Origin of the sequence: Hyphococcus sp., assembly GCF_041986965.1 — a bacterium.
In the GTDB taxonomy this organism is placed as follows: Bacteria; Pseudomonadota; Alphaproteobacteria; order Caulobacterales; family Parvularculaceae; genus Hyphococcus.
The window spans coordinates 780,245-1,225,825 of the sequence record NZ_JBHIXB010000001.1 but is presented as its reverse complement, the minus strand read 5'-3'; the positions used below and the strand labels follow the sequence as shown (position 1 = coordinate 1,225,825).

Annotated in this window: 455 protein-coding genes, 4 tRNA genes, 1 pseudogene and 2 riboswitches (2 of these 462 only partly in view); of the genes and pseudogenes, 182 read left to right on the top strand and 278 right to left on the bottom strand. The window is 59.7% G+C overall.

Translation table 11 applies throughout. The features are described 5' to 3' along the window. The 4 genes from ACFC5L_RS06180 to ACFC5L_RS06165 form a co-directional block, all read left to right on the top strand. On the top strand, positions 1-80 hold the 3' end of the coding sequence (locus ACFC5L_RS06180) for an Hsp20/alpha crystallin family protein (RefSeq protein ID WP_375201148.1). It extends 412 nt beyond the left edge of the window; only the last 80 of its 492 coding nucleotides appear in the window; its start codon lies beyond the left edge, outside the window; the stop codon is at positions 78-80. Between the two features lie 129 nt (positions 81-209). Next, positions 210-1,379, top strand: coding sequence for a cystathionine gamma-synthase (locus ACFC5L_RS06175; protein WP_375201149.1), 1,170 nt, complete (start codon positions 210-212; stop codon positions 1,377-1,379). A gap of 109 nt (positions 1,380-1,488) precedes the next feature. Further along, positions 1,489-2,910, top strand: a complete 1,422-nt coding sequence (locus tag ACFC5L_RS06170; RefSeq protein ID WP_375201150.1) for an alanine/glycine:cation symporter family protein — start codon at positions 1,489-1,491, stop codon at positions 2,908-2,910. 22 nt (positions 2,911-2,932) lie between these two features. Beyond that, on the top strand, positions 2,933-3,703 hold the full coding sequence (locus ACFC5L_RS06165) for a hypothetical protein (RefSeq protein WP_375201151.1): 771 nt from the start codon (positions 2,933-2,935) through the stop codon (positions 3,701-3,703). A gap of 6 nt (positions 3,704-3,709) precedes the next feature. Here ACFC5L_RS06165 and ACFC5L_RS06160 read toward each other — a convergent pair whose 3' ends face one another. The 5 genes from ACFC5L_RS06160 to rpmH all read right to left on the bottom strand — a co-directional run bounded on the left by ACFC5L_RS06160 (position 3,710) and on the right by rpmH (position 7,745). Next, entirely contained in the window at positions 3,710-4,657 is a 948-nt protein-coding gene (locus ACFC5L_RS06160) for a tyrosine recombinase XerC (RefSeq protein ID WP_375201152.1), read from the bottom strand. A gap of 36 nt (positions 4,658-4,693) precedes the next feature. Then, positions 4,694-5,287 (bottom strand): ribosome biogenesis GTP-binding protein YihA/YsxC, encoded by a 594-nt coding sequence (yihA, locus tag ACFC5L_RS06155; protein WP_375202342.1) that lies wholly within the window; start codon positions 5,285-5,287, stop codon positions 4,694-4,696. A gap of 47 nt (positions 5,288-5,334) precedes the next feature. Continuing rightward, complete coding sequence (gene yidC / locus ACFC5L_RS06150; protein WP_375201153.1) at positions 5,335-7,146, bottom strand: membrane protein insertase YidC; 1,812 nt, start codon at positions 7,144-7,146, stop codon at positions 5,335-5,337. 55 nt (positions 7,147-7,201) lie between these two features. Next, positions 7,202-7,537, bottom strand: a complete 336-nt coding sequence (rnpA, locus tag ACFC5L_RS06145; RefSeq protein WP_375201154.1) for a ribonuclease P protein component — start codon at positions 7,535-7,537, stop codon at positions 7,202-7,204. Positions 7,538-7,610: 73 nt separating this feature from the next. Then, positions 7,611-7,745 (bottom strand): 50S ribosomal protein L34, encoded by a 135-nt coding sequence (gene rpmH / locus ACFC5L_RS06140; protein ID WP_375201155.1) that lies wholly within the window; start codon positions 7,743-7,745, stop codon positions 7,611-7,613. A gap of 304 nt (positions 7,746-8,049) precedes the next feature. On the opposite strand from rpmH, the gene ACFC5L_RS06135 reads away from it, so the two are divergent. Genes ACFC5L_RS06135 through ACFC5L_RS06125 form a run of 3 tightly spaced genes read left to right on the top strand, consistent with a single transcriptional unit; the run spans position 8,050 to position 11,603 of the window. Further along, positions 8,050-8,778, top strand: coding sequence for a TVP38/TMEM64 family protein (locus ACFC5L_RS06135; RefSeq protein ID WP_375201156.1), 729 nt, complete (start codon positions 8,050-8,052; stop codon positions 8,776-8,778). A gap of 2 nt (positions 8,779-8,780) precedes the next feature. After that, positions 8,781-10,193 (top strand): dihydrolipoyl dehydrogenase family protein, encoded by a 1,413-nt coding sequence (locus ACFC5L_RS06130; RefSeq protein ID WP_375201157.1) that lies wholly within the window; start codon positions 8,781-8,783, stop codon positions 10,191-10,193. A gap of 6 nt (positions 10,194-10,199) precedes the next feature. Further along, the gene (locus tag ACFC5L_RS06125) at positions 10,200-11,603 is read left to right on the top strand and encodes a sensor histidine kinase (RefSeq protein ID WP_375201158.1); all 1,404 of its coding nucleotides are present in this window, start codon (positions 10,200-10,202) and stop codon (positions 11,601-11,603) included. A gap of 2 nt (positions 11,604-11,605) precedes the next feature. Here ACFC5L_RS06125 and ggt read toward each other — a convergent pair whose 3' ends face one another. Further along, the gene (gene ggt, locus ACFC5L_RS06120; RefSeq protein WP_375201159.1) at positions 11,606-13,420 is read right to left on the bottom strand and encodes a gamma-glutamyltransferase; all 1,815 of its coding nucleotides are present in this window, start codon (positions 13,418-13,420) and stop codon (positions 11,606-11,608) included. A gap of 243 nt (positions 13,421-13,663) precedes the next feature. On the opposite strand from ggt, the gene ACFC5L_RS06115 reads away from it, so the two are divergent. Beyond that, positions 13,664-13,740 (top strand) — tRNA-Arg (locus ACFC5L_RS06115). A 261-nt stretch (positions 13,741-14,001) separates the two neighbouring features. On the opposite strand, the gene ACFC5L_RS06110 is transcribed toward ACFC5L_RS06115, so the two are convergent. The 3 genes from ACFC5L_RS06110 to ligA all read right to left on the bottom strand — a co-directional run bounded on the left by ACFC5L_RS06110 (position 14,002) and on the right by ligA (position 16,888). Beyond that, positions 14,002-15,342, bottom strand: coding sequence for an aldehyde dehydrogenase family protein (locus tag ACFC5L_RS06110; RefSeq protein WP_375201160.1), 1,341 nt, complete (start codon positions 15,340-15,342; stop codon positions 14,002-14,004). A gap of 296 nt (positions 15,343-15,638) precedes the next feature. Next, positions 15,639-16,481, bottom strand: coding sequence for a class III extradiol dioxygenase subunit beta (locus ACFC5L_RS06105; RefSeq protein ID WP_375201161.1), 843 nt, complete (start codon positions 16,479-16,481; stop codon positions 15,639-15,641). Positions 16,482-16,483: 2 nt separating this feature from the next. Continuing rightward, entirely contained in the window at positions 16,484-16,888 is a 405-nt protein-coding gene (ligA, locus tag ACFC5L_RS06100; RefSeq protein ID WP_375201162.1) for a protocatechuate 4,5-dioxygenase subunit alpha, read from the bottom strand. A gap of 107 nt (positions 16,889-16,995) precedes the next feature. On the opposite strand from ligA, the gene ACFC5L_RS06095 reads away from it, so the two are divergent. From ACFC5L_RS06095 to ACFC5L_RS06085, 3 genes are all read left to right on the top strand, one after another. Beyond that, positions 16,996-18,189: an amino acid aminotransferase gene (locus tag ACFC5L_RS06095; RefSeq protein ID WP_375201163.1), complete on the top strand. Its 1,194-nt coding sequence runs from the start codon at positions 16,996-16,998 to the stop codon at positions 18,187-18,189. A 74-nt stretch (positions 18,190-18,263) separates the two neighbouring features. Beyond that, the gene (locus ACFC5L_RS06090) at positions 18,264-18,881 is read left to right on the top strand and encodes a ribonuclease HII (protein ID WP_375201164.1); all 618 of its coding nucleotides are present in this window, start codon (positions 18,264-18,266) and stop codon (positions 18,879-18,881) included. A gap of 228 nt (positions 18,882-19,109) precedes the next feature. Beyond that, positions 19,110-20,153 carry a site-specific DNA-methyltransferase gene (locus tag ACFC5L_RS06085; RefSeq protein ID WP_445727736.1) on the top strand — a complete coding sequence of 348 codons (1,044 nt, stop codon included), beginning with the start codon at positions 19,110-19,112 and terminating at the stop codon, positions 20,151-20,153. A gap of 158 nt (positions 20,154-20,311) precedes the next feature. Here ACFC5L_RS06085 and ACFC5L_RS06080 read toward each other — a convergent pair whose 3' ends face one another. The 7 genes from ACFC5L_RS06080 to ACFC5L_RS06050 all read right to left on the bottom strand — a co-directional run bounded on the left by ACFC5L_RS06080 (position 20,312) and on the right by ACFC5L_RS06050 (position 23,918). Next, positions 20,312-20,572, bottom strand: a complete 261-nt coding sequence (locus tag ACFC5L_RS06080) for a hypothetical protein (RefSeq protein ID WP_375201166.1) — start codon at positions 20,570-20,572, stop codon at positions 20,312-20,314. Between the two features lie 10 nt (positions 20,573-20,582). Continuing rightward, positions 20,583-21,113 carry a lipocalin family protein gene (locus ACFC5L_RS06075; RefSeq protein ID WP_375201167.1) on the bottom strand — a complete coding sequence of 177 codons (531 nt, stop codon included), beginning with the start codon at positions 21,111-21,113 and terminating at the stop codon, positions 20,583-20,585. Positions 21,114-21,270: 157 nt separating this feature from the next. Then, positions 21,271-21,840 carry a F0F1 ATP synthase subunit B gene (gene atpF, locus ACFC5L_RS06070; RefSeq protein ID WP_375201168.1) on the bottom strand — a complete coding sequence of 190 codons (570 nt, stop codon included), beginning with the start codon at positions 21,838-21,840 and terminating at the stop codon, positions 21,271-21,273. Positions 21,841-21,854: 14 nt separating this feature from the next. After that, positions 21,855-22,415, bottom strand: a complete 561-nt coding sequence (locus ACFC5L_RS06065; RefSeq protein ID WP_375201169.1) for a F0F1 ATP synthase subunit B family protein — start codon at positions 22,413-22,415, stop codon at positions 21,855-21,857. A 30-nt stretch (positions 22,416-22,445) separates the two neighbouring features. Beyond that, on the bottom strand, positions 22,446-22,673 hold the full coding sequence (locus ACFC5L_RS06060; protein ID WP_104828989.1) for a F0F1 ATP synthase subunit C: 228 nt from the start codon (positions 22,671-22,673) through the stop codon (positions 22,446-22,448). Between the two features lie 86 nt (positions 22,674-22,759). After that, on the bottom strand, positions 22,760-23,548 hold the full coding sequence (locus tag ACFC5L_RS06055; RefSeq protein ID WP_375202343.1) for a F0F1 ATP synthase subunit A: 789 nt from the start codon (positions 23,546-23,548) through the stop codon (positions 22,760-22,762). 40 nt (positions 23,549-23,588) lie between these two features. Next, positions 23,589-23,918: an AtpZ/AtpI family protein gene (locus ACFC5L_RS06050; RefSeq protein ID WP_375201170.1), complete on the bottom strand. Its 330-nt coding sequence runs from the start codon at positions 23,916-23,918 to the stop codon at positions 23,589-23,591. A 307-nt stretch (positions 23,919-24,225) separates the two neighbouring features. On the opposite strand from ACFC5L_RS06050, the gene ACFC5L_RS06045 reads away from it, so the two are divergent. Then, complete coding sequence (locus ACFC5L_RS06045) at positions 24,226-24,429, top strand: YgaP family membrane protein (protein ID WP_375201171.1); 204 nt, start codon at positions 24,226-24,228, stop codon at positions 24,427-24,429. A gap of 94 nt (positions 24,430-24,523) precedes the next feature. Next, a complete protein-coding gene (locus ACFC5L_RS06040; RefSeq protein WP_375201172.1) occupies positions 24,524-25,021 on the top strand; it encodes a hypothetical protein in 498 nt (165 codons plus the stop codon). Here the strand turns inward: ACFC5L_RS06040 and ACFC5L_RS06035 are convergent. The 7 genes from ACFC5L_RS06035 to ACFC5L_RS06005 are packed head-to-tail and all read right to left on the bottom strand — an operon-like array spanning position 25,018 to position 28,062. Then, a complete protein-coding gene (locus ACFC5L_RS06035) occupies positions 25,018-25,371 on the bottom strand; it encodes a DUF1428 domain-containing protein (protein ID WP_375201173.1) in 354 nt (117 codons plus the stop codon). The two genes, ACFC5L_RS06040 and ACFC5L_RS06035, sit on opposite strands and share 4 nt — an antisense overlap. An 11-nt stretch (positions 25,372-25,382) precedes the next feature. Further along, positions 25,383-25,856 (bottom strand): VOC family protein, encoded by a 474-nt coding sequence (locus tag ACFC5L_RS06030; RefSeq protein WP_375201174.1) that lies wholly within the window; start codon positions 25,854-25,856, stop codon positions 25,383-25,385. Positions 25,857-25,865: 9 nt separating this feature from the next. Then, on the bottom strand, positions 25,866-26,315 hold the full coding sequence (locus ACFC5L_RS06025; protein ID WP_375201175.1) for an SRPBCC family protein: 450 nt from the start codon (positions 26,313-26,315) through the stop codon (positions 25,866-25,868). 26 nt (positions 26,316-26,341) lie between these two features. Continuing rightward, positions 26,342-26,815 (bottom strand): SRPBCC domain-containing protein, encoded by a 474-nt coding sequence (locus ACFC5L_RS06020; protein ID WP_375201176.1) that lies wholly within the window; start codon positions 26,813-26,815, stop codon positions 26,342-26,344. Beyond that, positions 26,815-27,276, bottom strand: a complete 462-nt coding sequence (locus ACFC5L_RS06015) for an SRPBCC family protein (protein ID WP_375201177.1) — start codon at positions 27,274-27,276, stop codon at positions 26,815-26,817. The genes ACFC5L_RS06020 and ACFC5L_RS06015 overlap by 1 nt, the downstream gene beginning before the upstream one ends. A 28-nt stretch (positions 27,277-27,304) precedes the next feature. Beyond that, positions 27,305-27,709: a VOC family protein gene (locus ACFC5L_RS06010; RefSeq protein WP_375201178.1), complete on the bottom strand. Its 405-nt coding sequence runs from the start codon at positions 27,707-27,709 to the stop codon at positions 27,305-27,307. After that, a complete protein-coding gene (locus ACFC5L_RS06005; RefSeq protein WP_375201179.1) occupies positions 27,706-28,062 on the bottom strand; it encodes an ArsR/SmtB family transcription factor in 357 nt (118 codons plus the stop codon). Before ACFC5L_RS06005 ends, ACFC5L_RS06010 begins: the two co-directional genes overlap by 4 nt. A 111-nt stretch (positions 28,063-28,173) precedes the next feature. Between ACFC5L_RS06005 and ACFC5L_RS06000 the strand changes: the two genes are divergently transcribed. Further along, positions 28,174-28,560: a YybH family protein gene (locus ACFC5L_RS06000; protein ID WP_375201180.1), complete on the top strand. Its 387-nt coding sequence runs from the start codon at positions 28,174-28,176 to the stop codon at positions 28,558-28,560. On the opposite strand, the gene smc is transcribed toward ACFC5L_RS06000, so the two are convergent. Together smc and ACFC5L_RS05990 are read right to left on the bottom strand one after the other, a co-directional pair. Next, positions 28,561-32,028 carry a chromosome segregation protein SMC gene (gene smc / locus ACFC5L_RS05995; RefSeq protein WP_375201181.1) on the bottom strand — a complete coding sequence of 1,156 codons (3,468 nt, stop codon included), beginning with the start codon at positions 32,026-32,028 and terminating at the stop codon, positions 28,561-28,563. 147 nt (positions 32,029-32,175) lie between these two features. After that, positions 32,176-32,718 (bottom strand): DsbA family protein, encoded by a 543-nt coding sequence (locus tag ACFC5L_RS05990; RefSeq protein ID WP_375201182.1) that lies wholly within the window; start codon positions 32,716-32,718, stop codon positions 32,176-32,178. Here ACFC5L_RS05990 and ACFC5L_RS05985 point away from each other — a divergent pair. Then, positions 32,717-32,944 (top strand): hypothetical protein, encoded by a 228-nt coding sequence (locus ACFC5L_RS05985; RefSeq protein WP_375201183.1) that lies wholly within the window; start codon positions 32,717-32,719, stop codon positions 32,942-32,944. The genes ACFC5L_RS05990 and ACFC5L_RS05985 overlap by 2 nt on opposite strands. Before the next feature lie 78 nt (positions 32,945-33,022). Here ACFC5L_RS05985 and ACFC5L_RS05980 read toward each other — a convergent pair whose 3' ends face one another. Continuing rightward, entirely contained in the window at positions 33,023-33,481 is a 459-nt protein-coding gene (locus ACFC5L_RS05980) for a DciA family protein (RefSeq protein WP_375201184.1), read from the bottom strand. 73 nt (positions 33,482-33,554) lie between these two features. Here ACFC5L_RS05980 and mutY point away from each other — a divergent pair, with 73 nt between their 5' ends. The 3 genes from mutY to ACFC5L_RS05965 are packed head-to-tail and all read left to right on the top strand — an operon-like array spanning position 33,555 to position 35,721. Next, positions 33,555-34,631, top strand: coding sequence for an A/G-specific adenine glycosylase (gene mutY / locus ACFC5L_RS05975; RefSeq protein ID WP_375201185.1), 1,077 nt, complete (start codon positions 33,555-33,557; stop codon positions 34,629-34,631). Positions 34,632-34,646: 15 nt separating this feature from the next. Next, the gene (locus ACFC5L_RS05970) at positions 34,647-35,132 is read left to right on the top strand and encodes a hypothetical protein (RefSeq protein WP_375201186.1); all 486 of its coding nucleotides are present in this window, start codon (positions 34,647-34,649) and stop codon (positions 35,130-35,132) included. 25 nt (positions 35,133-35,157) lie between these two features. Further along, on the top strand, positions 35,158-35,721 hold the full coding sequence (locus ACFC5L_RS05965; protein WP_375201187.1) for a DUF924 family protein: 564 nt from the start codon (positions 35,158-35,160) through the stop codon (positions 35,719-35,721). 113 nt (positions 35,722-35,834) lie between these two features. Here the strand turns inward: ACFC5L_RS05965 and ACFC5L_RS05960 are convergent, their stop codons facing one another. The 5 genes from ACFC5L_RS05960 to ACFC5L_RS05940 form a co-directional block, all read right to left on the bottom strand. Beyond that, a complete protein-coding gene (locus ACFC5L_RS05960; protein WP_375201188.1) occupies positions 35,835-36,623 on the bottom strand; it encodes an SDR family oxidoreductase in 789 nt (262 codons plus the stop codon). 11 nt (positions 36,624-36,634) lie between these two features. Then, positions 36,635-37,078, bottom strand: a complete 444-nt coding sequence (locus ACFC5L_RS05955) for a nuclear transport factor 2 family protein (RefSeq protein ID WP_375201189.1) — start codon at positions 37,076-37,078, stop codon at positions 36,635-36,637. 10 nt (positions 37,079-37,088) lie between these two features. Beyond that, positions 37,089-38,795, bottom strand: a complete 1,707-nt coding sequence (gene metG / locus ACFC5L_RS05950; RefSeq protein WP_375201190.1) for a methionine--tRNA ligase — start codon at positions 38,793-38,795, stop codon at positions 37,089-37,091. 70 nt (positions 38,796-38,865) lie between these two features. Beyond that, on the bottom strand, positions 38,866-39,285 hold the full coding sequence (locus ACFC5L_RS05945) for a DUF2267 domain-containing protein (RefSeq protein ID WP_375201191.1): 420 nt from the start codon (positions 39,283-39,285) through the stop codon (positions 38,866-38,868). Between the two features lie 9 nt (positions 39,286-39,294). Continuing rightward, positions 39,295-39,789, bottom strand: coding sequence for a GNAT family N-acetyltransferase (locus ACFC5L_RS05940; protein WP_375201192.1), 495 nt, complete (start codon positions 39,787-39,789; stop codon positions 39,295-39,297). A gap of 293 nt (positions 39,790-40,082) precedes the next feature. Between ACFC5L_RS05940 and ACFC5L_RS05935 the strand changes: the two genes are divergently transcribed. From ACFC5L_RS05935 to ACFC5L_RS05925, 3 genes are all read left to right on the top strand, one after another. Next, the gene (locus tag ACFC5L_RS05935) at positions 40,083-40,925 is read left to right on the top strand and encodes a glycine/sarcosine N-methyltransferase (protein WP_375201193.1); all 843 of its coding nucleotides are present in this window, start codon (positions 40,083-40,085) and stop codon (positions 40,923-40,925) included. Then, positions 40,925-41,761, top strand: a complete 837-nt coding sequence (locus ACFC5L_RS05930; RefSeq protein WP_375201194.1) for an SAM-dependent methyltransferase — start codon at positions 40,925-40,927, stop codon at positions 41,759-41,761. The genes ACFC5L_RS05935 and ACFC5L_RS05930 overlap by 1 nt, the downstream gene beginning before the upstream one ends. A 218-nt stretch (positions 41,762-41,979) precedes the next feature. Then, on the top strand, positions 41,980-42,750 hold the full coding sequence (locus tag ACFC5L_RS05925; protein WP_375201195.1) for a class I SAM-dependent methyltransferase: 771 nt from the start codon (positions 41,980-41,982) through the stop codon (positions 42,748-42,750). Between the two features lie 41 nt (positions 42,751-42,791). On the opposite strand, the gene ACFC5L_RS05920 is transcribed toward ACFC5L_RS05925, so the two are convergent. The 4 genes from ACFC5L_RS05920 to ACFC5L_RS05905 are packed head-to-tail and all read right to left on the bottom strand — an operon-like array spanning position 42,792 to position 45,350. Continuing rightward, positions 42,792-43,181, bottom strand: a complete 390-nt coding sequence (locus ACFC5L_RS05920; RefSeq protein ID WP_375201196.1) for a hypothetical protein — start codon at positions 43,179-43,181, stop codon at positions 42,792-42,794. Positions 43,182-43,212: 31 nt separating this feature from the next. Further along, entirely contained in the window at positions 43,213-43,707 is a 495-nt protein-coding gene (locus ACFC5L_RS05915; protein WP_375201197.1) for a DUF1801 domain-containing protein, read from the bottom strand. Further along, positions 43,707-45,026, bottom strand: coding sequence for a spinster family MFS transporter (locus ACFC5L_RS05910; protein WP_375201198.1), 1,320 nt, complete (start codon positions 45,024-45,026; stop codon positions 43,707-43,709). Before ACFC5L_RS05910 ends, ACFC5L_RS05915 begins: the two co-directional genes overlap by 1 nt. Before the next feature lie 9 nt (positions 45,027-45,035). Continuing rightward, on the bottom strand, positions 45,036-45,350 hold the full coding sequence (locus ACFC5L_RS05905; RefSeq protein WP_375201199.1) for a hypothetical protein: 315 nt from the start codon (positions 45,348-45,350) through the stop codon (positions 45,036-45,038). Positions 45,351-45,439: 89 nt separating this feature from the next. On the opposite strand from ACFC5L_RS05905, the gene ACFC5L_RS05900 reads away from it, so the two are divergent. The 3 genes from ACFC5L_RS05900 to ACFC5L_RS05890 all read left to right on the top strand — a co-directional run bounded on the left by ACFC5L_RS05900 (position 45,440) and on the right by ACFC5L_RS05890 (position 47,870). Beyond that, positions 45,440-46,024 carry an LOG family protein gene (locus ACFC5L_RS05900; protein WP_375201200.1) on the top strand — a complete coding sequence of 195 codons (585 nt, stop codon included), beginning with the start codon at positions 45,440-45,442 and terminating at the stop codon, positions 46,022-46,024. 25 nt (positions 46,025-46,049) lie between these two features. Further along, positions 46,050-47,045, top strand: coding sequence for an NADPH:quinone oxidoreductase family protein (locus tag ACFC5L_RS05895; protein ID WP_375201201.1), 996 nt, complete (start codon positions 46,050-46,052; stop codon positions 47,043-47,045). A 150-nt stretch (positions 47,046-47,195) separates the two neighbouring features. Then, a complete protein-coding gene (locus tag ACFC5L_RS05890) occupies positions 47,196-47,870 on the top strand; it encodes a DUF2799 domain-containing protein (protein ID WP_375201202.1) in 675 nt (224 codons plus the stop codon). On the opposite strand, the gene ACFC5L_RS05885 is transcribed toward ACFC5L_RS05890, so the two are convergent. The 10 genes from ACFC5L_RS05885 to ACFC5L_RS05840 form a co-directional block, all read right to left on the bottom strand. Then, complete coding sequence (locus tag ACFC5L_RS05885) at positions 47,864-49,381, bottom strand: acyl-CoA carboxylase subunit beta (RefSeq protein ID WP_375201203.1); 1,518 nt, start codon at positions 49,379-49,381, stop codon at positions 47,864-47,866. The two genes, ACFC5L_RS05890 and ACFC5L_RS05885, sit on opposite strands and share 7 nt — an antisense overlap. 60 nt (positions 49,382-49,441) lie before the next feature. Further along, on the bottom strand, positions 49,442-50,962 hold the full coding sequence (locus tag ACFC5L_RS05880; protein WP_375201204.1) for an FMN-binding glutamate synthase family protein: 1,521 nt from the start codon (positions 50,960-50,962) through the stop codon (positions 49,442-49,444). 103 nt (positions 50,963-51,065) lie between these two features. Next, entirely contained in the window at positions 51,066-52,646 is a 1,581-nt protein-coding gene (gcvPB, locus tag ACFC5L_RS05875) for an aminomethyl-transferring glycine dehydrogenase subunit GcvPB (protein ID WP_375201205.1), read from the bottom strand. Further along, on the bottom strand, positions 52,643-53,986 hold the full coding sequence (gene gcvPA / locus ACFC5L_RS05870) for an aminomethyl-transferring glycine dehydrogenase subunit GcvPA (protein WP_375201206.1): 1,344 nt from the start codon (positions 53,984-53,986) through the stop codon (positions 52,643-52,645). The genes gcvPB and gcvPA overlap by 4 nt, the downstream gene beginning before the upstream one ends. 30 nt (positions 53,987-54,016) lie before the next feature. Then, a complete protein-coding gene (gcvH, locus tag ACFC5L_RS05865; protein ID WP_375201207.1) occupies positions 54,017-54,388 on the bottom strand; it encodes a glycine cleavage system protein GcvH in 372 nt (123 codons plus the stop codon). Positions 54,389-54,397: 9 nt separating this feature from the next. Further along, positions 54,398-55,573, bottom strand: coding sequence for a glycine cleavage system aminomethyltransferase GcvT (gene gcvT / locus ACFC5L_RS05860; RefSeq protein WP_375201208.1), 1,176 nt, complete (start codon positions 55,571-55,573; stop codon positions 54,398-54,400). Between the two features lie 166 nt (positions 55,574-55,739). Further along, positions 55,740-55,844: riboswitch (glycine riboswitch) on the bottom strand. An 82-nt stretch (positions 55,845-55,926) separates the two neighbouring features. Next, on the bottom strand, positions 55,927-56,376 hold the full coding sequence (locus ACFC5L_RS05855; protein WP_375201209.1) for a Fur family transcriptional regulator: 450 nt from the start codon (positions 56,374-56,376) through the stop codon (positions 55,927-55,929). Positions 56,377-56,435: 59 nt separating this feature from the next. Beyond that, positions 56,436-57,701: a 2OG-Fe(II) oxygenase gene (locus ACFC5L_RS05850; protein WP_375201210.1), complete on the bottom strand. Its 1,266-nt coding sequence runs from the start codon at positions 57,699-57,701 to the stop codon at positions 56,436-56,438. A 27-nt stretch (positions 57,702-57,728) separates the two neighbouring features. Beyond that, positions 57,729-58,769 carry a Fe(3+) ABC transporter substrate-binding protein gene (locus tag ACFC5L_RS05845; RefSeq protein WP_375201211.1) on the bottom strand — a complete coding sequence of 347 codons (1,041 nt, stop codon included), beginning with the start codon at positions 58,767-58,769 and terminating at the stop codon, positions 57,729-57,731. Between the two features lie 101 nt (positions 58,770-58,870). Next, entirely contained in the window at positions 58,871-59,881 is a 1,011-nt protein-coding gene (locus ACFC5L_RS05840) for an ABC transporter ATP-binding protein (protein WP_375201212.1), read from the bottom strand. A 106-nt stretch (positions 59,882-59,987) separates the two neighbouring features. On the opposite strand from ACFC5L_RS05840, the gene ACFC5L_RS05835 reads away from it, so the two are divergent. Then, complete coding sequence (locus ACFC5L_RS05835; protein ID WP_375201213.1) at positions 59,988-61,625, top strand: ABC transporter permease; 1,638 nt, start codon at positions 59,988-59,990, stop codon at positions 61,623-61,625. 68 nt (positions 61,626-61,693) lie between these two features. On the opposite strand, the gene ACFC5L_RS05830 is transcribed toward ACFC5L_RS05835, so the two are convergent. Further along, positions 61,694-62,980, bottom strand: coding sequence for an amidohydrolase family protein (locus tag ACFC5L_RS05830; RefSeq protein WP_375201214.1), 1,287 nt, complete (start codon positions 62,978-62,980; stop codon positions 61,694-61,696). A gap of 29 nt (positions 62,981-63,009) precedes the next feature. Then, positions 63,010-64,581 (bottom strand): amidohydrolase, encoded by a 1,572-nt coding sequence (locus ACFC5L_RS05825; protein WP_375201215.1) that lies wholly within the window; start codon positions 64,579-64,581, stop codon positions 63,010-63,012. A 105-nt stretch (positions 64,582-64,686) separates the two neighbouring features. Here ACFC5L_RS05825 and ACFC5L_RS05820 point away from each other — a divergent pair, with 105 nt between their 5' ends. The 3 genes from ACFC5L_RS05820 to ACFC5L_RS05810 all read left to right on the top strand — a co-directional run bounded on the left by ACFC5L_RS05820 (position 64,687) and on the right by ACFC5L_RS05810 (position 68,070). Beyond that, on the top strand, positions 64,687-66,417 hold the full coding sequence (locus ACFC5L_RS05820) for an alkaline phosphatase D family protein (protein ID WP_375201216.1): 1,731 nt from the start codon (positions 64,687-64,689) through the stop codon (positions 66,415-66,417). A 91-nt stretch (positions 66,418-66,508) separates the two neighbouring features. Continuing rightward, the gene (locus tag ACFC5L_RS05815; protein WP_375201217.1) at positions 66,509-67,066 is read left to right on the top strand and encodes a hypothetical protein; all 558 of its coding nucleotides are present in this window, start codon (positions 66,509-66,511) and stop codon (positions 67,064-67,066) included. Continuing rightward, positions 67,063-68,070, top strand: a complete 1,008-nt coding sequence (locus ACFC5L_RS05810; protein WP_375201218.1) for an adenosine deaminase — start codon at positions 67,063-67,065, stop codon at positions 68,068-68,070. The genes ACFC5L_RS05815 and ACFC5L_RS05810 overlap by 4 nt, the downstream gene beginning before the upstream one ends. Here the strand turns inward: ACFC5L_RS05810 and ACFC5L_RS05805 are convergent. The 12 genes from ACFC5L_RS05805 to ACFC5L_RS05750 all read right to left on the bottom strand — a co-directional run bounded on the left by ACFC5L_RS05805 (position 68,067) and on the right by ACFC5L_RS05750 (position 78,873). Beyond that, the gene (locus ACFC5L_RS05805; RefSeq protein WP_375201219.1) at positions 68,067-68,621 is read right to left on the bottom strand and encodes a BPSL1445 family SYLF domain-containing lipoprotein; all 555 of its coding nucleotides are present in this window, start codon (positions 68,619-68,621) and stop codon (positions 68,067-68,069) included. The two genes, ACFC5L_RS05810 and ACFC5L_RS05805, sit on opposite strands and share 4 nt — an antisense overlap. Before the next feature lie 82 nt (positions 68,622-68,703). Continuing rightward, positions 68,704-69,375 carry a DJ-1/PfpI family protein gene (locus tag ACFC5L_RS05800; RefSeq protein ID WP_375201220.1) on the bottom strand — a complete coding sequence of 224 codons (672 nt, stop codon included), beginning with the start codon at positions 69,373-69,375 and terminating at the stop codon, positions 68,704-68,706. Next, complete coding sequence (locus tag ACFC5L_RS05795) at positions 69,372-69,737, bottom strand: MGMT family protein (RefSeq protein ID WP_375201221.1); 366 nt, start codon at positions 69,735-69,737, stop codon at positions 69,372-69,374. The genes ACFC5L_RS05800 and ACFC5L_RS05795 overlap by 4 nt, the downstream gene beginning before the upstream one ends. Beyond that, positions 69,738-70,934 carry an acetyl-CoA C-acyltransferase gene (locus tag ACFC5L_RS05790; RefSeq protein WP_375201222.1) on the bottom strand — a complete coding sequence of 399 codons (1,197 nt, stop codon included), beginning with the start codon at positions 70,932-70,934 and terminating at the stop codon, positions 69,738-69,740. A 34-nt stretch (positions 70,935-70,968) separates the two neighbouring features. After that, positions 70,969-71,172: a hypothetical protein gene (locus ACFC5L_RS05785; protein ID WP_375201223.1), complete on the bottom strand. Its 204-nt coding sequence runs from the start codon at positions 71,170-71,172 to the stop codon at positions 70,969-70,971. An 18-nt stretch (positions 71,173-71,190) separates the two neighbouring features. Then, positions 71,191-72,108, bottom strand: coding sequence for an SDR family NAD(P)-dependent oxidoreductase (locus tag ACFC5L_RS05780; protein ID WP_375201224.1), 918 nt, complete (start codon positions 72,106-72,108; stop codon positions 71,191-71,193). A 43-nt stretch (positions 72,109-72,151) separates the two neighbouring features. Continuing rightward, positions 72,152-72,538 carry a hypothetical protein gene (locus ACFC5L_RS05775; protein WP_375201225.1) on the bottom strand — a complete coding sequence of 129 codons (387 nt, stop codon included), beginning with the start codon at positions 72,536-72,538 and terminating at the stop codon, positions 72,152-72,154. Positions 72,539-72,671: 133 nt separating this feature from the next. Next, the gene (locus ACFC5L_RS05770) at positions 72,672-73,127 is read right to left on the bottom strand and encodes a MaoC family dehydratase (protein ID WP_375201226.1); all 456 of its coding nucleotides are present in this window, start codon (positions 73,125-73,127) and stop codon (positions 72,672-72,674) included. A gap of 34 nt (positions 73,128-73,161) precedes the next feature. After that, the gene (locus ACFC5L_RS05765; protein WP_375201227.1) at positions 73,162-74,301 is read right to left on the bottom strand and encodes an acyl-CoA dehydrogenase family protein; all 1,140 of its coding nucleotides are present in this window, start codon (positions 74,299-74,301) and stop codon (positions 73,162-73,164) included. A 25-nt stretch (positions 74,302-74,326) separates the two neighbouring features. Beyond that, the gene (locus tag ACFC5L_RS05760) at positions 74,327-75,529 is read right to left on the bottom strand and encodes an acyl-CoA dehydrogenase family protein (protein ID WP_375201228.1); all 1,203 of its coding nucleotides are present in this window, start codon (positions 75,527-75,529) and stop codon (positions 74,327-74,329) included. A 16-nt stretch (positions 75,530-75,545) separates the two neighbouring features. Beyond that, entirely contained in the window at positions 75,546-77,255 is a 1,710-nt protein-coding gene (locus ACFC5L_RS05755) for a class I adenylate-forming enzyme family protein (RefSeq protein ID WP_375201229.1), read from the bottom strand. A 106-nt stretch (positions 77,256-77,361) separates the two neighbouring features. Further along, a complete protein-coding gene (locus tag ACFC5L_RS05750) occupies positions 77,362-78,873 on the bottom strand; it encodes a lipopolysaccharide biosynthesis protein (RefSeq protein ID WP_375201230.1) in 1,512 nt (503 codons plus the stop codon). 148 nt (positions 78,874-79,021) lie between these two features. On the opposite strand from ACFC5L_RS05750, the gene ACFC5L_RS05745 reads away from it, so the two are divergent. Continuing rightward, positions 79,022-79,813 (top strand): inositol monophosphatase family protein, encoded by a 792-nt coding sequence (locus ACFC5L_RS05745; RefSeq protein WP_375202344.1) that lies wholly within the window; start codon positions 79,022-79,024, stop codon positions 79,811-79,813. 33 nt (positions 79,814-79,846) lie between these two features. Continuing rightward, on the top strand, positions 79,847-80,488 hold the full coding sequence (locus tag ACFC5L_RS05740; protein WP_375201231.1) for a histidine phosphatase family protein: 642 nt from the start codon (positions 79,847-79,849) through the stop codon (positions 80,486-80,488). On the opposite strand, the gene ACFC5L_RS05735 is transcribed toward ACFC5L_RS05740, so the two are convergent. The 5 genes from ACFC5L_RS05735 to ACFC5L_RS05715 all read right to left on the bottom strand — a co-directional run bounded on the left by ACFC5L_RS05735 (position 80,489) and on the right by ACFC5L_RS05715 (position 84,081). Next, the gene (locus tag ACFC5L_RS05735) at positions 80,489-81,373 is read right to left on the bottom strand and encodes an SDR family NAD(P)-dependent oxidoreductase (RefSeq protein WP_375201232.1); all 885 of its coding nucleotides are present in this window, start codon (positions 81,371-81,373) and stop codon (positions 80,489-80,491) included. Positions 81,374-81,384: 11 nt separating this feature from the next. Then, the gene (locus ACFC5L_RS05730; RefSeq protein WP_375201233.1) at positions 81,385-82,224 is read right to left on the bottom strand and encodes a beta-etherase; all 840 of its coding nucleotides are present in this window, start codon (positions 82,222-82,224) and stop codon (positions 81,385-81,387) included. A gap of 42 nt (positions 82,225-82,266) precedes the next feature. After that, positions 82,267-83,109: an SDR family NAD(P)-dependent oxidoreductase gene (locus tag ACFC5L_RS05725; RefSeq protein ID WP_375201234.1), complete on the bottom strand. Its 843-nt coding sequence runs from the start codon at positions 83,107-83,109 to the stop codon at positions 82,267-82,269. 130 nt (positions 83,110-83,239) lie between these two features. Continuing rightward, entirely contained in the window at positions 83,240-83,494 is a 255-nt protein-coding gene (locus tag ACFC5L_RS05720) for a hypothetical protein (protein WP_375201235.1), read from the bottom strand. A 125-nt stretch (positions 83,495-83,619) separates the two neighbouring features. Next, positions 83,620-84,081, bottom strand: a complete 462-nt coding sequence (locus ACFC5L_RS05715; RefSeq protein ID WP_375201236.1) for an Hsp20 family protein — start codon at positions 84,079-84,081, stop codon at positions 83,620-83,622. A gap of 199 nt (positions 84,082-84,280) precedes the next feature. On the opposite strand from ACFC5L_RS05715, the gene ACFC5L_RS05710 reads away from it, so the two are divergent. Genes ACFC5L_RS05710 through ACFC5L_RS05700 form a run of 3 tightly spaced genes read left to right on the top strand, consistent with a single transcriptional unit; the run spans position 84,281 to position 86,438 of the window. Continuing rightward, positions 84,281-85,180: a class I SAM-dependent methyltransferase gene (locus ACFC5L_RS05710; RefSeq protein ID WP_375201237.1), complete on the top strand. Its 900-nt coding sequence runs from the start codon at positions 84,281-84,283 to the stop codon at positions 85,178-85,180. Next, a complete protein-coding gene (locus ACFC5L_RS05705; protein WP_375201238.1) occupies positions 85,180-85,497 on the top strand; it encodes a hypothetical protein in 318 nt (105 codons plus the stop codon). The genes ACFC5L_RS05710 and ACFC5L_RS05705 overlap by 1 nt, the downstream gene beginning before the upstream one ends. Further along, positions 85,494-86,438, top strand: coding sequence for an alpha/beta hydrolase (locus ACFC5L_RS05700; RefSeq protein ID WP_375201239.1), 945 nt, complete (start codon positions 85,494-85,496; stop codon positions 86,436-86,438). The genes ACFC5L_RS05705 and ACFC5L_RS05700 overlap by 4 nt, the downstream gene beginning before the upstream one ends. On the opposite strand, the gene ACFC5L_RS05695 is transcribed toward ACFC5L_RS05700, so the two are convergent. Further along, positions 86,435-86,857: a c-type cytochrome gene (locus tag ACFC5L_RS05695; RefSeq protein ID WP_375201240.1), complete on the bottom strand. Its 423-nt coding sequence runs from the start codon at positions 86,855-86,857 to the stop codon at positions 86,435-86,437. The two genes, ACFC5L_RS05700 and ACFC5L_RS05695, sit on opposite strands and share 4 nt — an antisense overlap. Positions 86,858-87,027: 170 nt before the next feature. Between ACFC5L_RS05695 and ACFC5L_RS05690 the strand changes: the two genes are divergently transcribed. Both ACFC5L_RS05690 and ACFC5L_RS05685 read left to right on the top strand, forming a co-directional pair. Further along, positions 87,028-87,552, top strand: a complete 525-nt coding sequence (locus ACFC5L_RS05690) for a winged helix-turn-helix transcriptional regulator (RefSeq protein ID WP_375201241.1) — start codon at positions 87,028-87,030, stop codon at positions 87,550-87,552. Then, the gene (locus ACFC5L_RS05685) at positions 87,542-88,663 is read left to right on the top strand and encodes a serine hydrolase domain-containing protein (protein ID WP_375201242.1); all 1,122 of its coding nucleotides are present in this window, start codon (positions 87,542-87,544) and stop codon (positions 88,661-88,663) included. The genes ACFC5L_RS05690 and ACFC5L_RS05685 overlap by 11 nt, the downstream gene beginning before the upstream one ends. Positions 88,664-88,666: 3 nt before the next feature. Here the strand turns inward: ACFC5L_RS05685 and ACFC5L_RS05680 are convergent, their stop codons facing one another. From ACFC5L_RS05680 to ACFC5L_RS05665, 4 genes are all read right to left on the bottom strand, one after another. Next, a complete protein-coding gene (locus tag ACFC5L_RS05680; protein ID WP_375201243.1) occupies positions 88,667-89,476 on the bottom strand; it encodes an inositol monophosphatase family protein in 810 nt (269 codons plus the stop codon). Between the two features lie 66 nt (positions 89,477-89,542). After that, a complete protein-coding gene (locus ACFC5L_RS05675) occupies positions 89,543-89,935 on the bottom strand; it encodes a helix-turn-helix domain-containing protein (RefSeq protein ID WP_375201244.1) in 393 nt (130 codons plus the stop codon). A gap of 197 nt (positions 89,936-90,132) precedes the next feature. Further along, positions 90,133-91,314: a glycosyltransferase family 4 protein gene (locus tag ACFC5L_RS05670; RefSeq protein WP_375201245.1), complete on the bottom strand. Its 1,182-nt coding sequence runs from the start codon at positions 91,312-91,314 to the stop codon at positions 90,133-90,135. Between the two features lie 418 nt (positions 91,315-91,732). Continuing rightward, positions 91,733-92,638: an N-formylglutamate amidohydrolase gene (locus tag ACFC5L_RS05665; RefSeq protein ID WP_375201246.1), complete on the bottom strand. Its 906-nt coding sequence runs from the start codon at positions 92,636-92,638 to the stop codon at positions 91,733-91,735. A 209-nt stretch (positions 92,639-92,847) separates the two neighbouring features. Here ACFC5L_RS05665 and cpdR point away from each other — a divergent pair, with 209 nt between their 5' ends. From cpdR to rfbA, 5 genes are all read left to right on the top strand, one after another. Beyond that, positions 92,848-93,207, top strand: a complete 360-nt coding sequence (gene cpdR, locus ACFC5L_RS05660) for a cell cycle two-component system response regulator CpdR (protein ID WP_375201247.1) — start codon at positions 92,848-92,850, stop codon at positions 93,205-93,207. 86 nt (positions 93,208-93,293) lie between these two features. Next, positions 93,294-93,368 (top strand) — tRNA-Val (locus ACFC5L_RS05655). 163 nt (positions 93,369-93,531) lie between these two features. Beyond that, positions 93,532-94,587, top strand: a complete 1,056-nt coding sequence (gene rfbB / locus ACFC5L_RS05650; protein ID WP_375201248.1) for a dTDP-glucose 4,6-dehydratase — start codon at positions 93,532-93,534, stop codon at positions 94,585-94,587. A 30-nt stretch (positions 94,588-94,617) separates the two neighbouring features. Further along, positions 94,618-95,484 (top strand): dTDP-4-dehydrorhamnose reductase, encoded by an 867-nt coding sequence (rfbD, locus tag ACFC5L_RS05645; RefSeq protein ID WP_375201249.1) that lies wholly within the window; start codon positions 94,618-94,620, stop codon positions 95,482-95,484. Continuing rightward, positions 95,481-96,347: a glucose-1-phosphate thymidylyltransferase RfbA gene (gene rfbA / locus ACFC5L_RS05640; protein WP_375201250.1), complete on the top strand. Its 867-nt coding sequence runs from the start codon at positions 95,481-95,483 to the stop codon at positions 96,345-96,347. The genes rfbD and rfbA overlap by 4 nt, the downstream gene beginning before the upstream one ends. Here rfbA and ACFC5L_RS05635 read toward each other — a convergent pair whose 3' ends face one another. Continuing rightward, positions 96,348-97,049: a phosphoadenylyl-sulfate reductase gene (locus ACFC5L_RS05635; protein ID WP_375201251.1), complete on the bottom strand. Its 702-nt coding sequence runs from the start codon at positions 97,047-97,049 to the stop codon at positions 96,348-96,350. It abuts the gene before it with no gap. Between the two features lie 199 nt (positions 97,050-97,248). Between ACFC5L_RS05635 and ACFC5L_RS05630 the strand changes: the two genes are divergently transcribed. After that, positions 97,249-98,436: an NAD-dependent epimerase/dehydratase family protein gene (locus tag ACFC5L_RS05630; RefSeq protein ID WP_375201252.1), complete on the top strand. Its 1,188-nt coding sequence runs from the start codon at positions 97,249-97,251 to the stop codon at positions 98,434-98,436. A 13-nt stretch (positions 98,437-98,449) separates the two neighbouring features. Here ACFC5L_RS05630 and ACFC5L_RS05625 read toward each other — a convergent pair whose 3' ends face one another. The 4 genes from ACFC5L_RS05625 to ACFC5L_RS05610 are packed head-to-tail and all read right to left on the bottom strand — an operon-like array spanning position 98,450 to position 102,042. After that, positions 98,450-99,391: a carbon-nitrogen hydrolase family protein gene (locus ACFC5L_RS05625; protein ID WP_375201253.1), complete on the bottom strand. Its 942-nt coding sequence runs from the start codon at positions 99,389-99,391 to the stop codon at positions 98,450-98,452. A 6-nt stretch (positions 99,392-99,397) separates the two neighbouring features. After that, positions 99,398-99,973, bottom strand: a complete 576-nt coding sequence (locus tag ACFC5L_RS05620; protein ID WP_375201254.1) for a thioredoxin family protein — start codon at positions 99,971-99,973, stop codon at positions 99,398-99,400. Positions 99,974-99,990: 17 nt separating this feature from the next. Beyond that, positions 99,991-101,157 carry an aminotransferase gene (locus tag ACFC5L_RS05615; protein WP_375201255.1) on the bottom strand — a complete coding sequence of 389 codons (1,167 nt, stop codon included), beginning with the start codon at positions 101,155-101,157 and terminating at the stop codon, positions 99,991-99,993. A gap of 42 nt (positions 101,158-101,199) precedes the next feature. Then, positions 101,200-102,042 (bottom strand): hypothetical protein, encoded by an 843-nt coding sequence (locus ACFC5L_RS05610; RefSeq protein ID WP_375210736.1) that lies wholly within the window; start codon positions 102,040-102,042, stop codon positions 101,200-101,202. 120 nt (positions 102,043-102,162) lie between these two features. On the opposite strand from ACFC5L_RS05610, the gene ACFC5L_RS05605 reads away from it, so the two are divergent. Next, positions 102,163-102,882, top strand: coding sequence for a class I SAM-dependent methyltransferase (locus ACFC5L_RS05605; protein WP_375201257.1), 720 nt, complete (start codon positions 102,163-102,165; stop codon positions 102,880-102,882). A gap of 6 nt (positions 102,883-102,888) precedes the next feature. On the opposite strand, the gene ACFC5L_RS05600 is transcribed toward ACFC5L_RS05605, so the two are convergent. Further along, positions 102,889-103,557 carry a Fe2+-dependent dioxygenase gene (locus ACFC5L_RS05600; protein WP_375201258.1) on the bottom strand — a complete coding sequence of 223 codons (669 nt, stop codon included), beginning with the start codon at positions 103,555-103,557 and terminating at the stop codon, positions 102,889-102,891. A 107-nt stretch (positions 103,558-103,664) separates the two neighbouring features. On the opposite strand from ACFC5L_RS05600, the gene ACFC5L_RS05595 reads away from it, so the two are divergent. Beyond that, positions 103,665-104,600, top strand: coding sequence for an AEC family transporter (locus tag ACFC5L_RS05595; RefSeq protein WP_375201259.1), 936 nt, complete (start codon positions 103,665-103,667; stop codon positions 104,598-104,600). Positions 104,601-104,653: 53 nt separating this feature from the next. Here ACFC5L_RS05595 and ACFC5L_RS05590 read toward each other — a convergent pair whose 3' ends face one another. The 3 genes from ACFC5L_RS05590 to ACFC5L_RS05580 all read right to left on the bottom strand — a co-directional run bounded on the left by ACFC5L_RS05590 (position 104,654) and on the right by ACFC5L_RS05580 (position 107,405). Continuing rightward, positions 104,654-104,989: a hypothetical protein gene (locus ACFC5L_RS05590; RefSeq protein ID WP_375201260.1), complete on the bottom strand. Its 336-nt coding sequence runs from the start codon at positions 104,987-104,989 to the stop codon at positions 104,654-104,656. 124 nt (positions 104,990-105,113) lie between these two features. Further along, entirely contained in the window at positions 105,114-106,403 is a 1,290-nt protein-coding gene (locus ACFC5L_RS05585) for an O-acetylhomoserine aminocarboxypropyltransferase (RefSeq protein ID WP_375201261.1), read from the bottom strand. 126 nt (positions 106,404-106,529) lie between these two features. After that, a complete protein-coding gene (locus ACFC5L_RS05580; RefSeq protein WP_375201262.1) occupies positions 106,530-107,405 on the bottom strand; it encodes a cytochrome c in 876 nt (291 codons plus the stop codon). Between the two features lie 114 nt (positions 107,406-107,519). Between ACFC5L_RS05580 and ACFC5L_RS05575 the strand changes: the two genes are divergently transcribed. Next, on the top strand, positions 107,520-108,236 hold the full coding sequence (locus tag ACFC5L_RS05575) for a sulfite exporter TauE/SafE family protein (RefSeq protein ID WP_375201263.1): 717 nt from the start codon (positions 107,520-107,522) through the stop codon (positions 108,234-108,236). Between the two features lie 234 nt (positions 108,237-108,470). Here the strand turns inward: ACFC5L_RS05575 and ACFC5L_RS05570 are convergent, their stop codons facing one another. Together ACFC5L_RS05570 and ACFC5L_RS05565 are read right to left on the bottom strand one after the other, a co-directional pair. Beyond that, the gene (locus ACFC5L_RS05570) at positions 108,471-108,662 is read right to left on the bottom strand and encodes a hypothetical protein (RefSeq protein WP_375201264.1); all 192 of its coding nucleotides are present in this window, start codon (positions 108,660-108,662) and stop codon (positions 108,471-108,473) included. A gap of 97 nt (positions 108,663-108,759) precedes the next feature. Beyond that, the gene (locus ACFC5L_RS05565; RefSeq protein ID WP_375201265.1) at positions 108,760-109,419 is read right to left on the bottom strand and encodes a hypothetical protein; all 660 of its coding nucleotides are present in this window, start codon (positions 109,417-109,419) and stop codon (positions 108,760-108,762) included. A gap of 1,356 nt (positions 109,420-110,775) precedes the next feature. Between ACFC5L_RS05565 and ACFC5L_RS05560 the strand changes: the two genes are divergently transcribed. Then, entirely contained in the window at positions 110,776-111,891 is a 1,116-nt protein-coding gene (locus ACFC5L_RS05560) for a TIR domain-containing protein (RefSeq protein ID WP_375201266.1), read from the top strand. A 2-nt stretch (positions 111,892-111,893) separates the two neighbouring features. On the opposite strand, the gene thiC is transcribed toward ACFC5L_RS05560, so the two are convergent. Next, positions 111,894-113,789: a phosphomethylpyrimidine synthase ThiC gene (gene thiC, locus ACFC5L_RS05555; RefSeq protein WP_375201267.1), complete on the bottom strand. Its 1,896-nt coding sequence runs from the start codon at positions 113,787-113,789 to the stop codon at positions 111,894-111,896. A gap of 49 nt (positions 113,790-113,838) precedes the next feature. After that, positions 113,839-113,973: riboswitch (TPP riboswitch) on the bottom strand. 117 nt (positions 113,974-114,090) lie between these two features. On the opposite strand from thiC, the gene ACFC5L_RS05550 reads away from it, so the two are divergent. Beyond that, the gene (locus ACFC5L_RS05550) at positions 114,091-114,837 is read left to right on the top strand and encodes a class I SAM-dependent methyltransferase (RefSeq protein WP_375201268.1); all 747 of its coding nucleotides are present in this window, start codon (positions 114,091-114,093) and stop codon (positions 114,835-114,837) included. A 6-nt stretch (positions 114,838-114,843) separates the two neighbouring features. Here ACFC5L_RS05550 and ACFC5L_RS05545 read toward each other — a convergent pair whose 3' ends face one another. The 6 genes from ACFC5L_RS05545 to ACFC5L_RS05520 all read right to left on the bottom strand — a co-directional run bounded on the left by ACFC5L_RS05545 (position 114,844) and on the right by ACFC5L_RS05520 (position 119,708). Then, the gene (locus ACFC5L_RS05545; RefSeq protein WP_375201269.1) at positions 114,844-115,596 is read right to left on the bottom strand and encodes a hypothetical protein; all 753 of its coding nucleotides are present in this window, start codon (positions 115,594-115,596) and stop codon (positions 114,844-114,846) included. A 12-nt stretch (positions 115,597-115,608) separates the two neighbouring features. Then, on the bottom strand, positions 115,609-116,937 hold the full coding sequence (locus ACFC5L_RS05540) for a M20/M25/M40 family metallo-hydrolase (RefSeq protein ID WP_375201270.1): 1,329 nt from the start codon (positions 116,935-116,937) through the stop codon (positions 115,609-115,611). A 72-nt stretch (positions 116,938-117,009) separates the two neighbouring features. Then, positions 117,010-117,501, bottom strand: a complete 492-nt coding sequence (locus tag ACFC5L_RS05535) for a GFA family protein (RefSeq protein ID WP_375201271.1) — start codon at positions 117,499-117,501, stop codon at positions 117,010-117,012. Positions 117,502-117,521: 20 nt separating this feature from the next. Then, positions 117,522-118,310: a phosphodiester glycosidase family protein gene (locus ACFC5L_RS05530; protein WP_375201272.1), complete on the bottom strand. Its 789-nt coding sequence runs from the start codon at positions 118,308-118,310 to the stop codon at positions 117,522-117,524. Positions 118,311-118,320: 10 nt separating this feature from the next. Beyond that, positions 118,321-118,644, bottom strand: a complete 324-nt coding sequence (locus tag ACFC5L_RS05525) for a hypothetical protein (RefSeq protein ID WP_375201273.1) — start codon at positions 118,642-118,644, stop codon at positions 118,321-118,323. Positions 118,645-119,243: 599 nt separating this feature from the next. Continuing rightward, positions 119,244-119,708, bottom strand: coding sequence for a thioredoxin domain-containing protein (locus ACFC5L_RS05520; RefSeq protein WP_375201274.1), 465 nt, complete (start codon positions 119,706-119,708; stop codon positions 119,244-119,246). 135 nt (positions 119,709-119,843) lie between these two features. On the opposite strand from ACFC5L_RS05520, the gene ACFC5L_RS05515 reads away from it, so the two are divergent. Next, complete coding sequence (locus tag ACFC5L_RS05515) at positions 119,844-120,989, top strand: FAD-dependent oxidoreductase (protein ID WP_375201275.1); 1,146 nt, start codon at positions 119,844-119,846, stop codon at positions 120,987-120,989. Here the strand turns inward: ACFC5L_RS05515 and ACFC5L_RS05510 are convergent, their stop codons facing one another. Then, positions 120,990-122,282, bottom strand: a complete 1,293-nt coding sequence (locus ACFC5L_RS05510) for an adenylosuccinate synthase (protein ID WP_375201276.1) — start codon at positions 122,280-122,282, stop codon at positions 120,990-120,992. Positions 122,283-122,432: 150 nt separating this feature from the next. Between ACFC5L_RS05510 and ACFC5L_RS05505 the strand changes: the two genes are divergently transcribed. Both ACFC5L_RS05505 and ACFC5L_RS05500 read left to right on the top strand, forming a co-directional pair. Further along, positions 122,433-123,461: a helix-turn-helix domain-containing protein gene (locus ACFC5L_RS05505; RefSeq protein WP_375201277.1), complete on the top strand. Its 1,029-nt coding sequence runs from the start codon at positions 122,433-122,435 to the stop codon at positions 123,459-123,461. Positions 123,462-123,547: 86 nt separating this feature from the next. Next, entirely contained in the window at positions 123,548-124,912 is a 1,365-nt protein-coding gene (locus ACFC5L_RS05500; protein WP_375201278.1) for an amidohydrolase family protein, read from the top strand. Between the two features lie 21 nt (positions 124,913-124,933). Here the strand turns inward: ACFC5L_RS05500 and serA are convergent, their stop codons facing one another. After that, entirely contained in the window at positions 124,934-126,514 is a 1,581-nt protein-coding gene (gene serA, locus ACFC5L_RS05495; protein ID WP_375201279.1) for a phosphoglycerate dehydrogenase, read from the bottom strand. Positions 126,515-126,624: 110 nt separating this feature from the next. After that, on the bottom strand, positions 126,625-127,785 hold the full coding sequence (locus tag ACFC5L_RS05490) for a phosphoserine transaminase (protein WP_375201280.1): 1,161 nt from the start codon (positions 127,783-127,785) through the stop codon (positions 126,625-126,627). A gap of 162 nt (positions 127,786-127,947) precedes the next feature. Here ACFC5L_RS05490 and ACFC5L_RS05485 point away from each other — a divergent pair, with 162 nt between their 5' ends. Next, positions 127,948-128,973, top strand: coding sequence for a DMT family transporter (locus ACFC5L_RS05485; RefSeq protein WP_375201281.1), 1,026 nt, complete (start codon positions 127,948-127,950; stop codon positions 128,971-128,973). On the opposite strand, the gene ACFC5L_RS05480 is transcribed toward ACFC5L_RS05485, so the two are convergent. Both ACFC5L_RS05480 and thiD read right to left on the bottom strand, forming a co-directional pair. Continuing rightward, a complete protein-coding gene (locus tag ACFC5L_RS05480; RefSeq protein ID WP_375201282.1) occupies positions 128,958-129,845 on the bottom strand; it encodes a PhzF family phenazine biosynthesis protein in 888 nt (295 codons plus the stop codon). The two genes, ACFC5L_RS05485 and ACFC5L_RS05480, sit on opposite strands and share 16 nt — an antisense overlap. Positions 129,846-129,941: 96 nt before the next feature. After that, on the bottom strand, positions 129,942-130,733 hold the full coding sequence (thiD, locus tag ACFC5L_RS05475) for a bifunctional hydroxymethylpyrimidine kinase/phosphomethylpyrimidine kinase (RefSeq protein ID WP_375201283.1): 792 nt from the start codon (positions 130,731-130,733) through the stop codon (positions 129,942-129,944). 127 nt (positions 130,734-130,860) lie between these two features. On the opposite strand from thiD, the gene ACFC5L_RS05470 reads away from it, so the two are divergent. From ACFC5L_RS05470 to ACFC5L_RS05460, 3 genes are all read left to right on the top strand, one after another. Next, positions 130,861-131,058 carry a hypothetical protein gene (locus ACFC5L_RS05470; protein WP_375201284.1) on the top strand — a complete coding sequence of 66 codons (198 nt, stop codon included), beginning with the start codon at positions 130,861-130,863 and terminating at the stop codon, positions 131,056-131,058. A gap of 179 nt (positions 131,059-131,237) precedes the next feature. Beyond that, a complete protein-coding gene (locus tag ACFC5L_RS05465) occupies positions 131,238-131,690 on the top strand; it encodes a glyoxalase superfamily protein (protein ID WP_375201285.1) in 453 nt (150 codons plus the stop codon). Continuing rightward, on the top strand, positions 131,690-132,109 hold the full coding sequence (locus tag ACFC5L_RS05460) for an ester cyclase (protein WP_375201286.1): 420 nt from the start codon (positions 131,690-131,692) through the stop codon (positions 132,107-132,109). Before ACFC5L_RS05465 ends, ACFC5L_RS05460 begins: the two co-directional genes overlap by 1 nt. A gap of 9 nt (positions 132,110-132,118) precedes the next feature. Here the strand turns inward: ACFC5L_RS05460 and ACFC5L_RS05455 are convergent, their stop codons facing one another. Then, positions 132,119-132,589, bottom strand: a complete 471-nt coding sequence (locus ACFC5L_RS05455) for a winged helix-turn-helix transcriptional regulator (RefSeq protein ID WP_375201287.1) — start codon at positions 132,587-132,589, stop codon at positions 132,119-132,121. Between the two features lie 193 nt (positions 132,590-132,782). Here ACFC5L_RS05455 and ACFC5L_RS05450 point away from each other — a divergent pair, with 193 nt between their 5' ends. Beyond that, positions 132,783-133,310 carry a hypothetical protein gene (locus ACFC5L_RS05450; protein WP_375201288.1) on the top strand — a complete coding sequence of 176 codons (528 nt, stop codon included), beginning with the start codon at positions 132,783-132,785 and terminating at the stop codon, positions 133,308-133,310. A 76-nt stretch (positions 133,311-133,386) separates the two neighbouring features. On the opposite strand, the gene ACFC5L_RS05445 is transcribed toward ACFC5L_RS05450, so the two are convergent. Beyond that, on the bottom strand, positions 133,387-133,956 hold the full coding sequence (locus tag ACFC5L_RS05445; protein ID WP_375201289.1) for a TetR/AcrR family transcriptional regulator: 570 nt from the start codon (positions 133,954-133,956) through the stop codon (positions 133,387-133,389). Between the two features lie 167 nt (positions 133,957-134,123). Here ACFC5L_RS05445 and ACFC5L_RS05440 point away from each other — a divergent pair, with 167 nt between their 5' ends. Further along, positions 134,124-134,666 carry a carboxymuconolactone decarboxylase family protein gene (locus ACFC5L_RS05440; protein ID WP_375201290.1) on the top strand — a complete coding sequence of 181 codons (543 nt, stop codon included), beginning with the start codon at positions 134,124-134,126 and terminating at the stop codon, positions 134,664-134,666. 78 nt (positions 134,667-134,744) lie between these two features. Here the strand turns inward: ACFC5L_RS05440 and glmM are convergent, their stop codons facing one another. After that, positions 134,745-136,112, bottom strand: a complete 1,368-nt coding sequence (glmM, locus tag ACFC5L_RS05435) for a phosphoglucosamine mutase (RefSeq protein WP_375201291.1) — start codon at positions 136,110-136,112, stop codon at positions 134,745-134,747. 80 nt (positions 136,113-136,192) lie between these two features. Continuing rightward, positions 136,193-137,002 (bottom strand): dihydropteroate synthase, encoded by an 810-nt coding sequence (folP, locus tag ACFC5L_RS05430; RefSeq protein WP_445727734.1) that lies wholly within the window; start codon positions 137,000-137,002, stop codon positions 136,193-136,195. Positions 137,003-137,089: 87 nt separating this feature from the next. Between folP and ACFC5L_RS05425 the strand changes: the two genes are divergently transcribed. Together ACFC5L_RS05425 and ACFC5L_RS05420 are read left to right on the top strand one after the other, a co-directional pair. Next, positions 137,090-137,911: a helix-turn-helix transcriptional regulator gene (locus tag ACFC5L_RS05425; protein WP_375201292.1), complete on the top strand. Its 822-nt coding sequence runs from the start codon at positions 137,090-137,092 to the stop codon at positions 137,909-137,911. Between the two features lie 80 nt (positions 137,912-137,991). After that, positions 137,992-139,116 (top strand): hypothetical protein, encoded by a 1,125-nt coding sequence (locus ACFC5L_RS05420; protein ID WP_375201293.1) that lies wholly within the window; start codon positions 137,992-137,994, stop codon positions 139,114-139,116. 78 nt (positions 139,117-139,194) lie between these two features. On the opposite strand, the gene ftsH is transcribed toward ACFC5L_RS05420, so the two are convergent. The 9 genes from ftsH to ybgC form a co-directional block, all read right to left on the bottom strand. Continuing rightward, complete coding sequence (gene ftsH / locus ACFC5L_RS05415; protein ID WP_375201294.1) at positions 139,195-141,129, bottom strand: ATP-dependent zinc metalloprotease FtsH; 1,935 nt, start codon at positions 141,127-141,129, stop codon at positions 139,195-139,197. A gap of 140 nt (positions 141,130-141,269) precedes the next feature. Further along, positions 141,270-142,601 carry a tRNA lysidine(34) synthetase TilS gene (gene tilS / locus ACFC5L_RS05410; RefSeq protein ID WP_375201295.1) on the bottom strand — a complete coding sequence of 444 codons (1,332 nt, stop codon included), beginning with the start codon at positions 142,599-142,601 and terminating at the stop codon, positions 141,270-141,272. Between the two features lie 3 nt (positions 142,602-142,604). Then, a complete protein-coding gene (locus ACFC5L_RS05405; protein WP_375201296.1) occupies positions 142,605-143,438 on the bottom strand; it encodes a tetratricopeptide repeat protein in 834 nt (277 codons plus the stop codon). A gap of 167 nt (positions 143,439-143,605) precedes the next feature. Beyond that, positions 143,606-144,109 (bottom strand): peptidoglycan-associated lipoprotein Pal, encoded by a 504-nt coding sequence (pal, locus tag ACFC5L_RS05400; protein WP_375201297.1) that lies wholly within the window; start codon positions 144,107-144,109, stop codon positions 143,606-143,608. A gap of 295 nt (positions 144,110-144,404) precedes the next feature. After that, complete coding sequence (gene tolB / locus ACFC5L_RS05395) at positions 144,405-145,730, bottom strand: Tol-Pal system beta propeller repeat protein TolB (RefSeq protein WP_375201298.1); 1,326 nt, start codon at positions 145,728-145,730, stop codon at positions 144,405-144,407. Positions 145,731-145,870: 140 nt separating this feature from the next. Then, positions 145,871-146,746 carry a hypothetical protein gene (locus ACFC5L_RS05390; RefSeq protein WP_375201299.1) on the bottom strand — a complete coding sequence of 292 codons (876 nt, stop codon included), beginning with the start codon at positions 146,744-146,746 and terminating at the stop codon, positions 145,871-145,873. Positions 146,747-146,786: 40 nt separating this feature from the next. Beyond that, a complete protein-coding gene (tolR, locus tag ACFC5L_RS05385) occupies positions 146,787-147,218 on the bottom strand; it encodes a protein TolR (protein WP_375201300.1) in 432 nt (143 codons plus the stop codon). Further along, positions 147,218-147,940, bottom strand: a complete 723-nt coding sequence (gene tolQ / locus ACFC5L_RS05380; RefSeq protein ID WP_375201301.1) for a protein TolQ — start codon at positions 147,938-147,940, stop codon at positions 147,218-147,220. The genes tolR and tolQ overlap by 1 nt, the downstream gene beginning before the upstream one ends. A gap of 512 nt (positions 147,941-148,452) precedes the next feature. After that, positions 148,453-148,854, bottom strand: a complete 402-nt coding sequence (gene ybgC / locus ACFC5L_RS05375; RefSeq protein WP_375201302.1) for a tol-pal system-associated acyl-CoA thioesterase — start codon at positions 148,852-148,854, stop codon at positions 148,453-148,455. Positions 148,855-148,916: 62 nt separating this feature from the next. Between ybgC and ACFC5L_RS05370 the strand changes: the two genes are divergently transcribed. Next, positions 148,917-149,960, top strand: a complete 1,044-nt coding sequence (locus ACFC5L_RS05370) for a hypothetical protein (RefSeq protein WP_375201303.1) — start codon at positions 148,917-148,919, stop codon at positions 149,958-149,960. Positions 149,961-150,095: 135 nt separating this feature from the next. Here ACFC5L_RS05370 and ACFC5L_RS05365 read toward each other — a convergent pair whose 3' ends face one another. The 8 genes from ACFC5L_RS05365 to ACFC5L_RS05330 form a co-directional block, all read right to left on the bottom strand. Continuing rightward, positions 150,096-150,611, bottom strand: coding sequence for a DUF3592 domain-containing protein (locus ACFC5L_RS05365; RefSeq protein ID WP_375201304.1), 516 nt, complete (start codon positions 150,609-150,611; stop codon positions 150,096-150,098). A 169-nt stretch (positions 150,612-150,780) separates the two neighbouring features. Further along, entirely contained in the window at positions 150,781-151,815 is a 1,035-nt protein-coding gene (gene ruvB, locus ACFC5L_RS05360; RefSeq protein WP_375201305.1) for a Holliday junction branch migration DNA helicase RuvB, read from the bottom strand. 18 nt (positions 151,816-151,833) lie between these two features. Next, the gene (gene ruvA / locus ACFC5L_RS05355) at positions 151,834-152,466 is read right to left on the bottom strand and encodes a Holliday junction branch migration protein RuvA (RefSeq protein WP_375201306.1); all 633 of its coding nucleotides are present in this window, start codon (positions 152,464-152,466) and stop codon (positions 151,834-151,836) included. Beyond that, positions 152,467-152,967, bottom strand: coding sequence for a crossover junction endodeoxyribonuclease RuvC (gene ruvC / locus ACFC5L_RS05350; protein ID WP_375201307.1), 501 nt, complete (start codon positions 152,965-152,967; stop codon positions 152,467-152,469). 46 nt (positions 152,968-153,013) lie between these two features. Continuing rightward, positions 153,014-153,991, bottom strand: coding sequence for a tetratricopeptide repeat protein (locus ACFC5L_RS05345; RefSeq protein WP_375201308.1), 978 nt, complete (start codon positions 153,989-153,991; stop codon positions 153,014-153,016). 210 nt (positions 153,992-154,201) lie between these two features. Continuing rightward, a complete protein-coding gene (gene thiE, locus ACFC5L_RS05340; protein ID WP_375201309.1) occupies positions 154,202-154,849 on the bottom strand; it encodes a thiamine phosphate synthase in 648 nt (215 codons plus the stop codon). Positions 154,850-154,888: 39 nt separating this feature from the next. Then, complete coding sequence (locus ACFC5L_RS05335) at positions 154,889-155,761, bottom strand: Coq4 family protein (protein WP_375201310.1); 873 nt, start codon at positions 155,759-155,761, stop codon at positions 154,889-154,891. A 123-nt stretch (positions 155,762-155,884) separates the two neighbouring features. After that, positions 155,885-156,226: a DUF2794 domain-containing protein gene (locus ACFC5L_RS05330; RefSeq protein WP_375201311.1), complete on the bottom strand. Its 342-nt coding sequence runs from the start codon at positions 156,224-156,226 to the stop codon at positions 155,885-155,887. Positions 156,227-156,524: 298 nt separating this feature from the next. On the opposite strand from ACFC5L_RS05330, the gene ACFC5L_RS05325 reads away from it, so the two are divergent. Beyond that, complete coding sequence (locus ACFC5L_RS05325) at positions 156,525-157,457, top strand: AEC family transporter (protein WP_375201312.1); 933 nt, start codon at positions 156,525-156,527, stop codon at positions 157,455-157,457. 51 nt (positions 157,458-157,508) lie between these two features. Beyond that, positions 157,509-157,949 (top strand): hypothetical protein, encoded by a 441-nt coding sequence (locus ACFC5L_RS05320; RefSeq protein ID WP_375201313.1) that lies wholly within the window; start codon positions 157,509-157,511, stop codon positions 157,947-157,949. Positions 157,950-157,953: 4 nt separating this feature from the next. Here ACFC5L_RS05320 and hisS read toward each other — a convergent pair whose 3' ends face one another. After that, positions 157,954-159,453, bottom strand: coding sequence for a histidine--tRNA ligase (gene hisS, locus ACFC5L_RS05315; protein WP_375201314.1), 1,500 nt, complete (start codon positions 159,451-159,453; stop codon positions 157,954-157,956). Positions 159,454-159,555: 102 nt separating this feature from the next. On the opposite strand from hisS, the gene ACFC5L_RS05310 reads away from it, so the two are divergent. Next, entirely contained in the window at positions 159,556-160,017 is a 462-nt protein-coding gene (locus ACFC5L_RS05310; protein ID WP_375201315.1) for a hypothetical protein, read from the top strand. A gap of 39 nt (positions 160,018-160,056) precedes the next feature. On the opposite strand, the gene ACFC5L_RS05305 is transcribed toward ACFC5L_RS05310, so the two are convergent. From ACFC5L_RS05305 to pgi, 3 genes are read right to left on the bottom strand one after another with little or no spacing between them, the layout of a single operon-like run. After that, positions 160,057-160,653, bottom strand: coding sequence for a LysE family translocator (locus ACFC5L_RS05305; RefSeq protein WP_375201316.1), 597 nt, complete (start codon positions 160,651-160,653; stop codon positions 160,057-160,059). 9 nt (positions 160,654-160,662) lie between these two features. Next, complete coding sequence (locus tag ACFC5L_RS05300) at positions 160,663-161,265, bottom strand: peptidylprolyl isomerase (protein WP_375201317.1); 603 nt, start codon at positions 161,263-161,265, stop codon at positions 160,663-160,665. A gap of 51 nt (positions 161,266-161,316) precedes the next feature. Beyond that, positions 161,317-162,990 carry a glucose-6-phosphate isomerase gene (pgi, locus tag ACFC5L_RS05295; protein WP_375201318.1) on the bottom strand — a complete coding sequence of 558 codons (1,674 nt, stop codon included), beginning with the start codon at positions 162,988-162,990 and terminating at the stop codon, positions 161,317-161,319. Between the two features lie 97 nt (positions 162,991-163,087). Between pgi and ACFC5L_RS05290 the strand changes: the two genes are divergently transcribed. Continuing rightward, positions 163,088-163,267, top strand: coding sequence for a hypothetical protein (locus ACFC5L_RS05290; RefSeq protein ID WP_375201319.1), 180 nt, complete (start codon positions 163,088-163,090; stop codon positions 163,265-163,267). On the opposite strand, the gene ACFC5L_RS05285 is transcribed toward ACFC5L_RS05290, so the two are convergent. The 4 genes from ACFC5L_RS05285 to ACFC5L_RS05270 form a co-directional block, all read right to left on the bottom strand. Then, entirely contained in the window at positions 163,250-165,361 is a 2,112-nt protein-coding gene (locus ACFC5L_RS05285) for a protein-disulfide reductase DsbD family protein (RefSeq protein WP_375201320.1), read from the bottom strand. The genes ACFC5L_RS05290 and ACFC5L_RS05285 overlap by 18 nt on opposite strands. A 137-nt stretch (positions 165,362-165,498) precedes the next feature. Then, positions 165,499-166,293: a SapC family protein gene (locus ACFC5L_RS05280; protein ID WP_375201321.1), complete on the bottom strand. Its 795-nt coding sequence runs from the start codon at positions 166,291-166,293 to the stop codon at positions 165,499-165,501. Positions 166,294-166,450: 157 nt separating this feature from the next. Continuing rightward, entirely contained in the window at positions 166,451-167,323 is an 873-nt protein-coding gene (locus ACFC5L_RS05275; protein WP_375201322.1) for an alpha/beta fold hydrolase, read from the bottom strand. Between the two features lie 42 nt (positions 167,324-167,365). Next, entirely contained in the window at positions 167,366-167,851 is a 486-nt protein-coding gene (locus tag ACFC5L_RS05270) for a hypothetical protein (RefSeq protein WP_375201323.1), read from the bottom strand. 127 nt (positions 167,852-167,978) lie between these two features. On the opposite strand from ACFC5L_RS05270, the gene ACFC5L_RS05265 reads away from it, so the two are divergent. Next, positions 167,979-168,389 carry a secondary thiamine-phosphate synthase enzyme YjbQ gene (locus tag ACFC5L_RS05265; protein ID WP_375201324.1) on the top strand — a complete coding sequence of 137 codons (411 nt, stop codon included), beginning with the start codon at positions 167,979-167,981 and terminating at the stop codon, positions 168,387-168,389. On the opposite strand, the gene ACFC5L_RS05260 is transcribed toward ACFC5L_RS05265, so the two are convergent. Both ACFC5L_RS05260 and ACFC5L_RS05255 read right to left on the bottom strand, forming a co-directional pair. Next, positions 168,386-168,595 carry a hypothetical protein gene (locus ACFC5L_RS05260; RefSeq protein WP_375201325.1) on the bottom strand — a complete coding sequence of 70 codons (210 nt, stop codon included), beginning with the start codon at positions 168,593-168,595 and terminating at the stop codon, positions 168,386-168,388. The genes ACFC5L_RS05265 and ACFC5L_RS05260 overlap by 4 nt on opposite strands. Positions 168,596-168,625: 30 nt before the next feature. Further along, positions 168,626-169,468 carry a S49 family peptidase gene (locus ACFC5L_RS05255; protein ID WP_375201326.1) on the bottom strand — a complete coding sequence of 281 codons (843 nt, stop codon included), beginning with the start codon at positions 169,466-169,468 and terminating at the stop codon, positions 168,626-168,628. A gap of 141 nt (positions 169,469-169,609) precedes the next feature. Here ACFC5L_RS05255 and ACFC5L_RS05250 point away from each other — a divergent pair, with 141 nt between their 5' ends. Next, positions 169,610-170,707 carry a polyprenyl synthetase family protein gene (locus tag ACFC5L_RS05250; protein WP_375201327.1) on the top strand — a complete coding sequence of 366 codons (1,098 nt, stop codon included), beginning with the start codon at positions 169,610-169,612 and terminating at the stop codon, positions 170,705-170,707. A gap of 7 nt (positions 170,708-170,714) precedes the next feature. On the opposite strand, the gene ACFC5L_RS05245 is transcribed toward ACFC5L_RS05250, so the two are convergent. The 4 genes from ACFC5L_RS05245 to ACFC5L_RS05230 all read right to left on the bottom strand — a co-directional run bounded on the left by ACFC5L_RS05245 (position 170,715) and on the right by ACFC5L_RS05230 (position 176,223). Continuing rightward, positions 170,715-171,800, bottom strand: coding sequence for a glycosyltransferase family 4 protein (locus ACFC5L_RS05245; RefSeq protein ID WP_375201328.1), 1,086 nt, complete (start codon positions 171,798-171,800; stop codon positions 170,715-170,717). A gap of 119 nt (positions 171,801-171,919) precedes the next feature. Continuing rightward, positions 171,920-172,798: a 4-(cytidine 5'-diphospho)-2-C-methyl-D-erythritol kinase gene (locus ACFC5L_RS05240; RefSeq protein WP_375201329.1), complete on the bottom strand. Its 879-nt coding sequence runs from the start codon at positions 172,796-172,798 to the stop codon at positions 171,920-171,922. Beyond that, the gene (locus ACFC5L_RS05235) at positions 172,795-174,531 is read right to left on the bottom strand and encodes a tetratricopeptide repeat protein (protein ID WP_375201330.1); all 1,737 of its coding nucleotides are present in this window, start codon (positions 174,529-174,531) and stop codon (positions 172,795-172,797) included. The genes ACFC5L_RS05240 and ACFC5L_RS05235 overlap by 4 nt, the downstream gene beginning before the upstream one ends. Positions 174,532-174,543: 12 nt before the next feature. After that, on the bottom strand, positions 174,544-176,223 hold the full coding sequence (locus ACFC5L_RS05230) for an electron transfer flavoprotein-ubiquinone oxidoreductase (RefSeq protein ID WP_375201331.1): 1,680 nt from the start codon (positions 176,221-176,223) through the stop codon (positions 174,544-174,546). Between the two features lie 116 nt (positions 176,224-176,339). Between ACFC5L_RS05230 and ACFC5L_RS05225 the strand changes: the two genes are divergently transcribed. The 3 genes from ACFC5L_RS05225 (at position 176,340) to ACFC5L_RS05215 (ending at position 179,720) form a co-directional block, all read left to right on the top strand. Then, positions 176,340-176,978: a lysoplasmalogenase gene (locus tag ACFC5L_RS05225; RefSeq protein WP_375201332.1), complete on the top strand. Its 639-nt coding sequence runs from the start codon at positions 176,340-176,342 to the stop codon at positions 176,976-176,978. 26 nt (positions 176,979-177,004) lie between these two features. Next, the gene (locus tag ACFC5L_RS05220; RefSeq protein ID WP_375201333.1) at positions 177,005-177,820 is read left to right on the top strand and encodes a uracil-DNA glycosylase; all 816 of its coding nucleotides are present in this window, start codon (positions 177,005-177,007) and stop codon (positions 177,818-177,820) included. Between the two features lie 124 nt (positions 177,821-177,944). Continuing rightward, entirely contained in the window at positions 177,945-179,720 is a 1,776-nt protein-coding gene (locus ACFC5L_RS05215) for a lytic transglycosylase domain-containing protein (RefSeq protein ID WP_375201334.1), read from the top strand. An 8-nt stretch (positions 179,721-179,728) separates the two neighbouring features. On the opposite strand, the gene ACFC5L_RS05210 is transcribed toward ACFC5L_RS05215, so the two are convergent. Beyond that, the gene (locus tag ACFC5L_RS05210; RefSeq protein WP_375201335.1) at positions 179,729-180,445 is read right to left on the bottom strand and encodes a ZIP family metal transporter; all 717 of its coding nucleotides are present in this window, start codon (positions 180,443-180,445) and stop codon (positions 179,729-179,731) included. Positions 180,446-180,572: 127 nt separating this feature from the next. Between ACFC5L_RS05210 and ACFC5L_RS05205 the strand changes: the two genes are divergently transcribed. After that, positions 180,573-180,983, top strand: a complete 411-nt coding sequence (locus ACFC5L_RS05205; RefSeq protein WP_375201336.1) for a GFA family protein — start codon at positions 180,573-180,575, stop codon at positions 180,981-180,983. 73 nt (positions 180,984-181,056) lie between these two features. On the opposite strand, the gene ACFC5L_RS05200 is transcribed toward ACFC5L_RS05205, so the two are convergent. The 10 genes from ACFC5L_RS05200 to ACFC5L_RS05155 all read right to left on the bottom strand — a co-directional run bounded on the left by ACFC5L_RS05200 (position 181,057) and on the right by ACFC5L_RS05155 (position 191,107). After that, positions 181,057-182,028: a type II secretion system F family protein gene (locus tag ACFC5L_RS05200; protein ID WP_375201337.1), complete on the bottom strand. Its 972-nt coding sequence runs from the start codon at positions 182,026-182,028 to the stop codon at positions 181,057-181,059. A gap of 8 nt (positions 182,029-182,036) precedes the next feature. Further along, positions 182,037-183,026 (bottom strand): type II secretion system F family protein, encoded by a 990-nt coding sequence (locus ACFC5L_RS05195; protein ID WP_375201338.1) that lies wholly within the window; start codon positions 183,024-183,026, stop codon positions 182,037-182,039. A 6-nt stretch (positions 183,027-183,032) separates the two neighbouring features. Beyond that, positions 183,033-184,523, bottom strand: a complete 1,491-nt coding sequence (locus ACFC5L_RS05190) for a CpaF family protein (protein ID WP_375201339.1) — start codon at positions 184,521-184,523, stop codon at positions 183,033-183,035. A gap of 15 nt (positions 184,524-184,538) precedes the next feature. After that, positions 184,539-186,347 carry an AAA family ATPase gene (locus tag ACFC5L_RS05185; RefSeq protein ID WP_375201340.1) on the bottom strand — a complete coding sequence of 603 codons (1,809 nt, stop codon included), beginning with the start codon at positions 186,345-186,347 and terminating at the stop codon, positions 184,539-184,541. A gap of 43 nt (positions 186,348-186,390) precedes the next feature. Next, positions 186,391-187,071, bottom strand: a complete 681-nt coding sequence (locus ACFC5L_RS05180) for a CpaD family pilus assembly protein (protein WP_375201341.1) — start codon at positions 187,069-187,071, stop codon at positions 186,391-186,393. Between the two features lie 14 nt (positions 187,072-187,085). Further along, positions 187,086-188,558 carry a type II and III secretion system protein family protein gene (locus tag ACFC5L_RS05175; protein ID WP_375201342.1) on the bottom strand — a complete coding sequence of 491 codons (1,473 nt, stop codon included), beginning with the start codon at positions 188,556-188,558 and terminating at the stop codon, positions 187,086-187,088. A gap of 25 nt (positions 188,559-188,583) precedes the next feature. Then, on the bottom strand, positions 188,584-189,327 hold the full coding sequence (gene cpaB / locus ACFC5L_RS05170) for a Flp pilus assembly protein CpaB (protein ID WP_375201343.1): 744 nt from the start codon (positions 189,325-189,327) through the stop codon (positions 188,584-188,586). 88 nt (positions 189,328-189,415) lie between these two features. Beyond that, entirely contained in the window at positions 189,416-189,922 is a 507-nt protein-coding gene (locus ACFC5L_RS05165; RefSeq protein WP_375201344.1) for an A24 family peptidase, read from the bottom strand. A 125-nt stretch (positions 189,923-190,047) separates the two neighbouring features. Continuing rightward, on the bottom strand, positions 190,048-190,218 hold the full coding sequence (locus ACFC5L_RS05160) for a Flp family type IVb pilin (RefSeq protein ID WP_375201345.1): 171 nt from the start codon (positions 190,216-190,218) through the stop codon (positions 190,048-190,050). A 166-nt stretch (positions 190,219-190,384) separates the two neighbouring features. After that, positions 190,385-191,107 carry a Crp/Fnr family transcriptional regulator gene (locus tag ACFC5L_RS05155; RefSeq protein WP_375201346.1) on the bottom strand — a complete coding sequence of 241 codons (723 nt, stop codon included), beginning with the start codon at positions 191,105-191,107 and terminating at the stop codon, positions 190,385-190,387. 183 nt (positions 191,108-191,290) lie between these two features. Between ACFC5L_RS05155 and ACFC5L_RS05150 the strand changes: the two genes are divergently transcribed. Continuing rightward, positions 191,291-191,749 (top strand): pilus assembly protein N-terminal domain-containing protein, encoded by a 459-nt coding sequence (locus ACFC5L_RS05150; protein WP_375201347.1) that lies wholly within the window; start codon positions 191,291-191,293, stop codon positions 191,747-191,749. A gap of 37 nt (positions 191,750-191,786) precedes the next feature. Here ACFC5L_RS05150 and ACFC5L_RS05145 read toward each other — a convergent pair whose 3' ends face one another. The 4 genes from ACFC5L_RS05145 to ACFC5L_RS05130 are packed head-to-tail and all read right to left on the bottom strand — an operon-like array spanning position 191,787 to position 195,745. Then, entirely contained in the window at positions 191,787-192,956 is a 1,170-nt protein-coding gene (locus tag ACFC5L_RS05145; protein WP_375201348.1) for a hypothetical protein, read from the bottom strand. Further along, complete coding sequence (locus tag ACFC5L_RS05140; protein WP_375201349.1) at positions 192,953-193,819, bottom strand: aminotransferase class IV; 867 nt, start codon at positions 193,817-193,819, stop codon at positions 192,953-192,955. The genes ACFC5L_RS05145 and ACFC5L_RS05140 overlap by 4 nt, the downstream gene beginning before the upstream one ends. 16 nt (positions 193,820-193,835) lie before the next feature. Beyond that, positions 193,836-194,399, bottom strand: a complete 564-nt coding sequence (locus ACFC5L_RS05135; protein WP_375201350.1) for an anthranilate synthase component II — start codon at positions 194,397-194,399, stop codon at positions 193,836-193,838. Further along, a complete protein-coding gene (locus tag ACFC5L_RS05130) occupies positions 194,396-195,745 on the bottom strand; it encodes an anthranilate synthase component I family protein (RefSeq protein ID WP_375201351.1) in 1,350 nt (449 codons plus the stop codon). The genes ACFC5L_RS05135 and ACFC5L_RS05130 overlap by 4 nt, the downstream gene beginning before the upstream one ends. A 165-nt stretch (positions 195,746-195,910) precedes the next feature. Between ACFC5L_RS05130 and ACFC5L_RS05125 the strand changes: the two genes are divergently transcribed. After that, positions 195,911-197,041, top strand: coding sequence for an AI-2E family transporter (locus ACFC5L_RS05125; RefSeq protein ID WP_375201352.1), 1,131 nt, complete (start codon positions 195,911-195,913; stop codon positions 197,039-197,041). Here the strand turns inward: ACFC5L_RS05125 and ACFC5L_RS05120 are convergent. Next, positions 197,038-197,934, bottom strand: a complete 897-nt coding sequence (locus ACFC5L_RS05120) for a hydrogen peroxide-inducible genes activator (RefSeq protein ID WP_375201353.1) — start codon at positions 197,932-197,934, stop codon at positions 197,038-197,040. The genes ACFC5L_RS05125 and ACFC5L_RS05120 overlap by 4 nt on opposite strands. Positions 197,935-198,084: 150 nt before the next feature. Here ACFC5L_RS05120 and ACFC5L_RS05115 point away from each other — a divergent pair, with 150 nt between their 5' ends. Genes ACFC5L_RS05115 through ACFC5L_RS05105 form a run of 3 tightly spaced genes read left to right on the top strand, consistent with a single transcriptional unit; the run spans position 198,085 to position 201,228 of the window. Further along, positions 198,085-198,630, top strand: coding sequence for a peroxiredoxin (locus ACFC5L_RS05115; RefSeq protein ID WP_375201354.1), 546 nt, complete (start codon positions 198,085-198,087; stop codon positions 198,628-198,630). A gap of 58 nt (positions 198,631-198,688) precedes the next feature. Beyond that, positions 198,689-200,707, top strand: a complete 2,019-nt coding sequence (locus ACFC5L_RS05110) for a tetratricopeptide repeat-containing sulfotransferase family protein (protein WP_375201355.1) — start codon at positions 198,689-198,691, stop codon at positions 200,705-200,707. Then, complete coding sequence (locus ACFC5L_RS05105; RefSeq protein WP_375201356.1) at positions 200,704-201,228, top strand: carboxymuconolactone decarboxylase family protein; 525 nt, start codon at positions 200,704-200,706, stop codon at positions 201,226-201,228. The genes ACFC5L_RS05110 and ACFC5L_RS05105 overlap by 4 nt, the downstream gene beginning before the upstream one ends. A 51-nt stretch (positions 201,229-201,279) precedes the next feature. Here the strand turns inward: ACFC5L_RS05105 and ACFC5L_RS05100 are convergent, their stop codons facing one another. The 3 genes from ACFC5L_RS05100 to ACFC5L_RS05090 form a co-directional block, all read right to left on the bottom strand. Beyond that, entirely contained in the window at positions 201,280-202,242 is a 963-nt protein-coding gene (locus ACFC5L_RS05100; protein WP_375201357.1) for a class I SAM-dependent methyltransferase, read from the bottom strand. A 140-nt stretch (positions 202,243-202,382) separates the two neighbouring features. Beyond that, positions 202,383-205,394, bottom strand: coding sequence for a TonB-dependent receptor domain-containing protein (locus ACFC5L_RS05095; RefSeq protein ID WP_375201358.1), 3,012 nt, complete (start codon positions 205,392-205,394; stop codon positions 202,383-202,385). A gap of 234 nt (positions 205,395-205,628) precedes the next feature. Then, positions 205,629-207,428, bottom strand: coding sequence for a tetratricopeptide repeat protein (locus ACFC5L_RS05090; protein ID WP_375201359.1), 1,800 nt, complete (start codon positions 207,426-207,428; stop codon positions 205,629-205,631). Positions 207,429-207,557: 129 nt separating this feature from the next. Between ACFC5L_RS05090 and ACFC5L_RS05085 the strand changes: the two genes are divergently transcribed. Continuing rightward, entirely contained in the window at positions 207,558-208,121 is a 564-nt protein-coding gene (locus tag ACFC5L_RS05085; protein ID WP_375201360.1) for a hypothetical protein, read from the top strand. Positions 208,122-208,132: 11 nt separating this feature from the next. Further along, the gene (locus tag ACFC5L_RS05080; RefSeq protein ID WP_375201361.1) at positions 208,133-208,984 is read left to right on the top strand and encodes an alpha/beta fold hydrolase; all 852 of its coding nucleotides are present in this window, start codon (positions 208,133-208,135) and stop codon (positions 208,982-208,984) included. A gap of 3 nt (positions 208,985-208,987) precedes the next feature. Here the strand turns inward: ACFC5L_RS05080 and ACFC5L_RS05075 are convergent, their stop codons facing one another. From ACFC5L_RS05075 to cysG, 6 genes are read right to left on the bottom strand one after another with little or no spacing between them, the layout of a single operon-like run. Then, positions 208,988-209,734, bottom strand: a complete 747-nt coding sequence (locus ACFC5L_RS05075) for a phosphoadenylyl-sulfate reductase (RefSeq protein ID WP_375201362.1) — start codon at positions 209,732-209,734, stop codon at positions 208,988-208,990. A gap of 11 nt (positions 209,735-209,745) precedes the next feature. Then, positions 209,746-210,207: a DUF934 domain-containing protein gene (locus tag ACFC5L_RS05070; RefSeq protein ID WP_375201363.1), complete on the bottom strand. Its 462-nt coding sequence runs from the start codon at positions 210,205-210,207 to the stop codon at positions 209,746-209,748. Beyond that, positions 210,194-211,849, bottom strand: coding sequence for a nitrite/sulfite reductase (locus tag ACFC5L_RS05065; protein WP_375201364.1), 1,656 nt, complete (start codon positions 211,847-211,849; stop codon positions 210,194-210,196). The genes ACFC5L_RS05070 and ACFC5L_RS05065 overlap by 14 nt, the downstream gene beginning before the upstream one ends. Next, positions 211,849-212,469 (bottom strand): glutathione S-transferase family protein, encoded by a 621-nt coding sequence (locus tag ACFC5L_RS05060; protein WP_375201365.1) that lies wholly within the window; start codon positions 212,467-212,469, stop codon positions 211,849-211,851. Before ACFC5L_RS05060 ends, ACFC5L_RS05065 begins: the two co-directional genes overlap by 1 nt. Before the next feature lie 3 nt (positions 212,470-212,472). After that, positions 212,473-212,754, bottom strand: coding sequence for a DUF2849 domain-containing protein (locus tag ACFC5L_RS05055; RefSeq protein ID WP_375201366.1), 282 nt, complete (start codon positions 212,752-212,754; stop codon positions 212,473-212,475). After that, a complete protein-coding gene (gene cysG, locus ACFC5L_RS05050; protein ID WP_375201367.1) occupies positions 212,751-214,166 on the bottom strand; it encodes a siroheme synthase CysG in 1,416 nt (471 codons plus the stop codon). Before cysG ends, ACFC5L_RS05055 begins: the two co-directional genes overlap by 4 nt. A 263-nt stretch (positions 214,167-214,429) precedes the next feature. Here cysG and gcvA point away from each other — a divergent pair, with 263 nt between their 5' ends. Further along, a complete protein-coding gene (gene gcvA / locus ACFC5L_RS05045) occupies positions 214,430-215,365 on the top strand; it encodes a transcriptional regulator GcvA (protein ID WP_375201368.1) in 936 nt (311 codons plus the stop codon). 211 nt (positions 215,366-215,576) lie between these two features. Here gcvA and ACFC5L_RS05040 read toward each other — a convergent pair whose 3' ends face one another. Together ACFC5L_RS05040 and ACFC5L_RS05035 are read right to left on the bottom strand one after the other, a co-directional pair. Beyond that, positions 215,577-216,047, bottom strand: a complete 471-nt coding sequence (locus ACFC5L_RS05040; protein WP_375201369.1) for an iron-sulfur cluster assembly scaffold protein — start codon at positions 216,045-216,047, stop codon at positions 215,577-215,579. Between the two features lie 21 nt (positions 216,048-216,068). Continuing rightward, on the bottom strand, positions 216,069-216,866 hold the full coding sequence (locus ACFC5L_RS05035) for a pirin family protein (RefSeq protein ID WP_375201370.1): 798 nt from the start codon (positions 216,864-216,866) through the stop codon (positions 216,069-216,071). A gap of 225 nt (positions 216,867-217,091) precedes the next feature. Here ACFC5L_RS05035 and ACFC5L_RS05030 point away from each other — a divergent pair, with 225 nt between their 5' ends. After that, the gene (locus ACFC5L_RS05030) at positions 217,092-217,604 is read left to right on the top strand and encodes a hypothetical protein (RefSeq protein ID WP_375201371.1); all 513 of its coding nucleotides are present in this window, start codon (positions 217,092-217,094) and stop codon (positions 217,602-217,604) included. Positions 217,605-217,680: 76 nt separating this feature from the next. On the opposite strand, the gene ACFC5L_RS05025 is transcribed toward ACFC5L_RS05030, so the two are convergent. The 4 genes from ACFC5L_RS05025 to cysS form a co-directional block, all read right to left on the bottom strand. Continuing rightward, positions 217,681-218,523: a class III extradiol dioxygenase family protein gene (locus tag ACFC5L_RS05025; protein WP_375201372.1), complete on the bottom strand. Its 843-nt coding sequence runs from the start codon at positions 218,521-218,523 to the stop codon at positions 217,681-217,683. Beyond that, on the bottom strand, positions 218,520-218,894 hold the full coding sequence (locus ACFC5L_RS05020; RefSeq protein WP_375201373.1) for a protocatechuate 4,5-dioxygenase subunit alpha: 375 nt from the start codon (positions 218,892-218,894) through the stop codon (positions 218,520-218,522). The genes ACFC5L_RS05025 and ACFC5L_RS05020 overlap by 4 nt, the downstream gene beginning before the upstream one ends. 185 nt (positions 218,895-219,079) lie before the next feature. After that, on the bottom strand, positions 219,080-220,108 hold the full coding sequence (locus ACFC5L_RS05015; protein WP_375201374.1) for a TIGR00341 family protein: 1,029 nt from the start codon (positions 220,106-220,108) through the stop codon (positions 219,080-219,082). Positions 220,109-220,111: 3 nt separating this feature from the next. Further along, positions 220,112-221,485: a cysteine--tRNA ligase gene (gene cysS, locus ACFC5L_RS05010; RefSeq protein ID WP_375201375.1), complete on the bottom strand. Its 1,374-nt coding sequence runs from the start codon at positions 221,483-221,485 to the stop codon at positions 220,112-220,114. Between the two features lie 115 nt (positions 221,486-221,600). On the opposite strand from cysS, the gene hisI reads away from it, so the two are divergent. Next, positions 221,601-222,002, top strand: a complete 402-nt coding sequence (gene hisI, locus ACFC5L_RS05005) for a phosphoribosyl-AMP cyclohydrolase (protein ID WP_375201376.1) — start codon at positions 221,601-221,603, stop codon at positions 222,000-222,002. Here hisI and ACFC5L_RS05000 read toward each other — a convergent pair. Then, positions 221,999-222,562, bottom strand: coding sequence for a TetR/AcrR family transcriptional regulator (locus ACFC5L_RS05000; protein ID WP_375201377.1), 564 nt, complete (start codon positions 222,560-222,562; stop codon positions 221,999-222,001). The two genes, hisI and ACFC5L_RS05000, sit on opposite strands and share 4 nt — an antisense overlap. 255 nt (positions 222,563-222,817) lie before the next feature. On the opposite strand from ACFC5L_RS05000, the gene ACFC5L_RS04995 reads away from it, so the two are divergent. The 4 genes from ACFC5L_RS04995 (at position 222,818) to ACFC5L_RS04980 (ending at position 224,522) form a co-directional block, all read left to right on the top strand. Then, positions 222,818-222,952: a hypothetical protein gene (locus ACFC5L_RS04995; RefSeq protein ID WP_375201378.1), complete on the top strand. Its 135-nt coding sequence runs from the start codon at positions 222,818-222,820 to the stop codon at positions 222,950-222,952. 97 nt (positions 222,953-223,049) lie between these two features. Further along, positions 223,050-223,454 carry a DUF1348 family protein gene (locus tag ACFC5L_RS04990; protein WP_375201379.1) on the top strand — a complete coding sequence of 135 codons (405 nt, stop codon included), beginning with the start codon at positions 223,050-223,052 and terminating at the stop codon, positions 223,452-223,454. 19 nt (positions 223,455-223,473) lie between these two features. Beyond that, on the top strand, positions 223,474-224,097 hold the full coding sequence (locus tag ACFC5L_RS04985; RefSeq protein ID WP_375201380.1) for a pyridoxamine 5'-phosphate oxidase family protein: 624 nt from the start codon (positions 223,474-223,476) through the stop codon (positions 224,095-224,097). Positions 224,098-224,219: 122 nt separating this feature from the next. Next, positions 224,220-224,522, top strand: a complete 303-nt coding sequence (locus ACFC5L_RS04980; protein WP_375201381.1) for a hypothetical protein — start codon at positions 224,220-224,222, stop codon at positions 224,520-224,522. A gap of 27 nt (positions 224,523-224,549) precedes the next feature. Here the strand turns inward: ACFC5L_RS04980 and ACFC5L_RS04975 are convergent, their stop codons facing one another. Both ACFC5L_RS04975 and ACFC5L_RS04970 read right to left on the bottom strand, forming a co-directional pair. Continuing rightward, complete coding sequence (locus tag ACFC5L_RS04975; protein ID WP_375201382.1) at positions 224,550-225,248, bottom strand: DUF2270 domain-containing protein; 699 nt, start codon at positions 225,246-225,248, stop codon at positions 224,550-224,552. A 36-nt stretch (positions 225,249-225,284) separates the two neighbouring features. Continuing rightward, entirely contained in the window at positions 225,285-227,048 is a 1,764-nt protein-coding gene (locus ACFC5L_RS04970) for a tetratricopeptide repeat protein (RefSeq protein WP_375201383.1), read from the bottom strand. Between the two features lie 350 nt (positions 227,049-227,398). On the opposite strand from ACFC5L_RS04970, the gene ACFC5L_RS04965 reads away from it, so the two are divergent. Further along, positions 227,399-228,757: an MATE family efflux transporter gene (locus tag ACFC5L_RS04965; protein WP_375201384.1), complete on the top strand. Its 1,359-nt coding sequence runs from the start codon at positions 227,399-227,401 to the stop codon at positions 228,755-228,757. Here ACFC5L_RS04965 and ACFC5L_RS04960 read toward each other — a convergent pair. Together ACFC5L_RS04960 and ACFC5L_RS04955 are read right to left on the bottom strand one after the other, a co-directional pair. Next, on the bottom strand, positions 228,754-229,812 hold the full coding sequence (locus ACFC5L_RS04960) for a quinone-dependent dihydroorotate dehydrogenase (RefSeq protein WP_375201385.1): 1,059 nt from the start codon (positions 229,810-229,812) through the stop codon (positions 228,754-228,756). The genes ACFC5L_RS04965 and ACFC5L_RS04960 overlap by 4 nt on opposite strands. Then, positions 229,809-230,165 (bottom strand): DUF952 domain-containing protein, encoded by a 357-nt coding sequence (locus ACFC5L_RS04955; RefSeq protein WP_375201386.1) that lies wholly within the window; start codon positions 230,163-230,165, stop codon positions 229,809-229,811. The genes ACFC5L_RS04960 and ACFC5L_RS04955 overlap by 4 nt, the downstream gene beginning before the upstream one ends. A gap of 85 nt (positions 230,166-230,250) precedes the next feature. On the opposite strand from ACFC5L_RS04955, the gene ACFC5L_RS04950 reads away from it, so the two are divergent. Then, entirely contained in the window at positions 230,251-231,615 is a 1,365-nt protein-coding gene (locus tag ACFC5L_RS04950; protein ID WP_375201387.1) for an SLC13 family permease, read from the top strand. Beyond that, positions 231,612-232,013 (top strand): hypothetical protein, encoded by a 402-nt coding sequence (locus ACFC5L_RS04945; RefSeq protein ID WP_375201388.1) that lies wholly within the window; start codon positions 231,612-231,614, stop codon positions 232,011-232,013. Before ACFC5L_RS04950 ends, ACFC5L_RS04945 begins: the two co-directional genes overlap by 4 nt. Here ACFC5L_RS04945 and ACFC5L_RS04940 read toward each other — a convergent pair. From ACFC5L_RS04940 to ACFC5L_RS04930, 3 genes are all read right to left on the bottom strand, one after another. Further along, positions 232,010-233,221, bottom strand: coding sequence for a hypothetical protein (locus ACFC5L_RS04940; protein ID WP_375201389.1), 1,212 nt, complete (start codon positions 233,219-233,221; stop codon positions 232,010-232,012). The genes ACFC5L_RS04945 and ACFC5L_RS04940 overlap by 4 nt on opposite strands. A 45-nt stretch (positions 233,222-233,266) precedes the next feature. Further along, positions 233,267-233,701 carry a tellurite resistance TerB family protein gene (locus ACFC5L_RS04935; protein WP_375201390.1) on the bottom strand — a complete coding sequence of 145 codons (435 nt, stop codon included), beginning with the start codon at positions 233,699-233,701 and terminating at the stop codon, positions 233,267-233,269. A gap of 99 nt (positions 233,702-233,800) precedes the next feature. Continuing rightward, the gene (locus ACFC5L_RS04930) at positions 233,801-234,754 is read right to left on the bottom strand and encodes an FkbM family methyltransferase (RefSeq protein WP_375201391.1); all 954 of its coding nucleotides are present in this window, start codon (positions 234,752-234,754) and stop codon (positions 233,801-233,803) included. Positions 234,755-234,870: 116 nt separating this feature from the next. Here ACFC5L_RS04930 and ACFC5L_RS04925 point away from each other — a divergent pair, with 116 nt between their 5' ends. The 7 genes from ACFC5L_RS04925 to ACFC5L_RS04895 all read left to right on the top strand — a co-directional run bounded on the left by ACFC5L_RS04925 (position 234,871) and on the right by ACFC5L_RS04895 (position 244,415). After that, positions 234,871-236,454 carry a lysine--tRNA ligase gene (locus ACFC5L_RS04925; protein WP_375201392.1) on the top strand — a complete coding sequence of 528 codons (1,584 nt, stop codon included), beginning with the start codon at positions 234,871-234,873 and terminating at the stop codon, positions 236,452-236,454. Positions 236,455-236,496: 42 nt separating this feature from the next. After that, complete coding sequence (locus ACFC5L_RS04920) at positions 236,497-237,876, top strand: mechanosensitive ion channel domain-containing protein (protein WP_375201393.1); 1,380 nt, start codon at positions 236,497-236,499, stop codon at positions 237,874-237,876. Between the two features lie 48 nt (positions 237,877-237,924). Then, complete coding sequence (locus ACFC5L_RS04915; RefSeq protein ID WP_375201394.1) at positions 237,925-238,593, top strand: DUF6629 family protein; 669 nt, start codon at positions 237,925-237,927, stop codon at positions 238,591-238,593. Between the two features lie 254 nt (positions 238,594-238,847). Then, complete coding sequence (locus ACFC5L_RS04910) at positions 238,848-239,126, top strand: hypothetical protein (protein WP_375201395.1); 279 nt, start codon at positions 238,848-238,850, stop codon at positions 239,124-239,126. Between the two features lie 97 nt (positions 239,127-239,223). Beyond that, complete coding sequence (locus ACFC5L_RS04905; RefSeq protein ID WP_375201396.1) at positions 239,224-241,173, top strand: PrkA family serine protein kinase; 1,950 nt, start codon at positions 239,224-239,226, stop codon at positions 241,171-241,173. 79 nt (positions 241,174-241,252) lie between these two features. After that, positions 241,253-242,575, top strand: coding sequence for a YeaH/YhbH family protein (locus ACFC5L_RS04900; RefSeq protein WP_375201397.1), 1,323 nt, complete (start codon positions 241,253-241,255; stop codon positions 242,573-242,575). A gap of 334 nt (positions 242,576-242,909) precedes the next feature. Then, positions 242,910-244,415, top strand: coding sequence for a SpoVR family protein (locus tag ACFC5L_RS04895; protein ID WP_375201398.1), 1,506 nt, complete (start codon positions 242,910-242,912; stop codon positions 244,413-244,415). Between the two features lie 46 nt (positions 244,416-244,461). Here the strand turns inward: ACFC5L_RS04895 and ACFC5L_RS04890 are convergent, their stop codons facing one another. The 4 genes from ACFC5L_RS04890 to ACFC5L_RS04875 form a co-directional block, all read right to left on the bottom strand. Then, a complete protein-coding gene (locus ACFC5L_RS04890) occupies positions 244,462-244,836 on the bottom strand; it encodes a hypothetical protein (protein ID WP_375201399.1) in 375 nt (124 codons plus the stop codon). Between the two features lie 112 nt (positions 244,837-244,948). Continuing rightward, a complete protein-coding gene (locus tag ACFC5L_RS04885) occupies positions 244,949-245,881 on the bottom strand; it encodes a prephenate/arogenate dehydrogenase family protein (RefSeq protein WP_375201400.1) in 933 nt (310 codons plus the stop codon). Continuing rightward, positions 245,874-246,968 carry a histidinol-phosphate transaminase gene (hisC, locus tag ACFC5L_RS04880; RefSeq protein ID WP_375201401.1) on the bottom strand — a complete coding sequence of 365 codons (1,095 nt, stop codon included), beginning with the start codon at positions 246,966-246,968 and terminating at the stop codon, positions 245,874-245,876. Before hisC ends, ACFC5L_RS04885 begins: the two co-directional genes overlap by 8 nt. Positions 246,969-247,036: 68 nt before the next feature. Continuing rightward, entirely contained in the window at positions 247,037-247,780 is a 744-nt protein-coding gene (locus ACFC5L_RS04875; RefSeq protein ID WP_375201402.1) for a class I SAM-dependent methyltransferase, read from the bottom strand. Positions 247,781-247,888: 108 nt separating this feature from the next. Between ACFC5L_RS04875 and gloB the strand changes: the two genes are divergently transcribed. Next, positions 247,889-248,656, top strand: coding sequence for a hydroxyacylglutathione hydrolase (gene gloB, locus ACFC5L_RS04870; protein WP_375201403.1), 768 nt, complete (start codon positions 247,889-247,891; stop codon positions 248,654-248,656). Positions 248,657-248,658: 2 nt separating this feature from the next. Here gloB and ACFC5L_RS04865 read toward each other — a convergent pair whose 3' ends face one another. Together ACFC5L_RS04865 and ACFC5L_RS04860 are read right to left on the bottom strand one after the other, a co-directional pair. Beyond that, on the bottom strand, positions 248,659-249,450 hold the full coding sequence (locus ACFC5L_RS04865) for an IclR family transcriptional regulator (RefSeq protein WP_375201404.1): 792 nt from the start codon (positions 249,448-249,450) through the stop codon (positions 248,659-248,661). Between the two features lie 317 nt (positions 249,451-249,767). Further along, a tRNA-Gly gene (locus ACFC5L_RS04860) sits at positions 249,768-249,841 on the bottom strand. A 257-nt stretch (positions 249,842-250,098) separates the two neighbouring features. On the opposite strand from ACFC5L_RS04860, the gene ACFC5L_RS04855 reads away from it, so the two are divergent. The 4 genes from ACFC5L_RS04855 (at position 250,099) to ACFC5L_RS04840 (ending at position 254,625) form a co-directional block, all read left to right on the top strand. Further along, complete coding sequence (locus ACFC5L_RS04855; protein ID WP_375201405.1) at positions 250,099-250,917, top strand: lipid-binding SYLF domain-containing protein; 819 nt, start codon at positions 250,099-250,101, stop codon at positions 250,915-250,917. 119 nt (positions 250,918-251,036) lie between these two features. Further along, the gene (locus ACFC5L_RS04850) at positions 251,037-251,975 is read left to right on the top strand and encodes a radical SAM protein (protein ID WP_375201406.1); all 939 of its coding nucleotides are present in this window, start codon (positions 251,037-251,039) and stop codon (positions 251,973-251,975) included. Between the two features lie 10 nt (positions 251,976-251,985). Next, complete coding sequence (locus ACFC5L_RS04845; RefSeq protein ID WP_375201407.1) at positions 251,986-252,642, top strand: DUF938 domain-containing protein; 657 nt, start codon at positions 251,986-251,988, stop codon at positions 252,640-252,642. 708 nt (positions 252,643-253,350) lie between these two features. Continuing rightward, on the top strand, positions 253,351-254,625 hold the full coding sequence (locus tag ACFC5L_RS04840; protein WP_375201408.1) for an MFS transporter: 1,275 nt from the start codon (positions 253,351-253,353) through the stop codon (positions 254,623-254,625). On the opposite strand, the gene ACFC5L_RS04835 is transcribed toward ACFC5L_RS04840, so the two are convergent. Further along, positions 254,600-255,697, bottom strand: a complete 1,098-nt coding sequence (locus tag ACFC5L_RS04835; RefSeq protein ID WP_375201409.1) for a 2'-deoxycytidine 5'-triphosphate deaminase — start codon at positions 255,695-255,697, stop codon at positions 254,600-254,602. The genes ACFC5L_RS04840 and ACFC5L_RS04835 overlap by 26 nt on opposite strands. 145 nt (positions 255,698-255,842) lie before the next feature. Here ACFC5L_RS04835 and apaG point away from each other — a divergent pair, with 145 nt between their 5' ends. After that, positions 255,843-256,283, top strand: coding sequence for a Co2+/Mg2+ efflux protein ApaG (apaG, locus tag ACFC5L_RS04830; protein WP_375201410.1), 441 nt, complete (start codon positions 255,843-255,845; stop codon positions 256,281-256,283). Between the two features lie 224 nt (positions 256,284-256,507). Further along, a complete protein-coding gene (locus ACFC5L_RS04825; protein WP_375201411.1) occupies positions 256,508-257,983 on the top strand; it encodes a TrkH family potassium uptake protein in 1,476 nt (491 codons plus the stop codon). 12 nt (positions 257,984-257,995) lie between these two features. On the opposite strand, the gene ypfJ is transcribed toward ACFC5L_RS04825, so the two are convergent. Beyond that, the gene (gene ypfJ / locus ACFC5L_RS04820) at positions 257,996-258,874 is read right to left on the bottom strand and encodes a KPN_02809 family neutral zinc metallopeptidase (protein ID WP_445727735.1); all 879 of its coding nucleotides are present in this window, start codon (positions 258,872-258,874) and stop codon (positions 257,996-257,998) included. Between the two features lie 208 nt (positions 258,875-259,082). On the opposite strand from ypfJ, the gene ACFC5L_RS04815 reads away from it, so the two are divergent. Both ACFC5L_RS04815 and ACFC5L_RS04810 read left to right on the top strand, forming a co-directional pair. Further along, the gene (locus tag ACFC5L_RS04815) at positions 259,083-260,414 is read left to right on the top strand and encodes a hypothetical protein (RefSeq protein WP_375201413.1); all 1,332 of its coding nucleotides are present in this window, start codon (positions 259,083-259,085) and stop codon (positions 260,412-260,414) included. Between the two features lie 200 nt (positions 260,415-260,614). After that, positions 260,615-261,313 carry a Crp/Fnr family transcriptional regulator gene (locus tag ACFC5L_RS04810; RefSeq protein WP_375201414.1) on the top strand — a complete coding sequence of 233 codons (699 nt, stop codon included), beginning with the start codon at positions 260,615-260,617 and terminating at the stop codon, positions 261,311-261,313. Here ACFC5L_RS04810 and ACFC5L_RS04805 read toward each other — a convergent pair. The 7 genes from ACFC5L_RS04805 to ACFC5L_RS04775 all read right to left on the bottom strand — a co-directional run bounded on the left by ACFC5L_RS04805 (position 261,310) and on the right by ACFC5L_RS04775 (position 266,419). Then, positions 261,310-262,335, bottom strand: a complete 1,026-nt coding sequence (locus ACFC5L_RS04805; protein ID WP_375201415.1) for a methyltransferase — start codon at positions 262,333-262,335, stop codon at positions 261,310-261,312. The genes ACFC5L_RS04810 and ACFC5L_RS04805 overlap by 4 nt on opposite strands. Before the next feature lie 103 nt (positions 262,336-262,438). After that, a complete protein-coding gene (locus tag ACFC5L_RS04800; RefSeq protein WP_375201416.1) occupies positions 262,439-262,705 on the bottom strand; it encodes a thermonuclease family protein in 267 nt (88 codons plus the stop codon). A 9-nt stretch (positions 262,706-262,714) separates the two neighbouring features. After that, the gene (locus ACFC5L_RS04795; RefSeq protein WP_375201417.1) at positions 262,715-262,879 is read right to left on the bottom strand and encodes a hypothetical protein; all 165 of its coding nucleotides are present in this window, start codon (positions 262,877-262,879) and stop codon (positions 262,715-262,717) included. A gap of 69 nt (positions 262,880-262,948) precedes the next feature. Further along, complete coding sequence (locus tag ACFC5L_RS04790; RefSeq protein ID WP_375201418.1) at positions 262,949-263,758, bottom strand: ABC transporter permease; 810 nt, start codon at positions 263,756-263,758, stop codon at positions 262,949-262,951. A 9-nt stretch (positions 263,759-263,767) separates the two neighbouring features. After that, complete coding sequence (locus ACFC5L_RS04785; RefSeq protein WP_375201419.1) at positions 263,768-264,700, bottom strand: ABC transporter ATP-binding protein; 933 nt, start codon at positions 264,698-264,700, stop codon at positions 263,768-263,770. A gap of 181 nt (positions 264,701-264,881) precedes the next feature. After that, positions 264,882-266,084, bottom strand: a complete 1,203-nt coding sequence (locus ACFC5L_RS04780) for a hypothetical protein (RefSeq protein ID WP_375201420.1) — start codon at positions 266,082-266,084, stop codon at positions 264,882-264,884. Between the two features lie 119 nt (positions 266,085-266,203). Continuing rightward, on the bottom strand, positions 266,204-266,419 hold the full coding sequence (locus tag ACFC5L_RS04775; protein WP_375201421.1) for a DUF1674 domain-containing protein: 216 nt from the start codon (positions 266,417-266,419) through the stop codon (positions 266,204-266,206). Positions 266,420-266,488: 69 nt separating this feature from the next. On the opposite strand from ACFC5L_RS04775, the gene htpX reads away from it, so the two are divergent. Beyond that, on the top strand, positions 266,489-267,406 hold the full coding sequence (htpX, locus tag ACFC5L_RS04770; protein WP_375201422.1) for a zinc metalloprotease HtpX: 918 nt from the start codon (positions 266,489-266,491) through the stop codon (positions 267,404-267,406). 1 nt (position 267,407) lies between these two features. Here the strand turns inward: htpX and ACFC5L_RS04765 are convergent, their stop codons facing one another. Then, on the bottom strand, positions 267,408-267,950 hold the full coding sequence (locus ACFC5L_RS04765) for a methylated-DNA--[protein]-cysteine S-methyltransferase (protein WP_375201423.1): 543 nt from the start codon (positions 267,948-267,950) through the stop codon (positions 267,408-267,410). A 63-nt stretch (positions 267,951-268,013) separates the two neighbouring features. Continuing rightward, positions 268,014-269,045 (bottom strand): glycosyltransferase family 2 protein, encoded by a 1,032-nt coding sequence (locus tag ACFC5L_RS04760; protein ID WP_375201424.1) that lies wholly within the window; start codon positions 269,043-269,045, stop codon positions 268,014-268,016. A gap of 104 nt (positions 269,046-269,149) precedes the next feature. On the opposite strand from ACFC5L_RS04760, the gene ACFC5L_RS04755 reads away from it, so the two are divergent. The 3 genes from ACFC5L_RS04755 to ACFC5L_RS04745 are packed head-to-tail and all read left to right on the top strand — an operon-like array spanning position 269,150 to position 271,987. After that, positions 269,150-270,313: a glycosyltransferase gene (locus ACFC5L_RS04755; protein ID WP_375201425.1), complete on the top strand. Its 1,164-nt coding sequence runs from the start codon at positions 269,150-269,152 to the stop codon at positions 270,311-270,313. Continuing rightward, positions 270,297-271,370: a lysylphosphatidylglycerol synthase transmembrane domain-containing protein gene (locus ACFC5L_RS04750; RefSeq protein WP_375201426.1), complete on the top strand. Its 1,074-nt coding sequence runs from the start codon at positions 270,297-270,299 to the stop codon at positions 271,368-271,370. Before ACFC5L_RS04755 ends, ACFC5L_RS04750 begins: the two co-directional genes overlap by 17 nt. Further along, entirely contained in the window at positions 271,367-271,987 is a 621-nt protein-coding gene (locus ACFC5L_RS04745; protein WP_375201427.1) for a class I SAM-dependent methyltransferase, read from the top strand. The genes ACFC5L_RS04750 and ACFC5L_RS04745 overlap by 4 nt, the downstream gene beginning before the upstream one ends. A gap of 10 nt (positions 271,988-271,997) precedes the next feature. On the opposite strand, the gene ACFC5L_RS04740 is transcribed toward ACFC5L_RS04745, so the two are convergent. Then, positions 271,998-273,935: an asparagine synthase-related protein gene (locus ACFC5L_RS04740; RefSeq protein ID WP_375201428.1), complete on the bottom strand. Its 1,938-nt coding sequence runs from the start codon at positions 273,933-273,935 to the stop codon at positions 271,998-272,000. Then, complete coding sequence (locus ACFC5L_RS04735) at positions 273,932-275,233, bottom strand: polysaccharide pyruvyl transferase family protein (RefSeq protein WP_375201429.1); 1,302 nt, start codon at positions 275,231-275,233, stop codon at positions 273,932-273,934. The genes ACFC5L_RS04740 and ACFC5L_RS04735 overlap by 4 nt, the downstream gene beginning before the upstream one ends. Before the next feature lie 131 nt (positions 275,234-275,364). Here ACFC5L_RS04735 and ACFC5L_RS04730 point away from each other — a divergent pair, with 131 nt between their 5' ends. Then, a complete protein-coding gene (locus ACFC5L_RS04730) occupies positions 275,365-277,356 on the top strand; it encodes an ArnT family glycosyltransferase (RefSeq protein ID WP_375201430.1) in 1,992 nt (663 codons plus the stop codon). 17 nt (positions 277,357-277,373) lie between these two features. On the opposite strand, the gene polA is transcribed toward ACFC5L_RS04730, so the two are convergent. Further along, positions 277,374-280,163 (bottom strand): DNA polymerase I, encoded by a 2,790-nt coding sequence (gene polA / locus ACFC5L_RS04725; RefSeq protein ID WP_375201431.1) that lies wholly within the window; start codon positions 280,161-280,163, stop codon positions 277,374-277,376. Positions 280,164-280,215: 52 nt separating this feature from the next. On the opposite strand from polA, the gene ACFC5L_RS04720 reads away from it, so the two are divergent. After that, positions 280,216-280,596 carry a hypothetical protein gene (locus ACFC5L_RS04720; RefSeq protein WP_375201432.1) on the top strand — a complete coding sequence of 127 codons (381 nt, stop codon included), beginning with the start codon at positions 280,216-280,218 and terminating at the stop codon, positions 280,594-280,596. Positions 280,597-280,599: 3 nt separating this feature from the next. Here the strand turns inward: ACFC5L_RS04720 and ACFC5L_RS04715 are convergent, their stop codons facing one another. Beyond that, entirely contained in the window at positions 280,600-281,886 is a 1,287-nt protein-coding gene (locus tag ACFC5L_RS04715) for a polyhydroxyalkanoate depolymerase (protein ID WP_375201433.1), read from the bottom strand. Between the two features lie 216 nt (positions 281,887-282,102). Then, on the bottom strand, positions 282,103-282,705 hold the full coding sequence (locus tag ACFC5L_RS04710) for an SCO family protein (RefSeq protein ID WP_375201434.1): 603 nt from the start codon (positions 282,703-282,705) through the stop codon (positions 282,103-282,105). Between the two features lie 83 nt (positions 282,706-282,788). Between ACFC5L_RS04710 and ACFC5L_RS04705 the strand changes: the two genes are divergently transcribed. The 3 genes from ACFC5L_RS04705 (at position 282,789) to ACFC5L_RS04695 (ending at position 287,671) form a co-directional block, all read left to right on the top strand. Further along, positions 282,789-284,135, top strand: coding sequence for an ActS/PrrB/RegB family redox-sensitive histidine kinase (locus ACFC5L_RS04705; RefSeq protein WP_375201435.1), 1,347 nt, complete (start codon positions 282,789-282,791; stop codon positions 284,133-284,135). A gap of 79 nt (positions 284,136-284,214) precedes the next feature. After that, a complete protein-coding gene (locus ACFC5L_RS04700) occupies positions 284,215-284,784 on the top strand; it encodes an ActR/PrrA/RegA family redox response regulator transcription factor (RefSeq protein WP_375201436.1) in 570 nt (189 codons plus the stop codon). Positions 284,785-284,932: 148 nt separating this feature from the next. Beyond that, positions 284,933-287,671, top strand: coding sequence for a M16 family metallopeptidase (locus tag ACFC5L_RS04695; RefSeq protein ID WP_375201437.1), 2,739 nt, complete (start codon positions 284,933-284,935; stop codon positions 287,669-287,671). 97 nt (positions 287,672-287,768) lie between these two features. Here the strand turns inward: ACFC5L_RS04695 and ACFC5L_RS04690 are convergent, their stop codons facing one another. After that, on the bottom strand, positions 287,769-288,122 hold the full coding sequence (locus ACFC5L_RS04690) for a hypothetical protein (protein WP_375201438.1): 354 nt from the start codon (positions 288,120-288,122) through the stop codon (positions 287,769-287,771). A 301-nt stretch (positions 288,123-288,423) separates the two neighbouring features. On the opposite strand from ACFC5L_RS04690, the gene ACFC5L_RS04685 reads away from it, so the two are divergent. From ACFC5L_RS04685 to ACFC5L_RS04670, 4 genes are read left to right on the top strand one after another with little or no spacing between them, the layout of a single operon-like run. After that, a complete protein-coding gene (locus ACFC5L_RS04685) occupies positions 288,424-289,374 on the top strand; it encodes a flagellar motor protein MotA (RefSeq protein ID WP_375201439.1) in 951 nt (316 codons plus the stop codon). A gap of 18 nt (positions 289,375-289,392) precedes the next feature. Continuing rightward, positions 289,393-290,421 carry a peptidoglycan -binding protein gene (locus ACFC5L_RS04680; protein WP_375201440.1) on the top strand — a complete coding sequence of 343 codons (1,029 nt, stop codon included), beginning with the start codon at positions 289,393-289,395 and terminating at the stop codon, positions 290,419-290,421. 22 nt (positions 290,422-290,443) lie between these two features. Continuing rightward, positions 290,444-291,298: a hypothetical protein gene (locus ACFC5L_RS04675; protein ID WP_375201441.1), complete on the top strand. Its 855-nt coding sequence runs from the start codon at positions 290,444-290,446 to the stop codon at positions 291,296-291,298. Beyond that, positions 291,298-292,167 carry a M23 family metallopeptidase gene (locus ACFC5L_RS04670; protein ID WP_375201442.1) on the top strand — a complete coding sequence of 290 codons (870 nt, stop codon included), beginning with the start codon at positions 291,298-291,300 and terminating at the stop codon, positions 292,165-292,167. Before ACFC5L_RS04675 ends, ACFC5L_RS04670 begins: the two co-directional genes overlap by 1 nt. Here ACFC5L_RS04670 and ACFC5L_RS04665 read toward each other — a convergent pair whose 3' ends face one another. The 10 genes from ACFC5L_RS04665 to ACFC5L_RS04620 all read right to left on the bottom strand — a co-directional run bounded on the left by ACFC5L_RS04665 (position 292,168) and on the right by ACFC5L_RS04620 (position 300,614). Continuing rightward, complete coding sequence (locus tag ACFC5L_RS04665; RefSeq protein WP_375201443.1) at positions 292,168-292,587, bottom strand: DUF2306 domain-containing protein; 420 nt, start codon at positions 292,585-292,587, stop codon at positions 292,168-292,170. 71 nt (positions 292,588-292,658) lie between these two features. Then, entirely contained in the window at positions 292,659-293,372 is a 714-nt protein-coding gene (locus ACFC5L_RS04660; protein WP_375201444.1) for an SURF1 family protein, read from the bottom strand. Continuing rightward, complete coding sequence (locus ACFC5L_RS04655) at positions 293,373-293,741, bottom strand: DUF983 domain-containing protein (RefSeq protein ID WP_375201445.1); 369 nt, start codon at positions 293,739-293,741, stop codon at positions 293,373-293,375. A 9-nt stretch (positions 293,742-293,750) separates the two neighbouring features. Beyond that, positions 293,751-294,335: a hypothetical protein gene (locus tag ACFC5L_RS04650; RefSeq protein ID WP_375201446.1), complete on the bottom strand. Its 585-nt coding sequence runs from the start codon at positions 294,333-294,335 to the stop codon at positions 293,751-293,753. Positions 294,336-294,368: 33 nt separating this feature from the next. Then, positions 294,369-295,340: a cytochrome c oxidase subunit 3 gene (locus ACFC5L_RS04645; RefSeq protein WP_375201447.1), complete on the bottom strand. Its 972-nt coding sequence runs from the start codon at positions 295,338-295,340 to the stop codon at positions 294,369-294,371. A gap of 106 nt (positions 295,341-295,446) precedes the next feature. Beyond that, positions 295,447-296,019 (bottom strand): cytochrome c oxidase assembly protein, encoded by a 573-nt coding sequence (locus tag ACFC5L_RS04640; RefSeq protein ID WP_375201448.1) that lies wholly within the window; start codon positions 296,017-296,019, stop codon positions 295,447-295,449. A 149-nt stretch (positions 296,020-296,168) separates the two neighbouring features. Next, positions 296,169-297,089 (bottom strand): heme o synthase, encoded by a 921-nt coding sequence (locus tag ACFC5L_RS04635; protein ID WP_375201449.1) that lies wholly within the window; start codon positions 297,087-297,089, stop codon positions 296,169-296,171. A gap of 115 nt (positions 297,090-297,204) precedes the next feature. Further along, positions 297,205-297,576, bottom strand: coding sequence for a hypothetical protein (locus ACFC5L_RS04630; RefSeq protein WP_375201450.1), 372 nt, complete (start codon positions 297,574-297,576; stop codon positions 297,205-297,207). Positions 297,577-297,772: 196 nt separating this feature from the next. After that, entirely contained in the window at positions 297,773-299,437 is a 1,665-nt protein-coding gene (ctaD, locus tag ACFC5L_RS04625; RefSeq protein ID WP_375201451.1) for a cytochrome c oxidase subunit I, read from the bottom strand. A gap of 16 nt (positions 299,438-299,453) precedes the next feature. Continuing rightward, positions 299,454-300,614 carry a cytochrome c oxidase subunit II gene (locus tag ACFC5L_RS04620; RefSeq protein WP_375201452.1) on the bottom strand — a complete coding sequence of 387 codons (1,161 nt, stop codon included), beginning with the start codon at positions 300,612-300,614 and terminating at the stop codon, positions 299,454-299,456. Between the two features lie 385 nt (positions 300,615-300,999). On the opposite strand from ACFC5L_RS04620, the gene tldD reads away from it, so the two are divergent. After that, entirely contained in the window at positions 301,000-302,418 is a 1,419-nt protein-coding gene (tldD, locus tag ACFC5L_RS04615) for a metalloprotease TldD (RefSeq protein WP_375201453.1), read from the top strand. An 88-nt stretch (positions 302,419-302,506) separates the two neighbouring features. Here tldD and ACFC5L_RS04610 read toward each other — a convergent pair whose 3' ends face one another. Beyond that, entirely contained in the window at positions 302,507-303,625 is a 1,119-nt protein-coding gene (locus tag ACFC5L_RS04610; protein WP_375201454.1) for a DUF3667 domain-containing protein, read from the bottom strand. 98 nt (positions 303,626-303,723) lie between these two features. Between ACFC5L_RS04610 and gluQRS the strand changes: the two genes are divergently transcribed. Beyond that, positions 303,724-304,593: a tRNA glutamyl-Q(34) synthetase GluQRS gene (gluQRS, locus tag ACFC5L_RS04605; RefSeq protein ID WP_375201455.1), complete on the top strand. Its 870-nt coding sequence runs from the start codon at positions 303,724-303,726 to the stop codon at positions 304,591-304,593. Here the strand turns inward: gluQRS and ACFC5L_RS04600 are convergent. Continuing rightward, complete coding sequence (locus ACFC5L_RS04600) at positions 304,590-305,582, bottom strand: aldo/keto reductase (RefSeq protein WP_375201456.1); 993 nt, start codon at positions 305,580-305,582, stop codon at positions 304,590-304,592. The genes gluQRS and ACFC5L_RS04600 overlap by 4 nt on opposite strands. Positions 305,583-305,690: 108 nt before the next feature. Continuing rightward, positions 305,691-306,350 carry a DUF1287 domain-containing protein gene (locus ACFC5L_RS04595; RefSeq protein ID WP_375201457.1) on the bottom strand — a complete coding sequence of 220 codons (660 nt, stop codon included), beginning with the start codon at positions 306,348-306,350 and terminating at the stop codon, positions 305,691-305,693. Positions 306,351-306,432: 82 nt separating this feature from the next. Between ACFC5L_RS04595 and ACFC5L_RS04590 the strand changes: the two genes are divergently transcribed. From ACFC5L_RS04590 to ACFC5L_RS04580, 3 genes are all read left to right on the top strand, one after another. Then, on the top strand, positions 306,433-306,858 hold the full coding sequence (locus ACFC5L_RS04590; RefSeq protein WP_375201458.1) for a hypothetical protein: 426 nt from the start codon (positions 306,433-306,435) through the stop codon (positions 306,856-306,858). A gap of 125 nt (positions 306,859-306,983) precedes the next feature. Next, positions 306,984-307,406: a YccF domain-containing protein gene (locus tag ACFC5L_RS04585; RefSeq protein WP_375202346.1), complete on the top strand. Its 423-nt coding sequence runs from the start codon at positions 306,984-306,986 to the stop codon at positions 307,404-307,406. A gap of 49 nt (positions 307,407-307,455) precedes the next feature. Beyond that, the gene (locus ACFC5L_RS04580) at positions 307,456-307,980 is read left to right on the top strand and encodes a GNAT family N-acetyltransferase (RefSeq protein WP_375201459.1); all 525 of its coding nucleotides are present in this window, start codon (positions 307,456-307,458) and stop codon (positions 307,978-307,980) included. A gap of 21 nt (positions 307,981-308,001) precedes the next feature. Here the strand turns inward: ACFC5L_RS04580 and ACFC5L_RS04575 are convergent, their stop codons facing one another. The 3 genes from ACFC5L_RS04575 to ACFC5L_RS04565 all read right to left on the bottom strand — a co-directional run bounded on the left by ACFC5L_RS04575 (position 308,002) and on the right by ACFC5L_RS04565 (position 310,490). Then, a complete protein-coding gene (locus ACFC5L_RS04575) occupies positions 308,002-308,451 on the bottom strand; it encodes a hypothetical protein (protein ID WP_375201460.1) in 450 nt (149 codons plus the stop codon). A gap of 551 nt (positions 308,452-309,002) precedes the next feature. After that, on the bottom strand, positions 309,003-309,476 hold the full coding sequence (locus tag ACFC5L_RS04570) for an NfeD family protein (protein ID WP_375201461.1): 474 nt from the start codon (positions 309,474-309,476) through the stop codon (positions 309,003-309,005). A 60-nt stretch (positions 309,477-309,536) separates the two neighbouring features. After that, positions 309,537-310,490: an SPFH domain-containing protein gene (locus ACFC5L_RS04565; protein ID WP_375201462.1), complete on the bottom strand. Its 954-nt coding sequence runs from the start codon at positions 310,488-310,490 to the stop codon at positions 309,537-309,539. 225 nt (positions 310,491-310,715) lie between these two features. On the opposite strand from ACFC5L_RS04565, the gene ACFC5L_RS04560 reads away from it, so the two are divergent. From ACFC5L_RS04560 to ACFC5L_RS04545, 4 genes are all read left to right on the top strand, one after another. Then, positions 310,716-312,512, top strand: a complete 1,797-nt coding sequence (locus tag ACFC5L_RS04560; RefSeq protein ID WP_375201463.1) for a hypothetical protein — start codon at positions 310,716-310,718, stop codon at positions 312,510-312,512. Between the two features lie 81 nt (positions 312,513-312,593). Next, positions 312,594-312,797, top strand: a complete 204-nt coding sequence (locus tag ACFC5L_RS04555) for a twin transmembrane helix small protein (protein ID WP_375201464.1) — start codon at positions 312,594-312,596, stop codon at positions 312,795-312,797. A gap of 170 nt (positions 312,798-312,967) precedes the next feature. Then, positions 312,968-313,717: an electron transfer flavoprotein subunit beta/FixA family protein gene (locus tag ACFC5L_RS04550; RefSeq protein ID WP_375201465.1), complete on the top strand. Its 750-nt coding sequence runs from the start codon at positions 312,968-312,970 to the stop codon at positions 313,715-313,717. Further along, positions 313,717-314,646, top strand: a complete 930-nt coding sequence (locus ACFC5L_RS04545; protein WP_375201466.1) for an electron transfer flavoprotein subunit alpha/FixB family protein — start codon at positions 313,717-313,719, stop codon at positions 314,644-314,646. Before ACFC5L_RS04550 ends, ACFC5L_RS04545 begins: the two co-directional genes overlap by 1 nt. A gap of 82 nt (positions 314,647-314,728) precedes the next feature. On the opposite strand, the gene ACFC5L_RS04540 is transcribed toward ACFC5L_RS04545, so the two are convergent. After that, the gene (locus ACFC5L_RS04540; RefSeq protein ID WP_375201467.1) at positions 314,729-316,309 is read right to left on the bottom strand and encodes a phytoene desaturase family protein; all 1,581 of its coding nucleotides are present in this window, start codon (positions 316,307-316,309) and stop codon (positions 314,729-314,731) included. 212 nt (positions 316,310-316,521) lie between these two features. Here ACFC5L_RS04540 and ACFC5L_RS04535 point away from each other — a divergent pair, with 212 nt between their 5' ends. From ACFC5L_RS04535 to ACFC5L_RS04525, 3 genes are all read left to right on the top strand, one after another. Then, the gene (locus ACFC5L_RS04535; protein ID WP_375201468.1) at positions 316,522-316,992 is read left to right on the top strand and encodes a DUF1203 domain-containing protein; all 471 of its coding nucleotides are present in this window, start codon (positions 316,522-316,524) and stop codon (positions 316,990-316,992) included. Positions 316,993-317,070: 78 nt separating this feature from the next. Further along, on the top strand, positions 317,071-317,949 hold the full coding sequence (locus ACFC5L_RS04530; RefSeq protein ID WP_375201469.1) for a 3-hydroxybutyryl-CoA dehydrogenase: 879 nt from the start codon (positions 317,071-317,073) through the stop codon (positions 317,947-317,949). Between the two features lie 125 nt (positions 317,950-318,074). Continuing rightward, the gene (locus ACFC5L_RS04525; RefSeq protein ID WP_375201470.1) at positions 318,075-318,278 is read left to right on the top strand and encodes a dodecin family protein; all 204 of its coding nucleotides are present in this window, start codon (positions 318,075-318,077) and stop codon (positions 318,276-318,278) included. Between the two features lie 53 nt (positions 318,279-318,331). Here the strand turns inward: ACFC5L_RS04525 and ACFC5L_RS04520 are convergent, their stop codons facing one another. The 3 genes from ACFC5L_RS04520 to ACFC5L_RS04510 form a co-directional block, all read right to left on the bottom strand. After that, entirely contained in the window at positions 318,332-320,230 is a 1,899-nt protein-coding gene (locus tag ACFC5L_RS04520) for a hypothetical protein (RefSeq protein WP_375201471.1), read from the bottom strand. 28 nt (positions 320,231-320,258) lie between these two features. Further along, entirely contained in the window at positions 320,259-321,935 is a 1,677-nt protein-coding gene (locus ACFC5L_RS04515) for a hypothetical protein (protein ID WP_375201472.1), read from the bottom strand. 108 nt (positions 321,936-322,043) lie between these two features. Then, positions 322,044-322,652 carry a TlpA family protein disulfide reductase gene (locus ACFC5L_RS04510; RefSeq protein WP_375201473.1) on the bottom strand — a complete coding sequence of 203 codons (609 nt, stop codon included), beginning with the start codon at positions 322,650-322,652 and terminating at the stop codon, positions 322,044-322,046. 77 nt (positions 322,653-322,729) lie between these two features. On the opposite strand from ACFC5L_RS04510, the gene argH reads away from it, so the two are divergent. Genes argH through lysA form a run of 3 tightly spaced genes read left to right on the top strand, consistent with a single transcriptional unit; the run spans position 322,730 to position 325,485 of the window. Then, positions 322,730-324,103, top strand: coding sequence for an argininosuccinate lyase (gene argH, locus ACFC5L_RS04505; RefSeq protein WP_375201474.1), 1,374 nt, complete (start codon positions 322,730-322,732; stop codon positions 324,101-324,103). A gap of 4 nt (positions 324,104-324,107) precedes the next feature. Then, the gene (gene lptM / locus ACFC5L_RS18225) at positions 324,108-324,218 is read left to right on the top strand and encodes an LPS translocon maturation chaperone LptM (RefSeq protein ID WP_445727733.1); all 111 of its coding nucleotides are present in this window, start codon (positions 324,108-324,110) and stop codon (positions 324,216-324,218) included. Between the two features lie 7 nt (positions 324,219-324,225). Next, positions 324,226-325,485 carry a diaminopimelate decarboxylase gene (gene lysA / locus ACFC5L_RS04500; protein WP_375201475.1) on the top strand — a complete coding sequence of 420 codons (1,260 nt, stop codon included), beginning with the start codon at positions 324,226-324,228 and terminating at the stop codon, positions 325,483-325,485. A gap of 130 nt (positions 325,486-325,615) precedes the next feature. On the opposite strand, the gene ACFC5L_RS04495 is transcribed toward lysA, so the two are convergent. After that, a complete protein-coding gene (locus ACFC5L_RS04495; RefSeq protein WP_375201476.1) occupies positions 325,616-325,990 on the bottom strand; it encodes a DUF5658 family protein in 375 nt (124 codons plus the stop codon). Positions 325,991-326,101: 111 nt separating this feature from the next. On the opposite strand from ACFC5L_RS04495, the gene ACFC5L_RS04490 reads away from it, so the two are divergent. Then, a complete protein-coding gene (locus tag ACFC5L_RS04490; protein WP_375201477.1) occupies positions 326,102-328,597 on the top strand; it encodes a DUF4175 domain-containing protein in 2,496 nt (831 codons plus the stop codon). A 79-nt stretch (positions 328,598-328,676) separates the two neighbouring features. On the opposite strand, the gene ACFC5L_RS04485 is transcribed toward ACFC5L_RS04490, so the two are convergent. Beyond that, on the bottom strand, positions 328,677-329,477 hold the full coding sequence (locus ACFC5L_RS04485; protein ID WP_375201478.1) for a hypothetical protein: 801 nt from the start codon (positions 329,475-329,477) through the stop codon (positions 328,677-328,679). On the opposite strand from ACFC5L_RS04485, the gene ACFC5L_RS04480 reads away from it, so the two are divergent. Next, positions 329,476-329,607 carry a hypothetical protein gene (locus tag ACFC5L_RS04480; RefSeq protein WP_375201479.1) on the top strand — a complete coding sequence of 44 codons (132 nt, stop codon included), beginning with the start codon at positions 329,476-329,478 and terminating at the stop codon, positions 329,605-329,607. The genes ACFC5L_RS04485 and ACFC5L_RS04480 overlap by 2 nt on opposite strands. Before the next feature lie 67 nt (positions 329,608-329,674). Here ACFC5L_RS04480 and ACFC5L_RS04475 read toward each other — a convergent pair whose 3' ends face one another. Continuing rightward, positions 329,675-330,190 (bottom strand): phosphoribosyltransferase, encoded by a 516-nt coding sequence (locus ACFC5L_RS04475; RefSeq protein WP_375201480.1) that lies wholly within the window; start codon positions 330,188-330,190, stop codon positions 329,675-329,677. A 139-nt stretch (positions 330,191-330,329) separates the two neighbouring features. Between ACFC5L_RS04475 and ACFC5L_RS04470 the strand changes: the two genes are divergently transcribed. After that, positions 330,330-331,049, top strand: coding sequence for a class I SAM-dependent methyltransferase (locus ACFC5L_RS04470; protein ID WP_375201481.1), 720 nt, complete (start codon positions 330,330-330,332; stop codon positions 331,047-331,049). 4 nt (positions 331,050-331,053) lie between these two features. On the opposite strand, the gene ACFC5L_RS04465 is transcribed toward ACFC5L_RS04470, so the two are convergent. Next, entirely contained in the window at positions 331,054-332,487 is a 1,434-nt protein-coding gene (locus ACFC5L_RS04465) for a zinc-ribbon domain-containing protein (protein WP_375201482.1), read from the bottom strand. 80 nt (positions 332,488-332,567) lie between these two features. Between ACFC5L_RS04465 and ftsE the strand changes: the two genes are divergently transcribed. The 5 genes from ftsE (at position 332,568) to ACFC5L_RS04440 (ending at position 336,612) form a co-directional block, all read left to right on the top strand. After that, positions 332,568-333,263 (top strand): cell division ATP-binding protein FtsE, encoded by a 696-nt coding sequence (ftsE, locus tag ACFC5L_RS04460; RefSeq protein WP_375201483.1) that lies wholly within the window; start codon positions 332,568-332,570, stop codon positions 333,261-333,263. Between the two features lies 1 nt (position 333,264). Then, the gene (locus ACFC5L_RS04455; RefSeq protein WP_375201484.1) at positions 333,265-334,218 is read left to right on the top strand and encodes a cell division protein FtsX; all 954 of its coding nucleotides are present in this window, start codon (positions 333,265-333,267) and stop codon (positions 334,216-334,218) included. A gap of 100 nt (positions 334,219-334,318) precedes the next feature. Further along, positions 334,319-334,903: a YdcF family protein gene (locus ACFC5L_RS04450; protein WP_375201485.1), complete on the top strand. Its 585-nt coding sequence runs from the start codon at positions 334,319-334,321 to the stop codon at positions 334,901-334,903. 4 nt (positions 334,904-334,907) lie between these two features. Then, on the top strand, positions 334,908-335,636 hold the full coding sequence (locus ACFC5L_RS04445; RefSeq protein ID WP_375201486.1) for a lysophospholipid acyltransferase family protein: 729 nt from the start codon (positions 334,908-334,910) through the stop codon (positions 335,634-335,636). Further along, positions 335,629-336,612 (top strand): DUF2125 domain-containing protein, encoded by a 984-nt coding sequence (locus tag ACFC5L_RS04440; protein ID WP_375201487.1) that lies wholly within the window; start codon positions 335,629-335,631, stop codon positions 336,610-336,612. Before ACFC5L_RS04445 ends, ACFC5L_RS04440 begins: the two co-directional genes overlap by 8 nt. Positions 336,613-336,679: 67 nt before the next feature. On the opposite strand, the gene ACFC5L_RS04435 is transcribed toward ACFC5L_RS04440, so the two are convergent. After that, the gene (locus tag ACFC5L_RS04435) at positions 336,680-337,033 is read right to left on the bottom strand and encodes a MarR family transcriptional regulator (RefSeq protein WP_375201488.1); all 354 of its coding nucleotides are present in this window, start codon (positions 337,031-337,033) and stop codon (positions 336,680-336,682) included. A gap of 77 nt (positions 337,034-337,110) precedes the next feature. Next, positions 337,111-338,481 carry a leucyl aminopeptidase family protein gene (locus tag ACFC5L_RS04430; RefSeq protein WP_375201489.1) on the bottom strand — a complete coding sequence of 457 codons (1,371 nt, stop codon included), beginning with the start codon at positions 338,479-338,481 and terminating at the stop codon, positions 337,111-337,113. A 129-nt stretch (positions 338,482-338,610) separates the two neighbouring features. Between ACFC5L_RS04430 and ACFC5L_RS04425 the strand changes: the two genes are divergently transcribed. The 5 genes from ACFC5L_RS04425 to ACFC5L_RS04405 all read left to right on the top strand — a co-directional run bounded on the left by ACFC5L_RS04425 (position 338,611) and on the right by ACFC5L_RS04405 (position 343,434). Next, positions 338,611-339,660, top strand: coding sequence for a tetratricopeptide repeat protein (locus ACFC5L_RS04425; protein WP_375201490.1), 1,050 nt, complete (start codon positions 338,611-338,613; stop codon positions 339,658-339,660). Between the two features lie 183 nt (positions 339,661-339,843). Continuing rightward, positions 339,844-341,064, top strand: coding sequence for an Nramp family divalent metal transporter (locus ACFC5L_RS04420; protein ID WP_375201491.1), 1,221 nt, complete (start codon positions 339,844-339,846; stop codon positions 341,062-341,064). Beyond that, a complete protein-coding gene (gene pxpA, locus ACFC5L_RS04415) occupies positions 341,061-341,804 on the top strand; it encodes a 5-oxoprolinase subunit PxpA (protein ID WP_375201492.1) in 744 nt (247 codons plus the stop codon). Before ACFC5L_RS04420 ends, pxpA begins: the two co-directional genes overlap by 4 nt. Further along, positions 341,801-342,490 carry a 5-oxoprolinase subunit PxpB gene (pxpB, locus tag ACFC5L_RS04410; RefSeq protein WP_375201493.1) on the top strand — a complete coding sequence of 230 codons (690 nt, stop codon included), beginning with the start codon at positions 341,801-341,803 and terminating at the stop codon, positions 342,488-342,490. The genes pxpA and pxpB overlap by 4 nt, the downstream gene beginning before the upstream one ends. Then, complete coding sequence (locus tag ACFC5L_RS04405) at positions 342,487-343,434, top strand: 5-oxoprolinase subunit C family protein (protein WP_375201494.1); 948 nt, start codon at positions 342,487-342,489, stop codon at positions 343,432-343,434. Before pxpB ends, ACFC5L_RS04405 begins: the two co-directional genes overlap by 4 nt. A 139-nt stretch (positions 343,435-343,573) precedes the next feature. Here ACFC5L_RS04405 and ACFC5L_RS04400 read toward each other — a convergent pair whose 3' ends face one another. The 3 genes from ACFC5L_RS04400 to ACFC5L_RS04390 form a co-directional block, all read right to left on the bottom strand. Then, positions 343,574-345,181 carry a BCCT family transporter gene (locus ACFC5L_RS04400; protein ID WP_375201495.1) on the bottom strand — a complete coding sequence of 536 codons (1,608 nt, stop codon included), beginning with the start codon at positions 345,179-345,181 and terminating at the stop codon, positions 343,574-343,576. A gap of 62 nt (positions 345,182-345,243) precedes the next feature. Beyond that, entirely contained in the window at positions 345,244-346,395 is a 1,152-nt protein-coding gene (locus ACFC5L_RS04395) for a sialidase family protein (RefSeq protein WP_375201496.1), read from the bottom strand. A 39-nt stretch (positions 346,396-346,434) separates the two neighbouring features. Beyond that, the gene (locus ACFC5L_RS04390; RefSeq protein ID WP_375201497.1) at positions 346,435-347,682 is read right to left on the bottom strand and encodes a sialidase family protein; all 1,248 of its coding nucleotides are present in this window, start codon (positions 347,680-347,682) and stop codon (positions 346,435-346,437) included. A 247-nt stretch (positions 347,683-347,929) separates the two neighbouring features. Here ACFC5L_RS04390 and ACFC5L_RS04385 point away from each other — a divergent pair, with 247 nt between their 5' ends. Then, the gene (locus tag ACFC5L_RS04385; protein WP_375201498.1) at positions 347,930-349,177 is read left to right on the top strand and encodes a sialidase family protein; all 1,248 of its coding nucleotides are present in this window, start codon (positions 347,930-347,932) and stop codon (positions 349,175-349,177) included. A gap of 166 nt (positions 349,178-349,343) precedes the next feature. On the opposite strand, the gene ACFC5L_RS04380 is transcribed toward ACFC5L_RS04385, so the two are convergent. From ACFC5L_RS04380 to ACFC5L_RS04365, 4 genes are all read right to left on the bottom strand, one after another. Then, complete coding sequence (locus ACFC5L_RS04380; protein ID WP_375201499.1) at positions 349,344-350,336, bottom strand: amidohydrolase family protein; 993 nt, start codon at positions 350,334-350,336, stop codon at positions 349,344-349,346. A 178-nt stretch (positions 350,337-350,514) separates the two neighbouring features. Next, positions 350,515-353,058, bottom strand: coding sequence for a TonB-dependent receptor (locus ACFC5L_RS04375; protein WP_375201500.1), 2,544 nt, complete (start codon positions 353,056-353,058; stop codon positions 350,515-350,517). A 255-nt stretch (positions 353,059-353,313) separates the two neighbouring features. Beyond that, complete coding sequence (locus tag ACFC5L_RS04370; protein ID WP_375201501.1) at positions 353,314-354,237, bottom strand: amidohydrolase family protein; 924 nt, start codon at positions 354,235-354,237, stop codon at positions 353,314-353,316. Between the two features lie 392 nt (positions 354,238-354,629). Further along, entirely contained in the window at positions 354,630-355,409 is a 780-nt protein-coding gene (locus ACFC5L_RS04365) for an SDR family oxidoreductase (RefSeq protein WP_375201502.1), read from the bottom strand. 182 nt (positions 355,410-355,591) lie between these two features. Here ACFC5L_RS04365 and ACFC5L_RS04360 point away from each other — a divergent pair. From ACFC5L_RS04360 to ACFC5L_RS04340, 5 genes and pseudogenes are all read left to right on the top strand, one after another. Continuing rightward, positions 355,592-356,807 (top strand): annotated as a pseudogene (locus tag ACFC5L_RS04360) (iron-containing alcohol dehydrogenase). A gap of 236 nt (positions 356,808-357,043) precedes the next feature. Then, positions 357,044-358,000 (top strand): helix-turn-helix domain-containing protein, encoded by a 957-nt coding sequence (locus tag ACFC5L_RS04355; protein ID WP_375201503.1) that lies wholly within the window; start codon positions 357,044-357,046, stop codon positions 357,998-358,000. Between the two features lie 100 nt (positions 358,001-358,100). Further along, positions 358,101-358,562: a hypothetical protein gene (locus tag ACFC5L_RS04350; RefSeq protein WP_375201504.1), complete on the top strand. Its 462-nt coding sequence runs from the start codon at positions 358,101-358,103 to the stop codon at positions 358,560-358,562. Between the two features lie 17 nt (positions 358,563-358,579). After that, positions 358,580-360,061 carry an NAD-dependent succinate-semialdehyde dehydrogenase gene (locus ACFC5L_RS04345; RefSeq protein WP_375201505.1) on the top strand — a complete coding sequence of 494 codons (1,482 nt, stop codon included), beginning with the start codon at positions 358,580-358,582 and terminating at the stop codon, positions 360,059-360,061. A 10-nt stretch (positions 360,062-360,071) separates the two neighbouring features. Then, positions 360,072-361,007, top strand: a complete 936-nt coding sequence (locus ACFC5L_RS04340) for a BKACE family enzyme (RefSeq protein WP_375201506.1) — start codon at positions 360,072-360,074, stop codon at positions 361,005-361,007. Positions 361,008-361,014: 7 nt separating this feature from the next. Here ACFC5L_RS04340 and ACFC5L_RS04335 read toward each other — a convergent pair whose 3' ends face one another. From ACFC5L_RS04335 to rpmI, 13 genes are all read right to left on the bottom strand, one after another. Beyond that, entirely contained in the window at positions 361,015-361,929 is a 915-nt protein-coding gene (locus ACFC5L_RS04335) for a hypothetical protein (protein ID WP_375201507.1), read from the bottom strand. A 32-nt stretch (positions 361,930-361,961) separates the two neighbouring features. Further along, positions 361,962-362,720, bottom strand: a complete 759-nt coding sequence (locus ACFC5L_RS04330) for an HpcH/HpaI aldolase family protein (protein ID WP_375201508.1) — start codon at positions 362,718-362,720, stop codon at positions 361,962-361,964. A 115-nt stretch (positions 362,721-362,835) separates the two neighbouring features. Next, positions 362,836-364,152: an MFS transporter gene (locus ACFC5L_RS04325; protein WP_375201509.1), complete on the bottom strand. Its 1,317-nt coding sequence runs from the start codon at positions 364,150-364,152 to the stop codon at positions 362,836-362,838. Between the two features lie 36 nt (positions 364,153-364,188). Continuing rightward, the gene (gene bla / locus ACFC5L_RS04320) at positions 364,189-365,145 is read right to left on the bottom strand and encodes a subclass B3 metallo-beta-lactamase (protein WP_375201510.1); all 957 of its coding nucleotides are present in this window, start codon (positions 365,143-365,145) and stop codon (positions 364,189-364,191) included. A 206-nt stretch (positions 365,146-365,351) separates the two neighbouring features. Further along, positions 365,352-367,481, bottom strand: coding sequence for a nuclear transport factor 2 family protein (locus tag ACFC5L_RS04315; protein WP_375201511.1), 2,130 nt, complete (start codon positions 367,479-367,481; stop codon positions 365,352-365,354). Between the two features lie 201 nt (positions 367,482-367,682). Next, positions 367,683-367,758, bottom strand: a tRNA-Thr gene (locus tag ACFC5L_RS04310). A 92-nt stretch (positions 367,759-367,850) separates the two neighbouring features. Beyond that, entirely contained in the window at positions 367,851-370,259 is a 2,409-nt protein-coding gene (gene pheT / locus ACFC5L_RS04305) for a phenylalanine--tRNA ligase subunit beta (protein ID WP_375201512.1), read from the bottom strand. A 4-nt stretch (positions 370,260-370,263) separates the two neighbouring features. Next, positions 370,264-370,890 carry a hypothetical protein gene (locus ACFC5L_RS04300; protein WP_375201513.1) on the bottom strand — a complete coding sequence of 209 codons (627 nt, stop codon included), beginning with the start codon at positions 370,888-370,890 and terminating at the stop codon, positions 370,264-370,266. Next, positions 370,890-371,273 (bottom strand): DUF302 domain-containing protein, encoded by a 384-nt coding sequence (locus ACFC5L_RS04295; protein ID WP_375201514.1) that lies wholly within the window; start codon positions 371,271-371,273, stop codon positions 370,890-370,892. The genes ACFC5L_RS04300 and ACFC5L_RS04295 overlap by 1 nt, the downstream gene beginning before the upstream one ends. A 10-nt stretch (positions 371,274-371,283) precedes the next feature. Next, a complete protein-coding gene (gene pheS, locus ACFC5L_RS04290) occupies positions 371,284-372,375 on the bottom strand; it encodes a phenylalanine--tRNA ligase subunit alpha (protein ID WP_375201515.1) in 1,092 nt (363 codons plus the stop codon). 226 nt (positions 372,376-372,601) lie between these two features. Beyond that, positions 372,602-372,904, bottom strand: coding sequence for a UrcA family protein (locus ACFC5L_RS04285; protein ID WP_375201516.1), 303 nt, complete (start codon positions 372,902-372,904; stop codon positions 372,602-372,604). 218 nt (positions 372,905-373,122) lie between these two features. Next, positions 373,123-373,479, bottom strand: coding sequence for a 50S ribosomal protein L20 (rplT, locus tag ACFC5L_RS04280; protein ID WP_375201517.1), 357 nt, complete (start codon positions 373,477-373,479; stop codon positions 373,123-373,125). A 12-nt stretch (positions 373,480-373,491) separates the two neighbouring features. Continuing rightward, positions 373,492-373,692 carry a 50S ribosomal protein L35 gene (gene rpmI, locus ACFC5L_RS04275; protein ID WP_375201518.1) on the bottom strand — a complete coding sequence of 67 codons (201 nt, stop codon included), beginning with the start codon at positions 373,690-373,692 and terminating at the stop codon, positions 373,492-373,494. Positions 373,693-374,045: 353 nt separating this feature from the next. On the opposite strand from rpmI, the gene ACFC5L_RS04270 reads away from it, so the two are divergent. Both ACFC5L_RS04270 and ACFC5L_RS04265 read left to right on the top strand, forming a co-directional pair. Next, positions 374,046-375,014, top strand: a complete 969-nt coding sequence (locus tag ACFC5L_RS04270) for a retroviral-like aspartic protease family protein (protein WP_375201519.1) — start codon at positions 374,046-374,048, stop codon at positions 375,012-375,014. Positions 375,015-375,094: 80 nt separating this feature from the next. Next, positions 375,095-376,402, top strand: coding sequence for a metal-dependent hydrolase family protein (locus ACFC5L_RS04265; protein WP_375201520.1), 1,308 nt, complete (start codon positions 375,095-375,097; stop codon positions 376,400-376,402). 6 nt (positions 376,403-376,408) lie between these two features. Here the strand turns inward: ACFC5L_RS04265 and ACFC5L_RS04260 are convergent, their stop codons facing one another. Then, complete coding sequence (locus ACFC5L_RS04260) at positions 376,409-376,867, bottom strand: Lrp/AsnC family transcriptional regulator (protein WP_375201521.1); 459 nt, start codon at positions 376,865-376,867, stop codon at positions 376,409-376,411. A gap of 123 nt (positions 376,868-376,990) precedes the next feature. Between ACFC5L_RS04260 and ACFC5L_RS04255 the strand changes: the two genes are divergently transcribed. From ACFC5L_RS04255 to ACFC5L_RS04240, 4 genes are all read left to right on the top strand, one after another. Further along, positions 376,991-377,266 (top strand): DUF6356 family protein, encoded by a 276-nt coding sequence (locus ACFC5L_RS04255; protein WP_375201522.1) that lies wholly within the window; start codon positions 376,991-376,993, stop codon positions 377,264-377,266. Positions 377,267-377,304: 38 nt separating this feature from the next. Continuing rightward, on the top strand, positions 377,305-378,318 hold the full coding sequence (locus ACFC5L_RS04250; protein ID WP_375201523.1) for a YeiH family protein: 1,014 nt from the start codon (positions 377,305-377,307) through the stop codon (positions 378,316-378,318). Between the two features lie 110 nt (positions 378,319-378,428). Next, entirely contained in the window at positions 378,429-379,379 is a 951-nt protein-coding gene (locus ACFC5L_RS04245; protein WP_375201524.1) for a hypothetical protein, read from the top strand. Between the two features lie 6 nt (positions 379,380-379,385). Further along, complete coding sequence (locus tag ACFC5L_RS04240; protein ID WP_375201525.1) at positions 379,386-379,844, top strand: hypothetical protein; 459 nt, start codon at positions 379,386-379,388, stop codon at positions 379,842-379,844. Positions 379,845-379,904: 60 nt separating this feature from the next. On the opposite strand, the gene ACFC5L_RS04235 is transcribed toward ACFC5L_RS04240, so the two are convergent. Both ACFC5L_RS04235 and ACFC5L_RS04230 read right to left on the bottom strand, forming a co-directional pair. Next, complete coding sequence (locus ACFC5L_RS04235; protein ID WP_375201526.1) at positions 379,905-382,247, bottom strand: DUF3422 family protein; 2,343 nt, start codon at positions 382,245-382,247, stop codon at positions 379,905-379,907. Between the two features lie 25 nt (positions 382,248-382,272). Further along, positions 382,273-382,794 carry a type III secretion system chaperone family protein gene (locus tag ACFC5L_RS04230; protein WP_375201527.1) on the bottom strand — a complete coding sequence of 174 codons (522 nt, stop codon included), beginning with the start codon at positions 382,792-382,794 and terminating at the stop codon, positions 382,273-382,275. Between the two features lie 178 nt (positions 382,795-382,972). Here ACFC5L_RS04230 and sdhC point away from each other — a divergent pair, with 178 nt between their 5' ends. The 5 genes from sdhC to ACFC5L_RS04205 all read left to right on the top strand — a co-directional run bounded on the left by sdhC (position 382,973) and on the right by ACFC5L_RS04205 (position 387,426). Next, complete coding sequence (gene sdhC / locus ACFC5L_RS04225; RefSeq protein WP_375201528.1) at positions 382,973-383,386, top strand: succinate dehydrogenase, cytochrome b556 subunit; 414 nt, start codon at positions 382,973-382,975, stop codon at positions 383,384-383,386. 3 nt (positions 383,387-383,389) lie between these two features. Next, complete coding sequence (gene sdhD, locus ACFC5L_RS04220) at positions 383,390-383,725, top strand: succinate dehydrogenase, hydrophobic membrane anchor protein (RefSeq protein WP_375201529.1); 336 nt, start codon at positions 383,390-383,392, stop codon at positions 383,723-383,725. A 24-nt stretch (positions 383,726-383,749) separates the two neighbouring features. Continuing rightward, a complete protein-coding gene (gene sdhA, locus ACFC5L_RS04215) occupies positions 383,750-385,537 on the top strand; it encodes a succinate dehydrogenase flavoprotein subunit (protein ID WP_375201530.1) in 1,788 nt (595 codons plus the stop codon). 89 nt (positions 385,538-385,626) lie between these two features. Beyond that, complete coding sequence (locus tag ACFC5L_RS04210; protein WP_375201531.1) at positions 385,627-386,292, top strand: hypothetical protein; 666 nt, start codon at positions 385,627-385,629, stop codon at positions 386,290-386,292. 51 nt (positions 386,293-386,343) lie between these two features. Next, a complete protein-coding gene (locus tag ACFC5L_RS04205; RefSeq protein WP_375201532.1) occupies positions 386,344-387,426 on the top strand; it encodes a dipeptidase in 1,083 nt (360 codons plus the stop codon). Positions 387,427-387,438: 12 nt separating this feature from the next. On the opposite strand, the gene ACFC5L_RS04200 is transcribed toward ACFC5L_RS04205, so the two are convergent. Further along, positions 387,439-388,239, bottom strand: a complete 801-nt coding sequence (locus ACFC5L_RS04200; RefSeq protein WP_375201533.1) for a hypothetical protein — start codon at positions 388,237-388,239, stop codon at positions 387,439-387,441. Further along, the gene (locus ACFC5L_RS04195; protein ID WP_375201534.1) at positions 388,236-388,700 is read right to left on the bottom strand and encodes an ABA4-like family protein; all 465 of its coding nucleotides are present in this window, start codon (positions 388,698-388,700) and stop codon (positions 388,236-388,238) included. The genes ACFC5L_RS04200 and ACFC5L_RS04195 overlap by 4 nt, the downstream gene beginning before the upstream one ends. A 185-nt stretch (positions 388,701-388,885) precedes the next feature. On the opposite strand from ACFC5L_RS04195, the gene ACFC5L_RS04190 reads away from it, so the two are divergent. Continuing rightward, positions 388,886-389,641, top strand: a complete 756-nt coding sequence (locus ACFC5L_RS04190) for a LytTR family DNA-binding domain-containing protein (RefSeq protein ID WP_375201535.1) — start codon at positions 388,886-388,888, stop codon at positions 389,639-389,641. A 9-nt stretch (positions 389,642-389,650) separates the two neighbouring features. Here ACFC5L_RS04190 and ACFC5L_RS04185 read toward each other — a convergent pair whose 3' ends face one another. Beyond that, positions 389,651-390,328 carry a ferritin-like domain-containing protein gene (locus tag ACFC5L_RS04185; protein WP_375201536.1) on the bottom strand — a complete coding sequence of 226 codons (678 nt, stop codon included), beginning with the start codon at positions 390,326-390,328 and terminating at the stop codon, positions 389,651-389,653. A 104-nt stretch (positions 390,329-390,432) separates the two neighbouring features. After that, positions 390,433-391,581: a TonB family protein gene (locus ACFC5L_RS04180; protein WP_375201537.1), complete on the bottom strand. Its 1,149-nt coding sequence runs from the start codon at positions 391,579-391,581 to the stop codon at positions 390,433-390,435. A 220-nt stretch (positions 391,582-391,801) separates the two neighbouring features. On the opposite strand from ACFC5L_RS04180, the gene ACFC5L_RS04175 reads away from it, so the two are divergent. After that, positions 391,802-392,638: a crotonase/enoyl-CoA hydratase family protein gene (locus tag ACFC5L_RS04175; protein ID WP_375201538.1), complete on the top strand. Its 837-nt coding sequence runs from the start codon at positions 391,802-391,804 to the stop codon at positions 392,636-392,638. Positions 392,639-392,773: 135 nt separating this feature from the next. Here the strand turns inward: ACFC5L_RS04175 and ACFC5L_RS04170 are convergent, their stop codons facing one another. Beyond that, entirely contained in the window at positions 392,774-394,648 is a 1,875-nt protein-coding gene (locus tag ACFC5L_RS04170) for an NAD(P)-binding protein (RefSeq protein WP_375201539.1), read from the bottom strand. Between the two features lie 97 nt (positions 394,649-394,745). Between ACFC5L_RS04170 and creD the strand changes: the two genes are divergently transcribed. Beyond that, positions 394,746-396,185, top strand: a complete 1,440-nt coding sequence (gene creD / locus ACFC5L_RS04165) for a cell envelope integrity protein CreD (RefSeq protein ID WP_375201540.1) — start codon at positions 394,746-394,748, stop codon at positions 396,183-396,185. Between the two features lie 37 nt (positions 396,186-396,222). Then, entirely contained in the window at positions 396,223-397,050 is an 828-nt protein-coding gene (locus tag ACFC5L_RS04160) for a succinate dehydrogenase iron-sulfur subunit (protein ID WP_375202347.1), read from the top strand. A gap of 124 nt (positions 397,051-397,174) precedes the next feature. On the opposite strand, the gene ACFC5L_RS04155 is transcribed toward ACFC5L_RS04160, so the two are convergent. Beyond that, a complete protein-coding gene (locus tag ACFC5L_RS04155; RefSeq protein WP_375201541.1) occupies positions 397,175-397,507 on the bottom strand; it encodes a hypothetical protein in 333 nt (110 codons plus the stop codon). Between the two features lie 361 nt (positions 397,508-397,868). Here ACFC5L_RS04155 and ACFC5L_RS04150 point away from each other — a divergent pair, with 361 nt between their 5' ends. Then, positions 397,869-399,236 (top strand): ammonium transporter, encoded by a 1,368-nt coding sequence (locus ACFC5L_RS04150; RefSeq protein WP_375201542.1) that lies wholly within the window; start codon positions 397,869-397,871, stop codon positions 399,234-399,236. A 63-nt stretch (positions 399,237-399,299) separates the two neighbouring features. On the opposite strand, the gene ACFC5L_RS04145 is transcribed toward ACFC5L_RS04150, so the two are convergent. Then, the gene (locus ACFC5L_RS04145) at positions 399,300-400,013 is read right to left on the bottom strand and encodes a hypothetical protein (RefSeq protein ID WP_375201543.1); all 714 of its coding nucleotides are present in this window, start codon (positions 400,011-400,013) and stop codon (positions 399,300-399,302) included. A 170-nt stretch (positions 400,014-400,183) separates the two neighbouring features. On the opposite strand from ACFC5L_RS04145, the gene ACFC5L_RS04140 reads away from it, so the two are divergent. Genes ACFC5L_RS04140 through ACFC5L_RS04115 form a run of 6 tightly spaced genes read left to right on the top strand, consistent with a single transcriptional unit; the run spans position 400,184 to position 404,946 of the window. Continuing rightward, complete coding sequence (locus ACFC5L_RS04140) at positions 400,184-400,516, top strand: ArsR/SmtB family transcription factor (RefSeq protein WP_375201544.1); 333 nt, start codon at positions 400,184-400,186, stop codon at positions 400,514-400,516. Then, positions 400,513-400,950 carry an ArsI/CadI family heavy metal resistance metalloenzyme gene (locus ACFC5L_RS04135; protein WP_375201545.1) on the top strand — a complete coding sequence of 146 codons (438 nt, stop codon included), beginning with the start codon at positions 400,513-400,515 and terminating at the stop codon, positions 400,948-400,950. Before ACFC5L_RS04140 ends, ACFC5L_RS04135 begins: the two co-directional genes overlap by 4 nt. A gap of 15 nt (positions 400,951-400,965) precedes the next feature. After that, positions 400,966-401,412 (top strand): arsenate reductase ArsC, encoded by a 447-nt coding sequence (locus ACFC5L_RS04130; RefSeq protein ID WP_375201546.1) that lies wholly within the window; start codon positions 400,966-400,968, stop codon positions 401,410-401,412. Positions 401,413-401,430: 18 nt separating this feature from the next. After that, complete coding sequence (gene arsB / locus ACFC5L_RS04125; RefSeq protein WP_375201547.1) at positions 401,431-402,468, top strand: ACR3 family arsenite efflux transporter; 1,038 nt, start codon at positions 401,431-401,433, stop codon at positions 402,466-402,468. 24 nt (positions 402,469-402,492) lie between these two features. Further along, the gene (gene zapE, locus ACFC5L_RS04120) at positions 402,493-403,647 is read left to right on the top strand and encodes a cell division protein ZapE (RefSeq protein WP_375201548.1); all 1,155 of its coding nucleotides are present in this window, start codon (positions 402,493-402,495) and stop codon (positions 403,645-403,647) included. A gap of 30 nt (positions 403,648-403,677) precedes the next feature. After that, on the top strand, positions 403,678-404,946 hold the full coding sequence (locus ACFC5L_RS04115; RefSeq protein ID WP_375201549.1) for a hypothetical protein: 1,269 nt from the start codon (positions 403,678-403,680) through the stop codon (positions 404,944-404,946). Here ACFC5L_RS04115 and ACFC5L_RS04110 read toward each other — a convergent pair. Together ACFC5L_RS04110 and ACFC5L_RS04105 are read right to left on the bottom strand one after the other, a co-directional pair. Continuing rightward, positions 404,943-406,697 (bottom strand): sodium:solute symporter family protein, encoded by a 1,755-nt coding sequence (locus ACFC5L_RS04110; protein WP_375201550.1) that lies wholly within the window; start codon positions 406,695-406,697, stop codon positions 404,943-404,945. The two genes, ACFC5L_RS04115 and ACFC5L_RS04110, sit on opposite strands and share 4 nt — an antisense overlap. Before the next feature lie 8 nt (positions 406,698-406,705). Beyond that, positions 406,706-406,993, bottom strand: coding sequence for a DUF4212 domain-containing protein (locus ACFC5L_RS04105; RefSeq protein ID WP_375201551.1), 288 nt, complete (start codon positions 406,991-406,993; stop codon positions 406,706-406,708). Positions 406,994-407,097: 104 nt separating this feature from the next. Between ACFC5L_RS04105 and ACFC5L_RS04100 the strand changes: the two genes are divergently transcribed. Beyond that, positions 407,098-408,339 (top strand): multidrug effflux MFS transporter, encoded by a 1,242-nt coding sequence (locus ACFC5L_RS04100; protein WP_375201552.1) that lies wholly within the window; start codon positions 407,098-407,100, stop codon positions 408,337-408,339. After that, positions 408,336-408,893: a ribosome maturation factor RimM gene (gene rimM / locus ACFC5L_RS04095; RefSeq protein ID WP_375201553.1), complete on the top strand. Its 558-nt coding sequence runs from the start codon at positions 408,336-408,338 to the stop codon at positions 408,891-408,893. Before ACFC5L_RS04100 ends, rimM begins: the two co-directional genes overlap by 4 nt. Positions 408,894-408,900: 7 nt before the next feature. Here rimM and ACFC5L_RS04090 read toward each other — a convergent pair whose 3' ends face one another. Further along, positions 408,901-409,785 (bottom strand): LysR substrate-binding domain-containing protein, encoded by an 885-nt coding sequence (locus ACFC5L_RS04090; protein ID WP_375201554.1) that lies wholly within the window; start codon positions 409,783-409,785, stop codon positions 408,901-408,903. Positions 409,786-409,941: 156 nt separating this feature from the next. On the opposite strand from ACFC5L_RS04090, the gene ACFC5L_RS04085 reads away from it, so the two are divergent. The 3 genes from ACFC5L_RS04085 to rplS are packed head-to-tail and all read left to right on the top strand — an operon-like array spanning position 409,942 to position 411,759. After that, on the top strand, positions 409,942-410,622 hold the full coding sequence (locus ACFC5L_RS04085) for an FMN-dependent NADH-azoreductase (protein WP_375201555.1): 681 nt from the start codon (positions 409,942-409,944) through the stop codon (positions 410,620-410,622). Between the two features lie 37 nt (positions 410,623-410,659). Next, the gene (gene trmD, locus ACFC5L_RS04080) at positions 410,660-411,385 is read left to right on the top strand and encodes a tRNA (guanosine(37)-N1)-methyltransferase TrmD (RefSeq protein WP_375201556.1); all 726 of its coding nucleotides are present in this window, start codon (positions 410,660-410,662) and stop codon (positions 411,383-411,385) included. Next, complete coding sequence (rplS, locus tag ACFC5L_RS04075) at positions 411,385-411,759, top strand: 50S ribosomal protein L19 (protein ID WP_375201557.1); 375 nt, start codon at positions 411,385-411,387, stop codon at positions 411,757-411,759. Before trmD ends, rplS begins: the two co-directional genes overlap by 1 nt. A gap of 73 nt (positions 411,760-411,832) precedes the next feature. On the opposite strand, the gene ACFC5L_RS04070 is transcribed toward rplS, so the two are convergent. The 5 genes from ACFC5L_RS04070 to ACFC5L_RS04050 form a co-directional block, all read right to left on the bottom strand. Further along, positions 411,833-413,005: an alkaline phosphatase D family protein gene (locus tag ACFC5L_RS04070; RefSeq protein ID WP_375201558.1), complete on the bottom strand. Its 1,173-nt coding sequence runs from the start codon at positions 413,003-413,005 to the stop codon at positions 411,833-411,835. Between the two features lie 65 nt (positions 413,006-413,070). Then, positions 413,071-414,495, bottom strand: a complete 1,425-nt coding sequence (locus ACFC5L_RS04065; protein ID WP_375202348.1) for a M20/M25/M40 family metallo-hydrolase — start codon at positions 414,493-414,495, stop codon at positions 413,071-413,073. A gap of 131 nt (positions 414,496-414,626) precedes the next feature. Next, a complete protein-coding gene (locus tag ACFC5L_RS04060) occupies positions 414,627-415,058 on the bottom strand; it encodes an SET domain-containing protein (RefSeq protein WP_375201559.1) in 432 nt (143 codons plus the stop codon). Positions 415,059-415,180: 122 nt separating this feature from the next. Continuing rightward, positions 415,181-415,717, bottom strand: a complete 537-nt coding sequence (locus ACFC5L_RS04055) for a GNAT family N-acetyltransferase (RefSeq protein WP_375201560.1) — start codon at positions 415,715-415,717, stop codon at positions 415,181-415,183. After that, on the bottom strand, positions 415,714-416,850 hold the full coding sequence (locus tag ACFC5L_RS04050) for a glycosyltransferase family 4 protein (protein WP_375201561.1): 1,137 nt from the start codon (positions 416,848-416,850) through the stop codon (positions 415,714-415,716). Before ACFC5L_RS04050 ends, ACFC5L_RS04055 begins: the two co-directional genes overlap by 4 nt. Positions 416,851-417,032: 182 nt before the next feature. On the opposite strand from ACFC5L_RS04050, the gene ACFC5L_RS04045 reads away from it, so the two are divergent. Continuing rightward, a complete protein-coding gene (locus ACFC5L_RS04045) occupies positions 417,033-417,389 on the top strand; it encodes a hypothetical protein (protein WP_375201562.1) in 357 nt (118 codons plus the stop codon). Between the two features lie 2 nt (positions 417,390-417,391). On the opposite strand, the gene ACFC5L_RS04040 is transcribed toward ACFC5L_RS04045, so the two are convergent. The 8 genes from ACFC5L_RS04040 to ACFC5L_RS04005 all read right to left on the bottom strand — a co-directional run bounded on the left by ACFC5L_RS04040 (position 417,392) and on the right by ACFC5L_RS04005 (position 424,009). Further along, the gene (locus tag ACFC5L_RS04040; RefSeq protein WP_375201563.1) at positions 417,392-418,069 is read right to left on the bottom strand and encodes a hypothetical protein; all 678 of its coding nucleotides are present in this window, start codon (positions 418,067-418,069) and stop codon (positions 417,392-417,394) included. Further along, a complete protein-coding gene (locus tag ACFC5L_RS04035) occupies positions 418,030-418,416 on the bottom strand; it encodes a hypothetical protein (RefSeq protein ID WP_375201564.1) in 387 nt (128 codons plus the stop codon). The genes ACFC5L_RS04040 and ACFC5L_RS04035 overlap by 40 nt, the downstream gene beginning before the upstream one ends. Beyond that, positions 418,401-418,892, bottom strand: a complete 492-nt coding sequence (locus ACFC5L_RS04030; protein ID WP_375201565.1) for a hypothetical protein — start codon at positions 418,890-418,892, stop codon at positions 418,401-418,403. The genes ACFC5L_RS04035 and ACFC5L_RS04030 overlap by 16 nt, the downstream gene beginning before the upstream one ends. Before the next feature lie 278 nt (positions 418,893-419,170). Next, the gene (locus ACFC5L_RS04025) at positions 419,171-420,037 is read right to left on the bottom strand and encodes an aspartyl protease family protein (RefSeq protein ID WP_375201566.1); all 867 of its coding nucleotides are present in this window, start codon (positions 420,035-420,037) and stop codon (positions 419,171-419,173) included. Between the two features lie 4 nt (positions 420,038-420,041). Next, positions 420,042-421,004: a malate dehydrogenase gene (mdh, locus tag ACFC5L_RS04020; protein ID WP_375201567.1), complete on the bottom strand. Its 963-nt coding sequence runs from the start codon at positions 421,002-421,004 to the stop codon at positions 420,042-420,044. Positions 421,005-421,157: 153 nt separating this feature from the next. Further along, the gene (locus tag ACFC5L_RS04015) at positions 421,158-421,775 is read right to left on the bottom strand and encodes a LysE family translocator (RefSeq protein WP_375201568.1); all 618 of its coding nucleotides are present in this window, start codon (positions 421,773-421,775) and stop codon (positions 421,158-421,160) included. A 4-nt stretch (positions 421,776-421,779) separates the two neighbouring features. After that, positions 421,780-422,472: a P44/Msp2 family outer membrane protein gene (locus tag ACFC5L_RS04010; RefSeq protein ID WP_375201569.1), complete on the bottom strand. Its 693-nt coding sequence runs from the start codon at positions 422,470-422,472 to the stop codon at positions 421,780-421,782. A gap of 103 nt (positions 422,473-422,575) precedes the next feature. Next, the gene (locus ACFC5L_RS04005) at positions 422,576-424,009 is read right to left on the bottom strand and encodes an alanine/glycine:cation symporter family protein (RefSeq protein ID WP_375202349.1); all 1,434 of its coding nucleotides are present in this window, start codon (positions 424,007-424,009) and stop codon (positions 422,576-422,578) included. Positions 424,010-424,235: 226 nt separating this feature from the next. Between ACFC5L_RS04005 and ACFC5L_RS04000 the strand changes: the two genes are divergently transcribed. Next, entirely contained in the window at positions 424,236-424,661 is a 426-nt protein-coding gene (locus ACFC5L_RS04000; protein ID WP_375201570.1) for a hypothetical protein, read from the top strand. A 265-nt stretch (positions 424,662-424,926) separates the two neighbouring features. Here ACFC5L_RS04000 and ACFC5L_RS03995 read toward each other — a convergent pair whose 3' ends face one another. The 9 genes from ACFC5L_RS03995 to ACFC5L_RS03955 form a co-directional block, all read right to left on the bottom strand. Continuing rightward, a complete protein-coding gene (locus ACFC5L_RS03995) occupies positions 424,927-425,838 on the bottom strand; it encodes a DUF4349 domain-containing protein (protein WP_375201571.1) in 912 nt (303 codons plus the stop codon). A 129-nt stretch (positions 425,839-425,967) separates the two neighbouring features. Then, the gene (locus tag ACFC5L_RS03990; RefSeq protein WP_375201572.1) at positions 425,968-426,162 is read right to left on the bottom strand and encodes a hypothetical protein; all 195 of its coding nucleotides are present in this window, start codon (positions 426,160-426,162) and stop codon (positions 425,968-425,970) included. A 189-nt stretch (positions 426,163-426,351) separates the two neighbouring features. After that, positions 426,352-426,750, bottom strand: coding sequence for a 30S ribosomal protein S16 (rpsP, locus tag ACFC5L_RS03985; RefSeq protein ID WP_375201573.1), 399 nt, complete (start codon positions 426,748-426,750; stop codon positions 426,352-426,354). Positions 426,751-426,778: 28 nt separating this feature from the next. Next, positions 426,779-428,329 (bottom strand): signal recognition particle protein, encoded by a 1,551-nt coding sequence (ffh, locus tag ACFC5L_RS03980; RefSeq protein ID WP_375201574.1) that lies wholly within the window; start codon positions 428,327-428,329, stop codon positions 426,779-426,781. Next, a complete protein-coding gene (locus tag ACFC5L_RS03975) occupies positions 428,329-428,649 on the bottom strand; it encodes a cupin domain-containing protein (RefSeq protein WP_375201575.1) in 321 nt (106 codons plus the stop codon). The genes ffh and ACFC5L_RS03975 overlap by 1 nt, the downstream gene beginning before the upstream one ends. Positions 428,650-428,899: 250 nt before the next feature. Further along, positions 428,900-429,253: a hypothetical protein gene (locus tag ACFC5L_RS03970; RefSeq protein ID WP_375201576.1), complete on the bottom strand. Its 354-nt coding sequence runs from the start codon at positions 429,251-429,253 to the stop codon at positions 428,900-428,902. Between the two features lie 125 nt (positions 429,254-429,378). After that, entirely contained in the window at positions 429,379-429,774 is a 396-nt protein-coding gene (locus ACFC5L_RS03965; protein ID WP_375201577.1) for a hypothetical protein, read from the bottom strand. Positions 429,775-430,075: 301 nt separating this feature from the next. Next, positions 430,076-430,717 (bottom strand): helix-turn-helix domain-containing protein, encoded by a 642-nt coding sequence (locus ACFC5L_RS03960; protein ID WP_375201578.1) that lies wholly within the window; start codon positions 430,715-430,717, stop codon positions 430,076-430,078. A gap of 22 nt (positions 430,718-430,739) precedes the next feature. After that, entirely contained in the window at positions 430,740-432,158 is a 1,419-nt protein-coding gene (locus ACFC5L_RS03955; protein ID WP_375201579.1) for a dicarboxylate/amino acid:cation symporter, read from the bottom strand. A 110-nt stretch (positions 432,159-432,268) separates the two neighbouring features. Here ACFC5L_RS03955 and ACFC5L_RS03950 point away from each other — a divergent pair, with 110 nt between their 5' ends. Further along, positions 432,269-432,466, top strand: coding sequence for a CsbD family protein (locus ACFC5L_RS03950; protein WP_375201580.1), 198 nt, complete (start codon positions 432,269-432,271; stop codon positions 432,464-432,466). Between the two features lie 102 nt (positions 432,467-432,568). Here ACFC5L_RS03950 and ACFC5L_RS03945 read toward each other — a convergent pair whose 3' ends face one another. Next, positions 432,569-434,674 carry a prolyl oligopeptidase family serine peptidase gene (locus ACFC5L_RS03945; protein WP_375201581.1) on the bottom strand — a complete coding sequence of 702 codons (2,106 nt, stop codon included), beginning with the start codon at positions 434,672-434,674 and terminating at the stop codon, positions 432,569-432,571. A gap of 199 nt (positions 434,675-434,873) precedes the next feature. Between ACFC5L_RS03945 and ACFC5L_RS03940 the strand changes: the two genes are divergently transcribed. After that, positions 434,874-435,467, top strand: a complete 594-nt coding sequence (locus ACFC5L_RS03940) for a PilZ domain-containing protein (RefSeq protein ID WP_375201582.1) — start codon at positions 434,874-434,876, stop codon at positions 435,465-435,467. Positions 435,468-435,491: 24 nt separating this feature from the next. On the opposite strand, the gene ACFC5L_RS03935 is transcribed toward ACFC5L_RS03940, so the two are convergent. The 3 genes from ACFC5L_RS03935 to rph all read right to left on the bottom strand — a co-directional run bounded on the left by ACFC5L_RS03935 (position 435,492) and on the right by rph (position 438,405). Next, complete coding sequence (locus ACFC5L_RS03935) at positions 435,492-436,031, bottom strand: CC0125/CC1285 family lipoprotein (RefSeq protein ID WP_375201583.1); 540 nt, start codon at positions 436,029-436,031, stop codon at positions 435,492-435,494. A 105-nt stretch (positions 436,032-436,136) separates the two neighbouring features. Then, complete coding sequence (locus ACFC5L_RS03930; RefSeq protein ID WP_375201584.1) at positions 436,137-437,621, bottom strand: mechanosensitive ion channel family protein; 1,485 nt, start codon at positions 437,619-437,621, stop codon at positions 436,137-436,139. A 73-nt stretch (positions 437,622-437,694) separates the two neighbouring features. Beyond that, a complete protein-coding gene (gene rph, locus ACFC5L_RS03925; protein WP_375202350.1) occupies positions 437,695-438,405 on the bottom strand; it encodes a ribonuclease PH in 711 nt (236 codons plus the stop codon). A gap of 180 nt (positions 438,406-438,585) precedes the next feature. On the opposite strand from rph, the gene hrcA reads away from it, so the two are divergent. Both hrcA and grpE read left to right on the top strand, forming a co-directional pair. After that, positions 438,586-439,611, top strand: coding sequence for a heat-inducible transcriptional repressor HrcA (hrcA, locus tag ACFC5L_RS03920; protein WP_375201585.1), 1,026 nt, complete (start codon positions 438,586-438,588; stop codon positions 439,609-439,611). 56 nt (positions 439,612-439,667) lie between these two features. After that, positions 439,668-440,309 carry a nucleotide exchange factor GrpE gene (grpE, locus tag ACFC5L_RS03915; RefSeq protein WP_375201586.1) on the top strand — a complete coding sequence of 214 codons (642 nt, stop codon included), beginning with the start codon at positions 439,668-439,670 and terminating at the stop codon, positions 440,307-440,309. Here grpE and ACFC5L_RS03910 read toward each other — a convergent pair. The 3 genes from ACFC5L_RS03910 to ACFC5L_RS03900 all read right to left on the bottom strand — a co-directional run bounded on the left by ACFC5L_RS03910 (position 440,306) and on the right by ACFC5L_RS03900 (position 443,826). Beyond that, entirely contained in the window at positions 440,306-441,409 is a 1,104-nt protein-coding gene (locus ACFC5L_RS03910; protein ID WP_375201587.1) for a serine hydrolase domain-containing protein, read from the bottom strand. The two genes, grpE and ACFC5L_RS03910, sit on opposite strands and share 4 nt — an antisense overlap. Before the next feature lie 81 nt (positions 441,410-441,490). After that, the gene (locus ACFC5L_RS03905; RefSeq protein WP_375201588.1) at positions 441,491-442,162 is read right to left on the bottom strand and encodes a helix-turn-helix domain-containing protein; all 672 of its coding nucleotides are present in this window, start codon (positions 442,160-442,162) and stop codon (positions 441,491-441,493) included. A 56-nt stretch (positions 442,163-442,218) separates the two neighbouring features. Then, positions 442,219-443,826: a phosphoenolpyruvate carboxykinase gene (locus tag ACFC5L_RS03900; RefSeq protein WP_375201589.1), complete on the bottom strand. Its 1,608-nt coding sequence runs from the start codon at positions 443,824-443,826 to the stop codon at positions 442,219-442,221. Between the two features lie 249 nt (positions 443,827-444,075). Here ACFC5L_RS03900 and ACFC5L_RS03895 point away from each other — a divergent pair, with 249 nt between their 5' ends. Beyond that, entirely contained in the window at positions 444,076-444,327 is a 252-nt protein-coding gene (locus ACFC5L_RS03895) for an XrtV sorting system accessory protein (RefSeq protein ID WP_375201590.1), read from the top strand. 81 nt (positions 444,328-444,408) lie between these two features. Here the strand turns inward: ACFC5L_RS03895 and ACFC5L_RS03890 are convergent, their stop codons facing one another. Next, positions 444,409-445,581, bottom strand: partial view of a 2OG-Fe(II) oxygenase gene (locus tag ACFC5L_RS03890; protein ID WP_375201591.1) — the 3' portion only. 87 nt of this gene lie beyond the right edge of the window; only the last 1,173 of its 1,260 coding nucleotides appear in the window; its start codon lies off the right edge, out of view — the gene reads right to left on this strand; its stop codon occupies positions 444,409-444,411.

The following is a 445,581-nucleotide window of genomic DNA, read 5'->3' as shown; positions in this document are numbered from 1 at the left end:
ACGGCGTCCTGAGGCTGACGCTCCCCAAACCGCCGGAGCTAGAGGCCAGAACGAAGAAAATTGCGGTGCAGCGCGGATAACGTCCCTTTTCGCGCCATGGGGGAAGCATCGCGGTGGATTTCCAGCGGCCTGTCCCCAAGCCGCTTATATGGTCGCTGGAAATTCCATTTCATGCACGCTAAGTCCCTTTCCAAAGAGAAGGGACGCCCATGACCAGCGACAAAAAGAACCGCCCCGCCTTCGCCACCCGCGTCATTCACGCCGGGCAGGAACACGACCCGACGACCGGCGCGGTGATGCAGCCGATCTACCAGACCTCCACCTACGCCCAGGAAAGCCCGGGCGTGCATAAGGGCTTCGTCTACGCCCGCGGCGCGAACCCGACGCGTTTCGCCTATGAACGCTGTATCGCCGATCTTGAGAACGGCGCACGCGGCTTCGCCTTCGCCTCCGGCATGGCGGCGATCTCCACCATGCTGGAGCTTTTTCCGGCAGGTTCGCACATCATCGCAATGGATGATGTTTACGGCGGCACATTTCGCTTGTTCGAACGCGTGCGGCGCACATCGGCGAATTTATCTTTCACCTATGTGGATCTGACCGATCCCGAAAAATTCGAAGCGGCGATCACACCTGAAACAAAGCTCGTCTGGCTCGAGACGCCGACAAATCCGCTTTTGAAGATTGTTGATATCGAAGCCATTGCAAAGATCGCCAAGAAACATGGCGTGACTGTGGGTTGCGACAACACTTTCGCGTCCCCCTATTGCCAGCGCCCCCTCGATCACGGCGCCGACATTGTCATGCATTCGGCGACCAAATATCTCGGCGGCCATTCCGACGTGATTGGCGGCGTTCTTGTGGTCAATGACAAAGATCTCGGCGACCGCATCGCTTTCCTGCAAAACTCCGTTGGCGGCATTCAGGGACCGTTCGATTCCTTTCTCGCTCTGCGCGGTCTCAAGACGCTGGCGCTGAGACTTGAACGGTCCTCGTCCAACGCCATGGCCCTTGCTGAATGGCTGGCGCCGCATCCCGCGATCGACCGCGTCACTTATCCGGGCCTTAAATCCCATCCCGGACACGACGTCGCAAAGCGTCAGATGGACGCCTTCGGCGGCATGGTCACGATTTTCGTGAAGGGGGGCCTCGACGCGGCCAAGACCATGCTGGAGCGGGTGGAGCTGTTCACCCTCGCGGAGAGCCTTGGCGGTGTTGAAAGCCTCGTCGAGCATCCCGGCATTATGACCCACGCCTCCATCCCGCCTGAACGCCGCGCGGAAATGGGGCTTGATGATTCGCTGGTCCGGCTTTCTATCGGCGTTGAGGATATCGGCGACCTGCGCGCCGACCTCGATCAGGCGCTGAAAGGCTTGTGATCTAGCGGATATCCTTAATTCTCTTTTCGTCCAGTGACATGGCCGCAATGCTTGCTAGAGTATCGAGCCTTTTGCCTGCAGCGCGGCCTGACGGCCCGAAAGGATGTCCATGGCCGACGCCGCTCCTTCCTTTGCCGAACGCATCGATAACACCCTGACGCCCTTCAGCGACTTCATATCGTCGATCATTTTTTACTCGGTCGACTTTTTAGGCGTGTCGCTGCCCCTCGTCGTTATCTGGCTGATGGCCGCTGCGGTGATCCTCACTTTCTCCCTCGGCTTCATCAATCTGCGCGGCTTTCGCCATGCGTGGTCGCTGGTGCTCAATCCTCATGACCAGCAAGGGGCCCATGGCGAGATTTCCCACTTTCAAGCGCTGTCCTCTGCGCTTTCCGGCACGGTCGGCCTTGGCAATATCGCCTCGGTGCCTGTCGCCATCGCCATTGGCGGGCCCGGCGCCGTTTTCTGGATGGTGGTCGCCGGCTTTTTCGGCATGTCGTCCAAATTCGCTGAATGCGCCCTCGCCGTGAAATACCGCCGGGTGCGGCCTGACGGTTCGACGCTGGGCGGGCCCATGTATTACATTGAGGAAGTGTTCGGGCGCATGGGGCTGAAAACGGTCGGCAAGGCCGCCGCGATTTTTTTCGCAGTCATGGCGATCGGCGGATCGATCAGCGTTCTTCAGGTCAACCAGTCACACGCGCAATTCGCGAATGTCACGGGTTTGTCCATTCCAGTCACCTTCGGCGTCATTATGGCGGCCGGCGTCGCCTATGTGGTGCTGGGCGGCATTAAACGCATCGGCAAGGTGACCGGCATTCTCGTGCCGCTTATGGGCGCAGTTTATCTCGGCGCAGGGCTTGTGATTATTCTCATGAATATCGATCAGGTGCCCGCCGCTTTTACAACGATATTCAAAAGCGCCTTCGGGCTTGAGGCCGCAGGCGGCGGTTTCGTCGGGGCGCTCATCAACGGCATTCGCCGCGCGACCTATTCCAACGAGGCCGGCGTCGGCTCCGCTGCGATCGCGCACTCGGCCGTCAAAACCAACGAACCGTTGACCGAAGGTTATGTGGCGCTGCTCGAACCCTTTATCGACACCATTGTCGTCTGCATGATCACTGCTCTCGTGGTCATCGTCACCGGCGCCTATGAGCCTTATCTTTACGGCGAGAATGTCGTCGGGATCGAGATCACCTCAGCGGCATACGCCAGCGCCTTTGCCTGGTTCCCCTACATTCTGCTTGTCGCCTCAGTGCTATTTGCTTTCACGACGCTGGTGAGCTGGGCGTTTTACGGCGCACAGGCCGCCGCCTATCTCTTCGGCGACACCAAGAAAGTCGACGTCCTGTTCAAGCTGTCGCTTTGCGTCGCCCTATCAACTGGCGCCGCGGTGTCGCTGTCGTCGATCATCGACTTTATCGACTCCATGCTCTTCGGGATGTGCATCCCGAATATCATCGCGCTCTATCTCCTGCTGCCGGAGTTGAAACGCGATGTGAAAACCTACAAGGCGAAATACGGGGTTTAGGCTTGAACAGCGGAGTTCAACTATGCGCATTTCGGTTAGATTCTTAACTTTGATTGCCGGACTAATTGCGGGGTTTCTGAATCCCAGTTTTGCAGCGACACCAATTGAAAATGGTTGTGAATATTATGACGCTGAAACTGCGTCTACACCCAACCCCGGACTGCGAGCATTATTCGATGAGCTTCCGGAAGGTTCGTCTGTTATCGTATGCAACAATACAAGAAATGTCGAATTTTCCATTCTTGAACCGGTTGAAAACAGAAATGGCGTATCATTTTATCGAAGATGCTATCACGAGATGCCGGCTGACCGCTTTTCAAAAGCGAAAAGCTCAAAGGAGCTGTTGTCGACACGACATCGTCTTGAACTTACGATGATGGCGCTGGATCCCGGTTCCGAATTAACCCATCAAAACGAAGCCGTCGTTACGACAAACTCACTATCGCCCGGCGCATTTAAAAAACTGTACACCGTATGGATGGAGTCTATCGAAGATCCGGAAACGCTCACGCAACGCTTCGACACTGCAGAGCTTGATTCTGAAGGCAAGGCTCAGTTCACGAAATTCGTTCAGTCACTCAAAAATAGCGCTGAAACAAATATTACCTACTTGCAGTTTCAGCACCTTCGAATGGCGGAAGGGGATGGATTTGACCTAGAATTCTTCCCGCGATTGGTCGTTAACATTAGAACCAAGAAGCAATGGTGGGAAATCGATTTTGATGTGCTTGATGATGACCGATACCTGTTGCTGGATGTGGAATTGCAGTTGGATGCGACGGGCGCAAACTAAGAAAATTTAGCGCGCTCTCGGGTGCGCCTGATCGAAGACCTTCAAGAGGTTTTCCTTATCGATCTTGGTGTAGCGCTGGGTCGCCGCAAGCGAGGAGTGACCCAACAGCTCCTGAATCGCGCGCAGGTCGCCGCCTGCGGACAATAGATGCGTAGCAAACCCATGGCGCAGGGCGTGCGGCGTCGCCGAGTCCGGCAAATTAAGGGCGGCGCGCAGTTTCGCCATGGTGCGCTGGGCGAGCGTCGCCGAGAGCTGCTTGCCGCGCGTCGAAAAGAACAGGGGATCGTCCGCCTCACCGCCATAAGGGCAAAGCTTTTGATAGGCCTCCACCGCTTCACGCGCCGCTGGCACGACGGGAACAAGACGCGTCTTGGCGCCCTTCCCCTTGATGCGCAGCGTGTCGCTCAATGGCGCATCGGACCACCGCAATGACAACGCCTCGGAAATCCTCAAGCCCACACCGTAAAGCAGGGTGATCAGCGCGGCGTCACGCGCCTGCTCCCAGTTTTCCTTGCGCGTTGATGTTTTCATCGTCGCCGCCGCTTCGATCAGCGCCTCGGCGTCAACCTCGCTCACCGGGCGCGGCAAGCGCTCTTTTGCTTTTGGGCCGCGCATCACGGCGATGGCGTCATTATCGACATCGGCGCGGCGGCCCAGAAACTTGTAAAACGTCTTCAGCGCCGACAGCTCCAGCTTCAGCGATGGCGGCCCCAATCCCTCATTGCGGCGCTGGGCGAGATAGGCGCGGAAATCCTTGGTCTCCAGCCGCGACAGATCGTTGAGCGACGCCGGACCGCCGAGATGGCCGGCCAGGAACAGCTCAAAGCGCGACAAGGTCGCTGCATAATTGCGGAGCGTATAGGCGCTGGCGCGCTTTTCAGATTTCAGATAGCGCTCGAATGCGCCGCGCCAATGGGCGAGCGAGGTTTCGCTATGGATTTTCGTTTGCGCCATAGCCCTAAAACGCCGCGGCGAAGGTTAAAAAAGTCTTTACGCAGTCGCGAGCGCGGCAAGATCGGCTCGGAGTTCGGCAATCCCGTCACCTTTTTCAGACGACGTCGCCCGTACAAACGGGTGCGCCGCCGGCCGCCGGCCGATCTGCTTCGCCGTCGCCTCGATGAGTTTTACGAGCGCTGTCGGTTTTATTTTGTCAGTCTTGGTGAGGACAATCTGATAATTCACCGCCGCCTCATCGAGAAGATCCATGACCTCCACATCGACCGGCTTCAGCCCATGGCGAGAATCCACGAGCACACAAACGCGGCGCAATACTGACCGGCCGCGCAGGAAATCCCGCGTCAGCGCCGTCCATTGTTCCACATCCTTGCGCGACGCCTTGGCGTAACCATAGCCCGGCAGGTCGACGAGCCGCAGCGCGCCTTCAAGATCGAAATAGTTGATTTCCCGCGTGCGCCCCGGCGTGTTCGATGCGCGGGCAAGCCCGTTCTGCCCCACAAGCGCATTCAGCAAGGTCGACTTTCCCACATTGGAGCGTCCCGCAAAGGCGACTTCCGCCGGACCTTCGTCCGGCAGCGTTTCCAGCGACGTGACGCCCAGCATAAAGTCTGCGCGCTTGGCGAACATGAGCCGCCCCGCCTCAATCTCCGCCGGTGAAAAAGCATCAGGCGTCGTCACTTGGCGTCGCTTGGCGCATCACTGGCGGCGCTCTTTTTTGCCCAGGGCAGATTGAGCCTTTGTCCGAGTTCTACTTTCACGCCGTTCTTTTTCATGATATACCATTGCTGCAGGATGCCGAGCGTCGTGTTCCAGAACCAGTACAGAACAAGCCCAGCCGCAAAGGGCGCGAAGATAAAGACAAACACAAACGGCATGAAGGCGAAGACCTGCGCCTGGACCGGATCGGCCGGCGGCGGGTTCAGCTTGGTCTGGAACCACATGGCGACGCCCATCAGGACGGGCAAAAAGCCGATGCCGAGAATGGCGCCAATGAGCGGCAACGCGGTAGGATCAAAAGGCAACAAACCAAACAGATTGAAAATCGTGGTTGGGTCAGGCGCCGAAAGATCCTTGATATAAAGAAACGGCTGGTGACGCAGTTCGATCGTCACAAACAGCGTTTTATAAAGCGCGTAGAAAATCGGCATCTGCAAAAGGATCGGAAAACACCCCGCAAGCGGGTTCATCTTTTCCTTTTTATAGAGCGCCATCATCTCCTGTTGCAGCTTCATCTTGTCGTCGGTGTAGCGCTCCTGAAGCTTTTTGATTTCCGGCTGCAGCTTTTTCATCTTCGACATGGACTCATAGCCTTTGTTCGCAATCGGGAACAAAATGAGCTTGATGATCAATGTCAGAAGAAGAATGGCGATACCGAAATTGCCTGTCTGGTCGCCGAAAAAGTTGAGCGTGTAAAAGATCGGCCGCGTCAGAAAGAACAAATGGCCCCAGTCGACGGCCTTGTCGAAATCATAAACCCCGAGGCCGCCATCTTCGGGCTGCGCCTCATAGGACTGAAGAATATCCACATCCTTCGGGCCGCCGAACATATAGGACTGCATCGTCTTCGATTCGCCCGGCGCCAGCGCCATATTCGGCATGGCGTAAAAGGCCTCGAAGATCGGTTTTTCTGTAGTGCCACGATTGGCGAGGGTCGCTTCGATCTCGGCGTCCGCCGGCGGAATGGAGGCGGCGAGCCAGAACTTGTTGGTGACCCCAACCCAGCCGCCAACGCCGGACTCTTTAATTTTGGCGTCCTTGTTTTTTTTGAGCTTGTTGTATTTGCGCTCGTAAAGCTTCGTTCCAATGACGCCGAGCGGACCTTCATGCAGGATCATGAAGTTGCGATACTCTTCCGGAATGTTTCGCTGGGTCACCGTCGCATAGGGGCGCAGATTTTTGGTTTCGCCCGAATTGTTCGTAACGGTCTGCTTCACCGTGAACATATATTTGTCGTCGACGGAGATCGTTTTCTCGTAAGTCAGGCCACCGCTTGTCCGTGTCAGAGTCACCGGCGTCCGCGGCGTCAGGACGGCGCCGTCATTTACACTCCATTGCGCGCCGGCCGCCGTATCGGCGCCGACCGCCCAGCCTTGCTGCATGAAATGGCCGTGCTCTGTTTCGGCGGGGCTTAAGAGCCGGATCGGCGCGCTTTCATCATCAAGGCCTTGACGATATTGCAGGAGAAGAAGGTCGTCGAAGCGGCCGCCTTTCAAATTGATGGACCCTTGCAAGGTCGGCGTCTTGATCGGAACGCGCTTCACCGAGTTGGCGATGGCGTCTTCAACGGTGAGCGCCGCCTCGGCGCCGGCAAGACCGCCAATATCCGGGTCCATATCCTGTGCGGCTTCCGCCTGCTGCGTTGCGGCGGCCTGGGCGGCGCGGGCCGCTTCCTGCTGCGCCTCACGCTGGGGGCCGAGCACCATGAAATCCCAGACGAGAAACACGCCGAAGGAAAGGACGATCGCCAAGATCAAATTGCGGTCCATGAAAAATCCCGATGAATGCTGGAAACGGCGCGAGCCGGGCCCGCTTCAATCCGTTCTATGTAGGGTTGCGGTTGAGCCTTAAAAGGGCGCGCTTCATATCGTCAAGCAGCGCTTCGAAATTGCGGTCATAGGCCGCTTTTCGAGCGACGAGAACATAGTCGGTCCCGGGCGAGGCCTGAACGGGGAAAACCTCGCGCGCCGCCGCCCGGAGGCGCCGCCGGATGCGGTTGCGGATAACCGAATTTCCAAGCTTTTTGGTGACGGTAAGGCCCAGCCGGGCCACGGGCCCGTTTTCCGGGTTGTCCCGAGCCAGCATCAAAAAAGAGGCGCTGTGCGCCTTGTCAGCTCCGCGCATCGCCAAAAAGTCCCGACGTTTTTTGATGACGCCCATGGGGGTCCTCGCGTGGGCGACGCTAGAGCCTTGATCTGATTTGGTTTTCTGCGCCAGAGCTTACGCGGCCAAACTAGGCCGAGAGGCGCTTGCGGCCCTTGGCGCGGCGTGAAGCCAGCACTTTCTGGCCGCCCTTGGTCGCTTTGCGCGCGCGGAAGCCGTGACGGCGCTTGCGCTTAAGCCGGCTCGGTTGATAGGTCCGTTTCATCGTTCGATCCTCAAAGACGGGTGGAATCGCGGCGCGCGCCGCCAATTCAGCAGTCAAACAAGAGGCGGGGGAATAGACCGGCGGCGGCGCGTCGTCAACACCGGGAACCGCTGAATCCGACGGGTTTCCACCGATTTCATCAAATCCGTCTCCCGAAGGCCATTTTCGCGCGCTTGTGACCAGTCGGGGGCGAAGCGTGACATGAATTCCCGCCCTTTCCCGCTAGAAAGCGGGACGGCGGGGGCCAATCCCCAATAACGGCAAGTCCCGCTATAGTCACCCCGATTCCCGAAAGGCCCATTCCTTGTCCGAAGCTTCTCCCCCCGCCAAAAGCCCGCTCCACCGTCTCCTCCCCCTTGTGATCATCGGGGCGGCGCTGGCCGGCTTCTTCGCCCTCGGGCTTCACCGCTATTTCACGCTCGACGCGCTGCGGGATAATCGAGAGGCCCTGCAAGCCTGGGTGGCGGCGGATCCGTTGCGCGCCATGGCGCTGTTTACAGCCGTTTACGCGGCGGCGGTGGCGATCTCTTTTCCGGGCGCGAGCATCCTCACCATCTTCGGCGGCTATTTGTTTGGCCTTTGGACCGGAACGCCGCTGATCGTCTTTGCAGCGACGATTGGCGCAACCGTCATCTTCCTTGCGGCGAAAACAGCGCTCGGCGACATCCTGTCGAAACGCGCCGGCGCCTTCGCCAAGCGGATGGAAGAAGGATTTCGCAAAGGCGAGCTTTCCTACATGTTTGTCTTGAGGCTGGCGCCGGTGTTCCCCTTCTGGGCGGTGAATATCGCCGCCGGGCTTATGGGCGTTTCCCTGCGCAATTTTTTGATTGGCACATTTTTCGGCATTATTCCGGGCTCCTTCGTTTACGCCAGCATCGGCGCAGCGGCGGGCGCCGCCTTTGACGCCGGTGAAGACATCTCGCTTGCCGGCGTCCTTTTAAAACCGGAAACGCTGACCCCGATTGTCGGGCTGATTGTGTTGGCGCTGATCCCTGTTCTTCTGAAGCGCAAGACCGCGCCGGAGACGCAATAATCATGGCGCAGACAATCAAGGCTGATCTTTGCATTATCGGCGCCGGCTCGGGCGGGCTTTCGGTCGCCGCCGGCGCCGCCATGCTCGGCCGCAAGGTCGTGCTCATTGAAAAAGGCGAGATGGGAGGCGATTGCCTCAACACAGGTTGCGTGCCCTCAAAAGCGCTTATCGCCGCCGCCGCGCGCGCGCAGGAAATGCGCGAAGCGGAGAAATACGGGATCGCCAGTGTCGAACCGCAAGTCGATTTCGCCGCCGTGATGGATCATGTTCATGGCGTCATCGAAACCATTGCGCCGGTCGACAGCCAAGAGCGGTTTGAGGGCCTTGGCGTGACCGTCGTCCGGGAGCATGGGGAATTCACCGGGCCGCGCGAGGTCAAGGCCGGCGACAATATTGTCAAAGCAAAACATTTCGTCATTGCGACCGGCTCGACGCCGTTCGTTCCGCCCATTCCCGGCCTTGATGATGTTTCCTATTTCACGAACGAAACGCTATTCGACAATCGCGTCACTCCCGACCATCTCATTGTCATCGGCGGCGGGCCTATTGGAATCGAAATGGCGCAGGCGCATCGCCGTCTCGGCGCCAAAGTGACCGTCATCGAAGGCGGCAAGATCCTGGGCCGCGATGACCCGGAGCTTGCAGACATTGTTCGCGAACGCCTCGTCAAGGAAGGTGTCGATATCGTGGAAGGCGGCAATGCGGAACGCGTGGAGAAAACCTTAAACGGCGTTCGCGTTACGGTTGGCGCACGCGCGATCGAAGGATCGCACCTTCTCATCGCCGTCGGGCGCAAACCGACAGTAGATGGCCTCAATCTCGAAGCAGCAGGGGTTGAGCATGACAAGCAAGGGCTGAAAACCGACAGCAGCCTGCGCACCACCAATAAGCGCATTTATGCGGCGGGCGACGTCGCCGGCGGGCGGCAATTCACCCATGTGGCGGGCTATCACGCTTCTGTGCTTGTCCGGAATATTCTTTTCAAGGCGCCCTCGAAAAACAACGAATACTTAGCGCCGCACGTCACCTACTGCGACCCTGAGCTGGCGCAAGTAGGTCTAACCGAACGCGAAGCGCGCGACCGCCACGGTGAGATAAAAATCGTGCGGTGGCCGTTTTCACAAAATGACCGCGCAGAAGCCGAGCGCGAAACGGAAGGCCTTGTGAAAGTCGTCACCGACAAGAAAGGCCATGTCCTCGGTGCGGGGATTGTGGGACGCGGGGCTGGCGATTTGCTGCAGCCATGGGTGCTGGCGCTCTCATCAAAGCTCAAAATTCGCGCCTTTACGGATATGATCGCGCCCTATCCCACCCGAAGCGAGGCGAGCAAGCGCGCCGCCAGCGCATGGTATTCCGATACGCTCTTTTCCGACCGGACGCGGTTCTTGATCCGTCTCCTGTCCGTTTTCGACTAGGCTTCCATGAAAACCGCTTTCGCCAAACGGTCGCTCTCGACCAAGCTCCTCTTCCTGACGATCATCTTTGTGTTCGTTGCGGAATTCGTCGTGCTTGTGCCCTCCATTGCGAAACAACGCGGGGACTGGTTCATGATCCGGTTTGAAGAAGCCTATCTGGCCAGTCTCGCGCTTGAAGGCCCGCGCGAGGGCGCGGCTGATGAAATGCTTGTGCGTCAGCTTTTCTCCACGGCGAATATTCTCGGCGTCACGATTAACAGCGATGACATGCGCATGCTGATCCTGGCGCCTGAGATCAATCCCCATGGCGCGCCCAACATGTTGCGCGTGGATCTCACGCAGGAAAATAAAATGGACTTGATCGCAAACGCCTGGGGGACGTTTTTCTCAAGGGGCGATCATCTCATTCAGGCGACCGGAGAGCCGCAATTCGCAACAGATCAGACCGTCGATATCATCGTCTCGCAAAAGGCGCTGCGCGACGATCTATACGCCTATGCGCGCAACATCTTTCTCCTGTCACTGGTCATCTCTACCTTGACGGCGGGGCTGGTCTACTGGTCGCTCAATCGCATGATCGTAAGGCCTGTGAAGCGGCTGACGGAAAACATCACCGCCTTTGACGCCGATCCGGAAAATGCGCTTGGTATCTTAAAACCTTCCGGCCGCAAGGATGAAATCGGCGTTGCAGAAGAAAGCCTCGCCGCCATGGAAAAAAGCGTCCGCGATCTTCTGGGCGAGCGGCGGCGCCTCGCGGCCCTCGGCGCAGGCATTTCAAAAATCAGCCACGATCTTCGCAATATCCTTGCTTCGGCGCAGCTCATGTCCGACCGGCTTGCCAAGTCCGACGACCCGAGCGTCAGAAAGCTTTCACCCCGTCTTATTTCCGCACTCGACCGCGCCATCGCCTTAAGCCGCGACACGCTGACCTTTGGCCGGATGGAATCGCAGCTTCTCAGCAAGTCGCCATTCTCTCTACATGACCTGGTCGATGAAGTGCTTGACGATACCGCCGCAATGGGCGTGACGGCCATCAACAATGCGCCGGAAAACCTGTCGATCGCCGCCGATCGCACACAGCTCTACCGCGCCCTCTTCAACCTTGTGCGCAACGCCGTTGACGCGATGATGGAAATTGAAAACGCCGAAGGTCATACGGTCTCTGTCGACGCTCATGTTGAAAATGGCGCAGTCGCGATTGCGATCGCCGACAGCGGACCGGGGCTTCCCGATCACGCCAAGGCCGACCTCTTTGAACCGTTCAAAGGATCGCAAAAGCCTGGGGGCTCCGGCCTTGGCGTCGCCATTGCGGCGGAAATCGCCCGCGCGCACGGGGGATCGCTGATCCTCGACAAAAGCGACGCGACCGGCGCAACCTTCTGCATCACCCTGCCCGGCGCAGCGCAATAAGGCTATTGCGCTTCAATTTCGCCAGTGAGCCAGACGCCTTCGCGTCGCGGATCGGCGCCGCCTTCGAATGAACCGTCGGGCAGGCGCTTGAACGCATGCACGCCGCTATTGAGATCGCGTGTTTCAACGTCGTGACCGCGCGCCTTCAGCCCTTCAATGATCTGAGTATCGTACCCGTCGGTCTCAAGGATCGGCGCCCCGCGCGGGTAGACAGCGTTCGGATAGTTCACTGCTTCCTGCGTTGACAGCCCCCAATCGATCATGGCGATCAGTGTTTTCGCCACATAGCCGATGATCGCCGGCCCGCCGGGCGAGCCCGCCGCCGCCCATATCTCTCCATTGCCGTCGAAAACAATCGCCGGCGTCATGGAGCTGCGCGGGCGCTTGCCCGGCGCCACGGCGTTCGCCACCGGCTTTCCGTCACGCACCGGCAGGAAAGAGAAGTCCGTAAGCTGATTGTTGAGCACCATGCCGGCCGCCATCTGATGGCTGCCGAAGGCGAACTCAACCGTCGTCGTCATGGAGACCACATTGCCTTCACTGTCGACGATGACGAAGTGGCTGGTCGACGGCGGCTCCGGCGAGGCGTCGGCGCCATAGCGCTTCCACTGCCCGGCGCCGTCAGCGAGGTCATAAGCGGAAGGATCACCCGCCTCGACAGTTTCAGCGGCTGTTGACGGGTCGATCTGCGCCGAACGCGCTTCCAGATATGCGGGGTTCAAAAGGCCGGCGATCACCGCCGCCGATGAAAGACCCTCATCCTCACCCGCCAGCATTTCGTTGTCAGCGAGATATTCGTTGCGGTCCGCATAGGCGAGACGCGAGGCTTCAAAAAGCAAATGCAGCGACTCAATAGAGCCTGCACCGGCGCCCGCTATATCGAACGGCTCCAGCAGCGCGAGAATCTGCAGCAATGTCACACCGCCGGAACTCGGCGGCGGCATAGAGCAGATCTGATAGGCGCGGTAAGGTCCGCAAACTGGGTCGAGCTTCTCCGCCGTATAGGTCTCAAGATCAGCCAGAGTCATGCCGCCCGGGTTGGGCGCTGCGTTCACCGCCTCCACAATCGCTTCGGCGATCGGGCCGGTATAAAAAGCATGCGCCCCGCCAGCCGCGATCGTCTTCAACGTCTCGGCGTAGGCAGGGTTTTTCAATACATGGCCAACGGGCCATGGAGCGCCGTCATCGCTATAAAAATACGATGCGGCGGCCGGCATCTGTTTGAGCCGCGGAATGCGCGACAACAATCCGTTTAGACGCGGCGATACTTTAAATCCGGTTTCCGAAAGCGCGATGGCGGCTTCAAAATTTTCATTCCAGGCGAGCTTGCCATGCTCATCATGTGCAAGCTCAAGCATCCGCACGGCGCCGGGCACGCCGATGGAGAGGCCCCCCGCCACCGCATCGTAAAAATTCATGGCCTCGCCGTCAGCGGTGAGAAAGCGATCCGGCGTCGCCGACGCCGGCGCCGTTTCGCGGCCATTATAAGTTTCAAGAAGGTCCGCCTTGGCGTCGTAATGGAGCATGAAGGCGCCGCCGCCAAGCCCGGACGATTGCGGCTCAACCAGCCCCAGCACCGTTTGGGTGGCGATCGCTGCGTCGACGGCTGAACCGCCTTTTTTGAGAATTTCGGCGCCGGCCTCCGCCGCATAAGGGTTCGCCGCTGCGATGAACCAGCGGCCAGGCGCCGTCTCTTCCGCGGGGGCCGCAGACGTCTCGGCCGCCGCGCCGGCGCTGTCTGGCGCTTCCCCTTGTCCACACGCCGCCAGAAGCGCCGCCGCCCCAATCGCCAAAAGCCAATTCGTCTTGCCCGTCATGCTTCGCTTTCCCATTGCCGCCTCGCATTACACTCATTCATACGCGAGGCCGCAGGACCTTTCGACCCCTGAAGAGAAGCGGCGACCCGCCACGTTTGCAGATCTCAGATCGACGATTTTGGGGCCATTCCCACAAAAATCCGGAAAGGACCGATCAAAGAAAAGATTCGGGCGCCCCGGCGCTTGCAATTGCCCCTGTCTTGGGGTTAAACCCGCGCCTCGCGCCGCTTTGGCGCCAGCGCAGCACCCGTAGCTCAGCTGGATAGAGCACCAGACTACGAATCTGGGGGTCTGAGGTTCGAATCCTCACGGGTGCGCCATTTTACATATCGGCATACCAATATCTTGAGTGAATAGCAGGGCTCGTACGGGATCTGGGGCTCTTGAGACTGGATATTAGCAGGCCGTCAAACATTCATCGCACGGCAAGCTCAAGCGGAGATTACCGGCTACACTCAATCTTCGGCTGTCTATCAACTTTGCATTCCGACAGACGGTCTATGAAAACAATTCGTTACCTCGGCTTCGGCGCAAAACGAATGGATTGCGTTGCGCCGACTGAGACCGGTTTGGTGCGGATGTTATACTGAATGCATGTAGACGGAACGCTCATGGGAAAACGTCCTGAATCCAAAAAACCCATGATAATTGCCGATCCCGCTATGGTTCACGCCGCCAAAGGGCAGTTGGTTTTCCAGATAATGAGAGAACACGCCGTTGACGGTGACGCCGCCAGATGATGTTCGGCTAAGCACCTTGTCCACCATCTCCTGATCCTTGCTGTAAATATAGAGCGCCAGTGGTTTGTCGCGCGCTTCTATATAGCCGATCACTTCATCGATAGAGTCATACGTCATTACGGGGATTACAGGCCCGAAAATCTCCTCCTGCATGATTTTCATTTGAGGCGTCACATCCGTTAGCATTGTCGGATGGACAGTGAGATCATCCGCCTCCAGCTCTCCACCCGCAGCGACGGTCGCGCCCTTCGCCACCGCGTCGTCAAACATGCCTTTAATGCGATCGAAATTCCGTTTGTTGACGATCTGCGCGATATTTTCTTTCCGGAGTTTTCCATCCGTGTAGAGATTTTCTTTTACCCGCGCCGCAAAACCTTGCGTCAATGCGTCTTTCTGTTTTTCCTTCACAAAGACATAGTCGGGACAGATGCAGGCTTGACCGCCATTGAACTGTTTTGCCTGTGCAAGATCCGCCGCCACTTTGTCGATATCAGCGCTCTCATCGACAACGACCGGCGACTTGCCGCCAAGTTCCAATGTCACGCTCGAAAGATTTTTGGCCGCCGCCGCCATGACGATTTTTCCAACGCGCGGAGAGCCAGTGAAGAAAATATGATTGAATGGCAACTCCAACAGGGCTTCTGCGACCGACACCTCGCCCTCAAACAACGCCACTTCATTTTCGTCAAAGACAGAGCGGATGATCTTTCCGGCCACCGCCGCCGTCGCGGGGCAGAGATCGGTGAGCTTCACCATGCAGCAATTGCCGGCGGCGACCGCCGCGGCGAGCGGACCGAGGGTCAGCCCCATCGGGAAGTTCCAGGGCCCCAGGATTAAACACACTCCCCGCGCCTCATACATGATTTTCGCCTTGTCGTCCGGATTGGCCGATGGCTGAACCATTTTCGGCTGCATCCACTCATCGAGATTGTCGATGTTGAGCTGGATGTTGCCCATTACGCCGCCGACTTCAGTCACGCGAATTTCAGCTTCCGGCTTGCGCGTGTCTGTTTGAACGGCCGCGACGATCTCGTCGGCATGCGCCTCGACAGCTTGTTTCAGTTTCGTGAGCTTAGCCTTGCGCGCCTCGGCGGTTGACGCTTTCACGTTCCATTGGTTTTCGTTTTGCAGATCGAAAACACGGGCAAGGTCTTCAGTAGTGTGTTGAGATGTATGTTTCATGGGGCTTCACCAGCTCGGTTTTACAGTTGACATGCACTAAATCCATGTTAGCGGCGCTCGTCAAACCCTGGAACTATTTGCGTCTTAATCCTTCTCCCGGACGCTGTTTTGAGTTCAGTCTGGGGAGCCATGGCGTGACGTTTAAAACTTTCCGCACCGTGATTTGAAGCTCTCCGAATGAAGAGCCTCAATTGGCGCCCCGCGAAGAGACTGGCGCAAGTTTTTGCGCAAATGCGCCGCCGGCGCACAGCAATTTTGAACGAGTATCGGATCGCCCCTGCTGCGCGGAAGCGATGTCAGGACCTTGCCTGGTAGACCACATGCCCCACGGCCGTGTTGCTGGCAGGCACGCGGTAAAAGCGGTGCAGTTCTTCAACGCCATAGCCGAGCGACGCACGCATGATCAGCCACATAATCAGCTCTATGCCTTCCGTGCCCGCCTCGCGCAGATATTTGAGCCGCGTCCAGGTCGCAAGCTCCTCGGGCTCATGCGCAAGGAGATCCAGGAAGCGATTATCGAATTCCTTGTTGATCAGCCCCGCGCGTGTTCCCTGCAACTGGTGGCTCATGCCGCCCGTGCCCCAGACCTGCACATCGAGATCTTCGGGAAAGGTCTTCACCGCGTTGCGGATCGCCTCGCCAAGTTTCCAGCAACGCTCACCCGACGGCGTCGGAAACTGCGTGACATTAACCGCCAGCGGGATGACCTTGCACGGCCATTCCTCAACTTGACCGAACATCAAACTGAGCGGCACGGTCAGGCCGTGATCGACATCCATCTCGTTGATAATGGTGATGTCGAACTCGTCAATCACGAGTTGTTCGGCCACATGCGCGGCAAGGTCGATATGATTGTGCACCAGCGGCACCGGGCGGCGCCCCCAGCCCTCATCAGCCGACTGAAAAGTGTCGGCGAAACCAATTGCAAAGGTCGGCACGATGTCCAGCATCAAAGCGGAGGCATGGTCGTTATAGGCAAGGATCACGACATCAGGCGTATTGTCCTTGATCCATTTTTTGACGAATTCGTAGCCTTGAAAGATCGGCGCCCAATATTCGTCCTGCGTCTTGCCAAGATCGATCGCGGCGCCGATGGCGGGAACATGGCTGGTTGCAATACCGGCGGAAATGCGGGCCACTGTTAATTGCCTTCCCGGATGGAGCGCAGACCTTCGGGACTGCGGCCGCCTTCGCGCATCATTGCAGCATATTCTTCAGGCGACATGCCGGTCATGGAGCCAACCGCCTTCTGCGCGCTCCAGCCGTCAGTGGAGGCAATCTTGACGAGGAAATACATGTTCCCGCCCAGCTCTATGAGCTTGTTGAAGTCACGATCAAGAACGCCCTGCTTCTGGTCTTCCGTCATCGCAAACTTGTCGAGATAGGCGCGTTCGCCTTTCTTGAATTGCTCACGATTTTCCGCCTGCATCAGGCTCATGCAGAACTTGTGCAGATAATAACCCTGCCGGCTGCGGCGGGCGGTGAAAACCTTGGTCCCCGGAATATCCTCCAGGTCCTCAAGCGGATAAAGACGTTGGCGCGGCATGGCTTGCTGCCTATCACACCCTTGCTGGAGCGTCCACGTTTCCGGGGCCGCAGGACCGCAAAACGAGGCGGCTTGACGGCCAAGGCTTTGCTGATACGAAGGCGCTCATGTTTCAAGATACAAAACTCCTCCCGCCCGACCCGATTCTCGGTCTCTCCAAGCTCTATCAGGACGATGCGCGGTCTGAAAAAATTGACCTAGGCGTCGGCGTCTATCGCGACCTCAGCGGTGCGACACCCGTCATGAAAGCCGTGGCCAGGGCCGAAGCAAATGTCATGGCGGCGCAGAAGACCAAAGCTTACACGCCGGTCGACGGCGCGCCGGGTTTCGGCCCCGCCATTCTCAATCTTGTCTTTGGCGAAGACAGCCCGGTCTTGTCGTCCGGCCGTGCAGCGGCGGTGCAAACGCCCGGCGGTTGCGGCGCGCTTCGCCTTGCGGGGGAGTTGTTGAACAGTCAGGGCGCGGAGAGCCTGACGCTGGGCGAACCAACCTGGCCGAACCACATTCCGCTGCTTTCCGCGGCCGGCCTGAAGCTCAATTCGATCCCCTATTACGACCGGGACGCAAACGCCGTCGATTTTGACGCCTTCAAGGCCGGCGCCGCGAAACTCGGTCCGAAAGATGTGCTGCTCGTTCATGGCTGTTGCCACAACCCGACGGGCGCCGACCTTTCCACCGCGCAGATCGACGAAATTGCGGCGATGGCGAACGCGCAGGGCTTCCTGCCGCTGATCGACACCGCCTATCACGGCTTTGCAAAGGACCTCGACGCCGACGTTTACATGATCCGCAAATTCTCGGCGGCGCTGCCGGAAGTGTTGGTCACCTATTCCTGTTCGAAAAATTTCGGGCTTTACCGGGAGCGCACAGGCGCGTTGATCATCATCGGTGAGACGGCGGACAGCGCCCTCGCCGTTAAATCCCAGGCGACCAGCCTTGCGCGCAGGAATTACTCAATGCCGCCAGCCCATGGCGGGGCCATTGTCGCGGAGATCCTGAGCAACCCTGAGCTGACCGCCATGTGGAAAGACGAACTGGCGGAAATGGCCGAGCGCGTACGCGGCAATCGCCGGCTGCTTGCGAAAACAGCGCAGGATTTCGGCCTTCACAACCGGCTCAGCTTTATTGCCGAACAGGCGGGCATGTTCTCCTTGATGCCGCTAAACGAAGATCAGATTCGCATCATGCGCGAAGATCACGGCGTTTATGTCGTCGGCGGCGGGCGCATCAATCTTTGCGGCGTCAATGAAAGCAATGTGGAGCATTTGATCCGCGCTTATAAGGCCGCCACAGAGGCGTAACAGGCGAATCGGTTCATTTTTCTTCAGAGCTTTTGGCTAGCGCCGGGCAGCGAGGATTGAACCATACATGATCGATGATGGCCGACACTGCGAACTTTGACATTGAACGCTTGCATGCTGGCGTCGTTGCCGGAATTGACGAAGCCGGCCGCGGCCCCTGGGCGGGACCGGTAGTGGCGGCCGCCGTTATTCTCGACCCTGACAATTTTCCCGAGGGTCTCGCGGACTCCAAAACACTAACGGAAAAACGGCGCGAAAAACTGGCGCCGCTCATTCGCGAGCGCGCCATAATCGGCGTCGGCATCGCCAGCGTCAAAGAAATCGACGAGATCAATATTCTTCAGGCGACGTTTCTCGCCATGGCGCGCGCCGAAGCCGGACTGGCGACAAAACCGCATGTCTGCATCGTCGACGGCTCACAAAGGCCAAAACTGAAGGCGCGCACCGAAATGATCGTCAAAGGCGACGCCAAGTCGCTTTCCATCGCCGCCGCGTCGATCATCGCCAAAACAACGCGCGATCAGATCATGCGCGATCTTGCTCTCGAGCACCCGTTTTATGAATGGGAAAAGAACAAAGGCTATGGCGCGCCGGCGCACAGCCGTGGCCTCGAAAGTCATGGCGTCACACCACATCATCGCAAGAGCTTTGCGCCGATCCACAACATCTTGTGTGGCGCGGCTCCGCGTTAAAACTTCTTACTAACCTATTAACACTTTGAATCCACTAAAAAATTTCGCCTGACTCTTGACGGGGACTCGGGGCCGACTCAAAGTGCCGCTCCTTGTTTCCGGGCCAAGCTGAGGGGCGTTGCAATGCCAGCGAGCAAAACTGCGAAAAAACCAAAAAAGAAAACCGCAGCCAGGAAAACGGCCGAGCTGCCGCTCGACAAGATTTTGACGGGCGATTGCATCGCGGCGATGAAAAAGCTGCCCGACAATTCAGTCGATCTCGTCTTCGCCGATCCGCCCTACAATCTTCAGCTTGGGCAGGCTGACCTGACCCGGCCCGACAATTCCCGCGTCGACGGCGTCGACGATGAGTGGGACAAATTCGCGTCCTTCAAGGAATATGACAAGTTCACGCGCGGCTGGCTGAAAGAAGCACGGCGCATTCTGAAACCCGACGGCGCAATCTGGGTCATCGGCTCTTATCACAATATTTTCCGTGTCGGCGCAGCGATCCAGGATGAAGGCTTCTGGATTTTGAACGACGTCATCTGGCGCAAGTCGAACCCGATGCCGAATTTCCGCGGCACGCGCCTCACCAACGCCCATGAGACCCTGATCTGGGCGGCGAAGTCGGAGAAATCGAAATACACCTTCAACTACCGCGCGCTCAAAACCGCCAATGACGATCTGCAAATGCGCTCCGATTGGGAGTTCCCGATCTGCACAGGCCATGAGCGCATCAAGGGCGAGGACGGCGCAAAGACACACCCGACGCAAAAGCCTGAATCCCTGCTCTATCGCATCCTGATCGGCTCGACGAAGCCGGGCGATGTCGTGCTCGATCCGTTTTTCGGCTCCGGCACAACCGGCGCGGCCGCGAAATATCTCGGCCGTCATTTCATTGGCGTCGAGCGCGACAAGACCTATATCGCCGCTGCGAAAAAGCGCATTGCGGCGGTGAAACCGCTTCAAGGCGAAGACCTGTCGACACAGCCCTCACCCAAATCGGCGCCGCGCGTGCCGTTTGGAACGGTGGTTGAAACCAAGCTCATCAAGCCCGGCGCGAAGCTTTATTCCCGCAACAAGCACCATCAGGCGAAAGTGCGCGCGGACGGCTCGCTTTATGTGAAAGACGGCGAGATCGAAATTCAGGGTTCAATCCACAAGGTCGGCGCCGCGGTCCAGAACGCGGCCGCCTGCAATGGCTGGACCTATTGGCATTTCGAAGAAAAGACGGGCCTCAAACCCATCGACTTCCTGCGCGACAAGATCAGGAAAGGCATGGCGGGGTAGGCATACCTTCCAGCTGTCACCCCTGGCTTGATCCGGAATCCATTCGCAAGCGTGCGCATTTTTCTGGAACCCCGATCAAGTCCGGGATGACGACGTGTTTAGATGCTGTGCTCCGTACAGCGAAATTTAACGTAAGCCTACCTTGAGCTGGCACGAACTTATTCTGCCTTTTCTAACTCGCCCTCTGCAGATGTCCTGCGCCTCCAATAGGCGACGCCTATAGGTAAGATCGCAACAATAAAAAAAAGAGCTAGCACAGGAAGCGATAGCATGGCTCTCATAAAAATGACGGGATAGTAGGCGATGGGCACTTCAGTTCCCCAGAGCTGGATGATGCTCACACAAAGCCCAATGAACAAAAACACCAAAACCCAAATCTTCAGCAAAGACCATGCAGATTTTCTGAAATCCCTATCCATCAGATTTCTTTCACTCCTGCACCGTCCAATAAAGTTCGTCCGTATAATATCCCATGCGCCGGAGGTCATTCACGGCCAAGTGGCGCGCCTCTTCGGAAATCGTCGGTGTACGGCTTAATATCCACAAATAACGCCCCTCCGGCTCGCCCACCAGGGCGAGGGAATAGTTTTCGGCGAGACCAATCACCCAATAGTCGCCCCAGAAGGGGCCGAAGAAACTGACTTTGAGCTTCGCATTTGATGTTTCATCGACAATGCGGGCGCGGCCCTTGGCGACATCCGCCTCGCCGTCGGGCGAGCCCTTGTGACAGGTGTTGGTGACGGAGATGAGGCCGTCATCGCGCATGGCGTAATCGGCGGTGACGCCTTCGCAGCCTTCCTCAAAACGGTTCGGGAACCGGGCGATCTCATACCAGCGGCCGAGATAGCGCTCCGTATCCACATATTCGACGGTGGTCAGCGGCTCGGTCCCGTCGCGGTTCACCGGCGGCCCGCCACAGGCGGCAAGCGTCAGCAAAGACGTCAAAATCAAAAGGCGCATGGATCGGCTCCCGGCGGCTTGTTTCCTTCTTATATAACATCCCTGCGCGAAAATGGGTCCCGCGATACACAGCCCGGGGGCCAATGCCCGCAAGGCCCGCGCAATAAAAAAGCCCCTCGCGAAGAGGGGCTTTAAGATCCGATATAGCCGAAAAAGCCTAGTTCAGCTTGTCACGCAGGCCGGCGATCGCCTTGTCGATGAAGGGGCCTTGCGCGCCGCCATCCATGCGTTCGCGGATGATGACCCGCGCCGCCTCAATGGCGAGATCGGCCGTCTGGCCGCGCACTTCCGACACAGCCTGCGCCTCAGCGCGCGCGATCTTGTCTTCAGCGGCCTTGATCCGGCGCTCGGTCTGATCCTCGATCTTGGCGCGCGCTTCAGCGGTCATGCGGGCCGCATCCTTTTTCGCCTGCTCGATGATGCCGGCGGCTTCTTCTTCGGCTTCGCGCTGGCGGCGCTGGTAAGAAGCGAGCAGCTCCTGCGCCTCTTCGCGCATCTTGCGGACTTCGTTAATCTCGTCGGCGATTTTCGCCGCGCGCTTGTCGAGACCGGAAACGATCATCTTGTGGACGCCAGCGCGAGCAAAGACGCCAATGACGATCAGGAAGGCGATGAGGACGTAGAACGCCGAATCCTGAAGCAGACCCGGCGAGGCGTGTCCGGCTTCCGCCGCTCCATGAGCGGCTTCTTCTGCGGCGGCGGCGGCAAGTGCGGCAAGGGTCAGCATCTTGTCTTCGTCCTTTAAGCGCGAACGGTCGCGATGGCTTTCGCCACCGCGTCGTCGGTCGGCGCCTCGTCGATCAGGGTTTCGACGACGGCGCGGGTTGTCTCGGCCGCCGCTTCGCGCACTTTTGCGGAGGCGTCGGCTTTCATCGCGGTGATGCGGGCTTCCGCGGCGCCGAGCTGGCTTTCCAGCGCGGCGTCGGTTTCGGCCTGAAGCGCAGCGATTTCCTTGTCCATTTCCGCGCGCGTGTCGGCGGCGATCGCCCCCGCTTTCGCCCGCGCATCGGCCAACGCCTTGCTATAGGCGCTCTCGGCGTCTTCGGCCTGACGTTTGAACTCCGCCGCCTGGTCGAGGTCATCCGCAATGCGGTCGCGGCGCTCTTCGATGGCGCCGCCGAGCGACGGCAGGAATTTGCCCGCCATCAGCCAGTAAAGGGCGCCAAAGGTGAGCGTGAGCCAGAACAGCTGACTCGGCCAGGACGTGGGGTCAAGCTGCGGCAGGCCAGCGGAAGCGGCTTCTTCATGCGCTTCCGCAGCGCCTGCTGCGGCCGTAACGATCAGGTTTGCGAAGACGGACAAGGGTCCTCTCCTTCTTTAAAAGAGCGTGCCTTAGAACGTGTAGAGAATGATCATCGCGATCGCGAAGCCGAGAAGACCGGTGAATTCGGTCAGCGCGAAGGCGAGAAGCATGGTCGGCTGGTTCTGGGCGGCGGCCGAAGGATTGCGGAACGCGCCGGACAGGAAGTTGCCGAAGATGAGGCCGAGGCCGACGCCTGCGCCCGCGAGCGGGATCGCGGCGAGACCGGCGCCGATGAGTTTTGCTGCTTCTGCTTCCATTGTCTTAACTCCTGAAGTTTTTTTCGTTGAGCCGTTGATCCCGGTTTCGCGGCTGGCCCTGATGTCACCGCGCGGGAAAGAGGTTGTTAGTGATCGGCTGCGTGCGCTGCATCTGCGAGGTAAATACAGGTCAAAACTGCGAACACATAAGCCTGCAGCGCTGCGACCAGAAATTCGAGCATCGTCACGGCGACGGCGCCGAGAAACGGCGCAATGCCGAGCACGGAAATAACGCCGCCGACGCTTAGCAAGGACACCACGAAACCCGCAAAGAGTTTCAGGATGATGTGGCCCGCAAACATGTTGGCGAAGAGACGAACGGCCAGTGAGATCGGGCGCGACAGGAACGAGATTACCTCGATCGGCACGATCAGCGGATACATGTAAACCGGCAGGCCTGACGGCGCGAAGAGTTTGAAAAACTTCAGACCGTTTTTCATGAAGCCGTAAACGACGACAATGGTGATGGTGACCATGGCGAGCGCCAGCGTCACGATAAGGTGGCTCGTCGTTGTGAAAGTGTGGAATTCATGCGGCGCGCCCGGGATCGAGGGCAAGAGGCCCAAAAGGTTCGCAGCCAGGATGAAGATGAAAAGCGTGAAGACGTAGGGGAAGAACTTGCGCCCTTCCGAACCGATGGTGTCGCGCACGAGATCGGCGACGAATTCATAAACAACTTCCGCGGCGGACTGGACCCGGCCCGGAATAAGGCTCGCGCGGCGCGTCGCGAGGAAAAAGAAGAACATGATGACGCCGGTGCCGATCAGCATCCACAAGGCGGAGTTGGTGAGCGAAATATCGATTCCACCAAGCGACAGGGGCACGATCGGCGAGATCTCAAACTGCTCCATGGGCCCGGCGGCGCGCAAATCCATCATCTCGTTTTTTCCCGTCGCCTTCCGGCTTCTTCGACCGTCAGTTCCCTGACGATTGATCATTTTCCTGTTGCAGTGTGCGCATCATATTGCGCAGTCCCGCCGCAAATCCGAGCCCGAGACCGATGAGCAGGAACAACGGCTTTGTTCCCAGCCAGGTATCAAGACCCAATCCCAAGAGGCAGCCGACAAAAATCCCGGCCAGAAGGTCCGAGGAAATCCGCATGGCCCGTCCCCAGGCGGAGGCGGATTGCTGGCTGGCCGCCGGTTCTTCACCGCGTCCGCGCATCCGCTCCAGACGCTCGGAGAAGTCTTCCAGCGAGCCCGGCTGGTCGTCGTCAGCCTTGTCTGCGCCGGAGTCATTACTCATGAGCATGCCCGAAAACAGGCGCGAACGGCCGCTCGCGCCCCTTGAAATCGCGGCGGACCATATAGGCGCCGCAACGCAGCGTCAAGCAAAGGCTTTTTCGCGTAAGTCATTGATTTTCATGGGTAGATGAGGCCGCGGCGTCTGGCCGCAAGACGCGTTGTCGAAACCCGGCCAAGGGGCGGTCGAATCCCTCCCGCACACGCGCCTGTGAAGCGCCGATTGATCTGGCTCATGCGCCCCTGCGGCGGCGGCCGAAATAACCGTCCCGTCAGACATTGCATGGACGATGGAACAAGGGAGCGCTCCAATGAAACTCAATATGGGCATGATCGACCGGGCCGTTAGGCTGATTTTCGCCGCCGTGGTCGCCTATCTTTATTTTACCGGCAAAATCGACGGGCTGGCCGCAACGATCCTCGCTGTGCTGGCGGCCATATTCGTCCTGACGAGCCTGATCGGCTTTTGTCCGCTTTACGCCCCTTTTGGGCTGTCGACCCGTAAAAAGCGCTGATTGCACGCCCGATCCATAAAAATTGAAAGGCCCCGTTCGGCATTTCATAAACGGGCCGGCTTCTAATCGCTCCCGAGCAAAATAGGGGGAGCCGATGTTTGGCCTGTTTTCGCGCAAGACGCAGGAGCCGCTGGAGCTTGAAGGCACAGCGACGATCCATGCGCCGGCGGCGCTGATTTTCAATCTGATTGATTTTTCAAGCCCGGCGAACCGGCTCGCCGCACGCGGTTTTCAGTTTACGGAAAAAGCTGCCAGGCTGGGCCAGTTTGCAGCGACCGATCCGAATTTGCCGGATGTGCATTTTGAATTCGAGGTCGATCTTTATGACGAGGCCAGAACCTATGGCTTTTTCTCAAAGATTCTCGCCGATCCGCCTTTCGGGGGCTTTGACCGCAATCGCGAGGAATTTCACATTGAAGCGCTCGACGACCGCCATTGCCGCGTCACGCTCAAAACCAAAAACTGGTATCGTCAGGGGATGAAAGGCCATCAGCGCCGCAATGAAGAGGCGCTGATGACACAGGCGGTCGCGCAGGATCTCATGAAGCTGAAAGTTGAGGCTGAAGCGCTGGTGAAGGAACGCGCCGCCTAGGCTTCGACGATCGCCTCAAAGCCGCCGAAAATCATGCGCTTGCCGTCAAACGGAATTTCGTCCTCTTTCATCATTTCATGAAGTTCGTCTATCGCGGCTTTGTTGCCGGTGTCGCGCGCTTCTTTTGACGGCCATGTGATCCAGGAAAAAACAACGCTTTCCCCCGGCTCCAGCTTTACCGCCATGGGAAAGGACGTGACCTTGCCTTCCGGCACATCATCGCCCCAGCATTCAACAACGCTGAGGGCGCCATGCTTTTTAAAGATCGGCGCGCACTCGGCCGCCAATTTTCGATATTGCTCGCGCTTTGCATCCACCACTGGAATTAGAAAACCATCCACATAAGTCATATCGCTCTCCCTCATGCTCCGTTAAACGCCGCCTCTAGCGCGGCTATGTCGATCTTTCGCATTTTCAGCATCGCTTCACGGGCGCGCCCCGCGGCAGCCTTGTCTTCAGCTTGCAGCAATTGCGGCAGACGTTCCGGCACGACCTGCCAGGAGACGCCAAAACGATCGGACACCCAAGCGCACATGCTTTCCTTGCCGCCATCGACGACAAGCGCATTCCACAGACGGTCGGTTTCCGCTTGATCTTTCGTCAGTACAGAAATCGATGCGGCAGGCGTATGGTTGAACATAGGCCCGCCATTTAGGATCATGTAAGGCGCGCCAGCAAGCGTGAATTCGACGACCAGCGGCGGGTCTTCCAGTTCGGGCGTGAAGCTGCTTTCAATGTAACTGTTTTCCGGCAACAGCGAGATGTAAAAGTCGACCGCTTCCTTTCCGTTCTTGTCGAACCACAGGCACGTTCTGACTTTCGGTTGTTCGCTCATGAGGTTTTCCTAGCGAAAATCGCCCGCTTCGATGCGCACACCGAGATCGTCCAGCGTCTTGTTCCAGCTTGTCGTATAGCCGGCGGCGTTGGCGGCTTTGAGCGCATCCGAATCCGGAAATCGGGTTTCGACCGTCAGCCGCGTTTTTTGTTGCAGCGCTTCGAATAGCACGGTGACACGCGCCCGGGGAGGAAGGCCGGCCCCGCAAGCCGTCGGTGCATCGGCGGCGCCTTCATAAACGATGCGCTCCGGTTCAATGACTTCGAGGATCGCCGCCCGCGCAGGCACGGTTTCTCCGTTAGTTGCTCTCATCATGACGCTGAATTCACCGCCGACGCGAAAATCCATTTCGCACGTCGTGTGCTCGGGGCCGAACGGCCCCCACCATTCACGCAAATGGTTAGGATCGGTCCACACTTTCCAGACCAATGATCGTGGCGCGTTATAAATCCGCGACATTCTGAGTTCGTTTGGCATAGGCGGCATCAGGAAAGCCTTTGCCGGTTAAGCTCTTCATCAATGCGGCCAAGAACCCATGTCCAGCCTTTGGTACGGCCCGCATTTTCATCAACGCCTGTCAGGAACGCGTTATCCTCGATCAGCTTGAGCCGCGTTCCTTTTCCATGCTGCGTCAATTCGATAATGGTCAGCGATACGGAATAAGGTGCGCCATCGATCGTCATATAATAAGTGAGAACGATCTTCTCATTCTCGACGATGTAATGATAAACCCCGTCATTGCTGAACATGCCGCCGCCCGGCTTCCGACCATGGCAACGCTCGGAACCGCCGGGCCGGAAATCGAGTTTATATTCTTCTATCTCGAAACCATCGCTATCAGCGCCGAACCATTGACGCTTCGCCTCAGCGCTCGACCAGGCGGCGAAAACGCGTTCCGGCGGGTGATCGTAATCGCGCGTCACGGTCAGGCTTGCATGAACAATGTCGGGCGCGCTCATCACAACCCTCCCGCGATGTCTTCAAGCTGTTCTAACGTCTTGCCCCAGCCATCCTGGAAGCCCATGTCATTGTGCTTGTTGCTGTCTTCCGAATTCTTGTGGCGGACGACAGCGGAGTAGCGTACGCCCTCATCGACGTCTTCCATGGTGATCACCGCAGTCATGAAGCTTTCGCCGGACGGACGCCAACCAGCGGTCATGCAGTCGGTGAAAACGATGCATTCTCTCTCTTTCGCGTAAACGATGCAGCCTTTTCCGGGGATTTCTTCGCCATTGGGGCCGCACATAGTCGTATTAAAAGCGCCGCCCGGTTTCAGCTCAATCAGGGCGTCTTTCACACTCCACGGTTTTGGACACCACCATTCAGCGAGAATCGCCGGATCGGACCACGCCTTCCAGAGCTGTTCGCGCGTCGCCTTCATCGTCCGGGTGATGAAGAGATCGTTTTCTTCCGGTTTCATGGGTTTTTCCTGTTGTTGTGGCATTGTATTATGAGCAGTGGACCATCCAGGAGACCCCGAAGCGGTCGGTGAACATTCCGTATTTCTTGGCGAAGAAAGTCTGTTCGAATGGCATGAGAACAGCGCCGTCCTTGGAGAGTTCTTTGAAAAGACGCTCCGCCTTGTTTTCATCGTCAAGGTTGATGCAGATCGCGGTGTTCGCCGGTTTCACATACATGGAAGGCGGGCAGTCTGACGCCATGATATCCATATTATCGAGCGTGAGGCAGCCATGGAGCACGTTGTTTTTCATGTCCGCCGGATAATGCGGTTCAGCGGGCGTTCCCGCGACCTTCACCATGGCGGAAATTTCGCCGCCAAGCGCCGCTTGATAAACGCCAAGCGCTTCCTCGCACTGACCGAGAAAATTGAGATAGACATTAAGGCGCATCATTCTTTATCCGTAGACTGAAGAGATTGAAGATAAGCGTCGAGGCGGTCGAGACGCCCTTCCCAGACCGCGCGTTGATGGGCGATCCATTCTTCGGCTTCGGTAAGGCGCGTCAGCTGCGCCTCACAGGTCCGCACCCGCCCCTCTTTTTTCGACGTCACGAGCCCGCTCTCCTCCAGCACTTTCAGATGCTGAAGGAAGGACGGCAGCGCCATTTCGAACGGTTTGGCGAGATCGCTGACGCTCGCAGGGCCTTCGGTGAGGCGGGCGAGCACCGCCCGGCGCGTTGGATCCGCAAGGGCCTGGAAGACATTGTCCAGGTCTTTGGGGTTTTCGGAGGACTGATAGTTAGGCATAGACCTAACTTATTCGCGCCTATCGACCCGTGTCAAGAACAATTAGGCAATTACCTAAGTTTAATATCTGCGCTAGAAAGAGCAGTCAAACACCGGAGGCCTGATCGAAACATGACCAATGACGAAAAAGCGATCCGCCAGCTTGTCGACGACTGGATGACGGCGACCAAGGCCGGCGACAAGGCGGCCATCCTCAACCTCGTGGCGGACGACGTTCTTTTTCTGACGCCGTTCGGCCCGCCTTTCGGCAAGAAAGAATTCGCGGGAGGACCAGACAGCGGCGACATGCCGACGATAGACGGTGAAAGCAACATCCTAGAAATAGAGGTCATCGGCGATCGCGCCTGGATCCGCAATCAGATCGACATTGCGATCACCCCGCCGGGCGGCGGCGAGTCCAGCAAGATGTCAGGCCAAACTCTGACGCTTCTGAAAAAGGACAGCGACGGCAAATGGCGCGTATTTCGCGACGCCAATTTCGTGGCGCCAAAAAGCTGATTATTCCGCAGCGGCGAGTTGCTCGGCTTTAGTGAGGTCTACCGATACAAGCTGCGACACGCCGCGCTCGATCATCGTGACGCCAAAAAGGCGGCTCATGCGCGACATGGTGAGCGCATGGTGCGTGATGACGATGAAGCGGGTTTCGGTCTCACCCGCCATTTCATGCAGCATGCTGCAGAAACGGTCCACATTGGCGTCGTCGAGCGGCGCATCGACCTCGTCCAGCACACAGACCGGCGCCGGGTTCGCCATGAAGACCGCGAAGATGAGCGCCGTCGCCGTCAGGGCTTGCTCGCCGCCTGACATCAGCGACATGGAGGTGAGCTTCTTGCCCGGAGGGGATGCAAAGATTTCGAGACCGGCTTCGAGCGGGTCCTCTGCATCCACAAGGCGCAGCTCCGCTTGGCCGCCATTGAAGAGACGCTTGAAGAGATCGGTGAAATTGTTGTTCACCATCTCGAACGCGTCGAGCAGGCGCTGGCGCGCTTCGCGATTCAAATTGCCAATGGCGGTCCTGAGCTTGCGGATCGCGCCATCGCAATCCTCGCGCTCAACGGCAAGCTCTTCTAGACGCGTCGAGACTTCCTGCATTTCCTCTTCGGCGCGCAAGTTTACGCCGCCGAGATTTTCACGCTCGCGCTTGTAGCGTTCAAGCTTGCGCTCCACATCATCGCGGCCCGGAAGATCGGCGCCCTCTTTATGTTCGGCGATCGCCAGCAGCTGATCGGGTTCAGCCTCGCAGGTTTCGTGGGAAAGCCGCGTTGCTTCCTCAACGCGTTCGGCGGCGGCTTCCGCCTGCGCCTGCAGGCGCGCACGCGCTTCGCGCGCTTCGGCAGCCTCCGTATCCGCCGCCTTGGCGGCTTTGGCCGCTTCCATGGCGACATGCTGACCATTGGCGAGCGCGTCAGCCGCTTCGTTGCGGCGCATTTCTGCGCCGGAAAGCTGGTCAAGCAGGGCCTTGCGCTTTTCTTCGATCACGGCGGGCGCGCCGGCGGCCGCTTCGTGGGCGGCAATCACATCGCCGAGATGTTTTTCAATCTCGCCGAGACGTCCGCGCGCCGCGTCGCCGCGCTGGCTCCATGAGGTTTTATCGCGCGCGATTTCATTGAGGCGCTCGGCGCGGCGGCGGGCTTCATTGGCGAGGTCATTATGGGCCGTGCGCGTTTCCGCGGCGCGTGCGCGCGCCGATGCAACTTCATTGCGGGCGGCTTCAACGCCTTCGCCGATCAGAACCGCATCCGGGAAAGACGCATGCTCTTCCGACAGGCTTTCCCGGGCGCGTTCGCCTTCGGTTTTTTCTTCACCGAGACGCGCAAGATTTTCGTCAATCGACGAAAGGCGGGCGGCGGCGCGTTCATGGTTCCGCTCAAGCTCATTGAGGCTGGTGCGCGCGGAATCGAGCGCGCGGCGAGCGTCGTTGAAAAGCGAGCGAACCTCGCGCTCATTCGCCTGTTTCGATTTCAATGTTTCCGTCGCTTCGCCATGGTCGCGGCGCGCAGCGTCGGCGCTCGCCTCAGCGGAAGTGAAATCGCTGTCGAGCACGGCGAGGCGGTTGCGTTGTTCGAGACGAATGGCGGCGGAAGTTTTGGCGTCCGCATGGGTCGTAAAGCCGTCCCAACGCCACAGGTCACCGTCGCGGGAAACAAGGCGCTGGCCAGGTTTCAGTTGCGCGCGCAAAGACTCTCCCGCTTCACGGTCGATAACGCCAACCGCCGCCAGACGGCGAGCCAGCGCGGCGGGCGCGCGGACAAATCTCGACAAGGGCGACACGCCTTCCGGCAGGGCGATCTCCGCGGGGGTTTCACCAAAATGCGACCAGTGCGCCGGCGCCGCCTCATCCACTGCGGCGCCGAGATCGTCGCCCAAAGCTGCAGCGAGCGCATTTTCATATCCGGCGTCCACCTCGATCATCTCGATCAAAGGCGTCCAGTCTTCGCTTTCATTGGCGGCGAGAACCCGGCGCAGCGCCTCGCGTTCGGCGTCAAGCTCAGTGAGACTTTGCTCCGCCTTGCGCAATGGCCCACGCAGTTCGGTTTCGCGGTCCTCCGCGGCGGAGCGCTCTTCCTCAGCGCGATGGAAGGCGGCCTCCGCGGCGTTGGCGGCCTCCTCAGCGGCGGCAAAGCGCGCATTCGCTTCTTCAAGCGCCGCCGCCTGTTCCGGCGTCGGCTCAACCAGCTGGCGCTCATCCGTAAAGGAACGAATTTGTTCGGCTATTTTCTCAAGCCGGCTTTCAGCGGCGGAGAGATTGCCCGCCACCGCCTTGCGACGCGCCTCAATGTCAGCGGCTTCCTTCGATTTTTGATCGAACTCCGCTTCCGCCGCTTCCAGCGCGGCAGCGGCCTCGTTCATCGCCGTTTCGGCGGCGGTCACGTGCTCGGCTTCCGATGCCTCGCGCTGGCGCAAGCTTTCTTCTTCGCCGTTAAGCGCAGCAACAGCATTGTCGGCGTCGGCGAGAAGATCCTTTTCCCGCGCCATGTCGCCTTTGAGGCGGTCGATTTCACCGGCGAGGCGCGCGAGCTCCGCTTCGGCGCGACGCGCTTCCTCATCGAGGCCTTCGCGCGCAACCGTCAGGCGATGGAGCGCCGCAGCGGCTTCCGCTTCTGCAAGGCGCAAGGGGTCAAGCGCTTCATGGGCGTTGGTCTGCGCCGTCGTTGCGAGCGCAGCGACACGGACCGTCTCTTCAATGAGCGCGCTGATTTCTTTCAGGCCCTCTTCAGCTTTTTCCTGCGCCTCAATCGCGTCGCGCCAGCGGATGAAGGACAGCATCGCTTCGGTGCGGCGAATGTCGCCGGAAACATTGCGGTAACGAGTCGCCTGACGCGCCTGGCGGGCGAGCGCTGTTTTCTGTGTTTCAAGCTCGCCGACAACGTCATCGAGGCGTTCAAGATTTTGCTCGGCGGCGCGCAGACGCAACTCCGCCTCATGACGGCGGCTGTGCAGACCGGTGACGCCCGCGGCTTCTTCCAGAAGGCGGCGGCGGTTCTGCGGCTTGGCGCTGATCAGCTCGGCGACCTGACCCTGGCGCACCAGCGCCGGGGAATTCGCGCCCGTGGATGCATCAGCGAACAGAAGCTGCACGTCCTTGGCGCGCACTTCCTTCGAATTGATGCGATAGATCGACTGCGTGCCCTCTTCCTTGCGGATGATGCGGCGCGAGACCTCAAGCGTTTCATGTTCGTTATATTCCGCCGGCGCGGAGCGGTCGGAATTGTCGAGCGTCAGAATGACTTCCGCCCAGTTGCGCGCCGGGCGCATGGTGGTGCCGGAAAAGATCACTGCGTCCATCCCGTCGCCGCGCAGCGCCTTTGCGGATGTCGCACCCATAACCCAGCGCAACGCCTCTAACAGGTTCGACTTGCCGCAGCCATTCGGCCCCACAATGCCGGTCAGGCCATCGCGGATTTCGAAGTCGGTCGGCTCGACAAAGGATTTAAAGCCGACAAGGCGGACATTGGTGAATTTCACAGGTCTTTTCCCGATAACGACAACGCAGAACTTAGAGTCGGGGCCCACTTCCCCGGCGCTGTTTCCAAAGACGTTAGAGATCGGCGATTCTTGTGCGAGGCCAAGGCCTTGGGCGCCCCCGCGCCCAAAGACTTATTCCCCAGCCCGTCACTCGCTGTCCGCGCCGCCATCGGTTTTTTTCTCCAGCGCCTCATCCAGCGCCTTGGAGAAATCCTCGGCGTTCGAAAAATGGCGCGTCTGCCCCTCAACCACGAAGCTCGGGGTCGAGTTGATGCCGTATTTTTCGCTGCCCTCGTTGATATTTTCATTAATTAAATCAAGCAAATCCTGCCTTTTCACGCAGGCGTCGAAGTCCTCCGAGCTCATCCCGGCCTGGGACGCGATCTTCAAGAGTTCGTCACGGGGGCTTTCCCCGTAAATCCAGGTGCGCTGGCTTTGGAAGAGTGCGCCCAAGATAACGAAATAGGCATCGTCGCCGCGTTTTTCAGCGGCGCAGCGCGCTAACATGGAGCCCGCCACAGAAAGATTGGCCGGCGCAGTCGGGAATTCCCGGAAGATGAACCGGACCTTACCAGTTTCGATATAATTGGCTTTGATCTCGGGGAAGATTTCCTGGTGGAAGGTCGCGCAGTGAGGGCAGGTCACGGAAGCGTATTCGACCACCGTCACCGGCGCATCGGCGTCGCCCATGGCCATATCGCCCAGCGCGCCCTCGCCGGCTTTTTCCATCGACGCGGCTTCCGTCCCGGACGCCGTTTCTGTTTCAGAGGAGTTGGCCCCGTCGCAGGCGGCGATCAATAGCGCCAGCCCACCCGCGACAATGGCGGAAAAAGCCGGGCGGCGTAAAGAAACGAAGGTGAGAGACATTGCGAAACCGCCTTTCAAAACCGGCCGCGCCAGGGGCGCGGCCTTTTAAATCAAATTGAGGTGCAAAATCGCCGATGGCGGCGTCAGGCGCAAGCCCAAAAGGCCGGCCCAGATGGTCAAAATCGCTTTATTTTCCGCCGTTTCGGCGGCGAATGGCGGTCCGGAAGGATGCAAGCGCGGCGCCCAGCTCACCGTCTTCACCGCCGCCCTCCGGCGCCGGACCTTTGGACGCCGTAACCGCCTTGCCGGTCTGGATAACCGCAATGCGCGACACAGAGCCGGGCCCGAGATAGGTGTTGAGACGGGCGATCAGCCCATCCCGCTCCATATCCACAGCCGCCGCCGCGGCCCCGTTCGGCACGAAAAGCTCCAGGGTGCGGCCCCCGCCTCCAGGCCCCCGGCCGGTTAGCCGGCCCGGCCTGCAGAGGGCGGCGAGCTTTTCCCCGGCGAGCTGTGGCCAGCGCTCGGCCAGCGCCGGGTCCATGAATTTCGTCTGCTGCGCAAGCTTGCGGAACACGCCTGCGGAAGCGCGCGCGATGGCCGGCGCTGCAGAGCGGATGGGGCGGGTTCGCTGATAGATGGTCATCTTGGTCTTTGCCGGATGCGTTCCGTCATTCTAACACTGGGGCGCCGCAAGACAAACGCCGCCCGGATCAAATGTGACTGCAAACCGAAAAAAGAACTCCCCAATCGCTGAAGCCCTGCTCGCCTGGTATGACGCCCACGCCCGCGACCTGCCCTGGCGTGTGGGGCCAAAAGCAAAGAAGGCTGGGGCGCGGGCAAAAGGCGCCGCTCCCGATCCTTACGCAGTATGGCTGTCAGAAATCATGCTGCAACAAACAACCGTAGCGACGGTCGCTCCCCGCTATGCTGAGTTTCTGACGCGCTGGCCAGATGTGAAAGCCATGGCTGCCGCGCCGCAGGAAGACATCCTCGGCCAGTGGGCGGGGCTGGGTTACTACGCCCGGGCGCGCAATCTTCACAAATGCGCAGTTGTCGTTGCACGCGACCATGGCGGCATTTTTCCGGATACGGAAGAAGGGTTGCGCGCCCTGCCCGGTATTGGCGATTACACCGCCGCCGCCATCGCCGCGATCGCCTTTGATCGCCGCGCCATCGTTATTGACGGCAATATCGAGCGCGTCGTCTCGCGCCTTTATGAAATCGACACGCCCCTGCCCGCCGCCAAAGCGGAGATCAGAGAGCGTCTTGAAAAAATCTGGCCGGAGAAACGCTCCGGCGATTTTGCGCAAAGCCTGATGGATCTCGGCGCAAGCATCTGCCGTCCGAAAGCGCCGTCCTGTTTGCTGTGCCCCGTTTCAACGCATTGCGCGGCGCAAAAAGCAGGAACCCAGGAAAACTTTCCGGTGAAGGCGGCAAAGAAAGCGAAACCGAGCCGCGTCGGCGCAGTCTTTGCGCTCATGAATATGAAAGGCGAAATGCTGTTCGAGCGGCGCCCCGAAAAAGGCCTGCTCGGCGGCATGCTGGGCCTGCCCGGCACGGAATGGAAAGAAAGCTTGAACGGTGATGTTTTCGATAGCGCGCCCGCAAAAGCCAAATGGAAAAAGACCGGCGAGGCGACGCACACCTTCACCCATTTTCACCTGACGCTGGATGTATATGCGGGGGCTGCGCCGAAAGGTTTCCGCAGATCCAGCGATCAGCAGTGGATTAGAGCAGAAAATGCGCGCGTGCCGACGGTGATGAAGAAGGCGTTGATAGCGGCAGGGCATTAGAAGAGGCGATACCGAATGGATATTCTGTTTAATATTGTCACCCAATATTTTTGGCTCATCATGATAGGCTACATGCTTCTTGTGGGAGTAATGTGGTGGCGTCATAGCAGGGCGCTACGAGAAAAAGATCCAGCTTTCAGCACAAGCTACAAACGTCTCATTACTTGGTTCGTCACAGCCGGTTCGATACCATGGTTGTTTTTAGGCGTCGCGCAAATGGTTGGAGAATACAATTATGTTTACGAAATTTTTGATTATTGGAATGCCGATTTCTGGACGGCGGGGTTTTACACTTCATCAGTCATTTTAGGTCTCGCTGCGAATTACTATATATTTGTCAAAGATGGCGCTAAGGAACTATCCAAACATCCCGGACTTTTTAATCAAGACCATTCGTCCGCCGGATGGAAATTGGAGGGCATCGCTATTCCTTTCACCCATCTATGCTTTTTTGTTCTTGCTTATATGATGCGTGATCAATTGGCTTCACTCGGCAGTTGATTTTGAACTTAGAGGTTTCAGTCAAATGACAACCCGCCCCACAAACGCCAATGGCGACGCCGTTCTCCGCTTCTGGTTTGAAGAAACCAAACCATACCAATGGTTTCGCCGCGATGACGCCTTTGATAATGCGATCAAGACGCGGTTCGGCGCCATACATGATGCCGCAAGAGCGGGGCGCCTCGATGTCTGGTGCGCACATCCGGTTTATTCACTTTCACTGATCCTCATTCTCGATCAGTTTTCGCGCAACCTTTACCGAGATACGCCGCAGGCTTTCGCACAGGACGCCCAAGCCCTCGACATCGCGCGCGAGGCGCTGGCGCGGCGGTTCGATCATCTGGTGAACGATCAGCGCCGGGCGTTTTTCTATATGCCTTTCATGCACGCCGAAGATTTATCGGTGCAGGAGGAATGCGTTGCGCTCTTCAAGGCGCAATTGCCGACAACGATGAATGTGCCTTTCGCCATTGAACATCGCGATATCATCAAGCGCTTTGGCCGCTTCCCGCACCGGAACAAGGTCTTCGGCAGGAAATCGACGCAGCAAGAAATCGCGTTCCTGAAGGCGGGCGGTTTTAATCCGTAAGTTGTTTTTCTGTCATCCCGGACGCCGAAGGCGATCCGGGATCTCCCGACTTGACTTGACTTTCGAGATCCCGGCTCTCCGCTTCGCTCCGGCCGGGATGACAAAGCTGGTCCCTAACCCCAGCTCTGCCCGATCTGCGAATAGGCGACGCCGCCATCGACGGCGAGCGTGTCGCCCACAACGTAATCCCCTGCACGGGAGGCGAGGAACACCGCTGTTCCCGCCATGTCGCTGGGTTTGCCGATGCGTTTCGCCGGAATCATTTTCGCGACCGCATCGCCGTGATCTTTCGCAGCGCGGTTCATCTCCGACGGGAAGGCGCCGGGCGCAATGCCGGACACGCAGATATTATCTTCAATGAGACGCGCCGCCATTCGCCGCGTCAGATGAATGACCGCCGCCTTTGACGCCTGATAGGCGTAGGTTTCCCACGGATTGATCTTGATGCCGTCAATGGAGGCAATGTTGATGACCTTGCCGGCCGGGTCCTTGCTCGCCGCTTGTTTCAGCATCGGATGTAGTTTCTGCGTCAGGAAGAACAGCGACTTCACATTGAGGTCCATGGTCTTATCCCAGCCGCTTTCAGGATATTCGGCAAAGTCGGCGCCCCAGGCGGCGCCCGCATTATTCACAAGAATGTCGAGCCCGGCTTCATGGGTCGCCAGTTCCGCCGCAAGCGCTTCGCAACCGGCCACGGTCGAAAGATCATGGGGCAGCGACACGCATGACCCATATTGTGAAAGCTCCTCGGCCGCCTGATCGCAGGCAGGCGCTTTGCGCGCGGTGATGTAGACCTTGGCGCCTTGTTCGAGGAACCCTTGCGCGATCATCTTGCCGATGCCGCGCGAACCGCCGGTAACAAGCGCAACGCGCCCCTCAAGGGAAAACAGGTCTTTCATCATGGGAACGCCTCCTATTGCGGAGGGTAATACCAGAACCGTTTCACCTTGCCGTCAATGATTTCATACACAACGACAGAAGACTGGCTCTTGCGTTCGCCGCCCTCCTTCCAGACGGGACGTTCCACCGCGGTGATGAAATTACCATTGACGGTGATGTTTTCGAGATTGGAGGAAACAGACGGATAGGCTTCGAAATAGGTGACAAGCTCGTCATGAAGCTGCGTCGCGCTCGTCGTCACCAAACTCGCCTGCTCACCGGAAAGTTCGATCCAGGTGACGTCCGGATGCCAGTAACCACGCATCTTGTCCGCATCATGGTCATTGAACGCTTCCATCAGCCCGTTGACGACATTCACATTATCGCCGGCGGCTGGCGGCGGCGCCGTTCGTTCCGCATCGGGCGAGCAGGCCGCGAGGCAAAAAACTGATAAAATAACGATTGCGATACGCCGCATCACTCTTCCTTTATTCCGCCCCGAACTGTTCGCGCCATTCGGCGACCTGTTCATCCTCGATCTTCGCGAAGAGAACGTCGGGCGGCGTGAACGCCTCACCGCCCTTGAAGCGGGAAAGCGCTTCCGCCGCCGATGACGGCCAGCGCGACGCCTCAACCGGGTCGAGACTGAATATAGCGAACATCTTGTCAGCGGTGAATGGGATCACCGGGCGCGACAGCGCCGCGAACAGCGCAATCAGATTGAGGGCGCAGCGCACTGAGGCCGCCGCCTTGTCCTTATCTTCCTTGATGGCGGTCCAGGGCGCGGCGATCTGCAGATATTCATTGCCCGCCACCCAGATGCCGCGAAGATCGGCGAAGGCTTTTCTGAACTCCATCTGTTCTAGATTGTCCGTATAGGACTTTATTTTGACGTCGAGTTCTTTTTCCAGCGCGGCTTCCGCCTCCCCATAGGCGCCTTCTGAGGGAACTTCTTCCCCGAAACGCGCCTTGCAGAAGCGTGTGATGCGGTTGACAAAATTGCCGAGGACATCCGCGAGGTCCTTGTTCACCACGGACGCGAAATGTTCGAGCGTAAAGGACGCGTCATCCGACTCCGGCGCATTCGCCATCAGATGCCAGCGCCAGTAATCAGCAGGCAACAACTCCAGCGCCTGATCCATGAAAATGCCGCGGTTCCCGCTCGTTGAAAATTTGCCGCCATACCAGGTGAGCCAGTTAAGCGACTTCAGCGTATCCACAAGTTTCCACGGTTCTTCCGAGCCGAGAATAGTCGCCGGGAAACTCACCGTATGGAAGGCGACATTATCCTTGCCCATGAACTCCACATAGCGGACATCGCCTGCGCCTTTGTCGGTGCGCCACCAGCGCTCCCAGTCATTGCCGGTCTTTTCCGCCCATTCCTCCGTCGCGCCGATATATTCGATAGGCGCGTCGAACCAGACATAGAAAACCTTGTTTTCAAAACCCGGGCGCGGCTTTCCTTCATAAGCGACCGGAATGCCCCATTTCAGATCGCGCGTGATCGAGCGATCACGCAGACCTTCTTTCAGCCATTTTTGCGCAATGGATTTGGTGAGCTGCGGCCAGTCGGGTTTTGAATTGATCCAGTCCGCAATCCGATCCTGCATTTGCGCCTGCAACAGATGGAGATGCCTGGTCTCGCGCACTTCCACATTCTTTGATCCGGAAATCGCGGAGTAAGGATCTTTCAAATCCGTCGGATCGAGCAGGCGCCCGCAATTATCGCATTGGTCGCCGCGCGCTTTTTCATAATCGCAATGGGGGCATGTCCCTTCCACATAGCGGTCCGGCAAAAAGCGCTCATCATCAATGGAATAGACTTGCTTATCCGTGCGCTCTTCAATGAGGCCGTTCTGTTCAAGCACATGGGCGAAATGCTGCGTCAGGCGATGGTTCGGCGGATTCGATGACCGCCCGAAATGATCGAAGGAAAGACCGAATTCATCGCCTGCCTTTTTCTGTATGTCATGCTGCTCGCGGCAATATTCGGCGACATCCTGACCGGCGGCGCGGGCGGCAAGCTCAGCCGGGGTGCCGTGCTCATCCGTGGCGCAGATATAAAGCGTCTCATGGCCCTGCTGGCGCTTGAACCGGGCATAGACATCCGCTGGCAGCATGGAGCCGACAAGATTGCCCAAATGCTTGATTCCATTGATATAGGGCAATGCCGAAGTGATAAGAATGCGGGCCATGGGGACTTTCCAAAAACTGAGCGAGGTCTATAGCCGCAAGCGGGCGCGGTCCACAAGGAAAGCTGGCCCGTCAGGCGGGCCATAAGGAGCGCAGCGCCGCCGGAAGCCTTTCCAAGACGGCCCGCGCCTTTTCCGGCGGCAGCGCCTTTCGCCAGACGGCGAAGACTGCAGCGGCGAGCCCGTCAGGCGGCGGCTGATGGGGCTCAAGGCGTGAGACAAGCCGCCGATGAAAATGATCGGGGGAAGCGATAACATGTTTCTCACCGCCCAGCCGCCAGCCCTCGAGCATAATCCCGCGCGCAAGCGCCGGCAGCGTATTGGCGATCGCCAGCGCATCCTCATCGGAAACGCTGTCACGCAATTCCTCCATCACACCACGCATCATCGCCTGCGCTTGATTGAGGGTGGCGAGCATGGCTTCATCTTTTAGCGCAACCAGCCACTTTTGATATTGCTCGGATGCAAACTCGACGTCATGGGGCTGGGTCATGGATTTCTCCTACAACGCCCTGAACATTATATAAGCGTCGACGAAACCTTGGGCAGGGTGACTAAAAGCGCCTGGCACGGTTCCTATGATTTCCATTCCAGCTTTTTTCCACGCTTTGACCGCTGCAATGTTCGTCGATACTACGAGGTTGAACTTCATGCCGCGAAACCCCATCGCACGCGCCTGTTCCTGCGACTGGAGGCATAGCGCCGTCGCCAGCCCGCGCCCGCGCGACGCCTCCGTGATCACATAACCTGCGTTGCAAATATGAGCGCCCGGCCCGCCCTGATCAGGACGCAGATAATAGACCCCGACGATTGCGCCCGTTTCATCTCGCGCTACAGCATTATAACCGTCGGTTTTTATCCAGTACCGCTTGGCTTCTTCCTCACTGACATCGCACGGCAACGGATAGGATTCCCCGGCGCGAAATGCAGGCTCAAGCACACGCCATAGCTGAGGCCAGTCGGTTTCTGTCTGTTTAGAGACTAAAAGCTCCGTCATTTTCTCCTCAATATATAGAAAACGAGCCCCGCCTAGCGGTGAACATCAATAATAATGAGGGTTTCATTTTTATGACAGTCCTGCGCTTTGATCATTATACTGATTATTAAAATGCAATAATATGCGCATTATCCGCGAAAAATATCTAAAAAAATCCGGTTTTACGGTTCAAATCCACTAAACACCGCGTTAGGGTGCGCACGCAATCAGAAATCGTTACTCGAACTGCGCCGTTTTGCGCCAAGCAATTCCGCGGGTCGCGGAGCTTTTAACTAAAGCGGAGAGAGAGATTCATGGCTTCAGATCAACAGATTACGACAGAACGACCTAACAATGATACGCAGACACAGGATTTTGGGGACAACCCCATTGAGGTCCGCGAAACCGACCATTACCAGGAAGAATACATTCGCGGTTTTGTCGAAAAGTGGGATGATCTGATCGATTGGGACGCCCGGGCCAGAAGCGAAGGGCAGTTCTTCATCGACATGCTAAAGGCGCGCGGCAAGAAAACCGTGCTTGATGTCGCCTGCGGCACGGGTTTCCATTCGGTTCAGCTTCTGAAAGCTGGCTTTGACGTCACCAGCGTCGACGGTTCTGCTGAAATGGTCGCCAAAGCTTTTGAAAACGCCCGCGACCGCGATTTGATGCTGAAAACAGTCCATTCCGACTGGCGCTGGCTCAATCGCGATATTCACGGTAAATTCGACGCCATTATTTGTCTCGGGAATTCCTTTACGCATCTTTTCAAGGAAGAAGACCGGCGGCGCGCCCTGGCCGAGTTTTACGCCGCCCTGAAACATGACGGCATCCTCATTCTCGACCAGCGCAATTACGACGCCATTCTCGATGTCGGCTTCGACAGCAAACACAAATATTATTATTGCGGCGACAAAGTCACGGCCGAGCCCGCCCACATGGACAATTCCCTGGCGCGCTTTCGCTACACCTTCCCTGACGGCTCCGAGTATTATCTCAACATGTTTCCTTTGCGCAAAGCCTATATGCGCAATCTCATGAAGGAAGTCGGCTTCCAGCGCGTCAACACTTATGGCGACTTTCAGGAAACGTTCGACGAGCACGACCCCGATTTTCTCGTGCACATCGCCGACAAGACTTTTATCGAGCAAGTCTAATGAGCCAGCAGACCGCATCCGTCACCGAGATCGCCCGCGATTATTACGATAGCGAAGACGCAGACAATTTCTACGCTGCGATCTGGGGCGGAGAAGACATTCATATCGGCCTTTATGACGATCGCCGCTCCATTAAAGAGGCGAGCCGAGAGACAGTTTTGCATATGGCGCGGCGGCTTCGCGGACTGAAACCCGGCGCGCGCGTCCTGGACATTGGCTCCGGTTATGGCGGCGCGGCGCGGGTGCTCGCCGGCGACTTCGGCGCAGACGTCACCTGCCTCAATCTTTCTGAAAAGGAAAACGACCGAAATCGCGCCCTGACAAAAGAACAGGGGCTCGCGGACAAGATCACCGTTGTCGAAGGCTCTTTCGAAGACATCCCGGCCGAAGACGCCGAATTCGACATCGTCTGGTCGCAGGACGCCATCCTGCATGCGGGCGACCGCCGCAAGGTGCTCGACGAGGTTGCGCGCGTTCTGAAAAAAGGCGGAGAGTTTATTTTCACCGATCCGATGCAGGCGGATACGCTCACCGATGCAAGCGTGCTGCAGCCGATTTATGACCGCATTCACCTGAGCAGCCTCGCCTCTTTCGCGTTTTATCGGCGCGAGCTTGAAGGGAGAGGCTTTCGCGAAATTGCGATTGAGGATTTCACCGGTCAACTCCGCAACCATTATTCGCGGGTCAAAGCGGAACTGGCTGACCGCCGGGGACAGCTCGAGGGTGAGATATCTGCCGGCTATATCGACCGGATGCTCACAGGCCTTCAGCACTGGGTCGACGGCGCCGACAATGGACATCTCGCCTGGGGCGTGATGCATTTCGAAAAAGCCTGATTGAAAAGAAGATCAGCCAGAAGACAAAACCGGCGCCCTCTGCGGCGCCGTTTTTTTAAATCCACACTATTCTTTCGCAAAAAGCTGCGCACGCGATTGTGATTGGACTCTCAAGCCGTCGCAAATCCGCTGCGCTTCATCGAAAGCGCCATGCAATGATGAGCCTTTCAGCCGATGCTCCCGCATCGACAAACCGGGGCATAAATCGGAGAATTCTCATGAAACATTTCGCATTCGCCGCCGCAACCATGCTTCTAGGCTCCGTATTGTTCGGCGCAGCAGCGGCAAAAGACATTCCCGACAATATCAAGGCAGGCATTGATAATCCTCAGCGCAAGGAAGAAAATCGCGCGCGCGACGACGATAGAAAGCCAGGCAAGGTGCTGGCGTTTTATGGCGTCAAGCAAGGCATGACAGTCGCCGACCTCGCGGCAGGCAGCGGCTATTTCACGGAAATTCTGTCAGGCGCGGTTGGTCCCGACGGCAAAGTCATCGCGCATTATCCTACCAACCCGCGATTTGAAGAAAACAGAGCCGCTTTTGAGGCGCAGTTCACGCCTTTCGGCAATATCGAGATCACGACAGCAGCGACAGGCGAGCCTTTTCCTATCGAGGACGATTCCGTGGACATCGTTTTGCTGTCACTGATCGCGCATCACCTGCATTATGCGGAAGACTCCGGCGAGGAGATCCCGCCTAACTCCACACGCGCCTATAATGAGATCAAGCGTATCCTTAAGCCTGGCGGCGTCTTCGCCATCATAGAACATACAGCCGCGCCAGGGTCGACGCGCGCGGAAAGCGCCGCCTGGCACCGCGCGCCTGAAGACACCATCAAGGCCGACGTGACAAGCGTCGGATTTGAATTCGCAGGCGCCGCTGATGATATTCACATGAACCCGGAAGATAATTTGAAGAATAATTTCTTTGAATCTGGCCTGCGCGGCAAAACCACACGCATGGTGCATAAATATATCAGCCCGGAGTAAAGTGGCCTATCCTAAAACCGGCGCCATGACGGTGCCGGTTTTTATGTCGAGCGTCGCCTTGTGAGGCGAATGAGCAGGGAGCCGGCTAAAATTACGATCAGCGCGCCGCCGGCCGCAAAAACCGGAAAAGCGACGATCAACCCTTCATCTTCACAATCGAAAATACCCGGCTCGCCTCGCTCCCACGCCGCTTTTTCCAGCGCCTCGCAATTGGCGATAGCGTCAGGCAGATAAAATTCAATGAGGCCGAAGATTATCGCCGCGGTCAGTGCGATAACCGCAAAAATACTGAGAAAAAATGCGCCAAGCGCCGCGCCCGCCGAGCCCCTCAGCCCATTCGATGCAACCGCGAGGATGATCAATGCGACTAACACGCCGGAGCCAAAAACGATCAGCGGCTCGATGATCTCGCTCGACAAGACTTCCTGCATTCCATCCCCCCATCAACCGGCGAAGATCAGCCTACCCCCATTTCGCCTTGGTGGCCTTGTATGATTTCGCCACGATTTTTTCGAGTACTGGAAGATCAATCTTGTCGAGAGAGCCGATATAAAGACAACTTTTGCCGTTTTTATAAGGCCCGAGCTGTTTCAGCAACGGCTCCTTGTCGCCGAGCGATCCGAGAACATAGAGCGCCAAATTCGCCTTGCGCGGAGAAAACCCAACGGCCAGCATGTCGCCTTCGCGCCCGCTCTCGTATTTATAATGATATTCGCCGAAACCGATAATCGACGGCCCCCACATTTTTGCCTTCTCGCCCGTTACCTTCTTCATCATGGCGAGTAATGTCTTGGCGTCCTTTCGCCGGGTTTCATTCTCGACGCTATTGATGAAGGCCGTCACGCTTTGCGCCGTCGGTACTGTCTTCAGGCTTGCCTTCTTCGCCGCCTTCTTCGTTGTCTTTTTCGAAGCCTTTTTCGCGGTGTTTCTTGTTGACGCTTTGCGCTTGACCGCCATCACGCTTCTCCTGTCGCCTTTGCCCAGTCAGCAGGCAATTTGCGCGATGTCCAGTAAAATGAGAGCGCCGACAAAAGACTGAACCCGCCCAGCGTCGTCATGGCGATGCGCAATCCGGTGACTTCGCCAAAATCAGCCGCAAAAATATCCGACAAGGCGCCGACCCAGAGCGGGCCAAAACCAAGCGCGATAAGGTTCAAAATCAAAAAGAAAAACGCCGTCGCGAAAGCGCGCAATTTGATTGGCGCCAGGGTCTGAACGAGCGAAAAGCCGGGCCCCAGATACATGCCAAGGCCGATGAGAAATGGCGCCGACCACAAAAAGGCGCCCAGCGCGTTTGGCGACCATAAAGACAACCAGCCGCATGGGATCGTCAGCAACATCCCCAGCGCCGGCACCCAGCCATAGGCGCCCTTGCCTTTTTTACCCAACCGGTCGGTGAGATACCCGCCGAGATAAGTGCCTATCCCGTAAGCCACGCCGTTCAACAGCGCCAAGGGAACCGTAATCTCCACATAGGAAAGTTCATAAGTGCGCCGATAAAAATCAACGATCCACAAGCCGGTGCCGTAACCCGTAAACGAAGCGAATGTGACCCCGGCGATCACCCCCCAATAGGTTGGTATGGTCATCAGTTGCTTCAGTCCGTCAGCGAACTTCACCGGCTGCACGCTTTTCGCCGCAACATCTTGCGATCCGCGAATGGGTTCGCGGATCATCAGCTTCATGATCACCGCCAGAAGAACACCCGGAATGCCCACGACAAAGAACGCATTGCGCCAACCGAGCTCCTGCAACACCCAACCGCCCGCGAGAAACGCAAACATCTGTCCGAAAGGTATCCCGAGCGAATAAATCGCCAGGGCGCTTGCGCGTTTTTCTTTTGGAAAATAGTCCGAGATGAGGGAATGGGCGGGCGGCGAGCAGCCCGCCTCACCGATGCCGACGCCGATACGGGCCAGCGCCAGTTGCGTCGCTGTCGTCGTCAGCCCCGAAAGCGCCGTGAAGCCGGACCACAACGCCAGCGAAATCGCGATAATATTCACCCGATTCCAACGGTCGGCGAGCCATGCAATGGGGATGCCCAGGGTTGTATAAAGGACCGCGAAGGCCAGCCCCTTCAACAAGCCCAGCATCGAATCGGAAAGACCAAGGTCTTCCTTGATCGCCGGCGACAGGATGGCGATGATCTGACGGTCAATGAAGTTGAACGTATAGACCAACGTCAACACACCCAGCACGAAATAAGAATACCGGCTGGAGGATTTGTCAGGTGATTGCTCCGTAAGCGGAGCGGCGGTTTCCGGGTGATCTGTCACGAGGCCGCCTTAAAGCCGGAAGCCGGTGACGCAGGTAAGACCTGATGCGCCCACAGCTTTGACTGCGCGCGGATTGTCGATGCGCATAAGCGACCGAATCGCCGCGAAGGTGGAATCAGCGCGCGTGAGGTTCAACGTATAGCGGGCAAGATCCTGCAGATCATCGCCGGAGAGGCGGTCTTCAAGCTCACCCACCATACAATCCGCGGTCTCTCCGGGGATGCCGATGGCGCGGAACCTGTCCTGCAAAGTGTAACGCACCGCCGTCGCACAGGCCGCCATCGTCATTGCGGCGAGCCCCGCCCAAATGAGCTGTTGCACCATCCCCGTCCTCCCTGGATATGTTATTGACCATTTCTTTGAACACGAACAATGCTTAAGAAAGTAGGGAAGAGCAAGGATAAAGGGCGCCCATGGAGCGCGTGACGGTTTACTGCGCATCAAGTCCGAAGACGCATGCGGATTATCTCAACGCCGCGACGCGGCTGGGAGAGATTCTCGGAGAGGCGGGGCTGACGACGGTTTACGGCGGCGGCGGCATCGGCCTCATGGGCGCCGTCGCTGACGGCGCGCTGTCGCGCGGCGGGCGCGTCGAAGGGGTGTTGCCGCGTTTCATGTATGATCTCGAATGGGGCCATCCGGGCCTGACGGATCTGCACCTCGTCAATGACCTTCATGAACGCAAGAGACTGATGATTGACCGGGCCGACGCGGTTGTCGCGCTGCCTGGCGGCTGCGGCACTTTTGAGGAGCTGTTTGAAGCCATTACCTGGAAACGCCTCGGGCTCTTCGACAAGCCGATCGTCATCGTCAACATACGGAATTATTACGATCCGTGCCTTAAACTTCTGGAACAGGCCGTTCGTGAACACTTTATGAATGAAAAGCACCTAGAGATGTGGTCGGTGGCCAATGACGCAGATGGGGTGCTTGACGCCATCAAGACCGCGCCGCCCTGGAGCCATGAAGACAGGCGTTTCGCCGCAGTAAAGCCGTAGACTACGAAAAAGGGAAACATCCGACATGAAAGCCATGATGAGTCACGAAGCCGGCGGACCCGACTCGCTCAAACTGACCGAGGCCCAAACGCCCGAGCCCGGCAAGGACCAATTGCGGATTGCGGTGAAGGCCGCAGGCGTCAACTTCCCTGATACGCTCATCATTCAAGACCTTTACCAGTTCAAGCCGCCGCGCCCTTTCACGCCGGGCGGCGAAGTCGCCGGCGTTGTCGACGCGGTTGGCGAAGGCGTTGACGGCTTTGCTGTGGGCGACCGCGTACTCGCCAGCGGGATTAATGGCGGTTACGCCACACATCTTATCGCGAATGCGTCGGGGACTCACAAAATCCCTGACAACATGCCATTCGATGAAGCTGCATCCTTCATGATGACCTATGGCACATCCCATTATGCGCTTCGTGATCGTGCGAAGCTGCAACCCGGCGAAACGCTGTTCATCCTCGGCGCTGCGGGCGGCGTCGGCGCCGCGGCGATTGAACTCGGCAAGGCCATGGGCGCGAAAGTCGTCGCCGGCGTCTCTTCAGAAGACAAGGCCGCTTTTTGCAAAGACATGGGCGCCGATGAGACCCTCATTTATCCTCGCGGCAGTCTCGACCGCGCATCGCAGAAAAAACTGACCACGGAAATAAAAACCCTGTGCGGCGGCGGCGCCAATGTCGTCTACGACGCGGTCGGCGGCGACTATGCCGAAGCCGCGCTGCGCGCCATGGCGTGGGAGGGGCGTTTCCTCGTGGTCGGCTTTCCGGCAGGCATCCCGAAAATTCCGCTCAATCTTACATTGCTTAAGTCATGCCAGATTGTCGGCGTTTTTTGGGGCGCCTTCACCATGCGCAATCCGCAAAAGAACGAAGAATATGTGGCCGAGATTTTCCGCTTCTACGAAGAAGGAAAAATCCGTCCGCGGATTACGGCGCGCTTTCCCCTGGAGGAAGCCGGCAAGGCGCTTTCCATGATTCAGGACCGCAAAGCCACGGGCAAGATCGTCCTCACAATGGAATAACACGGCGTCACAGCGCCGCCGTAATTTCGCCCACTTACTGTCCAACTGGCTAACAACCAGTTGCGCGGGACGGCTGAATGCGGCCCTTCGGCAAAGGCGGCTGTTAAGCTCTGGCTGACTAGGCTTCCCTCTTCGAAAGAGGGTTTTGCCATGCGTATTCCTGTTTCCGCGATCCTTATCGCTCTGTCCATTCTCGCTCTGGAGGGCTGCGCTGGCGGCATGTCGAAAGACGAATGCCTTTATGCTGACTGGCGGGCGATCGGTTATGAGGACGGCGCCCGCGGCGCCCCCGCAAGCGCGGTTTCATCTCATCGCCAGGCCTGCGCCAAGAAAGCCGGTGTGACGCCTGATATGACCGCCTATCTCATGGGTCGCGATGAAGGCCTGAACCAATATTGCCAGGCCTCCAACGCCTTCTCTATTGGGGCGCGTGGCGGACGTTATTATGGCGTCTGCACCGGACCGGAAGAAGGCGCCTTCGTCACGGCTTATCAGCAGGGCAACCAGCTTTTTGCGCTTCAAAGCGATGTCGCCCATGCCGAACACGCGCTCGCGGCGGCCGACAAACGCCTTCAGGATATCAATCATCAGATTGACCATGCGGAAGCCACGCTCATCTCTCCTGCAACGCCCCATATGGAGCGCGTCGACATTCTTGCCGATCTCAAAAACCTCAATGAGGAAAAGACCCGCGTTAAACGCTCCTTCGGGCCATTGCGCGCAGACTATGAACTGGCGCAGGACGAGCTTGCCGATTATCGCGCCTTTCTTGCCTCGAACGGGCCCTATCCGGGGGCGCAAGGCGTGACGTCTGCGAGTTATTGACGATACGCCAGTCCGGCAAATTCACATAAGAGCGGCCGCGTCTCGCGCGGGTCGATAATGTCTTCGACGAGGAATTGCTCCGCCGTCCGGAACGGAGACGTGACGCGCCCAAGCCGGGCCTTGATTTCGGCGAGCGCCGCCGCAGGGTCCTCTGCTTTTTCAAGCTCGGATTTGTAGGCGACCTCAACGCCGCCTTCCATGGGAAGCGAGCCCCAGTCGCCCGACGGCCACGCGAAGCGGTATTGAAACCGCGTATGATCCGACATGGCGGCGCCAGCAACACCATAAGCCTTGCGGATGATCACTGTCGCCCAGGGAACGGTTGCATCATAGATCGCGTTCATGGCGTCAACGCCGCGCCGGATGGTGGCGGCGCGCTCGGCTTCAAGTCCGATCATGAAGCCGGGATTGTCCACAAGGTGAATGACCGGCAGGCGGAACTGCTCCGCCAGTTGAATAAACCGCCGCGCTTTGTCCGCCGTATCCGCCGTCCATGACCCGCCCAGAAATGTCGGGTCGGACGCGAGCACCGCAACGGGCCAACCGTCAAAGCGCGCAAAAGCGGTAATCGCCGCGCGACCCCAACGCTTGCCCATTTCAAAGACGCTGCCTTTGTCGGCGACCATCTCCAAAATCTTGCGCATGGAATAGGCTTCGCGCTTGCTTTCCGGGACGGCGGAAACAAGCGCTTTTTCTTTCCGCCCCGGTTTGTCGCCGGTTTCGCGCCGCTCCGGCGCGGCGCCGGCGTAAGAGGGCAGATAGGACAGGAATGCCCGCGCCATCGCGAAAGCTTGATCTTCGCTTTCGGCCTCGTCATCGATGACGCCGTTGCGGGTATGAATGTCGGCGCCGCCGAGCTGTTCCTTGTCGAGATTCTCACCGGTCCCGAGGCCGGAGACGACCGCGGGCCCAGCGGTAAAAATTTGCGAGAGCCCACGCACCATTAACGAATAATGCGACGCGACCATACGCGCCGCGCCGAGCCCGGCAGTCGGCCCGAGCGCCAGCGCAACCACGGGAACGGTCTTCAAATTCTTCACCACATGTTCCCACCCGGGAACGAAGGGAACATAGGTGAAGCCCATTTCTTCGAGCATTTTAACAGATCCGCCGCCACCCGTGCCGTCGATCATGCGGATCAAAGGCAGGCGGAGCTCATGAGCCATCTGTTCGGCCATCGCGAACTTGCGATGGATCGCCGCGTCCGCTGCGCCGCCGCGCACGGTGAAATCATCGGCGCTTGCAACGACCGGCGTGTGGTTGATGCGCCCGCGCCCGAAAATGAAATTGCTGGCAGAAAAATCCGTCAGCTCACCCTGGTCGTCATAGTGACCACGCCCGGCGATCTTGCCGATTTCGCGAAAGGAATTTTCGTCAAGCAGCCGCTTCAGACGCTCCCGCGCATCAAGCTTGCCGCGCTCATGCTGACGCGCGACCTTCTCAGCACCGCCCATTTTCTCGGCGAGCGCAGAGCGGCGTTTTAAGTCTTCAAGTTCTTTTTCCCAAGCCATGGCGCGAGTCTACGCGCCGCGCTGGGTTCGTAAAGCAGGAAAAGCATGTCAGGAGACAGATCAGCCGCGTTTATATTCATGGGGCGCCAGCGGGCGGCGTTTCGCCATGAGTTCATCAAGGGGGACCGACGTTCCATCCGCCTGCTGAATGCGCACATGCAAAGGCTTCAAGGCGCGCGCATGGGGGGCGCCGCAGGAATGAGCGATCATGGCGACGTCCTTGCGCATTTTCTCCACATAATTTGCGACCTGTTTGGCCTTCACTTTGGGGTCGAGGCCGTTTTGCAGATGTTTCTTGTGCGTCGTAACGCCTGTCGGGCAATTATTGGTATGGCAGCGCATGGCCTGTATACAGCCGACGGAAAACATGAAGCCGCGCGCCGTGTTCACAACATCCGCGCCGGCGCAATAGGCCCAGGCGACTTCCGCCGGCGTCACAAGTTTGCCCGATGCTATGACTTTGATGCGGTGACGAAGACCACGCCGCTCCAGAATGTCGGTCAACATGGGCAGCGCCTGTTTCAACGGCAGGCCCACATTGTCCATCAACGACATCGGCGCGGCGCCCGTGCCGCCATCCCCGCCATCAAGCGTGATGAAGTCCGGCGCCGCCTCGACGCCGCGCCGTTCGATCGCGTCGCATAATTCGTCGACCCAGCCATAAGCGCCCATCACTGTCTTGAAGCCTGTCGGCAGACCTGTGACGCGCCTTACACGGTCGATAAAGTCGAGCAGCTCTTCAACATTGTCGATTTCCGGATGACGGTTGGGTGAGATGGAAGGCTTGCCCACGGGAATGTGCCGGATTTTCGCAATCTCTCTCGTAACCTTGACGCCGGGTAGAATGCCGCCCTTGCCGGGCTTTGCGCCCTGCGCCAATTTCACTTCAATCATTTTCACAGATGAATGGGCGGCGATCGTCGCAAGCTTGGATTCGTCGAGCATGCCGGCATCGTCGCGGCACCCATATTTCGCCGTGCCCATCTGAAAGATAATGTCGCAGCCGCCCTCAAGATGATACGGCGCAAGACCGCCCTCACCTGTATTCATGTAACAGCCCGCCAGCGCCGCCCCGCGCGACATCGCCTGCACGGCCGGCTTTGACAACGAGCCGTAACTCATCGCTGAAACATTGATCACTGACGGCGCGCGATAAGGATTTGGGGTATAGGGACCGAACTCCACCGCCGGCGGGTCGGACGCTTCCTCGTCAAGGCGCGGGAACGCGCAGTTGATGAAAATCGGGCAGCCCACCAGCGTCAGATTGCGCGTCGATCCGAAGGGGTGCGTATTATTCTTGCCTTTAGCGGATTTATAGATCCAGTCGCGCTCGGCGCGGTTGAACGGCATTTCCTCACGATCGAGGGCGAAGAAATATTGACGGAAAAATTCGCCTAGCCGGGTGAAAAGCTCGCGAAAGCGCCCGATGACCGGATAATTATGGCGCACGGCGTCGCGCGATTGCGACTTGTCCGCAAAATACATGAAGATAACCGCAAGCACGGCGATCCCCACGACGAAAATGAAAATCGTCGACAGGAGCTCAAGCCCCGTCATCGTAAATGTGGTGAGTAGATCCATCGCTCTCGCCCTCTTAGCAATCTGGCGCGAGCCTTATCCTCTCTGTTTTCGCCGCGAAAGCCAATTGACGCGCCAATGCAGTAAATGTGAAGCGCCGTGAGGACTACTCCGCGGCTTCCGCGGTCTGCGCCGGCGTCCAGCGCAGCACCGGATGGCGTGCGGCGGCCGTTTCGTCGAGCCGTCTGCGCGGCGCATAGACAGGCGCCGCCTTGAAACTCTCCGCCTCACCGGCCTTGGCGCGTTTCGCAAGGCTCAACATGGCGTCGCAGAAAAGATCGAGCTCACGCTTCGATTCCGACTCTGTCGGCTCGACCAGCATGGCGCCATGAACGACCAGCGGGAAATACATGGTCATGGGATGGTAGCCTTCATCAATCATGGCTTTTGCAAAATCGATGGTCTCAACGCCCGTATCCTTCAAAAAGCGGTCATCGAAGAGCGCTTCATGCATGCAGTAACCTTCGAAGGCCGGCGTCATCTCGGCTTTCAGGCGTGTGAGCACATAATTGGCGTTCAAAACGGCATCTTCCGACGCCTGTCTTACGCCATCTTTTCCGTGACTCATCATATAGGAAAGCGCCCGCACAAACATGCCCATCTGGCCATGGAAAGCGGTCAGGCGCCCGAAGCTTTCAGCGCTTTCACCCTCCGCTTTTGCAGCGCGGCGGGTTTCAACGAGGCTGTAGCGCCCGTCTTCGCAAACGACATAAGGCACCGGTGCGAAAGGAGCGAGGGCCTCCGACAACACGGTCGGGCCCGAGCCCGGCCCGCCGCCGCCATGAGGCGTAGAGAAGGTCTTGTGCAGGTTGATATGCATGGCGTCGACGCCAAGATCGCCGGGCTTCACCTTGCCGGCGATGGCGTTGAAATTGGCGCCGTCGCAATAGAAATAACCGCCCGCCTCATGCACCGCATCGGCGATAGCGCGAATGTCACGCTCAAAGAGCCCACAGGTGTTGGGGTTTGTCACCATGATGCCGGCGACGTCATCGCCCAGTTTCGCTTTCAGGGCTTCGAGATCGACACGGCCGGTCTTGTCGGCGGGGATCGCATCGACCTTGAACCCACATTGCACGGCGGTCGCGGGATTGGTCCCGTGCGCTGATTCCGGCGCCAGCACGCGCACGCGTTTTCCGGCTTCGCCGCGCGCTTCGAGCGCGGCTTTAATGGCCATCATGCCGCAAAGCTCGCCATGGGCGCCCGCCTTTGGCGACATAGCGACGGCGGGCATGCCCGTCAGTTCTTTCAGCCAATAGGCAAGCGTGTCGATGAGTTCGAGCGCGCCCTGAACGGCGCCTTCCGGCGCCAGCGGGTGAAGGTCTCCGAAACCAGGCAGCCGCGCGACTTTCTCGTTAAGACGCGGATTGTGTTTCATGGTGCAGGAGCCGAGGGGAAACGGCCCCATGTCGATGGCGTAGTTCTTTTGCGACAGCCGCACGAAATGGCGCATGGTCTCCGGCTCGGAAAGACCGGGCAGGCCAATAGGCGCATGGCGTTCCAGCCCACCGAGGCGGGTTTGCTTCCCTTCCGGTTCAGGAAGATCGACGCCGCTCTGTTCGAAAGAGCCGACTTCAAACGACAACGCTTCTTCAATTTGCAGCGCCTTGTTGCCGGTAAATGTTTTCACGTTGGTTTGCATTACTTCGCCTGCATTTGTGGGACGGCCCTGATTGTTCATAGTCATGATAGCGCCTCCGCGAGTTTCGAAGAGAACGCCTCTATGTCATCATCGGCTACGCATTCCGTCGCGGCGACGATGAGAAGATTGTGCGCGTCCTTGTCGTGCGGCCATAGTCGCGCGCCGGGAACGCCGGCGAGCACGCCTCCATCGGCAAGTTTATCGACAATTTCGGCTGCATTTTTTGAAAGACGCAGCGTGAATTCGTTGAAGTAGCTCTTGTTGACCACTTCGACCCCTTTGACCTTGGCGAGCATGTCGGCGGTTTTGCAGGCAGCTTCGTGATTGAGCATCGCAAGCTTGCGCAAACCGGCTTCACCCAAAAGCGTCATATGGATCGTGAAAGCGAGCGTGCAGAGCCCGGAATTGGTGCAGATATTCGACGTCGCCTTATCGCGGCGGATATGCTGCTCGCGCGTCGACAGCGTCAACACAAACCCACGCTTTCCTTCCGCGTCCGCCGTTTCGCCGCAAAGGCGGCCCGGCATCTGGCGAATATATTTCTGGCGCGTCGCAAAGAGCCCCACATAAGGCCCGCCGAAATTAAGGCCATTGCCAATGGACTGGCCTTCGCCCACCACAATATCGGCGCCCATCTCGCCCGGGCTCTTCAAAGCGCCTAATGAGACCGCTTCGGTAAACACGGCGACGAGCAGCGCGCCTTTGGCGTGCGCTGCTTCTGCAATCGGCGTCAGGTCACGCACATTGCCGAACACATCCGGCGACTGAACGATGACGCAGGCCGTATCGTCATCAATTTGCGAGATAATGTCTTCAGACGCATCCACATCAATGGGGGCCTGAACAACCGTCGCGTCCACAAGCTCCAGATTGGTGCGTGTCACGGCGCCGTAATGCGGATGCAGGCCGCCGGAGAGCAACACCTTGTTTTTCTTCGTCACGCGCCGGGCCATTAGCGCCGCCTCAGCGCAGCCCGTTGAGCCGTCATACATGGAGGCGTTAGCGACCTCCATGCCGGTCAGGGCCGCAACCTGCGTCTGGAACTCGAAGAGATATTGCAGTGTGCCCTGCGCGATTTCCGGCTGGTATGGCGTGTAGGCGGTCAAAAACTCCGAGCGCTGAATAATGTGATCGACCGTCGCCGGGATGTGGTGCTTGTAGGCGCCGGCGCCGATGAAAAACGGCCCCGCCCCCGCTGCGCGGTTTTTCGCCGCCATGGCGCCAAGCGCGCGCTCCACCTCCATCTCGCCCTTATGGTCGGGCAAATCAAAATCAGCGTTTAACGCCTCATTCGGCACGTCAGCGAACAATGTGTCGATATCCGCGGCGCCGATGGTTTTCAGCATCGCCTGCCGATCTGCATTATTATGGGGCAAATATCTCATCGAACAGTCCTTTTCACGCCCGGTCGCAACTTAAGAATTGCCGGCGAAATCCTTGTAGGCGCCCTCATCCATCAGCGCGTCAATTTCAGCGGGGTTTGACGGTTTGATCTTCACAAACCAGGCGGCGCCCTGCGGATCTTCGTTGACCTTTGCAGGCTCGTCGACGATAGCGCTGTTGACCTCGACGATGTCGCCAGAAATCGGCGCATAAACGTCCGAAGCGGCTTTCACCGATTCAACGACAGCCATTTCATCGCCTTTGGCGAAGGTCTTGCCCACTTCCGGCAGCTCCACAAAGACAACGTCGCCGAGCTGTTCAGCGGCGTGGGCGCTGACGCCGATGACATAGTGGTCGCCTTCAGGTTTCAGCCATTCATGGTCTTCAGTATATTTGACAGTCATTGGTCTCTCCTAACCGCGATAATATCCATGAGGGACAAACGGCATATCAGCGACCACCGCTGACAGAGGCTTGCCCCGCACGATCAAATTCACCGGTGTGCCAGTTTTTGAAAACGCCGCATCCACATAGCCCATGGCGACCGGCGCTCCCGCGCTCGGCCCGAACCCGCCCGAGGTCACGGCGCCAATGGGTTTTCCATCCGTAGACTGAATTTCCGCCCCTTCGCGCGCCGGCGCCCGGCCTTCGGGACGTAACCCCACGCGCAGGCGTTTCGGGCCTTCGACGAGCTCACGCTGAATGCGCGCTGCGCCTGGAAAGCCGCCCTCCTCGCGCCGGCGCTTGCCCACGGCGAAGGCGATATTGCCCTCAATTGGGGAGGTTTCCGGCGTCAGATCGTGCCCATAAAGACAAAGCCCGGCTTCGAGGCGCAGAGAATCGCGCGCGCCAAGACCGATCGGCTCCACTTCCGGCGCGGCCAGCAGCGTTTTCGCGAGGAGTTCCGCATGGCTGTTGGGAACGGAAATCTCGAAACCGTCTTCGCCAGTGTAGCCAAGGCGGCTGACCACAATATAGGCGCGATCATCGGAAGCGGGCCAGTAATGAGGGCGCACCGACATAAAAGGCTGCTCCGCCGCGCCAGGGAAAAGCCGGTTAACAACGGTGGCCGCCTTCGGCCCCTGCACGGCGAGAAGGGATCGATCCGCGGAGACATTCAGCGTCGCCACGCCTCCAAGTTTTTCGCGGATCAGCGCAAAATCCTGTTCCTTTGTCGCGGCGTTCACCACCAGCGACAGCATGCCCTTCATCTCATCGAGAAAAAGCCGCGTGATCATCAGATCGTCGAGGACGCCGCCTTCCTCCGACAGCAAGACTGTGTAGCGCACGCCGCCGGGTTTGAGCTTTTTGATTTCACCCGGAACAAGCGTTTCAATCGCGGCGGCGATTTTCTCATGGGCCTCATCGGTCCCGAGCGGCGCTTCGGTCGTGCTCAAATAGGCGAGCCCCATATGCGAGACGTCAAAAAGACCCGCTTTTTCGCGTGTGTGCAGATGCTCCTTCAACACCCCCGCCGGATATTGCACCGGCATGGCATAGCCGGCGAATTCCACCATCTTCGCGCCGAGCGACAGATGCAGGTCGTAAAGCGGTGTTTTTTTCAGTGTGCTGTGTTCAGTGGCCGACATTCAGCTTTCCCATGACGAAATCGCCGCGCATTACGGCGACCCCGGCTGTCACGGGAACCTGAGAGATTTCGCAAAACGGGACGTCTTAAATAAAGCCGCCTGCTTTGCTTACTCCGTCGGTGGAGCAGCGCGCATCCATCATGCGCCGCCCGCTTTCCAGCCTGCACAGCAACAAGCGGTCCTTTTGCCTGAGAGTTTCCGGGGCGGTTGCTCCTTCGGCGCCCGCCAAAGCCGATCACGGCTCCAGCGTGGTCTCTCCCGCATGCTGCGTGTCCACCAAGGGGCGGACATAGCGAGACATTAGGCGCGCCGTTTTCAGAGTCAATCGGCCTGATAATGACTTGCAGAAAAACTTACGCGACGTTGGCTTTCGACGCAGATGTGCACGCGCTACAATTGCCTTTGATTTCAAGGCGCGCCGTATGCATGTCGAAAGCGGCGGCGCGCACCGCCGGCGCAATATCGGCTTCAACGGCGACAACCTCCAGCTCCTTCACCGTGGAACAGCTTTCACAAACGAGAAAAGTCTGCACCACATGGGGGCCTTCGTGATTGCACACGACAAAGGCGTTCAGGCCGTCGAGCTTGTGGATATGGCCCTTGGCCTCGAGCCCGTCGAGCGCGCGATAGACCGTCATGGGCGCACGCACGCCCCGCTCCTTAAGGCGGTCCAGGATTTCATAAGCCTTGAGCGGGTCTTTGCTGGCCGCGAGCACATCCCAGACCAGCTTTTCGTTTTTCAGCAATCCAGCAGGGCGTTTGCGAACACCCCCCTCGTCGTGATCATGCGTATGTTTGGTCACAACACATCTCCTCCGTCCGGCCAGAAATGTTATATCTTTGTTATATCAATCTGGAAACCCTAATGCCGGTACTTTTTTTCCCGAAACCAGGTGGAGCCCAGCCATTTCACCCCCTCACGAACCGCAAGCCCCGCATGCCGGGAATGAGGAGCCGGATCGCCGCTATCCAAGAGATTCTCGAACACGAGAACGTCTCCCGCCCCGCCCTTGAAGGCAAGGCCGGGAACGAGAAAATGTGTCTCTCCGCCCAGATAATCTTCATTGAGATAGATGAGCGCCGTCGCCGCGCGCTGACCGCCCCGGTCAAGCTCCGGCCCCTGAGGCAGCCAATCGCAATGAGGCCGGTACTCCTTGCCTGGCGCATAATAGAGAACGCCTAAGGATTCGGCGTTCTCTGGCGGCCGCTCCGCCAGCGTTGCGAGGCGGCGATTGATCATGACCAGCGCCAGATCGAGATCAACGAGCGACAGGATCGCCGTCAATGACGTGCGATAGGGATCTTGCACCGACGCTCCCGTGCGCGGGTCGGCGATCAATGATGGCGCAAGAAGACGCGCCGACGAAGCGATCACATATTCGCACTCTTCCGGTGAGAATGAACCGCGAAAGGCTCGCGCGGGGGGCGTCTCGCATAAAATTTCCGGCGTCGCAACAGACGGCGCCGGCTCATCTGCGAGTTTTTTCGCAATACGCGCCCAGTCCGGCGGAGACGGCTGAAAACTTCGCAACGCATCTACACGATCAACCAACGCACGCAACGATGCGGCATGGGGGTATTGCGCACGCTCCAGCAATTCCAGATGTGCGCGGCTGGCTTGCGTGTCCGCATGGGCGCGCCCTTCCCCATAACGGCGCACGGCAACTGCGCCTGCGATGGGATCTTTTGGCGCGGCTGCAGCGACAAGACCGGCGCCGTCCTCATCATCTGGGTCGGCGGCGAAGAGCAACATCGACAACTCGCGCATGGCGGCGGGAACCCCCGCTTGCGCCGCCGCCGTCACAAGCGCGACCGCCTTCGCCCAGTCGCGCGTGACGCCAAGGCCCATGGCGTAAAGCACGCCAAGCAATCGCTGCGCCGGCGCCGAGCCATTTTCAACTGCGCGCGCAAGCATCTCAGCCGCATTGTCGAGACCGGCGTGATCGAGCCTGCGCGTCGCCAGGGTATAAAGCGCATCGCCGAAACCTTGCGCCGCGGCGGCGTTGAGCCAGCGTTCAGCTTCTTGCTTGTCGCCAGCGCCGCTCAACTGCGCGGCGAGCATATATTGCGCTCGCGCATCGCCATTCTCGGCGTGTTGTTTCAGCTCAGTTAAAGACGGCGCCTGCATAGACCGACGCTAGCACCGGTCCTGCGATCAGGGCCAGCCTGCGCGGTCGAAAATGCCCACCGCTTCCGCCTGATGTTCGCCGAGCGCCGACGCAGGAAGTTCATCCGCCTTGAAATCCGCATAGGCGGCGATGGGGCCTTGCGGCGCCACGCCGGGGACAACCGGGTACTCATTGTTGCCGCTTGCGAAGGCGGCTTGCGATTCATCGCGTAGAAGAAAAGCGATCAGCTTTTCGGCGTTCTCTGCATTGGGCGCATATTTCGTAACGCCCGCGCCGGAAATGTTCACATGAGCGCCGCGCCCATTCTGATTTGGAAAGAACAGTTCGAACTTGTCGCCGATCGCGGCGGCTTTCGGATCATCCGCTCCCTTAAACCGTGCGGTGTAATAGGAATTGACAATGCCGAGACGGCATAGGCCCGCCGCCACAGCCTCGATCTGCGACGTGTCATTGCCTTGCGGCTTGCGTGCAAAATTGTCGACAACACCCTTCGTCCAGGCTTCCGCTTCTTCCGCCCCGTCATGGGCGATAATCGACGCCAGCAGCGACTGGTTATAAATGTTCGATGATGACCGGACGCAGATCATGCCGCGATAGGCCGGATCGGCGAGATCTTCGTAAGTCTCCAGCCCTTCCGGCAGGCCCATCTCACCATTGTAGATGATAATGCGGGCGCGCTTTGAAAGGCCGAACCACTTTCCGTCAGGATGCCGGTATTGCGCCGGAACGCGCTCCTCCAAAGCTTCACTGTCTGTCATGCGGAAAACATCGCGCTGATCGGCGCGCCAGAGAATGCCGGCGTCCGCCGTCATGAAAATATCGGCGGGGCTAGCCTCGGCTTCTTGCGTGATCCGCTCAATCAAGGCGTCGCCGCCCGCCTCAATCAGATTGACCCTGATCCCGGTTTCTTCCGTAAACTGATCGAAAAGCACAATATCGGAATCGTAATGGCGCCCGGAATAGACATTGACCTCGCCGGTGATCGGGCGCGCATCATCGCCCGCACCGCCACAGGCGCCCGCCATCAGCATGATAAACCCTGCGATCCACTTCCTTGTGCGCTTCACTGCAACGTCTCCGATCTTAATTGCGAATAATTCTTAATATCAAAATATCAGCGTCACCGGAGAATGCAAGCCGTCGGGCTCCGCGCCGTCGATGACGTCAATTAGTCCGGGAAAACAAAGGCCTTTGACCAGTCGACCACCACCGAGACGCCGTCGCCCACCAATGGCGGCGTGCTCATGGTCACCCATAAGGGCGCGCCATTCGGTTGTTCCAGCCGCACACGCCAGCCGGGCCCGGCGAACCTGACATCTGCGACACGGAAAGGCGCGAGTTCGTCACAAGACGCAATCAGACTGTCGGCGCGCAGAACCGCTTGGGCCGGACCCGCCTTGAGACCCGCCGCCGCGACCTCGCCCAAAGCACAGCGAAAAACGCCGCCGCGCACTTCGCCCGAAAAAACCTGACTGCCCGGAAAGAGCCCTGCGCCGTCAGGCGTTTTCGGATGCTCATATAAATCTTCGGGCGCTGCAATTTCGATGATCTCACCTTCGCGCATCAAAGCGATGCGGTCGCCCAACGCTAACGCTTCATCGGCGTCGTGCGTAACCAGAAGCACCGCAGCTTTCTGCTCCTTCAGTACACGGCGCAATTCCTCGCGCAGGCGGCGGCGCAAGGAGACGTCAATGCTGGCGAAGGGTTCATCCAGCAACAAGGCTTTCGGTTTGCGCGCCACGGCGCGAGCAAGGGCCACACGTTGCTGCTGCCCGCCGGAAAGTTCATGAGGATAGCGCTTCGCGAGCTGTTCGATGCCGAACGCCATCAACTGACCGGCGACGCGCGCCTTTGCGTCCGGGACGCCCTTGAGGCCGAAAGCGATATTCTTTTCAACCGTCAGATGGGGAAAGAGGACATAATCCTGAAAAACAAAACCAATCGGCCGTTGCTCCGGCGGCGATTCCCGCTTCGGCGCGGCAAGCACCGCGCCCTCGAGGCGCACCTCACCCGCCTGCAGGGGTTCGAGCCCGGCGGCGATGCGCAACAGCGTGGTCTTGCCGCAGCCGGAAGGGCCGAAGAGACATACGATTTCACCGGCCTCGGCAGAAAGGCTCGCGCCGCGGACAGCGGCGACAGCGCCAAAGTTGTGCGAAATGCGGTCGAGGTCGAGGCTCATAAGATCTTTCGCGCCCGTTTGCTGCGGGAGGGGATTGGGAATTGCCTTACTTTCGCATAGATGTCACCAGTTGATAACGAGAATTAAGAGCAAGGACTGGACAACGATGGGGCGAGCGCGGGCGAAAAAGGGCGGATGGCGCGGCGCAGCCGCGATCCTCCTGATTGCGATCGCCGCCGCCGCCCCCATCGCCGCGGTGCTCGCCGGCGCGGGGAGCGGAGGCGGCCCCACGCTTTTCGTCTCTGATCTGGGCTTGCGCTATCTGACAACAACGCTCCTTCTTTGCGGGCTCGCCGGGGCTGGCGCCGGGATCATTGGCGCGGGCGCCAGCCTTCTTGTGTCCCTCGCCGACTTTCCGGGCAGAAAGACGCTCGCGATCGCTCTGGCGCTTCCCTTCGCCATTCCGGCCTATGTGGCCGCTTACGCTTATGGCGATCTTTTTGGGCCATTCGGCCCTGTTGCAGAAACTATCGGCATTGCGGCGCTGCCGGAAATCCGATCCCTCCCCGGCGCCGCTTTCGTCCTGATGCTGACGACCTATCCTTATATCTATCTAGCCATGCGCGCCTCCCTCGCCTCGCGGTCGGGGGCGATCATGGAGGCGGCGCGAAGCCTCGGCGCGTCGCCCATGCGCGCCAGTCTTGGCCTTTTGCTTACGGCGAGCCGGCCAGCATTCTTTGGCGGGCTCGCTCTGGCGCTCATGGAAATCGCCGCCGATTACGGCGTCGCCGACTTTTTTGGCGTGCAAACCTTGAGCGTCGGTATTTTCCGCACCTGGCACGGGCTCGGCGATTTACATGGCGCCATGCAACTCGCCGCCGGGCTTTTTCTGGTGGCCCTCATTCTTGTCTTGATGGAAAGCGCAAGCCGCAAAGGACGCGCCAGCGAAGATGCACGCGCCCAGCGCAAGGCGCGGCGCATCAGATTGTCGCCAGCCCATGGCGCCCTGGCTTTTCTTCTTTGCCTACTGCCGGTTCTTTTTGGGTTTGTCGCACCGGCGGCGCTATTGCTGTCGAAATTTGAGCCGGAAATGAATGCTATCGCCATGCGCAACCTCATGCAGGCGGGCGCAAACACGGCCCTGATCGCGGCGGCGGGCGCCGCGATCGCGGTCTTCCTTTCTCTTTTACTTGCTTACAGCGCGCGCGCGGCCCGAGGCCGCATCATCAAGCTCGCTTTGCGCGCCGCGACGCTCGGCTATGCAGTGCCCGGCGCCGTGATGGCGATCGGCGTTCTTGCGCTGTCGGCCAGCATTGCACGCGTTTCAGGATACGCGCTTGCCGGCGGCGTTCTTATTCTGCTTTACGCTTATGTGGCGCGGTTCTTAACGGCCGGATACAACGCCGCCGCGGGCGGCCTGGCCCAAATCAGCCCGCAAATGGACGGCGCGGCAAGAACGCTGGGCGCTGCGCCCGGCCGCATTGTCAGAGACTTGCATTGGCCCATGGCGCGGCTATCGCTCCTTGCCGGGGCGGCGATTGTCGCTATCGACATCACCAAGGAATTGCCGGCGACGCTGATCCTTCGGCCTTTCAATTTCGAAACCCTCAGCACCCAGATTTATCGTCTGGCTTCTGACGAACGTCTAGCTGACGCGGCGCCGGCGGCGCTGATCCTGATTGCGCTCGGGCTGCTGCCATCAATCGCGCTTAGCGTCATCGCCGACAGCGAGCATAAAAAAACCCGCAAGCAGAAACCGCTTGCGGGCCCGGAGCCGAATTTGACAGGTGTGACGAACGTCTGACTTTCAAATTAACAAGAGCCCTGCCGACATTTGCGCAGGGCTCTTGAAGGCGCAAAGCGACGCGTGACTTATTCGCCGCCGCGATAAGCGAAGGGCAAATCGCCCCGTTCAAGGTCGCGATACCGCTCCATCAGCATTTTCTGACGGTTATTGAGATCCTGAGGCCGGCCATTGATGAAGACCGCTTCGGGCCTGGTTGTAACTTCCAGCGGATCGCCGTCCCAGATCACCACATCGGCGATCTTACCGGCTTCAAGCGAACCAAGCTGTCCCCCAAGACCGTACATGGTCGCAGGATTTAGCGTGATCGCTTTCAGCGCCGCCTCATAAGGAAGACCTTCGGCGACGGCATTGCCCGCATGCTGACGGATCAACCGGATATTATGCGCGCCTTCCGTAAAGGTGATGGTCACCCCGGCTTCATTGAGACGCGCCGCGTTTTTCAACGTAGCGTCGATATCCTCGAATTCGCCAGGCAAGTTATAAAGCGCGTCGGTGATCACCGGAATGTTCGCCGCATCGATCTCTTCCGCGACACGCCAGCCTTCCGAGGCGCCATGGATAATGACATTCAGGCGATACGTGTTTTTCAAACGGATCAGCGTGCGTATATCGTTGGCGCTGTTGACCGATACGATCAGCGGTTGTTCGCCATTGATGACCGGGCCAAGTGCTTTCAGATCCGACACAGCGAATCGCCCGTCATGGGGACGACGCACATAATCGTTCGGATTTGCATGATAGGAGCGCGCTTCATCGAGATATTCGCGAAACACAGCCCAGGCGCCCATACGCGTGCCGCCATATCGTTCGGCGCCGCGCTCACCCATGGCGACATACTGCGCCGCCTCGGCCCGGGTGACGGAATTCGAACGGCCCGAAAGATCGATGACCGCCGCCCGGCCGGCAAACATGGTCGGCCCGACTGAAGGCGCCATCAACGCGCGGGTGACGCCCGCCGCCCGGTTCACGGGGATTAGCGCCGATGAGGGGTTGTAAGCGTCAATGGCGTTGAGCGCAGCGCCAAGGGGGAAGCCTTCCATCGGCCCTTGCGCCGGTGATGCGTCATTGGCGTCGTCGACGGCGCCGATCTCAACAAGGCCGATCGATGAAACCGGCGCAAAAAGCCCCGGCGTCACGACTTTACCAGACGCATCGATGACGCTTGCGCCAGCAGGCGCCGACAGATCGGCGCCGACCTGCGCGATGCGGCCGTCACGGATGATGATATCGCCATTCTCGATGACGTCGCCGGAAACCGTGTGGACGGTCCCATCCATAATGGCGACGGTTTGCGCGCTCGCCATGCCCGCAAGAGCAGCAGCAGCGGCGATGAAAGCGGTGAACGTTTTCATGGGAGTTGTTGCTTTCTGTGTTACGCCAATCATTGTCCTGCCCCGCCTGTGAAGCTGTTGTCATGAAGACCGAGTTCGAAATCCACGCGCGGTGAACGCTTGGGATCGGAACGGTCATACATCAAGGCGCCGTCGATATAGACTTTCTCCGCCTTGGCGTAGACCGAGAACGGGTTGCCATTCCACACGACGACATCAGCCATCTTGCCGGCTTCAAGCGTGCCGGTTTCATCGGCAATGCCCATGGCCTCGGCAGGGTTCGCGGTGATCCAGGCGATCGCGTCTTCGGGTTCGATCTCAACGCCGATACGCCGTCCGTCCGCCATCGCTTTCGCTGCTTCCTGATTGAGCCGCTGAATGCCGAGCGCATCATCGGAGTGCACGATGGCGCAGCCGCCGGGCTGGGCATGCACCAGCGCAACATTTTCCCCGACCGTATCGAACGCTTCTAGTTTGAAGCCCCACCAGTCAGCCCACATGGCGGCGCAGACGCCATTCTCCGCGAGGTAGTCCGCGATTTTGTAGGCCTCAATGGCGTGATGGAAGGTCCGGACCTTGTAACCAAATTCCTTGGCCATATCGAGAACCTGCACCATCTCGTCAGCGCGGTAGCAATGCATGTTGACGGTGATGTCGCCATTAAGCGCGCCCGCCAGCGTTTCCAGTTTCAGGTCACGCGTCGGCGCATCTGGCGCATCGCCTTTATCGTCGTCGTCATTTTCGGCCCACTCATCATAGTCGGCCCAATAGTCTTCCCACTTTTTCTTGTAGGCGGCCGCTTCGATCCAGGCGGCGCGATACCCGGCGAAATTGCCCATACGCGTCTGCGGCCCGCCGCGTTCGCCGTAAACACGCTTGGGGTTTTCACCACAAGCCATTTTGAGGCCGTAAGGCGCATCCGGGAATTTCATTCCCTGAACGGAGCGTGAAGGCACATTTTTGAGAATCGCGGACCGGCCGCCAAAGAGGTTCGCCGAACCGGGCAACACTTGCAGCGTAGTGATCCCGCCTGCGAGCGCGCGTGTGAAACCCGCATCCTGCGGCCAGACCGAATGCTCAGCCCATACATAAGCGGTATTCGGGTTGACGATTTCGTTGCCATCGGACGTCGTTGAGTTTGACGGTGACGGGTAATCGCCAAGATGGGAGTGAATGTCGATGATGCCCGGCGTAATCCATTTTCCATTGGCGTTGACGGTGCGCGCGCCCTCCGGCGCTTCAATGTCGCCCGCAGCGCCCACCGCTGAAATCTTCCCGTCGGCAATGAGAACCGCGCCATTGGCGATCCGGTCGCCGGCGCCGGTGAGGACCGTAGCGCCGGTAAGAAGAACCGTTTCCCCTGGATAGGCCTCATAAGTCGAGGGATAGGGATCGAGCGGCGGATGCACGGCGCCGTCCGCCTTGTCCCCGTCATCCCCATCTTTTTCCGCCGTCTTCGCGGCAATCTCCGTGTCCTCAGACGCTGCGGCCTCGGCCGCCTCTTCGCTTTCCGCCCCATTTTGCTGGGCGCAAGCGCTGAGCATCAGAACGGCTAGCGCCGTCCATCCCGTTTTTCGCATAGGTCCCTCGACTTGCTGCAGGCGCAGCTTCGGCTGCGCCATTATTTGTGTCATAAGACTAGCGCAAAATCGGGGCGCGGCCACCCCGCCTGCAAATCGGATTGCAGGAAACCGGGGACTTTAAAGACGCTGGGGATGGGAGTGTTTATGACAACGGGCAAGATCACACGGCGCGCTGCGCTTTTATCCGGCGCTGCTACTGGCGCAGCGTCCTGCGCCTCTTCACCGAATATGACGCCTTATGTCGCAGTCACCGAAAGCGCAGGCGGCGTGTTCTCGCACGGCGTTGCATCCGGCGATCCCGCTGCGACGTCTGTGGTATTATGGACGCGCGTCACGCCTGTCACCCGTGCGGCCATCGCCCGCGTCGCATGGGAAGTCGCAACGGACGAAGCGTTCGCCGAGATCGTCGCCAGCGGCGAAACGCAAACCGGCCTTTCCCGGGACTGGACAGTGAAAGCGCTGGCGGAGGGGCTGAACCCCGGCGCAACTTATTTCTACCGTTTCCGGCTCGGCGGCGATGTCTCGCCCGCAGGCCGCACAAAGACTCTTCCCGAAGGCGCCGTTGAGCAAGCGCGCTTTGCGGTCATGTCCTGTTCGAATTATCCGTTCGGCTATTTCAACGTCTATGATCTTGTTGCGCGCCATGACGACATCGACGCTGTCATTCACCTCGGCGATTACATCTATGAATATAGTCGCGAAGGCTATGGCGGCGATCAAGGGCGCGCGCTGGGACGTGAGCACCTTCCCGCTAATGAATGCGTCAGCCTCGCTGACTACCGCCAGCGTCACGCGCAGTATAAAGCCGACCCATCCAGCCAGGCGATGCATGCGAAACATCCGCTGATCGCTATCTGGGACGACCACGAAACCTCAAATGATTCCTGGTCAGGCGGCGCAGAGAACCATAATCCTGAAACCGAAGGCGACTGGGAGACGCGCCGGCGCGCCGCCTTGCAGGCCTATTATGAATGGCAGCCGGTGCGTGAACCGGATATGGCGCCGGAAGCGTTCTTTCGCTCTTTTTCTTTCGGGGATCTTCTCACTATCGCCGCGCTCGAAACGCGGCTTATGGCGCGAGCGCAACAATTTGAATATTCCGAAGTCATCCCGACGCTGGAGACGCCGGAAGACGTTGCGCATTTCCGCGACGTGGTGCTTTGGGACGAAAGCCGTGAAATGCTCGGCGCGGCCCAGCTCGATTATCTTGACCGCACCTTCAAAACGTCAGTCGCAAACGGCCAGCCATGGCGACTGATCGCCAATCAGGTGATCATGGCCAAGGTGACCGCGCCGGACCTCAATCCCCATGTTGAAGAAGCGCAGATTGTCGAGCTTGAACAGCAATGGAACGAAGCGCGGGCTTTCGTGAAAATGTCCGCGCTCGGACTGCCGCTCAATTTCGACGCCTGGGACGGTTACCCGGCGGCGCGTGAAAGATTTTACGATCTGGCGCGCGACGCCGGCGACACCGGCATGATTGTCGTCACCGGCGACACGCACACCTGGTGGGCGAACGATCTTGTCGACAAGAATGGCGGGCATATGGGCGTCGAACTTGGCACCCATTCAGTCACCTCACCCTCGCCTTACCGCAAGGAATTTCTTGGCGGCATGGGCGCGGAATATGCGCTCCTCACCAATCGCGACAACAAGGATGTGCGGTATCTTTCCGGCGAGTATCACGGCTTCATCGACCTCACGATTACCCGTGATGCGGCACGCGCCGAATACAAGGCCGTCGACACGATTGAGAGCGGCAATTACAACGCCTTCCTGCACGCTGCGTTCGACATCGAAAAGACGGAAAACAGCGCTGAGTTTTCCGACATTGACGGCGCCGGCTTTAAGCAAAACTACCTTTTCGGGAAATAACTCGGCGGCGGCCTCTGCGCCAGGTCGACAGCATTACGCATTTTCGCTCCGGCCGGGCTTGTGTTAAAAGCCCTGACAGGAGCCAATCATAATGTTCATTTCCCGCAGAATTGAAGAGGCGAGCTGGATTCGCTTCCTTGTCAGCTTCACTTTGTTATTCGCCTATTCATATTGGGTTTTCATTCGCCCCGGTTACTGGACTCGCGCCAATGACGCTGCAGCGCCGCTGCCGGAGACCCTGCAGGGCTTTCACGAGGGCGAGCCGGCGCGCGCCTTCGCCATGCTTGGTGAGGCGACAAGCGACTATCTGATCTTTCAGGCCGCCGACATTCCCTTCGCCTTTCTCAATGCGTTGATGATCACGACGGCGGTCGCCCTCGGTCTCAAGATACTGAAGCTTGCCGCAACGCCGCTGCGCTTTCTTCTTCTCTTGCCGTTGATCCTGTTCGCCGCGGAAATTGTCGAAGACGCCCTCCTGTTTCTCATGGCCGCCGATTATATTCCGGACGCCGGCGCCCCTGCAAAAGCGCAGCAAATTATGACCAACATAAAAGGCGCGTCCGGCATGCTCGGAACCGTTTGCGCCCTTGTCGCAATTATCGGCGCCGCCATTGCATCACTCATCCACCTGTTCAGGAAACCCGCATGACGAAACAGGATCTCATCGCCTACGCCGCCGCATTGCCGAAAGCGGAGCTGCATCTTCACATCGAAGGCAGTCTCGAACCGGAGATGTTGTTCAAACTGGCGCAACGCAACAGGATCGAGATCCCTTTCAAGTCCGTCGAAGAAATCCGCGCCGCTTATCAGTTCTCAAACCTGCAGGATTTTCTCGACATCTATTATCAGGGCATGAACGTCCTTCGAACGGAAGAAGATTTCTTCGATCTGACCATGGCCTATCTCAATCGCGCACGCGCCGACAATGTGCGCCATGTGGAAATCTTCTTCGATCCACAAGGTCATACGGAACGCGGCGTCGCATTCGATACGGCCATCAGCGGCATTTTAACGGCGCTGGCCATGGCCAAAGCGCAATTTGGCATGACCGCAAAACTCATCATGTGTTTCCTGCGCCATCTGCCGGAGGAAGACGCCTTTGAAACGCTGAAGCAAGCGGAAAACTGGCTCGACCGGATCGATGGCGTCGGTCTCGACTCTTCCGAAGTCGGCCACCCGCCCTCAAAATTTCAGCGTGTCTTCAAGGCGGCGCGCGAGAGCGGCCTGAAACTCGTCGCGCATGCAGGCGAAGAGGGACCGCCCGATTATGTGCATGAAGCGCTCGACCTGCTCGCTATTGACCGGCTCGACCATGGCAACCGGTCGCTTGAAGATGACGCTCTCATCAAACGTCTCGCGGATGAACAGATGACGCTCACCGTCTGCCCGCTGTCGAACCTCAAGCTTTGCGTTGTGGAGGAGATGGCCGCACATCCGCTGAAACGCATGCTCGATCTCGACCTCCGCGCGACGGTGAACTCCGACGACCCATCCTATTTCGGCGGTTATATGAATGACAATTTCAAAGCGGCGATCGACGCCCTGCCGCTAACAAGGGACGACGTAAAAACCCTTGCAAGGAACAGCTTTCTCGGCTCATTCCTGAGCGAGGGAGAAAAACGCGCGCAGCTGGCGGCGATCGATCTCGTTTAGTCTCGGTGAATTTCCGAAATCTTCGAGCCTTCGAGCGAAAGGTTATACATCAGGCCCTTGTTATCAAAAACGAAGGCGACGATGGGCTGGTTAAGCTGAGTTGTATCGATGGCCCCGCCTGCGCCGACAGTGACGACTGCGACGGATGCGTCGACGCCAATCTCCCAGCCCTGACTTGACCGGAATTTGTCCAGCGCGCCTTGATCGAGAAAAACAATGATCTGCCGGCGCGACTGACCGCCAAACTGCAGGCCAATCGACGCCGCCGCTGTAGAATAATAAGCGACGGTATCGCCGCCGATGCGCAAAGCGCCTTGACCGTATTCGCCGCCGATTCCGATGCCGCCTTTTCTAATCAGCGGAAAAACCAGAACGCCCTTGGCTCTGGTGAGCACAGCCTCGCCGCCGCCGATATCCTCACGAAAATCTGCGAGCGCTTCATCCACGCGGCGGTCGATCTTGGCCGGCTTGGCGGCTTCGGCGGCGCCTGTAACCGCCATCATCATTACGGCAATAGCAAGGACCGGTTTGAAAAATTGAGACATAGTCATTGAAGCCTCCCGAGCGGAAAAATTTGGCCTCCATGATAAGGCCGATTGGGACCAGATTGGGGCGAAATCCGTTAACCGGAAATTACGATTGCTTCATCGCCTTTGCCAAGGCTACCCGAAAAGCCTCAACCCGCGGGGCGTAACGCTCCGTCATGGCCTCAAACACCGGCGTTTCAGCCTTATCAGGTGATCCGGCATAAAACGGCGGCGCAGGGTCATATTCAAGCCCGAGCTGGATCGCTTTGGCGACCTCCTCGCCTGCAATTTCTGTTGCGAGCGTAAAGGCGAAATCGATCCCCGCCGTCACGCCGCCGCCGGTGAAGACGTTACCATCGCGCACGACGCGGGCTTTCACCGGTTCGGCGCCGACGCGTTTCAATTCATCGTGATAGGCCCAGTGCGTTGTCGCCTTCTTTCCTGCAAGAAGCCCCGCAGCGCCAAGAATAAAAGCACCGGTACAAACGGAAGTCACATAATTCGCCCGGGCGCCCTCACGTTTTACAAACGCGACCGTCTCTTCATCCCGCATGGCGTCGTCGATGCCAAAGCCGCCGGGAATGCAAAGCAGATCGGTTGGCGGACAGTCATCGAAAGAATGGGTGGGATTGAGCGTCAGCACCGCATCTGTCGGAACCGGCGCAAGGGATTTCGCCGCCAGCGCAACCCGCGCGCCCGGCAGGCGTGACAGCACCTGTAAAGGCCCCGTGAAATCAAGCTGGGTCAGGTTCGGAAAGAGAAGGAATGTGATGTTCATGATTTCCAGCCGGCGATAATCTCCATCACCTCTTCGATGTCGCGGCCGGAATTGTCCAGCCACTTTTGCGTGGGGCCACGCCAGCGGCATTGAGACCAGTCGACAGCGCCGTTCTTTTTGAAGGCGACCCTTTCTTTTTTTAAACGTCTTCGCTGCTCCGCTGCGCCGGAATGATCGGCCGGCGCGCCGGACGACGTCAGGATCCGATACCAGGCAAGGTCACCGGGCGCGGAGCGCATGGCGCGCGCCACCTGCCGCGGTCCGACGCCGGGCAAAAGGCTGGCGATCATGCCGTAGCTCGCAACCTCGCCCTTCGGCACTTCGCGAATAAGGTCATGAATGGCGTCGAAATCCGTCGCCACTTACGCGACCTCAAACAGCCCCGCAGCGCCCATCCCGCCGCCGACGCACATGGTGCAGACGACATATTTGGCGCCGCGGCGCTTGCCCTCGATCAGCGCGTGGCCAACCATACGTGCGCCGGACATGCCGTAAGGGTGGCCGACAGAAATCGCGCCGCCATTGACGTTGAGCAACTCGTCGGGAATGCCGAGCTTGTCGCGGCAATAGATGACCTGCACCGCAAAAGCCTCGTTCAGTTCCCAGAGGCCAATGTCGTCCATCTTGAGATTGAATTTTTCGAGAAGCTTCGGCACGGCGAAGACCGGGCCGATGCCCATTTCGTCGGGATTGGTTCCGGCGACCGCCATGCCGCGATAGATGCCGAGCGGGGAAAGCCCACGCTTTGATGCTTCCTTTGCCTCCATCACGACGGCGGCGGAGGCGCCATCGGATAATTGCGAAGCGTTGCCGGCGGTGATGTATTTGCCTTCCTTCACAACCTGCCCGCCTTTGAAAACAGGCTTCAGCCCCGAAAGACCTTCCAGCGTTGTTTCCGGACGATTGCCTTCGTCCTTGTCGAGCTTGACGTCGACATCAGAGCTTTCACCGGTTTCCTTGTTGACGAATTTCATCACCGACGCGAGCGGCGCGATTTCGTCGTCGAATTTGCCCGCCTGCTGCGCGGCGTGGGTGCGCTGCTGCGATTGAAGGGCGTATTCGTCCTGGGCCTCGCGAGAAATATTGTAACGGTCGCCGACAATCTCCGCTGTCTCGATCATCTGCATATAGGTGGATGGCAAATTTTGAAGCAGCCATGGGTCGGGGTGCACGAACATGTTCTTCGTCTGATTCATGGAGATCGATTCGACGCCGGCGCCGATGGCGACCTGCATGTTGTCGGAGATCACCTGTTTGGCAGCCGTCGCAATCGCCATCATGCCGGACGCGCATTGACGGTCGAGAGACTGGCCGGGAACCGAATGGGGCATCCCTGCGCGCAGGAGCGACAGACGCGCGACATTGGGGCTCGCCGTCCCCATCTGGATTGCGGTTCCCATCACCACGTCTTCAACCTCACCGGGATCGACCCTGGCGCGCTCCACCGCATTCGAGATCGCGTGCGCAGCGAGCGCAGGCGATGTCGTATTGTTGTAAGCGCCGCGATAGGCCTTGCCGATCGGCGTGCGGGCGGTTGAAACGATAACGGCTTCTCTCATTGTGATCTCCTGACTTTCGGCGTCGCTGCAAAACTCATGCTGCGACAACTTTCCATTGATGTTCCGGCGCTATCTCCGCCGCCATATCCCTGACCGACATCGCGTCGCTTTCGCGCTTAAAGAGCCTCGCATTGTTGCGCGTTCTCGTGACCTGCACCTGCTCCACTTCCGGCGTGAAGGCCACAAACCATTCTCTCTCAGCGCCGGTATTTCTGTCGATGCGCGCCATCAAAAACATGGGCAGGCGCCTTTAGCGTCATTTGTTCTCAGCGTATGCCTTCGCCTTACCGATGAAATTCATATTCGGGCCTGACGAGTTGTCGTAGTAATGTACGTTCGCGGTCGAGGAAATTTCATCCCACTTTTCCGCGATCTCTTCGGGCGTCTGTTTTTCCGGCGGCAGATAAACGCCGTCGGTCTCAACGACATAAGCGCGGGAATAGCCTCCTGCGGCACAGCTCACAATCGCGCGAGAGGGCGCATCTTCGCTGACAAGGTAAAGCATCGCAGCCGTGATGGCTTCCGGCGTCATCTGGTCGAGGATCGCCTCGGGGATGCCGAGGTCTTCGGTCATGCGCGTCTTCGCCGACGGAGAAAGCACATTCGCCTTGATGTTGTATTTGGCGCCTTCGAGGTGGAGCGCGTTCATCATGCCGATCATTCCCGCCTTTGCCGCGCCGTAATTCACCTGACCGAAAATACCGTGCAGGCCCGAGGGCGACGAGGTGAGGATCACGCGGCCGTAAGTCTGTTCGCGCATGATGGGCCAGACCGTGTGGGTGCAAATCGCCGAGCCGATGAGATGAACGTCGATCACGGCGCGGAAATCATCCAGCGTCATTTTATGAAATGACTTGTCGCGCAAGATACCGGCGTTGTTCACCAGAATGTCGATGCGGCCCCACTTGTCCATGGCAGCCTTCACCATGGCGGTGACTTCATCCGCCTTCGTCACATTGGCGCCATCGGCGATCGCCTCGCCGCCTGAGGCGTTGATGTGATTGACCACTTCTTCGGCGGCGGAAATCGACCCGCCTGTGCCGTCGCGCGCGCCGCCAAGGTCGTTGACGACGACTTTGGCGCCGCGCTCGGCGAGCGCCAGCGCGTGTGAGCGCCCGAGACCATTGCCGGCGCCCGTAACAATGGCGACTTTGCCATCAAATCTGATCGTCATTTTTTACTCCGGTTCATAATCTTTGTCGAAAGGCACATCGAATTTATTCAGATTCATACGCCCAGGCGTAAGAGTCGACCTTGCGGCGCGCCGCGGCCCAATCAGGCGACAGCTCCAACGCCATCTTGAAGTCGACGCTTGCAGCGCGCAACTCACTTTGGCGCTCCTTGATCGTGCCTCGAAGATAGTAGGCCCTGGCCAGGCGCGAACTGTTCAGCTCAATGGCGCGGGTTGCATCCGCTTCCGCCGCCCCCAGCTCATCGCGGTAATAGTGCGCATAGCTGCGATAATAATAGAGATCGCCGTCTTCAGGCGCTTCCCCGATGGCTGCGGTGCAGGTTTCCAGCGCTTTATCGAGATCTGTTTGCTCAGCGACCAATTGCGAGCATTCAATCTTCAGGTTTTCCCGAGGCGTCACGTCAAATTTCATCTGGACTGTGGGCTTTTCATCTTTCTTAGCAACAGCCGTGCAGGGAAAAATGACCGCCAAACACGCAGCGATAATGACACTACAGGAAAACCGGCGATGCCCCGGCGGAAGAGTCAATTAAACCTCCAACACCCTAAACAAACTGCATGGTCAACCACTCGGCGACCAGGGCGGGTTTTGTCTCACCCTCAATCTCGACTTTCACGGCGTATTTCAGCGTCCACTGACCCGGCATTTTGGTGTCCGCCGACATCAGGGTGAAACGCCCGCGGATCTTCTGGCCCGACTTCACCGGATTGACGAAGCGCACTTTCTCAAAGCCGTAATTGACGCCCATCTTGACGCCTTCAAGGACAACAACGCTGCCGCTGGCGAGCTTCGACAGCATAGACAGCGTCAAAAAGCCATGGGCGATGGTGGTTCCGAAGGGTGTCTTTTTCGCCGCTTCCGGATCGATGTGAATGAACTGGTGATCTTCGGTCACGTCGGCGAACTGGTTGATCCGCTCCTGATCGAGCGTAACCCAGTCGGAAACGCCGGTTTCCTGGCCGACAAAGTCGGCGATTTTGTCGGGCGTCGTAAATGGCATGGTTTTCTCTCTAAATGGCCGCGCCGGGCTTGTATCAGTATCCGCGCATCTGTGCGAGGCGATCGGCGTGAAAAGCGGCGTCGCCGAACATTTCCTGGGCCACGCGAATGCGTTTCATATAAAAGCCGATATCGAACTCGTCGGTCATGCCGATGCCGCCATGCATCTGCACCGCTTCCTGGCTGGCGAGCTTGGCGACCTCGCCCGCTTTCGCTTTCGCCAGCGAGCAGATAGGCCCGGCCATGCCGTAATGAGCGTCAAGATCCTGCAATGCTTTAAGCACCGCCGATTTCGCCAGCTCGATTTCGGAATAAAGATGGGCGGCGCGATGTTGCAGCGCCTGGAACCTTCCGATCTCGGTTCCGAACTGCTTGCGTTCCTTCAAATAATCCACCGTCATTTCGAAGGCCTGTTGCGCCGAGCCGGACATCTCGGCGGCGAGACCCGCCCGCCCGGCGTTCAACACGCCCTCAAGCGCCATATAGCCGCCATCAACCTCGCCGAGCACTTCGTCGCCCGTCGCCTCCACACCGTCGAATCTGATTCGCGCGGCGTTGCGGCTGTCGACCATTTGCGTCCGCTCGATCTCAATGCCTTTGCTTTTGGCGTCGACGAGAAAAAGGGTCAGGCCATCCTGCTCTCCGGCTGCGCCGGCGGAGCGAGCCGCAACGATAATCTTGTCAGCCACATGCCCATCAGCGACAAAAGTTTTGTCGCCCGACAGTTTGAAACCATTGCCATGTTTTTCCGCTTTCATGGCGGTTTTCGCAGGGCCATGTTTGCGGTGCTCATCAACGGCGAGCGCATAAAGCGTTTCACCCGCCGCAATGTTCGGCAGGTTGGATTGTTTCTGCGCGTCAGAGCCGAGTTTCTTGAGCGCTGTCGCGGCAAGAATGGATGTCGACAAAAACGGCGAGGCGGTCAGCGTTCGGCCCATTTCTTCAGCAAGAACGCCCGCGCCCACAAATCCGAAATCAGCGCCGCCATGTTCTTCATCCACGAGAATGCCGGCCCAGCCCATTTCCGCCATCTCTTTCCAGAGACCGCGGTCGAAACCTGTTTCATCACTCGTATCACGAAGTTTACGGAGCGCAGAGACCGGCGCTTTTTCATCCAGAAATCCGCGCGCCGACTCGCGCAGCATTTCCTGTTCTTCATTAAGGATGAGGGGCATGAGACTTCCTTTTACGCGATATTTCTTAAGCGCCGGGCAGTTCGAGGATGCGCTTGGCGATGACATTGAGCTGCACTTCCGATGTGCCGCCTTCAATAGAATTGGCCTTGGTCCTGAGCCAGCCGCGGGCGAGCTTGCCATCTTTGGTGCGCTCGCCTTCCCATTCAAGCTCATCAGAGCCGCCGACATCCATGAGGATTTCGAACCGGCGCTTGTTGAACTCAGTGCCGTAATATTTGAGCATGGACGAATTAGCGCCAACGCCCTGACCTGCCTTGGCTTCGTCTTTCATCCGTTCCAGCGTCAACAGGAACGCCCAGCCGTCGATTTCAGCTTGCGCGATTTTCGCACGCAGAAGCGGATCGGAAAGCTTTCCGTTCTCAAGACCAATTTCATTCGCCGCAACCTCGCCCATGCCGCGCCCGCCGAGAAGGCCGCCGCCGCCGGCGGAAATCATCTCCCGCTCATGGGTGAGAAGATATTTCGCGACGTCCCAACCCTTGTTGATTTCGCCAACAATGGCGGAGACGCCCGGCGCGTGTTCTTTCGGCGCCGTTGCATCATCGAAAAAGGTTTCGCAGAAAGGCGACTTGCCGGAAATCAGTTTGATCGGCTTCGTTGAGACGCCCTTCTGGTCCATGTCGACCAGAATAAAGCTGATGCCCGTGTGCTTCGTCGCTTTGGGGTCGGTGCGCACCAACACGAAAATCCAGTCGGACTGATCGGCGTAAGACGTCCACACTTTCTGCCCGTTGATGAGCCAGTGATCGCCCTTGTCCTCGCATTTGCATTGCAAGGACGCGAGGTCGGAGCCTGCATTGGGTTCCGAGTAACCCTGACACCAGCGGACTTCTCCGCGCGCGATGGGCGGCAGGAAATGCAGCTTTTGTTCATGAGTGCCGTATTTCAGGAGCGCGGGCCCGAGCATCCAGATGCCGAAGCTTTCCAGAGGCGAGCGGCATTTCAGCTTGCGCATCTCCTCTTTGAGGATCTTGACCTCTTCCTTGGAAAGGCCGCCGCCGCCATATTCCTTGGGCCAGGCTGGCACGGTCCACCCCTTTTCGGCCATGCGGTCGAGCCAGGTCTTTTGCGCGTCGCACTGGAAAGTCCATTGCTTGCCGCCCCAGCAGATATTTTCCTCGCCCCCAGCGCCGTCGCGCATTTCTTCGGGGCAGTTTTCCTCAAGCCAGCTTCGCGCCTCAGCGCGAAAAGTTTCAAGGTCGCTCATGGTCAGCTCCTTAAGCTTAAACAGACAGCGCCGGCGGATGCTGAAGCGCGATCTTTCTGACGGTGATCTTGTCGAATTTCGCCGTGCCCAGCCGCGGCAGCTTGGCCGGTGAAATCCAGATGCGTTCCGGCACTTTAAAGGCGGCAAGCTCCTCCGCAAGAAAGTTGCGCAGTTCCTCGACGTCGATGGTCATGCCTTCCTTCGGATAGACGACGAGCCCCACGCGCTCGCCCAGCACATTGTCCGGCACGGAAAAGACCACCGCCTCGGCGACATCGCCATGTTCGTAAACGCGGTTTTCCACCTCAAGACACGAGATGTTTTCACCGCCCCGAATGATCAGGTCTTTCAGACGGTCGACAATATAGAGGTAGTTTTCCGCGTCCATCTTGCCGAGGTCGCCGGTGCGGAACCAGCCATCGGGCGTAATCGCCTTCGCCGTCTCCTCCGGCAGGTTGTGATAGCCCCGAAAATTCGCGGGGCTTCTGATCCAGACTTCGCCGACACCGCCGACGGGCTGCTCCTCGCCGTCTTTCATGATCTTGATGTCAGTGACCGGTGGCACGGGACGGCCGGTGGAATCTGGCCGCAACTGATAATCGCCCTGGGAGATGACACACCCAAGGGCGTTGGTTTCCGATAGTCCGTAGCCGGAAGAGGGCTTGCTGTTCTTAAATTTCTCTGCAAGCTTTTTCACATGGTCGGCAGGCCGCTTGGCGCCGCCTGAACCGATATCGATCAGGGTTGGCAATCCTTCTGGTCCCACCGCCTGCATCAGTTCGAAAGACTGGCTCGGCACGCCGACGAAATTGGTCAGCTTCTCACGATTGATGATCGCCGCCGCCTCTTTCGGATCCCAGCGATACATCATGACAACGCGGCGCCCGACCATATAGGAAAGCAGGAAGATCGAATGCGATCCGGTGACGTGGAAAAGCGGTATGCCGAGAAGAATGCCCGGATCATCGCCGAAAGGACTGACGCCGCCGCGAAGCTCTTTCAGGATCGATGCAATGAACGTCCAGGAAAAAAGCGCCGAAATTGCGCCCCGATGAGTGAGGACGACCCCTTTCGGATGGCCGGTGGAGCCTGAGGTGTAGACGATGCAAAAGTCATCATCCGGGTGAATATCGACCGCAGGCGCGGCGTCATTTTTCGACCGCGCGAGCAGGTCTTCATAATGGTGATCGGCGCCTTCGGCTTGTTCTCGCGCCAGCACCAGCGTCAGACCAAGCTCGTCTTTAAAGGTCTTGATATAGGCGAGACGCCTGGCGTCGGCGATGACTGTCTTCGCGCCGCAATCCTTGAGGCCGTAATGGAGTTCCTCATCCTTCCACCAGGCGTTGAGCGGCACCACGACGGCCCCCAGGGAAATCACCGCCATATAGCTGACGCACCATTCGGGGAAATTGCGCATGGCGAGGGCGACTTTATCCCCCTGCTTGACGCCAAGCTCATCCTTCAGCGCGTGGGCGAAACGGCAGGCCCGCCGCCACATCTCCGCGAAGGAGATGCGCTCATCTTCAAAAATCAGAAATTCTTTCTCGCCATGAGTGGCCGCGGCATGGGCAAAAAGCCCGGCGAGACTTGGCGGGGCATTCTGAAAAACCCGGTAGACATTACCGCGGATTTCCGCTTCCCCCACTTTAAATAGGGGATTTTCTGCTAGCAGCTTGAATGCGGCGGCGGCGGTTTTCGCCGGATCGAGCGGCGCCGTGTCGGCCATGGTCGATTACGTCCTTACCCTGTTGTCCCTTCTTCATTCCTAGCCGAAGGCGGGAGGGCGCGGAACAGCCGGGTGCAGCTAATCGGCCAGAAATCCGCTGCGGAGCTCAGTTGGGAGAAAATTTTCGGAAAGCCGTTGAGGCCGCAGAAAGGATGCGGCGCTCAATGGCGTCCGGCGCACCCTCAAGCCGCCAAAGAGAGAAAAGCGCGCCGGTGTAAACAAGCCCGCCGGTCACGATATCGGCGCCGAGCCGCAAGGGCGGCGCCATGTCTGCGAGGGCGGTGATATGCGGCCGCATCAAGAGGAACCAGATGGCCATGGCGAGAACAGCGCCGAGCGGTCGGCGCGCGGCGAGAATCGGCTCCCAAACAGGCCCCCCGCTCGCCCGGGCGTAAAGAGCCAGGTTGAGCGCCACATGGAAAAGCCCGGCGGCGGCGGCGGCGAAAATCGCGCCCTGAAGGCCGTAGGCCAGCGCCGCCCATACGAAAACCGGCATGCGAACAATGAAAAAGATCAGCTCACGGAAGAAAACAAGCCGCGTGAGCCCAAGCGCCACTGCGTAAGCCTGTGTGGCGTAAAAGAGCGACTGTAAGCCAATCACCGGCGCCAGCAACGCAATCACTGGGATCGCCGCCCGCCATTTGTCGCCGAGAACGACATGGGTGAGATCGGGCGCAACGAAGGCAAGGCCAAACGCCGCCGGCATGGCGAAAGCGCCCAGCGCTTCAACGCCCTTGAGAAAGCCTGCCCGCATACGCCCCGGTTCATCCTGCAACTCCGACAAACCCGGATAGATCGCGCGCGTCAACGGCGCGGCGATCTGGCCCGCCACCATTTCCGACAGTTGAAAACCCAGAAAATAAACGCCGGCCCCGCCTGTTCCGGCAAGCCGGGCAAGGATCGGCACATCGAGCTTATTGTTCAGCGCCGCCATAAAGCTGACGCCGGCAAGCCACCCGGAAAAACCAAACACCTTGCGCAAGGAGCTAAAGGTGAGACACGGCGCATGGGGGCGCAGGATGTAAGAAAGAGACAACTGCACGACAGCGCTCGCCAGCATGCCGCCGATGATCGCCCAGTACGTGCGGAAGATGATCGCAATGGTGAGGGAAACGGCGACGCCGGCCAGCCGGTTCAGGAGCGTCACGATAAATTCCCGCGAAAATTTCAGATCGCGCTCAAACTCGTAAAAGCGCGGATTGAGAAAGCCCGTGAGCACGGGAAACAAGGCGACGCCGACAAACGCCCAGAACAGGCGCGGATCGCCGAAGAAAGATGCGGCAAGCGGCGCCGCCGCAAAAAGAAGCGCGCCGATGAAAAGCCCGCGGATGACCGACAGCGTAAAGAGCGTGTTGAGATCGTGCCGGTCGGCGTCACGGAACTTCACGACCGCCTGGCTGACGCCAATATCGGATATCCCCTGCAAGAGCTGCATGGCGACGGTCGCCGTCGCGACGATGCCGATATCCTCCGGCGCGAGGAGCCGCGCCACGATGATCGTGTTGATCGCGCCCAGAAGCCGCGCAGCGACCCCCGCCCCGAAAATCCACGCCGCCCCGCGCGCAATGCGCGCGGTCAGCGAGGCGGTTTCCGGCGAAGGCGTTAACGGTTCTGACATGAGATGCTCATTGACATCTTCGGGACTTAGCCCGGTTTGGCGGCGCTGGCGACCTGAGGCCTTATCGCCGCCAGACGGCGCTTGCGCCATGCGCCGCCATCGCTATGGTGCGCCGCCTGTCACCCACCCCAAACCGCCGGGACGGCTCATGCCCCACGCTTCCGCCTTGATGACCGTGATGATCAACGCCGCCCGCAAAGCGGCCAGAGGCCTTATTCGCGATTTCGGCGAGAGCCAGGCCCTGCAGGTCTCGCGCAAGGGCGCCGCCGATTTTGTCTCCCGCGCCGATCACAAGGCGGAGCAGGACATCTTCGAAGAGCTTTCCCGCGCGCGCCCCAAATACGGCTTCATCATGGAAGAACGCGGAGAGATCGAAGGGACGGACAATTCCAACCGCTGGATCGTCGATCCGCTCGACGGCACGACGAACTTTCTCCACGGCCTGCCGCAATTCGCCATTTCCATCGCGCTGGAGCGTGACCGCCAGCCTTACGCCGGGGTCGTTTTCAACCCCGCCACGGATGAACTCTTCTGGGCGGAAAAAGGCGAAGGCGCCTATCTGAACGACCGGCGTTTGCGCGTGTCGGGACGAGACGACTTGAGCGCATGTTTGTTCGCCTGCGGCCTTCCTTTCGCCGGCAAGCCGGGTCGAAAAGAGGCGCTCACTGAGGCGGAACGGGTGCTGGAGAAGACCGCCGGCGTGCGCCGTTTCGGCGCCGCTGCGCTTGACCTTGCCTTTGTCGCCGCAGGACGGTTCGACGCCTTCTGGGAGCGCGATCTCAATAGCTGGGATGTTGCGGCGGGCGCGGTTCTGGTGCGCGAGGCCGGCGGCCATGTGACCGAGCTCGACGGCGGCAGGAACTTCATCACCGGCGGATCGATCCTCGCGGCCAATGCGGAAATCTACGAAAAGGCCAAAGCGCTCATTAACAGCGAATAGCGCCATGGCGCCTTTCAAGGGCGCCGGAAAACCATGACCAGAACAGTCTATTTCATTCGCCACGGCCAGACAGAATGGAACGCCGAACGGCGGATGCAGGGGCAATGGGAATCGGACCTGACGGAACTGGGCCGGGCCCAGGCGAAACAAACGGCGGCGGCCGTCGCCGCGCTCGGCGTCGAGGCCATCTACGCGTCGCCGCTTCGCCGTGCATCAGAGTCTGCGCAAGCTCTTTGCAAAACAAGCGGGCTACCGGCGACATATGATGACCGGCTGAAAGAATGGAGCGCCGGCGACTGGTCCGGCTGCCTCTACGCTGACATTGTCACGCGCTGGCCCGATGAATGGGCCGCGTGGCGGAAAGACATGTGGGGCTATCGCCCGCCAAATGCGGAAAACTTTGCCGATTTAAAAGAACGCGGCGCGGCGTTTTTGGAAGACCTCTCAAAAACGCAGGCGGACCGGATCGCCATTGTCAGCCATGGCTTCATTACCCGCGCCATGATTGCACATCTGCTTGACCTGTCGCCGGACGATGCTTTGCATTTGGAAACGCCCAATGATGCTTTCTTTCGTCTGCGTACAGAGCCGGCCGGTTGGCGCGCCGAACGCTACGAAGCGGGCTCGCGTCCGGTTTCCCTCTTTAACGGAGTGACGCCGCCGGACCTCGCCTGATCAATCTTCCACGGGCCGCTTCAGCAACTCATCAACCATTGCACGCCGCGTTTTTTCGAAATGCACCCGCGCCTCCGGAACATCGCCCATATCCATGAAGGCGGCCTCAAGGTCGCGATTTCGTTGCACGACCTCCTCCAGAAATTCGCTATGCGTCAGGATATGCATGCGATTTTCGCGAATGCCCTCGACCACCGCTGCGCCCATTTGGTCCGGCGTCATCGCCTGACGCATCGCTTCCCAGAGGTTGCGCAAGAAGTCCCCCGCCTCGCCTTCAGGCGCGTCAGCATCGTCTTCCGGCACCGGCACGAGCGCCGTTCTGGTGGCGCCCGGATAAAGGCAGGAAACGCCAACGCCCTCTGGCGCAAGAGCCAGGCGCAATGATTCGGTATAGCCGCGCACCGCATATTTTGCGGTCGAATACGCCGCCAACCCCGGAAGCGGAACAATGCCGGCCATGGACGACGTGTTGACGATATGGCCGCCCTCGCCCTGCGCCTTGATGATCGGCGCGAAAATTTTGACGCCATTCACGACGCCGCCGAGATTGACCGACAGGGCGCGATCCCAGTCATCAAAATCAGGATCATCCGCCGCCCCGCCGCCGCCAACGCCGGCGTTGTTGCAAAGCACATGCACCTTTCCAAAGACGCGCAGCGTTTCCTCCGCCGCGGCGCGCATCTGATCGCGATCCGACACATCAAGCTTGATGAAGTGGACGGCGTTCGACCCTTTGAATTCTTTTTTCACGGCCGCGATATGGTCGTCGCTCCAGTCAGCGATGACGACTTTCATCCCCTCGCGCAGGAAGTTGCGCGCCATGCCCAGCCCGATACCGCTGGCGCCGCCAGTGATGAAGGCGACCTTGCCTGCGAAATTGCGCATGGCCTTTCGCCTCAGCTTGCTTTCGATTTAGTGATGGCTTCGGTTTCAGCGCGCGTCGATTCAGGACCGGTGTTGCGCTTCGCCTGCCCACCCCAAGGACCGCCTTTCATCCATGGATCGGGATCGCCCTCGCGTGTTTCAAGCCCAAAGAGCGGGAAGAGACCCGGATGGCGGCCAAGGCCGTCATAAAGATCGAAACAGCGATCGACCCAGTCGCGTAACGGATCGTCATCTGCAAGCGCCGGGATCTTCGCGACAGAGGCGGTAAAGAGAAAACCGCCAAGAATGCGATAGTCCGCGTAATTCGGCTCATCGCCGCCGAGCCATTTCGATTCGTAGAGCGCCTTGCGCAGAGGTTCGAGCGCCAGCGAGATTCCCGGCAAGCGGTCTTCACGGCCGGCCTGCATGTCTTCCAGCGTTGATCCGAGCATGGTTTCCCGCGTAGACGTCACATAGTCATGATCTTCCGGTACGGACAGGTCGCGATAATCCTTGCAGTAACAGCGCATCCATGGCCCTACGGCGGCGCCCCAGAACCAGGTGTCGAGAGCGCGCGTCAGCGTCGCAATACCCGGATGCGGGATCAGCGCCGGGCGGTCCGGATAAGTCTCGTCGAGATATTCAACGATGCCCCAGCTGTCGAGGACCCATTTGCCGTCATCGACAATCGCCGGAAGGCGCTCGGTCTTGCCGCCCGTGCGCTCCATGATGCCGGTGAAACCGCCGGGCACGATGTCCATCTCGAATCCTTTATGGGCGAGCGCATATTTCGTCGCCCAGACGAACGGACTGATCGTCGTCCCGGTGGAAAGCGCGAGATCGTAAATCGTGATCTTGTTGTCTTTAGCCATTGAAGCCTCCCTTTTCTGCGCGTGCTGATCTTTTACCGCGCATCAAAATTGAAAATCGGAATCCGGCGTTGCGGCAAGCATCTCCTCGGCGCGTTCGCGCATACGGTTTTTGAACTGCCCGTGGGTGATAATATAAAGATCGTTGTTGAGGATGCCGTTGGCGACCATTTCACCCACATCTTCGGGCTCCATCCATTCATCGCCAATCTCGCGTTCCGATAAGGCTTTTTCCGACGCTTTAAAGCCGCTGTCCTCGCGCAAATGCGCCGGGCGGTTTTGCGCGGCTTCATGAATATTGGATTTGGTGAAGGCAGGCAGGAGAACGCTCATGCCGATTCCCTTGGAGGCCAGCACTTCGCGCATGTTCTCCGACATGTTGAGCACCGCCGCCTTGCCCGCGGAATAAATGACGAACTGCTCCGGCATCATGACGGCGGCGGCCAGAGAAGAGGTGTTGACCACATGGCCGCCGCGGCCATGGGCGATCATCTGCGGCAGGAAACACTGCAGCCCGTTGACGACGCCGCCGAGATTAACGCCGAGCCCGAAATCCCAGTCGGCGTAGCGCGCCTCAAGAACGGGCCCCTCGACGCCGACGCCGGCATTATTGATGAGAATATCAACGCCGCCGAAGTCAGCCTGCATTTTCTCCGCCGCCTCTGCGTAGGCCTCACGGTTCGTCACATCAACTTCGATCGCGCTGACACTGTTTGACTGCGCGCCGCCAGGGAATTGTTTCAGCGCTGTTTCAATATGATCCGGCCGCAGATCGGCGATCACAATTCTTGCGCCGCGCGCCTCGAGCGATTTTGCGATGCCAAGGCCGATGCCGCTTGCGCCGCCTGTGATAAACGCCGTGCGCCCTTCAAAATTTGTAACCGCCATGCCGCTCCTCGTCTTGCGACGCCTGATTAGCGCAGACGGGCGCGAGCGACATGCCTAGATAGGAAGTCAGCTTGATCCGCGGCCGCCGAACGGCGCCGCAAAAAATTGTGAACCTGAATGCAGAAAATCGTCAGACGCAGCGGAAATGGCGATAGCGCCAGCGCACTTCATGGGGATTGGCGGTCTCACCGTCGAAGACGGCTCTCAGATTATAGGCGCGGCAATGAGCATCCGCCTCCGCCTGCAGGTCGTCAGGATCGAAATCATAAGGATCGTATGGGATCGAAATCGACTGGTCGCTGACCGGCGGCGGGGTCGCGCAAGCGCCGAGCGCCGTCAGCGCCAGCCCGGCCATCGCCAATTTCACCATACCCATGAACTTCATTCCTTCCCGCTTGACGGCAGGATCGTATCAAGGCGGGCCTCAATAAAAAAGGGCGCGGGGGGGAAATCCCGCGCCCGAGTATCTCGGTTTTCAATTAGAGAGGGAAATTAAAGGGTCGCTCTCCCTTAGGCTGCGTCAGCGTCCTTCAGGATTTTGACATTGCCGGCCTCTTCGCCAGAGATCGAAATCTTGCGCGGTTTGGCGGATTCAGGGATCTCACGCTGGAGTTCAATGTTCAAAAGTCCGTTCACCAGAGAGGCGCCCGCGACCTTCACATGCTCGGCGAGCTGGAAGCGGCGCTGGAACGAGCGGCCGGCGATGCCCTGATACAGGAAGGTGCGGCCTTCATCGGCCTCGCCGCGCGAGCCGGTGACGGTCAGCGTGTTCTCATGGAGCTCAACGTCAAGCTCGTCTTCGGAAAAACCGGCGACGGCGAGCGTGATGCGATAGTCGTCTTCGTCGAGACGCTCGATATTATAGGGTGGGTAACCTCCGGTCTCGGCCTTGCCCATGGTGTCGAGCAGGTCAAAGACACGGTCGAAGCCGACCGACGAGCGATAAAGGGGGGTTAGGTCGAAAGTACGCATTTGCTTGGTTCCTCCTTGGTTCAAGCGAGGGTTGCGCGCGTCCTTTGCTCCGCCATCAGGCCGGAACGGACGCGAACGGAGCCGGTTTGGCCTCCGTCAGAACCGAGATAGGCGCCGAAATCACGAGTTCAAGAGGTCCCGTTTCGGACCGGCCGAAAACCATGGTAAAGAGCCCGCCACACAAGGATGGGAGCGGAACATGATTTTGAAATCAGCCCTTTATGCGGGGCTTGCTGCAGTGATGGGTCTCGGCCTCGCGGCCTGCGGCGGTGAGGAAAAGGCTGCGCCGGCTGAAGAAGCCGCGCCCCTCGACAATGCGGCCCGTCTTGACGCCGTGCTCGCCGGCGACCACCGCAATGACGAAGAGCGCGCCCGCGACCAATATCGCCACCCGAAAGAAACGCTCCTCTTCTTCGGGCTCGCGCCTGACATGACCGTCGTGGAAGTCTATCCAGGCGGGGGCTGGTACACGCAGGTCATCGCGCCTTACATGAAAACCGGCGGCGGCAAACTTTATGCGGCCAGCTTCCCGGCGGAAGGCGCGAGCGAACGCGCCCGCGCCGCGCTTGATACCTTTCACAAGACCTATGTGGAAGCGCCCGACACCTATGGCGATGTGGAGATGACCACATTGGGCGCCGGCCATCATATCGCGCCCGAAGTCGCCGCCGATGTCGTTGTGACCTTCCGCAATATTCACAGCTTCATGGGCCGCGGCACAGCGGAAGAAACTTTTGAAGAATTTTATCGCGCCCTGAAGCCTGGCGGCGTTCTCGGCGTCGTCGAACACCGCGCCGACGGCGCTGACCTGCCCCGCGACGGCTCCAAAGGTTATGTGTACACAGATGATGTGGTCGCCATGGCCGAGGCCGCCGGTTTTGAGTTCGACAGCGCGAGTGAAATCAACGCCAATTTAGCGGACACGAAGGATCATCCTTTTGGCGTCTGGACCTTGCCCCCTGTGCGACGCTCGGCCCAGATCAATGGCGAAGACGATCCGAATTTCGATCGCGCCCATTATGACTCGATTGGCGAGAGCGACCGCATGACGCTGAAATTCCGCAAGCCCATTGCGGCCGATGGCGCGCTGCTGGAATAGTGACCACAGCAGGCGAACAGGACGCGCTCAGCGCAGCGGCAGCGAAAGCCTTCGCTGCGCCTTTTGGCGCGATCATCAAGCTTGCGCCCGAAGAGGGCGCGCCACTCTGGATCGACGGGCGCAAAACGCCGCCCGTAATCTCCGCCAAGGCCCCGAAAGCCGATGAAGAAAACTGCCTGTGGCGCGGGCGCCGGGAAGCGCTGGTTCGCGCCTTGTCCAGCACACGCTCCCTGGAAGGGGCTTATGTTGCGGGACGCATCACTGTCGCCGGGGATATGAGCGTCATGGCTCGCCTCAACCTGGAAGAAGGCCGGTGAGCCGGTTCATCGACATTGCAGGCAATCCTGCGCCGGAAGGCGCCAGCGTGGAGGACATCACTGCTGCGGACAGCGCCAAACTGCGCGCCGCTTTTTTCCCCGCAAAAAACCCGCGCGGAACCGTGGTCCTTGTCACCGGCTGGTCGGAATTCATCGAAAAATATTTCGAGACCGTGCGCGATCTGAATGCGCGCGGTTTGAATGTCGCCATGATGGACTGGCGCGGACAGGGCCTTTCCGACCGGGACAGCGCCCGCGCCGTGAAATGGAACGGGTATTTTCAGACGTTGAAAAACGATCTTCGCGATTTCACCGAACAACATGTGAAACCGCGCTTTGCCGGACCCTATATTCTCATGACCCATTCCATGGGCGGGATGCCGGGACTGATGCTGCTCGCCGACGGGTATGAAGGGTTTTCCCGCGCGGTTTTATGCGCGCCCATGACCCGGCTGTTTCCTGAAGCGCAAAACAAGGTGATGGCTTTCGCTGCAGCAACGGCGTGCACACTCGGCTTTGCCTGCAACGAGACCGCACGCTCCAAAGATCATTCGGAAAATTTTGACGGCAATATTTTTACAAGCGACAAGGCGCGCCACGCGCGGTTCCGCGATCTGAAGCTCGCCGCGCCGGAAGCCGCCTCAACAACCCCCACCTATGGCTGGGTCAACGCAGCCATGAAAGAAAGCGCGACCCTTCATGCGCCGGGGGCCCTTGCCGGCGTCACAATCCCGGTATTGATCGTCTCCGCCGGGGCCGAACAGCAAATAGACGGCGCCGACCACAAGATAATCGCGGACGCGAGCGATATGATCTCTCTGGAGATCATCCCCGGCGCACTTCACGAGATCATGATGGAGCGCGATTCCATTCGCGCGCTCTACTTCAAGGCGTTCGACGATTTTGTTGCGCCGGTCTTCACCAGCGAAAACCCGTCTTAATAGTCCGGAAACTCGGTATATTGCGCCTGCAAAAATGCGACAAGATCGATGAGTTCGCTAACCGTTAGCTCGTCATTGTAGTTGCGCATTTTCGACTCGCCATCGTCAACATAATCTTCCGAGCGGTAGCCTCTTGCAATGCGATGGGATGGGTTAATGACCGAGGTCACCAATTGGCCATAAGTGTCAATTTGCGTCGTCATGCCGCCGATCGTCACAGTCATTTCCGGGTCCATCCCTTCACGCAGGTCCTCCATGCCTTCGATGACGTGACAGCTTGAGCACATCTTTTCGGCAAAGACCTGCTTGCCTTTTTCAGCGTCGCCATCAGGCAGGCGGAAGCCATAGCTTGAGGTCGGGCGCAGGTCGCATCCGGCAAGCGCCACCGCGAGGGAAACACACAAGACAATTTTTTTCATCGACGCCTCCGTCTGTCTGATGCCGCCAAAGCCTACGCGCTGAGAATGTCAGATTTGTAACGCCCTACGCCCATGCACCCCTGGCTGATGCCCGCTTCCCAGCTCAGGCGCTGGGTCTGTATGTTGACACATCAAGCTATTTGCGCAAAAATTTGCGCAAATACTATGCTATGAAACGGTGGGTTATGATGGCGGCGCTCTCTGAAAATCTGTTCGGGCTTCAGCTAAGGCGTGTGTCCGATCTTGTCGGCGAACAGGGGCGCGATGCTTTCTGGCGGACCGGGATCGCGCTTGACGCCAAACTCATTTCCATCGTCATCGCGCTTCATGAAGAGAGCGGACAAAGCTCAAGCGACCTTGCGGCTTTTACGGGACTGTCGCGGCAACTGGTCGAATCGCGCCTGAAGACTCTTGAAGCGGAAAACTATGTGACCTCCGCCATCAGCCGCGAGGACGCCAGAAAACGGGTTTTTTCCCTGTCGTGGCGCAAACGCGCCGAAATCGCAGACGCCGCTGCGATGATGCGCGACTTTGAAAAAGTTTATCAGGCTCTGTGGCGAGAGATTGATGCGGATATGAGCGAGGCGGTGCTGAAGCTTGAACGCGCGCTTCATGCAAAGCCGCTGCTCGCACGCCTGTGCCAGCAATTCCCTGAATATCAGCAGAACCTGAAAGTCAGCAGCAATGAACGGTAAGATCGGACTTGTCCTTGCAGGCCTTGCCGTCCTCGCCGGTTGTGCGACGCCTCCAGCTGCACAGACAATTTCGGACCCACTCCAAGCGCGCGCCGAGACCGCCGCGGCGAAGGTGCGTGAAGCCTATGATCCCGCCGGCCCCGGCGCAGCTTATCTCATTTCCCGGAATGGGCGCGTATTGGCGTCCGGCGCCATCGGCTATGCCAATCTGGAATGGGATGAAGCCATGACGACCGAGACGGCAATCCGTATCGGCTCTCTTTCAAAGCCCATCACGGCCGTGATGGCGTTACAACTCGTTGAAGAAAACCTTCTCGATCTCGACCAGCCCGTTCGCATCTATGCGCCTGACTTGCCGGACCAGTTTGGCGCCGTCACCATGCGCCAGCTCTTGAGCCATCGTTCCGGCCTTGCAGACTTTCTTTCCGATCCGGCTCTTATGGAACACATCTGGCTCCCCATCACGACGGACAAAATCATCGAGCTCGCAAAAGAAACGCCAGCGTCCAAGGCGCCGGGCGCGCAATACGAATATGTCAATTTCAACTACGTGCTCGTCGCGCATGTGATCGAGAAAATTATCGGCCGGCCTTACAAAGATGCCGTGAATTCATTTTTCAGCGAATACGGTATGGCGAATTCGCATTTCGACGCGCATGAGGCGATCATCAAATCCCGTGCAGCGGCTTATGAGCTTCGAGACGGCGACATTCTGAACACGCCGGGCCTCGATATGTCGCATGTAAGCGCCGCCGGCGCCTTGCTTTCCTCCGCAACAGATCTCAATCGCTGGATCGGGCTTTTAAATTCAGGCGGGCTGCTGGATGAAGACAGCCTCTTTGCAGCCTGGACACCGCAGACCTTACCCAATGGCGAACCCACAGCCTATGGCCTCGGATTTAATGAACGCGAATTTTGCGGCGTCCGCGCCGTATGGCACACCGGGCTGGCGCCGGGCGGACAGGCCGCTTTCATGTTAGCGCCTGACGACGGCCTGTTCACGATTGTCCTAAGCAACGCCTATAACACGCCGAACACAGGCAAGCTCTCACGAAAAATGATGGCTGCGATGCTGACGGGACAAACGGACGCGCCCTGCGCTGACGAATAGCCGTCAGCCTTTCAGCACTTCAAGCGCCGCACGATGAAGTTCGGGCGTCGCCGTAGCGATCAGTTCGCCCTTGTCATCAGCGCCCGGCGCATCGCCTTGCCAATTGGTGACGACGCCGCCGGCGCCCTCAACAACAGGAATGAGCGCCGCATAGTCGTAGCGCTGAAGACCGCTTTCAATGACGATATCGAGCTCGCCGATGGCGAGAAGGCCGTAGGCGTAAGCGTCAAGGGAATAGCGCGCGACGCGCGACGCCTTGGCGACCCGGGCGAAGGCGGCCGCTTCAGCGTCAGAGAAATAGCCGGTCGCCAGCGGGTCAGTCGTCGACAGACGGGCTTTTGCAATGTCCGTAAGGCCGCTTGTTCTCGCCGCGCTGGCCTGGCCGCCACGCATATAAAGCGTTTCAGCCGCGCCGCCGAGCCAGCGTTCATCGGTGAAGGGCTGATCAATGAGCCCCATCACCGGCGATGCTTCATGTTCAAGCGCGATCAGGGTCGCCCAGCTTGAAGCGCCGCACATGAAAGCGCGGGTGCCGTCCACAGGATCAAGAACCCAGCGCCAGGGACTGTCAGCTTTTGTCTCTCCAAATTCTTCACCAAGAATGGCGTGGTCGGGATAAATTTTTTCGATCATTCGCCGCAAGGCGCGCTCCGCCTCACGGTCGGCGTCCGTCACCGGATCAAACCATGGACCCGCCTTGTTGAAAATGGTCGTGCCCTTGCGAAAGCGCGGCAAGGTTTCGGCGCGCGCCGCATCGGCGAGACGCGCGGCGAAGCCGGAAAATTCTTTTAAGTCTTCAGGTGAAAAAGCCATGACGCGGCGATCATGATGATCGCCGCGCCAAGGTGCAAGCAAGAAGTTCTCGGAGGGTTTGCTTGATCAGCTCTCGGAAAGGGCGCGCGCCAGATCAAGCAAGCGGCGACGCGGTTCTTCACCAAGCTGGTAGTAATAGCGCACAAGATCCATGGTTTCTTTTTCGTCGAGAAGCCCCTCGGCAGGCGCCTCGGCGAATCCATATTCCGCGCGCAGGTCGAAATCGAGTTTCGGTTCTGAGCCGTTCATACCTTCAAAGAAATAGGTGATCGAAACATCGAGCGCTTTCGCCAGCGACCAAAGACGCGAGGCGGAAATGCGATTCGAGCCGCTTTCATATTTCTGAATCTGCTGGAAACGAATATCGACCGCCTGGGCCAGCTTTTCCTGCGTCAGCCCGAGCAGACGGCGACGCTGCCGTAGCCGCCGTCCCACATGCACGTCAATTGGATGCGCCATTATTCCCTAACTCCACTCACGCCCGCCACGCACCCCATCGCGCGTCCCGGCTCGCCAGCGTTGACGCAAACACCGTGCCGGAAGCGTGAACCCCTTATATTTCGCTCGCCTAATAGGCGCGTTTCACGCGTGGAGGATGTATGCGCCCCTTTGAGGGACGCAGGAAAGAGGCGCCGATTGTTCCGGAACGGTACAGATCAGTCGATCATCTTCGCCGACCGCAACCAGAAGTTTTCGTCAAAGCCCGGCGTTTCGAGATTGGCGATGAACTGGCGCGAGGCCGCTTCCCAGGAGAAATTTTCCGCCCATTCGCGGCAGGCCTTGGGATCGCGGTTTTCGTAAGCGGTGAGGCAGGCCTTGGTTAAATCCTCGTCCATTGCGCCGCAGCCAGCAGGCGCGCCGTCAAGAATTTCAAGCGGCCCTCGAACGGGATAAGACGCCACAGGCACGCCGCAGGCGAGCGCCTCAACGTTAACAAGGCCGAAAGTGTCAGTGCGCGAAGGAAAAACGAAAACATCCGACGCCTGATAATATTGGGTCAGCTCGTCGCCATATTTCGGGCCCGTGAACACAGCGTCCTTATATTTCGCTTCAAGCTCTTCTCGCTGCGGCCCTTCACCGACAATGACTTTGGTGCCAGGCAGGTCCGCCTCCACAAAGTCCTCGATGCTTTTTTCAACCGCCAGCCGGCCCACATAAAGAAACACCGGACGTTCATATTTATCCAGCAACGAACGGTCGCCCGGGGTGAATTGCTCAAGATCGACGCCGCGGGCCCACAGTTTCATATCGGTGAAGCCGCGTTCCTTAAGTTCCGCGACAAGACCCGGCGTCGCCACCATCATGGTTTCGCCGTCCTTGTGAAAATCCTTAAGAATGCCGTAGCCCCAGCTCGTGGGCACTTTCCAGCGCTCATTGGCGTATTCGGCAAAGCGCGTATGAAAGCTTGTGGTGAACGGATAACCGCGGCGCTTGCAGAAACGGCGCGTCGCACGGCCAATAGGTCCTTCCGTTGCTATGTGGATCGCATCCGGCTGGAAGTCGTTAATCATTTTCGCCACCTTGCGATTGGGCATCAACGACAGACGGATCTCGGGATAAGACGGCAACGGCACAGACCGAAACTCGTTCGGCGTGATGTAAAGCACCTCATTACCGAAGTCGGTGAGAATCTTGCCCAGCGTATCGAGCGTTCTGACGACGCCGTTCAACTGCGGCTTCCAGGCGTCAGTCGCGATGACGATCTTCAGCCCCTGTTCGCCCTTGGGCATGTCGAATTTTTTCTTGGCGCGGGTCAGCCGGCCGACGCCGGAGCCAAGGCGGCGCAAGGCGCTTTTCTTTTTTTCTATGGGTTCGGTCCGGGTTGGGCTGTCGCTCATTGCGGGGGCACCTGTCCTGAGGGGCGTCAAATAACATGGTTAAGGAGATCGGGTGGCGTAAGGCGCCGGGGCTGATTTGACAATCTCCGGCGCTCCGCAGCGCCCCGGAAACAGCCCCGGCGGCCACCAATATGGCCTATGGGCAAGCCGCCAATGCGGATGCCCTGACCATGATTAGACCCAAAACTGGGGAAAACTGGCGTAAAACCTAGCTTCCTTGAGAGTTCAGGCGCTTTTCTCGGGTGGAATGTTGCGATGCAAAATTTTTGTTGCGTCGCAATAATAGTTGGTGTTATAAACATTCTTGCAGCGCTTCGGTGCTGCTGCCCAGTTCTTGGGCGTTTCCTCCCTAACGACTTTGGCCGCGGCTTTGCCGCGGCCTTTTTTTCTTTTAGGCCGTCAGAAAGTTGATTTTGCGCTATTCAGCCGCCTGCGGCAAGCGCAAATCGTCAGAATCAAACGCTGTCAGGCGCTCCATCAACGAAATCATGTTACGCCGCAGAGGCTCGAAGCCTCCGGTGCGGGCGATGCGCCGCTCATCAAGGTAAAGAGCGCGGTTAATTTCGATCTGGAGGGCATGCACGCCGCCTCGCGGCCGGCCATAGGACGAAGCCACATAGCCGCCTGCATAAGGGGCGTTGCGGGCCACCTGATAACCCATGCCGGTCAGAATATCCTCTACAAAGCGGATAATCGACGGGGCGCAGGAAGACCCGAAGCGGTCGCCCAGAACAAAATCGATGCGCGGCTCGCCGGCGCGGAAAGGCGCGCCGCCGGCCGACGGCATGGAATGGCAGTCAATCAGAATGGCGCACCCAAAACGCCCGCGCGCTTCATCTATCAGCTGGCGCAAGGTGCGATGATAAGGGTCGTAACAAGCCGCAAGCCGCCCCCGGGCGTCGAGATAATAAAGTTTGCGCCCGTAAATATCCTGGCCGTCCGCGACGATCCGCGGGATGACGCCGAGCCCCGCGATCACCCGGCTCGACCGGCTGTCGGCCGTCTTCGGGACTTCATCGGCGAACATCCGCGGATCCAGCTCGTCACGGGAGCGATTCACATCCACATAAGCGCGCGGGAAGAGCGCGCGCAGCAGCGGCGCCCCGAAATGCGGCGCCTCGTCAAAGAGCAGGTCCACATAACTGTCTTCAGATTGGCGCAATGCGTGCCGGTCCAGCCGGGAGTTCTTCAATAATTCACTGGGATAGTCGCGGCCCGAATGGGGGGAAGCGAAGATCAACGGCGATTGCGGCGCTGGCGGGGCCAGCACTTCGACAGCCCGGCGCGCCGGGAATCGCCCTTCTCTTTCCATATCCTGCTTCATTGCGGCGGCAGGCTCCCTCAGACTTGAATTCAAAACGACTTACGGCATGTTAGCGTGAAGTTGCAGGATTCGTTAAGGCCATATCGTTAATCCGGCCTCAGCGGAGCGGTTTTTGCAGAAATCGTAGCCAGACGGCGGATCGGGCTTTAAGCGATCCCCATATAGGACAGTCAACGCCCTCAAGGGTCCGGATACAAGGGTTAGCGTAAATGGCGGCGATTTTACTGGCGGAAGACGATGATTCCATGCGGCGGTTTCTTAAGAAGGCGCTGGAGCGGGCGGGCCACTCGGTGATCGACGCCGCGCAAGGGGACGAGGCGCTGACAGAGTTGCAATTGCGCGAATTCGACCTCCTCCTTACCGACATCGTCATGCCGGTGATGGACGGGATCGAGCTTGCCCGCCGCGCCACGGAAATCGACCCGGAAATGAAGATCATGTTCATTACGGGCTTTGCGGCCGTCGCGCTCAACGCCGCGAACCAGGCCCCGGAAGACGCGAAAGTCCTGTCCAAGCCCTTCCATCTAAAAGACCTCGTCTATGAGGTTGAGCGGGTAGTCGCAGCCTAGAATAAAAGCGCGGCCCCAAAGGCTTGCGCGGCTCAATATTTCCCGTTAGAGAGCGACCCCTTCGACGCGGGGCCCTGTCCCGCCTCGGGCGCATAGCTCAGGGGTAGAGCGCTACCTTGACATGGTAGAGGTCCGTGGTTCGAAACCACGTGCGCCCACCACTTCTTTCCTCCCCGATTAACGCCGCCTTGTCAGGCGACGGCTACAAACTCAGCCGGAGCGTGTTAGACATCCATAACGGGAATGCTGCGGCGTAATTCTTGCTGCAAAGCGAGAAATGTTCAGTTTGGCCAGTTCCCGGTTGAGGACGGCAGGAGAAGATCCATGAGGCTTATGGTTACCGGCGGCGCCGGATTTATCGGCTCAGCGGTTGTGCGCCGCGCGATTGCGCGAGGTGATGATGTCTTGAATGTGGACAAGCTCACCTACGCCGCCAATCCGGACAATGTGGCCATAGTCGCAGACAATGCGCGTTATCAATTCGCGCAGGAAGACATTTGCGATTTCGAGGCGATGGCGCGGCTGATGAATGAGTTCAAACCGGACGCCGTCATGAATCTCGCCGCCGAGACCCATGTGGACCGTTCCATCGACGGGCCGGGCGCTTTTATCCAGACCAACATCATCGGGACCTATTCCCTGCTCGAAGCCGCCCGCGGCTATATAACGAACGGCGACGCACCCAAGGACTTCCGCTTCCACCACATCTCAACCGATGAGGTGTACGGATCATTGGGACCCACAGGCGAGTTCACCGAAACCTCGCCCTACCAGCCCAATTCACCCTACTCCGCCGCCAAAGCCTCCTCCGACATGCTGGCCCGCGCCTGGCAGGAAACGTTCAATCTTCCGGTCATTGTGACCAACTGCTCGAACAATTACGGGCCTTATCAGTTTCCGGAAAAGCTAATCCCAGTCGTCATCATCAACGCCCTTGAGGGCAACACGATCCCGATTTACGGCAAGGGCGACAATATCCGCGACTGGCTGCATGTGGAGGATCACGCCGAAGCGCTCCTGCTCGCAGCGCGTGAAGGAAAACCCGGCGAGACCTACAATATCGGCGGGCGCGCGGAACGGACCAATCTCGATCTCGTGAAAATGATCTGCACTGTGCTCGATGAAGAGCTGACAGAGGCGAAGCATGCGCCCCATGACGGGCTCATCAAATTCGTCGCCGACCGGCCGGGCCACGACCACCGCTACGCCATCAATTGCGACAAGATCGAGCGCGAACTCGGCTGGACGCCGGCGCATACAATTGAAGAAGGCATGCGCGACACCGTGAAATGGTATCTCGACAATCAGGACTGGTGGGAAAAAATCCGCCAGCGCGGGTTCGACACGGCCAAGCGTCAGGGCCTGAAGCAGAGCGCCTAGAAGCAATCATCGGAAAGGCGGAGCGCAGCCATGCGCATGCTGGTCTTTGGCAAAAACGGACAGGTCGCCCGCGCGTTGAAAGACAGCGCCGGCGATGATGTGACGGCGCTGGGTCGCGATGAAGCGGACCTCATGGCGCCCGGCGCCGCCCGCGAGGCGATTGCGGCCCATGCGCCCGACATCATCGTCAACGCTTCGGCCTATACAGCCGTCGACAAGGCGGAAAGCGATGAAGCGGCTGCAACGCGCCTCAATGCGTCGGCGCCCGAAGAAATGGCGGTCGCCGCCGCGCAAGCCGGCATTCCCTTAATCCATGTCTCCACCGATTATGTGTTCGATGGAACCACTGAGGACCGCCTTGCCGAAAATGCGGCGGTGAATCCGTTGAATGTCTATGGCCGCACAAAATGCGAGGGTGAACGCGCCGTCCTGAACGCCAATCCCGGCGCTGTTATTCTGCGCACGTCCTGGGTCTTCTCCGAATATGGCGGGAATTTCGTGAAAACCATGCTGCGCCTCGGCGCTGAGCGCGATGCGCTCACCATCGTCGCCGATCAAAAAGGCGGCCCCACCGCGGCGGCCGACATCGCCGCCGCAATTGTGACCATCGCCGGCAAGAAGCATCGCGGCGCGCCGGGCGCAGGGCTCTATCATTATCAGGGCGCTCCAACTGCAAGCTGGGCCGAGTTCGCCGAGAAAATTTTCGAGATCGCAGGGCTCTCCGTAAAGGTTTCGCACATAAAAACCGAGGACTATCCGACCCCGGCGAAACGCCCGCTCAACACCATACTCGACTGCGCGAAAATCGAGCGCGATTTCGGGATCGCACAACCTGACTGGCGCATCGAACTGCGCCGCGTCATCGCTGCGCTAAAAGAAGAAGGACAAGCGTCATGAAGGGGATCATTCTCGCCGGCGGTTCGGGCACGCGGCTTTATCCGGTGACCAAGGGCGTCTCCAAACAACTGACGCCGGTCTATGATAAACCGATGATCTATTACCCGCTCAGCGTTTTGATGCTGGCGGGCATTCGCGACATTCTCATCATCACGACGCCGGAAGACAGCGCCGCTTTCGAGCGCCTGCTTGGCGACGGGGCCGATTGGGGTATCAAGATCAGTTACGCCGTGCAGCCCTCTCCCGACGGCCTCGCGCAAGCGTTTATCATTGGAGAGGAGTTCATCGCCGGCGATAAATGCGCGCTGGTTCTCGGCGACAATATTTTCTATGGACAAGGCCTCACCAAACAACTGCGCGACGCCGCCGCTCTTGGAAGTGGCGCCGAAATTTTCGCGTATCAGGTGACGGACCCGGAGCGTTACGGCGTCGTTGAATTTGACGCCAACGGAAAAGCCGTTTCCATCGAGGAAAAGCCCGCCAAGCCGAAATCGAACTACGCCGCCACGGGGCTCTATTTCTATGACGAAACCGTCGTGGAACGCGCCAAGGCCGTGAAACCTTCAGCGCGGGGCGAGCTGGAAATTACAACGCTCAACGAAATGTATATGAATGACGGTCAACTCCGCGTTCAGATGCTCGGCCGCGGCTTCGCCTGGCTCGACACCGGCACCCATGAATCGCTTCTGGAAGCGGCGCATTTCGTTCAGACGATCGAGACCCGTCAGGGTCTGAAAGTTTCCTGTCCGGAGGAGATCGCCTACCGTTCTGGCTTTATCGACCGCGACCAACTGAAGGCGCTCGCCGATCCGCTGAAGAAAAACCAGTACGGACAATATCTCCTGCGTCTCGCAAGCGAATAGCTATTTCTTGACGGTGTGAATGCCGCATTCGGTTTTCGCCTGTCCGGCCCACCGCCCGGCGCGCGCATCACCCTCATCCTCCACTTTTGAGGTGCAGGGCATGCAGCCGATGGAAAAATATCCCTGACGGACCAGCGGATGTTCGGGCAGTTTGTGCCTCGAAAAATAATCGGCGATGTCGGCGCGCGACCAGTTTGCAAGCGGGTTCAGTTTGAAGTTCGCCCCGTCATGCTCGACATAGTCCATTTCGTTGCGAAAAGCGGTTTGATGGCGCTTTCGCCCCGTCGCCCAGCAGTCAAACCCTTTCAGCGCCCGCGCCAGCGGCTCGGTCTTGCGAAGCCGGCAGCATTCGTCGGGATCGCGCATGGAAAGCGTCCCTTGCGGGTCCTCGCGTTCCAGGTCGGCCTTGCGCGGCCCGATGACCCGGACATCCTCCAGCCCGAGCTGGTGCTGCAGCCGCGAGCGGTAACGCACAGTCTCCCCGAAGAGCTTGTTGGTGTCGAGAAACAGAACCGGAACCGAGGGATCGACCGAAACCATAAGGTGCAACAGCACGGCTGATTCGGCTCCAAAGGAGGAAACAAAGGCGATCCGGCCCGGAAAGGCCTGGTGCACCGCGTGATCGATGATCGAAGCGGCGTCCATGCCGTCATACTGGGCGCTGAGCCGTTTTGCCGTTTCCACCGCCGTCAAGGACGCCATCCTTCGTTTCCGAGCGGTTCCATGCTCGCGCCTGCAAAAAAGGCTAGCGGGGGGCTATATACGCCGTCAATCGCCTGTTCGGCAGGCCGTAGCGGCAGCGGGGTTGCCTTGTGCGCCTTCGGGGCTCTAATAGGGCTCAGATCCCCGCAACATGATGGCGTTGCGGTGTCCGAGAAGACTTCAGGAAATAGGAAGCGATATGAAGATCCTGGTGATTGGGGGCGACGGATTTTGCGGTTGGCCGACGGCGCTGCATCTGTCGAATATGGGCCACGATGTGGTGATTGTGGACAATCTGTCCCGCCGCAAAATCGACATCGAACTGGAAGTGGAATCACTGACCCCGATACAACCGGTCTCCACCCGCCTCAAGGCGTGGGAGGAAGTCTCCGGCCGCCGCATCATGTTCGAGAATATCGACGCGGCGAAGAACTATTCGAGGCTCATGAATCTCATCAAGGATTTTGAGCCTGACGCGATCGTCCACTTCGCCGAACAGCGCGCTGCGCCCTATTCCATGAAGTCATCCTATCACAAGCGCTATACGGTGGATAACAATCTCAACGCCACCAACAATGTGCTGGCGGCAATTGTCGAGTCCGGCGTCGACGCCCATCTCGTCCATCTCGGGACCATGGGCGTCTACGGTTACGGCACTGCGGGGATGAAGATTCCCGAAGGCTATCTGCCTGTGAAAATCGAGACCGATGACGGTCAGGAAATCCGCCAGGAGATTTTGTACCCGGCCAATCCCGGCTCGATCTATCACATGACCAAGACACAGGATCAGTTGCTCTTCGCGTTTTACAACAAGAATGACGGCCTGAAGATCACCGACCTGCATCAGGGCATTGTCTGGGGCACACAGACGGAAGAAACGAAAAAGGATGTGCGCCTCATCAACCGTTTTGATTATGACGGCGATTACGGCACGGTGCTGAACCGCTTCCTGATGCAGGCCGCTGTCGGCTTTCCGATGACAGTGCACGGCACAGGCGGACAGACGCGCGCCTTCATTCATATTCAGGACACAGTGAAGTGTATCGAACTCGCGATTGAAACGCCGCCCCAGCACGGCGAACGGGTTCGCATTCTGAACCAGATGACCGAAACCCACCGGGTCCGCGATCTGGCGAAAATGATCGCCGACAAAACCGGCGCCTCGATCGAATATGTGAACAACCCGCGCAAGGAAGACGCCGAAAACGAATTGAACGTTGAAAATCAACGCCTTCTCGGCCTTGGCCTCGATCCGATCACGCTCGAGGAGGGGCTTCTCGAAGAGGTGACGGAAATCGCCAAGAAATACGCCGACCGCTGCGACCGGACCAAGATCCCCTGCATCTCTTATTGGACCACAGAGCAACAGGCGAAGTCCAAATCCTGACAGCGGACGCCTACTACATGTCGTGGACCGGCGATTGCCGGCCGCGATTCACGTGCAGTTGAAAGACATCGGCGCGGGCGTAATGCCCGGAGACGTCGAAATCCATCTTGCCGCGTATGATCTCAGATGGATTGAGCTCGGCGTAAAGAATGGTTTCTTCACCATGACACGGCCCGGCGAGAATCTCGCCAAGAGGCGACACGATCATGCTGCCGCCATTGATGAGCACCGTGTCAGGTGCGTCGCCCTGAACAGGGTGGAAGTCAGGCGGCGCGTCTGCGCGGCGCATGAACTGGCATGCGGAAATCACGAAACACCGTCCTTCAAGCGCGACCACCCGCATCAACGAGGCCCAGCTTTCCCGATCATCGACGGTCGGCGCACAGTAAAGCTCAACACCTTGCGCATACTGGCTCATACGCAACATGGGCATGAAATTTTCCCAACAGATAGCAGCGCCCGCCCGACCCGCCGTCACATCAAAAGCATCTAGCGTCGACCCGTCGCCGCAACCCCAGATCACTCGCTCTGCTGCAGTCGGCATCAGTTTCCGACGGCGTCCGCAGAACTTTCCGTCTGCTGAAAAAACCAGCACAGAACAATATAACGTGCCGCCGCCTTCGTCTTTAGGCGCGCGTTCGATGGCGCCGATCACCAAATCCGCCTCAAGCGCGCCTGCGAGACTGGCAAGACGCTCGGTTTCCGGCCCGGGAACCTCTATCGCGGAGTCAAAATATTGACGGAAGAGCGCGCGTCCTTCGGCGGAGCGGGAGCCAACCGGCGCTCCGAAATGACTGCCTTTTGGGTATCCGCCGATAAAGGCTTCAGGAAAAACAACGAACCGCGCGCCGTTTTCCGCCGCTTTCGTCGCAAGCGCTTCAACCTTGTTTAGAGTGGCTGGCGTATCGAACAACACAGACGCGGACTGAACGGCCGCCGCTTTGACGACAAGCATCTGTTCCTACCTCATTTCCGCATATCGCCGGAAATAGCCAAGCGTTTCGTCATAGGGTTTTGAATCGGCGGTGCGCCACTCGTGAACGCTGTCGCGATTGAGAAGGTCCCCTTCCGGCGACACAATCAGCACCGTCGGCGTGCCGAACAGCTCCATCACGCCGAAGCGCGCCGGCACATCAAGATTGCGGTCGCGATAGCCCACATCCACATAGACAAGTTCGTAACTCTCGGCGATGACTGCCGCGAGCTCATCGCGCTCGAACTTCGCCGCCAGCCCACGACTGTCGTGACACCAGTTGCCGCCGAGCACTAACAGGACATTCTTGCCGCCCGCCTGCGCGGCCATGAGCGCCGCATTCACATCGGCCATGGCGTTGCGCGTGTCATCGAAAGGACGCGGATCCTTGTCATGTCCGCGCGGTTCAAAAGCAGCCTCAACCACATCGCCGGAAACCCCGGCAGTCATTTTCACTGCTGTTTTCGTCACACCTGCCGCCGCCCCAACGGTCGTTGTCGCAGCCTTGACGCAACCGCCGAGAAGCGCCGCGCAACCAAGCATCCAGTATAAAGCCGTTTTCATCACGCCTGGCCTTTTCCTTAAGTGAAATAACGCGCGAGCCGCGCCGAGGCTTCCTGCAATATCTCAGGCCGCTTGCAGAAGCAAAAACGCGCATAATTGCGCGGCGCCTGTTTCTGTTTGGGATGATAGAACGCCGAGATCGGCACCGCCGCAACTTTTGCATCCTCCGTAATCTCCTTGCAGAACGCAGCATCATCGTCACGTCCCACCGAACGAATATCGACCGTCAGAAAATACGTTCCCTCACAAGGGAGCACAGTAAAGCCCGCCTCTTTTAGCCCCGCCGCGAGAAGATCGCGCTTGGTCTGCATGTCATCAACAAAGCGTTCATAATACTCATCGCCAAGCGCCATCCCCGCCGCCACCGCCTTCTGCAACGGGCCCGGAGATGTGTAGGATAAGTGCTGATGCGCCTTCATCAGCCCAGTGATAAGCCGCGCCGGTCCTGTCACGTAACCAATGCGAAATCCGGTGAGTGAAAACGTCTTGCCTGCGGAGCCAATTCGGATCACCCGCTCCTTCATGCCGGGCAAACACATCAATGGAAGATGTCGCTGCCGGTCAAATACAAGATGTTCATAGACCTCATCGCAAACAACAATTAGGTCATGGCGGCGCGCCGCTTCCGCAATGATCTCGAGCTCTTCGCGGCTCATGACTTTGCCGAGAGGGTTGTGCGGCGTGTTGATGACAATCAGTTTTGTTTTCGAGGTAATCGCCGCTTCCAGCGCTGCGGCTTCAAGAGACCATGCAGGCGGAATAAGATCCACAAGCCTGAGGCGCCCGCCCGCCGCTTCGATCTGAGGGGCGTAGCTCTCGTAAAAAGGCGCCAGCAACACCGCTTCGTCCCCGGGCTCCAGATACCCCTGAAAAGCAGCGGCGAGCGCCTCTGTCGCGCCTGATGTCACGAGAACTTCCGTCTCTGGATCAATATCGAGATTATAAAAACGCTTGTTGTCCGCGGCGACCGCCTCCCGCAACTCCGGCGTTCCTTCGACGGGCGCATATTGGTTCGGGCCGTCGATGATCGCTTGCGCCGCAATTTCGCGAATTTCTTTCGGCCCATCCTCGTCGGGAAATCCCTGACCAAGATTGATGGCGTTCTGTTCGCGCGCCAGCCGCGACATGGTGGGGAAGATGGACTGTGGCCTGGCTGAATAGACGGGGTTCAAAGATCGGGTCATGCTGAAAAGATAACAGGACCGGCGCGCCAGCGCCATTCGCAATCAGCGACCTTTCAAGATGCCCAGGAGGCCGTCAGCGATGTTGCGGCCCTCGATGCGCCTGATGCGCCGCGGCACATTGGGGATGCCAGGCGTCCGGTTTGCATCAAGCAACACCGTTCTGCCTTCATGTTCAACATAATCGAACTTACCGAAGTCCATACCCAGCCGCTTGCGCTCTTCGAAAATTTCAGGCGACGGCTCAATACGTTCGGATTTGACAATGCCGCGCGCCTTCACAATCGGCTCAGTTGAAACATGGCGCATGCAGCTCCACTTGTCTCCCATAAAAACCCAGGTGCGCGTGGCGTAACCTTCCGGATCAAGCTCCGGCAGAAATTTTTCGACGACAAGCCCGCGGTCTTCCCAGACAGCGTCAGGCGCCGCGTCAATAGAGTCATAAATATCGTATGACGGTTTGACTTCCGCGCCCGGATAGGGAATCGGCAGGCCGCGCTTTTGCGCTTCCTCGTTACGCCTCACTTCTACAGCGCCGCCGTAGTTCAAATCGGACTTCACAATGACCCGCCCCGACCAGGCGTCGGTTCTCGCAAGCAGTGATTTGCTGACTTTGCGCTTGGAAATATCTTTGATGAAATTGACGGCGTGCTCAAAATGACTTGAAAGCCCGACATACTCATCGTCTGCAATCGTGCAATCCGTATGCAAAATCGCAAGGTCCGCGCCGACCGGCTTTGGCTCTTTGACAATCCGGAAGCGATGACCGCGCAAGACTAGATCCCGCAATCCCAGACACAAGAGATAGGTTCCGATGACTGGCGGCCATCCGACGCGCGGGACATAAATCCTGTCCAGGGGATTCGTATAAACAACTATTCTGGCCATAGGCCCCAATCTTGCACATATTGTTCCGGCAGCCAGCCCAATAATGCCAGGAAATGTTGTTGTTAGATGACCAGTGATTGGACAAACCTAGCAAATATTTACGCGAAAATGGGGGCGCCCATGCTGCCATCTCCGCCGGATGTCGACAGGGTTAACCAACTCATCGCCGGACAGAACCAGAATGTCCTGATGCTGGGCGCCACGCCGCAATATGCGCGACTTGGCGAGCGCCTGACAGCGCTGGACGGCACAGCGAAAATGATCGACGAATACTGGTCGCAAGCGGGCGACAACCGGCGCGCCATATTAGGCGACTGGCTATCCATGCCCTTCAGTGACGGCGAGTTCACCGCGATCATTGGCGACGGTTCGTTCACCTCGGCGGCCGACGGCCTGCCCAGACTGTTTCCCGAAGCGCGGCGGGTTCTCACGCCGGGCGGCGTTTTGGCCGTTCGATGTTTTTGCGCACCGGAGCCTCCGGAAACGGTCAGTGACATCGTTGATGGCCTGGCGGCGCCCGATGCAAACCCGTTGTGCTTTCGCATGCGCATGGCCATGGCCATGGCGGCGCTGCAGCCAAATTACGTATTTCCCATAAGCGAACTCGCGCTCATGTTCGACAGGCTTTTCCCTGACCGCAAAGCGCTCGCTGATAAAACCGGCTGGCGGCGGGATGAGATCGACCGCATCGACAGTATGAAATCTGCGACCTATTCCGTCGGCTTTCCACCGCGGTCGTGGCTTGGCGAGATGGCGGCGCAGACTTTCACCCGGGTGGAATTCCTCGAAAGTGACGGCTATGCGCTGGCCGAGCTTTGCCCGGTGCTCGTGCTTGAATAAAGCCGCCTAAACATCCGCCCACATCTGCAACAGATTCGCCGCCGCCTTGGCGAGCAGGTCTGAGTTTTTTGACTTTCCATATTGGTCAAAAAGATCGAGCCGGGCCACGTTCAGGTCGTAAAGGATTTCCCGCTTCTTTGCGTCCCGAACCATGCTCTGGACCCAGCCTACGGCGGCGAGGCGTTCGCCGCGCGTGACTTCCGCTACACGGTGCAAGCTCGTTGACGGGTAAACGATCATCGACCCCGCGGGTAGTTTGACGTCCAGCTCGCCAACGCCATCCATGATGATGAGCTCACCGCCGTCATAATCATCCGGTTCGTTGAGGAACAAGGTGAAAGACACATCGCGGCGCATTTGCCCGCCGCCGGAAATCGGATGATCCACATGGGCGCCGTAGGACATGCCCGGCTTGTATCGGCTCAGCATGATCGGCGACAACTTTACCGGCCGCGTTGCGAGCCGAAATTCCTGATGCCGGAAGATCTCATCCCCGATCATTTTCCGGACAGGCGCGGCCTCTGGATCGTCGGGAACGGCCTGCTCGTTATCCTTGACGAGTTTCGCCTGCGCCCCGGCGCTGGCGCGGCCGTCGCGAAAGGCGATGCGTTCAAAGGCGGCCCGCACATCGCGGACGGCCTCGGGTGAGAGAATATTGTCAAAAGCCAGAATCATGAATGTCTTATAGCGCGGGCGACGCCCCTATGGCGAGGCGTCCCCTCACCGCAGGTCATCTCGACATTCTCCGGCAATAGTGACATCGCTCCTCATCAAGGACGCCCATGACCGCTATTCTCACCATCGTCGCGCCTGTCTTTTTCCTCATCGCCTGCGGTTACGCCGCGGCGAAAGTCGGGCTTATCGGCCGTGAGGGCGCGAAGGGGCTCAATGACTTTGTCCTCTATTTCTGCGTTCCCCCGCTGCTGTTCCGCACCATGCAGTCGGTGGAGATGAGCGTTTCGGCGACAGGCGTATGGGGCGCCTATTACGCCGCCGCCGGGATGATCTGGCTCATTGTCGCGCTCGGCGCCAAGCGCGTCCGGGGCCTTGGCGATGCAGGCGGGTCGGCCACGGCGTTCGCATCGACCTTCGGGAATCTCGGCATGATGGGACTGTCGATCGCCTATCTCTCCTTTGGAGAGGAGGGCCTCATCATCGCCGCGTTGATCATTGCGGTTCACGCCGCAAGCCACTGGTTTGTGGGAACCCTCTGGGCGGAGCTCGCTAACGCCGAACACGGGATCAATATTGCGGCGACAACAGGCGGCGTTCTCGTCTCGCTGGCGAAGAACCCGGTGGTGCTGGCGCTCGCCGCCGGCGCGTTATGGAACGCAGGCGGCTGGACCATGCCCGCAATTGGGTCCCGAATTATCGATCTCGGCGGCGATGCAGCGATCCCGGCAGGCCTGTTCGCCCTGGGGCTTGCAGTCGCCGCATATCCCTTGCGCGGCGCCGCCGCCGGTGTTGCGACCATTATGATTCTCAAAATGGCGGTGTTCCCGGTCATCGCCTGGGCGTTTGCCCAATTCGTCTTTCATCTGCCGCCCCGGGAGACGGCGCTGGTGACGCTTTTCGCAGCCCTGCCGACGGGCATGAACCCTTATCTTTTCGCCGTGAAGTTCAATGCAAGTCTCGCCGCCGTTTCCGGCGCCATCGCGCTTGGCATTATGCTTTCGATACTCACCATCCCTTTTGTGCTCTGGCTGGTTGGCGCATAAAAAAAACCGGCGCTCCACGGCGCCGGCTTTTCTCATCAACTCTCTGTTGGGGGTTACCCTTGCGGATCTTCCTCAACTTCATCTTCCATTTCTTCAGCGGCTTCATCCACTGAGTCACCGAACTCGTCGGCTGCTTCTTCAGCAGCGTCGCTGGCGTCATCAGCGGCGTCTTCTGCGCCCTCTTCAATATCTTCGGCAGTCTCGTCGATAGCGTCGCCCATCTCATCAGCGACATCCTCGGCGTCTTCGCCTGCCTCTTCCGCCGCATCGGCTGCGTCTTCAGCAGCTTCCTCCATCTTTTCTTCCGCAGTCGGCTCACCACCGCACGCGGCTAAGCCTGTGGCGGCGAAAACAAAGGCAGCGCTCATAAAAAGTCGTTTCGTGTTCATAATGGACCCTCTTGCGTTAATCTCACCCGGGGCTAACACGGATGCGCGCCCTTGGTTCGCATAAGGCGCCCGAATACACGCTAACCCATAGAAAATACTGTTATTTTCGTCCGGACGCCGCGCTTTACGCTTTCGCCAGCGCCTGCTCCAGATCGCCGATAATGTCATCAGCGTTTTCAATGCCCACGGAAAGGCGCACAACATCAGGTCCGGCGCCGGCGGCGACTTTCTGGTCATCCGTCAACTGACGGTGGGTCGTCGACGCTGGATGTATGATCAGGCTCTTGGCGTCGCCCACATTGGCGAGATGGCTGAACAGCTTCACATTCTTGACAACCTCGACACCGGATGGATAGCCGCCTTTCAACCCGAAGGTGAACACCGAGCCCGCGCCCTTGGGCGCTACTCTTTTCATCAGCGCATGGTGGGGGCTTGATTCAAGCCCCGCATAGGCGACCCAGGCGACTTTTTCATGGCCTTCGAGATATTGCGCGACCTTCAGCGCGTTTTCGCAATGACGCTCCATGCGCAAGGACAGTGTCTCGATTCCCTGCAAAATCATGAATGAATTGAACGGTGAAATCGAAGGGCCGAGCGCGCGCAGGCCAAGGACACGGCAGGCGATGGCGAACGCAATCGGCCCGAAGGTTGGATAGAACTCAATGCCGTGATAGTCGGCGTTCGGCTCCACAAGGTGCTTGAACCGCGCATCGGACGACCAGTCGAAATTGCCGCCATCGACGATCACCCCGCCCATGGAGGTGCCGTGCCCGCCGAGAAATTTCGTCAGGGAATGAACGACAATATTCGCGCCAAGCTCTATCGGGCGGCAGAGATAGGGCGAGGCCAGCGTGTTGTCGACGATGAGCGGCACGCCCGCCTCTTTGGCGACGGCGGCGATCGCCGCGATATCCGTCGGCGCGCCCGCAGGGTTGGCGAAACTTTCAATAAAGATCGCTTTGGTTTTCGGGCCCACCGCTTTTCTGAAACTTTCCGGGTCTGCGCCGTCGGCCCAGTCGACCTCCCAGCCGAAGCGTTTGAAGGCGTGATCGAACTGATTGACCGAGCCGCCATAAAGCTGGCGCGCGGCGACGTAACGATCCCCCGGCTCCAGCAGCGTATGCAGAACCGTAAGCTGCGCCGCATGCCCTGAGGCGACGGCGAGCGCCGCCGTGCCGCCTTCAAGCGCGGCGACGCGCTGTTCGAGAACGTCCGTCGTCGGATTCATGATCCGCGTATAGACATTGCCGAATTCTTCGAGATTGAAGAGCCGCGCCGCCTGATCCACATCGTCAAAAACATAGGATGTGGTTTGATAGATCGGCGTCGCCCGCGATTTCGTGGTCGGGTCCGGCGCGGCGCCCGCGTGGATCTGCGCAGTCTCAAAATTATAGCTCGGCGTTTCGTCGGTCATGTCGCTCTCCGCTGGCCCCGCTCGGCGGGAAAATTACAGCGCTTCCTTAGCGGGAAAGACGGGCGCGCGGTAGGGCGGCGGCGATCCGCCAACCCGATTCTTGCGCCATACAAGGCCCGGCGCGTTTCAGGGCCGCCAGAACACACCTTCAGGGATCGGCTCATCGGCGAGCGAAGTGAGATAAAGATAAAGCGCGTCGATCTCTTCGGCCGAGAGTTCCGGGAACCGGTCCGGCGCCACAAGCCGCATCAGGCCCAGTTCACGCCCGCCCATGGCGACGCCCGTAGTGATCAGCTTTTCGAACTCCTCACGCGAATAGGCGGAGACAATGATCAGATCGGGCGTCACCGCATCCCACAATGTCGCGCCGCGCAGATCGAGGCCGTGGCATTCATTGCACATGGTCATGGCGAGATATTCGCCATGGGCGCGCTGGGGCGCCGCTTCACCGTCAACCCGCAAGGGCGGCACGGCGTCGGCCCATTCCTCCATGTGTTTTTCCTCGCCGGTAAAAAAGCTCCAGCGCACGCCCCAGCCGAGTTTCGGTTTCGGCAGGTCAATCTCAATGACGGGCGCGGACCGCAAAAACGCGATGATCGCCGCGAGATCGTCATCGCGCATCCGCGCAAAATTATAGGAGGGCATGGAGATGAGCGCCTTGCCGTCGGCGCCGATCCCTTGCCGGATCGCGGCCTCAAGCGTCGCGTCATCATGCTCGCGCGCATAAAGCGCCAAGTTCGGCGCTACGGCGCGTTCGGGCCAGTCCCATTGCTCGTCAAAGTCCTTGCCCTGAAGCTGTTGCCCGTGACAGCCGAAACAGCCGCGCGTGCGGGTCACATGGCGCCCGTGTTCAATGGACGCCGCATCGGTGGGGATCGGCGCGGCAAACGGTGGATCGCGCGTGACGTCGCGGAATTTCGATTCGCTCAACAGGTAAAAGCCGCCAACGCCCAAAAGCGGCGCCGCGACGATCGCCGCCGCCATCAACATAAAAATACGCAAAGCCGGCTCTCCCCCGATTGCTGCCGCGAATTTAGCAGGCAAATGACGGCCGGGGATCCGGATTGCTGCGCATCATGGCGTTTCCTTCCGGGCCGAACCCGCTAAACCGCTGTCATGGTCTGGGTCCTCCTCATTCTTTTTGTCGCCGCGATCCTGCAGGGCGCCGTCGGTTTTGGCTTCGCGCTGGTCGCCATGCCGGCGCTGGCGCTGGTCATGGACGCGCCCTCGGCGGCCGCGCTGGTGGCGCTGACCGGCATTTCCTTAAGCACCGTGATGCTCTTCCAGAACCGCAAAGGGCTTCACCTGGGCGAGGCCGCGGGGCTGATTATCGCCGCCGCGGCGGGCGTTCCCATCGGCGTTTATCTCCTCGCCAACGCGCCGAAAGAACCGCTGCTCATCGCGCTCGGGATCATCATCATCGCCTTCAGCGTCTTTTCCCTGGCGCGCCCGGCGGCGGTCGAAATCAAGGACCGGCGCTGGCGGTTCGCGGCCGGTTTCGCGGGCGGCATTCTCGGCGGCGCCTATAATATTCCGGGCCCGCCGATCATTTTCTACGGCGCCATGCGCCGCTGGCCGCCCGAACGTTTTCTCGCGGTGACGCAAGCGTTCTTTCTGCCTGTAGCCATCATGATCGCGGCGAGCTATGCGGTCGCCGGCTTCTGGAGCCGGGAGGTGCTGGTCACCTGCGCCGCCAGCATTCCCGGCGTCATCATTGCGAGTTTCATCGGCCGGCGCCTGACCGCCGGGATTTCGGCGGCCGCACTCTCAAAGGCGGTCTACGGATTATGCCTTGTGCTGGGCGTCGTGATTTTGACGATGAATCTCGGCTGAGAATCCGGGCTGACGCCGCAACAATAAAAAAGCGCAATAAAAAACCGCCGGGTGCTTGGGGGAAAGCCCGGCGGTTTATAAGTTTCAGAAAAGAGCCGCGTTTTTTACGCTGCTTTCTTCAATGCTTTTTTCGCTTTTTTCAGTTTGGTTTCCTGACGCGCGATGCGTTTTTTGCGCGACTTGATTTCTTTTTTCAGGGCTTTGACTTTTTTCTTCTTGGCCATGGAAAACTCCTCACTTTTGTTTGTCTTCGTGCTTGCGCACAAAATCTTTCATGAACCCGCGCAACTCACGCGCCGCGCTGGTGTCCAGCTCTTCACAAAGATCAACGAAGCGGTCGCGCAGCTCCCTGTTCAGCCGGATGACAAGCTGGCTGTCTTTTTTATTCTTTTTAGCCCGCTTCTCATCCGCCACGGGACGCACCATATCGTTATCTCTTCGATAGCCAATGTATATACATTTGCTATGCGCAGCGCAAGAGGCGCCCCCGAATTTTTTGTAAGACGCCCGTAGACCGGCGGATTTATTTGGCCAGCGCCTTGAGCCGATCCGGCACGCCCTCGCCCTCCACGTATTCAACGGCGGTCACTCGCTGGATGATCCTGTCCGTGCCGGCGCCGTTGAGGAACTCAAGCTCGATATTGTTCCAGCGGCAGCCTTCGAAATTGAGCGTTTCGTTTTTCCAGTGCTCGCAGGTTTTGCCTGCAATGGTTTTCTCGCCGAGGCGTTCATAGCCGACGCGTGTCAGATCCGCCGCGTCGGTTACGGCGAAGGAGGTCGGCTCGGAGTCCTTGACCCTGATCGTCGGAAACACAGGATCGTCCGGCTTGCGGCGCAGAAACATTTTCTCGCCGTTCCAGTACATCTGGCTTACGTCCGCTTCACCATACGTTCGCGCATCAAATTCAAGACCGACGCGGGCGCCGTAATCCTCGACCCACATGGTGCGCATACCGTCTGTCTGGCCTTCAAGCTCATAAACGATCTTGAACCGCTTGACGCCGAACTGATCCGCTTCCGGAACAAAAGCTTCCGCGGCCTCGCGCGCGGCCACCATCCCGGCGTCTTCGTTGGCGTTCGCCGCTGCGCCCGTTCCGCCGCCATTGCCGGTTTCCGCCTTCTCGCCGCCGCAGGCCGCGAGGGCGACGCCCAACGCCGCCATGATGATCGCTGCTTTCTTCATTGTCTCAACTCCCCTTTCGATGCCTTTTCGCCGAACCCTGCCACGAAAGCCGCGCAACCCATGTGACGCCCGTCACTCGCCCGCACGGCATAGCTTCTTTCCGCCGCCGCCAATGTTGACGCGAACGCATGAGATGAGAGGCGCGGGGCGTGAAACGTCCATCGCACTTGGTAAGTAATCGGGCGCATCACGCCCCGCATTTGCGGCGTTGTTCAGCATCGGCGGGACCGGCCGTAATGACGACCCCTGACGTTTCTTAGGCGCCAGAGTTAAAGCCGCCAGAAAGCCCGGCCTCTGCGACCGGCCAGCGCGCGAGGATTTCCGTTTCGCAACCCCCGCGCCCTGCGCGCCGCAATCCGGACCGATGGGAACGGCAGGCCTCACCGCCTCTCACTATCCGGACTGCCAAGGATTATACGGCAGGAAAAAAACTGGTGAAATTTTATCCACGGGTTCCGGAATGGGGGTATACTTGCCGCCGCCCCCTGCGGCCCCTGATCTCAAACTCGCCCGCCGTCATCCCGTGCGCTGCGCGGCATGAAATGACGCGCTGCAGACACGGGATCGCCCACCATACACTTCGTCATTCCGTGTGCTGTGCAACACGAAGTGGTGCGCTGCCAACACGGGATCGCTTTCAAGGGTGCGCTTGGTCGAAGGAGATCCCGGATCTGCGCAGCAACACTTCGTGTTGCAGCGCGTCCGGGATGACGGGGAGGAGAGGTTTTCAGTAGGGAGGGCCTCGGCCCGCCGTTTCCCGGTAAAATGGCGGGTTACGCTGCGCTAACCCGCCCTACTCGCTTGCCGCCGCGCCTGCGCCCCTGCTTACTCACATGACACCCCCATCCCGCGCTTCGCGGGTACTTCCCCCGCAAGCGGGGGAAGAGGGACTTTGCCACAAGCGCAGCCTTCTCCTCCCCCGTTTACGGGGGAGGTGGTCCGAAGGACCGGAGGGGGTTCTCCTGCCAGCTTGGGCACCAGCCTAAACCTCTGTCCAGCACTGACCCAAAATCAAAATCTAGTATCTAATACTTTTCCATCCACCACACCCGGTAGTAGTCAAATTAAAGAATCGGGGAATCCTTTCTGTATAGGAACGAAAGTAGGTCCATAATGCCCCAGTATTATGTCAATAAAAATGCCCAGTCTGACGGATATCACGAAGTACATATTGACGATAATTCGTGCCCTTACCCCCCAGCTCTGGAGAACCGGGAAGATTTAGGCTGGCATCTGGATTGTACGAGCGCAGTCTTAGAAGCAAAACGCCGTTATACGTTTGCTGACGGTTGCGCTTATTGCGTGCCGACGTGTCATACCCGGTAACGTGAACTAAGAATAACTTTGGAGATCACGATGGCAAAGAAAAGCACGAAGAAGAATTCGACGAAACGCCAACGCGTCTCGCAAACTGATATTCCAGCATACCCATTAGAGCAAGCAGTACGAGTAGCTCAGGCAATTTCGGAAAACTATGCAAGCTCTCCGACGAAGCCTTTGAACGTTGCAGCGGCACTCAACATGGCACCTAATTCAAGCCACTTCCGGCAGCTTACCGGGGCTGCTGTCGCATATGGGCTAACCAATGGCGCGTATAATGCGAGCGAAATTGCGCTAACAGATATCGGAAGACGTGCGACAAAACCTTTAAAAGAAGGTGATGATGCCAGCGCATTACGGGAGGCATTATTAAAACCGCGTATACTGAATGAATTTTTGACGAGATATAACGACTCACCGTTACCGCCGGAAAAAATTGCCCAAAATGTTCTTGAAGATATGGGTGTGCCCTCGGATCGTACTTCTCAAATTTTTGCGCTAATTGTTGAGAGCGCGAAAAAGTATGGGCTAACCAAAGACATAAAGGGAAAGACCTATATTGATTTAACATCAGACCTTTCATCGATCAGCCCTATCGATGTCGATGAAAGCTTGGATGACACAGACTTAGAAATTGACTTACCGAAAGGTGGCGACAAACTAGATGACGGCGCAAGTGTCTTGCCTCCGCATAACCCCGGCGACGCGCGATCACGTCATGTTTTTATCACGCATGGGAAAAATAAAGCATTCATTGAACCAATAAAAAAATTGCTCGCATTTGGCGAGCTTACGGCCGTCGTGTCAGTGGATAAACAATCCGTCTCCAAGCCAGTTCCAGAAAAAGTGATGGATGATATGCGGGCTTGTAGCGCAGCTATCATACATGTGGATGAAGAAACGAAAATGCTCGATAAGGATGCAAACGAAGTCATCGTCATCAACCCAAATGTGCTCATTGAGATTGGCGCAGCCATGGCACTATACGGCCGCAGATTTATTCTTTTAGTTAGGGATGGAGTCGAGCTTCCTTCTAACCTCCAAGGGCTTTATGAAGTGCGGTACAGTGGGGATACGCTAGACGGCAACGCAACAATCAAATTGTTGGAAGCAATAAATGATATAAAAAATAACCCCATTCCTAAAGTCTGAGGTCACAAACCCTCATTCGCCTTCTTGACCGCCTCTTCCTCCAGATAAAGCTCCGAGCCCATTTCGCGGTATTTTTCGGACATCTCTTTCATGCCTTCCTGGCTGAGCTTTTCGAGGTCTTTTTTCTCATTGTCGCTCATGCCCGCGGCGTAGTCGCGGACTTCGGCCGTGATCTTCATGGAGCAGAATTTCGGCCCGCACATGGAGCAGAAATGGGCGACCTTGTGGGCTTCCTTGGGCAGCGTCTGGTCGTGGAAGTCGCGCGCGGTTTCAGGATCGAGCGACAGATTGAACTGATCCTCCCACCTGAACTCAAAGCGCGCGCGACTTAACGCGTCGTCCCGCAGCTGCGCCGCCGGGTGGCCCTTGGCGAGGTCCGCCGCGTGCGCCGCGAGTTTATACGTCACCACGCCGACCTTGACGTCGTCGCGGTCGGGGAGCCCGAGATGCTCCTTCGGCGTCACATAGCAAAGCATCGCCGTGCCGAACCAGCCAATCATCGCCGCGCCGATGCCCGACGTAATGTGATCGTATCCCGGCGCAATGTCGGTGGTCAGGGGCCCCAGCGTATAGAACGGCGCCTCGCCACAGGTTTTCAGCTGTTTGTCCATGTTGACCTTGATCTTGTGCATGGGGACATGGCCCGGCCCCTCGATCATCACCTGACAGCCATGGTCCCAGGCGATTTTCGTCAGTTCGCCGAGGGTTTCGAGCTCGGCGAATTGCGCGCGGTCATTGGCGTCCGCAATCGAACCGGGGCGCAGGCCGTCGCCCAGCGAGAACGACACGTCATAGCGGCGCATGATCTCGCAAATTTCCTCGAAATTCGTATAGAGGAACGACTCGCGGTGATGGGCGAGGCACCATTTCGCCATGATTGATCCGCCGCGCGAGACAATGCCCGTCACGCGGTCGGCGGTGAGATGAATGTAGGGCAGGCGCACGCCGGCATGGATCGTAAAATAATCGACGCCCTGTTCGCATTGCTCGATCAGCGTGTCGCGATAGACCTCCCACGTTAAGTCCTCGGCGACGCCGTTCACTTTCTCCAGCGCCTGATAGATGGGCACCGTGCCGATGGGGACCGGCGCGTTGCGGATGATCCATTCGCGGGTGTTGTGAATGTTGCGGCCCGTGGAGAGATCCATGACATTGTCCGCGCCCCAGCGTGTCGCCCAGACCATCTTGTCGACCTCTTCTTCCACGGAAGAAGCGACGGCGGAATTGCCGATATTGGCGTTGATCTTGACGAGGAAGTTGCGGCCGATGATCTGCGGCTCAATTTCCGGGTGGTTGATATTGGACGGAATGATGGCGCGGCCGCGCGCGATCTCGTCGCGGACGAATTCCGGCGTGATGAAAGGTGGAATGTCGGCGCCGAAGCTCTCGCCCTGTTCGACGCGGGCCTCCGCGCCGTCGATCATTTTTTTGCGGCCCAAATTTTCGCGGATCGCCACGAACTCCATTTCTTTGGTGATGATCCCGGCCTTCGCAAATTCATATTGCGTGACCGGGCCGGTTCCCGTGCCGCGCAAGGGGCGGTTCCGGATCGGGAATTCGCGGGCGAGATGTTTGCCCGAGGCGCCGCCATTGTCTTCGGGCTTCACCTCGCGGCCGTCATATTCCTCAACATGACCCCGCTCCTTGATCCATTCGGTGCGCGTGCGCGCAAGACCCTTTTCAACATCAATCGTCACATTGGGATCGGTGTACGGGCCGGAGGTGTCATAGACCGGCACAGGCGGTTCATTCGCGCTCGGATGCAGATCGATCTCGCGCACCGGCACGCGAATGTCCTTGTGAAGGTCGCCCGCCACATAGGTCTTGCGCGAGGACGGCAGCGGCCCGGTCGTCACTTCCGGGGTTTTGAAGTCGGATTGGGGGATGTGTTTGTTCATGACGGGCGCTCGCTTTCATATGGCGACCGGTTTCCGCACGTTGAATGGAGAAAAACGCTGGCTCCGTCCCTACGCCGGTCTTAACCGATCAGGTTCAAAGGGTGCCCCTGTGCCGTTTCCCCTTCCTGTGGGAAGAGAAAAAACAAGGTCTCAGCCGGTGCCGCCGGCGCCCCTCGGAATGAGGGGCATCCCTAGCAAATCGGCGGGCGGTCATCAAGGAAGACCGGCCCGGCGGCGTTGATTTCACCTTCAATTTCCGAAACATTGCCGCGGCGCGGAAACAAGGCTCAAGCGAGGCGGTATGAGCGACGAAGAAAGCTACTGGGTCAGGGCCGATCTCAGTAAAAATGAGGACGAGGCGGCCATGCAGCGCCGTAGCCTGCTCCGCCTGCCGCTGCCGACGGCGTTTCTCGCCTCGCTCATGAACATCCTCATCAGCGATTTCGGGTTCGCCCGCTCACAGGAAGAGGACCGGCCGATCCTCGGCAATGGCGAAGAGATTCCCATGTGGTCCTACGGGCTCATTGAATATCTGATGTCGCAGGACCTCTCCTGGGCCGATGTGCTGGAGATCGGCACCGGTAGTTCGACGGTCTTTCTCGCCAAGCGCGTCAAGACCGTCACCGCCGTTGAAACCGATGCGGGCTGGGCGAAAAAGTTGAACGACCGTCAGCTGGACAATGTGGAAACCGTGCTCATCGATCGCGGCGCCCTCAGCCAGACCCTCGCCGGGATGGAGGGCGGCTTTGACATTATTTGCATCGACCCGGCGGGCAGCCGGCTGGAATGCGCGAAAGCCGTGTCGCGTTTGCTGAAGCCCGGCGGGTTCATCATTCTCGACAATTCGGAATGGTATCCGAACACCGCCGAGTATCTGCGCAGTCTCGACCTGATCGAAATCGACATGTTCGACTTCCGGGCCTTGCGTCATTACCGGACCGCGACGTCGCTTTTCCTGCACCCTGACTTCAGGCCCCGCCCGAACGACAAACGCATGCCGGCCGTACCGATCGGCGGACGGGGCATACCCTCCAATGGCTGGGACTGACCGTCGTCAGGCGTTTTCCGCCCGTAATTTTTCAATCAGCGCCGGATCATTGAGTTCGATCCACAGCGTGTTCGCCGCGGCGATGATGTTGCGCTTCTCATCAAGCAGGACGGATGACGAATAATGCTTGCGCCCATCCTCCCCCTCGCGCCAGGCGGCCGCGATGAGGCGCTCTCCCGGTTCGGGCCGCCGGAAAATCTCCACGGCGATGCGCCCCAGCAGGGTCATGCGGTTTCCCACACGCAGGGCGTAGGCGGTCGGACAATCGAGCGCCGCCCACAAAAACTCTGGACGCACGAGGCCGTCATCGCCGGCAAGGTCCGCCGCCGGGGTCCAGAAATCGGCGTTGACGGAACTGTCCGGCGCGGGGCCTGAAAAAATCCTGAGACCGTCGCCGGGCGCGCGTTCTTTTCCGCATACGAAGCAATAGGGGATGATCTGAAAACCGTCTTCATCTTTCAGAAAATCGTCATGGGCTTGCGCGACGGCCGCATCGTCAGGGATTGGCGGCGACGCAACCGTGACCGTCGCCGGCTCAATTTTCGCAATCACCGTCTCGCCCGAGACCGCTTCGAAGGCGCCCTCTCCCGCATCGCGCAGGCTGACCGGCCTATCGAGCGGCGGCGGCGCTTTCAGCATCACCGCCGCGGGCCCGTCGATTGCTTGTGCAAACAGCCCAGCGGAATAACCGCCATTGCCGGACGATTTGGGACCGCAAAATCGTTTGTCGATTACGATGCTGCGCGCTGCATCACTCATCTCGCTCTCCCGCTATTGGAAACGCGGCGCATCCTCGCGCGTCAGGCGGTAGATAAGAACCGCCGCGCGCGCCGTCGCGTCCTTGACCGAAGGAATATCGAGCCATTCTTCCGGCGTGTGGCCGCGCCCGCCGCTGGGGCCGAGCCCGTCCATGGATGCGGCGACATAAGGCGCAGCGAAAGAAATATCGGCCGCGCCGCGTTTTGACGGATCATTGCCCGTCAACGGTCCCTGTCCCAAGGTCTCGCTCACATCCGATGCGATCGCCAACAGCGCCTCATTGCCTTCTGTCGGGGTCATCGCCGGATAGCTGTCTTCGAACGTGATTTCGGCGCCGGTCTGCGGCCGGTGGTCAGCGACAATCTCGCGCATTCGTTCGCGTGCAGACTCTTTTTGCTCTTCTGAAATGAACCGCAAGCCGCCATCGACAACCGCCTTCTGGGCGACGACATTGGTCTTGCCAAAGGCGGCGCCGCGGGTGGCGTCCTTGTCATATTGCACATCGGTGCCGCCGACGATCACGCCGGGATTGAAGGTAAGATATTCCTCTTGCGCCAGGGCTTCGTAAATTTCATCGAGAATGCGGGCCATTTCGAAAATCGCGCCGGCGCCGACATCTTCAGAGAAGATGCCGCTGGAATGCGCGCGCACGCCGGTCGTGGTCAGCGTCCAACCGGAAGACCCGCGCCGCGACGTCACCACTTCACCGTCGCCGCCGCCTTCAAAATTAAGCGCCACGTCGGCGCGTTTCGCCGCTTTGATGAGCGCCTTGCGGGAAATGTCGATGGGCTTGCCGCTCATCTCTTCATCGCCGGTCATGATGACCGTGATCGCCGCATCGCCCAGAAGATCGAGATCATCGAGCGCCTTCAACGCGTAGAGGAGGACAATGTCGCCGCCTTTCATGTCGACAACGCCCGGCCCCGTGGCGATATCGCCGTCGCGCCGCCATTCAAGAAAATCGCCGTCTTTGGCGAACACCGTATCGAGATGACCGATCAGCAAAAGCCGGGCGCCTGTATCGCCTTTCTTCACAGCCTGAAAATGACCGGCGCGATTGACGTCATCCTGTTCGAGCCATTCGACCTTAAAACCCAGCGCCTCAAACGGTTCGGTGAAAGCGTGGCCAACCTCGCGCACGCCCTCATGATTCATCGTGCCGGAATTCATGTTCACAATCTCTTCGAGCATGGCCAGCGACGCGTCGAAATTCTCGTCGACGCGCGCGACGATCGCCGCTTCGTCACCGGCGAGCGCAGCAGCTTCTGCCGGAGGCGCCTCCTGAGCGAGAGCAGTGAGAGGAAACAGGGCGAAACAGAAAACAGCGATGATGATTTTCACGAGTAAGAAAGACTCCTCTGACATCCGGCGCCGGCAGCATGCCGGTTTCCGCGCTGATTGCAAAGTCTGGCTTTATTCCACCCAAAGGCCGCGCGCTTTGTGCCAGTCTTCGATGCTTTCCTCCGGATAATGATCGAAAGTCTGGTCATCGGGGCCTATCTTCGGCGTCACCCAGCTCGCCTTGTCTTTTAGCAGGCAATGCACCAGCGAAGGCGGCGTTGGCAGGTCCGTATCAATGGCGGAGGCGTGGGGGTGCACAAGGTCAGGCCAGTGAGGATCGTAAAGCCAGAGCGCGGCGCCGCATTTTTTGCAGAAATTACGCTCGCCGGAGCTTGTCACTGATTTTTTGCCACGGTCGATGACGGCGTTGTAAACGCCAATGTGTTTTCTTCCTTTAACCTTCAGCGTGTCATTTAACGCGCCGAGATTGATGGCGTAACCGCCCCCGCCCGCTGTCTTACGGCAAATGCTGCAATAGCATCGCTGATAGGGAACCGGCGTATGACTGTCGACAGTGAACATCACGGCGCCGCAACGGCATCCGCCTTCAAGCGTCATTGGCATGTCAGGCCTCCATTGCCGCCTCATTCAGTTTCAGCGTTCTTCGCTTTCGTTACATTTTCTTCCGTCACAACGCCAATGACCGGCCCCATGGCGGCGCCGGGATCGTTACGCTCCAGTTCCGGCGCATAAAGCCGCGATATGGTTCCGTCGAGATAAAGGGCGTTCGGTGTTTTCAGGACATCGCGAAAATAAGATGCAAAGTCGTAAAATCTGACGGGGCTGTCCGCCAGCGCAAAGATCACGTCGCCTTGTTCGGTGACGCCGACTCCATTACGGCGTTTCAGCGAATCCGAATCCGGGAGAAAGCGCGGGTGAATGTCGCCGTCGATAACCAGCATGGGCCCGGACTGGGTGGCGAAGGAAACAGTTTCCGGCGATTTATAGGCGCCGTTTTTCACGGCGGATACGCCGGCTTTCTGTTCGGGGTCGTCCTCCGACACCCAAAACACCCCATTCGGCTTCAGATGAAAATTGCCGGGCCCGTCATTGGTATTTAACGCCGCCAGCTCCTCGCCCTGTTCGACAAAAAGGCCGACCGGCGCCCGGTCTTCATGATACATGCCGGCGTTCATGGCGAAGACCAGACGTTCCCCTCGCGCCGCCAGCGCGTCTTTCACCCAGTTGAAATGGCCAAAGGGTTTGCCTTCCGCATCATTGAGGAACAGCCGGATATCGTCCGTCGCAGGATCGAACCGGCAGACGACATAATCGACAGCTTCATGACGCGCCGTTTCGCACGCTGACGCAGGCGCGGAAGCGGCGAAAAGCACAGCGACGGTGAGCATTGTGAGGCGCAGCATATCTGGCAAGCTTGCTCTTTTACGGCGTCAGATCAAGACAGGGCGTTGAAATCGCGCGGGCGCCGTCCGGGCTGTTGCCGCTACGCCAAATCGTCTGCTCACAGGAATAGAGCTTTGCATCCCTGCGAAGAATGAAACGCGCTTTCAACTGCCCCGCTGGCGCGTCCACATGAATGATATTGTAGCCTTTCTTTAAAAGGGTCGACAGCGTTTCTTCTCCATTGGTGATGACGGCGCGATCAACATTTATCATTCCGCTCATCGGCGCCCGCGGTTCCGTCGGCTGCGCCACGGCGCCCCCGGAAACGCTTATGGTCAATAAAAGGAAAATGAATTTTTTCATGACAACCCCCTGTCGCATGGATGTAGATAATAACGCCAGTTATAGCGCCACAGCATTGCGACCAAATTGGGCCAAAGTGGGCCAGAGTGGGGATGACTCAAAAGAACGCAACCTCCATGCGGCCGCCCATAAAACCGACGTCCGCAGAAGATGTCGCCCCGGTCAGTTCTGCACGGACCGGACATTTGAAGCTAAATCGTCAACTCACTTAACCCGCTCTCCTCATCGCCGCTTAAGCTTTCAGATCCAGCGATGAGGAAATCGGCTTTAGACCCTCCCCCTGCTTTAGGTGAGAGGCCTGTTGCGGCTCCGTTCCTGCGCCGGCATGACCCGGTTCAGGTTCAAAGGGTTCATCTCAGTCCCAATTGCCCTGGCTCCCTGGCGCACATTGCTCGCGACCGGAAGGGTCGTAGAGTTGCGCGTCGCACAAGCCGTCGCTCACTGGCGACAGGCGGGACGCCCCTCGGAACAGGAATAAGCGTGACTCAAACAGGGCGAAAACGCAAGCAAAATCGGCGTGCGTTACAAACTCACAATGTCTTTCAGGGCCTCATTTCACAAGGCGAAACCCATTCAAAATATAGTCTTCTGTATAAAGATTAATCGCCGTCACTCGCTTCATTGCGCGCGGCGATAGCGATCGCCTGCGCGATGGCGCTGCGCATGGCGTTCTTATCGTAACTCACCGTAAGGCTGTCGAGAATCTCGCCCGTCTCGCGATCGACAAGCAGCGTAAATCCGGTTGCGCCCTTGAAGCGGGGATAGATCTTTTCAAGCCCTTCTGCGCGCGCCTGGTCTTCAATGTCGCCGCGCTCGCCGAAGGTAAAATCAAGCTCCACGAATTTTACCGGCTTGTCGGCGAAGTCCGGCATCACTTCGGCAAGACGCGGCTTGAGAATCTTGCAGGAGGAGCACCAGGCGGATGAAAAGGTCGCGGCGATCACTTCCGGCTCTCTGTCGAGCGTATAGTCGGCCCCACTCGCGGCATCGCGCCCGGCGAGCGCGAACATAGCGACGCCGATAACCAAAACGGCTGGAAAAATAAAAGTTTTGACCCGCTTCATGAATGATCCTTTCGAGGCCATTCTAGTCAGCGCTTCTTTGTCGCGCCAGTAAGACCTTTCTCACGATGATGGGAGCTTGCCTGACCTCACGGCTGGCGAAAAGATGGGGCGGCGACAGCGAGGAAGGATGATCCGATGATCCAGAGGCGACAATTCCTGACCGCAGCGGCGATCTCGCCCGCCATGGCGGCCTTGCCCGCTCGCGCCGCCGACGATTACGCGAGGCCGTTTGATGCGCCCTATGCGCCCGTCCTCTCCCAGCCCTCGCGGGAAATCCGCACGGTTGTCGGTCTCCGGCCCTATCGCGGCAGCGGCTTCCGGCTGGAGCATGAAAAATTCGGCCGCCGCGACGTCATTCATAATTACGGCCATGGCGGTTGCGGCGTCACGCTCTCCTGGGGCTGCGCGCAACTTGCCGTGGAACTGGCCGAAGGACTTGATGAGCGCCGCGCGGCGGTCATCGGCGCCGGGGTGAACGGGTTGACGACGGCGCTCCTTCTGTTGCGGCGCGGCTATGAGGTCAGCGTCTATGGCGCCGCGCTGCCGCCCCACACCACGTCCAACATCGCCGGCGCCTATTGGCATCCGACAACCCTCTTTGACGGGCTTGATGCTGTCAGCGAGGCGTTTCTGGCGCAGTTTCGGCGCGCGGCCCGCATCGCCAACCGCGCATTCCAGCATCTCGCCAATGACCCCGCCTATGGGGTCTATTACATGCGCTATCTGGGCCTGCGCGAAGAGCCGCCCCTACGGGCGCGCACGCCCTATTACGAAGGCGACGATCTTTACGCCGGGCTCGCCGTGGAAATCAATCCCGAACGCTATTTCGGTTATGGCTATGTGGAGCGTCATCATGCGCTGATGATCGATCCCGACATTTATCTGCGCGCGCTGATGCGCGATGTAGAGAATGCAGGCGGGCGCATTGTTCAGAAAAGTTTTGAAACAACCGACGACGTTTTCGATCTGAAGGAAAAACTGATCTTCAACTGCACGGGGCTCGGCGCACGCGCGCTCTTCGGCGACGAGACTTTAGGTCCTGCGCGCGGGCAGCTGACGATGCTGCTGCCGCAGCCGGAAGTTGATTACGGCTATGTGCACGGCACGCCGGACGGCTATCTCTATATGTTTCCGCGCAAGGGCGCGATCCTGCTCGGCGGCACGGTGGAAATGGGCGACTGGTCGTTAGAGCCCAGCGAAACCGAACGCATCCGCATGATCGACGGTCACGCCATGATCGCGCAGCGGATTGCCGACGCCGCAAAAGCAAAAAAGAGTTAGTCAGTCCTGAAACGGATCGCGCATGAGGATGACGTCGTCGCGTTCGGGACTGGTTGAAACCAGCGCCACCGGCGTTTCGATCAGCTCCTCGATGCGGCGGACATATTTCACCGCTTCTGCCGGCAAATCGGCCCATGACCGCGCGCGTTCCGTAGAGCCCGACCAGCCTTCCATGACTTCATAGACCGGCTCGGCGCCCGCTTGCGCATCCATGCCCGCCGGGAGGTAATCGAATTCCTCACCGCCGATTTTATAACCGACGCAGACTTTCAACTCTTCAAAACCGTCAAGAACATCGAGCTTAGTCAGTGCGATGCCGTCGACGCCGGCGATCTTGAGGGACTGGCGCACGAGGCAAGCGTCGAACCAGCCACAGCGGCGCTGACGGCCCGTCACCGTACCGAATTCATGGCCGCGCTCACCGAGACGCTTGCCGATGTCGTCATGCAGCTCTGTCGGGAACGGTCCTTCGCCGACGCGCGTCGTATAGGCTTTGACAATGCCAAGCACATAATGGACGGCGCGCGGGCCGACGCCGGAGCCGGTCGCCGCCTGTCCCGCCACAGTGCTGGACGAGGTGACGTAAGGATAAGTGCCGTGATCCACGTCGAGGAGCATGCCTTGCGCGCCCTCGAACAGAATACGCTTGCCGTCCTTATGCGCGCGATCAAGCTCACGCCAGACCGGCCGGATGAACGGCGTCACTTTCGGCGCGATCTCTTTCAATTGAGCGACCAGCGCATCAGCCTCAAGCTCCGCCGCGCCAAACCCGCGGCGCAAGGCGTTGTGATGAACCAGCAGGTTTTCAACTTTCGCCGCTAGCGTCTCAGGATTGGCGAGATCAATGACGCGCAAGCCCCGGCGCCCGGCCTTGTCTTCGTAAGCCGGCCCGATGCCGCGCTTGGTGGTGCCGATCTTGACGCCGGAAGCCGAGCTCTCGCGCATGGCGTCGAGTTCGGAATGCACGGGAAGGATCAGCGTCGCGTTCTCTGCGATCATCAGATTGTCGGGCGTCACCTCGACGCCCTGTTCCTTGATGCGGGCAATTTCTGCAAGCAGCGCGAAAGGATCGACGACAACGCCGGCGCCGATCACCCCGACGCAGCCCTTGCGGACAACGCCGGAGGGAAGCAGCGAGAGTTTATAAACGGCGCCGTCAATGACGAGCGTATGACCGGCATTGTGCCCACCTTGAAAGCGGACAACCACATCGGCCCGCGCCGACAACCAGTCCACAATCTTGCCCTTGCCCTCGTCGCCCCATTGCGCGCCGACGACCGCCACATCCGCCATACCGGCCTCCAGAAATCAGTGATAACGCGGCGCACCATAGGGCTTTCGGAGGCCCGGTCAACGCGGGAAGCGAGGGTTTGCCAGCCCATGGACTTCGCTGGCAGGATTACGCGGGAAAGACGCTAGTACGGCGCGCGAAGGGGCCAGGGCATGACCGTCGAAATGATCAATATGCTGCAATGGGCGCTCGCTTCGGCGAGCCTGACTGCCGGACTGATTCTCTCGCCGCGGCGGCGCCTGCGCGCGCTTGCTGCGCTTCTCATTCTGTTTTCAGTCCATATGCTCTTCAATGCGCTAGAAGAAACACGCCTCCTGCCGGGCGCTATTCTCGTCACGCCAGCATTCGGCCTTGTTTATGGGCCGCTGTTTTATATTTTCGTACGGCGGCTGATCTTCGCGGACGGCCATGACTGGCGGCAAATTTATCCCCATTTCATTCCGGCGCTAATCGCCATCCCCCTCGCCCAGTGGTTTGACTTCATTCATCTCGCGGCGCTGGTGAGCCTTATCACCTATGGCGTGCTCACTATCCGGCTCATCGGTCGCTACCACGCCGAGACCGCCTCGACTCGCTCCGACGCGGCCTCGATCCGGCTCAACTGGATCACACAGGTCTTCGCCGGATTTGCAGCGCTAACCGTGATCGACGCCATCCGCATGTTCACGCGCAGCGTGCAGAGTCCGCTGATGGAAACTCTCTCCTATGCCGGTGTGCTGACAGCAGGCGGCGCGCTTATGGGCGCGCTGGTTTGGCGCGCGATCACCCAGCCGGATTATTTCAAGGGACTGGCGGAAAGCGAACGCGCCAGTCCGCCGGAAATAACGCCAGCTCCCGCAGATGAAACTCTGTTCCTGCGTATTGACGAAAAAATCCGCGCCGATGCGCTCCAGCGCCAGCCGCACCTGACCCTGTCCGAAGTGGCTTCCGTCGCCAATCTGACGGAACGCGACGTCTCCCGCGCGATTAACGCGAACGCCCGGCGCAGCTTTTGCGACTATATCAACGCATTCCGGGTCAGCGATGTCTGCGCCATGCTGAACGCCCGGCCCGACGCGACAATCCTCGACATCGCCTTTGAGGCGGGCTTCACCTCAAAATCGAGCTTCAATGCAGTCTTCAAGAAAGAACTGGGCGTAACACCCAGCGAATACCGCCGTCGCAACGCCCAACATAACTGATCCGGACGTCCGAAAACACGTATCCGGACGACGCGCGCACACAGGACAGTCAGAAGTCTCACCCGACGCCAAACCGGGAGAGACCCATGACCATCCATCGCCTTCTCGTCGCCGCCGCGACGCTCTTGGCCAGCGCCTGCGCCACGCAAATCGCGCCGCCAGCCGATATCGCTATCAAGAACGTCAACGTCATTCCCATGACAGAAGAGACAGTCCTGACGGGACGCACCGTCCTCATTCGCGACGGCCATATCGCCGCCATCCTGAATGGGCGCCCGGCAGCGACAGCGCGCGCAGCAAAGGTCATTGACGGTGAGAATGGTTATCTCATTCCCGGCCTTGCGGACATGCATGCCCATCTGGGCCTTATCCTTCCCTGGGATGGCGACCCGAGCCGTGACGGCAAGGCGCACGATCTATGCCTCTATCTGCCCAATGGGGTTACTAAAGTGCGCAATATGCGCGGGACGCCGGGCGACCTAGAGCTGCGCGAAGAACTGCGAAGTGGATTGCTAACCGGCCCTGAACTGCTCCTTGCCGGACCGTCGCTTCATTCAACATTGCCGGACTCCTTCGGCCCCAAGGTCACCACCGCCGCAGAAGCCGAAGCCGTCGTTCGCGCGCAGGTCGCGGCCGGATACGATCTCATCAAGGTCCACAATCAGTTGCCCCAACCAGCCTATGACGCTGTCATTGAAACAGCCGTCGCACTGGGCATCCCTGTGGCCGGACATATTCAGCAAGGAAAAAGCGATGTGGAAAATGCACGGCTTGGCTCCATCGAACACGCTGAAGAACTCGTGAAGATGTTGGGCGAAGACAAGGATTTTTCCGATGCACCGGCATTTTTGAATGCTCTGAAAGCAAGCGGTGCATATGTAACGCCAACACTTATCGTTTTTGAAACAATCGCAGAATATCTGGACGACGATTCGCTGGCGGCGCTCTATAATGCGCCGGAAACGTCTTATGTCTCAGCCTACTGGCGCCGAAACATGGCGGCCGAGAGAAACTTTTTCCGCCAGTCCTTTGGCGAAAATTACGCTACACAGATCAAAGGGTTGAACGAGCAGTCGGCGCAACACCGCACGTTGACGCGTCAACTTAATGACGCCGGCATCCCGCTGCTGCTCGGAACAGACGCTGTGGGGCTTGTGGCGCCGGGCTTTTCCACGCATCAGGAATTGATGCTGATGGTTAAAAGCGGGATGACGCCTTTTGAGGCGCTGCAGACTGCGACTGTTAATCCTGCCCGCTGGGCAGGGAAAACCGGCGCCGAAGGTGTAATTGCAAAAGATGCGAAGGCGGATCTCGTTTTTCTATCCGATAATCCGCTTGAAAATATCAGCGCGACAACTTCGGTCGTTGGCGTAATAAAGAGTGGCGAATGGTTCGACCGCCCCCGTCTCAACGCCATACTCGATCAATGCAGGGAACCCGACGTCGAATAGACATAACGGGCTTTGGCGCTGTCAGAATGACAGCGCCGTCGCCTGGGTCACATGAGGCAGCGCACGGACCTTTTCGAGCACCTCGTCGCTGATCGGATCGTCCACCGCCACGAGCGCGATGGCGCCCTCGCCCGGCCCGGCGCGGCCGAGATTGAAGGTCGCGATATTGACCCCGGCCTCGCCCAGCGTCTTGCCAAGGGCGCCGATAAAGCCCGGCTTGTCCTCATTAGTGGTGTAGAGCATGTGCGGCGCGAAAGACGCCTCCATCTCAACGCCCTTGATTTCGACAATGCGCGGCGCGCCGCCGAAGATCGTGCCGGAGACGGTGCGCGTCTGTTGTTCCGTGGTGATCTCCAAGCGAATGATGCTGTCATATGATTCGGCGTCTTCACAGGTCGTCTCTGAAATCGTGACGCCCCGTTCGCGCGCAATCACGGGAGCATTAACGATATTCACATCCTGAAGCATGGGCTTTAAAACGCCCGCCACCGCAGACGCCGTCAACGGCTTCAGATTAAGAGCCGCGACTTCGCCTTCATACGTCACCTTGATTTGCTTAAGCCCTGTGCGCGTCAACTGGCCGGCGAACAGGCCGAGCTTTTCCGCCAGCGCAATATAGGGTTTGAGACGCGGCGCTTCCTCCGCCGTCACCGACGGCGAGTTGAGGGCGTTGGAAACGGCGCCGCGCGTAAGGTAGTCGGCCATTTGTTCGGCGACCTGGATCGCCACATTTTCCTGGGCCTCTGTCGTCGAAGCGCCGAGATGGGGGGTCGCGATGACTTTGGGATGACCGAAAAGCGGGTGCTCCGTCGCCGGCTCTGTCGCAAACACATCAAGCGCGGCGCCGGAAAGATGACCCGCATCGAGAAGGTCTTTCAGCGCCTCTTCATCAACAAGACCGCCGCGCGCGCAGTTCACCACATAGGCGCCTTTTTTGAGCTTCGCGAGATTGTCGCGGCTCAGGATGTTGCGCGTCTGATCGGTCAACGGCGTGTGCAGCGTGACAATGTCGGCGCGCGACAACAATTCATCCAGCTCCACTTTGCTCACGCCGAGCTCGATGGCGCGTTCTTCGGTGAGAAACGGGTCGAACGCGACGACGCGCATTTTGAGGCCCACGGCGCGATCGGCGACAATGGAGCCGATATTGCCGCAACCAATGACGCCGAGCGTCTTGCCGAACACTTCGGTGCCCATGAAAGCGGACTTTTCCCACTTGCCAAGATGGGTCGATGCGCTCGCCTGCGGGATCGAGCGCACGAGCGAGAACATCATGGCGATAGCGTGCTCTGCGGTCGTGATGGCGTTGCCATAAGGCGTATTCATCACAACGACGCCCGCCGCGGTCGCCGCGGGGATGTCGATATTATCGACGCCGATGCCGGCGCGGCCGATGACTTTCAGGTTTTTGCCGGCTTCGATGACCGCCGCCGTCGCCTTGGTGGCGGAGCGCACGGCGAGACCGTCATACTGGCCGATCACGGACAGGAGCTTTTCCTTGTCCTTGCCGAGCGACGGTTCGAAATCGACTTCAACGCCGCGCTCCCTGAAAATATTGACGGCGGTTTCGCTCAGCTTGTCGGAAACGAGAACTTTAGGCATGAAATTTTTCCTTCGGTGTCATCCCGGCCGCAGCGGAGCGAAGAGCCGGGATCTATGAAATTGTGAGGCGAGATCCCGGATAAGCGCTTCCGCACTTTCCGGGATGACAATTAACTCAGGGAGGATTTGGCTTCGGCGAAGGCCCAGTCGAGCCAGGGACCGAGCGCTTTGACATCCGCCGTTTCAACGGTGGCGCCGCACCAGATGCGAAGGCCCGGCGGCGCGTCGCGATAGCCGCCAATGTCGTAAGCGGCGCCCTTTTCCTCAAGATGTTTTTCCATGGACTTGACGAAAGCGCGCTGTCCGGCGTCATCGAGTTTTGTGATGTCCGGATCGACAATCTTCAAACACACGGAGGTGTTTGAGCGGATGCCGGGATTGGCGCAGAGATAGTCAATCCACGGCGCGCTTTCGGCCCAGTCATGAAGGGCGGCGGCGTTGGCGTCGGCGCGGGCGTGCAGCGCCTCAAGACCGCCAAGATTTTCCGCCCAGGTCAGGGCGTCGATATAGTCCTCAACGCAGAGCATGGAGGGCGTATTGATGGTCGCGCCTTCGAAGATGCTTTCATTGAGCTTGCCGCCCTTCACCATGCGGAAAAGTTTCGGCATGGGCCAGGCGGGGGTGTAACTTTCAAGGCGTTCAACGGCGCGCGGGCTGAGGATGAGGACGCCATGCGCGCCTTCGCCGCCCAGCACTTTCTGCCAGGAATAAGTGACGACATCGAGCTTTGGCCAGTCGAGCGCTTGCGCGAAAATCGCAGAGGTCGCATCGCAAATGACGATCCCTTCGCGATCCGCTGAAATCCAGTCGGCGTTCGGCGCTCTGACGCCCGAGGTGGTGCCGTTCCAGGTGAACACGATGTCATGGGACGGATCGACCGCCGAAAGATCAGCGATCTCGCCATAAGGCGCCTTCAAGATCGTCGCATCGAGTTTGAGCTGTTTCACTGCATCGGTGATCCAGCCTTCGCCGAAACTTTCCCAGGCGAGCATATCCACGGGACGCGCGCCCAGCATGGACCACATGGCCATCTCGACGGCGCCGGTGTCGGACGCCGGCACGATGCCGATGCGATAATCATCAGGCACGCCGAGCAACGCGCGGGTGCGGTCGATCGCCTCTTTAAGGCGCGCCTTGCCGACTTTCGACCGGTGCGAGCGGCCGAGCGTATCGGTGCTGAAATTTTGGGGAGACCATCCGGGGCGCTTGGCGCAAGGTCCGGACGAAAAATGCGGGCGCGCAGGACGCACCGCTGGCGTGGTTTCTGGCATGTTTTTACTCCATCCTTCCAGATGGCGCGCGCCCCGTTGGGGAGGCGTGGCCCACGCCCGCCTTCGCACGGATAGACCGCCGCCGTCAAATGATAAAATTTTGCACGGGGAAGAGATTTTCTCCCTTGCGCGAAAAGCCCCTCGCCGATAGCGCGGAGGTTAATGGCCCGCAAACACATCATTCCGGCGGAGGCGACGCTGTTCGATTGGGCGCTGCTCGCGCTGATCGTCGCTTTTGGCGGTTCGTCTTTTGCGTTCATTCGCAAAGCCGTAGAGACCGCGCCGCCGTCCGTCGTGGCCGCCGGACGGCTCTGGGTGGCCGCGATCCTGGTTTACCTTCTCATGCGCGCGGCCGGGCGACGCCTGCCGCCCTTTTTCATCCGTAGCGGGAATAACTGGCGCATTCGCCGGTCATGGATCTGGATGATCGCCGTCGGCGCGAGCGGCAATGTCTTGCCGTTCTATCTTTTTCCCTGGGCGCAACAGCATGTGGAGAGCGGGCTCGCCGGCGTCTATATGGCGTTCATGCCGATCTGGACGGTGGGGCTGGCTTACTTTTTTGCCGGGGAGAATCTCACAGCACGAAAAGTCGGCGGCTTTGCCCTCGGTTTCATCGGCGTTCTGATCCTGATGGGACCGGAAGCGCTGAAAGGCGTCATGACCTCGAGTTTCCTCGCCCAGGCGGGGCTTCTCCTCGCGACCTTTCTTTACGGCGTTTCCGCCGTCCTTTCACGCCGCGCGCCGCCGATCCGTCCGCGCGTTTTCGCGTCAGGCATGCTGATTGTCGCGGCGGTTATGGCTATTCCCGCACTGGTGTTCACCGATCTCAAACAGGACGAATGGAGCGCCGCCAGCCTCCTCAGCATTGTCTTTCTCGGCGTTTTCCCGACCGGGATTAACGGCGTGCTCATCATCATGCTGATCCGGCGCGCGGGCGCCGGCTTTATGGCGCTTTCCAATTACATCACCCCGCTCTGGGCCGTGGGGCTCGGCGCCGTCATGTATCACGAACGGCTCGACTGGAATGTGCTGATCGCACTCGCCATCATTCTCACGGGCGTCGCCGTCAGCCAGCGCTCGCCATTCAGCAGAAAGCATAAAGGCGCCGTTGAGACAGGCGACGGCCTCGCCGGGGAGCTTGAGCCCATGATCGACCGGATGGATGCGAAAGGTCAGACGAAAATCTGACCTGCCTGCATGAAAACCGCGTCGCCGCCGATGCGGACGGACTGGACGGCGCCCTTCTCCACCGCGACCGTGGCGATGATCCGGCTCGGGCGGCCCATTTCAAAGCCCTGCTCGATCACCCAGCGATGAACGCCATCCGAAATCGTCTCGCTGCGGATGATTTGCGCCGGGAACCCGGCCGCGGCGCTTCCCGTCGCCGGGTCTTCCGGAATGCCGGCGTTCGGCGCGAACATCCGTGCATGATAAGACGCGTCAGCGGCCTCTCCTCCTTCAGCGTAGAGAAGAACGCCGACGACTTGATCAATTTCAAGCGCTTCCCAATGCGCGCTGTTCACTTTGGCCTGCTTCACCGCGTCCAGCGTCGCTTTCACATAGATGTAATCGACGCCGGCGCCGCAGCGGCGCGGTTTCCCGGCGCCCTGATCGAGCGCATCGAGAGGCAAAGAAAGCGCGGCCGCAAGCTTTTCGATAGAAGGCGCCGCCGCCGTTTCTGTGGGCAGATTCGGATTTTGAAACGCTGCAAAGCCGCCTTCCTCCGACGCTTCCACATTCACGGGAAAGACGCCGGTGTTGAGCTCCAGCCGGATGTCGCCTTTAAGCCCGCGCGCCCGGGCGATGGCGATCGCTGTGCCCACTGTGGGGTGGCCGGCGAAGGGCATTTCATAGCCAAGCGTGAAGATGCGCACGCGCGCCGTGTTGTCAGGGTCTTCCGGCGGCAGCACAAAAGTCGTTTCCGAGAGATTAAACTCACGGGTGATGGTCAGCATCTCATCTGTTGAAAGCCCGCGCGCATCCATCAGCACCGCAAGCTGATTGCCGGTGAATTTTTTGTCCGTGAAAACATCGAGCGTCACGAAGTCATAAGCGGGCATGGGCGATCTCCTTAGTCTTTCGTTCGCCTATCCTACCGGCGCGCCCATGAGGCAAGCCAGAATTTCTTCAAGTCGTGATAGGCGCGCTTGCGCCGTCTAGTTCTCACAAGGATGCGCGTGATTAAGCGGGCCATGACCGCCGCCATAGCCCGGCGCTGTCGCAATCGCCTTGTGCACATAATCGACAGCCCGCTTCACCGCCGTTTGCAGCGCCATACCTTGCGCGAGCCCCGTCGCAATCGCCGACGCAAGCGTGCACCCCGTGCCATGGGTCGACGTCGTTTCAAGACGGGGATTGGAATAGATCCGCGCGCCTTCGGCGGAGACGAGGGCGTCCTCCACGGTCTCGCCGCGCATGTGACCGCCTTTGACGAGCGCGGCCTTGGCGCCGAGCGCAACGAGCGCCTCGCCCGCGGCGATGGCGCTGTCGCGATCCGTAATGTCCCTTCCTGTCAGCGCCGCCGCTTCATCCATATTCGGAGTGATGATCGCGGCAAGCGGCGTGAGACGGTCCCGAATGAACGCAGCGACGCCGTCTTTCGCGAGCGCGTCGCCGCTGGTCGCGACAAGAACGGGGTCGAGCACGACGGGAATGTCATTGTATTTTTTCAGGGCGGTCTCAATCACCGCCGCCGTTTCCCGGTCGCCGATCATGCCGATCTTGATCACGTCAGCGCCGATGTCTGACATCACCGCCTCGATCTGCGCAGCGATGACCTCCGGCGCCGCTGGATGAACCGCGGAAACGCCTTTGGTGTTCTGCACGGTCAGCGCGGTGATCGCCGTCGCCGCATAGCCGCCCAGCGCTGTCACCGTCTTGATGTCGGCCTGGATGCCGGCGCCGCCCGACGGGTCGGAGCCTGCAATGATGAGCACGCGGCCTTTCATATGCGTCCTTTCTTCCGCCTTAAGTAACACACGAAAGCCCCAGGGTTTTCAAACATGCGCCTGAATTGCGCAATATCCGCTCTTTCGTCTTCGGGCTGGGGTGCCTTCGGATAGAGACGGGGATTTCATGACCAACAGCCTTATCTGGACCGGGCTAGTCTGCTGCCTTGCCGCGCTCGGGCTTCAGCTATTTCCGGACCTTGCCTTCATGATCGGCGCAGAGCCGGCCGCGGCCTGGCTTGTTTTCGGGTTCGGCGTCTTTTTGATGCTGATCGCCGCCATGATCGCCTCTGGCGGACGTCAAACGCGGCGGAAGACGGATTGACAGCCGCGCCAGCCAGGCCTATCTCCCGCGCCGGGTGAAGGCCCCTGCCGCTCGCGAGCGATAAGCTTTGGTGAAGTCCTTCGACGAGACACTGGTCAGCCACGCTTTCGAGCCACGCGGACTGATGGCAATGCGAGCCCCCATCTGACAGTTCCGCATGGCGAAAGACGAGGTCTGCCATGACGAATACCCCATTGCCGTCACCCAACTTGCCGTCGATTGACGCGCTCAAACAACAGGCGAAACGCCTGCGCGCCGGACTTGATGAAGACGGCGATTTCATCACGCATAGCGAAAGCCTTGAGCTGGTCGCCAAACAACACGGCTATCGCGACTGGAACACGCTTCACGCCGCCATCGGCAATCGTCCGCCGATCAAACGGTTTCAACTCGGCTCGCGCGTTAAAGGCCGTTATCTCGGTCAACCCTTCAAGGGCGAGATTATCGCCATCCGGTCCATGCCGCCCGATCGCCTGCGCGTTGTTTTGAAGTTTGACGAGCCGGTGGATGTCGTGACCTTCGACAGTTTTTCCGCCTATCGCAGCCGCGTTTCGGTCACGATCAACGCGGAAGGTCTTACGGCGGAGAAAACCTCCGACGGCGCGCCGCAACTCGTCATGGAGGCGCTCTGATGAGCGCCTCCAACAGCGACACGCTGCGCCGTTTTATCGAAACAGTCTGGAACCAGGACGACCTTGACGCGATCGGCGGTTTCCTGGCGCCCGCCTATGAAATCCGTCACGATCCGGGCGACCCTTGGAACGGGAAAACCCTTGATGCGGCGGGGCTAACCGACCGCATAAGGGTTTCGCGTGCGCCGTTTCCCGATCAGCGCTTCACGATTCTTCATTGCTTTGAAAATGGTAATGACGTCGCGATCTTCTGGGACTGGAAAGCAACGCATCAAGGCGACATTGCGGGCTTTCCCGCCACGGGGAAAACGATCGCCATGTCCGGCGCCACCATCTATTTTTTCGAAGATGGAAAAATCGCCGGACATTGGCAGGTCGCCGACAGACTCGGCGTCATGCAACAACTCGCAAAGCGGTGAGGCGTAAAGTCAGGACGCTTTTTTGAACTGCGCATCGGAGAGCGACGCGGTCGATCCGGCCGTGTCCACCAGACCGAGATGCAATGGCTGACCGGTGCGGCGGCTGACGATGGCGGCGGCCTGCGCTTCGGCGAGGATGTGTTTCTGCCCCCACTGCATAAGCGCCATGAGCGGCAGCGCCAGATCGACGCCTTTCGACGTGAGCACATATTGATGACGGGTGCGCTGGCCCGCTTCCTTATAAGCGCGCCGGCGCAACACGCCGCCTTCGACCAGTTTTTTCAATCGGTTCGACAGGACGGTGCGCGGCATGCCGAGGCCGGTCTGCAACTCGTCAAAACGCGTCACGCCGTAAAGCGCCGAGCGGATGATAAGCAGCGTCCAGCGGTCGCCAACGAGCTCGATCGCAGCAGCGAGGCCGCAATGCTCCAGCGGCGGCGCGCCGTCTTGGGCCTCGGGTTTGTCATGGGTAAACGCCATGGCCGAATCGTTAAAGTGATTTGCCGGGCCAGCGCAATCGGGCGCCTTGCTCCCCCTCGCGCGGCTCTCACGGACATGTGTGCCGCTCAGGCGAATGTGGCGGGTTTTTGACGGGAAATTGCGCCATTCTCGCCCCATTCCCCTTGCATCTATGGCCCATCGACATCCGGCTGGGGCAAGCACGGAGAGCGAGATGAAGCAGTTTATGAAACCCTTGATCGCAGGCGCGCTGGCCATGGCCGCCCTCGGCGCTGGCGCCGCATGGGCGAAACCCGCCTATTGCAGCCACGATCATGACCACCGCAGCCACGCCGCGGACTATTACAATTACTATTCCGCGGATAAGTATTCCCGGGCCGGCGCCTACCGCAATTCCGGCGTCAGCTTTTCCATCACCTTTGGCGATGATCGCCGCTATGATGACCGTTATGACCGGCGCGACTATCACCGCCGTGACCGCTATCGCGATCGTCATGACTATGGCCGCCGCAATGGGTATCGCGGCCGCGAGGGTCGCATCGTTAACCGCGAAGTGTTCGACACGCGCTATCGCGCGCGCATCGTCCTGACGGAAGAAGTCATTCGCACGCGCCGCGGTCCGCGCCTGTTGTGCACAGTGGACGCCCGCGGCCCACAGGCGCGTTACGTGCCGAACAAGCGCCTGCGCAAAATCGCCCGCCGCGAATGTTCGCGCCGCGCGGAGGTGCGTATCGTCACCTGACCCTTTCCTGAGTGGCGTAAATGAACCCGCCGGCATGCGTATCTTGCCGGCGGGTTTTCTTTCTTTTACCCGCAGATCAAATCTGTTCGACGGCGTCCGACGCCGCCGCCTTGACGGCGCGCAGGGGCGCATTGGCTTTTGTCATCACCCTGATGCCGAAATAGGACGCCATCAGTGAGGCGGCTTTCCTGTCGCGCCGGGTTTTGTCCCGCGCATAAGGCGCAGACGCCTCCAACGCCTCACGGAATGTTTTCTCCATCCGGCGCATCGCCGCCGCAACAAAATCCGCCGCCGGCGCATCCTCCGGCCCGTGCTCGCCCGCCGCATTGCATAAAAAGCAGCCCTTCCGGTCTCCCTTCGCCGCCAGGGCGATGAGCCCCTCAAACAATCTGTGGAACCGCTCCTTCGCCGTTCCCTCCATGGCAAGAATCTCCGCCGCCCTCGCCATTTCCTGATCCTCGTAACGGCGCAGCGCCACGAGATACATGGCCCTCTTATCGGGGAACACGCGGTACAAGCTCTGTTTGTTCAGGCCGGTCGCCGCCTCAATGTCCTGCATGGAGGCGCCGTCGAACCCAAGGCGCCAGAAAACGCTCATCACGCCGTCCAGCGCTTCGTCGATTTCAAATTCCCGCAATCGCGCCATGTCAGCCTCTCACGCCTTTGTTACCAATCGGTCCGGAATTGATTGTTGACCATTTGGTCCGCAATTACATATGAAGCTTCGCGCCGGGACACAAGGCGAAGGCGCAAACGCCAATAACAACCCAATAACAACAACGCCGCCATAGGGCGGAAAAAAGGAGAAACCAAATGAGCCGTCTGACACAACTTTCCGACACGCAAGCCTCTGCTGAGGCGTCCGCCCTTTTCAGCGCCATCAAATCGAAAGTCGGTATGGTGCCAAATCTCTATCGCGTCATGGGCAACGCTCCGGCGGTGCTCGCCGCCGCGCTCGGCTTTAACGATGCGCTCGGTAAAGGATCGTTTGACCAGAAGACCCGCGAAGCCATTGCACTCACCGTCGCTGGCGAAAACGCCTGTGATTACTGCGCCTCGGCGCACTCGGCGATTTCGCGTAATCTCAACGTCGAAGAAGCGGAAATCGCCGCCCGTCTCAAAGGCAAATCCGCCGATCCGAAACTGAACGCGATCCTGGGGTTCGCCGTCGCAGTGGTTGAAAAGCGGGGCCTCGTCTCAAATGACGATCTCGCCGCCGCCCGCAACGCCGGCCTCTCCGAAGGCGAGATCGTTGAAACAGTGGGCGTCACCGTCGCCAACATCCTCACCAACTACATCAACCATGTCGCCGAGACCGACATCGACTTCCCGGTGGTGCGCACGAAAGCCGCGTAATTCGGCCCAGCGCACCAGGAGAAACGGCCGGAGCCGCCCCCGCACCCGGCCGTTTCTTCCTTTTTCTTTTTCGTAAGATCAGACGGCTGCTTCAACCGCGGCGCAAATATCGTCGACAACGACTTTGACGAGGGTGTCGTTTTCACCTTCGCCCATGACGCGGATCAGAGGTTCGGTTCCCGATTTGCGGATGACGAGGCGGCCCGACTTGCCTAACTTTTCCTCGCCCGCCTTGATCGCTTTCTTGACCGCATCCGACTCGAGCGGATCGCCGCCTTTAAAGCGGACATTTTTCAAAAGCTGCGGAAACGGCGCAAAGCAGCGGCAAATGTCGCTCACCTTGCGGCCTTCGCTGGCGACCACCGCCAACACCTGAAGCGCCGTCACAAGCCCGTCGCCGGTGGTGCCGTAATCGGAGAGCACCACATGGCCCGACGGCTCGCCGCCGATATTGATGCCCTTGGCGCGCATTTCCTCGACCACATAGCGGTCGCCGACTTTGGTGCGCTCAAGCGTCAGCCCCTCACCGCCCAAAAACTTATCGAGGCCCATATTCGCCATCACGGTTGAGACAAGGCCGCCGCCTTTCAAGGCGCCGGTTTTTTTCCAGGCGCGGGCGATCAGCGCAAGGATCTGGTCGCCGTCAACGATCTGACCCATTTCATCGCAGATGATGACGCGGTCGGCGTCGCCGTCGAGGGCGATGCCGATATCGGCGCGATATTCGAGCACCGCTTTCTGCAATTTCTCCGGCGAGGTCGAGCCCACTTCGTGGTTGATGTTAAAGCCGTTGGGCTCAACGCCGATGGATTTCACTTCGGCGCCAAGCTCCCACAACACAGTGGGCGCGACCTTATATCCGGCGCCATTGGCGCAATCGATGACAACGCGCACGCCGTCGAGCGACTGGCGGCGGGGAAAAGCCGCTTTTGCAAACTCAATGTAACGGGCGCCGGCGTCGTCGATGCGTTTGACGCGGCCAAGATCGGCGGAGGCGGCGCGCCCGGCGTCCGGCCCTTCGCGCATGAGCCGCTCGATTTCCATTTCGGTTTCATCCGACAGCTTGAAGCCGTCGGGCCCAAAAAATTTCACGCCATTATCGTGATAGGGATTATGCGAGGCGGAAATCATCACGCCGAGATCGGCGCGAAGCGAGCGCGTCAGCATCGCCATGGCCGGCGTCGGCAACGGCCCCAGAAGGAACACATCCATACCCGAAGCGGCGAAACCGGCGGTCAGCGCCGGCTCGATCATATAACCGGAGAGGCGCGTATCCTTGCCGATCACGACGCGATGCCGGTGCGCGCCGTTTTTGAAGACACGGCCAACCGCCATGCCGAGACGCAGAATGTTATCCGGGGTCATGGCCCCGTCATTGGCGAGGCCGCGCACCCCATCCGTTCCGAAAATTTCACGCTTGCCGGTCATCTGATCGTCGCCCCGCATGGGCTGCCGCTCCTTCAATTCTTAACGAACCCTAGCACAGAAGGGCTCGCCAATGCCTTAACGGGGAAAATGCGGAAATTCTATGGCGTTGCGGCCCTTATCGCGGCGGCGACGGCCAGCGCCTGGCGGGTTTCGGGAACGTCATGAACCCGGAAAATGGAGGCCCCCGAAGCGAAACCGGCGAGGACGGCGGCGAGAGAACCGCCGAGCCTTTCCCCCGCAGGCCCCTCCCGGTCGAGGGTGGCAATGAAGCGCTTGCGGGACGCCCCAAGAAGGACCGACCGTCCCAGATCGGCAAAACGGTCGAGGCGGGCGAGCAGCGACAGGTTGTGGTCCAGCGTCTTGCCGAATCCAATGCCCGGATCGACGATCAGGCGGCGTTCGCTGATCCCGGCGGCGACACAGGCTTCCATGCGGCGCGCGAGATAGGCGTAGACATCCTCAACGACATCGTCATAGCGCGGCGCATCCTGCATGGTTTTGGGATCGCCCTGCGCATGCATCAGCACAATATCGCAGTCGAGCGATGCGGCGGTTTCAAGACTGTCAGCCGCAAAGGTCAAAGCGGTGACATCGTTCCAGATGGATGCGCCCGCCGTGATCGCGGCGCGCGCCACATCGGGCTTGCGCGTATCGATAGAGATCGCAGCGGCGCATCCTTTTTTGCGAAGCCCCTCGATGACGGGAAGTGTCCGCGCCAGCTCGATCTCGAGCGGAACGTCGTCAGCGCCGGGCCGCGTCGACTCCCCGCCAATATCGAGAATGTCGGCGCCGTCTTCGCAAAGCTTGAGCGCATGGGCGATCGCTGCGGCGGGTTCGAGAAAATTCCCGCCATCGGAAAAGGAATCCGGCGTCGTGTTCACGACGCCCATGATGCGCCAATCCTTCAACGAAAACTCCTTTCAACATATCGCGCCACAGCTTCACTTCAGCGCGAGCAGACTGATGTTTTATGAGCTTTCAGCTAGACTTGCGCAATGGTGAGAGACCCCCCCATCGCCGCCGCCGCGCCGGACCACGCCCTCGGACAGTATCAGGCGTGGCGCGCGCCCGATGACGCCGGCAGCGCGCTCGATCTCGCCTGGACAAGCATTGCGCGTCCGGGCGAACCTGCGGCGCACAGACTTCTGCCCCATGGCGAGCCCAGCATCGCCTTGATCCGCCAGCGCCATGAAAATGGTGAGGCGCAGGAACTCGATCTGGTCATCTGCGGGCCTTACTACAAAGGACGTCATTACACGCCGTCGCCGCGCGAGGAGTTGATTGCATGGCGGGTGAAACCTGAGCTCGCCGCCGCGCTGTTCGGAATTTCTCCCGGTGAGTTTTCCGACTATCAGCGCATCAGCGCGCCGAAGCGCCTGAAAGACGCCTGCGCCCAAACGCTTTCGCTTGGAGAACATGCCTGCGCCCGGGATATTTTGAGCGCGCTCAAAAACGATCTTCACCGTCTCGCCTGCGCCGCCGCCGCCAATCTGGGGCCGGAAAGGCTCGCGGCGACATGGCTGCGCGACAGTGAGGGTCAGATCCGCCTGCGCGACATTGCTGCGCGGCTTGACGTCAGCGAACGAAATTTACGCCGCCGTTTCACCGATCATGTGGGTTGCTCGCCGAAAACCTATGCCCGGCATTTGCAAATCACGGCGGCGGCGCTCGCGGCGGAAAAAACCGCCGATCCCGACTGGGCGGAAATCGCCGCCGGCGCGGGCTTCCATGACCAGCCCCATATGATCAACGCTTTCCAGTCGGAAATCGGCATAACGCCGAAGGCGTTTCACGCGGAACGGCGCGCGCTCCTTTAAGTCTGGTCCTGTCCGCTTTTTGCAATACTGATGACGCAGATTCCGCCAAGCTCGGCTCCTTTGAAATACGGAGCCTTTCCATGCGTCATGCGTTCACCGCCCTTGCGGTCCTTTTCTCCCCCGCCGTCCTCGCGCAGACGGCCAGTCCGCCCGAAGAGATTGCGTTTGCAGGAAAGACCTGGCGCGTCGCCGCGCAGGAAGCCGGAACCGAAACCTATCAAGGCCGCCAGGTTCTAACCGTCAAAGGCGGCCGGATCTGGATTGACGATACGGTCTTTACTGACGGCGTCATTGAATTCGACGCCGCTTATGAAGAGGTGCAAGGGTTTATAGGGCCGATCTGGCGCGCGGAAAGCGACGGCCATTATGAGGAAATCTATTTCCGGTCGCATCTCAACAACAAGCCGGACGCCGTTCAATATACGCCCGTCGAAAACGGCAATTCCGCCTGGCAGATTTTTTCGGACGGAAACGCCATCGCGCCGGTATCGCAGACCTTTGACGGCTGGAACCATGTGAAAGTTGTGATTAAAGGCGACAAGGCCGATTTCTATTTCAACAGCGACCAGCCGGCGCTGCATGTTCCGGACCTTAAAACCGATCTGACGTCCGGTTATGTGGGCCTGCGCGTCACCGGCGCCGTGACGGCGCGCTTTTCAAACATCACGTTCCGTCCCCTCGAAGATGACGACGCCATTGTCGGCGAAGCGAAAGAAACAAAGCCCCTGCCAGAAGGGCTAATCAAAGAATGGTCCGTGTCGTCGGTGTTTCCCGAAGCGGAAGTGGACGGTCTCCTGACTCTGACAGCAAAGGCGGAGAAGGACATGGAGTGGAGCGAACTCGCCGTTGAAACAAACGGCATCGCCAACATCTCAAAACTGCGCCGCCGCCTGCCCGACGGCGATTCGACGGTTTTCATCCGCCTGCCCATCAAATCCGAGCGGGCGCAAATGAAAGAACTGCGCTTCGGCTATTCCGATCGCGTACGCGTCTATCTCAACGGCAAGCGCGTTTATTATGGCGACGCCGGCTGGCGGGTGCGCGATTACCGTTTCCTCGGCACGGTTGGCTTTTTCGACAGCGTCGGTCTCGACCTCAAGAAAGGCGATAATGAGCTGATGGTCGCCGTGTCGGAGACTTTCGGCGGCTGGGCCTTCGCCGGCGCAATGGAAGATCAAGGCGCGATCAGCTTTTCAAAAAAATAAAGCCGCCGGCGCATCTTACGTCAGCGGCTTTGCAGCGGCGTCCGCACCCCAAGCGCGGGCGCCGCATTTGTTTTCTGTTTAAGCGCCCTGCGGGCTCGGCTCCATGCCGCCGGTTCCGTCATCACGCTTCTTACCGCCAGCAGGTGCGCCGGAGCTCGGCACGGATGACGGCGGGGTGTGATCTTTCGGATCGAGCGGGTCCTCGCGGACAATGGTCTCGCCATTGAGGAGCTTGTTGATTTCGTCGCCCGTCAGGGTTTCGAATTCCAGAAGCGCCTGAGCAAGTTTTTCCCAGCTATCGCGGCGGTCGGTCAGCACCTTTCTCGCAAGATCATGACCCTCGGTGACGAAGCGCTTGATCTCGTCTTCGATGAGTTTCGCCGTGTCGGTCGAAATCGTTTTCGAACGCGCGATGGACTGGCCGAGGAACACCTCGCCCTCATCTTCAGCGTAAGCGATAGGACCGAGCTTATCGGACAGGCCATATTGCGTGACCATGGCGCGCGCAATCTTGGTCGCCATTTCGATGTCGGAAGAAGCGCCGGAGGTGACTTTCTCCTTGCCGAATTTCAGCTCCTCGGCGACGCGCCCTCCCATGGCCATGGCGATGCGGCCCGTCATCTGTTCATAGGACATGGAGTAACGGTCGCGTTCGGGAAGAGACTGGACCATGCCCAGCGCGCGGCCGCGCGGAATGATGGTCGCCTTGTGGACGGGATCGTTGCCCGGCACGAAGATCGAGACCATGGCGTGCCCCGCCTCGTGATAGGCGGTGAGCATTTTTTCGTCTTCGGTCATGACCATAGAGCGGCGTTCCGCGCCCATCATGACCTTGTCCTTGGCGTCGTCGAATTCCTTGGCGGTGACGAAGCGCTTGCCGCGTCTGGCTGCAAGCAGCGCCGCCTCGTTCACGAGGTTCGCAAGGTCCGCGCCCGAGAAACCGGGCGTGCCCCGCGCGATGGTGCGGATGTTCACATCCGGCGCCAGCGGGACTTTTTTCGCATGTACGTTGAGGATTTTCTCGCGGCCCGTGACATCCGGGTTCGGCACGACGACCTGACGGTCGAAACGGCCGGGGCGAAGCAGCGCCGGGTCGAGAACATCGGGACGGTTGGTCGCGGCGACGAGGATGATGCCTTCATTGGCTTCAAAGCCGTCCATTTCCACTAGCAACTGGTTCAAGGTCTGTTCGCGTTCGTCATTGCCGCCGCCAAGACCGGCGCCGCGGTGACGGCCCACCGCATCGATCTCGTCGATGAAGATGATGCAGGGCGCGTTCTTTTTCGCCTGATCAAACATGTCGCGCACGCGGCTGGCGCCGACGCCGACAAACATTTCAACAAAGTCCGAACCGGAAATGGTGAAGAAGGGGACATTGGCTTCGCCCGCGATCGCGCGCGCAAGCAGCGTCTTACCGGTGCCCGGAGGGCCGACAAGCAGCGCGCCTTTCGGGATCTTGCCGCCGAGGCGCTGGAACTTCATCGGGTCTTTCAGATATTCGACGATCTCTTCGAGTTCTTCTTTCGCCTCATCAATGCCCGCAACATCGTCAAAGGTGACGCGGCCCTGACGCTCGGTCAAAAGTTTTGCGCGCGACTTGCCAAAGCCCATGGCCTTGCCGCCGGCGCCTTGCATCTGGCGCATGATGAAGAGGAAGAAAGCGAGGAAGATAAGAAGCGGCAGAATATTGATGAGCAGCGAGAGCAGCAGGGGCAGCTCTTCTTCTTTCTCGATGGTCGTCGTGATGCCGGCGTCGTTCAACCGTTCAGCCGCTGCAGTCTGGCCGTCTTCAGGAATGGTGGTGACGAATTCCGATCCATCGGCGAGCGTGCCGGTGACCTGGCCTTGCGCGACCTTGGCTTCGGAAATGCCGCCATTATCGATGCGGCTCACAAAGTCCGAATAGTTGAGCTGGGTCGGCTGCGGCCCGGGCGTTGAAAATTCAAATAGCTGTAGCGCCACCACAAAGAAGACGATGACGAGGCCCCAGATGAGAATGTTGCGTCCGTTCATTCGAAGTCTTCTTTCCTCTTATGTTTTGGCGCCGCTCAAGATGGGCGCGCAGGGGGCGGTGCGGGGAAATCCCTTAAACCGTAGTAGATAGGCGTTAAGAAATGCCAGCGCCATCACCTTCGGCGCAAAAGAAGGCATTTCTACGAAAATCTAACAATCCGGCCCAGAAATCGCTCCCTTGTGAGGGACCGGCAGGTCAAAATTCCCTTGTCCATAAATGGGAGCGCGGGCGCGCCAATCAATACGCCGTTCTGCATGAGGCCCGGAAGGGCGGCGAGCGCCTCAGGCGGCCCGCGGAAAAGCCCTTCCCGAGGCCCCAGAAAAGCCCTGGCCTCGCCCCCCATGGGTGCGATCTGAGGAGCGATCTGGGGCGCGTCTGCCGGGCCTGAGCCGGGGTGGCAAGGCGCGATCACAAAACGGCGATCCCAGAGCAATCGCCTGTCGAGGCTTTGCGGGGCGAGCGGCTCAACCCCGGCCCGGCCTGTCAGGGCCGCAGGCTCCCTCAAGAACCACAGACGGTCCCGCCAGCGCATCATCAGCGCGCCGCCCAGGGTCGCCTTCTGAGCGCCCTCCGCCGCCTGCGCCACCGTTTCCAGCGCCTCCGCCGGCGGATAGACGCCCCCGCCGACCGCATGGATCAGCCTGCGCGCAAGCCCTTCCGCCCCCGGGGCGTCTTCCCAGCGGTCCAGCGAAACGCCGCCCCAGCCGTAAAAGCAGCCGCCAAGATGATCGAACAGCGCCTCTTCCTGCGCCCGGGCCGCATCTTCGGCGCTATCGAGTTTTTTTGCAGACGCCGCCAGCGACGGCGCGGTCACCAACTCTTGCTCGGCGAGCGCCGCCAGCAAAGCCCGAACCCGGACCCGCTCGAAACGCTCATCGAGATTGGAAGGATCGTCGAGATAGTCCTGCCCGATGTCATCAAGATACGCCGTCACGCTTTCACGGCTGAAAGAAAGCAATGGCCGCAACAATCGCAACGGCGCGCCCGGCCCCGCCGCGACAAAACTTTCCGCGCGCATGGCGGCGAGCCCTTTGAGCCCGGCGCCGCGGGCAAGACGCATGAATAAGGTTTCCGCCTGATCATCTTCGCTATGCGCGGTCAGCAATGCGTCGCAGCCATGGGATTGCGCGGCGCCGATCAAGAGCGTGTAGCGCGCGGCGCGCGCCGCCGCCTGAACGCCCGAGGATGGCTTGTCGCCTTCCCAGCACAAGGTGAGATGCGCAAGCCCCGCCTCCTCGCACCATCGCTTCGCCTTCGCCGCTTCCTCAGCGGCTTCCGCCCGCAAGCCGTGATCGACCGTCAGCGCCAGCACCGTCGCGCCGGTTTTTTTTGCATAAGCGGCGGCGAGCCGCGCAAGCGCCATGGAATCGCGGCCGCCGGAAACGGCGACCGCAAATTTATCGGGAATGTTCAGCGATTGGAGACGGGCAAAGAACGCCGTTTCCGTTAGCCCAGGCGACGCCGCAGCCACAACCTACTGGCAGTCAATGCGCGCCATTTCGAGATCGGCGCGCTGCACGACCGGCGACGGCGCGTTGGGGTGCTTCGACTTCATGGTCTTGAATACGGTGCATGCCTCCTTCGACTTGTCGAGACGCGCGAAAGCGGTGCCGAGTTTCAGATAGGCTTCGGCGGAACGCTGATCATTGGGGTAGTTGCGAATATGCGCGATGAACGCGTCCGCGGCGGCGGCGTTTTCACCAAGGGCGAGATGGATTTCGCCGAGACGAAACTGCGCATCCGCCGTACGCGGATGACTGGGGAACGCTTCCACATAAAGCGTGAACGCCGCCTTGGCGCGCTGATAGTCGCCGGCGAGCAAAAAGCCGGACGCGTAATCGAAGGCCGCATTGGGATCGAGCGGCAAGGCGATGTCGCTCGGATCGCCGGCCGCAGCGCCCACTGGCGCCGCTGAAGATTGTGAAATCTGATCGCCGATCGGATCGCCGCTCGCCGCATTCGCGCCGGGCATCAGCGACACGGGACCGCTAGCGGCGCCGCCATTGGAGAAATCGCCGGGCGCCTGATAATTCGTGTCACCCGCCAAAACAGCGCTGACAGCATCGAGACGGGTGTTGGCCTGATCGAGCTCATATTGAAGGCGCTCAATCTCCCCGGTCATGTCCTGAAGCTGGCGCTCAAGCTGGGAGATTTTCAGCACCGCCTGGGATTGCCCCGACAGCGCCTGCTCGGCGGCGGCGAGGCGCGCCTGGAGGTCGCGAATGTCGTCTTTCGTTCCGGCGGCGGCCGGCGCCGACAACAGGAAAGCGGCGGCGAATGTCACAGCGGCGGTTCTGATAAGCGTCATGGTCTAACCCTCGAACTTCAGCGAAGCAGTATCGCCCATTTTCTTATGGCGCAAAATAGGGCGAAAAAACGCCCGCTTCTCCTCCTGCGCCCAAAAAAAGAGAAGGCGCGCCGGTCATCAAGTGACGGCGCGCCCCCCTTTTAATCAATCGCCACTCGGCGCGCCAATTAGGCGCCGGCGCCGGTGATCGTCGTCGTAGCGTTGCGGTTCACCGACCATGCGGCTTCCGTCGAACGCGGATCGATCGGGCGTTCCTTGCCGTAAGACACGGTGGTGATGCGCGAAGCGTCAACGCCGAGGCTCACGAGATAGGATTTCGCGGCTTCCGCACGGCGAGCGCCGAGCGCGAGGTTGTATTCGCGGGTGCCGCGCTCATCGCAGTTGCCGGCGAGAAGGATGCGGGTTTCCGGATATTCTTTCAGCCAAGCCGCCTGACGCGCGAGCGTCGACTGAGCTTCGCCGGTCAGGGTGTATTCATTGTAGCCGTAGAAAACGCGGTGGCCGGCGGAATTTTCGAGATCCGCCTGGCTGCCTGGCACCGGACCAGCCGGCTCAGCGCCAGCCGAGGTGTCAGCGCCCGCCGACGCGTCAAGATCAGGCCCCGTGCTTGCACAGGCTGAGATCAGCGCAAGCGATGCGAAGATCCCGGCAATTTTGTAAAACTTCATCATTTTTAGCTCCACTTCCCCAGTCACCGGTATCAAACCGCTGGGCTCCTTGATTCCGGCCCGGCGAGCGCGCCCCCGCCCCTAAGCCTTTTTACGTACACTCCACCCGCGTTTGCGGCGCACAATCGCAGCGGAAGCTTAATTCCCCCTTCTTACAATTCAGTGTCAGCCAGTTCATAAAATTTAGCCAACTTCTGAATCGTAGCGAGACACGCGCCAGCAATCAAGAACGGCTGTTCCGGCGCGAAAATGAATTTTCGGTTACGAATCTCCCGAAAAACCTCCCTTTTCTAACCGGTTAGGGCAAAAGCGGCGACCAGGCGGGGTCGGACGCATCGCCCGGTGTCCGCACACGTCGCAAATTGCGGCCGGTCAGATCAACGGACCAGAGCTGCGAATCGCCGCCGGAGCCGTCCCGGCGGGTCGGCGTCTGGCGATAGAAAAGAAGCACCCGGCCGTTGGGCGACCATGTCGGCCCTTCGTCGAGAAAGCTCTCCGTGAGGAGGCGTTCGCCGCTGCCGTCGGGCCGAACGACGCCGATATAAAAGCGGCCGTTATAAATGCGCGTGAAAGCGATGAGGTCGCCGCGCGGCGACCACACCGGCGTCTGGTAATTGCCCTGACCGAAGGTGATGCGCTTCTGGTTCGAGCCGTCGGCGTTCATCGTGTAAATCTGTTGCGACCCGCCGCGATCCGAAGTGAAGGCGACACGGCGTCCGTCGGGCGACATCGTCGGCGACACGTCGATCGCCGGATTGTCCGTGAGACGCGTCAGGCGGCGCGTCGACAAATCCATATTGAAAATGTCGGAGTTGCCGTTGCGCTCCATGGACATGATGACTTCGCGGCCGTCAGGCGAAAAGCGCGGCGCGAAGGTCATGCCGCGGAACGTGCCGAGCTGTTCCTGTTCGCCGGTTTCAATATTGAACAAGTAAACCTGTCCCGGACGATTATCGAACAGCGCCATATAGGTGATCTGTTGCTGCGTCGGCGAAAAGCGCGGCGTCAGCACCTGATAATTGAGGCCGTCCGTTAAGGGGATCGGATTGGCGCCATCCTGATCCATGATCATCAGGCGTTTGACTTTTTTCTCTTTCGGCCCGGTTTCATGGACAAAGACGAGACGCGTGTCGAAATAGCCTTCCTCGCCGGTGAGCGTCTTGTAAACGAAATCCGCAACCTTGTGCGCGGCGCGGCGCCAGTTGTCAGCGGGCGTCTTGAACGCGACAGCGCCGAGCTGTTCGTCGGAATAAACATCCCAGACGCGCGTCGACACCTGAATGCGGCCGTCGGAAAGCTCTTCGACTTCGCCGACAATCAGCACCTGGGCGTTGATGATGCGCCAGTCAGCAAAGCGCGGGCGCGTATTCACGCTTTCCGGCTTTTCGATATAGGCGCGCTGGTCGATCACCTGAAACAGGCCCGAACGATCCAGATCGTTCATGATGACGCCGGTGATGTCACGGCCGAGCCCTTGCGTTCCCTCGTCGGCGCCGAGAAAATTCGGCGCGGCGACCGGCATCGGATCCACATTGCCTTGCGTGATGTCGATGGTGACGCGCGCAGCGGCGGGCGTTGCAACAGCGGCGATCGCCGTCAGGAGGATGATCAATAATTTCTTCATATCGCTACTCTCTTTCAGGCCCCCTGAAATTTTGTTCGTTCTAGGACCTTTGTTTGCGACTATCGCCGCGCACCATGTCCAGATTTTGTCGGCCGCGCAGTTTAAATAACGGAAACCCGGCTTTTGTTCCCGCATATGCGCTAACGGCCCACCATTTGGCTCGGATCGAAGTTAAACCGGAACTCTTTCCAGCTTTCATACCGCTCCACCGGCAGAAAATCATAGGGCGCGCATTTCATCACCGCGCTCAAGGCTTCGCGCTGCGCCACGCGCCAGAATTGGTTCCCCGATAGATTGATTTGCAGCTCGTTCGCCACCCTTGGTTGCGACGACAGGGTACCGTCGCGATTGAGTTCAAAATCGATGACAACGACCAGCTTTTCCGGCTCCGGCGCGCCGATGATCGTCCCTGCATTCCAGCAGCGCTGGACGGCGGCGCGCATTTTCGCCTCATCGCTCGCGGTCAGGCGGTCGCCGGCGCCGACGGCAGCGCGCGCCTTATCGGCCGTTTCAGTTGTCTGCGACGGCGTCTGGCTCGGCGTTTTCGGCTTTTCGTTCTCGCGCTCCCTGTCGATCAGTTGCGACAGGGCGTCAAGATCGAGCTCGTCTTTCGGTTGCGGCTTCACCGCCGGCGTTTCTTTCGGCGGCGCCGGCGTCGGTTCGGGCTCCGGTTTTACGGGTTCAGGTTCAGGCTGCGGCTCCGGCTCTTCAACAACCGGCGCGGGCTCAGGCTCAGGTTCCGGCAGGAATTCCGGCTCCGGCGCTTCTTCGGCGGGCGCAGGCTCTTCTTCGACAACCGGTTCGGGCAGATCGGGTTCGGGCTCTTCCTCGGCGACCGGCTCCGGCGCCGCGGCGGGGACGCTGGTCCGCAAATCAAGTTCGGCTTCGGCAATGAGATCGAGCGGGATGTAAGGCTCCGCCGTTACGTCGGGCAGCTTGATAAAATTGGGCGCAAGAAAGCCCGCCCCGACAATGGCGAGGTGCAAGAGGACTGATGCGAAGAGGCCGAAACGCATGAACCTTATGGGCCTTCGTTACTAACGTCCGTACACGCCGCTATTGTTCCTGATCGGTCACAAGACCGATGCGGCGGAACCCGGCGGCGTTGATCCGGCCCATGACGCGCACGACGTCGCCATAGGCGCGGTTTTCGTCGCCGCGAATGAAGATGCGCTGGTCATAGCCGGCGGTCGCCACCGCCTCGAGATGGGGGACGAGATTTTCGTACTCCACCGGCGTTTCCTGCACATAGATGGTGCCGTCGGCGGAGACCGTCACGGTCAGGGGCTCGCCTTGATCCTGGATCGGGTTGGCCGCCGTTTCCGGCAGATCGACAGCAACGCCAACAGTCAGCAAGGGCGCGGCGACCATGAACACAATCAAGAGCACCAGCATGACGTCGACCAGCGGCGTCACGTTGATCTCCGCCATTGGCTGCGTGCGGCCGGGCCTGTGGCGCCCGCCGCCTGAGTTGAGATTGACGCCCATCAGCGCGCCCTTTCGTCAAGCTGGCGCGACAGGATCGCCGAGAATTCATCGGCGAAACCGGAGAGACGCACCGCGAAAGAGTTGAGCGCCGACGAGTAACGGTTGTAGCCGACCACCGCCGGAATCGCGGCGAGCAGGCCAAGCGCCGTCGCGAAGAGCGCTTCGGCGATGCCCGGCGCCACAACGGCAAGGTTTGTGTCTTTGGTGAGCGCGATCGCCTGGAACGCATTCATGATGCCCCAGACCGTGCCGAGAAGACCGACAAAGGGCGCCGCCGACCCGACGGTCGCAAGCACGCCGAGACTGCTTTCGGCTTTTTCAAGCTCGCGCGAGACGGAGACGGAGAGGATCTTGTCGATACGTTCGCGCGCACCAATGACGAGGGCGTCGCTGCGGCCGGAGGTCGTCTTCGCCTGGCTCCATTCCTCCATGGCGGCGGCGAACACGCGCGCCATCGGATGATCCTGCTTGTCGCGCATCTTGCGGTAGAGCTCATCAAGGGGCTTGCCGGACCAGAACTGGTCTTCAAACTTTTTCGACTTCGACTTGATGCGGCTGAAAGTGAGCGACTTGTCGATGATCACCGCCCATGACCACACGGACGCAATCACGAGAATGCCCATCACCGTCTTCACGATCGGATCGGCGCGCAGGAACAAACTCCAGAGGCTGAAATCGCCCCCTATTCCGGCTGCTGCGGCGCCCGCGACTTCTGTTTCCATTGTTCTGACTATCCCTCTTGCGCCCCACCCTCTCATCCGAGGCGGCGAGGCCGATACCGAAACTGTTCTTTGTCTCACGCCCGCCCTGCCCCACCGCCTGATGGGAGAAATTGGCGCAAGTCTCCTTCTCGCGCGTTTCACCCCGCGCGGGGCCCCGAGCATCCTGACATTCAGGATGCTCTACATTCAATAATAGGGCGTTTTGAGACGGAAAACCGGCAACGCGGCTTTCCTTCAAAACGCCCGGGCCATGGTTAACACCGAACGGCCTTCCGTTTAATCCCCTTATGGCGGGAATTTGGGCGAATACGAGGCCCCGGCGCGGTCCCGATCAGGCGATTTCCAAAGTTTAATGACGGTTAATGAAAGGTTTACGACTTTTTCGTGCTGGCGCCTGGGCTTTTGCACTGGCGCCAGAGCCGTATGAGGTTTTTGCGAGCAGACGTCTGACCAGCCCCCCTCAGCAAAGGGGCTAACGGCCTGCCAGGGCGCCAGGGCAATCCGGCGAGGTTTCAAAATTTGGCTAGAATGTCCTCGGGCAGGCGCCGGGGGCGGCCAGAAAGCGACATGCAGGCGGCTTCCACCTCGGCCCGGGCGAGCAGCGCCTCCTCCCGCCAGATTTCCTGCGCCAGGGTCATCCGGGCCCCTTTCGCGGCGACAAAGCGCGTCCGGACCTCCAGCATATCGTCGATCTTCGCCGGGATGAGCCATTCCGTCGTCATCTTGCGGACGGCGAAGGCCAGCGGCTCGGCGCGCGCCAACAGCTCCGAATGATGAACGCCGCAGGCGCGCAGCGCCTCGGTCCGGCCGCGCTCGAAAAACTTCAGATAGGCCGCATGATAGACGACGCCGGAAAAATCCGTGTCCTCGTAATAAATCCGGATCGGCAGCCGATAGATCGTTTCATCGCTCATTATGGATCTTGTGGCATTAGTGCGGCTTGTCCCGCAAGAAGAACGCGCATTAGTCAACAGACATGAAGATCATCGGCAATCCCGACTGGACCAATCCGGCCGTCCGAGTGAAAAACGCGATCGTCGCGCCAGCAAAGCGCGCCCTTGCCCTTGCTGGGCGCTGGACGCCGAACAGCCCCGCCGATCTGGAAACGACGCAATCGCAAACGCTCACCATTTCCGGCGACAAGCCTGAACAAAGACGGCTCATCTATACGCAGCCGCGCCCGGAAAGCGAGTGCATCGAAAACCTTCTGTATACGGCGGAAGGCATGGGCGTCGCCGGCGGGCGCATTGTCGAACGCTATTCAGTGCGCGCGCCATCCCTGCCCGAGATATTAAAGACGCCGAAAGCTCCCGCGCGGAGGATTGCACAAGGAACCGTCATCGAAACGGAAACGCCCTACACCTATGGCGACTGGGTCGGCGACGTCATCTGTTCGCTTGTCTGTGCGGAAAGGATCGACGGCCCGGTGGTGATGCCCGCTTTTCTCGCCGAAAAGCCTTATGTGAAGCGCGATCTCGCCGCGCTCGGTCTCGCCATGGAGGTCGCGGAGGCGCCAGTGCTGATTGAACAGGCGACGATCCTGAGGAAGCGCATTCCCAGCTATTACTGGAGCGAAAAAGAAGTCGCCGCTTACCGAAAGGCGTTTCACCTCACGCCGCCGCCGGCGCGCGAAGGCTCGATCACCTATCTTGGCCGCTTCGGCACGGTGTCGGAGTCTGTGCAGCGCGAATACCCCACAGAAGAGACGGCGGCGATTGTGCAATCCCTCGGCGGCGCGGTGTTCGACACGCGCAAGGCTTCGCCGGAGATGTTCGACAACATGGCCGCCGACATGGAAACGGTCATCGCCGATCAAGGCTCGGCGATTTTCGGCGTCATGCACTGGCGCACGAAAAACCTGATCGAGCTGACCCGCCGCGACTGGTGGCACTCCGCCAATCTCTTTATCGCCAAAGGCGCGGGCGTTGAAAATTACGCCGTCATCGCCGTCGACGATCTTGATGAGGGGGCGTTGCGCGCGCGCATCGAAGGGCACCTCAAAGAGTTTGGCGCAATCTAAGTAGCAGTAGGCAATACACATCTTGCAACTTGTCATCCCGGCCGCCGCAAAGCGGAGAGCCGGGATCTCCGCTTCAATAAGATCCCGGATTGGCCTACGGCCGTCCGGGAGGACAGAAACAACAAATGTCAGCCGTCACCGGCCGCTCGAATAAATCATGATGTTGTCGAGCAGCGTGCCGGCGCCGCTTTCGCTGAGGAAAAACAGCGAGGCGAGGCCGACCGTAAAGATCGTCCAGATCGCGCCGAAGATCACGATAAAAAGGATTGAGCGGTTGACGCCATAGGAAAGAACGGCGCGGTCCGGTTTTGACGGATCGTAGCGCACCGCGACCTGCGCGCCCACGGGCAAAGCCTCGTAGATCTCGTGATGAAACTGGCGGCCGGAACTCGCGGTGTAACCGAACGCAATCGCCTTGCCCGTGCGCTCATAGCCGTCGGGATTATATTTATATTCCACCCTGGCTTCGTAAGTGTCGCCGTCGCTGTCGGAGTTGACCTTGAAGTCCGACGCGATGATGTCGCCCGGCGTTGTCGGCCAGTGCGCCGCCTCTTGCGCGTAATAATAAGACCGCCCGCCCCAGAACAGCATCGCCGCCCCGATTGCGAGAAACAGGCCGAAAAACAGCGTCAGAAAAATCGATCCGCCCATGGCGCGCCTCCCCGATTTTGCGGGAGAAAGCCTAGGCCGGAATGGTCACTATTCGATGACCAAATTGAATCAATTCATCCTCCGATCATCCCCGCGAAAGCGGGGATCCAGACCAAATTCTCGGTTTCCATTCCTGGATTCCCGCTTTCGCGGGGATGATCGGGGAGAGTTAGTCGAACATATCCGACGCCGTTCCCTTCGGAGCCGCCAACCCGAGATGCGTCCACGCGGTTGCAGAAAGAACGCGCCCGCGCGGCGTGCGCTGAATGAGGCCCTGCTGCAACAGGAACGGCTCGATCACATCTTCGACGGCGTCGCGCGCCTCGGCGAGCGCGGCGGCGATGGTTTCAACGCCCACGGGGCCGCCGCCGAAATGCTCCGCAATCAGACGAAGATAGCGCCGGTCAAGCGGGTCGAGGCCGAGCTTATCGATCTCGAGGCGCTTCAGCGCCTTGTCGGCGACAGTTGCGTCGATCAAACCGGAACCTTCAACCGTCGCCACATCACGCACACGGCGCAGCAAACGACCGGCGACGCGGGGCGTGCCGCGCGCACGCCGCGCGATCTCTCCGGCGCCGTCGGCGGACATGTCAGCGTTCAACAAGGACGCGCCGCGCGACACGATGCGCGCCAGATCTTTTTCCGAATAGAAGTCGAGGCGCACCGGAATGCCGAAGCGGTCGAGCAACGGCTTCGCCAATAGCCCCGATCGCGTCGTCGCGCCGATCAGCGTAAAACGCGGCAAGTCGATGCGCACGGACCGCGCCGCGGGCCCTTCCCCGATGATGAGATCGAGGGCGAAATCCTCCATCGCCGGATAGAGCACTTCCTCCACATGGGGCGACAGGCGATGAATTTCGTCGATGAACAAGACATCGCCGGCTTCGAGATTGGTGAGGAGCGCCGCGAGATCGCCGGGCTTGGTGATCGCCGGTCCCGACGTCGCCCGAAAACTCACTTCCAACTCATTGGCGACGATCTGCGCCAGCGTCGTCTTGCCGAGGCCCGGCGGCCCGTGAAAGAGCACGTGATCGAGCGCCTCGCCGCGCGCCTTCGCGGCTTGCACGAAAACGCGGAGATTGTCCTTGGCGCTCGGCTGGCCCACGAAATCGTCGAGCTTTTTCGGGCGCAGCGCCGCGTCGGCGTCCTCACCCTTGCGCTCGCCGTCAATCAGCCGGTCGTCTTTGTAAGCAGGTTCAGCCATTGTTCATCCGTATACCGTTTACGCCGCCGCCAGTTCTTTCAGCGCCGCCTTGATCAGCGCTTCGACGCCGGGACTGTCGAGACTTTCCGCCGCTCTTGCAACGGCGCGGCGCGCCTCGACCCCGTCATAGCCGAGATTGGCGAGGGCCGAGACCGCGTCGGCTTTCGCCGCCAGGGCCGGGTCGGAAGGCGCAGCGGCAGCAGCCTTTTTGCGCGCGGCCATGGCGATGACTTCGCCTGTCGCCCCAGCCAATGCTCCCGCTTTTGACTGTAACTCCGTGACGATGCGCTGGGCGAGTTTCTTGCCGACGCCATGGGCGCGGCTGACCGCCGTCACATCTTCGGCGGTCACGGCGTCATAAAGCTCCGACGGCGTCAACACCTGCAACAGGCCGAGCGCGTGTTTGGCGCCGACGCCCTGCACGCTTTGCAACAGACGAAACGCCTGACGTTCATTCTCCGACGGAAAGCCGTAAAGCCGGATCAGATCTTCGCGCACCAATGTTTCAATGGAGAGCGTCGCCTCATCGCCCGGATGCAAAGTCTGCAAGACACGCGGCGCGGCGTAAATTTCATAACCGACGCCGTTCACGTCGATGATGGCGGTCTCTTCCGCCAGAGAAATCACAACGCCTTTCAACCTGCCGATCATTTACGACGCCTCCAACTTACGAAAACTTGAGTGATGCGCGTGACAAATGGCGACGGCGAGCGCGTCCGCCTCGTCACTCGCGAGGGCCCCGCATTTGGGGAGCAGCACTTTCACCATGGCCGCAACCTGGGTCTTGTCCGCATGACCGCGCCCCACCACGGATTTCTTCACCGAGTTCGCGGCGTATTCCGCGACCGGCAATCCGGCGAGCCCGGGCGCCAGCAACGCAACGCCGCGCGCCTGGCCTAGGACCAGCGCATCGCGCGGATTGGCGTTGACGAAGGTTTCCTCCACCGCCGCCTCGTCGGGCACGAATTCCGCGATCAGCTCTTTCAACCCGTCGAAAATCACAGCGAGCTTTTGCGCCGGGGCGCTCCCCCGTTTCGGGCGGATGACCCCCGAGGCGACATAGGAAAGGCGCGCGCCAGCACTCTCGACAACGCCCCAGCCGGTCGCCGCCGAGCCCGGATCGACGCCCAAAATGCGAATCACTGCGCTCATGGCGGGACCATAGGGCGGTTCCGGCGCAAAGGAAACAAAACGTGAATCAGTTGTTACGCGCCAGCTCTTTCCGGAGTTTTTCCGCATCCCGTTTGATCGCCGGATCGACGGCGGGATCGGCGATGAGATCGTCCACCAGAAGCTTCGCGCTTTCCGGGTCTTCTTCGCGCCCGTCCCCTTGTGTCAGGGCGACGGCGTAGAGAAAGCGCCCCTGCGGATCGCCGGCCTCGGCCGCGCGCTCAAACCAGTCGGCCGGGTGACCGGCGCCCGCTTCGTCGTCGAGTTTGGCGCCGCCATGAAGCAACAGACCGAGCCCGGTCATGGCCGGGGCGAAGCCTTTCTCCGCCGCCTGATACATGCGCGCCGCCGCCGCATTGAGATCGGGGGGCCCGAGCCGGCCCGATTGCAGCATGAGACTGAGATTATAGGCCGCGAGCGCATCGCCGCCGTCAGCGCTTTTGGCGAACCATTCCGCCGCCTTGCGGTCATTGCCGGCGACGCCGTCGCCGGACAGATAGGCGATGGCGAGATTGCGCTGCGCTTCCGGCTCGCCGTCCTCCGCCGCCTCCATGAAATATTTGACGCCGAGCGCTTTATCTTCTTCGACGCCGTTTCCTTCCAGATGCATGACGCCAAGGCGGAGCTTGGCGCGCGCATGGCCCTGCCGCGCCGCAAGGCGGTACCAGCCCGCCGCCGTTTCCGCACTCTGGCGCACGCCCGCGCCGGTGCGCGCCAGCTCGCCAAGCGCGAATTGCGCATCGGGCTGACCGGCGCTTCCCGACGCAACGTAAAGATCGACCGCATGCTGAAGATCTTCTTCAACACCGAGGCCGTTTTCATAGAGATAGCCGAGAAGATGCTGCGCCTCCGCGTCGCCCGCTTCCGCCAGGGGGCGGACGAGCTCAAGCGCGGCGTCATACTCGCCGGCGAGCAGAAGGTCGAAGGCTTTGGGAACGTCCGGATCCTGCGCCGCAACGGGCGTCAGCATCGCGCAGGCAAGGAGAGTGAAAAAAACGCGCCTCATGACGCGCTTGTTAAGGCGCTTCGGCCCGGGAGACTAGTTTGCGGCCGCCATGGCGAGATTGGCGCCTTCCATAAAGGCGGCGGTAAAGCACAGGGCGACGGTGGCGACGGAGGCGGCCACGAGAATCCAGCGCAGGCTCATTTTGATGCTCCTCAAGGTTGTGCCGGGAGCCCTGCAAGAACGATACCGGTTGCGCCGGGATTTTATGGGTCAGGCGTCGGCAATAGCCGCGTGGAACGCCTTCACCGCGGCGGCGGGGCCGCCCTCATGGGACCAGACCGCCCCCGAAACGGCGAGGAAATCAGCCCCCGCCTGCACCAGCGGCGCACAATTTTCCGGGTTAATCCCGCCAATGGCGACGCAAGGCAGGGTCGTCGCGAAGCTCCACCATTCGATCAGCGCCGGGTCCGCCTGTGTCGGCGCCTCTTTCGTCCGGGTCGGGAAAAAGGCTCCGAAGGCGACATAGTCCGCCCCGGTCTCGCCTGCGATGAGCGCCAGGTGTTTCGAATTGTGACAGGTGACGCCGACCGTCGCGTCCTCGCCAAGCAGCGCCCGCGCCTTTTTACAACTGGCGTCCGACTGGCCCACATGAACGCCGTCAGCGCCGCATTTCAGCGCAAGGTCGGGCCGGTCGTTGATGAGAAAGGCGACGTCATGCGCGCGCGCCAGGGGCAAGAGCTTTTCAGCGGCGCGCAGGATTTCATCATCTTCCGCCGCAACGCCGTCCGGCGATTTCAGGCGCAATTGCACGCAGGCGACATCGCCGGCGCCAAGCGCGCGCGCGAACTCATCTGCGAACGCATCAAGGTCCGCAATCGACGGCGGGGTGATCAGATAAAGGCGGCAATCATGGGTCATGGCCGCGCTATATAGGAAGGCGGGACCGTCTGGGAAGCCTTACCCGGCCTGCAGCGCAGCGCGCTCTCGCGCCGCTCTTTCCCGTTCGGCCTGAGTCTCAGCCACTTTCGGCTTCAACAGCGTCCGTTTAATGTCATCGGGAATCGCGTTGTAGATTTTCGGCTCGCCGATTTTCAGGCGCGCACGCGCATCAGCGAGCGGCATCGCCAGCAATTCTTCCACGTCATGTTCCAGCACCCATTCGGCGGCGCTGGCGTTGCGCCGCGCCTCAGCGAGCGCTTTTTGAATAGGCGCGGAAGGCTGTTCAAGTTTTTGCGCAAGAAAGCCGATGGCGACGATCAGGCGAAAACCCGGATTGTACGTCTGGTGGCGCGTATAGACGAGATTGCAAAGCTCGCCGAGCGCGTCGCGGCCGTAGCCGGTCAGCACGTGCCAGAGGTCGTGGCTGACCTGAAGATGCATGAACAGGCGCATATATTCGGAAAACTCCGGATACGCCTCATAATCGATGTCGGCTTCTTCCGCCGCTGACCGGAGCCCTTCAGGCGTCAAATTCTCGCCTTCCATAAAAGCGAGATAGGCGCGCGCAAGAGTGCCTTCAGGATAGGCGCGCAACCTTTCGCGATCGCCAAGCAGCTCTTCAAGCTTCACCGGCTCAGTGACAACGCGCAGGCCATAAGGCGTCGCCGTAAATTTACGGAACATGCGTTTGGGGGTGTCGCCCGACATCGCCTTCATGATTTCGAAGACCTGACGCGTGTCCTCTTTGTTAAAGATGAGTTTCAGCACCGACGCGACAGCGTGCAGCGGCCGGCGCCGTTCCGTCGGCGGCGTCGGAAAGCCGTTGATCCAGACATATTGCTCGGGCGGAATTTCAATTCGGGTGGGCGCGGCGTCAGCAGGTGCAGTCATTGGGCGGCCTGTTCTTTTATAGCGTTACACTGACCAGTTTACCTGCCTGCATTTTGCGCTTCCCGGGCCGGAATTCAAGAGCCGGTCGAAACTTTTCACCTGAAATAGCTGTAGGGGGGACGCTCAGGTCGCGAGCTTCAGCTTCTGGCGATCGAAGATTTTGAGCACCTGCGCCAGATCCTGCCCGCGCTTGAGGACCGCGCCGGTCATGGAGACCACGACCCAGGCGCCCTGTTTTCTCGCGAGAGCCGGACGTTTTTCGATTCGATAGAGCGGCAGTTCCGAGGCGCGGCGGAAGATCGAAAACACCGCGGCGTCTTTGAGGGAATCGATGGCGTAGTCACGCCATTCCCCGGCGGCGACGAAATAGCCATAGACGGAAAGAATGCGGGTCAGCTCGCTACGGGTGAAGGCGACCGTTTCAGGAAGCTTCTGAGGCGGGATGGTTGCGGGACTGGTTCGCATCAGGGCAGAGCATCGCCCGACCGGCGCGCCGTCGCAACCCCCGGACCGTCCTTTCGCAACCGCAACTAAACGGGGAAAATCATCCTTAAAATCGCCTTAATTGGTCCCTTTCCGCGCCCCAATCGGCCGTCAGTGTCAATCGGCCGGGCGGATGGTCCGGGCCGGAGTTTCCGGTTTTAACCATCGCCCCCAGCCCCCGGGAGATTTGGCCCCCTCTCCGTCCGGCAATTTCTTATTCTCCCAGATCCCTGACCGGTCTCTTGACCGTAGGGGCGGCGCGCGGGAAACCCCGCCGGTCATGAGCGCCGTTCTCACCATCGCCCTTCCCGTCTTCGCGGTCATCGCCGCCGGCGTTTTCGCCGGCCGGGCCAGGCTGTTCAGCCTCTCAGAATCCGACGCGCTCAATAAATTCGTGTTTCGCTTTGCAATGCCCTGCGCGCTTTTCGGCCTCACCGCCGGCGCGTCGCCGCCGGACGCGAAGGATCTCGCCGTCGGGGTTTCCTATGGCGCGGGCGCGCTTACATCGCTCATCTTCGGTTATTTTCTGGCGCAGCGTTTATTCAACCTGACGAAACAGGAAGCCGGCGCACACGCGCTTTCTTCAACGCTCGGCAACGCCGTCTTTCTCGGTCTTCCGATTGCGCTCACCATTGACGGCTGGGCGCGGCCGTTCGTTTCCGCCATGCTGATCGAAGGCACGATCATCATCGCCATTTTGACCGCGCTTATTTCCCCGCGCAAAGAAGGCGGCCACGCGCTCGAGCGCGCCGTGAATTTTCTGATCGGGCCGATCAAGAACCCGCTCATCATGGGCATGATCCTGGGCTTTCTATATTCCGCTATCGGAATCCCTTTTGCGGGGCCGGTGAAAATCTTTTTTGATCTTCTGGGCCGCGCAGCAGGGCCAACGGCGCTTTTTTCGCTCGGCGTTTTTCTGGCGACCCATCAATTCCCGGCGTTTAAATCCGTCGCCGGACGAGTGAGCCTCATTGCCTTCGGCAAGATGGCGCTGCTCCCCGCCGTGGCGCTCACCACCGCGTATTTCCTGGGCGTCAGCGATCCCGACTATTGGGGGGCGCTCGCGCTTTTCGTCGCCGTGCCGTCAGGCGTCGGCACTTTCATCCTCGCAAGCCAATATCGCGTTTACACAAGCGAAAGCGCCGCCGCCATCAGTTTTACGACGATCCTGTCCATGGTGACGATTTCGGTCGTGCTGGCGGTGTTTGGGTAAAGCAAAATTCCACCGCTTTCAGAGTGTCATGAGACGCGCTAGTCTCAACAAATGGGCAATCTAATAGAAATCGCGCGCTTCTATGATCCGGAAGAAGCCTATTGCGCGAAAAGCTTTCTCCTGTCCAACGGCATTGATTCATTCGTACAGAACGATCACTACCTGACCATGGCGCCGTGGATGCGCATTGCCTTACATGGATATGGGTTGCAGGTGATGGCGTCTTCTGAAGACGACGCTCGAACGCTTCTGAAAACTATAGGTGCAACACCGCTGGAAATTGTGGAAGACGATTTTATTGAAGACATTCCACGCAAGCGAAAGACGAACTGGCTTTGGCTGCCTGTCGCATTCTCGACCGGCGTTCCTTTTCTTCCCAAACCGAAAGCAGGATGGCTTGGAGCGCTTCAGGGCGCAGCATTGCTCACGCTCTACATGCTGGTCTTGTACTTATTCTTCAACTGGCTCTGGTGGTTTCGTTACTGGCTGTAAATGCCTAACGCCGCGCCAGTACCTTTTTCACGGCTTCCACAAGCTCATCACGCTTGACGGAAAACTGCGCGGGCTGGCCCTCGCGCCATTCGGCATTGTCCTCGATCTCTTTTGAAAGCTCGGCCCCGAGGACGAGGTCCTTGATCTGGAGCTCGCCCTTTTCGCGCTCCTCGGAGCCTTGAATGACGGCGACGGGCGCTGAACGCTTGTCGGCGTATTTCAGCTGTTTACCGAAATTCGAGCCGCCGAGATAAACTTCCGCGCGGACGCCCGCCTTGCGAAGCTCGGCCGCCATTTTTTGATAGTCCGCCATCTGATCTTTTTCGAGGGCAAGGACGATAACAGGGCCGCGTGCGGTTTCTTCCGCGCCTTTTTTCAATTCCAGCGCCGCCAGAAGCCGCGACACGCCCACGGACACGCCGACCGCCGGCACTTCCATTCCCTTGAAGCGCTTGACGAGGCCGTCATAGCGCCCGCCGCCGCCGATGGAGCCCATCTGCACCGGGCGGCCTTTTGCGTCTTTCAGGCCGCTTGCAAACTCCGCCTCGAAAACCGGGCCAGTGTAATAATCAAGCCCGCGAATGACAGAGCAGTCGAAGATAATCGGGCGTTTTGCAAAGTCCGGGATCGACGTTTTGATGCCCTGCAGCTCCGCCACGCCTTCAGCGCCGCTCTTCGTGTCGCCGAGCAATTGTTCGATGACGCCCAGGGGATCGGCGTTCGAATTTTCAGGGCCCGATGTCAAAAACGCCAGCACGGTTTCGATCTTTGCGTCGTCGAGCTTGGCGCCGTCGGTGAAGTCTCCGCTTTCATCCTTGCGGCCCGGCCCGAGCAACAGCGCCACGCCTTCGGCGCCGAACTTGTCGAACTTGTCCATGGACCGCATGACGATGAGACGCGTTTCAACATCCGCCTCTTGCGACAAGCCGATCTTTTCAAACAGTCCGTCGACGATCTTGCGGTTGGAGACGCGAATGAAGAAATCGCCGGGCGCAATCCCCGCCGCTTCGATCACGTCGGCAAAGAGCGCGCAGATTTCCGCGTCGGCATAAGGCGCGGGCGCGCCCACCGTATCGACATCGCATTGCGTGAACTGGCGGAAGCGGCCCGGCCCCGGCTTTTCATTGCGCCAGACAGGACCCATCTGATAGCGCCGAAAGGGTTTGGGGAGCGCGTCGTAATTCTCCGCCACGAACCGCGCGAGCGGCGCCGTCAAATCATAGCGCAAGCTCATCCATTGTTCGTCATCGTCCTGAAGCGAAAAGACGCCCTGGTTCGGCCGGTCGACATCCGGCAGGAACTTGCCCAGCGCATCGGTATATTCGAAGGCCGGGGTTTCGAGCGGATCGAAGCCCCATTTCTCATAAACGTCGCTGATCCGGCCCAGCATCTCGCGCTCGGCGGCGATCTCCGCGCCCAGACGATCGCGGAAGCCGCGCGGAATACGCGCCTTGGGGCGGAAGGTCTTCTGCTTTTTCGGTTTCTTGGTTTGATCCTGAGCCATGGGGCGCGGGATAGCCGATCCCGGGGCCCCTCGCAATGAGGCGCGCTTGATTGAGCGGACCGCCGGTTCGGCCCATAGTCGCCTCTTTACGGGGAGAGCAAGATGAAATCATTCAAGCTAGGCTGGGCGCTTGCGCCTCTGGCGCTGTTCGGCTGCGGCGGACCGGTGCCCGCAGATATGTTCCTCACCATGAGCGTTTCAACGCAGGATGTCGCAGTCGTCACCTCCATCAACGGCAAGGAGGATGAATTTCTGTCAGGCGACAGCGGTTCCATGTCCGGCTCGCGCCCGATCAACCGACTTGTCCGTGAAGGCGAGAACGAAGCGGTTTTCGTGGTGACGCCTGTTGCGGCGGATGACGCGGCGCCGGCGCTTCTTGCAACGCTTGAAATCAGCATTAAGGGGGAGATCGTCGACACGCTTCAACCCGGCGCGCGGACGATCTTTTCTCGCGAACTGAGCGAAGAGGAAGCCGCCGCCATCACGGCCGGCGAGACTGTCACCATCACCGAACGCTTTACGGTGGACGGCGCCGCGCTGAAGGAAATGAAACAGGGCGGTTAGGCAAGACACCGGCAGGCGCGCCACACGCGTGGGGCGTCGTTAAAGCCGTGTCAGACTGTAAAGCCCGGCCGCGGCCATCATGAAGGCAAAAACGCCACGGATTATGCGCCCGCGTTCCGGATTGCTTGTCGCCCGCTTGAAAACGCCGCCAGCCAACAGCCAGCCCGTATCAATTAGACAAACGAGAAAGAATGTGACGGCGGCGGTCGCAACAGCGGACAGAGCGGGATCGGCAAAACGCAACCCAAAGGAAGCGAAGATTGCTGCAAAAGCCGCATAAGCCTTTGGATTAATAATGTTGAGAATAAACCCGTCCGAAAAGCCAGGCGCTTTCGCGCGCTTTTCCGTTTCGGTTCCAACAGCGCCGCGATATACGCGCATCGCGAGATACAGAATATAAGCCGCAGCAATACACTGAAGCATGAGGCGCAAAGGCGCCGCCGCAGACAGCATGGCGGCGACGCCAAAAGATGAAAACAGCATTACAAGAGCAGCTGCGGCGAGAAGCCCAAAAAGAAAAAAAACGCCGCGCCGCGGCCCATAGGCGGCGCCGACACCGGCAAGCGCCATAGGAGCCGGACCCGGCGAGCCCAGAAGCACGATAACCGCAAGACAAAGCGTCAGAAGATCGGCCAACAACCGCTCCTAGTCCTGAGACCAGTCAATCGGGTCGACGCGTTCGATGATGATGGGGTCCACCGGCACTTCTGCATCGAAATCGCCGGCGGGGCCTGTCGACACCATGCCGATGGCGTCGGCGACCTCCATACCATCCACCACACGTCCGAAAACCGTGTAGCCGTAGACAGGAAGCCCTTCGAACATCTTGTGATCGAGATCCGGGTTATCGCGCAGATTGATGAACCATTGGGCGGCGGCGCTGTCGCGATGATCGCTGCGCGCCATAGCGAGCGCCCCGCGCTCGTTCTTCAACCCGTTGTCGGCTTCATAAGGGATCGGATCGCGCGTTGGACGTTCAGTCAAAAACCGCGAATAGCCGCCGCCCTGAATGACGAAACCGCGCACCACGCGATGAAAGATCGTCCGGTCGTAATGGCCGCTTGACGCATAGTCGAGAAAATTCTCGACCGTCGCCGGCGCCTTGTCGGGATAAAGCTCAACGACGATGTCGCCCATGGAGGTTTTGATCCGCGCATGGGTTTCGCCCTCGGCCTGCGCGGCATTTGCAGCTAAGCACCCAAGTATAAGGGCGATAAACATCATTGAAAATTTTCTGATTGTCGTCATGCCTAACCCTAACTGTCGATCATTCCCGCGAAAGCGGGGATGATCGGACTTCTAACTTGTTGACTCCATCTTCGCTCTTACGGCGTTTATGCGGCCAATGAGGCCGTTTGTTGACGCGTCATGGCCTGTCGCTTCCGGCTTTTCTTCGCCCGCGGCGCCAAGCTCCGGCAGGATTGTCTTCGCCAGCGTCTTGCCAAGCTCTACGCCCCATTGATCGAAGGAATTGACGCCCCAGATCACGCCCTGACAGAAAATCTTGTGCTCATAAAGCGCGATCAGCGCGCCCAGGTGTTCCGGCGTCAGCTTATCCATGAGGATGGAATTTGTGGGCCTGTCGCCCGGAAACACTTTATGCGGCGCAAGCTTGTCGACTTCCGGCGGCGCGCAGCCTTGAGCCTTCAATTCCTCCCGCGCTTCTTTTTCCGTCTTGCCGCGCATCAAGGCTTCGGTCTGGGCAAGGAAGTTCGACAACAGCTTTTCATGATGGTCGCCGGTTTCCGACTGGCTGATCGCCGGCGCAATGAAATCAGCGGAAATAATATCCGTTCCCTGATGGAGAAGCTGATAGAAAGCATGCTGGCCGTTGGTGCCGGGCTCACCGAAAATCACCGGCCCGGTGGCGCAGGAAACCGGCGTTCCATCGGCCTCGACGCGCTTGCCGTTCGATTCCATGTCGGCTTGCTGCAGATAGGCGGGCAGGCGATGGAGATGCTGGTCATAAGGCAAGACCGCATGTGAGGCTGCGCCCTGAAAGTTGCGGTTCCATATGCCCACAAGCGCCAGCATGACCGGCATGTTCTCGCGCAGCTCCGCCGACCGGAAATGCTCGTCCATGGCGTGCGCGCCACGCAACAGTTTTTCAAAAACGTCAAACCCGACCTGCAGGGCGATCGACATGCCGATCGCCGACCAAAGCGAATAACGCCCGCCGACCCAGTCCCAGAATTCGAACATGTTTTCCGGCGCAATGCCGAAGGCCTTTACCGCATAGGCGTTGGTGGAAAGCGCAATGAAATGCTTCGCGATGTCGTCTTCGTCGCCGCCATTCTTCAGGAACCACTGCTTCGCCGTTTCGGCGTTGGTCATGGTCTCCTGCGTGGTGAAGGTTTTCGAGGCGACGATGAACAGCGTCGTTTCCGGATCGAGCCGTTCCAGCGTATCGGCGATATGCTGACCGTCCACATTGGAGACGAAAAAGGCGCGCCGTCCCTCGATCCAGTAGGGCCGCAAAGCCTCCGTCACCATCAGGGGGCCGAGATCCGAGCCGCCAATGCCGATATTGACGACAGTCGTTAACGGTTTGCCAGTGTAGCCGAGACGCCCGCCGCGATGCACAGCGTCGGCGAAAGATTTCATCTTGTCGCGTTCGACGCGAACCTTCTGGGAGACATTCTCGCCGCCAACATGATAATCGCGCATGGAAAAGTCGCGCAGCGCCGGGTGCAGCACCGCCCGGCCCTCGGTGACGTTGATCTCCTCCCCGGCGAACATCGCCTCGCGCGCGCCCTCAAGCCCCGCCGCCATGGCGAGTGAAATCAAGTGGTCGTCAACGTCTTCGGTGATCTTGTTTTTGGAATAATCGAGGAACAGTCCCGCCGCCTCGACGCTATAGCGCTCAAACCGGCCCGGATCGTCTTCGAACAGGGCGCGGACCGAAACATCCTTAAGCGCATCGGCGTCTTTCTGGAGCGCCGCCCATTCGGGGGTAGTTGCAATCCCGGTCATGCCATGTCCCTAAAACCGTTGCGCGATCTTAAAACTGATAGGGATTTTAAGCGTCTTCCTCAACGCGTTTTAAGGAAAAGGCGGTAAACAAAAGGACATGCACATCACCGCTCCCGCCCGCACCGAGATCATCAAACGCCTGCTGACAAGCCTCGCGGCCATTCTCGCCGTGTCGGCGATTTTCGGGCTGAAGGCGCGCGAATGGGAGCAGCACGCCGCCGCAGAGCAAGTGAAAGCCGAAAAAATCGCCGCCGCGCAGCTAGAGGCCGGTTCCTGAGATCGTTCCTGAGATCGCGGCCATAACCGCCCGCTTCGTCAGCGGCAGCGGCAAGACCGCCCCTTCCCCCGACGCATCATAGTAGACATAAAGCGGCACGCCGCTCGCGCCGAAACCGGCAAGCGCCTCGGTGATTTCCGGATCGCGCACGGTCCAATCGGCCACCATGAACACCGTTTTCGTCTCAGAGAATGTTCGCCCCAGCGCCGCATCGGAAAAAACGGTCATTTTGTTGAACTGACAGGTGACGCACCAGGCGGCGGTGAAATCGATAAAGACGGGCCGGCCCTCAGCCCTGTAGGCGTCGAGCGCCGCGGCGCTGTAAGGCTCCGCTATGATGGCGCCATAGCCGCGTTCCGATGCCGATGAGACTGGCGCCGCCGCTTCAAGCCGCATCAGGGGCGCAAGGGCGATCACCGCCGCCGCCGCCGAAACAATCCGTAAAATGAACGCCGGGCCACCATCGGCCTTGCTTTTCTCATAGGCCCAGGCCGCGAAGGCCAAGAGCACCGCGCCCGTCAGCACGACGCCAAGTCCCGCCCCGGTGGTCTGTTGCGCCAGCACCCAGAGGAAATAGGCGGCGGCGGCGAAGACCGGAAAAGACAGCGCCTGTTTGAAGACCGCCATCCACGGCCCCGGTTTCGGCAGGCGCCGGGCAAGTCCCGGGACAAAGGAAAGCAGGAGATAAGGCGCCGCAAGGCCGAGGCCGAGCGTCGCGAAGATCGCGAGCCCCGCCAGCGGCGGCAACAGGAGCGCCGCCCCCATGGGCGCGCTCAAGAGCGGCCCGATGCAGGGCGCGGCGACAACGACCGCAAGCGCGCCGGTGAAAAAGGCGCCCGCGCCGCCTTTTTTCGAAGCGAGCCCCTCCCCCGCGCCGGCGAGCCCCTCGCCCGCAGAAAAAAGCCCGGCGAGATTAAGCCCCACCAGCAAGAGCACATAGGCTGAGAGCGCCACAACCCAGGGCGATTGAAGATGAAAGCCCCAGCCGAATTGCGCGCCGCCCGCCCTTAAAGCGAGAAGGACGCCGCCCATCAGGAGAAACGTCGCGAGAACGCCGGCCATATAGAGAAGACCATGGATGCGCACCCTCTGCGGATGTTCGCGCGCGCTCTGCATGAAAGACGCCGCCTTGATGAACACCACCGGGAAGACACAAGGCATCACGTTCAACAGTGCACCGCCCAGAAATGCGAATAGCAGCAACAGGGGCAATCCTGGCGCATCGCCCGGTGTGACTTTCGATGCAGGGACAGGCTTCACCAGCGGCGCGGGGACATCGGCCGTCAGCGCAAGCGCGCGACTGCCCGCGCCTTCGCCAAATTTCAAAAGGCCGGGAAAGGTCTTCTCTTCATAGCGCTCAATCCAGCCCGGCTGCATCGCGATGCGCAGGACGCCGTCGCTCACTTCCATTTCCTGGGGCGCCGGCGGGGAAACCACGCCTTCCGGTCCGGCGAAGAAAAAAGCGTTTTTCGCGTCAAAATTCTCCGGCGCATCCAATGTCAAAACATAATCGGCGCCTTCGGCAGTCATCGTTGCGTCCGCTTCAAACGCTTCAGGCAGTTTGGCGCGGGCGAGACTGAACACAACCCGGTGCGACGGGGCGGGCGAACTTGTCGCTAGCACCGGCAATGAAAAAGAAAAGCGCCCCTCTTCGGGAACGCAGATTTCCTCGCAAGTCTGCCACGACGCGTCGATGACAATATCGACATTCGATCCCGGTGCGGCGTCCGCCGGCGCCGTCACCGGAACAAGAAACACCGGCGCGCCTTCATGGGCGTAGCTTGCGAGCGGGCCTACAGGAATGAATTGCGGGACAGGATGAACGATCTCACCCGCCGCAAATCCTTCCGGCAGCGTCCAGTCGAGCCGCAGGGGAAGTCCTGCGTCGCCGGGATTTGTCCAGAAGACATGCCAGCCGGGCTGGATCTCCTGGCGGATCGCAAACCAGAGCGTTTCGCCCGGCGCGAACCCCATGGCTTCAGGCGTGACTTCGGTTCTGGTGTACTCGTTCTCGATTGCGGTCTGCGCCCGCGCCCCGGCTGCGGAGGCGACGAGAGCAATCAGCATGAAGAGGAAAGCGAGACGAAACTTCATGGCGCCTTGGTAACGGGGCCCGGCGCGAAGGCCAATCCTATTTCGCTGCGACAACCCCGCACTCGCTGAAACTTGAACATAAAAAAGCCGGGCTGCGCACTGGCGCAGCCCGGCCTGACGCCGGATTGGCAAGCCGTTTAGTTGGAGACCAGCGGCTTGAACACATCCTGTTCGGAAAGATTGTGACGCTTGGCGCGGCGCTGAAGCAGGATGCGCCAGTTGCCCATGGAGATGAGCATCGCATAAATCAGCGCCAGAACGCCTTGCTGCTCAAGCTCCATTTTCGTTTCGACCGGAAGCGCTTTCAGACGCTCTTCGTCGACGCCGAAATACTGGGCGAAGGTGACAGGTTCGCTGGCGCCGGTCGGCGTATAATGCGCCGTCTGCTGCTGGATCAGCTCATGGTGCGCAAGCACCTTCGCCAACTGCTCCGTTTGCTGACGGTCGCGCTCGTAATTTTTCACGAAGTCCACAGCGGCCTGCGTCTGCTGCGTCATCTGTCCGTCTTCGAACAGACGATTCTCGCCGGTCGGGGACAACCCTTCAAAGCCGCGATCGATCACCACCGCCATGCGCTCACCGCTCGCTTCGGCGGCGACGCCGAAAGGATAGCGGCGCACATAGCCGGGAATATAAGTAAAGTCTTCCCAATTGCCGTTGTCATCAACAAACAGATTGATGTCGTCATAGAGGCCGGTGACGGCCAGAAGCTGCGGCTGCTCCTGCGACATGAAGATCAGCGGATAGTCCTTGATCGCCGACGGAATCTCACCGAGCGTCATCGGCAGCGCCCGGGCCTTGGCGGCGAAACTGAAGGGCTGCGCCGCCGGCGCAAGGCCGAGATCGCCATGTTTTTCTTTCATCAGCAGTTCCGGCTGTTCGTAAAGGAACATTCGGCCGGTCACTTCGGGGAGAGCTTGCGCCTCGCTCATTCTCAAAACCTTCCTTGACTAAAATCCGCCCGGCTCGGGACGCCGCCTGTTGCGGGACCCGGGGTGGATTGGGCGTTCGGCTGCGACGCTTAGCAAAAAGGCCCTGAAGGTCCAACCCTTCCGGCGTCATGGCCGGATTTTTTCCGCAACACTGTGGTCAAGACGCCAGAAAAGACGCCAATTCCTGCGGCTTTTGCATCGGCGCGAGATGGCCAGCGGCGTTATCGACCGTCAGCGTCGCGCCGAGCCGCTGAAATCGCCTGCGCGCAAAAGCGGGCGCCGTCGAGGACGCCTGCCGCGCCGCGAAAATACGAACCGGCGCGGGCGCCTTCGCCGCCGCATTCCAGAAATCATTGCCCTGGGCGGCGAAGGTCGCCGCCTCCCATGACGGCGCACAGGCAAGGCCAACCCCTGACGCAGTTTCCGCAAGGCCGTCGGTCAGATAATCCTCAAGAACGCCGGGCGCCCAATCCCGGAACAGGGCTTTGCGGCCGTAAGACGCGGCCACCTCCTCCCGGGATGCCCATTCGCTGCGCCGGCGCGCGGCCTGGCGCACCAGCGGCATGCGGGCGGCGAAGACCGGCCAGACCGGTGTCTTTGCGAGCCTTGAAAGCCAGACCGGCATGGCCACCGGTTCGATCAGCTTCAGCGCGGCGACATCGCGCCGCCCTTCAGCCGAAAGCAAGGCGACGGCCGCGCCGAGCGAATGGCCGGCGAGCGTCCAGTCTTTGCGATCTTCACGGTCGAGAAAGGCGCGTACATCGTCGCGAAAGACGGCCCAGGAATGAAGACTTCCCGGATCGGCGGGCAGGCTGTTCCGCCCGTGCCCGCGAAGATCAAGCGCGTAAATATCATAGGCGCCGCCGAGCGAAGACAGCATCTGCCGATAGGCCGACGCGCAAAACCCCGTCGCGTGAAGAAACAAAAGCGGCGGCGCCCCCGCCTTCTCAAAGCGCCAGCCCGTCACCTCGCCCGCATCAAGGCGAACGGCATAGCGGCGCAATTCAGGCGTCGTGTTCGAATTCGTCATGGCCCGGACATCGCCTGTCATGCAGTGAGGATCAATGCCGGATCACACAATGGCGAGTTGATAGAGGGTGCGCATGTGAAGCACGTCGGGGATCGCCCGGTGCAAACGCGGCGCGGTGCGGTCGGCTTCAGCGATGCAACGGTCAACCATTTCCGGCGCAGCGCCATGAAAGATCGAGGAGAAATCGCTCACTACAAATCGCTGCCGGGCCTTCGCGGCCTGAAACAGACGATAGAGCCAGAAACCATCCCAGTCGGGCGCGTCGGAAAACACGACCTTCCCGGCAAGCGCCGCGTTCAGCTTCTCGCAAACCTCGCCGGGAGAAAGGCCTTCATGTTGAAGCGCGTCATAAGCAACGCCGTGCAACGCTTCCGCCTGCTCATCCCAGTCGTCGAGAGACCAGGACGCATCGGGCTGGATCAGCATCGCCTGAGGCGCGCCGCTGGCGAAACACCAGCCGACTTCAATCGGCCAGGAACGCGCGGACAGCCCGGAGGCTTCCAGATCGATGAAGGCAACGTCTTTCAATTGGCGTACGGACACATCAAATTAGACAAAACGAACGGACCCCGGCGGCCGGGAAACATGACCTGTTGCACGGCCCGCCACAAACAACAATCGCCTTGATTTCTTGTTACACTACAAAGGGTTATGAATGCCGACGATCCTCTCCGTGGAGACTCCGGGACGAAACGCCGTCGATGTCACGAGGCAAGTGGAGGCAGTGATCGCCGCGTCGCCAGCCGCTGGCGGGATCGCCCATCTCTTTATTCAGCATACCTCCGCATCGCTCACCATTCAGGAAAACGCCGACCCGGATGTGATGCGCGACCTGATCGACTGGCTCGACAGCGTCGCGCCTGAAAACGGCCCCTACCGCCATGACGCCGAAGGCCCGGACGACATGCCGGCGCATCTGAAGTCGGCCATGACCGCAACCTCGCTTTCCATTCCGTTTGCAGACGGACGATTGCTTTTGGGAACCTGGCAGGGAATTTATCTGCTCGAACACCGTCGCGCGCCGCAACAGCGGCGCATCGTCATGACGGTGATTGAAGGGGTTTAGTGGCGAACAGCGCCCTTGGGACGAAAGACGCCGCTTTCAGGGTCCTGTTCATAGTCGATGACCTCGCCGGTCTTCGACGACGCCGACTTTCGCATCTCGTCAATCGCTTTACGAAGCGGCCGTGTGCGCCGCTCGGCCAAGCGAAAGAGCGCGACCGCGCCCGCTGCGGCCGCAACCGTGGCGACAAGAGTGGTGACTGCGCTCATTGACGAATCTCCCGTCCTGTTTGTCCGGCCCTAAAGACCGAACCGCGCCCATAACGCCCTGCGCTCGCCCGCCGCCAGCATGTCATCGGCATCGATGAGCGCCGGTGTTTCAAACCAGGAGGCGCCGGCTTCACCCCCCATCAGCCTTTTCAGGAGGGAGCCGCTTTCGGGCGAGATGCGCTTGACCTTAACATCTTTTCCGTAGCGGTCGCGCAGAAAATCGCCGAGTTGAGCGGTTCCGTCGACCAAACCCTTTTCCGCCGCTGTTGCGCCGGTCCAGAACCGTCCCGAAAAGAGATCGGGATCGCTGGAGAGCTTGTCGCCGCGCCGCGCCTTCACCAGGGCGATGAACTGCTCATGGAGTTCGGCGAGCATGGTCTCCAATCGCGCCACGTCTTCCGGATCTTCGGGCTTGAAGGGATCAAGCGTCGATTTGTTTTCGCCCGCCGTATAGACGCGCCGCTCAACCCCGAGCTTCTTGATCGCTTCGGGAAAGCCGAACCCCCCGGAAATAACGCCGATAGAACCCACAATGGAGCTTTCGTCTGCGTAAATTTCATCCGCCGCAATAGCGAGAATATAGCCGCCAGACGCGCCCACATCCTCCACAAAGGCGAGGACGGGGATGTCTTTTTCCTTCGCCAGGCGGCGGATCGCGCTCATGATAAGACGCGACTGAACGGGCGAGCCGCCAGGCGAATTGATCGCCAGCGCCACGGCTTTCAGACTGCCCGGCTTGAAAGCCGTCTCGATTGCTTTTTCCAGTTTTTTAAATGTCAGCCCTTTGCGTCCGGCGCCCATTTCGCCAATGACGCCGTTAAGCTCAATCACGGTTACGAGAGGCGGGGATTCCCCGACAAACGGAAGCTTCATCCAGAGATTTTTGACGGATTCAAGAAGGAGAGGCATCGGCTGCAAGTAAGGTAAAAGCCAAAGCTTTTCAATGCATCTGCGCTGAGCGTGTTCTCTCAACAGGACAGCAGGGCGCCGCCGAAAGGCCGCAGCCCGCAGCGCTTGACCGGCGCAGCCCCAGCGACCAATCTGCGAGCCCATTGCAACAAGGCGAAAGGCGACATCTTGGGACTGGCCGCGACAGCAAGCGAAACCATCGCCGCGAAACGCGCGCCGGAATTCCTGTCCGCGGTTGACCGCCTGCGCGCGCTGACGGACGCCGATCTTAAGGCCGTGAACCGGGAAATCCTGCGCCGCCTCGATTCGCCGGTGACAATGATCCCGGAATTGGCCGGCCATCTGATCAACGCCGGGGGCAAGCGGCTGCGGCCCATGCTCACCCTCGCCTCCGCGGGCGTCTTTTCCTATGACGGCGACGATCATGTGAAGCTCGCCGCCTCCGTCGAGCTCATTCACGGCGCCACGCTATTGCATGACGATGTGGTCGACGGGTCGGCGCTGCGCCGCGGCGCCTCCACCGCCAACATCATCTGGGGCAACAAGGAAAGCGTTCTCGTCGGCGACTTCATTTTTTCGCGGGCGTTCGAGCTGATGGTAGAGGCGAAAAATCTCGGCGTCTTGCGCGCGCTCTCCCATGCCTCAGGCGTCATCGCCGAAGGCGAAGTGCTGCAACTGACGACGCAGAAGAATATCGCCGCCACCTTTGAAACCTATATCAATGTGGTGAAGGCGAAGACAGCGGCGCTGTTCGCCGCCGCGACGGAAGTCGGCGCGATGATCTCCGGCTGCGGCGCACAGGAAGAAGCCGCCATGCGCCGCTTTGGCGATCATTTCGGCGTCGCCTATCAGCTCATCGACGACGCCCTTGATTATTCCGGTTTCGAATTCGCGCTCGGCAAAACGGTCGGCGACGATTTCCGCGAAGGCAAGATGACGGCGCCCGTGGTCTTCGCCATCGCCCGCGCGCGCGATGAAGAAAAACCTTTCTGGCGCAGGGTCATCGCTGAAGGCCGCCAGGAAAAGGGCGATTTTGAACAAGCGCGCGAACTGATGGAGCGCGACGGCGCGCTTGAAGACACGATCGAATGCGCCCGCTCCTATACTCAAAAAGCGCTCGATGCGCTCGCCGAGGCGCCGCAGAACGATTTCACGCAAGCGCTCGCCGATCTTGTCGAAACCTCGACCGCGCGCGGCGCCTGAAACATCTTCATTCAGCCGCGGATAGCGAAGCGTCGGGCTCTGCTGTCGCCAGCAATCCGGCGCGCATCGCCCGCCGGGAAAGCGCGACCGCGCCAATCATGAAAATCAGCGAGAGCACTAGCGGCGTCATCCAGTGCAGCGTCACAGGCTGTGTGAGCATCAAAATCGCCGCCGCTGACGACAGGCTGATCAGCGACATATAGATGATGGCGACGCGCGCATGGGATGCGCCAAGGCGCATCATCAACTGGTAAAAATGCTCGCGATGAGCCTGGAGAACATTCTGTTTGCGCAAGGAGCGCGAGACCAGCGTCCAGGCGACGTCGAACAGGAAGGGCAAAAAGATCACCGGGATCACAAGCGCGCTGAGACGGCCGTCCGTCCAGTTGACGCCAAGCACCGCGAAGGCCGCAATGAAAAAGCCCAGCGCCTGACTGCCATTATCGCCCATGAAGAGTTTGCCGCGCAGAAGATTTTCCGGCAGAAACGCCGCCGCCGACAAGGCGAGCAAGAGCGCCGCCACGGCAAGCGCCGGCGCGCCCGAAAAGCTCGCAATGATCGCGAACCAGGCAAGGCCCACCGCCGCTGCGCCGCCGGCCATCCCATTGGCGCCGTCCATGAAATTAAAAGCGTTCATGAAGCCCACGATCCAGATGATCGTGAGCGGCGCGCTCGCCGCCGCCGGAATGGCGACCTCGCCAAACCAGGGAAGGGGGAGGGATTGGAGCGGCGCAAAGAGAACAGTAAAGAGCGCGGCGATCGCCACCTGCCCCAACAGTTTCCAGACCGGCGAAAAGGTCAGGCGATCGTCTGCGTAGCCGAGACCGAAGGCGAGCACGCCGCAGACCGCCAGCCTGGCGATCTTGCCGGCGGCGTCCACATCGCCCGCAAAGGCCGAGATGACAAACGCGCCGGCCATCCAGCCGGCCATTATCGCCGCCCCGCCATTACGCGGCGTTGCATTGGTGTGGCTTGAACGCTCATTTGGGTGATCGAGCACGCGCCGCGCATGCGCCGCATAAAGACAGGCGCAATAAGTGACGGCGACAGTGACCGCGCCTGCGCAAGCGAAAATGAAAGGTTCGATCAGCATGAAGATCCGCCGCTTTTCCCGGCGCAAAACCTAGACCATCATCCCTCATTTCGAAAGCGCTCATGCTGGTCTAGGTGGTTGTTTATCGCAGCTTTTTACGAAAATCCGCTGACGCTTTTTCAACCGCTACACGGGCGCACATGCAGCGCCGACGCCATGGCCCAGTAGCCGCGCGCTTTCGCCGCCTGCGCCGCGCGCGCCGCCGCCGGCGCCGATGCAAACAACGCAAAGCAAGTGGCGCCAGAGCCCGACATGCGCGCCGCAATGGCGCCCGGCGCCGCCGCCAGCCCATCGATCACCTCACGGATGACCGGCGCCTTTTCGATGGCGAAAGCTTCAAGATCATTACGCGTCGCGCGCATCGCCTGGTCCAGTTGCGTGTAATTCGCCGCCCTGAAATTCGCGAGACAGGGATGCGCGGGCGTGAGGTGCGCCTTGTCAAAAGCGCGAAAGATGGGGCCTGTCGGCATTTCCACACGGGGATTGACGAGCGCGATCCACAAAGGCGGCAGAACCGGACCTTTTTCGATGCGCTCGCCGGCGCCGGAAACATTCACCGGCGCTTCGGCGAGACAGGCGGGAACATCCGCGCCCAGACGGAAGGCGAGACGCGCCAGCGCCGCGTCACCGATATCGGCGTTCCAGAGTTTTGTCAGCGCCCGGAGCGCTGCGGCCGCATCGGCCGAGCCGCCGCCGACACCGGCCGCCACGGGAAGATTTTTTTCCAGCGTGATCGCGGCGCCCGCCTCAACGCCCGCCTCACTCGCGAGCATCTCCGCCGCACGATAGACGAGGTTTTTTTTGGGCGGCAGGTCTTTCAGGAGCGGCGCATAAGGCCCCGTTACCGCCAGCGACAAGGATGTCGCCGGCTCGACGCGAATGACGTCGCCGTCATGGGCAAAGACAAAAAGGCTTGCAAGATCGTGCAGCCCGTCGCGGCGAACGGGCCCGATATGAAGATAGAGATTGATCTTGGCGGGCGCGGCGAGAGCAATCATGCTCCATTTTCCGGTAAGTCGGCTTCCGGCAAACCGTCCCTTATTTTTTCTTCAATGCTCTTTTTCAATGTCGGTGTGGGCTCAAGCTCAAGCACGCGGCGCCATTCATAACGCGCTTCAATCTTGCGGCCGAGGCGCCAGTAAACATCGCCGAGATGATCCGTAATCGTCGGGTCGGCGGGCTCCAGCGAAGCGGCGTGCTCAAGATGGCCAACCGCTTCCTCGTAATCCCCCAGCTGATAATGGGCCCAGCCAAGACTGTCGATATAAGCGCCGGAATTGGGTTCAAGCGCCACTGCTTTTTCGATGAGGTCAAAAGCCTCGTCAAGATTCTCGCCGCGCTCGGCCCAGGAGTAACCGAGATAGTTGAGCGCCGCCGCCTCCTCGGGCGCAATTTCCACCGCGCGTTTCAAATCGGTTTCGGCCGCGGGCCAGTCTTCCAGAATCAAGAGCGACGCGGCGCGCCCGACCAGGAACCGCCATGCATCGACATGCGGATCTTCAGGCAAGGCGTCGATGAGCTTTGTATATTCGCGCACAGCACCGGAATGATCGCCCTCGCTGGCGAGAAGATTGGCGTAGGTGAACCGCCCTTCAGGTGAGCTTTCCGAATTCGCCAGCGCCCGCAGGAGGCGTTTTGCTTCCCGCTCCTTGCCCTGGGCGATCAATCCGCCTGCAACCTCGATTTGCGCCTGTTCGTAAAAGGCGGAGGTTTTCGGAATGTCGCGCAGGATGGCGATGGCTTTTTGATTGTCGCCATAGGCGTTCAGAATGGAGCCCGCCAGACGCTGCGCATGATCGAATTCAGGGGCGAGATAAAGCGCGATGCGCGTGAAGGCGAGCGGCATGTCGTAATTGGCGTCGCCGACCCGGAACCCGGCTTTTTCCGCCGCGTCGCGCTGTTCAATCGTTTGCTGCAACACTGCCGAGCCAAAGATGTATAGCGCGACCGAGGCGCCTTTCTGCGGCGTCACATCGGCCCAGGCCGTATCGACTTTGCCCGCGTCGAGACGTTTAAGGCCGCTTTCCGCAACCTGACGGTCCGGCCCCGGATATTGCGCCAGTAACTCATAATGGTTCCGCGCGCCGTCGAGATCGCCCGAGCGCTCAAGGAACGAGCCATAAGCGTCGCGGGCGACAATGCCGCCATAAGCCATGAGCGCCAACTGATAGGCGGTGCGCGCTTCATCGACGAGCCCGGCGTTCTCAAACAAAAACGCCTGATGCAAGGGGTGAAAGCCGCGGAAGGTTTCGCCGTTTTTCGCCGCCAGCGCTTTCAGCGCGGGTTCCGGCCCCTCTTCACCGGCGATCGCCCAAGCATCGAGAATGATCATCGCTGCGGCAAAATATTCAACCTCCGCATCCGCCGCGAGCGCCGCCCGCGCGCCGAGATAGTTTTTGTTTTTCAGGGCGTGCGCCGCCTCGACCAGGCGCGCCAGATCGTCATCTTCCATGTCGTCATTGGAGAGAATTTTCGGCGCAAGCGCCGCCGCCGCGTCAATATCGCCTGATGCGACCTGAAAGAAAAACGCGCCGCGGAGAATCTCATCCGTATTGGAGCCGCCGGTCTCAACATCGCCGAACGCTTCCGCCGCAACACCGACATTGTTGCTGCGCGCCGCGATCCGCCCTGTCAGATAATCACCGACAACCGTCGCTTCATTGGGCGACGTCGCACAGCCGGCGAGGGCGAGACCGATGGCGAAAACACTAAACAGACTTCTGCGCGGCACTAAGGGCGCTCCTTACATATTCGGATAGTTAGGCCCGCCGCCGCCTTCCGGCGTCGTCCAGACAATGTTCTGCGACGGATCCTTGATGTCGCAGGTCTTACAGTGAACGCAGTTCTGGGCATTGATCTGAAACTGCGGATCGGCGCCGCCTTCCCCACTCACCACTTCATAAACGCCGGCCGGACAATAACGCTGCGCAGGCTCGGCATAGACCGGCAGATTAACGCCGATGGGGATTGAAGGATCTTTAAGTTTGAGATGCGAAGGCTGATCTTCTTCATGATTGGTGGCTGAAAAGGCGACATTTGTGAGCCGGTCGAAGGTCACGGCGCCGTCAGGGCGCGGATAGGCCACGGGCTTGTGCTTGGCCGCCGGCTCCGTCGCGGCCGCATCGGTTTTTCCGTGCTTCATTGTGCCGAAAAAGGACAGGCCCGGCACGATTGAATTCATCCACAATTCAAGCCCGCCCAGCGCAATGGCGCCGATGCGTGTGCCGAATGTCGACCATAAGGGCTTCACATTGCGCGCCTTGAAGAGTTCGCGCTTGACCCCGGAGCCGTGATAGGCGGCCTCATAGGCGTCGAGCGTGTCGCCTTCGCGGCCGGCGCTCACCGCCTCAAAGGCTGCGTCCGCCGCCATCATGCCGGTCAGCATGGCGTTGTGATTGCCCTTGATGCGCGGGACGTTCACGAAGCCCGCCGAACACCCGATCAGGGCGCCGCCCGGAAAGGCAAGCTTCGGCACTGATTGATAACCGCCTTCGGTGATTGCGCGCGACCCATAGGCGATGCGCTTGCCGCCCTCGAGAAGCTCCGCGATTTCCGGATGGGTCTTGAATTTCTGAAACTCCCCATACGGATAAAGATAGGGGTTCTTGTAGTTCAGATGCACGACGAAACCGAGCGCGATGGTGTTGTCGTTATAATGATAGAGGAAAGACCCGCCGCCGGTGTCGTCTTTCAAAGGCCAGCCGAAAGTGTGCTGCACATGGCCGGGGCGCGATTTTTCCGGCGCGATCTCCCAGAGTTCTTTCAGACCAATGCCGTATTTCTGGGGATCGCTATTCTCGTCAAGCTTGAAATTCGCAATCAGCTGTTTCGCCAGCGACCCGCGCACCCCTTCACCGATCAGCACATATTTGCCGACCAGCTCCATGCCGGGCTCATAGGAGTCTTTTTTCTCGCCGTCCTTGCCGATCCCCATTTCGCCGACGACAACGCCGCGCACGGATCCGTCTTCGCGGTAAAGCACCTGCGACGCGGCCATGCCGGGATAAATTTCAACGCCCATGCCTTCGGCCTGTTCGGCGAGCCAGCGGCAGACATTGCCCATGGAGACGATGTAACAGCCATGGTTTTTGACCATGTCGGGCATGCCCCAGACGGGAAGCGATAAAGACCCGCTGCCGCCAAAAATTTTAAAGCTTTCCGACGCAACAGGCGTATCGATGGGCGAGCCCATATCGCGCCAATCGGGCAGCAGCGCATCAAGACCGGACGGATCAAGGACGGCGCCGGACAGAATATGCGCGCCGACTTCAGAGCCTTTTTCAACGACCACCACATTGATGTCGCCGCCGGCTTCGGCCGCACGCTGTTTCAGGCGAATGGCGGCGGAAAGGCCCGCAGGGCCCGCCCCGACAATCACCACATCGAATTCCATCGCTTCCCGTTCGGGCGCTTCTTGTGTCATTGCGTCTTCTCTTTTTCGCTGCCGCGCGGTTTAGTCCCCGCGTTGAGGTCATGCGGTTTTGGCAAAAATCACCGGGAAAAGCCACGTCACAGCGCATTGTTTTCCAAAGGATCCCTATGAGCTTTGAGATCGCCGCCCTTCTGTGCGCCGCTTTTGTCGCGCTGCTGCTGTTCGCAGAGCATCGCGGCGACGCCCGCCTGCGGTGGATCGCCAAGCCTGCGGCCTCGCTCGCATTTGTCCTGGCGGGCCTTGCCGGCGGCGCCTTCGAGAGCGCTTATGGGCTGTGGGTTCTGGCGGCGCTGGTCTTGTGCATGGCGGGCGACATCCTCCTCATTCCAGCTGGGGAAAAAACCTTCCTCGCAGGGATGGGCGCTTTCGCCGCCGGGCACGCCGCTTATATCGGCGCGTTTTTGTCGGGCGGCGCCGATCTGACCCCGCTTTTTTCCGCCGGCGCGGCGGGCATGACGGTCTTCGCCGCCCTCTCCCTGCGCTGGCTATGGCCGCACCTCGGGGCGTTTCGAGGCCCGGTCGCCGGCTACACCGCCATCATCGCCGTGATGGTCGCGACGAGTTTCCTCGCCGCGCCGCCCGCCCGTCCCACGCCCAGCCTTCTGGTCATCGCCGGCGCCGTGGGATTCGCGATTTCAGACCTTGCAGTCGCCCGGGACAAATTCGTCGCGCAGGGCTTTATCAACAGGGTGTGGGGCCTTCCGCTTTACTATGGGGCGCAATTGATGCTCGCGGCTTCTGTTTGAGACCTTCCTGCTGCTAGACTGCATCCATGGTGGAAGCTTCCGAGACAGAAACGGCCCGCGCCCTGTTGCGCTGGTATGCGGAGATGGGCGTCGATGAGGCGGTCGGCTCCGCGCCCGCCGATCTTTACAGCTGGGCCCGGACCGATCCGGCAGCGGCGCCGCGGATTGAAAATATGCGCAGAGCTGAGCGCCCTGCAGAGCCGCTCCCCGCCGCCGAGCCCGAAACCGTTTCCACCGACGAGGCGATCAAGGCCGCCGAAGCCGCCGCCGCCGCTTGCGACAGTTTCGAAGCCCTCGAAGCCGCCGTGAAAGCCTTTGAAGGATGTTCCTTGAAGGCCGGGACGAAGAACACGGTCTTCGCAGACGGCGTGCCGGGCGCCGACCTCCTCGTCATTGGCGAGGCGCCGGGCCGGGATGAAGACCGTCTCGGCAAGCCCTTTGTCGGCCGGGCGGGTCAGCTCCTTGACCGGATGCTGGCCGCCATTGGCCGCGACCGCGCCTCTAACACACTGATTTCTAATGTTATTTTCTGGCGTCCGCCGGCCAACCGGACGCCAACGGCGCTTGAAACCGCCGTCTGCCGGCCTTTTGTCGACCGCCTGATCGAGCTGACCGACCCCAAGGCCGTGCTGATCGCCGGGGGCGCGCCCCTGCAAGCGCTTCTCGGCGTCACAGGCATCATGCGCGCGCGGGGCGTCTGGCGGGAGATCGAGACGGCCGGCGGCAAGCGCTATCCGGCCCTGCCCACCTATCACCCGGCCTTTTTGCTGCGACAGCCTGCGGGCAAGCGCCTCGCCTGGGCCGATCTTCAGTCCCTCGACGCTAAGTTAAAGGACCATTAACCGACATTACCATATTCTTAGGTGTAAAGTTTGGGGCGTTGGGATCATTTCCCTTTTTTCACTTCCGGCGGCGATAATGCCGTCATCGGGTCCCGCAAAAGCGGGCGAAAGGAAGAATTGACTTATGGCGGCTGTTCGCTGGTTTTCGCTGTTTATTGTGTTCGCTGCGCAAAGCGCCGCAGCGGCGACCGCTGACACAACCCAACAGGCCGATCCTGCGGCGATCCCCGCCGCCGCGCTTTCCGAAGCCCTCAATATCCGTGTACTGAGCGACGCCGATGCAGCGCTCTACGAGGCAATCTTTGCCTTGCAGGAAGATGGGCGCTGGAAAGAAGCAGACGCCAAAATCGCCGCGCTCGAAAACGACATCCTGATGGGCTATGTGCAATATCAGCGCTACATGCACCCCACCGCTTATCGTTCGAGCTTTGGCGAATTGAAGCGCTGGATGGCCTATTACGCCGATCATCCGGAGGCGGATAAAATCTATTCGCTGGCGCGCAAACGCCAGCCGCGCGGCCAGTCCTCTCCCATCCGCCCGATCTCGCGGAAATGGCGCTCGGCGCCTGAAAAGGAGCTCCATCCTGATCTTGAAGAAGATTATGACAGGAAGAGCCGCCCCAATGTGCGCCGGATCGAAGGCCGCGTGCGCTATCTTTCAAACAAGGAGCGCGCGCTTGAGGCCCGGCGCGAGATCGACGGACATTTAAGACGCGGCACGATCACCGAGCGCCAATATGACCGCATGAGCTCCTGGATTGCGGCGAGCCTTTACTATCAGGGCTATATCGACGCCGCCGCGGAAATCTCTGGCGCTGCGGCGGCGCGCAATGGCGACAGCGCTGTTCTGGCGTACTGGATCTCCGGATTGATCAAATACCGCCAGGGCGACATCGCCGGCGCCCATAACCAGTTCCGCGCCATGGCCGCCATTCCCTATCAGGAAGACTCACTGCGATCCGCCGCGGGTTTCTGGGCCGCGCGCACCGCGCTCGCCGCCGGCGCCGCCGCAGAGGTGACGCCCAATCTCGAAATCGCCGCCGATTATCCCTTCACCTTCTATGGACAGCTCGCCCTCGCCCAGCTTGGCCGCACCTATGATTACAACTGGAATGCGCCGGAGCTGACGCAGGATCAATTTGACGACCTTCTCGAAGACCAGCCGCGCATCCGCCGCGCCATCGCCCTAAAGGAAGCCGGGCAGACCAGCGAAGCCGATCTGGAGCTGCGCTGGGCCAACGGCGCCATCGACGAAGATGAGACGCCGCAATTGCTGGCGCTCGCCATCGCGCTCGACCTGCCCGCCGCGCAAGTCGACATCGCGCTGTCCGATGACAATCCCGACCTTCAGGCAGGTCTTTTCCCGGTGCCGCATTACGCGCCGGAGAATGGCTTTAAAGTCGACCGCGCGCTGCTTTATGCGCTGATGCGCCAGGAATCGAAATTCAAGACTGACGCCACAAGCCGCGTCGGCGCCCGCGGCCTGATGCAGCTGATGCCGCGCACGGCGAGCTATATCGCGGGCGACCGGTCCTTGCGGTACCGCTCGGGCCGCGAGCGGCTTTACGACCCCGCCTATAATATGGAGCTTGGCCAGAATTATGTGGATCATCTGATGACCCGCTCCACGGATGGCGATCTCTTCCACATGGCTGTCGCCTATAATGGCGGGCCGGGTAATTTGCGCCGCTGGAAGCGCGACGTGGCGATCGAAGACCCGCTGCTTTTCATTGAGAGCATTCCGAACCGCGAAAGCCGCAACTTCGTGGAAATCGTGCTGACGAATTTCTGGGTCTACCGCGCTCGCCTCGGTCAACCGGCGCCGTCCCGCGAGAAGGTGGCCGCCGGTGAGTTGCCGCTTTACGAAGCGATCGACCAGATTGCAGCTCAAAGCGAGTAAACGCGCCGTCAGGCCGCGACAAATGAATGCCCGGCCATGCCCAGCATGAAACCGACGACGGCGCCCATGGACGGGTACCAGGCGCGCTCCAATTGCGCCTGGGGCGCCACATCCCGGAACACCAGATAGACGATGCCGCCGGCGCAAAAGGTCATGATCGACCCGAGCAGCACATGGTCGGGATGAAAGACGAGATAGCCGAAAAAGCCCCAGCCGACCCCCGATAACGCCGCCAGCGAAATCACGGCGAGCGCATGTTTGGCCAGTCCCTTATCGCCGCCCTTGTGTGTGATTTCACGATAGGCGTTGAAGGCTTCAGGAATATTCTGCGCTGCAATGATCAGGGTCAGGAATAAGGCCTCTCCATAATTTCTGGAAATCACAGCGCCGACGACAATCGCCTCCGGCACGAAGTCGAGCAGCATCGCCAGTAATTGCGACAGCGGCGTGCCGCGATTGGCGAAGTAGCGGTCACAGAGGAGGAATGCGAGCGCGCCGGCGCCGAAGCTTGCAAGAGACGCCCAGGCCGGCTGCAACGCCATGCCTTTTGGCACCAGAACAAGCGACACCGCCGCCAACAGAGCGCCGCCCCCGAAGGCGATAACGCCATGACGCCATTCCGAACGCATCCAGTTCGGGTGAATGCGCTCCCAACGCCCGAGCACGCCGCCCGCTATCGCAGAAAAAGCTGCGATCAGGAGGAGGATGAGAAGCTTGATCTCCATAGGCGTGAAGCTTTACAGCATGATTCATTTTTTTGCGCGCAAGCAAGACGCTGGCGGACATCAGCTTGGGGAAATGCTAGACTTGGCCGGGTCTTTTGCAGGCCGCTGATGAGCCGGAGATTTCACCATGACCAAATCCATCGACGCCGAAGGCGGATGTCTCTGCGGCGCCATCCGCTACCGTGTTTCCGGCGTAATTGAGGAAAGCGGCTATTGTCATTGTCGCACCTGTCAGCGCCAGTCCGGCGCTCCGGCGGTCGCCTGGTTCGCGCTGGCGCCTGAAGGGTTTTCGTATCTTGAAGGCGCGCCGAAAACCCATCGCGCCTCAGATCATGCAGGCCGGGAGTTTTGCGGCGATTGCGGAAGCTATCTTGTGTTCCGCGAGGATGATGTGTCGCAAACGCTGGGAGTCAATACAGCGACGCTTGACGATCCCGCCCTGTCTCCGCCCGATTTTCATATCTATTGCGAAGACCGCATCGCGTGGTTCAACACCGATGACAGCCTGCCGCGCTTTGATCAGGGCCGCGCGGAATAACGGGCTTCGTTTCCAACTGCCGCGCCGATACAAGAATTAGCGTTAGCGTTTAAGGCGATGGGCCAGCGAGCGCTTATTGCGTGCTCATGATCGACATGATCGCGGGGCCGAGAATCACCGCAAACAGCACCGGCAGGAAGAAGCCGATCATCGGCACGGTGAGTTTCGGCGGCAGGGCGGCGGCTTTCTTCTCCGCTTCCTGCATCCTCAAATCCCGGCTTTCTTTCGCCATAACACGCAAGGACTGCCCCAGGGGCGTACCGTATTTTTCCGACTGGACAAGCGCTGTAACAACGCCCTTCACCGAGTCGAGACCGGTGCGTTCGGCAAGGTTCACATAAGCCTGTTTGCGTTCCTGAAGGTAGGAAAGCTCCGCCGTGGTGAGGCCAAGTTCTTCAGCAAGCTCCGGACAGTTCGGGCCCACTTCGTCGCCGACTTTCTGGAACGCCGCTTCGATGGACATGCCCGCTTCCACACAGATCAGGAGAAGGTCAAGCGCATCGGGCCATGCTTCCTGAATGCTTTGCTGACGTTTGGAGACCGCATTCGAGATATAGATGCTCGGCAGGTAAAAGCCGACGCAAAAGCCGCCGAAGGTCGCCATCAACTTGCCGAAGCTGTCCAGTTCGAACCCGTCCAGAAGATAGACATATACGCCGGCAATGATCGCCACAACAAAAGGCAGGCCCAGACGCGCGGTCATAAATGTGAAGACCGGGCCCTGGCCGCGATAGCCGGCCATCATCAGTTTCTTGCGCGCGGACTCGGCGTCGAAAACCTCAAGCAGTTTGAGGCTTTCCACCAGATCCTTCACAGCGCCTTGCGGCGAAGTGTTGCGCAGGCCCTTGGTCTTTTTCGCCAGCGCTTCGCGTTGTTGCTTGCGCAGGTTATCCCGATAATTGCCAACCGATTTCATGCGCTCCTTGAGCTTGTCTTTGACAAGCAGGGGTTCAAGCACGGTGTAAAGCGTCGCCACCGCCGCCAGCGAGACAAGCGCGGCGATCTGGAAGTTCCGATCCGTGACGGCGTTGATGATGGCTTCCATGACGGTCTCTAAACCTTAATCTGAGTCATCTTCTTCATCACGATGACGCCGGTGCCCATCCACAGGCCGGCGCCGATCAAGATGAAATTACCGACCTTCTCTGTGAAGAGCGGCGTCAGGTAATCCGGCGACGAAAGTTGAACGGCGCCTGCGACAAGGAACGGCAGTGAGCCGATAATCCAGGCCGACGCCTTCGCTTCAGACGACAGGGCCTTGATCTTGCCTTCCATGAGCTTGCGGGAACGCAGCACATTCGCAAGGTTGCCCAGCGCTTCCGCGAGGTTGCCGCCTGTCTTTTGCTGGATCATCAACACGATGCCGAAAAAGTTCACTTCCTGCAGCGGCATCCGCTCATACATGCGCTCAAGCGCCTGATCGAGCGACAGACCGACGCGAATGCCCTCGACCAGCATGTGAAATTCATCGCTGACGGGACGTGGCGCCTCGCGCGCAATGATCTTGAGACACTCATTGACCGGCAGACCCGATTTCACACCGCGGACGATAACGTCGATCGCATTGGAGAATTCATCAACGAACTTCTTCTGGCGGCGGGTGCGCAGAAAGTTCAAGACCCAGCGCGGGAAGCCCAGACCGCCGATCGCGACCATGAGGCCGCTAATCCACATCTTTTGACCGGAAATAACGCCGACAAGACCGAACAGGAGCGCGACAACCACCGACCCGATGTAAAATTGCTTGCGCTTGATCGTAAGGCCCGCCTGTTCGAGCATCTGGTCCATCGACAGGCGTTTTTTCTTTTTCAGGTTTTTCGTTTTGTCTTCAAGCGCCGCAAGCGAGTCAGCGAGCTTTTTACGGCGCTCCTTGTTCTGCGCTTCTGCATTAACGCCGCCGCCGCGCTTCGCCGCTTTGGCAGTGTTCAGGGACGCGACACGCTTGTTCGCCTTGTCACGCTGGTTCGGCGCAAGCAGAACAAAGGCGAGCGCGCCAAACGCGACCACCCCGAGAACCAGAACAATGAGGATCTGCTGATCCATAAACCCCTACTCCGATGCGGCGTCGAGCGCGGAGGCGAGCTCCGCTTCCTTGCCGTAATACCGAGCGCGGTCCCAAAAGGCCGGGCGCGCAATGCCGGTTGATTTGTGCTTGCCGACAATCTTGCCGTCGGCGTCTTCCCCGTCCATGTCGTAGACGAACAGATCCTGCGTGATGATGGTGTCGCCCTCAGTGCCGAGCACTTCGGTGACATGCGTGATACGGCGGGAGCCGTCGCGAAGACGCGCCGCCTGCACCACGACGTCAATAGAGCCGACGATCATTTCCTTGATGGTCTTTGAGGGCAGGTTGTAGCCGCCCATGGTGATCATGGATTCAATACGCTGTAGCGCTTCACGCGGCGAGTTGGCGTGGAGCGTGCCCATGGAGCCGTCGTGGCCGGTGTTCATGGCCTGAAGCAAGTCGAACGCTTCGGGGCCGCGAACCTCGCCGACGATGATGCGTTCAGGGCGCATACGCAGACAGTTCTTCACTAGGTCGCGCATGGTGACTTCGCCTGAGCCTTCAAGGTTGGGCGGACGGGTTTCCAGGCGCACCGTGTGAGGCTGTTGCAGCTGAAGTTCGGCCGCGTCCTCGCAGGTGATGATACGTTCATCATGCTCGATAAAGCCGGTCATACAGTTCAGAAGCGTCGTTTTACCGGAGCCCGTACCGCCGGAGATCAGCGTGTTGATGCGGCAATGGCCGATAATCTCGAGGACCTTTGCGCCCTCGGGCGAGATCGAGCCGAAATTGACAAGGTCCTGAATGCGGAGCTTGTCCTTTTTAAACTTACGAATGGTGAGCGCAGCGCCGTCAATGGAAAGCGGCGGCGCAATAACGTTCACACGCGAACCGTCCGGCAAGCGCGCGTCGCAGATCGGGCTGGCTTCATCGACGCGGCGGCCGACCTGGGACACGATGCGCTGACAAATGTTCATCAGCTGCGCATTGTCGCGGAAGCGCACATTAGTAAGCTGGATTTTACCGCCGACTTCGATAAAGACGCGATTGGCGCCGTTAACCATGATATCGGCGATATCGTCGCGGGCGAGCAGCGGCTCAAGCGGGCCGTAACCGAGAACGTCGTTACAGATATCCTGCAGCAGGGATTCCTGCTCGGCGATGGACATCTGAACATTTTTGATTGAGATGATCTCGTTGACGATGTCACGGATCTCTTCCGCCGCCGCCTCGGTATCGAGCTGGGCGAGCTGCGACAGATCGATCGTGTCGATCAGCGCATTAAAGATCGTCGTCTTGGTCTGAAAATACTCGTCCGAACGTCCGCCGACCTCCACGGTGGCGGGCGCTTTGGCGGCCGGCGTCGCCACGCGCGGGGGCGCGGACGGGGCGGCTTTCGCCTCGGGCTTCGCCGCTTTCGCCGGCGGTTTTGCAACGGGCTTTTTCGGCGCTGCGGAGGACGGCGCTGGCTTCTTCGCCGCCGGCGCCGGCGTCTCCCGAGCAGGCTCAACAGGACCTGTTCTTCGTCCGAACATTACTCACCACCTTGTTTACTTCTTCTTGAACAATCCGGACAGGCTGAATTTCGGGCGCGCAACATTCGCTTCGCTGCGACCCAGAAGATGTCCCGAAAGGTCACGAACCGATTGGGCCACCTTGGACTTTGCGCCAACTTCCAGAAGCGGCGCCGCATTTGTAGCCGCCGTCCCGAAAAGCTGCGGATCCCACTGGATCACCTGCTGCGGCTCGATGCCCACATGTTCAGCGAACTGGTCAGGCTGCACCGCAGACGTTTTCGGGTCGAACTGGTTGATAATCAGCGTCGGCGAGGAATCATTCGGCCGCGCCGCGCCGAGAATATCGATCAGGTTCTTGGTGTTGCGGAACGAGGCCAGATCAGGCGTCGCCGTGATGACAATCTCGTCGGCCGTCATCAGGATGCGCTTGGACCAGGTCGTCCAGATATGGGGAACGTCAACGATGATCGTCGGCGCTGTGCCGCGCACAACGTCAAGCACCGTTTCAAACGCCTGATCGTCGAGATCGAAGTCACGATCGAGCATGGACGGCGCCGTAAACAAGCTCAGCCGGTCCGTATGTTTTTGCAAAAGACGGTCGAGCAGGACATCGTCAAGACGCTCCGGCGAGCTCAACGCCTCCACAAGACCGGCGGAGGCTTCCTGATCGAAATCGAGGCTCGTCGTGCCGAACGGCAAGTCGAGATCGAGAATGACCGTGTCACTCTTGAATTCTTCCGCCGTACACCAGCCGATATTGTGGGCGATGGTGGACGAACCGACGCCGCCGCGTGCGCCGACAAAGGCCATGGTTTTGCCGATTGGCGGCGCTGCAGGGTCCACATAAAGATCCGCGACGGTCTTGATGATCTGCAGCGGCGAGTTCGGCCGCACGATATATTCGCTGACGCCCTGACGGATCAGTTCGCGATAGAGAATGATGTCGTTGACCTGACCAATGATGACGACCTTGGTTGACGGGTCGCAGACTTCGGCCAACTCGCCGAGCTTGGCGAAAATTTCCGCGCCGCCAGCCGTCGTCTCAAGAATGATCAGGTTCGGCGTGGAAGCCGTCTGGAAATGGTCGATCGCCTTGTTGACCCCGCCCATGTGAATGGTGAGGTGCGCTTTCGACAGCCGGCGGTCCACGGACGCTTTCTCAAGCAGTTGCGTGACCCCAGGCGTTTCACAAAAAGCATGGATCGAAATACGCGGCACCGGACGGTGGTCGACGTCTTCGCCGCCAAGGTCAGTGATGTCGCCGCCATAGGTGTGCGCTTCTTCGAGCGCGCCGCCGGCGGCGCCCGCAGCAGCTTCCGCCGCCGTGACCAGCGCCCCACCCGATTCCGGAGCGGCTTCTTCTTCAGCGTCAAAGTCTTCAGCAGCAAAGTCTTCAGCAGCAAAGTCTTCCGCGCTGAAATCTTCCTCTGAATAATCCTCTGCAGCGACGCCTTCGTCAGCAAACGCATCGTCAGCGAAAGCTTCCTCTTCAAGGGCCGGCGCTTCGGCGTCCGCAACCGGTTCGTCAATGGCCGGCGCGGCGCCAAGTTCATCGTCGTCAAAGTCGGCTTCAAGTTCGTCTTCGAAGCCTTCTTCTCCAAAGACGTCATCGCCGAAATCTTCTTCGCCGAGCGCGGCAAGCTCTTCATCCGAGAGCTCTTCGTTCAGCCAGTCCGCATCGTCGCCGAAGGCGTCCGAGAAGTCCTCTTCCACGGCCTGCCCGCCGGCTGCGGGAGTGTTGTTCGCCGCAGGACCGCCGTCAGCGCCGAGGCTGGCTGCACCGTCTGCAACGCCCTCTTCGTCATCTGACGGCTGATACGCGGATTCAGCAGCGTTTTTCATCTTCATCTCCCTCGGGCTTCCCCTGGTCGCGCCCGGTCAAGTGTTATTGCGACGTCTCGGCGTTGATATTCTGGTCAACCTTTGACGACGTCATTTCGCCTGCGCGGTAGAGCTCTACAGCGCGAACGGCGAATTCACCGTCAACCGGCGCTGTTTCAGTCGGCGCAATCAAATCATGCGGATCGGCGATCATCGCCGCGTAATTGTTCATGGTTGCGCAGCCCATATTCGGGGAGCGCACATTGCGGTATTCGGTGGACTTCAGCCCCGACCAGACGCCGCACTGGCTTGGCGTCGCCACATAACGCGTGAACGACAAAATGATTTCATCATTCGAGGCTTCGCCGGTTCTGTAAGTCGCGCCATGGATCGCAGACCAGGGAACGCCGGTCTCGTTCAGCGCTTTGCGAATATCCGCCGCCGCTTCATGATCATTGCGATCATTGCCGGCGCCGGACGGCGCCGTTACTGTCAGCGGTCCATGCCCGTTTGTCAGATAGGCGTTCGCGAACGCCTTCAGGCGCGCCTTGTCCATATTGGACAGATCGCTGGTCGACACATCGCCACTGATCGTCAGGGTCATCACCTGGCTGTCGACGGCGATCGGGTGCGTTTCCGCGATGGTGAGCCCATCGTCAGGTCCGTTGAAAACGCCGCCGGCGCAAGCCGAAAGGCTCAGCGATACTGCGGAAAGAAGCGTGATTTTCAGAGTTGAAGCGTTCATGACTTTCTTTCCTATCAATCAAGAATGAAGCCCATTGGTCCCTGCAGCGAGGCTTCGTTCACGCCCGCGCCGGCCAGACCATAGGTAGAGACGATTTTGCCGAAGAGGATTGCTTCCGCATCGCTTGCGGGAACAAAACCTTTCGAGGGATCCATCAGGTTCGATTCATGCGTCGACTTCACGAGATACGGCGTCACAATGATGACAAGCTCGGACTCGTTGTTCGCATAATTGCGGCTGCGGAAAAGCTGTCCGAGCACCGGCACGTCTTTCACACCGGGAATGCCCTCAATGGTCGAGCGCATGTCTTCCTGGAGCAGACCCGCCATCACCAGGCTGCCGCCCGAAGGAAGCTCAACAACCGTATTGGCGCGGCGCACCGACAGACCGGGGATGGAAAGACCCGCCGTCGTGATCAGGTTGCCGTCATCATCGACCGTTGTGGCGCCGGGGACGAAGAACGCATTCTCTGTCGTAATTTCCGAGACCTCGGTCGAAATCTTCATATTGATCCGTCCCTTGCTCAACACCAGCGGTGTAAAGCCGAGACCGACGCCGAATTCCTTGAACTCGATCGAGATCACGCCATCATCCTGGCCCACCGGCACGGGAAATTCACCGCCCGCGAGAAAGCGCGCAGATTCACCGGAAATCGCCGTGAGGTTAGGTTCGGCGAGAATGCGGATAAGACCGGTCGATTCAAAAGCCTGAAGCGACGTGTCGAGAAGTTCGAGATCGCCTGCATTGATCTTGCGCGCCGCAAGCCCAATACCGCCCGTCGTTGCGATGGAGTTGGACGCGGCGGCCGTAACAGCGGCGTCCGAAAGCTGGAATGTGCCGGTTGCCGAAACGCCAAGTTGTTTCAGGAGCTGGCGCTGCATTTCGACAATGCGCACTTTCAGCATAACCTGTTCAGGGTCGCGCACCGCCAGAAGGTTGATGACGCTTTCCGCGTCGCCAACGAAGCGGCCAGCGAGATCAGAAGCATTTGCGGCTTCGCTGGCGGACTGAACGATTCCGCGCAGCACGACATTGTCGTTCACGGCTTCGACTTCGATCCGCGATTCCGGCATCACGCGTGCGAACAATTCGGAAAGCGCGTCCATATCGCGTTCAACAACAATTTCAAGGTTTAATATCTGACGCCCGCGCGAGTCAAAGAAGAACGCGTTTGTCTGCCCTGTCGAAAGACCGAGAAGAAAAACACGCCGCGGCGAACGCACCACCGCATCGACGACGCTTGGTTGAGACACCAGAACATCGGCCGCCGCTTCCGGCAGCTCGACAATTGCCGCTTTATCGAGCGGCAGAACAATGCTTTTCGACACGACGCTGTCGCCGCCGACGCTGATATGAACCGGCTGCGACCCACGCTGCGCGAAAGCCGGCGCGGCAAGGCCGAGCGCAGCAGCGCCGATGAGAGTCGCTGCGGCGGTTTTGGCGGCGCGCTTTGCGGCGGCGTTCATCACTGTTGCAAGCATAGTCATCTGACCCCCCTGGCCCGGTTTTGGATTACGAACGCCCATAACGAATCACACTCACATTGGATGACCGCCGGTCCGTCGCCTGAAGCTCCGTTTCCGGCTTGAAAATGCTGCGCAGAACAAGGCTCAACGACCCTGCGTCACGCGCAGATATGAAAGTTTCAGCGTCTGTCGGAGCAAGCTCCAGCGTGACGTTCGATCCCGCCACATGCGACGCTTCCGTGTTTTCAGAAAAAAGCGTGTCCACTGCGAGCACACGCACGTCTTCGAAAATGGTGCGCGCAGGCGCGGAGGAGCCGCGGCCGCCCGCCAACATGATGTCGACTTTGTCGCCTGGAAGAATAAATCCACCCGACGATGTTTCCGGCGAGACACGCATCGTCACCGCGCGCATACCCGGGGCAAGGATCGCAGCCATCAGGCTGGAAGACCCTGCGCGTACGAGCTTGGCGTTGACGATCGGTTCGCCGGTTACGATCAGCGAGCGCGCAACCGCCGTTTCCAGATCTTCACGGGCGCCTTGGTTATCTTCTGTGATAAAAGTCGGCTGAACGGCTTTTTTCGGCCATGTCACCCAGCTGGTCGCCTCTGCGCCAAGACGCTGGCCGCGCTGAATATCGCGGCTTGAGACAAGAACGCGCACGGTTTCTTCGCGAACCGGTTCGACGATCTGAACAGGCGCAATGTCCTTGTTCTGGCTCAGCATGAGGACAAACGCGCCGGCGCCCGCAATGAGAGCGACGCCAAGAATTGCAATGCGACTAACGTTCATTTCGAACCTGCCTTTTTCGTGCTTTCCATAGAGGACGCCTTGAGACTAACGTGCGACAAAGTCCTCAAAACTCTGTTAACTGATCTTGTTAACCGCCAATGACCAATTGGAAGTATGGCGTTTGCGAAAAGCTAAGAAGTCCGCCCGCTGCGATGGCTACCGCGTAGGGAAGATCCTTTTTTCGCTCATGCAATCTGATTAACCAGGGCGCGTGAGCGTAAACGGGCAGCAACGGAAACTTGCGAAACATTCCCATGACGATCGCCAAAACCAGCCCCGCCATCGCCGTATTGATCAAAAACACGCCCAAAGAAGCGAGCCCTAGCCAGGGCGCGGTCGCCGCGAACAGTTTCGCATCGCCGCCGCCGACGATTTTAAAGGCGAAAAGCGCAAAACCGAGCGCCAGCGCAGCCGCGCCGATCAGCACGCCCTCGCCAACAACGTCATAGCTGGCGCCGACAGCAAGGCCGGCCAAAGGGTAAACGCAAATTAAGACAATCGAGATCCAGTTCGGGATCTTGAATTCGTAAACGTCGTTTGCTGCGGCGATTAAAAGCGCAGCTGGAAAGACAGAAAGTAGAAGGTATGCGATCACGCCTCGCCCTCCGGCATAATATCCCGGCGGTCAAGATAGGCGCGCGCCTCTTAATGTTCCGTTAGATATAAACAAAAAAAGGAGGCCATAAGGCCTCCTTTTCTTTCGAGTGGATAACGCTTGAATTAAGCGCCATCAAGCTCGCTGGACACGTTGCTGAACGTGTTGCTGAGCGAACCGGAAACGGAACGCAGCGCAGCAATAATAGCAACGGCGATAAGAGCGGCGATCAGGCCATATTCGATGGCGGTCGCGCCGGATTCATCGGCTTTAAAACGATTGATAAGAGTTTTCATGGTCGACTCCTGCTTACTCTTCACTTGCACCGCTGAAGAGGAACTCCCCTTCAGTCTCGGGCATCTTGCCCCCAAGCTGTAAAGAAACGGTGAATAAGCTGTAATTTATGTCTGTATACTGATTATGGTTAATCCGAATTAACCATGGCGGAAAACCGCTTGATTCCTAGCTCGCAAGCTGATTGAGCCGCGACATATCGTTTACAATAAGTCCGGGATAGTTACGTTGCGCGACGCCTTCTTGAATTAATGCGGCGACAGCGCCCGCTGCGGCGGCCTCATCAACGCCGGCGCGATCGGCAAGCTCGCGATGCTTTGGCATTTTCTTGATCGCCCAGACGCCACTGACGGGATCACGCTCAACGCATTCAAGCAGCACAGCATAGACCCGTTGTTCCGGCGCGGCTTGCGCGCCCATGGCGCGAAAGCGCTGCGCGACAAGCTGGCTTGAAAGAAAGACGGCGACATTGCGCATCAGGGACGGCCGGTTCGCCGCAAGCGACTTGAACTCCGCGGCGTCGACAAGAACGAGTGTGCAGTCTTTTTCGGCGGTGACAGCGATTTGCTGAAAGGTAGATGGGTCAGGGTCGGCGATCGCGATTTCAAGGCCGAAAACGCCGCCCTCGGACACTTCTTCAATCAGCATGGCGCCGGTGGCGCCGTCAGTGAGGGAAACCCTTAAGGCGCCCGACAGGACCACCAGAAATTCTGCGCCATCATATTGGCCAAGGGAGAACACGGTTTGGCCGGCGCTGTATTCGCGCGTTTCGCTCTGATCGCTCAGGAGCGACAGGACCGCGTCGGGCAAATCTTCAAAGGGCGCAATCCTGGATAGCGCCTGCGCCTGGGATGGGCCCTGCTCAGCAGGCTGGATCGATACTGCGGTCATTGCATACTCCACCGGTCTCCCCGCCTTACCAGCGCCCCTTTAAGCTCCGGTAAAATTCAGGCGCGTAAATGATTGCGATCCGCTGATTGGCCCGAATTCGGGAAGGAAATGCGGCGATTTCCCTTAAGTTTTCTTTGACACCTCGCGGCTAAGGTAAAGGCCGCTTTTGAGGAAGGACCATCCATGCGCAGGATTCTCATCGCCGCCGCTATTTTCGCAGCCACTACGCAAGTCGCCGCCGCAGAGCAGCTGTGGCTGACGATGGATCAGGTGCGCCCGTTCAAACTTGAAAACCCGGCGAAATCGATCGTCGTCGGCAACCCCGCCATTGCGGATGTCACCATTCAGGATAACGCCAATATCCTGCTGTTCGGCAAAGCGCCGGGCCTTACCAACATTTATATCTTCGACGAGAATGGCGAAGCGGTGAAAAATCTTGTCATCCGCGTGCGCACGCCAAGCTCCGACATGATGACCGTCCATCGCGGCGTCGCCCGCACGACTTACAACTGCACAACCAACTGCGAAGCGACCGTCACCGTCGGCGACGACCAGGCCCAGTTCGGCATCGTTTCGTCCCAGGTGCAGAACAAATATTCGCAGGCGAACACCCTGTCCCAGGACGGCGGCTCCAAGAACTAATTCCGCCTGAAACGGCATTCAACGGGCGCGCCCAGCTTTATGCTGGCGCGCCCGTTTCCATTTCAAAATTATAGATTTGCGGGCGCTCCTGCTGGCGCAGACTGACCCGGCACCAGACATCAATATCGCGCGCGGTGCGCTCATTCGGCGGCGTCTTGTCTGCGAGCACGATATTGGCGATGAGACGCGCGGCGCCGTCGCCGCGCCGCCCGACAACAATACGGCAATCCTTGATATGAGGATGGGCGCGCAAGGTTTCGGCGACCGCTTCGGGAAAGACGTTGACGGCGCCGATTTGGACGGCCCCGTCACGCCGGCCCGACAGAGTGAAGCTGCGCTCGCCTTCCCATGTGAGACGATCCATCGCCTCAACCTGACGCGCCTCGCCATCCGGACAAAGCCGCATCAGACCGTCGCCTTCACGCCGCCAGTGATCGAACAGAACAAACGCTTCGCTGGGGCTGTCGCGCCAGGCCATCAGGCCGGTTTCCGTCGAACCATAAAGTTCCCGCAGAACGCCGAATCCGCTTTTGCGCATATCAACCGCAAGTTCCGGCGTCATGGGCTCGCCAAAAGACACCGCGAGCGAATTATCCGGCGCCTGCAGCTCCTCCTGCATCATGTAGCGCCAAAGCGTCGGCGTCGCGACGAGCACATCGCCAAAGAGGAGGTTTTTCGACAATTCATCCGGTGTCATGCCGCGTGCGTCCACCGCTTCAATGCCCAGGAGATTTGGCGTCAGCACGGAAAGTTCGAGCCCCAGCAAGCTATGCGGCGCCACGAAGGATAAAAGCCGCCGGCGCCCGTAAAGCACATTCGCCGCCGCCGCCGCATCCTGATAGATGGCGTCGGCGCGATGAGAATAGGCGGCGTCTTCGTCATTGCGCGCCGCAGGCTTGAAGGAAAATGACGTGAGACCATCCTTAAGCGCCGCGGCGAGGTCATGCGCCCAGTCGGCGATCTTTTCGGCCGGGCGAGCCGCGAGATAATCAGCGTCAAGACCGAACAGTGTTGCGGCGCGGCGGGCGCAGGCGGCCTTTTCAGCCTCATCAAGAGACAGGCCGCCACGCCCCAACGGCGTATTTTGCGTCCATGACGCAATCGTCAGGAAATCCGCATGGCGATTGAACCGCCGCGACAGCTCATCGGCCGCCGCCGCGCCGATGACCCGGGCGATCTGGTCTTCGCTGAGAGAAAAGGCCTTCAATGCGCCGCCTCGAATGCTTCTATATCCGCCATCATGGCGGCTTTATAACGCGATTTAAGCTCGCCGATCATCGCCAGCGCACTTTCCGCCGGCGCCCGGGCGCCCGCCTTGGCCGCCGGCCGCAATCCGATCAGGCTGTTGGTGAGAAAAAGCGCCGAGGCCACAAGCTCCGCACTCTCTACGGGCGCTGCGAGAATTTCGATCCCCGCTTTTTCCGCTTCTTCAAGAACAATCGCGCGCACGACGCCCGGCATAGCGCCTTCCTCCGGCGGCGGCGTTTTGAGACTGTCGCCACGGATCAGAAAAACATTCGACGTCGACGCGCAGGCGACGCGGCGCGCCGAGTTCAACATGATGGCGTCATCCGCACCGGCCACCGTCGCCTCTTCCTTCGCCATGACGTTATCGAGATAATTCAGCGTCTTCCAACGCGCCGTGATGCTGTGTTCGTTTCTGCCATATTTGGAAACGATCACTTGCGCCGGCCCGTGATCGAGCGGCGCGGCATAGCGATTCAACGTAACCAGAAATGTCGGCGAACATTCCCCTTTCACAAAAGCAAGACCGCGCGGACCAACGCCGCGCGTGAGCGTGAGCCGCGCCCAGGCTGATCCTTTCGTCGCTTCATTGCGCGCCGCCAGTGTCGTCACCGCGTCGGCAAGCGCCCTTTCATCGATCTCGGCTTCAATCCCGAGCGCGGCGGCGCCCGCCCGCATGCGTCTTATATGCGCCGAGAAAAAGGCGGGCCGGCCATCCATCAAAAGGACGGTCTCAAAGACCCCGTCGCCCAGCAAGAAGCCGCGGTCGGCGATATGGATTGCCGCCCTGTCTTCCCTGATCTCACCATTCAACCAGAACGCCATCGCGTTCGCTCCTTACCTAACATTGCGCAAGAAAGTTATGGATGATTCGCCGCCCATGGGGCGTCAGCAGGGATTCAGGGTGAAACTGCACGCCAAACCAGGCGCGCGCTTCATGCGCAACGCCCATCAACTCGCCATCGGCGCTCCACGCCGTCTCACGCAAAGGCGCCCCCCTGGCCGGGACCGAAATCAGAGAATGATAGCGCCCGGCCATCATCGGCGACGGCGCGCCGGCGAAGACGCCGCTTCCGTCATGGCGAATTTCACTCGCCTCCCCATGCAAGGGCGAGCACGCCCGGCGGGTGACGCCGCCGAAAACCTCGACCAGACATTGATGACCGAGACAGACCCCCAACATGGGCGTCCTTTCATCGAGCGCTTGCAAAAGCGCCATGGAAACGCCCGCCTCCGCCGGCGTTTTCGGCCCCGGCGAGATAACGACGCCCGCCGGCTTCATGGCGAGACAATCATCGACGCTGACGGCGTCGTTGCGGACCACACATGTCTCGCGCCCCTCTTCGCGGATATAGCGCGCGAGATTGTTCACAAAGGAATCGTAATTGTCGATGACGAGGATCATGACGCATCCGCCGTCATCTCGTTCCGGCCCAGCGCGGCAAGCGCGCCGCGCGCCTTGACGATCGTCTCTTCATATTCGTCCTGGGGCTTGGAGCGCAGCGTCACGCCGCCGCCGACCGGCATGGTAACGCGCGCGCCTTCAACCATCAGAGTGCGGATCGCGACAGCGAAATCCATCGCGCCGCTATCGTCAATATAGCCGATGGCGCCGCAATAGGGCCCACGGCCGCGCTTTTCGATCCGGGCGATGGCGTTCATGGCCTCGATCTTTGGCGCGCCGGTGATAGAGCCGCAGGGAAAAAGCGCTGTAAAAATATCGGCGGCGCTCACCTCATCCTTCAACACACCGCTGATGCGTGAAACCAGGTGATGCACATTAGCGAGACTCATAAGCGCACAGACAGCATCCTCACTGATCGTTCCGTCGCGGCAGATGCGGGACAAATCATTTCGCAACAGATCGGCGATCATGATGTTTTCGGCGCGGTCTTTTGGATCTGACAAGAGCTCACGGGCGAGCCTTGCGTCCTCGTCAGGCGAGGCGCCGCGCGGCCGCGTTCCCTTGATCGGTTCGGCGATGATGCGGCGGCGCCCGAAAACGCCCGGCTCCACCCGGAAAAACCGCTCGGGAGAATTTGAGAGAACGGCGCCGCCTTCATATTGCAGAAAGGCGCCATGAAACGCATCGCTGCCTTCGGCGAGGCGGCGAAAAAGATCAAAAGGCGACACCTCACCCGACGCACTCGCGGCAAGCTGGTGAGATAAATTCGCCTGATAATAATCGCCGTCAAGAATGTTTTCGATCGCCGCTGCAACAGCCTCGCGATATTCCGCCGCAGTGAAATTCGACGACAACTCGCCGAATTGCGCCGCAGCAGGCGCGGGCAACTCGTCCGTTCCCAAGGCGCTGCGCAATCGCCGGCACGCCGCCTCATCGCGGCCGACAATAAAAGCCTTGCGTTTCACGCGGGAAAAAAGCGCCGCCGCATCATAGAGTCCAAGCGCCATGTCCGGAAAGGCAAACGGCGATGGCGGCAGATCAAAACAGGATTCGAAGAACCGCGCCGCCTCGTACCCCAAAAAGCCGATCGCGCCTGATATGAAAGGCAGGTCCGTCGTTTCGTCGAGGCGCGGTTGCGCGCGCGCGCGCAAAATCTCATCCAGCTTGGGGAATGGGTCGTCGCCGTTCTTTTCCGCGCGAATGACTGTCGCCGGAAAGGCCGCGATGATCGACCATTCCGCCGCCCGGGAACGGTCGCCGCCATGCAACAGATGCGCGTCCTTTTCGCCCGCAAGCGGCGCGAAAGCGGCGAGCGGCTCCCGCCAGTCGAGTTCCCACATGATCATGCATCATGTCGTAGCGCCCGGCCCGGCGGAAAGGAAGCGCCGGCAAGGCAGCCGCATGCGGCGCGGCGCGCAGTTTCCCGGTCCGCGCTGGCGCTCCCGCTATGGCGCAACAGCTCAAATCGGCCTAACGGCGATAAGCAGCGGTTGAGGAAAGGAAGCCCCGATATGGCCCAGGCGGCCGGTCACAGCATGGCCCGCACCTTTTACACCCTCGCGGTCGCCGTCCTGGTCGGGTTCATCGCCTATGTAGGGCGCGGCGTTCTCATCCCGTTTGTGGTGGCGGGCTTTCTCGCCTTCCTGATTTACACCCTGAAGGAAAACGTCAAACGCATCCCCGTCATCGGCAATTATATGCCTGACTGGGTCGGCTATCTGTTCGCCTTCGTGCTTATCGGCGCCGGCATGGTGCTGTTCGTGGAAATCATCCGCGCCAATGTGGAAACGCTGCTTGAGGCCTGGCCCAGCTATGAACGGCGCCTTGAAGCCCTGGCGACTGACGCCATCGACTTTGTTCGCACCAGCAGCTTTCTACCCGCAGAGCTGCTCGGCGGGGTTGAGCAGATTCAGCAATCGGCGCTCGGCCTGATCCGCCCGCTCCTGTCACAGGCGGCGGGGTCCTTGCGTTCGCTGACCTCGAATTTTCTCACCTTCATCACCGTCTTTCTCTATCTGGTCTTCATGCTGATCGAGCGCGGGCGCATCTTCAAGAAGATCTCGCTTCTGGGCGCCGATGACCGCCAGCGCCTCGCCATCAATGAAACCATCGCCGATATCGGCGTCATGGTGCGCCAGTATATTACCGTGAAAACCTTCTCCAATCTCGTGACGGCGAGCCTCAGCTATGTGATCTTGCTGATCATTGGCGTGCAGTTCGCGGGCTTCTGGGCGCTCTTGATCTTCACCCTCAACTACATCCCGATATTCGGGGCGCCGATGGCGATGACGCTTCCGGTGATGCTGGCGCTGGTGCAGCCTGACGGCGGCGGGTTGCGCATGGCGCTTATTACGCTGGTGTGCCTTATCGGCTCGGATCAGGTCATGGCGAATGGCGTTGAGCCGCGCCTTGTGGGGCGCTCGCTTAATCTGAGCCCGCTCATCGTCCTGTTCACGCTCGGCGTCTGGGGCAGCTTATGGGGCTTTGCCGGGCTTTTGTTGAGCGTACCCATCACCGTGACCGTGATGATCGTTCTGTCGCAGTTCCGGTCAACCCGCCCCATCGCCATCATGATGTCGGATAATGGCGAGGTCGCCGCAGTGAAACACGCCCCGCTCTCGCCCGCGCAAGAAAGCGCCTAGGAAAAAATCTTCTTCACTTCTTCGGCGAGCGCCAGCGCCTCTTCCTTGCGGCCGGAGCCGCGCCGCCAGGCGACCCCAATTTTCCGCGCCGGCGCCGGGTCGGCAAAGGGGATGACCTTGAGCCCTGCACTTCTGGCCAAGCCGTCCTTTACCGCCATGTCGGGCAACAAAGTGGCGCCAAGCCCGGCCTTGGTCATCTGCGCCAGGGTGAAAAGACTGGTGCCGCCAAAAGCCGCCGCCGCGTCGCGGTCGCGCAATTCGCAGGCGTCAAGTGCGTGCTCGCGCAGACAGTGACCATCCTCCAGCAGCAGAAGCTCACAAGTGGAAACTTCGTCGCGCTTCAGTGTCTTTTTGTCCGCAAGCGGATGATCCGGCGCGCAGGCGAACCAGAACGGATCGTCGCCGATTTCAACGGAATCAATCCCGGGAAGGTCATAAGGGAAGGCGAGGATCGCCGCATCGAGCAGCCCTGCAGAAAGCCGCTCGGCGAGGGTCGCTGTCAGATCTTCGCGCAGATAAAGCTCCAGCTTCGGGAACGCTTTTTTGAACGCCTTCGCCGCCCGCGGCAGAATGAAGGGCGCAATGGTCGGAATGACGCCCAGGGTGAACGGGCCCTCAAGAGGGCGCCGGCCGCTTGCGGCGCGGACAAGGTCTTCCGCCCCGGCGAGCAGGGCGGGCGCGCGCTCGGCCACTTCCTCCCCGGCCGGGGTGAGCGCGAATGAGCGGGTCGAGCGGTCCACCAGCTGCTGGTCCATCAGCGCCTCCATCTCCTTGATGGCGGAAGAGAGCGTCGACTGGGACACAAGACAGTCGTCAGCCGCTTTGGAGAACGATCCACGACGCACCAGGGCCATGAAGAACTGCAACTGGCGTAAAGTCGGTAAGGGCGTCATTTCATTGACCTTTTTTCATCGCCTAAATCGATATAATTCACAGATATAATCTATTTGATTAATTTTCCAAGAGCGTTAAGTAGTCTTTCGCGGCCCGCTGCGGCGGGTCTATCACCAGTTTCATTCATGCACGCAAAAAAGGAGACAGGCATGTTAGGCGTCGGCGACAAGCTTCCCGATTTTTCCGTTGTCGGTGTAAAGCCCGGCTTTAACACCCATGAGGAAGGCGGCCAGTCCGCGTTTGAAGACATCACGCAGGACAGCTTTTCGGGCAAATGGAAGATCATTTACTTCTACCCGAAAGACTTCACTTTTATCTGCCCCACCGAGATCGCCGAGTTCGGCCGTCTCAACAAGGAATTCGCTGATCGTGACGCTGTCGTCATGGGCGGCAGCTCTGATAACGAGTTCTGCAAACTCGCCTGGCGCCGCGATCACCCGGATCTCGACAAGCACCCGGCATGGTCATTTGCAGACACGACCGGCTCGCTGATTGACGGCCTCGGCATTCGCGCGCCGGAAGGCGTTGCGCTGCGCGCGACCTTCATCGTCGATCCGCACAATGTCATTCAGCATGTGACCGTGAACGGTCTCAATGTCGGCCGCAATCCGCAGGAAACCCTGCGCATTCTCGACGGCCTGCAGACAGACGAACTTTGCGCCTGCAACCGTCCGCTTGGCGGCGACACGCTGTAAGCCTTTCTACGAGACGCCGGAAGAGGCGCGCCTCTTCCGGCCTTTTTCACGGGCGATCATGACCAATTCAATGCTGGAACAGGCCAACGCCGCGCGGCTTAATGGCGACGATCAAACCGCCATTCGCCTCTGCCGCGACGTTCTCGCCCAAAGCCCTGAAAACGCCGACGCAGCAAGCCTTTTGGGCGTTTCGCTTGCTGAAACCGGCGACGTGCAGTCCGCCCGCCCCTTTATTATCCGCGCCCTCGAAACCGCGCCGCAAAACTGGCGCTTCATCTTGAATTACTCCGTTCTTCTGGAGCGCGAAGGCGACCTCGCCGCGGCGCGCACGGAAGCCGAAAGCGCCGCCGCCATCGCCCCCGACCGGTTTGAATGCTGGGGACGTCTTGGCGATCTCGCCGGCAAGCTCGAAGATTACGCCGCCGCCGCCGACGCCCTCGACAAAGCGCTGAAAATCCAGCCGCATCCGGTTTTAACGCTGCGGCTTGCAGGCGCCGCTTATGAATCCGGCCAGTATGACCGCGCCCTGACGGCGCTGGACGCCTTTGAAAAAACCGCGCCCGGCCATCCCCAGGCGCTGATGTTGCGCACTCATATCGCCCGGCGGAAAAATGACTGGGCCGGGCTCGCCGCCGCAGCAGAGGCCGCGCTGAACGCTGCGCCCGACGACGAAGCCCCGCGCGTCGCCCTCGCCTACGCCCATTCTCAAAGCGGTCATTTCAAAAAGGCCGTTGAAGTCTATCGCCCGCTTGTGGAGAAGACACCGGCGCAAGCCACCCATTTTGCGACTCTCGGCAAATATCTGATCTGGTCGCGCAAGCTAGAAGAAGCGGCGGAGTGCTTTCACAAAGCGCTCGCGCTTGAACCCGGTCATAGCGCCGCGGCGGCCGGACTTGCGCGTTATCTGAACTTTGTCGGCGACTTTGACGAAGCCGCGAAATATGCGCGCCAGGCGGTTGCAAGCGATCCCAACAACGCCGAAGCCTACGCAGAACTCGCCCTCGCCGCCGGCTCGGATTTAACAGATGATGAAATCGCACAGCTAAAGCGGATCGGCGCAGATGAGCGCCAGGGGCCGAAACATCGCGCCATGGCCTATTACTCCGCCGGCGATGCGCTGCATCAACGCAAAGACCGCGCAGGCGCATTTGAGGCCTGGGCGGCCGCCAACAAGCTGAAACACGGCATCGGCGAGATCGACGCGACCCTGCGCTACGATCCGGCCCGGCATGAAGCGTTTATCGACCGCATTATCCGCTTTTTCCCGACAGACATCGCACCCGCGCCGGGCGCGGCAGGTGGGCCGGTGCCGATTTTCATCGTCGGCATGCCGCGCTCGGGCACGACGCTGCTCGACAGCGCCATCTCCGCCCATCCGCAAGTCGTCAGCGGCGGCGAACTTCCCTATATGCCGTTCGCCTTGAATGAGTTTCTGGTCTGGGCCGACAAATCGGGATGGACTGGCGGCCCCGCGCCCGATGAGCTGTTAGACGCCTTCCGCGAGGGCTATCTCAAAGATCAACGCAGTTACGACGTCGCGCAGGCGGCCTACATCACGGACAAACAGCCCAGCAATTTTTTGAGCGTCGGCCTTATCCGTCAGGCTTTTCCCGAAGCGCGCATCATTCATATCCGCCGCAATCCGGTGGAAGTCGGCTTCTCCATGTATCGCCGCAACTTCACCTCGGGCTGGGTGTTTTCGAACGCGCTTGACGAGATCGGGCATTATTATTCGGAATATGCGCGCCTCACTGAACATTGGCGCGACACGATCGGCGAGAATTTCACTTTTGTTCAGTATGAAGATCTTGTGCGCAATTTCGATACCGAAATCCGCCGGCTCGTTGAGTTTTGCGGCCTCGACTGGGACCCTGCCTGCCTTGAATATTACAAGCAGGATCGCACGGTCATCACCTTCAGCGCCGCGCAGGTGCGAAAGCCGCCCTCGCCCGAACATCTGAATTCAACAGCGCCTTACGACGCCTATCTGGCGCCGTTGCGCGATGCGCTCGCCAATCGGGGCGTAGACCTCGAGACCGGCGCCCTCACTGCAAGAAAAGGAAAGGAACAATCATGAGCATCGACGCCCTAAGAGACCAGATTCCCGATTACGCCAAGGATATCCGGCTTAATCTCGGCACGCTTTCGAGCGAGACCGCACTGAGCGACCAGCAGAAATGGGGCGCCTTCCTCGCTTCGGCATTGGCGACAGGCAACAGCGTCGTCATCAACGCCATTGTTGAAGAGACCAAAGACAAACTCAGCGCCGAAGCCGCGACCGCCGCACGCGCCGCCGCAGCGATCATGGCCATGAACAATGTCTATTACCGCGCCACGCATTTGATGAGCAGCGATGAATATCAGAAAATGCCGGCCAAGCTGCGCATGAATGTGATCGGCAATCCCGGCGTTGAAAAAGTCGACTTCGAATTGTGGTCGCTCGCCGTTTCCGCCATCAATGGCTGCGGCATGTGCCTCGACTCGCACGAAAAGGTGGTCCGCAAGGGCGGGCTTTCCGCCGATCAGGTGCAGGCCGCGATCCGCATCGCCGCCGCAGTGAACGCCGCCGCCGCCGTCTTGCGCGCTGAAGCGGCGTAAACTTTCTTTTCTGACTTTATGCGGCGCCTTGAGCCTCTCAAGGCGCCGTTTTCATGCCCGGCGTTCTGTCTTGATAAGCCAGGCCGCCGGCATGGATTTGCCCTTGGGCGTCAACGCTTCGGGCGCGCTCACAAGAGCCCCGCCACTCGCCAGCTTATCTCTTGCGTCCTTGACGCCGCCGCCGTCAAGCGCGCTTTCGGTCATGGCCCGCATGCGCCCTTCATAAAGCATGACTTCGGCGCGCATGGCCTCGCACCAGCCGACAGCTTCCGCCGGCGCATAAGCCTGGCGCCGCGAGACAAGCCGGGAGACATCCCCAAGCAGCCGCGCCAGCATTTCTTTCGCCGCCACCGGCTCACCCTCAAGACAGGGTTTCAACGCTGCATAGATGGTTTTCAATTTGGCGACCGCGCCGTCATGGTCCGGACCGCGAATGGCCTCGGCCGCGGTTTCAAAGAGTCCGCCTTGCAGCACGGCGCCGAGCACCCGGGCGTTTTCCGCGCATTCGCGATCAATGCCGCCGCCCCGATAATGAATGATGAACTGCATGGCGCCGCCGGGCGCCAGAACGCGCGCGGCCTCCGTGAAGGCGTCCATTCCCGCATATTCAACGCCGAACTGGCTCACCACGATATCAAACCCGTCGTCCGCAAAGGGAAGCGCCGCGGCGCTCGCGGCGACGCCGTGGATGCTGGCGTTTTCCGGCGTCTGCTTTTGAGCAACGGCCGCGGCGGCCGAGGATGCGAAGTCGAGCCCGACCAACCGGGCCTTTCCGTTCAACGGCGAAAGACTGACCGTCTCGAGCGCGCGGTCGAGAATGACGCCGGCGCCGCAGGCAAGGTCGAGCAGCTTTGGCGCCGCCCGCTGGCCGAGCGCGTCCGTCAGGAAAGCGCGCCAGACCTCATCGAAAAGATCGCCGGGCGCATCCCCGGAAACCGCAGCGCGGCGCCCGCCGGCGGCGCTCCAGTAAGCCTCCCAGTGGGCCGAATGAGCTGTGGTCGGTGTTGGCGACATGAACGGGTCTTAGCGCGCCTCGGCGAAAAGGGAAAACCGGGATGGCCCGGCCTGGTGAAAACATCGCTGCGATTGCAGTGATCAAAAAGAAAACGGCGGGCCGAAGCCCGCCGTTTCCAGTCTCGTAATACTCGGATCGCTTAGAAGCGGACCGACGCGCCAATGAAGAGCTGGCGGCCGAGCGTTTCATACGTAGCCGGGAAAGTGTTCGCCTGTTCGTTGACCGTAGAGCCAAGGATCGGGGCGTCTTTACCGGTGATGTTCTGAACGCCGACGGTCAGGTCGAGGTTCTCGTTCACAGCATACTGAAGTGTGACGTCAACATAGTTGTACATGCTGATGTCATCCGACAGATCGCCGATCGTTGTTTGACCAGCCGGGAACACCGAAGGATCGATCTCGGTGCCGCCGATCAGACGCCAGCGAACAGACGTCGTGAGCGGACCAGTCAGCAGTGAGGTCTGCATGGTGTGCTTGTAGGTCGGCGTCGGCTCGTTGGCGATGATGCCGCAGTTGCCGGCGTAGTAACCAGCACATTCGATCGTCGGTGCAGTCGGCGTAACCTGGAACTGCGAATCGAGTGTGTAGTTGCCGTAGTAGACCATGGAGACAACGCCCACGTCAGACAGATCGAACGAGTAGTTCGCCTGAATGTCGATACCTTTGGCGCGGAAGCCCGCAATGTTGTCGACGAAGTTCTGAACCAGGAACGGAGCCTGGAACTGACCGGTCAACGGGTTGCGTGTTCCTGGACCGAAATAGGTGTCACAGGTGGGGATATCGCCAACGACATAGCACTGATCCAGAAGATACTGGAGCGGCGGCGACGAGATCGCATCATCAACTTCGATGTCATAGTAGTCGACCTGAAGGACGAGACCGTCGATCATGGCCGGCTGCCAGACAGCGCCGATGGTGATGGTGTCAGCGGTTTCAGCCGTGAGGTTCGGGTTGCCGCCGAACAGGGCTTCAAGCTGACCGGACTGCTGGAAGTCCGTCAACGGAGCCGGAACGCCGTAGGCCGAGCAAAGCGCAGCCTGGCCGTTGCCAGAACCGTTCTGACCTGTGGAGCACGGATCCTGAGCGCCCGGGAAGCCGTTGGTGAACGGCGAGAACAGTTCCGAGATGTTCGGCGCACGGGCCGCATGCTGGAACTGGCCACGGAAGCGAAGACCTTCCACCGGCACCCACTCGGCGCCTGCAGAATAAGTGCTCACGCCGCCAATCGACGAGTAATCGGAATAACGATACGCGCCGTTGATGGAGAGTTCTTCGATACCCGGAAGACCCTGAACGATCGGGATCTGGGTTTCACCGAAGATTTCGTAGACGTCATAGCGACCGGAAACCGGCAGCGATGCGTTGAAGCCGCGAACGTCAGGACCCAGAACGGAGTCTGGTTTGAAGTCAGCGAATTCTTCGCGGTATTCGACACCAACCGCGAGGCCAACGGATTCTTCAGCCCAAGGGAACTTGAAGCCTTCGAGCGTGCCGTTCACGACGCCGACGAACTGGATCTGTTCGACGGTGTTGGTGATGATGCCGGTACGGGCGATTGCCTGACCACAAGCTTCGCTGATGGTGTCGACACCGAAGATGTTGCACGACCCGTCAGTGACGCCAGCTTGCAGGCTGCTGAACGAGATGTTGCCCGTCTGGGTCTGCGTGGCGCTGGACCGGCCAAACTGGAAGAACGTGTCATACGACCAGTTCGGGGAAATGTCGCCGCGGAGGCCGCCGAGCAGCTGGAACGACGAGGTGTCGCGCAGGCTGTTACGTGGGCCAAGAGCGGAGTCATTGTAGCGGCGGGAGACGCTGATGAGGATGTCATCAACTTCGCCGTCGCCGTCACGGTCCTGAACGTCGGAACGGTTGACCATGATCGGGTTGCCGTCGCCGTCAAGCTCAGGGTTGCCCGCATTGTCCATGGACGGATCCGGATCGACATAGTCATAGGTCGCGATCAGGGCCGTCAGGAAGTCAGCCGGGATGTTCGGGTTGTCGAGCGGCAGAACGAAGGTGCCGCCGACCGGAGTCGCCGCCAGCTGGCTGTCGACCACGGACTGAGCGAAGATGCCGCGTGCATAGACTTCGACATGCTCGTTGATCTCGAACGTACCGCCTGCGTAGACCGAGTAGCGTTCCTGCGGCAGCTGGAGATAGTTCACCGGCGCGTAGTTGTACTGGTCCTGCGGGTTGACATAACGACGACCGTTAGGCGCGCCGTTGAAGGTCACGTTGTTCGAGCATGTGCCCGAAGGAGGCATACAGGAATAGAACGGCATGCCGTCCGGAGCGTCGAGGAAGCCCGGACCCTCGTCGTCGAGGTCAAACGGCTCCATGTCGTCATCAGGATCAGCGCCAAGCGTTTCGTTGTTGGTGTTCGCAAGCGAAACCCACTGACCGCCGAGCGCGTTGCCCGAACCACCGCTGAGGAACTCGGTTCCGCCAACGCCCGGATCGAACAGGGACAGAGACGAGAAGTCACGGTCGCCTTGGAAGAGCGCTTCACGATTGGTGTAGGACAGCGACATGATCGCATTACCGCGACCGTCGGCGAAGTTGCCGCCCATGGTCAGCGCTGCGTTGAAGATGTTCGCATCCCAGCCAGCCGCAGACATTTCGTTAGAAACGTCGAGCTGAACGCCTTCGAAGTCGTCTTTCAGGATGAAGTTGACAACACCCGCCATGGCGTCAGAGCCGTAAATGGCCGATGCGCCGCCGGTCACGATATCGACCTGCTCAACGAGCGCGGTCGGGATCGCGTTGATGTCGACAACAGCGCCCGGACCGGAAGCCACGTAACGCGAGCCGTCAACGAGGACGAGCGTGCGGTTCGTGCCAAGGCCGCGCAGAGAAACTGTCGCCGTGCCGTTGCCAGGGTTGTTCGACGTGGAGTCGAAAGCCGGCACAACTTGCGGCAGCGTGTTGAGGAACTGTTCCGAGTTGACGGTGTTGGTCAGAACCAGCTGTTCGGAATCGACGCGAGCGATCGGGCTGGGGGCAGCCAGGTCTTCACGCGCAATACGCGAGCCGGTCACGACGATGGTGTCGTTGCCTTCTTGAGCAACGGCCGGCATGGCTGCGGCAGCAGCGACGCCGGAAAGCATTGTGGTGCGCAGGAAACGCCCAGCAAGCCGCTTTCTTAACATTATGATTTCCCTCCGAGTTAAAACACACACGCGACTCCCTGCGGCAGCAGGGAACCCGCGTAATTCGCCCCCCCGAGATAAGGGCACGATGATCGCTGACGGGAATCCGCCAACTTGGCGAGAAGCTATGGCCGCCGGGATGATGAGGTCAACAAGCTTAAGACGCGGCCGCGCACTACACTTGCCAGTGTGGCAATATCACAACAGATTTGTTTAACAGAAGCTTAACTCAGCTTACCGAGGCGCAAGGTCGAAAGGCGCCGTGATGCGCGGACGTTCGGCGTCAAAGGGTTCGACGCCGTGCCACATGTAAGAGGGGAAGAAGATGACGGCCCCCGATTCCGGCTTGAACCAGCGCTCCGCTTCCAGTTTTACACCGGCGAGCCCGGTCGCCCCGAGGCGCAGAAATCCGGGCTTTTCGCCGCTCAAGACCTCATCGGGCACCTGGACGTAATAAGAGGCGCTGATCCAGCCTTTGGGGTGAATATGGTCCACATGGCCGCCGCCCGAGGCGAGCACCACCGACCACGCCCCCTGGCACTCCAGGTCTTTGGTTTTCCTCGATAAAAACGGATGATCCGGATCATCGGGCAGATCTTCCACATAGCGCTCCGCCGCCGCCAGCAATTGCTGTTTCAGGGTCTGGATCACGGGATGCGGCTCCAGCCATAAGCGGCCGACGGATTGCGTTCCCCCATAGAGCGTCTGCTCGAGCGGCCGGGTGGTCCCCCGGTGCAAGGGCAAAATCGCCTCGGCCAGCGCCGCATTGAAGGCCGCGAGATCGGGATAACCTTCGGGCGTCTCAATAAACATTTTCCGCGCGAAACGGTCATAGTCGTAAAAGCGCCGATAATCGGGATCGCCCGCCAGCCGCATGGCGTTGGCCTTGAGGGCGATGTGCTTTTGCAAATGCGACGGCGGCGCCTCCCGGTCGAGAAGCCGCACGGCCTCTTCATACTCTCCGCGCGCGAGGCGGGTCTCCACCAGCGCGTGCAGCGCGTCGAAATCGTCGGGCGCCGCCGCGAGCGCCGCTGAAAACATCTCAACCGCACCGGCGTGATCGGAGCGGCGCAGGCGAACAAGGCCGATGATGCGTTTCGGGACCGCGGCGTCGGGCTTCAAGGCGAGGGCCTCTTTCGCCGCATTTTCGGCGATCTCGGCAAGGGCGGCGGGATAGGCCAGCTCCGCCTTGAGCGTCAGAAGGGCGGCGTTCGGATGTTGCGCGATCACCGCATCGAGCGGCTCCAGAAAGCGGGCGCCGGCGCCCTGCTCCCACAACATGCGCGCAAGATCGCGATGGATGTCCACGCGCAACGGGGCCAGCGACAAGGCGTGGCGGTAAGCGGCGTCGGCTTCTGCGATGGCGCCGGACTGGCGCAGGGCGATCCCTAACTGATAGCGCGCCTCCGCATCGTTAGGCGCGGCCGCCACGGCGGCGCGGATATCCGCGAGAGCTTCCTCGACCCTGCCGATCTTGCGCAAGGCGGCGCCGCGGTTCACCCGTGCAAACAGCATGTCGGGCTTTATCGCCAGCGCTGCGGAAAACTGTTCCGCCGCTTCTGCGGGACGGCCCTGATCCTCCAGGAGGACGCCAAGATTGTTGAGCGCCATGGGATCTTTCGGCGCCCGGACAAGCGTGTCGCGCATCACTTTCTCGGCGCGGGCCGGATCGCCGCTTTTCCAGAGGGCGAGCCCGAGACTGATCCAGCCGGTGATGTAGCCGGGCTCCGCCGCGACCGAGGCTTCATATTCGGCGGCCGCTTCCTTGAACCGGCCCGCCGCGTGAAAGGCGTTCCCCTTATTGGCGATAATGACGTGGCGTTGCGGGTGCGCCGCCGCCGCCTGATCGAAATAGGGCGCCGCTTCATCAACCCGGCCCAGCCGGCCGAGACTCAGCGCTTTCATGTGCAGCGCTTCGGGATGGCCCGGCCATGCACGCAGCGCAGCATCGCTCGCTTCGAGCGCCGCATCGAAAGCGCCGCGCTGGAACTGGGCGGCGGCGCCCTGAAGCAACTGCATGAAATTATCGCTCATCCGTATTTCCCGGCCTGATTCTCAGCTATCCCTGACGCGCTAAGCCGACTTAGCATGTTGACGCCGCGACAGGCGCTGTGTGTAATCAACGCACGCCGCTCTTTGCGGCGCTTTTGTTCAGGAGATGACATGAACGCCGCGCCTTTCGCAATCCTCGCCGCCCTGTTCGTCGCCAGCGCCGCTGCAGCGCAACCAAGCGAATCCGAAGCTGTGGACGACGCCATCGCCTGCCTTGCGATCGAAGACGCGGAAGACCGCCTCGCCTGTCTTGAGGGCGCTGCAAAAACCCTGCAGGTGACGCGGATCGTTCGCGAAGAACAAACCGCCGCCGCTGAGGAAGAGGAAAAAGCCAATTTCGGCCTCGGTGAAACACGCGCGCCCAACCAGGTCGCCGAAGCGCCGGAAGACTTTGGCGACGAAGCCATTCCCGATGTTCAGCGCGACAAGGACGGAAAGCGCATCAAGGCGATCAACGCCAAAGTGGTCGAGATCCGCGTCAATTCACTCGGCACGGCGACGGTGTCGCTCGACAACGGCCAGGTCTGGCGCCAGCTCGATTCCGATGACAAGAAACTGCATTTCGGCAATAGCGAGCGGCTTCTCACCGCCAAGGTGAAGCGCAGCCTCTTCGGTAATTACATGATGACCGTGAATGAGCTTCACCGGACGATCCGGGTGCGCCGGATCAAGTAGGGCGAGCGGCTGTGCTCTCCTTTGAAGATAAATTCGTTTCTGTCCCCAGCGGCCTCAAGCTTCATGCGCGGGCTTATGACGGCGGCGAAAAAACGCCCGTCATTTGTCTTCACGGCCTGACGCGCAACGTCGCCGATTTCGAGGAGGTGGCGCCGAAGATCGCGGCTGCGGGCAGAAATGTCATTGCGCTTTCCTTTCGCGGGCGCGGGCGTTCCGAATACGACCCTGATTATCTGAACTATCACCCCCTCACCTATCGCGATGACGCTCTGGCGGTGATGGATGCGCTGGACATGCCGGAGGCGGTTTTCCTGGGTACGTCGCTAGGCGGCATCACCACCATGCTCGTCAATGAAGCCGCGCCGGAACGCGTCAAGGCGGCGATCATCAATGATGTGGGCCCGGAGCTTGCGCCGGAAGGCATCGCGCGCATCGCATCTTATGTGGGCAAGAACTCAGGTCCCGCAGCAAGTCTTGAAGACGCCGCCGCACGCATCAAGGCGATCAACGACGTTGCGTTTCCGAACGCCTCGGAAGGCGACTGGCTGACATTCGCGCGCCGGACTTTTCGTGAAACCGATGACGGCTGGGTGCTCGATTACGATCCGAATGTGGCGAAGGCGCTGGCGGAAGTCGGCGCGGCGCCGGATTTGTGGAAGCCCTTTGAAAGCCTCAAAAACAAACCGACGCTGATTATCCGCGGCGGGATCAGCGATCTTTTGTCGGCGGACATCGTCGCAAAAATGCGCGGCGTTCATCCCGACTTCGATTACGCTGAAGCGCCGAATATCGGTCATGCGCCAATGTTGACTGAACCAGCGGCGTGGGAAGCGATTGAGACATTCCTGCAAAAAATCGATTAAGTCTTAAACCGTGCGCCCGTGTATCCCGCATTCGGTTTTCGCCGCGCCGCGCCAGCGGCCCGCGCGCACGTCGTCGCCGGCGGCCGCGGGATGGGTGCAGGGCCAGCAGCCGATCGACGGATAGCCTTGCGCAATCAACGGATGCGACGGCAGGTCATGCGCCTCGTAATAGGCGTCGATATCTTCTTTCCTCCAGCGCACGAGCGGATTGACCTTGATATGCGCCGGCGAGGCTTCGAAGGCCGGCAAATGGATGCGCCCGCCGCCATGAAACTGTTTGCGCCCCGTTATCCACGCGTCGAATTCGTCGAGTGCAGGCGCCAGCGGCTCAACTTTTCTCAGCGTGCAACAGGCGTCGGCGTCATGCTTCCACAGATCGCCGGACGGATCGCGAAAGGTCAGCGCTTCTTTCGAGGGATGAATGTCGCGCACATCGGTAAGGCCGAGCCTGGCCGTCAGCTTTTTGCGGTAGCTCAGGGTCTGCGCAAAATGCTTGCCGGTTTCGAGAAAGATCACCGGAATTGACGGGTCGATTTCAGCGGCGAGATGCAACAGCGCCGCCGATTCCGCGCCGAAAGAAGAGACAAGCGCAATCCGCCCCGGAAACTCCTCTTTGATGGCGACGCGTAAAATCTCGAGAGCGTCAGCGCCGGCGTGTTTTTGCGCAAGCTGGCGCGCCCGCGCTTCCCGCTCGTCATTAGCGGGAATGTCGGGCGGCGTTTCCGCGCGGAGTGATGCCGATGCGCTCATGATGAAATTCCTTAAGCCGCCGCCGCCCGGTCGAGACGTTTACGCCAGACGGGCGCGAGGTCGTCCGCCGCCGGCTGATAGGCGAAAGAGAATTCCTCGAGCGCCGCGTTGGCGCCGTCGACGTCGCCCGTGAATTCGAACGCATCGACGCCGCAGCGCGCCATGAACAACAACTGATCGCGCAACACATCGCCGCGGGCGCGAATTTCGCCCGTATAGCCGTAACGCTCACGCAGGAGGCGGGCCTGGCTGTAGGCGCGCCCGTCCTTGAACGCCGGAAACTCAAGCACGATCGTCGAAAAACCGGCGAGGTCGCATTTGACGTCGGCAAGCGACGTGTCGTTGCTGATCTTGAGGGCTGTCGCATCCGCATGCTCCTGCGGATTGTCGCGCCAGTCCTCGAGCGAGACTTCCGCGAGCGGCTCTTCAAGCGCCGGCAAAAGACGGCCGCGGGAAAGTTTAAGCAGCTTCATAAAGAGCCTCCTTGAAAGGGTCTGCGCCGAGACGGCGATAGGTGTCGAGAAAACGTTCATTGTCTTGACGGTTCTGGCGATAGACGCCGACGAGCTTTTCAACGGCGTCGACAACCTGATCGGAAGAAAGACCGCGACCGGCGATTTCGCCGAGCGAGGCGTCTTCGGCGCCGGAGCCGCCGAGGGTCACCTGGTAAAACTCCTCGCCTTTTTTATCGACGCCGAGAATACCGATATGACCGACATGGTGGTGTCCGCAGGCGTTGATGCAGCCGGAGATTTTTATCTTGAGTTCACCGAGATCTCCTTGCGCGTCGAGATCGGCGAAACGCTCGGAAATGCGCTGCGCCACGGGGATCGAGCGGGCGTTCGCAAGTGAGCAGTAATCGAGCCCCGGGCAGGCGATAATGTCGCTCACAAGACCGATATTGGCCGTCGCGAGCTCCGCCGCTTTCAGCGCCGAATAGACCGCATAAAGATCGTCTTTCTTGACATGGGGTAGAACGAGATTCTGCTCATGGGTCGCGCGGATTTCATCGAGCGAAAACTCTTCGGCGATGTCGGCGACCGCCTCCATCTGCACATCTGTGATGTCGCCCGGCACGCCGCCAATAGGTTTGAGGGAAATATTGACGATGGCGTAACCCGGCGCTTTATGCGCGGCGATGTTGGTTTTAAGCCAGCGCGCAAATTCCTTGTCGCCCGCTTTTTTCTCCTCCAGCACAGCGCTGTCTTCAGAGAGTTTTTCAAAGGCCGGCGGCGCGAAATAAGCGTTGATGCGCTCCATTTCTTCACGCGGGAGATCAATGCCGGAATCTTTGATTTGCGCCCATTCCGCCTCAACCATCCCGGCGAATTTTTCAATGCCTTCGGCGTTGACGAGGATCTTGATGCGCGCCTTGTACATATTGTCCCGGCGGCCTTCGAGATTGTAAACGCGCAGGATCGCTTCGAGATAAGACAGCAAATATTTCTTCGGCAGGAACTTGCGGATCGTATGGCCCACATAGGGCGTCCGGCCGAGCCCGCCGCCGACGAGCACTTCAAAACCGGTCTCGCCTTCATCGTTTTTATAAAGGCGCAGGCCGATGTCGTGGACCTTCACCGCAGCGCGGTCGTGATCGGCCGCCGTGATCGCAATCTTGAACTTGCGCGGCAGGAAAGAAAATTCCGGATGGAAGGTCGACCACTGACGGATCATCTCGCAATAGGGACGCGGATCCTCAACTTCTTCCGCCGTCGCGCCCGCATATTGATCGGACGTCACATTGCGGATGCAGTTGCCAGAGGTCTGGATCGCATGCATCTCGACATCGGCGAGATCGTCGAGAAGGTCCGGCACGTCAACCAGGGCCGGCCAGTTGTACTGAATGTTCTGACGCGTCGTAAAATGCCCGTAACCGCGGTCATATTTGCGCGCGACTTCACCGAGGCGGCGCATCTGTTTCGACGACATGGCGCCGTAGGGAACGGCGACGCGCAGCATATAAGCGTGCAGCTGCAGATAGAGGCCATTCATCAGGCGCAAGGGTTTGAACTGATCTTCGGTCAGGTCGCCGGCGAGACGACGCTCGACCTGTCCGCGAAACTGCGAGACCCGTTCGGCGACCAGCGTCGCATCGAATTCATCATAGCGGTACATCAGGCGGCCTTTTGAGATTTTGCGGGTTTGACGCCAAGATCGCGCTCAACACGCGCAATCCATTTTAAAAGCGCCGGATAAGCGGCGAGATCGAAGCCGCCTTCGGGCGCAACACGCGTGTAGGCGACCAGCGAAATGTCAGCGAGGGTGAGCTTGTCGCCGACGAGATAATCGGATTGTGGCAGCGCTTCTTCCAGGCGCTTCAGCGCCGCAACGCCTTTTTCCATCAGCTTCGGATCAATTTCTGAATCCGACTTCTTCAGATAATGCTTATGAAACCGGCGCACGGCGATGGCGGTTTCATGGGAATATTGCTCCCAGAACAGCCATTCAAAAACTTTGGCGCGGGCGTAATCGCCTTTCGGAAGCAAGCCGCCTTTGTGAACGCGATTGAGATATAGAATGATGGCGTTCGACTGAGCGAGGGTTTTCCCGTCGGGCAAAACCACCGCCGGAACCTGCCCCGCCGGGTTCAGTTTCAGAAATTCCGGCGTGCGGGTTTCAGATTTCAAAACGCTGGTTTCGATCCAGTCATATTTGAGACCGAGGAGATCAGCGGTCCATTTCACCTTCAGGCAATTGCCGCTGATTGAATCTCCGTAAATCTTGAGCTTGGCCATGATTTACGCCTCTGCCTGATAGCCGAGGTCGAGCCGCACGGTCGGGCCTGATTTGCGGATCGTTTCACGCAAACTTTCGCGGCCCGCAGGCGCGCCCGCGTCATCGACTTCAATGAGATAGGCGTCGGTGATTTCCTTCACACGCGTCTGCGCGGCGGCGAGAACGGGTTTCGCATCCTCATCAGCGAAACGCGCCGCGGCGGCGAGATCAGACGTCCAGCGGTCATCATCGCTGAGATAAACAACCGCGCCGTCGTCAAGACGGTTTCCAGTAACAGCCTTCATGCCGCGGCCCTTTCTTTTGCAATGATCTCAATGAGCGTTTCGCCGTCCGCGAGGGCCGCAACTTCGCCAATGACGAGCAGCGCCGGACCTTTGATCCCGCCCGCTTCGATGAGGCGCGGCAGATCGCCGAGCGATCCCTTGACGATTTTCTGGCTGTCGCGCGTGCCGTTTTCGATAACCGCGACCGGCGTTTGCGCGCCCCGGCCATGCTCAATGAGCTTGGCGGAAATCGTTTCGGCTTTGGTGACGCCCATATAGACGACCAGCGTGTTTTTCAGCGCCGCCAGCGCCGACCAGTCGAGGGCGGGGTCGGCCTCCCCCTTCGCGTGACCGGTCACGAAAGTGACGGCCTGGGCGTGGTCGCGATGGGTGAGCGCCATATTGGCGGCGGCGGCGCATCCGGTCGCGGCGGTGACGCCGGGGCAGACGAAAACGGGGATGCTCGCGTTCCGGAGCGCTTCAAGCTCCTCACCTCCGCGACCGAAAACGAAGGGATCGCCGCCCTTGAGGCGAACGACCATCTTTCCCTGGCGCGCAAACGCGATAAGGCGCGCCTCAATTTCTTCCTGAGGCACGGCGTGGTTCGATTTTGCCTTGCCCACATAAAACCGTTCGGCGTCACGGCGCGCGAGATTGAGAATCTCATCGCTCACCAGCCGGTCGTAAAGAATGACGTCGGCGCGCTGGAGAAGCCGCAGCGCCTTGATCGTCAGAAGATCCGGATCGCCCGGCCCGGCGCCGACAATATGCACGGAGCCTTTTTGTTCTTCCGTCTTTTCATCTGTATGAGGACGATTGATCAGGGCGAGCATGGCTTCATGGGCGCCCGTTTCGTCGCCGGCGAGAACCTGCGCCGCGATGGGGCCGTCGAAAAACGACTCCCAGAACTGACGGCGCGCTTCCGGCGCGATGGTCGCCTTCACCGTCTCGCGATAACGGTCGGCGAAATCGGCAAGGCTCCCGAGACGCGGCGGCAACAGCGCCTCAATATCAGCGCGCAGGCGCTTGCCCAGCACCGGCGCCGCGCCAGCGGTCGATATAGAGACCGTCACCCGGCCGCGATCGACAATCGACGGGGTTGTGAAATCACACAACGCCGGCTGATCGACCACATTCAAGAGCACGCCGGCCATGCGCGCGATCTCGGCCCAGCGCCGGGCCTCAGCCTCAGGCGTGTCTGCGATGAAAACGAGCACCGCCGCTTCAATGTCCGCGGCCACCGGCTGGCGCTCCAGAAGGCGGGCGCGAGACTCAAGCTCGGCCCTCGTTTCCGGGGCGAATTTCTTTGCAATCAGCGTCAGACTGGCGCCGGCCGCCAACATCAACCGCGCCTTCGCCAGCGCGGCCGCGCCGCCGCCCAAAATCAGCGCCGGTCGGTCCTTGAGGTCGATATGAGCGGGAAATGCATTCATGATTAGATTTTCTAACACAATAGCTATATTGAGCCCGCCGCCGGGCTGGTTTCCGGCAAGCTATTCTCGGGTATTTTAGTTCTCAATCGAATATTTCTGCTAATTAGCTTAGCTTTGCTGACGGGATCGCACGTTTTCTGCGATTTTCCGGCATTAGCTCACCTGATTAACGCTTCACAAGCGAGTGATGCGCGACTCCCCTCTTGATTATTTAGGAAAGCTATCCGAATAATGCCCCGGAAAGAGGAGAGAGACCCTGAAAAATGAAGCAATTACCGCCCCTGAATGCGCTTCGCGTCTTTGAAGCCGCCGCCCGCCACTTAAGTTTCACTAAAGCGGCGGAAGAACTTCATGTGACGCCGGGCGCCGTTAGCCAGCAAATCAAGGCGCTGGAGGACTTTCTCCAGACCCCGGTCTTCCGCCGCCATAAGCGGGCGCTCCTCCTCACTGACGAGGCGCAGGCGAGCCTGCCCATCCTGCGGGAAGGCTTCGACAAGCTGGTCGAGGCCGGGGAAATCCTCGCCAAAAAGGCTGACGCCGGCCGCCTCACCGTGTCGGTCGCGCCGTCTTTCGCCTCGAAATGGCTGGTGCCGCGTCTCGACCGGTTTCAGGAGGCCCACCCGGATATCGATGTCTGGGTGTCCGCCGACATGAATGTGGTCGACTTCGCCGTTGACGATGTCGACATCGCGATCCGTTACGGGGCCGGAAGGTATCAGGGCCTCGTCACCGAACATCTGATGGCGGAAAAGATCGTGCCGGTATGCAGCCCGGCGCTGTTGACGGGCGACAACCCCATCAAGACGCCGGCGGACCTCGTCCACCACACGCTGCTGCATGACAGCGGCAATGACAAGGATCCGGGCTGCCCGACCTGGCCCATGTGGCTGAAAGCGGCGGGCGTCGAACACAAGACCGGTGATCGCGGCCTCAAATTCAATCAATCCTCGCTGGTCATCGAAGCCGCCGTCGCCGGCAAAGGCGTCGCCCTCGCGAAAGCCGCGCTGGCGCTGGCCGACCTCGAAGCCGCGCGGCTGGTCATTCCGTTCGACCTCACAACGCCGACCGAGTTTTCCTATTACATCGTTCACCCGCCGTCGAAGTCGTCTTCGCCGGCCGTGAAGGCTTTCATGGCGTGGGTCCTGAAGGAAGCGGCGGAAAGCGTGGACGCAGCGGACGCACAGGAAGCGGCGGCGTAAGCCCAAAAAAGCAGCGTAAGCCCAAAAATTTGCGCCCGCACTGTGGGGGAACAGCGCGGGCGCTAAACAGCGGCCCTGTCGAGAGGGGGAGAGAATGCAGGACCAACTGCCTTTCCGATAAGATGGCCTTCTTACAGCGGCGATCAAGCGCGCCTGTAATGACAAATCCGTTAGTCCGATCACGATTGACGTAAATGGCTGCGACAAACCGTCAGTCGAGTTGATCAGAGCTCAACTGATCAAGACCAAGTTGATCAAGACAGGCGCAGACCGCTTCGAAAACCAACAGCGTCGACGCATGACGCTGCGGGTACTCGCGAATAGGCTGCAGCATGGCGAGGTCGCGCCACCGTTCATCAAAAAGGGGCTCTCCGGTGGGCGGCTGCCCATTTTCTTTCAGCATCGCCCGCATTTGATCGCGCAAGCGGTAAAGCTCTTCGACCTCGGCGCCGACGATGTTACGGGCGACGATAGAGGCCGACGCCTGACCGAGCGCGCAAGCCTTCGCCTCCATGCCGAAATCGGCGACGCGTCCATCTTTCACGACAAGATCGACCGTCACTTCAGAGCCGCAAACGCGGCTCACTTTTGTGGCGCTGGCGTCGGGCGCATCAAGACGCCGCGCCGGCGGTATCGCCGCCGCCGCGTCCAGAACGCCGCCCGTATAAAGTTCGCTCAACATGCCGCTCTAAATGGCGGTTTTTTACGGCAAGTCAAACAACAGGATTTCGCTGTCGGCGAGGGCGCGGAAAGAAATGCGCGTCTCTTCCGATATCTTCGCTCCGTCGCCAGCCTGCATGATTGAGCCTTCCGGCAACTCAACGCCGCCTTTGGCGATCTGCAGCCAGCCATAGCGGCCTTTTTCCAACTCGTGCGAAAGACTATTCCCTTCTTTGACGTTGGCCGCGTAAAGCGACGCATCTTGACGAATGGCGAAGGAGCCATTGCGCCCGTCAGGCGAGGCAATCAGCGTCAGGGCGCCGTTCACGCTTTCGGCGACCTTGCGTTCCTCATAACGGGGCGCGCCGCCCCGCTCCGCCGGCAGGAGCCATATCTGATAAAGATGGAGCGGGTCCGTCTCCGAGGCATTATATTCGCTATGAGTTACGCCCGAGCCTGCGGACATATATTGCACCATGCCCGGCGTGATAACGCCGCCGCCGCCCGTCGAATCCTTATGGGCCAGCGCGCCTTCAAGGACATAGGTGATGATCTCCATGCTTTCATGGGGATGCGTCGGGAAGCCGGCGCCGGGATTGATGCGATCTTCATTGATCACGCGCAGCGCCCGATAGCCCATGTGGTCCGGGTGATAATAGTTGGCGAAAGAAAAAGTGTGGTGAGTGTCGAGCCAGCCGTGATTGGCGTGGCCGCGGTCAACACCCTTGCGGATCGTAATCATATGCTCTCCCTGCCGGAGACCTGCGAGAAACATGAAACCGGCGTTTGCCGCCCGAAAGCGGATCGGATTGTTGCTGATTCCGGGTTCATTTAGGCGCATGCGCCCGCCTTTAAAGAGGCGGGCGCGGCCCCGCACGCAGCTGTGATCAGCAGCGATGCGCCGTCTTTATCCCGGCCAGGCAACGCTTCGCCGCAAAGCGATTGCCGCCAAGCCCTGCGAACGCCAAGCTTCACTCATCACGGGCGCCGGATGTTGCGTTGCCTGACCAGGACGCCCGCAAAGAAACCAAAACGAAGAACGCAACTTAAGAAAAGGAACCCCCAGATGTCTTCAGTCAAAACAGCCAAAACCCTTATCATCTCCGGCGCCGCCGCCCTCGGTCTCGCCTTTGCCGCCCCCGCCGCCATCGCCAGCGATTTCGTGGATATCTCTTTCGACGACCTCGATTTCGGCGAAGAAGATTTCCTTCAGAAATTGATTGAAATGGATGCGGACGATATCGCGGATATGCGCGCGGAAATGGCTGACGCCCGCGCCGAAATTCTCGACGCCATCAGTGAAATCCAGGAAGCGCGTGCAGAAGCCGAAGCCAATCCGGAAACACGGACGGTGATTGAAGCCGCTCTGGCCGCTGCGAGCGCGGCGGTCACCTCGACCACCAACAGCGCGTTTGAAAAAGTCCGCGCAGAACTGGACGAGGCGGAAATCGAACTCGCCACAACGGATGTCAGCGAGGAAGAAAAAACCGAAACACAAGGCGCCATTGCTGCAGTGCGCGAAGAACTCGCCGGCATTGAAGCCGCCGTCGGCGAGCTCGTCGCCGCAATGAAGGCTTAAGCCCAACACTACCAAGCATGAAAAAAGGGAGGCGGCTGACGCCGTCTCCCTTAACGCACCCGTCTTTCCCTGTTGTCTAGACCGCCTCAAGCACCAGCGACGCCGCCGCCGTATTGCTGATGGGGATGTGATAATTTTCAGTCCGCTTCGCCAGCGGCCGCTCACCAAGCGCCCCGCGCGCGGCAATCCAGTTCAAAATCTCGACGCCTTGCGTGCCCGCCTTCTCCACAATGCCGGAGATGCTGTCCTTCACCAGCGCCTCCGGGTCGTCCATGAGATGATCGAGGCAGAAGCGGTCATAGTCCGCGTTGATAAACCCGGCCCGCTCGCCGTCGAGCTGATGCGATAATCCGCCAGTGCCCATGACGACGATTTTATCGTCGCTGTCCCAGCTTTCCAGCGCGCGCCCGACGGCGCGGCCGAGCGCCAGACAACGCTTTGCAGACGGGAGAGGATGCTGCACCGTATTGATCGCAATGGGAACGAGCTTCACCGGCCACGCCTCGGTGTCGGGCCAGGCCAGCTCAAAGGGGATCGACATGGCGTGATCCACAAACATTTTCTGGCATGTGGTGATGTCGAACTCGTCCGCCACAAGTGATTCGATAATGTGCCATGACAGCGCCGGGTCGCCTGTGAAGGTTTTGTAGACCGGCAGGCCCCAGCCCTCGTCGGCGCTGTGATATTCATGCGCGGCGCCGACCGCGAAGGTCGGCATCTTGTCGAGAAAGAAATTCAGTCCGTGATCATTGTAGAACACCACGGCGACATCCGGCTTTTCTTCCTTCAGCCAGTCCCGGATGGGCGGAAATCCGTCGAAAAAGGGCTTCCAGTACGGGTCGCCCTGAAGACCTTTGGCAATCGCGCCGCCAATGGCCGGCACATGGCTTGTGAAGTATCCGCCGACAATCTCGGTCACGCCGCGCCCCCATATTCATTGTAGGAAAGAAGTTTCGACTTGAAGGCGTCGACGCTCATCCCTGTCTGCGCGGCGCCGAGGTCCTGGACATTGAGGCCCCAAATGCCGGCAAGCTTGGCGAGGTAATAAACATTCCCGCCCGCCGCGATCATGCCGAGAACATTCCGCTCCTCAACCGCGCGCATTTGTTCCGGCGTCAGATGGTATTTGCGGCAATAAGCTTTTTCATCGCGGCGAAACTCTTCGCGGTTTTCCGCATCGTTGAAAGAATAGCACATGGCGTTGAGCGCAAAGCCGCGCTGGGCCATGTCGCCGTCGAACAGCGTTGTGCCTTCGATGGGCTGGCGCTCTTGAGTGAGTGTTGCTGACATACCGACCTCGCCAAATATCAAGCTCCATTGCGATATTGCCGCCCGGCCCGGCGCCCGTCCTTGACTTGAATCAAAAGCTGAATGCGTAGAAATACTTAGGACTTGGCGGCGCCGTGACCAGAGTGCGGGCGCCCATCCGGGCGCAGCGAGGCCGCGTCTGACCGGCACAAACCCGGCAAGCTTGCCTAATCGCCGGAGCCCGGCACGTCCGGCATGGAGCCGGTCGGCGCAAGAACAATAATCGCCACGAGGAAAAGAAGGAGCGCCGCCAGCACGGCGATATTGATCCTTAACGCCCGGTCCGCCGCTTTTTGCTCAAACCAGGTGCGCGGGCGAACGCCTTTGTAAAAATAAACGCTCTGCGCGGCAATCATGATACAGACGACATTAACGGTGAGAAGAAGCACGGAGCGGCCGAAGCTGCCGATCTCGCCGGCGCCGAGAAAAAGCCCCGCCGCCGCCGCCGGCGGCAACAGCGCGACGGCGACCATGACCCCGACTAGCGCGGAAGAAATCCCCGCCACAATGGACAGCGCCGCAGCAACGCCGGCGGCGAGCGCCAGCACGACTGAATCGATGCCCGCCACCGTGCGGCTCATCAATTCGTCGCTTTCCATATTGACGCCGAACATGGCGCCGATGAGCGCCGCCGTCGCAAACCCCAAAGCCAGGCCGGCGACCGCGTTGCGCCCCGCACGCAAAAGCAATTTCGTATCCCCCAGCGCGACGCCGAGAGAGATCGCGAGAATGGGCCCTAATAACGGCGCAATCACCATGGCGCCGATGACAGCGGCGATATTGTCAGCGTTCAGGCCGAGCGCCGCCACAATCGCCGACGCAAAGGTCAGGATAAAAAAGTCAAGACTAAGCTCGGCGCCGTCGGCGACGTCGTCATAAATCTCTTCGCGCAGGGCCACATTCTTGCGGCCATTCTGTTCGTTGTTCTTGTCGTCTTTTTCTTCGCCGTCGTCGGGCTTCGGCGCCGTCGCCTCCACCGGCAACACGATAATGCGCCACTTGTCATCGTTTTCGCAGATATCCTGCAGCGCATCGACGAGCCCCTGCGCGCCTTCCTCAACGAACAGCGCGCGCAGGACCGCGCTGTCGTCTTCTTCCGTCGCGGAAAAGCGCCAATGCGTCGGCTTGTGCTTTTTTACGGCGTCTTCGACCTGATCGCGCTTATCGACGGGAAAGACGGCTTCGATCAGGCGCATGGATCAGGCCCGCCGCCAGGTCGCGCCTTGCGGCCCGTCTTCGATGACGATTCCGTGGGCCGAGAGCTTGTCGCGAATTTCGTCTGCTTTCTGAAAATCTTTTGCTTTGCGGGCATCTGCGCGCGCCGCCAACAAGCCTTCAATGACCGCTTCCGTAAGCCCGTCCGTCTCAGCGCCTTTAAACCATTTGGCCGGGTCCTCATTGAAAAAGCCCATCAGCCGGCCAGCATCGCGCAACCGCGCAATCGCCGCCGCCCTGGCCTCGCCCTCCAGTTGCCCGGCGATGTCGCGCAATTCATGAAGGCCGGCAAACGCTTCGGGTGTATTGAGGTCGTCTTCAAGCGCGAGCATGACGCTTTCGGGCGCATCGCCCGCTTCTTCCGTAAACGGAATGTCCTCGAGCAAGCGGTAAAAGCGGTCAAGCTGTTTCTTCGATTGCTTCAACAGCTCTTCGGTCCATTCCAGCGGCTGGCGGTAATGGGCGGACAAGAGCGCCCAGCGGATCACCTCGCCATGCCAGTCTTTCAAAAGATCATGGGCGAGAACGATATTGCCGAGCGATTTCGACATCTTGTCGGCGCCCATGCGCAAAAAACCGTTATGCATCCAGTACCGGGCGAGCGGCGCGCCGTGATGGGCGCAGGCCGATTGCGCGATTTCGTTTTCATGGTGCGGAAAGCGCAAGTCCTGCCCGCCGCCATGAATGTCGATCGTCTCGCCCAATTCGCTCTCGATCATCACCGAGCATTCAAGATGCCAGCCGGGCCGGCCGCGGCCCCACGGACTGTCCCAGCCGGGCTCATCGTCTTTTGACGGCTTCCACAAGACGAAGTCGGCCGCATTCTTCTTATAAGGCGCGACCTCGACGCGGGCGCCGGCGATCATTTCGTCGCGATCAACGCCGGAAAGTTTCCCATAGTCGGGATAGGCGTCGACGGAAAAAAGAACATGGCCTTCGGCCGCATAGGCGGCGCCTTTTTCGATCAGCTTTTCCATCATCGCGATCATGGGCCCGACATGGCCTGTCGCCGTCGGCTCCAGGCCGGGGCGGATAACGCCGAGCGCGCCCATATCGGCGCGGTAGATGTCGGCGAATTTCTTCGTGATCGCCTCAATCGGCTCTCCCGCCTCCTGGGCGGCTTTCATGATCTTGTCGTCGATATCGGTGATGTTGCGGGCGTAGACCACATGATCGGCGCCGTAGCGTGCGCGCAGGATCCGATAGAGCAGGTCGAACGCCACCGCCGAACGGGCGTTGCCGATATGGGCGTAGCTATAGACCGTCGGCCCGCAGACATACATGGTCACCCGGTTCGGATCGGCGGGTTCAAAAACACGCTTCTCGCGCGCCATGGAGTCATAGATCGTCAGGGCCATCGCTTGGGTCTTTCCTCTGGGAGCCGTTGCTAGCCGTGACGCCCCGCCGAGGCAACAACCCGCGCGCGCCAAGAACCAGCTTTCCTGCGCCCGCGAGCCTGCTATGGTCCGGCCCATGACGACACCGGTTTCCTTTACTGACCCGAAAACCCTCGATGAAAAGATCGAGGAGACGACCCGTTTCGCGCCGAAATTCGGGCCGGACGGGCTGATCACCGCTGTCGCCACCGATGCGGAAACAGGCGAAATCCTGATGCTTGCCTATATGAACGCCGAAGCCCTCGCCAAAACCCTGGAGACGGGCGAAGGCTGGTACTGGTCGCGGTCCCGGGGCGAGCTCTGGCGCAAGGGCGGCACGTCCGGCCATATCCAGCGCGTCGTTGAAATCCGCACCGATTGCGATCAGGACGCCATTGAGCTTGTGGTCGAGCAAACCGGTCCCGCCTGCCATACAAATCGCCGGTCCTGTTTTTACCGCACGGTCAAGGCTGACGGCACGCTTCACTTCAGGGATTAAAGTCCGGCGTTCTTGATCAAGGCTTGCGCTGCAGCGCGCGCATCGGCCGCCGCCATCTCGGGGTCATGGAGATGCGCGAGCACAATGGCGCCCTCCTTCAACAACAGAATTCGCCGCGCGAGACCATCCGGGTCCTGCGCCCCCGCCGCATGGGTGAGCGTTTGAAAATAGACCAGAAGCAGGCGCTTATGTTCGGCCGAGGCCGCATGGATCGGATGACTGCGATCCTGAAATTCCGAAGACGCCTTGATGAACATGCAGGAGCGGAATTCAGGCTCGCGAAACCATTCCGCCAGGGCGTCGAATATCGCCAGCAACTGTTCCTGCGGCGTTGCAGCCAGCGCCTCCACCCGGCGCACCAGCCAGTTGCGAAACTGTTCATCGCGCAGCCGCAAGGTAGCGAGGATCAACTCTTCTTTGGTGCGGAAATGTTTGTACATCGCCGTCTTGGAGACGCCGGTCTCTTTCGCCAGCGCATCCATGCCGATGGCGTGAAACCCGCCCCGGTAAAACGCCTTCAAGGCGTTCTGAACCAGCTCATCCCGCTTCGATGCGCTCAATTTGAGGACTCCTCATATACTGATCAGTAAATGTAATGTGCTTTACGGCAAAATACAAATTCATGAATTTATCAATATAAACAGATTTCTATAGGAACACCTCATTACCAACCCCTCCTCACGGAAAGTTTATCGCCTAAAAACATTGACCAATCAGTAAATGGCTTCTATCTGAGCATTGACTGATCGGTAAACCCATCAGCGATCCGTCACGCAAAGATCGAAGACAGTCCAAACAAAAAGGAGAGAGGGACAATGACAAAAGCAGCACGGCCAACATTTTATCACCGGGCGACGGACCTGGCGTCGCTTGCCATCGGGCTCTGCGTCGCCGTCACCGCCTTCGCCGGCGTCTTGACGGCCGTCGTCGCCTTCGCGCCGCATAACTAAAAAAGAGAGGCGCCGCGTCCTGCGGCCCCGCCCCTTCCCCCCGGGCCGCAGGACGCCCTTCAGCGAACCAACAACAAGAAAGTGACAGGAGTCATTCATGAAACCGCCAACGCCGCCCTTCACCGACGAGACCGCCCGCGCCAAAGTCCAGGCCGCAGAAGACGCCTGGAATACGCGCGACCCGAACCGGGTCGCCCTTGCCTATACTGAAGATTCTGAATGGCGAAATCGCGACCGCTTCCTGAAAGGCCGCGCGGAGATCAGGGCGTTTCTTGCGGAGAAATGGGCCGCGGAACTCGATTACAAACTGAAGAAAGAATATTGGGCGCATACGGATAATCGCATCGCAGTGCGTTTTGAATATGAATCCCGCGATGCAGACGGCAACTGGCGCCGCAGCTATGGCAATGAGATGTGGGAGTTCGATAAGGACGGCCTGATGCGCCGCCGCTACGCCAGCATCAATGACGCGCCGATCAAGGAAAACGAGCGGCGTTTGTAACAACGGCAAAGGAGGCAACATGGCCCGCGCCTATTCGAAAATCGCCTTTACGCCCACGGTTCGCGCGCTGCAGGCGCGCTACGGATCGGCGCAGGCCTATGAAAAATTTCTGGCGCCGGAGACGCCCCCAAATGATGCGCTCGGCGAAGCCGAGATCAGTTTCATTCGCGAGCGGGAAGGCTTCTACCAGGCGACCGTTTCGGAAACCGGCTGGCCCTATCTCCAATATCGCGGCGGCCTCAAGGGCTTTGTCCATGCGCTTGACGCCAGGACGCTCGCCTATGCGGATTTCCGCGGCAATCGGCAATATCTATCCGTCGGCAATCTCGCCAATAATGACCGCATCGCACTTTTCTTCATGGACTACGCCAACCGGCGGCGCCTGAAACTCTTCGGCAATGTGCGTCTTGTTGATCTTGACGATGATCCGGCGCTGATCCGCAGCCTGCACAATCCGGGCTACCATGCAAAGCCGGAACGCGCCTTCCTGATTAACGTGGCCGGGTTTGACTGGAATTGCCCGCAACACATCACAGAACGCTACACGCGCGACGAAATAGAAAGCGCCGTCGCGCCCCTGCGTGACGAGCTACAGCGGCTTCAGATGGAAAACGAAGAGTTGAAGCGCAAGCTTGGCGCATAGCCCAGCCCGCCGATGCGGCCACTCTTTATCTCTTTCGATCTGGCGCTGTGCTGCAGATCACAGGCGCCAGATCCGCGCTTGTTTTACCATGTCCTTACGCAGCTTATTCCAAGGAGATACCGATGACATCCATGCTTCGTTCTTTCACCGTCGCAGCCGCCCTGTTTGGCGCCGCTCTCATTCCCGCCTCGGCTTCCGCCGCCAATAACGGCATCTCGAGCTTGATCGCGGTGTCGCAACTGAAGGTTCAGAACGCCAACGACGAGGCGGTCAGCACAGCAGAGCAACAACGCGATCGGGTGAAAAAGGAAAAGGCGGCGCGTCAGGCCCAACAACAGGCCGCACAAACGAAAGCTCGCACAACTGTCCGCGAAGCAGCGCAACAGGACCTTTCGGCTCGTTGCGCCAAGTGCAATGACGACTAGACGCGCAACACCACTTGTCGCAGTGGATCAGCCCATCCCGCCGACGCTGCCAGTGCGCCCATGCTTATGATGATCGAGAATATGCGTGCGAATGGCGAGCGTCAGCCACGCGCCGTGAAAGACGACGCCCAGCGCCAAAATGAAGACGCCGGGGAACGGTCCGACCGCCATTCGGTTTAAAAGCTCGTCCAAAGTCGTCACCGGCGTCGGATGAATGACGATCTTGCCGGCATAGGCGACAGCCTGAAAGCTGAAAATCCACATATAGTTCCGCCGCAACCGCCGCCCCATGGCCCGCCAGAAACCGATATGGTATTGCGGCGCCAGATAATCCTTGGCGAGAGTATCCTGCCACTCACCCGGATCTGGCCGTGTCGACCGAAACAGCATGGGTGCATAAAATTTCGTTTCGATCCAGCGGCAGCGCGCACGCCAGACATTGAAAAATCTGTAGCGGCGCGATTCCAGAATCAAGAACATGGTGATGAGAATGCCCACCAGCAAAAGCGGCAGCGGCGAGGCAAGCGGGTCGGCGTAGGTGACCGACAGCGCAATCCCGAGCGTCACCACAGACCAGTTGGTCGTGTTATCAAGGCGCGTGCGCCAGATGGTGGAACGGTAAACCTCACCGCGGTAAAGATGCGCGAGCGCGCCGATCTCAGCGGAATCGAGCGTGTTGCCGGTGCCGCCAGGCGGGCTTTGCCAGTTTTTCCAGTCTTCACTCACAAGAATGCTGATCGCCGCCCCTTGGGACGCGCCTTTTTAGTCTTCTCCCAGCCGTGCGATCAGAGGTTTAAGGAACTTCGCGTATTTACGCCACTCCTCAGAGCTGCCCTTATAAAGTTTTCTGCGGACCTGCATGGAGGAGATCGTCGCGACCGCCCGTTTTGATTCGTGAAAATCAATGCAGGCCTGTTCCAGATCGAGGCCGAGATAGTCCAGGAGCCTGGCCGTCTCTTCTTCCTGATTTTCAGTCAGCCGCTCATAGCTGAATGAGTAGACGCCGCCGGGAAACCGTTCCTCCCAGAATTTCATCAGGTCCATATAACCGCTGTAATAATCGGCGATGTCGTCGAGATCGTAGGCGTAACCATTGCCGAAATCGCTGAAATAATATTTGAAAATCGACCAGCAGCTTGCGACCGACCGCCGCTTGATGTGGACGATCTTCGCTTCCGGCAGCGCCAGACGAATGAAGCCGATCCAGCGATAGTTCAGATTCATCTTATCAGTGACATAGGGCTCCGACGCGCCGCGCCGGGCCATGTTCCCAAGATAATGCTCCCTGATCGACTGTAACTGTCCGGCGTCCACAGCGCCGCCGCGCCATACGGCGTTCACCGCCTTACCCAGCGTCACCAGCTCCCCGGCGCCGTATATTTGCGAATGACAGGAAAGAATCTGTTCCGTCAACGATGTGCCTGTGCGGGGCATGCCGACGACGAAAACAGGCGCCTGACGGCTTTCTTCTTCCGGCGCACGGCAAAGGCGCTTGATGTTTTCTTCATCATCAAAAGCCTCCTTGATCTTGCGGAATAAATTCCGCTCTATTTCGGGTCTGTAGTCCAGAAACTGTTTGCGTAAGAAATTTCCGTTTGAGTAATAGCCAAAGGCGTCATCATACTTTTCTAAATCCTCGCTCGCTTTTCCAAGGGCATAGTAAAGCTGCATCCGGTCGTGATTGGATATGTCATTGCGCCCCAGCATGTTGAGCATATGCGTAATTTCCGGGTCGTCTTCGCGATAATGCTTCAGAACGCTCCGGCTTCTATAGGCCTCGGCGAATTCAGGATTGATACGCAGCGCGTCTTCATAACTCGCCGCCGCATCTTCCCTGCGGCCAAGGTCAAACAGATAGCTCCCCTTATTGTAGTGCGCCTCCACATAGTCAGGCTTGACTTCGATCGCCTTGGCGAAACTCGCCAGCGCTTCTTTCTCGCGGCCGATTTTTTTCAGTGCGAGACCCAGATTGTTATAGGCATCGGCGAAATCGGGCTTGGCCAGCAAGACAGCGCTGAATTGCGACACCGCTTCTTCATAACGCTCGAGCTTGTTGAGAAGAACGCCGAGATTGTTGCGCGCGCCATGATGATTGGGCGCTATCCGCAGCGCTTCCTGATATTTGGATACGGCTTCTTCCCGCCGCTCCAGATCGCGAAGCGCGTTCGCCATATTGAAATACGCTTCAGCGTAATCCGGCTTGATGGATATCGCTTTCGCGTATTTTTCGACAGCCTCTTCCAGACGCCCAAGATTTTTCAGCGCCACGCCGAGATTGTTATAGGCGTCGGGAAAATTCGGATCGGCGTCGATGGCCTTTTGGAAGTCTGCGGCGGCGTTTTCCTGGTCTTCCTGTCGCGCATTGACGGCGCCGCGAATATTATGCAGGAACGAATTGCCCGGAAATTTTCCAATAAGCGCCGTCACGGCCGCATGCGCCGCTTCAAGCTCGCCATTATTGTAAAAAGCGATAACAGCTTCGACTTCGTCTCGCGTTGGAGCGCTATGTCCGTCCTGAATTGTCACTCGCGCCCGATCCAATCTGCTGCTTCCCGACATGACGCTTTAAAAACACGCCACGTTTTCACCCCTTAGAAGACAGGCCATTGAGTAGCTCAGTATAAGCGGGGCGTTGCACCGCGAACGAGCGCGTTCGTCGCATATGAAATTCGGTTCATCGCACACTCAATTCGTCAATCGCTCTTCCGTGACGCCAAAGGCTCAAAACCGCACAAGCTGCTCTGGGACAGCTATAATATGCTGCTATGCGCCGGAGCGGTGTTGCGGGGACTGCTATTTCATCTCGCGCGCCGAATAAGACAAAGCCCGGTGACTTGACCGTCGCAGCAGGCTAAGGGCGGACATAAGGAGCCTTTATGTCTGTCGGCGCTGTTAAACCGGCTATCAGCTACGGAGAAATTTTACGTCTCGCTTGGCCGGCCTCGGTGGCCGCGGCGGTGACGCCCCTTTTGGGCGCTATAGACGTGTGGGCGCTGGCGCAGTCCTCACGCCCTCTCGACATCGCCGCGATCGGGCTTGGGTCGGTCATCTTCTCGCTCGCCTACTGGACCTTCGGTTTTATCCGCATGAGCGTTGCAGGCCTCACCGCGCAGGCCGCCGGCGCCGAAGATGAAGCGGAAGCGCGCGCCTCGCTCGTCAGGGGCGGCGTCATCGGCGGCGCCATCGGCGTCGCGCTCGTCGCGCTGCAAATCCCCATCGGCCTCGCCGCCTTTCAGTTGCTTGGAACAGGATCGGAGGCGAGCGCCGAAACCCTCGCCCATGGACGAACCTATTTCGACATCCGCATCTGGGGCGCGCCTTTCGCCCTCGCCTCTTACGCCGCCTTTGGCTGGCTGACGGCGCGCGGCCGAACGGATTTTCTGATGGCTGCGAGCCTGTTCATGACCATTCTCAATATCGGTCTCGACTACTGGTTTGTCGTGGGGTTCGGCTGGGGCGCCGCAGGCGTCGCCTATGGCACGCTGATCGCAGAAATCGCCGGGTTTTTTGCGGCCATGGGGTTTGTGCTCATGCTCCTCAAAAACCATGGCGGCGTCAAAGCCCACTGGCGCCCGGAAGACTTCTGGAAAGCCGAACGCCTCGGCCGAACGGTCGCCATCAATTTCGATATCTTTATCCGCACGCTGCTGCTCGCTTTTTGTTTTGCCTGGTTCGTCCAGCGCAGCGGCGCATTTGGCGACGTCACCCTCGCCGCCAATCAGGCGTTGTTGCAGCTATTTCTTTTCACCGGCCTCGCGCTCGATGGAACCGCCATCGCCGCAGAGACGCTCGTGGGACAGGCGATCGGCGCGCGTGATCGCGCCATAGGCAAGGCGCGCTATAGGCAGGCTGTGCGCAAGACATTTCTGCTGGGCTCAATCGCCGCTGTCTTTTTCACGCTTTTTTACTGGATCACGGGCGCGGAGTTGATCGCCTTGCTTACGCCGGAAGGGCCGATCCGCGACGCCATGAACGCTTATATGCCATGGGTGATCGTCAGTCCGTTAATCGTGGTCATCGGCTTTCAGCTTGACGGAATTTTTATCGGCGCCACGCGCTCACGGGAGATGCGGGACTCCATGATCATCTCGGCGCCGATCTTCATCGCCGCCTCCATCTGGCTTGCAAACCCTTGGGGAAATCACGGTCTCTGGACGGCGTTTTCGCTTTATTTCATCATGCGCGCAGCGACGCTCGCCATCTGGTTGCCGCGCATCGCGCGGGTCTTCGACTAAACTGTCCCGGCGCCCACCGCGTCGCCAATCTGCGCAAAACCATCCGCATCGAGAAAGGAAGGCAGCTCTTTCAGGATCTGCGACGGCAGGCCCGGCCCTGCGTAAACGAGCGCCGTATAAAGCTGGACAAGCGACGCGCCCGCGAGAATTTTTTCATAAGCGTCCCGCGCCGACGCAACGCCGCCAACGCCGATCAGCGGAATATCTTTTCCGACGACGCCGTAAAACTCACGCAGGAGCGCCGTCGACATGGCGAATAAAGGCCTGCCGGAAAGCCCCCCTGCTTGCGCCGCCTCGGCGCTGCGCAAATTCGGCGCGCGGGAAATCGTCGTATTGGAAATGATCAGCGCATCCAGCTTCATGGCGCGAGCGACATCGGCGATATCGGCCTTGTCTTCGTCGGCGAGGTCAGGCGCGATCTTCAAAAACACAGGCGTTCCGGTCGCCGCCTCATCGCGCGCCGCCTGCACCCGGCGCATCAACTCTTCAAGGGACGCCTTGCTCTGTAGCGCGCGCAGTCTCGGCGTATTGGGCGAGGAAATATTGACCGTAAAAAAATCGACAAGCCCTGCAAGCGCCCTGACGCCTTTCACATAATCTTCGGCGCGGTCTTCTGAATCCTTGTTGGCGCCGAGATTGACGCCGACAATACCGGCCCGCGCCCGCGATTTGAGCCGCGCCGCAACAGCCTCCAGCCCTTCATTGTTGAAGCCATAGCGATTGATGACGCCCGCATCGGCGCGCAGGCGAAACACCCGCGGACGCGGATTGCCGGCTTGCGGCCGCGGCGTCACGGCGCCGACTTCCACAAAACCGAAGCCCATATCGAGCGCGGCGTCAGGCGTCTCGGCGTTCTTGTCGAACCCGGCGGCGAGCCCCAGCGGATTTGGAAAGGAGATCCCCGCAACATCGATGGCGAGACGTGGGGTATCGATGTTCACTTTCGGTCCGAAGCCCGCCTTCAGCATACGGATCGTCAAGTGATGCGCGGTCTCCGCATCGAGCAGCCCCATGGCCCTGGAGCCGAGATCGGCAAGACCCATCGGCGTTTTCACTTGCCGCCTCCGAAAGAGAAAGCGTCGCCGTCGCGCATCAGCGGGATCGCGCGGACCACATGCGCCGCCTGAAGCTCGCCATAATAATGGGGAAACGCCTCACCCCGTTTCGGCGCAAGTTCGAATTTCAGCTTGTCGGCGATCGCTGCAACGGGAATTTCCAGCGCCACCAGATCGTCAACGCCCGCAAAATGAAGGCGCGCGGTTTCCAGCGCCTGGTCGCGCGTCGACAGATGAAAATATCCGTCTTTGACGTCGATATCGCGTTTCGGCACAGCGCCTCTTTCGCGCGCCTGCCGGCATTCCGCAGCGCTCGCCAGGCGATAAATGAATTCAGGGGTCTGATCTGACATATCGCTCCCCTATCGCGGCCCGCTAATCCAGTCCAGCCTTCTCCTGCTGGACAGCGCCCGGCAACCAAGGACAAAGTGCGCGCCCATGAAACCCATGCGCATCCTTTTCGGCGTTCTCTTCGCCGCCACCGCTGGCCTCGCCGCTCAGTCGAGCGGCCTGCCCCAGCCGATCGTCGCCACCATCGCCATCACGGCGCTGACGGCCTTCTGGTGGGTGAGCGAAGCTTTGCCCATTCCAGCGACGTCGCTCGTTCCCTTCGCGCTGTTTCCGCTTGCGGGGGTTCTGGATCAGCGCCAGGCCGCAGCGGCGCTCGGCTCTTATGTGATCATCCTGTTGATGGCCTCTTTCATGTTGTCGAAAGCGCTGGAACGCTCCGGCGCTCACGAACGCCTCGCCCTTTACATGATCAACCTTGTGGGCGGCTCGGGCCGCCGGCTTGTCATCGGCTTCATGGTTGCGGCGGCGGTTCTTTCCATGTGGATCTCCAACACCGCGACGACCCTGATGCTCGCCACCATGGCGCTGGCGATTTTATCACGCACGGATGACCCAAAGCTCGGACCGGCGCTGCTCCTTGGCATCGCCTACGCCGCATCTTTCGGCGGGACAGCGACGCTGATCGGCACGCCGCCCAATCTCATTTTCGCCGACAATTTTTTGCGCGCGACAGGTGAGGAATTTTCATTCCTGCGCTGGATGAGCATCGGCCTGCCCATCGTCATCATCGGCATACCGGTGATGGCGTTGTGGCTGACGCGAAATCTCGGCGGGGTCGAAACCCCGAAGCTCGCCGATCCCGGCCCCTGGCGCACGGATGAAAAACGCACCCTCATTGTGTTCGCCATCGCCATCCTTCTTTGGGTGACGCGCATCGAGCCCTTCGGCGGCTGGTCCGGCGCGCTTGGCATGGAGGCGGCGGGCGATTCAACCGTTGCGGTTTTCGCGGTCCTTCTCATGTTTCTCGTTCCCGACGGAAAAGGCGGCGCCCTTCTTGACTGGAAAGCGGCGGGCGACATTCCGTGGGGGATGTTGCTTTTGTTCGCGGGCGGCATCTGTATTGCGAGCGGGTTTCGCGCCAGCGGTCTCGATGCGCTGATCGGCGAGCAACTGTCGGGGCTCACCACGGCGCCGGTTTTCCTGATGATGATCGGTCTGTGCCTGTCCGTCACGTTCCTCACCGAAGTGACCTCCAACACGGCGACGGCCAATCTTTTGATGCCACTGCTCGCCGCGGTCGCCGCCGGCGCGGGCGTGAAGCCGGAGCTTCTCATGATCCCCGCCGTTATCTCTTGCTCCTGCGCCTTCATGCTGCCGGTCGCCACCGCGCCCAACGCCATCATCTATGGCACGGGCCGTGTTTCTATCGCACGCATGGCGCGGGAGGGCTCAGCGCTTAACGTGATCGTCGCCTTTATCGTCGCCAGCGTTTGCTACGTCGTGTTGCGATGAGGGCGCTGAAAGCCGGCGGCGCTTATTTCGCATCTGTTTTCGCCGTCGGTTTCATGCTGGGCGCCGTGCGCGTTTTCCTGCTCGAACCGCGGCTCGGCGCCCTTGGCGCCGTTCTTACTGAAACGCCTTTCATCCTTACTGCAAGCTGGTTCCTGTGCCGCCACTGGGTGCATCGCTTCAAGGTGCCGCCAGACAATGCGGCGCGCCTTGTTATGGGGCTTTGCGCTTTCGGATTGTTGCTCATGGCCGAGTTTGTCCTCAGCCGGTACGGTTTTGGCCGTGCGTTCAGCGACCAGCTTGCCGCCTACGCCACGCCGGCCGGCGCCGCAGGACTGATAGGACAGGTCTTGTTCGGACTCTTCCCATTGCTGCAAAAGCCATCAGCGCAAAAGCCCTAGACCTCCGCCGGCGCTGCGAAAAGCGCAATGGTGACGGCAAGAAGCCCGGCGAAAACAAACAGCTCCGCCAGCCCATGATCGCCATTGCGCCGCGCCGCCAAGGCCGCCTGCACCGATTGCAAAGCGTAATAGATGACGAACGCTTTCGACGCATAGGCGATGATTTCATAGATATTCGCCGCCCAGATAATCGCAATGGCGACAAGCGCCGTCACAAGATCGCCAAGCTTGACCGGCAGGCGTCCGTTAGAACTTTCCGACAACAGACCGCCGGCGCCGTTCATGTCCGCCACCGCCGCTGAAAATTGCGACGCCAACGCAGCAATAATGATCACCGGCGCAACAGCGACGCCAATCGGCGCCAGCATGTCGATGATCGCGGTTTCACCGCCTTGTTCCGGCAGACCGTTTTTGAAAAAGCTGGTGATCAACAAGACGAAGACAATGTAGATCGCCGTTGAGAGCCCTTGCGCCCAGCGCATGGTGCGGATGCGCATCGGTCCGTCATATTCGTCGCCAAGATAGCGGGAGGTTTCAAATCCCTGCACAAGAATGACGAGTCCCAAAAGGATGCGCAGCTCGTCGACGCCATGAGGATGGCTGGGCGCGCGCCATTCGAAGTCGCCGCCCGCAGCCATCAGGATGCTGGCGAGAATGAGCGCAGCGATCAGCCCGGCGATGGCGCTAAGTTTCAGTCCGACGGCGCTGACTTCGAGCCGCTCAAGGGCGCGCAGGCCGCCAATGGCGCCCATAAACCCCAAAAACCCGATCACCACCGTCGCAAAAACACGGATCGCGAAAGGGTCGACAATGTCGCCGAAACGCAGGCCGAAGGCCGCCAGAAGGTTGATGTAGTAAGCGACCGAAATGAAATAGGCGAGCGACAAAACCACCTGAGACGCACGCTCAAGCGACGTCACGATTTTGGGTGGGTTCTTCCGCAACGCCGGTTCGATATGCGCAATATTATAGCGGATCGCCGCGCCGAACAGATAGGCGATGAGGCATAGCCCGGCCATTGCGATCCATGCCTTCGTTCCCGCCGCATGGGCGAGGATCGGTCCCGCCACCAGAAAACCGGAGCCGATAATCGACGCCAGCGGCGTCACTGTCGCGCGCCACAACCGCCCGGTTCGAAACTTTGGATGAAAAAAGACCCCGGCGGCGAAAGCCGATGCAATGAGGAGCGTTAGATTCTCAGCTGACATGACGTCTTTGCTGGCAAGATGCGGCCCCGGGTGAAACGGCGCCTTTTACGATTCGTCGTCAAGCGTCATGTGACGGGCGCGGGCGGCGTGATCGATCGCCTGTGCGCCTTCATCGGAAACCTTGAGCGCCTCGCGGATGAGCTCCAGCACGCGGATTTCCGTCACATCGAGCATTTCATCGGCGGTCACGACATCAACAACGGCGGCATAGGCGGTTTCGCCGAGATGGTCCGGCAGCGCTTTCGCCGCCGATTCCAGCACCTTGTGCAGCCCGCCTTCAGACGACATCAGCGCGCCGCAGGCTTCGGCCATTTCCACAAGCCCCGCCTCGTCCGCGTCTGAAAACAACGGAAAGGACCGCACCACACGGCCGATGGTCCGAAGCTCCTCATCCTTGATGGCGCCGTCGGAGGCCGAGGTCATGACCATCAGATAGATCACTGCTTCCTGCGGCGTGAGGCTGACGAGACTTCCGGCCATGAATGGGACTCCTGTGTGCTTTATTAGGTTCTGGGCCGAAGCTACGCGTCCCGGCTGTTCGGAGCAAGCCGCCCATTCCAAATGCGGGGATGAAGGTTGCTATTTGCTCATAACCGGCAAGCCGATCGCTGCGGCTGCAGATTCAATTTCCGCCGCCCGCTCTGAAGGACAAAGCACATGGTTGTCGCCATTTGCGCTGTAGGCAATGACATCTTCCTTGAGAAGGCGCTCGCCGCCAAGCGAGTAATTTTGATAGTTCAGGCTATTGAAAAACTCATTGAAGAATCCGGTTTCCATATCCTTCAGAATTTCCATAAACAAAATGGGCCTGTCTCTTTCAAAGATTTTGCGCCCGCCTTTTAACACCGCTTCCTCATGCTGCTCTACATCCAGCTTGATTAGCGATACGCCGCTAATCCTCTTTTCTGCACAGACATTATCCAGCGTATCCTTTTTGACTTCAAAAGACTCAAGCGTCTTGTCTTCATAAATGGGGGCGATAGAGCTGGACGATTCCAGAAGTCCGGTTTCCGTCGTCGGCACGCTCAGGCGGGCGGAGCCTGGCGCATCGGACAAGGCGATTTCAATCAAAGCGATGCGCTCGTGAAAGTCATTCCGGTCTATATTATTTTTGATCAATCTCTGCGCGACGGGGAAAGGTTCAAAGGCGTAAACCTTTGCTTCACCGTTTACACGCGCCGAGATAAGACTGTAGAGGCCGGAAAAGGATCCGATGTCGAGAACAACATGCGCCTGCGCAGCCAGTCTTGCGAACATGTCCGGCATCGGAAACTCGAAGCCGCGCCAGCCGCCAAACCAGAAGGCGCGAGAAACAGGCTCCCGGCCATTTTCACCCGCCATGAAAATCGGCTGTTCCTCTTTTCCGGGGATCGCCACCGGCACCCATTTGGGCGCAAAGTCACACATGACGGAGATCTTGCGGCTTAGCCCGGTTCTGCCGATCGCATTTGCCGTGAGCGCCAGAGGAACGCCGATCGCCCTGTTTTTGGTCAGCGTAATCGCCTGATCTTTTATCGCTCTGTAAACGGACATAGGGTGCGCGCCTGTCTTTATGTGAAAATAAGGATTGGTTGGCTCAAGGCTATTGTTGACCGAGGAATTTTTTCCGCCATAAACGACTTCTCTTTTCCACACAAGGAACACGGTTAATGCAGGCCGTTATTGAACATAACTTCACCGCCGAAGACGCCGCCGCGGCCAAAAGCTGGCCGTTTCAGGAAGCACGCAACCTGATCAAACGTCTCGACAAGGTAAAGAAAGACGGCCCGGTGGTGTTCGAAACCGGCTACGGTCCTTCCGGCCCGCCTCATATCGGGACCTTTGGCGAAGTCGCGCGCACCACGATGGTGCGCCGCGCCTTTGAATTGCTGACCGGCCGGGAAACGCGCCTGATCGCCTTTTCCGACGACATGGACGGGATGCGCAAAGTCCCGCCCCATGTCCCGAACCAGGAGCTCCTCAATCAATATCTGCAAAAGCCGCTGACGGTCGTCCCCGACCCGTGGGGCGAGCATGAGAGTTTTGCGCATCACAACAACGCAAAGCTACGCGCCTTCCTCGACCAGTTCGGTTTCGAATATGAGTTCATGTCCTCCACAGACTGCTATCGCAGCGGTATGTTTGACGACACCTTGATACGCGTTCTTGAACGCTACGAGCAGGTGATGGAGATCATCCTGCCGACGCTGGGCGAGGAGCGGCGCGCGAGCTATTCGCCGATCCTGCCGATCTCGCCGAAAACGGGGCGCGTCCTTTACGTCCCCATGCTCGAGATCGACGCCCCAAAAGGCGAAGTGGTTTTCGAAGACGAGGACGGCGAAAAAGTCCGCATGAGCGTTGGCGGCGGCGCAACGAAGCTGCAATGGAAAGTCGACTGGGCCGGACGCTGGCACGCGCTTGGGGTCGATTATGAAATGTCGGGCGAAGACCTGACAGAATCCGTGCGCCTTTCAAACCGGGTCGTCAAGGCGCTCGGCGCGGAACCGCCTGCGGGCTTTAACTATCAGCTCTTTGTCGACGAACAGGGCAAGAAAATATCCAAGACCAAAGGCAACGGCATCACGATCGAGGAATGGCTCACCTACGCCTCGCCTGAAAGCCTGTCGCTTTATATGTTCCAGAATCCGAAATCGGCGAAGAAACTCTATTTCGACATCATCCCGAAAACCGCCGACGAATATTGGGCCCATCTTGAAAAATACGCGGGTCAGGAAGGCGGCAAGGCGCTCGACAATCCGGTCTGGCATATACACGAAGGAAAGCCGCCGGCCATCCTGCCGCCGGTGAACTTCGCTATGATCTTGAACCTTGTCAGCGCCGCCGGCGGCGCCGATGCCGAGGTCTTGCGCGGGTTCATCCGCAAATACCGGCCGGGCGCATCGGAAGAGGAATTCGCGGCGGCGGACGCCATGATCGGTTACGCCCGGCGCTATTTTGAGCGCTTTATTGAGCCGACCAAGAAATTCCGCGCGCCGACGGATAAGGAACGCGCCGCGCTGGAAATGCTGTCCGCGCGCTTGAAAGAAATTGGCGAAGGCGGCTCCGAAGATGAATACCAGACGGCTGTTTTCGACGCCGGCAAGGCCCAGGACTTTGAGAACATCCGTGACTGGTTCAAGGGCCTTTACGAGGTTGTCTTCGGTCAGGAGGCCGGCCCGCGCATGGGGCCCTTCACCAAAATCTACGGCGCGGCCGCGACCGCCAAGTTGATTGACGAGGCGCTCGCGCGCTAGGCTGCGGTCTCTTCCAGGTTCCGCAACCATTCGAGTGATGCCGTGTTCTTCAGCCTCATGCCCGCGGTTAACAGAACAATTGCGCTTCTCGTTGCGGCGACCCTACTCGCCGCAACGCCCGCCCTGGCGCAAGACGAGACGCCCGGCGATCCTGATTCTGTTATCGAAACCGCGCCGCCGGGGGCCAGCGATAGCGAAATCACCGCCCGCATTCGCGATATCTTTGCGGAAATCGAGTCTCTTCAGCATGTGGAGGCGTCTGTCGCCTCGGGCGTCGTCACGTTGTCCGGCGAGACCCAGACAGCGGACGCCGCCGCCCGCGCCGAAGCCATCGCCGCGCGCATCAATGGCGTTGTCACCGTCGAGAATGAAATCGAACGCGACGTCTCGGTGACAACGCGCCTGACGCCGGCGGCCGGACAGGCGGAGACATTTTTCCGCGATGTCGTGCGATCCTTGCCGCTCTTATCGCTCGCCCTCGCCGCCTTCGCCGTCATCGCCGCGTTCGGCTGGCTGGTGAGCGTATGGCGCTGGCTTTGGCGTCATATCACGCCCAACGCCTTTATCGCTGAGCTCGCCGCCTCGACCTTTCGTGGTCTCTTTTTCATTCTCGGCGCGGTCGCCGCCCTCAGCCTGCTCGACGCAACGGCGCTTCTTGGCGCGTTTTTGGGCGCCGCCGGCGTGATCGGTCTCGCCGTCGGCTTTGCGGTGCGCGACACGATTGAAAACTATATCGCCTCGATCATGCTGTCCCTGCGCCAGCCTTTCCGTCCGAACGATCATGTGGTGATCGACAATAAGGAAGGCCGGGTCATCCGCCTCACCTCGCGGGCGACGATCCTGATGACGCTGGACGGCAATCATCTGCGCATTCCTAACGCCAGCGTCTTTAAAGCCGTGATCCTCAACTACACCCGCAATCCCGAGCGGCGCTTTGATTTCGAGCTCGGCGTCGACGCCGACGACGACCCGATCGCCGCCATCGAAACCGGCGTCGCTGCGATCGCCGCGCTCGACTTTGTCTTGAAAGACCCGCCGCCTATCGGGTTCATCAAGGCGGTCGGCGATTCCAACATTGTCATTTTCTTCGCTGCCTGGATCGACCAGCGCACGGCCGATTTCGCCAAGTCCCGCAGCATCGCCCTTTCCGCCGCCAAGGACGCCCTGGAAGACGCCGGCTTCGCCCTGCCCGAACCGATTTACCGCCTGCGCTTCGACGAAAAAGCGCCGCCGATCTTGCAAGACACGTCAGACGCTGTTGCGACTGAGACGAAACCTCAAGAAAAGCCGGAAAAGCGGGAGCGCGCCGCTGCATCGGCGCAGGATGTCGCGCCCGACACCCATCTCGAAGAAAAAGTGGAGGAGGAACGCCGCGAGGAGCCGCAGGGCGATCTTCTCTCGCCCAGCGCGCCCGTGGAATAGACATAAACCATTCGACGCAGCGCCCGGCGCAGCGCTACACTGCGGCCCATGTGCTTTTCAGCCACCGCCAGTTTCACCGCCGCCGCTGTGCTCGCAGGCGTCGGCGCAGCGACGCTGGTGCAAAAGCCAAAACCGAAAGACCTCGCCTTCGCCGCGATCCCGGCGATCTTCGCTGTCCATCAAGCGATTGAAGGCGCTGTCTGGCTATCCCTGAATGGCGGAAACGCGCCGCCAAACGCCCTTGTCGTCGCCTATCTCTTGATCGCACAGGTGTTGTGGCCGGCCTATATTCCGCTCAGCGTCATTGCGATGGAGCCAAAAAGACGGCGCCGGCCCGCCTTGTGGATTCTGCTTGCGGCGGGCCTTTTTGTTTCCGGCGCGCTCGCCATCATCCTGGCGCAACACCATTACACGGTGACGGCGGTTTCAGACGGTCTGCGCTATGCGACGGATCTTGAGTTCGAGCGGCGCCTGCTGGAGCTTTATTTGCTGGCTGTCGTGGCGCCGCTCCTTTTATCGCGCCACCGTTATGTGGTCGCCTTCGGCGCCGTGACGCTCGTCGGCGCCATCGTGACAGTCATGGCGTTTTATTTCGCCGCCGCGTCGGTCTGGTGTTTTTTCTCAGGCCTCGCAAGCGTTCTCGTCTATCTCCATGTGCGACGCTCACGCCGGAATAACGGCGTTTGCGAAGCTTCAACAAAGATTGAAGCGGCGTAAACGCCATTGGCAGTCGGCGCATCAAAGCGCTAATCACCCGCCAACAGCAGAGAAACAGTGCGCCCGTATTGGCAGAAGCTTCCAATGACGCGCCTGACGCGCATCGCACCGCCTGAGACGCAGACTCAAATTGCGGCGACAATTAGGCTCGTCGTTTCGTGTTTTTACTGTCGCACCGAATCATAATCGATGTTATATTATTCGTGCACGAGCCAAAAATACGAAACGAAATGTTAGGGGCCCTTCGGTTAACCTTGTTTCGCATGCCTGATTGGCGTGCGTGCATAAAAGAGTTTTGCGTTGGGTGCGCCGAAAGGCGGGGACGGGGTAGTCAAAGAAAAGACAAAAGCGGCGACTTTATTGCGGCGGGCAAAAATAAAATGATGGGAAGCGATCACAAAGAAGCGAATGGAATGGCGGTGCGCCATGCTTGCTTCATGATGAAAGCAACCCATATCAATTACAGGAAGCCGGCCAAGCCAGAGAAGGCGCCACAGTATGAAATCGCCATTGTTGGTGGCGAGGTTGCGTAGTGCGAACGGGGGCGCTGGTTTTTGCCAGCGCCTTTTTTAATTCAAAAATCGCGGAGGAGCCCCGCGAGCTGAGCGAGTGAAAAGTGAGCGTGCGAACATGACCGAACAGAACCTCGATGTTTTTGATGTTTTCTCCGAGAACTACACAAAGCTGAAGCAGGAGGCGATGAGCCTGCGCGACTACCTTCTGGCCGCACGCGACGACGACATGCTTTATGCATCGCCCGCCGAACGCATGGTGAAAGCCATCGGCGAGCCGACCCTTGTGGACACGTCGAAAGATCCGCGCCTCGCCCGCATCTTTTCAAACCGCACTATTCGACACTATCAGGCCTTCGAAGGCTTTTATGGCATGGAAGACACGATCGAGCGCATCGTCTCCTTCTTCCGTCACGCGGCGCAAGGGCTCGAAGAAAAACGCCAGATCATCTATCTCCTTGGCCCTGTCGGCGGCGGCAAATCCTCGCTCGCCGAGCGCCTCAAGGACCTGATGGAAACCTATCCGATCTATGTGCTGAAAGCCGGCGACGAGATCTCGCCCGTCTTTGAAAGCCCGCTCGGCCTGTTCCAGTCGGAAGAGCTGAAAAGCCTCCTCGCCGACAAATACGGCATTGAAAAGCGCCGTCTCACCGGCTTGATGAGCCCCTGGGCGGTCAAGCGCCTCGATGAGTTCGGCGGCGACATCTCCAAATTCGAGGTTGTGCGCATCTTCCCGTCTAAACTGCGCCAGCTCGCCATCGCCAAGACCGAGCCGGGCGACGAAAACAATCAGGATATTTCAGCGCTGGTCGGCAAGGTCGACATCCGCAAGCTTGAGCATTTCAGCCAGGACGACACCGACGCCTATTCCTATTCGGGCGGTCTTTGCCGCGCCAATCAGGGCCTTCTGGAATTCGTCGAGATGTTCAAGGCGCCGATCAAGGTCTTACACCCGCTCCTGACCGCGACGCAGGAAGGCAATTATGTCGGCACCGAAGCGCTCGGCCCGATTCCGTTCACCGGCGTCATCCTTGCGCACTCCAATGAAAGCGAATGGCAGGCGTTCCGCAACAACAAGAACAACGAAGCCTTCCTCGACCGCATCAATGTGATCAAGGTGCCTTACTCCTTGCGCGTCACCGAAGAGCGCCAGATCTATGAAAAACTGCTCGCGAGCTCCGAATTGAGCGAAGCGCCATGCGCGCCAGAAACCCTCGATCTTCTTTCGCGCTTCTCGGTGCTGACGCGCCTGAAAGAACACGAAAACTCCAACCTCTACTCGAAGCTGCGGGTCTATGACGGCGAAAAGCTGAAAGACACGGACCCGAAAGCCAAGACCATGCAGGAGTATCGCGACGCCGCCGGCATCGACGAAGGCATGGACGGCATCTCCACGCGCTTTGCCTACAAGGTGCTCTCCGAAACCTTCAATTTCGACACCGACGAAGTCGCGGCCGATCCGGTCCACCTCATGTATGTGCTCGAAAACGCGATCAAGCGTGAGCAATATCCGGACGAGACCGAGAAGCAATATCTCGACTTCATCAAGTCCGAGCTTTCCCAGCGCTATGCGGAGTTTATCGGCAAGGAGATCCAGAAGGCCTATCTCGAAAGCTATGCGGAATATGGCCAGAATCTTTTCGACCGTTACATCTCTTACGCGGATGCGTGGATTGAGGATCAGGACTTTAAAGATCCTGACACCGGTCAGCTTCTCGACCGCGCGACCCTCGACTCCGAGCTTTCAAAAATCGAAAAGCCGGCGGGTATCGCCAACCCCAAAGACTTCCGCAACGAAGTCGTCAAATTCGCGCTTCGGGCGCGCGCCAATAATGAAGGCATGAACCCGAAATGGACGTCCTATGAGAAACTGCGCAATGTCATCGAAAAGCGCATGTTCTCCCAGGTCGAAGACCTGCTTCCGGTCATCTCCTTCGACTCCAAAAAGGATTCGGAGACCGAAGCCAAGCACGAAAATTTCGTCAGCCGCATGGAAGACCGGGGCTACACGCCGCGTCAGGTCCGCCGGCTCGTCGAATGGTATATGCGCGTTAACAAAGCTGGATAAGGGTTGTGGGGAAAGGTTGTAGGTTGCAGGATTAAAGTTCCCGTAGTTCCGACAGCCTGCAAACCGCAAACGACAACCAATGAACTCGTTTCATTTCATCGACCGGCGCAAAAACCCCAAGGGCAAGTCCCTTGGGAACCGTCAGCGTTTCCTGAAACGCGCCAAGGCGCAGATCAAGGAAGCGGTGAACAAGTCCCTGCGCGAGCGCTCCATGAAGGAGCTCGACAAGGGCGAGAAAATCTCGATCCCGTCGAAGTCGACCGCTGAACCGCGATTTTCCCATGACCGGGAGAAAGGCGCGCGCGAGGCGGTCCATCCCGGCAACAAGGAATTCTCCGCCGGGGACAAGATCAAGAAGCCGCCCAAGGGCGCGGGCCGCGGCAAGGGTAAGGACGCGAGCGATTCCGGAGAGGGCGAGGACAGTTTCCAGTTCACGCTGACGCAGGACGAATTTCTCGACATCTTTTTCGAAGACCTGGAACTGCCCAATCTCGTCAAACGCTCCCTGAAAGAGATCAAGTCCTACGCCTATAAGCGCGCCGGCCTGACCGTCGCAGGCTCGCCCACCAACATGAATCTCGTGCGCACCATGCGCAACGCCCATGGCCGGCGCCTCGCCCTGAAGCGCCCGTCAACGAAAGAAATGAACGAGCTGAAAGAACGCCTGTTCCAGCTTGAGCGCATCGCCAGCCCGTCGGAAGACGAGATCGCGGAGAAAAAAGCGATCCTTGAAAAGCTTGAAGGCATGGAAAAACGCCGCCGCTTCACGCCGTTCATTGATCCGCTCGACATTCGCTACAACGCCTATGAGCCGACGCCGGTGGAGACGACCGCCGCGGTCATGTTCTGTCTCATGGACGTGTCGGGCTCCATGGGCGAGCGCGAGAAAGACCTCGCCAAGCGGTTCTACATGCTGCTCTATCTGTTCCTGAAACGCCGCTATGAGCGCGTGGAAGTCGTTTTCATTCGCCACACCCATCATGCCGAAGAAGTGGACGAGGAAACCTTTTTCTATTCGCGCCAGTCCGGCGGCACGGTCGTCTCCACGGCGCTCGAAAAAATGCTGGAGGTCCAGCGCGACCGCTTCCCGGCTCATGAATGGAACATCTATGTGGCGCAAGCGTCGGACGGGTTCACGCAAAGCGGCGACGCCAAGCGCTGTGTTGAAATGCTGGGCGAAGAGGTGATGCCGATCTCCCAGTACTACGCCTATATCGAAATCCTCGACGAGCGCGAACTGGAAGTCTTTTCCGATGCGGATTCAGGCGCGGAACTCTGGCGCGCCTATCGCACATTTGCGCCCACCTGGCCGAACTTCGCCCAGACGCGCATCGCGCGTCCGCAAGACATCTTCCCGGTCTTCCGCGAGCTTTTCGCCCGCGACCGGAAGGAGGCGGCGTGATTATTCACCATTGGTTGTTTTGGATAGCTGCAGCGTCGGTCTCATTCGTTTGGAATTTGGTCGGGGGGAATTTTTATTCACGCATGCTGCTACTTGTTAGCCAAAACTCTTCCAAGAAGCTCTCTTTGATACTTTCGTCCTTTATAGTCTACCCTGTCTTCGCCGTACTCATGTTTATTCCTTGGCTGGGAGCAATTCACTTTTATGGTGATATATCGAAATTAACTGCGCCACAGCTAATTGTTGCCTGCTCTCCACTTCTTGTTGGCGCTATTGGAATGTACCTGGGCTTAAGGCCTCGACTAAAACAGCTTAGAAAAGCCGGGATGTTTGTATGAGCATCACCGCAGAAAAACTCCCCCTCCTCTATTCCGAAGCCGACTGGGACTTCGACGGGCTGAAGCGCGCCTATGACGCGATCGAGGATATCGGGCTCAACGATCTGAAGCTGGACGTTTATCCGAACCAGATCGAGATCATCTCGTCGGAACAGATGCTGGACGCCTATTCCAGCCACGGCATGCCGCTGATGTACAAGCACTGGTCCTTCGGGAAACATTTCGCCCGGGACCAGATGACCTATCAGAAGGGATACACCGGTCTCGCCTATGAGATCGTGATCAACTCCAACCCCTGCATCGCCTATCTCATGGAAGAAAACACCATGACCATGCAGGCGCTGGTGATGGCGCACGCGTCCTTCGGGCATAATCATTTTTTCAAGAACAATTATCTCTTCCGTCAGTGGACCGACGCCGAAGGCATTTTGCCCTATCTCGACTTCGCCAAGAAATACATCGCCAAATGCGAAGACGAATATGGCTTTGAAGAAGTTGAGGCGGTGCTCGACGCGGCGCATGCACTGATGGATCAGGGCGTGTTTCGCTATAACCGCCCGCCGCGCCTTTCCGACGCTGACCGGCTCGCGAAAATCGCCGCTCGCGTCAAACACGAGGAAACGAACTTCAACGATATCTGGCGCACCTTGCCGAACACGGAAGAGCCCGAAGACGAGCTGGAAGAACGCCAGGCGGAAGTCCGCAACATTCAGCTTCCCGAGGAGAACCTCCTCTATTTCATTGAAAAAGCCTCGCCCGTTTTACGCCCGTGGCAGCGCGAGCTGGTGCGGATCGTCCGCAACATCGCGCAATATTTCTATCCGCAAAAACAGACCAAGGTGATGAATGAAGGCTGCGCGACCTTCGTCCACCATTACATCATGAACGAGCTTTATAATCGCGGGCAGATTTCCGAAGGCGCGATCATGGAGTTTTTGCACTCCCATTCCTCCGTCGTCTTCCAGCCGGAATTCGACGACCCGCGCTATTCGGGCATCAATCCTTACGCGCTCGGTTTCGCCATGATGGAAGACATCAAGCGCATCTGTGAAGACCCGTCAGGCGAAGACCGCGAGTGGTTCCCGGATATTGCGGGCGTTTGTCAGAAGGGGGGCGACTGGCGCGACGTCCTGAAAGACGCCTGGGCCAATTACCGCGATGAGAGCTTTATCCTGCAATATCTCTCGCCGACCGTGATGCGCCATTTCCGCATGTTCGCGATCGGCGACGATTCCGATCAGTCCCATGTGGAGATTGAAGCGATCCATGACGATCGCGGCTTCCGCAAGGTCCGCCGGGCCCTCGCCGATATGTACGATCTCGGCATGCATGAGCCGAACATTCAGGTTGTCGGCGCCGATCTCGGCGGCGACCGCACGCTGCAGCTGCGCCACACGGTCCATAAGGGCCGCAAGCTGAACGAGAAAACCGCCGCCGCCGTCCTCACCCATATCGAAACCCTGTGGGGCTATGACGTGACGATGGAAGAGGAGGATGCGTAGATATCAATCGACAACGCCTAATACAGCATGTTGTCTCGTCACTGACTTACTCTTCTATCCCAATTAAAGCATCAATGATTGAATCGTGAATTTCGACCATATGTGCGCACGTAGCTGATAGTTTTCTCATTCGCCTCATGGGTGGCGTTTTCTTGAAAATCGTTCCGAGAAGAGAAGCCCCACTCGCACCTGCATATTCCAGAATGGAGCCAAGAAAGTTAAAACCATCCCCGATCATTTCTCCTTCTGAAATTCCGTCTTTAACGTAATTATATGTTTTCCGCCATGAATTTCGCCGCTCGCGGTGATACACAAGAAACTTCATTCTTTCCTGACGTGTGTATCCATCGCCATACGCCGTCACCGCCAAGGCAGTAGCATCTTTTACAGGCAGCGGTTGCAGCTCTTCATCGTCAATCATTCCCCCCCCCTCCGAAATAGTGAAATATTACCTTTGTTGTTTAAAATAAGAATTCAAAATACTAAACGCAAAACTCAATTTTATTGCCGTATTAAATGATTTCATTTTGCTTCTAGCCGCCCTTATTGTCCCGCCCGAAATTCGGCGCGGCGCTTTCCTGACCCGCCTCGACAATCGCCTTGCGCAGCCCGCGCACGCGGGAGAAGGCGTCTTCCAGCGTCTTGCCGTCATCCCAGCGGATCGCCCGCTGCATCACCGCAAGTTCTTCTGAAAAACGTCCCAGGACTTCCAGCACCGCTTCCTTGTTATTGAGAAAAACATCGCGCCACATCACCGGATCGGAGGCGGCGATGCGCGTGAAGTCGCGGAACCCGCCGGCGGAGTATTTCACAATTTCTCCGGCGGCGACCGATTCCACGTCATCGGCGGCGCCGACAATCGTGAAGGCGATGAGGTGCGGCAGGTGGCTCGTCACCGCGAGCGCCAGGTCATGATGTTCCGCGGTCATGATCTCGACCTTGGCGCCGACGCCGGACCAGAGCGCGGCGGCTTTGTCGATCGCCGCCTTGTAGGCGGCGTCATCGCGAGGGCAAGGCGTCAAAATGCACCAGCGATCGTGAAATAGCGAGGCAAAACCCGCTTCGGGGCCCGATTGCTCGGTGCCGGCAACCGGGTGGCACGGCACAAAACACACCCGCTCGGGCATGCGGCTGGCCGCTTCAACAGCGACGCCCTTCACCGAGCCGACATCGACAATGAGCGCGCCATCATCAACCGCGCTGGCGAGTTCATCGGCGACCGCGCCGATGGCGCCGACAGGGGTCGACAGAATAATAAGGTCAGCGCCTTTAACGCCTCTGGCGAGATCCGTCTCGCCTCTGTCGATCACACCGAGCTTTTGGGCCCGGGCGATCACATCGGCGTCCCGGTCGACGCCGACAATCTCATCCACAAGGCCCGCCTCGCGCAGGGCGCGCGCCAGCGAGGAGCCGATCAGGCCGACGCCAATAACGCTGGCGCATTTGAATTTTACAGGATCAGTCACGGGAGAATTTCTTTTCCAAAAGCTCGATGAATTTGCGGTTGCCTTCTTTGGGGCCGACGCTGACGCGCAAATAGTCGCCAAGGCCGTAAGATCCCATATCGCGCACAATAACGCCGTTCGCCGCCAGGTAAGAACGAACGTCGTCGGCGTTTTTGCCGGGCTCGTCCGAAAACTTCACCAGAATGAAATTGCCGTGGCTCGGCGTGAACTCCAGACCGAGGCCGCCGATCTGTTGCTGCAGATAATCGCGCTCGGCGCGGTTATGCTCGAAATTGCGCCGGACAAAGTCCTGGTCTTCAACCGCCGCAATTCCCGCCGCCTGCGCGGCCGTTGAAACATTGAACGGGCCGCGAATGCGATTGAGCACATCGGCGATCATGGGCGGACAATAAGCCCAGCCGAGACGCAGCGCAGCAAGGCCGTAAATTTTTGAAAAAGTGCGGGTCATGACGACATTCGGAAAATCATCGACCAGCGCCGCGCCGTTCGAGTAATCGCTTTCATCAACAAACTCCGCATAGGCGGCGTCAATGACGATCAGAATATCCTCGCGCAACGCCTCGCGCAGGCGCCGAAGCTCGGCATCGGTGAGATAAGTGCCGGTGGGGTTGTTCGGATTGGCGATGAAGACGATCCGCGTTCTCTCATCGACAAGACCGAGCATGGCGTCCACATCGCCGGTCAGGTTTTTTTCCGGCGCATATCGGGGCTCGGCGCCGACGGAGAGGGCCGCGATCGCATACACCACAAACCCGTGGGCGCTCATGATGATGTTGTCGCCCTCACCCACATAGGCGTGGGTCAGAAGCTGGAGAAGTTCATCCGAGCCGGCGCCGCAGACAATGAGCGCCGGATCGAGGCCATGAACCTCGCCGATCTTCTCTCTCAGCGTGACCGACGCGCCTTCCGGGTAGAAGAAAAGCCGGTCCGCCGCTTCTTTATACGCCTCAATCGCCTTCGGGCTCGCGCCGAGGGCGGATTCATTCGAGGACAGCTTATGGACGTCCACGGCGCCGGGCGCTTCCGATGCCCCGGGCTTGTAGGGCTTGATGTCCATAATGCCGGGACGCGGCTGCGGGAGCGCCATGAGATGAAATCCTCTGCTTCGTGCCGTCCGCGATATAGCGGCGGGACGCCTGCGCTGGCAACCAAGCCCTATCGCGGCGCGGCGTTGCGTCTTGTGGGCTGAGGCGCTGCAATGGCGGGACGCAGCGCGCGCGCGCCTTCACGCCGGACGAGACCAACGGGAGCGAGCATATCCTTCTCCGCCTCGAGCATAAGAACGCCGCCAAGCCCCGGCCACAGCGCCGCGCCCGCCCGCTCCCATGCACGCGCCGCGCGCAATAACAGCTTTGACCGGAAAGGCGGAAAGAACAAAGCTGCATTCCATACGGTTGGCCTAAAAACGGCGTCGCGCAGGAGAACCTCCAGACGGCGTTTGTGATAAGGCCGGCCGGCGGCGAAAGGCGTCGTGTCGATCACCGACCACAGACCGCGCCGGTGCGCCGCCACGATAATGACCCGGCCGTCGTCTTTCAAAACGCGCCAGACCTCACGCATGAGGCGCTGGGGCTGCGGCGCCTCCTCAAGACCGTGAACGATCAGCACACGGTCAAGACTTGCATCGGGGATCGGCCATTCATGCTCGCCGACAAGGCTGGCCGTATTCGCTTTTCCCGGCGGCCAGCGGATAACGCCTTGTCCGCCGGGCGCCAGCGCAAAGCGGGCGGCCGCGCTGGTGAACAGTTCAAGATAAGGATTTGCATAACCGAAACCGGCGATGGCCAGCCCGGCGCCGTCGCCCCAGATTTCAACGAGACGGCCGGAAATGAAATCACGCGCCAGACGCCCCAAGGGCGCCTGATAGAATTCATGAAAATCGAGGATATCCGTGCGCATGAACCGTCCCGCCCCTTTGATTTTGCGCGGGGCCTTCCCGATTGTTATGCTGGCGGTCTTAATCCGGCGTCAATGACGCCCGCGCCATCCCTTTGAAAGACTGACCGCATGCCCATCGATATCCGCCAATTCCCCTGCCTTTCCGATAATTACGGCTTTCTCGTCCATGACCGGGAAACGGGCGCGACGGCGACGATCGACACGCCGGATGCGAACGCGATCAACGGTGAGCTCGCCGCCGCAGGCTGGAAGCTCACCCATATCCTCAACACCCATCACCACTGGGATCACGCGGGAGGCAACCTGGCGCTGAAAGAAAAATGGGGCTGCACGATCATCGGCCCGAAAGGCGAGGCGGAAAAAATTCCCGGTATTGACCGGCTCGTCGGGGATGGCGACGAGATTATGCTCGGCGCGTCAAAAGCGGTTGTTCATACGACCCCGGGGCATACGCTTGGCCATGTCATCTATCATTTCGCCGATGACGGCGCCGCCTTTGTCGGCGACACCATTTTCGCCATGGGCTGCGGCCGGTTGTTTGAGGGCACGGCAGAACAGATGTGGGCGTCCCTGTCGATGATCGCCGCCTTTCCGCCGGAGACGAAACTTTACTGCGCCCACGAATATACGAAAGCAAACGCCGCCTTCGCGCTTTCCGTCGATCCCGAAAATGACGATCTTAAAAAACGATCAGATGATGTTGACGCCATGCGCGCAAAAAACATTCCGACCGTTCCAACAACGGTGGCGCTGGAGCTTGCAACCAATCCGTTCCTGCGCGCGGGCGACCCGTCGTTACAGGCCGCCATCAAGATGCCGGGCGCAAAACCTGTTGACGCCTTTGCCGAAACAAGGCGGCTTAAAGACAATTTCTGACGCTAAACGGCGATGCGTTTTTCGATCAGGGTCTCTTCAGCATAGCCGCGCTTGCGAACGGAATAGCGTTTGCAAAAATCGAGCATTGCCTTCACCTCTGGGCAATCAGGCTCGATAATGCTTTGCTCCAGCGAAACCGCCGCAATCACCTTATCGTCATAGGACATTATCGGCGCGGAAATGCACTGCCGGCCCGCCATGATGAGGCCGACGGAATAGGCGTAACCCGCTTTTCGCACCTTCTCGACATTAGATGACACTTCTTTCATGGCCGTATCGAAATTCTTCTCGGTCTGCTTGCGAACGACCTCTGCGATCCGGTCAGAATTACCGAACGCCAAAAAAACCAGCCCGGTCGCAGATGAAAGAACCGGGATGGAAACACCCGCCCCCAGCATCGCCATTGTGGGCTGTTTCGAGCGTTCAAACCTCACAATTGTCGGGCCGCTATCCGCCCAGACGGTAAGGAATCCATCCGCATTGGTTTGTTCGGTTAGCGCCGGCAGCGCTTCTCCAGCGCGATTTACAATGTCGACACGATTGATCGCTGCAAGTCCAAGCCGCAGCGTTTCCATGCCAAGGTCATAAGCCCCGGATTTCGCTGTCTGGTTTAAAAATCCGCAAGCACAAAGACTCTGCAAATATCGATGCCCTTTACTCGGCGCGACGCCGGCTCTTGCAGCAATTTCCTTTAACGACACCGGCCCATCCATCTGGGCCACAACATTCAAAATATTGATCGCCTGACTGACTGACTTAACTCCGGAGGCGGTCTCACTTTCAGCTTTGTCCATGGTTTCCCCGCAAAGTTTGCCGCGAGACAAGCAGCGGCAAAGGCCCCTGTCCTGACGGCACTATTTAAATTTGTGCGGGCACCCCCCCGGAAGCGCGCATTCAATCCAATCATTTTAATTACGAATGGTTGGAATAGTTTTATAATACAACACCAATTGAAAAACGGAAGTTTTTTTCGATTTTGCAATACGAAACAAATTCCGCATTGCAAGAAGAAACATTACCGATACTATCATCTCTGCTTTTTACAATGAAAATCCAGTATAGTTCGCTCGCGCAACATCATTTGTGCAAATGTGTAGAGTAACTACATATATGGAGCGGGTGAAGGGAATCGAACCCTCGTCGTAAGCTTGGGAAGCTTCTGCTCTACCATTGAGCTACACCCGCCTCAGCCTGGAATGGGCCAGCCGACATTACCCATTTCACCCCGGCGTGAAAAAAGGTCAAGCGGGCGTTTTCCGGCCGGCCCAAGCCAATTCGGCGCCGAAAAGGTCTCGACCCGGCCCGCAAATCTCACCAAGAATTCATTTCTGGAGCTGCGCGGCGCCATCTTTAAGCCCGCGCGAACAGGTTTATCTATGCCGGAACGAAAGCGGCTTCCCGCCGTTTTCATGAAAATTCGGGATTTTGAAAGGAGGCCGGTCATGTGGAAACGGCTAACAGGCATTTTCAGCGCGTTCGGTGCGGCGCTTCTTGTTGCGATCGCCCCCGCCGCCGCCAAGCCAAAGGCGGAAAAAGCTGCGGAATTAGTGGTCGAGGCGGCGGACACGGTGAGCTATTTCGCCAATGACAGCGCTTTTGAGCCCTTATGGGAACTGGCGGATGACGCCAAGGCCATGGTGATCGTGCCAAAATCCATTCGCGGCGGGTTCATCCTCGGGGCGTCCGGCGGCAATGCGGTCATGATCGCCCGCAATGAGGACGGAAGCTGGTCGGAACCGACCTTTTTCACGATCGGCTCCATCTCTCTCGGCTTCCAGGCCGGCCTTGAAGGATCAGAAACCATTCTCGCCGTCATGACACAGCGCGGCATGGAACATCTCCTGTCGACGACGGTAAAGCTCGGCGCCGACCTCTCCCTCGCCGCCGGCCCGATTGGCGCGGGCGCGAAAGCGCAGACCGTGGACATCCTCGCCTTCTCGCGTTCGCGCGGCCTTTATGGCGGAGTGAGCCTTGAAGGCGCCATCCTCAAGGCGCGCCACAGCTGGAATAAGGATTACTATCAGGCGAATGTCACGCCCGCCGACATCATCTACCGCGAAAAGGTTTCGCAGCCGCAATCGGCGGTTCTGCAAAACGCGGTCTGGGCGCTCGCTCATCGCGATCAGCCGGGCGCGCAGCCGACCATGATGGCGCCGGTGCAGCCCGCGCGCATCGATCCGGTTACCGGCGAACCCTTGCCGGAAGAACCGGAATATGAAGACGATGAAGTCTGGGGCGCGCCCATTGGCGAGAATAATTAACGCGCCATCCGCGTGATGACACAGAATTGATCTTTAAGTGATCAAGGCGAAAACGCCCGCCGGTTGCACCCGGCGGGCGTTTTCGTTCATGCTTGCTTGTTAGTATATGCGAGACCCACATGGACGGCGAACAGCACACGCTGAAAAAATTTCAGCACCCGGACATTACAGCGGAAGGCGAAACGCGCGCCGCCGCGCCGTTCGTAAAGCTCGACACACTCTGGGTGAACACAGGCACATTGTGCAATGTGGAATGCACGCATTGCTACATCGAATCCTCGCCTTCCAATGACCGTCTCGTCTATTTGACGGCCGCAGATCTCACGCCGCTTCTAGAAGAAGCGCGCAGCATGGGCGCGGCGGAGATCGGCTTCACCGGCGGCGAGCCTTTCATGAATCCGGATATGATCCCCATGACCGAAGCGGCCTTGTCGCGCGGTTTTGAAACCCTGATTCTCACCAACGCCATGCGCCCGATGATGCGTCCTCGCATATGCGAGGGGCTCACGGACCTTCGCAAGAAATTTGGCGACCGCCTGGGCCTGCGCATCAGTCTCGATCATTATTCAGTAGAAGGCCATGACGCAGAACGCGGGCGCGGCGCCTTTGACGCAGGGATGGCGGGCGTTAAATGGCTTCACGACAACGGCTTCGCCATCACCATCGCCGGACGCAGCCTGACAGGCGAAAGCGAACAGGATTTACGGACGGGCTTCGCCAGGCTGTTTGCAACATCCAGCCTTACGCTCGACGCGCATGATCCGGCGCAGCTTGTCATTTTTCCGGAAATGGATCCCGTCAGGGATGTTCCCGAAATCACGAACGCCTGCTGGTCGATACTCGGCAAAAACCCGGCCGATGTCATGTGCGCCAGCTCCCGCATGCTCGTTAAACGCAAAGGCGCTGACAAACCTGTCGTGTTGTCCTGCACGCTCCTTCCTTATGACGCCCGTTTCGAACTGGGCGAGAGCCTCGCCAAAGCTTCAACGCCGGTGAAACTTAATCACCCTTTCTGCGCGCAATTTTGCGTCCTTGGCGGCGCGAGCTGTTCAGGGTAAGCAGCGCCTTATGAACACACCGCCAAAAGAAACCGCTCTTGAGCAACGCGGCGCTGAAGGCGCCAAACTGGTTTCGCCTTCAACAGCGCGCAATCGCGACGTCATTCGCGATGCGTTTCTCGCCACGATGCCGCAAGAAGGAACCATCCTGGAAGTCGGCGGCGGAACAGGCGAGCACGCTGTTCATCTCGCCAGCGCCCTGCCGGAGGCAAGCTGGTTTACAGGCGACCCGGATGAAACGACGCGCGCCTCCATTGCCGCCTGGATCGCAGAGGCCGGGCTCGACAATCTTCAGGGACCGCACGCGATTGATGTCGCCGTGCGCGACTGGGACGCCAGCCTTGCGGCGCCTTTTGATGGCGTTGTCTCCATCAACATGATCCACATCGCGCCTTTCGCCGCGGCCGAAGGATTATTCGCGGGCGCAGGCAGATTGTTGCGGCCCGGCGGGAAACTGTTTCTTTACGGACCATTCTCTAGAAACGGCGTTCACACAGCGGCGTCCAACGAGGCGTTCGATCAAAGCCTTAAATCACGCGACGCCCGCTGGGGCGTGCGCGATCTGGAACGGGACATCGCGCCGCTTGCGCAAAAAAATTTCCTCAGCCTTGAAGAAGTTGTGGAAATGCCCGCGAATAATTTTTCCGTCATCTTCCGGAAAAACTGACAAAAACATTTTGAATCAGCGCCCTCTTTTCCCCACAGGCATGGGCGAAAGAATGTGGAAAAGAATGATTCGACGTCAGTCAATTCTTCGGTATCCTGATCATGTTTCGCGGCTCTACCGGCCATTCGCAGCGCTTGCCTAGCTGAGGGTGGAACGAGCAGACGAAATGATGCGCTGGTCCGAATGCGACGCTCAGAAGCATATCGGGCAAGACAAAACCGAAAGGCGGGATTTGTCGCGCATGGCCGGACCTGAGCGGTCCGCTCCTGAACGGAAGGCCGAAAGGCGGTTCGTGAACCGGGAGACTGGCATCGCCGTGTACAGCAGGCAAGCTGTGAAACGGCGCGCGACGTCAACATCATGCGACAGCGCAAGCTGGCGCGATGGGAAAGGCGGCGCGGATCTGAAGGACGCATGGCGGCGGACATGGCGAAACGCAAATTGCCGGCAGCCACGACCCGAGTTGTGCGCCCGAAAGGTCTAGCGGTTGAAGATATTGGCGGTAACGCTGATATTTAACAGTCGCACTGGAGAGCATCTGAATTCTCACTGGATTGGGGTGTGCTCCGGATTTCTCGCGTAAGCGGGAAGAAAGGGCGTCGCGCAAGCGTCGCCCTTTTTTCGTTTGCGCCTTTTCTTTGCTTAAGCGCGGAATTTCCCTCTCAGCGGCCCTATGCGGGCCCCTGCAAAGACCTGTATAGGGCCGCCATGGCCCGGACTATCCGCACCCTTGCCGCCCTGTTGATTGCGGCGTTTTTTTTGATCGCCGGCAATGGCCTTCAGGGAACGCTTCTGTCCGTGCGCGGCAATATAGAAGGCTTCCCGCTGGTGCTGGTAGGCCTCCTCATGTCCGCGTATTTCGTCGGCTTCATGGCCGGATGCCAGTTCGCGCCCGGCATGGTGAAGCGGGTGGGCCATATTCGAGCCTTTACGGCTCTCGCCTCCATCGCTTCCGCCGCCGCCCTAGCTTATGCGCTCGCGGTGCAGCCCGTTTTCTGGCTGGTCCTGCGCGTCATCACCGGCTTTGCCCTGGCCGGGCTCTATATGATTATCGAAAGCTGGATCAATGAAGCCGTGGACAATGAACAGCGCGGCCGCACCCTCGCCGTGTACCGGCTGGTGGACCTTTCCGCCGCCACGCTTGGCCAGGCCCTGATCGCGCTTGCCGCGCCCACCGCCTTCACCCTGTTCGCCATCGTTTCAATCCTGATTTCGCTCGCGCTGGTGCCGGTCGCCATGACCACTTCCGCGCAGCCCAGCCCGATCGCCAGCGCAAAGCTCGAATTGCGCAAGCTGTTTCAAATCTCCCCCCTCGCAGCCGCCGGATGCCTCGCCGTGGGGGGCGCCAATGGCGCCTTCTGGGCGGTCGGCGCCGTTTACGTTCAACAACTCGGCTACGCCGTCGCCACCGTCGCGGTATTCATGACGACGGTTGTCGTCGCCGGCGCGCTGGTGCAATGGCCGCTCGGGCTGATCTCCGATCGCATCGACCGGCGCATCGTCGTCATTGCAACGGCGGGCCTGTGTGTGGCGTCAGGCGTCTTCCTCGCGCTGGCGGGCGGCGTCTCCAGCGACATGCTGCTTTATGGCGGCTTTGCTTTCGGCTTTACGGCGATGCCCATATTCGGCTTGTGCGTTGCGCACGCCAATGACCGCGCCGAACCTCATGAATATGTGACGCTCGCCGCCGGGCTTCTCTGGCTTTACGGCGCGGGCGCCGTCGCCGGACCGGTGATTGCGCCTGTCGTCATGAATGCGTTCGGACCGAAGGCGCTGTTTATTCATACATCTGCGATTTACGGCGCGCTTGTTGTGTTCGGGCTTTACCGCATCCTCGCGCGTGACGCCGCGCCGCAGAAAAACCGCGAAGCCTATGTCTCCGTACCGCGCACCTCCCCCACGGTGTTTGAAATCGATCCGCGCGGTGAGCATGAAGATGACGGCGCCGAAGAAGGCGTCAGCGAAAATGCTTCGACAGTTTAAGGCCCTGGCCCTGATAGTTTGACTTGATGGTTTCGCCGTAAAGGCGTTCCGGGCGCGCCGCCATTTTCTCATAAACAAGGCGCGCCACAAGCTGACCGTCCTCAAGAACGAAGGGCGCGTCATGGCTTCTAACCTCAAGGACGCCGCGCGAGCCATTCACGCCGCCTTCACGCCAGCCAAAGCCGGGATCGAAAAAACCCGCATAATGCACCCGAAACTCACCCAGGCCGGGGCTGATCGGCGTCATCTCGGCGGCGTAATCGGGCGGCACCGCCAGCGCTTCTTTGGAGGCGAGAATATAAAACTCGTCAGGGTCAAGAATAATAAATCCAGATTTCGGCGCGGCGATCGGCTCGAAATAGTCCTGACGCTCAAGGCCGCCGACCTTATCGACGTCGATCAGCGCGGAATGACGCCGCGCGCGCCAGCCGATAAATTCGCTGTCAGACTGAAGAGAAACGGACAGCCCCAGCCCGCCCGCAATGTCGGCCGGTCCGTCAACCAGCGGCGACGCCTCATTCAACCTCTTCAACGCGGCGTCATCGAGCCGGCACTCCCCATATTTGAGGCGCAGCTGATTGAGGCTCGATCCCGCGCGGGCGAGAATGGAAAACGTCCGTGGACTGATTTCCGCGTATAACGGCCCTTCATAACCCGCCGGAATTTCATCGAAGGCCGCGCCATAATCTGTGACGAGGCGCACAAAAACATCGATGCGGCCGGTGGAGCTTTTCGGATTGGCGGCGCCTTTGAGCCCTTCGGGCAGCGCCAGCCTTTCATTAAGCTCCACAAGATAGACGCAGCCGCGCTCAAAAACGGCGCCGGCGGAAAGATCGATTTCCTGCATGGCGAGACCGTCGGCGAGGCGCGCGGCCACCCGGCGCGCGCGCGAGGGAAGAAATGACGCGCGCACCCGCCACGCGCGAGGCGACAGGGTGAGATCGAGGCTCGCCGGCTGCAGGCGTGTGGGATGCGCCCCCACGATCACGCCGCTTTCCATCAGCGCGGCAATGGTTTGCGACGCGAGCACGCCCTCCGTCAGCATCTCCATCGGTGTCGTTCCATCCTTCATCAGGCTCGTTTGCCTTCCACAAGCGCTGATGGCAAGGGCTTTAGCGTGCACGCTTCGCCGGCCTTTCCCCGCCTCGTTGAATTTGCATTCATTGTCTGGCGCATTGCAACGACGCAGCATAGATTGGGCAAAAAGGGGATAGTTCATGGAGTTGCAGGGCGGCGCGATGTCTAGGGGAGACCGCAGCGGCGAAAACTATGAAAGCGTGACGCGTGGCATTCGCGTCAGCGTGACGCCGCGTTTCCTTGAAGACCAGTCAGATCCGGAAGAACCACGCTATGTCTGGGCCTATACGGTCCGCATCAACAATGAATCGGAGACGCCCGTGCAACTGCGCACGCGCTATTGGCGGATCACCGATTCCCGCGGCCAGACCGATGTCGTCGCCGGCGACGGCGTGGTGGGGGAACAACCCGTGATCCGCCCCGGCGAAGGCTTCGAATACACCTCCGGCGCGCCCCTGGCGACGCCCTCCGGCCTGATGGTCGGCGCCTATGGCATGGAGGCCGCCGGCGGCGAGATCTTCGACGTCGATATCCCCGCCTTCTCCCTCGACAGCCCGCATGAAATGCGCCAAGTCCATTAACAGCCTGCCCGCAAGAGTCTGACTCTGGCTTCAAAATTGGGCTAGATTGCAAATGATCAGACGTCCGCCAGCCACAAGTTCATGCGGTCAGACTCTCAAATATTAAGGAATCAGAGCCCTAAAGGCATCGTGTTCTGGCAAACGAACATCTGTCCATCCGCCATTCGACGGATTATCCTCAACCTCGCGCCGGGCTCTGGGGGCGTCGCTGACGAACGCTTTTCATGCTGAACTTCCGCCCTGTCTTGCTGGTTACGGGCGCGCTTGTGGCCGCGCTGGGCGTGATGATGCTTATCCCCATGATGGCGGATCTCCTCGCGACGGCTGAGGTCCATCGCGCGGACTGGTCCGCCTTCGCCATCGGCGCCTCGGCGGCGGTTCTGATTGGCGGCGGCGCAGCGGCGGCAAGCTGGGGCCGGATCGAAACGATCTCCCTGCGCGAAGGATTTCTGCTGACCTCGGCAAGCTGGCTGGCGCTTGTCGTGTTCTCCGCCATTCCGCTCGCGCTCGGCGAGATGGAGCTGTCTTATACGGATGCGTTTTTCGAAGCGATGTCCGGCATCACGACAACCGGCTCGACCGTGGTCAGCGGTCTTGACGATGCGCCGCCCGGATTCTTGTTGTGGCGCTCCATGCTGCAATGGTTCGGCGGCGTCGGCGTCATCATCATGGCTTTCGCCGTGCTGCCCGCGCTGAAAGTCGGCGGCATGCAGATTTTCAAAAACGAAGCCTGGGACACGTCGGAAAAATACATCGCCAACGCTGCGCAATATTCGCTCGGCCTCAGCGGCATCTATGTGTTTTTCACCATCGCCTGTTTCATCTCCCTGTGGGGGTTTGGCATGCCCGCCTTCGATGCGCTCAATCACGCCCTGACGGCGATCTCCACCGGCGGCTTTTCAACCAAGGACGCTTCGGTCGGCGCCTTTCTGACCGTCGGCCGCGCGCCGCTGGACCTCGTCATCACGGTCTTTATGGTGATTGGGTCCCTGCCCTTCGGCATCTTTCTCATCGTCATCATGCGCGGCGCCTGGAAAAGATTGTTTACGGACAGTCAGATCCGCTTCTTTGCCCTAACCATCCTCGTTCTGACGCTCGCCGTGATGGTGGACGTCATCGAGGCCTTTGGTCATCTGGGGCTTTTCACGGCCTTCCGCATGGCGATTTTCAATGTCGTGTCGATCCTCACCGGCACGGGTTACGCCACCACCGATTACGACGACTGGGGGCCCTTCGCGATCGCGTTCTTTTTCTGCATCATGTTTGTGGGCGGCTGCGCCGGCTCAACATCCTGCGGGATGAAGATCTTTCGTTTTCAGGTAGCGCTGGCCGCGCTTGTTCTTTATGCGCGGCGCCTTGCGCATCCGAACGGCGTCTTTGTGGAGCGCTATAACGGACATCCGCTCACCAACGATGTGTTCGTTTCGGTGCTGAGTTTTTTCTTCGTCTATTTCGCGATCTTCGCGACGCTCGCCGTCTTTCTGTCAGGTCTTGGCCTCGACACGCTGACGGCGATTTCCTCTGCGGGCACAGCCGTGGCGAATGTCGGCCCGGGCCTTGGCGACATCGTCGGCCCGGCGGGCAATTTCGCCACTCTTCCCGACGCCGCCAAGCTGGCCATGTCAGCGGGGATGCTGCTTGGCCGGCTCGAATTTTTCACCATTCTTGTCTTGTTCTCGCCGGCCTTCTGGCGCGGTTGATCTAGCGAGCGGCTAAAGACTTTGCGCGTTGAAGGTGTCGCAGGCGTCAACGCTTCCGGTGCGATAGCCCTGCGTGAACCAGCGCTGGCGCTGCGCCGATGATCCGTGGGTGAATTTTTCCGGCTGCACTTCCTGGCCGGCGCCGCGCTGAAGCGCGTCATCGCCGATCACCTCCGCCGCCTTGAGGCCTTCGGCGATATCGCCTTCATCCAGAAACTGACCCATGCGATCGGCGTAATGGGCCCAGACACCGGCGTAACAGTCGGCCTGAAGCTCCATCATCACCTGATAGGCGTTGGCTTCGGCTTCGCCCCGGGCGCGCTGTTGCGCCGTGCGCACCTGATTGGAAATGCCCGTCACCGTCTGCACATGGTGGCCAACCTCATGGGCGATCACATAGGCCGCCGCAAAATCGCCCGGCGCGCCGAAACGCTGCGCCAGCTCACGGAAAAACCCGACATCAAGATAAAGCTTCTGATCGGCGGGACAGTAAAACGGTCCGGTTCCCGAGGACGCAAAACCGCAGCCCGACTGCGTGTTGCCGGAAAACATGACCAGCGTCGGCTCAGGGTAATCGGAACCGGCCTCCTCGAACAGGCACGACCAGACGTCTTCGGTTTCAGCCAGCACAGCACGGACAAATTGCGAGGATTCGTCGTCTATGGGCTCGGCCTGCTGCTGGCCGCCGACGCCGCCCTGGAGCAAGGCCATGGGATTGACCCCGGCCATATAGAGGCCGACGCCGATGACGCCCACAAGGAGGAGCCCGCGGATGCCGAAGCGGCCAATAATCAGGCGCAAGAGCATGAGGAGGATCCCCGCCCCGCCCGCGGCCGCCGCGCCCCGGCGGTCTTCCACATTGCGGCTCTGGCGCCGCCCCTGCCATTTCACCATCGTCGCGTCTCCCGCCCAGGCCCGGATAGGATAACCCCTAGGCCCGTTAACCCTTGGATTTAACCGCCAATAAGCCGCAAAGTCCGGCGCCTGTCGAGCCCTCAACCCCTTGCGGGGCCGAGGGTTCCACGCCCCGCCTTGACTTGGCGGCGCCCACATAGGACTTTCTGCCCTCACCCAGTGGGGGGACATCGGGGGTTGTTTCATGTCCGGAACCGGTGACGCTGTAAGACTTGCAGCGGCGTTCATCACAGCAGCGCTGTTTGGCGCGGCCATCGCGTGGCCGCAGGGCGGCGCAAAATTCGCCGAAAAAGCCGAAGCGTTCGCCGCGCGCGCGGATGGCGCGCCTATGGAGACGCGCGCCTGCGCCATTGGCGAGCCGGTGCTTTCCGGGCCGTTCGCCCCGCTGGACGATGTTCTGTCGGTGTCGCCGCTGGGCGGCGTGACGGCGCCGGGCGAAGCCCTGCCGGCCCCTTATATCCGCATCAACACCCGGTCCGGCGAGCAGGCCTTTGAGCGGCGCACAACCAGCGCCCTCGCCCCCGCCAAAGCCGACATTGTCGCGATCGAAAGACGCACCTTGCGTGACGCTTACGGCCGCGCCACGGGCCCCTCCTGGACCGTTCATTTCCGCGGTTGCGGCGACATCTCATTTTACTATGACCGCATCGACCGTATCGATGACGCCATTCTTGAAAAAGCCGGCGGACTGGTCGCTTTCACCGAGTTCGGCACCCCCGATCACATGGGCGTTGAAACCCGCATCCGCGTCTCCGTCGGCGATGTTATCGGCGCCAGCGATGGTTTTGACGTCGGGTTGCATGACCCCGACGCGACGCCCGCCGCGCTGGCGCGGCCCGAGCGCTATCGCACCGACAGTTTCGCCCGCGCCGAAGTTTTCGACGCGCCGCCGAGTCTTCTCGCCGCGATTACAACCGACGTCACCCATGCGCGCTGCGCCATTGATTATCTGCCTAAGGATGACCAGACGAAATGGGCGGCGCTTCTCGGCGACAGCTGGGGCGTGCGCCGCGCCAAGGGCGACAACGCGTGCCGCGCTGCGCTGGTGGACACGCCCGGCGCCGCGCAAGGCGCATGGTTTACCGACGCCGCGCATAACGCCGCCGCCAGCAAGGTGAGCGCCATTGCGCTGTCGCCGGACTCGATCGATCCGAACCGGATGATCTTCGCCCTGCACGGACGCCTGCTATCCTTGACCGAAGCCATGGTCTCGCCGCCGAAAACACCCGGCGCCGCAGCAAACGGCGTTGCAAAAGATTTTCTGTCCTTCACCGAAGGCGAAGGCCGGATCAATACGCCCTTCGCCAATGTCGCCGACATGGATGTTTATTGCTACCAGAAGTTGCGCGCAAATTTCATCGGCCCGCTCGTCAACGGCGTTGTCCTGCTACAACGTCAGCAGGGCGATAACGGTCTCGACATCCTGAAAATCGAAGCCCGCAGCGATGTTACGGCCTGCATCGACCTTGACGAGCCGTGGAGTTTCACCGGCAATGAAACGGTGTTTTACCGCTAAGCCGCCGGCACGAACGCGCTTAAAAATTTTTACTCCTCATTGCGCTAGGGCGGTTTGCGCGGCATGGTGCCCGCGATCATGCGTTTTCATTAAAAACGGTCACGCGTTCATAGCCTTGTTTGCCGACTTTGTTTTGGAAATACAGTCGCCGTGAAAGACTTCCGGCTCTGGCCGGAGGGAATGGAAGGAAGCGTGAAAGGGTGGCCAAAGGCGCCGAAAATCTGAACTGGATCGACGCGCTTCCCGATGACATGCGCGACGATGTGGTTTCTCAAATGAAATCCGTTCGCGTCAAACAAGGCGCGCTGATCTGTGAGCGCTTCAGCCCCGCCAAGGGGATTTTCCGCGTTGTCTCTGGCACGGTGCGCCTGTTCTCTCTCGCCCCGGACGGCCGCGAGCTCATTTACAAACATAACGGCGCCGGCGAGAGTTTTGGCGACCTCGCGGCGATTGACGGCGGATCTTACACCGTGTCGGCGGAAGCCATGACGGACTGCGAGCTTCTGTTTCTCGCCCGCAGCCAGTTAAACGACCTTAGGCAAAAATATCCTGCGCTGGAGACGGTGCTTCTCAACTATGTGGCGCGGATCGCCCGCACGTCCATCATGTCTTTAGAAGTGGCCACCATTTTTCCCCTGCAAGCGCGTGTCGCGTCGCGCCTTGCTTTTCTCGCCGCCGGCGAACGGGCGAGAGGCGGTTCTGTGATGGAGCTCAAAATCGCACAAAAGGATCTTGGCGTCATGGTCGGGGCGTCGCGCCAGGCTGTGAACAAGGTTCTCTCCGAGTTTCAGTCCATGGGTCTTGTGGAGACCCATTACGGATCTTTGCGCATCACCGATATTGACGGCTTGCGCCGTCAGACCATGCGTTTTTCGTCCTCCGCGCAGCGCCAGGCCTAGGGTTTTTTCGCAGAAACAACCGAATAATAGGGGCTTGTCTGCACCGCTTCGACGCCCGTGAACCCTGCGTCCTCAAGGAATTTCGTCAGCTCACGGAGCGTATATTGCTTGCCTTTCGTGCCGCGCAGCATGAGGACCGAAAATGACGCCGGCGTCACCGGTCCGTCTTCATTGTCGGTCATGAGAATCTCATGGAGGAGAATGCGGCCGCCGGACGGCAGGGCGTCGAAAGACTTTTTCGAAAGCTGCGCATTGATTTCATCGTCCCAGTCATGAAAAACATTGGAAAAGAACAGCGCGTCATAACCTGCGGGCCAGTCTTCCCGGAACATGTCGACGGCAAGCGTGTTCACCCGGTCCTCAACGCCGGACGAAGCAACGAACAGCTCGCTCGCCGCATCGCACATCGTATCGAGATCCATGATCGTGGCGTTCAGCGATGGATTGCGCTGCGCCGCCGCGATCGCAAAAACGCCGGAGCCGCCGCCCACATCGAGGAGTTTTTTAACGCCGTCAAAGGCGCCGGACCGCGCCGCCGCCACGGCCGCCGGCAGCGAATGCGCATGCATGAATTTCGCGATGCTGCGCGCGGCGTCGGGCGGGACTTTCCCTTCCTCCCAGCCATCAGACGGCTTGTCTTGCCGCGGGGTCTGCCCCGTTTTCAGCAAGGATAAAAGTTCTGCGTGAAGCGGCGTGCCGTTTTTATAGACGTCAAAAAGCGGCGACCAGGAATAGGTCGTATCGGCGAGCAGATAGGTGCGGGCGTGAGGCGTCAGACGCCAGACGCCTTCGCGGCGATGAACAAGCCCCAGCGCTGCAACCAGCGACATGATTACGCCAAGCGCTTTGGAATTCAGGGAGAGTTTCTTTGCAAGACCATCGAGCTCCATGGGCGCGGTTTCAAGCGCTTCAAACACGCCCGCTTCCTGAACCGCCGTCGCCGCCGGAAAATAGTGCATGGAAAGCCAGAGATCCCAAATAGCGCGGTCGTCCACCGGCGGCGCTTCGTAAAAGCCTGTCATAGTTTCTCCCGAGTGATCCTCGAGGGAAGACTATAACAGGGAGCGGGGACCATGCGCTTTTTTGCGCATGGAATGGCGACCGCAGGCGTTCTCTGATCGGCGCCTACGCCCCGGCGCACCAGTTTCCCTTGGCGCCGTCGACCCCGAGACCGGCCGCAACCAGCGCAGCGCCAAGATCGGCGCCGTCCGCCTCAATATGCGCGACCACACGGCCGGCATATTTGCCTTGCTCGATTTCGCTGAGCTCGGCTTCTCCGGCCTGCAAAAACTCCTCGACAAAGGATTTCGCCCGGCGCGCAAGCGCGCGCTCGGCGTCGCATCGGGGCCGGAAAAGCTCGGGCGCATCGACGCCGGCGAGACGCACGGACACAACAAGCTCCTAGTCGAGCCAGATCGCGACCCGCATTTTCACTGTATCGCCGTCAATGACCCGCTCCACATGAGCGCGCGCCGGGCCGGAAAACCCCGCCGCCCAGAGCGGCGGCGGCGCCAGCGCGATACCCAGCGCAATACAAAGCCAAACTGATGCAAATATTGCTTTCATGCACACGCATAGGTAGCATGTTTATTGTTTGTTCTCAATATAGGTGAGCTATACTATTTCAACAATACTTCATTTTATTTGCATTCTACTCATATCGGCAAGCATCAGAAGGCCCATGCCGATCCCGCCAAAAAGGCCATAAGCGAGCGCCTTTTCAACATTTTCCGGCATAAAGCCGAGGGTGTTGAACGGCATCAGCCAGGGAAAATAGAGGCCGTATTGGGACGCCTGCGCAAAGATCGCGAAGAACCCGCCGCCAACGCCGAGCGCCATGGGAATGAGGAAATTGCGGAAGCGGAAAGCCGCCCAGAGCTGGACTGCGATTAAAAGGAAGGACGAGAGATAAACATAAGCGAGCCGTTCGACGACCACACGTTTCCATTCCCTGACCATAAGCATGACATCCATATCGCCAAAAGTCGTATCGTCCGCATCCACCATGGTTTCGGCGAGCGCGGCGAAAGGCGCCGGGTCCATGAGCTTGTTCGCCGGATTGAGCGCGCCGGCGAGCCAGCCGCCAAACGCCAGCAAGCCGCCGGTGAGCAAGCTCATCATCGCAATGAGCCCAAGCGCAACGATCGCCTTCGCCGCAAAGACACGCCATTTCGGCACCGGCAGCGCCAGAAGATGCGCCCATGTTTTCGGCCCGTGCTCCAGTTGCGCCAGAAGCGTTGCAATGATTGTCGCGGTCAATGGCATCATGAAGGTCGCCCAGGCGGTCAGTCCCGCAAAAAGATAAAGCGGCCAGGCGCGAAGGCTTGCCCCGCTCGCCTGCAGCGAGAAAAAGAGCAGCGCGACCAGCGCCGGTCCCGCGAGCATCACCAGCATGATCTTGGAGCGTTTCAGTTTAATCAGTTCGACCTGAATGGAGGCGAGCATGGCGTGTCCTCACTCCTGACCGGGTTGCGTCTTTGCGCCGACAAGCTGAAGGAACAATTCCTCCAGCGTCCAAGGCGCAAGGGCGAGATGATGAACGTCAATGCCGGCGTCATTCAGCCGCCGGTTGATCGAAGCCGCGCGCGCTTGCGCGCCGTCGGCCGTGGGCAACTCGATGATGAGGCGGCCATTGCGATTTTCCACCTTACGGGCGCCGCCGCCCAGCAGCGCCGTGGCGGTTGCGTCATCAGAACAGCCTATTTCGAGCCGCGGCGCATGAAGGCCGCGCAATTCACCCATCGCGCCCTGAAACACAATCTTGCCGAGATGGATCACGGCGACATGAGACGCCATCTGTTCGATTTCTGCGAGATGATGGGACGAGACAAAAACCGTGGCGCCGGTGCGTTCCGGCAGGCTTTTGATAAAGTCGCGCATTTCCCGAATGCCCACAGGATCGAGCCCGTTGGTGGGTTCATCGAAAATGAGAAGCTTCGGCGACCCGAGAAGCGCGCGCGCAAGACCGAGGCGGTGGCGCATGCCGAGGGAATATTTACGCACATGACGGTCCGACACATGGGAAAGCTCCACCGTCGAGAGCACGCGATCAATGTCGGATTTGTCGAGCTTTAACAGGCGGCGTGTAATGTCGAGATTTTCGCGCCCTGTCAGATGTTCGTAATGGGCCGGCGTTTCGAATGCGACGCCTACGGATTTTAGCGCGCGCAACCGGTTGCGGCGTAAATCCTCCCCGAAAATCGCGATGCGTCCGCGATTGGGCGACAAAAGCCCCAGCAGCAGCCGGATGGTCGTTGTCTTACCCGCGCCGTTTGGCCCCAGAAAGCCGAAAATCGCGCCTTCCGGCACCGAGAGATCGACGCCGTCAACAGCGTTGACGCCGCGAAAGCGCTTCTTGAGACCCTCTGTCTCGATTGCAATGCTCATAGGCCCCGTTTCACGGGACAGGACATCTCCCGTGAAGCCTCCTTTTCATTTCCGCCATTCCGGCGCTTGGCCCGGCTGTTTACCGCCGATTACGAGAAAAGATGACTCTGGCGTTGCCCCCGGGCAAGGCTTTTGCGTCAGCCTGACCGGGGAATGCGATGAAAGGGGGCGCCGGAAGACGCTATTTTACGCCGGTGAAAACGAATTTCTGAACACGGCGGCCCGTGTTGACTTCGGTTGTGTAGATATTGCCGTCGCTGTCCACATCGACGCTGTGCAGCCAGATGAACTCCCCCGGATAGCGGCCATTGCGCCCGATAGCGCCGAGAAATTCATAGGTTTTAGCGTCAAGAATCCAGACCTGCCCGTTCATCATGTCAGAGACATACATGAAGGCGTTGTCCGGAGAGAACGCAACGTCGGAAACCGTCCGTATACCGCCTGTTTCGGGAGCGAATACGATATCCTGCAGGAAGACAGTCTCGCCGTCATCGCCGGTTTGAAACACCTGCAGGCGATTATTGCGCCGGTCGCAAACATAGATGCGGTCGTTTGGCCCCTTCACCACGCAATGAACGATGTCGCCAAAATTTTTCGATTCCGGGTCCGCGCCGCCGTCAGCATTGCTCGACGCCTGGGACTGGTCGAAGGCGCCGGCGCGCGTTTCATCGTCGGGCGAGGCGGCGTAAGCGCCCCAGAAGCGCGTAAACTCGCCCGCTTCGTCGAAGCCGATAATGCGTTTGTTGATATAACCGTCGGCGATCAGGATTTCGCCTTCGCCGCCGGGAGCGATGTCCGCCGGGTTGCCGAGGGTGTCGCGATCGAAATTGCCTGCGGTCTCTTTCCGGCGGCCCACGGAGCGGATGAACTCGCCGTCGCTCGTCAAATTCAGCACCACATGGTCGCCGTCGCCATTGCCGCCGATCCAGATTGTGTTTTCAGCATCGACGAAAAGACCGTGGACATTGGCCGGCCACTGACTGACGCCGCCGATCTTGGGCGCATGTTCCTCCCCGCCCCAGGCGTCGAGCAACGCGCCTTCTTGCGAAAACTTCATCACATGGGGCGCGGCGCGGCAGCACACGGCGATGGGCGGGTTCTGATCGAGGCCGGTGTCGGAAAAGCCGAGAGAGTTCGGCCGCTGCAAAATCCAGACATTGTCATTGCCGTCGACGGCGAGGCCCGGAATCTGGCCCAGCATGAGGTCGTCGGGAAGATCGGGCCAGGCGGCGTCAACTTCAAAGCGGGGGATCGGACGGTCGGTAAATTGTTGCGTGCGAACTTTGACCATTGCGCCGGACGCTTCGCCTTCCGTGGGCGCCGCTTCACACCCCGCCGCCATGAATGTCGCTGCAAATCCTAACGCACTCGCCCGAAAAGCCATCTTCACCCCTTTATTGCCGTTTCGGGGTGAATCGTAGTCGCAAAGCCGGGGCGGCGCTACGGCGCCTTCACCACTCTCTTTTTGTTGTGAACAAAATTCCGGCCTCAAGGCAGGGCGGGCTAAAAATCCACCGCGCGGCCGCCGCGCTCCCAGTCGCCATAGCGGGTCGGCTCCTCGCCCTTCGGCCCGTTAATCTCCTTCGGGCGATTTTCGGCTTTCGCCGCCTCCGCGGCGGCCTTTGTCGCAGCCCGGCGACGCGCCTCCGCCTCGGCCAGCGCGCGTTTTGCGGCGGGGGGCAGGTCTTTTTTCGGGGTGCTATCCGTGTCGTCAGCCATATTGAAGCGAGCCTTTCGGGCCCACATATAGGGGCTCTTAACGGCGATGAAAAGAAAGAGGCCCGCTCCATGAACACACTGCGCACTGGCATGTTGCTGGCGGCGATGACCGCGCTTTTCATGGGGGTTGGCTATCTCGTCGGCGGCGCGGGCGGCATGACGCTCGCCTTCCTCTTCGCGGCTGGCACGAACCTCTTTGCCTACTGGAACTCCGACAAGATGGTCCTGCGCATGTACAAGGCTCAGGAAGTCGACGAGAATCACAGTTCAGGCGTAGTGCGCCGCTATGCGCAAACGGTGCGCGAGCTCGCCGCCGGGGCGGGCATGCCGCAGCCCAAAGTCTACATCATCGAAAACCAGCAGCCCAACGCCTTCGCCACGGGCCGTAATCCGGAAAACGCCGCTGTCGCCGCGACGACGGGGCTCTTGCGCATGCTGACGGAACAGGAAGTTGCGGGCGTGATGGCGCACGAACTCGCCCATGTGAAAAACCGCGACACGCTGACCATGACGGTGACGGCGACCATCGCCGGCGCCATCACCATGCTTGCGAATTTCGCCCTATTCTTCGGCGGTAACCGCAACAATGGCGGCGGTCTCATCGGCGCCATTGCGATCATGATTTTCGCGCCCATGGCGGCGGCGCTCGTGCAGATGGCGATCAGCCGCGGCCGCGAATATGAAGCGGACCGCATGGGCGCGGAAATCTGCGGCCATCCGGAATGGCTCGCCTCGGCGCTTGCGAAAATCTCCAATGGCGCGGCGCAGATTCCGAATGCGACGGCGGAACGCCACCCGGAAACGGGTCAGCTCATGATCATCAATCCGCTTTCAGGCCGCGGCGCCGACAATCTTTTCTCCACCCATCCCGGCACGCAAAACCGCATCGACCGATTGATGCAGATGGCGGGGCGGGACCCGTCCATGCGCCTCGACCCGGAAGGCCCTTCGCCGTTTGAAAGCAAGCGCAGAGGGCCGTGGGGCTAAGTTAAAGCGCGTCAAATAAATCCGGCCCGAGCGCACCTTCTATTTTCAAGAGCTTGCGTTTGAGTTCCGCGCCGCCGGGCGCGGAAAAGCCCGTCATGGCGCCCGACGCCCCGACAATCCGGTGACAAGGCACGATGATCGGAAACGGATTGCGCCCCAGCGCCTGACCGACCCGTCTTGAGTGCGCCACATCGCCCATGGCCTTTGCAAGATCGCCATAGGTTTTCGCTTCACCCGGCATGATCTTCAGCGACAACGCATAGACCTTGCGGTCAAAATCGCCGACGCCTTCCATGTCGAGCGCCGCATAAGAAAGATCGCGGGCCTCTCCTTTAAAAAGCGCCTTGATGTCGCTGATCATCGCCGCAATAGACTCTGGCGGCGCATGCGTTTCCCTTGCGCCGGGCGCACGGCGGCATAGATGGTTCACCGTCTCCTCGTCGCTTGCCGCTGCAAAGCTTACGGACCGCACGCCGTTCGGCCCCCAGGCGAGGCCGCAGCGCCCGAGCGCCGTTTCAAAAAGCGTGTAAGAAAAATCGCTCATGCCTGTAACTAGCATGGATTCGAAAGGGCCGCCGCCCGTTTCCTGCGCCGGATGATGGCCCGGTCAGGAGCCGGTCCTGGCGCGGATCGCTTTCAGTTCTTCGCGCAGTTTTTCAATGGGAAGACGTTTTTTCGAGGCGTTGCGTTGTGTATCGAGCTCATATTCGATCTTGCGCACGCGCTCCAAAGTCAGCTCCAGGAGCTGGCGATTATAGGCGACAAGATCGGCGATCAGCGCAAACATCGCCGAGATCGCCCCGATCAACATGATCACGCCGCCTATGATCAGCGACTGGATCATGCCTTCGCCGTCGCCGGCGAGATAATGGACAAGGAACCGCAGGACGGGCGCGGCGCCCGCAAGCATCAGGGCGATGCCGAGCAGCGCGAAAATCTTCAGCGGTTCATACATCGCATAGGCGCGCAGCATGGTGCGGCCGGTGCGAACGAGAAATTGCGGGATCGACCGGAAGAGGCGCGACGGCCGCTCAACCTTGTTCGTCCGGATCGGAACCGATGCAATGCGCATGCGCCGGCGCCCGGCCTGAATGAGCGTTTCCGTCGTATAGGAAAAACTCGACCGCACCGTGACGCCCATGGCGGCGTCGCGCGAAAAGGCGCGAAAGCCGCTTACAGCGTCGGCGACATCGGCATTGGCCAATGCGCTCACAAGGCCGCTGCCGGCTTTTTGGAGACGTTTTTTCAAGGGCGAGAAATGTTCAATGGTTTCCGTCCGGCGGTCGCCGACGACAATATCCGCCTTGTTGTCGAGAATGGGGCGCACCAGCGCGGCGATGTCGGCGCCGTGATACTGATTGTCGCCGTCGGTATTGACGATGATGTCGGCGCCCAGCCGCAGGGCCGCATCGAGGCCGCGCTGAAAACTCTGCGCCAGCCCGCGATTGGCGCCATTGGAAATCACATGATGCGCCCCCGCCGCGCGTGCAGCGGCAACCGTGTCGTCCGTCGACCCGTCATCGATGATCAAAATTTCGATCTGACTCACGCCGTCAATCGCCTTTGGCAAATCGGCGACCGTCGCGGCAATGGTTTCCGCTTCGTTAAGACAGGGGATCTGAATGACAAGTTTGACCATAGGCGCGGACCATCGCCGAAATTCCTTAAGGATTTACGGCCAGAGACGGCGCGCAGGCAAAAACATTAAGCCCGCATAAACTATAAAAGCCGCATCAATAGGCCATGAAATTCGCGCTGATCGGACCCTTTCCGCCCTTTCGTAGCGGCGTCGCCCGGCATACCGGCGCGCTGGCGGATGAACTGGCGTCTCATGGCGAGGTGGCCCGGTTTTCATTCTCGCGCCAATATCCGTCATGGCTGTTTCCGGGCGACAATGATCGCGATGAAACCGCCCGTCCGGCGGACGCCGATTTCTGTATCGACAGCATCAATCCCTTAAGCTGGCGCAAAGCGGCGCAGCGCATCAAAGAGCATCGCCCTGACGCCGCAATCATTCCGGCATGGACGTTTTTTACAGCGCCGGCGCTGACTTTTATTGCGTCATCGCTGCGGCGCGCGGAGATTCCTGTCATTACGATGGTCCACAACGCCGCTGACCACGAAAGCGCTGGCTGGAAGTCATGGCTTCTCGCCAGGCAGATCCGGCAGGCGGACGGCGCCGTCACGCACAATCAGGCCCTGGCGAACGCCATCGCGCGGATCGCCGGCGATCTTCCCGTGACCGTCGCGCCGCATCCGCTGTTCGATTACCCGCAAGCGCAAGGAAGTTTGCCCCGCCGTGCGGGACTTGAGCTTTTGATGTTCGGACTTGTCCGCCCGTATAAAGGCGCTGATCTTCTCCTCGAAGCCTTAGCGAACTGCGCCGACTGCGATGTTAAACTGTCTATCGTCGGCGAAGTCTGGGGCGATGCGAACGCGCTTCGCAACAAGATCGATGCGCATGGTCTCGGCGATCGTGTCGAGCTTGTCTCCCATTATGTTTCAGACACCGACGCAGCGGAACATTTTCAGCGCGCCGACATTGTCGTCCTGCCCTACACGCATGTCACCGGCTCCGGCGTGGCCCCGGTGGCTTTCCACTATAGCAAGCCCGTTATCGCATCGGATCTTGAGGGCTTTCGCGAACTGATCCGACCGGGCGAGACCGGCTGGTTGTTTCCGGCAGGCGATGCAGAAGCGCTGGCGGATATCATCCGCGCCCGCAGCGTCAACCAGGATGCTTCAAGCTTATCCGCAAACATCACCGCCGCAAGGGCGCGGTTAAGCTGGGCAGGCTTTGCGCAAAGCGTGATGTGCGCAGCGCGGCTCGGCGCCGAAGAAACGCACACGCGATCCGACAAACATCGCGCGGCCAGCCTGGATTTCAAGATTGGGACAACCGACTGACATGCCGGAAACGCCAGACACATATGTAAGGCAAGAGACGTCCGGCGCACAGCCGACCCGATGGCAAATCGCCATTCACGCCGCAAAGGCGCTGATCGCACTTGGTTTGCTGAGCGTTTGCTTCTCGCTGATCGATACGCGCGGCGCCATCGATCAGATCGCTTCGATGGACGCCGGCATGTTTGTTGCGGCGCTCGCTTGCGCGCTCCTTGGCACGATTATCTTTCCGGCGCTGATCGTGCGCCGCGCCCTTGCAATCAACAAGTTGAAGATTTCATTGCCTTCGCTGATCGCGATCAATCTCGCCGTCCGGTTTTACGTTATCGCCCTGCCGCGCATTGTCGCCACGGCGATCAGGTGGTCGCGCTATGGCGGCGGGCGTTTCAGCGCCGACGCCTTCGCCTTGATGGCCTATGAACGGGTCGTTCAGTTCGCCGTCCTGTTCCTGCTTTCATTTTTGGCGTTGCTCATGGACGCCCCTTTGAACGCGGACTGGCGCGGGCCTCTCCTTGCGGTTCTGGCGACGGGGTCGGCCATGTCGTTGTTGATGCTCGCCGCATTTCACATGCAGTCGGCCCGCACGCTGCTCGCCCGCCTCAATCAAGGGCTGGAGCGGCTCCTGCCGACTTTTGTGTCGAAAAAGATCGCGCGCCTCGTTGACGCCGTCGCCGCCTTCCGGGGCCTGACGTTGAGCGACATCGCGATCATTGCAGGAAACTCGGCGGCGGCCTTTATCTTCTTTGTACTCAGCGCCTTTCTCATCGCCCACGCCATCGGCGTCGAGATCGGCCTGTTGCCTTTGGTCTGGGTCCGGTCTGCGGTTTTCGTCATCACGCTGCTTCCTGTTTCCATCGCGGGGATCGGCCTACGCGAAGTGAGCTTTATCGGCTTTTTGAGCCTTTACGGAATCAGCGAAGTCGACGCGCTCGCTTTCTCGCTGGCGAATTTCAGCGTTCAGCTGACCATCGCCGCCATGGGACTTGTTATCGAAGCGGCGCGTTTTGCAAATGGACGTTTCTTCCCCGCGCAGAACACAGAAGGAAAGGCCGGATCATGAAAGGCAGGGGACCTGTCGTTAAACTCGACCGTCGGGAAAAAGCCCGCATGATCGACCTTGTCGTCGCCGATTTCCGCAAAGCGGAAACCGCCGGACTTCAAACCCTCGATATTGGCTGCGGCAATGGCGGCATCTCCACCTATTTTTCCGGACGCAACCGCCACGCCTCCGTCGATATCGCCGATCAGCGCAAGCCGCCTCTCGACGGCTATGAATTCAAACTGACGCGCGACGAAACTCTGCCCTTCGAGGACGGGCGTTTCGATCTCGTGATTTCAAACCATGTCATCGAACATGTGGAAGACCAGATGAAGCACCTGACGGAAATCCGCCGCGTGCTGGCGCCCGGCGGGTGCGTCTATCTCGCCACTCCAAACAAATCTTCGCCGATCATGGAAGGCCATGTGGGCAATGAGCGTGTTTTGAAATACCGCGCCATGGCGCCGCTATTCCGGCGCGCGGGCTTCGATGTCGCCGAATATGGCGCCCGCGTTGCGCATGATCCGGCCGCTTTCAATGGCGAAGTCGCCTGGGCGCGGCATGTCCCCTTTTGGATGCTGCAATTGATGCGGCCCCTGTTCCCCAGTCACATCTTTATGTTGACCAGGGCGTCCTGACCGCTGGTCCTCAGGCGGTGTCCCGCCAGCCCGGCGCGCTTTGCGCTGTTTCCTTCGGAGCCCGGAACGGCGCGGTGAAACTGGCGTAAGTCGCCAGTATCGACGCAGCATGAGAGATGACCTTGTCCGTCATGATGCGGTCGCGGAACCAGCATTCCGCCGGCTTCTCATCAAGCAGGCGTTGCAGGGCGCGATCATTGATCCGAAACGGCAGGTTGCGCATCTGCGCTGTCATGAAATCGCGCATGGCGCCCGCATACCAGGCGTCGACCGGCGCATCGACCGCCGCCATTTTTTTCTGATGGATAATTTCCGGCGGCAATAATCCCTTCTCTTCAGCCATGCGTGAAAGGATGTATTTTCCGGTGACGGACTTTTGCGCGCCGTCAGGGCGCATCAGATCCACGGGCAGGGATAAAGCCACCGCTTTGAACCCGGGATGCATATAGGGCGACAGGATCGCGACCCCGGAGGCGTCGGCTGAGCCAATCAGCTTGTTGCGGTTGGGCGAGACCATGGCCTTGCCGAGATAAGCCCGGCGCATGAGTTCGAGCTCAGCATGGGGCGCGCTCAATTCCTCGACAATCTCGTCGATCGCCCGCCCGCCTTCGGGCGCGGCGGCGCGCAAATTCTTCAGGGTCAACTCATCCATAGCGCGGAAAGAAAGCGTCGTGCGCGCCGCTTCAGAACGCCCCAGCCCGCGCAACAAGCCAAGCCCGACGCGATAGGGATGGCCGATATTTTTCTCAAGAAACGGAATGCTTGCAAGCGCCAGCATGGCGCGCGACAGCGTTTTGGGCGCGCGGGGCAGCGAGGCCACCATCTGTGCGCGCTGATAGGTTCCGGGATAGCCAAGAAAAACAGCGTCGCAGCCGTCGCCGCTATAACAATGCGTAATTCCGTTTTCGCGGATGCGGTCGCACAAATACGCTGTCTGGATGACGTAATTCGGCCAGTTGGTCGGCTGATTGAAAGTATGTGCAAAATCGCCGAGGCCCGCTTCGACAATCTCCCGCGTGATCTTCACCCAGTGATGGCGAATGCCGAGATGTTCAGCGAGCGTGTCCGCATGGGGCTGATTATACTGCGCATCCTCATAGAAAAAGGAGTACGTCTCCACTTCATAACCGAGGCGATGTGCGCCGGCGGCGACAAGCGCTGAATCAAAGCCGCCGAGAAGAACGGCGATCTTCTTGTTCCCGGATGGGAGTTGATCGCGCAACGCCGCCATGAAGCCGTCATGAACAAGCTCAACAGCCTCTTCAACCGATTGAAGACTGTTCGCCCGCGCCGTCATTTCCGGCCACAGACCGGAGGCCGAGATGGCGTCTTTGGCGGCGGCGCCGTCGCGCCAGATCATGATCTCGCCTTTATCCTGCGCTCGCACATTTTTGTACGGGGTTTTTCCGAAAGGATAAAAGCCGTGGACCAGAAGGAAATCTTCATAGGACCGGTCGAGCTGCGCGCGCGCGGCGCCAGACGCGGCAAGCGCTCTCACCCGGCTTGAGAAAGCAAGGCATCCGTTTTCTTCTGCGATAAACCAGTTGCGTCCGCCAAACGGATCGGAAGCAAGAAGAAGATCGCCGCTCTTTTTGTCGATCAAGGCGACACAATAGGCCCCGGCGACCCCGTCCAGAAAACGCCGACCGCAGCGCTTCCAGCGTTCCAGAAGATAGCGCGCCGCCGCATTCGGATCGTCGGCGGCCGCGCCGTCGCCGCTCCATTGCGGCGCCGGTTCATGGAGAGAGCCGAGAAGAACGAGGATCGCCTCATCGTCTTCACCAGCGCCGGCGACGGCGCCGCCGTCGGACTGAAGACAAAGCGCCGCTTCGTCATGCATAAAACGCCGCGCGTCCGGCGCGGCGCCCAGGGGGCGATGGGCGTCGTCAAGCCGGCGCATTTCTTTTTCGAGGTCGGAAACACCCGCGGAGCCATAGGCGAAATTCATTCGGTCCCGCCTTTCATTACCGATTCGATGACGCTGATGTTTTGTAATGCGGCAAGACGTTGCGAAGGGATAGATGCGCGCAAGGTCTCGCCAATTTGGCCGCGCTCTTTCCATGCTCGCGCCAGCATCTCTTCGAAGGAAGATGGGGCCAGCGCATCGATGTCAGCGACATACGCCTCAACGCCGCAGGCCCGCATAATGCCCGGCGTCTTGTGGCTATAGGCGATGGCGACGACGGGAACGCCAGAGGACAAGGCCGCGATATTGGCGTGCATGCGTGCGCCGACGAAAAGATCGGTGCGGGCGATCAGCGCTTTCAATTCTTCCGGACGCAAATCGTCTCCGATGACATCAGCGACAATCCCTTCCGGCAGCTTCGCGGCGACATCGCGAGAAATATTGCGATCGTCCTTTGAGGGGCTCGGCCCCGTTACATGAGGGACAAAAAGCAGGCGGGCGCCCGTTTCGCTCGCGAGCGCGCCGAACGCATCCGCCGCCATGTCGACAAAGGCGCCCTTTGTCCCCGCGCGGCGGTCATAGCGGTCGGCGACAATGCGGCTGACGGAAACGCCGATGACAGGCCTATCGTCTTGGGCGCGGGGATCGAGCGCCGCTGCGCGCGCCGCATCCGCCGGCGGCAAAAGAAAAGCGAGGTCGGCCGTACGCGTCACCAGATCGGAATTGACGCTAATCTCTTGCAGATAATCGAAGCTGATTTCATCGCGCACAGTGATCGCCGCCGCACGGTTCAGAACGAACCGCGCCAGGGGCAGGGTCAGTTTGAACGGGCCGATGGATTGCGCGCAGATCACATAGGGTTTCTTCAATGCAAGTGCGCGCAGGAACGGAATGAAATGCGAATAAGCGACATGGGGCCCGTAATCTTCGGTCAGCATGTCGCCGCTGAGATCGACGACGAGGCGCGCCTGCGCCATGGGATCCCGGCGGCAAAAAACGGAGAGACCAAGCCGCTGCGCCAGCCACAGGCCGATCAGATTCAACGTGCCCAGGATCAGCTTGCGCCGATTGCAGGGCACCACCGCGAGGGGCGCATAGAAATCGCGATCTTGTTTTGCGAAGGGCGCGAGAATGACCACCTCGACATCATCGCCGAAGCGTTCGGCCAGCGCCGCAGCAGCGGAGAGCTCCATCGCCGCGTCGCCCTTGTTGCGCGCGCAGTAAGTGCCGGTCAGAACGATGCGGGTTACAGAATCAGCATCCCGTGATTTGTCGCCGGCGGCGGCGTCGCTTCGCGTCAGCATATCAGCCTGATCAAGACGAGTAGCGGCGTCATTCATGGCGAGGCTCATTCCTAAACTGTCTCTGACAACAGAGCCTAATAGGGGCGATCATGGAATTGGTTAACGAACGCGTCGGCGAGGCTGGATGTAAACAATATATTCTTAATTATTGCCCATAATCCCGGTTAATGAGCGCCATTGAGACACTTCGCGATTTCCGGGCCGCCGCACCGGCGATCCCCCTGCCCCGCAGGGTAAGCCTCGCTTGCGTGTTGATCGTCCTTGCCGCCTTTCTGGCGCCGGGGGTTCCGTTCATCATCGATGGCGGGATCTATCATGACATGGCGCGCGCCATGGCGGAGCGGGGGACGCTTTCGATCGGCGAGAATGGCGGCGTTGAGAATGCGCCGGCGCTGACCAAGTTCCTCACCATCGCTCATGACGGCAAGGTCATGCCGCAATATCCAAGCGGATACGCTTTCCTCGCCGCCCCCTTTTATGCGGTGTTCGGCGCTCATGGATTGATGCTGATGAATGCGCTCGCCTTTGCGCTCAGCATCTGGCTTTCCCATGCGCTGGCGAAACGGTTTTATACGGATGAAACCGCCGCCTGGACCGCAGGGATTTTCGCCGTTGCAACGCTTACCCCTACTTATGCGCTCGGCATATGGCCGCATATGCTCGCCCTCGCTTTTTGGCTCGGCGCGGTTTTTACCGCTGTTGTCGCGCACCAATCGGCGCAGCGGCGCAACGGATTGCTGCTCTTTGTCCTCTCCGGCTTTCTGGTCGGTTGCGGATTGAATGTGCGCGTGGATGTTTTTCTCGCTGGGCTCATCATTTTCTTCTGGCTGCAACTCTTCGCCCGGCCGCGGGACCGGTTGGCGCCCGTTCTGGTGGTCCTCGGCATGGCGCCGGGGCTAATTCTTTCGGCTGTACTTAACGAGATAAAATTCGGCGCGTTTACGCCGCTCAGCTATGGCGACGATTTGGGGCTCGACAGCGGCGCGCGATATATTCCCATCGCCATCGCCGCCAGCGCCGCCCTTATCGCGGTTTGGGCGGTGAATGCGCCGGCGCTTGTGAAGGCCGCTTTGTCAAAACCATTGCGAGTTTATGCCCTGATCGCAGCGCTCGCGCTTGCCGGCGCCGCGCTCGCCATTGCCCCGTTGCGTGAATTCATATGGCGCGCCATCACCGGGCTTTACGTGCTCGTGATCAATCTGCAGGCTCATGACGCCTATCATCAGGTGGGGGTTGAGAAAAACGCCTATGGCCATTTGCTTTTCTGGGGCTATCCGAAAAAGGCGCTGATCCAGAGCCTGCCCTGGATGACGCTTCTCATCCTTCCTTGCTGGAATGCGATCCGCGGCCGCAATACGATGGCGGCGGGCCTCAGCGCGCTCGCCATCGCCGCGCCCATCTGTTTTTACGCCATGAATCACTGGCATGGCGGCGGCAGCTACTCCATGCGCTATTTCATCCCCGCGCTTCCCTTCCTCGCCATGCTGGCGGCGAACGGGTTTTGCGAATTGCGCAAGGGCGAGCCGATTGAGCGGCAACTGATTCTCGCCTCCCTCCTCCTCGCCGGCGCCCTTTATCTCGGCCTGCAGGAACTCGGGCAAGCGCAGGAGCGGTTTTTAGCGCCGGGCGCCCTTTATCCGCAGTGGTTGATCGCCGCTTTTCTCGGCGCGGCGATTGTCGGCTTTATCTTCACGAAAAAAGAGGCTGCGCGAAAAGCCGCAGTCGCACTGTCGCTGTTCGCTTTCGCCTATGCCGCCGCTATCAACATCTATGAAGAGATCGTGCATGAACGCACCCGCGCCGAACAGCGCGCCATGGCCATTGACGCGTCAGCGCCGATCCCCGAAGGTTCGCTGGTGCTGACGCCGTTGCAGACAAGCCTCATCCCCGCCGAGCAACGAGGTGTCTTCGTGATGGCGTCGGCGAAACGTTTCGCTGAAAATAACGGCGCGGCGGCGATGGCGTTCAAAGCCGCCGGGCGGTGCGTTTATTTTCACAACCCGCTCGCAGTGGACGTGGCGGCGCCGTATCTGACCGCGCCGGTCGCCCCGGAAACCTTATGGGCGCCGAGCCCGCTTTTCGGCGACGACCCGCGCCTCGCCTTTTACACCTTCGCGGACGCCCCGGATCGCTGCCGCGCGGGTTTCCGCCAGCCATAAAAGCCACGCGCTTTCGTCTAGTGCGCCTCGTCCCAGTTCTTGCCGGCGCGCGCATCCACGACAAGCGGCACCGATAGGTTCACCGCCGGCGCCGGCGCGCCCATCATGATTTCAGAAACAGTCTCACAGGTTTTGTCCGCTTCACCCTTCGGGCATTCGAAGATCAGTTCGTCATGCACCTGTAAAAGCATTTTCGCGCTCAAATGCGCTTTCTTCAGCGCCGCCGGCATACGGATCATCGCCCGGCGGATCACGTCCGCCGCGGCGCCCTGAATAGGCGCGTTGATCGCCTGGCGTTCTGAATAGCCGCGCATGGCCGGGTTCTTGTCATTGATGCCGCCCACATAAGTGCGCCGGCCAAAGATCGTCTCCACAAACCCGCGCTCTTTCGCCGATGCGATGGTGTCATCCATATATTGGCGAATGCCGGGAAATTTTTCGAAATAGGAATCAATGTAATCCTTCGCCTCGCTGCGTGAAATGCCGAGTTGATTGGCGAGACCGAAAGCGGAGATGCCGTAAATGATCCCGAAATTGATCGCCTTTGCGCGTCGGCGCACCATCGGATCCATATCCTTGACCGGCACGCCGAACATTTCCGACGCCGTCATGGCGTGAATATCGACGCCATCTTCAAACGCCTGTTTCATGGACCTTAAATCGGCGATATGCGCAACAAGCCGCAATTCAATCTGGCTGTAGTCGGCAGAGATCAGAACATTGCCTTTTTCGTGAATGAACGCGGTGCGAATTTTGCGGCCGTCTTCCGTCCGTATGGGAATGTTTTGAAGATTGGGATCGGTTGAGGCGAGACGGCCTGTCGTTGTCGACGCCATGGCGTAAGAGGTGTGCACCCGGCCGGTTTCCGGATTGATTTCGGTCGGCAGCGAGTCAGTATAGGTGCTCTTAAGCTTTGAAAGCCCCCGCCATTCGAGCAACACCTGCGGCAGTTCATGCCCCTCCGCCGCGAGCTGTTCCAGAACGTCCGCTTTCGTCGACCAGGCGCCTTTGGCCGTCTTTTTGCCGCCGGGCAGGCCCAGCTTGCCGAAAAGAATCTCGGAAATCTGTTTCGGCGAACCGAGATTGAACTCCTCGCCGGCGAGTTTGTAGGCTTCCGCTTCGGAAGCCGCCATGCGTTGCGCAAAATCGGAAGACAGGCGCGCCAGCACCGCCTTGTCGATTTTCACGCCTTCCCGCTCCATGGCGACGATCACCGGCGCGAGCGGGCGCTCAAGCGTTTCATAGACTGTCGTCTTGCCTTCTGCGGCAAGACGCGGCTTCAGGATTTCCCACAAGCGAAACGTGATGTCAGCGTCTTCGGCGGCGTATTTGGCGGCGTCCTTGATCGCGATCTGATCGAAGGTTTTGGCTTTCTTGCCCGTTCCGGCGACATCGGAGAACTTTATCGTGTCATAGTCGAGATGGCGCTTGGCGAGCTCGTCCATGCCGTGACCGCCTTTTCCGCAATCAAGGGCGTAAGACATGAGCATCGTGTCATCGAAAGGCGCGACGTCGATTCCATAGCGTGACAGGACGAGCGCGTCATATTTCAGATTCTGCCCGACTTTGAGAATGCTTTCATCTTGAAGCATCGGTTTTAAAAGCTTCAGCGCCTTGTCGAGCGGGATCTGTTTGCCCGTGTCTTCGTCGTCGAGCGCAAGCCCTTCGGCGCCATGGCCGAGCGGGATGTAACAGCCCTCTCCCGCCTGCGTCGACAAGGACACGCCCACAAGATCGGCCTGCATGGCGTCGAGACTGTTTGTTTCGGTGTCGACGGCGATCACGCCCCGTTCATAGGCGCGCGCAAGCCAGGCTTTAAGCGCTGCTTCGTCGAAGACCGTTTCATAGGCGGTCGCGCCTTCCGGCGCCGGCGGCGGGCCCGACCGCGCGTCGATATCCGCCATGCCGACTTCGCGTTTTACGCGATCAATAAGCTTGTTGAACTCCATTTCCTCGAGAAAGGGCAGCAACAGATCAAGGTCGATGGTCCGCATCGACAATTCATCAACAGGAAACTCCAGCGGCACGTCCGTGCGCAACTCCACAAGCTGCTTTGAGATGCGCGCCTGCTCGGCGAATTCGATCAGGTTTTCGCGCCGCTTGTTCTGTTTGATCTCTTCGGCGCGGCTCAAAAGCGTTTCAAGGTCGCCATATTCCTCGATCAGTTGCGCCGCGGTTTTAATGCCGATCCCCGGCACGCCCGGCACATTGTCGGATGAATCGCCGGCGAGCGCCTGAATGTCGACGACATGTTCCGGGCCCAGACCGAATTTTTCTATGACTTCTTCGCGGCTGATCTTCTTGTTCTTCATAGGGTCGAACATCGAGACCTTGTCGGAGACAAGCTGCATCAGATCTTTGTCGGACGAGATGATGACGACTTCGCCGCCATCGGCCTCTACCTGGCGCGCATAAGTCGCGATAATGTCATCGGCTTCGAAACCTTCGGTCTCAATACAGGGAACATTGAAGGCGCGGGTCGCTTCACGCACGAGCGGAAATTGCGGGATCAGATCTTCCGGCGCGTCAGGACGGTTGCCTTTATAGTCGGGGTAAATCTCGTTGCGGAACGTCTTGCCCGAATAGTCAAAAATAACCGCAAGATGGGTCGGGTCATGCTCATCCTGCATATCCGTAAGCAGCTTGTTGAGCATGTTCGAAAAACCGAGCACGGCGCCGACCGGCAGCCCGTCTGACTGACGGGTGAGCCCCTCTCGCGAGCGCGCCATGGCGAAATAGGCCCGGAATAAATATCCGGATCCATCAACGAGGTAGAGACGCGTTGCGCTTTTGGATTTCGCCGCCATTTGTCGTAGCGTTCCTTTTTATGCCTGCCCCGGCTTCAATAGGAGATCGCCCATGAAAGTTCTAGGCATTCGCTTTTGCAAAGTCGCACACGCCGATGACGCCAAAGCCATCGCAGCATTGCTTGGGGAAAACGGACTTGGCCTCAGCCCCATGGACTTGGGGCAAAGCGACGGCTTTTCGGGCGCTGTCTTTCCCGTGGACGAGGGCGCCAAAGAAGGGCTTGGCAGCTGGATCGAACTCTGGGCGGCCGGCGAGCAGATGCCGGAGATGACGATGCTGCAAATCGTTGTGGACGACGCCGACGCTTACGCGGAACACGCCAGAAAGAACGGCCTCGACGTTAAAGGCCCCGACGACGCCCATGGCGAGCGCATCTATTATCTTGAAGGCGCCGGTGGCCTTCCCATCGCGTTTTTATCGAAAGCGAATTGACGTTTATTCCGCCGCCGTTTTGACGTCCTGGCGCTTGGCCGCTTCCTTCGCCGCCATGCGCATGAAGTCAGCGATACGGGGCTGAATTTCCGAACGCCAGCGCGACCCGTTGAACACGCCGTAATGGCCGACATCGGGCTGGATATAATCGAGCTGCATTTTTTCCGGCAGGTTGACGCAAAGATCGTGCGCCGCCTGGGTCTGCCCGATGCCGGAAATGTCGTCATTTTCGCCTTCGACCGTCATCAGCGCAATGTCGGTGATGGCTTCCGGCTTCACGCGGCGGCCGCGATGCATGAACTTGCCGTCCGGCAGGGAATGCTCCTTGAACACTTCCTGGATCGTCTGGATATAAAACTCTTCCGTCATATCGAGTACGGAGAGATATTCGTCATAGAAATTGCGGTGTTTCTCCGCGCTGTCGCCATCGCCATCCACGAGATGCTGAAAGTAATCGTAATGTGCGTTCACATGGCGGTCGGAATTCATGGACAGGAACGAATAAAGCTGCACGAAGCCCGGATAGACGCGGCGCATGGCGCCGGCATAAGGCGCGGGCACCGTGTAAATCATGTTCTGCTCGAACCAGTGAAGCGGGCGCTCCTGTGAAAGCTTGTTGGGCACCGTGGGCGAGCGGCGCGTATCGATGGGGCTCCCCATCAGCGTGATCGAGGCGGGACGCATGGGATCGTTATCCTCCGCCATCACCGCCCCGGCGATGAGGAGCGCCGGGCCCGGCTGGCACACCGCCATGCCGTGAGTTCCAGGTCCGATCTTGCGCAAAAAACCGATCAGATAATCGACATAGTCGTTGAGATCGAAACGCCCGGCCGAGAGCGGCACATGCCGCGCATCAATCCAGTCGGTGATGTAGACATCGTGATCGGGAAGCATCGCCTCCACCGTGCCGCGCAACAGCGTCGCATAGTGGCCGGAGAGCGGCGCGACGATCAGCACTTTCGGATCGGGCTCTTTATTTCCCTTCGCTTTCGCCAGCGCGTCCGCATCGCGCTCAAAATGAAGCAGCGTGCAGAAATCTTCCTTGACCGCTTCCTGGATCACTAGCGGCACCTCGACGCCGTTTACAAAAGTGGAGTCGATCCCCCATTCCGGCTTCGGATACCGGCGCATGGCGTGTTCAAAAACATCGAGCGCAGCGGCGGTGGACCGGCCGAACCAGCTCTCAGCGGCGGGATTCATGGATGAACGCCAGAATTTGGCGCCCATGCCGGCGGCGATGCGCGCAGGCGCAACGGCGGCGTAAGCAAGCTCGTATGCAGTGTACAACATGGGGGTGCGGGGCGTCCTGACTCTACTGGGGCTCAAAGCCCATCTTATCCGTTTTATGCTGCATAGCACAAAAAATGCGCAAAAACCTAAAGAGGCCGGGACTATGCGCCGTATTGCAGGACGGAATCAATCATTTATGACGGTTTTGCAAACTTCCACAGGCCCAGACAAAAGTCTCGTAACCTGTTGATTTTCAGTCGAAAATCTATTTTTTGATTATTTCCGGATTTCCCGGCGCAAAAGGGCGGCCAGTTCCTGGGGGCTGACGCCGCCGATAATGGCGTGCTGGGGCTGGCCGTTGCGGTCATTGATATAGAAGAACCGGCCGTGATTGACGGTGTAGCCAATAGCGCTATCCGGCAAAGGTTCTTTTTGCGCCACCAGCTTGTAGGCGCGCCGGGCCGCTTCGGCGGCCTCCACAGACCCGGTCAGCGGCGTGATCCGCTGGTCAAAGGCGAAATAATCCGTCAGCGCCTGGGGCGTGTCACGCTCCGGGTCGACAGAAATGAAAACCGCCGCCACCTCGTCCGCGTCATCGCCAAGCTCGTTCAGGGCCGCGCTCATCACGCCGATATCGCCGGGACAGACATCGGGGCAGTTGGTGAAGCCGAAATAAACCAGCATTACCTTGCCTTCGAAATCTTCATCGGCGACGGCCTGGCCGGCCTTGTCGACGAGATCGAAATCCCCCGTGAACTGACTGGAAAGCGCGATGACGCCTTCTTTCGGGATGGCGGCTTCCGGTTCGCCGCCGCTGCAGGCCGCAGCAAGAAGAATGAAGCCAGTCGCGAGAAATTTGGGAGCGAGGAAACGGATCATGCCGGTCTCCGGTCAGTCTTTACGGGTCTGCGCCCTTCCTTAGCAGCTTTCCTTTCAAAGGACATACAAGCTAAAAGCGCGGAATGCCGCATGCTTTTGCTGAAAACCAGGATGTCCAGGAAGCGATGAACGCCTTGCGCGGGCCGGTGCGCCTCAGGACGCTGACCGCGTTGCGCTGGCTCGCTGTCCTCGGCCAGTCGGTGGCGATCGTCATCGTGCATTTCGCCCTCGGCTTTCAAACGCCGCTTGGGCTTTGTCTCGCCGCTATCGCCGCCAGCGCCTGGCTCAATTTATTCACGGTGCTGCGTTTCTCGCCGCAACGGTTTTTGTCCGATCGCGAAGCAGCAGCCTATATCGCCTTCGACATCATCCAGCTTTGCGCGCTTCTATTTTTTACCGGCGGCATTCAAAATCCTTTTTCCGCGCTCATCATTGCGCCGGTCACAATTGCGGCGAGCGTTCTGCCCTTGCGTTTCACCATCGGCATCGCAGCGCTGGCGATCGCCGGCGTCAGCATTCTCGCGGTCAATCACATGCCCATTCCTTGGTATGCGGAGGAATCGCTTGACCTCGCGCCGGTTTACAAGGCCGGCGTCTGGGCGGCGCTTTCCTTTTCAATCGCCTTCTTCGCCGCCTATGCGCACCGCATCGCGGCGGAGTCGGCGCAAATGCGATCGGCGCTGGCCGCGACGCAGCTCGTTCTTTCCCGCGAAGAACGGCTGACGGCGCTCGGCGGGCTCGCCGCCGCCGCCGCCCATGAACTCGGCACGCCGCTGGCGACGATCCAGCTCACGGCGAAAGAAATGCTGCGCGATTTCAAGCGCGCCCATCCGGAAGAAGACGACCTCATCGACGATGCGGCCCTGCTCGTCAGCCAGGCCGAACGCTGCAGGGACATTCTCGGGCGGCTGTCGCGTCATGGCGACGCCGGGGACCTGATGCATGACAAGCTCAGCGTGAATGCGCTGATGCGCGAAGCCGCCGGGCCGTTCCTCGATCAACCCGGGGGACCGGATATCCGCATTGAAAGCAAAAGTCTCGACGGCGCGCCGGAGCCGGTCTTAAAACGGCGTCCCGAAATCATTTTCGGCTTACGGAATTTCATCGAGAACGCGGCCAGCTATGCCCGCGGCGAGGTGCTGATCCGGGCCGACTGGGATGCGTCCCGCCTGATCCTGAGCGTTCACGACGACGGGCCGGGCTTTTCCTCGGAAATTCTCACCCGGCTTGGCGAACCCTATGTCAGCGCCAGAGGCGGCAAAACCGGGCTCGGTCTTGGTTTTTTCATCGCCAAAACCCTTCTGGAATCAAGCGGCGCCACGATCCGCTTTGACAACCGCCCGCTAGAAAACAGCGAGCGCAAAAGCGCCGGCGCATGGGTTCAGGCGGAATGGCCGCTCGGCGCCCGATCTTCTGGCCTAATTGCTTGAAATCCGCGCAAAAAAGCGCATTTATGGGGCGGATATTCCAGTGAAGAAAAAACACTCAAAATAAAGCCCGGTTAAAAGCATGACCAATCTCGACGAAGCCCGCGTAGACGATCAATCCCTGCCTGAAGACGCGACGCTTTTGATTGTCGATGATGACGAGCCCTTTCGCACAAGGCTGGGCCGCGCGCTTGAAAAACGCGGCTTTCAGCCGATCCTCGCCGCTGGCGTCACTGACGCGGAAGCCATGATCAAAGACATCCCGCCGGCCTTCGCCGTGGTGGATCTGCGGCTTGAGGATGGCGACGGTTTACAGGTGGTGGAGCGCATCCGGGAAAAGCGGGACGATTGCCGCGTCGTGATGCTGACCGGCTATGGCAATATCGCGACCGCCGTCGCGGCAGTGAAAGCCGGCGCCATCGACTATCTCTCCAAACCCGCAGACGCCGATGATGTCGAAAAAGCTTTGCTGGCGCGTCCGGGCCAGCGCCCAGCCCCGCCGGAAAACCCCATGTCCGCCGACAGGGTGCGCTGGGAGCATATCCAGCGCGTTTATGAGCTATGCGATCATAATGTCTCGGAAACAGCGCGCCGCCTCGGCATGCACCGCCGCACGCTGCAACGTATTCTCGCCAAACGCGCGCCGAAATAGGCTTAAAGCCCCATTTACCCAAACCGGCTTGCGGTGAGCCGTGCGACAAGCGCGGCAAGCCGATCATGCCGCATGGCATTATGATTTGCCCTTCCCGCCTGTAATTGCCACAACGAGCGATACAGATTTTTTCCAGAAGGGGTCTTCCATGCGTCATTTCCTGCCGATGCTCGCCGGCGCCGCCATGCTGGCGCTCGCGCCTGTCGCCGCGTCCGCCGCGGATATCGATCTTCCCTATGAAGAGTTCACGCTCGACAACGGTCTGAGGCTCATTGTTCACGAGGATCGCAAGGCGCCGCTCGTCGCCGTCTCGATCTGGTATCATGTGGGTTCGAAAGCCGAGCCTGAAGGCAAGACGGGTTTCGCGCATCTGTTCGAACACATCATGTTCAACGGCTCCGAGAATTTCGACGATGACTGGTTCGGCCCGCTCGAAGAAGTCGGCGCCACGGGCCTTAACGGCACCACCTGGTTCGACCGGACCAATTACTTCCAGACCGTCCCGACAACGGCGCTTGAGCGCGTGCTCTGGATGGAATCCGACCGCATGGGCCATCTTCTTGGCGCCGTGACGCAGGAAAAGCTCGATGAGCAGCGCGGCGTTGTGCAGAACGAAAAGCGCCAGGGCGACAACCAGCCTTACGGCATGATGGAATATTCAACCCTCGCAGGCCTTCTGCCTGCCGGCCATCCCTACAGCCACTCAACCATCGGCTCCATGGAAGACCTTGAAGCAGCCTCGCTTGAAACCGCGAAACAGTGGTTCAAGGATTATTACGGCGCGGCGAACGCCGTGCTGGTTCTCGCCGGCGACATTGACGGCGAAACCGGCAAAGCGCTTGTCGAGAAATATTTCGGCGACATTCCCGCCGGCCCGCCGGTGACGCAAACCAAAGCCAACGCGCCGAAGCTCGACGTGAACAAGCGCGAAGTCATGTATGACCGCGTGCCGCAACCGCGCCTTGACCGCAACTGGGTGGCCCCGGGCCGCACGACGCGCGCCGCCGTGCTGCTCGATCTTGCCGCGCAAGTGCTCGGCGGCGGCAAGACATCCCGCCTTTACAAGCACCTCATTGACGATCTTCAGATCGCCACGTCCGCGACTGCCAATAATCAGGATCAGGAGCTGTTGAGCTTTTACTCCGTTACGGTGGACGCCAAAGCCGACGCCGACCGCGCCGAAGTCGAACGCGAAATGGAAACTGTCCTCGCCGAGTTCCTGGCCAAAGGCCCGACCGCGGATGAACTGTCGCGGGCGAAAACCAGCATCAAGGCGGACGTGTTGCGCGGCCTTGAGGAAATCGGCGGTTTCGGCGGCAAGGCGACGGCGCTCGCGCAAGGCGCGCTCTACGCCGACGATCCCGGCTTTATTCTGAAACAGCTTGAATGGCTCGAAGAAGCGACGCCGAAAGACGTGCTCGCCGCGGCGCGCGATGTGATGAACGCCGGCTATTACCAGCTCGACGTTCTGCCCTTCCCGGAATATTCGACCACCGCATCGACCGTCGACCGGTCGACCGGTCTTCCGGCGGTGACGACAACACCGGACCTCGTCTTCCCCGAAATCCAGGAAACGACCCTCAATAATGGCGTGAAACTGGTGCTCGCCGAACGCCACACCATGCCGCTGGTTGAAATGTCGGTGCAATTCGACGCCGGTTATGCGGCGGATTCCGTTGACGGCGGCAAACTCGGCGCTTCTTCTTTCGCCGCATCCATGCTGGACGAAGGCACGGCGCGCCGGTCCGCCGCCGACATCGCCGAAGAGCTGGAAGCCCTCGGCGCCACTTTAGGCTCGGGCGCCAATCTCGACGTCAACGGCGTCAGCATGTCGGCGCTTAAGGAAAATCTGCGTCCGTCGCTCGACATTCTCGCCGACGTCATTCGCAATCCGTCCTTTGAGCAATCGGAAATCGACAAGCTGCGCGGGCGCTGGCTCGCGGCGATCGAACAGGAAAAAGCCAATCCGGTTCAGCTCGCGCTGCGTCTCTTGCCGCCGCAGATCTATGGCGACGGTCACGCTTACGCCGTGCCGCTCACCGGCTCCGGCACTGTTGACTCGATCAACTCGCTCACCCGCGACGACCTCGTCGGCTTCCATGACAAATGGATGCGCCCCGACAACGCCACCATCTTTGTCGTCGGCGACACCACCATGGATGAAATCAAGCCGATGCTTGAGGCCGCCTTCAATCGCTGGTCGGCGCCCTCGACGCCGATGCCGCAGAAAAACGTCGCGGAAGTTGACCTTCCCGAGAGCGGCAAAGTGATCATCGTCGACAAGCCGGGCTCGCCGCAATCGCTGATCCTCGCTGCGCATGTGGCGCCGCCGTCAAATGCGCCCGATGAAATCGCCATCAACGCCATGAACGACATTATTGGCGGGCAATTCTCGGCGCGGGTGAATATGAACCTGCGCGAAGACAAGGGCTGGGCCTATGGCGCCTACACCTTCCTGCAAGGCGCAAAAGGACAGCGCCCCTTCATGGTCTATGCGCCGGTGCAAACCGACAAGACCAAGGAGTCGCTTGGCGAACTCCTGAAGGAGCTCAACGCTTACAAAACGACCCGCCCGGCGACCCCGGCCGAGCTTGAACGCACGGTGCTCAACAATGTCCGCTCTCTTCCGGGGTCTTATGAAACCTCGGGCGATGTGTTGGGCAGCCTGACATCGAGCGCGCGCTATAACCGCCCCTGGAATTATCCGGCGACGGTGAAGGACAAATATGAAGCGCTCACGATCCCGAACATCACCGCCGCCGCCGCGGAGGTCATTCATCCTGAAAAACTCATCTGGGTGATCGTCGGCGACCGCGAGCAGATCGAAGCGGGTGTGCGCTCGCTCAATCTCGGCGCAATCGAAGTGATGAGCGCCAGCGATCTTTAAAAGTAGCCTCACCTCCCCCGCGAGCGGGGGGGAAGAGAACAAAGAAAAACGCCGCCCATAAGGGCGGCGTTTTTGATTCCGAGGCTTTGTTCGTGCGTTAAGCGCGAACCATCCGGATTACGTCCGCTTCCAGAGCAATCGCCTCGCCATCGAGGAACAGCACCGTATAGGGGACATAGCCGCCAAGCCGGCCATTGGGCATGCGCGCCTTCACACGCACATCCACGGCCCAGCATGGCACGCCCTCATAGCCGCGAAGGTCGGCGAAAACCTGATATGGCTCGCCCGTGAAATCGTAGCGCGCCGCGCGCGGATCGGTCAGACGCTCCCCAAAATACTCAACAGTCAGCGCCTCAAAATCAGAGGGGGCGGACCCGAAATCAGCAGCGATCGCAGCCGCGCCAAAGGCGAGTGTGGCGGCGATCCCGGCAAGAGCTTGTTTTATCTTCATTTTATGCTCCTTTCCGTTGGAAAAAATGGATGAATAGAATCATGACAACGCTTGTCACTAAACTGTCATATACATGTCATCTAACTGTCACGTCAAGGAAAATGCGCAAAATGTGCGCAAGAATTTTATGACAGTTCTGCGCACCCTGTGCGTGAGCTGAAACATAAGTCGTTGCCGCACCGGAACAGCGGCGCAAAAGCAGCGAAGAAAGCGTCACAGATTGACGCCAAGAAGTATCCCCCGGCCCGCTTTTTGAATATTGTAACGGGACGTGTGGGGTGGTTAGAGCAAGGGGAAATCCATGGCGCGCTCGCTTGAACGGTCGGTAAAGTTCGTCCGGCCCGGTCGCTATATCATGAACATGCTGCTGTTCCTGCTCGTGGTCGGCGCGATCGTTTACTATCTCTCGCCCTGGAGCCCGCAGCCCTCTCCGCTGCTGCTGGACGCTTTCGAAGCCAACCCCGCGCTCAACGGGCTTATCCTCGGCGTTCTCGCCATCGGCATCATTTACAATCTGCGCCAGGCCGGCGTCATCGCTCCGGCCGTTCGGTGGGTGGAGGCGTTCCGCGAATCTGTCGACCCGGCGCGCTCGCGCCTGCCGCGCGCGCCCGCCCTTATCGGCGCCATGTCGCGGCTACTCCTTGATGCGGACACCCGCTCCGGCAAGCTTTCGCCGGAATCGTCCCGCGCCATTCTCGATTCCATCGGCACACGGATGGATGAAGGCCGCGAGATGGGCCGCTATCTCATGAACCTTCTCGTATTTCTCGGCCTTCTCGGCACCTTCTGGGGGCTTCTCGAAACCGTCAACGCCGTCGCCGCCACGATCAACGGCCTCGCCAATGCGGGCGGTGCGCCAGAAGATGCGGTCTCGCAGTTGATCGCCAATCTGCGCGAGCCTTTGTCCGGCATGGGCACGGCGTTTTCATCCTCCCTCTTCGGCCTTGGCGGCAGTCTGATTGTCGGCTTTCTCGACCTGCAGGCCGGGCAATCGCAAAACCGTTTCTATACCGATCTTGAAGACTGGCTCGCCGGGATGACCGAAACCGTGCGCGCAAGCGGCAAGGGCGGCGCCAGCTATTCCGCCACTGTGGAAGACGGCGACCTCGTGGGCGCCATCCAGGCGCTTGAAGCCGCGCTCGCCGCCAATACCGAAACACAGATCAAGGCCGCCGCCGGACAGACGGCAGAACTCAAGGATGAAATCAGAGCCCTCAACCGGACGCTTATCCGCGTTGGCGGTAAAGACTAGGGGCGGCGGGGAAGTATCATGGCGCGACGGCGCTCTCGCAGCGAAGCCAATATCTGGCCGGGCTTTGTCGACGGTCTGTCGACCCTGTTGCTCGTCCTGATGTTCGTCTTGTCGATCTTCGTCGTGGCCCAGTTCTATCTTGGCGACCGGCTGAATGTCGTCAAACAGGAACTCGCCGACAAGGATTCCGAACTGGCGCGCCTGATCGCCCAGATCAATTCCCTCAACGACCAGCTCGGCCTCGCTCAAGCCGACAAGGAACGCCTTCAGGCGCAAATCCTGTCGCTGGAAGACACCATCAAGCAAAAGGATTCCGAACTTGCGGGACTCGCCGCGGCGCTGGCGACCAGCGAAGCCGCCGTCGCCGCCTCCGCCGAAGAGCTTGAAGCCGAAAAAGCGCTCACCGACGACCAGAAGAGCCAGATCGCCACGTTGAATGCACAGGTTGCGGCGCTGCGCCGCCAGCTTGCAAGCCTGCAGGAAGCGCTCGACGCCGCGGAAGCCAAAGACAAGGAACAACAGGCGCAGATCGAAAACCTGTCGCAACGCCTCAACGCCGCGCTCGCCCGCAAGGTGCAGGAGCTTCAGGAAGTGCGTTCGCGGTTCTTCGAAGCCTTGCGCGAAGCGCTCGGCGACCGCACGGATATCAAGGTCGTCGGCGACCGCTTCATCTTCGAAAGCGATATTCTGTTCGGCTCCTGCTCGGCGACGCTGGGCGAGGCCGGCAAGGTTGAACTGAATAAGCTCGCCACCGCCCTACTCGACATTCAGGGCGACATTCCGACGGAAGTGAACTGGGTCTTACGGGTCGACGGCCATGCGGACGCCTCGCCGCTCGGGCCTTCCTGCCGCGCCGCATTCGATTCCAATCTCGATCTTTCCGCACAGCGGGCGATTTCCGTCGTACAATATTTGAAAAGCCAGGGCGTGCCGGAACGGCGCCTTCTCGCCACCGGCTCCGGTTCCGCCGCGCCGCTGGTTTCAGGCTATTCCGCCGCAGCGCTCGCCCAGAACCGGCGGATCGAATTCAAGCTGACGGAGCGTTAAAAACGCTTGAAAGGGGGAAGCTATGAAGAAACTCCTGATCGCCGCCGCGAGCGTCGCGGCGCTGTCGGGCGGAATTGTTCTTGCCCAGACGCAAACGGAAGAACAGTCGGACAGCCGAACGTCCGAAGAAGAAGCCGCGCAAAACCCGCCCGACCCGCGCATCATCGCCGAAGAGTTGCGCGCCAAGGCGAAGCGCATCCCGCGGCGCAATCTCGCCGCCGCGCTCCGCGCCGCACGCGATGATCGTGACGACCGGGCGCGCACAATTGTCGCCCGTCCCAATCTCGACGCCTTGCGCGCCGATTTGCGCCGTACGGAAGCGGAAGATTCTGAACGCGAAGCGGCGGAGACCCGGTCCCTTTCCGATCAGAGTTTCACCGCAGCGCCGCGCCAAACGACGCCCCCGCCGCCGCCGCCCGGCATCAGAGCGATGTCCGCCGGAAGACTGCGCACCGCCGAAGCGGCTGAAGTCGAACGCGCGCGGATTCCGGTCCTCCTGCCTGCCGAGCTTCGCGACCGGATGAAAATCTACGGCATGGAAAACATCTACACCGCGACGGCGCGCATCGACGCCAGGGCGCAGCTGTCGATTTCCGGCACCTGCAACCGCGTCGTCGGCGGCGCGCCGGAAACCATCGCCTTTCGCAAACGCATCGCCGAAGGACCGCGGCGCCTCGCCGGCACCGGCGCCAGCTATCAGATCAGCCGCAACGATTTCGGCGTTGATCTGAGCTTTTCAAAATTCGGCTGCGGCTATGTGATGACCATCGAATGCGGCGATCCCGGCGCCGATCCGCGCTGCGCGGCGGACGATTACATCACCGGGCTCGCCCAGTCGATGATCCTTGCAAATCCTGAACTGGCGGGAGGAGAGTAATGAACAAGTTTCAAAACACCTTCTATGCGTTGTTGATGTCTATCTCTGTCGCCGCTTGCGATCAGCTTGGCGGCGAGGCGCCGGACCCGGTGGATCCGGGGCCTGAAGAACCGGGCGATCCGATGGAGCCCGATCCCATCGACCCGGCCCCCGAAGAACCCGATCCGCTTCCGGAAGAGGAATTTCTCGAAGACAGCGAAGGGCGCGAGTTCAGCTATGTGCCCGTTGGCGAGCTTCTCCCCAATTCCGGGCCGGGCAATGTGGACACGACAATCTATCGCCCGGACATTTTGTTCCCGCTCGAAGAGGCGGCCTTCCTGAACAGCCAGGTCTATCGTTATGGCGGCGGCCAGGGCTCCATCAACGGCATGAATGGCGGCCAGTGCGATGCGTCGAATTATGACTATCCGTGGCAGGACACCTTTTGCGAGTCGCGTTCACGCTCGCAGATCATGTGCCCCGATGGCGGTCATGAAGGCGTCGATATCCGCCCCGCCACCTGCATTCCCAATAGCGGCGCAACCCATTGGGCCGTCGCTGTCGAGGACGGGCGCATTGTCGGGCTCGACGGGTCGAAATACACCGTTCGCCTGCAGACCGAAGACGGCACGCTCTACCGCTATCTGCATTTGAAAATGGACCAGCTGGCGGTCACCGACGGGCAGTTCGTCACCAGGGGCCAGCGCATCGGCAAAGTCTCAAACGACTTTTACAATTCCGAAGGCGATCTTGTGCCCACGACCTATCATCTCCATTTCGAGATGTATCAGAATTATGCGCCCGACGAAGAAACCGATCCGGTGTTCGATCAGGTCAATCCTTACATGACGCTCGTCAACGCTTATGAGCAAAAGCTGCGGACCGAGTGATCACCCGCCGAACGCCACCTGGTGCATGATCCGTCCGGGCAGGAAGGCGAGCGCGCCGGCGACAATAAGCCCGCCGATAAACATGCCGATAAAAGGGTGTGAGTGATATTTGAGCGTTGGCCCGCCTTTCAGGAGCAGCCTGACGCCCACAATGATTCCGTATGCGGTGAAAATCGTGAACAAGTGAATCCATGAAAACCACTTCGCGAGCGGCAAGCCCGGATAAACGGCCGGACGAACGAAGATGCTGCTGATCGTGATGACGGCCATCAGGACGATCCAGACGACGCCCAGCGTCTTGTGCGGCAGCGTTCCCTTCGGCGCCGCCAGCTGCACCGCGCCGAGAACAAAAGCCGCAGCGGCGGCATAGGCATGGGCCTGAATAACCCATGGCGCTTCCAGCAATGGCTGCAACGACATGACGCCTTTCCCGCCGGAAACTGGGCATAACTCCGGCGCAGTAATTCACTTTGTTTTTTAAAGCTAACCGCCTAATCCCGCTTTTTCAAGGAAAAAGCGACCCAGACGCCGGCAAGCGTCGCCGCGAGACCGAACCATGTCAGGGCGTATTCAAGATGACGGTTGTTGAAATCGAGGCGCGTCGTGCCGCCTTTTGGCCAGTCGCGCCCATCGACCGCAGATTGATCAATGTAATAGGCCGGCGCATTCAGACCGGCGTCGGCGGCGAAGGCTTTGGGATCGCGAATATACCATAATCCGTCTACGGACTTACCTTTAGGCTGAAACCATGAAGCCGGCGGGGACGGCTTTTCAGCGGTGCGAAAAAGACCGGTGATGATTTCTTCCTCCGCGTCATCATCGCAAAAACAGGGAACATCCAGATTTTCCTGGGGAGCGAAACCGCGATTGACGTAGACCGGACCCGCCCCGGTCTCAACCGGCGCGAAAATATAGACGCCGGGCGCGCCGTCATAAGTGCCAAAAACACGCGCTTCGTTTTGCCCCTTGACGCGGCCGGCTATCGTCACCGGCATATATTCCATCGTCTCACCGGCGGCGGCGCGGCGCACAGCCTCTGCAAAGGGGATGGGGGCTGCATCCACACGCGCTTCAACCTGCGCGATCAGACTTTGTTTCCATTCGAGGCGGCGCATCTGCCATGACCCAAGGGTCACCAGAAGCGCAAGCGCAATCACGCTGACCACAGTCAGCAGCGGACGAAACGGAAAACGATAAGCGCCCATCTATTCGTCGAGACGGCCTTCTTCGGCCCTGTTGGCGTATTGCAGCGCGATCATGGTCGCTTTCAAGGGACGCAACAATCCAAGGATCAGGACGATCGCCAGGCCAATGCTTAGCCCCAGCGCCACCCCGATGGGCGCATACCAGACAAAGCGGGCGATAAAAGCGACCGCCACCGCCAGAAAGCCGACAATGAAGATCACAAACACCGCCGGCCCGTCGCCGGAGTCGGCTTTTGCATAATCAAGCCCGCAAATTTCACACCGGGGCCCCAATTTCAAAAAGCCGTCATATAGCTTCCCCTGACCGCAGCGCGGACATTTGCCGCCAAACCCGGCGGCGTAAGGAGAGACAGGAGGGTAGTAGGTCATGGCTTCGGATTATTCCGTTTCTTCCAGCGGCGGCGCAGAAACAATCAAAATGGCGGCGTCCATCATCTGGTCGACATCGCCCCGGTGATAGGCCTTCGCCGCCTGTGTTAATCCGCGCAGCGTTTTCACTTTGCAGACCGAAAATTTTTCGTCGTCGGGTTCGAGGTCGCCGCGCGCAATCAGACGGTCGCGCAAGTCCGACGGCAAGTCAGGGCAATTCATCATCACCAGCAGCACGCCGTCATCGCGGCCTTCGCCATAGTAATAGACAAACCCGTCGCTTTCCGATGACTGCACCGCGTAACCGGCGCGCCCGACCCGGCGGAACCGTAAATAAGCGGCGTCATCATCTTCTTCGCGATTGATGAAGCTGTAGCTCCGGTCCTTTTCCCGCCGGACCGTGAGACGATCGCACTCATCGCCAGCCTGGATCTCGCCATTTTCAAGCGGACAGGCGAGATAGTCGCCATCACTGAGCGCTCGCGCTTTACCCGTTCGCGCATCGAGCACCGGCAAATCGGAAACAAGGCACCCGCCAAGCGCCAGCATGGCGACAAGCGCTATCGACAAACGGAAAAACGGTAGAGAGCGCATAAGACGCCCTCCTCTGGCTGCTGCGTTTACAGCTTAGGACAAAAGCCCCTGATTGCCGAGGACATAGATAAAGGCGAACAGGAACAGCCAGACCACGTCGACAAAGTGCCAGTACCAGGCGGCGCATTCGAAGCCGAAATGGCGCTCCGCCGTGAAATGGCCCGCAAGCGCACGGAACAGGCAGACAATCAGGAAGAGCGTGCCGATGATCACATGCAGTCCGTGGAAGCCGGTCGCCATGAAGAATGAGGCGCCGTAAATGCCGCCGCCGGAGAATTTGAACATGTCGAGGCTCAACGCCTCGTAATATTCCACCGCCTGAAGCGCGCTGAAAAGCGCGCCGAGAATGATGGTGAGGATCAGGCCGTTCACGAGACCCTTTTGATCATTGTGCTGAACAGCATAATGCGCCCAGGTCACGGTCGTACCAGACAGCAAGAGGATCAGCGTATTGAGAAGCGGCAGGCCCCAGGCCGAAAGCGGCTCAACCCCGACCGGCGGCCACACGCCGCCTATGGCGTGCACACGACCGTCATTGCCGATAAAGGCGGGATCGCCATTGGCGTTCAGCATCTGCGCGCCATCGGACAGGATCACCGGATCGAACGCGGTCGGGAAAAGCGCGGCGCCGAAAAACGCCCAGAACCAGGCGGCGAAGAACATGACTTCCGACGCAATAAAAAGCAGCATGCCGTAACGCAGACCCAGCCGCACAACGGTCGATGTGTTTTCGCCCTTGAGGCTTTCCTGAATGACGTCGCGCCACCAGCCGATCATCGTCACAAGAACGCCGGCGAAGCCGAGCATGAACATCCAGTTGCCGGAGAGCGAAAACATTTTCGCGCCGCCGTCCTCGGCCGCGCCGCCGACGAGAACCCCGCCCGTGCCGGATTTCATCCAGGCGACCGCGCCGATCATCATGATCGCCGCCGAGATCGACCCGACGAGCGGCCACGGAGACGGATTGACGAGGTGGTATTCGTGTTTGACTTCGGCGCCGGCCATGGCTGGTCCCTCTCAAGCGAATCCTGAAATTTGTCAGAGGGTTCTATACTGGGGCGGGGCAAAAATCCAAGCGCCAACCCCCCCTTGGAGGCCCGCCGGGCCCGCGCTATTCGGCCGCACTGTCCCCGCCGGAGCCCGCGTCAGCGTCCTCCCAGGGGAAAAAAGTGTAGGCGAGCGTGATGGTCTGGACATCGTCGAGATTGCTGTCCTCGGCGATCGCCGGGTCGACAAAATAGGTGACCGGCATTGAGACGACCTCGCCCGGCTGGAGGGTCTGCTCGGTGAAGCAGAAACACTCGATCTTCTTGAAATAGATCCCGGCCTTGGGTGGGGTCACATTAAAGCTCGCCCGCCCGGTGACCGGCCGGGAGGAAAGATTTTCCGCCTCGAAGAAAGCAAGCCCGGTCTCGCCGATATGCAGCGTCTGGGAAACCTGTTCCGGCTTGAAGCGCCAGGAGAGCCCGCTGCTCAACGCCGCGTCGAAACGCACCGTGATCGGCCGCTCCAGCACGTCCTCCGCGGCCGCTTCGGCGCGCTGGACGGTGCCGTTCCAGCCGGTGACCTGGCAGAAAGCGCGATAGGCCGGAACCGCGGCGAAGGACATTCCCACCATGCCGACGGCAAGGCCTGAAAAAATCAGCGCCGTCTTGCGGTTGCGTTTTGCGTTTTCGTCGGCCACGTCCCTCGTTCCTAATTCGCGCTGAGCTTTAAAATCGTCACCAAAAAGACGATCAGGATAAACCCTGCGAGCGACAGGGCGATCGCCAGATTACGGCGCTTTCGCTGTTTCAATTCTTCCGGCGTCATGGCTCTCTTTCCGAAGCTGGATCAGAGATAAGTCGCCGCCAGCGCTTCGACAAGCAATGCGGCGAAAAGCGCAAAGAGATAAAGGATTGAAAAACCAAAAAGTTTCTTCGCCGACCCGTATTCCCCTTCACCCGCACGGAAGACCCGCCAGGAGAGCCAGACGAACCCGGCGCCGAGCCCGGCGCTGACGGCGAGATAAAGATAGCCCGCCATGCCGATGAAAAACGGCGCAAGGCCCGCAGCGGCGAGAACAAGGGCGTAAAGGAAAATCTGGCGCCGTGTGGAGGCTTCGCCCTGCGCCACCGGCATCATCGGCACGCCGGCGCGTTCATAATCGCCGCGCTTATAGAGCGCGAGGGCCCAGAAATGCGGCGGCGTCCACAGGAAAATAATTGCAAACAGCACCCATGGCTCCAGGGGCGCTGAACCAGACGCCGCGGCCCAGCCAACGACCGGCGGCAATGCGCCCGCGGCGCCGCCAATAACGATGTTCTGCGGCGTCGACCGCTTCAGCCACATGGAATAGATGACGACGTAAAAGAAGATCGTGAACGCAAGAAGGCCTGCAGCCAGATAGTTCGAGGCGAGCGCCAGGAGCGCCACGGAGAGCGCCGACAGGAAGCCGCCAAAGGCCGCCGCTTCCGCGCGCGGCACACGCCCCGCCGGGACCGGCCGGCCGGCCGTGCGCGTCATCACCGCGTCGATGTCAGCGTCCCACCACATATTGAGCGCGCCCGAAGCGCCGGCGCCCACGGCGATGGCGAACAATGAAACAGCGGCGAGAACGGGATTAAGCTCCCCCGGCGCCGCCGCCATCCCAACGAAAGCGGTGAAGATCACCAGCGACATCACCCGCGGCTTCAACAGCGCGAAATAGTCGCCCGGCCCCGCCAGAGAATAGCTTTCGGCATAGGCGTCGGTTTTCATCGTGCTCTCACTCATGGCGCGCCTTATGCCGGAAAGGCGCACGGAAGGGAATAAAAACAAGACGGCCGCAGCGAATTTTCACGCTGCGGCCGCCCTCTAATAGCCAATCGCCTGAACCGGCGGCCCTAGCTTAGGATCGCCCGAAGACGGTGCGAACCCCGAAAAGAACGAGAATCAGGACCATGAAGGCGATGAAATAGGCGAGCAGCGTTCCAGCCTGCAGATTCATGAAATGCGACCAGCTGGATTCCAGCTGCCATACGGCCCGGTCGCCATAAGTTGTCTCCACCGCCGGCGCGCCGCGGAAATAGCCCCGCAAAAAGCCGCCAAGGGCAAACAGCACCAGCGCCAATAGCGTCATAGAACCAATCTGCGTGCCCCGGCGCATGATCAGCGATGCGACCAGCACCGAGCCGAAGGCGATGACCAGCGCGATCATGTCGCCATTGAGAAATGTCGCCCTGAAAATCCCCGCCACATCATTGATAATCGTTTCAAGCATGTCCCCTCCACTTCATGTCTTGCCCGCCTCCAACACCTCAGTCAGCGGACGGTTGCGTCATGGTTAATCAATATTAACGGATTCCTGTGCGCCTCGCCAGCCATGACCCCGGACCGAATCTTCGAAGTTTTTCAAGGCGCAAAAGAAAACCCCGCCGCGGCAGGGCCGGGCGGGGTTTTTGGATCGGCGAGAAATCCTAGTGGAATTCCGCAGCGTCTTTGTCGAAACGCGGCAGTTCGTTGAACTGGTGGAAGGGCGGCGGGGACGGCAGCGTCCATTCCAGCGTTGTTGCGCCTTCGCCCCACGGATTGGCCGGGGCTTTTCTCCGGTAGATGAAGAACGCGTCGATCATGGCGACGAGGAAGACAGCCATCCCGACAAGGGTGACGGCGTAGCCCAGAGACGAAATCCCGTGCCAGAATGCGAAGGCTTCCGGATAGTCGATGTAACGGCGCGGCATGCCTTGCAGACCGAGGAAATGCTGCGGGAAGAAGATCATGTTGACGCCGATGAACATGACCCAGAAATGCAGCTGGCCCAGGACTTCGCGGTACATCTTGCCGGTCATTTTCGGGAACCAGTAATACCAGCCCGCAAAGATGCCGAACACAGCGCCCAGCGACAGCACATAATGGAAGTGCGCGACCACGTAATAGGTGTCGTGCATATAGTGGTCGATGCCGGCATTGGCGAGCAGAACGCCGGTCACGCCGCCGACGGTGAACAGGAAGATGAAGCCGATCGCCCAGACCATCGGCGTCTTGAACTGGATCGAGCCGCCCCACATGGTCGCGATCCACGAGAATATCTTGATGCCTGTCGGCACCGCGATGACCATGGTCGCCGCCACGAAGTAGGCTTTCATGTTTACCGAAAGGCCGACCGTATACATGTGGTGCGCCCAGACGATGAAGCCGACAAAGCCGATCGCCACCATGGCGTAGGCCATGCCGAGATAGCCGAAGATCGGCTTGCGCGAGAAGGTGGAGACGATGTGCGAGATGATGCCGAAAGCCGGCAGGATGAGAATGTAGACTTCCGGGTGACCGAAGAACCAGAACAGGTGCTGGAACAGGAGCGGATCGCCGCCGCCGGCCGCGTCAAAGAAGGACGTGCCGAAATTGCGGTCGGTCAGAAGCATGGTGATGGCGCCGGCGAGCACCGGCAGCGACAGCACCAGAAGGAACGCCGTCACCAGAACCGCCCAGGCGAAGAGCGGCATCTTGTGCAGCGTCATGCCCGGTGCGCGCATGTTGAAGATGGTGGTGATGAAGTTGATCGCGCCGAGAATTGATGACGCGCCCGCCAGGTGTAACGAGAGGATCAACAAGTCCATCGCCGGTCCGGGGTTCCCGGTGTTTGACGACAAGGGCGGATATAAGACCCACCCCCCGCCGAAGCCGAGATTTGACCCATAGCCGGGCACGAACAGCGACAGCGTGATGAGAATGCCCGATGCGCCGTAAAGCCAGAACGAAATGTTGTTCATGCGCGGGAAGGCCATGTCGGGCGCCCCGATCATGATCGGCACGAACCAGTTGCCGAAACCGCCAATGAGCGCGGGCATCACCATGAAGAAGATCATCATGAGGCCGTGATAGGTGGTCAGCACATTGTAGAAATTATAGGCCGCATCAAGATCGCCGCCGCTGAAGCGGGTCAGGATCGTCACGCCCGGTTCGGCGAGCTCCCAGCGCATGAGGCCGGACATCGCGCCGCCGACAATACCGGCGATGATCGCGAAGATCAGATAAAGCGTGCCAATGTCCTTGTGGTTCGTGGAGAAAAACCAGCGAACGAAAAAGGACGGCTTGTGGTCATGGGCGTCATCATGGGCGCCTTGTGCGTGTGCGTCAGCCATTTATTTAGCCCTTCTCTTATTCAGCAGCGGCGCTGGCACCAGCCTGCGCGAGCTTCACATTGTCATCAACGAACATGGGATCGAGCCCGGCAAGCGCGCGCTGGCTGTCCACCCATGCTTCAAATTTCGGACGGGAGACAACTTCCACCGCGATCGGCATGAAAGAATGTTTGATGCCGCAAATTTCCGAGCACTGGCCGTAATAAACGCCTTCCTGTTCGGCGCGGAACCAGGTTTCGTTGAAACGGCCCGGCACGGCGTCGATCTTGAGCGCGAAATTCGGGAGCGCCCAGGAGTGGATGACGTCTGACGCTGTCGTCGTCACGCGAATGGTTTCGCCGACGGGAATGACAACGCGGTTGTCCACTTCAAGACGATACATGTCCGGCGTGGTCTGGTCCGCCGGCGCCATGTCGGAAAGAAATTCAAAATCGCCATAGTCAGGGTAAGCGTAATTCCATCCCCATTGGCGCCCGGTCACTTTCAACGTCATGGTCGGCGCGAGCACGACTTCTTTTTCGCAACCATCGACAAAACGTTTCGCCATAGGGCAGCCGGAAACATTCTGCGTCGAGCGGCCGCCGCGCAAAATGACGCTGGAGCCAGCCGGCGCCGGTTCGTTCAGCGACACAACGAGATCGCGTTCGCCCCAGCCCTCAACCTTGAAGTCCTGACGGTTTTTCAGGGTGCGCCGTTCAGCGCCCGTATCGACGATCACCTGAAGATGATCCGAACGTTTCACCATACGGCTTTCAGGAAAGTCATTGGCGAAAACAAAATCCACGGTCTGACCGTCGCCGCGCGCCACAACCTGCTTGCCGTCGGGCGTCACCCCTTCCTTGTAAAGAAGCTCGAAGGAAGGCAGCGCGATAATGAGAAGGATCAAGATCGGCACGCCCGTCCAGATCACTTCGACCAGCGTGTTGTGACTGAACTTCTGCGCCGTCGGATTGGCTTTGGAGTTGTAGCGGATCATCACCCAGATCAGGAGCGCCAGCACCAGAAGGCTGATCCCGGTCATGACTGGCATCAAAATACCGTTGTGAAAGAAGTGGACTTCTTCCGCCAGCGCCGACGCCGCCGGCTGCATATCGATACCGCCGGGCTCCGGCAGCGCGTGAGCGGCGGACGCCGCCAAAACGCTCAACCCTGCAAGCCCCGATAGAATTTTTTTCATTGTCGCATCCCGCGCCTGTCGCCGGCCATCAGAACAAGGCCGGCCATCCCAAAACTCGCCGCTTCGATACGCCTGCCCGAGCGCCGAGGTCAAACTTTTCGATCAAGCGATCCGGGCTGCTTATAAGCCGCAGAGAGGCGGCGCGTCATCGCGCTTGGCGCGGAAAAATGGTCGCAGCGCGGCCGCATCCGATCCGGGGCCAAGGGCCTGATTTCAATAGACTTGGGGAAAGCTACCAAAAGGAGCCTGTCCCCCGCGCATCAGCCTCGGTTTGCAGCGCCCGGCGACGCCGGCCCGGATCGCTTTCCCGGGCCTTTCGCCAACCCCTTCGATTGCGTCGCCTTTATCATTGCGGCGCAACAGCCGGGAGCCTACATCTTCGGGCATGAGCAATTCCTATTTTTTCTCCCGCACCGACCTTGACCGCGACCGCACCCAATCGATCCTCGATGACGCCCTCAAAGGCGCCGATGATGGCGAGCTGTATCTCGAATACGGCCAGTCCGAAGCGTTCGTTTTTGACGACAACCGGCTGAAAACCGCCAATTTCGACGTGAATCAGGGCTTCGGCCTGCGCGCGGTCTGTGGCGAATCAACGGGTTACGCCCACGCCTCCGAGCTTTCCGAAGCCGCGCTGAAGCGCGCGGCGGGCGCGGTGCAGGCGGTGAAATCCGGCCAGAGCGGCGCGCTGGCGGATGGGCCGTCGCGCACCAACGCCAAGCTTTATCCCGATGAGAACCCGCTTGGCGCCGAGAGCTTTGAGGAAAAGGCCAAGCTCCTCGCCGACATCAATGAATACGCCCGCGCCAAAGACCCCCGCGTCCGTCAGGTTTCCTGCTCTCTGTCGGGGTCCTGGGAAGCGGTTGAGATTATTCGTCCCGGAGGCGAAATTATCCGCGATTTCCGGCCTCTAGTGCGTCTCAACGTCTCCGTCACCGCCGGCGAAGGCGACCGTCAGGAATCCGGCAGCTATGGCGCCGGCGGCCGCGAAGGCTATGCCCGCTTCATCACACCCGACGCCTGGCAGTCCCAGGTGGATGAGGCTTTGCGTCAGGCCCTCGTCAATTTGCAGGCCGAGGCCGCGCCGGCCGGAGAAATGGAAGTCGTTTTGGGGCCGGGCTGGACCGGCGTACTGTTGCATGAAGCGGTCGGACACGGGCTTGAAGGCGATTTCAACCGCAAGGGCACGTCCGCCTTCGCCGGCCGGATCGGCGAACGCGTCGCCGCGCCCGGCGTCACCGTGGTCGACGACGGCACGATTGCAGGACGCCGCGGCTCCCTCACCGTCGATGATGAAGGCACGCCGACCTCGCGCACCACGCTGATCGAGGACGGCATCCTCAAAGGGTATCTGCAGGACCGCCTCAATGCGCGCCTGATGGGCGCGAAAGCCACCGGCAACGGACGGCGCGAAAGCTTCGCCCACCAGCCCATGCCGCGCATGACCAACACGATGATGCTCGCCGGCGACAAGGACCCGGAAGAAATCCTGCGCAGCGTGAAGGACGGCATTTACGCGGTGAATTTCTCCGGCGGTCAGGTGGACATCACCTCAGGCAAATTTGTTTTCAACTGCACCGAGGCCTATCGCGTCAAAGACGGCAAGGTCGGCGCGCCGATCAAGAACGCCGCGCTGATCGGCGACGGGCCGAGCGTTCTCACCAAAGTGTCGATGATCGGCAATGACTTCAAACTCGATCCCGGCGTCGGCGTTTGCGGCAAGGCGGGACAGGGCGTGCCTGTTGGCGTCGGCCAGCCGACCATCAAGGTCGACCGCCTCACCGTCGGCGGCGCGGGTGCATAGCCAGATCAAGGGCTAAATCCTTGATCCAAGTTTTGGCAGTCGCGCCTGACAAGCGAAAAACCGGATGCCGTTTTTTCGCCGGGCGCTTTCAGGCCGTCGCCTGCCAGACGATGTTCGACAGAATGGTGACCAGGATTGAAAACAGCACTGTCATATAAAGAACGCCGGACATCAGCGCAGTCCAGATTGTCTTGATCCAGCTGCGTCCATAAGCGCGTTTCAACACAGCAAAGTAGTAAATCGGCAGCGCAATCGCGGCGGCGGCGCCCATATAGGGCGCGCCGAATTGCGCCAGTATGAGGCTCAGGCCGATCGCCGCAAAACCTGCTGCATGCGTATAGAACGACAGCACCAGATGGTCGAACAGCAAAATTCCGCGCCTTAAAAACATCCCGAGAATGAGCGCCAGAACCGGCGTCATGAAAAACAGAACCCGCGGCAACCAATCGTTGAAACTGTCATTGAATTCGCGCGGATTGGTGACGGCCCAGTTGATCCCTTTAAAAACCCGGCCGACGACTTCACCGGCCTGCTCGCGCTCAGTTTCGATCCCCTCATCTTCCCCGACAGCGACATCTTCGGAGGCGTCGATGACCTCTTGTGCATCATCGCGCACATCGCCGAGGCAAGCATTGATCCGCTCTCTGTCGATGCGGAGATTCTTTTCCTTTACGAAAAATCGAAGCTGGCTCTGAAAGCTGCATTTGCCAGTCCTCGCTTCCTCGCTAAGCTCAACGCCCGCCTCTTCCGCCGACGTGATGGCCGATTGAAGTTGCTCCGGGTCCGAGTCCCGGAATTTAACCTCCACGCCGACAAACAGCGTGTTGGTGAGGCCGATGGTTAGAAAAAACAGAAAACTGATGACGAGGAACAAGCGCACGGGCGGTGTGAAGCGCGACCGCCTGCCATGGGCGTAATCCTTCGGCACCCGTCCCGGCGAGACCGCCAGAAGCCCGAGCGTGCGCCACATGCGCGAATCGAACCCGAAGGTGTCGCGCAGGAAGTCCCGCGCCAGCACAAAAGAGCTGCGGCGGAGATCGTCGTTTTTCTGTCCGCAGGAAGAACAATACGCCCCGCGCGCATCGCCGCCGCAGGAAATACAGGCCGCGCCGGCGGCTATGGCCGCTTCCGTCAGCCCGCTTGGCCCGGGCAAACCGCCGTCGCCTCCGCCGGCGTCGCCGTCGTCAATGTCGTCTATTTCGCTCATGCCCCTCGCCCTCTCCGCGCCAGCTTATCAACTATCGCCCCGTGTGAGAAGCAACGCCCGGACTGTCACGTCCTTTCAAACCCGGTAGTATGGCGGTGATGACAGAATTTGTGACGCGTTTCGCCCCATCCCCGACGGGGCTTCTTCACCTCGGCCACGCCTTTTCCGCGTTGACCGCTTACAATGCGGCGCGCGAAGCCGGTGGGCGGTTTCTGTTGCGCATTGAAGATATCGACCGCACCCGCTGCAAACCGGAATTCGAAAACGCCATCTACGAAGACCTCGCCTGGCTTGGCCTTGAATGGGAAACGCCTGTGCGCCGTCAGTCGGATCATTTCGATGATTATGCGGCAACGCTTGCCCAACTTCAGGAAAAAGGTCTCGTCTATCGCTGTTTCAAAACGCGGAAAGAAATTCTCGACGAGATCGCACGCGCGCCGCATCTATCCCCCGAAGGACCTGAAGGCCCGCAATATAAAGGCGCGCCGCTCCCTGAAGAGGAGGAACAAGATCGTCTGGAACAGGGCGAGGCTTTTGCGTGGCGGCTCGACATGGAGCGCGCCATAAACGCCGCCCAAGAAAGCAGCGGCGCGTTGACAGTCACACTCTGCAACGATGGCGGCGAAATCAGCGAAACAACAGCAACGCCGGAAATTTTCGGCGATGTCATTGTCGCCCGTAAAGACAACGGCACGAGTTATCACCTCGCCTCGGTGCATGATGACGCGCTGCAGGGCGTCACTCATGTGATCCGCGGCGAGGATCTTTGCTCAGCGGCGCATCTGCACCGGCTTTTGCAGGTTCTGCTCGGGTACCCGGCGCCGATCTATCACCATCATCCTTTGTTGACGGATGAAAGCGGCCGCCGCCTCGCCAAACGCGACAAGGCGGCGACAATAAGGGCGCTGCGCGAACGCGGCGCAACGCCCAGTGATGTCATCAGCATGCTGAAGCTTGCGCCTCGCTAACCGTTGAGCGTCGACGCCGAGGTTTCGGGATAGCGCGCGCCCGCAACTGCATCAGGCGGCACCGCCTTTTCAATCGCAGCGATGTCGTCTGCGAAGAGCGACACATTCAGCGCGGCCAGATTTTCTTCCAGACGCGACAGTTTTTTGGTGCCTGGAATAGGGATGATGTCATCGCCTTTGGCCAGCACCCAGGCGAGCGCAATCTGCGCAAGGCTGGCGCCTTTCACCTCCGCAATTTCCGCCAGTTGATCCACCAGCGCCACGTTCTTTTCAAGCGTATCCGCCTGAAAGCGCGGGCTCATGGCCGTGCGGAAATCCTGTCCGGAAAAATCCTCCGGCTTGCGATAGGCACCGGTCAGGATGCCGCGTCCCAACGGCGAATAAGCGACAAAGGCCGCGCCAAGTTCGCGACAGGCGGGGATGATTTCCGCCTCCATGTCGCGCGTCATGATTGAATATTCCGACTGCACCGCCGCGATGGGATGGATGGCGTCGGCTTTCTTCAGCGTATCGGCGCTCACCTCGGAAAGGCCGATGGCGCGCACCTTGCCGGCCTTTACGAGATCCGCCATGGCGCCGACGGAGTCTTCAATGGGAACCGACGGGTCGCGCCGGTGCATGTAATAGAGATCGATCACATCGACGCCGAGCCGCTTTAACGAAGCGTCACAAGCCTGTTTGATATAGGCCGGATCATTCGACAGCCCCGTAAACTCGCCATTATCGCCGCGCTGAATGGCGAATTTCGTCGCGATGACGACATCGCCGCGGTGTTTTTTCAGGAATCCCGAAAGCTGCTTTTCATTGCGGCCGGCGCCATACATATCCGCCGTATCGAAAAAGTTGACGCCGCGCGCCAACGCTTCCTCCAAAAGCTCTTCAGCCGCGCTTTCGGACAAACCTTCTCCATAAAATTCTGCAAGCCCCATACAGCCGAAACCAAGCCGCGAGACTTCTAGGCCCGACCGGCCCAAAGACGTCGTGCGCATATGCGCCTCCTAAAAATTTTCTGAAAACGGCGCAGGATGGCGCCGACTTCGCCACTATGGCGTAAAACTGCGCGCCGGATCAATTCTTGAAATTGGGCGCCGCCGTTCCTATGTGTGCGCCTCCAGGAGATCGGCTGTCAGACGATAACGGCCGGTCATGGGCCAATCGAACAACACATCTTCAAGCTTGGGTCCGGCGCCGATATTGTGCACCACCATGGGCCTTCCCGTCGGGCCGATGCGATCGGTCACAACACCGATATGGGGCAGCCAGCCCTCGTTCCCCCGCAAGTTCCAAGCAACAATATCCCCAGGCAGATAATCCCGTGCATCATCGCTTGGTGAAAGGCGGGCGCCCCTACGCGTTAAAAAGGTTTCTAGATTGGGGACGCGCCGGTGGTCGATATTGGGATCAGGACGCGCAAGGCCCCAATGCGCCGGATAAGCGCTGAAGGCGGCGCGCATGTCTTCATGCACGAGTTTTTGGAGATCAAACTCCAGCGCGCGCAACGCCCGCACGACCACATCGGCGCAAACGCCGCGATCGGGCGCGACATCGCCCATGGGATAAGACAGGCGCACATAAGCGGGGTCATAAGTGACGCGATGGTTCGTGCGCTCAATCGCAGCGGCGGAAAGCCGGGCGCCGATATCCTCCATCTGCGCCGCCGCAGGCGCCGGAAAAAAGAGGCACGCCGCAAGAAATGCGAGAATCGATTTCATGCTCATCATCTGGAGGGGAAAATGCGGCGAGGTCATGGCGCCCATATCCCAGCCCCTCAACATTGTGATGTGACGACGCTTCGCCCCGCTGCCTATACTGAGCCTACCGGACATATTTTGGGGGCTCATGATGAAAGCATTTCTGCTGCTTGCCTTGCGTGCGACCACTGGCGCGCTCCTGATTATCTGGGGCGTCCTCAGAGTGATGACCCCGCAAACGGCCGTCGGCCTTTCGGAAAAATATTATGGCGGCGCGATCAGCGCCGACGCGTTGATCCTTCCCCTCGCTTACGGACAGATCGCGCTCGGTGCGCTTGTCATTCTGGGTTTATTTCGCAGGATCATCTATCCGCTTCAGGCGGTTGTTCTTGTCGGCGGCGCGGCGGCGATCTGGAAATATCTGGCCGATCCGCTGGGCCTTTATCTGTTGACGCCGGAAACAAATAAAATCCTGTTTTTCCCCTCGACCACCGTCGCGGTCGCCTCGCTCATCATCATTTTTTTCAAGGAATATGACCTGATCGCGCTGGACCGGGTGTTAACCAAGGCGTGAGGACGCGCCGGGCTGTGGCGTTTACGCGGTGAAATGCATGGCGCCGGACCCAACAGGGCTTATATCCTTATTGAAGAAGGAGACGCCTTATGTACCCGGAACACCCTTTGCGTGATGAAAGCTCAATGTCGGTTTTCTCGCTGGTCCTGAACATTCTCTGGCTGGCGCTTGGCGGCGCGGTCGCAGCCCTTGGCTGGTTCGTCGCAGCCTTTGTGTTGATGATCACCATCATCGGCCTGCCCTGGGCGCGCGCGGCGTTCGACAATGGCGTCTACACGCTCTGGCCCTTCGGCGCGAAGCCGATCAACCGCGAACTTCTCTATGGAGAAGAAATCGGCACGGGGCCGCTCGGCTTTCTCGGCAATATCATCTGGTTCGTGCTCGCCGGCTGGTGGCTGGCGCTTGGCCATGTGATCGCGGCCTTCTTTCTCGCCATCACGATTATCGGCCTACCCTTCGCCTGGGCGCATTTGAAGCTTGCGGGCTTCGCACTCTGGCCCATCGGCCGCACGCTCGCGCATTCGGAATTCCGCCGCCGGGCTTACTGATTGACTTATCCAAGACGCAAAGGCTTTCTCTCCCGGCGGAGAGAAAGTCATGCACACAATAAGAGCGGCCACCCTTTCAGACGCTGACACGCTTGCGGATTTATGGGCTTCCACTTTCCGGGACGCCTATCATCATCTCCATACGCCGGAAGACATCGACGCTTATTGCGCAGCGAATTACACGCGCGAAGCGGCGGAAAAAGTGCTGAGCAGCGATGAGTATGACTGCTCCCTCGCATTCTCTGACAATAAGCCGTCAGGCTTGCTGGTGATCAACTGGACGCCAAGTCCTCACGACCCCGACGGCGCATCGGCGGAGCTGAAGCAGATTTACATCAGCGCCAGCGTGTATGGAACGGGACTTGGCAAAGCGCTGTTCAAGTATGCGCTCGAAACGCTCGCCAATAGAGATATTGTGTGGATGTGGCTCGCCGTTTCCGACAAAAACCCTCGCGCCAAAGCATTCTATGAAAAGACCGGGTTTGACTATCAGGGCGCCGGACCGGATCTTCATGTCGGAAAAGATGTTCTGACGTCATCAATTCTCGCGCGGAAAGTCAAAGCGGCGTCATAGCCTTGAAATATCGCACGCCGTTTACGATGAGACAGCTTTCATCGCCCCATCAAATTCCTTGATGTCATCGAGGATTGAAGGCCGGGAAACATCATTCAACACAGGTTCCGGATCGCCATTTTCCTGAGCCGCCTCACAGGCTTTTCGCCATTTCATGTCCCAAAGATAAAGTTCGGCGGTAAAAAGCTGCTCCAGAAGAATGCTAATGCTCCATGCAAAGGCGCAATAGACGATAACCAAATACCAGACGCCATCGCTCAAAGTGATTTCGGCCTCATCAACAATATAAAACAGCAAGGCCGGCGGCAGGAAAACAACGGCAGAGGCGATTTCAGTCAGCAAAAAGCCGCTGGCGAATTCGGTGGGATGCGTTCTGGCCACTTGCAGGCCGCGCTTTATTGGCTTTGGCGACGTCTCCCACGCAATGGCTGGAAAAATTAGGAAGGCAACCATGCGCACGCCTTTGTTCAAGGCGTCGAAAAAAGCGCCGGAAAGGGAAAATGATCCGGCGCCGCTTAAGGTTCTCGCCGCGTTCTCCGCGGAAAAAGATTGATCTTCCTCCTCGTTTTTGCGGCTGAACAAAGCAGAGAGCAAGCTCAGCACGAGCCAGATCAACGCCCACAGCATTGTTACATGCAGGGCGCGAAGAACATTGCGGACAGCTATCGTAAAAGACGCAATAAAACTCTTTGGCTCTCCGGCTTCAATTCTGCGAATAAGCTCTAGACGCCAAAAACAGGAGAGCGACAAAGCAAGCGAGAAGCACAAAATAAAGCCGAAAACGACGGCGACTGTCTGAAGGCCGCTCAGCGCGTCCCAGGGAAAGAAAAATTGGAGGTAAAGAATCGAAGGCGCGTAAATGAGCCAGACAAACAGCAATGGCGCCAACAAGGCAGGGTGCATCGCCACGGCCTTTATGGAGCCTTTGAATATGCCCCCGGCGTTTTTCACTCCTTGAAACACCCCTGCCCCCTATCGTTTCGACGCGCCAATAACCCCCGGCGCGATAAAGCTTACTGGCTTCAAGCCACCGCCTTCACATAAAGCTTCACGCCTTCCGCGCGCGTGATCTCCACCACCGCGCCGTCAGCGAAGTTTTCACCGTTTTCGCTTTCCGCCAGCCACAACGTATCGCCAAGGCGCACCTTGCCGGCGCCGTTCGAGAAACCGGCGTCAACGGTGACGCGGCGGCCGACTTTTTGGGCGCCGCGTTCATTGAGCGTCAGATGATCGGCCTGACTCTTGTGCAGCCACGGCTTCACATAAGGCGGCGCTATAATCGACAAGGCGATTGTCACAACGGCGAAGACAATGAGCTGTAACTGCCAGGCGCCGTCCAAAGGACCCAAATCAAAAAAGCCAGAAACGAGCGCGGCGGCGGCCGGCCAGAGAAAATAGGTGGAGCCGGTCATCAGCTCGATCACCAGAAACACGAGCGCCAGCGCCCACCAGTACCAGAACGGCATCGTTGAGAGAAATTCGATCAGACCCTGCATGTAACCCTCCCTTTTGCGGCCGGCGCCCGCCTCGCTTCAGCGACGCGGGCCCCTTGCTCCTTACTGCGTGCTCGGGACCGAACCGGCCGGACGACGCGACGCATTGTTCTCAAACGCTTCCTTGGCGAGCGTGCCGACGCCGGCGATAGTGCCTACAAGCGCGCTCATATCCGCAGGCAGGATAAGCGTTTTTTGTTGCGGCGAGATCGCCAGCTTTTCGAACGCTTTGACGTAATCCTGGGCGACGAAGTAGTTGATCGCCTGCACATCGCCGGCGGCGATGGCCTCCGACACCATACGCGTCGCCTCCGCTTCGGCTTGCGCTTCACGCTCACGCGCTTCAGCATCGCGGAACGCAGCTTCCTTGCGGCCTTCGGCTTCAAGAATCGCCGCCTGCTTTTCACCTTCAGCGCGCAGGACCGCCGATTGCTTTTCACCTTCCGCTGTCAGGATTTCCGCACGCTTCAAACGCTCTGCTTTCATCTGCCGCGCCATGGCTTCGGTGATGTCGGCGGGCGGTTCGAGATCCTTGATTTCGACACGGGTCACCTTCACGCCCCAGGGCTGTGTCGCCGCATCGATGACGCGCAGCAGTCTTTCATTGATGTCATCGCGGTTGGACAGCACTTCATCGAGATCGAGCGAACCGATCACGGTGCGGATATTCGTCATGGAAAGATTCGAAATGGCGCGGGTGAGGTTGTGCACCTCATAGGCCGCAGCCGCGGCGTCCATCACCTGAATAAAGGCGACTGCGTCAGTCGTGACCTGGGCGTTGTCGCGGGTGATGACTTCCTGCGCCGGAATATCTAGCACCTGCTCCATCATGTTCATGCGCCGGCCGATCCGGTCAATGAACGGCGCCAGCACATGCAGGCCCGGCTTGATCGTCTTGGTGTAGCGCCCGAAGCGCTCCACCGTGAACTCATAACCCTGCGGTACGATCTTGACGGTGTTGAACAGTAAAAAAACGGCGAGGACGACCAGCACCGCTACAAATATTTCAAAACCCATATTCGCCTCCCTTATGACCCTCGTGGGCTTTAGATCGTGACGAGCGGATCGTCGCGCCAGTCTTGAAAATCCGATTCTTTCCACTAGCCGCCGAAAAAGTGACGTTTTTACAGGAACTTATACCCAAGACCGGCGCTGAACGCCCCTGAAACAAGGCTGAATGTTCGGTTAATCGGAGGTTAACCGCCCCGGCCGCTCTATCCGCGCGGCCCGGCCCGCGTTAAAATGCCGGCTATGGGTGTGACGTGGAGTTTCGGCCGGGTTTTGGGGGCCGCCGCGATAGCTATGTGCGGCGCGGCGGGCGGCTATTCGCCTGCCTTTGCCGAGACGGCCATCCCGCCTGCCGTCAACACCGGCAAAACCTGGGAAGTTTACAAGAGCGAATGGACCCCCGCGGACGAGGCCGGCTACGCCGCCTTCGTTCACGCCATCGGCATGTCGAACTGCACGTCGATCGACGCCTGCATCAAGGACGAGGCGAACCCCTATCGCTCGCCGGTCGATCCGGACCTGCCGGGCGACTGCGCCGACATGGCGTATATCCTGCGCGCCTATTACGCCTGGAAGAACGGTTTGCCCTTCTCCTATCAGAACGCCATGCGCACGGCGGACCGGTCGCGCCAGGACCTGCGCTATTCGACGGAAGGCAACATCGTCGCCGGGCGCCGACAGATTTTGAACCACGTTCCGAACGCGCCGTCCTTCATCGCGCGCATCGGCGGCGAAGTCTCCACCGCCATGTTTCGCACCGACCCCATGGCCGGCGGCGGCAAAAGTCACGATGACTTCTATCCGGTGAAAATCGAACGCGGCGCAGTGAAGCCCGGCGTGCTCGCCTATGACATCTACGGCCATGTGGGCATCGTCTATGACGTTCTCGATGATGGCCGCGTGCTCGTTGTCGCCTCGCATCCGGACAACTCCGTGACGCGCACCGCCTATGGTCCGAATTTTATGCGGTCGAAACCGGCGCTTGGAGCGGGCCTTAAAGCCTGGCGGCCCATTCACGTCGAAGGCGCCAGAATCGACAAGGACGGATCACTCCATGGCGGCAGGCTCCGCGCAGCGGCGAATGAAGAAATCGCTGACTTTTCCATGGAGCAGTATTTCGGAAATCAGCCGCATCCCTCCGGCGTCTGGCATTACGGCGAGTTCAAATATAAAGGCCGTACACTGAAATATTACGATTATGTGCGCCGCAAACTCGCGGCGCCGGATTTCGCTTACGATCCCGTCGAGGAGCTTCGCTTCGGTCTTGAAACCATCTGCGGCGCCTTGAAGGCGCGCAAGGTCGCCGTCGACGCCGCCTATACATCGCGCCTTCATCTGAAGCCGCACCCGAAAAAACTGCCGCCGAATATTTTCGGCACCTATGGCGAGTGGGAAGAGTATTCAACGCCGTCCCGCGATGCGCGCCTCAAGGTCAGTTTCATCGAACTGCGCCGCAATATGCAGCATCTGGTTGAAGACGTCGAAGCGGGCGAACCAGGCGTCGCCTATCATGGCGACAATCTGGCTGCGGATCTGGTCGACGCCTTCGAAGAAGAAAAAAACGCCTGCACCTTCACCTACTGGCGGTCGGACGCCACGCGGGTGCGCCTCAATCTGGCGCACGCCATGGAGCGCTTGTGGGATTTGTCTTTCGATCCTTATCACTGTCCGGAACGGCGCTGGGGCGCTGACGGGGCGGAACTTGAAACCTGCACGGACGACGGCGTTAAATCGCAATGGTACAATGCGCAGCGGTTCCTGCGCTTCCAGGCGGAGCGGACCTATGATGTGCGCATGGATTTCGCGCTTCATGAGCTGAAGCCGCCCATGATGGCCGCACCGGAAGAAGGCGGCCTCGGCGTCGAAGCGCCGGCGGACGCAGATATCCGCGGCTATCTTTACCGGCTCGGCGCGCCGCTGGTCGCCAATTATGAGGGCGATGGCGCTTTTGTTCCCGTGAGCTATGACGAAGGCGAAGAGAGCGTCTTTCTGCCGCGCTGGCACCAGCGCCTATCCGGCAGGCCGCACTAGCCAATCCGGTAGCAATCGCCTCCTGGCGCGCCTATATTGCATCCACAGGCAAGATCATAATGCATTTCAGGAGCGCTCCCCATGGACGCCTTAGTTTTCCTACTTATTCCCATCGGCCTTGGCGTAACGGCCGTTATTCTTGGGATCGGCATATACTCCCTCGCCAAGGGCGGGACCTTCGCCAAGGAAAACTCCAACAAGCTGATGCGGATGCGCATAATGGCGCAGGCCGTCACCATCGCCCTGATGATGTTGTTCCTCTGGCTGATCGGCAAAGGCTCTTGAGGCTGGCGGACGGCTTGTTTTTTGCGGCTTTCGCCCGCTGATGGAACTCTCTGGATTGTGGCGCCTTTGACCGTTGAAAGCTTGAAGGCCCGCGACTATGGTCCGCGCGACCCAAGCGCCCCCGGCCCGGCCGGACGGCCGTTCCCCAACCGCCCGCAGGAGCAGAAGAGATGAAAGTTCTCGTGCCCGTGAAACGCGTGATCGACTACAACGTCAAAGTACGCGTGAAATCGGACCAGACCGGCGTCGACCTCGCCAATGTGAAAATGTCCATGAACCCGTTCGACGAAATCGCCGTCGAGGAAGCGGTTCGCCTGAAGGAAGCCGGCACGGCGGAAGAGATCGTCGCCATCTCCATCGGCCCCGAAAAAGCCCAGGACCAGTTGCGCCAGGCGCTCGCCATGGGCGCGGACCGGGCGATCCTGATCAAAACAGAAGAAACCGTCGAGCCGCTTGGCGTGGCGAAACTCCTGAAAGCGGTCGTGGAAGAAGAAAAACCGGAGCTTGTCATTCTCGGCAAGCAGGCGATCGACGATGATTCCAACCAGACGGGCCAGATGTTGGCTGCGCTTCTTGGCTGGGCCCAGGGCACTTTCGCATCAGAAGTGAAAATCGCGGACGGCAAGGCCAATGTCACGCGCGAGATCGACGGCGGCCTGCAGACGATTGCAATAAATCTTCCCGCCATTGTCACCACCGACCTTCGCCTCAACGAGCCGCGTTACGCCTCGCTGCCGAACATCATGAAAGCGAAGAAGAAGCCGCTCGACGCAAAAGAAGTCGGCGATTACGGCGTCGACATCGCGCCGCGTCTTGAAACGGTGAAAGTCACCGAGCCGCCGAAACGCGAAGCCGGCGTAAAAGTCGCCGATGTCGCCGAGCTTGTATCGAAACTGAAAAATGAAGCGGGAGTGATCTGATGGCGGTTCTCGTTGTTGCAGACGTTCACGGAAACTCGATTGACGAGTCCACCCACAAAACCGTCACCGCGGCCAAGGCCATTGGCGGCGATGTCGATATCCTCGTCGCCGGATCGGGCGCGGGCGACGCCGCCGCAGCGGCCTCGAAAATCGACGGCGTCAGAAAAGTGCTCCATGCCGATGGCGAGCAATACGCCCACCGCCTTGCCGAGCCTTTCGCCGATCTCATTGTGTCGGTCGCGGGCGATTATGACGCGATCCTGAAATCGGCCGCCACGACAGGCAAGAACGTCATGCCGCGCGTCGCCGCGCTGCTGGACGTCATGCAGATTTCGGAAATCGTCGCGGTCGAGGCGCCGGACACTTTCGTGCGTCCGATCTACGCCGGCAACGCCATGCAAACGGTGAAGTCGTCGGACCCCAAGAAAGTCATCACCGTGCGCGCGACATCGTTCAACGCCGCAGGCGAAGGCGGTTCGGCTGAAGTTGTGAGCCTCGATGCGGCGGGCGATCCGGGCCTGTCGTCATTCGTAGGCGAAGAGCTGACGAAGTCCGAGCGCCCGGAACTCACCGGCGCCAAGATCGTCATCTCCGGCGGGCGCGCCCTCGGCTCTTACGAGAATTTCGAGAAATACATTTTCCCGGTCGCCGACAAGCTCGGCGCCGCCGTCGGCGCCTCACGCGCCGCCGTCGATGCGGGTTATGTCCCGAACGATTATCAGGTCGGACAAACCGGCAAGGTCGTCGCGCCGGAGCTTTACATCGCGGTCGGCATTTCCGGCGCGATCCAGCACCTTGCGGGCATGAAGGACTCCAAAGTCATCGTCGCCATCAACAAGGACGAAGAGGCGCCGATCTTCCAGGTCGCCGATTACGGCTTGGTGGCGGACCTCTTCAAAGCGCTGCCGGAATTAAACGACGCGCTCTAAGCGACGCAAAAAGGCAAAAATCAAAAGCCCCGCTTCGGCGGGGCTTTTTCTTTACGCTGGTCAAGCAAGGTCTTTATCGCTGTCAGCTCTCCTTCGCCGCTTTTGCACGGCGCACCATCACCTTGGGATCGATGCTCGACGCGCAAAGGATGCCGCCCCACATGGCGCCAGGCACACCCGGCGAGAGCACATCCTGACCGGAAAGATAGAGCCCTTTTAAAGGCGTTTTCATGCGCAGCGCATCCGACAGCATTCGCGCCGGCGTGGCCTCAAGACCATAGAAGGCGCCTTCCCGGTGGCCGGTAATCGCAGCGGTCGCCAGCGGCGTTGAAGGCTCCTTGAAGACGACCAGTTCGGCAAGCTCCGGAAAATAGGCCTTAAACTGTTCGAACAGTTTTTCTTCAACCTGCGCCTTGAAGGCTGCGTAGTCTTCTCCTCGCTCACCCGGCGGCGCATCCGCCCACCGCGCGACAACCGACCAGTCCGTCCAGGCGATCAATTCACCTGAATGCCGCTGCTTCGGGCCGGGGTCATGGGCGGTGTCTTTCAGCGAGGCAAAAGAGGCAAACATACCCGGCGGCGTCCCGTTGGGCGCATCGGTCCAGATGACGTCCGTCTCGCCGGTCGGATAGAGCCAGTGATTGGCTTTTGTGGCGCCGGTCGCCTCGATGTCGCCTTCGAAACCGAGAAACAAAGAGAAATGGCAAAGGCTCGGACCGAAGGAGCGAATCTCGCGCACCCATTCATCTTCGCCATGACCATCCGGCAACAGCCGGTCCACCGTTTCCCGGGCGCCGATATTGGAGACGACGACGTCAGCGTAAATCTCTTCACCGTCAGCGGTCCGCACGCCAATGACGCGCCCCTTCTCCATCAGCAGTGTTTCAACCCGGACGCCCGGGCGCACCTCACCGCCTGCCTTGGTAATGACGGGCAACATGTGTTCGGCGATGACGGCGGCGCCGCCGACCGGATACCACGCCCCGCATTCAAGATAGGAATGCGCGACGAGCGCGTGAACTGCAAAACTCGCAAGGCTCGGGCGCCCGCCATGATCGCCCCACTGGGCGACAAGCGCATTTGTGAGTTGCGGATTGTCCGAGATGTCGGCGGCGACTTCCGCGATAGTCCGTCCACACCATTGTTTAATGGACTTGCTTTTCCACCATTCGATGACCTCACTAAAGGGTTGCGGTATCGCCCGGATCTGAAACACCGCAAGCGCCGCCTCCCGGGCCTTGTGCACAGCGTCAAACCAGGCGTCGATTGTTTCCGCTTCGCTCGGGAAGCGTTCCTTTAAATCACGGATTTGCGCTTCATAGGGCCGCGAAAGAGCGAGAGGCTCGGTATCGCCAAGATGGAGATAATCATAAACGGCGCCCATCGGCGCCAGCTCTATGGGGGTGTCGCAGAGCCAATCGAGCGCCTTGCGGTAGGGATCGTCGGGCGCAAAACCGCTCAAATAGTGAATGCCTGCATCCCAGCGAAAGCCGTCTCGTGAAAAACTGTGGGTCTGACCGCCGAGCGTCTGGTATTGTTCGAGAAGCAGCACCTTGTGGCCGGTTTGCGACAGCGCGCTCGCCGTAGCCATGCCCCCCATCCCCGACCCGATAACAATGACATCCCAGTCTTTTGCGAATTGATCGCGCTTGGCGTCGTTCATTTCGTCTCCCCTTTGCCGTCTGACCGGCGCCGGCCCTGAGTTATCCTTACTCCGATAAGTGAAAGCTGCACATTGACCGTCATCAACGACGTTGCAATCGTCTGTTTTTGATATGCTTTTCATTTGACGGACAACTTCCTGGGCCCGCAAGAACCGGGTGGCTGGGGCCTGATTTTCTGGAGATAACACGCTCACAAAAACAGGAACGTGCTATGTCATTCATCATCACAGGACTTGAGCGCGCGAAGTTCGCGCCATTGTTCGGTCTTCCCGACGAAGAACTCAAACAACGCGGCGTCATCCGCAAAACCGCGACGTCAAAACCCGGCTTTCCGTGCCGTATAACGCTCGAAGACGCCGACCCCGGGGAAAGCCTTTTGCTGTTGAACTACGAAAGCCACAAGGCGGCGACGCCCTACCGCTCGTCCTATGCGATTTATGTGCGTGAAAGCGCCGCCGACGCCGCGCATTTTGAAAACGCCTTGCCGCCGGTGTTCATAGGCCGCCCCATCGCCCTCAGGCATTTCAATGCTGGCGGTCATCTGGTCGGGGCAAGCCTCGCCCTCAACGGTGATGCGATCGATAAAATTGAAACCGCTTTCAGCGACGATAATGTCGCCTATATCCACGCTCACAACGCCGCCCATGGCTGTTTCGCCGCGGAAATTCGTCGCGGCGCCTGAGCCGCATGGCGCTCTTGCCCTCTCCAATGTTGCGGTGCAGTATCCGCCGCCCAAGGGAAGAGGCGGAGCGCGAAGGATATGAGCAAAATCAAAACGGTCGGTGTCATCGGCGCAGGTCAAATGGGACGCGGCATCGCCCATGTTTTCGCCGCCGCCGGTTATGACGTCATCCTCACCGACATCAGCGCCGGCCAGCTTGAAGCCGCGATGTCGTCGATCGCCAAAAACCTCGCGCGCCAAACCGCCAAGGGCCTCCTCACAGAGGCGGATGAAAAAGCCGCTTTTGCGCGCATCAAAAGCGCCACCGACGTCGCCGCGCTTTCCGATTGCGACCTCGTCATTGAGGCGGCGAGCGAAGTGCAGGCCGTCAAGAAAGAAATCTTCGCAAGCCTGAAAGGCGTGTTGAAACCCACCGCCATTCTCGCCTCCAACACCTCGTCGCTGTCGATCACCGGCCTCGCGGCGGGCACCGAAAAGCCTGAAAATTTCATCGGCATTCACTTCATGAACCCGGTGCCGGTGATGAAACTCGTCGAGGTGATCCGCGGCATCGCCACGGCGAAGGAAACTTTCGAAGCCACGAAAGAAGTGGTCGCAAGCCTCAACAAAACCATGACGGTTTCAGAGGACTTTCCGGCCTTCATCGTCAACCGCATCCTGATGCCCATGATCAATGAAGCGATCTACACGCTTTACGAAGGCGTCGGCTCCGTTGAGGCCATCGACACCGGCATGAAGCTGGGCGCCAATCATCCTATGGGTCCGCTCGAGCTCGCCGACTTTATCGGCCTCGATATCTGCCTTGCGATCATGCAGGTGCTTTATGAAGGGCTTGCAGATTCCAAATATCGTCCGTGTCCGTTGCTTGTAAAATATGTCGAAGCCGGCTGGCTTGGACGTAAAACCGGCCGCGGTTTTTACGACTATTCCGGCGACACGCCGGCGCCGACCCGGTAATCGCGAAGCTTTTGAATTAAAAAGCTGAAACCTGTTTCCGGCGGTTTGCACACGCCCCGGAAAAGCGCTCTAATTCTCCGACGCGCCCGCCATTCGCGCGCGATAACATAAAGGAGGAGCATCACATGGCTGTCGCACGAGTTACGGAAATCATCTCCGGATCGCCCAAAGGTTTCAAAGACGCCATTGAACAAGGCATCGACCGCGCCAACAAAACGCTGAAAAATGTCGAAGGCGCCTGGGTCAAGGACCAGTCCATCATCCTCGATAAAGGCAAGATCAAGGAATATCGCGTCATGTTGAAAGTGACGTTCGTTCTTGACGATTAGGCGAGAACAAGACCAATGACGAAAAACGGCCGCCTTTTCAGGCGGCCGTTTTTTTATTCTTCTGTGTGCGTCACCGTGAGGTTGAGCAGATCCGGCAAGGTCTGCGGCGCGGTTTGGGACGCCGCCTGCAAGGTCATGAACTCGACCGGCGCCGCAGGCGCGGCCGTTGCGGAGATCGTGCCGCCATTGTCAAGAAAGTCGGCAAAGGCTTGCGCATAAGCGGTCAGCCGCGGATTCATCTGTCCGGCCTGGAGACCTGAAACGCGCACCATGCCGGAAACGGCCTGACGCAACTCTTCTCCCGATCCGGCGCCGTTTTGCGCAGCGGCGAAGGCGAACGCACGATCAACGAAGCCACTATCGGTGAAGGCGAAATCAGCGCCCTGCAACGTCATGCCGCCGACTGCATCTTTCGCCAGCGTTTCATCACGGGCCATAACGTCCCATTCAACCAGCGACGGCCCACCCACATTGACGCCATAAGCGAGCGAAAAATTATCGATAATGTCGCCGCTCGTCGCCAGCGCCGCATCGCCGGTCTCGCCATTCCAGCGCCAGACAAGATCCCCGTCGCCGGCGATCCTTTCCAGACCAAGCGCCGACAGCGTTTCCGCCATCTGCTCAAATTGCGGCGCCGCTTCGGTCGCCATGCCCGGCCCCATGCTGTAGCGCGTCTGGTCCATCATGACGCCCATGTCATAGGTGAACCCCTGATACGCGACTTCATAGTGAGACGGCACAAGCCAGTAGAAATCCGCTGCGCTGATGTCGGCGGACTCAATAGTGTAATAGGGCTGACCGTTCCAGATCTGACGATAACCGGTCATGGTCTGCTGGCCGAGATCAATGAGATCGGTTTCGCTGATCGGCGGCAGCTCCCATTTCGCAAGCCAGGCAAGCGCTTTTGAAATACTCACATTGCGCGCTTCGGTTCCGTCAATCTCATAGGCGAGCACGCCGCCGCCTGCCGCAGCCGCCAGAAACGCCGTCGGGTGGCGCACAATATCGCGCGCCGTTTCCGCGGGGGGCCGATTGAGAATTTTCGCGTATGGATGGTCCGCGGCGGCCTTTTCGGACTCTTTCTTTCCTGAAACTTCGACAAGCGGTTCGCCGCCGAAGCTTTCCGCCGTCATGGCGAGGCCGGAAACACTCTGATAGTCGACATCGCCCGACCGGTAGCCGCGCGCAAACGCTTCAGCGACATCAAAGGCGACCTTGTCGCCCTGGCTGTTGTTGAGTTTTAAAGAAAAGCCGGAATAGGCGACGCCGTCATATGAAAAGGCGCCCATGACCGCCGCAATATGGCGCAAAACGCCTGCGCCTTCGTCAGCGCCCGGTTTCGGCGCGAGCGCATAAGAGCGCGCGGCAAGTCCGTCGATGACGAATTTCTGCAAGGAGAGCGAGGCGTTTTCCGTTCCCGTCTCCCATTGCAGGCCTTCCGATGTAACATTCTCAAACGACAGGCGATCAAGCAGCGGCGCCATATCGGTGAGGCTGCCGGAGCCTGAAAAAACCGTCTCCATCGCCGCTGCATCGGCGCCCCATATCACCGCCCGGTCTGCGCGCAATCGCGCCTCGGGCGCGGACGCAAAGGCAAAGGTGACATCGCTCACCACCATGGCGCCAAGGCCGGGATCGAAACTGGCGCCGCCGTGATCAACGATCAGCCAGTCCGGCAAGGCGGCGAACATCCGGTCCACGTCAAAGGCCTCACCACCGCGCAACGCATAGGGCGCAACGAGAAGATCCTCAGCGGTCAATGGCGACGGCGCCGTCGCACAGGCATGAAGCGCAAAGACCGCCGCAGAAGCGCAGAGCAGATTTCTGCCCGCACGGGCGAAGGTCGGCTTCAGTTTCAAAGTCGGCATAATATCCCCCTTTTCGCGCAACGCGGCTTGCCCGGCGATGACGAAACGATAGTCGCCCGCGACGGCCGGCGCCCGTCCCACCATGGCCGGGCGCCTAGGACAGGTTAGCCGCTTATTCCTTGTGCGTCACGGTCAGACCGAGCATGTCCGGAACGGTCTGCGGCGCGGCGGCGCCAGTCGCCTGCAAGGACATGAACGGCACGGGCTCCGCCGGTTTCGCCGCGATTTCCAAAGACCCGCCCTTGGCGACAAAATCCGCCACCGCATTCACATAATCGGTCATGACCGGGTTCATCTGCGCCAGTTGGGAACCGGAAAGACGGATCATGGCCGGCGCGGACATGCGCAAATCCTCACCCGTGCCGCCCATTTGCAAGGCGGCCAGCGCGAAAATCGCATCCAGCGCCTTTTCGTCCTCAACCTTGAAAGAGAAGTTCTTGAGCGCGCCTTTTGACAGGACAGTATCGCTTTCACCCTCTTCCATCGCGGCGGCGATTTCATCAAGTTTCAGATTGGAAAACGCGGCGCTGGCGCTGAAACCCGCAACCTTGTCGAGACTGGCGTCATAGGTGAAATCCGCAGCGCCGCTTTTTTCGTTCCACGCCCAGCTTGCGCTGCCGTCACCTTTGACTTTGTCGAGATTGCTGTCCTTGAGAATTTTCAGCGCCTCTTCCTCCGTCTCCGGAACATAGGCCGTGAAGTCATAAACGGCGCCTTTGGTGTCGGCGCGAATGTTCGACGGAATCATCCAGGTGAATTCCGCTGCGGAAACCGTCGCCTCTTCAACGGTCGCCGCAAGCTTGCCGTTGACGCGGCTTTCCATGTTCGTCGCCTTCATCGTGCCGAGATCGAGAAGGTCTTTTTCCGTCATGGGAGGCTTCTCATCTTTTAAGCCCCAGGCAAGCAGACCTGAAAAGTCGATGTCCCGCCATTCAAGGCTCTCCATCGAGACTTCCTGACTTTCCGGCGCAACAAAGCCAGCCAGCGGACCAGAGAGGAACAAGGCGCCCTGAGGGCCCATCGCTTCGCTGAGCGCTGCGAGGGATTGGGCGCTGTGTTTCATGTCATAGGCGAAATCATTTGCAATGATCGCGCTGATGCGTCCGCCGCCAAGACCGACCAACCGCAAGTCGGGCGCTGCAAACGCCACCGTGGGGGTCTCTTCAGTCTCCGATGCAAATTCCATATCCTTGAAATAGAGCCCTGCGAGATTGACGGCGTTGAAAAAGCGCGCGCCCTCATCGCCTTCTCCGTCGCCTTCAACGCCGCCCTGGCGAATTTGAAGCTTGTCGAATTCGACGCCGCCGATCGTCATCTGGATCGAAGCCTCGTCTTCTTCCAGCCCGAATGAAGAGACATCGAGGAAACGCACTTTCTGAAAGACCGTTTCGAAAGGCGCATCAGGGCCAGCCTCGTCTGCGCTGCGGATGCGCTCGATGGCGCCCATGTCGACGCCGTAGAATTCGGCGCGCGCGACGGCGACCCCTTCACCATCTTCAGCGTCGGCGAAGCGCAGATTTTCAACCACCGTGGCGCCGAGCTTGTCGTCAAAGCGCGAGGTTTCATAGGTCGGCCGCTCGTCTTCAGGCATCAGCGACAAAAGCGCATCGATATCGACGGCCTCCGCGCCCTTGAGCGTGAACCGCTGATCAAGGGGCGAACCGGCGTCCGCTTTCGCCGCCTGCTGGCTCGATTCCGATTTCGGTGCGTCTGCGGCTTCGTCTTTTTTTCCACAGGACAAAAGCGCAAGCGATGCGACGCCGGCCAGCAGGATGTTGGATAATTTCATGAAATCGTCTCCCTCGACGTTTAAGTCCGTCCTGCGCATCGCAGGCGCGGCCCCCTCGGATGAATATCGCGCCTCCCCTATATCGGGGTTGGCGGATGAAGCCTAGGTTCAGGGCAGAACGGATTCGATCAGCCGCCGGGTTTCCGGGGCCGACCAGTCGACCTCTCCGACAATACGGCCAATTTCCTCACCCTTGGCGCTATAGAGAATGCTGGTGGGCAAAATGTCTGCGCCGCCCGCCGAAAAAGCGAAGGTCATTCTGGGATCGGCGTAGAGTTTCAGATTCTTGATCTCCAGCCGGTCGAGAAACGCCTGCGCCGTTTCCGGTCCGCGCGGATCGGCGGCGACCGCCACCACTTCAAAACGCGCGCCGCCAAGATCGCCCTCAAGGGCGTCAAGCGACGGCAGCTCCACGAGACAGGGCGCACAGGTTGTCGCCCAGAAATTGACCAGCACCGCGCGCCCGCGAAAATCCGCAAGCGTCATATTTTCACCCTCATAAAGAAAGAAGGCGTCCGGCGCGCCGCGCGGCGGGAAGGTATAGACAAAGTCGGCCATCTCCCCGGTCAAAAGCGATTGGTCGCGATCCAGCGCCGAAGCGGCGCTTTGCCCCTTTGGGCTTACACTCGCGCTCACGATGACGTAGAGGAGGAGCGCCGCACCGAGGCCGCCCCAGAGGAGAAGCCAGAACCGCGGTTGTTTGAGTAGAGAAGACACCAGTTACGCTCCAGAACCTGTTAGAATTTATGTCAGATAAAACCGAACGGCCGCAAAACCAAGGACCCGAGAACCAAATGTGGGGCGGGCGCTTTTCTCAGGGCCCCGCGGAAATCATGGAGGCGATCAACGCCTCCATCGATATCGACAAGCGGCTCTGGCGCGAGGACATCGCCGGATCGAAAGCCCATGCGGCGATGCTGGCCGAGGCCGGGATTATTTCGCGCGCCGACGCCGACGCGATCCTCAAAGGCCTAGACCAGGTGGCGGGCGAGATCGAGGCCGGGACGTTCAACTTTTCGAAAGCGCTCGAAGACATTCACATGAATATCGAGGCGCGCTTGAAGGAGATTGTCGGCCCCTCCGCCGGCCGGCTCCACACCGCGCGCTCGCGCAACGACCAGGTGGCGACGGATTTCCGCCTCTGGTGCCGCGGCGCCTGCGAGGACGCAGCATCAGCGCTGGGCGATCTGATGGCGGCCCTGGCCGAGCGCGCCCTGGAACATAACGACGCGATCATGCCCGGCTTTACGCATTTGCAGACGGCGCAGCCCGTCACCTTCGGCCATCACCTGCTCGCCTATGTGGAGATGTTCTCGCGCGACGCCGGCCGCTTCATGGATGCGCGTGAGCGGATGAACGAAAATCCGCTCGGCTCGGCGGCGCTCGCCGGAACGCCCTTCCCCATCGACCGGGACGCCACCGCAAAGGCGCTCGGCTTTGACCGGCCTTGCGCCAATTCGCTCGACGGCGTTTCCTCACGCGACTTTGCGCTGGAGCTTTTATCGGCGGCGGCGATCGCGGCGGTGCATCTGTCGCGCCTCGCCGAAGAAATCGTGTTGTGGACGTCGCCGCAATTCGGCTTCGCCTCGCTCACCGACGCCTTTTCCACCGGCTCGTCCATCATGCCGCAAAAGCGCAACCCCGACGCCGCCGAACTCGTGCGCGCCAAAACCGGCCGCATCAACGGGTCTCTCAATTCACTGCTGTCGGTGATGAAGGCGCTGCCGCTCGCCTACGCGAAGGACTTGCAGGAAGACAAAGCCGCGACGTTCGAGGCGGTCGACGCGCTCGCCCTCGCGCTTTCCGCCATGACCGGCATGGTGCGCGATTTACAGCCGAACCGCACAGCCATGAAAGAAGCGGCGGCGCGGGGCTTTTCCACCGCCACCGATATCGCCGACTGGCTGGTGCGCGAACTCGGCATGCCGTTCCGCGACGCCCATCACGTCACCGGCCGCATCGTCGCTGTCGCCGAACAAGCGGGCAAACGGCTCGACCAGCTTGCGCTCGCCGACATGCAGGCCGTCGAACCGAACATCACCGACGACATTTTCAATGTGCTTTCCGTCGACGCATCCGCCGCCTCGCGCAAAGCCTATGGCGGGACGGCGCCGGAAAATGTTAAGCGTGAAGCCGAGCGCTGGATCGACGCGCTGAAAAAGGAGTAGCCCCATGCGCGCCTTATTGCTCATTCTTGCTCTTTCCTTCGCTGTTTCCGCTTGCGGCAAGAAGGCGCCGTTGCGCGCGCCGGAAAAGCCCGAAGAACAATCCCTGATCCGGTAGGCGCGCCTTGCACCATTTCGATTACCGCAACGGCCGCCTTCATGCGGAAGATGTTGATGTGACGTCGCTCGCCGACGCCATCGGCGCGCCTTTTTATGTCTATTCCGAAGCGACCCTGCGCCGCCATATGCAGGTTTTTCAAAAAGCGTTTGGCGACGCCGATCCGCTCGTCGCCTTTTCGGTCAAGGCGAACTCCAATCTCGCGGTTTTAAAAGTGCTCGCCAGCGAAGGCGCGGGCGCCGACGTTGTTTCCGGCGGCGAACTGATGCGCGCCCTGAAAGCCGGCATCGCGCCTGAAAAAATCGTTTTTTCCGGCGTCGGGAAAACCGGCGATGAAATGAGAGCCGCCCTTGAAGCCGGGATCTATCAATTCAATGTGGAATCGGCGCCCGAACTCGATGCGCTGAATGCGCTGGCGCTTGAGATCAACAAGCGCGCGCCTGTCGCCCTGCGCGTCAATCCGGATGTCGCCGCCGGCGGGCACGACAAAATCTCCACCGGCCGCAAGGAAGACAAGTTCGGCGTCGCCTGGGAAGAAGCGCGCGGACTTTATGCGCGGGCCCGCGACATGAAAGGCGTCGATGTGGTCGGCGTCGACCTTCACATCGGATCACAGATCGCCGACCTCGCGCCGTTTGAAGCGGCCTTTACCAAGACAGCCGGGCTGATCAGCAATTTACGCGCCGATGGCTGCGCTATTGAGCGCCTTGATGTCGGCGGCGGGCTCGGCATTCCCTATGGAAACACTGCTGCGCCGCCGCATCCCGACGATTACGCCGCGCTGATCAAGAAACTCACAGCGCCCCTGGGCGTTCGCCTCATCTTCGAGCCTGGCCGCATGATCGCCGGCAATGCCGGCATTCTGGTGACCCGCGTCGTCTATGTGAAGGAAGGCGTCGCGCGCAAATTCCTGATTGTCGACGCGGCGATGAACGACTTGATACGCCCGGCGCTTTATGACGCCCATCACGACATTTTACCGGTGATCAAGAATGAAGACGCGGCGCCAACGACCTATGACGTTGTCGGCCCCGTTTGTGAGTCGAGCGACTTTTTTGCAAAACAGCGCACGCTGCCGGAAATGAAGCCGGGCGACCTCGCCGCGATCATGTCGGCGGGCGCCTATGGCGCGGTGCAGGCGTCGCAATATAATACGCGGCCCCTGATCCCCGAAGTGCTGGTCAGCGGCGAGCGATACGCCGTCATTCGCCGCCGTCCGAGCTTCGAGGAAATCGTTGCGCTCGAGGCGACGCCGGACTGGCTTTAGGCGTCTTGTCTTAACATTACAGCTTTGCAGCCGGTGCGGGAATCGCGCCTTTGAAAATTCATCACTTCCGATGAATTCTTATGGTTTTCCCAGCATCGGTGAATAGTTATCCACCACTCCAAGGGCGGTGTTAGATTAGTCCGGCGATGGAAAAATTGTTGTAGACGATCAGCGCGTTGCCGGTCGTCGCCATGGCGAAAAAGAACAGGACGATCCAGTGCGGGAACCACAACACCATAAAACTGATCAGCCCCTGAAGGCCGAGCTTGGCGATGATCCAGCCGTCGCCGGCATGCACCATCATCGTGTTGACGACAGGATTAGCCTCGACCCCGGCGCCGTTTTCGATCGCGATGACGGTGGAGATAATATCCGTGATCCCGACCAGATTATAAATCACGACGAGAAGCCAGGCCGCGCCCATACGCCAGGCGGAGGCGCGGGACCGGCGCGCATCTTCGCCCAATTGCTGCCGGCGCTTTGACGAGGTGAGGGTGAAAACCAACCTGATCTCCCGTTTCGTTAACCTGTTTTCGCCAGCGATGCGCCAGACTGAGAAAGCTTTAAGACAGGCGGCGTCGACGAATGCCCCCTCAAAGGCTATTGTGCAAGAAGTATGACCACCAGCGTGACACAGGCGGACTCATTGGCGGAAACGCCTTCTGACAAAGGGCCTGAAGGCCCCAAACGCCGGCGCGTTCCCGGGGACGGCGCGATTTTCGCCGCCCGGCTTGTCCTCTTTTGGGAAAGGCTGTGGCCGGCGATCCTGCCGGCGCTGGCGGTTCCTTTTGTTTTCGCCTTTATCAGCCTTTGCGACCTCTGGAAGTTCACGCCATCCTGGGTTCACTGGCTGACGCTGGTGATCGGCGGGACAGGTTTCGCCGCGCTGCTTTATCGCGGGCTGAAAGGCATTGAGTTTCCATCGAGGCGTGAGGCGCAGGCGCGTCTTGAAGAAGACGGCCATGTCGACCATGCGGCCTTGCAGGCGATGGACGACACCCCGTTCAACGCTAGCGAAAGCGCCTCCCCGCTGTGGCGCGCGCATCTGGAAGCGAGCGCAGAGCGGGCCCGGGCGGCGCGGCTCAAACGCGCGCGCGACACCGCTGAAGCGCGCGACCCGTGGGGCCTCCGCTTTATTGCGCTCGGCCTTATCGCCATCGGGCTTATCGCCAGCGGCAAGGAAACGTTTTCCCGCCTCGCCCTCGGCTTCGACCCGGGGGCCCATGCCGGCGCCGGAAAGCTGGTCGCCGATTTATGGCTCGAACCGCCCGCTTACGCCGGCCGCGCGCCCATCTATCTGTTGCGCGCGGGGCAGGCCCTGCCCGTCGACGCCGACCAGGTCGAAGCGCCCGAAGGGTCGGTCTTGAAAGCGCAGGTCAATGGCGGCGGCCGCATCCGGCTTTCCTATCAAACGCCGAACGAGACCAAACGCGCCGATTTCGACCGCGACAGACAAGCAGCGCGCGCCGAACTCGCCATTGGCGAAAGCGGCCTTTTGCGCCTCACCCTTGGCGGCAAGGAAGGCCGCTGGCCCATCGGCGTTCTCGCTGACGCCGCGCCGATGGTCGCCTTTGTGGAGCCGCCGGCGCGCACAGATGACGCCCGCGTCGCATTCACGGTCTCCATCGAGGATGATTACGGCGTCGCCGACGCCTGGCTGGTGATGCGCCTCGATCCCGATCAGGAACGCCCGCTGGATGCGCCGCCCCTTGATGACGCCGCGCTCGCCGAGACCCGCGCGATCCCGCTTGAAGGCGTCAGAGGCGCAAGCGGAGAACGCTCGGCAACGCTTGATCTTCAGGCCGATCCCTGGGCCGGGCTTCAGGTGCTCGCCAAGGTCGTCGCCCGCGACGGCGCCGGACAGGAAGGCGATACGGGCGAGACGCCGTTAATCCTCCCCACACGGATGTTTTACAATCCGGTGGCGAAAGCGGTTATCGAACAGCGCCAGACCCTCGCCGTCGCTGCAGAAGACTGGCGGCGCGCCGCGCGATCCTTCGACGCCATCACCATGGCGCCCGACATTTTCTATGAAGAAAAGCCGACACATTACCTCATGTTGCGGTCGGCCTTCTGGCGGGTGATGCGCCGCAATGGCGACGACTATGATGACGCCGTTGAAAAATTCTGGCCCCTCGCCCTGCAACTGGAAGACGAAGCGTTGGAGCTGGCGCGCCAGCGCCTTGAAGCTGCGCGCGAGGCTTTGCGGCAAGCTCTCGAGCGCGGCGCCAGCGACGAGGAAGTGGAGCGGCTTGTCGAAGAGTTGCGTCAGGCCATGAATGATTATCTGACGGCGCTCGCGCAATCGGGCCAGCCCATGGAGCAATCGCCGCAAAATGCCCAGCAGCTTGAACAATCCGATCTCGACGACATGCTCGATGCGATCCGCGATCTTTCCCAGCAAGGCGCCAACAACGCCGCGCGGCAAATGCTGTCCGACCTTGAAAACATGCTGAACAATCTGCGCCTGTCGCAAGGCGGCGCCGGACAAAACGGACAAGGCCAGAGCGGTCAGGGCCAAAGCGGCGAAGGCGAGCGCGGCGGCCCCGCCGGCGCCGCGGGCGAACTTATCGGGCGCCAGCGCGAACTGGCCGATGAAACCTTCGAACAACGCCAGAGCGGCGAATTAAACGGCGACGATCTGGCCGCCCGTGAAGGCGGGCTTGGCGGCGATCTCGACGCATTGATGGATGCGCTAGAAGGCGACAGCGAAGCCGACCCCAATGGCGAAGCGGGCCGCGCCCTCGGCCGCGCGCGCAGCGCCATGCGTGAAGCGGAAGGCGCGCTTGCCGGCGATGATTTCGGCGCGGCGGGTGACGCCATGGAACGCGCCATCGCAAATTTGCGCGACGGCGCCGAAGCGCTCGCCCGCGAACAGATGCGGCAGGCGCAAGGCGAAGGACAGGGCCGTGAGGGTGAGCGCGAAGGCCGCGGCGCCGACCCGCTCGGCCGCCCCGCGGGCAACATCTCCGGAGAAGGCGTGGAAGTTCCCGGTGAAAGCGAAGCCGGACGCACGCGCGCCGTGATTGAGGAATTACGCCGCCGTCTCGGCGAACCCGGCCGCGACGAAGACGAAGTCGAGTATCTGGAACGGCTGCTGGAACGGTTTTAAAAAGTAAGCGCGAAAACAAAACGGCGCGCCAGATAGCCCGCCGTTTTGTGGTTTACGATAAAGCCAGACTTCAAATTGATCAGGCTCTGGCGCGCGTCCAGGGGAAGGGCGCATTTGCATCGCGATGGCGACCGCCAAGCCCGCCGCCGAAATATGCGCCCGCCGCAGCGACAAGCGCGCTTGCGCCCAACAGGAAGGCGCTGATGGCGCCGACTTTACGCGCTTTGTCTGCGCTTTCCCGGGCCGTCGTCTCCCATTGATCGACACGGGCCCGCGCTTCGCTTTCGGTGAGATCGGTGTTGTCGGCGATAATCTCCGCCGCTGCTTCCTTGTCATCGCCCGACAATTCGCCATCCGACGTGGTTCTGGCGAAAATCGCGGCGATCGTCGCCCGATCATCTGCGTCCGCGTCGCCGCCGCGTAAAACAATAGCGGCGTCTGCGCCATTATCCGTCATGGCCGCTGCGCCAAGGCTCGCCGCGCCTGCCGCCATATGCGCGGACAAAGCCGCGCCGATCAACAAACCTGTCGCCCATACGACGAGCCCGTGGGCGCCGTCGCGAAATTCCACCGCGTCGGCCGTCGCGCCGATCGCGGGCCGGCGCAACCGTCCGGCGATATATCCGCCCGCAATGAAGCTGAAAATCATGACAAAGAGCACCCACGCCATCGTGACATAACTAAGCGTATCTCCTTCCGCTCCCTGCCCCGGAAAGGGCGACGAAATTGAAAGGCCGACACCGCCGCCAAAAGCGAAGAGCACAAGAGAAATCGCTGAAGCGACAAACGCGCCGGCGAAGACTGCACCCCATTCCATATAGGAGTGCGTATTTCCTTCGTCGTCCGTTACGACGACGCCAATGGTTTCCGAGCTGCTCATGACTTTAAAGCCCCAGGAACGACAGAATAGCCATCACCACGACGACAAGGCCTACAAGATAAATAATTCCGTGCATTGCATTCTCTCCTTCACCGATTTCCGGTTGATCGGCTCTTATGTGTTCTTTTGAAACACGCGCGATCGTGATCGGTTCCGAAGAGAGGTTACGCAGCGACGCCGCAGCGCAGCATCCCGGTTCAGTTGGCGGCGCCTAGCAGCGGCAGCCCGCGCTTGCGGCCGTCATCATCCATGCCGTAGCCGACGAGGAAATCATCCGCCTGCGCCTCAAACCCGATATAATCGCATTTTAGGTCTTCGGCGTGGCCGGTGAGTTTTTTCACAAAAACACAAAGCTTGACGTCCTTAGCGCCGCGATCTTCGATCATGCCTTTGCCAAAATGCAGCGAGCGCCCGGTGTCGAGCACATCATCGACAAGCAGCACCGTCCGGCCTTTGATATCGACAGAGAAATCCTTGAGCAGCGTGACGACGCCTGACGACGCGCGCGCGCCGCCATAAGAGGAAAGCTGGACAAAATCGACGTGAGGATCCGCGCCGTGACGGTAAAGCGCGCGCAAGAGATCAGCGGCGAAAATAAAGGCGCCGGTCAGGACCGGCGCAAGCAGGAAATCTTTTGGCAGGTCGCGCGCCATTTCCGCCGCCATCTCGTCGATCCGTCTGGCGATTTCATCTTCCGTAAAAAGCGTGCGCATAATCAGTCCATCCCGCCAATTTTGCCTTTTGATTGCTCATAGAATCATTTCCGCCGGCACGCCAGACGCTGCGCCCCGAATTGACGGGTATCGGGGGCTGTGTCACAGAGGGCGTCGTCCTGTTTTCAAACATCAATCCATGTACGACATCATCACCAAGGCTGAATATTGGGGCTGGCTCGACCAGAAGATCAACAAGCCCATGCCCGGCGGCGAGGGCGGGCTGAAACATATTCAGGACACGTTCATTCTGTCCGCGCTCGCGACGGTCAGCGGGCGCCGCATTCTCGAATTTGGCGGTGGGCAATCGCGCGTTCTGCAACAGCTTTCGAAAAACAACGAATGCTGGAATGCGGACAAATTCGAAGGCGCTGATGGCGGGCCGAAAAAGCTGTTCCGGCATCGGCGCGTAAAAACCGTGAAGATCTTTCTTGGCGACTTCGACAAACAACTGCCCGATAGCTATTTCGATTATGTCTTCTCGATTTCGGTGATGGAGCATGTGCCGAAGCCGGCGCTTGACCAAACCTTCGCCGACTGCGCGCGCATCCTGAAGCCCGGCGGCGCGCTGATCCAGGCGATCGACCTTTACCTGCCCGACGCCGCCGACAAGGACGATCCCGAACGCCAGTATAATCGTGCGCGCGTGCCGCAATATCTGCGCGCGGCCGAAAAGGCGGGGCTGACGCTGAAAGAATCCGCCGGCATAGATGACGACGCCTGCTTTCTCGGCCGGCATGCGTCCAACTCCGACACGACGCTTTATTTCTGGAACAAGGACGCGCCAAAGATGCGCGCCATGCGCGAACACGCGCAATCGGTGGCGTTAAAAGCCTGGTGGGTGAAGCCTTCGGTGTAAGGGCTTACTCGCCCTTGGCGGGCATCAGCGATTCAAGAACGCTTTTTTCCGGCGCGAAGGAGAGCGCCACTTCAGCAACGCCGTCCGGCGCAGGCGCGCGGGTGACAAAATCCACCATGCCGCCTTGAGCGACTTCATCTTCATTGGCGGCGAAGGTCCAGCGCGCCAGCAATTCGCCGCGCGACCCGAGCGCTTCCGCCTGAAGCAGCGGCGCCGTCACCAGGCCTTCGCTTTCGTTGCGCAGATTGCCGGTAATCTCAATCGTCGGGCCGTTCGTCGACATCGCGAGACGGTGGCGCACATTTTCAATGGCCAGGCCGTAAGGGTTCGCTTCAATGCCAACCACCGCATAAGCATCAGCCGTTTTCGGCGCCACTTTCACAATCTCATCGCGATAAACCACGAGGACGTAAATCGCTCCAACGAGGACAGCCAGCCAGGCCGTCCAGCCGACCACACGCAAAGGCGTGAGGCGGTTTTTCTCGCGCGCTTCCGCGCGCCGGCGCGCCTTGCGAATCGCGCGCTCCAGTTCGCGCGGCGTCACGCGCAGCGCAGCGAAAAACTCTTCATCGAGATCTTCGGGATTGAGCGGACGCACATCCTCCATGCGCGCCAGCGCCGTCGCGCGGCGGCGTTCGGCGCGAATCTTGCGGCCAAAACCGCGCGAGCGTTCGCCGTCATCCTCATCGACATCTTCCCAGTCCGCATCGACAACATAGGCCGCGTTGAAGCGGTCCTCTTCGCTCTCTTCCGTTTCGTCATCGGCGAAACGCAAGGATTCGCGTTCTTCCTGCTTTTCCTTGCGTTTGCGAGAGAATAACGGGCGGCGTTCCTCGTCCTCGTCATCATCTTCGACGATGAACTGACGGCCCTTGCGCCACCCCTTTTCCGCTGGCTCATCGTCATCCTCGTCGCGGCCCTTGCGGGGCGCCGGAGACGTGAACAGCGAATCATCATCGTCATCCTCCGCGTCCTCTTCGACGATGCGGCGGCTGCCCCGGCCGCGCTTGGTCGCGGACACCGTCTCGCGCTCATCTTCATCATCGCGCCAGTCGCGGCGGGCGGGCTTGGCTCTTTTCCGGCCCTTATCCGCGTCGTCCTCATCCGCCCCGTCATCGCCCTCATCATCAGCGATGCCGACCTTCATGCGCGGACGGGCTGCGGGGCTGTCCTCATCCTCGTCGTCATCTTCATCATCGCCGTCGCGCCCCTGGTCGCGGGCGGACATCCGGTCGTCCTCGCGTTCGGCCCTGTCGTCATCCTTGTCCGCGGCGCGTTTGCGGGGCTTTTTGTCCAGCGGCTCCATATCCAGAAGCTCCGGCGCAGGCACAAACCAGCTCTCTCCACAGGAAGAACAGCGGACGGAACGGCCATTTGGGGAAAACCGCTCGTCGTCGACGTCATAACGCGTGGTGCATTCAGGACAGGTGATTATCATGTGAGACCAGAATCGTTTATGTGTTCGCCGTGAAATGGCGCGCGGGGGTCCGCGCGGCCAAGCGCTGCAACAGGATCGTCATGGACGCCGGCAAGGAAATCGTCAGATTTGAAGAACTGGGCCTCTCCTATGAGGACGCGCCCGAGACCTTGAGCGACGTCACCATGACCCTTCGTGAGGGAGAGTTCCGTTTTCTCACCGGGCCGTCCGGCGCCGGCAAAACGTCGCTCCTGAAAATGATTTATCTCGCCCACAGGCCGACGCGCGGCCGGTTTTTCCTGTTTGGAGAAAACGCCACGGAAGCCCCGCGCGAGGCGTTGCCCGCACTGCGCCGGCGCATCGGCGTCGTCTTCCAGGAATTCCGTCTCCTCGATCATCTCACGGCCTATGAAAATGTGGCGCTGCCCATGAAAGTCGCAGGCGTTAACCAAAACCAATACCGGGAAGACGTAAGCGAACTCTTAAATTGGGTGGGCCTGGGGGATCGCATGGACGCTAAACCGCCAACGCTTTCCGGCGGTGAAAAGCAGCGCGTGGCGCTGGCGCGGGCGCTTGTCTCCAAGCCGGATCTCATCCTTGCAGACGAACCCACGGGGAATGTGGACCCCGCCATGGGCGAGCGCATTATGAAATTGTTTGTAGAGCTTAACAAACTGGGCGCCGCAGTGATTGTCGCAACCCACGACCTTCATCTCGTGCAGTCCATCGGCAAGCCCGTGTTAAGAATCGCTGACGGAAAGGTAACGCGCAGCGCCGGCGCGGGAGGCGCGGCGTAACATGACGCAGGCGGATGAGTTTGAAACCGAAGACGGCGCAGACGCTGTAAAAGCGCCGCGGCGCAGTATTTTCAGGCGCCAGGCCGCCCCGCTTCTGCCGGAGGCGGGCGCCGCGGGCGCGCCGCTGACGGCTGTCATCGCCGTTATGTCTTTTCTCGCCGTCCTGGCGATGGCCTCACTCCTCATCGTCAATCGCGCCGCCAGCGAATGGACATCGTCGTTACGCTCGGAAATCACCGTTCAGGTCAAAGGGGCGAGCGCCGACGAAATTGAAAACGGCGTTGAGGCGGCGTTGCGCATTCTCAATGAAACCGACGGCGTGATCGAGGCGACTGAAAAGAGCCGGGACGAAACGGCAGCGCTTTTGGAGCCGTGGCTCGGCGAAGGCAACGCCGAAGCGTTCCTGAACATTCCTGCAATCATCGAAGTGAAAGCCGCCCCATCCTTGCGCGACAATCTGGACCTTCTGCGCAATCGCATCGTCGCAGCGGCGCCGGGGGCAAGCCTTGACGACCATGCGCGCTGGCATGACCGACTGTCCGGCGCCGCCCGATCGGGACAGGCGATGGCGTTTGGCGTTTTCCTGCTGGTGATGGGCGCGGCCTGCGCCATTTCAATTTTCGCGGCGCGCGCCGGCCTCGCCGCCAATCACGAAATCGTCTCCGTACTCCATCTTGTCGGCGCCACTGACGGCTTTATCGCCGCGGAAGTGCAGCGGCGGTTTTTCATCCTCGGCCTTCGGGGCGCGCTGCTGGGCCTCTTTGCGGCGCTGGCGGCGCTGATGCTGGCGGGGTTCGCCGTGCGTTCGAGCCCCGCAGCGGACAATTTCCTGCCCTCCCTGCGGCTCGGCGGCTGGATGATTCTCTGGCTGGCGGCGGCGCCGGTCGCCACCTGCCTTGTCACAGCCGTGACCGCGCGCCTTACGGTTTTGAAAACCCTCAGCAAGCAATATTAACACCTTGCAGGATGAGCCGGGCGCGACCGCGCGACGCTGGAACGGGCCGCGACCTTCGGCTAAACTCATTCCCGGACGGCGCAGGTGAAAGATTATTAGCGTGAGACGGCTGACAGCTTTTTTGACCGGATTGGCGCTGCTCTGGGCAGGCGGGCTTGTCCTGTTTATCGCAGCCCTCCCAAAACCGGCGGAGCAGGCTCCTGACAAAGTCGAAGGGGTGGCGGTCTATACCGGCGGCGGCGGGACGCGCATTTCCACCGCGATGGCGATTTTTGCAGACGGCGCCGGCGAACGGCTTTTGATCTCCGGCGTTCATCCGGACACATCTGCAGCGCGGCTTTCGGATTTCTGGGTCGGGCCCAAAGATCAGTTTGATTGCTGCGTCGATCTCGGCCGCGAGGCGCTTTCCACAGAAGGCAATGCCGGCGAGCTGAACGCCTGGGCGACCTCGCATCGGTTCAACAATATCATCCTGGTGACGTCCGATTATCACATGCCGCGCGCGCTCGCCGTCACCCGCGCCCGCATGCCGAATGCGACAATCATACCCTATGCTGTCGGGTCCGGCTATCTCAACGATCAGGGCCGGCCCGCTTCGCTTCAGGCGGGCCTTAAACTCGCCGGCGAATATACGAAGTTCCTTTTAGCGCGCGTGAAAGCGTTGATCCCTGCTGGCGGCCGCTAACCGCATGACGCAGCGCATCCGTTCGGCGGCCTTTTCAATTTATCTCGTCACGACGATTCTGGTGATGGGGATCGCCTGCCTGCCGGTCATGCTGTTCGGCCGTCACGCCACGCGTTCGACTGTAAAAACATGGTCGCGCCTTGCGCTTTTCGGCCTGCATCAGATCGCCGGGATTTCCTATAATATTGAAGGCGCTGAGAACATGCCGCAAAGGGGGGCGCTTATCGCCGCCAATCACCAATCCATGTGGGAGACGATTGCGCTCTACGCCCTCGCACCAAAGCCGGTGATGATCTTCAAAAAAGAATTGAAGCGCATTCCCATTTACGGCTGGTGGGCCTCGCTGGCCGGCAATATCGCTGTCGACCGGCAGGGCGGCGCCAAGGCGCTCCGCGCCATGACGCGTGAAGTCAAGGCGCGCGCCGACGCCGGCGAACAGGTCATCATCTTCCCCGAAGGCACGCGCACGCCGATCGGCGAGACCCAGGCGCTGCAACCCGGCGTCGCGGGTATCTACACCGCCATGGAAGCGCCCTGCACGCCCGTCGCCCATGACAGCGGACGTTTCTGGCGCCATCCGGGCGGCGAGAAAGTTCCGGGCGTCATCACCTTGCGCATCCTGCCCGCCATTCCGGCGGGGCTGGACCGCCGGGAATTTCTGCGCCTGCTCGCCGCCCGGCTTGAGGACGCACGGCCCGATCTCGCGCCAGCGGAGGCGACGGCCAATGGCTGACCGAAAATCAACGCATCACCGCTGGCTCTACATTCCCTGGGGGATCGCCGCCGCCGTCTTCGTCGCTTATCTTATGCTCTGGCGCTATGGCGCGGATGAAATGAAAAATGCGGTCAATCTCTGGGTCGAGGATCAACGCGCGGCCGGTTTCGACGTTTCCCATGGCGCATTAAAGGCTGACGGATTTCCATTTTTCCTGCGGCTCCATGTTGAAGAGCCGCGCATCGCCGCGCCGGGCGTGTGGGCCTGGCGCACAAAGCGGCTCACCATGGACGCGCTGCCTTACGATCTCAACAGGCTGATCTTTTCAACGCGAAGTGAACAGACACTGTCGGTTGACGGTTATGGAGACTGGCGCATCACGGCGGAGGATTTTCGCGTCTCCATCGCCAATGACAAAAAGCGCGACTGGATGTTTGCGGCGACCATCGGCGGCGCAACAGCCAAACGCGAAGAAGACGGCGCGGAAGCCGCACTCGGCAACCTCGTTATCGACCTGGCGCCGGACGAAGCAGACATGACGGTGCTGACGTTAAACCTGATGGCGACGCAAGCGCATCTTGATGCAGAGGACGCAGAAATTGATCTCGACAAGATCCAGGCCGCCCTGTCCGCCAGTGAAATCTACGCTCTGAGCGATGCGGAAAGCTGGCGGCGGGCCGGCGGCGCGCTTCAGATCAACGGGTTTTTCGCTCAACTCGAAGAAGGCCGCTTCGCGGCGGCGGGAACGCTGAAGCTCGACGAAAACGGCTCTCCGGAAGGAACGCTGAAGACAGAAATCATCGCTCCTGCGCCCTTTATCCAGCTTCTTGCGAGAACCGGCGCTTTAAGCCCGGACGAGGCGGAAAGCGCCGCGGCGACGCTTACGCTCGCGACGATTGCTGCGGGGGGAAAGCTGACGGCCCCGATTGAATTGAAAGAAGGCGCAGCGCATCTCGCCGGCGCCAAGATCGCCGATCTTCCGTCTGCGAATTAGAGAGTCTTAGTAGTCGCGTGATCGCACCGGAAAAGCGGCATCCACTTTTCCTGATCACACTCCGGCGTCAGCCATACATGGCGCCCAGCGGCGCATCTTCATTATGGTTTTCCACAAGACGCGAGAAATTATCCAGATAGATGGCGCCTTCCGCCGTCTTTTGAACAATGACGATGCGCTTGTCATTGGCGTCGCGCACACGCTTCACAAAACCAAGGATTGAGAGCGCATCAAGCGCGCGGGAAATCGCCGGCTTCGGCACGTTCAAATCGCGGGCGAGCGCGCGCACCGTATGCGGTCCGGGGCGCAAATAAACGGTCAAGAGGATGGACCATTGGCGCATGGAAAGATCCGGCCCGTCCGCGCGCACTGCGTCGCACATCACTTCCCGCCAGCTTGTAAGATTATCCGTCGACGCCATCGTCCGGCCTGTCGCCCTATCCGTTCAAAAACAAGCCCTAGCTTTGCAACCGTTCGCCCGGAAAGGGCAAGGCCGAATCACGGGCGATAACGGTCCGCGAGAGTATCAAAAAGGGCGCGAATCGCCTGGGCCTCGCCGCCGACAGGCCGGCCGGGGGCGGCCTTGGGCCGCCAGGCGTAAAGATCGAAGTGCATCCATCGCGCCGCTTCCCCTGCGAATTTCTTGAGGAAAAGGGCCGCCGTGACCGAGCCTGCGAAGCTGCCGCCGGAAATGTGGTTCACATCGGCGATCTGAGAGGAAAGCATGGATTCATATCCGCGCCACAGCGGCATCCGCCAGACGGGGTCGAAGTTCCTCGTCGCGGCAGCCTCAAGCGCATCGCAAAGATCGTCATCATCACAATAATAAGGGGCGAGGTCCGGGCCGAGCGCCACGCGCGCCGCCCCGGTGAGCGTGGCCAGTGAAATCATCAGCTCCGGCGCTTCTTCGCCACCGTAAGAGAGCGCATCGGCTAGAATCAGGCGGCCTTCCGCATCGGTGTTGCCAATCTCGACCGTGAGGCCTTTACGGCTGTTGAGGATATCCCCCGGACGGAAGGCGTCGCCGGAAATGGCGTTCTCGACAGCGGGGATCAGAACGCGCAGGCGCACCTTAAGCCCGGCATCCATAATCATGCGCGCAAGGCCAAGACAATGAGCGCTGCCGCCCATATCTTTTTTCATGAGCGCCATGCCTCCTGCGCCCTTGATATTCAGCCCGCCGGAATCAAAGGTCACCCCCTTGCCCACAAGCGTCAGTTTCGGCGCGTCTTTATCGCCCCACCGCATATCAATGAGACGCGGCGCGTCTGACGCTGCGCGCCCCACCGCATGCACCATGGGAAAATTCTGCGCGAGGAGATCCTCCCCCACAATCGTCTCGATTTGCGCGCCCATTTCCATGGCGAGATTGCGCGCCGCCTGTTCAAGCGCCGCCGGTCCCATATCGCCAGCCGGCGTATTGACGAGATCACGGACCAGAAAAACCGATGCGGCCGCGCGGCGCATGGCGTCAGCGTCAACAGTTTCAGGCGGGATGAGCCGGGCGACGGCCGGCTTTTGCTGCTTGTAGCGGTCAAAGCGATAGCCGCCCAGCAGCCAGCCCAGAACAGCGAGGTCGGCCGAGTCTTTTTCCAGCTGACCGCCGGCGAAAATATAGTCCCCTTCCACAAGCTTTTCGGCGGCGGCGGCGGCGATCAAAGGATCGCTCTCATCGCCCAGCCCAAGCAAAGCCGCTTCGCCGTCAGCGAAGACTGCGCCGGCCTCTCCGTTAAACCCGTTGAGTTGCGCAAGACACTTTAAGCCTTCGGGCGCGTCGCTTTTATCAAGGGCGTTGTCGCGCACCAGATAGATTTTCTTCGCTGCATTTGCCGCAGCATGTTCATAGTCGCTTAACAGATGAGGAGCCATGAATAATCCGTTAACTTACCAATTGAGAACCGCGTTAGATTGCACATTAAGCATACGGTTAAGCCTTTATTGAATTCCTTCGGTCACGATGCGCCCAATCCGTCAATGGAATTCATCGAGGCGCAACCCATGCTTACCGCATCCAAGCTTGCAACGAAATACGCGATTGTCGCAGGCGCGGCGATTATGCTGCCTGCCTGTGCATCGGTGCAGAAAACATCTGCATCCGCCGGGATTGGCAATAGCGAATATCGCGACGCGATTGGCGTATATTCAACGCCCACGGGCGATGAGGGCATGGACCCGATCGCCGCCGCAGCTTTCTGGGGCACGCGATACAACACCAACCAGTCCGATCCGGCTGTGGCGGTCCGTTTTTCCCGCGCATTGCGCAAGATCGGCTCCAATGAAGAAGCCGTCGGCGTGATGCAGAAGACCGCCGCCGTCCATGTCGACAACACCGACGTCAATCTTGAATATGGCAAGGTCCTCGTCGAAAGCGGCCGCGCCTTTGAAGCGGTGCGCTATCTTGAAACCGCCGTCGCAAAATCGCCGACCGACTGGCGCGCGCTCTCTGCTTATGGCGTTGCGCTCGACCAGATTGGCGAACATGACGAAGCACGCGCGAAATACGACCGAGCCCTCGGCTTCGCGCCGGGCGACGTGATCCTTCTCAACAACAAAGGCCTTTCCTACGCGCTCGACGGTAATCTCGCTCAGGCGCGCGCAACGCTGCGCCAGGCCGCCGCCAATGCCGGTTCCGATTCCCGCATCCGCCAGAACCTCGCGCTTGTGCTCGCGCTTTCCGGCGACATGCGCGAAGCTGAGCGTTTGGCCCGTTCCGACCTGCCGCCGCTGGTCGCAGACAACAATATTGACGTCTACCGCCAGCTGATGAACCAGCCTGCCTATTGGGATCAATATGCGGCAGGCGATATCGATACGCCGAATTTCGACGATGTGCCGGCGGCCCCGCTGTCGCCGTCCGCCCCGTCACCGAAGCCACAGCTTCAGGAAGAGCCGGCGGAAGACAATGAAGAAGCCGACAAGGCGCCGATCGCGCTGATGGAAGTGGCGCCCGTCACCCAGGCTTCCATGCCGGCCGCAGAGCCGGCCCCGGAACCGGCCGCCGAATCGACTCCGGTGGAAGGCGGCATCGAGCTCAAAACCGAAGAATAATCAGTCCAGGGGGCTGATGGCGGCGCTGCGTACGAGGCGCCATGTAGCGTAAGCCGCTCCGGGCAGGGTTCGGGGCGGTTTTCGCGTTTAAGGCGAATAAAAATCATCCGGTCCGGTCGGTCGCCGTTAACTGTTGCCTTTGCGCTATCGCAATCGCCGCCGCGCAGGATAAGCTGTTTCCGCATGTTAAGACGATTTCGCGCGATCGGCCCGGGGGCGCTAACGGCGGCCGCGTTTATCGGCCCAGGAACAGTGACGACGGCGACCCTCGCCGGCGCAGGCTATGGCTATGCCCTCGTCTGGGCGCTGGTCTTCGCAACGATCGCCGCCATTATTCTTCAGGAAACAGCGGCGCGGCTGGGCGTCGTCTCCCGGCTCGGCCTCGGCGAAGCCATTATGCGGCGCTTCGCAGAGGCGCCGTTTTTGAAATGGACCGCCGCGGCGCTGATCATCGCGGCGCTGTTTATCGGCAATGCGGCCTATGAAGGCGGCAACATCGCCGGCGCCGTCCTCGGCGTCCAGGCGGCGGCGCCAGAGCTTGCCTCACGAGCGGTTCTGGCCGGATCTCTCGCCGCCATCGCCGGCGCCATCCTGTTATTCGGCGGCTATCGCATCATTGAGAAAGTCTTGGTCGGCGCCGTTCTGTTGATGACGGTCGCTTTTGCGGCGGCGCTCGCCATCATTGGCCCCGACTGGGGCGCGCTCGCCAGGGGCGCCGTGCTCCCGACCATTCCCGTGGGCGCCTTTCCCCTTGTGCTCGGTCTCATTGGCACGACCATCGTGCCTTACAATCTCTTTCTCCACGCAGCGGCTGCGCGCAAGCGCTGGCAAGGCGCAGACGGCCTTGACGAAGCGCGCTTCGACGCGCGGCTTTCCATCGGCATGGGGGGCGTTGTTTCGATCCTCGTTCTGTCGACTGCGGCGGCGAGCCTTTTCGGCTCTGGCCTTGAAATCACCAATGCCGGCGACATGGCCCGCCAACTGGAACCAGCCTTCGGCGCGGGGGCAACTTATCTGCTCGCACTCGGACTGTTCGCGGCGGGACTTACTTCCGCCATTACTGCGCCGCTCGCCACCGGATTCGCCGCAGCGGAGCTCTTTGGGTTTGAGAGCGATCCTTCGGCGCTGAAATTCCGTCTGGTCGCCGGCGCGGTCCTGGTGATCGGCGCTGTTGTCGCCATGACAGGCGCGCGGCCCGTTGAAGTCATTCTCTTTGCGCAGATCGCCAATGGCGTTTTGCTGCCGGTGATCGCTGTCTTTCTTCTTTATGCGGCGAATAACAAAAAGCTGCTGGGCGAATATGCAAACGGAATGCTCGCCAATATCGGCGGCGTTGTCGTAACGCTTATCGCTGCAGCGCTTGGCGCCAGAGGCGTGTTGCGCGCGCTCGGAGTAATATTGTGAGCGCCATAGATCTAAACGCCGATATGGGCGAATACGCCGATGAGACGCAGCAGGCGATCGAGGCGGCGCTGATGCCGCTCGTCACCAGCTGCTCCATCGCTTGCGGCGGTCACACAGGCACAGCGGAAACCATGTGCGCAACAGCGCGCCTCGCCAAGCAACATAATGTCAGAACCGGCGCCCACCCCTCCTATCCTGATCGCGAAGGTTTTGGACGGCGGGCGGTCACGCTGTCTTCGGAAGAGTTGCGGCTATCGTTGACCTTGCAAGTTGAAGCGCTGAAAGGCGTTCTCGGCCTCGAGTCATTGCAGCTTTCTCATGTGAAGCCTCATGGCGCTCTCTACAATGACGCGGCGAAAGACATCGCGCTTGCGCAGGTTGTCGCGTCGGTCTGTTCAGGCGCCGTGCTGGTCGGCCCATCAGGATCGGCGCTGGAAGCTGCAGCGAAGGAGGCGGGCCTTCCCTTCGCCGCAGAGGGCTTTGTAGACCGGCTTTATCTCGCCTCCGGCGCGTTGTCGCCGCGCAGCGAACCGGGCGCTGTCCTGGCCGATATCGACGCGCGTGCGGCGCAGGCGCTCGCTATTGCAAAAGGTGAGAAGATCAACGCGCGAGACGGCGCGCTTCTCGTCAAGGCGGAGACACTGTGCATTCACAGCGATTCTCCGGGCGCCGTCGAAACGGCGCAGGCCGTGCGCAAAGCGCTCGAAGAGGCCGATATCGCGGTCAGGCCATTTGCATGAACGTCTTTTCTTTTTCACTGACCCCTTTCGGTGAAAATGGCTGGCTCGCGACGCTTTCCGGCGGTGACATGGTTGCGCGCGCCCTCGCCGCCAACGCCGCAGCGGATGTATTGCGTAACTCCTCCGGCGTGACAGACGCCGTCGCAGGCGTTGAAAGCCTCATCCTGCGCTTTCGCCCCGAAGAGATGACAACCGGGGATGCAAAAAAGAAACTGGAAGATGCTTTAAGGCAATCAACATCGAAGACGCCGGCGTCGGCGCCGGCAATTGACATTCCGGTTTGCTATGGCGGCGAATACGGTCCCGATTTCGAAAGGCTATGCGAAAAGCTTTCGCTCGCCCCGGATCAATTCATCGCGCTTCATTCATCGCAAGTCTATCGCGTGCTGACGGTCGGTTTTGCACCGGGTTTCGCTTATCTCGGGCCTTTGCCGCCAGCGCTGCAAACAGGCCGCCTCTCAACGCCGCGCGCGCACGTGCCTTCCGGTTCTGTCGGCGTTGCAGGCGCCATGACCGGCGTTTACGCTCTCGCTTCTCCCGGCGGCTGGCCTCTGATCGGCCGCACGCCGAAAAAGCTGTTCGATCCCCATGGCGCTGCGCCTTTTATATTCACATCAGGCGCTGCCGTTCGATTTGTCCCCATAGATGAAGACGCATTCAAAGCGTTGGAGGCCAACCCGGTATGACGGCCATCGCCGAAATCACAATGCCGGGGCTGATGACAACGCTTCAGGATCTCGGCCGACCGGGTCTGCGCCATCTCGGCGTTCCGCTGTCCGGCGCCGCGGATCCTCTCTCTCTGGCGCTCGCCAACGCCGCCGCCGGGAATGCGCCGGGTACGACAGGCCTCGAATGCACGCTGAAAGGCCCTTCCCTGCGGTTTCGAAGCGAGGCGGCTTTTGCATTAGGCGGCGCTGATATGAACGCGACCTTGAACGGCGAACCGCTTGACCTTTACACGCTGCATCACGCGAAAAATGAGGACAAGCTTGTCATTGGCGCAGCGCGAACCGGCGCACGCGCCTATATCGCTTTTTCAGGCGGCTTGAAGGGCGAAGACTTTCTCGGAAGCCGCTCCACTTATATCTCGGCGGCGCTGGGCGGTCACGAAGGCCGGGCGCTGATTTCCGGCGACGAGATTTTTTCTGCGGAGCTTCCGGCCGCCGCGCCGCGAGACATTCCAAAGGCGCTGCGACCAAATCTTGCGCATGATTTTTTCCTGCGCGCGTTGCCGGGACCGGAAGCATTGCAGCTCAGCGAAGGAAGCCTCGCCAGTTTTTTCTCTGCCGTCTGGACTGTCGGCCGGCGCGCCGACCGCATGGGCCTGCAGTTTGAAGGCAAGACGTTGCCCCTGGAAGAAGCGGCGCCCATGGCGTCGAGCCCCGTCTTTCCCGGAACCGTGCAGTGTCCGCCGGACGGCGCGCCGTTTCTTCTGTTATGCGATGCGCAAACTGTCGGGGGCTATCCGCGGCTCGCGCAACTCATCGCGGCCGATCTCCATCTCACAGGGCAAATGCGTCCCGGCGATCGCGTCTGGTTTCAAAAACTTTCGGCAGACCTCGCACGCGAAGTCGGGCGGCAAAAAGCCTCATTTTACGGCGATCTCTTTCCTCATGGGTTTTTCTGCTGAGAGCCTCATTCAATATTCAAACAAGCCATACTGATAGCGAGTATCAGACGTCAGTCTGCCAGATCACCATACGTCTCGGCGCTCAAATTTTTAAAATCAGAGGCTGGAACGCGTCGTGGTGAGGCTTGTAAACATCTGATTATCTCGCACCAGTCTCGCTTAAAGATTTCGGATCAGCCTCTGATGCGGGCTGCGCCGCCGCGAGGATTTCGGGCAGCCAATTGACGCGCATGGTGATGATCACGGCGCCCATGGCGATCAAAATGAAAAGGCCGGGCAGACCGCCAAGATTGGATAACATCCTGACGCCGTCAATTCCCGTGGTCGACGTCATGATGAAGGCGACAGCGCCAATCAGGGCGCCCCAGAAAATTTTCACCCACCGTTCCGCGCGCGGGCGCTTTTCACCCGGCTTGATGTTTTTCAAACAAACGCTGGTGATGGAATGGGTGTTCGAATCCATTGCAGTGACGAAGGAGATGAACGTCAGGCCGACAAACAGCATCATCACGACGGCGCTCGCGGGTAACGCATCGAAGAGCGCATAGCTAACCGCTTCCGGCCCCCGCGCATCGAGCGCCGCCACCAGCGCATGACGCTCCGCCGCATCGACGCCAATAGCGGCGCCGCCAAACACAGTCATCCAGACGCCGCCAAAAAGCGCGGGCGCTGCAAGATTAAAGAGAATGAATTCTCTCACCGTATAGCCAACAGAGATGCGCCCCAAAAAGAGCGCCGTCACCGGCGCCCAGGCGAGCCAGTTGGCGAAATAGAAAACCGTCCAGTCCCGGGTCCAGTCCGCCCCGGCGCGATCGCCCAGCGCCAGGCTGCGCGGTATGAATTGCGCCGCATATTCGCCGAAACTTTTAGCGCCTAGCACAAGAATATCGAGCGTCGGCCCGGCGAGAAATACAAACACAATCAGCACGAAAAAGAACTTCGTGTTGATGTCGGAAAGAAATTTGATGCCCCGTTGCAGCCCGCTGATGGATGACGCCACAAAAAGCGCAACGATCATCAACGTCACCACGAAACGCAGAAAGGTTGTGTCATAAATGCCCGCAATGGCTTCAAGCCCGCCGGCAAGGGTCATAACGCCGGCGCCTAACGACGCCGCAACGCCGGCGACCAGCGCATAAAGTCCGACCGCATCAATCACGGCGCCGGCTTTCCCCGTCGCGGCGCGCCCGAACACCAGCGACAAAGGCCCGCTTAGGGAATAAGGCCGGCCAAGATTGTAATGCGCCAACGCAAAAGCGAGCGCCGGCACTGTGTAGATGGCGTAAGGCGTGATCGTCCAATGCATGAACATGGAAGAAATCGCGAAGGTTGACGCATCTTCTGTATAGGGATTTATGTGGGCATAGGGCGGCGGCGCCTTGATATGAAACATGGGCTCCGCCGATCCCCAGAACAAAATGCCGATCGCAATGGTCGTACACAGGGTAATCGAAAACCAGTTCCAGCGGCTGAGGATAGGTTTTGCGTTCGGTCCGCCAATGCGCACAGCGCCAAGGGGTGAGATCACGACCCAGCCGATGAGAAGAACCGCTGCAAAAGATCCATAACTGAAAAGCCAGTCAAAATGCCTTAAGATCCACTGGTTGGCGGCGCTCACCAGATGGTGGAACCGGTCGAAATCAATCAGGCTGAAAGCGAGCGCCGCAGTGAGCAAGGCGACAGGCGGCCAGAACACCAGCGGACGGGTGGATTTTATGGTCTCTCTAAAGATGGCGGCGGGCCTCATGCGTTGTGACTGACAAGTCATAACGCAACGCCGCGCGATGCCCAAATTGACCCTGAAGCGGCTTACGGCCTGAACATCGTCCAGGCGATATGGCGGACGCCGCCATTCATCTGCATCGGATCGTCTTTGCGATTGATGTAGTAAACGGTCAATAGCTTGCCGGGCTCGACCTCGATGACCCGGGGATAGCCGCAGTCCCAGCTTCCGCCGTCATCGCGCAGGATCATCTCCCGTCCCCATGTGCGCCCGTCATCCTCACTGACGCGATAACGCACCCCCGACGGCATGGTGCGATAGCCGTAAACACAGACAACGCGCCCGTCCTGCATGGGTACGAGATCGCCCGGCGCGCCGATATCGTTTACGCGCGATGAAAAGCCCCAGCTTCTACCGCCGTCCTGGCTTTCATAAATTTCAGTCCAGATGACGCTGCGCGCATCTCGCTGATAGCGCAGTGAGGCGAGCACCTTGCCATTCGGCAGAACAACAATACGCGGATAGAAATGCGCCAAGGGCGAATAAGGCGACTTCAAAATATAAAATGGCGATGGCGGACGCTCCTCAACCATGAAGGAGAGATAATACCAGTCGGCGCCGTTCATGCTTCCATAGACAAGCGGATGCGGCGAGAGCGCTTCGGGCGAATTGGTCTGGCAGCCGAGAAGGTGCACGCCGTCATCGCGCGTTGCGTACATGGACGAACCGAAATTTGTGAGCGACGGCAAATCATATCGCGGCAGAATTATTGGCGCGCGCCAGCTTTTGCCGCCATCGGTCGACGCCCGCAGCCATGATTGCGCCGTCTGCCCGAACAGTGACGGCACGCCGCCGCCCATGATCAGGGTGTCGCGGTTTGAAAAATCGAGCGGCGGCAAATCCGACCAGTCGGCGGCTTTGCCTTCCGGAAAATCCTCTTCCGACTTCCACGCCATGTCGAAAACGGACTGGACGGTCGCCGGATTCCAGTTGCGGCCGCCATCAGCCGACCGGATCGTCACCAGATGGGCCGGCTTTTGCGCAATCTGTCCATGATCGACATCGTCAACACCGGCATAGTCGTTACGCACGCGCTTGAAACCGGCGACAATATCGCCGTTTTCCGTTTTCCAGAGCCCGCAATAAAACGGCCAGCCGCAATATTCCGTTTCATTGCGATAGACGACGCCATGCTCCGCCCCGTGAGCGCGCTGTGGTGGTTTGAAGTTGTCAGACATGAAGCGTGGTCCGTATTTTATGCGCTTGCGACCGGCGGCTTAGGGGCGGAATTTCGTCCAGGCGATATGGCGAACGCCGCCATTCACCTGCACCGGATCGTTTTTGAGATTCATGTAGTAAACGGTCATCAGTTCGCCGGGCGCGACTTCGATCGCGCGCGGGTAACCAAGGTCCCAACTGCCGCCGTCGTCACGCAGGATCATTTCTTTGCCCCACGTTTTGCCTTTGTCATCGCTGACCCGGTAGCGAATACCCTGCGGCGCAATGCGGTAGCCATAAACGCAAGCAACGCGCCCGTCGCGCATGGGAACAAGGTCACCCGGCGCGCCCCAGTCATTGACGCGCGACAGGAAATTCCAAGTGCGCCCGCCATCCTTGCTTTCGTGAACCTCGGTCCAAATGACATTGCGCGGATCGCGCTGATAACGCAGCGACGCCAGCATGTGCCCGCCTTTGAGGATCGTCACCCGCGGATAAAAATGCGGTGCGGGCGCGAAGGGCGAGCCGCCCTTGTAAAAGGCCGACGGCGGTCGTTCTGGCGTCACAAAGGAAAGAAACCGCCAGTTCAGGCCGTCATTCGAGTGATAAACGAGCGGACGCGGCGACATTGCTTCCGGTGACGACGTGTTGAGCCCCAGCACATGCACGCCGTCATCGCGCGTTGCATACATGGAAGAACCAAACGCGGTCAGGGACGGCAGATCATATTTGGGAATAAACATGGGGCGGCGCCATGTCCGCCCGCCGTCAGTTGATGCGCGCAACCAGGCCTCGCCTCCGGGCGCAAAAAGACGCGGCAAACCGCCGCCCATCAACAACGTGTCCCGGCTGAAAAAATCCAGCGGCGGCAGATCGGACCAGTCCGCAGCGTGACCGCCCGGCAGGTCGCTTTCCTGCCGGTAGTTCATGTCGAACACTTCCTGAAAACTTTTCGGATCCCAGGTCTCGCCATTATCGGTTGAGCGGATCGTCCAGAGCTTGCCGCGATTGCGCGTCAGATTGTTGTGATCGACATCGTCATAAACATTGTATTGCGTCGGAATGCGCTTGAAACTTGTCAGAAGGCTTCCATCGCCGGTTCGCCAGAAGCCGCAATAGAACGGCCAGCCGCAAAATTCTTTTTCATTTCGATAGACGACGCCATGGGTGGCGCTGGCGTCCTTCTGTGGCCGCTCAAATTGCGTCTTATCGGGATTGTTCCGGTGAACCGCCGGCGCCTTTGTGGCGCATGACGCAAGAGCGGTCGCTCCCAAACCGGAAATCAGTACGCCACGGCGTTCAATCATGTTCCTACAATCGCATCCTGAAAAAGTCCGCCCACAAGCTATGGCGCGAGACGCAATGACGACTTGCCCGAAGGGGACGAAAATATTGCCGCGCAGCCGACCATAAACCGCTGCTGCAATGCGGTATTTGACCAAGCGGGCGCTGATTTTGGATGATCCCGGCGTTCTTTCAATATCCTGTTGCAAGGCCGTTTGGCTCGCCTACAAACTGTTGGCTCCACACGACAAGACTTCCTGGAGAACCTTAATGATTGAACGACGCAACGTGCTGATTTCCGGAATCGTCGGCGCCGGTCTCGCGGCAAGCCCCGCCGCCGCTCGCAAGAAGTCTCCCGTAATCAAACAATATCCGGCTGCGCGCGGCGCCAAAGACGTCGATCATGCGGTCGTTTACCGGCGCGAAAACGAGTTTTGCTCCTGGCCCTACACGATGGGATTTTGGGAGACCGCCAATGGCGATTTTCTCCAGAGTTTTCTGTCCCTGACCGTCGTTTATGACGATCCGAACAACATCAATCATGACAATCTCGCCACGCAGGCCACCGCAAGAAGGATGGTCACGGTGCGCTCCAGCGATCGCGGCCGCACCTGGAACGGCGATGATCCGATCATCAACATGCTGGACCGCGGGAATGACGGGACCACGGGATCGCTGGAAGGCTGGGGACCCGTCGACTATCTCGACAAGGACGTCCTGATCAGCAATTTCGGCCAGAATTTCGGCAAGCCCGAAGCGCGCACCTATATCCAGATTTCAAAAGATTCCGGGAACACATGGTCGCCAAGATCGTTTCTGCCGCTGGACGGGTTGAGCTCGCTCACCGGGCTTAACTCCTATCTGGTGCGTCCTGACGGCCGTTGCCTCCTGTTCCTGTTCGAGTCCGCAGATGACGGCTGGAATCGTCGCCCGCTGGTTTACGGCAGCGTCGGCGATGGAACGGAGTTCCGCTTCATGTCCATGATCACGCCGCAGCATGACCCCAAAGGCGAGGCCGCCGGCGACTGGAAAACAAGCCACGCCTTTGGCGGGCACCGCTGGTTCTATCCGCGCGCCACCATGCTTCCCAATGGCCGCATCCTTTGCACGCTGCGCTGCCAGCGCGATCCGCGCGGAACCATGTGGACGGAAGTTTACAAGAGCGACGACGGCGGCAGAACCTGGGGGTTCCTGTCACGCGTCAATGACTGGGGCGCGCCCGGAAGCCTCGTTCATATGAGCGATGGCCGGCTCGTTATTGTATATGGTTATCGCCTGCCGAGTTTCGGCATCCGCGCCGTCGTCAGCGAAGATGAAGGCAAGAGCTGGGGCGGCGAGATCATCGTGCGCGATGACGGCGGCAGCTGGGACGTCGGCTATCCCAATGCATTTGAAGTCGAGCCGGGAAAGATCGGCGCAATCTATTACTTCAACAGCAAGAACGATCCGATGCAGGTTGTGGGCGGCAGCAAAGGCGGCGTCCGCCATATTGCGCGCAGCATCTTCACGGTCGATTGATCGCTGGCATTTTCAATGGAAGTACAAAAAGAGCGCGGACGTTTCCCGCGCTCTTTTTATTTTATCCCTGCCCATAATTTTCTACCCAACAAAAAAGCCGGCGGCGTAAGGGAAGAACGCCGCCGGCAAACCGGCACTCATGGAAGGTGAGATTTTCTTGTGAGGATTAAGCAGCCCCACGTCCGCCGGGAATAAACAAAGACTTCGCCGTATCGTAGAAGAGCGCTTTTTGTTGCTCCATTGAAAGGCCGCTGGCCGAATCGAGCGCGTGCTGCACAAACAGCAAATCGTCAACCTCGCTATTGCCGATATCAGACCCCCAGATCATGTGATCGGCGCCGTAAACGCCAACCGTATATTCCAGAAACTCCTTGAGCGGGGTGTCATCCGCGAGCAGCATTTCGATGAGGAAAGTTGTGTATTTATAGTGGATGTTCTTGTGCGCTGCGAGCTCCAGATGCTCGGGCAAATACCCCCAGGAGTCAGGACGCGCGCCATAACGGGGGAAGCCGATATGATCGAGCACGACGCCGACATTGGGATATTTGTCCGCAAGCTCGCCGACACGCCGGATCGCCTTGCCTGGATCGGTGCGCGTGATCGGCATCAGCGTGATTGTCAGGCCAAGCTCATTCGCCATTTCCCACGAAGCGGAAGCAGCGTCCGTCAGGAACGGAAACTCGTTATTTTCATTCGGGACGCCCATAAAGCGCACGCCCGCAATGCCGTTCTCGCTCGCCATTTTCTTTAACGTCGCCGGGGTTTCATCCGCCGCGGTCGCATCGAGAATGACAATCGGAATGATCCGGTCATATTTTTCAGCGATGTCCAGAAGATAGCTGTTGTCGGTGAAATAGGTGCTCGAATATTGAACACCGAGACCGCGCTCAATGCCCGCCTCATCCCAGAATTTAAGGACCTTTTCAGCCGTCATCGGATTTTCCATGGCCTTGGCGACCATGCGCTCGGGACCATAGCGCGCCGTATGCGCGTCAAAAGGATAATTTCTCCAGTCGTCCGTATAGAAATGCCCATGGCAATCGAAGAGTTTAAAAGGCCGGGCCTTCGCCTTGGACGCCATGGCCGAAGCTTGTCCCGACAAAGGCGCGATAGCCGTCGCCGCTAAAGCGGATGCAATAAGGGTGCGGCGTTCAATCATGAAATTCCTCCAATTGTCGTGGCGATCTTGAGTTCGCCTTTGTCGCGTTCAGCTCCACTATCCTTATAATGGGAGAGGCGCTGCAGGCAATTTGAGCTTGGCTCGCAGACCCGTTCAGCGCCTCGTCCAGATCGCCGCCGCAAACCAGGCTGCGCACCCGGCTTGCGGCGAAGCGATACTAGAACCGCTTCTTCACGCTGACATACCACTCGCGCGGCGCAGCAGGCTGACCAAGATTGGTCGGCAGACCGAACGCCTGGAAGGCGATCTTGTTGCGGTAGTAGAATTTGTCGAAGAGGTTGGTTGCGCCAATGGAGACGTCGTAATCATGCTCTTCATTGTGATAGGTGAGACGGGCGTTGACCAGGCTGTACGCCTCCTGGTCAAATTCCGGCAAGTTCGCATTATAGGCGGTCCGTCCGGTGAAGTACCAGTCGAGGCGCGGCGTAATCGAGCCGCCAAACACGTCCAGGAACTCATAGGAAACGCCGGCGCTTGCGGTCCAGTCGGGAACGCGGACAACGCGTGTGATGTCATCCGCCTTCCATTTCACATAGCCCATGGAGCCGGTGAAATAGAGATTATCGATCGGTTCCGCTTCGACTTCGGCCTCGATGCCTTTAACCTTGCCGGCGACGCTATAGTAGTAGCTGCGCGCCACGCAGTTGACGCCCACGCCAGCCGCCGGATTGGCCGGACCGTCGGTCGCCATGTTGTAATCACGGCAAGTAAAGAAGGCCGTATCAAGACCGGTGCCGGAAGGCCCGCCAGGGATCACCGTGGACGAACCCGGCACATTGCCCGAAAGGTCGTCCGTCAGCTGCGCTTCCTGACCGGCGTAAGTCGCCGGACGTTCGGTGAAGTCCATGAGGAACGCGGCGAAATTCACTTTCAACCGGTTGTCAAAGCTTTCGGACTTGAAGCCAAGTTCATAGCTGCGCAGCGCTTCGCCCGGCGTTTGCCCTTCCTGTCCCGGCTGTGACGGACGCACATTGAAGCCCGGCAGGCGGTAACCGGTGCCGGCGGAGGCGTACATCATGAACTGATCGGTGAAACGATAGTCGATGCCCGCTTTCCAGTCCCAGCGATCGGTCGCGATCGTCACATCAAAGATCGTGCTCGCCGCAGACGGAACGAATGTGGTCTGGCCCGGAGGCGTTGCATCCGTGTAGCTGTTGAAATCGACGAACTTCTCGTCGTCGGAACGGCGCACGCCGCCCGTCAGATTCAAGCGATCATCGAGCAGGTGGATGACGACGTTTCCGTAGCCCGCCCACGCGGTCGGTTCATAGGTGTCCACCTGGAAACGCTGCGTGCCGGCGCGAACGCCCTGGGGCTGGCCGAGGTGATAGGCATCGCCTTTATAGTAGAAGAACCCGGCGACCCAGTCGATCCAGTCATGCTGACCGGTAAAGCGTGCTTCACCGCTCCAATGAGTTTCATCGAACTGGTGATAGATGATCGAATCGTTCAGCGGGGTGCCGTCAGACGCCGCGCCGAAGGCCAATTGCAGCTCGCGATATCCGCCGATCAGCGAGAAGTCGATGCTGTCGGTGATGCCGTAAACGGCCTTGCCCTGGAAGCCCCAGTTCGTCAGCGGCACCGTATTGCCGTAGCATTTCCCGCCTTTGAAGACAGAACCATTGTAATAGGTATTGCCGGGGATCAGCGTGCCCGCCGGGAACGGATCGCAATAATTGTCGTAGGTCTTGTAGGGATCGCCCGTTTCGAAACGCTCATCCCATTGGAATGGGGGATCACCGGCGACGGAGAACTGGTCGAACGCCGTGACGAAATTCGGGCGCGACTGCGTCTGCGCATAATCCGTATCGATAATATATTCGGCCGGAATTTCATCATTCTGGTCCATATAGTCAGCGCTGAGAGAAACCGACAGGCGATCCGTCGGCTCCCAGTAAACAGAACCGCGAATGGCGCGGGTGTCCTCGCCGCCAAGATGATCGATGACGCAATTGTCAGGCGAGCTGCCGCCTGCGAATGTCGTTTCCGGCGTCTGGAACGGGAACGAGCCGGCAAGCTCCGGCGTCCCATTCAGATGCATCTGACAGGTGAAGTCGATCATCTCCTGATAGCCTTCACGCTTTTTCGACAGCGCCGTGACGGCGACAGCAAGCGTGTCGGTTACGGGAACGCTGAAAGAAGCCCTGAAGTCGCGGCGCTCATAAGCGCCCATGGTCGCCTCGATGGAGGCGCTCGCTTCGGTCAGGCTCGGTTTCGTGCTGACAAGGTTGACGGCGCCGGCGATGGCGTTCCGTCCGAACAGCGTTCCTTGAGGACCGCGAAGAACCTCCACATGATCGAGATCAAGCAGGTCGAACTGCGACCCGAACAGATGCGGATAATAAACATCGTCGATGTAAAAGGCGGCCGCCGGCTCGCCGTTGAGCTGCGGGTCATGCTGACCGATGCCGCGCAGGAAAACGGTTACGGCCGGACCGTAAATGCCTTGCGCCTTTTGGAAGTCGGCGTTCGGCACGATTTTACCGAGATCCGCCGTCGTTGTGAGCCCCCGCTCGGCCAGCGTTTCGGATGTCACCGCCGTGATCGCAATCGGCGTTTCCTGAAGATTGGTTTCGACCTTGGTCGCCGTAACGACGATCTGGTCGCGCTCCCGCCCGGTTTCATCCGTTTGTGCATAGGCGCCTTGCGCCGTCAGCAAGGCCGCTGTCGAGATGGACGCCATTGTCAGTGTCTTTAACATTTCCTACCCCTTCTCATGGACGCAATTGTTGTAATTGTCAGAACTGGTAACCGAGCTGCGGAAACCCGGCTTGATCCAATCGGATCAAAATTTTGTGTGGGATTTCATTAACGGATATGAATTTCATGTTTCGTCATCGTCAGCATACCCGCATTTTTGACCTGCAGCTCCATCCCTCCACTACCCAGTGCAAAAGAGCCGGCCTGGCGCGATGATCCGCCAACCTGCAGTTGTCCCGATCAGAAGAATGAAACCTCAACCGACATGGTTGAATATCCGCACAGCGTTATCACGCAGGAATTTTCTCGTTTCATCTTCTGACAGAAAGTCGGCTGCGCGGCGGGCCATTTCAGTTTTTTCCTCATACGACCAGAGCATGCTCTGGCCGATATCCGACCCCCAAACAATCCGGTCCGGGCCAAAACTGTCGACCAGGCGCCGCACAATTCTCGCTGGCCGGATATTCTCCGCCGTCAGACGTTCAATGTTGATTTCCGTAAACTTGAAATAGATATTCGGGACATCTTCAAAAATCTTGATTGTCTGATCAATGCCGAAATCCGGCGGCGGCGGCATGACCACCTCTTCTCCATCCTCCTCGGCGTACCCCACTTCGACCTGGGTCATGCCATAAGGCATGCCGCCATGATCGATGATGATCGGCAAATCCGGAAATTGCCCGGCAATGATCTTTAACAGCGGCAAATTATAGGAAAGTTGCTTCTGGTAGAAAATGATGGTCATCGGCGTACCGAGATCAGCGCACGCCTTCCAGACATCCATGGCTGCGGGCGAGCTCATCCACGCCGTGTCCAGAATCCAGGGGCGCGTATGCGCCATGCGGAACCCGCACACGCCATCGTTTCGCACCATGCTACGATAAAGGTCAGGCGTCTCCGGATCCTGCGTGTCCAGGATCACGACTGGATGCAAACGCTTGGGATATTTTGCAGCCGAGTCGATGATATAGCTGTTGTCATAGCCATAGACATGGCCGCGCTGAACGAGACAGGCCCGTTCTACATTATTCGCGTCCATCATCTCGATCAGTGAATCAACGGTTACGGAATAGTTCGGCCGCTCCGGCGTTGGCAGGTCAGGCGTCAGCGCCTTCGGGCGATACCTATCCCAATCGTCTGAAATCAGGTGTGCATGTGTGTCAAACAATGCAATCGCCATAAAGCGCCCCTTCGAAGCTCCATCGAAATGTCGCCACCCCAGACCGGTGCAGGCGATTAACCTTCAATCCGGCTGGGATGGCGGCCGACCACCCATGGGAGGAAACGGGCCGACTGAAACAAATGAGCTCTTTCCTCGCAAACCCCACCGCGCCAGACGCAAAATCACGCGCCTAAAGCAACGACCAGACCAAAGCTCCAACGGAATGATTCAACCTTCATCTCCCCATCCGTCATTTATCGTTTTTGTTCTGAGGGCAGGGTATGCAGCGCGGCGTATTTCAACTTGCCTGAAACGGAGCCACGATTTGTCGCAAAGATGACCGGAGAAGCTTCTTCCTCTCCCGCACACTTGGCGGGGTATGGCTGTGCGAGGCGCCGCCGAAGAGTGTTTTAAAGGGCGGCGATATACCCGCCATCAAGGGGGATGGTGCAGCCATTCACATAAGCGCCGGCCCGAGACGACAAAAAGACAACAAGACCTTCGATGTCATCGGGCTCGCCAGGGCGGCCGAGCGGCACATAAGTCTCAACGCTTTTCTTAACGGCGTCCGATCCGGTATCCGTCAGTCGCGATGGAAATGGCCCCGGCGCAATGGCGTTGACGGTTATTTTCTTGCCGCCAAGACGTTTGGTTAAAGCCCGGGTAAGATGATGGACGCCCGCTTTCGAGGCTCCATAAGGAAATGCGTCCCAGTTGGGAATATGCAACCCGCCGATCGACCCGAGATTGATCACGCGGGCCGGATCTGCCGCGCTCGCACCCGTCTCAAGCAAGGGCAACAAGTTCTGCACAAGGAAGAACGGCGCGCGCAGATTCACATTCATGACGGTGTCCCACGCCTCAACGGACACATCCGGCAATGAAGCCGTCTCTCCGGCGCCGGCGTTGTTCACCAGGATGTGGAGAGACGTCTCCCGGCGCGCGAGGTCGCCGGCCAGATTTTCAGGCCCATCGCCTTCCGACAGATCGGTGCCGAGGCCGATACACACGCCCCCTTCATCGGCTGATATTTTTTCAGCGAGCTCACCCGTTCTGGTTGCATCGCGCCCGGTGATGTACGTTTTCACGCCGCGCCGGACGAGCCCCCTGGCGATCATCAACCCGATCCCGCTGGTCCCGCCGGTCACCAGCGCGGTTTTTCCGTCAACGGCGAAAAGCGGGTCTGTCATGGCGCATGCTCTCCTGTGAGCGGTTTCCGTGGAACACCTCTAAGGTCCCACAAACGGGCTTTGCAAGCGCGATCCCGGTCTTCCCTTGAATTTCGCAGATCGTTCAAATCCTTGCGCCGTTAAGATCAAACCCCTGGATGAAAAGCATCATAGGCTGGGCCGAAGTTGCTTGAAATTCAGGAATGTCCAATGGGTCTGCGGCCAAGAGGGCTAAGGCCGACAAGGCGGGGAGGCGGTGCGTGACACAGCCGGATGACCGCCTTCTCACGCTATTCAACGTCGGAACCCTCACTTTCGGGACCGGCGCGGCGCTGCGTTGCCCTGAGGATCTAATGGACCGCGGGGCAAGCCGTCTCTTCATTGTCACCTCGCCGCCGACCCGCAACCTTTGCCATCCGCTCCTGTCCGCCATAGAAAAACGCGGCGCCGCCGCCGTCCTCTGGGATGATCTTGAAGGTGAGCCGACATTCGACGAATTCGCAACAGCGATGGAGGCGGCCCGCGCCTTCGGCGCCGACGCCGTCATCGGGCTTGGCGGCGGCAGCTGTATGGATGTCGCAAAGCTTGTCGCCGCGCTTTTCGACGGCGGCCAATCCATCAAAGAGGCGATCGGCGTCGACCTCCTGAAAGGACGGGCGCTTCCTGTCGCCTGCATCCCGACAACGGCCGGCACCGGCAGCGAAGTGACGCCCATCGCTATTCTTGGCGATGAGGATGAAGACCTCAAAAAAGGCGTGGTCAGCCGCCATCTCGTGCCGAACGGCGCTTACCTCGATCCGTTGATGACGGTGACAATGCCCCCCGCCGTCACCGCCGCCACAGGTTTCGACGCGCTCACCCATTGTATTGAGGCGTACGCCAACCGCTTCGCCCATCCGATTGCGGATATTTACGCTGAGGCCGGCATCCGCCTGATCGCAGGCAATATCGAACGCGCTTGTAAACAGGGCGATGATCTTGCGGCGCGGGAGGCGATGCTGCTCGCCAGCCTTTATGGCGGCATGTGCCTCGGCCCGGTAAACACCGCCGCCGTTCACGCCCTCGCCTATCCGCTCGGCGGCGAATTCCATATCGCCCATGGCGTCGCCAATGCGCTGCTCTTGCCGCATGTCTTGCGCTTCAATATTGAGGCGGCGCCGGCCCGTTACGCCGCGATCGCGCGCGCTCGGCGTCGAAAATGCAGGCGACGATACAGCAACGGCCCATAAGGGCGTCGATGCAATTATCGATCTGGCGGAACGCTGCGGCATAGAACAACGCATGTCGGCTTTCGGTATCGATGCGGGCGCCGTCCCACGCATGGCGAAAGCCGCCATGACCGTGACGCGTCTTCTCGAACGCAACCCCCGCCCCCTTACGGAAGCGGACACGATTGGAATTTACGAAGCCGCCCTTTGAAGCATCACTCAGCGTTGCGGCGCGTTTAATATTAACGCTAACAGGCCCCGTCAGCTTTTTCAGTTGACGGTATAAGTCGGGTTTTTGCTGAACGCCGTCACCGTCACCCATCCACAACACACGCTATATTTCCCAGCTTGACGCCGCCGAAGGTCGGTGCAAGACTCTGTTATAAGCGGCAAAAAGCCGCTTTTGGCACCGGAATAAAAAAGCCGGGCCAAGTGGGAGGTGTGCATATGGAAAAGATTAGCACGATTGGTTTGCCGACCAGCGGCCGGACCGCAGCCTGGAATGCTCTTTATGCGTCGCAAATGAGCCAGGTTGAATTTACACCCGTCGACAAACAAGGCTTCGGCGCCGAATTGAGCATCGGCACGCTTGGTCCTGTTAAGCTCGCCAAGCTCACCATGGACAGCTACAGCGTCGAGCGCAGTAAAGATCACATCAATGACAAGCGGCCGCGGATCTATTCGCTTCTGCTGCAAGCCAAAGGCAGCAGCACGCTCCATCACTGCGGTCATGAATCAAACATGTCCGAAGGCGACTTCGTTCTTATCGACACGGGCCTTCCGCACTTCTTTGACACAAAAGATTTCTCCGTCACGATTATGGTGCGCGTACTGCCATCCTTGCTGCGTGAATATCTGCCGACGCCGGAACAGTTCAGCGGCCTGCGCCTCGGTCATGCGGTCGGCCTCGTCGGCACGCTCGGCGCCATGGTGGAATCCTTGAGCGAAAGCGTCGGCAACGGCATCAGCGCGGACCATGAAGACCGGGTCGCACGCCATTTGCTCGAAATGATTTCCATGTCCTACACAGCCGGCTTTGATATTTCAGATGAGTCCGCCGTTCTGTGGCGTCGTCGTAATGATGTTATCTCGTTCATCGAAAGCAATCTGCGCGATCCGGGGCTTTGCGCCTCATCCATCGCCACAAGCCTTAATCTGTCGCCGCGCTATCTTCGTTCGGTCTTTTCCGTTTCCGGTGAAAAAATCTCGGCGTTTATTCTTCGGCGGCGTCTTGAAGAATGCGCCCGGCAGATGAGAAACCCCGCCTGGAACGGTCACACGCTGACCGAAATCGCCTTTTCCTGGGGCTTTAACAGCGCGGCGCATTTCACCCGCTGCTTCCGCGATAAATTCGGCATGGCGCCCCGGGAATATCGCAGCGTCGCCACGAACGCCCACAACTAAGGCCCAAGTCCGCTCCGCTCAAATTTTCTTTCCCCTCCGAACAAGACCGGAGGGGAAGACGCCGCGATGGTCTATCCTGACCACATAAAGGAGCGCGGCGGTGTATCAGGATGACGTCCTTAAACTAAATGCAGAACTCTCTCTGCAGCTTGCTGAATATTGGCACGAAATTGACACGAATGGCGGGCGCGAAGCCTCCTCTTACTACACCGACGACGCCGAGTTTCACGGCCAGTTCGCCTCTTATTACGGCAAGTCAAAAATTCAGGAATTCTATGACTGGCGCGTGAAACAGGGGCCCCGCCTTTCGGTTCATTCCTTCACAAACTTCCGCGCTTATTTCACGGGTCCCGACACAGCCGAAGCGACAAACTTTCTTTTCCTCTACGCCAAAAACGGCGAGAAAGTTCTGCCGTCTCATCCGCCCATCACCATCTCGCTTGCGACAGACCGCTACAAGCGCAATGAAGCCGGACGCTGGCTTTGCACCTATCGCCGTTTTGAACACTGGTTCGAAAGCGACACGCCGATCACCAATCCAAACCTTGACGACGATAAGTAAGGACATTTGAGAGCGACATGCCTCACGCAGATGGACGCCCCCAGCTCGAGCGCGGAAAACTTTCCCGGCCGGACCTCATTCGCGACAAAGCCTATATTGACGGGCAGTGGGTCGACGCTGAGGACGGCGCCGTCATTGATGTCGACGACCCTTTCACCGGCGACGTTATCGGCCACGCGCCCGCGCTTTCTGAGGCGCAGGCGCGCGCCGCCATTGACGCCGCCGAACGCGCCTTTCCCGCCTGGGCGAAAGAACTGACGCGCACGCGCGGGGCGATCCTGCGCCGCTGGTTTGACCTTGTGATGGCCCACCAGGAAGATCTCGCCCGCCTGATCACACTTGAAAACGGCAAGCCGCTGAAAGAAGCGCGGGCGGAAGTCGCATACGGCGCCGGTTTCATTGAATTTTACGCCGATGAAGCCGGCCGCATGTTGGGAGAAATCATTCCAGCGCCGGTTTCGGGACGCCGCCTCATGGTGGAGCCGGAGCCGATCGGTGTTTGCGCCGCCATTACGCCCTGGAACTTTCCGCTCGCCATGCTGACCCGCAAAGCGGCGCCGGCGCTCGCCGCGGGTTGCACCATGGTGGCGAAGCCCGCAAGCCAGACGCCGCTGTCGGCCTACGCCCTCGCCGTCCTCGCTGAAGAAGCTGGCGTTCCGCCCGGCGTTTTAAACGTCATCACCGGCAAGGCCAGCATGATTGGCGGGCTGCTCACCTCGTCTTCGGCCGTGCGCAAGATCAGCTTTACCGGCTCGACGGAAATCGGCGCGCAATTGATGGAGGCTTCAGCAGCGTCAATCAAACGCCTGTCGCTTGAGCTTGGCGGCAATGCCCCGCTTCTGATCTTTGACGACGCCGATCTGGATACGGCTGTCGAGACGGCGCTGGTGGCGAAGTTCCGCAATAGCGGCCAAAGCTGTATTGCGGCCAATCGCATCTATGCGCAGAAGGGCGTTTATGAAGACTTTCTCGACGCTTTCGCGGCGCGCGTGAATGGACTCGCCCTTGGAGATGGCTTCGATGAACGATCCGATATCGGCCCGTTGATCGACAAATGGGGCGTCGCGAAAGTGGAGGAGCATCTCGACGACGCCGTCGCTGGCGGCGCGACCCTTCTTTCCGGCGGCAAATCTTCCGGCGGACAGTTGATGCCGCCGACAGTGTTGCGGGACGTCGCGCCCGATGCTCTGCTCACACGCGAAGAAACCTTCGGCCCTCTTGCCGGCGTCATTCCTTTTGAGACAATCGAGGAAGGCGTTACGCTTGCGAACAACACGCCCTTCGGTCTTGCGGCTTATCTTTGCTCTGAGAACCCGGCGACCATTTCGCGCGTCGGCCGCGATATTGAAAGCGGCATGGTCGGGATTAACACCGGGCTTATTTCCACGGCGGTCGTTCCCTTTGGCGGCGTCAAAATGTCGGGGCTCGGCCGCGAAGGTTCCTCTCACGGTCTCGCGGAATATCTGAACCTTAAATATCTCTGTCAGGCTGGGCTTTAGGAAACGCGACATGCTCAAAAGCGGTAAGGTCATCATCACCTGTGCGCCGACGGGATCGATTCATACGCCGTCAATGTCGCCCTATCTGCCGGTGACGCCGGATGAAATCGCCGACGCGTCCGTGGAAGCGGCGGAAGCCGGCGCGGCGATCCTTCACCTTCACGCCCGCAATCCGGAAACAGGCCAGCCCAGTCCCGCCGCAAAGGACTTCATGGCGTTTCTTCCGCGCATCAAACAGGCGACCGACGCCGTCATCAACATCTCAACCGGCGGCAGCGCCAACATGTCCCTCGATGACCGTCTCGAAGGCGCGCATGCGGCGCAGCCGGAAGTCTGCTCTCTCAATATGGGCCCGCTTATTTTCGATTTCAGCGCCGCCGGCGCGAAGGTCGAGAAATGGGCCCATGAGTGGGAACGCGACTATGTGGAAACGTCGAACGACCGCATCATGTATAATTCGAACAGTTATATCGAACGGATCATGCGGGAAGTCGGCGAAGCCTATGGCACGCGGTTCGAATTCGAATGCTATGATATCGGGCATCTCTACACGCTGGCGCATTTCGCCGAGCGGGGTTTGATTAAACCGCCATTCCTCATCCAGGGGATTTTCGGCATTCTTGGCGGCGTCGGCGCGGACCCGCGCAATCTCGCTCATATGGTCACCATCGCCGACAGCCTGTTTGGCGACGATTATGTGTTTTCCGCCTTTGCGGCGGGAAAGAACCAGATGACGTTTTGCAATCAGTCGGCGCTGCTTGGCGGCAATGTTCGCGTCGGTCTCGAAGACAGCCTTTATATCGGCCGCGGAGAGCTTGCGAAAAGCAACGCCGAACAGGTGCGCAAGGTCCGCACGATCATCGAAGAGCTCGGCCTTGAAATCGCAACGCCTGATGAGGCCCGCAAGCTATTGGGCCTCAAGGGCGCTGATCGCACCGCATTTTAAAGGGCGGCTATTCTTCCTTCGTTTCCGGCATGGGATATTCGTCGGCGTTTAAAACCCAGCCATCCATTTTGGAAAAATCTTCGCGGGGCGGCGAGAAGATATCGATCAACAGATTGACGCCCGGATCGACGGCCGCCGATGTGTGAATCGCCTTTGGCGGGATCACGGTCACGGACGGGGCGCCGCAACGTTCGTGATCGTCGTCACGCCAATCGGCGATATTGGCCGTCCATGGCCAGCGCAGATGGTGTTCATAAACGCCGCCAATGACGAGCGAACACTGCTCGAAATCGTCATGATGATGCGGTGACAATTTGGAGGGGTCGCGCGGGCCGTGCTGTGGCGGAAAGACATTCACCATGAAAGTGGTGCAGCGCCAGATCTTGCCGAAGCGCCCCTCTTCTTCCGGCACGTCAAGACTGTAGCTGCGGATCTTGTAGCCGCCTTTCGGCGCCGGCCAGGGTTCAAACGGCGGAATGTGTGGATGATGCTCGCGATAATCTTTTTCATTGGCGGTCTTTTCAACAAGATCGCCTGATTGCGTTGAGAACAGGCGAATAATATTGCCGTCGCCTTTCACGGTGATCGTGCTGTCGCCCGGCGGCACAATGGTGATGGTGAAGCCGCCGATTTCCTGCGTCTCGCCGCCGGCGGTCACGCTCGCGCTCATATCTTCGTCCGGCAGGATCAGAATATATTCGTCCGTTTGGCCCTTTCGCTCAAACATCGCGCCCGCCTTCACGTCGGAAAAGGTGACGATGAAGTTCTGGCCGCGCGCCATCCACGTCTTGGATTTATCCGTCTCTTCCTGCGGCGGCATATCGTAAAATCGCGCATAGACCGCCGCTGAGAAGGCTTCGCTGCTCGACGATACTGCGCCGCTGGTGGAAAGGCGGGAACGGGGATCAATAGTCTCACTCATATCAACCTCAATCTGGTTTGCGGCTTGTCGCGTTACTTTGCGCGGGCTTCCGCGACGGCCGCAGCGGCGGCTTTCGCAAAAATCGTTGCATCATTGCTCACCATAACAAGCGAGTAGCCCATCTCGGTGTAAATCCTGGCTTCTTCGGGCGTCGCCGCCGCGGCGCCGGAGAGTTTTCCTGCACTGCGCGCAGCGGCGGCGACACGCTGGGTCAGTTCGCGCACTTCGGGGGCGGAGGACGGCTTTCCGCTCGACAGATATAAATCGCCATGCCCGACAAAAACGCCGTTCACTGTTGGAATGGCGAGATAGTCCTCAACCGCAGTCACCGTGTCCCAGCTTTCGAGCTGCACCATGCGCAGGCATTGTTCATCGCCGCGCTTCAGATAATCGGCCATGGGCGTCTGGCCCCAGCTTCCGGCGCGCGATGTCGTGCCGAGACCTCGCTCTCCCTTTGGACTGAACACCATCTGGCGCGTCAGCCGCTCTGCGGTTTCAACGCTCGTCATGCGCGGCGCCAGAAGCCCGTCGGCGCCGGAGTCGAGAAGGCGCTGAATGTCCGATCCGCTGTGATCAGGCAGGCGCACCAGCGCCGCCATGCCCGACGCCTGTGTCGCGAAAATGAATTGATAGACCTGATCAAGACTATGCGGCGCGTGCTCCATGTCGATGACGAGAAAATCGAACCCGGCGCGTCCCAGCATCTCCACCGTCGCCAAAGTGGGGAGCTTGAGCCAGGTGCCCAAAAGGCTCCCGCCGCGCGCGGCGCAAAATTCAAGAAACTGTTTCATGTGAATACCTTAAGCGGCAACCTAACGGATTGAGCCGCCTCGCCACTTTATCCAAGCGGCCCCAAGAGTTGACGCCGGAGGAAGTGACGCCGGCGCCGGCCTTGACGGGGCTGGCCTATCGCGCCCCTTCAGGGGGCTTTCCCTCATCAAGTTCGCGAAGGTCACGGCCGACGGTTTCCGGCAGCAGCACTGTCGCAACGAGGGCGCAGAGAACGCCAATGACCCCCATCACCGTCATGGAGACGTTGAGCGCCACAGTCGCCGCGAGGATTGCAACGCCTTGAATGAAGATGCCGCTGACGGCGCGCCCGAAATTATAGGCAAAGGCCTGTCCCGAGGCGCGCACTTCCGTCGGGAAGAGCTCGGTGAAATACGGGCCGAACGATCCGTATAACCCAAATTGGCAAAACGCCTGAACGAACCCGGCGGGGATCAGCAAATAGGCATGACTGCCGAGCGGCGCGCAAAGATAGAATATCGTGGCGAGAATAAATCCCGCGCCAAACATGCGGAACGCCATGCGCCGGCCAAACCGGTCGCTGAAATAGGCGTTGCCCAACAGGCCAAAGAACGCGCCGACGCTATTTAAAAGAACGAAAATACCGGCGGTCGATGCTGAAATGCCGCGTTCATTTTGCAGGAATGTCGTCAGGTAACTCGAAACCGAATAGCCCGCGCCCTGTGCGCCAACGGCGAGGAGCGCGGCGAGCGCCGTGATACGAAGATATTTCAGGCGGAAAATCTCCAGAGGCGTAACGGACTTTTTCTCTGCGTCGCGCTTGGCTTTATTTTCCTTGAAGACGGCAGAGTCATCGTCGCCGCGGCGCACGAAGAAAATCAACAGCGCAGGAAGGATGCCGATCCAGAAGACAATGCGCCACCCCATTTCCGGTTCGAACAGCGCAACAAACGGGCCCGCCAGAAGGGCCGCAAGCCCCGATCCAACGGCGACGCCGCTCTGCACCGAGCCGAGCGCCTTGCCGCGATCCTGGCGCGCAACGATTTCACCCAGCAACACTGCGCCAACCGCCCATTCGGCGCCGAAGCCGACGCCTTGCAGGACGCGCAAGATCAAAAGCTGCTCATAGGTCTGGGCGAAACCGGACAGAAACGAGAAAACCGAAAACCACAAAATCGTCAGCTGTAGAATGCGCACGCGCCCGAACTTGTCGGCCAGCCATCCGCCCATCCAGCCGCCGATCGCCGAGGCGAAATAGCTGGCGCTCGCCACCGCCGCCGCTTGCGCCAGGCTGATGCCGAAGGCGGTGATGATGACAGGGATGAGGTACTGATAGACAAGCGCGTCCATCGCATCGAGCGTCCAGGCGACAGAGCATGTCCAGAAGACGCGCCGGACTTTCCGGTTAGCGCGCTGATACCACGCGAACGGCCCGCTTCCTGCCGGCTCTTCAATACTGTCTGTCATGCTCATCAAATACGCCTGTTGTTTTTATTTTCGCCAGCAGCCTTATTGCGCCGCCGTTTCTTCAGCGATGCGTTTGTCGAGGCCGGCTTCCCCCTTGGCGGCATAAGCGCGGCACGCATCAGAATCAATGAAGGGATTGACCGTAGGGTTTTCCGCGCGCGCCGCCAGCTTTTCCTTGACGCCAAAGGAAAGCGGCGAAGGCGTCAGCAGCACATCGCAGGGAAGATCAGCGACCGTTGCAACAGCACTGCGGAATGTTTCGACCCGGCCCGGATAATCGGCGCCGCCGGTGAACCGGAAGCCGGGAGCGGAACGGGTTGAAAAGGAATCAGCGAAGACAACGTCAAGACAACGCCCCGCTTCGCATGAACGCCAGCTCCATGCGGCGCTGCCCGGCGTATGGGCGGGGGTGTAATGCGCCGTCACCGCGATGCCGCCAACCTTTAACGTCTCTCCGTCGGCGGTGATCTGTGCTTGCGGCACGGCGGGAAAGACATTGTCCTCAATACCGCGCTGCGGATCGTCTTCTGTGGGGCGCCCCTCTTTCAGCGCCTCCACGCCGCGCGCGCTTGCCGCAACCTTTGCGCCCGTCGCCCGCGACAAGGCGGCGATGCCGCCCGCATGATCGAAATGGGCGTGCGTGTTCAAAATCAGGCGCAGATCAGCGAGCGAAAAGCCGAGCGCTTCAATATTCGCCGCAATCTGCGGCGCGGTCTGCGTCATGCCGCCATTGACCAGAACAAGGCCATCATCGGATGCAATCAGCACAGACGAAATCATGGCCGTGCCCACATAGTAAGTGTCGCCATGAATATGAAACGGCTCGGCCGGTTCGTTGAGCCTTTCGCAAAAATCACAGATATGCGCCGGATCGGGTTCCAGCGTGACCTGCCGCGCAATGTCAGGGCCTGCGGTCGACGCGCACGCAGCCAATAGGGTGAGGCCGAGTAAGGATGAAGCGAGTCGCATCAGCGCGGCGGCGGGACGTTTCGAGATCATGTGCGGATTACCTTGGGCTCCGGGAAGCTGGCGGGACTGGCGGCTGATTGTCAGCGGCCAGCGGTTCCCGGGCGCCATCGCCTCCAATTTCGTCAGACGCGCCAACTATCTAGCAAGCATCCGGCGTTCCGGTCTTGATCCGGGAGGCATACAAATTTGCCTCAGCTTTTTTGCGCTTTGCAGCATAATTACGCCGCGCACGAGGTTTAATGTCCTTCAATCTCCAAACCGTCGATTTCAGGCCCGGTCGGGGGCATCTGATAACCATGGTTGGTCATGCTGGCCTCGGGCAGCATTTCGCACGGAACACAGTCGGGCCAGTAATTTTCGGGTTTGCGCCCGCTCACCGGATTTCGATAGTGGAACCACATGGGCAGGATGCCGGGCCATTCAATCACCTCGCCCGTACCGCCCTTGAAGCCCGCCTGCCGGCGGCCAAGGTCAGTCAGCAGGACATCGGGAGGATAGATGTCCAACAGCTTGCTTCGATAGGGCTCGGCGCCTGGCTCCGGCTCGGTCGCGGCCGACCATCCGCCCTCCCAATCCGGCGAATAGAAGTAATGCTCATCAATCGTCAGGCTCCAGAACCGCCAGACGCCATTTTCGAGCACAATCTGATCGTTGGGATACATGCCGCCATGCACCCCGCCCATATAGAAATAGGCCGGCGCGCCGGGATCTTTCGTCGTGCGCGGCTGAAAAAGGCGTGTGCGCAGATTAGCCGAGCGCCCATCGTGAGACACATGGATCACAGGTTGGGTGCGCCAGTGAAACGAAATCGCCGAACGCATTTTTTTCGCCGGGCCCCACATGGCGTTCGCGGCGCCCATAATCCGGTCGCGCCCCAGATAATAGCCGGCGAAGGGTGACTGCTTGTTTCCCTCGACAGCGAAAAGCGACGATAATTCCGTCCACTGAAAATCATCCAGATAAAAACCATAGGCGGCGGAGACATTTACCGCCCCGTCATAGGCCTCAGAACGCAACAAGCGGCGATGGAGATCTGCAAGACGCGCATCCGTTTCGGGCGCCTTTTCATCTGCTGCATTGGTCGGTTCAATTGCGCCGGTCAGGTTTTCACCGGCCACAACCTCGTAGCCGCCAAGGCTGACCGGATCGCCTGTCGCCGGATTGGGGCCGACAAACGCCGGCAACTCCGGCGAAACAAGACCAAGCACACCGCCCTCTCCCCAGCCGGTTGCATAATCGGCTTTCATCACCGGATAGATACGAAGCTCTTTAAATTTCCAGACGCCGTCTTCTTTCACGAAACGATTGCGATAGACATTGAGCCCCCATTGAGCCGTCCCCTCGCCAGCGTCGCCAAGCAACGCAAGTTCGATCCCGCGGCTTTCCGCTTCGGCGCCGTTCGCCGCCACACGGACAATCGTATCGAACAGAAGATGTTCGTTGAGCTCACCATGGGAAAGTCCCGCCGGCCCCATACGCTCCATGGCTGTGCGCACCCCGTCACGCCCCTTGAGAACGCTGACGCCGCCAATTTCAACTGCGCTGTCTTCCGCAAAAAGATCGACCACATCGTTCCACATTTTGCGGTCGACATAATAGCCATAGGCGTTTTGCAAATTGCGCACATCGTCTTCGTCGTTCAGCGCCGCGATGCGCTGTTCAAGACTGTCGAGGCTTTCCGATGTCTCTGGCGCCGGCCCCTCCGGTTCCGGAAGGGGGACGCCGGTTTCATCAATCGTGAAATGGTAGGGAATGATCGGCAGGTCTTCCCCGTCCACATTCGTCCAGCCTTCTGCATAAGGGCCTTCATATTGCGGGTAATAACGCATGACGGCGATCTTCCAGACACCGTTTTCTCGGACATAGTCGTTCTCATAAAGACCGCCCTCGAACCAGGCTTTGCCCTTGCCGTCTCCCTTGAAAGCCAGACTCATCCAGCGGCCCTTGGCGCTGTCGCCGTCAACAGACAAATTGATCAGCGGCTGGTCGATCAGTTCCGTATTAAGAGCGCCGGGCGCTAGGTCTGAAACGTCAGCCCCCCTTTCGCGCAACCAGGCTGCAACGCCGTCAGCGCTGATTTTTTGTTCACCCCATTCGATGCTGGCGTTCTCTGAAAAAAGCTCGGCCATGTCCGTCCACAATCCGAACTGACCATATTGCGCATAACTGCGCTGCAAATCCTTCACTGCGCGCAGCGCTTCAACGCGGTCAACGTCACGAGCCAGATCATTGACGCCTTCCCCCTGTTCCTGCGTCGAGACGGTGGATGGCTGCGGCGCATCCGTTTGCGATGCACGCGAACACCCAACGATAAAGACGCAAAGAGATAAAGCCGCGAGCGCCTTGCCGATTTTCAGTGCCGTCATCGCATCCTCCCATTTTTCGGAACGTTTTCAGGCAACTTCAAACGAATGACTTGCCGACACAAGGCGCTAATGAGCGGTGCGCGCAATCCTCCAAAATTTGCGCCTGTTGGATCAATTCCGACGACGTAATTTTCGAATAGAAAAAGCTCTGCGACGCTTACGCATTCGACAATTATAGAGGCAGCGCTTCTCGGGAAGAGGTGGTGCCGCATGGGTGACTTGAACACCCGACCCCATCATTACGAATGATGTGCTCTACCAGCTGAGCTAATGCGGCTTACCGGCTGGCGGAGGCGCGTCATAGCTTGGGCGGGCGCAATTCGCAAGCCGGTCGGTGGGGTAAAATGACCCCGCCCGGCAGTGGCGGCGTCAGGCGCGCAGGGACCCGCCGACGGCCTTTTCGACTTGCGCCACAATGCGGGCGGAGACAGCCTCGATTTCCTCGTCGGTAAGGGTCTTTTGCCTCGGCTGAAGCGTCACCTCGACGGCAAGGGATTTCTTGCCCTCGGGCACGCCTTTCCCCTGGTAAACGTCGAAAAGACTGACATCGGCAATGAGCTTTTTCTCCGCCCCGCGCACAGCCTTTAAGAGCGCCTCAGCGGCGACGGCGTCATCGACAACGAAGGCGAAGTCGCGCGACAGCGGCAGGAGCTCTGACGCGTCGAGCGCGGGACGGGTCTTCGCCCCCTTCTTCTTCGGCTCAGGGATGAGATCGAGAAAAACTTCGAAACCGTGGACGGGTCCGTCCACATCCATGGCCTTCAACACCCGCGGATGGATCTCACCAAAATGGGCGAGCGCTTTTGGACCAAGACGCAGAACGCCGGACCGGCCCGGGTGGAAATAGTCGGGCGCGTCGGCGCTGGTCTGAAGGCTTGAGGTCGGCGCGCCCGCCGCTTCCAGCGCTGCGATAGCGTCCGCCTTCACCGTGAACGCGTCCGCATTCGGCGCAGCGCCCTGCCAGTGGCGGTGCGGATCGGACAGCCGGGCGCCGCCGGCGGCGTTCGCATGGTCCTCAGGCTGATCGCCGCCATAAATCGGCGCGACTTCAAAGAGCGCGAGATCGTCGCGGCCGCGGTCGGCGTTGCGCTGAAGCGCGGCGATAAGGTTCGGCAAAAGCGACGACCGCATAACGCCGAGATCGGAGGAGATCGGATTGGCGAGTGTGAGGCCTTTCGCCTTGATCTCACTTGCGCTCATGAAAAGCTCAGCGTGTTTCTGGTCAAGGAAGGACCATGTCACAGCTTCCAGAAGGCCGCGGCCGGCGAGCGCGCGGCGCGCCATGCGGCGGCGCTCCTGGCCCGCCGTCAGCTTCGGCGTTTCGACCGCTTTGAGCATGGGCAATGGCGCAGCGGGGAGTTTGTCGAACCCCGTAATCCGGGCGATTTCCTCAACGAGATCGGCCTTGCCTTCAATGTCAGGCCGCCAGGATGGAACATCCACTTGCCACGGGTCGCTTTTCCGGACCGTAAAACCAAGCGCGGAAAGAATCTGTTCGCAGGCCTCGGGCGGCACATCGAGACCGGTGAGGCGTTTGACCTCTGACGGAGGAAAAAGAACGGTTTTATCCGCCTGCGGAATTTCACCGGCCAGCACAACATCGGACGGCTCGCCGCCGCACATATCCATGACAAGCTGTGTCGCCATCTCCATTCCCGGCAGAATGAAGGCCGGATCAACGCCGCGCTCAAACCGATAGCGCGCATCGGACGCGATGCCGGTCTTGCGGCCGGTCTTTGCCGTGCGCAATGGATCGAAATAGGCGCATTCGATGAAAACATTCGTCGTTTCCTCGGTGCAGCCCGTATCCTCACCGCCCATGATCCCGCCGAGACCAAGCACAGCCCGCTCATCAGCGATAACCGTCATGGTCTCGTCGACTTCATATTCCTTGCCGTCAAGGGCGACGAACTTTTCACCCTTTTCGCCAAGACGCGCATGCAAGACGCCGTTGAGCTTGTCCGCATCGAACACATGGAGCGGGCGGGCGCGGTCGTAAGACATGTAGTTGGTGATATCGACGAGCGCGCTGATGGGACGCAGGCCAATGGCGCGCAGATAGTCCTGCAGCCATTTCGGCGACGGCCCGTTCTTGACGCCGCGCACATAACGCCCGGCGAAGGCGGGACAAGCGTTTTCAGAACCGGCCGGGAAATCGAGCTCAACATTTTGCGGCGATGGAAAGGCGCCCTTAACCGGTTTCGGTTCCGGCGAAATCAGCTTTCCGAGCCTCGCCGCTGCAAGATCGCGCGCGACGCCGGTAACGCCGTTTGTATCGGGACGGTTCGGCGTCACTTCAAAATCAATGACCGGGTCATTGGCGCCCATCACTTTCGCGACCGGATCGCCGACTTTGGCTGAGGCCGGCGCCTCGATAATGCCGTCATGATCGTCGCCCAGCTCAAGTTCGCGGACCGAACACATCATGCCGTGGGATTCAACGCCGCGAATTTTCGCTTTTGAGAGCGTGACGTCGATGCCGGGCACATAAGCGCCCACCGGCGCATAAGCGACCTTGATCCCAGCGCGCGCATTGGGCGCCCCGCAGACGATCTGCATCTCGCCGTCCTTCGTCGCCACTTTGCAAACCTGCAACTTGTCAGCGTCAGGATGCGGCGCCGCCTCAAGCACTTCGCCGATTGTAAAAGCTGCAAGGCGCTGTTCCGGATTTTCGACCTCTTCGACCTCAAGGCCGACTGCAACCATGGTGTCGACGATCTCTTCAAGACTGGCGTCCGTATCGAGATGTTGTTTCAGCCAGGACAGGGTGAATTTCATTGTACTAGTTCTCTTCCGAAATCGTCTGAAGGAGGCGCGCCACGACATCGTCGCCGGCGCGGTCGCATTTTTTGACGGGTTTTGGTCGCGATGCGTTTTCCGGCCCCGCGACCCAGCATTTTTCAAAGACCGAGCAGTAACAGACGCCAAAATAAGTATTGGCGGTGTCGGCAGCGAAAACGCGCGCTTTCAAGGCGTCAAAGCCGGCGCGGGTTTCGTCATTGCGCGGCCAGAAAATAAGGATCGCCTCGCTTTTTTCGCCGGCCGCCAACATGCCGATGGCGGAGTCGAGGCTGGAAGAAAAATTCGCATGCAATTGCGGCGGCAACAGGCGGTCGCGCAAATCCGCCCAATCGCTCACCGGCGCACCGTCAACCACAAGCTCCGCACTTTCGATCATGGCGGGTCCGATGCCGTCATTCTTGATGGCGACGCGCATGGCATAGCCCTCAGGCTCCGTCGAAAAACCGCTGGTGATGCTGACGGCGGGCAGAACGCTCGCATGCTGCTGCTTGCGCATGATCTGCGCCTGATCCCAGGCAACGAACAGCGCACAGGCGCCGATGACCATCGCGGCTATAGAGCCGACGGTTTCGAAATTGAAGGAAAGACGTTTTTTCCGCTCCGCCATCAGACCCGCTCAATGACTTTTGTTAGCATGGCCTTGACCGTTTGCGCGGCTTCGTCGAGCGCGGGGTTGCCGACACGGCCGATGGACGCAACAGGATCGACGGCGGCGACTTCAACGCCCTTGTCCGTCTGCTGAACAATAACATTGCAGGGGAGCATGACGCCAATCTTGTCCTCAATGGACAAGGCCTGATGCGCCATCTCAGGGTTGCAGGCGCCGAGAATGCGATAGGGGCGGAAGTCGACGTCGAGCTTTTTCTTCAACGTCGCCTTGACGTCGATTTCGGTCAGCACGCCGAAGCCTTCCGCCTTCAGTGCTTCGGTCACGCGCGCAATGACGTCGTCAAAATCGCCGGAAACGGTTTTCGCGATGTAGTAGCTCATGGACCAGCTCCTATTTGCTCAATCCCGCCCAGAGGCTCGGCTGGTCGGCGGCGTCGAAGCCGTAATGCTCGAGCCAGCGTGCATCCGCGGCGAAGAAATCACGCAGATCGGGAATGCCGTATTTCAGCATGGCGAGGCGATCGACGCCCATGCCCCAGGCGAAACCCTGATATTCATCCGGGTCGAGGCCACAATTTCTAAGGACATTCGGATGCACCATGCCGCAGCCGAGAATCTCCATCCATTTGTCGCCCTGGCCGAAACGGATTTCCCCCCGCCCATCTGAAGAGCCGACCCGCTCGTAACCGATATCCATCTCCGCCGACGGCTCCGTGAACGGAAAGAAATGCGGACGGAAGCGCGTCTTGACGTCGTCGATCTCGAAAAAGGTTTTGACGAAAGCCTCAAGCGTGCCCTTGAGGTGACCCATATGGGTTTCCTTGTCGATGACGAGGCCTTCGACCTGGTGGAACATGGGTGTGTGTGTCTGGTCAGAATCGCAACGGAAGGTGCGGCCCGGAATGATGATCCGGATCGGCGGCTTTTGCGACATCATTGTGCGGATCTGCACCGGCGAGGTGTGCGTGCGGAGCACCATGCGCGAGCCGTCTTCCTTCGGCTCAAAGAAGAACGTGTCGTGCATTTCGCGCGCCGGGTGATCGGGCGGGAAGTTCAGCGCGGTGAAGTTATGGAAGTCATCTTCAATGTCCGGGCCTTCAGCAACGTCAAAGCCCATGGCCGAAAAGATCGCGATGATTTCTTCCGTAACCTGACTGACAGGATGGATCTTGCCTTTCGGTTCGGGCCGGACCGGGAGGGTGACGTCGATTTTCTCGGAGGCGAGGCGCGCATTGAGGGCGGCTTCTTCGAGCTCGGTTTTCTTCACCTCGATCGCGTCGGCGATGCGCGTCTTGAGACCGTTCAACGCCGGGCCCATTTCCTTGCGCTCTTCCGGGCTCATTTTGCCGAGCGTCTTCATACGTTCGGAAACAACGCCCTTTTTACCGAGCGCGCCGACACGCACCTCCTCCAGCGCCGCACCCGTTTCGGCGGCGGCGATTTTAGCGGCAAGGTCGCGTTCGAGTTGTTCAATGTCGGACATGGGGTCCGGTCTCCAGTCGTTCAAAACACAAAAAAAGCGCCATCCTCGGATGACGCTTACCGGCAGATACCGCTTCGGTCACCCGTTCAATCAGCGCTCCTAAAAAAGAACTTGAAAAGGGTCATGGGGGACGCGGCTCCAGTTAATCCAGCTGCTTCAATATAAAGAGCGGGCCCTCTTGTCGAGGGCCCGCTCCGTTTCGTGTCCGGTGAGAGGAAGCGCCGGCTTACTTGGCGGCGATCTGGGTAGGAGCGGCCTCAGCGGCGGCGATTTTGCTGGTCATCTCGGCGATGGCGTCAGCGGAAGTCTCTTCGACGCAGGCGCGCAGCTGTGTAGAAAATAGCGGGGAGCCAGCATATTCTGCTTTGCAAACTTTGGCGGCGGCGGCGTTGATGTCAGCCTTTACCGCTTCAAGGTAAGCGGGATCTTCGAGGCGGGCCGTTTCGAACTCAACGACAATCTCGCGAGCGAAGGCCGGGGCTTGTGCAACAGTGAAAACGGCGGCGGCGATGGCAAGGGTCCGGATCATTTCGATCATCCTTTCAATAGGTTAGCGAAAGCCCGGGCGTCTCCTGATTGTTATTGATCACAACAATGCTGCGATGCACAATGAATATCATGCCCGTTCATTCAGTCAAGTATTTTGTATGTGTTGCGTACAGTTTTTGTGAAATTCGACCCAACCAAGAGAGAAAGGCGCCTGGAAACCAAGCGCCTTTCAGGATCGTTTTCTTCACGGAAAGGTTGTTAAGCGAGGGCCGCTTTCGCCTTGTCAGCCAGCGCCTTGAACGCTTCCGGCTCTTTCACGGCGATATCGGCGAGCACCTTGCGGTCAACCTCGATGCCGGCCTTGGTAAGACCGTCAATGAAGCGGGCATAGGTGAAGTCGAGCTCGCGGCAGGCGGCGTTGATGCGCTGGATCCAGAGCGAGCGGAAATTCCGCTTGCGGACGCGGCGGTCGCGATAGGCGTATTGGCCGGCCTTTTCCACCGCCTGGTTGGCGACGCGGAAGGTGTTTTTGCGGCGGCCGTAATAGCCTTTGGCTTTGCCGATGATTTTCTTGTGGCGGGCGTGAGCGGTGACGCCTCTTTTCACTCGTGACATGTCGAGATCTCCTTAGCGCGCGTAGGGCATGTATTTCTTGACGATCTTGGCGTCGGCGTCGGCCAGCACATCCATGCCGCGGTTCTGGCGGATTTGCTTGGGCGTACGCTTGATCATGCCGTGACGTTTGCCGGAGACGCCGGCCTTGACCTTCCCGGAGGCGGTCATCTTGAAGCGCTTTTTCGCGCCTGATTTGGTCTTCAGTTTGGGCATTTCGCTTTTCCTTTAAGGGTCCTTTCGGACGCGCAACAAGGCCGCCAAGGCATGCCATATGGCCCGGCGACCGGTGAGAAGGCGCGGGTTATAGCCCAAGGGCCCGGTATGGCAAGGGATTTCGCCCTCATTTAATGAGGAGAGCGCCGCAGCCAGCCGCCCAAACAGAAATGCCTGAGCGCGCGGCGGCGGGCGTTCCACAATACGCAAGATTGGCCACTCGCTCTGCCGGATTTACGGCGGATGATGCCCCGCAACGCGCCGTGACAAGCTGCGGCAGGCTGGTTAGCATTCCAACGGGGCGCGCAATCATCTGCCGGAATACAAGAAGATGACAGGGTGGGGCGCAGTTAGTGGACGGAATTAAAAGGCTTTTTCGCCAACTCGGAATCACCGCGGTTTTCTTCAGCGCGTGTGCGGGACTGGCGCTGGCGCATCCGCTGGCGGATTATGAACCCGTTGAATGGGTTCCCTATCGCATCGATTATCAGGGATGGATCACAGTTAACGCAACTGTGAACGGCGACGGCCCCAACGACTTCATCGTCGATTCCGGCGCCACCATCACTTCGGCCTTCGCCAACCTTGCAGAGCGACAGGATTTCCTGCCCGCAGACCGCGGGCCAATCCGCATTCTCGGCCTTGCAAGCACGGAGGCCCTGCCGGCTTACTCTCTGGGCGACATCTCCGTTGGCAGGCTTCGTCTCGAAGATCAGATCGGCGTCGTTCTGCCGGACTGGGCGCCGCCAAACACGCCCCCGCAAGGCGTCCTCGGCCTTGATCTCCTCACGCGTTACACGGTGATGGTCGACGAAGAAGAAAGACGCGTGAAGTTTTACGCGCAGGACGCCCAGCCGGACAGAAAAGTCAAAGGCTGGACCCGCACCAGACTGACGCCTCTTCAGGTCGCCGATCAGGACACGCCGCTATATCAGATCGATGTGAATATTCGCGGCCTTGATATCCCTTGCGTCGTCGATCTCGGCGCCTCCGGAACGATTTTCAACGGCCCCGCTTTTCGCGCCATGTCCTCCGGCCTTCGCATCAACTCCTACGGCCACCGCAGCTCAACCTCCGCCTCCCATCTCAATGACATTTTTGACAATACTTCGACGGCGCAAGCGGTGAAAATCGCGCGCGTCAAAATCGGCGGCGCGCGCTGGCGCAATGAAGTCTTTCTTGTTTACGACGCCGAAGTCTTTCGCGCGCTTGGCGCCGGCGCAAAGCCTTTTTGTCTTGTCGGGATGGACCTTTTTACGGATCGCAGTCTCATTTTCGACTTCGCCAATGAATATTTCTATATTGGCCCGGAGCCAAAATAGCACGACGCCCTCTCCGCGTGTTAAGTGCACAGAACGCATCGCCTGAATTCAGGCGTCCAGCCTTATTCGAGGAATTCCAGATGAAACGATTGCTGCCTTTCGCCCTCGCCCTTTTGCCGGTCACCGCAGAGGCCGCGGACTATGCCGTCATTCACGCCGGGCGATTGCTCGCCGTTCCCGGCGGCGCGGTGACGCAAAACCAGACCGTCATCATTAAGGACGGCGTTGTGGAACGCGTCGCAGGCGGCTTTCTCACCGCCGACGCCATTGGCGCCAACAGCGATGACACCGTTGCGGTCCACGACCTCAAGAACATGTTCGTGTTGCCGGGCCTGATCGACGGCCATGTGCATATTCTCAGCGAGAACAATCCGCGGGCGCGGCTGCAACGCGTGGAAATGTCGGACGCCGACAACGCGATCGCCGGCGCGGGCTTCGCAAAGAAAACGCTGATGGCGGGCTTTACAACCGTGCGCGATGTGGGCGCCGGATCGGGTGACGCCATCTTCGCGCTGCGCGACGGGATCGCCCGCGGCGACGTCGCCGGCCCGCGCATTTACGCCTCCGGCGCAACGATTTCCGTCACTGGCGGCCATGGCGACGGCACGCAAGGCTATGCGGATGAAATTGCAGACGTCCTCCATTCAAAAGGCGTCTGCGACGGCGTCAGCGAATGCCGCAAGGCGGTGCGCGAGGAAGTGCGCCGCGGCGCCGATCACATCAAGCTGACAGCGACCGCGGGCGTCTTGTCCAACACGGCCGCCGGGCTTGAGCAGCAATTCTTCGACGATGAGTTGAAAGCCATCATGGAGTCCGCGCACGCCATGGGCCGCAAGGTCACAGCGCACGCCCATGGCGTCAACGGCATCAACGCCGCCTTGCGCGCCGGCGTCGATTCGATCGAACACGGCACTTATCTCGACGCTGAATCGATTCGCCTTTTCAAACGCAATAACGCTTATCTGGTGCCGACCATCCTCGCCGGAGTCACTGTCGCGGAATGGGCGGCCGACCCGACATCCTTCCTGTTGCCGCCGCAGCGGGCGAAGGCCGCCGAGGTTGGCCCGAAGATGCTCGACATGGCGAGACGCGCCCATGACGGCGGCGTCAAAATCGCCTTCGGCACGGACACCGGCGTTTCGAAACATGGCGAGAACGCCCGGGAGTTTGCGCTGCTGGTTCAGGCCGGCATGACGCCGATGGAAGCGATCCATGCGGCAACCGTCGCCGGCGCCGACAATCTTGGCAAGTCGGACATGCTCGGATCCATCGCGCCGGGTAAATATGGCGACCTCGTCGCTGTCGAGGGCGATCCGTTAGAAGACATCACCGAGCTTGAAGACATCGACTTCGTGATGAAGCAAGGCGTCGCTTACAAAACGAACTAAGCGGCCCTACGCATAATCGAGCGGCAGCTCTGTCGTCTGTTTCAAAACCTCCATGGAAAAAGTGGAGGTGAAGTCGGAAAACTCAGCGGCGGCGATGAGGCGTTTATAAACCCGGTCGTAATGCGCCATGTCGGGCACGACGACTTTCATCATGTAATCGACCTCGCCGCTCATCCGGTGCACCTCGACGATCTCGGGGATGCGCCGCACGACGTCCGCAAACCGTTTCAGCCAGGCCTCGCTATGCTGGGCGGTCTTCACGGAAATAATCGCTGTCAGGGAAAGATTGAGCGCCGCCGGATCGGCAAGCGCCACCCGCCGCTGGATAACACCTTCCTCCTCCAGCTTCTTGATCCGCCGCCAGCAGGGCGTCGCCGACAGCCCCACCGATTCGGCGATTTCACTAACAGGCGTGGCTGAATCGCGCTGAAGCACCGCCAAAATGGCTTTATCTGTAGGATCCATTCTAATATGGGTACAATAATTAGAAAAAACTCGCAATCATTAGTTTTTCTACCATTCTTTATAGGATAATTTTCCTCCCCTTCTCGCTTAGGCTGAACGTTATCAAAGGGGATTTGGACCGCCATGATCAAACGCGCCTTCACCGAACATCCGGCCAGCGTCGGAGAGAGCTATTTCCAGCATATGGGCATGGCCTTCGGCTTTGGCGCGAAAATGGTGGTTTCCGGGATCGCCTGTCTCCTGCATGGAATTTTTCCGTTCCTGTTCACGCGGACCGGGCGCACCTGCATCGAAGAGCTGCACACCCGCATGGTGACCCATCGCGATCGTCGCAAAACCGCCGACACGGCCATGCCGGCCCTTGCTCAAGAGAAGCAATCGCTGCACGCCGCGGAGTAGGCTCCACTCTGAAAGCCCCGGACCACTCTAGGCCTCTCGTGACCCAAATCAGCCGCCTCGCCGATCAGGCGAAAATTCTGACGCCCGGCGTTCTTCTCGCCGTAACGGTGGCGCTCGCCTCGCTTTTCATCTCTTCGCGCTATGGCGGGCCGGTGATGCTTTATGCGATCCTTTTCGGCATCGCCTTCAACTTCATGAATGACGACCCGAAAACGAAACCCGGCGTGCAGTTCGCTTCAAAGCGCATCCTGCAGCTCGGCGTCATTCTGCTCGGCGCCTCGGTGACCTTTTCAGAGATCGCAGAACTTGGCTGGGCGACGGCGCTTCTTGTGATCGCCGCCGTCACGACGACCATCGCCGTCGGCTTTGTCATCGGCCGCGGCGCAGGACTTTCAGCGCCCCATTCGACGCTTTCCGCCGGCGCTGTCGCGATCTGCGGCGCGTCTGCGGCCATGGCGATTGCATCAGTCTTGCCGCAAACCAAAGAGAGCGAGCGCAACCTCATTTTGACCGTCGTCGGCGTTACGACGCTCTCCACCGTCGCCATGGTGACATACCCCTCTCTCACGCATCTGTTGGCCTTCACCGAGATGCAGTCGGGCGTCTTTCTCGGCGCCACTATCCATGACGTCGCCCAGGTGATCGGCGCCGGCTATATCGTTTCCGATGACGCGGGCGCCGTCGCCGCTGTCGTGAAACTCATGCGCGTCACCCTGCTCGCGCCGGCGGTGTTCATCATCGCGATGATCTTTTCACGCCATGCAGGTGCGGAAGCGACCGGCCGCGCCTTTCCGATATTTCTTTTTGGCTTTGCAGCGCTGATGGCGGCGAACAGCTTTGGCCTTGTCCCTCAGGACGCGCGGGCGGCCCTCGCCGGCGCCTCACGCTTCGCTCTTGTGGTCGCCGTCTCGGCGCTGGGCGTAAAAACCTCGCTCAAGGACCTTTTTGAAGTGGGACCGAAACCGGTCGCGGCGCTTGCGCTCCAGACCGCCTGGCTGGCGATTTTCGTGGGCCTCGCCGTCGCCTTCGGCAAAGGCGTTCTGCCGCACTGAAATTACGGTTAACGCAGCCTTAAACCGCCAATCTTCATGGCCGTTTTTCCCTGATTTTAACTTCAATCGGCGAGCTTTCCAGACATCTGAACCACCCTGGGGAGCCCGCCATGACGGACCAGCCGCTTCAAACCCGCATCGCCGCCATCGGCGCAGACGGTTTTGTCTCTGCAGACGAAGTTTTATTCCTGCGCCGCAAGGTGTTCGCCAATGGCGTCGTTGAACCGGCCGAGCTTGACGCGCTGTTTGACCTTGGCGACCGCGCCCAGGACGGCGACGCCGAATGGTTCCAGTTCTTCGCCGAAGCCGCGGCGGATTTCTATCTTCGCGAAGAAGAGCCTCACGGCTACCTGACGCCGGAAGAATTCCAGTCGCTTAAAGCGCGCGTCATCCGCAACGGTCACGCCAACGCGCTTGAAATTGCGCTGATGGTCAAGCTGATGGAAACCGCGGACCAGACGCCGCCGGATATGGCGGAATTTGTCGGCGCGCAAATCAAGGCGATGATCCTCGACAAACAGGACGGCCCAATCGTCTCCAAGCAAGACGCGGTCATGATCCGCCGCTATCTTTTCGCAGCCGGCGGCGATGGCAATGTCGCCGTCACCCGCCGTGAGGCTGAACTTTTATTCGACATCAATGACGCAACGGATAATGCGCGCAACAATACGGCGTGGACGGAGCTTTTCGTGCAAGGCGTCGTCAATCACCTGATGGCGCATCTCGGCTATACGGCGCCGAGCCGCGAGGAAGCCTTCCGCCGCAACGCCTGGGCGAAAGACCAGTCCGTCAATGTCGGCGGCTTCTTCAAAAAGATGATCGCTGGCGGCCTGTCAGGCTTCAAACCGACGGAAAGCGTCACAGCCGCTCATAATGAACAGCGTGAGGCAGACATCGCCATGGCGGAGAAAGTCACCAAAGCCGAAGCCGACTGGCTGGCAAGCCGCATTGGCAAGGATGGCGGTTTCGACGTCAATGAACGCCGCCTGATTGAGCGCCTGCGCGAACTTGAAAAAGAACTCCCCGAGGGCCTGAAAGCGCTGATCGATCGCGCGGCCTGATCACCGATGACCGACGCACCGAAAATATTTATCGGCGCCGTCGCGGCGATCGGTGGCTTTGTGGCCACCGCCGCTGTGAACCCCTTCAAAGGCGAACCCTTCGACTACGCCACCGCCTCGATTGAGGACAAACAGAAATATCTCGAACGCAAGGCGAAAAATTTTTCGCGCGGCTTTAATCTGACCAAAGGCGGCTCGTCGGACATTTCCGACACTTATGTGGACGCCGAACGGGATCTCGTCAGCATCTCCGTCCAGATGAAAGGCGCGAATAACGGGTATATCCCCACAAGCGAACTCGAAAAAGCGCGCAACCTCATTCTCAAGACAGCCTGCACCCTGACCGAGCGTGACTTGCTGACGGAAACGAATTTCAAAATGCGTATCCGGTTTTTCAAACCCGGCGGCGCTTCGCTGATGACTGTCGAGGCGGATGGCGACAGCTGCGGGCCTTATATTCGCTGACGAAGGCGCGAATTTTCATTCACCGCCCTGGCAACATGAATGTCGTTCGCCCTTCTCAACCTATTCCGTGTCTTCAGAGGCGCTATCACCTTCAATAACAGAAGCCGCGGGCAAATCAGGACCCGACAGGGTCTCGACAATTTGATCAACACGTTCGATGAGCTGGTTCGTTGCTCGCGAGTTTGAGATAATTGAGTAGACGGCCACCAGCGCAGCAACAAAGCCGGCGCCGGCGGCGGCAAAGCCAATCCACATTGACCGTCTCGCCGTTTGCCTCGTCGCATCCATTGTCTCACCCTGCGTCGCGGCCTCAAAGTTGAGCTGAATCGCCAGCATCTGATCAAGACGGGTACGGATCAGATCGGCGGCCTCATTGGCGCGTTCACGCAAGGTCTGGTACCGCGTTCGTAATGTTTCGATTTCATGAGCGCAGGCGAAGTACCGGTCAAGATAACCGGCAAGCGTCTGATAGCCCGGCGCACGCGACTCACGCAGCATCGCCAGGTTTTCCCGGATATGGCGTGAATAGCCTGCCGTTGAGTTGGCTTTTCCGCTGACGCCGTATGTGAAGAACAAGTTGAGCAGATCAAGAGCGTCTGAAATGCGCAAAATGCGGGCGAATTTCGCTTCGAGCGCCGTCAGGATCAAATCGATATCACGCTCGATATCATTCCGCTCTTTCGTCAATTCCGACGGGTTGTTTTTCTGCTTAAACGCCTTCAGCCGTTCGCGCAGCCTTGGTATCGCGTCATCATCGGCATTGGAATCATTTGCGGCATCGCCATATTTGTTCAATGCGGCGCCCAAGTGATTCAAAGCGTGAGTCGCCTCATTCACATAAGGGTATCCGCGCAAACCAAGATGCCGAAATGTCGCTATATCCATCAGACGCTGCAGCATCCGGCCACGCTCTTCCTTGTGCATGCCAAGATCGAGAATCACCGTGCGCGTGGCGTAGTCGACATATTTATTCTTCGACTTCAGCAATCGTTCCGGACGCAGGTCAGAAATGAGCAGCGCGCGACCGTGACTTAAAAAGCTGAGTACGAAATCTTCCCGAGGCAATGGCTCCTGCGGACCATCAGCTGGCGCATATTGAAACCACTGCTGCATGATCTTCACGATGAAGCGCAGCGTTTTTTCACCGAGCATTCCGTCTGCGGCAATATCTGTTGGCGCACTCTCTGTAGAATTAAAAGAAAAGTGGTAATCACCGTGCGCTTCCGGACCGAGCTCGTCGCGCGACACTCTAATAGCCAAACGCTGGACCGAGGATGACATCAACTCAATCTCGGAAATTGAAAAATTTTTATCCTCAAGTTGCTTTGGTTTGGGATGTGTTTTCCGAAGCAATTCCTTCAGGTCGCTTTTAATCTTGCTGACGCTGTCAAAACCTTCGCCGCAAGTTTTTTCGTCTTTAACATTATCCAGATTGATATTTTCATTGAGAAAGATGCCGATTGGCATGATCCAGTATGAAGCAACATTCAAGACGCCCATTGCCGGCTTTGTCCTGACGTCGGGCGTAAAGTAGTCGATGATTTCTTTGCGGGTGTCGCCGTCTTTTCCGCCGCGACGGCAAATGTCCAGATCCTTCATCATGCAATTGAGCGGTGAAGCACAATCGCACAAGCCTTCCGTTTGCTCTGTTTCCTTATAAAACTCAGAAAGAGAGGTTAAAGCGTCGAACCGCATACTGGCGAATTTGCGAATCTGCCCTATCGTCATGCCGTCCAAGGTTTCATCCTCAGACGACTCAGCGCGAAATTTTTCTAAAATTTGCCGGCCCGACGCATCGACGTCCTCAACCAGCATAACGGAATGATTGTGAGTGTGCCCCTGCCAGCGAAGCCGCATTCGATGACACTGGTCAATCCGCGCCGTCAGCGATCCGGAAAAGCTGCCATTGCTGTCCGGATTAAAATCGTCGCTGTCATCTTCAAAGCGGTGTCCCTGCAATGAGTCACCCTTCAGGTCTCCTGCGAAAGCGTCGATCTTTCGCTTGGCCGCTTGTCGGTAAAGACTGGACTTGCTTAAGCTCGCAGTCCTGAACGCAGCAAAACAACGTTCCCGGATTTTCTTGTATCGCTCTTGATTCTCCTCCTGGCGATTGTCCGGCGCTTCGTAATCGAGCGTCGCCAACCCCAGCTCCTCGATGGCTTTGCGTATGACCTCGCGTGCAGGCGGGAATTTGTTTTCCTGTAGATAGGACGCATCAAAAAGGGCGGTGACCAGGTCTTTGTCCTGAGCCAAGGCATGGCGAAAACGATCTTTCAGCGATGGATAGCTGACCACGAACTTCATCGCGCGGGCGAGAGAGCCGCTTTCGAGCGGGTATCGCCGATGTATCGCCTCAGCGATCGCGGCGCGGTCAGGAAATGATTTATCTTGAAACGTGCTCATGGACGACACACGCCAAGCTGAATGATCAGCTTACCGCCCCCTCGCCATCCTGAAATTTCGAGACGAAAGCCGAAATCACATCGGCCCAGCGGGCGATGTTCTGCGATAAATGTTCCTCGGTGACGCCGCCATTCAATTCGATGACGTAATCGACGCCGACCTCGCCCGTGCCTTCGAGCACATAGGCGCGGCCAAAGACCTGGCTGTCATTGAAGCTGTTGACAATGCGGTAGTCGCCGGGCGCGACATCGCGGCCAAGCTTGAAATTGGCGAAAAAGACGAGGGTTTCGCAGGCCTTAGGGGCCCCGGAACAGGAAAGCGCGCGCACATAAAAGCCGAACTGGCCGGCCTTGCCCTGCGCGACAGGCGCGCCGGTGGCGCTGTCAGCCAGCATGTCGGGATTGAGCCCGGCGTCGGCGAGGACGCTTTCCAGCTGGTCCGCCGTCACGCCGCTCAAGGTCCCGGAGCCAGTCTGGGCGCCGGCGCCGCCGCACAGCGCTATCGTAAAAGCCGCCCCAAACGCTGCGCTCTTCAGAAAGTGCTTCATGCCCCACCCCACGCGATCGTTACCTGTCCCACACCAGCCAGCATGACCGAAAAGGACCTGCCTTGGCAATGGCTTGGCCTGTTCAAAACAAATCTGACGCGTTGACTTGGGAAAGAGGCGGCCTATGTTCGCCTCACTTCTCAACGCCTGAGTTTGGGCCTGACTTTCCGGGGTTTTCATGAGCACCAGCGCGCAAGCCTCTTCACAACCGAGGCGGCCCGTCTCGCCGCATCTCCAGATTTGGCGGTTCACCGTCACCATGGCGGCTTCCATCACCCATCGCGGGACCGGCATTGTCCTTTATGGCGGCTCCTTGTTGCTGGGCGTGTGGGCCTACGCCCTTGCCTTCAGCCCGTCGCTATTTCCAGCAGTCTCGGGCTTTATCGTTTCCCCCTTCGGGATCATCATTGTCGCCGGTTATGTATGGGCGCTTTGCTTTCACCTGCTGAACGGCCTTCGCCATCTTTATTGGGATTCCGGGCGCGGCCTCGCGCCGAAGACGGCGACCAAAACCGCCTGGGCGATATATATCGGATCGTTGATCCTCGCTGTGATCATCCTTTATGTGGGCCAACTGGGCTGGAGGTCTTAAATCATGGCGCATAAAGGCACTTCGACCTTCATTATTCAGCGCGCCACCGCGGCGCTCCTGATCCCGCTCGGGATCTGGTTTCTGATCGGCGTCGTCTCTCATCTCGGCGCAAATTATATGGTCGCCCGCGAATGGGCCGGGCAGTGGTGGAACGCAGTGCTGCTCGCAGCGTTCATCACTATTGGCGCCCTGCATATGCGCATCGGCATGGCGGAGATCATCGCCGACTACATCCATGGCGGCCTCAAAGGCGTTCTTTCCATTATCAACTGGCTCGTTGCGCTGAGCGTTATCGCCGGCGCGCTCTGGGCGCTTTACACCATTGCATTTACAGGCTGACGCTTCCCACTCAGGACTTCACGAATGACTTCGAGTTACGAGATTGTCGATCACGAATATGATGTTGTTGTCGTCGGCGCCGGCGGCGCAGGGCTTCGCGCGACGCTTGGCGCGGCGCAGGCGGGGTTGAAGACGGCCTGCGTGACCAAAGTGTTCCCGACGCGCTCTCACACCGTCGCGGCGCAGGGCGGCATCTCGGCGGCCCTCGGCAACATGTCGGAAGACGACTGGCGCTGGCACATGTACGACACCGTCAAGGGATCGGACTGGCTCGGCGATCAGGACGCCATCGAATATCTCTGCAAGAACGCGCCGGCCGCCGTTTACGAGCTGGAACACTGGGGCGTTCCCTTCTCGCGCACCGAAGAAGGCAAGATTTATCAGCGCGCCTTTGGCGGCATGACCAAGAATTACGGCGAAGGCCAGGTCCAGCGCACCTGCGCCGCCGCCGACCGCACCGGCCACGCGATCCTGCACACGCTTTACGGCCAGTCGGTGAAACAGAACGCGAAATTCTTCATCGAGCATTTCGCCCTCGACCTCATCATGTCTGACGAAGGCGAATGCCGCGGCGTCATTTCATGGGAGCTCGACACCGGGATTATCCACCGCTTCTCCGCGAAGATGGTGATCCTCGCCACGGGCGGTTACGGCCGCGTCTATTTCTCCTGCACCTCGGCCCACACCTGCACCGGCGACGGCAACGCCATGGTCCTGCGTGCGGGGCTTCCCCTCCAGGACATGGAGTTCGTGCAATTCCACCCGACGGGCATTTACGGCGCGGGCGTTCTCATCACCGAAGGCTCGCGCGGCGAAGGCGGCTATCTCACCAATTCCGAAGGCGAGCGCTTCATGGAGCGTTATGCACCGAGCGCCAAAGACCTCGCCTCGCGCGATGTCGTTTCGCGGTCGATGACGATTGAGATTCGCGAGGGCCGCGGCGTCGGGCCGAACAAGGACCACATCCATCTGAACCTCAATCATCTCGACCCGAAGGTTCTGCATGAACGCCTGCCGGGCATTTCGGAAAGCGCCAAGATTTTCGCCGGCGTCGACGTCACCAAGGAGCCGATCCCGGTGCTCCCGACTGTGCATTATAATATGGGCGGCATTCCGACCAATTATCACGGCGAAGTCATCACCAAGCGCGGCGACGACGCTGACGCGATCGTTCCCGGCCTGATGGCGATCGGGGAAGCGGCCTGCGTTTCCGTGCACGGCGCCAACCGCCTCGGCTCCAACTCGCTCATTGACCTTGTAGTGTTCGGTCGTGCGGCGGGTCTTCGCTGCGGCGAGGTTGTGAAGTCAGGCGGCGCCAATCCGGACCTGCCGAAGCGCGCCACCGACGACGCGCTCGCGCGTCTCGACAAATTCCGCCACGCCAAGGGCGACACGCCCACCGCCGCCTTGCGCGCGCGCATGCAGTCGGTAATGCAGAACAACTGCGCCGTCTTCCGCACCGGCGAGGTGCTCGAAGAAGGCCGCGAGAAAATCAAGGAAGTCCACGACGCCATGCCGAATATCGGCGTCACCGACCGCACCCTCGTCTGGAACACCGACCTCGTCGAAACGCTGGAGTTCGACAATATGATCGGTCAGGCCGTCGTCACCATGGAAGGCGCCGCGAACCGGAAAGAAAGCCGCGGCGCGCATGCGCGCGAAGACTTCCCCGACCGCGACGACGCCAACTGGATGAAGCACACCGCCGCCTGGTTCTCCAACGGCAAGGCGACCCTCGATTATCGCCCCGTGCATGATTTCACCCTGACGGATGAGATCAGCTATATCGAACCGAAAAAGCGGGTTTATTGAGGTAGGCTCTTTGCTTTCCTGAAATACTTAAGCTTTGCACAGAACATAATTTTCCCTAAACTAATCTAATTAGGTTTAGGGGTGCGGTTTTGTTCAAGTTTTTCATACGATACAAAGCAGTCTGTGCGTGTCTGGCTCTTTTTACATTGTCATGCAGCGGCGGCGACAAAGAGGCCGACGTTAAGTCTTTTGCCACGGAAGAAACCGAGGCAAATGTTTTCATCAATGACTATTTTGGCGTACGCGTAAAAAAGCCAGATGCCTGGCACGCAGCAACCCCGGAACAACTCGATCTGCTCTTGGGCGTCGGCAAAGATGTCGTCGCCGGAGGCAATGACGACATGATGACAGCGCTGGATGCATCTACAAAGCGCACTTTTCCACTGTTTATGTTCTTCATGCACGAAATCGGAGCCCCTGTGCCGCTTAATCCGAGCATCGTGGGCATGGCGGAGAATATGAACTTCATGCCCGGCGTGAAGAACGGAGAAGACTATTTCTATCATGCCAAAAAACTTATGGCGCAATCAAATTTGCATTATGAATTCGCCGATGAATACCGACAGCGCACCATTGGAGGCGTCACCTTCGATGTTCTGGACCTGACGATGAGCTTTAACGGAGCCAGCGTCAAACAAACCTATTATGCAGCGCGACATGGCGATTATGTAGTTTCCTTCATTGAATCTTACGGCGCAGACGAATTTAAAGACACCACTTCGAAAATTATCGACTCGATAGAATTGGATTGGTGACGTCGAGCGCGTTGATTGTTAGCCTCTCCGTAAAATCGGAGGGGCTTTTTCATGACATACACAAGACGAGACGCCATCAGTTTGGGCGCAGGCGCAGCCATGTCTTTCGCAGGCGCCGGCGCCGCATCGGCCAATGACCGGCTGAACAGGCTCTATAACAAATCCATCGTTATCGACGCGCTCTCCTTCGCCCATGAATGGGATGAGGTTGAATATGAGGCGGTTCAAAAGTCCGGCTACACAGGCATCATCACCAGCCTCAATCGCCGCGATCTTCAGACCGCCATTGACGAACTCCTGACCTGGAAAAGGCGCGTGGAGGACTTTCCCGAACGCTATCTGATCGCGCTTGACGCCCGCGACTTCGGCCGCGCCAAGCGCGAAGGCAAGCTCGCCGTGATGATGAACTTCCAGAACGCGACCATGCTGGAAGGCGATGCTGACAATGTCGACGCGCTTCACACTCTTGGCATGCGCTGCTTTCAGCTTACCTATAACAATCGCAACCTCATTGGCGATGGTTGTCTTGAACGCACCAATGCCGGGCTCTCCGATTTCGGCGTCGAAGTCGTTGAACGCATGAACAAGCTCGGCGTTCTTGTCGATCTTTCCCATTGCGGCGATGAGACAACGCGCGACGGCATTGCGCTCTCCGAAAAACCCGTCGCCATCACGCATTCCATGGTGGAAAAATTCCGGCCCGGCCATCCACGCGCCAAAACCGACGATCAGATCAAGGCGCTCGCCGACAAAGGCGGTGTTTTCGGCGTCGCGGCGCTCGGATATTTCATCGGCAAAAATCCCGGAACCGACACGACGATTGAAACCTATGCCGACCACATCGATCACGCGGTCAATCTGATCGGCATTGAGCATGTGGCTCTATCGACGGACTTTCCCATACGCGGCCTGAAATCATGGATCACTAAAGAAGAATGGTACGAACCGCGCCTCACAATTTTCAAACCGAGCTATGACGTTCAGTGGCCGCCTTACATCCCTGAACTCGACCCGCCGGAACGCTTCCGCAATCTCGTCGCCGTTCTTGACCGGCGCGGCTGGAAGACGCGCGATATGGAGCGGCTTCTCGGCGAAAACTGGCTACGCCTGTTCAGGGACGTCTTCGGCAACTGAGGGCTTTGGCGTCTAACCAATAACCGGCTGCCCATTCAGCGCCTGAACGAATGTCCCAACCGCCACGGCCAGACCGACCCCCGCCGCGATCCAGACGGCGCGCTTGGCGGTCTTTGCATCTAACCTGAAGATTTTATCCGCCGCATAACCAACCAGCGGCAGCGCCTGCATCAGATGCGTCGCGAAAAAATGCGGTACGCGTAAGTCCCCGCCTTCGCGCGACCAGCCCACAAGGGGAACGCCGCCGAGATCCGTGCGCGGGCCCCCGACCCAGTGGCCGCCGGGCTGGGCCGACATATAGCCGGCGATCACCAGCGTCAGGAGAAAGCCGAGCGTCAGGCCGAGACCGGCGCCGAGCTTCAGGCCCGGCGTCAGCTTTTCTGTCACGGGCGTCCTTAAAAACCAGACGCCGATCACCAGCGCCGGGATCGTGACCACCAGGACGCCGACCCCCATGAAGGAATAGATGAGCGTATCCAGTTGGGTGGAGTAGTTGAAATGAGAGGCGACGCCCCGGCCCGCCTGGGCGGCGATGACGGCGATTTCCACCACCGCGGCAAAGGCGGAGACGCCCGCCATGACGCTGAGCCACCGCGCGGACCGGGCCTTGTCCGATAAAAACCAGACCAGCACGGCCATGGTGACAAGATGCAGCGCCGTCGATGTGTAAAATTTCAGCGGCTTGATCCAGACATTGATGTCGTTGATCGTGCGTGCGTCGAGCTCGCGCGCGACCAGCGTCGCCGGGATGGCGGCGAGCAGCAAAAGCGCCGCCTGAAGCCACACGCGTTCCGAATAATAAAACCGGGTCATGCCGCCGCCCCCATTTTGATGGTGTCCCGGACGCCGCCGACGGCGCGCCAGCCGCCATCCGTGAGGACGAAGAGGAGGAAGCCGAGCGGTCCGAACATGAAGGTGAAAAAGAGGATCGGGAGCTGGATGAGGCGCGAGAGGCCGGAAGCGTCCGCCCGCCGGGCGATCATTGCGCCGATGGCGAGATCGAAGGCGAGATAGTGGATCCAGCCGGCGAGAAGCGCCTCATCGCTGGCGAAGAGCGCCCGGACCGCTGCGAAGGAGCCATAGCCGCCCCCGTCGACCCTGGCGAAATAGGCCATCATCAGCCCGCCATAGAGCGCGCCAAGCAATGCCGGGATGAGGATCCCCGCCGCGAACAGCAGCCATTCCCACCGCTTTGGGGAAAACATAAGCAACAGCCATCCGATCATGGCCAGATTGCCGCTCCAGGAGAACAGCGTTTCGACGTCTAAAGGCATCCCGAAATTCCCTCGCAAAACTTATCCATTGGAGCCGCAGGGATCGCCCTGCGGCGCGTCCCTTCCAATGGGCATGGGCCCCCGCGCCTTCGCAATCGGCCTTACGCGAAACGGCTGGAATCCTTCGCCAATTGCAGTAAAAACCACTCGCGAAGCGTGAGATGCAGGGAGGATCCGGGGGAGAAATGGCGCTGATCCGCAAATATTTCTGGCTCGGCGCCGCAAGCGTGCTGGGACTTGGCGCCCTCTTCTCGTTTCTCGGCGTTTACGACTCCGATGCGCTGCCTTTTTACCAGCGCTATATTTTCTGGACGGCGACCATGCTCGCCGGCACGCTTGCAACCGCGCTGGCGGGGCCGTTTGTCTTCGACCGCCTTCTGGCCGGCCACCACACCGTCCTGCAGCTGGCCGCCGTCGCGGCGCTCATTTCCTTCCCGGTCTGGCTGGTGATCGGGGTCTTCGAAGCCAGCCTCACAGGGGCGTGGCCTATCAATGATCTGCCACTGCAATATCTGCGAACCTTTGCGGTCTCCATGCTCGTCATCAGCGGCTCCTATATCGCCGCCCGGGCGCTCGACATGATCGGCGGGCCGGCGGGCGCGCCCCCGGCGGGGCAATCCCCGGTCCCGGGCTTTCTCGAAAGGCTGCCCGGGAAATATCGCGGCGCCGCGCTCTATGCGGTGTCATCGGAGGATCATTATCTGCGCGTTCACACCGACCGCGGCGAGGAGCTGATCCTGATGCGCCTTTCCGACGCCATGCGCGAGCTCGACGGCGCCGACGGCTTGCAGACCCATCGCTCCTGGTGGGTCGCCCGCGACGGCGTGGCGGATGTCGCCCGCGAGGAAGGCCGGCAAAAGCTGGTCCTGAAATCAGGCGCTTCGGCGCCCGTCTCCCGCTCTTTCGCCAAGACAGTGCGCGAGGCGGGATTCCTGATGTGACCGGGTTCCTTACGCCGCAGAGGGCGATCCCATAATTCCCTGGGGCTCGCCGTCATCGTGCCAGTCAGTGCGGCGGGCGAGGCCGGGATTGAGATAGAGCGACGGCACTTTCCAGAAAACGAGACTTTTGTGCACAAGCGCATCGGCGGCGCGTTCGTTCCATCTCGGCTCCCCACCGTGATTTTTGACGAGCCAATCGCGATAGGGCATCCAGTGGCTCGGCTCATCCACACGGATCACCTCGAATATCTTCTTGAGACGTTCATCCGATGTCACCAGCTTGTCTTCGAGCAGAATATCGAGCTGGTTCATGCCGCGGATTTCAGTGATCATAATGATGCGGCAAAGACGGAAGAAGAGGTTGTCATCTGCGGTGACGGCCTCGGTATCGAGTTCATCAATGCTGCAACCGAACGTTAAAAAGATCAGCCGGTCAATATGACCGCAGGAGCGGTCAACGGCGAACGGCATCCGGCCGAGACTTTCAAAATACTTCTTGAACATCAGATAGTGCTTGCGCTCATCGCGGCGGTGTTTCTCCACCGCGTCAATAAACCATTGCTCACTCGAATGGCGCGCGCGCACGGCGAGGAGGACACGGTCAATACTCGAATATCCCCGATGCTCATTATAAATGTAGATCGAGGCGAGGATGTCGAGAAAACGGCGCTGGGCGCGCTCAAGCATGACTCACCATGCGGCGCGAGCCGCCGTCCCGTCAATATGGCGGGCAGGTAATGCCCTGATTGTGATGCCTCCAGCCGCCGCTCCAGACGCCCGGGCGCGGCGGGTTATTTCCTGAAATTCAGCGTCGCCGTTTTGCTGCTTTCAAGCGCCGGCGCGCCATCCACGGTCCGCGGTGTAAAACGCCAGCGCGCAACGGTGTTCAAGGCTTCGGTTTCAAAACAGCTATTGGTCGAGGAAGTGACACGCATATTGACGGCGCGGCCTTCGGCGCTGACGTCAAACCGCATTGTGACCGATTCCATGTCATCAGCCCCGCGCGTACAGCGATTGGGATAATCGGGCGCAATCGAGCGAGAGAGCTCGGCCTGCACAATGACCGGCTGGCGCGGCGGCGGCGCGGGCCGGGCGCGGCGCGGCAAAGGCCGCTCCTGAGGTTCTTCAATCACCGGAGACGGCGCCGCTTCTGTTTCCGGCGCTGGCTCGCCGATCGCCTCGGACGCCGGCGCAGCTTCCTCCGTTGAGGGAGCAATTTCGGGCGCCGCCGTCTGCGATGCATCGGCGTCCGGGGAAGAACCTGCCTCCCTTTCTGCAACATCCGGCGCGGGCAAGTCTGTGGCGACGGGCGCGGCTTCTGTTTCAGCCGCCGGCGTTTCAACATCTGGCGTTGGACGAGGCGTCGCCCGAGAGGCCGCTTGGGGCGCTGGTCGGGAAGCCGGGCGCGGTTCAACACGCTCCGCCACAGTTTCAGCCTGCTGACGGCCGCCGCCCAGCACCTGATAGCCGACCCAGAGCGCAAACAGGATCACGGCGAGCATGGCGAACACCGAGCCGAGACGCGCGCCCTCTCCTTGCGGCAGCGCGCGTTCGGCGGCGGGCGCAGCGACAGGCGCTGGCGCAGCCGCGACCGCTTCGGCCTTGAACGCCGCGGCGACCGCATCGGCGTCAAGGCCGAGATAGCGTGCATAAGCCTTGACGAAACCGGTTGCATAAGGGAGCGCGGGCAGCCGGTCGAAGCGCATCCATTCGATCGCTTCAAGATGCTCGGCCTTCACCTTGGTGGCGCTGCTCGCCTCGTCGATTGTGAGTTTTGCGGTTTCGCGGGCGGCGCGCAGGAAAGCCCCGGCGCCCAATTCTTCCAGAGAGTGGGCGGGCGCGTCATCGCCGCTCAAAGCCTCCGGCACAGGCGCAGGCTGTTGCGGCGGCACCGCAGCGCCGCTGAATTTGATGATTTCCGCACTTTTGTCCTGCGACATGCCGCCGGACTCCAACTAAACCCGCATTCCATGGTTCCGCCATCGCCAGATTGAGACAGATGGCCGACCCCGCGCCGCCGGAACGGCGGAGCACCCTGCGCAAAGCATATTCGGCGCCAGTGTTTTTTGCTTTTGGGCGCTGCTGTCGCCGCTAGCGTTAACCACTCTATCATGGAAAAACAGGAGCGCCGAATCCAGCAAAAAAGGAGCGCGAGGCCTCATGACTTATAGCTGTTTTTCCGTCGATATTGCGGATGGCGTCGCGCATCTCAGATTTTCGCGTCCTGACAAATTCAACTCCTTTATTCCCGAGTTCTGGCGTGAACTGCCCGAGGCGGTGACAGAGATTTCAGAAACCGCGAAAGCGCGCGTGATCGTTCTGTCTGCGGAGGGAAAGCATTTCACGGCGGGCATGGATATATCGGTCTTTATGTCAGGTGCGCTGGATACGCCCCCGGACAACACTCATGTCGTCGCCGAAGCCTTTCGCCACCATGTGAAAGCACTGCAGGCGACTTTTTCGGCGCTGGAAAACGCCCGCCAGCCCGTGCTCGCGGCGGTGCAAGGGGGCGCGGTCGGGGCCGGCGTCGACCTCGTTTCCGCCTGCGACTGCCGTTACGCCTCGGCCGACGCATTCTTTTGTGTTCAGGAGACAGCGATCGGCATGACCGCCGATGTGGGCACTTTTCCGCGGCTTACAAAAATCATCCCCGAAGGCTGGGCCCGGCAGATGGCTTACACCGCCGAGCGCATCCCCGCGGCGAAAGCGAAAGAGATCGGCCTCGTCAATGAAATCTTTGACAGCCACGAAACCCTCCTCGACGGCGTGATGGAGATCGCCGGAAAGATCGCGGCGCATTCACCACTCGCGGTGACGGGCTGCAAACAGATGATCAATTATGCGCGCGATCACACAACCGCAGACACGCTTGATTATATCGCACTGTGGAACGCGGCGATGCTGCGCGCAGACGACATCAAGGAAAGCTATATCGCGAAATCGGAAAAGCGCGGTCCCGCCTTTGACGAATTGAAGCCGATTAAGAAAAGTTTGTAGGCGAACATCCATTCTGCATGAGGACTGTCATCCCGGCTGTAGCGGAGCGGAGAGCCGGGATCTCCATCATCAACCAAAGATCCCGTGCCTGCAGCGCGTCATTTCATGCCGCGCAGCGCACGGGATGACGCGTGTTTATGATAAAAGCTCATCCACCGCGCGATGGGCGGCGTCGATGGCGCCCTGCACATAAGCGAGTGCGCTGGCGTCGGAATTGGCGACGCTCAAGCGGCCCAAGGGCTGGCGCGCCGCAACATGGGGGCCATAGGCCGGGCTCCAGGTCCACGGATCGTAAAGCTCGTTATATTCGTAGGCGTAACCATGGGGCCAGCGATTGACGGTGATCGCGGCGATGTCGCGCGACGCGTCAAAGCCGAAGGGACCAAGCATGCCGGTCATCTGATCGATGATCGCGCTTTCAAAATCATCAAACGTCATTTCATAAAGCCTTGCGCGGCCGGCGCGGTGCTGCTCGCGTTCCGGCAAGCCGGCCTCGGTCGGCACATGCTGAAGATGGGCGATGACCGGATCGTTCGGAGAGCGGGAGAAGTCGACACCACCCATGGAGACGGGAAAATCGAGCGCAATCGACTCAAAAAAGCCTTGCGGCGAATACAGTCGATGATAGCCGGCCTTTTCAAAGGCGCGCCAGTTGCGCAAGGCGACATTCGCATAGACCAGCGGAATTTTTTCAAGCGTCTCCACCGCTTCGCGCTGCACCCCGCCCATTTCCGGCGCTATATAAGGCAACATGTGCAAATAACCCGCATAGATCGCATTCTTGCCGCGCACACGGAACGCGTCGCCGCCCTGTACATAAGCGACCTCAACGCCGCCATCGGCATTCTTTGCTTCTATCGCTGTTGAATTAAGACGTATACGGACGGGTGAATTTTCCGCATCGAGAAGATCGTAGCGCGCCTGCGCCGTCACTGCGTCTTCCATTGTTGAACCGGGCAGCGCGTCAGGACGCAAAGCCCGCACCAGCAGCCGCGCCACGCTGGCGTTGCCGTCAGGGAAATGGAAAATATACGGGTCATCATTTTCATATGGCGACGGGATGGCGTCCTCGACGCCAAGCCCCGCCGTGCCGGGCATGCCGATACGCGCGCCCTCCAGCGCTGACAGCGCATCCCATCCGACACCCCACAGCCCGGTGATCGAACGGCGCAGCAAAACAGCAATATCCTTATTGGCGCCCGCATATTGCAGTAAAAACCGCTCATAGCTGATGCGGCGCAGGAGATCGATTTTCTCGGCTACGGATTTCCCCGCAAGATAGTCCTTTGGCGCCAGCGCCAATTCTGTGAGCTTAACTTTCGCCTCTTCAGGCCATGGCAACGATCCTATGGCCGCCGTCGCCGCCTCTTTTGAGGGCGTCGCAGACCACAGCGCATAGGGCGTGTCCATGATCCGGTCGGCGCCATAATGGGTCTTGTCAAGATAAAGCCCCGCCCGCATCTTCCGGCGCGCATAAAACTCCGTGTCAAAATAATCGTAGAACTTCTCCACATCGACGCCGATGTCTTTGATGAGCGTTTGCGCGACTTGCGACCAGGAATGCGGCCCGTCCAGTGATTGACTGCCGCCATAGCCGATGAGTTTTTCACCATCGACATCGAATTCATTGCGTTTAGCATGCCCGCCGAAATCATCATGATTGTCGAGGATCAGAATGCGTGCGTTTTCGCCTGCGCGCTGACGCCAGAAATAGGCCGCGGCGAGGCCCGAAATGCCCCCGCCAACGACAACGAGATCATAATCTTCATCGGTCTGCGTTTCCGGCCGCGGCCATGTCCTGTCTTCCCAGGCGAGCGCATGAGCGACTTCGAAAGACCCGGCATGCGCGCCGCGCAGCCCCGTCAACGCAGGGGGATTGGGTCCCGCGTAAACGTCGCCCGGTGATTTTCTTCCGCAGCCAAGCAGCGCCCCCGGCGCAAGCCCCGCGGCGATAGGCAGGCTGACGCCACCAATAAAATCGCGGCGGGTGATGGATGAAAGACGTTTCATGAGTGGGCTCCGATCCAGCGCCGCAAAGCGGAGCCGAATTCTTCTGCTCCGTCAAACCGTAAACCATAAAAGGCCTTGAGGTTTCCCCGCCTTCGCCATGTCAGCGCCGCTTATGATCCTTAAAGCCGCATCCCGGGTCGGCGGCGAGTTTTTACGGGGAGTCCTTTCCATGGAAATCAATGTGCCGTTGCGCCACCGTTCGCTCGGCCTCAAGCTTATCCTCGTCGGCGCCCTTGCTTTTATGCTCTGGGTCCCGGCGATGCTCGTTTACGGGCTCGTCTTCGAACGTTCGACCCGCGCCGACAGCGTCAAACGTGAAATCTACGGCCTCGCCGGCGGGGAACAGGCGATCAGCGGGCCCGTCATCATCGCACCGGCCCTGATCGACACCGGCAAGCGGCGGAGCGACGGCGAAAGCATTATCGATGCAACCTTTCTTGTCTTCACGCCAAAGACGCTGTCCATCGATGCCGAAGTGAACGCCACGCAACGGCGGCGCTCCATCTATGAAGCGACCATCTATGACGCCGACATCGTCATGAGCGGCAAGTTCGGCCCCCTGATCCCGCCGCGGGTCCAGGGCGAGATCACCGAAATCGACTGGAGCCGGGCGGTGATCGCGGTGAAATTCGGCGCCAATGCAGCGCTGAAGGGCGTACGCGATACGCCGCGCCTCCTCGTCAATGGCAAGGACGTCGCCGCCGCGTTTGAACCCGGCGTCACCATTCCCGCCCTCGCCCGACCGGGCGGTGATGAGGGTCTCAACCAGCCGGGCATCAGCGCCGCCGCGCCGATCCCCGATCCGCAAACGGAATTCTCGTTCAAGCTGACCCTGCCCATGTCCGGCGGAGGAGCGCTTTATTTCGCGCCCGCCGGCGAGGAAACCCATGTGACCATGCGCGCCAACTGGCCGGATCCAAGCTTTCAGGGCGCCTATCTGCCTGATGCGCGCGTCATCCGCGATGACGGCTTCACCGCCGAATGGCGCATCCCTTATCTCGCCCGCAACCTGCCGCGGAGTTTCACGACGGGTGACGGCCTCGGCCAGCTCGACTATGGCAAAACCTTCGGCGTGAACTTCATCGATGCGGCGAGCCCCTATCAGTCAGTCAACCGGGCCCTCAAATACGCCCTCATGTTTATGGGGATCGTCTTCCTCACCTTTTTCCTGTTCGAGGCGACGACCGGCGCCCGCGCGCACCCGGCCCAATACATCCTTCTCGGGCTGACGCAGGTGATCTTCTATCTCCTTGTCCTCGCCTTTTCGGAACATGTGGGCTTTGAGAAAGCCTTCGCCGGGACAGCCGCCGCGACGGTCGCCCTCTCGGGCGCCTATGCTGCGACGGTGTTTCACAGCGTCTGGCGCGGGATTATCGCGCTCGCGGCCTTTTCAGGGGCTTATGGGTTGATATATTTGCTCATGAAATCAGAGGATTACGCCCTGCTCATCGGCTCCGTGACGGCGTTTGGCGCGATTGCGCTCACCATGTATGTCACGCGGGAGCTTGATTGGTACGGCGGACGCGATAAGCCGTAGGGCTAATCGCGGGAACAACACAAAGGTCTTGAAGTCGATGGTCGAACTGACGCTGCCGAGAAACTCCAAAGTCAACAAGAACGGCAAGACCTTCAAAGCCAAGGAGGGCGCGGGCGAGACCCGCACCTTTCATGTCTATCGCTACGATCCGTCAACGCCGGATAATCCGCGCGTCGACCGTTACGAAGTCGATGTCTCAAACGTGTCGATGGTGCTCGACGCGCTGATCAAGATCAAAAACGAAACCGACGCCACGCTCGCCTTCCGGCGCTCCTGCCGCGAAGGCGTGTGCGGCTCCTGCGCCATGAACATCAACGGATCGAATACGCTGGCCTGCACCAAGGGCATGGATGAATGCGGTGACGGCGATGTGCATATCTACCCGCTGCCGCATCAGCCGGTGATGCGCGACCTCGTCACCGACCTTTCAAATTTCTACAAACAGCACGCCTATGTTGAACCCTATCTTCAGGCGAAAACGGCGGACCCGGAAACCGAGTGGCGCCAGTCGCCGGAAGAACGGGAAAAACTTGACGGGCTTTATGAGTGTATTCTTTGCGCCTGTTGTTCGACCTCCTGCCCGTCCTATTGGTGGAACGGCGAGACCGACGATCACAAAAACGAATATCTCGGTCCGGCGGCGCTGTTGCAGGCTTATCGCTGGCTCGCCGACAGCCGCGACCAGCTGGACAATGAGCGCCTCGACAAGCTTGAGGACGAGTTCAAGCTTTATCGCTGCCACACCATCATGAACTGTGCGCAAGTCTGTCCGAAACACCTCAATCCCGCGAAAGCTATCGCGGAGATCAAGAAGATGATGGTGAACCGCCCTGACGGCAAAACGGCCGCGCAGAAGGCGGACTAGGTGACTGCGCCCGACCTTTCCGGGCATTTCGGACCAGTCGGCGAATTTTTTGATTAAGCGTATCGCGTTCGCAATCAGACCTGCCGGACCGCCGCGCCTGTCAGATGCGACGCACCAGACGTCATCACATCACGCCGCGAACGCGGTTTGATTTGATTTTTTTCTTGGAGCCAGATGCGCGAATCGCCGCCGCCCGCGCCGAGCGGCCGCTGCCTTCACTCAACGCTTCGGATGCAAGCGCACTCGCCTGCCAGTAAAGCGCGCGCGCCTCGCTTAACACCGCATAAGCGCGCATCGACAACACAACGCCAATCACCGCAAGGGCGAGCGTCGCTGCGAGACCGCCAATCTGCAGATAGGCCATGTTGGCCTCCACATCCTGCGCCAGGCGGGCCGCCACATCCTGTTCTTCCATAAACCCCTCTTCACACCCGTCACGTCCCACGGCGTCGGCCACCCAGACCGCGCCATGAAGCGCCCAGCGCGCCGTTTGATCGGCGTACTAACCAATCTCCGGCCTGTCATTATTGCGCTTTTCAAAATTCTATACGGCGCGACGCGCCGCTCGCAACCCAATTGTTGCACCACAACATAGCACCCTGCGAAATTCGGAGGTTTCTGTTATAAGTTTAGCATATAATTCCCTTCTTTTCGACTATTTTGGCTATTTTAGCGACGCGCGCGCAAAAATCATTAATGCTTTGTTGCAATGCGAAAATCTTTTGCTCATCATTCCCGTACGAACAGATTGCGCTGTCTGACGTTCTCATCTTTGTACGGATGATTTCCGGCCAGCGCGTTTCTAGCGAGGGGCTGGTATGACAAAAATAAAATACATTCTTTTCGCCGTCATGGGGGCGGCGATGTTAGCGGGGGGCGCAGTCGCGCAGGAGCCCGCAGCGGCGGAAGCCGTCGAAACGGTTGTGGAGGCGGCGGCGACAACCCCGGCGCCGGACACAGTCTTCGTTTTCAACACATTGCTGTTTCTTATCATGGGCATGGTGGTCATGTTCATGGCGGCGGGCTTTTGCATGCTCGAGGCGGGTTTGGTGCGCTCCAAAAACGCCGCAACGATCTGCCTGAAGAACATCACGCTTTACGCTATTGCGACTGTGATGGTCTGGCTGATCGGCTACAACATCATCTACGGCGTTGAGGAAGGCGGTTATATCGGCACGCTCGCCCTGTGGGCGGCTGACGATTCGGCGGCGCTCGACACCGGCTATTCAGCATCGTCGGACTGGTTCTTCCAGATGGTGTTCGTTGCAACCGCAGCGTCCATCGTTTCCGGCACCGTGGCCGAACGCGTTCGCCTGTGGCCGTTCTTCATCTTCACGGCGGTTCTGACCGGGCTCATCTACCCGATCCAGGCGTCCTGGGAATGGGGCGGCGGCTGGCTTGACGCCAATTACGGCTTCTCCGATTTCGCCGGGTCGACGCTGGTGCACGCCACCGGCGGCTGGGCGGCGCTTGCGGGCGCGCTGGCGCTCGGACCGCGTCGCGGCAAATACGGACCGAATGGCCAGATCAACACCATTCGCGGCTCTTCCCTGCCGTTGGCGACGCTGGGCGTTTTCATTCTGTGGCTCGGCTGGTTCGGCTTTAACGGCGGTTCACAGCTGGCGCTGGGATCCCTTACCGACGCCATCGATGTTTCCAACATCTTCGTCAACACCAACATGGCGGCGGCGACAGGCGTCATCACGGTGGTTGTTCTTTGCACCTTCCTGAAGCGCAAGATCGACCTTTCCATGGCCTTGAACGGCGCGATCGGCGGCCTTGTCTCCATTACCGCCGAACCGCTGGCGCCAGCCATCTGGCAGGCGGCGCTAATCGGGTCCGTGGGCGGCGTCATCATCTTTGTCGTTACACCGCTGCTTGAAAATCTCCGCATCGACGATGTGGTGGGCGCTATTCCCGCGCACCTCTTCTGCGGCATGTGGGGAACGATCATCGTTCCGTTCACAAACTCCGACGCCACTTATATCGGCCAGGCTGTCGGCATCGGCGCCAACGCCGTCTTCGTCTTTACGGTCAGCCTTGTTCTCTGGTTCCTTCTCAAGATCATTGTGGGAATCCGGGCGAGCGCTGAGGAAGAAGACAAGGGTCTCGACGATTCAGAAATCGGCGCGCCTGCATGGCCCGATTTCTCGGAGACCCCACGTCCCTTGCATCCTGCCGAATAGCGCAAGCGCAGGCATGCAAGCCCCACGGAGCCCGGCGGCCGAAAGACCGCCGGGTTCTTCCGTTTACGGAGCAGTGTTTTCGGCCACACTTTCGTAACGGGAGAACGCCATGATTTTCTGCCAGATCTTGCGCGACAGGGCTGTAGTCAGCTGTTCAATATCACCGGCGCCGGCGACGACTTCGGGATCGCGGCAGCTTTGCGCAAACAGCGCGGCAAGCTTGCCCGTCAGCGACAACATCTCCGAACAATAATCAAGATAACGCTCGAGCAGCGGGCCCTGCAGGCTGACATCAGGCGAGGACGCGGTCGCCGGCAACAGACGCCGATAGGGATCTTTCGTCAGCTGGTGCATGTCGACCACATGGGCGATCGAGCGCAGCTCGTGGAGATAGTCGAGGGCCTTCGCCCGCTTCCAGCGCTCTTCGAGCCGGCCGAGCGTCACCACGCCGAGCCCGACCAGAACCGCAATGTTCATGGCCGGCTCCAGAACCTGAACGAGACTCGCCGCTTCAAACTCCATTTCATCGTAATGCAGGGTGAGGGCGATCCAGGAGAGCGCGGCGGCGCCGAGAACCCAGATTGAATAGACGGAAACCCGGATCGGGATCACCGGATCGCGCAGGCGCTCCGATTCCGCCGCACAGCGGCGCGCAACCGCAGACAACTCGTCAGACACATTGTGGAGGCCGGACCCCGGAAAACGCTCTGTGATCCGGCGCGAGAGGGCGTCAATCGTGTCGATGACCTGGGCGGCGCTGAGCGTGCGATAGGGCAACGGGCGTATCCGGGAGCAAGGCTGGAAAAGAAAAGGCCGGAAAAGCCTACGCTGCTTCGCGATAAGAAAAAGCCTGATTTCGCCGCCGCAGCGCCATGAGAGAGTTGACCTTTGACCAGCCAGCAAAAATTAACGCTTGCATGGTTCTATAATTTTATTATTATGGAAGTATGGAAATAGAGACTGCAACCCAGGCTTTTTCAGCCCTTGCCCAGCATGCGCGGCTTCAAACGATCAAAATGCTGGTCAAAGCCGGGCCCAAAGGCGCCGCCGCAGGTGAAATCGCGGATGCGCTTAACCTCCCGGCCCCGACCATGTCCTTTCATTTGAAAGAACTGGAAAGGTCCGGCCTCATTAACTCCCGCAAGGACGGGCGACGCGTCATCTACGCCGCTGATTATGGCGGCATCCGCGAGCTGATCGACTATCTGCTGGCGGATTGCTGCGGCGGCGACCGCCGCCTTTGCGGGCCCTATGTCGTCATCAAGGAGAACGCCTCATGAAACGCCTGCATCTTCACATCCGCACCGACGATCTTGAGGGATCGATCAAATATTACACCGCCCTTTTCGGCGCCGAACCGGCCCGCCGCGAGGACGATTACGCCAAATGGCTGCTGGACGACCCCGCCGCCAATGTGGCGGTCTCCGCCCGCGGCGGCAAACCGGGCCTCGATCATGTGGGCGTTTCGGTCGATCAAAATGAGGCGCTTGAAAGCGTCGCTGCGCGGATGCGCGACGCCACGGCGCCGCTTGTTCAGGAGGAAAACGCCACCTGCTGCTACGCGAGAAGCGACAAATACTGGTCGCACGATCCGCAAGGCACGGTCTGGGAGCTTTTCCACTCCTTTGGCGACAGCGAGGTCTATGGCGCCACCGCGCCGCAGGTTGTGAACGCCAAGGAAGCGGCGACCGGCTGCTGCGCGCCGAACGTCTAGCCCGGCGCTGGCGTCATGAAAAACATCCTGTTTCTGTGCACAGGCAATTCGGCCCGATCGATCATGGCCGAAGCTTACATGAACCACGCGGGGAAAGGCGCCTGGCGCGCCTTCTCCGCCGGGTCGACGCCGACGGGAAAGGTCAATCCTTTCGCTTTGGAAACACTGGCGGCGCATGACGTCGCACCGCCGGACGCGGCGCGGTCCAAAAGTTGGGACGAATTCGCCGCAGCGGGCGCGCCCGTCATGGATGCAGTCGTGACCGTTTGCGACAACGCCGCCGGGGAAACCTGCCCCATCTGGCCGACAAAGAGCGGTAAGGCCCCGCGGAAACTTCACTGGAGTTTTCCCGATCCCGCCGCCGCTGAAGGCGACAACACAGCGAAACGCGCCGCCTTTGAAACCGTCTTCGCCGACATTCGCGCCGCGATAGACGGCTTTTTATCGCAGCCTGACGCCTAGACAGAAGAGGCCGGTCCTGTGTCCGTATTCGAAAGATATTTGTCCCTCTGGGTCGCCTTGTGCATCGCCGCCGGCATCGGGCTTGGAAAGCTGTGGCCCGGCCTTTTTGAAACGCTCGCCTCCTGGCAGGCGGCCAATGTGAACTTCGTCGTCGCCGTCCTCATCTGGGCCATGGTGTTTCCGATGATGATCGGCGTTGATTTCGCCAGCCTCAGGCGGATCGGCGACCGGCCAAAGGGGCTTGTCGTCACGCTTGTTGTGAATTGGCTCATCAAACCATTCACCATGGCCGGGCTTGGCGTTCTGTTTTTCAAACATGTCTTCGCCGGCTTTATTCCGCCCGCAGATGCGGAGAGCTATATCGCCGGCCTCATTCTGCTGGGCGCCGCGCCCTGCACGGCGATGGTGTTCGTCTGGTCACAACTCACCCGGGGCGATCCCACCTACACGCTGGCGCAGGTCAGCGTGAATGACGCCATCATGGTCTTTGCTTTCGCCCCGATCGTCGCCTTCCTGCTCGGCGTCGTGGACATCGCGGTGCCGTGGGAAACGCTGATCCTGTCAGTGGCTTTATATGTGGTGATCCCCCTGATCGCCGGCGTCGCAACACGGTCGGCGCTTTTACGCGCAGGCGGCGAAACGGCCGTCGCAAGCTTCACCGGCAAGCTTAAACCCTATTCAATCGTCGGCCTGCTGGCGACGGTGGTTCTGCTTTTCGGCTTTCAGGGCGGGGTTATTCTTGAGCGCCCGCTCATCATCGCGCTGATCGCCGTCCCTCTCCTCATACAGTCTTACGGGGTGTTCGCCGCCGCATACGCCGCCGCATGGGCGTGGCGGATCCCCTTCAATATCGCCGCGCCCTGCGCGCTCATCGGCACGTCAAACTTTTTCGAACTGGCTGTCGCCGTCGCCATCAGCCTCTTCGGCCTGAATTCCGGCGCAGCCCTCGCCACGGTCGTGGGCGTGCTTGTCGAAGTGCCGGTCATGCTTTCGCTCGTCGCCTTTGCCAACGCGACCAGGCGTCATTTTCCAGCCGGCGACGCCCTCGACCAGTGACGCGAGCCGCGATATAGCGCGAACATGAGCAAGGGACCGCGCCCGCGATATGAGGCGCTTTTGGAATCGGGCGCGCTGACCCCCGATCCGGCGCAGGAAGAAGCGGCGGACCGGCTGCAGGCGCTTCATAACGCGCTGCAATCCTATTCGGGACCGGCCAATGGAGGCATCGCAGGCTGGTTTGGCTTCAAGAATACGCCGCCAAAAGGGCTTTACCTCTGGGGCGGCGTCGGGCGCGGCAAAACCCTCCTCATGGACATCTTCTTCAACAATACGGGTTTTGCAAAAAAGCGCCGCGTCCATTTTCACGAATTCATGGCCGAGGTTCATGAGCGCATCGCCGAATGGCGCGCCCTGCCCGAGGCGGAAAAGAAAAAGCACAAAGCCTATAACCGCGCCTCCCCCGACGACCCCATGCCGCCGGTCGCCCATGACCTGGCGCGTGAGGCGCTGCTGCTTTGCTTTGACGAGTTTCACGTCACTGACATCGCCGACGCCATGATCCTCGGACGCCTTTTTACATCTCTCTTCGAGCGCGGCGTCGTGATCGTGGCCACGTCGAACCGCGCGCCCGACGACCTTTACCGGGACGGGCTGAACCGGCAGCTTTTTTTGCCCTTCATCGCGCTCTTGAAATCGCGCCTCGATGTTTTCGAGATGCAGTCGGCGCGCGATTACCGCCTCGCAAAACTCACCTCGGCGCCCGTCTATCTGACGCCTCTTGGCGCCGCTGCGGACACCGCCATGGACTTCGCCTGGAACAACATGATCAGCGGCGCCCATGAGCGAAGCGAGGACATCCAGATGAAGGGCCGCAAGCTCCATGTTCCGCGCACCGCGCGCGGCGCCGCCCGGTTCGAGTTCTCGGACCTTTGTGAAAAACCGCTGGGCGCGGGCGACTATCTCGCCCTTGCGCGGCGTTATGGCGCGCTCTTCCTCGACCATGTTCCGGTTATGGGGCCAGCGCAGCGCAATGAAGCGAAACGATTCTCAACGCTGATCGACACCCTCTATGACGCCAAGGTGAAGCTTGTCTGTTCCGCCGGCGCAGAGCCCGAGGCGCTTTACACAGAGGGCCATGGCGCTTTCGAATTCGAGCGCACCGCCTCGCGCCTGATGGAAATGCGCACCGCAGACTATCTCGGCGCGGCGATGGATTCCGCAGGCCAGTCCAGCTAAGATCAAGACAGCCAGAAAGGGACCGGTCCCATGAACCGCCTCAGCACGCTCGGCGCCCTGATCGTAGGCGCCATCATCCTCGCCGCCGTTTACGCCTCCGCTTTCGGCGATGGCGACGGCGGCGTGAACATCACAATCGATGATGATGAAGGCGTGCGCCATGTCGTGCATGGCGATAAAGGCAATTTTGCGCTGAAACAGGACGGGCTCGATCTCGAAGCGTCCTGGCGCGGCGAGTATGAACTGAACGAGGATGGCGACGATATCTCTTCGCTGGAACACAAGCTGGAGATCACCCGGGAATGGCAGGGGCGCGACGAACGGGTCGTCTATGAACCGGACGGCGACGAGGTTACGAGCGTCTACTATCTCGATGGCGACAAGCAGGATGAAAACCCCGACAACGCCATCGCCAAGAAAAAGCTCCTCATCGCCTTTCTCGAAGCCAGCGGCGCCAAGGCTGAAGAACGCGTTGAAATCCTGCTCAAGAGCGGCGGTCCGGCGGCGGTGCTCGAAAAGATCGATAATATTTACAGTGATCATGCACGCCTTCGCTACATCACTGAACTGACGCAACAGGCCGATCTCGACAATGGCGAGGTTCAATGGCTGTTGAAATCCCTGAAAAACATCGAGGGCGATCATGATTTGCGCGTAGCGCTCGATGCGGTGCTGGAGAATGAAGAGATCGGCGCCGATGAGATGCCGATGCTGCTTGAGACGGCGTCGCGTATTGAAAGCGATTACGATCTGCGCCGACTGATCGAGAGCGTCTCTGAGCGCGATCTTAACGACAGCTCGATCAGCCTCGCCATCGGCCTGATGGAGCGCCTTGAAAGCGATCATGATTTGCGCCGCGCCAGTGAAGCGCTGCTGGAACAGGACGGCCTGACCTCGAAAGCGGCGGCGCGCCTGCTTGATACAATCGGGGACCGCATCGACAGCGATCATGATCTGCGCCTCATCCTGAGCGACACGGCGCCGTTCCTCGCGAAGGACGATCTTGCGGCAACCGCCTGGCTCAATGCCTTCGGCGCGCTTTCTTCCGATCACGATCAGCGCCTGACGCTGGAAGAAGCCGCTGGCGTCAATGGACTTTCAACGGAGATAAAACTCGCGCTGATCGCTGCGAGTGAAGATATCGGCTCCGATCATGACCGCCGCCTCGCTCTTGAAGCCTTTTCGGATATGATCGAAGACGACGACGCCTTGCGCGAGGCTTACATCAAAGCGGCCGAAGGAATTGGCTCGGATGGCGACAGAGAACGCGCGCTTGAGGCCGCCGGCCTCGACGACTAACCGTTCTCCGGAATTCTGATTGCATCCACCATGGCGCGCACGCTTGCCGGGGTCGGCGCCGTGAAGCGGGACACCGCGTAGGCCATAACGAAATTCACCATCATGCCGATGGCGCCGATCCCCTCCGGCGAGATGCCGAACAGCCAGTGATCGGCGTCATTGACCGCGCCGAACCAGGGCGATTTGAAATAGATGATGTATGAGAGGGTGAAGACGAGCCCTGCAAGCATCCCCGAAACCGCGCCTTCGCGATTGATATGCTTGAAAAAGATGCCCATGAGAATCGCCGGGAAAAGCGATGCGGCGGCGAGACCGAAGGCAAGCGCCACGACCTGCGCCACAAAGCCGGGCGGATTGATCCCGAGATAGCCTGCAACGAGGATCGCCGCAGCCGCCGCGCCCCGCGCCGTCATCAATTCCGTTTTCTCCGTAATCTGTGGACGGAATGTTTTCTTCAACAGATCATGACTGATCGCCGTTGAAATCACGAGGAGAAGCCCCGCCGCCGTTGACAGCGCCGCCGCAACGCCGCCCGCGGCCACCAGCGCAATCACCCAACCCGGCAGTCCGGCGATTTCCGGATTGGCGAGCACCATGATGTCACGGTCAACGGAGATTTCATTAGCGTTCTCCGTCGGTGCATTGGCGACAAGCCGTTCGCCGCTGGAGCCTGTTTCACCGGTAAACTCCGCCCGTCCGTCGAAGGGCGCGCCCGGCGCATATTGAATGACGCCGTCGCCGTTTTTATCGAGCCACGCGATCAGGCCGATCCCCTCCCAGCTTTTCACCCAACCCGGCGCCTCGGCGTAGGACTGCTCATGCACGCTGTCGATGAAGTTGAGGCGCGCAAAAGCGCCGACGGCCGGCGCCGTTGTATAAAGGATGGCGATGAAGACAAGCGCATAGCCCGCCGACATGCGCGCATCGGCGACATGCGGCACGGTGAAAAAACGCACAATGACATGCGGCAAGCCCGCCGTCCCCACCATGAGGGCGAGCGTGATTGCGAAGACATCAATCGTCGATTTCGTTCCCGCCGTGAACGCGGAAAATCCGAGATCGAGAAGGGCGCCGTCGAGCTTGTCCAGAACCGAGATGCTTTCTCCGGCGACATTGGCGCCGAGCCCTAATTGTGGGACCGGATTGCCGGTAATCAGCATGGAAATGAAAATCGCCGGGACGAGATAGGCGAAGATAAGGACACAATATTGCGCAACCTGCGTATAGGTGATGCCTTTCATACCGCCCAGCACGGCGTAGAAAAAGACAACGCCCATCCCCGTTACAACGCCCCATTCTATGGGCATTTCCAGAAAGCGAGAAAAAACGACGCCGACGCCGCGCATTTGCCCCGCAATATAGGTGAAGGAGACGACAATCAGACAGATCACGGCGACGACCCGCGCCGTTTTTGAATAGTAACGCTCGCCAATAAAATCCGGCACGGTGAACTGTCCGAATTTGCGCAAGTAAGGCGCCAGCAACAGCGCGAGCAAGACATAACCGCCAGTCCAGCCCATCAAATAGACGCTCGCGTCATAGCCCGCGAAAGCGATAATCCCCGCCATGGAAATAAACGATGCGGCGCTCATCCAGTCGGCGGCCGTCGCCATGCCGTTGGCGACAGGATGGACGTGACCGCCGGCCACATAAAATTCCGACGTAGACCCCGCCCGCGACCAGATGGCGATGCCGATATAGAGCGCGAAGGATGCGCCAACGAAAAGATAAGTGAGAAACTGCGCGTCCATGAGATCGACTACTCCTCATGCGCGCCGAAACGCCGGTCAATTTCTTTCATCCGCGCTGCATAAACAAAAATCAGCACAACGAAGACGATGATGGATCCCTGTTGCGCAAACCAGAAACCCAGCTTGAAGCCGCCAAGGTGAATTTGGTTCAGCGCATCAACAAAGAGCACCCCAGCGCCGAAGGAAACAGCGAACCAGACGCTGAGCAAGATCAGGAGAAGTTTCACATTCTCCCGCCAATAGGCCTTCGCGCGCGTATCTGTCGTGTCGCCCATATTCTGATTATTTTCTGTCATTGGACCTCCCTCCCATTCGGGAGTGGGAAACCTAATCAGGTTTCCCGGGAACTCCTATCCCCTTGCTTATTGCCAAATGGCTTGCGCCCGCGTAGTCCCCGCTTATGACCCAAGCGGCGCAAGACAAACCCCGCCTTCCCTTCTGGGAGCTGGTCGCCATCGTCGCCGCGTCGATGGCGCTGAATGCGCTTGCGGTCGACATCATGCTGCCGGCGCTGGGGATCATCGGCGATGAGCTCGGCGCCGCCCATGACAATGACCGCCAGCTGATCATTATCGTCTATGTTCTCGCCAATGGGATCGCTCAATTGTTCTTCGGGCCTATTGTCGACCGCTTTGGGCGAAAGCGCGTCCTGTTGTGGTCGCTCGCCGGATACACGGCCGGTTCGGTGCTGTCGATTATTGCGTCCTCCTTCACATTGTTTCTCGCGGCGCGCGCGTTTCAGGGCGTCGCCACCGCCGCTACGCGGGTCGCCGCCGTGGCGATTGTGCGCGATCAATGTTCCGGCCGGCGCATGGCGGAGGTCATGTCGCTCGCAATCACTATATTCATGGCGGCGCCGATCCTTGCGCCGGGAATCGGACAACTTATCCTGTTTGCTGCGCCCTGGCGCTGGATCTTCATCGCGCTTCTTGTCTTCGGCGCATTATTTGCGATCTGGGCGGTGTTCCGCCTGCCTGAAACCATGGCGCCGGAAGATATCAAACCCTTGCGCCTTCAGCCGATCATCGCGTCCTACCTCCTCTTTGTGACGAACAAAATTTCCATTGGATATACGCTGGCGGCGGCGTGCTTTTTCGGCTCCGTATTCAGCTATATCAGCTCTGCCGAGCAGGTTTTCGTCGACGTCTTCAAACTCGGCGACAAGTTCACGCTTGTCTTCGCCGTGATCGCCAGCGCGTTTGCCATCTCGACACTCACCAATTCGCGTCTTGTCTCACGCTTCGGGATGCGCCGGCTTTCTCATGGCGCCATGCTGGTCTTTATCGGCGCCAATGTTCTGCACTTGCTGGCGCTGGCGACCATCGGAGAAAGCCTGCCCATTTTCACCGCCTGCATGATGGCGTCATTTTTGTGCATGGGCTTTATCGGCCCTAACGCCACGGCGCTCGCAATGGAGCCCATGGGCCACAATGCAGGATCGGCGGCCGCGATCAACGGCTTTGCCGGCACCACAATCGCCGGGCTTCTTGGCGGGATCATCGGCGCGCAATTTAACGGCACGACAACGCCGATGGTTATCGGTTTCGTTGTTCTTGGCCTCATTGGCTCTGCGCTCATCACCTGGACCGAAAACGGCAAACTGTTCGGCGTCGGCGAGCATGAACCGGAACCTGCTGAATGAGCAGCGATGCTCACGCTAACGCCCGCGTCAACACACGCGTCTGCCTGGGCGCTTTCGCCGGCGCACACGGCGTCAAAGGCCACGCCAAAATCAAGACCTTCACCGAATCGCCGGAAGGCGTCGCCGCCTATGGCCCCGTCTCAACCGAAGACGGCGTGCGAAGCTTCACACTCAAAATCGTCAAGATTCTCACCGACGGCTTCGTCATCGCCAGCGCGCCGGAAATCAAAAGCCGCGAAGACGCCCAAGCCCTGAAAGGCGTGAGCCTTTATGTGAACCGGGACGTTTTGCCGGCGCCCGAAGAAGACGAATTCTATCTCGACGATCTGGTCGGCCTGAAAGCCTTTGACGAAACCGGCGCCCCCATGGGTGTGGTCAAAGCCGTCTATAATTTCGGGGCGGGCGATTTGCTGGAGCTTGGCGCTATTCCGGGCGTTAAAGGCGTGAGGCTCGTGCCATTTACGAAAGAAGCGGTTCCGGCCGTCAGTCTTGCGCAACGGCGCGTCACCGTCCTGCGCGAAAAGATCGAGTCAGAAGACGAAAACGCCGGCTAACGGCGGCCTAACCGGCCTTATTCAAATGCGCCTCCAGCCAGCGCATGAAATCGCGAACGCGCTTCGCCTCAAAACGCTCCGGCAGGCATAGCGCAGCATATTCCGCGCCTTGAAGCCGTATTTCCGGACGATAGGGCGCAAGCAGCCTTCGCGCCACCATGTCGCCGGCCAGCGCGGAACTCGCCAGCACCAGCCCCTGCCCGGCGATGGCGGCCTGAAGCGCGTAATATTCCTCGTCAAACATCACGACGCGCAAGTCCGACGCCTCTTCGTTCGCAGCGGCGAGCCAGCGTTCCCAGGAAACATCTTTCAAGACCGGCCGGCGCCAGCGCGTCGCCAACAGCGGCGCGTCCTTGAAAGAACCAAACGTCTCAACCAATCCGGGCGCGCCATAAGCACCGAACGTTTCGCCCAGCAACGGAACCACATGAAGCTCCGGATACGGACCATGTCCGTACCGGATCGCAATATCGACTTGCCGTTCCCGGCGCAAATCCACCGGCTCGGCGCCGGTGAGCAATTGCACGCTGATGTCCGGATGGCGCGCATAAAACGCCGGCAGATGCGGCGCCAACCGCAGCGCGGCGAAAGCCGGCGTCGTCGTCACCGTAAGCGTGGCCTGCGCCGCCGCGATGCGCTCCAGCGCCTGCCTGATCTGCAACAGGCCGCTGCCGACAGCGGCGGCCAGCACCTCGCCGGATTGGGTCAGCGCAACCGCGCGCGGGCGCCGCGCAAACAGCGCAATCCCCAGCGCCTCTTCGAGCCCGCGCACCTGATGCGACACCGCCGTCGGCGTCACCCTCAACTCCTCGGCGGCGGCCTTGAAGCTGCCGAGGCGCGCCGCCGCTTCAAATGTGCGCAGCGCCGACGGCGATGGCATTTTCCCGAACATGGTTATTTTATAGATGAATTTTATTCATCTATCGATGATTATTTATCCTTTGTAATGCATTGATTTTAATTACATTTATTCACCATCACCAGATGTATGGTGACTTTCAACATCAATCTCCGCCGGGGCCGCCCGGCCGACGAACGGAGCCGCGACATGCCCACGCTTTTGAGACTGGACGCCAGCGCCAACACATCATCCTCCCTGACCCGCGCCCTCGCCGACCGCTTCGTCGACGAATGGCGCACCTTGCGGCCGCAGGACCGGCTGATCGCCCGTGATGTCGGCGTCTCGCCGCCCCCGGCGCTTTCGCAAGCCTTCCTCGCCGCGGCGTTCGAAAAGGGCGAGCGCAGCGAGGAGCAAAAAGCCGCGCTGACACTGTCGGATGAATTGATAGGCGAGCTTGAGGCCGCCGACCTCATCATAATCGCGACGCCGATGTATAATTACGGCATGCCCGCCGCCCTGAAGGCGTGGTTCGATCAGGTGATCCGCATCAACAAGACGTTTTCGTTCGACCTCGCTCGCGGCGACCAGCCGCTCGAGCCCATTATGAACGGTAAAATGCTGGCGGTGCTGACGTCGAGCGGCGAATTCGGTTTTGCACCGGGAGAACTCAACGAAAGCGCCGGGCACCTCGTGCCGCATATCCGGACCTGCGCCAAATATCTTGGCGCGGCTCACATCCGCCATGTGGGCATCGAATACCAGGAGTTCGGCGACGAGCGACACCGCGCATCGAAGGAAGCCGCGTTCGCGGCGATCCCGGGCCTCGTTGCGGAACTTTCCTCGCGCCTACTCGGTTACGGCCGCGCAGAACCGGCGTTCGCCTCCTAGCTTGTGCGCCGGCGTTCCGCGTGCCATCTGACCCGACATGACCTGGCAGGCGACCATCTTGACCCTTTTTCCGGAGCTCTTTCCGGGGCCTCTCGGCGCTTCCGTCCTCGGGCGGGCGGCCGCGGAGGGTCTGTGGGCCCTCGATACGGTCAACATCCGGGATTTTTCCGACAATAAGTATGGCTCGGTGGACGACACCCCCGCCGGCGGCGGGGCCGGGCTCGTGATGCGGGCCGATATTCTCAGCCAGGCCATTGATTCTTGCCCCCGAAACGACCGTCCAATTCTCTGCCTTACGCCCCGGGGAAAGCCCTTTTCGCAAATGAGGGCGAGGGAGTTGGCCGCCGGGCCGGGCCTCATTGCGCTGTGCGGACGGTTTGAGGGCATCGACGAGCGGCTTTTCGAGGCCCGGGACATTGAAGAGGTCTCCATCGGGGATTTCGTCCTCGCAGGGGGAGAAATCCCCGCCATGGCCCTGATCGAGGCTTGCGTCCGGCTAATTCCGGGGGTATTGGGCTCGGCTTCCTCCCTAGGGGAGGAAAGCTTTGAGGGCGGCCTGCTGGAATATCCCCAGTACACCCGCCCGCGAGAATTCGAGGGCCGGGCCATCCCGGACGTGCTGCTCGGAGGCGATCATCAGAAAATCGCCCAATGGCGGCGCGAAAAACGGCAAGAAATAACGCGGACGCGACGACCGGACCTCTGGGAGAGGTTTTCATCTGACGGTCCTATCCGGCGCGGCGACAACAAGGAACCGAAGTGATGAACATCATCGAACAACTCGAAAAAGAACATATCGCCGAACTCGGCAAAACCATTCCCGAATTCGCACCGGGCGACACGGTGAAAGTGAACGTCAAGGTGAAGGAAGGCGAACGCGAACGCATCCAGGCCTATGAAGGCGTGTGCATTGCGCGCAATGGCGGCGGCCTCAATGAGAGCTTCACCGTCCGCAAGATTTCTTTCGGCGAAGGCGTCGAACGCGTCTTTCCGGTCCACTCGCCGATGATCGACTCCATCGACGTCGTGCGCCGCGGCAAGGTGCGCCGCGCGAAGCTTTATTATCTGCGCGAGCGCCGCGGCAAATCTGCGCGGATTGCGGAGAAAGCCGATAACCGCGCGAAAAAAGAAGCCTAAGGCTTTTTACAGTTTCGGATTGCAAAACGGGGCTCGTCGAGCCCCGTTTTTTATTTGGCGTGTTCCGTATTCTCTATCGCAACGAGCCGATATCGACTGTTTCGCGGAGATAGGTTTCGCCTTCCTTGCTGCGGATAGAGACGTTCACAGCGCCGGCGTCCCAATCGATGTCAATGAGCCCGTAATTGGCGTCATAGATCATGTCGCCGAGGCGGTTTGGATCCTTTTCCATCCAGGTCTCGCCGCTTTGCGCGCGCCAGACGCTGGAGGGAAGGTTGAGCGATGAAGAGGTCGCTTCGAACAAAGGATAATCGTTGACGCCTTCCTTGCGGTAAAGCGCCGCCGCATGGCGGTCGCCGGAGAGAATGACGACGCCGTTGACGCCAAGCCCGGTGATCGTTTTGTAAAGCCGGGCGCGTTCATGAGGGAACAGGCGCCACGCCTCCCAGCCATGCCCCTCGGAAATCACCTGGATAGAGGAAACGACGAGGCGCAGATCCGCCGGTTTTTGCAGCTCTTCGGCAAGCCATTTCCATTGCGCGTCGCCAAGCAGGGTTTTCGACGGATCGTCATCGGGGAGATAGCGCTCTTTGCCATGGGCCCCGGGTTCATCCGTCTTCACCAGAGACGACCGGAAGAACCGCGTGTCCAGCATTATCACCTGAACGCGCTTGCCTTCTTCGGCGCCGATGATCCAGGAGCCATAGACACCGGGACGCGCGCGGCGCGGGTCTTCCTCCGGCACGGCCCAGACATAATCGAACAGCGCTTCGGATTTTTCTTTCAGCGCATAGTCACCGCCGCCGTCATTCAAGCCGTAATCATGATCGTCCCAGACGGTCAGCATAGGCGCGGCGGCGCGCGCGCGCGCGAAAGGTTCGGACCCGGCGAGGCGCATATAGGCGGTTTTCAATTCGGGCAACGCCGGTTCGTCCGGACTGACATCCCCATAGACATTATCGCCCATATAGAGCGTGAGGTCGGGATGTTCCGACGCAATCTGGTCCCAGATCGACTGGTCGCCATTTTGTTGCGCGCAGGAAGCGAAGACGATGCGGGTCAGCGTCTTTGTTTCATCAAGCGGCGCAGAGGGCATGGGGATGGCGCGAATGGCGCCGTCCGGCGCATCGGCGTTTGAAACCGCCCGGGACTCGTTTGCTTCAGGTGTCGAAACGGTTTCGCAGGACGCCAGCAAACCTGCGCCCGCGACCGACGCCACCAATGTGTTGAAAAATAAGTTTTTCATGGCCAACCCCTGTCTTTGCCGACGCCGTTATATCGCCGGCATATGACAGGGGTTTAGCATGAGGGCTATTGCCCGTCGCCCCTGACCGGAAGCCGGCCGAAATCGCCGTCCAGCTCCGAGGCGATGTAGAGAAACGCCGCCCAGGCGGCGACATTCTGGCGAAGATCCTCCGGATCGACCTTGTCGAGCGTATCGTCAGGCGTGTGATGGAGATCGAAATAATCGGTCCCGTCCTGGCGCAGGGAAACGACCGGCACGCCAAGGTCGCGGGTGGCGCCAATATCGGCGCCGCCAAAGGCCATGTTGTTTCCGGGCGTCACCGCGAGGCGGCGCAGCGCCCCTTCAAACACTTTCGCCTTGCCGACTTCTTCTTCGGCGAAGCGCGTATCGAAGCGATAAACGCGCCCGGCGCCGAAATCCGATTCGGCGGCGAGCACATGCTTGTCCATCTCGTCCTTGTGGGCTTCGGCATAGGCCTTGCCGCCATGAATGCCGACTTCCTCGGCGCCCCACATGACAACGCGGATGGTGCGTTTCGGTTTGCCCCTGAGATCGCCGACAAGTTTCGCCGCCGCCGTTGTAATCGCGATGCCCGAAGCATCGTCGATGGCCCCCGTGCCGAGATCCCAACTGTCGAGGTGGCCGCCGATGACGATAATCTCATCCGTCTGACCCGGTATCTCACCGACGACATTGCCGGAGACGACCGTTTCTTTTGTTTCAACCTGAAGGTTGAGATTCACCGTGACCGGCCCCTTGGCGCGCTCTAATGCGCGAGCAAGCTGATCGGCGTCCGGGTTTGAAAGCGCCGCTGCAGGAACGGCTGTTTTACCCGCCCCTCTGACGGCCCCGCCCGTATGCGGGTTGCGGTGACTGTCTGTGCCTGCGGAACGGATGAGCGCGGCAAGCGCGCCGCGTTTGCCGGCCTCAACCGCGGCCTGGCTGCGCTTGGCGACCGCCGTTCCATAACCGGAGCCGTCCTGGGTGCGGGCCATGGGTTCGTCCACAAAGACAATCTTGCCTTCAAGCCCGGTCTCGGGCGCCGCCTGCAATTCAAGCAGCGTGGGGAAGCGCACCACTTCACCCGTCACGCCGTCTTCAGGCGTTGCTATTGATCCGCCGAGCGCCGTGACCGCTAAAGGTTGCGGATAGGGGGATACAATCCCGGCGCTTTCGGAAACCCGCGCCCAATAGGGCATCTCATAGGTCTCGATGCGGACATTCTTGAAACCGAGAGATTTCAGCTTGGCGACGCCCCAGTCGCGCGCACGCGCCTCCGCCGGCGACCCGCCAAGGCGCGGCCCCACTTCCGTCGTCAGACTTTCGAGGATGTCCCAGGCGAGATCATCTTCAAGCCCGGCGTCGATCAACCGGTCAGCGGCGCCGGCTTGCGCCGTTGTGAGCGCCGGCGCTGTTTCCTGCGCTATCGCCGGAACTTGAAATGAAGATGTGACGATCGCCGCCGCTACAAGCGTGGCGAGATTTTTCATGCGCATTGAAATGCCCCTCTCTCGCGTTTCGCCCATGATCGGGCTCACGCGAGGAAGGTCAACCGGAAATCCGAGAGCCTAGGGAAAAACTCTCGTCCAAGGAATTTATCCCACTTAGTGAACCGGGCTCTTTAGCCGCCTGCGTGACCGTTGGTCATCGTCTTTTGCACAGCAAAAGCGGCGACCAGGGACGGCAGCAGTGCAAATTCCGGATCGAACTCGGAATAGTTGCACAGCAGCTCTTCGCCCGGGGCGATGTCGCGGGTCGCATAACCCTCAATCACCCTGGTGAAATCGGTATTCGGCTCCAATGTGTGATTCATGAACCGGCCATTGTCGATTTCAATCACCAGCATGCCCGGGTTGTCATGGGCCGGATAGGCGTATTTTTGCAGGAACTCCTGCATCATGGGTGTCTGCTCGCTCAGCCAGGACGCCGGCACAAGCCGGTCGAAATCAGGCTCATAGCGCCAGATCAGTGTCCCCTTCGCAATCGCTTCACTCGCAAAAACACCCACGCCTTCGACGTCGCTCGGGGCGACGTAAGTCGAAACAAGCATCATCTTCGGATGGTCTCCAAGCCGGACAACGGGACGGCAGCCCTACACAGTCGAACAGCTCGACGGCGGTAAAATCAAATCGTCAATTCAGAAAAAAATTCAAGTGGATTCTTATGGGGCCGCGTTCAGCCGAAACGGGCGAGCCAGTCTTCGCGCTCCGCCGCCCAGACGTCGAGCCTGAAGCCCCAGAACTCGAACACTTCGCCGGTCTTCTCCTCGCCGATTTTGCGGGCGACCGCCTGGCTGTTGGCGTTCTCGGGCAAAATGTTGGAGATGATCCGCGACAAGTCCGGGAACTGATCAAATGTCCATTTAATCGTCCCGATGGCAGCCTCGGGCGCATAGCCCTTTCCCCAGTGGGGCCGCGCAATGGACCAGCCGCATTCAAGGCCGGGCCAGCCTTCCGGCATCCACGGCCCGACGCGCCCGACCCACTCGCCGCTGTCTTTTTCTTCGACCGAGAACCAGCCGAAACCGCGGATGTCCCAATGGCCGAGATAGGAGGCGAATTGCCGCCAGAGGTCGTGACGGGACTGGATCCCGCCAGTCGGGCTCAGGCTGGCGGCGACGTCCGGGTCGAGCATCATGGCGATATGCGCCTCGCAGTCTTTCGGCGCGAGGGGGCGCAAAATCAGTCTTTCGGTTTCGATGCGGATGGTCATGATTTCGCCTTCAATTTTTCTGCAATCGCCTCGACGCGCCGGGCGTTGCCAGCCCAGGTGTAGTCGCGCCGCCTGACGGTTTTGACCGCCGCATCGCCCAGTCTGGCGAGCAGGCCCGCTTCCTCGACCAGCCGGGTCAACGCCGTTTCGAACTCGCCCTCGGCGAACAGAACGCCGTCTTCGCCTGCGGTCAAGACTTCGCGAATATTGGCGCTGTCAGGCGCGATGACGGGTTTTGCCTGCGCCATATATTCGAACAGTTTCAGCGGCGACGCATAAGGCACAACTGCGGGCTGGAGCGCAATGTCAAACGCCGCAATGTGAGACGCCATTTCTTCGCGCTGGACAACACCGGCGAATGTCACACGGTCGGCGACACCCATGTCGCGCGCCATCAATTCAAGCCCTTCCCGCGCCGGGCCATCGCCGACAATGAAAAGATGGAGGTCTTTCCGCGGCGCCTGCGCGAGAAATTGAACGGCGCGATCAAGGCCGTGCCAGTCGCGCACAAAGCCCGTGAAGCCAAGAACGAGTTTGCCGTCGAGGCCGTAACGCTCGCGCACCGGCGCCGGGTCGCGCGGCGTCAGAAAGTGGTCATCCACACCGTTTTGAATAACGTCAATGCGCGCATCGGGCACGCCGGCGGCGCGCACATAATCGGCGAGCGCATTCGTGACCGGCAACACCATGTCGGCCGCGCGCCAGATCGCGGTCTCACTGGCGTGGGCCCAGCGCTTGAAGAACAGATTTCCATGTTCGGCGCGCTCATCCGCCAGCGGCGCGTTCACTTCAAGGATGAGCGGCAATCCGGTTTCGCGCTTCAGCCAGACGCCGGCGTGAAAGAACAGATTATAGCGCTCATAAATCACATCCGGCGCTGAGGCGGATGCCGCCGCCGAAAGACGGCGGCGAGCCGGAAACGAATAGGCGAATTCAGCGCCTTCATAGAGCGGCGCCGGCAACAGGGATGTCAGCCCGCGCCGCGACGACGCATCGAGCTTTCGCGAAGCCCCGCCGTCCGGTCCGCACATCACGATCTCATGGCCGCGCGCCGAAAGCGCCTCGGTCAGCGCGCGAATGTGAACCCACTGTCCGTCGGCGGCGCGCGTGCGGTGCGAATAAAGAAACTTCATCGCTAGGCTTCTATCCTGATGCGCATCAAGCTGGCTACGCCTTTGAAGCGAGCGCCAAACGCCCCGCACACGCAGCGCGCGATGAACCGGCGCCAAAACCTTTATTATTCTTTTCTGACGCTTGCATGCCCATCCGGCCAAGCGCAGCATCGAAGCTTCGTGTCTATGTGTGGAGCTGTCCAATGCGTTTTTCCGTATTTTGCCTCGCTGGCGCCGTCGCTCTGTCCGGCGCTGCGCACGCCCATCCGGGCTCGAACCTTCTGATCACCGACAGCAAGACGGCGGCGCGGGCCATGTCAGACGGAATCAGTTTTGAAGAAGCGAACGGCGTCCACCTCTTCAAGGGACGGCCGCACAGCGAAGAGACGGCGCTGCTCGGCGAGGAACCGGCCGCTTCGGCGAAAGACTGCGCTGTTGAGATTGAAATTCGCGAACGCCCCTGGCGGCGTCTGCGCCGCTTGCGCACGCAAGGATTTTATTCCGGCGTTCCCTATCCCTCACGCGCCTATACGCAAGGCTTTTACAGCAGCGGGCGCTGAGTTTAGCGGCGCATGCCGCTTACGGCGATCGCACCTGGCGGGTCTTTTTCCGGCTTCAGGCTCGGCTGCGGCGCGAATTTGAAAATCGTATTGAAGCCGTCCCCCATCTCGCCCACGCCGGCCCCTGTGGCGGAGGATTGCCGTTCATGCGAGGGCGGCGGCGCAATCGTCGCCGGGGTCGCCGGCGCGGCCTCTCCGACATGGGACGCCGGCTGCGGCGCCATGGTTCCGCCAAGCCCTGGCGGCAAGCCGAGCCGCAACAGATCAAGCTCCATGCGCATGCGCGCAATCTCCAATTCGTAAAGCTTTGTGCAATCGGGGCGTTTCGGCCGGTCGCCAAGGGGCACCACGATACGGCCATAGACCGAAGCCGTCTCGCGATTGAAAACATCCTGCGAGCCGATGAGGCCAATATCGAGATAGGGCCCACCGCTGCCCACGGCGGACTGGCATGAGACGCCGGCGGCGGCGCGCACGTTGTCGGTTCCATGGGCGACCGGCGGCGACGGCAGATAGACGCTGTTCTGGTTATAAACAGAACTTTGCGACGGCGGCGCATAGGGCGGATAAATCGGCACAAGCTGTGTGTCGCTGCTTTGTCCATATGCAGCGCCCGCCATCATCCATGCCGCCATGGCCGCTATTGCTGCGTCAGCTGAACGATATCGAATTTTCCGCATACCTCTCCTCTCACCGGCGCGCCGGCGCCGGTGGCGAAAAACTGGGAGGTGACGCAAACAAGAATGCGCTTTGACGGCGGCACGTCGCCCCAGACATAAAACGCTCCCGATTCCCCTGGCGGCAGCGAAAAGTTCGGCACCGTCGCCTGCACCCGCTGCGCCGGCTCGCCCCACTCATCGCGCAAGGCGACGGAAAACCGTTGCGCCGTGTTGTACGGATTGGAGGCCGTCAGCAGCACCGCAAACTGATGGCTATAGGTCCGGATCTCCCCTTTCATGGGAGAAAGCCCCTGCGCCGCAGCATGAGGCGACGCCACAAGAAGAAAAATGATCAGGAAGGCACGCATCGCACTGTCACCGGAAGTTGATAGGAACCCGCAGGAAAAACACCGGCGCCTCTTGTCGCTGTTGCGCCGACCGAAAGATTTGTAAGACCGAGCCCAAGCGCGGACAGCGCGCCGTCAACAATATCGACCAGGCTCGTCACCCCCGTGGCGCTCACCACCGCGCTATAGGTCACACCCGTGTCGCCGCCCGCCGGCATGGCGGAAAAGCCCGTCGGCGAATCGATTTGCAGATCGAAATCCGTGCTCGTTGTCACCACCGTTGCAGAGCCCCGGCCGCCGCCGGCGTTTTCACTTGAAAGACTTGTATAAGTGGCGTCCGCCGCCAGCGTTCCCGTCGTCAGGATTGCAACGACGCAGGTGTCGAGAATAAGGCCGTTAAAAATGACGTCGCCGCTTGTTTGCGCTGAGGCGTTTCCTGAAGAAAAAAACACACAGGCGGCGACGCCAAGACTGTAAATATTGCGACGCAACCGCATCGACAGAACTCCCCCTGCTGTAAGCAGGACATACACAGTAAAGCTTTGCCTGTTTAGCCAGCATGCTGCTGCGTCATTTTTTCGGCGTTGTTTATATTGAGGGGAATATCATCGACGCCGTTGTTTATGAGCCGACATTATCAATCGCGCATGACCAAAGCGTTAAGCATGCCGCTTTTATGACGTATACAAACCATTTTCAGAATACGGAATCTTTTCCAAAATCGCCATTACGCATTATGGAATTTATTCCAGAGCTTACGCACTCCGGCCCGATGTCATTCGGGCGCCTCAACGCTTTTGCGCGCCAGCCACAACCGTTCATTTGCAAGATCAAAAGTAATCAGAAAGCGGCGCATCACGTCTTCGCTCAAGGCGCCGTCATATATGACGTCCCGCATACGGGCCGTAACAGAGACCGGAATACCTTCCGCTATCTCAATATCGAGATCAAATACATCGCCGGGTTCTGGCGCAGAAGCCTTGTCAGGATTCCCGCCAAGCTGGTAAAGCGCATGCGGGGAGATGGCCACATGATCCAGATTGCCGCTGTCCAGTAAAAACCAGAGGTCGCCCAGCTCGGCCTCAATGCGCACAAAAGCCGTTATCTCGGCGTCGCCGCCAACCCCGCGTTTTATTCTAAGGTCAGCTTCTTTCGCATTCTTCGTGCGCGCCTTCAGCGACTCTTCCGTTTCGATGATGAGTTCTTGGCCTGCAAGATCGAGCGTAAAAGGACGCCCATAAAAACTCGCCAGGGAAACAATACCGCCAAGCTCCGGCAAGTCGTCCGGAAGCAGCGCCATCAGGTCAAAGACATACGCCTCTGTAAGCGTGTCATAGCCATTGAAGGCGATGGCCTGATCGCCGCAACGCTGGAAGTCGACACGCTCGCCAGACATGCGATGCCCGACAAGCCGCCCGAAAGGCTCACACCCCAGAGACGTCGCCGCCGCCGGGGTTAAGGCTGTAACTCCCGCGCCGGTATCAAACAGCATGGGCGTGTCTTGACCGCCGATCTCAGCCTCAACTGACACCAGACGGCCAACATAAGGTTTTAAATTCAGGGTGACAGGCGAGACCGGCCGTGACGCGCATGACGCGCCAAGGGCGCATGAAGCCAACAGCAGAGCGGTCCGCCCGATCATGCTGTTAGCCTAGGCTTGGATCGAGCTTTGTACAAGCCGCCATCAATTCCTTCACGGAGTCTACGGAGCTGTCGAACATGGCTTTTTCCTCAGCCGAGAACTTCACCTCGACGATGCGCTCGCAGCCTTCCGCGCCGAGCACGATGGGCACGCCCACATAAAGATCATTGAGGCCGTACTGACCGGAAAGCTGCGCCGCGCAAGGCACGACCAGTTTTTTGTCCTTGAGATAGCTTTCCGCCATCTGGATCGCCGACGCCGCCGGGGCGTAATAGGCCGAACCGGTTTTCAAAAGCGCAACAATCTCGCCGCCGCCCTTGCGCGTGCGATCGACAATGGCGTCGATCTTCGCCTGCGTCGTCCAACCCATCTCGATAAGGTCCGGCAACGGAATGCCGGCAACCGTCGAGTACCGCACGAGCGGCACCATGGTGTCGCCGTGACCGCCGAGCACAAACGCCGTCACACTTTCAACGGAGACGTTGAATTCTTCGGCGAGGAAATAGCGGAAGCGCGCCGAGTCGAGAATGCCCGCCATGCCGACAACCTTGTTGGCGGGAAGCCCGGAAAATTTCTGCAACGCCCAGACCATCGCGTCGAGCGGGTTGGTGATGCAGATGACCAACGCATTGGGGGCGTGCGCCTTGATGCCTTCGCCGACAGACTTCATGACTTTGAGGTTGATGCCGAGCAGGTCATCGCGGCTCATGCCGGGCTTCCTGGCGACACCCGCCGTCACGATGCACACATCCGCGCCGGCGATATCCTTGTAATCCTGCGTGCCTTTCAGATGGCTGTCATAACCGTCAATAGGCGACGATTCAGCGATATCGAGCCCCTTGCCCTCGGGGATGCCTTCGGCGATGTCGAACAGGACAACGTCGCCGAGCTCCTTCTGGGCGGCGAGATGGGCGAGCGTGCCGCCGATCATGCCGGCGCCGATGAGGGCGATTTTCTTGCGGGCCATGGGAAATCTCCTTGAGAACTGGCGCGGGTGCCGCGCGGGGTAAGACCGTCGGCGCGTGGTCTAGCCCAAGGCTTGCCGTATTTGAAGGTGACTGAAGCGCTCAGGCCCCGCTTTTCTTGAAAGCCAGGTCTGCCGCCCCGTCTGTGAGCCAGCCTATTTTCTGGAGAGGGCGAGCCCGGCGGCGGCGGCGATCAGCACCCCGCCAGTGACCCGGTTTCCCCAGCGGCCAATCCGGGCGAAGACCGGGCGCGCCCGGTCGGCGGCGAGCGCCCAGCCGGAATCGATCGAAACGCTCACCACGAAAAACGTCGCCGCCAGCAGAACGAGCTGCGGAAAGGCGGGCGCGTCCGCCGAGATAAAGAGCGGAAAAAAGGCCGCATAGAAAATCAGCGGCTTCGGATTGAACAGCGCCACGAAAAAGCCTTCCGCAAAGAGCCGCCGCGGCGACTTCGCTGACGGGGCCGACAGATCCTCAGGCGCGAGGTCTGCTTTCTCGCGCAAGGTCTTCACCCCGAGATAAAGAAGATAGGCGGCGCCAAGCCATTTGATCCAGAACAGCGCCTCGCCGATACTCGCCAGCAGCGCAGAAAGGCCGAAGCAGACCAGCAGCATGTGCAGGACGCAGGACGACGCCGTGCCCGCGATAATCCAGAAGGCGTTTTTCGCGCCCCAGCGCACGCTGGTCGCCACGACCAGCGCCACCACAGGCCCGGGCGTCATGATCAACAGCGCCGTCGCCGCTACAAAAGCGAGATAAAGCTGAATGGTCATGGCGCTAGAAGCGCCGGCGTAGCGAGACCATGACCGACGACGCCTGATAGCGGTCGCCGCTGATTGCAGGGCCGACAGGGCCGCCGAGAATGAATTCATCCGCTGACGGACCAAAATCGAGATCATTGGTCCGCAGATAGATATATTCGAGATCAGCCGTGAAGCCCGTCCCCATGGCGAGCGAAACACCGGCCCGCCCCTGAAGCGCCAGCGCTGCATCGCGCTCTTTCATCTCGTTGCTGACAAAGGCGCCGCCAACGCCGCCACCGATAAACGGCGTTAGCGGAGATGAATTGGCGAAGTCGAAAAAGAAATTGGTCATCAGGAAATGCGCCGTCACATCTTCGTTGGCAGGCGCGGTGGGAACGCCGCCCGCCGGCGTGACGGAATCGACCGGAGTGGAGGCGTAGCGATATTCAAGCTCGGTGCGGATGCCGTCGGCGTAATCAAAACCGAGCGCGCCCGCGAAGGTCATCGCCCTGCCATTATCCACCGTCTGCCCGGCCGCCAGCGGCGTCACAAAAGCAACCGTCGGATTATAGGCAAGATCCTGCTCCCAGTCGCCGACAAAAGTCGCGCCGACGCCGAGGCGCACATAAGCGCCGTCCACCGCTGGCTCATCCTGCGCCATGGCGGCGCCGGCGGTCGATGCTGCAGCGGCTATGCCGGCAATGGCGGAAAGATACCCCTTGGACACCTACAACTCTCCTCAACGCTCTCAGGAGGCCAGAATAGACGCGCCCGGCCTGCAGCCGCAAGCCGGGCGCTCAATCACGTGATCGCGTTCGGAAAAAAGGGCCTCAGCCTTTGGCCGCTTTCTCCTTGGCGAAATATTCCTTCGTCATGCGGAAGACGAGCGGCGACAGGACCAGCAGGGCCACCAGGTTCGGCGCCGCCATCATGCCCGTCAGCGTGTCGGTGGCGAGCCACACCGTATTGATGACCGAGTCCACATCCTCCCCGGCGTAAAGCACCAGGGTGGCCCCAAAGACGATCAACACATAGATAATGCGGTAAGGCATGATCGCTTTTTCGCTGAAGAGATATTCAGCGCAGCGTTCACCGTAATAGCTCCAGCCGAGAATGGTGGTGAAGGCGAACAGCGCCAGCGAAATGGTCACCACATGCCCGCCAATGCCCGGCAGGGCGCTTTCAAATGCGGAGATGGTGATTGGCGGACCGGTGTCGCAGATCGCCGGCATGACGTCATTGGCGAGGATCGACACGGCGTTGCACTCCGGCGGAATGACGCCGGTCGACAGGATCGCGATGCCCGTGATGGAGCAGATCACAATCGTGTCAATAAAAGTCCCCAGCATGGCGATGATGCCCTGGTTCACCGGGTCCTTGTTTTTCGCCGCTGCATGCGCAATCGGCGCGGAGCCCTGGCCGGCCTCGTTAGAGAAAATCCCGCGCGCGACGCCGCGTTGCATGGCCAGCATCAACAACGCGCCGGAAAAGCCGCCCACTGCAGCGTCGAAACCGAAGGCGCGCTTGATAACAAGCATGAACGCATCGGGAACCGCGTCGATGTTCAGGAAAATGACAATGATGCCGGCGATGAAATAAAACGCCGCCATGGACGGCACCAGCTTGCCGGCGACATTGGCGATGCGTTTGATGCCGCCGAGAATGACGGCACCGGCGAGCACCATCATCACCGCGCCCGTTATCCAGATCGGCACGCCGTAGCTTGAATTCAGCGCATCGGCGACGGAGACCGCCTGAATGTAATTGCCGGTGCCGAACGAAGCGAAAATGCCGAAGATCGCAAACAGGCCGCCAAGCCAGACCCACGACTTCCCCATGCCGTTTTTGATGTAATACATGGGCCCGCCCACATGGCGGCCGTCATGATCGATTTCGCGAAACTTCACGGCGAGAACGCCTTCGGCGTATTTCGTCGCCATACCCACAAGGGCGGTCATCCACATCCAGAACAGCGCGCCGGGCCCGCCAATCGCAATGGCGACCGCAACGCCGGCGATATTGCCGGTGCCGACTGTTGACGAGAGCGCGGTCATCAGCGCGCCGAAGGGAGACACATCGCCCTCTTCCCCGGCGTGACGCCGACCGCCCCGCACCAACTGGCCGAAAGCGTAAGGGATGCGCAGGATGGGCATGAACCCAAGCCCGATGGTGAGGTAAAGCCCCGTGCCGAGCAGCAGAGCCAGCATGGGAATGCCCCACACAACGCTGTTCACCGAGCCGATTAGATCTGAAATCACAAAAATCCCCTTGTTGACCAGCCCCCGTACAAGCTGGCGACATTAGGCGGGCCCGCCCCCCGGGGGCAAGCGCCTCTCCCTCCAAATAGGGCGAAACTGGCGACGATCATGGCGATTTCATGAACCAAAACAGCCTTGTGACGCCCGTCACAGCCCGCCTTCCCCTCTCCGCCTATGGTTAATCCAACAAGGGGCCGCTGAACGGCTCCAAGGAAAAAGGAGAGAGAGAAAAATGAGCAACCGTACGATTTACATGTCCATCATCGCCTTCGCCGCCGCAGGCGCCTTGAATGCAAACACCAACGCCCATGCCGAAGAACCTGGTTACGCCACGCTGTCGCAACTGATCCAGGAAGACCTCGACGCCGAACAGGACGCCTTCGCTGTCGCCCTGACCGAGCGCACAGCCGCGAAAATCAACGCCCGGATGGAGAAGATCGACAATGTCTTCGGCCCGCTGGTCGCCGCTGGCGAAGCGCCTGAAACGATCGTCGAAAAGACGCGCGAGGAAACAGCCGAAGACCTTCAGTCGACGGTGCTCGCCAGCGCTGACTTCGAAATCGCGAAAGACGCTGCGAATATCGAAAACCCGTTCAATCCGCGCCTGCCGATGCCATCGGCGAGCATCGCCTTTACGTTCACAGGCGAGGAACGCTAGGCGCTGCTTCTCTCCCCAGAAAGCCGCTCGGGGATGGGCGGCTGTTCAGAGAGAGCGACAGGACGAGCAAAACAGATTGCGCCCGAGGGGAAACGAGGCAGAGCAAGAGGGGGAGAAACGGCTGGGGAGCCAACTGGGGGAGACGAAAGCGGGTCAGCCGGCCGATATTCGGACGGCGATGTTGGGGGACACCCGCTTTCTTAAAACGGCCCTGAAGGCGGCGCTGCGTATCGCGCCAGTCCTTCGGGGCCGTCGCTTTTATGGGCTAGGCTTTCTTGCGGCGGCCGCGCCACCAGGCCCGCAGAACGAACAACACGCCCATGGCGATCAGGAAAAACGGCCAGGCGCGCGCGACGAAGTCTACTGCGGCCGCAAGCGATGCGATCGAGGTTCTGAAAAAGCCCTTAAACGCTTCGCCAAGGGGTTTGAAAATACCGGTCGACGTTTCCGGATCGCTTTCATAGGAAATATTGAGCGCCGACATATCGACCCGCGCCCGCACCGCAGCGCGCTGCGCCGTCATGGAATCGATCTCGCCCTGCACGTCCGCCAGCGCCCGCTCGGCGGCGAGAACGTCGCTGAGATCACCGTCGCGCGTTTCGAGAAGCGTTTTAATCCGCTCACGCAAGGCAAGCTTAGCTTCGAGCCGCGCATCGAGATCGACGATATACCGCGTCAAATCTTCCGTATTCACATTATTGGACGTCACGCGCCCGCCGGCCTTGTCGGCGTCGGATGCAATGGACTCGCGAAATCCGGCGAGCCAGTCCGGCGCGGCGCGCAAATTTAAATTGGCGGAGACGTAATCGTCTCCCCATGAATTCACCGAAGAGCCAAGCACCTGACAGATTTTCGGCCCTGCATCCATGCAGGCTTTTTCATGGGCCGATTTCAACGGCGCCACGGCGGTTTTCGGCGCCTTGATTCCCATGGAATAGGAATAGGCGAGCAGGAGCCCAGCCTGTTCGCCCGGTTCGCCGCCGGGTTGGGTTCCCGGGGGCGGCGCAGGCTCGGCGCCGGGGACGTTGGCCGCGCGCGCGGGTGCGCTTTCCGCCCGGTCCATGGCGACGCCGCGCGCAGGAGAAGACACGGCGTCATAGTCCGCGCCGCCGCCGCGGTCACATGCCGCAAAGGCCAGCGCCGCGAGCCCTAAAAGAAAAATTTTCCGTCCCGTCATTGTTCGACCCTTTCGTTCGATCCGCCTCCTTGTAGCATAGAAGCGAAAGCGGCGGCTTCAGGGCGGCGCATAAAAAAAGCGCGCTTTAAGAAGCGCGCTTTTCATGGGATACGATTTTACGACTGACGATTAATCGTCATCATCAAGGGGACCCGCTGTGGACGGATCGCCATCATAAGCTTCTTCCAGCGGATCGAATTCGCCGTCATTTTCGGTCGCCTCGTCATGGGCGACATAGCCGGCGCCCGCAGCGGCGCCCAGAAGACAACCGGAAAGCGACGTCGACATCATCATCAGGGCCATCAGGCCTGCAAGTTTTTTCATCTTTGTTCTCCTCTCATGCGCCGCGCAGCCAGAAACGGCGCAAAGCCGCAAAGCGCCCGGCGGGTAACGCTCATGGGAAAACAAACAGACGCACCGCCCCAAAGTTCCGGAAGGTGAACAAACGGCAACAAAAAGCCCGCCAATCGAGACAGTTGGCGGGCTTTTCGAAGGAAATTCAGCCGCAGCGCCTTATTCGGCGGCGGCTTCCTCAGCGGCTTCTTCCGCCGGGGCTTCGGCGGGCGCATTGGCGGCGGCTTCTTTTTCAGCCTTTTCCGCAGCGCGTTCCTGGGCTTTCTGGCCCGGCTTGCCTTTGTTCGGATTATCGCCGTGCTCCCATTTCACGAGACCGTTCACAGAGAAGAAACGAGCAACGCGATCGGTCGGCTTGGCGCCTTTGGAGAGCCAGTATTTGGCGCGCTCGTCATTATACTGAACGCGCTTTTCGTCTGTCTTGGCCAACAGCGGATTGTAGGTGCCGATCTTTTCGATGAAGCGGCCGTCGCGCGGATTGCGCGAGTCGGCGACAACGATCGAATAGAACGGACGCTTTTTCGCCCCGCCCCGGGCCAGTCTGATTTTAAGTGACATCTTCTTTTTCCTTCTTCAGATTCAAAACTTATTTCTTCTTCATTCCCGGCAAACCGCCCATACCCGGCGGCATCGGACCCTGCCCCGAGAGCGCCTTTTCGATGGCGTCGAAATCGAGATCGTCCGCTGACGGAGCATCACCGCCCTTGCCCGGCTTGCCTTTGGCGCCTTTCGCCTGTTCGAGGAGCGCGGCCGCATCGGGGCCACCGCCCCCACCGAACGGGTTGCCCCCGCCCATGCCGGCCATTTGCGCGGCGAGGCCTTTCATGCCGCCCTTGCCCATCTTCTTCATCATGTCGGCCATCTGGCGGTGGGCTTTCAAAAGCTTGTTCACTTCCTGAACGGAGGTGCCTGAGCCCGCGGCGACGCGTTTTTTACGCTTGGCGTTCATGAGCGCAGGCTTTTTGCGCTCCGCTTTCGTCATGGAGGAAATGATCGCTTCCTGGTGAACGATTTCCTTGTCGTCGAGGCCGCCGGCCTGATCGACCATCTTCTTCATTTTACCCATGCCGGGCAGCATGCCGAGAATGGCGCCCATGCCGCCCATCTTGCGCATCTGTTTGAACTGGTCGGCGAGATCGTTCATGTCGAACTCGCCCTTGGCCATGCGCTTGGCGGCTTTTTCGGCCTTGGCGGCGTCCATTTCCTCGGACGCTTTTTCGACGAGCGAGACGATGTCGCCCATGCCGAGAATGCGGCCGGCCATGCGTTTGGGTTCAAAGGCGTCAAGCGCATCGAGTTTCTCGCCGACGCCGACGAATTTGATCGGCGCGCCGGTGACCGCGCGCATGGAAAGCGCCGCGCCGCCGCGCGCATCGCCATCGATGCGGGTCATGACAACGCCCGTGACCTCGACACGTTCTTTGAATTTCTCCGCCGTCGTCACCGCGTCCTGACCAGTGAGCGCGTCGACGACCAGCAGACTTTCGATCGGGTTCGTCGCCGCATGGATGTCAGCGATCTCCGTCATCAACTGTTCGTCGATGGAAAGCCGGCCCGCCGTGTCGAGCATGACGACGTCATAGCCGCCGAGCTTGCCCGCCTCGATGGCGCGATTGGCGATATCGCGCGGGGACTGACCAGCGATGATGGGCAGGGTTTTAACGTCAGCCTGCTCACCGAGGATCGCAAGCTGCTCCTGCGCAGCCGGGCGGCGCGTGTCGAGCGAGGCCATCAGGACCTTTTTCTTCTCGCGCTTTTGAAGCCGCAGCGCGATCTTCGCTGTCGACGTGGTTTTACCGGAGCCTTGCAGGCCGACCATCATGATCACGGCCGGCGGCGTTGTCGCAAAGGAGAGCGAGCCATCCGCCTCTTCGCCGCCAAGCATGTCGACAAGGGCGTCGTGAACGATCTTCACGACCTGCTGGCCGGGCGTCACCGAGCGCAGAACCTCTACGCCGATGGCGCGCTCTTTGACCTTGCCGACAAAGTCCTTGGCGACCGGCAGGGCGACGTCCGCCTCCAAAAGCGCGATGCGCACTTCGCGAAGGGCTTCGTTGACGTCCTTTTCCTCAAGGGCGCCTCTACCGCGAAGGCCTTCAAAGATGGCGCCTAACCGATCGCTTAAGCTTTCAAACATCAAGCAGCCTCGTCTTCGATAAGAAACATCAGGGCGCGCCCGGAAAGCGCGCGCGGGCGGTGGCGGTCGCCGGCGCCATCGGGAATGATGATCGCATCGCCAGCGGTAAAGCGGACGGTCTTAGCTGCGAACTCGATTTCCAGATCGCCCTCGACCACGAACCCCATATGGCGCGCCTCACACCAGTCAGGATGGTTAGAGGCGGGGGTGAGTTCAAGAAGGCGGAAGACCTTGCCGCCGCGCGCCACGCGTTTCAGCCGGGCCGACCCGCCAAGGGCCGGCTCCCACTCAGTTTCCGCAAAGGCGACGCGATAATCCAAACCGTCAGAACCCTTTCAAGGCCTTCATTCCAAACGCAACCCGCGCGCAAAACGCAATTGACCGCCATGAGGGCGTTACCCCGATGGCGGCGCTCCCCTGACCCGTCCCATTTTCTAAGGCTTGGGGGTCGTTCAGGCAGAGACAGGAAACTTAAGCTTTCCCGGAATTGGCGGGGATATAGGCGATCGGGGCCCGGAAGGCAAGGCGGGGGACGAAACGCGATATGCCGGAAGCGCGGCCGATCCCGGCCTAGAACCATTTCCGCCATTTGCCGATATTGCGGTCGAAAACGCCCATCAATCCGCCATCTGAATATTTATCGAGGATCTTGAGGATGCCCAGCCCCCACATGGTGGCGACGATCAGGCCGAAAACGATGTTCGACGCGGCGAGCGAGAAATAATAGGTCGCCGCCAGCGTGTCCCGGAAGAAAAACCGGCCCAGCAGGTGCCAGCTATTGATGACGAAATAGAGAAAGTAATAGATGAAAAAGGTTCGATGGATGAAGGCGCCGTTGAGACTCTTGGTGTGCCAGAACTGCCAGAACAGCACCATGCCAAGAATCGCAACGGGCGCAATCAGATTAACCGACGCATTTTTCAAAAACGCGTAAAAGGTGTTGTCCAGGATCCAGTTGATGGCGATGACCGTCGACGCCAGTTTGAGATTCCGGGATCCGGAAAAGTAGCATAGGGCGACCCCGAAAAAGAGGAACGCCCCAAATCGCGCTACGACAATCCACTCATCAGCAGATATGCGATCACCTCCGGCGGATTCTCTTTCGGTGTGCCGCCCGCCTGCAAGAACACAAACGCCCCCTTCTGGGCGAGTGCTTCGATAGCATTGTGGCCTTTGGAGACCGCCTCGGCAAGATTCAGGAGCCAGGCGTTGCCGTCATTCGCCGCATAGGCGGCGCTTTCCACCGCATCAGCGTATTGCATCAGCGAAGGATCGCCCATTTTGTCCGCAACGCTGGCGGCGGCGGCGGTGACCGCAGCGACGCCCGCGATAAGCGGCGCCTTGTCCAGCGGCTTGCCTGCGGCCTTGTCGGCGGCGGCTTTTTTCATGGATTTTTCAAAACGAAGCAGCGCGATTTGCTCGCTGCGCAGATCTTTATTCTTCATGGGCTTCTCCACTGCCGGCCCTGCGCCGGGGTGGAGAAAGAAGACAACTTCTGGCTTAAACTGCGGTTAAGCGCGGAGACTGTTTTGGTTAAGAAAAAATTAACGCAGACCCCGCGACTCCGCCGCGAGCCTTGGGAGAAACCTCTTCCCTGCCGCGTTCACATTTGTTAAGCATGCCTGATCATCCAACGGGCCGGGGCAAACGAGACGGGGGATCTTTTGGAGGACGACGACCGCAAGCGGGCGGAAACGCTTTACCAGCGTTTACTGGATGTTTTTCCGAAACGGGAAAGCAGTAATGTTATTCCATTTCCGGGGGCCGGGCGCGCTCGTCGATCTGCGAAAACGCCACAATCATCGACACTGCCCCTTGAAGGGCCGCGTCCAGACGCTCTTGAAAATCCGGCGGCGGATCGTCAAAGCAGGATTGAAGGATTGCTAAAGCGGTTATTTGAAGACCTTTCGAAAGACGACTGACCGCTTTTTCGTCAAGCACGCCGGGCGCCGGCTTTTCCAACCCTGACATTTCCGGATTCGACTTTTCCAGACTCGACTGGCGCGCGCCGCCTTGCACAAACGCAATGAGACTGCACACAGATTCTGCAAGATCGTCTTCGGTGATTTTCTCCGCGATTTTCAATCCGCAGGTTTTCGCAGCGATCGCCAGGATGGCGTAGCGCGCAGAAAGCGGACAGATTGTGGCGGCCTCCACATCCGGACGCGGCGCCGAAGAAACAATTTTCTGAATATCCGCATCCGGATCAAGCACCGCTTCCGGCGCAATCCCGAGCGCGCCGCTGACAGCGTCGATCCATGCGTCGGTGAGCGCGCGCTCCCCGGATTCAAGCCTTGGCAAATATTCCGGATAAACGCCGATCAGGCGCGAAAATTCGCGGGGCGTGAACAGAAAGCCGAGACGCAAACGCTTGATGTTGTTGGCCATGGCTCGGCTTCCTGTGTGCCTTTCAGTTTGAGTTTCTCTGTCGGAAGACGTCTTCGTCGAGTTCGCCTTCCCATTTGGCGACCGTTACAGAGACCGTTGCATCACCGGTCACATTCACGACAGTGCGCATCATATCCAACAGACGATCGAAGGGGAAAATGAACCCGACGATTATAGCTGTATGTTCTGGCGTCACGTCAAACACTTGCAGCACTGTCGCCAGAAGGAAAAGCGACGCTGACGGGATCCCGGCCGTGCCGATGGAAACAAGCGCCGCCGTTAAAGCAATCAGCCCGTAATGATGCGGCTCCAGACTATAGCCGAATGCCTGGGCGGTGAAGAGCGCCACAATGCCAAGATAAAGCGCGGTTCCGTCCATATTGATCGTCGCGCCAAGCGGCAAAACCGAGCCGGCGATCGACTTTTTCACACCAAGATTTTCGGTGACGTTCGAAATCGTCACCGGCAGCGTCGCTGACGAAGATGACGTCGAATAGGCCACCATCTGCGCATCAAGAATGCCGCGGAAAAAATTGATGAAGGGGAGCTTGAGGCCAAATTTCACGATCCCGCCATAGACCAGCGCCATGTGAATGAAGCAGCCCAGATAAACGGCGATAACCAGCCAGAAGATCGCCGTGAAGGTCTCAAGTCCGCGCGTCCCGGCGACCCAGGCGATCAGGGCGAACACGCCAAAAGGCGCAAGCTCCATGATGAGATGGGTCACGCCGAGAACCTTGTCGGAGGCGTAGGTGAAAAACCGCATAGCCGGACCGTCGTCCCCCGGCTCAAACAGAAATACGACGCCGATAACAAGCGAGACGAAAATCAGGAAAAGAATGTCCATCGACGACATGGCGATCCCGAGCGCAAACAGCGCAGCGAAAATCGCCGCCACCACGGGACGCTTGACGCCGCCTTCCTCAACCCGGCGGGTCAGCCAAATCGCCGCAAGAATGAGCATCGCAGCGATAACAAGCGTCATCGGTTCGCCCGCCATGATCTTTTCGAACGGGTTTTTTGTCGCCATGCCCACGATGCGTTCCAAAAACCCTCCGGCCTCGGCGCTGATCACCCGGGGCTCTGCTTCACCAAGCTCGACGCCCCTTCCCGGGCGAAAGATCGTGCCCATGGCGAGGCCGATGATGTTGGCGAAGAATGTCGTCAGCAAATAAAGCACGAGGGTCTTGAGACCGATGGTGCCGAGTTTTTTGGGATCGCCCAACGCCAGGACCCCGGCGATCAGCGTGAAAAAGATCAGGGGAATAATGACAAGGCGAATGGCGGCGATAAAAATGTCGCCGACGATCTTGATTTCCGTCAGCAGGTTTTCACCGGCCTCGGGCGCCATCGTTTGCGACACGGCGAGACCGAAAATCACGCCAAGGATAAGCCCCAGAAAAACCCGCTTCCAGAGCTTTACGCCAAACCACCAGGACATGCGCCCTCCATTTCATGCACGCGCAACTTTAGGCCTGTTTCCCGTAAAAAGGGAACGATGCGCGCAGATTGTGTGTTCGATTGATGAGCAACAGGAAAGGAGCGCTCATCATGAATTCGGATGAACTGAAAGGCAAATGGAACCAGCTCAAGGGCTCGGCGAAAGCGCAGTGGGGCAAGCTCACTGACGATGAACTGGCCGAAATCGAAGGCAATCAGGACAAGCTTGTCGGCAAGATCCAGGAAAAATACGGGATCGCCCGTGAAGAAGCCGAAAAGCAGGTCGAGAACTGGCGAGACGCCGCATAAGCCGCGCCCGGCCACTTCGGCAAAATTCCACATTGCGAAAAAAGCCGCCCCAAAACAGGGCGGCTTTTTCTATCGTGACGCCTTCCCTCAGGCGGTGTGGGCTTAGTCCCCTGCGCCCATCAGCATGCGGGCGAAATAGGCCCATTCAAGCGCCGTGCGATGCGCAAGCTGCTCCTGATTGGCCGTGCCGCCGTGGCCGCCTTCGATGTTCTCGTAACAGAAGAAATCATAGCCAAGACCCGCCATCTTTGCGGCAGCCTTGCGCGCATGACCCGGATGGACTCGGTCGTCTTTGGTGGAGGTGTAGAACAGGACCTTGGGGTAAGGCTCGCCCGCCTTGATATGCTGGTAGGGAGAATATTCGGAAATATACGCCCATTCCTCCGCGATATCCGGATTGCCATATTCCCCCATCCAGGAGGCGCCGGCGAGAAGCTTGTTATAGCGCTTCATATCGAGCAGCGGCACGCCAATATCGATCGCCGCGTAAAGGTCCGGACGCTGGGTCAGCATAGCGCCCATCAACAAGCCGCCATTGGAGCGGCCAATGGCGCCGAGCATTTCAGGACTGGTCACCCCCGTCTCGATCAGGTCTTCAGAAATCGCAATGAAGTCGTCAAAACCGCGCTGACGGTTTTCTTTCAGCGCCGCCTGGTGCCAGCGCGGTCCATATTCCGAGCCGCCGCGAATATTCGACAGTACAAGAACGCCGCCGCGCTTCACCCACATCAGCCCCGCAAGGGCGCCATGCTGAGGGCGTGACGGATCTTCATAATAGACCGGCAGGATCGGCACGAGGAAGCCGCCATACCCATACTGAACGGTCGGCGCATTGCCCTGTTTCAGGACGGAATCGAGCCCCATGATGTAATAGGGAATTTTTGTTCCGTCAGCGGACGTCGCAAAGCGTTGCTCCACGACAACGCCCGTCGCGTCATAAAAGGCCGGCGTCTCCGTGATCTTTTCGACCTTGTTCTTCGCCGTCACATAGAACAGCGTGTCGGGCGTCGTCATGCTTTCAAAAGAGAGCATGGCGTCGTCGGTTCCGCCGCCGGCGGAGACGATGGAGACAACCCCGTTTTCCGGAAGCCCAATGGATTTGGCTTTCCACTTGCCTTTTTTGGAGCGCTCAACACGGACAGCCGCGCCGGAAACATCGTCGAGATACTGGATAATGATGTTTGACTTGCCGATTTCCACATCCTCGACAGACTGATTGTCTGACGCCTCGAAAACCGTTTCGACAGAACCGTCTGCAAGGCCGTAAGCCACGACAGCGCCCTGAGCGAAGCTTTCTCCCTCATGCTCCCAGCCTTCGCGCAGAAAGAAAATCGCCTGTCCGTCAAGGACTCCTTGATAATCTGCGTTCAGCGGCAGGGGAAGTTTTTCAAAACCTTCCGTACCCGGTGCATAATAATATTCGGATTCAAAGAAGGTCACATTCTGGCTAAGGATAACATGCGTCGCATCGTCTTCATGCTCCACAATGGCGAACGTGCCGACGTCTGCTTCATCTCCCTCAAAAATCACCGGCGCGTCAGAAACAGAAGCGCTGCGGTCAAAACGCTGGACCGTGCGCGGATAGCCAGATGAGGTAAGCGATCCCTCGCCCGTATCGGTGCCGATCAGGAGCGTGTCTTCATCAAGCCAGGTCACATTGGATTTCGCTTCGTCCAGCGCGAAGCCGCCTTCGACAAAGGCTTTCTCTTCAGTGTTGAACTCTCGCCAATAGCCGGCGTCCTTGCCGCCGTCGGAAAGCTCCACCATGCAATGAACATAGTCCGGCGACAGGCAGGCAACGCCGCCGCGGATCCAGTTGCGATCTTCAGCGGCGGCGAGCGCATCATAGTCGAGCACGGTTTCCCATTCCGGCTCACCCGCGCGATAGCTTTCAACGCTCGCCCGGCGCCACAGTCCGCGCTTGTGATTGTCGCCCTGCCAGAAATTATAGACCTGGCCGTGATGAACCTGCCCCAGTGCCAGACGCGCATCCGAGGTCATCACAGACAACGCTTCCTGATACATCGCCTCGAAGCGGGGATCGTTTTCGAGCTCCTCAAGGGAGCGCTTATTCTGCCCGCGCACCCAGTCGAGCGCCTTTTCGCCCTCGACATTCTCCAGCCAGAGATAGGGGTCCGCCTCTTCAGCGGCGGCGGCCGAACTCATGGCGAGAAGGGCCGCGGCGGCGCAGGAAAATTTGTTCATCATGTCGTGAAGCTCCACAGGTCCGGGGGAAAATCAATGCTTTAACCATATAAGCGTCTGGCCTGGCTGCAAACCGCGGTCCGACGAAGCGAGGCTTTGGCGGGATGAATAAAATTGGAGCTTACGCATTAGAAAAGGTTTTGGGGCTGGCCGCTAATTTGCAACGAGGCGGAGCAAACAGGCAATTCGGGACAACTTTACGATGTTTAAGAATGACGCACGGCGCTATCAGCGGATCAGCCTCAATCTGCCGGCGCGCATTGTGATTAACGCCACGGACGAGTTTGAGGGCCGCCTCCTCAATATCTCCCCCGGCGATATGGCGCTGATTACCGAAGCAAAAGTGGTCGTGGGCGACGCCGCCGTCATTCATATTGACGGCCTCGACGTCATCGAGAGTACGGTCGCGCGGACTTTTCCGGACGGTTTTGCGACCTCGTTCCTTTTGTCCAAGCGCCGCCGCAATCTGTTGATCGAGCAACTGATGCTGAAGGCCAATCCGGAATTTGCGGATGGGCTCGGCGACCGTCGCTCAACGCTGCGCCATCGCGACAACGGCTCGCGCGCCTCCTGCCGCCTTGCGGACGGCACGTCCCTGTTTGTAACGATTGTGGATACGTCCGTGAACGGCGTTTCCGTGGACGCCCGCCGCCGCCCGCCGATCGGGTCTTCCATCCATGTCGGACGGCGCCGCGGCGTCATTGTGCGCCATACGCCGCGCGGTTTCGTGGTGGTCTATGAAGGCGCTGCTGCGGAGACAGCGGAAGAACAAAAGCCGGTTCTTCGCGCCGTCTAAAACAAACCGCTATTTATCCGAACGTCAGTTCGCGGGCCCGAGAACGTAAGGCCCGAGATTGTTCATCACTTCTCTGGCGTTGAATGCGTTCGGATTGTCGGCGGGCTTTTCACCCTGATACATGACGACAAAAGTGACCGCGGAATAGCGCGTCACTTCGCGCGTATAGCTGTCATAGGGCGCGCCCCAGCCAAAGCCATAAGCATAATAGGGAAAGCCGTAATAGGGCCGGTAGAACGGATGACCATAGCCGTAGCGGCCATAAAAGGCCGGCTCGGTCGTGGTGCGATAGCTCGTGCTCGCTTCCGTGTCGTTTTCGACCGCGATGAAATAGTCATAGCCGAGATCGACGGTGAGCTCTGCGGCGCGATAAAGAAGCGCATTCTCAACAGTCTCGCGCGCGGTGACCGAGTTGCCGCGGAAGGTGATGCGGTAGCGGTTGTCTTCAATGCGCTGGTCGGAAAAGCCGTAACCGCCCCCTTGCGAGGCCGGCCCATATGGCGTCGCCGTCGCGCAGGCGGCAACGAGTAGCGCAAGCGCGCCCGTGGTGATCAATCGAAACATGGCGTATCTCCCGGCGTGACAGCCCAATTGGCGAGTAACTCGCCCCCAGTCACCAATATAGTCTTTCAACCGCTATAGCCGCAACGGCGTTCGCCTGCGGCGAAATCAGTCCTCACGAGAGTTTGAGGCGGCCTCGGCCCTGGTTTCGGAGACGGCTTTCACCCCGTCGGGCGCGGATTTGATGTGAATGTCGCGCTGCGGGAAGGGCACTTCGATATCCATTTCGTGAAGCATATCCCAGATCGCCATCATCACGTCGGAGCGCACATTGGCCGATCCGTTCGCCGGATCGTTGATCCAGAACCGCAAATCGAAATTGATGGAGCTGTCCCCGAACTCCATGAGGTTGCAGCGCGGCGAAGGATTTTTCAGAACCCGGTCGATGGTCAACGCGCGTGCTTCGGCGGCGCGGGCGAGCCCGCGCACATCGCGCGTATCATAGGAAACCCCGAACGGCGCATGCAGGCGCACCACGCGATCATCATGAGACCAGTTGACGACGCCTTCCTCGATGAACTTGTCGTTTGGCACGAGATGGGACGTGCCGTCCCGGGTCCTCAAGGTCACATAGCGCGCATTCATGGCCGTCACCCAGCCATAGGAATCCTCAATTTCGATAACATCGCCGGGTTTAATCGATTTATCCGCGATCAGCGTGAAGCCGGCGAAGAAATTCGACACGGTGCGCTGCATGCCGAGACCGATGCCGAGGCCGACGGCGCCGCCAAAGATCGCCAGCGTTGCAAACGGAAAGCCGACAATCTGCAACGCCGCCACCAGCGCGACGACCGGCAACAGCACGTCGAGAATTTTCGACAGCAGCGCCTTGAAAGAGACCGTCAGCTCGTCAATGGCGTTGATGCGGCCCTGAATCAGATGATTGAGGAAACGCGCGCCCCAGAAGAGAACGCCAAACACAGCGATGGTGCGTAAAAAGTCGAGCGCGGAAAATGTCTGCGCAACGCCATTCTCATCTTCGCCGATGGGAATGGAAAACGCCTGCAGCTGGCGCACCAAATCGTCCAGCACGCCGAAAGCGTCGAGCGCAGCGATAGGCCAGATCACGTAAAAGGCGACCCGCGACCAGAAAGGCGAGCGGATGACGAGCGTCACCAGCCGCACGATGATCCAGGCGGCCAGAAGGCTGACCGCAGCCGAGATCAGCCCCGTAGAGCTTCCGGCGGTTTGAAGGCCGACAACGGCGATCTGCAAAAAGATATATAACGCGATCGGCGTTGCAAGATGGGCGAAGGCGTTGGCGGCCCGCCGTAATATGCCATAGGGCGCACGCGGCGCGACCTGGGTCTGAATCAGTTTCCTGAGACGCGGTCCGAAAAACGCCGCCGGCATGATCGCCGCAATGAGGATCGCCGCCTCAATGGCGACGCCCACGGTGAGCATGTTGCTCTGAAGCCCGTCCCAAAATCCTTCAAGCCGCTCGCGAATGGTTTGGACGCCGCCTTCCAGCACCGATTCATCGCCCTGCGGGTCTGAGACCGGCGCCTCGGAAGCGGGTGCATCTTGCGGCGGCTCCGGCGCCGCTTCTTGAGGCTGCGGCGCGGCATCCTCTACCGGTTGCGGGTCTTGCATCGGCTCTTTCAGAAAAAGGAACGGGACAGGGTCGAGTCTATCAGCTTCGATTAACGGCGCAACTGCGCCGGATTTAGTCTGCGATCTCCGCCTGCTTCACCGAAAGCTCCGTGCAGCCCGCCTTCGCAAGCGCGAGCAAGGCGGCGAACTGGTCATCCGTAAACGGATCGCCTTCCGCCGTCGCCTGCACTTCAACCAGACCGCCCTTACCGGTAATCACGAAATTGGCGTCAGCCTGCGCTGTTGAATCCTCGTCATAATCGAGATCGAGCGCCGGCGCGCCGGCCACCAAACCGCAGGATATCGCCGCCACCCTGTCGCGCACCGGACTGGCTTTGATAATCCCCTGGCTGACCGCCCATTCACACGCTCGGTTCATGGCGATCCAGGCGCCGGTGATGGAGGCGGTGCGGGTGCCGCCGTCAGCCTGAATGACGTCGCAGTCGATCAGGATCTGGCGCTCGCCAAGGGCTTTGAGATCGATGACGGCGCGCAGCGACCGGCCGATCAGGCGCTGGATTTCCTGTGTCCGGCCGGATTGACCGTTTTTCGCTTCGCGGCGCATGCGCTCGCCCGTGGAGCGCGGCAGCATGCCATATTCCGCCGTCACCCAGCCGCGGCCGCCGCCCCGGAGCCAGGGCGGCGTGGTTTCATCCCAGCTTGCGGTGCACAGCACATGGGTGTCCCCGAATTTGACCAGGCAGGAGCCTTCGGCGTGTTTGGCGACGCCGGTTTCAAGGGACACGGGGCGAAGCTCGTTAAAGGCGCGGCCGGAAGGTCTCATCATGGGGCTCCGTAACTGACTGTTTGCCGACTGGGGCGCGCCTTCCTAGACCCTCCGGCCTCTCGCTGTCGAGCCGGGCCTTTTCGCTGCCCCCTTTTAGCGCCCCGTTGCTACCCCTTGTCCTTGGGGCCAAGCGGCTTATTTTCTCCTGCCGGTCCCGGAAGAGCAGAGCCAAGACCCATGTCCGTTTTGAATGATATTGACGAACGCTCGCGCGAAATCTTTCGCCGTCTGGTCGAGACCTATCTCACCACTGGCGAGCCCGTGGGGTCGCGCGTCCTGAGCAATGACACCAAGATCGCCGTCTCCGCGGCGACCGTGCGCAACGTCATGGCGGATCTCACCGATATGGGTCTTCTTCATGCGCCCCATATTTCCGCCGGGCGCCTGCCGACCGAACTTGGTCTGAGACTATTCGTCGACGGGCTGATGCAGGTTGGCGATCTGACGCCGGAGGAACGGCGGGCGATCGAATATGAAGCCAAGGCCGATGCGCCGGAAAGCCCGCTCGAAGCCGCCGCGACGCGCCTTGCCGGCCTCACCAATACGGCGAGCCTTATTGTCACGCAAAAAGCCGACGCGCCCCTGCGCCAGATCGAGTTCGTGCGCACCGGGCCCGGCAAGGCGCTTGTCGTGATGGTGTTCGAGGATGGCCGCGTTGAAAACCGCATCATCGAGGCGCCCGACGATCTGCCCGCTTCGGCGCTGGTCGCCGCCGGCAATTATCTCAACGCCCGGCTTCGCGGACGTAGCCTGGGCGAAACCCGGTCGAGCATTCTCGATGAAATCGCATCGAACCGCGCCGAACTGGACGAGCTGACCTCGCGCCTTGTGCGCGACGGCGTCGCCGATATCGCCGGCGAGGAGAATTGGCAGCTGATCGTGCGCGGGCGCGGGCACCTGCTCGACGAGGCGGCGCAGGATATAGAGCGCGTCCGCATGCTCCTCGACGACCTCGAGAAAAAACGCGACGTCATCGATCTCCTCACGGCGGCCCGGGACGGCGAAGGCGTGAAAGTCTTTATCGGCTCGGAAAACCGGCTTTTCTCGCTTTCCGGCTCCTCGGTGATCACCGCCCCCTATCGCGACGAAAACCGCAAAATCGTTGGCGTTCTGGGGGTCATCGGGCCCACCAGGCTTAATTACGCCCGGGTCGTCCCGATTGTGGACTATACGGCGGAAGTCCTCTCCCGGATGTTGAAATAACCGCCCCGCGCGCGTACATCCCCAGCGAATGATTTCCCTAAAGCAAAGCTAGTCTCATGAGTGACGAACACGAAAACCGGCCGCCGCCTTTTCCCCATGAAGAGGAAGGCATGCTCGATGACCCGGAAATGTTGGGCGAAGACGATCTCGCCGATGACGAACCGATAAGCGACGCCGCCAAAAAAGAGATTGGCGAGTTGAGCGACAAGGTGTTGCGCCTCGCCGCCGAGCTTGAAAACACCCGCCGCCGGGCGGCGCGCGAAAAAGCAGACGCCGGGCGCTACGCCATCGCCAATTTCGCCCGCGACCTGATTGGCGTTTCCGACAATTTCGAGCGGGCCCTGCGCATTGCAACAGAGAATGCGCCGGCAGAAGGCATGAGCGACGTCGCCAAAGGGCTGATCGACGGTCTCCAGATGACCGAGAAGGAACTGCTCTCGGTGCTCGAGCGCCATGGCGTAAAAAAAGTCGCCGCCGAGCGTGAAAAATTCGATCCCAATGTGCATCAGGCGGTCGCACAAATTCCGCATGCGGAAATACCGCACGGCCATGTGGTCGATGTCGCCCAGCAAGGCTTTACCATCGGCGACCGCGTCTTGCGCGCGGCCATGGTGACGGTCTCCTCGGGCCCCGGCGCAGGCGGCGGCGAGACCCCGCCCTCATCGGAGCCCGGCGAAAGGCTGGACACGAAAGTCTAGTCAGTTTCGAACAAGATCGCTTCAATCGCTTCCGACAGCTCATTGCGAAACATAGGCTCGCCCGTCTCCTCGGCGGGACCGCGGCTTGTGACGACGGCGACGATCACGTTCTTGTCGAGATAATGGTGCATGGCGGCATTGTCTCCCCAGTCCTCGGAACCGAGGGCGCTGAGGCGACGTCCGGCGCCATCAACTTCAGACAAAAAGGCGCCGAACGTCGCCTTGCCGATGGAAGTGTCGCCGCGCGGAGCGAACATTTTCTCTAGCGATGCTTGCGAGACGATTTTATCCTCCATGAGCGCCTGCTGATAGGCCGCGAGGTCCTTCGCCGAAATCAACAATCCCGCCGCCGCCATCATGCCGTAATTGCGCGAGCGCAGGCTTTCCGGAAATGGCTTTAAAGGCTGTCCGACAGTATGGGGGTCCATAACGTCGACAAGCGACCAATGACTTGCATGGGCGAGGCAGGCGGGCTCGAAAATCTTTTCTTTCAAAAGCTCTTCATAAGGACGCCCGTATGCGCGCTCCAGGAGCGCGCCCAAGAGATCATAACCGTCATTCGAATAACGAAAACCGCCGACCCTTTCCTCATCGATTTCGGTTTTGTCGATGGCTGCGATCGCGCTGTCCCTATTGGTTTCCCGCTCCGCGACATAGGTGGAGCCGAGCCCCGACTGATGCGACAAGAGATCGGCAAAGGATACGCCGCGCGCAGCAAGCCTTGTTCCCGGCGCCAGTACGCCTATTGAATCGCGGATCGAGAACTTGCCTTCCTCTGCAGCCTTCATCACGAGCGCCGCCGTGAAATATTTTGCGATAGAAGAGACCTGAAACAGTGTCTCATCGGTCACGGGAATATTTTCTGTGGGCGACGCGCTGCCGACCACACGAGAATAGACGAGATCGCCGTCTCGAATGACGACGACGCCGCCGGCGAAGCCGCGGTCAAAGGCGCTGTCCACAAGCGGGTCGATCGCTGCTGCAAGCGCCGGTTCGGACTTCCTGACCGGCGCGGCGCATTCCGCCGCCACAACGGGAGGTTCGGAAGCGCAAGCGCCCAACAACAAAGCCGCCGCCACAGATGCGAGTGTTCTTTTCATGCTTGCTCCACATATTCGCCAGACGTGGGAGCTTTCAGCATTTTGCGGCGTCAGTCTTGAACGTAGTTGCAGTGTAGCCGCTCAGCCTTGCGCAAAACGTTGAAACGCGGCGGGAGCCATGCCGGTCGCCCTCTTTACTTCCCGCGTCAGATGGCTCTGGTCTGAAAAGCCGCAGTCGACGGCGATAGAAGCCAGCGCTGCGCCTTCCGCGAGCAGCGTCAGCGCTCGCCGGAGCCGCCATTCGCGCCGCCAGGCGGTCGGCGTCAGCCCGAAACGCTTCTGGAAGCGTCTCGTGAGCTGATACGGCTCGAGTCCCTCACCAATCGCAAGCGCGCGCAAGGAAAGAGCCCCTGAAAAGCGCGCCTCATCGCCGCCGCCAACTGGCATTCCCGCTTCGAGCATCATGGAGAATAGGCTGTCGCCGCCTCTTCTCGCCCTTAGTGCGGCGCGATGCTCGCGCGTCTCCAGCTCCAAAGCGGCGCGCATGCCCCGCCAGCCATGACGGCGCACATAGCCAATCCAGTTTTTGCGCGATACATGAAGCCTGAGGAAAGATGACGGCGCACCAGACGAAGCATTGGCGTGCGCACAAAATGGTGGACGAAAGAGGACCTCGCCCTTCCCATAGACATGTCTGCCGGAAAGATCGTTCTCACAGATTTCGCCATCGAGAACGACAATGATGCGCGCATCTTCGTGGCGGTGAAGCGGAAGCGAAGCCTCCGCATCATTGGTGACGACGCATCCTGGCATGCGCAATAATGATCCTCAGAGATACGCCCTGAGTCTGCCGGGCCAACCGCCGACCGTCAATTCGCCTTGGGGCCCGCAGCCTTCACGTCGTCGCTGACATAAGCTTCGAAGATCTTGAAGTTCTCGGTGAACATTTTTGCGAGCTTCGCAGCCTGTGCGTCGAAGGCCGAGGCGTCTTCCCAGGTGTCGCGCGGATTGAGGATCGCCTTGTCGACGCCCGGCACATCGCTCGGCACGTCGAAGCCGAAAATCTCGTCCTTGCGCATGGGCGCCGAATTCAGCGAGCCGTTGAGCGCAGCGGTAAGCAGCGCGCGCGTTTCCTTGATCGGCATGCGCTTGCCCTGCCCGTGCGGTCCGCCGGTCCAGCCGGTCGACACGAGCCAGCAATCCACATCATGCTTGTCGATGAGCTTGCCCAGGAGCGCGCCATATTCAGACGGGTGACGCGGCATGAAAGGCGCCCCGAAGCAGGTTGAGAAAGTCGCTTCCGGGTCTTTGCCGAGGCCTTTTTCAGTGCCGGCGACTTTGGCCGTGTAGCCCGACAGGAACATATACATCGCCTGCGCCGGGGAGAGCCGCGCGATCGGCGGCATCACGCCAAAGGCGTCGCAGGTGAGCATGATGATGTTTTGGGGGTGGGTGGTGACGCCGGTGAGGCTGGCGTTCGGAATGTAATCGATCGGGTAGGCGCCGCGGGAGTTCTCGGCGAGCGTCGCATCGTCAAGATCGAGCTCGCGTGTGACCGGGTCCATGACCACATTTTCGAGCACGGTGCCAAAGCGTTTCGTGGTCGCGTAAATTTCCGGTTCGGCGGAAGGCGACAGGCGGATCATCTTGGCGTAGCAGCCGCCTTCGAAATTGAAGAGGCCATTCGGCCCCCAGCCATGTTCGTCGTCGCCGATAAGCGTGCGGTTGGGATCGGCCGACAGCGTCGTCTTGCCGGTGCCCGACAGGCCGAAAAAGATCGCCGCGTCGTCATCTTCACCCACATTGACCGAGCAATGCATGGGCATGATTTCCTGTTCCGGCAGGAGATAATTGAGGATCGTGAAGACCGACTTTTTCATTTCGCCCGCATAGGACGTGCCGCCGATGAGAATGAGACGGCGCACGAAATCCACCGCAACCACGGTGCCGGTGCGGCAACCATGCACTTCGGGGTCGGCTGTGAAGCCGGGAAGATCGACGATGGTGAAATCGGGATCGCCCTCTCCAGAAACAGAAGGGCGCTCATTCAACGGCGGGCGCACGAGGAGATGCTGGATGAAGAGACTGTGCCAGGCATATTCGGTGAAGACGCGAACCTTGATGCCATAGGTCTGGTCGGCGCCGCCGGCGAGATCCTGCATGATGAGGTCGCGCGATGACGCATAGTCCAGCATGTCGGCATGCAGCCGGTCGAACGCTTCGGGGGTGATCGCCTTGTTGGCGTCCCACCAGATCTTCTCTTCGATTTCCGGATGGCGGACGATAAATTTGTCCTGGGCCGAGCGGCCCGTATGCTCGCCGGTTTTGACGACCAGCGGGCCGCCCTTGGCGATCTCGCCTTCGCCGCGCGCCACCGCCAGCTGATAAAGGGCCGCCGCGGTCAAATTCGCCAATTTGGCCGGCGCACGATCTTCAAAGCTGCGCGTGTCCTGCGCTGCAGTTACGGATAAGCTCATTACAGTCTCCCTGGACCTCACCACCGGGGTTGTCCGGCCACGCCCGGCGCATTGAACATGCACCTGTCATGCCGTCAGCAGATTCCGCTCTTAGCGGCAAAATCACGTCATGGCCACAAGACCGGGGACGGATTCCGGCCCTAATTCCTGATCTTTTCCCCCGAGAGCCCAACTTCCTTCCCGTTAACCAAGCCGCCTAACACGCTGTTAACGCCATTGCGGGACATTTTGCACAGGGAGAATAAGCTCGTGGACAGTATTTTCGACGCGCTTTCGGTCATGCTTTTTCTGGCGACGACAGGACTTTTCATCGTCCGTCTGCGTCACGAAAGCCCGCCATTGGCGCCCTATCTGGTGATCGCGCTCGTCTGCATTGTCGGCAACTGGCTCGGCAATAATGGCGGCGGCGTTGCGGCCGTTGGGCTTCTCATTGCGGCGGCCTTCCTGACCCTGCATCTCGCGAGCGAGCCTTATCGCGAAGACCCCGAAGAACAGAACTAGGGCCATTTTACAAATGGCCCTGGATTATTTTTTATCGCATTTTCTTAACGCGAACCGGGGACTGCTTCGCTTGAAAATGCTCTAGGCCCAAAACCAGAACCGCCGCTCCCGGCACCACAAGCTCAAGAGCCATTTTTCGCCTTTGCTCACCGGCGCGCCCGCGTGAAGCGTTTCGGGATAGGGCGCGCCCGCGCCGTTCGTGTTCTCAAAAACGAACGCATCGCCGGTCTGGCCTTTATGCTCGATCGTGAGCTCCGGAAAGACGGTCGCCCCGCCGGCATAGGCGTCATTGAGCGAAACAAGCAGGGTTTTCGCGCGCTGGCCCGACCGGCGCACCTCGGAATAGTCATGTTCATCTTCGGGAAGATAGTCGCGATGGGGCTTGTATTCCTGGCCCGGGCGATAACGCAGGACGCCGACCAGCTCGCAATTGCCCCATTCGACTTCCGCCGCCATGGCGAGCCGCCGGTAGACCGACACCAGCATGAGGTCGAGATCGAGGAGGCCGATCAGCGCGCCTTCGGATGTGCGATATTGCGCATGATCCGCGGCGCCCTTTTCCGGATCGACAACAAGCGACGGCGTCAGGAGCGGCGCGGAGGCGCAAATCACATAGTCGCACTCATCGCGCGAAAGCAGCGCCGGAATACGATAGAGCGACGGCGTCTCATGCAGCGTTTCCTTCGCGCCCTGGAACGCCGCCGGCGCCTGCGCTGCGGAAACAAGATCGGCGACGGTCACATCGGGACTCGCCGTGCGATCTTCCGTCAGCGGATCAAGGGAGATGAAATCAACGGCGCGTTTCCTCAAGCTTGCACGCGCCATGGCCGCCTCCGCATCGCTCAAGAGCCCCGGCCGGCGCGCCGCATAAGCGAGCGCGACCCAGTCGCCCTTGCGCGCCGCAGCGGCGAGCAGCTTCGCCCCCGCCCATCGCCGCCCGGAAACGCTCTCCGCCAACAGCGCCAATTCGCGCATGGCGGCGGGATGGCCGGTCTCGGCCGCGTCCCCCAAAAGCCGCACCGCGCCCGCCCAGTCCTGCTTCACGCCGAGGCCAAGCGCCGTCAGAACGGCGAGCAGACGCATGGCGGCCGCGCCGCCGCCGTCGCGAGCGCGTGTGAGAAGCCCGACTGCTTCATCGACGCGCATCGTTTCTGGCGGCACGGCCAAAAGCTCGCAAGCGATGGTGTAAAGGGCGCCCGGGTGGCCGGCGTCGGCGGCCTTGCGCGTCCATTCCCGCGCCGCCTCCCTTTGACC

Excerpts from the sequence above, each read along its gene's own strand:
- ACFC5L_RS05065 (WP_375201364.1), bottom strand. The coding sequence starts at position 211,849 with ATGTACCGCTATGATGAATTCGATGCGACGCTGGTCGCCGAACGGGTC.
- ACFC5L_RS05055 (WP_375201366.1), bottom strand. The coding sequence starts at position 212,754 with ATGAAGGCTGTTACTGGAAACCGTCTTGACGACGGCGCGGTTGTTTAT.
- ACFC5L_RS05215 (WP_375201334.1), top strand. The coding sequence starts at position 177,945 with ATGGCGGCTGTTCGCTGGTTTTCGCTGTTTATTGTGTTCGCTGCGCAA.
- ACFC5L_RS04535 (WP_375201468.1), top strand. The coding sequence starts at position 316,522 with ATGTCATTCATCATCACAGGACTTGAGCGCGCGAAGTTCGCGCCATTG.
- pheT (WP_375201512.1), bottom strand. The coding sequence starts at position 370,259 with ATGAAATTCACCCTGTCCTGGCTGAAACAACATCTCGATACGGACGCC.
- ACFC5L_RS06015 (WP_375201177.1), bottom strand. The coding sequence starts at position 27,276 with ATGAAACCGGAAGAAAACGATCTCTTCATCACCCGGACGATGAAGGCG.
- ACFC5L_RS06000 (WP_375201180.1), top strand. The coding sequence starts at position 28,174 with ATGACCAATGACGAAAAAGCGATCCGCCAGCTTGTCGACGACTGGATG.
- ACFC5L_RS04260 (WP_375201521.1), bottom strand. The coding sequence starts at position 376,867 with ATGGATCCTACAGATAAAGCCATTTTGGCGGTGCTTCAGCGCGATTCA.
- ACFC5L_RS03910 (WP_375201587.1), bottom strand. The coding sequence starts at position 441,409 with ATGAAAAGAACACTCGCATCTGTGGCGGCGGCTTTGTTGTTGGGCGCT.
- ACFC5L_RS05585 (WP_375201261.1), bottom strand. The coding sequence starts at position 106,403 with ATGACCGACGAAACGCCGAGCTATAATTTTGAGACTGCGCAGATCCAC.
- ACFC5L_RS05450 (WP_375201288.1), top strand. The coding sequence starts at position 132,783 with ATGAAGCAGTTTATGAAACCCTTGATCGCAGGCGCGCTGGCCATGGCC.
- ACFC5L_RS04850 (WP_375201406.1), top strand. The coding sequence starts at position 251,037 with ATGGACGGCGAACAGCACACGCTGAAAAAATTTCAGCACCCGGACATT.
- ACFC5L_RS06130 (WP_375201157.1), top strand. The coding sequence starts at position 8,781 with ATGGCGCAGACAATCAAGGCTGATCTTTGCATTATCGGCGCCGGCTCG.
- gcvA (WP_375201368.1), top strand. The coding sequence starts at position 214,430 with ATGAAGCAATTACCGCCCCTGAATGCGCTTCGCGTCTTTGAAGCCGCC.
- ctaD (WP_375201451.1), bottom strand. The coding sequence starts at position 299,437 with ATGGCTGACGCACACGCACAAGGCGCCCATGATGACGCCCATGACCAC.
- ACFC5L_RS04315 (WP_375201511.1), bottom strand. The coding sequence starts at position 367,481 with ATGACGGCACTGAAAATCGGCAAGGCGCTCGCGGCTTTATCTCTTTGC.
- ACFC5L_RS05365 (WP_375201304.1), bottom strand. The coding sequence starts at position 150,611 with ATGGGCGGATCGATTTTTCTGACGCTGTTTTTCGGCCTGTTTCTCGCA.
- ACFC5L_RS04985 (WP_375201380.1), top strand. The coding sequence starts at position 223,474 with ATGGCCCGCGCCTATTCGAAAATCGCCTTTACGCCCACGGTTCGCGCG.
- ACFC5L_RS06075 (WP_375201167.1), bottom strand. The coding sequence starts at position 21,113 with ATGCGCCTTTTGATTTTGACGTCTTTGCTGACGCTTGCCGCCTGTGGC.
- ACFC5L_RS04845 (WP_375201407.1), top strand. The coding sequence starts at position 251,986 with ATGAACACACCGCCAAAAGAAACCGCTCTTGAGCAACGCGGCGCTGAA.
- ACFC5L_RS04440 (WP_375201487.1), top strand. The coding sequence starts at position 335,629 with ATGGCTGACCGAAAATCAACGCATCACCGCTGGCTCTACATTCCCTGG.
- ACFC5L_RS05825 (WP_375201215.1), bottom strand. The coding sequence starts at position 64,581 with ATGGCGCAGCCGAAGCTGCGCCTGCAGCAAGTCGAGGGACCTATGCGA.
- ACFC5L_RS04900 (WP_375201397.1), top strand. The coding sequence starts at position 241,253 with ATGAACTCGTTTCATTTCATCGACCGGCGCAAAAACCCCAAGGGCAAG.
- ACFC5L_RS04710 (WP_375201434.1), bottom strand. The coding sequence starts at position 282,705 with ATGATCCGTTTCCTCGCTCCCAAATTTCTCGCGACTGGCTTCATTCTT.
- ACFC5L_RS05755 (WP_375201229.1), bottom strand. The coding sequence starts at position 77,255 with ATGGCCGACACGGCGCCGCTCGATCCGGCGAAAACCGCCGCCGCCGCA.
- rpsP (WP_375201573.1), bottom strand. The coding sequence starts at position 426,750 with ATGTCACTTAAAATCAGACTGGCCCGGGGCGGGGCGAAAAAGCGTCCG.
- ACFC5L_RS05200 (WP_375201337.1), bottom strand. The coding sequence starts at position 182,028 with ATGGAAGCCATCATCAACGCCGTCACGGATCGGAACTTCCAGATCGCC.
- ACFC5L_RS04550 (WP_375201465.1), top strand. The coding sequence starts at position 312,968 with ATGAAAGTTCTCGTGCCCGTGAAACGCGTGATCGACTACAACGTCAAA.
- ACFC5L_RS06045 (WP_375201171.1), top strand. The coding sequence starts at position 24,226 with ATGAAACTCAATATGGGCATGATCGACCGGGCCGTTAGGCTGATTTTC.
- ACFC5L_RS05285 (WP_375201320.1), bottom strand. The coding sequence starts at position 165,361 with ATGAAGTTTCGTCTCGCTTTCCTCTTCATGCTGATTGCTCTCGTCGCC.
- pal (WP_375201297.1), bottom strand. The coding sequence starts at position 144,109 with ATGATGAAGTTTTACAAAATTGCCGGGATCTTCGCATCGCTTGCGCTG.
- ACFC5L_RS04235 (WP_375201526.1), bottom strand. The coding sequence starts at position 382,247 with ATGAGCACGTTTCAAGATAAATCATTTCCTGACCGCGCCGCGATCGCT.
- ACFC5L_RS05470 (WP_375201284.1), top strand. The coding sequence starts at position 130,861 with ATGACCAACAGCCTTATCTGGACCGGGCTAGTCTGCTGCCTTGCCGCG.
- ACFC5L_RS06050 (WP_375201170.1), bottom strand. The coding sequence starts at position 23,918 with ATGAGTAATGACTCCGGCGCAGACAAGGCTGACGACGACCAGCCGGGC.
- ACFC5L_RS04930 (WP_375201391.1), bottom strand. The coding sequence starts at position 234,754 with ATGTCCGTTTACAGAGCGATAAAAGATCAGGCGATTACGCTGACCAAA.
- ACFC5L_RS04680 (WP_375201440.1), top strand. The coding sequence starts at position 289,393 with ATGGCGCGACGGCGCTCTCGCAGCGAAGCCAATATCTGGCCGGGCTTT.
- ACFC5L_RS05990 (WP_375201182.1), bottom strand. The coding sequence starts at position 32,718 with ATGGGCGACGCCGATGCGCCGGTGACGGTGGTCGAATACGCTTCCGTG.
- ACFC5L_RS03900 (WP_375201589.1), bottom strand. The coding sequence starts at position 443,826 with ATGAGCTTATCCGTAACTGCAGCGCAGGACACGCGCAGCTTTGAAGAT.
- ACFC5L_RS04980 (WP_375201381.1), top strand. The coding sequence starts at position 224,220 with ATGACATCCATGCTTCGTTCTTTCACCGTCGCAGCCGCCCTGTTTGGC.
- ACFC5L_RS04400 (WP_375201495.1), bottom strand. The coding sequence starts at position 345,181 with ATGAGGCCCGCCGCCATCTTTAGAGAGACCATAAAATCCACCCGTCCG.
- ACFC5L_RS05605 (WP_375201257.1), top strand. The coding sequence starts at position 102,163 with ATGCTGCCATCTCCGCCGGATGTCGACAGGGTTAACCAACTCATCGCC.
- ACFC5L_RS05345 (WP_375201308.1), bottom strand. The coding sequence starts at position 153,991 with ATGAGGCGCGTTTTTTTCACTCTCCTTGCCTGCGCGATGCTGACGCCC.
- ACFC5L_RS05790 (WP_375201222.1), bottom strand. The coding sequence starts at position 70,934 with ATGAGAGAAGCCGTTATCGTTTCAACCGCCCGCACGCCGATCGGCAAG.
- ACFC5L_RS04140 (WP_375201544.1), top strand. The coding sequence starts at position 400,184 with ATGGAAATAGAGACTGCAACCCAGGCTTTTTCAGCCCTTGCCCAGCAT.
- ACFC5L_RS05685 (WP_375201242.1), top strand. The coding sequence starts at position 87,542 with ATGAACGGTAAGATCGGACTTGTCCTTGCAGGCCTTGCCGTCCTCGCC.
- ACFC5L_RS05325 (WP_375201312.1), top strand. The coding sequence starts at position 156,525 with ATGAGCGCCGTTCTCACCATCGCCCTTCCCGTCTTCGCGGTCATCGCC.
- ACFC5L_RS06055 (WP_375202343.1), bottom strand. The coding sequence starts at position 23,548 with ATGGATTTGCGCGCCGCCGGGCCCATGGAGCAGTTTGAGATCTCGCCG.
- ACFC5L_RS05535 (WP_375201271.1), bottom strand. The coding sequence starts at position 117,501 with ATGCCAATGACGCTTGAAGGCGGATGCCGTTGCGGCGCCGTGATGTTC.
- ACFC5L_RS04465 (WP_375201482.1), bottom strand. The coding sequence starts at position 332,487 with ATGATAATCACCTGTCCTGAATGCACCACGCGTTATGACGTCGACGAC.
- ACFC5L_RS03940 (WP_375201582.1), top strand. The coding sequence starts at position 434,874 with ATGTTTAAGAATGACGCACGGCGCTATCAGCGGATCAGCCTCAATCTG.
- ACFC5L_RS04135 (WP_375201545.1), top strand. The coding sequence starts at position 400,513 with ATGAAACGCCTGCATCTTCACATCCGCACCGACGATCTTGAGGGATCG.
- ACFC5L_RS05770 (WP_375201226.1), bottom strand. The coding sequence starts at position 73,127 with ATGCCATTTACGACGCCCGACAAAATCGCCGACTTTGTCGGCCAGGAA.
- ACFC5L_RS05560 (WP_375201266.1), top strand. The coding sequence starts at position 110,776 with ATGGCAAAGAAAAGCACGAAGAAGAATTCGACGAAACGCCAACGCGTC.
- ACFC5L_RS05265 (WP_375201324.1), top strand. The coding sequence starts at position 167,979 with ATGCCGACGATCCTCTCCGTGGAGACTCCGGGACGAAACGCCGTCGAT.
- ACFC5L_RS05455 (WP_375201287.1), bottom strand. The coding sequence starts at position 132,589 with ATGGCGTTTACCCATGACAAACCCGAGGCCCAAGACGGCGCGCCGCCG.
- ruvC (WP_375201307.1), bottom strand. The coding sequence starts at position 152,967 with ATGAGCGCAGTGATTCGCATTTTGGGCGTCGATCCGGGCTCGGCGGCG.
- hisI (WP_375201376.1), top strand. The coding sequence starts at position 221,601 with ATGACGACACCGGTTTCCTTTACTGACCCGAAAACCCTCGATGAAAAG.
- ACFC5L_RS04670 (WP_375201442.1), top strand. The coding sequence starts at position 291,298 with ATGAACAAGTTTCAAAACACCTTCTATGCGTTGTTGATGTCTATCTCT.
- ACFC5L_RS04045 (WP_375201562.1), top strand. The coding sequence starts at position 417,033 with ATGCGTTTTTCCGTATTTTGCCTCGCTGGCGCCGTCGCTCTGTCCGGC.
- yidC (WP_375201153.1), bottom strand. The coding sequence starts at position 7,146 with ATGGACCGCAATTTGATCTTGGCGATCGTCCTTTCCTTCGGCGTGTTT.
- ACFC5L_RS05985 (WP_375201183.1), top strand. The coding sequence starts at position 32,717 with ATGGCCATATCGCCCAGCGCGCCCTCGCCGGCTTTTTCCATCGACGCG.
- ACFC5L_RS04990 (WP_375201379.1), top strand. The coding sequence starts at position 223,050 with ATGAAACCGCCAACGCCGCCCTTCACCGACGAGACCGCCCGCGCCAAA.
- ACFC5L_RS04090 (WP_375201554.1), bottom strand. The coding sequence starts at position 409,785 with ATGTTCGGGAAAATGCCATCGCCGTCGGCGCTGCGCACATTTGAAGCG.
- ACFC5L_RS05460 (WP_375201286.1), top strand. The coding sequence starts at position 131,690 with ATGAGCGCCTCCAACAGCGACACGCTGCGCCGTTTTATCGAAACAGTC.
- ACFC5L_RS06060 (WP_104828989.1), bottom strand. The coding sequence starts at position 22,673 with ATGGAAGCAGAAGCAGCAAAACTCATCGGCGCCGGTCTCGCCGCGATC.
- ACFC5L_RS04865 (WP_375201404.1), bottom strand. The coding sequence starts at position 249,450 with ATGGACAAAGCTGAAAGTGAGACCGCCTCCGGAGTTAAGTCAGTCAGT.
- ACFC5L_RS04745 (WP_375201427.1), top strand. The coding sequence starts at position 271,367 with ATGAAAGGCAGGGGACCTGTCGTTAAACTCGACCGTCGGGAAAAAGCC.
- ACFC5L_RS04170 (WP_375201539.1), bottom strand. The coding sequence starts at position 394,648 with ATGAAACGTCTTTCATCCATCACCCGCCGCGATTTTATTGGTGGCGTC.
- ACFC5L_RS05370 (WP_375201303.1), top strand. The coding sequence starts at position 148,917 with ATGAAGATCATCGGCAATCCCGACTGGACCAATCCGGCCGTCCGAGTG.
- ACFC5L_RS05085 (WP_375201360.1), top strand. The coding sequence starts at position 207,558 with ATGAACGCCGCGCCTTTCGCAATCCTCGCCGCCCTGTTCGTCGCCAGC.
- ACFC5L_RS05425 (WP_375201292.1), top strand. The coding sequence starts at position 137,090 with ATGGTGAGAGACCCCCCCATCGCCGCCGCCGCGCCGGACCACGCCCTC.
- ACFC5L_RS05905 (WP_375201199.1), bottom strand. The coding sequence starts at position 45,350 with ATGGTGCAACAGCTCATTTGGGCGGGGCTCGCCGCAATGACGATGGCG.
- ACFC5L_RS05960 (WP_375201188.1), bottom strand. The coding sequence starts at position 36,623 with ATGATGAAAGACCTGTTTTCCCTTGAGGGGCGCGTTGCGCTTGTTACC.
- ACFC5L_RS04660 (WP_375201444.1), bottom strand. The coding sequence starts at position 293,372 with ATGGGCGCTTATCGTTTTCCGTTTCGTCCGCTGCTGACTGTGGTCAGC.
- ACFC5L_RS04730 (WP_375201430.1), top strand. The coding sequence starts at position 275,365 with ATGAGCGCCATTGAGACACTTCGCGATTTCCGGGCCGCCGCACCGGCG.
- ACFC5L_RS04965 (WP_375201384.1), top strand. The coding sequence starts at position 227,399 with ATGTCTGTCGGCGCTGTTAAACCGGCTATCAGCTACGGAGAAATTTTA.
- rfbB (WP_375201248.1), top strand. The coding sequence starts at position 93,532 with ATGAGGCTTATGGTTACCGGCGGCGCCGGATTTATCGGCTCAGCGGTT.
- ACFC5L_RS04420 (WP_375201491.1), top strand. The coding sequence starts at position 339,844 with ATGTTAAGACGATTTCGCGCGATCGGCCCGGGGGCGCTAACGGCGGCC.
- ACFC5L_RS04940 (WP_375201389.1), bottom strand. The coding sequence starts at position 233,221 with ATGTCAGCTGAGAATCTAACGCTCCTCATTGCATCGGCTTTCGCCGCC.
- ACFC5L_RS05925 (WP_375201195.1), top strand. The coding sequence starts at position 41,980 with ATGAAACATTTCGCATTCGCCGCCGCAACCATGCTTCTAGGCTCCGTA.
- serA (WP_375201279.1), bottom strand. The coding sequence starts at position 126,514 with ATGCCTAAAGTTCTCGTTTCCGACAAGCTGAGCGAAACCGCCGTCAAT.
- ACFC5L_RS04675 (WP_375201441.1), top strand. The coding sequence starts at position 290,444 with ATGAAGAAACTCCTGATCGCCGCCGCGAGCGTCGCGGCGCTGTCGGGC.
- ACFC5L_RS05300 (WP_375201317.1), bottom strand. The coding sequence starts at position 161,265 with ATGACGACAATCAGAAAATTTTCAATGATGTTTATCGCCCTTATACTT.
- ACFC5L_RS04070 (WP_375201558.1), bottom strand. The coding sequence starts at position 413,005 with ATGAAAAACTTATTTTTCAACACATTGGTGGCGTCGGTCGCGGGCGCA.
- ACFC5L_RS04755 (WP_375201425.1), top strand. The coding sequence starts at position 269,150 with ATGAAATTCGCGCTGATCGGACCCTTTCCGCCCTTTCGTAGCGGCGTC.
- ACFC5L_RS04690 (WP_375201438.1), bottom strand. The coding sequence starts at position 288,122 with ATGAAGATAAAACAAGCTCTTGCCGGGATCGCCGCCACACTCGCCTTT.
- ACFC5L_RS05230 (WP_375201331.1), bottom strand. The coding sequence starts at position 176,223 with ATGACACAAGAAGCGCCCGAACGGGAAGCGATGGAATTCGATGTGGTG.
- ACFC5L_RS06080 (WP_375201166.1), bottom strand. The coding sequence starts at position 20,572 with ATGGATAGGGATTTCAGAAAATCTGCATGGTCTTTGCTGAAGATTTGG.
- gloB (WP_375201403.1), top strand. The coding sequence starts at position 247,889 with ATGCCCATCGATATCCGCCAATTCCCCTGCCTTTCCGATAATTACGGC.
- ACFC5L_RS05260 (WP_375201325.1), bottom strand. The coding sequence starts at position 168,595 with ATGAGCGCAGTCACCACTCTTGTCGCCACGGTTGCGGCCGCAGCGGGC.
- ACFC5L_RS04700 (WP_375201436.1), top strand. The coding sequence starts at position 284,215 with ATGACCAATCTCGACGAAGCCCGCGTAGACGATCAATCCCTGCCTGAA.
- mdh (WP_375201567.1), bottom strand. The coding sequence starts at position 421,004 with ATGGCCCGCAAGAAAATCGCCCTCATCGGCGCCGGCATGATCGGCGGC.
- ACFC5L_RS04365 (WP_375201502.1), bottom strand. The coding sequence starts at position 355,409 with ATGACAGACCCGCTTTTCGCCGTTGACGGAAAAACCGCGCTGGTGACC.
- ACFC5L_RS04630 (WP_375201450.1), bottom strand. The coding sequence starts at position 297,576 with ATGCTTGAAACGATTATCAATGATGTGGCGGGGATTTTCAGGGCGACA.
- ligA (WP_375201162.1), bottom strand. The coding sequence starts at position 16,888 with ATGCCGCGCCAACGTCTTTATCCGCTTGAGGACCTGGAGGATATTCCG.
- ybgC (WP_375201302.1), bottom strand. The coding sequence starts at position 148,854 with ATGAGCGATGAAACGATCTATCGGCTGCCGATCCGGATTTATTACGAG.
- ACFC5L_RS05575 (WP_375201263.1), top strand. The coding sequence starts at position 107,520 with ATGGTCTGGGTCCTCCTCATTCTTTTTGTCGCCGCGATCCTGCAGGGC.
- cysS (WP_375201375.1), bottom strand. The coding sequence starts at position 221,485 with ATGGCCCTGACGATCTATGACTCCATGGCGCGCGAGAAGCGTGTTTTT.
- ftsH (WP_375201294.1), bottom strand. The coding sequence starts at position 141,129 with ATGAACGGACGCAACATTCTCATCTGGGGCCTCGTCATCGTCTTCTTT.
- ACFC5L_RS04100 (WP_375201552.1), top strand. The coding sequence starts at position 407,098 with ATGACCCAAGCGGCGCAAGACAAACCCCGCCTTCCCTTCTGGGAGCTG.
- ACFC5L_RS04935 (WP_375201390.1), bottom strand. The coding sequence starts at position 233,701 with ATGGCCGGAAGTCTCGTCAGCCTCACGCCGCAGGAAGCAGTGATCTAT.
- gcvH (WP_375201207.1), bottom strand. The coding sequence starts at position 54,388 with ATGACTGTCAAATATACTGAAGACCATGAATGGCTGAAACCTGAAGGC.
- ACFC5L_RS04620 (WP_375201452.1), bottom strand. The coding sequence starts at position 300,614 with ATGAAAAAAATTCTATCGGGGCTTGCAGGGTTGAGCGTTTTGGCGGCG.
- ACFC5L_RS05115 (WP_375201354.1), top strand. The coding sequence starts at position 198,085 with ATGTTAGGCGTCGGCGACAAGCTTCCCGATTTTTCCGTTGTCGGTGTA.
- ACFC5L_RS05595 (WP_375201259.1), top strand. The coding sequence starts at position 103,665 with ATGACCGCTATTCTCACCATCGTCGCGCCTGTCTTTTTCCTCATCGCC.
- ACFC5L_RS05440 (WP_375201290.1), top strand. The coding sequence starts at position 134,124 with ATGAGCCGTCTGACACAACTTTCCGACACGCAAGCCTCTGCTGAGGCG.
- ACFC5L_RS05545 (WP_375201269.1), bottom strand. The coding sequence starts at position 115,596 with ATGAGTGATGCAGCGCGCAGCATCGTAATCGACAAACGATTTTGCGGT.
- ACFC5L_RS04435 (WP_375201488.1), bottom strand. The coding sequence starts at position 337,033 with ATGGCGTCGACGGATAATCTTACAAGCTGGCGGGAAGTGATGTGCGAC.
- ACFC5L_RS05550 (WP_375201268.1), top strand. The coding sequence starts at position 114,091 with ATGAGCGACGAAGAAAGCTACTGGGTCAGGGCCGATCTCAGTAAAAAT.
- ACFC5L_RS05110 (WP_375201355.1), top strand. The coding sequence starts at position 198,689 with ATGACCAATTCAATGCTGGAACAGGCCAACGCCGCGCGGCTTAATGGC.
- atpF (WP_375201168.1), bottom strand. The coding sequence starts at position 21,840 with ATGCTGACCCTTGCCGCACTTGCCGCCGCCGCCGCAGAAGAAGCCGCT.
- ACFC5L_RS05520 (WP_375201274.1), bottom strand. The coding sequence starts at position 119,708 with ATGAAGCGGGTCAAAACTTTTATTTTTCCAGCCGTTTTGGTTATCGGC.
- ACFC5L_RS04805 (WP_375201415.1), bottom strand. The coding sequence starts at position 262,335 with ATGACAGGCTTTTACGAAGCGCCGCCGGTGGACGACCGCGCTATTTGG.
- ACFC5L_RS04285 (WP_375201516.1), bottom strand. The coding sequence starts at position 372,904 with ATGATCCGGACCCTTGCCATCGCCGCCGCCGTTTTCACTGTTGCACAA.
- rplS (WP_375201557.1), top strand. The coding sequence starts at position 411,385 with ATGAACATCATCGAACAACTCGAAAAAGAACATATCGCCGAACTCGGC.
- ACFC5L_RS04760 (WP_375201424.1), bottom strand. The coding sequence starts at position 269,045 with ATGGTCAAACTTGTCATTCAGATCCCCTGTCTTAACGAAGCGGAAACC.
- ACFC5L_RS03950 (WP_375201580.1), top strand. The coding sequence starts at position 432,269 with ATGAATTCGGATGAACTGAAAGGCAAATGGAACCAGCTCAAGGGCTCG.
- ACFC5L_RS04430 (WP_375201489.1), bottom strand. The coding sequence starts at position 338,481 with ATGGCTCCTCATCTGTTAAGCGACTATGAACATGCTGCGGCAAATGCA.
- ACFC5L_RS05160 (WP_375201345.1), bottom strand. The coding sequence starts at position 190,218 with ATGAAAACTCTTATCAATCGTTTTAAAGCCGATGAATCCGGCGCGACC.
- ACFC5L_RS04470 (WP_375201481.1), top strand. The coding sequence starts at position 330,330 with ATGTACGACATCATCACCAAGGCTGAATATTGGGGCTGGCTCGACCAG.
- ACFC5L_RS06095 (WP_375201163.1), top strand. The coding sequence starts at position 16,996 with ATGTTTCAAGATACAAAACTCCTCCCGCCCGACCCGATTCTCGGTCTC.
- ACFC5L_RS04875 (WP_375201402.1), bottom strand. The coding sequence starts at position 247,780 with ATGCGCACGGATATCCTCGATTTTCATGAATTCTATCAGGCGCCCTTG.
- ACFC5L_RS05625 (WP_375201253.1), bottom strand. The coding sequence starts at position 99,391 with ATGCTTGTCGTCAAAGCGGCGGCCGTTCAGTCCGCGTCTGTGTTGTTC.
- ACFC5L_RS05935 (WP_375201193.1), top strand. The coding sequence starts at position 40,083 with ATGGCTTCAGATCAACAGATTACGACAGAACGACCTAACAATGATACG.
- ACFC5L_RS05715 (WP_375201236.1), bottom strand. The coding sequence starts at position 84,081 with ATGCGTACTTTCGACCTAACCCCCCTTTATCGCTCGTCGGTCGGCTTC.
- rnpA (WP_375201154.1), bottom strand. The coding sequence starts at position 7,537 with ATGGGCGTCATCAAAAAACGTCGGGACTTTTTGGCGATGCGCGGAGCT.
- hisC (WP_375201401.1), bottom strand. The coding sequence starts at position 246,968 with ATGGCGCTCCCGCAGCCGCGTCCCGGCATTATGGACATCAAGCCCTAC.
- ACFC5L_RS04370 (WP_375201501.1), bottom strand. The coding sequence starts at position 354,237 with ATGGCGATTGCATTGTTTGACACACATGCACACCTGATTTCAGACGAT.
- ACFC5L_RS04105 (WP_375201551.1), bottom strand. The coding sequence starts at position 406,993 with ATGACAGAAAATAATCAGAATATGGGCGACACGACAGATACGCGCGCG.
- ACFC5L_RS05940 (WP_375201192.1), bottom strand. The coding sequence starts at position 39,789 with ATGACGGAGCTTTTAGTCTCTAAACAGACAGAAACCGACTGGCCTCAG.
- ACFC5L_RS05620 (WP_375201254.1), bottom strand. The coding sequence starts at position 99,973 with ATGAAAACGGCTTTATACTGGATGCTTGGTTGCGCGGCGCTTCTCGGC.
- ACFC5L_RS04655 (WP_375201445.1), bottom strand. The coding sequence starts at position 293,741 with ATGACCTACTACCCTCCTGTCTCTCCTTACGCCGCCGGGTTTGGCGGC.
- ACFC5L_RS05610 (WP_375210736.1), bottom strand. The coding sequence starts at position 102,042 with ATGGCCAGAATAGTTGTTTATACGAATCCCCTGGACAGGATTTATGTC.
- ACFC5L_RS05745 (WP_375202344.1), top strand. The coding sequence starts at position 79,022 with ATGCCCCACGCTTCCGCCTTGATGACCGTGATGATCAACGCCGCCCGC.
- ACFC5L_RS04195 (WP_375201534.1), bottom strand. The coding sequence starts at position 388,700 with ATGCCTTTAGACGTCGAAACGCTGTTCTCCTGGAGCGGCAATCTGGCC.
- ACFC5L_RS05205 (WP_375201336.1), top strand. The coding sequence starts at position 180,573 with ATGACCAAATCCATCGACGCCGAAGGCGGATGTCTCTGCGGCGCCATC.
- rfbD (WP_375201249.1), top strand. The coding sequence starts at position 94,618 with ATGCGCATGCTGGTCTTTGGCAAAAACGGACAGGTCGCCCGCGCGTTG.
- ACFC5L_RS05615 (WP_375201255.1), bottom strand. The coding sequence starts at position 101,157 with ATGACCCGATCTTTGAACCCCGTCTATTCAGCCAGGCCACAGTCCATC.
- ACFC5L_RS04050 (WP_375201561.1), bottom strand. The coding sequence starts at position 416,850 with ATGAAGTTTCTTTATTCGCACCGCACGCGCGCCGCCGACGGACAGTGG.
- ACFC5L_RS05750 (WP_375201230.1), bottom strand. The coding sequence starts at position 78,873 with ATGTCAGAACCGTTAACGCCTTCGCCGGAAACCGCCTCGCTGACCGCG.
- ACFC5L_RS04445 (WP_375201486.1), top strand. The coding sequence starts at position 334,908 with ATGACGCAGCGCATCCGTTCGGCGGCCTTTTCAATTTATCTCGTCACG.
- ACFC5L_RS04130 (WP_375201546.1), top strand. The coding sequence starts at position 400,966 with ATGAAAAACATCCTGTTTCTGTGCACAGGCAATTCGGCCCGATCGATC.
- ACFC5L_RS05125 (WP_375201352.1), top strand. The coding sequence starts at position 195,911 with ATGGCCCAGGCGGCCGGTCACAGCATGGCCCGCACCTTTTACACCCTC.
- ACFC5L_RS05480 (WP_375201282.1), bottom strand. The coding sequence starts at position 129,845 with ATGCCCGCTTATGACTTCGTGACGCTCGATGTTTTCACGGACAAAAAA.
- ACFC5L_RS04380 (WP_375201499.1), bottom strand. The coding sequence starts at position 350,336 with ATGATTGAACGCCGCACCCTTATTGCATCCGCTTTAGCGGCGACGGCT.
- ACFC5L_RS05630 (WP_375201252.1), top strand. The coding sequence starts at position 97,249 with ATGAAGATCCTGGTGATTGGGGGCGACGGATTTTGCGGTTGGCCGACG.
- sdhA (WP_375201530.1), top strand. The coding sequence starts at position 383,750 with ATGACTTCGAGTTACGAGATTGTCGATCACGAATATGATGTTGTTGTC.
- ACFC5L_RS06010 (WP_375201178.1), bottom strand. The coding sequence starts at position 27,709 with ATGATGCGCCTTAATGTCTATCTCAATTTTCTCGGTCAGTGCGAGGAA.
- ffh (WP_375201574.1), bottom strand. The coding sequence starts at position 428,329 with ATGTTTGAAAGCTTAAGCGATCGGTTAGGCGCCATCTTTGAAGGCCTT.
- ACFC5L_RS04295 (WP_375201514.1), bottom strand. The coding sequence starts at position 371,273 with ATGAGCTACTACATCGCGAAAACCGTTTCCGGCGATTTTGACGACGTC.
- ACFC5L_RS05785 (WP_375201223.1), bottom strand. The coding sequence starts at position 71,172 with ATGTTTTTGATGGCGCGCATCGACAGAAATACCGGCGCTGAGAGAGAA.
- cpaB (WP_375201343.1), bottom strand. The coding sequence starts at position 189,327 with ATGAACGTTAGTCGCATTGCAATTCTTGGCGTCGCTCTCATTGCGGGC.
- rph (WP_375202350.1), bottom strand. The coding sequence starts at position 438,405 with ATGAGACCTTCCGGCCGCGCCTTTAACGAGCTTCGCCCCGTGTCCCTT.
- ACFC5L_RS05070 (WP_375201363.1), bottom strand. The coding sequence starts at position 210,207 with ATGAAGCTGCTTAAACTTTCCCGCGGCCGTCTTTTGCCGGCGCTTGAA.
- ACFC5L_RS04110 (WP_375201550.1), bottom strand. The coding sequence starts at position 406,697 with ATGGACGCGCAGTTTCTCACTTATCTTTTCGTTGGCGCATCCTTCGCG.
- ACFC5L_RS05505 (WP_375201277.1), top strand. The coding sequence starts at position 122,433 with ATGACCGTCGAAATGATCAATATGCTGCAATGGGCGCTCGCTTCGGCG.
- ACFC5L_RS05835 (WP_375201213.1), top strand. The coding sequence starts at position 59,988 with ATGGGGCGAGCGCGGGCGAAAAAGGGCGGATGGCGCGGCGCAGCCGCG.
- ACFC5L_RS05195 (WP_375201338.1), bottom strand. The coding sequence starts at position 183,026 with ATGGATCAGCAGATCCTCATTGTTCTGGTTCTCGGGGTGGTCGCGTTT.
- rfbA (WP_375201250.1), top strand. The coding sequence starts at position 95,481 with ATGAAGGGGATCATTCTCGCCGGCGGTTCGGGCACGCGGCTTTATCCG.
- ACFC5L_RS05275 (WP_375201322.1), bottom strand. The coding sequence starts at position 167,323 with ATGACGAATTCGAACACGACGCCTGAATTGCGCCGCTATGCCGTTCGC.
- ACFC5L_RS04180 (WP_375201537.1), bottom strand. The coding sequence starts at position 391,581 with ATGTCGCAGGACAAAAGTGCGGAAATCATCAAATTCAGCGGCGCTGCG.
- ACFC5L_RS04955 (WP_375201386.1), bottom strand. The coding sequence starts at position 230,165 with ATGTCAGATCAGACCCCTGAATTCATTTATCGCCTGGCGAGCGCTGCG.
- ACFC5L_RS05100 (WP_375201357.1), bottom strand. The coding sequence starts at position 202,242 with ATGTCGCCAACACCGACCACAGCTCATTCGGCCCACTGGGAGGCTTAC.
- ACFC5L_RS05240 (WP_375201329.1), bottom strand. The coding sequence starts at position 172,798 with ATGATTGCTCTCGCCGCGCCCGCCAAGATCAATCTCTATCTTCATATC.
- ACFC5L_RS04995 (WP_375201378.1), top strand. The coding sequence starts at position 222,818 with ATGACAAAAGCAGCACGGCCAACATTTTATCACCGGGCGACGGACCTG.
- rpmI (WP_375201518.1), bottom strand. The coding sequence starts at position 373,692 with ATGCCCAAACTGAAGACCAAATCAGGCGCGAAAAAGCGCTTCAAGATG.
- lptM (WP_445727733.1), top strand. The coding sequence starts at position 324,108 with ATGCGCGCCTTATTGCTCATTCTTGCTCTTTCCTTCGCTGTTTCCGCT.
- ACFC5L_RS04345 (WP_375201505.1), top strand. The coding sequence starts at position 358,580 with ATGCCTCACGCAGATGGACGCCCCCAGCTCGAGCGCGGAAAACTTTCC.
- ACFC5L_RS05675 (WP_375201244.1), bottom strand. The coding sequence starts at position 89,935 with ATGGCGCATCCAATTGACGTGCATGTGGGACGGCGGCTACGGCAGCGT.
- ACFC5L_RS04950 (WP_375201387.1), top strand. The coding sequence starts at position 230,251 with ATGAAACCCATGCGCATCCTTTTCGGCGTTCTCTTCGCCGCCACCGCT.
- ACFC5L_RS03990 (WP_375201572.1), bottom strand. The coding sequence starts at position 426,162 with ATGAAAAAACTTGCAGGCCTGATGGCCCTGATGATGATGTCGACGTCG.
- ACFC5L_RS04000 (WP_375201570.1), top strand. The coding sequence starts at position 424,236 with ATGAGCAACCGTACGATTTACATGTCCATCATCGCCTTCGCCGCCGCA.
- ACFC5L_RS04815 (WP_375201413.1), top strand. The coding sequence starts at position 259,083 with ATGTCCGGAACCGGTGACGCTGTAAGACTTGCAGCGGCGTTCATCACA.
- ACFC5L_RS04150 (WP_375201542.1), top strand. The coding sequence starts at position 397,869 with ATGACAAAAATAAAATACATTCTTTTCGCCGTCATGGGGGCGGCGATG.
- ACFC5L_RS05725 (WP_375201234.1), bottom strand. The coding sequence starts at position 83,109 with ATGGCGGTTACAAATTTTGAAGGGCGCACGGCGTTTATCACAGGCGGC.
- ACFC5L_RS05090 (WP_375201359.1), bottom strand. The coding sequence starts at position 207,428 with ATGAGCGATAATTTCATGCAGTTGCTTCAGGGCGCCGCCGCCCAGTTC.
- ACFC5L_RS04855 (WP_375201405.1), top strand. The coding sequence starts at position 250,099 with ATGTGGAAACGGCTAACAGGCATTTTCAGCGCGTTCGGTGCGGCGCTT.
- ruvA (WP_375201306.1), bottom strand. The coding sequence starts at position 152,466 with ATGATCGGCAGGTTGAAAGGCGTTGTGATTTCTCTGGCGGAAGAGACC.
- ACFC5L_RS04395 (WP_375201496.1), bottom strand. The coding sequence starts at position 346,395 with ATGTCTGACAACTTCAAACCACCACAGCGCGCTCACGGGGCGGAGCAT.
- ACFC5L_RS05760 (WP_375201228.1), bottom strand. The coding sequence starts at position 75,529 with ATGAGCGACCTTGAAACTTTTCGCGCTGAGGCGCGAAGCTGGCTTGAG.
- ACFC5L_RS04740 (WP_375201428.1), bottom strand. The coding sequence starts at position 273,935 with ATGAATTTCGCCTATGGCTCCGCGGGTGTTTCCGACCTCGAAAAAGAA.
- ACFC5L_RS04185 (WP_375201536.1), bottom strand. The coding sequence starts at position 390,328 with ATGCTTGAGCGCGCCCAGCGCCGTTTTCTCGACATCCTCGCCTCGATC.
- ACFC5L_RS05180 (WP_375201341.1), bottom strand. The coding sequence starts at position 187,071 with ATGAACGCTTCAACTCTGAAAATCACGCTTCTTTCCGCAGTATCGCTG.
- ACFC5L_RS05510 (WP_375201276.1), bottom strand. The coding sequence starts at position 122,282 with ATGGCGGATGTGGCGGTCGTCGGCGCGCAATGGGGCGACGAGGGCAAG.
- ACFC5L_RS04160 (WP_375202347.1), top strand. The coding sequence starts at position 396,223 with ATGGTCGAACTGACGCTGCCGAGAAACTCCAAAGTCAACAAGAACGGC.
- ACFC5L_RS04015 (WP_375201568.1), bottom strand. The coding sequence starts at position 421,775 with ATGACCATTCAGCTTTATCTCGCTTTTGTAGCGGCGACGGCGCTGTTG.
- ACFC5L_RS04030 (WP_375201565.1), bottom strand. The coding sequence starts at position 418,892 with ATGCGGTTGCGTCGCAATATTTACAGTCTTGGCGTCGCCGCCTGTGTG.
- ACFC5L_RS05020 (WP_375201373.1), bottom strand. The coding sequence starts at position 218,894 with ATGTCAGCAACACTCACTCAAGAGCGCCAGCCCATCGAAGGCACAACG.
- ACFC5L_RS04485 (WP_375201478.1), bottom strand. The coding sequence starts at position 329,477 with ATGAGCAGCTCGGAAACCATTGGCGTCGTCGTAACGGACGACGAAGGA.
- ACFC5L_RS05840 (WP_375201212.1), bottom strand. The coding sequence starts at position 59,881 with ATGAGCCTCGACCTCGACCGCATTTCGCACAACTTTGGCGCTGTCGCC.
- ACFC5L_RS05930 (WP_375201194.1), top strand. The coding sequence starts at position 40,925 with ATGAGCCAGCAGACCGCATCCGTCACCGAGATCGCCCGCGATTATTAC.
- ACFC5L_RS06165 (WP_375201151.1), top strand. The coding sequence starts at position 2,933 with ATGCGCATTTCGGTTAGATTCTTAACTTTGATTGCCGGACTAATTGCG.
- ACFC5L_RS04825 (WP_375201411.1), top strand. The coding sequence starts at position 256,508 with ATGCTGAACTTCCGCCCTGTCTTGCTGGTTACGGGCGCGCTTGTGGCC.
- ACFC5L_RS05390 (WP_375201299.1), bottom strand. The coding sequence starts at position 146,746 with ATGCGTTTCGGCCTCTTCGCATCAGTCCTCTTGCACCTCGCCATTGTC.
- ACFC5L_RS04545 (WP_375201466.1), top strand. The coding sequence starts at position 313,717 with ATGGCGGTTCTCGTTGTTGCAGACGTTCACGGAAACTCGATTGACGAG.
- ACFC5L_RS03955 (WP_375201579.1), bottom strand. The coding sequence starts at position 432,158 with ATGTCCTGGTGGTTTGGCGTAAAGCTCTGGAAGCGGGTTTTTCTGGGG.
- ACFC5L_RS04840 (WP_375201408.1), top strand. The coding sequence starts at position 253,351 with ATGGCCCGGACTATCCGCACCCTTGCCGCCCTGTTGATTGCGGCGTTT.
- ACFC5L_RS04600 (WP_375201456.1), bottom strand. The coding sequence starts at position 305,582 with ATGCGCACGACGTCTTTGGGCCGGTCGGGCCTAGAAGTCTCGCGGCTT.
- pxpB (WP_375201493.1), top strand. The coding sequence starts at position 341,801 with ATGAACGTCTTTTCTTTTTCACTGACCCCTTTCGGTGAAAATGGCTGG.
- ACFC5L_RS06110 (WP_375201160.1), bottom strand. The coding sequence starts at position 15,342 with ATGAAACATACATCTCAACACACTACTGAAGACCTTGCCCGTGTTTTC.
- ACFC5L_RS05225 (WP_375201332.1), top strand. The coding sequence starts at position 176,340 with ATGAGCTTTGAGATCGCCGCCCTTCTGTGCGCCGCTTTTGTCGCGCTG.
- ACFC5L_RS04570 (WP_375201461.1), bottom strand. The coding sequence starts at position 309,476 with ATGCAGGGTCTGATCGAATTTCTCTCAACGATGCCGTTCTGGTACTGG.
- ACFC5L_RS04060 (WP_375201559.1), bottom strand. The coding sequence starts at position 415,058 with ATGATGCTTGTTTCGACTTACGTCGCCCCGAGCGACGTCGAAGGCGTG.
- ACFC5L_RS05765 (WP_375201227.1), bottom strand. The coding sequence starts at position 74,301 with ATGCCCCTCATCCTTAATGAAGAACAGGAAATGCTGCGCGAGTCGGCG.
- ACFC5L_RS05800 (WP_375201220.1), bottom strand. The coding sequence starts at position 69,375 with ATGAACATCACATTCCTTCTCTTTCCGAACCTGACCCAGCTTGATTTC.
- ACFC5L_RS04645 (WP_375201447.1), bottom strand. The coding sequence starts at position 295,340 with ATGGCCGGCGCCGAAGTCAAACACGAATACCACCTCGTCAATCCGTCT.
- ACFC5L_RS04085 (WP_375201555.1), top strand. The coding sequence starts at position 409,942 with ATGCCCACGCTTTTGAGACTGGACGCCAGCGCCAACACATCATCCTCC.
- ACFC5L_RS05815 (WP_375201217.1), top strand. The coding sequence starts at position 66,509 with ATGTTCATTTCCCGCAGAATTGAAGAGGCGAGCTGGATTCGCTTCCTT.
- ACFC5L_RS05945 (WP_375201191.1), bottom strand. The coding sequence starts at position 39,285 with ATGACCCAGCCCCATGACGTCGAGTTTGCATCCGAGCAATATCAAAAG.
- ACFC5L_RS05330 (WP_375201311.1), bottom strand. The coding sequence starts at position 156,226 with ATGCGAACCAGTCCCGCAACCATCCCGCCTCAGAAGCTTCCTGAAACG.
- ACFC5L_RS05820 (WP_375201216.1), top strand. The coding sequence starts at position 64,687 with ATGACAACGGGCAAGATCACACGGCGCGCTGCGCTTTTATCCGGCGCT.
- ACFC5L_RS03935 (WP_375201583.1), bottom strand. The coding sequence starts at position 436,031 with ATGTTTCGATTGATCACCACGGGCGCGCTTGCGCTACTCGTTGCCGCC.
- pheS (WP_375201515.1), bottom strand. The coding sequence starts at position 372,375 with ATGTCCGACATTGAACAACTCGAACGCGACCTTGCCGCTAAAATCGCC.
- ACFC5L_RS05830 (WP_375201214.1), bottom strand. The coding sequence starts at position 62,980 with ATGAAAACGTTCACCGCTTTCATCGCCGCTGCTGCTGCTCTTGCGGGC.
- cysG (WP_375201367.1), bottom strand. The coding sequence starts at position 214,166 with ATGAATGCATTTCCCGCTCATATCGACCTCAAGGACCGACCGGCGCTG.
- ACFC5L_RS05280 (WP_375201321.1), bottom strand. The coding sequence starts at position 166,293 with ATGAGCGAGGCGCAAGCTCTCCCCGAAGTGACCGGCCGAATGTTCCTT.
- ACFC5L_RS05720 (WP_375201235.1), bottom strand. The coding sequence starts at position 83,494 with ATGAAGTTCATGGGTATGGTGAAATTGGCGATGGCCGGGCTGGCGCTG.
- ACFC5L_RS05040 (WP_375201369.1), bottom strand. The coding sequence starts at position 216,047 with ATGTTGAGCGAACTTTATACGGGCGGCGTTCTGGACGCGGCGGCGGCG.
- ACFC5L_RS04905 (WP_375201396.1), top strand. The coding sequence starts at position 239,224 with ATGACCGAACAGAACCTCGATGTTTTTGATGTTTTCTCCGAGAACTAC.
- ACFC5L_RS04390 (WP_375201497.1), bottom strand. The coding sequence starts at position 347,682 with ATGATTGAACGCCGTGGCGTACTGATTTCCGGTTTGGGAGCGACCGCT.
- ACFC5L_RS06170 (WP_375201150.1), top strand. The coding sequence starts at position 1,489 with ATGGCCGACGCCGCTCCTTCCTTTGCCGAACGCATCGATAACACCCTG.
- ACFC5L_RS05465 (WP_375201285.1), top strand. The coding sequence starts at position 131,238 with ATGACGAATACCCCATTGCCGTCACCCAACTTGCCGTCGATTGACGCG.
- ACFC5L_RS04780 (WP_375201420.1), bottom strand. The coding sequence starts at position 266,084 with ATGGCTTTTCGGGCGAGTGCGTTAGGATTTGCAGCGACATTCATGGCG.
- ACFC5L_RS04490 (WP_375201477.1), top strand. The coding sequence starts at position 326,102 with ATGACCACCAGCGTGACACAGGCGGACTCATTGGCGGAAACGCCTTCT.
- ACFC5L_RS05735 (WP_375201232.1), bottom strand. The coding sequence starts at position 81,373 with ATGCGCAATTTCGCAGGCAAGGTCGCCTTCATCACTGGCGGCGCCAGC.
- sdhD (WP_375201529.1), top strand. The coding sequence starts at position 383,390 with ATGGCGCATAAAGGCACTTCGACCTTCATTATTCAGCGCGCCACCGCG.
- ACFC5L_RS04560 (WP_375201463.1), top strand. The coding sequence starts at position 310,716 with ATGCCGGCTATGGGTGTGACGTGGAGTTTCGGCCGGGTTTTGGGGGCC.
- ACFC5L_RS05490 (WP_375201280.1), bottom strand. The coding sequence starts at position 127,785 with ATGCCAGAAACCACGCCAGCGGTGCGTCCTGCGCGCCCGCATTTTTCG.
- ACFC5L_RS05335 (WP_375201310.1), bottom strand. The coding sequence starts at position 155,761 with ATGACTGCACCTGCTGACGCCGCGCCCACCCGAATTGAAATTCCGCCC.
- ACFC5L_RS04735 (WP_375201429.1), bottom strand. The coding sequence starts at position 275,233 with ATGAATGACGCCGCTACTCGTCTTGATCAGGCTGATATGCTGACGCGA.
- ACFC5L_RS03905 (WP_375201588.1), bottom strand. The coding sequence starts at position 442,162 with ATGCCAGGATGCGTCGTCACCAATGATGCGGAGGCTTCGCTTCCGCTT.
- ACFC5L_RS05885 (WP_375201203.1), bottom strand. The coding sequence starts at position 49,381 with ATGGCTTGGGAAAAAGAACTTGAAGACTTAAAACGCCGCTCTGCGCTC.
- thiC (WP_375201267.1), bottom strand. The coding sequence starts at position 113,789 with ATGAACAAACACATCCCCCAATCCGACTTCAAAACCCCGGAAGTGACG.
- apaG (WP_375201410.1), top strand. The coding sequence starts at position 255,843 with ATGGAGTTGCAGGGCGGCGCGATGTCTAGGGGAGACCGCAGCGGCGAA.
- ACFC5L_RS06160 (WP_375201152.1), bottom strand. The coding sequence starts at position 4,657 with ATGGCGCAAACGAAAATCCATAGCGAAACCTCGCTCGCCCATTGGCGC.
- ACFC5L_RS03965 (WP_375201577.1), bottom strand. The coding sequence starts at position 429,774 with ATGAAGAATAAAGATCTGCGCAGCGAGCAAATCGCGCTGCTTCGTTTT.
- ACFC5L_RS05565 (WP_375201265.1), bottom strand. The coding sequence starts at position 109,419 with ATGAAGAAAGCAGCGATCATCATGGCGGCGTTGGGCGTCGCCCTCGCG.
- glmM (WP_375201291.1), bottom strand. The coding sequence starts at position 136,112 with ATGCGGGGCGACGATCAGATGACCGGCAAGCGTGAAATTTTCGGAACG.
- ACFC5L_RS05980 (WP_375201184.1), bottom strand. The coding sequence starts at position 33,481 with ATGACCATCTATCAGCGAACCCGCCCCATCCGCTCTGCAGCGCCGGCC.
- ACFC5L_RS04585 (WP_375202346.1), top strand. The coding sequence starts at position 306,984 with ATGTCGGTTTTCTCGCTGGTCCTGAACATTCTCTGGCTGGCGCTTGGC.
- ACFC5L_RS06035 (WP_375201173.1), bottom strand. The coding sequence starts at position 25,371 with ATGACTTATGTGGATGGTTTTCTAATTCCAGTGGTGGATGCAAAGCGC.
- ACFC5L_RS05445 (WP_375201289.1), bottom strand. The coding sequence starts at position 133,956 with ATGGCGCGATTGCGGGAATTTGAAATCGACGAAGCGCTGGACGGCGTG.
- ACFC5L_RS06125 (WP_375201158.1), top strand. The coding sequence starts at position 10,200 with ATGAAAACCGCTTTCGCCAAACGGTCGCTCTCGACCAAGCTCCTCTTC.
- sdhC (WP_375201528.1), top strand. The coding sequence starts at position 382,973 with ATGAGCACCAGCGCGCAAGCCTCTTCACAACCGAGGCGGCCCGTCTCG.
- ACFC5L_RS04245 (WP_375201524.1), top strand. The coding sequence starts at position 378,429 with ATGACGGACCAGCCGCTTCAAACCCGCATCGCCGCCATCGGCGCAGAC.
- hisS (WP_375201314.1), bottom strand. The coding sequence starts at position 159,453 with ATGGCTCAGGATCAAACCAAGAAACCGAAAAAGCAGAAGACCTTCCGC.
- ACFC5L_RS05140 (WP_375201349.1), bottom strand. The coding sequence starts at position 193,819 with ATGGCGTTCTGGTTGAATGGTGAGATCAGGGAAGACAGGGCGGCAATC.
- ACFC5L_RS04895 (WP_375201398.1), top strand. The coding sequence starts at position 242,910 with ATGAGCATCACCGCAGAAAAACTCCCCCTCCTCTATTCCGAAGCCGAC.
- rplT (WP_375201517.1), bottom strand. The coding sequence starts at position 373,479 with ATGTCACGAGTGAAAAGAGGCGTCACCGCTCACGCCCGCCACAAGAAA.
- ACFC5L_RS05035 (WP_375201370.1), bottom strand. The coding sequence starts at position 216,866 with ATGCGCCTAAATGAACCCGGAATCAGCAACAATCCGATCCGCTTTCGG.
- ACFC5L_RS05850 (WP_375201210.1), bottom strand. The coding sequence starts at position 57,701 with ATGCAGGCGCCGTCTTTAACTGAGCTGAAACAACACGCCGAGAATGGC.
- ACFC5L_RS04265 (WP_375201520.1), top strand. The coding sequence starts at position 375,095 with ATGAAACGATTGCTGCCTTTCGCCCTCGCCCTTTTGCCGGTCACCGCA.
- ACFC5L_RS05810 (WP_375201218.1), top strand. The coding sequence starts at position 67,063 with ATGACGAAACAGGATCTCATCGCCTACGCCGCCGCATTGCCGAAAGCG.
- ACFC5L_RS04915 (WP_375201394.1), top strand. The coding sequence starts at position 237,925 with ATGTGCTTTTCAGCCACCGCCAGTTTCACCGCCGCCGCTGTGCTCGCA.
- ACFC5L_RS04340 (WP_375201506.1), top strand. The coding sequence starts at position 360,072 with ATGCTCAAAAGCGGTAAGGTCATCATCACCTGTGCGCCGACGGGATCG.
- grpE (WP_375201586.1), top strand. The coding sequence starts at position 439,668 with ATGAGTGACGAACACGAAAACCGGCCGCCGCCTTTTCCCCATGAAGAG.
- ACFC5L_RS04375 (WP_375201500.1), bottom strand. The coding sequence starts at position 353,058 with ATGTTAAAGACACTGACAATGGCGTCCATCTCGACAGCGGCCTTGCTG.
- ACFC5L_RS04255 (WP_375201522.1), top strand. The coding sequence starts at position 376,991 with ATGATCAAACGCGCCTTCACCGAACATCCGGCCAGCGTCGGAGAGAGC.
- yihA (WP_375202342.1), bottom strand. The coding sequence starts at position 5,287 with ATGTTCGCCAAGCGCGCAGACTTTATGCTGGGCGTCACGTCGCTGGAA.
- ACFC5L_RS04230 (WP_375201527.1), bottom strand. The coding sequence starts at position 382,794 with ATGAAGCACTTTCTGAAGAGCGCAGCGTTTGGGGCGGCTTTTACGATA.
- ACFC5L_RS04835 (WP_375201409.1), bottom strand. The coding sequence starts at position 255,697 with ATGAAGGATGGAACGACACCGATGGAGATGCTGACGGAGGGCGTGCTC.
- ACFC5L_RS04515 (WP_375201472.1), bottom strand. The coding sequence starts at position 321,935 with ATGAAATTATCCAACATCCTGCTGGCCGGCGTCGCATCGCTTGCGCTT.
- ACFC5L_RS06030 (WP_375201174.1), bottom strand. The coding sequence starts at position 25,856 with ATGAGCGAACAACCGAAAGTCAGAACGTGCCTGTGGTTCGACAAGAAC.
- gcvPA (WP_375201206.1), bottom strand. The coding sequence starts at position 53,986 with ATGAGATATTTGCCCCATAATAATGCAGATCGGCAGGCGATGCTGAAA.
- gcvPB (WP_375201205.1), bottom strand. The coding sequence starts at position 52,646 with ATGACTATGAACAATCAGGGCCGTCCCACAAATGCAGGCGAAGTAATG.
- tolR (WP_375201300.1), bottom strand. The coding sequence starts at position 147,218 with ATGGGCGTCAATCTCAACTCAGGCGGCGGGCGCCACAGGCCCGGCCGC.
- ACFC5L_RS05220 (WP_375201333.1), top strand. The coding sequence starts at position 177,005 with ATGGTGGAAGCTTCCGAGACAGAAACGGCCCGCGCCCTGTTGCGCTGG.
- htpX (WP_375201422.1), top strand. The coding sequence starts at position 266,489 with ATGAACACACTGCGCACTGGCATGTTGCTGGCGGCGATGACCGCGCTT.
- ACFC5L_RS05075 (WP_375201362.1), bottom strand. The coding sequence starts at position 209,734 with ATGAGCGCATCGGCATCACTCCGCGCGGAAACGCCGCCCGACATTCCC.
- ACFC5L_RS04025 (WP_375201566.1), bottom strand. The coding sequence starts at position 420,037 with ATGATCGGGCGGACCGCTCTGCTGTTGGCTTCATGCGCCCTTGGCGCG.
- ACFC5L_RS04425 (WP_375201490.1), top strand. The coding sequence starts at position 338,611 with ATGCTTACCGCATCCAAGCTTGCAACGAAATACGCGATTGTCGCAGGC.
- ACFC5L_RS05155 (WP_375201346.1), bottom strand. The coding sequence starts at position 191,107 with ATGACCGCAGTATCGATCCAGCCTGCTGAGCAGGGCCCATCCCAGGCG.
- ACFC5L_RS05890 (WP_375201202.1), top strand. The coding sequence starts at position 47,196 with ATGCGTATTCCTGTTTCCGCGATCCTTATCGCTCTGTCCATTCTCGCT.
- ACFC5L_RS06025 (WP_375201175.1), bottom strand. The coding sequence starts at position 26,315 with ATGTCGCGGATTTATAACGCGCCACGATCATTGGTCTGGAAAGTGTGG.
- rpmH (WP_375201155.1), bottom strand. The coding sequence starts at position 7,745 with ATGAAACGGACCTATCAACCGAGCCGGCTTAAGCGCAAGCGCCGTCAC.
- ACFC5L_RS06040 (WP_375201172.1), top strand. The coding sequence starts at position 24,524 with ATGTTTGGCCTGTTTTCGCGCAAGACGCAGGAGCCGCTGGAGCTTGAA.
- ACFC5L_RS05915 (WP_375201197.1), bottom strand. The coding sequence starts at position 43,707 with ATGGCGGTCAAGCGCAAAGCGTCAACAAGAAACACCGCGAAAAAGGCT.
- ACFC5L_RS05775 (WP_375201225.1), bottom strand. The coding sequence starts at position 72,538 with ATGAAATTTGACGTGACGCCTCGGGAAAACCTGAAGATTGAATGCTCG.
- ACFC5L_RS04610 (WP_375201454.1), bottom strand. The coding sequence starts at position 303,625 with ATGAGCGAAATAGACGACATTGACGACGGCGACGCCGGCGGAGGCGAC.
- tolQ (WP_375201301.1), bottom strand. The coding sequence starts at position 147,940 with ATGGAAACAGAAGTCGCGGGCGCCGCAGCAGCCGGAATAGGGGGCGAT.
- ACFC5L_RS03995 (WP_375201571.1), bottom strand. The coding sequence starts at position 425,838 with ATGACGGGACGGAAAATTTTTCTTTTAGGGCTCGCGGCGCTGGCCTTT.
- ACFC5L_RS04200 (WP_375201533.1), bottom strand. The coding sequence starts at position 388,239 with ATGACCCGGTTTTATTATTCGGAACGCGTGTGGCTTCAGGCGGCGCTT.
- ACFC5L_RS04540 (WP_375201467.1), bottom strand. The coding sequence starts at position 316,309 with ATGAACGACGCCAAGCGCGATCAATTCGCAAAAGACTGGGATGTCATT.
- thiE (WP_375201309.1), bottom strand. The coding sequence starts at position 154,849 with ATGACCCATGATTGCCGCCTTTATCTGATCACCCCGCCGTCGATTGCG.
- ACFC5L_RS05880 (WP_375201204.1), bottom strand. The coding sequence starts at position 50,962 with ATGGATCTACTCACCACATTTACGATGACGGGGCTTGAGCTCCTGTCG.
- ggt (WP_375201159.1), bottom strand. The coding sequence starts at position 13,420 with ATGACGGGCAAGACGAATTGGCTTTTGGCGATTGGGGCGGCGGCGCTT.
- ACFC5L_RS04065 (WP_375202348.1), bottom strand. The coding sequence starts at position 414,495 with ATGAAAAATCTCGCCACGCTTGTAGCGGCGGCGATCGTCACATCTTCA.
- ACFC5L_RS05895 (WP_375201201.1), top strand. The coding sequence starts at position 46,050 with ATGAAAGCCATGATGAGTCACGAAGCCGGCGGACCCGACTCGCTCAAA.
- ACFC5L_RS05955 (WP_375201189.1), bottom strand. The coding sequence starts at position 37,078 with ATGCGGCGTATCGCAATCGTTATTTTATCAGTTTTTTGCCTCGCGGCC.
- ACFC5L_RS04945 (WP_375201388.1), top strand. The coding sequence starts at position 231,612 with ATGAGGGCGCTGAAAGCCGGCGGCGCTTATTTCGCATCTGTTTTCGCC.
- ACFC5L_RS05105 (WP_375201356.1), top strand. The coding sequence starts at position 200,704 with ATGAGCATCGACGCCCTAAGAGACCAGATTCCCGATTACGCCAAGGAT.
- ACFC5L_RS05135 (WP_375201350.1), bottom strand. The coding sequence starts at position 194,399 with ATGATCCTCGTCATCGACAATTACGATTCCTTTGTGAACAATCTCGCG.
- pgi (WP_375201318.1), bottom strand. The coding sequence starts at position 162,990 with ATGACCGGGATTGCAACTACCCCCGAATGGGCGGCGCTCCAGAAAGAC.
- ACFC5L_RS04385 (WP_375201498.1), top strand. The coding sequence starts at position 347,930 with ATGATTGAACGACGCAACGTGCTGATTTCCGGAATCGTCGGCGCCGGT.
- ACFC5L_RS05030 (WP_375201371.1), top strand. The coding sequence starts at position 217,092 with ATGTCTTCAGTCAAAACAGCCAAAACCCTTATCATCTCCGGCGCCGCC.
- ACFC5L_RS05175 (WP_375201342.1), bottom strand. The coding sequence starts at position 188,558 with ATGACTATGCTTGCAACAGTGATGAACGCCGCCGCAAAGCGCGCCGCC.
- ACFC5L_RS05500 (WP_375201278.1), top strand. The coding sequence starts at position 123,548 with ATGACCATCCATCGCCTTCTCGTCGCCGCCGCGACGCTCTTGGCCAGC.
- ACFC5L_RS06020 (WP_375201176.1), bottom strand. The coding sequence starts at position 26,815 with ATGAGCGCGCCCGACATTGTTCATGCAAGCCTGACCGTGACGCGCGAT.
- ACFC5L_RS04525 (WP_375201470.1), top strand. The coding sequence starts at position 318,075 with ATGGCTGTCGCACGAGTTACGGAAATCATCTCCGGATCGCCCAAAGGT.
- ACFC5L_RS04775 (WP_375201421.1), bottom strand. The coding sequence starts at position 266,419 with ATGGCTGACGACACGGATAGCACCCCGAAAAAAGACCTGCCCCCCGCC.
- ACFC5L_RS04705 (WP_375201435.1), top strand. The coding sequence starts at position 282,789 with ATGCCGCATGCTTTTGCTGAAAACCAGGATGTCCAGGAAGCGATGAAC.
- ACFC5L_RS04455 (WP_375201484.1), top strand. The coding sequence starts at position 333,265 with ATGACGCAGGCGGATGAGTTTGAAACCGAAGACGGCGCAGACGCTGTA.
- ACFC5L_RS04715 (WP_375201433.1), bottom strand. The coding sequence starts at position 281,886 with ATGTTGTACACTGCATACGAGCTTGCTTACGCCGCCGTTGCGCCTGCG.
- ACFC5L_RS03945 (WP_375201581.1), bottom strand. The coding sequence starts at position 434,674 with ATGATGAACAAATTTTCCTGCGCCGCCGCGGCCCTTCTCGCCATGAGT.
- thiD (WP_375201283.1), bottom strand. The coding sequence starts at position 130,733 with ATGAAAGGCCGCGTGCTCATCATTGCAGGCTCCGACCCGTCGGGCGGC.
- ACFC5L_RS05310 (WP_375201315.1), top strand. The coding sequence starts at position 159,556 with ATGAAATCATTCAAGCTAGGCTGGGCGCTTGCGCCTCTGGCGCTGTTC.
- ACFC5L_RS04765 (WP_375201423.1), bottom strand. The coding sequence starts at position 267,950 with ATGAGCGATTTTTCTTACACGCTTTTTGAAACGGCGCTCGGGCGCTGC.
- tldD (WP_375201453.1), top strand. The coding sequence starts at position 301,000 with ATGAGCAATTCCTATTTTTTCTCCCGCACCGACCTTGACCGCGACCGC.
- ACFC5L_RS05245 (WP_375201328.1), bottom strand. The coding sequence starts at position 171,800 with ATGCTGATCGAACCTTTCATTTTCGCTTGCGCAGGCGCGGTCACTGTC.
- rimM (WP_375201553.1), top strand. The coding sequence starts at position 408,336 with ATGAGCAGCGATGCTCACGCTAACGCCCGCGTCAACACACGCGTCTGC.
- ACFC5L_RS05405 (WP_375201296.1), bottom strand. The coding sequence starts at position 143,438 with ATGACGCTTATCAGAACCGCCGCTGTGACATTCGCCGCCGCTTTCCTG.
- ACFC5L_RS04795 (WP_375201417.1), bottom strand. The coding sequence starts at position 262,879 with ATGAAAGCAATATTTGCATCAGTTTGGCTTTGTATTGCGCTGGGTATC.
- ACFC5L_RS05805 (WP_375201219.1), bottom strand. The coding sequence starts at position 68,621 with ATGACTATGTCTCAATTTTTCAAACCGGTCCTTGCTATTGCCGTAATG.
- ACFC5L_RS04475 (WP_375201480.1), bottom strand. The coding sequence starts at position 330,190 with ATGCGCACGCTTTTTACGGAAGATGAAATCGCCAGACGGATCGACGAG.
- ACFC5L_RS04555 (WP_375201464.1), top strand. The coding sequence starts at position 312,594 with ATGGACGCCTTAGTTTTCCTACTTATTCCCATCGGCCTTGGCGTAACG.
- ACFC5L_RS04520 (WP_375201471.1), bottom strand. The coding sequence starts at position 320,230 with ATGGTGGGACGGGCGCCGGCCGTCGCGGGCGACTATCGTTTCGTCATC.
- ACFC5L_RS04565 (WP_375201462.1), bottom strand. The coding sequence starts at position 310,490 with ATGGGTTTTGAAATATTTGTAGCGGTGCTGGTCGTCCTCGCCGTTTTT.
- ACFC5L_RS05420 (WP_375201293.1), top strand. The coding sequence starts at position 137,992 with ATGCGTCATGCGTTCACCGCCCTTGCGGTCCTTTTCTCCCCCGCCGTC.
- ACFC5L_RS04205 (WP_375201532.1), top strand. The coding sequence starts at position 386,344 with ATGACATACACAAGACGAGACGCCATCAGTTTGGGCGCAGGCGCAGCC.
- ACFC5L_RS04665 (WP_375201443.1), bottom strand. The coding sequence starts at position 292,587 with ATGTCGTTGCAGCCATTGCTGGAAGCGCCATGGGTTATTCAGGCCCAT.
- ACFC5L_RS06090 (WP_375201164.1), top strand. The coding sequence starts at position 18,264 with ATGATGGCCGACACTGCGAACTTTGACATTGAACGCTTGCATGCTGGC.
- ACFC5L_RS05695 (WP_375201240.1), bottom strand. The coding sequence starts at position 86,857 with ATGAAAAAAATTGTCTTGTGTGTTTCCCTCGCGGTGGCGCTTGCCGGA.
- ACFC5L_RS04695 (WP_375201437.1), top strand. The coding sequence starts at position 284,933 with ATGCGTCATTTCCTGCCGATGCTCGCCGGCGCCGCCATGCTGGCGCTC.
- ACFC5L_RS05730 (WP_375201233.1), bottom strand. The coding sequence starts at position 82,224 with ATGGCTAAAGACAACAAGATCACGATTTACGATCTCGCGCTTTCCACC.
- ACFC5L_RS05185 (WP_375201340.1), bottom strand. The coding sequence starts at position 186,347 with ATGAAAAACGCTGCTGAATCCGCGTATCAGCCGTCAGATGACGAAGAG.
- ACFC5L_RS05095 (WP_375201358.1), bottom strand. The coding sequence starts at position 205,394 with ATGTTAAGAAAGCGGCTTGCTGGGCGTTTCCTGCGCACCACAATGCTT.
- ACFC5L_RS05590 (WP_375201260.1), bottom strand. The coding sequence starts at position 104,989 with ATGAACACGAAACGACTTTTTATGAGCGCTGCCTTTGTTTTCGCCGCC.
- ACFC5L_RS04785 (WP_375201419.1), bottom strand. The coding sequence starts at position 264,700 with ATGAGCATTGCAATCGAGACAGAGGGTCTCAAGAAGCGCTTTCGCGGC.
- ACFC5L_RS05670 (WP_375201245.1), bottom strand. The coding sequence starts at position 91,314 with ATGAGCGACAGCCCAACCCGGACCGAACCCATAGAAAAAAAGAAAAGC.
- ACFC5L_RS04650 (WP_375201446.1), bottom strand. The coding sequence starts at position 294,335 with ATGCGCTCTCTACCGTTTTTCCGTTTGTCGATAGCGCTTGTCGCCATG.
- ACFC5L_RS04590 (WP_375201458.1), top strand. The coding sequence starts at position 306,433 with ATGATGAAAGCATTTCTGCTGCTTGCCTTGCGTGCGACCACTGGCGCG.
- ACFC5L_RS05690 (WP_375201241.1), top strand. The coding sequence starts at position 87,028 with ATGAAACGGTGGGTTATGATGGCGGCGCTCTCTGAAAATCTGTTCGGG.
- ACFC5L_RS04240 (WP_375201525.1), top strand. The coding sequence starts at position 379,386 with ATGACCGACGCACCGAAAATATTTATCGGCGCCGTCGCGGCGATCGGT.
- ACFC5L_RS06175 (WP_375201149.1), top strand. The coding sequence starts at position 210 with ATGACCAGCGACAAAAAGAACCGCCCCGCCTTCGCCACCCGCGTCATT.
- ACFC5L_RS05525 (WP_375201273.1), bottom strand. The coding sequence starts at position 118,644 with ATGAAAAAATTCATTTTCCTTTTATTGACCATAAGCGTTTCCGGGGGC.
- ruvB (WP_375201305.1), bottom strand. The coding sequence starts at position 151,815 with ATGGCTGAACCTGCTTACAAAGACGACCGGCTGATTGACGGCGAGCGC.
- ACFC5L_RS04635 (WP_375201449.1), bottom strand. The coding sequence starts at position 297,089 with ATGAGTGAGAGCACGATGAAAACCGACGCCTATGCCGAAAGCTATTCT.
- ACFC5L_RS05600 (WP_375201258.1), bottom strand. The coding sequence starts at position 103,557 with ATGATTCTGGCTTTTGACAATATTCTCTCACCCGAGGCCGTCCGCGAT.
- ACFC5L_RS06005 (WP_375201179.1), bottom strand. The coding sequence starts at position 28,062 with ATGCCTAACTATCAGTCCTCCGAAAACCCCAAAGACCTGGACAATGTC.
- ACFC5L_RS04035 (WP_375201564.1), bottom strand. The coding sequence starts at position 418,416 with ATGCGTGCCTTCCTGATCATTTTTCTTCTTGTGGCGTCGCCTCATGCT.
- ACFC5L_RS04330 (WP_375201508.1), bottom strand. The coding sequence starts at position 362,720 with ATGAAACAGTTTCTTGAATTTTGCGCCGCGCGCGGCGGGAGCCTTTTG.
- ACFC5L_RS04300 (WP_375201513.1), bottom strand. The coding sequence starts at position 370,890 with ATGGCGGAGCGGAAAAAACGTCTTTCCTTCAATTTCGAAACCGTCGGC.
- creD (WP_375201540.1), top strand. The coding sequence starts at position 394,746 with ATGTCAGCGCCGCTTATGATCCTTAAAGCCGCATCCCGGGTCGGCGGC.
- ACFC5L_RS03930 (WP_375201584.1), bottom strand. The coding sequence starts at position 437,621 with ATGCAAGACCCGCAACCGGTAGAGGATGCCGCGCCGCAGCCTCAAGAA.
- ACFC5L_RS04720 (WP_375201432.1), top strand. The coding sequence starts at position 280,216 with ATGAAAGTTCTAGGCATTCGCTTTTGCAAAGTCGCACACGCCGATGAC.
- ACFC5L_RS05570 (WP_375201264.1), bottom strand. The coding sequence starts at position 108,662 with ATGGTGCGTCCCGTGGCGGATGAGAAGCGGGCTAAAAAGAATAAAAAA.
- trmD (WP_375201556.1), top strand. The coding sequence starts at position 410,660 with ATGACCTGGCAGGCGACCATCTTGACCCTTTTTCCGGAGCTCTTTCCG.
- metG (WP_375201190.1), bottom strand. The coding sequence starts at position 38,795 with ATGGCCCGCATTCTTATCACTTCGGCATTGCCCTATATCAATGGAATC.
- hrcA (WP_375201585.1), top strand. The coding sequence starts at position 438,586 with ATGTCCGTTTTGAATGATATTGACGAACGCTCGCGCGAAATCTTTCGC.
- ACFC5L_RS05780 (WP_375201224.1), bottom strand. The coding sequence starts at position 72,108 with ATGACGATCAGATTTGATGGCAAAGTCGCCATTGTTACGGGCGCCGGC.
- ACFC5L_RS05680 (WP_375201243.1), bottom strand. The coding sequence starts at position 89,476 with ATGGCTTTTTCACCTGAAGACTTAAAAGAATTTTCCGGCTTCGCCGCG.
- ACFC5L_RS05710 (WP_375201237.1), top strand. The coding sequence starts at position 84,281 with ATGATTTTGAAATCAGCCCTTTATGCGGGGCTTGCTGCAGTGATGGGT.
- ACFC5L_RS05485 (WP_375201281.1), top strand. The coding sequence starts at position 127,948 with ATGGCCCGCAAACACATCATTCCGGCGGAGGCGACGCTGTTCGATTGG.
- argH (WP_375201474.1), top strand. The coding sequence starts at position 322,730 with ATGTGGGGCGGGCGCTTTTCTCAGGGCCCCGCGGAAATCATGGAGGCG.
- ACFC5L_RS05665 (WP_375201246.1), bottom strand. The coding sequence starts at position 92,638 with ATGAAGCAGGATATGGAAAGAGAAGGGCGATTCCCGGCGCGCCGGGCT.
- ACFC5L_RS05970 (WP_375201186.1), top strand. The coding sequence starts at position 34,647 with ATGGATATTCTGTTTAATATTGTCACCCAATATTTTTGGCTCATCATG.
- ACFC5L_RS04580 (WP_375201459.1), top strand. The coding sequence starts at position 307,456 with ATGCACACAATAAGAGCGGCCACCCTTTCAGACGCTGACACGCTTGCG.
- ACFC5L_RS05320 (WP_375201313.1), top strand. The coding sequence starts at position 157,509 with ATGGGCAATCTAATAGAAATCGCGCGCTTCTATGATCCGGAAGAAGCC.
- ACFC5L_RS04055 (WP_375201560.1), bottom strand. The coding sequence starts at position 415,717 with ATGACCATCCGCATCGAAACCGAAAGACTGATTTTGCGCCCCCTCGCG.
- ACFC5L_RS04890 (WP_375201399.1), bottom strand. The coding sequence starts at position 244,836 with ATGATTGACGATGAAGAGCTGCAACCGCTGCCTGTAAAAGATGCTACT.
- ACFC5L_RS05255 (WP_375201326.1), bottom strand. The coding sequence starts at position 169,468 with ATGAAGCTTCCGTTTGTCGGGGAATCCCCGCCTCTCGTAACCGTGATT.
- ACFC5L_RS05740 (WP_375201231.1), top strand. The coding sequence starts at position 79,847 with ATGACCAGAACAGTCTATTTCATTCGCCACGGCCAGACAGAATGGAAC.
- ACFC5L_RS04040 (WP_375201563.1), bottom strand. The coding sequence starts at position 418,069 with ATGCGGAAAATTCGATATCGTTCAGCTGACGCAGCAATAGCGGCCATG.
- tolB (WP_375201298.1), bottom strand. The coding sequence starts at position 145,730 with ATGAAGAAATTATTGATCATCCTCCTGACGGCGATCGCCGCTGTTGCA.
- polA (WP_375201431.1), bottom strand. The coding sequence starts at position 280,163 with ATGGCGGCGAAATCCAAAAGCGCAACGCGTCTCTACCTCGTTGATGGA.
- ACFC5L_RS05920 (WP_375201196.1), bottom strand. The coding sequence starts at position 43,181 with ATGCAGGAAGTCTTGTCGAGCGAGATCATCGAGCCGCTGATCGTTTTT.
- ACFC5L_RS04190 (WP_375201535.1), top strand. The coding sequence starts at position 388,886 with ATGGCGCTGATCCGCAAATATTTCTGGCTCGGCGCCGCAAGCGTGCTG.
- ACFC5L_RS04335 (WP_375201507.1), bottom strand. The coding sequence starts at position 361,929 with ATGAGTGAGACTATTGATCCCCGTTCCCGCCTTTCCACCAGCGGCGCA.
- ACFC5L_RS05635 (WP_375201251.1), bottom strand. The coding sequence starts at position 97,049 with ATGGCGTCCTTGACGGCGGTGGAAACGGCAAAACGGCTCAGCGCCCAG.
- ACFC5L_RS05150 (WP_375201347.1), top strand. The coding sequence starts at position 191,291 with ATGCGCAGGATTCTCATCGCCGCCGCTATTTTCGCAGCCACTACGCAA.
- ACFC5L_RS05190 (WP_375201339.1), bottom strand. The coding sequence starts at position 184,523 with ATGTTCGGACGAAGAACAGGTCCTGTTGAGCCTGCTCGGGAGACGCCG.
- ACFC5L_RS04355 (WP_375201503.1), top strand. The coding sequence starts at position 357,044 with ATGGAAAAGATTAGCACGATTGGTTTGCCGACCAGCGGCCGGACCGCA.
- ACFC5L_RS04115 (WP_375201549.1), top strand. The coding sequence starts at position 403,678 with ATGAACCGCCTCAGCACGCTCGGCGCCCTGATCGTAGGCGCCATCATC.
- ACFC5L_RS03960 (WP_375201578.1), bottom strand. The coding sequence starts at position 430,717 with ATGGCCAACAACATCAAGCGTTTGCGTCTCGGCTTTCTGTTCACGCCC.
- ACFC5L_RS04325 (WP_375201509.1), bottom strand. The coding sequence starts at position 364,152 with ATGAGCATGACAGACAGTATTGAAGAGCCGGCAGGAAGCGGGCCGTTC.
- bla (WP_375201510.1), bottom strand. The coding sequence starts at position 365,145 with ATGATCTCGAAACGTCCCGCCGCCGCGCTGATGCGACTCGCTTCATCC.
- gluQRS (WP_375201455.1), top strand. The coding sequence starts at position 303,724 with ATGACAGAATTTGTGACGCGTTTCGCCCCATCCCCGACGGGGCTTCTT.
- ACFC5L_RS04925 (WP_375201392.1), top strand. The coding sequence starts at position 234,871 with ATGCAGGCCGTTATTGAACATAACTTCACCGCCGAAGACGCCGCCGCG.
- ACFC5L_RS04405 (WP_375201494.1), top strand. The coding sequence starts at position 342,487 with ATGACGGCCATCGCCGAAATCACAATGCCGGGGCTGATGACAACGCTT.
- ACFC5L_RS05130 (WP_375201351.1), bottom strand. The coding sequence starts at position 195,745 with ATGATCATGTGGGAACTCGACTGGCGGGAGCCGCTCGCCGCTTTCGCG.
- ACFC5L_RS04175 (WP_375201538.1), top strand. The coding sequence starts at position 391,802 with ATGACTTATAGCTGTTTTTCCGTCGATATTGCGGATGGCGTCGCGCAT.
- ftsE (WP_375201483.1), top strand. The coding sequence starts at position 332,568 with ATGGACGCCGGCAAGGAAATCGTCAGATTTGAAGAACTGGGCCTCTCC.
- ACFC5L_RS05015 (WP_375201374.1), bottom strand. The coding sequence starts at position 220,108 with ATGCGCCTGATCGAAGCCGTCTTTCCCGTCGATAAGCGCGATCAGGTC.
- ACFC5L_RS05060 (WP_375201365.1), bottom strand. The coding sequence starts at position 212,469 with ATGGCCAAGCTCAAGATTTACGGAGATTCAATCAGCGGCAATTGCCTG.
- ACFC5L_RS04595 (WP_375201457.1), bottom strand. The coding sequence starts at position 306,350 with ATGGGCGCCATGACCTCGCCGCATTTTCCCCTCCAGATGATGAGCATG.
- ACFC5L_RS05290 (WP_375201319.1), top strand. The coding sequence starts at position 163,088 with ATGCACATCACCGCTCCCGCCCGCACCGAGATCATCAAACGCCTGCTG.
- ACFC5L_RS04530 (WP_375201469.1), top strand. The coding sequence starts at position 317,071 with ATGAGCAAAATCAAAACGGTCGGTGTCATCGGCGCAGGTCAAATGGGA.
- zapE (WP_375201548.1), top strand. The coding sequence starts at position 402,493 with ATGAGCAAGGGACCGCGCCCGCGATATGAGGCGCTTTTGGAATCGGGC.
- ACFC5L_RS05965 (WP_375201187.1), top strand. The coding sequence starts at position 35,158 with ATGACAACCCGCCCCACAAACGCCAATGGCGACGCCGTTCTCCGCTTC.
- ACFC5L_RS05515 (WP_375201275.1), top strand. The coding sequence starts at position 119,844 with ATGATCCAGAGGCGACAATTCCTGACCGCAGCGGCGATCTCGCCCGCC.
- ACFC5L_RS05120 (WP_375201353.1), bottom strand. The coding sequence starts at position 197,934 with ATGACGCCCTTACCGACTTTACGCCAGTTGCAGTTCTTCATGGCCCTG.
- ACFC5L_RS05210 (WP_375201335.1), bottom strand. The coding sequence starts at position 180,445 with ATGGAGATCAAGCTTCTCATCCTCCTCCTGATCGCAGCTTTTTCTGCG.
- ACFC5L_RS04685 (WP_375201439.1), top strand. The coding sequence starts at position 288,424 with ATGGCGCGCTCGCTTGAACGGTCGGTAAAGTTCGTCCGGCCCGGTCGC.
- ACFC5L_RS05900 (WP_375201200.1), top strand. The coding sequence starts at position 45,440 with ATGGAGCGCGTGACGGTTTACTGCGCATCAAGTCCGAAGACGCATGCG.
- gcvT (WP_375201208.1), bottom strand. The coding sequence starts at position 55,573 with ATGTCGGCCACTGAACACAGCACACTGAAAAAAACACCGCTTTACGAC.
- ACFC5L_RS04480 (WP_375201479.1), top strand. The coding sequence starts at position 329,476 with ATGACTTTAAAGCCCCAGGAACGACAGAATAGCCATCACCACGACGAC.
- ACFC5L_RS06085 (WP_445727736.1), top strand. The coding sequence starts at position 19,110 with ATGAAAAAGCTGCCCGACAATTCAGTCGATCTCGTCTTCGCCGATCCG.
- ACFC5L_RS04790 (WP_375201418.1), bottom strand. The coding sequence starts at position 263,758 with ATGCTCGCCTCCATTCAGGTCGAACTGATTAAACTGAAACGCTCCAAG.
- cpdR (WP_375201247.1), top strand. The coding sequence starts at position 92,848 with ATGGCGGCGATTTTACTGGCGGAAGACGATGATTCCATGCGGCGGTTT.